Source organism: Pseudomonas sp. AM14(2022), assembly GCF_036346455.1.
GTDB classification, from domain to species: Bacteria; Pseudomonadota; Gammaproteobacteria; order Pseudomonadales; family Pseudomonadaceae; genus Aquipseudomonas; species Aquipseudomonas putida_A.
Window position 1 is genome coordinate 1 of the sequence record NZ_JAOTNY010000001.1, and the last position, 459015, is coordinate 459015.

Annotated in this window: 420 protein-coding genes and 4 pseudogenes (1 of these 424 only partly in view); 249 read left to right on the top strand and 175 right to left on the bottom strand. The window is 59.4% G+C overall.

Annotated elements, in window-relative coordinates; all coding sequences use genetic code 11:
- Positions 1-124 precede the first annotated feature (124 nt).
- Entirely contained in the window at positions 125-1345 is a 1221-nt protein-coding gene (locus tag V3W27_RS00005; RefSeq protein ID WP_098966520.1) for a CaiB/BaiF CoA transferase family protein, read from the bottom strand.
- A gap of 13 nt (positions 1346-1358) precedes the next feature.
- Positions 1359-2540, bottom strand: coding sequence for an acyl-CoA dehydrogenase (locus V3W27_RS00010; RefSeq protein ID WP_003220420.1), 1182 nt, complete (start codon positions 2538-2540; stop codon positions 1359-1361).
- Positions 2541-2697: 157 nt separating this feature from the next.
- On the opposite strand from V3W27_RS00010, the gene V3W27_RS00015 reads away from it, so the two are divergent.
- From V3W27_RS00015 to V3W27_RS00065, 11 genes are all read left to right on the top strand, one after another.
- Entirely contained in the window at positions 2698-3597 is a 900-nt protein-coding gene (locus V3W27_RS00015; RefSeq protein ID WP_330205695.1) for a LysR family transcriptional regulator, read from the top strand.
- Between the two features lie 434 nt (positions 3598-4031).
- The gene (locus V3W27_RS00020) at positions 4032-5153 is read left to right on the top strand and encodes a Re/Si-specific NAD(P)(+) transhydrogenase subunit alpha (protein ID WP_007962844.1); all 1122 of its coding nucleotides are present in this window, start codon (positions 4032-4034) and stop codon (positions 5151-5153) included.
- Positions 5154-5168: 15 nt separating this feature from the next.
- Positions 5169-5489: an NAD(P) transhydrogenase subunit alpha gene (locus V3W27_RS00025; protein ID WP_003220416.1), complete on the top strand. Its 321-nt coding sequence runs from the start codon at positions 5169-5171 to the stop codon at positions 5487-5489.
- Positions 5489-6922: an NAD(P)(+) transhydrogenase (Re/Si-specific) subunit beta gene (locus V3W27_RS00030; RefSeq protein ID WP_027610192.1), complete on the top strand. Its 1434-nt coding sequence runs from the start codon at positions 5489-5491 to the stop codon at positions 6920-6922. Before V3W27_RS00025 ends, V3W27_RS00030 begins: the two co-directional genes overlap by 1 nt.
- 213 nt (positions 6923-7135) lie before the next feature.
- Positions 7136-8629: an acetyl-CoA hydrolase/transferase family protein gene (locus V3W27_RS00035; RefSeq protein ID WP_027610193.1), complete on the top strand. Its 1494-nt coding sequence runs from the start codon at positions 7136-7138 to the stop codon at positions 8627-8629.
- Between the two features lie 320 nt (positions 8630-8949).
- Entirely contained in the window at positions 8950-9165 is a 216-nt protein-coding gene (locus V3W27_RS00040) for a DUF1127 domain-containing protein (protein ID WP_047597093.1), read from the top strand.
- 255 nt (positions 9166-9420) lie between these two features.
- The gene (locus V3W27_RS00045) at positions 9421-9630 is read left to right on the top strand and encodes a DUF1127 domain-containing protein (protein ID WP_027610194.1); all 210 of its coding nucleotides are present in this window, start codon (positions 9421-9423) and stop codon (positions 9628-9630) included.
- A gap of 134 nt (positions 9631-9764) precedes the next feature.
- Positions 9765-10082, top strand: coding sequence for a DUF2388 domain-containing protein (locus V3W27_RS00050; RefSeq protein WP_007962831.1), 318 nt, complete (start codon positions 9765-9767; stop codon positions 10080-10082).
- Positions 10083-10190: 108 nt separating this feature from the next.
- On the top strand, positions 10191-10496 hold the full coding sequence (locus tag V3W27_RS00055; protein WP_247269499.1) for a DUF2388 domain-containing protein: 306 nt from the start codon (positions 10191-10193) through the stop codon (positions 10494-10496).
- Positions 10497-10538: 42 nt separating this feature from the next.
- Complete coding sequence (locus tag V3W27_RS00060) at positions 10539-10859, top strand: DUF2388 domain-containing protein (protein ID WP_007911662.1); 321 nt, start codon at positions 10539-10541, stop codon at positions 10857-10859.
- Positions 10856-12817, top strand: coding sequence for a DUF7844 domain-containing protein (locus V3W27_RS00065; RefSeq protein WP_330205696.1), 1962 nt, complete (start codon positions 10856-10858; stop codon positions 12815-12817). The genes V3W27_RS00060 and V3W27_RS00065 overlap by 4 nt, the downstream gene beginning before the upstream one ends.
- Before the next feature lie 85 nt (positions 12818-12902).
- Here V3W27_RS00065 and V3W27_RS00070 read toward each other — a convergent pair whose 3' ends face one another.
- The 3 genes from V3W27_RS00070 to trpB all read right to left on the bottom strand — a co-directional run bounded on the left by V3W27_RS00070 (position 12903) and on the right by trpB (position 15509).
- A complete protein-coding gene (locus V3W27_RS00070; RefSeq protein ID WP_330205697.1) occupies positions 12903-13343 on the bottom strand; it encodes an anti-virulence regulator CigR family protein in 441 nt (146 codons plus the stop codon).
- 121 nt (positions 13344-13464) lie between these two features.
- Positions 13465-14277, bottom strand: a complete 813-nt coding sequence (trpA, locus tag V3W27_RS00075) for a tryptophan synthase subunit alpha (protein ID WP_135294677.1) — start codon at positions 14275-14277, stop codon at positions 13465-13467.
- Positions 14277-15509: a tryptophan synthase subunit beta gene (trpB, locus tag V3W27_RS00080; protein ID WP_041074734.1), complete on the bottom strand. Its 1233-nt coding sequence runs from the start codon at positions 15507-15509 to the stop codon at positions 14277-14279. Before trpB ends, trpA begins: the two co-directional genes overlap by 1 nt.
- A 114-nt stretch (positions 15510-15623) precedes the next feature.
- Here trpB and V3W27_RS00085 point away from each other — a divergent pair, with 114 nt between their 5' ends.
- Entirely contained in the window at positions 15624-16541 is a 918-nt protein-coding gene (locus tag V3W27_RS00085) for a LysR family transcriptional regulator (RefSeq protein ID WP_096797305.1), read from the top strand.
- On the opposite strand, the gene V3W27_RS00090 is transcribed toward V3W27_RS00085, so the two are convergent.
- Entirely contained in the window at positions 16514-16840 is a 327-nt protein-coding gene (locus V3W27_RS00090) for a DUF883 family protein (protein WP_003220391.1), read from the bottom strand. The two genes, V3W27_RS00085 and V3W27_RS00090, sit on opposite strands and share 28 nt — an antisense overlap.
- A gap of 170 nt (positions 16841-17010) precedes the next feature.
- On the opposite strand from V3W27_RS00090, the gene V3W27_RS00095 reads away from it, so the two are divergent.
- Complete coding sequence (locus V3W27_RS00095) at positions 17011-17226, top strand: dodecin (RefSeq protein WP_027610201.1); 216 nt, start codon at positions 17011-17013, stop codon at positions 17224-17226.
- Positions 17227-17350: 124 nt separating this feature from the next.
- Positions 17351-17572: a DUF1161 domain-containing protein gene (locus V3W27_RS00100; RefSeq protein ID WP_027610202.1), complete on the top strand. Its 222-nt coding sequence runs from the start codon at positions 17351-17353 to the stop codon at positions 17570-17572.
- Positions 17573-17743: 171 nt separating this feature from the next.
- Here the strand turns inward: V3W27_RS00100 and V3W27_RS00105 are convergent, their stop codons facing one another.
- A complete protein-coding gene (locus V3W27_RS00105) occupies positions 17744-18745 on the bottom strand; it encodes an LLM class flavin-dependent oxidoreductase (RefSeq protein WP_027610203.1) in 1002 nt (333 codons plus the stop codon).
- Between the two features lie 241 nt (positions 18746-18986).
- Between V3W27_RS00105 and V3W27_RS00110 the strand changes: the two genes are divergently transcribed.
- Both V3W27_RS00110 and V3W27_RS00115 read left to right on the top strand, forming a co-directional pair.
- On the top strand, positions 18987-19418 hold the full coding sequence (locus V3W27_RS00110) for an OsmC family protein (protein ID WP_034152273.1): 432 nt from the start codon (positions 18987-18989) through the stop codon (positions 19416-19418).
- Positions 19419-19666: 248 nt separating this feature from the next.
- The gene (locus tag V3W27_RS00115) at positions 19667-19906 is read left to right on the top strand and encodes a DUF1161 domain-containing protein (protein WP_330205698.1); all 240 of its coding nucleotides are present in this window, start codon (positions 19667-19669) and stop codon (positions 19904-19906) included.
- A gap of 6 nt (positions 19907-19912) precedes the next feature.
- Here V3W27_RS00115 and V3W27_RS00120 read toward each other — a convergent pair whose 3' ends face one another.
- Complete coding sequence (locus tag V3W27_RS00120; protein ID WP_330205699.1) at positions 19913-20332, bottom strand: PA0061/PA0062 family lipoprotein; 420 nt, start codon at positions 20330-20332, stop codon at positions 19913-19915.
- 40 nt (positions 20333-20372) lie between these two features.
- The gene (locus tag V3W27_RS00125) at positions 20373-20795 is read right to left on the bottom strand and encodes a PA0061/PA0062 family lipoprotein (RefSeq protein ID WP_247269496.1); all 423 of its coding nucleotides are present in this window, start codon (positions 20793-20795) and stop codon (positions 20373-20375) included.
- A gap of 58 nt (positions 20796-20853) precedes the next feature.
- On the opposite strand from V3W27_RS00125, the gene V3W27_RS00130 reads away from it, so the two are divergent.
- Positions 20854-21936 carry an aminopeptidase gene (locus tag V3W27_RS00130; RefSeq protein ID WP_330205700.1) on the top strand — a complete coding sequence of 361 codons (1083 nt, stop codon included), beginning with the start codon at positions 20854-20856 and terminating at the stop codon, positions 21934-21936.
- Positions 21937-22030: 94 nt separating this feature from the next.
- Here V3W27_RS00130 and V3W27_RS00135 read toward each other — a convergent pair whose 3' ends face one another.
- Together V3W27_RS00135 and V3W27_RS00140 are read right to left on the bottom strand one after the other, a co-directional pair.
- A complete protein-coding gene (locus V3W27_RS00135) occupies positions 22031-22681 on the bottom strand; it encodes an HAD family hydrolase (RefSeq protein ID WP_041074751.1) in 651 nt (216 codons plus the stop codon).
- A 28-nt stretch (positions 22682-22709) separates the two neighbouring features.
- Positions 22710-23255 (bottom strand): gamma carbonic anhydrase family protein, encoded by a 546-nt coding sequence (locus V3W27_RS00140; protein WP_115988515.1) that lies wholly within the window; start codon positions 23253-23255, stop codon positions 22710-22712.
- A 62-nt stretch (positions 23256-23317) separates the two neighbouring features.
- Between V3W27_RS00140 and prlC the strand changes: the two genes are divergently transcribed.
- Positions 23318-25396, top strand: a complete 2079-nt coding sequence (gene prlC / locus V3W27_RS00145; protein WP_330205701.1) for an oligopeptidase A — start codon at positions 23318-23320, stop codon at positions 25394-25396.
- A complete protein-coding gene (locus tag V3W27_RS00150; RefSeq protein ID WP_007962808.1) occupies positions 25393-25677 on the top strand; it encodes a YheV family putative zinc ribbon protein in 285 nt (94 codons plus the stop codon). Before prlC ends, V3W27_RS00150 begins: the two co-directional genes overlap by 4 nt.
- Before the next feature lie 45 nt (positions 25678-25722).
- Here V3W27_RS00150 and V3W27_RS00155 read toward each other — a convergent pair whose 3' ends face one another.
- Positions 25723-26367 (bottom strand): dual specificity protein phosphatase family protein, encoded by a 645-nt coding sequence (locus V3W27_RS00155; RefSeq protein ID WP_096797308.1) that lies wholly within the window; start codon positions 26365-26367, stop codon positions 25723-25725.
- A 311-nt stretch (positions 26368-26678) separates the two neighbouring features.
- On the opposite strand from V3W27_RS00155, the gene V3W27_RS00160 reads away from it, so the two are divergent.
- From V3W27_RS00160 to V3W27_RS00185, 6 genes are all read left to right on the top strand, one after another.
- A complete protein-coding gene (locus tag V3W27_RS00160) occupies positions 26679-27425 on the top strand; it encodes a gluconate 2-dehydrogenase subunit 3 family protein (RefSeq protein WP_183785674.1) in 747 nt (248 codons plus the stop codon).
- 2 nt (positions 27426-27427) lie between these two features.
- Positions 27428-29212 carry a GMC family oxidoreductase gene (locus V3W27_RS00165; RefSeq protein ID WP_096797309.1) on the top strand — a complete coding sequence of 595 codons (1785 nt, stop codon included), beginning with the start codon at positions 27428-27430 and terminating at the stop codon, positions 29210-29212.
- Positions 29213-29224: 12 nt separating this feature from the next.
- On the top strand, positions 29225-30526 hold the full coding sequence (locus V3W27_RS00170; protein WP_330205702.1) for a cytochrome c: 1302 nt from the start codon (positions 29225-29227) through the stop codon (positions 30524-30526).
- A gap of 74 nt (positions 30527-30600) precedes the next feature.
- Entirely contained in the window at positions 30601-31659 is a 1059-nt protein-coding gene (locus tag V3W27_RS00175) for a PA0069 family radical SAM protein (protein ID WP_096797311.1), read from the top strand.
- Between the two features lie 238 nt (positions 31660-31897).
- Positions 31898-32629, top strand: a complete 732-nt coding sequence (locus V3W27_RS00180; protein WP_098966495.1) for a carbonic anhydrase — start codon at positions 31898-31900, stop codon at positions 32627-32629.
- 90 nt (positions 32630-32719) lie between these two features.
- On the top strand, positions 32720-34246 hold the full coding sequence (locus tag V3W27_RS00185; RefSeq protein WP_330205703.1) for a SulP family inorganic anion transporter: 1527 nt from the start codon (positions 32720-32722) through the stop codon (positions 34244-34246).
- 137 nt (positions 34247-34383) lie between these two features.
- Here the strand turns inward: V3W27_RS00185 and V3W27_RS00190 are convergent, their stop codons facing one another.
- Positions 34384-35016 carry a hypothetical protein gene (locus V3W27_RS00190; protein ID WP_007962790.1) on the bottom strand — a complete coding sequence of 211 codons (633 nt, stop codon included), beginning with the start codon at positions 35014-35016 and terminating at the stop codon, positions 34384-34386.
- A 370-nt stretch (positions 35017-35386) separates the two neighbouring features.
- On the opposite strand from V3W27_RS00190, the gene coxB reads away from it, so the two are divergent.
- The 4 genes from coxB (at position 35387) to V3W27_RS00210 (ending at position 39777) form a co-directional block, all read left to right on the top strand.
- A complete protein-coding gene (coxB, locus tag V3W27_RS00195; RefSeq protein WP_027610220.1) occupies positions 35387-36514 on the top strand; it encodes a cytochrome c oxidase subunit II in 1128 nt (375 codons plus the stop codon).
- An 82-nt stretch (positions 36515-36596) separates the two neighbouring features.
- Entirely contained in the window at positions 36597-38183 is a 1587-nt protein-coding gene (gene ctaD, locus V3W27_RS00200) for a cytochrome c oxidase subunit I (RefSeq protein ID WP_108591140.1), read from the top strand.
- 129 nt (positions 38184-38312) lie between these two features.
- Positions 38313-38864 (top strand): cytochrome c oxidase assembly protein, encoded by a 552-nt coding sequence (locus V3W27_RS00205; protein WP_123586030.1) that lies wholly within the window; start codon positions 38313-38315, stop codon positions 38862-38864.
- Positions 38865-38889: 25 nt separating this feature from the next.
- The gene (locus V3W27_RS00210) at positions 38890-39777 is read left to right on the top strand and encodes a cytochrome c oxidase subunit 3 (RefSeq protein ID WP_097090194.1); all 888 of its coding nucleotides are present in this window, start codon (positions 38890-38892) and stop codon (positions 39775-39777) included.
- A 7-nt stretch (positions 39778-39784) separates the two neighbouring features.
- Here the strand turns inward: V3W27_RS00210 and V3W27_RS00215 are convergent, their stop codons facing one another.
- A complete protein-coding gene (locus V3W27_RS00215) occupies positions 39785-39988 on the bottom strand; it encodes a twin transmembrane helix small protein (RefSeq protein ID WP_003220344.1) in 204 nt (67 codons plus the stop codon).
- A gap of 70 nt (positions 39989-40058) precedes the next feature.
- Between V3W27_RS00215 and V3W27_RS00220 the strand changes: the two genes are divergently transcribed.
- Genes V3W27_RS00220 through V3W27_RS00240 form a run of 5 tightly spaced genes read left to right on the top strand, consistent with a single transcriptional unit; the run spans position 40059 to position 43967 of the window.
- Positions 40059-40799, top strand: a complete 741-nt coding sequence (locus V3W27_RS00220; protein ID WP_007962780.1) for an SURF1 family protein — start codon at positions 40059-40061, stop codon at positions 40797-40799.
- Positions 40765-41358: a hypothetical protein gene (locus V3W27_RS00225; protein WP_330205704.1), complete on the top strand. Its 594-nt coding sequence runs from the start codon at positions 40765-40767 to the stop codon at positions 41356-41358. Before V3W27_RS00220 ends, V3W27_RS00225 begins: the two co-directional genes overlap by 35 nt.
- A 10-nt stretch (positions 41359-41368) precedes the next feature.
- A complete protein-coding gene (locus tag V3W27_RS00230; RefSeq protein WP_330205705.1) occupies positions 41369-42448 on the top strand; it encodes a COX15/CtaA family protein in 1080 nt (359 codons plus the stop codon).
- Entirely contained in the window at positions 42436-43335 is a 900-nt protein-coding gene (gene cyoE / locus V3W27_RS00235; protein WP_330205706.1) for a heme o synthase, read from the top strand. The genes V3W27_RS00230 and cyoE overlap by 13 nt, the downstream gene beginning before the upstream one ends.
- The gene (locus V3W27_RS00240; protein ID WP_007962772.1) at positions 43332-43967 is read left to right on the top strand and encodes an SCO family protein; all 636 of its coding nucleotides are present in this window, start codon (positions 43332-43334) and stop codon (positions 43965-43967) included. Before cyoE ends, V3W27_RS00240 begins: the two co-directional genes overlap by 4 nt.
- A 174-nt stretch (positions 43968-44141) precedes the next feature.
- Here the strand turns inward: V3W27_RS00240 and V3W27_RS00245 are convergent, their stop codons facing one another.
- From V3W27_RS00245 to V3W27_RS00255, 3 genes are all read right to left on the bottom strand, one after another.
- Positions 44142-44912 (bottom strand): MetQ/NlpA family ABC transporter substrate-binding protein, encoded by a 771-nt coding sequence (locus tag V3W27_RS00245; protein WP_330205707.1) that lies wholly within the window; start codon positions 44910-44912, stop codon positions 44142-44144.
- Positions 44913-44989: 77 nt separating this feature from the next.
- Positions 44990-45664, bottom strand: coding sequence for a methionine ABC transporter permease (locus tag V3W27_RS00250; RefSeq protein ID WP_027610229.1), 675 nt, complete (start codon positions 45662-45664; stop codon positions 44990-44992).
- A complete protein-coding gene (locus V3W27_RS00255) occupies positions 45664-46671 on the bottom strand; it encodes a methionine ABC transporter ATP-binding protein (RefSeq protein WP_027610230.1) in 1008 nt (335 codons plus the stop codon). Before V3W27_RS00255 ends, V3W27_RS00250 begins: the two co-directional genes overlap by 1 nt.
- Positions 46672-46931: 260 nt before the next feature.
- Here V3W27_RS00255 and katE point away from each other — a divergent pair, with 260 nt between their 5' ends.
- The gene (gene katE, locus V3W27_RS00260; RefSeq protein WP_330205708.1) at positions 46932-49073 is read left to right on the top strand and encodes a catalase HPII; all 2142 of its coding nucleotides are present in this window, start codon (positions 46932-46934) and stop codon (positions 49071-49073) included.
- Between the two features lie 93 nt (positions 49074-49166).
- Here katE and V3W27_RS00265 read toward each other — a convergent pair whose 3' ends face one another.
- From V3W27_RS00265 to V3W27_RS00280, 4 genes are read right to left on the bottom strand one after another with little or no spacing between them, the layout of a single operon-like run.
- A complete protein-coding gene (locus tag V3W27_RS00265; RefSeq protein ID WP_183785664.1) occupies positions 49167-49880 on the bottom strand; it encodes a PA5502 family lipoprotein in 714 nt (237 codons plus the stop codon).
- A 37-nt stretch (positions 49881-49917) separates the two neighbouring features.
- Positions 49918-50706: a zinc ABC transporter permease subunit ZnuB gene (znuB, locus tag V3W27_RS00270; protein WP_008081222.1), complete on the bottom strand. Its 789-nt coding sequence runs from the start codon at positions 50704-50706 to the stop codon at positions 49918-49920.
- Positions 50699-51484, bottom strand: coding sequence for a zinc ABC transporter ATP-binding protein ZnuC (gene znuC / locus V3W27_RS00275; protein WP_027610233.1), 786 nt, complete (start codon positions 51482-51484; stop codon positions 50699-50701). Before znuC ends, znuB begins: the two co-directional genes overlap by 8 nt.
- On the bottom strand, positions 51484-51966 hold the full coding sequence (locus V3W27_RS00280) for a Fur family transcriptional regulator (protein ID WP_097090199.1): 483 nt from the start codon (positions 51964-51966) through the stop codon (positions 51484-51486). Before V3W27_RS00280 ends, znuC begins: the two co-directional genes overlap by 1 nt.
- 66 nt (positions 51967-52032) lie before the next feature.
- Between V3W27_RS00280 and V3W27_RS00285 the strand changes: the two genes are divergently transcribed.
- Positions 52033-52953 (top strand): zinc ABC transporter substrate-binding protein ZnuA, encoded by a 921-nt coding sequence (locus V3W27_RS00285; RefSeq protein WP_027610235.1) that lies wholly within the window; start codon positions 52033-52035, stop codon positions 52951-52953.
- Between the two features lie 140 nt (positions 52954-53093).
- On the opposite strand, the gene V3W27_RS00290 is transcribed toward V3W27_RS00285, so the two are convergent.
- Together V3W27_RS00290 and V3W27_RS00295 are read right to left on the bottom strand one after the other, a co-directional pair.
- Positions 53094-54047, bottom strand: a complete 954-nt coding sequence (locus V3W27_RS00290; protein WP_330205709.1) for a homoserine kinase — start codon at positions 54045-54047, stop codon at positions 53094-53096.
- A 62-nt stretch (positions 54048-54109) separates the two neighbouring features.
- The gene (locus V3W27_RS00295) at positions 54110-54406 is read right to left on the bottom strand and encodes a DUF2782 domain-containing protein (protein ID WP_007962757.1); all 297 of its coding nucleotides are present in this window, start codon (positions 54404-54406) and stop codon (positions 54110-54112) included.
- A 74-nt stretch (positions 54407-54480) separates the two neighbouring features.
- Here V3W27_RS00295 and polA point away from each other — a divergent pair, with 74 nt between their 5' ends.
- Entirely contained in the window at positions 54481-57285 is a 2805-nt protein-coding gene (polA, locus tag V3W27_RS00300) for a DNA polymerase I (protein ID WP_330205710.1), read from the top strand.
- Positions 57286-57568: 283 nt separating this feature from the next.
- On the opposite strand, the gene yihA is transcribed toward polA, so the two are convergent.
- Positions 57569-58213 (bottom strand): ribosome biogenesis GTP-binding protein YihA/YsxC, encoded by a 645-nt coding sequence (gene yihA / locus V3W27_RS00305; RefSeq protein WP_027610238.1) that lies wholly within the window; start codon positions 58211-58213, stop codon positions 57569-57571.
- 191 nt (positions 58214-58404) lie between these two features.
- On the opposite strand from yihA, the gene V3W27_RS00310 reads away from it, so the two are divergent.
- From V3W27_RS00310 to V3W27_RS00340, 7 genes are all read left to right on the top strand, one after another.
- Positions 58405-58710, top strand: coding sequence for a c-type cytochrome (locus V3W27_RS00310; RefSeq protein ID WP_027610239.1), 306 nt, complete (start codon positions 58405-58407; stop codon positions 58708-58710).
- Positions 58711-58742: 32 nt separating this feature from the next.
- Positions 58743-59354: a c-type cytochrome gene (locus V3W27_RS00315; protein WP_027610240.1), complete on the top strand. Its 612-nt coding sequence runs from the start codon at positions 58743-58745 to the stop codon at positions 59352-59354.
- 200 nt (positions 59355-59554) lie between these two features.
- Positions 59555-60196: a thiol:disulfide interchange protein DsbA/DsbL gene (locus V3W27_RS00320; protein ID WP_027610241.1), complete on the top strand. Its 642-nt coding sequence runs from the start codon at positions 59555-59557 to the stop codon at positions 60194-60196.
- Positions 60197-60210: 14 nt separating this feature from the next.
- Complete coding sequence (locus V3W27_RS00325; RefSeq protein ID WP_027610242.1) at positions 60211-61089, top strand: endonuclease/exonuclease/phosphatase family protein; 879 nt, start codon at positions 60211-60213, stop codon at positions 61087-61089.
- Positions 61086-63107: a GGDEF domain-containing protein gene (locus tag V3W27_RS00330; protein WP_330205711.1), complete on the top strand. Its 2022-nt coding sequence runs from the start codon at positions 61086-61088 to the stop codon at positions 63105-63107. Before V3W27_RS00325 ends, V3W27_RS00330 begins: the two co-directional genes overlap by 4 nt.
- A gap of 100 nt (positions 63108-63207) precedes the next feature.
- A complete protein-coding gene (locus tag V3W27_RS00335; RefSeq protein ID WP_330205712.1) occupies positions 63208-63987 on the top strand; it encodes an N-acetylmuramoyl-L-alanine amidase in 780 nt (259 codons plus the stop codon).
- A gap of 76 nt (positions 63988-64063) precedes the next feature.
- Entirely contained in the window at positions 64064-65677 is a 1614-nt protein-coding gene (locus V3W27_RS00340; RefSeq protein WP_027610245.1) for an EAL domain-containing protein, read from the top strand.
- Here V3W27_RS00340 and V3W27_RS00345 read toward each other — a convergent pair.
- Together V3W27_RS00345 and algB are read right to left on the bottom strand one after the other, a co-directional pair.
- Positions 65674-67464: a KinB sensor domain-containing domain gene (locus tag V3W27_RS00345; protein WP_027610246.1), complete on the bottom strand. Its 1791-nt coding sequence runs from the start codon at positions 67462-67464 to the stop codon at positions 65674-65676. The two genes, V3W27_RS00340 and V3W27_RS00345, sit on opposite strands and share 4 nt — an antisense overlap.
- A gap of 10 nt (positions 67465-67474) precedes the next feature.
- Positions 67475-68821 carry a sigma-54-dependent response regulator transcription factor AlgB gene (gene algB / locus V3W27_RS00350; protein WP_027610247.1) on the bottom strand — a complete coding sequence of 449 codons (1347 nt, stop codon included), beginning with the start codon at positions 68819-68821 and terminating at the stop codon, positions 67475-67477.
- 426 nt (positions 68822-69247) lie between these two features.
- Here algB and V3W27_RS00355 point away from each other — a divergent pair, with 426 nt between their 5' ends.
- The 5 genes from V3W27_RS00355 (at position 69248) to V3W27_RS00375 (ending at position 73705) form a co-directional block, all read left to right on the top strand.
- Positions 69248-69532, top strand: a complete 285-nt coding sequence (locus tag V3W27_RS00355; RefSeq protein ID WP_115986473.1) for a hypothetical protein — start codon at positions 69248-69250, stop codon at positions 69530-69532.
- 72 nt (positions 69533-69604) lie between these two features.
- The gene (locus tag V3W27_RS00360) at positions 69605-69769 is read left to right on the top strand and encodes a DUF1328 domain-containing protein (RefSeq protein ID WP_003177151.1); all 165 of its coding nucleotides are present in this window, start codon (positions 69605-69607) and stop codon (positions 69767-69769) included.
- 2 nt (positions 69770-69771) lie between these two features.
- Positions 69772-70236: an inhibitor of vertebrate lysozyme family protein gene (locus V3W27_RS00365; RefSeq protein WP_330205713.1), complete on the top strand. Its 465-nt coding sequence runs from the start codon at positions 69772-69774 to the stop codon at positions 70234-70236.
- A 704-nt stretch (positions 70237-70940) separates the two neighbouring features.
- A complete protein-coding gene (gltP, locus tag V3W27_RS00370) occupies positions 70941-72272 on the top strand; it encodes a glutamate/aspartate:proton symporter GltP (protein ID WP_103367992.1) in 1332 nt (443 codons plus the stop codon).
- A 203-nt stretch (positions 72273-72475) separates the two neighbouring features.
- Complete coding sequence (locus V3W27_RS00375; RefSeq protein WP_025112290.1) at positions 72476-73705, top strand: nucleoside recognition domain-containing protein; 1230 nt, start codon at positions 72476-72478, stop codon at positions 73703-73705.
- A 121-nt stretch (positions 73706-73826) separates the two neighbouring features.
- On the opposite strand, the gene V3W27_RS00380 is transcribed toward V3W27_RS00375, so the two are convergent.
- The 9 genes from V3W27_RS00380 to V3W27_RS00425 all read right to left on the bottom strand — a co-directional run bounded on the left by V3W27_RS00380 (position 73827) and on the right by V3W27_RS00425 (position 84471).
- On the bottom strand, positions 73827-74453 hold the full coding sequence (locus tag V3W27_RS00380) for an ABC-type transport auxiliary lipoprotein family protein (RefSeq protein ID WP_330205714.1): 627 nt from the start codon (positions 74451-74453) through the stop codon (positions 73827-73829).
- Positions 74450-75388, bottom strand: a complete 939-nt coding sequence (locus V3W27_RS00385; protein ID WP_027610252.1) for an MlaD family protein — start codon at positions 75386-75388, stop codon at positions 74450-74452. Before V3W27_RS00385 ends, V3W27_RS00380 begins: the two co-directional genes overlap by 4 nt.
- A gap of 1 nt (position 75389) precedes the next feature.
- A complete protein-coding gene (locus tag V3W27_RS00390; RefSeq protein WP_007962720.1) occupies positions 75390-76193 on the bottom strand; it encodes an ABC transporter ATP-binding protein in 804 nt (267 codons plus the stop codon).
- Positions 76190-77338 carry an ABC transporter permease gene (locus tag V3W27_RS00395; RefSeq protein WP_098966456.1) on the bottom strand — a complete coding sequence of 383 codons (1149 nt, stop codon included), beginning with the start codon at positions 77336-77338 and terminating at the stop codon, positions 76190-76192. The genes V3W27_RS00390 and V3W27_RS00395 overlap by 4 nt, the downstream gene beginning before the upstream one ends.
- A gap of 54 nt (positions 77339-77392) precedes the next feature.
- Positions 77393-78421 carry a DUF5924 family protein gene (locus V3W27_RS00400; protein ID WP_330205715.1) on the bottom strand — a complete coding sequence of 343 codons (1029 nt, stop codon included), beginning with the start codon at positions 78419-78421 and terminating at the stop codon, positions 77393-77395.
- A gap of 191 nt (positions 78422-78612) precedes the next feature.
- Complete coding sequence (locus tag V3W27_RS00410) at positions 78613-80001, bottom strand: M16 family metallopeptidase (RefSeq protein ID WP_097090208.1); 1389 nt, start codon at positions 79999-80001, stop codon at positions 78613-78615.
- Between the two features lie 169 nt (positions 80002-80170).
- Entirely contained in the window at positions 80171-81829 is a 1659-nt protein-coding gene (locus V3W27_RS00415) for a Na/Pi cotransporter family protein (protein WP_096797619.1), read from the bottom strand.
- Between the two features lie 496 nt (positions 81830-82325).
- A complete protein-coding gene (locus V3W27_RS00420; protein WP_027610258.1) occupies positions 82326-83093 on the bottom strand; it encodes a TerC family protein in 768 nt (255 codons plus the stop codon).
- Positions 83094-83163: 70 nt separating this feature from the next.
- A complete protein-coding gene (locus V3W27_RS00425) occupies positions 83164-84471 on the bottom strand; it encodes a CitMHS family transporter (protein ID WP_007954069.1) in 1308 nt (435 codons plus the stop codon).
- Positions 84472-84794: 323 nt separating this feature from the next.
- On the opposite strand from V3W27_RS00425, the gene V3W27_RS00430 reads away from it, so the two are divergent.
- A complete protein-coding gene (locus V3W27_RS00430; protein WP_027610259.1) occupies positions 84795-85196 on the top strand; it encodes a GFA family protein in 402 nt (133 codons plus the stop codon).
- Here the strand turns inward: V3W27_RS00430 and V3W27_RS00435 are convergent, their stop codons facing one another.
- Positions 85197-85523 carry a DOPA 4,5-dioxygenase family protein gene (locus V3W27_RS00435; protein ID WP_027610260.1) on the bottom strand — a complete coding sequence of 109 codons (327 nt, stop codon included), beginning with the start codon at positions 85521-85523 and terminating at the stop codon, positions 85197-85199.
- Positions 85524-85606: 83 nt separating this feature from the next.
- On the opposite strand from V3W27_RS00435, the gene V3W27_RS00440 reads away from it, so the two are divergent.
- Complete coding sequence (locus V3W27_RS00440; protein ID WP_247269473.1) at positions 85607-86269, top strand: NAD(P)-dependent oxidoreductase; 663 nt, start codon at positions 85607-85609, stop codon at positions 86267-86269.
- Positions 86270-86273: 4 nt separating this feature from the next.
- Here V3W27_RS00440 and V3W27_RS00445 read toward each other — a convergent pair whose 3' ends face one another.
- Positions 86274-87224 (bottom strand): choline sulfate utilization transcriptional regulator, encoded by a 951-nt coding sequence (locus V3W27_RS00445; protein ID WP_330205716.1) that lies wholly within the window; start codon positions 87222-87224, stop codon positions 86274-86276.
- Between the two features lie 114 nt (positions 87225-87338).
- Here V3W27_RS00445 and betC point away from each other — a divergent pair, with 114 nt between their 5' ends.
- The 3 genes from betC to V3W27_RS00460 all read left to right on the top strand — a co-directional run bounded on the left by betC (position 87339) and on the right by V3W27_RS00460 (position 91612).
- The gene (gene betC / locus V3W27_RS00450) at positions 87339-88853 is read left to right on the top strand and encodes a choline-sulfatase (RefSeq protein WP_330205717.1); all 1515 of its coding nucleotides are present in this window, start codon (positions 87339-87341) and stop codon (positions 88851-88853) included.
- Positions 88854-88868: 15 nt separating this feature from the next.
- The gene (choX, locus tag V3W27_RS00455; protein ID WP_330205718.1) at positions 88869-89789 is read left to right on the top strand and encodes a choline ABC transporter substrate-binding protein; all 921 of its coding nucleotides are present in this window, start codon (positions 88869-88871) and stop codon (positions 89787-89789) included.
- 254 nt (positions 89790-90043) lie between these two features.
- The gene (locus V3W27_RS00460) at positions 90044-91612 is read left to right on the top strand and encodes a SulP family inorganic anion transporter (protein ID WP_330205719.1); all 1569 of its coding nucleotides are present in this window, start codon (positions 90044-90046) and stop codon (positions 91610-91612) included.
- Positions 91613-91702: 90 nt separating this feature from the next.
- Here the strand turns inward: V3W27_RS00460 and aroE are convergent, their stop codons facing one another.
- The gene (aroE, locus tag V3W27_RS00465; protein ID WP_330205720.1) at positions 91703-92524 is read right to left on the bottom strand and encodes a shikimate dehydrogenase; all 822 of its coding nucleotides are present in this window, start codon (positions 92522-92524) and stop codon (positions 91703-91705) included.
- A gap of 9 nt (positions 92525-92533) precedes the next feature.
- A complete protein-coding gene (hemF, locus tag V3W27_RS00470) occupies positions 92534-93448 on the bottom strand; it encodes an oxygen-dependent coproporphyrinogen oxidase (protein WP_330205721.1) in 915 nt (304 codons plus the stop codon).
- A 163-nt stretch (positions 93449-93611) separates the two neighbouring features.
- Here hemF and V3W27_RS00475 point away from each other — a divergent pair, with 163 nt between their 5' ends.
- Positions 93612-94589: an NADPH:quinone reductase gene (locus V3W27_RS00475; RefSeq protein WP_330205722.1), complete on the top strand. Its 978-nt coding sequence runs from the start codon at positions 93612-93614 to the stop codon at positions 94587-94589.
- A gap of 65 nt (positions 94590-94654) precedes the next feature.
- Here the strand turns inward: V3W27_RS00475 and V3W27_RS00480 are convergent, their stop codons facing one another.
- From V3W27_RS00480 to V3W27_RS00495, 4 genes are all read right to left on the bottom strand, one after another.
- The gene (locus tag V3W27_RS00480) at positions 94655-95326 is read right to left on the bottom strand and encodes a hypothetical protein (RefSeq protein ID WP_247269468.1); all 672 of its coding nucleotides are present in this window, start codon (positions 95324-95326) and stop codon (positions 94655-94657) included.
- Between the two features lie 239 nt (positions 95327-95565).
- A complete protein-coding gene (locus tag V3W27_RS00485; RefSeq protein WP_330205723.1) occupies positions 95566-96123 on the bottom strand; it encodes an L-threonylcarbamoyladenylate synthase in 558 nt (185 codons plus the stop codon).
- A 55-nt stretch (positions 96124-96178) separates the two neighbouring features.
- On the bottom strand, positions 96179-97276 hold the full coding sequence (gene dprA, locus V3W27_RS00490; protein ID WP_330205724.1) for a DNA-processing protein DprA: 1098 nt from the start codon (positions 97274-97276) through the stop codon (positions 96179-96181).
- 82 nt (positions 97277-97358) lie between these two features.
- Positions 97359-98384 (bottom strand): LysM peptidoglycan-binding domain-containing protein, encoded by a 1026-nt coding sequence (locus V3W27_RS00495; protein ID WP_330205725.1) that lies wholly within the window; start codon positions 98382-98384, stop codon positions 97359-97361.
- A 159-nt stretch (positions 98385-98543) separates the two neighbouring features.
- On the opposite strand from V3W27_RS00495, the gene def reads away from it, so the two are divergent.
- From def to V3W27_RS00520, 5 genes are all read left to right on the top strand, one after another.
- Positions 98544-99050, top strand: a complete 507-nt coding sequence (gene def, locus V3W27_RS00500; RefSeq protein WP_027610272.1) for a peptide deformylase — start codon at positions 98544-98546, stop codon at positions 99048-99050.
- A 57-nt stretch (positions 99051-99107) separates the two neighbouring features.
- A complete protein-coding gene (fmt, locus tag V3W27_RS00505; RefSeq protein ID WP_330205726.1) occupies positions 99108-100067 on the top strand; it encodes a methionyl-tRNA formyltransferase in 960 nt (319 codons plus the stop codon).
- Complete coding sequence (gene rsmB, locus V3W27_RS00510; protein ID WP_330205727.1) at positions 100064-101374, top strand: 16S rRNA (cytosine(967)-C(5))-methyltransferase RsmB; 1311 nt, start codon at positions 100064-100066, stop codon at positions 101372-101374. The genes fmt and rsmB overlap by 4 nt, the downstream gene beginning before the upstream one ends.
- Positions 101375-101396: 22 nt before the next feature.
- Positions 101397-102773, top strand: a complete 1377-nt coding sequence (gene trkA / locus V3W27_RS00515; protein ID WP_003220233.1) for a Trk system potassium transporter TrkA — start codon at positions 101397-101399, stop codon at positions 102771-102773.
- A gap of 152 nt (positions 102774-102925) precedes the next feature.
- The gene (locus V3W27_RS00520; protein WP_027610275.1) at positions 102926-103240 is read left to right on the top strand and encodes a tetratricopeptide repeat protein; all 315 of its coding nucleotides are present in this window, start codon (positions 102926-102928) and stop codon (positions 103238-103240) included.
- A gap of 1 nt (position 103241) precedes the next feature.
- Here the strand turns inward: V3W27_RS00520 and V3W27_RS00525 are convergent, their stop codons facing one another.
- From V3W27_RS00525 to V3W27_RS00535, 3 genes are all read right to left on the bottom strand, one after another.
- Positions 103242-103481: a PilZ domain-containing protein gene (locus V3W27_RS00525; protein WP_007960749.1), complete on the bottom strand. Its 240-nt coding sequence runs from the start codon at positions 103479-103481 to the stop codon at positions 103242-103244.
- 105 nt (positions 103482-103586) lie between these two features.
- On the bottom strand, positions 103587-104474 hold the full coding sequence (locus V3W27_RS00530; RefSeq protein ID WP_003220227.1) for a lysophospholipid acyltransferase: 888 nt from the start codon (positions 104472-104474) through the stop codon (positions 103587-103589).
- 40 nt (positions 104475-104514) lie between these two features.
- A complete protein-coding gene (locus tag V3W27_RS00535; RefSeq protein ID WP_098966431.1) occupies positions 104515-105072 on the bottom strand; it encodes a DNA-3-methyladenine glycosylase I in 558 nt (185 codons plus the stop codon).
- 81 nt (positions 105073-105153) lie between these two features.
- Between V3W27_RS00535 and glyQ the strand changes: the two genes are divergently transcribed.
- From glyQ to V3W27_RS00555, 4 genes are all read left to right on the top strand, one after another.
- Positions 105154-106107 carry a glycine--tRNA ligase subunit alpha gene (glyQ, locus tag V3W27_RS00540; protein WP_003187265.1) on the top strand — a complete coding sequence of 318 codons (954 nt, stop codon included), beginning with the start codon at positions 105154-105156 and terminating at the stop codon, positions 106105-106107.
- On the top strand, positions 106104-108158 hold the full coding sequence (gene glyS / locus V3W27_RS00545) for a glycine--tRNA ligase subunit beta (protein WP_330205728.1): 2055 nt from the start codon (positions 106104-106106) through the stop codon (positions 108156-108158). Before glyQ ends, glyS begins: the two co-directional genes overlap by 4 nt.
- 4 nt (positions 108159-108162) lie before the next feature.
- Complete coding sequence (gene gmhB, locus V3W27_RS00550) at positions 108163-108702, top strand: D-glycero-beta-D-manno-heptose 1,7-bisphosphate 7-phosphatase (RefSeq protein ID WP_167797055.1); 540 nt, start codon at positions 108163-108165, stop codon at positions 108700-108702.
- An 82-nt stretch (positions 108703-108784) separates the two neighbouring features.
- A complete protein-coding gene (locus V3W27_RS00555; RefSeq protein ID WP_027610279.1) occupies positions 108785-109564 on the top strand; it encodes a lysophospholipid acyltransferase family protein in 780 nt (259 codons plus the stop codon).
- A 168-nt stretch (positions 109565-109732) separates the two neighbouring features.
- Here V3W27_RS00555 and V3W27_RS00560 read toward each other — a convergent pair whose 3' ends face one another.
- Positions 109733-111265 (bottom strand): sensor histidine kinase, encoded by a 1533-nt coding sequence (locus V3W27_RS00560; RefSeq protein WP_096795467.1) that lies wholly within the window; start codon positions 111263-111265, stop codon positions 109733-109735.
- A 168-nt stretch (positions 111266-111433) separates the two neighbouring features.
- On the opposite strand from V3W27_RS00560, the gene V3W27_RS00565 reads away from it, so the two are divergent.
- From V3W27_RS00565 to V3W27_RS00580, 4 genes are all read left to right on the top strand, one after another.
- Positions 111434-112153, top strand: coding sequence for a response regulator transcription factor (locus V3W27_RS00565; RefSeq protein WP_134785067.1), 720 nt, complete (start codon positions 111434-111436; stop codon positions 112151-112153).
- Between the two features lie 806 nt (positions 112154-112959).
- Positions 112960-113361 carry a hypothetical protein gene (locus V3W27_RS00570; RefSeq protein ID WP_153428583.1) on the top strand — a complete coding sequence of 134 codons (402 nt, stop codon included), beginning with the start codon at positions 112960-112962 and terminating at the stop codon, positions 113359-113361.
- 81 nt (positions 113362-113442) lie between these two features.
- A complete protein-coding gene (locus V3W27_RS00575) occupies positions 113443-114840 on the top strand; it encodes a hypothetical protein (protein ID WP_223296393.1) in 1398 nt (465 codons plus the stop codon).
- 189 nt (positions 114841-115029) lie between these two features.
- Positions 115030-115557, top strand: coding sequence for a hypothetical protein (locus tag V3W27_RS00580; protein ID WP_012269855.1), 528 nt, complete (start codon positions 115030-115032; stop codon positions 115555-115557).
- A gap of 101 nt (positions 115558-115658) precedes the next feature.
- On the opposite strand, the gene V3W27_RS00585 is transcribed toward V3W27_RS00580, so the two are convergent.
- The 3 genes from V3W27_RS00585 to V3W27_RS00595 all read right to left on the bottom strand — a co-directional run bounded on the left by V3W27_RS00585 (position 115659) and on the right by V3W27_RS00595 (position 118607).
- The gene (locus V3W27_RS00585; protein ID WP_010951457.1) at positions 115659-115982 is read right to left on the bottom strand and encodes a hypothetical protein; all 324 of its coding nucleotides are present in this window, start codon (positions 115980-115982) and stop codon (positions 115659-115661) included.
- 117 nt (positions 115983-116099) lie between these two features.
- The gene (locus tag V3W27_RS00590; RefSeq protein WP_003253420.1) at positions 116100-116774 is read right to left on the bottom strand and encodes a heavy metal response regulator transcription factor; all 675 of its coding nucleotides are present in this window, start codon (positions 116772-116774) and stop codon (positions 116100-116102) included.
- 489 nt (positions 116775-117263) lie between these two features.
- Positions 117264-118607 carry an OprD family porin gene (locus V3W27_RS00595; protein ID WP_003253422.1) on the bottom strand — a complete coding sequence of 448 codons (1344 nt, stop codon included), beginning with the start codon at positions 118605-118607 and terminating at the stop codon, positions 117264-117266.
- 404 nt (positions 118608-119011) lie between these two features.
- Here V3W27_RS00595 and V3W27_RS00600 point away from each other — a divergent pair, with 404 nt between their 5' ends.
- From V3W27_RS00600 to V3W27_RS00625, 6 genes and pseudogenes are all read left to right on the top strand, one after another.
- Positions 119012-120283 (top strand): TolC family protein, encoded by a 1272-nt coding sequence (locus V3W27_RS00600; RefSeq protein ID WP_010951456.1) that lies wholly within the window; start codon positions 119012-119014, stop codon positions 120281-120283.
- 68 nt (positions 120284-120351) lie between these two features.
- On the top strand, positions 120352-121602 hold the full coding sequence (locus V3W27_RS00605; protein WP_010951455.1) for an efflux RND transporter periplasmic adaptor subunit: 1251 nt from the start codon (positions 120352-120354) through the stop codon (positions 121600-121602).
- A gap of 24 nt (positions 121603-121626) precedes the next feature.
- The gene (locus tag V3W27_RS00610; RefSeq protein ID WP_010951454.1) at positions 121627-124788 is read left to right on the top strand and encodes a CusA/CzcA family heavy metal efflux RND transporter; all 3162 of its coding nucleotides are present in this window, start codon (positions 121627-121629) and stop codon (positions 124786-124788) included.
- A 162-nt stretch (positions 124789-124950) separates the two neighbouring features.
- Entirely contained in the window at positions 124951-125274 is a 324-nt protein-coding gene (locus V3W27_RS00615) for a DUF2790 domain-containing protein (protein WP_003253432.1), read from the top strand.
- Positions 125275-125476: 202 nt separating this feature from the next.
- A pseudogene (locus V3W27_RS00620) lies at positions 125477-126070 on the top strand (P-type ATPase); the annotation flags it as partial.
- Positions 126066-126692, top strand: a pseudogene (locus V3W27_RS00625) (phospholipid carrier-dependent glycosyltransferase); the annotation flags it as partial. The pseudogenes V3W27_RS00620 and V3W27_RS00625, both read left to right, overlap by 5 nt.
- 82 nt (positions 126693-126774) lie before the next feature.
- Here the strand turns inward: V3W27_RS00625 and V3W27_RS00630 are convergent.
- Positions 126775-126996, bottom strand: a complete 222-nt coding sequence (locus V3W27_RS00630) for a hypothetical protein (protein WP_010951443.1) — start codon at positions 126994-126996, stop codon at positions 126775-126777.
- Between the two features lie 266 nt (positions 126997-127262).
- Between V3W27_RS00630 and V3W27_RS00635 the strand changes: the two genes are divergently transcribed.
- Positions 127263-127850 carry a hypothetical protein gene (locus tag V3W27_RS00635; protein WP_010951442.1) on the top strand — a complete coding sequence of 196 codons (588 nt, stop codon included), beginning with the start codon at positions 127263-127265 and terminating at the stop codon, positions 127848-127850.
- Between the two features lie 57 nt (positions 127851-127907).
- On the opposite strand, the gene V3W27_RS00640 is transcribed toward V3W27_RS00635, so the two are convergent.
- A complete protein-coding gene (locus V3W27_RS00640) occupies positions 127908-129326 on the bottom strand; it encodes a heavy metal sensor histidine kinase (protein ID WP_010951441.1) in 1419 nt (472 codons plus the stop codon).
- Entirely contained in the window at positions 129323-129997 is a 675-nt protein-coding gene (locus V3W27_RS00645; RefSeq protein ID WP_003253457.1) for a heavy metal response regulator transcription factor, read from the bottom strand. The genes V3W27_RS00640 and V3W27_RS00645 overlap by 4 nt, the downstream gene beginning before the upstream one ends.
- Positions 129998-130686: 689 nt before the next feature.
- Between V3W27_RS00645 and V3W27_RS00650 the strand changes: the two genes are divergently transcribed.
- The gene (locus V3W27_RS00650) at positions 130687-131013 is read left to right on the top strand and encodes a DUF2790 domain-containing protein (protein ID WP_010951440.1); all 327 of its coding nucleotides are present in this window, start codon (positions 130687-130689) and stop codon (positions 131011-131013) included.
- 32 nt (positions 131014-131045) lie between these two features.
- Here the strand turns inward: V3W27_RS00650 and V3W27_RS00655 are convergent, their stop codons facing one another.
- The 3 genes from V3W27_RS00655 to V3W27_RS00665 form a co-directional block, all read right to left on the bottom strand.
- On the bottom strand, positions 131046-131396 hold the full coding sequence (locus V3W27_RS00655; protein WP_011953105.1) for a DUF3147 family protein: 351 nt from the start codon (positions 131394-131396) through the stop codon (positions 131046-131048).
- A gap of 157 nt (positions 131397-131553) precedes the next feature.
- A complete protein-coding gene (locus V3W27_RS00660; protein ID WP_010951438.1) occupies positions 131554-132459 on the bottom strand; it encodes a cation diffusion facilitator family transporter in 906 nt (301 codons plus the stop codon).
- Positions 132460-132513: 54 nt separating this feature from the next.
- Positions 132514-132852: a zinc ribbon domain-containing protein gene (locus V3W27_RS00665; protein WP_079732563.1), complete on the bottom strand. Its 339-nt coding sequence runs from the start codon at positions 132850-132852 to the stop codon at positions 132514-132516.
- A 490-nt stretch (positions 132853-133342) separates the two neighbouring features.
- Here V3W27_RS00665 and V3W27_RS00670 point away from each other — a divergent pair, with 490 nt between their 5' ends.
- Together V3W27_RS00670 and V3W27_RS00675 are read left to right on the top strand one after the other, a co-directional pair.
- Positions 133343-135040, top strand: a complete 1698-nt coding sequence (locus V3W27_RS00670) for a phosphoethanolamine transferase (protein WP_003298414.1) — start codon at positions 133343-133345, stop codon at positions 135038-135040.
- 122 nt (positions 135041-135162) lie between these two features.
- Positions 135163-135291, top strand: coding sequence for a hypothetical protein (locus V3W27_RS00675; protein ID WP_003253468.1), 129 nt, complete (start codon positions 135163-135165; stop codon positions 135289-135291).
- Between the two features lie 143 nt (positions 135292-135434).
- Here the strand turns inward: V3W27_RS00675 and V3W27_RS00680 are convergent, their stop codons facing one another.
- The 15 genes from V3W27_RS00680 to dnaA all read right to left on the bottom strand — a co-directional run bounded on the left by V3W27_RS00680 (position 135435) and on the right by dnaA (position 153339).
- Entirely contained in the window at positions 135435-135641 is a 207-nt protein-coding gene (locus V3W27_RS00680) for a hypothetical protein (RefSeq protein ID WP_003298411.1), read from the bottom strand.
- 14 nt (positions 135642-135655) lie between these two features.
- The gene (locus tag V3W27_RS00685; protein WP_003298409.1) at positions 135656-135865 is read right to left on the bottom strand and encodes a hypothetical protein; all 210 of its coding nucleotides are present in this window, start codon (positions 135863-135865) and stop codon (positions 135656-135658) included.
- Positions 135866-136085: 220 nt separating this feature from the next.
- Positions 136086-137009: a hypothetical protein gene (locus tag V3W27_RS00690; protein WP_010951435.1), complete on the bottom strand. Its 924-nt coding sequence runs from the start codon at positions 137007-137009 to the stop codon at positions 136086-136088.
- 310 nt (positions 137010-137319) lie between these two features.
- Entirely contained in the window at positions 137320-138189 is an 870-nt protein-coding gene (locus V3W27_RS00695; protein WP_016497350.1) for a hypothetical protein, read from the bottom strand.
- Positions 138190-138191: 2 nt separating this feature from the next.
- A complete protein-coding gene (locus V3W27_RS00700; protein WP_126404318.1) occupies positions 138192-138875 on the bottom strand; it encodes a transcriptional regulator in 684 nt (227 codons plus the stop codon).
- Entirely contained in the window at positions 138872-139714 is an 843-nt protein-coding gene (locus V3W27_RS00705) for a TIGR04255 family protein (RefSeq protein ID WP_330205729.1), read from the bottom strand. Before V3W27_RS00705 ends, V3W27_RS00700 begins: the two co-directional genes overlap by 4 nt.
- Positions 139715-140359: 645 nt before the next feature.
- Entirely contained in the window at positions 140360-140719 is a 360-nt protein-coding gene (locus V3W27_RS00710; protein WP_010951431.1) for a histone-like nucleoid-structuring protein, MvaT/MvaU family, read from the bottom strand.
- Positions 140720-140775: 56 nt separating this feature from the next.
- A complete protein-coding gene (locus tag V3W27_RS00715; RefSeq protein ID WP_010951430.1) occupies positions 140776-142692 on the bottom strand; it encodes a TniQ family protein in 1917 nt (638 codons plus the stop codon).
- Positions 142693-142767: 75 nt separating this feature from the next.
- Complete coding sequence (locus V3W27_RS00720; RefSeq protein WP_010951429.1) at positions 142768-143727, bottom strand: TniB family NTP-binding protein; 960 nt, start codon at positions 143725-143727, stop codon at positions 142768-142770.
- Positions 143724-145682, bottom strand: coding sequence for a DDE-type integrase/transposase/recombinase (locus V3W27_RS00725; protein WP_016497347.1), 1959 nt, complete (start codon positions 145680-145682; stop codon positions 143724-143726). The genes V3W27_RS00720 and V3W27_RS00725 overlap by 4 nt, the downstream gene beginning before the upstream one ends.
- Complete coding sequence (locus V3W27_RS00730; protein WP_011953077.1) at positions 145663-146301, bottom strand: TnsA endonuclease N-terminal domain-containing protein; 639 nt, start codon at positions 146299-146301, stop codon at positions 145663-145665. Before V3W27_RS00730 ends, V3W27_RS00725 begins: the two co-directional genes overlap by 20 nt.
- 836 nt (positions 146302-147137) lie before the next feature.
- The gene (gyrB, locus tag V3W27_RS00735; protein WP_007960764.1) at positions 147138-149555 is read right to left on the bottom strand and encodes a DNA topoisomerase (ATP-hydrolyzing) subunit B; all 2418 of its coding nucleotides are present in this window, start codon (positions 149553-149555) and stop codon (positions 147138-147140) included.
- 5 nt (positions 149556-149560) lie between these two features.
- Positions 149561-150664: a DNA replication/repair protein RecF gene (recF, locus tag V3W27_RS00740; protein WP_003220208.1), complete on the bottom strand. Its 1104-nt coding sequence runs from the start codon at positions 150662-150664 to the stop codon at positions 149561-149563.
- A 14-nt stretch (positions 150665-150678) separates the two neighbouring features.
- Positions 150679-151782 carry a DNA polymerase III subunit beta gene (gene dnaN, locus V3W27_RS00745; RefSeq protein ID WP_003220202.1) on the bottom strand — a complete coding sequence of 368 codons (1104 nt, stop codon included), beginning with the start codon at positions 151780-151782 and terminating at the stop codon, positions 150679-150681.
- Between the two features lie 39 nt (positions 151783-151821).
- On the bottom strand, positions 151822-153339 hold the full coding sequence (gene dnaA / locus V3W27_RS00750; protein WP_330205730.1) for a chromosomal replication initiator protein DnaA: 1518 nt from the start codon (positions 153337-153339) through the stop codon (positions 151822-151824).
- A gap of 566 nt (positions 153340-153905) precedes the next feature.
- Between dnaA and rpmH the strand changes: the two genes are divergently transcribed.
- The 5 genes from rpmH (at position 153906) to mnmE (ending at position 157833) form a co-directional block, all read left to right on the top strand.
- On the top strand, positions 153906-154040 hold the full coding sequence (gene rpmH, locus V3W27_RS00755; RefSeq protein WP_003213577.1) for a 50S ribosomal protein L34: 135 nt from the start codon (positions 153906-153908) through the stop codon (positions 154038-154040).
- Between the two features lie 16 nt (positions 154041-154056).
- The gene (rnpA, locus tag V3W27_RS00760; protein WP_011336726.1) at positions 154057-154458 is read left to right on the top strand and encodes a ribonuclease P protein component; all 402 of its coding nucleotides are present in this window, start codon (positions 154057-154059) and stop codon (positions 154456-154458) included.
- Positions 154451-154696 (top strand): membrane protein insertion efficiency factor YidD, encoded by a 246-nt coding sequence (gene yidD, locus V3W27_RS00765; protein ID WP_080761984.1) that lies wholly within the window; start codon positions 154451-154453, stop codon positions 154694-154696. Before rnpA ends, yidD begins: the two co-directional genes overlap by 8 nt.
- Positions 154697-154698: 2 nt before the next feature.
- Complete coding sequence (gene yidC / locus V3W27_RS00770; protein WP_027610285.1) at positions 154699-156381, top strand: membrane protein insertase YidC; 1683 nt, start codon at positions 154699-154701, stop codon at positions 156379-156381.
- An 81-nt stretch (positions 156382-156462) separates the two neighbouring features.
- Positions 156463-157833, top strand: a complete 1371-nt coding sequence (gene mnmE / locus V3W27_RS00775) for a tRNA uridine-5-carboxymethylaminomethyl(34) synthesis GTPase MnmE (protein ID WP_330205731.1) — start codon at positions 156463-156465, stop codon at positions 157831-157833.
- A 42-nt stretch (positions 157834-157875) separates the two neighbouring features.
- Here mnmE and V3W27_RS00780 read toward each other — a convergent pair whose 3' ends face one another.
- The 3 genes from V3W27_RS00780 to V3W27_RS00790 form a co-directional block, all read right to left on the bottom strand.
- Entirely contained in the window at positions 157876-160311 is a 2436-nt protein-coding gene (locus tag V3W27_RS00780; protein ID WP_330205732.1) for a TonB-dependent siderophore receptor, read from the bottom strand.
- Positions 160312-160428: 117 nt separating this feature from the next.
- A complete protein-coding gene (locus V3W27_RS00785) occupies positions 160429-161376 on the bottom strand; it encodes a FecR domain-containing protein (RefSeq protein WP_247267117.1) in 948 nt (315 codons plus the stop codon).
- Positions 161376-161882 (bottom strand): sigma-70 family RNA polymerase sigma factor, encoded by a 507-nt coding sequence (locus tag V3W27_RS00790; RefSeq protein WP_247267118.1) that lies wholly within the window; start codon positions 161880-161882, stop codon positions 161376-161378. The genes V3W27_RS00785 and V3W27_RS00790 overlap by 1 nt, the downstream gene beginning before the upstream one ends.
- Before the next feature lie 568 nt (positions 161883-162450).
- On the opposite strand from V3W27_RS00790, the gene mnmG reads away from it, so the two are divergent.
- The 23 genes from mnmG to V3W27_RS00905 all read left to right on the top strand — a co-directional run bounded on the left by mnmG (position 162451) and on the right by V3W27_RS00905 (position 188803).
- The gene (gene mnmG / locus V3W27_RS00795; RefSeq protein ID WP_247267119.1) at positions 162451-164349 is read left to right on the top strand and encodes a tRNA uridine-5-carboxymethylaminomethyl(34) synthesis enzyme MnmG; all 1899 of its coding nucleotides are present in this window, start codon (positions 162451-162453) and stop codon (positions 164347-164349) included.
- Entirely contained in the window at positions 164346-164990 is a 645-nt protein-coding gene (gene rsmG, locus V3W27_RS00800; protein WP_003229789.1) for a 16S rRNA (guanine(527)-N(7))-methyltransferase RsmG, read from the top strand. Before mnmG ends, rsmG begins: the two co-directional genes overlap by 4 nt.
- Before the next feature lie 18 nt (positions 164991-165008).
- Complete coding sequence (locus V3W27_RS00805; protein ID WP_003229787.1) at positions 165009-165806, top strand: ParA family protein; 798 nt, start codon at positions 165009-165011, stop codon at positions 165804-165806.
- Between the two features lie 9 nt (positions 165807-165815).
- Positions 165816-166688 (top strand): ParB/RepB/Spo0J family partition protein, encoded by an 873-nt coding sequence (locus tag V3W27_RS00810; protein WP_007960777.1) that lies wholly within the window; start codon positions 165816-165818, stop codon positions 166686-166688.
- 148 nt (positions 166689-166836) lie between these two features.
- Complete coding sequence (locus V3W27_RS00815; RefSeq protein ID WP_003229783.1) at positions 166837-167244, top strand: F0F1 ATP synthase subunit I; 408 nt, start codon at positions 166837-166839, stop codon at positions 167242-167244.
- Positions 167245-167260: 16 nt separating this feature from the next.
- Positions 167261-168130, top strand: a complete 870-nt coding sequence (atpB, locus tag V3W27_RS00820) for a F0F1 ATP synthase subunit A (RefSeq protein WP_007960779.1) — start codon at positions 167261-167263, stop codon at positions 168128-168130.
- A 133-nt stretch (positions 168131-168263) separates the two neighbouring features.
- Positions 168264-168521 carry a F0F1 ATP synthase subunit C gene (gene atpE, locus V3W27_RS00825; protein ID WP_003097235.1) on the top strand — a complete coding sequence of 86 codons (258 nt, stop codon included), beginning with the start codon at positions 168264-168266 and terminating at the stop codon, positions 168519-168521.
- A 59-nt stretch (positions 168522-168580) separates the two neighbouring features.
- Entirely contained in the window at positions 168581-169051 is a 471-nt protein-coding gene (locus V3W27_RS00830) for a F0F1 ATP synthase subunit B (RefSeq protein ID WP_011336718.1), read from the top strand.
- A gap of 12 nt (positions 169052-169063) precedes the next feature.
- Complete coding sequence (locus tag V3W27_RS00835; RefSeq protein ID WP_007911956.1) at positions 169064-169600, top strand: F0F1 ATP synthase subunit delta; 537 nt, start codon at positions 169064-169066, stop codon at positions 169598-169600.
- A 21-nt stretch (positions 169601-169621) separates the two neighbouring features.
- Positions 169622-171166, top strand: coding sequence for a F0F1 ATP synthase subunit alpha (gene atpA / locus V3W27_RS00840; protein WP_047596971.1), 1545 nt, complete (start codon positions 169622-169624; stop codon positions 171164-171166).
- A 50-nt stretch (positions 171167-171216) separates the two neighbouring features.
- A complete protein-coding gene (atpG, locus tag V3W27_RS00845; RefSeq protein ID WP_010565870.1) occupies positions 171217-172077 on the top strand; it encodes a F0F1 ATP synthase subunit gamma in 861 nt (286 codons plus the stop codon).
- A 27-nt stretch (positions 172078-172104) separates the two neighbouring features.
- Positions 172105-173484, top strand: coding sequence for a F0F1 ATP synthase subunit beta (gene atpD, locus V3W27_RS00850; protein WP_027610292.1), 1380 nt, complete (start codon positions 172105-172107; stop codon positions 173482-173484).
- Positions 173485-173529: 45 nt separating this feature from the next.
- Positions 173530-173955: a F0F1 ATP synthase subunit epsilon gene (locus V3W27_RS00855; RefSeq protein ID WP_007954164.1), complete on the top strand. Its 426-nt coding sequence runs from the start codon at positions 173530-173532 to the stop codon at positions 173953-173955.
- A gap of 117 nt (positions 173956-174072) precedes the next feature.
- Positions 174073-175440, top strand: a complete 1368-nt coding sequence (gene glmU / locus V3W27_RS00860) for a bifunctional UDP-N-acetylglucosamine diphosphorylase/glucosamine-1-phosphate N-acetyltransferase GlmU (protein WP_330205733.1) — start codon at positions 174073-174075, stop codon at positions 175438-175440.
- 228 nt (positions 175441-175668) lie between these two features.
- The gene (locus tag V3W27_RS00865; RefSeq protein WP_027610294.1) at positions 175669-176445 is read left to right on the top strand and encodes a DeoR/GlpR family DNA-binding transcription regulator; all 777 of its coding nucleotides are present in this window, start codon (positions 175669-175671) and stop codon (positions 176443-176445) included.
- Positions 176446-176447: 2 nt separating this feature from the next.
- Positions 176448-178280, top strand: a complete 1833-nt coding sequence (gene glmS, locus V3W27_RS00870) for a glutamine--fructose-6-phosphate transaminase (isomerizing) (RefSeq protein ID WP_330205734.1) — start codon at positions 176448-176450, stop codon at positions 178278-178280.
- Positions 178281-178563: 283 nt separating this feature from the next.
- Positions 178564-179418: a TnsA endonuclease N-terminal domain-containing protein gene (locus tag V3W27_RS00875; protein ID WP_326427859.1), complete on the top strand. Its 855-nt coding sequence runs from the start codon at positions 178564-178566 to the stop codon at positions 179416-179418.
- Positions 179415-181583: a Mu transposase C-terminal domain-containing protein gene (locus V3W27_RS00880; RefSeq protein ID WP_326427860.1), complete on the top strand. Its 2169-nt coding sequence runs from the start codon at positions 179415-179417 to the stop codon at positions 181581-181583. Before V3W27_RS00875 ends, V3W27_RS00880 begins: the two co-directional genes overlap by 4 nt.
- Complete coding sequence (locus tag V3W27_RS00885; protein ID WP_047303458.1) at positions 181580-183040, top strand: ATP-binding protein; 1461 nt, start codon at positions 181580-181582, stop codon at positions 183038-183040. Before V3W27_RS00880 ends, V3W27_RS00885 begins: the two co-directional genes overlap by 4 nt.
- A gap of 16 nt (positions 183041-183056) precedes the next feature.
- Complete coding sequence (locus V3W27_RS00890) at positions 183057-184724, top strand: TnsD family Tn7-like transposition protein (RefSeq protein WP_330205735.1); 1668 nt, start codon at positions 183057-183059, stop codon at positions 184722-184724.
- A gap of 382 nt (positions 184725-185106) precedes the next feature.
- Positions 185107-186738: a TnsD family Tn7-like transposition protein gene (locus V3W27_RS00895; RefSeq protein ID WP_230679714.1), complete on the top strand. Its 1632-nt coding sequence runs from the start codon at positions 185107-185109 to the stop codon at positions 186736-186738.
- Positions 186739-186924: 186 nt separating this feature from the next.
- Positions 186925-187257: a DUF2790 domain-containing protein gene (locus tag V3W27_RS00900; protein ID WP_047303511.1), complete on the top strand. Its 333-nt coding sequence runs from the start codon at positions 186925-186927 to the stop codon at positions 187255-187257.
- A 220-nt stretch (positions 187258-187477) separates the two neighbouring features.
- Entirely contained in the window at positions 187478-188803 is a 1326-nt protein-coding gene (locus V3W27_RS00905) for an OprD family porin (protein WP_047303454.1), read from the top strand.
- 433 nt (positions 188804-189236) lie between these two features.
- Here the strand turns inward: V3W27_RS00905 and V3W27_RS00910 are convergent, their stop codons facing one another.
- From V3W27_RS00910 to V3W27_RS00935, 6 genes are all read right to left on the bottom strand, one after another.
- The gene (locus V3W27_RS00910) at positions 189237-189704 is read right to left on the bottom strand and encodes a DUF411 domain-containing protein (RefSeq protein WP_047303509.1); all 468 of its coding nucleotides are present in this window, start codon (positions 189702-189704) and stop codon (positions 189237-189239) included.
- The gene (locus V3W27_RS00915) at positions 189694-190509 is read right to left on the bottom strand and encodes a c-type cytochrome (protein WP_080963950.1); all 816 of its coding nucleotides are present in this window, start codon (positions 190507-190509) and stop codon (positions 189694-189696) included. Before V3W27_RS00915 ends, V3W27_RS00910 begins: the two co-directional genes overlap by 11 nt.
- Positions 190510-190518: 9 nt before the next feature.
- Positions 190519-191493: a copper resistance protein B gene (locus V3W27_RS00920; RefSeq protein ID WP_047303452.1), complete on the bottom strand. Its 975-nt coding sequence runs from the start codon at positions 191491-191493 to the stop codon at positions 190519-190521.
- Positions 191465-191713 carry a hypothetical protein gene (locus V3W27_RS00925; protein WP_196304185.1) on the bottom strand — a complete coding sequence of 83 codons (249 nt, stop codon included), beginning with the start codon at positions 191711-191713 and terminating at the stop codon, positions 191465-191467. The genes V3W27_RS00920 and V3W27_RS00925 overlap by 29 nt, the downstream gene beginning before the upstream one ends.
- Positions 191714-191725: 12 nt before the next feature.
- A complete protein-coding gene (locus V3W27_RS00930; protein WP_047303450.1) occupies positions 191726-193720 on the bottom strand; it encodes a copper resistance system multicopper oxidase in 1995 nt (664 codons plus the stop codon).
- Between the two features lie 176 nt (positions 193721-193896).
- Entirely contained in the window at positions 193897-194103 is a 207-nt protein-coding gene (locus V3W27_RS00935; protein ID WP_047303448.1) for a co-regulatory protein PtrA N-terminal domain-containing protein, read from the bottom strand.
- 353 nt (positions 194104-194456) lie between these two features.
- Here V3W27_RS00935 and flgB point away from each other — a divergent pair, with 353 nt between their 5' ends.
- On the top strand, positions 194457-194870 hold the full coding sequence (gene flgB, locus V3W27_RS00940; RefSeq protein ID WP_047303446.1) for a flagellar basal body rod protein FlgB: 414 nt from the start codon (positions 194457-194459) through the stop codon (positions 194868-194870).
- A gap of 118 nt (positions 194871-194988) precedes the next feature.
- Here flgB and V3W27_RS00945 read toward each other — a convergent pair whose 3' ends face one another.
- Positions 194989-195189 carry a heavy-metal-associated domain-containing protein gene (locus V3W27_RS00945; protein ID WP_019821359.1) on the bottom strand — a complete coding sequence of 67 codons (201 nt, stop codon included), beginning with the start codon at positions 195187-195189 and terminating at the stop codon, positions 194989-194991.
- A 365-nt stretch (positions 195190-195554) separates the two neighbouring features.
- Between V3W27_RS00945 and V3W27_RS00950 the strand changes: the two genes are divergently transcribed.
- The 4 genes from V3W27_RS00950 to V3W27_RS00965 are packed head-to-tail and all read left to right on the top strand — an operon-like array spanning position 195555 to position 197373.
- Positions 195555-195830, top strand: coding sequence for a metal/formaldehyde-sensitive transcriptional repressor (locus tag V3W27_RS00950; protein WP_047303444.1), 276 nt, complete (start codon positions 195555-195557; stop codon positions 195828-195830).
- Positions 195831-195850: 20 nt separating this feature from the next.
- On the top strand, positions 195851-196777 hold the full coding sequence (gene dmeF / locus V3W27_RS00955) for a CDF family Co(II)/Ni(II) efflux transporter DmeF (protein WP_047303442.1): 927 nt from the start codon (positions 195851-195853) through the stop codon (positions 196775-196777).
- A 39-nt stretch (positions 196778-196816) separates the two neighbouring features.
- Positions 196817-197188 carry a hypothetical protein gene (locus tag V3W27_RS00960; RefSeq protein ID WP_047303440.1) on the top strand — a complete coding sequence of 124 codons (372 nt, stop codon included), beginning with the start codon at positions 196817-196819 and terminating at the stop codon, positions 197186-197188.
- A 2-nt stretch (positions 197189-197190) separates the two neighbouring features.
- Positions 197191-197373, top strand: a complete 183-nt coding sequence (locus V3W27_RS00965; protein WP_050683282.1) for a DUF1289 domain-containing protein — start codon at positions 197191-197193, stop codon at positions 197371-197373.
- A 149-nt stretch (positions 197374-197522) separates the two neighbouring features.
- On the opposite strand, the gene V3W27_RS00970 is transcribed toward V3W27_RS00965, so the two are convergent.
- The 4 genes from V3W27_RS00970 to V3W27_RS00985 form a co-directional block, all read right to left on the bottom strand.
- Positions 197523-199880 (bottom strand): heavy metal translocating P-type ATPase, encoded by a 2358-nt coding sequence (locus V3W27_RS00970; RefSeq protein ID WP_080963949.1) that lies wholly within the window; start codon positions 199878-199880, stop codon positions 197523-197525.
- A 2-nt stretch (positions 199881-199882) separates the two neighbouring features.
- Positions 199883-200119, bottom strand: a complete 237-nt coding sequence (locus V3W27_RS00975; protein WP_047303434.1) for a DUF2933 domain-containing protein — start codon at positions 200117-200119, stop codon at positions 199883-199885.
- Positions 200120-200198: 79 nt separating this feature from the next.
- The gene (locus tag V3W27_RS00980; RefSeq protein ID WP_326427869.1) at positions 200199-200735 is read right to left on the bottom strand and encodes a cupredoxin domain-containing protein; all 537 of its coding nucleotides are present in this window, start codon (positions 200733-200735) and stop codon (positions 200199-200201) included.
- A 167-nt stretch (positions 200736-200902) separates the two neighbouring features.
- On the bottom strand, positions 200903-201256 hold the full coding sequence (locus V3W27_RS00985) for a co-regulatory protein PtrA N-terminal domain-containing protein (protein ID WP_042556871.1): 354 nt from the start codon (positions 201254-201256) through the stop codon (positions 200903-200905).
- 204 nt (positions 201257-201460) lie between these two features.
- Between V3W27_RS00985 and V3W27_RS00990 the strand changes: the two genes are divergently transcribed.
- The 12 genes from V3W27_RS00990 (at position 201461) to V3W27_RS01045 (ending at position 216635) form a co-directional block, all read left to right on the top strand.
- Positions 201461-202150 (top strand): heavy metal response regulator transcription factor, encoded by a 690-nt coding sequence (locus V3W27_RS00990; protein WP_047304368.1) that lies wholly within the window; start codon positions 201461-201463, stop codon positions 202148-202150.
- On the top strand, positions 202147-203535 hold the full coding sequence (locus V3W27_RS00995) for a heavy metal sensor histidine kinase (RefSeq protein WP_047304366.1): 1389 nt from the start codon (positions 202147-202149) through the stop codon (positions 203533-203535). Before V3W27_RS00990 ends, V3W27_RS00995 begins: the two co-directional genes overlap by 4 nt.
- A 363-nt stretch (positions 203536-203898) precedes the next feature.
- Entirely contained in the window at positions 203899-204282 is a 384-nt protein-coding gene (gene copC / locus V3W27_RS01000) for a copper homeostasis periplasmic binding protein CopC (protein WP_042556868.1), read from the top strand.
- A gap of 3 nt (positions 204283-204285) precedes the next feature.
- On the top strand, positions 204286-205224 hold the full coding sequence (gene copD / locus V3W27_RS01005; protein WP_042556867.1) for a copper homeostasis membrane protein CopD: 939 nt from the start codon (positions 204286-204288) through the stop codon (positions 205222-205224).
- Positions 205225-205297: 73 nt separating this feature from the next.
- Positions 205298-205639, top strand: coding sequence for a hypothetical protein (locus tag V3W27_RS01010; protein WP_080896087.1), 342 nt, complete (start codon positions 205298-205300; stop codon positions 205637-205639).
- Between the two features lie 99 nt (positions 205640-205738).
- Positions 205739-206995, top strand: a complete 1257-nt coding sequence (locus tag V3W27_RS01015; protein ID WP_326427872.1) for a TolC family protein — start codon at positions 205739-205741, stop codon at positions 206993-206995.
- The gene (locus V3W27_RS01020; protein ID WP_047304361.1) at positions 206992-208476 is read left to right on the top strand and encodes an efflux RND transporter periplasmic adaptor subunit; all 1485 of its coding nucleotides are present in this window, start codon (positions 206992-206994) and stop codon (positions 208474-208476) included. Before V3W27_RS01015 ends, V3W27_RS01020 begins: the two co-directional genes overlap by 4 nt.
- Positions 208473-211616, top strand: a complete 3144-nt coding sequence (locus V3W27_RS01025; RefSeq protein ID WP_047304359.1) for an efflux RND transporter permease subunit — start codon at positions 208473-208475, stop codon at positions 211614-211616. The genes V3W27_RS01020 and V3W27_RS01025 overlap by 4 nt, the downstream gene beginning before the upstream one ends.
- A 354-nt stretch (positions 211617-211970) precedes the next feature.
- Positions 211971-213137 carry an SAVED domain-containing protein gene (locus V3W27_RS01030; protein WP_047304356.1) on the top strand — a complete coding sequence of 389 codons (1167 nt, stop codon included), beginning with the start codon at positions 211971-211973 and terminating at the stop codon, positions 213135-213137.
- On the top strand, positions 213138-214388 hold the full coding sequence (locus V3W27_RS01035; RefSeq protein WP_047304353.1) for a nucleotidyltransferase domain-containing protein: 1251 nt from the start codon (positions 213138-213140) through the stop codon (positions 214386-214388).
- Positions 214372-216156 carry a HesA/MoeB/ThiF family protein gene (locus tag V3W27_RS01040; protein WP_047304352.1) on the top strand — a complete coding sequence of 595 codons (1785 nt, stop codon included), beginning with the start codon at positions 214372-214374 and terminating at the stop codon, positions 216154-216156. The genes V3W27_RS01035 and V3W27_RS01040 overlap by 17 nt, the downstream gene beginning before the upstream one ends.
- Positions 216153-216635 (top strand): Mov34/MPN/PAD-1 family protein, encoded by a 483-nt coding sequence (locus V3W27_RS01045; RefSeq protein WP_032901850.1) that lies wholly within the window; start codon positions 216153-216155, stop codon positions 216633-216635. Before V3W27_RS01040 ends, V3W27_RS01045 begins: the two co-directional genes overlap by 4 nt.
- Before the next feature lie 28 nt (positions 216636-216663).
- On the opposite strand, the gene V3W27_RS01050 is transcribed toward V3W27_RS01045, so the two are convergent.
- Complete coding sequence (locus V3W27_RS01050) at positions 216664-217212, bottom strand: 3'-5' exonuclease (RefSeq protein ID WP_032901853.1); 549 nt, start codon at positions 217210-217212, stop codon at positions 216664-216666.
- A gap of 226 nt (positions 217213-217438) precedes the next feature.
- Between V3W27_RS01050 and V3W27_RS01055 the strand changes: the two genes are divergently transcribed.
- The 5 genes from V3W27_RS01055 to V3W27_RS01075 all read left to right on the top strand — a co-directional run bounded on the left by V3W27_RS01055 (position 217439) and on the right by V3W27_RS01075 (position 222862).
- Positions 217439-218077: an antitoxin Xre/MbcA/ParS toxin-binding domain-containing protein gene (locus tag V3W27_RS01055; RefSeq protein WP_230679725.1), complete on the top strand. Its 639-nt coding sequence runs from the start codon at positions 217439-217441 to the stop codon at positions 218075-218077.
- Between the two features lie 318 nt (positions 218078-218395).
- Positions 218396-218836: a DUF6957 family protein gene (locus V3W27_RS01060; protein ID WP_155418777.1), complete on the top strand. Its 441-nt coding sequence runs from the start codon at positions 218396-218398 to the stop codon at positions 218834-218836.
- A gap of 279 nt (positions 218837-219115) precedes the next feature.
- Positions 219116-220042: a LysR family transcriptional regulator gene (locus tag V3W27_RS01065; protein ID WP_330205736.1), complete on the top strand. Its 927-nt coding sequence runs from the start codon at positions 219116-219118 to the stop codon at positions 220040-220042.
- A 102-nt stretch (positions 220043-220144) separates the two neighbouring features.
- Positions 220145-220771, top strand: a complete 627-nt coding sequence (locus tag V3W27_RS01070) for a glutathione S-transferase family protein (protein WP_123585950.1) — start codon at positions 220145-220147, stop codon at positions 220769-220771.
- Between the two features lie 60 nt (positions 220772-220831).
- Entirely contained in the window at positions 220832-222862 is a 2031-nt protein-coding gene (locus V3W27_RS01075) for a pyridoxamine 5'-phosphate oxidase family protein (RefSeq protein ID WP_330205737.1), read from the top strand.
- 19 nt (positions 222863-222881) lie between these two features.
- Here V3W27_RS01075 and V3W27_RS01080 read toward each other — a convergent pair whose 3' ends face one another.
- From V3W27_RS01080 to V3W27_RS01095, 4 genes are all read right to left on the bottom strand, one after another.
- Positions 222882-224330, bottom strand: a complete 1449-nt coding sequence (locus V3W27_RS01080) for a glycosyltransferase family 4 protein (RefSeq protein WP_330205738.1) — start codon at positions 224328-224330, stop codon at positions 222882-222884.
- On the bottom strand, positions 224327-224590 hold the full coding sequence (locus V3W27_RS01085) for a hypothetical protein (protein WP_431061409.1): 264 nt from the start codon (positions 224588-224590) through the stop codon (positions 224327-224329). The genes V3W27_RS01080 and V3W27_RS01085 overlap by 4 nt, the downstream gene beginning before the upstream one ends.
- Positions 224590-224925, bottom strand: coding sequence for a hypothetical protein (locus V3W27_RS01090; RefSeq protein WP_247267127.1), 336 nt, complete (start codon positions 224923-224925; stop codon positions 224590-224592). The genes V3W27_RS01085 and V3W27_RS01090 overlap by 1 nt, the downstream gene beginning before the upstream one ends.
- A 284-nt stretch (positions 224926-225209) precedes the next feature.
- The gene (locus V3W27_RS01095) at positions 225210-225353 is read right to left on the bottom strand and encodes a hypothetical protein (RefSeq protein WP_247267128.1); all 144 of its coding nucleotides are present in this window, start codon (positions 225351-225353) and stop codon (positions 225210-225212) included.
- On the opposite strand from V3W27_RS01095, the gene V3W27_RS01100 reads away from it, so the two are divergent.
- The 6 genes from V3W27_RS01100 to V3W27_RS01125 are packed head-to-tail and all read left to right on the top strand — an operon-like array spanning position 225352 to position 233533.
- Positions 225352-226911: a glycosyltransferase gene (locus V3W27_RS01100; protein WP_247267129.1), complete on the top strand. Its 1560-nt coding sequence runs from the start codon at positions 225352-225354 to the stop codon at positions 226909-226911. The two genes, V3W27_RS01095 and V3W27_RS01100, sit on opposite strands and share 2 nt — an antisense overlap.
- Positions 226905-228209, top strand: coding sequence for a glycosyltransferase (locus V3W27_RS01105; RefSeq protein ID WP_139055051.1), 1305 nt, complete (start codon positions 226905-226907; stop codon positions 228207-228209). Before V3W27_RS01100 ends, V3W27_RS01105 begins: the two co-directional genes overlap by 7 nt.
- Positions 228206-229360, top strand: coding sequence for an acyltransferase family protein (locus V3W27_RS01110; RefSeq protein WP_330205739.1), 1155 nt, complete (start codon positions 228206-228208; stop codon positions 229358-229360). The genes V3W27_RS01105 and V3W27_RS01110 overlap by 4 nt, the downstream gene beginning before the upstream one ends.
- Positions 229354-230172, top strand: a complete 819-nt coding sequence (locus V3W27_RS01115) for a class I SAM-dependent methyltransferase (RefSeq protein ID WP_330205740.1) — start codon at positions 229354-229356, stop codon at positions 230170-230172. Before V3W27_RS01110 ends, V3W27_RS01115 begins: the two co-directional genes overlap by 7 nt.
- 48 nt (positions 230173-230220) lie before the next feature.
- Positions 230221-231414 carry a DUF3142 domain-containing protein gene (locus V3W27_RS01120; protein ID WP_330205741.1) on the top strand — a complete coding sequence of 398 codons (1194 nt, stop codon included), beginning with the start codon at positions 230221-230223 and terminating at the stop codon, positions 231412-231414.
- Complete coding sequence (locus tag V3W27_RS01125; RefSeq protein WP_330205742.1) at positions 231401-233533, top strand: hypothetical protein; 2133 nt, start codon at positions 231401-231403, stop codon at positions 233531-233533. Before V3W27_RS01120 ends, V3W27_RS01125 begins: the two co-directional genes overlap by 14 nt.
- On the opposite strand, the gene V3W27_RS01130 is transcribed toward V3W27_RS01125, so the two are convergent.
- The gene (locus V3W27_RS01130) at positions 233530-234159 is read right to left on the bottom strand and encodes a LysE family translocator (protein WP_041073815.1); all 630 of its coding nucleotides are present in this window, start codon (positions 234157-234159) and stop codon (positions 233530-233532) included. The two genes, V3W27_RS01125 and V3W27_RS01130, sit on opposite strands and share 4 nt — an antisense overlap.
- Positions 234160-234303: 144 nt before the next feature.
- On the opposite strand from V3W27_RS01130, the gene V3W27_RS01135 reads away from it, so the two are divergent.
- On the top strand, positions 234304-234777 hold the full coding sequence (locus V3W27_RS01135) for an Lrp/AsnC family transcriptional regulator (protein ID WP_141126007.1): 474 nt from the start codon (positions 234304-234306) through the stop codon (positions 234775-234777).
- 157 nt (positions 234778-234934) lie between these two features.
- On the opposite strand, the gene lpdA is transcribed toward V3W27_RS01135, so the two are convergent.
- Positions 234935-236335: a dihydrolipoyl dehydrogenase gene (lpdA, locus tag V3W27_RS01140; protein ID WP_330205743.1), complete on the bottom strand. Its 1401-nt coding sequence runs from the start codon at positions 236333-236335 to the stop codon at positions 234935-234937.
- Positions 236336-236545: 210 nt separating this feature from the next.
- Here lpdA and hflK (V3W27_RS01145) point away from each other — a divergent pair, with 210 nt between their 5' ends.
- From hflK (V3W27_RS01145) to cfaB, 5 genes are all read left to right on the top strand, one after another.
- Positions 236546-238510, top strand: a complete 1965-nt coding sequence (gene hflK, locus V3W27_RS01145) for a protease modulator HflK (RefSeq protein ID WP_330205931.1) — start codon at positions 236546-236548, stop codon at positions 238508-238510.
- On the top strand, positions 238507-239532 hold the full coding sequence (gene hflC, locus V3W27_RS01150) for a protease modulator HflC (protein ID WP_330205744.1): 1026 nt from the start codon (positions 238507-238509) through the stop codon (positions 239530-239532). The genes hflK (V3W27_RS01145) and hflC overlap by 4 nt, the downstream gene beginning before the upstream one ends.
- Positions 239529-240590, top strand: a complete 1062-nt coding sequence (gene hflK / locus V3W27_RS01155) for a protease modulator HflK (RefSeq protein ID WP_330205745.1) — start codon at positions 239529-239531, stop codon at positions 240588-240590. The genes hflC and hflK (V3W27_RS01155) overlap by 4 nt, the downstream gene beginning before the upstream one ends.
- Positions 240587-242494 (top strand): heavy metal translocating P-type ATPase, encoded by a 1908-nt coding sequence (locus tag V3W27_RS01160; RefSeq protein WP_330205746.1) that lies wholly within the window; start codon positions 240587-240589, stop codon positions 242492-242494. Before hflK (V3W27_RS01155) ends, V3W27_RS01160 begins: the two co-directional genes overlap by 4 nt.
- Positions 242495-242705: 211 nt before the next feature.
- On the top strand, positions 242706-243893 hold the full coding sequence (gene cfaB / locus V3W27_RS01165) for a C17 cyclopropane fatty acid synthase CfaB (RefSeq protein ID WP_027610322.1): 1188 nt from the start codon (positions 242706-242708) through the stop codon (positions 243891-243893).
- A 38-nt stretch (positions 243894-243931) separates the two neighbouring features.
- On the opposite strand, the gene cls is transcribed toward cfaB, so the two are convergent.
- Positions 243932-245371 carry a cardiolipin synthase gene (cls, locus tag V3W27_RS01170; protein WP_330205747.1) on the bottom strand — a complete coding sequence of 480 codons (1440 nt, stop codon included), beginning with the start codon at positions 245369-245371 and terminating at the stop codon, positions 243932-243934.
- Between the two features lie 131 nt (positions 245372-245502).
- On the opposite strand from cls, the gene V3W27_RS01175 reads away from it, so the two are divergent.
- The gene (locus V3W27_RS01175; RefSeq protein WP_330205748.1) at positions 245503-246021 is read left to right on the top strand and encodes a DUF3617 domain-containing protein; all 519 of its coding nucleotides are present in this window, start codon (positions 245503-245505) and stop codon (positions 246019-246021) included.
- Between the two features lie 81 nt (positions 246022-246102).
- Here the strand turns inward: V3W27_RS01175 and V3W27_RS01180 are convergent, their stop codons facing one another.
- The 6 genes from V3W27_RS01180 to folE2 are packed head-to-tail and all read right to left on the bottom strand — an operon-like array spanning position 246103 to position 251309.
- Positions 246103-247434, bottom strand: coding sequence for a dihydroorotase (locus tag V3W27_RS01180; protein ID WP_330205749.1), 1332 nt, complete (start codon positions 247432-247434; stop codon positions 246103-246105).
- A 3-nt stretch (positions 247435-247437) separates the two neighbouring features.
- Complete coding sequence (locus tag V3W27_RS01185) at positions 247438-247998, bottom strand: gamma carbonic anhydrase family protein (RefSeq protein WP_097090254.1); 561 nt, start codon at positions 247996-247998, stop codon at positions 247438-247440.
- Positions 247995-248870 carry a metal ABC transporter substrate-binding protein gene (locus tag V3W27_RS01190; protein WP_097090255.1) on the bottom strand — a complete coding sequence of 292 codons (876 nt, stop codon included), beginning with the start codon at positions 248868-248870 and terminating at the stop codon, positions 247995-247997. Before V3W27_RS01190 ends, V3W27_RS01185 begins: the two co-directional genes overlap by 4 nt.
- Before the next feature lie 11 nt (positions 248871-248881).
- Positions 248882-249748 (bottom strand): metal ABC transporter permease, encoded by an 867-nt coding sequence (locus tag V3W27_RS01195; protein ID WP_330205750.1) that lies wholly within the window; start codon positions 249746-249748, stop codon positions 248882-248884.
- Positions 249748-250416, bottom strand: a complete 669-nt coding sequence (locus V3W27_RS01200) for a metal ABC transporter ATP-binding protein (RefSeq protein ID WP_247267141.1) — start codon at positions 250414-250416, stop codon at positions 249748-249750. The genes V3W27_RS01195 and V3W27_RS01200 overlap by 1 nt, the downstream gene beginning before the upstream one ends.
- Positions 250413-251309, bottom strand: a complete 897-nt coding sequence (gene folE2 / locus V3W27_RS01205) for a GTP cyclohydrolase FolE2 (protein WP_330205751.1) — start codon at positions 251307-251309, stop codon at positions 250413-250415. Before folE2 ends, V3W27_RS01200 begins: the two co-directional genes overlap by 4 nt.
- Positions 251310-251393: 84 nt before the next feature.
- On the opposite strand from folE2, the gene V3W27_RS01210 reads away from it, so the two are divergent.
- Positions 251394-252596 carry an N-acetylmuramoyl-L-alanine amidase gene (locus V3W27_RS01210; protein ID WP_330205752.1) on the top strand — a complete coding sequence of 401 codons (1203 nt, stop codon included), beginning with the start codon at positions 251394-251396 and terminating at the stop codon, positions 252594-252596.
- Here the strand turns inward: V3W27_RS01210 and V3W27_RS01215 are convergent.
- Positions 252593-252970 (bottom strand): glutamine synthetase, encoded by a 378-nt coding sequence (locus tag V3W27_RS01215; protein ID WP_330205753.1) that lies wholly within the window; start codon positions 252968-252970, stop codon positions 252593-252595. The genes V3W27_RS01210 and V3W27_RS01215 overlap by 4 nt on opposite strands.
- Positions 252971-253214: 244 nt before the next feature.
- Between V3W27_RS01215 and zigA the strand changes: the two genes are divergently transcribed.
- Together zigA and V3W27_RS01225 are read left to right on the top strand one after the other, a co-directional pair.
- Complete coding sequence (gene zigA / locus V3W27_RS01220; protein WP_330205754.1) at positions 253215-254420, top strand: zinc metallochaperone GTPase ZigA; 1206 nt, start codon at positions 253215-253217, stop codon at positions 254418-254420.
- Entirely contained in the window at positions 254420-255070 is a 651-nt protein-coding gene (locus V3W27_RS01225) for a DUF1826 domain-containing protein (protein ID WP_330205755.1), read from the top strand. Before zigA ends, V3W27_RS01225 begins: the two co-directional genes overlap by 1 nt.
- Before the next feature lie 4 nt (positions 255071-255074).
- On the opposite strand, the gene V3W27_RS01230 is transcribed toward V3W27_RS01225, so the two are convergent.
- Positions 255075-255431, bottom strand: a complete 357-nt coding sequence (locus V3W27_RS01230; protein WP_096795431.1) for an NADH:ubiquinone oxidoreductase — start codon at positions 255429-255431, stop codon at positions 255075-255077.
- Between the two features lie 28 nt (positions 255432-255459).
- On the opposite strand from V3W27_RS01230, the gene V3W27_RS01235 reads away from it, so the two are divergent.
- Entirely contained in the window at positions 255460-256431 is a 972-nt protein-coding gene (locus V3W27_RS01235) for a CobW family GTP-binding protein (protein ID WP_330205756.1), read from the top strand.
- A gap of 1 nt (position 256432) precedes the next feature.
- On the opposite strand, the gene V3W27_RS01240 is transcribed toward V3W27_RS01235, so the two are convergent.
- Entirely contained in the window at positions 256433-256846 is a 414-nt protein-coding gene (locus tag V3W27_RS01240) for a DUF3301 domain-containing protein (protein WP_025112628.1), read from the bottom strand.
- Positions 256847-256963: 117 nt separating this feature from the next.
- Between V3W27_RS01240 and pdxY the strand changes: the two genes are divergently transcribed.
- Positions 256964-257836, top strand: coding sequence for a pyridoxal kinase PdxY (pdxY, locus tag V3W27_RS01245; protein ID WP_027610337.1), 873 nt, complete (start codon positions 256964-256966; stop codon positions 257834-257836).
- Positions 257837-257971: 135 nt separating this feature from the next.
- On the opposite strand, the gene V3W27_RS01250 is transcribed toward pdxY, so the two are convergent.
- Positions 257972-258454: an acyl-CoA thioesterase gene (locus tag V3W27_RS01250; protein ID WP_041073853.1), complete on the bottom strand. Its 483-nt coding sequence runs from the start codon at positions 258452-258454 to the stop codon at positions 257972-257974.
- 282 nt (positions 258455-258736) lie between these two features.
- Between V3W27_RS01250 and V3W27_RS01255 the strand changes: the two genes are divergently transcribed.
- Complete coding sequence (locus V3W27_RS01255; protein ID WP_097089419.1) at positions 258737-260500, top strand: cation:proton antiporter; 1764 nt, start codon at positions 258737-258739, stop codon at positions 260498-260500.
- Between the two features lie 21 nt (positions 260501-260521).
- On the opposite strand, the gene V3W27_RS01260 is transcribed toward V3W27_RS01255, so the two are convergent.
- The 4 genes from V3W27_RS01260 to uvrD form a co-directional block, all read right to left on the bottom strand.
- Positions 260522-260929, bottom strand: coding sequence for an SMI1/KNR4 family protein (locus V3W27_RS01260; protein WP_024164487.1), 408 nt, complete (start codon positions 260927-260929; stop codon positions 260522-260524).
- Between the two features lie 137 nt (positions 260930-261066).
- Positions 261067-261942, bottom strand: a complete 876-nt coding sequence (locus V3W27_RS01265) for a Tim44 domain-containing protein (RefSeq protein ID WP_007962237.1) — start codon at positions 261940-261942, stop codon at positions 261067-261069.
- 176 nt (positions 261943-262118) lie between these two features.
- Entirely contained in the window at positions 262119-262559 is a 441-nt protein-coding gene (locus V3W27_RS01270) for an EamA family transporter (protein WP_027610340.1), read from the bottom strand.
- Positions 262560-262700: 141 nt separating this feature from the next.
- Entirely contained in the window at positions 262701-264884 is a 2184-nt protein-coding gene (gene uvrD / locus V3W27_RS01275; protein WP_098966360.1) for a DNA helicase II, read from the bottom strand.
- A 201-nt stretch (positions 264885-265085) separates the two neighbouring features.
- Here uvrD and V3W27_RS01280 point away from each other — a divergent pair, with 201 nt between their 5' ends.
- The 3 genes from V3W27_RS01280 to V3W27_RS01290 all read left to right on the top strand — a co-directional run bounded on the left by V3W27_RS01280 (position 265086) and on the right by V3W27_RS01290 (position 269461).
- The gene (locus tag V3W27_RS01280) at positions 265086-268016 is read left to right on the top strand and encodes an EAL domain-containing protein (protein WP_330205757.1); all 2931 of its coding nucleotides are present in this window, start codon (positions 265086-265088) and stop codon (positions 268014-268016) included.
- 127 nt (positions 268017-268143) lie between these two features.
- On the top strand, positions 268144-269010 hold the full coding sequence (gene hexR / locus V3W27_RS01285; RefSeq protein ID WP_007962240.1) for a transcriptional regulator HexR: 867 nt from the start codon (positions 268144-268146) through the stop codon (positions 269008-269010).
- A 238-nt stretch (positions 269011-269248) separates the two neighbouring features.
- Positions 269249-269461 (top strand): PA3496 family putative envelope integrity protein, encoded by a 213-nt coding sequence (locus V3W27_RS01290; protein ID WP_095137820.1) that lies wholly within the window; start codon positions 269249-269251, stop codon positions 269459-269461.
- Here V3W27_RS01290 and V3W27_RS01295 read toward each other — a convergent pair.
- Positions 269403-270365, bottom strand: a complete 963-nt coding sequence (locus V3W27_RS01295) for a LysR family transcriptional regulator (protein ID WP_097089426.1) — start codon at positions 270363-270365, stop codon at positions 269403-269405. The two genes, V3W27_RS01290 and V3W27_RS01295, sit on opposite strands and share 59 nt — an antisense overlap.
- Before the next feature lie 190 nt (positions 270366-270555).
- Between V3W27_RS01295 and V3W27_RS01300 the strand changes: the two genes are divergently transcribed.
- Both V3W27_RS01300 and oadA read left to right on the top strand, forming a co-directional pair.
- Positions 270556-271971, top strand: coding sequence for an acetyl-CoA carboxylase biotin carboxylase subunit (locus V3W27_RS01300; RefSeq protein WP_027610345.1), 1416 nt, complete (start codon positions 270556-270558; stop codon positions 271969-271971).
- 11 nt (positions 271972-271982) lie between these two features.
- A complete protein-coding gene (oadA, locus tag V3W27_RS01305) occupies positions 271983-273791 on the top strand; it encodes a sodium-extruding oxaloacetate decarboxylase subunit alpha (protein ID WP_007962245.1) in 1809 nt (602 codons plus the stop codon).
- A 131-nt stretch (positions 273792-273922) separates the two neighbouring features.
- On the opposite strand, the gene V3W27_RS01310 is transcribed toward oadA, so the two are convergent.
- Entirely contained in the window at positions 273923-274960 is a 1038-nt protein-coding gene (locus tag V3W27_RS01310) for an autotransporter outer membrane beta-barrel domain-containing protein (protein ID WP_330205758.1), read from the bottom strand.
- A gap of 631 nt (positions 274961-275591) precedes the next feature.
- Positions 275592-278549, bottom strand: coding sequence for an autotransporter outer membrane beta-barrel domain-containing protein (locus tag V3W27_RS01315; protein ID WP_330205759.1), 2958 nt, complete (start codon positions 278547-278549; stop codon positions 275592-275594).
- Positions 278550-278786: 237 nt separating this feature from the next.
- Between V3W27_RS01315 and V3W27_RS01320 the strand changes: the two are divergent.
- A pseudogene (locus V3W27_RS01320) lies at positions 278787-278939 on the top strand (type II toxin-antitoxin system HipA family toxin); the annotation flags it as partial.
- Positions 278936-279214 (top strand): helix-turn-helix domain-containing protein, encoded by a 279-nt coding sequence (locus tag V3W27_RS01325; protein WP_095137759.1) that lies wholly within the window; start codon positions 278936-278938, stop codon positions 279212-279214. The pseudogene V3W27_RS01320 and the gene V3W27_RS01325, both read left to right, overlap by 4 nt.
- Before the next feature lie 31 nt (positions 279215-279245).
- Here V3W27_RS01325 and V3W27_RS01330 read toward each other — a convergent pair whose 3' ends face one another.
- The gene (locus tag V3W27_RS01330; RefSeq protein WP_330205760.1) at positions 279246-280082 is read right to left on the bottom strand and encodes an amino acid ABC transporter permease; all 837 of its coding nucleotides are present in this window, start codon (positions 280080-280082) and stop codon (positions 279246-279248) included.
- Positions 280079-280900: an ABC transporter substrate-binding protein gene (locus tag V3W27_RS01335; protein ID WP_027610350.1), complete on the bottom strand. Its 822-nt coding sequence runs from the start codon at positions 280898-280900 to the stop codon at positions 280079-280081. The genes V3W27_RS01330 and V3W27_RS01335 overlap by 4 nt, the downstream gene beginning before the upstream one ends.
- A gap of 111 nt (positions 280901-281011) precedes the next feature.
- Here V3W27_RS01335 and V3W27_RS01340 point away from each other — a divergent pair, with 111 nt between their 5' ends.
- Positions 281012-281911 carry a homocysteine S-methyltransferase family protein gene (locus tag V3W27_RS01340; RefSeq protein WP_097089431.1) on the top strand — a complete coding sequence of 300 codons (900 nt, stop codon included), beginning with the start codon at positions 281012-281014 and terminating at the stop codon, positions 281909-281911.
- Between the two features lie 86 nt (positions 281912-281997).
- Here V3W27_RS01340 and V3W27_RS01345 read toward each other — a convergent pair whose 3' ends face one another.
- The 3 genes from V3W27_RS01345 to V3W27_RS01355 are packed head-to-tail and all read right to left on the bottom strand — an operon-like array spanning position 281998 to position 283762.
- Entirely contained in the window at positions 281998-282669 is a 672-nt protein-coding gene (locus V3W27_RS01345) for a GNAT family N-acetyltransferase (RefSeq protein WP_330205761.1), read from the bottom strand.
- 12 nt (positions 282670-282681) lie between these two features.
- Positions 282682-283128, bottom strand: coding sequence for a GNAT family N-acetyltransferase (locus V3W27_RS01350; protein WP_097089433.1), 447 nt, complete (start codon positions 283126-283128; stop codon positions 282682-282684).
- 10 nt (positions 283129-283138) lie between these two features.
- On the bottom strand, positions 283139-283762 hold the full coding sequence (locus V3W27_RS01355; protein ID WP_330205762.1) for an FMN-binding negative transcriptional regulator: 624 nt from the start codon (positions 283760-283762) through the stop codon (positions 283139-283141).
- 92 nt (positions 283763-283854) lie between these two features.
- Here V3W27_RS01355 and pdxR point away from each other — a divergent pair, with 92 nt between their 5' ends.
- Complete coding sequence (pdxR, locus tag V3W27_RS01360; protein ID WP_330205763.1) at positions 283855-285411, top strand: MocR-like pyridoxine biosynthesis transcription factor PdxR; 1557 nt, start codon at positions 283855-283857, stop codon at positions 285409-285411.
- A gap of 33 nt (positions 285412-285444) precedes the next feature.
- Here pdxR and V3W27_RS01365 read toward each other — a convergent pair whose 3' ends face one another.
- The 9 genes from V3W27_RS01365 to aspA all read right to left on the bottom strand — a co-directional run bounded on the left by V3W27_RS01365 (position 285445) and on the right by aspA (position 307548).
- Positions 285445-289998: a hypothetical protein gene (locus V3W27_RS01365; protein WP_330205764.1), complete on the bottom strand. Its 4554-nt coding sequence runs from the start codon at positions 289996-289998 to the stop codon at positions 285445-285447.
- Positions 289999-290026: 28 nt separating this feature from the next.
- Positions 290027-294601 (bottom strand): hypothetical protein, encoded by a 4575-nt coding sequence (locus tag V3W27_RS01370; RefSeq protein WP_330205765.1) that lies wholly within the window; start codon positions 294599-294601, stop codon positions 290027-290029.
- 152 nt (positions 294602-294753) lie between these two features.
- Positions 294754-295854, bottom strand: coding sequence for a polyamine ABC transporter substrate-binding protein (locus V3W27_RS01375; RefSeq protein WP_330205766.1), 1101 nt, complete (start codon positions 295852-295854; stop codon positions 294754-294756).
- Complete coding sequence (locus V3W27_RS01380) at positions 295851-296876, bottom strand: histone deacetylase family protein (RefSeq protein WP_330205767.1); 1026 nt, start codon at positions 296874-296876, stop codon at positions 295851-295853. Before V3W27_RS01380 ends, V3W27_RS01375 begins: the two co-directional genes overlap by 4 nt.
- Before the next feature lie 268 nt (positions 296877-297144).
- Positions 297145-298140, bottom strand: a complete 996-nt coding sequence (locus V3W27_RS01385) for an AraC family transcriptional regulator (RefSeq protein ID WP_027610360.1) — start codon at positions 298138-298140, stop codon at positions 297145-297147.
- Between the two features lie 103 nt (positions 298141-298243).
- On the bottom strand, positions 298244-302860 hold the full coding sequence (locus tag V3W27_RS01390; protein ID WP_330205768.1) for a hypothetical protein: 4617 nt from the start codon (positions 302858-302860) through the stop codon (positions 298244-298246).
- Positions 302861-302994: 134 nt separating this feature from the next.
- A complete protein-coding gene (locus V3W27_RS01395; protein WP_096795417.1) occupies positions 302995-303999 on the bottom strand; it encodes an asparaginase in 1005 nt (334 codons plus the stop codon).
- A 171-nt stretch (positions 304000-304170) separates the two neighbouring features.
- Positions 304171-305616 carry an alanine/glycine:cation symporter family protein gene (locus V3W27_RS01400; protein WP_097089448.1) on the bottom strand — a complete coding sequence of 482 codons (1446 nt, stop codon included), beginning with the start codon at positions 305614-305616 and terminating at the stop codon, positions 304171-304173.
- Positions 305617-306123: 507 nt separating this feature from the next.
- Complete coding sequence (aspA, locus tag V3W27_RS01405; RefSeq protein ID WP_027610364.1) at positions 306124-307548, bottom strand: aspartate ammonia-lyase; 1425 nt, start codon at positions 307546-307548, stop codon at positions 306124-306126.
- A gap of 180 nt (positions 307549-307728) precedes the next feature.
- Here aspA and V3W27_RS01410 point away from each other — a divergent pair, with 180 nt between their 5' ends.
- The 5 genes from V3W27_RS01410 (at position 307729) to V3W27_RS01430 (ending at position 311549) form a co-directional block, all read left to right on the top strand.
- Positions 307729-308637 (top strand): LysR substrate-binding domain-containing protein, encoded by a 909-nt coding sequence (locus V3W27_RS01410; RefSeq protein WP_064589862.1) that lies wholly within the window; start codon positions 307729-307731, stop codon positions 308635-308637.
- A gap of 333 nt (positions 308638-308970) precedes the next feature.
- The gene (purE, locus tag V3W27_RS01415; RefSeq protein WP_003229641.1) at positions 308971-309462 is read left to right on the top strand and encodes a 5-(carboxyamino)imidazole ribonucleotide mutase; all 492 of its coding nucleotides are present in this window, start codon (positions 308971-308973) and stop codon (positions 309460-309462) included.
- 10 nt (positions 309463-309472) lie between these two features.
- The gene (locus V3W27_RS01420; RefSeq protein ID WP_330205769.1) at positions 309473-310555 is read left to right on the top strand and encodes a 5-(carboxyamino)imidazole ribonucleotide synthase; all 1083 of its coding nucleotides are present in this window, start codon (positions 309473-309475) and stop codon (positions 310553-310555) included.
- A gap of 109 nt (positions 310556-310664) precedes the next feature.
- A complete protein-coding gene (locus V3W27_RS01425; protein WP_003229635.1) occupies positions 310665-310910 on the top strand; it encodes a GlsB/YeaQ/YmgE family stress response membrane protein in 246 nt (81 codons plus the stop codon).
- Between the two features lie 102 nt (positions 310911-311012).
- Positions 311013-311549 (top strand): DUF3299 domain-containing protein, encoded by a 537-nt coding sequence (locus V3W27_RS01430; RefSeq protein WP_027610367.1) that lies wholly within the window; start codon positions 311013-311015, stop codon positions 311547-311549.
- Between the two features lie 125 nt (positions 311550-311674).
- Here V3W27_RS01430 and V3W27_RS01435 read toward each other — a convergent pair whose 3' ends face one another.
- Both V3W27_RS01435 and V3W27_RS01440 read right to left on the bottom strand, forming a co-directional pair.
- Entirely contained in the window at positions 311675-312574 is a 900-nt protein-coding gene (locus V3W27_RS01435; RefSeq protein ID WP_150370027.1) for a D-hexose-6-phosphate mutarotase, read from the bottom strand.
- Positions 312575-312632: 58 nt separating this feature from the next.
- Entirely contained in the window at positions 312633-313037 is a 405-nt protein-coding gene (locus V3W27_RS01440) for an acyl-CoA thioesterase (protein ID WP_003229628.1), read from the bottom strand.
- Between the two features lie 377 nt (positions 313038-313414).
- Between V3W27_RS01440 and V3W27_RS01445 the strand changes: the two genes are divergently transcribed.
- From V3W27_RS01445 to V3W27_RS01480, 8 genes are all read left to right on the top strand, one after another.
- Entirely contained in the window at positions 313415-314713 is a 1299-nt protein-coding gene (locus V3W27_RS01445; protein WP_247267161.1) for an MFS transporter, read from the top strand.
- A 232-nt stretch (positions 314714-314945) separates the two neighbouring features.
- A complete protein-coding gene (locus V3W27_RS01450; protein ID WP_086792482.1) occupies positions 314946-315950 on the top strand; it encodes a phosphate ABC transporter substrate-binding protein PstS in 1005 nt (334 codons plus the stop codon).
- Between the two features lie 425 nt (positions 315951-316375).
- On the top strand, positions 316376-318409 hold the full coding sequence (locus V3W27_RS01455; protein ID WP_225138952.1) for an ABC transporter permease subunit: 2034 nt from the start codon (positions 316376-316378) through the stop codon (positions 318407-318409).
- A gap of 15 nt (positions 318410-318424) precedes the next feature.
- On the top strand, positions 318425-320095 hold the full coding sequence (pstA, locus tag V3W27_RS01460) for a phosphate ABC transporter permease PstA (protein WP_007962288.1): 1671 nt from the start codon (positions 318425-318427) through the stop codon (positions 320093-320095).
- Positions 320096-320256: 161 nt separating this feature from the next.
- Positions 320257-321090 carry a phosphate ABC transporter ATP-binding protein PstB gene (gene pstB, locus V3W27_RS01465; RefSeq protein WP_007962289.1) on the top strand — a complete coding sequence of 278 codons (834 nt, stop codon included), beginning with the start codon at positions 320257-320259 and terminating at the stop codon, positions 321088-321090.
- A gap of 70 nt (positions 321091-321160) precedes the next feature.
- On the top strand, positions 321161-321922 hold the full coding sequence (gene phoU / locus V3W27_RS01470) for a phosphate signaling complex protein PhoU (protein WP_007962290.1): 762 nt from the start codon (positions 321161-321163) through the stop codon (positions 321920-321922).
- A gap of 178 nt (positions 321923-322100) precedes the next feature.
- On the top strand, positions 322101-323060 hold the full coding sequence (locus V3W27_RS01475; RefSeq protein ID WP_330205770.1) for a response regulator: 960 nt from the start codon (positions 322101-322103) through the stop codon (positions 323058-323060).
- A 209-nt stretch (positions 323061-323269) separates the two neighbouring features.
- Positions 323270-324166, top strand: a complete 897-nt coding sequence (locus V3W27_RS01480; RefSeq protein ID WP_027610372.1) for a peptidoglycan DD-metalloendopeptidase family protein — start codon at positions 323270-323272, stop codon at positions 324164-324166.
- Between the two features lie 114 nt (positions 324167-324280).
- Here the strand turns inward: V3W27_RS01480 and V3W27_RS01485 are convergent, their stop codons facing one another.
- From V3W27_RS01485 to phoB, 3 genes are all read right to left on the bottom strand, one after another.
- Complete coding sequence (locus V3W27_RS01485; RefSeq protein WP_007962298.1) at positions 324281-325621, bottom strand: hemolysin family protein; 1341 nt, start codon at positions 325619-325621, stop codon at positions 324281-324283.
- 123 nt (positions 325622-325744) lie between these two features.
- On the bottom strand, positions 325745-327031 hold the full coding sequence (gene phoR, locus V3W27_RS01490; protein ID WP_330205932.1) for a phosphate regulon sensor histidine kinase PhoR: 1287 nt from the start codon (positions 327029-327031) through the stop codon (positions 325745-325747).
- A 74-nt stretch (positions 327032-327105) separates the two neighbouring features.
- The gene (phoB, locus tag V3W27_RS01495; RefSeq protein WP_003229608.1) at positions 327106-327795 is read right to left on the bottom strand and encodes a phosphate regulon transcriptional regulator PhoB; all 690 of its coding nucleotides are present in this window, start codon (positions 327793-327795) and stop codon (positions 327106-327108) included.
- 151 nt (positions 327796-327946) lie between these two features.
- Here phoB and V3W27_RS01500 point away from each other — a divergent pair, with 151 nt between their 5' ends.
- Positions 327947-328330: a COG4315 family predicted lipoprotein gene (locus V3W27_RS01500; protein WP_330205771.1), complete on the top strand. Its 384-nt coding sequence runs from the start codon at positions 327947-327949 to the stop codon at positions 328328-328330.
- Between the two features lie 110 nt (positions 328331-328440).
- On the opposite strand, the gene ubiA is transcribed toward V3W27_RS01500, so the two are convergent.
- Complete coding sequence (gene ubiA, locus V3W27_RS01505; protein WP_330205772.1) at positions 328441-329331, bottom strand: 4-hydroxybenzoate octaprenyltransferase; 891 nt, start codon at positions 329329-329331, stop codon at positions 328441-328443.
- A complete protein-coding gene (locus V3W27_RS01510; protein ID WP_247267163.1) occupies positions 329331-329891 on the bottom strand; it encodes a chorismate--pyruvate lyase family protein in 561 nt (186 codons plus the stop codon). Before V3W27_RS01510 ends, ubiA begins: the two co-directional genes overlap by 1 nt.
- A 200-nt stretch (positions 329892-330091) precedes the next feature.
- Here V3W27_RS01510 and V3W27_RS01515 point away from each other — a divergent pair, with 200 nt between their 5' ends.
- The 3 genes from V3W27_RS01515 to V3W27_RS01525 all read left to right on the top strand — a co-directional run bounded on the left by V3W27_RS01515 (position 330092) and on the right by V3W27_RS01525 (position 331894).
- Positions 330092-330259 (top strand): rubredoxin, encoded by a 168-nt coding sequence (locus tag V3W27_RS01515; RefSeq protein ID WP_003229600.1) that lies wholly within the window; start codon positions 330092-330094, stop codon positions 330257-330259.
- Positions 330260-330279: 20 nt separating this feature from the next.
- Positions 330280-331428: an NAD(P)/FAD-dependent oxidoreductase gene (locus V3W27_RS01520; protein ID WP_330205773.1), complete on the top strand. Its 1149-nt coding sequence runs from the start codon at positions 330280-330282 to the stop codon at positions 331426-331428.
- Between the two features lie 190 nt (positions 331429-331618).
- Positions 331619-331894: an HU family DNA-binding protein gene (locus V3W27_RS01525; protein ID WP_003213368.1), complete on the top strand. Its 276-nt coding sequence runs from the start codon at positions 331619-331621 to the stop codon at positions 331892-331894.
- Positions 331895-331989: 95 nt separating this feature from the next.
- Here the strand turns inward: V3W27_RS01525 and V3W27_RS01530 are convergent, their stop codons facing one another.
- On the bottom strand, positions 331990-332346 hold the full coding sequence (locus tag V3W27_RS01530; protein WP_027610378.1) for a hypothetical protein: 357 nt from the start codon (positions 332344-332346) through the stop codon (positions 331990-331992).
- 753 nt (positions 332347-333099) lie between these two features.
- Between V3W27_RS01530 and tssA the strand changes: the two genes are divergently transcribed.
- The 31 genes from tssA (at position 333100) to V3W27_RS01685 (ending at position 369887) form a co-directional block, all read left to right on the top strand.
- Positions 333100-334662, top strand: coding sequence for a type VI secretion system protein TssA (gene tssA / locus V3W27_RS01535; protein WP_330205774.1), 1563 nt, complete (start codon positions 333100-333102; stop codon positions 334660-334662).
- A 32-nt stretch (positions 334663-334694) separates the two neighbouring features.
- The gene (tssB, locus tag V3W27_RS01540) at positions 334695-335198 is read left to right on the top strand and encodes a type VI secretion system contractile sheath small subunit (RefSeq protein WP_003229587.1); all 504 of its coding nucleotides are present in this window, start codon (positions 334695-334697) and stop codon (positions 335196-335198) included.
- A 25-nt stretch (positions 335199-335223) separates the two neighbouring features.
- Complete coding sequence (tssC, locus tag V3W27_RS01545; protein WP_003229584.1) at positions 335224-336699, top strand: type VI secretion system contractile sheath large subunit; 1476 nt, start codon at positions 335224-335226, stop codon at positions 336697-336699.
- 9 nt (positions 336700-336708) lie between these two features.
- A complete protein-coding gene (gene tssE / locus V3W27_RS01550) occupies positions 336709-337116 on the top strand; it encodes a type VI secretion system baseplate subunit TssE (RefSeq protein ID WP_007920274.1) in 408 nt (135 codons plus the stop codon).
- Positions 337117-337127: 11 nt separating this feature from the next.
- Positions 337128-337652, top strand: coding sequence for a PAAR domain-containing protein (locus V3W27_RS01555; protein WP_330205775.1), 525 nt, complete (start codon positions 337128-337130; stop codon positions 337650-337652).
- Entirely contained in the window at positions 337621-338652 is a 1032-nt protein-coding gene (locus tag V3W27_RS01560; RefSeq protein WP_330205776.1) for a DUF6402 family protein, read from the top strand. The genes V3W27_RS01555 and V3W27_RS01560 overlap by 32 nt, the downstream gene beginning before the upstream one ends.
- The gene (locus V3W27_RS01565; protein ID WP_330205777.1) at positions 338653-339078 is read left to right on the top strand and encodes a hypothetical protein; all 426 of its coding nucleotides are present in this window, start codon (positions 338653-338655) and stop codon (positions 339076-339078) included.
- Between the two features lie 444 nt (positions 339079-339522).
- Positions 339523-339945 (top strand): hypothetical protein, encoded by a 423-nt coding sequence (locus tag V3W27_RS01570; RefSeq protein ID WP_115988605.1) that lies wholly within the window; start codon positions 339523-339525, stop codon positions 339943-339945.
- Between the two features lie 69 nt (positions 339946-340014).
- A complete protein-coding gene (tssF, locus tag V3W27_RS01575; RefSeq protein WP_115988606.1) occupies positions 340015-341802 on the top strand; it encodes a type VI secretion system baseplate subunit TssF in 1788 nt (595 codons plus the stop codon).
- Positions 341766-342773 (top strand): type VI secretion system baseplate subunit TssG, encoded by a 1008-nt coding sequence (gene tssG, locus V3W27_RS01580; protein ID WP_041071592.1) that lies wholly within the window; start codon positions 341766-341768, stop codon positions 342771-342773. Before tssF ends, tssG begins: the two co-directional genes overlap by 37 nt.
- Positions 342774-342784: 11 nt before the next feature.
- Positions 342785-345442, top strand: coding sequence for a type VI secretion system ATPase TssH (tssH, locus tag V3W27_RS01585; RefSeq protein WP_027610385.1), 2658 nt, complete (start codon positions 342785-342787; stop codon positions 345440-345442).
- Between the two features lie 10 nt (positions 345443-345452).
- Positions 345453-346973: a sigma-54 interaction domain-containing protein gene (locus V3W27_RS01590; RefSeq protein WP_330205778.1), complete on the top strand. Its 1521-nt coding sequence runs from the start codon at positions 345453-345455 to the stop codon at positions 346971-346973.
- A gap of 333 nt (positions 346974-347306) precedes the next feature.
- On the top strand, positions 347307-347447 hold the full coding sequence (locus tag V3W27_RS01595) for a hypothetical protein (protein ID WP_003229566.1): 141 nt from the start codon (positions 347307-347309) through the stop codon (positions 347445-347447).
- Between the two features lie 18 nt (positions 347448-347465).
- Positions 347466-348659 carry a type VI secretion system-associated FHA domain protein TagH gene (tagH, locus tag V3W27_RS01600; RefSeq protein WP_330205779.1) on the top strand — a complete coding sequence of 398 codons (1194 nt, stop codon included), beginning with the start codon at positions 347466-347468 and terminating at the stop codon, positions 348657-348659.
- A gap of 5 nt (positions 348660-348664) precedes the next feature.
- Positions 348665-349165: a type VI secretion system lipoprotein TssJ gene (tssJ, locus tag V3W27_RS01605; RefSeq protein ID WP_007962325.1), complete on the top strand. Its 501-nt coding sequence runs from the start codon at positions 348665-348667 to the stop codon at positions 349163-349165.
- 2 nt (positions 349166-349167) lie between these two features.
- A complete protein-coding gene (gene tssK, locus V3W27_RS01610; protein ID WP_007962327.1) occupies positions 349168-350499 on the top strand; it encodes a type VI secretion system baseplate subunit TssK in 1332 nt (443 codons plus the stop codon).
- A gap of 5 nt (positions 350500-350504) precedes the next feature.
- The gene (gene icmH / locus V3W27_RS01615) at positions 350505-351380 is read left to right on the top strand and encodes a type IVB secretion system protein IcmH/DotU (protein WP_003229559.1); all 876 of its coding nucleotides are present in this window, start codon (positions 350505-350507) and stop codon (positions 351378-351380) included.
- 13 nt (positions 351381-351393) lie between these two features.
- Positions 351394-354933, top strand: coding sequence for a type VI secretion system membrane subunit TssM (tssM, locus tag V3W27_RS01620; RefSeq protein ID WP_330205780.1), 3540 nt, complete (start codon positions 351394-351396; stop codon positions 354931-354933).
- Entirely contained in the window at positions 354933-355661 is a 729-nt protein-coding gene (locus V3W27_RS01625; protein WP_027610389.1) for a PP2C family protein-serine/threonine phosphatase, read from the top strand. The genes tssM and V3W27_RS01625 overlap by 1 nt, the downstream gene beginning before the upstream one ends.
- On the top strand, positions 355658-356659 hold the full coding sequence (locus tag V3W27_RS01630) for a serine/threonine-protein kinase (protein WP_027610390.1): 1002 nt from the start codon (positions 355658-355660) through the stop codon (positions 356657-356659). Before V3W27_RS01625 ends, V3W27_RS01630 begins: the two co-directional genes overlap by 4 nt.
- 28 nt (positions 356660-356687) lie before the next feature.
- Positions 356688-358730, top strand: coding sequence for a type VI secretion system Vgr family protein (locus tag V3W27_RS01635; protein ID WP_330205781.1), 2043 nt, complete (start codon positions 356688-356690; stop codon positions 358728-358730).
- Between the two features lie 51 nt (positions 358731-358781).
- Positions 358782-361430: a pesticin C-terminus-like muramidase gene (locus tag V3W27_RS01640; protein ID WP_330205782.1), complete on the top strand. Its 2649-nt coding sequence runs from the start codon at positions 358782-358784 to the stop codon at positions 361428-361430.
- Entirely contained in the window at positions 361412-362002 is a 591-nt protein-coding gene (locus tag V3W27_RS01645) for a lysozyme inhibitor LprI family protein (protein ID WP_150370053.1), read from the top strand. The genes V3W27_RS01640 and V3W27_RS01645 overlap by 19 nt, the downstream gene beginning before the upstream one ends.
- 280 nt (positions 362003-362282) lie before the next feature.
- Positions 362283-363191, top strand: coding sequence for a tetratricopeptide repeat protein (locus tag V3W27_RS01650; RefSeq protein ID WP_330205783.1), 909 nt, complete (start codon positions 362283-362285; stop codon positions 363189-363191).
- Positions 363192-363313: 122 nt separating this feature from the next.
- Entirely contained in the window at positions 363314-363775 is a 462-nt protein-coding gene (locus V3W27_RS01655) for an XAC2610-related protein (RefSeq protein WP_041071688.1), read from the top strand.
- Between the two features lie 320 nt (positions 363776-364095).
- Positions 364096-365490, top strand: a complete 1395-nt coding sequence (locus V3W27_RS01660) for a TIGR01777 family oxidoreductase (RefSeq protein ID WP_330205784.1) — start codon at positions 364096-364098, stop codon at positions 365488-365490.
- Between the two features lie 9 nt (positions 365491-365499).
- Complete coding sequence (locus V3W27_RS01665; protein ID WP_330205785.1) at positions 365500-367950, top strand: alpha/beta hydrolase; 2451 nt, start codon at positions 365500-365502, stop codon at positions 367948-367950.
- 17 nt (positions 367951-367967) lie between these two features.
- Entirely contained in the window at positions 367968-368450 is a 483-nt protein-coding gene (locus V3W27_RS01670) for a hypothetical protein (RefSeq protein WP_115988615.1), read from the top strand.
- 28 nt (positions 368451-368478) lie between these two features.
- Entirely contained in the window at positions 368479-368856 is a 378-nt protein-coding gene (locus V3W27_RS01675) for a hypothetical protein (RefSeq protein WP_096795398.1), read from the top strand.
- 298 nt (positions 368857-369154) lie between these two features.
- Positions 369155-369688 (top strand): N-acetyltransferase, encoded by a 534-nt coding sequence (locus tag V3W27_RS01680; RefSeq protein ID WP_096795397.1) that lies wholly within the window; start codon positions 369155-369157, stop codon positions 369686-369688.
- 37 nt (positions 369689-369725) lie between these two features.
- The gene (locus V3W27_RS01685) at positions 369726-369887 is read left to right on the top strand and encodes a hypothetical protein (protein ID WP_177434699.1); all 162 of its coding nucleotides are present in this window, start codon (positions 369726-369728) and stop codon (positions 369885-369887) included.
- Positions 369888-370001: 114 nt separating this feature from the next.
- Here the strand turns inward: V3W27_RS01685 and V3W27_RS01690 are convergent, their stop codons facing one another.
- Positions 370002-370373 carry a DUF6124 family protein gene (locus tag V3W27_RS01690; RefSeq protein ID WP_096795396.1) on the bottom strand — a complete coding sequence of 124 codons (372 nt, stop codon included), beginning with the start codon at positions 370371-370373 and terminating at the stop codon, positions 370002-370004.
- Between the two features lie 522 nt (positions 370374-370895).
- Here V3W27_RS01690 and V3W27_RS01695 point away from each other — a divergent pair.
- On the top strand, positions 370896-371279 hold the full coding sequence (locus V3W27_RS01695; RefSeq protein WP_134784991.1) for a helicase: 384 nt from the start codon (positions 370896-370898) through the stop codon (positions 371277-371279).
- Between the two features lie 274 nt (positions 371280-371553).
- Here the strand turns inward: V3W27_RS01695 and V3W27_RS01700 are convergent, their stop codons facing one another.
- The 6 genes from V3W27_RS01700 to exbB form a co-directional block, all read right to left on the bottom strand.
- The gene (locus V3W27_RS01700) at positions 371554-372954 is read right to left on the bottom strand and encodes an aminoacyl-tRNA deacylase and HDOD domain-containing protein (RefSeq protein WP_095137709.1); all 1401 of its coding nucleotides are present in this window, start codon (positions 372952-372954) and stop codon (positions 371554-371556) included.
- Positions 372955-373033: 79 nt separating this feature from the next.
- Positions 373034-375109, bottom strand: coding sequence for an ATP-dependent DNA helicase RecG (recG, locus tag V3W27_RS01705; RefSeq protein WP_330205786.1), 2076 nt, complete (start codon positions 375107-375109; stop codon positions 373034-373036).
- A 9-nt stretch (positions 375110-375118) separates the two neighbouring features.
- Entirely contained in the window at positions 375119-376048 is a 930-nt protein-coding gene (locus V3W27_RS01710; RefSeq protein ID WP_027610401.1) for a hydrogen peroxide-inducible genes activator, read from the bottom strand.
- 254 nt (positions 376049-376302) lie between these two features.
- Positions 376303-377052 carry an energy transducer TonB family protein gene (locus tag V3W27_RS01715; protein ID WP_095137707.1) on the bottom strand — a complete coding sequence of 250 codons (750 nt, stop codon included), beginning with the start codon at positions 377050-377052 and terminating at the stop codon, positions 376303-376305.
- Complete coding sequence (gene exbD / locus V3W27_RS01720; protein ID WP_047297280.1) at positions 377049-377477, bottom strand: TonB system transport protein ExbD; 429 nt, start codon at positions 377475-377477, stop codon at positions 377049-377051. Before exbD ends, V3W27_RS01715 begins: the two co-directional genes overlap by 4 nt.
- A 6-nt stretch (positions 377478-377483) precedes the next feature.
- Positions 377484-378440, bottom strand: a complete 957-nt coding sequence (exbB, locus tag V3W27_RS01725; protein ID WP_330205787.1) for a tonB-system energizer ExbB — start codon at positions 378438-378440, stop codon at positions 377484-377486.
- A 188-nt stretch (positions 378441-378628) separates the two neighbouring features.
- On the opposite strand from exbB, the gene V3W27_RS01730 reads away from it, so the two are divergent.
- On the top strand, positions 378629-379486 hold the full coding sequence (locus V3W27_RS01730) for an SDR family oxidoreductase (RefSeq protein WP_330205788.1): 858 nt from the start codon (positions 378629-378631) through the stop codon (positions 379484-379486).
- A 138-nt stretch (positions 379487-379624) separates the two neighbouring features.
- Here V3W27_RS01730 and V3W27_RS01735 read toward each other — a convergent pair whose 3' ends face one another.
- From V3W27_RS01735 to V3W27_RS01760, 6 genes are all read right to left on the bottom strand, one after another.
- Positions 379625-380365 carry a hypothetical protein gene (locus V3W27_RS01735; protein WP_027610405.1) on the bottom strand — a complete coding sequence of 247 codons (741 nt, stop codon included), beginning with the start codon at positions 380363-380365 and terminating at the stop codon, positions 379625-379627.
- 73 nt (positions 380366-380438) lie between these two features.
- Complete coding sequence (locus tag V3W27_RS01740) at positions 380439-380819, bottom strand: RidA family protein (RefSeq protein WP_003229509.1); 381 nt, start codon at positions 380817-380819, stop codon at positions 380439-380441.
- Between the two features lie 24 nt (positions 380820-380843).
- Positions 380844-382949, bottom strand: a complete 2106-nt coding sequence (spoT, locus tag V3W27_RS01745) for a bifunctional GTP diphosphokinase/guanosine-3',5'-bis pyrophosphate 3'-pyrophosphohydrolase (RefSeq protein WP_064389568.1) — start codon at positions 382947-382949, stop codon at positions 380844-380846.
- Between the two features lie 57 nt (positions 382950-383006).
- Positions 383007-383270: a DNA-directed RNA polymerase subunit omega gene (gene rpoZ / locus V3W27_RS01750; protein WP_003229503.1), complete on the bottom strand. Its 264-nt coding sequence runs from the start codon at positions 383268-383270 to the stop codon at positions 383007-383009.
- Between the two features lie 167 nt (positions 383271-383437).
- A complete protein-coding gene (gmk, locus tag V3W27_RS01755) occupies positions 383438-384058 on the bottom strand; it encodes a guanylate kinase (RefSeq protein WP_003229498.1) in 621 nt (206 codons plus the stop codon).
- A gap of 10 nt (positions 384059-384068) precedes the next feature.
- Positions 384069-384932 carry a YicC/YloC family endoribonuclease gene (locus V3W27_RS01760; protein WP_047596795.1) on the bottom strand — a complete coding sequence of 288 codons (864 nt, stop codon included), beginning with the start codon at positions 384930-384932 and terminating at the stop codon, positions 384069-384071.
- Positions 384933-385202: 270 nt separating this feature from the next.
- Between V3W27_RS01760 and rph the strand changes: the two genes are divergently transcribed.
- The 3 genes from rph to gltS all read left to right on the top strand — a co-directional run bounded on the left by rph (position 385203) and on the right by gltS (position 387921).
- Positions 385203-385925 (top strand): ribonuclease PH, encoded by a 723-nt coding sequence (gene rph / locus V3W27_RS01765; RefSeq protein ID WP_027610407.1) that lies wholly within the window; start codon positions 385203-385205, stop codon positions 385923-385925.
- Between the two features lie 29 nt (positions 385926-385954).
- Positions 385955-386323 carry a DUF4870 domain-containing protein gene (locus V3W27_RS01770; protein ID WP_003229492.1) on the top strand — a complete coding sequence of 123 codons (369 nt, stop codon included), beginning with the start codon at positions 385955-385957 and terminating at the stop codon, positions 386321-386323.
- Positions 386324-386712: 389 nt separating this feature from the next.
- A complete protein-coding gene (gltS, locus tag V3W27_RS01775; RefSeq protein WP_096796084.1) occupies positions 386713-387921 on the top strand; it encodes a sodium/glutamate symporter in 1209 nt (402 codons plus the stop codon).
- Positions 387922-387999: 78 nt separating this feature from the next.
- Here the strand turns inward: gltS and V3W27_RS01780 are convergent, their stop codons facing one another.
- Entirely contained in the window at positions 388000-388779 is a 780-nt protein-coding gene (locus V3W27_RS01780; protein WP_003229491.1) for an exodeoxyribonuclease III, read from the bottom strand.
- An 82-nt stretch (positions 388780-388861) separates the two neighbouring features.
- On the opposite strand from V3W27_RS01780, the gene pyrE reads away from it, so the two are divergent.
- Positions 388862-389506 (top strand): orotate phosphoribosyltransferase, encoded by a 645-nt coding sequence (gene pyrE, locus V3W27_RS01785; protein WP_011336558.1) that lies wholly within the window; start codon positions 388862-388864, stop codon positions 389504-389506.
- 187 nt (positions 389507-389693) lie between these two features.
- Here pyrE and argB read toward each other — a convergent pair whose 3' ends face one another.
- The 4 genes and pseudogenes from argB to coaBC form a co-directional block, all read right to left on the bottom strand.
- Complete coding sequence (gene argB, locus V3W27_RS01790; RefSeq protein WP_003229488.1) at positions 389694-390599, bottom strand: acetylglutamate kinase; 906 nt, start codon at positions 390597-390599, stop codon at positions 389694-389696.
- A 17-nt stretch (positions 390600-390616) separates the two neighbouring features.
- Positions 390617-391993, bottom strand: a pseudogene (locus tag V3W27_RS01795) (phosphomannomutase/phosphoglucomutase); the annotation flags it as partial.
- Positions 391994-392321: 328 nt separating this feature from the next.
- Positions 392322-392777 carry a dUTP diphosphatase gene (gene dut / locus V3W27_RS01800; RefSeq protein WP_047596787.1) on the bottom strand — a complete coding sequence of 152 codons (456 nt, stop codon included), beginning with the start codon at positions 392775-392777 and terminating at the stop codon, positions 392322-392324.
- 5 nt (positions 392778-392782) lie between these two features.
- Positions 392783-393991 (bottom strand): bifunctional phosphopantothenoylcysteine decarboxylase/phosphopantothenate--cysteine ligase CoaBC, encoded by a 1209-nt coding sequence (gene coaBC / locus V3W27_RS01805; protein ID WP_103369705.1) that lies wholly within the window; start codon positions 393989-393991, stop codon positions 392783-392785.
- A 136-nt stretch (positions 393992-394127) separates the two neighbouring features.
- On the opposite strand from coaBC, the gene radC reads away from it, so the two are divergent.
- Entirely contained in the window at positions 394128-394802 is a 675-nt protein-coding gene (gene radC, locus V3W27_RS01810) for a RadC family protein (RefSeq protein ID WP_098966267.1), read from the top strand.
- Between the two features lie 134 nt (positions 394803-394936).
- Here radC and V3W27_RS01815 read toward each other — a convergent pair whose 3' ends face one another.
- A complete protein-coding gene (locus V3W27_RS01815; RefSeq protein WP_096796086.1) occupies positions 394937-396523 on the bottom strand; it encodes an ABC transporter substrate-binding protein in 1587 nt (528 codons plus the stop codon).
- A gap of 445 nt (positions 396524-396968) precedes the next feature.
- On the opposite strand from V3W27_RS01815, the gene rpmB reads away from it, so the two are divergent.
- Both rpmB and rpmG read left to right on the top strand, forming a co-directional pair.
- Complete coding sequence (rpmB, locus tag V3W27_RS01820; protein WP_003229474.1) at positions 396969-397202, top strand: 50S ribosomal protein L28; 234 nt, start codon at positions 396969-396971, stop codon at positions 397200-397202.
- An 11-nt stretch (positions 397203-397213) separates the two neighbouring features.
- Positions 397214-397369: a 50S ribosomal protein L33 gene (gene rpmG, locus V3W27_RS01825; protein WP_003177274.1), complete on the top strand. Its 156-nt coding sequence runs from the start codon at positions 397214-397216 to the stop codon at positions 397367-397369.
- 179 nt (positions 397370-397548) lie between these two features.
- On the opposite strand, the gene V3W27_RS01830 is transcribed toward rpmG, so the two are convergent.
- On the bottom strand, positions 397549-397911 hold the full coding sequence (locus V3W27_RS01830) for a cupin domain-containing protein (RefSeq protein ID WP_097089496.1): 363 nt from the start codon (positions 397909-397911) through the stop codon (positions 397549-397551).
- A gap of 234 nt (positions 397912-398145) precedes the next feature.
- Here V3W27_RS01830 and V3W27_RS01835 point away from each other — a divergent pair, with 234 nt between their 5' ends.
- Together V3W27_RS01835 and V3W27_RS01840 are read left to right on the top strand one after the other, a co-directional pair.
- Positions 398146-399639 carry an aldehyde dehydrogenase gene (locus V3W27_RS01835; RefSeq protein ID WP_095137694.1) on the top strand — a complete coding sequence of 498 codons (1494 nt, stop codon included), beginning with the start codon at positions 398146-398148 and terminating at the stop codon, positions 399637-399639.
- A 186-nt stretch (positions 399640-399825) separates the two neighbouring features.
- The gene (locus V3W27_RS01840) at positions 399826-400971 is read left to right on the top strand and encodes an MFS transporter (RefSeq protein ID WP_330205789.1); all 1146 of its coding nucleotides are present in this window, start codon (positions 399826-399828) and stop codon (positions 400969-400971) included.
- Positions 400972-401110: 139 nt separating this feature from the next.
- Here the strand turns inward: V3W27_RS01840 and V3W27_RS01845 are convergent, their stop codons facing one another.
- A complete protein-coding gene (locus tag V3W27_RS01845; RefSeq protein WP_442962636.1) occupies positions 401111-402661 on the bottom strand; it encodes a phospholipase D family protein in 1551 nt (516 codons plus the stop codon).
- A 312-nt stretch (positions 402662-402973) separates the two neighbouring features.
- Between V3W27_RS01845 and V3W27_RS01850 the strand changes: the two genes are divergently transcribed.
- From V3W27_RS01850 to V3W27_RS01865, 4 genes are all read left to right on the top strand, one after another.
- The gene (locus V3W27_RS01850; protein WP_097089501.1) at positions 402974-403624 is read left to right on the top strand and encodes a DUF1120 domain-containing protein; all 651 of its coding nucleotides are present in this window, start codon (positions 402974-402976) and stop codon (positions 403622-403624) included.
- A gap of 87 nt (positions 403625-403711) precedes the next feature.
- Positions 403712-404425, top strand: coding sequence for a fimbria/pilus chaperone family protein (locus tag V3W27_RS01855; protein ID WP_330205791.1), 714 nt, complete (start codon positions 403712-403714; stop codon positions 404423-404425).
- The gene (locus tag V3W27_RS01860) at positions 404425-406854 is read left to right on the top strand and encodes a fimbria/pilus outer membrane usher protein (protein WP_330205792.1); all 2430 of its coding nucleotides are present in this window, start codon (positions 404425-404427) and stop codon (positions 406852-406854) included. The genes V3W27_RS01855 and V3W27_RS01860 overlap by 1 nt, the downstream gene beginning before the upstream one ends.
- Positions 406851-407381 carry a hypothetical protein gene (locus tag V3W27_RS01865; RefSeq protein ID WP_330205793.1) on the top strand — a complete coding sequence of 177 codons (531 nt, stop codon included), beginning with the start codon at positions 406851-406853 and terminating at the stop codon, positions 407379-407381. Before V3W27_RS01860 ends, V3W27_RS01865 begins: the two co-directional genes overlap by 4 nt.
- Here V3W27_RS01865 and V3W27_RS01870 read toward each other — a convergent pair whose 3' ends face one another.
- Positions 407382-408800, bottom strand: coding sequence for an aminotransferase-like domain-containing protein (locus V3W27_RS01870; RefSeq protein WP_330205794.1), 1419 nt, complete (start codon positions 408798-408800; stop codon positions 407382-407384).
- 179 nt (positions 408801-408979) lie between these two features.
- Between V3W27_RS01870 and V3W27_RS01875 the strand changes: the two genes are divergently transcribed.
- Entirely contained in the window at positions 408980-409225 is a 246-nt protein-coding gene (locus tag V3W27_RS01875) for a DUF1127 domain-containing protein (protein WP_027610423.1), read from the top strand.
- 133 nt (positions 409226-409358) lie between these two features.
- Here the strand turns inward: V3W27_RS01875 and V3W27_RS01880 are convergent, their stop codons facing one another.
- Positions 409359-410669, bottom strand: a complete 1311-nt coding sequence (locus V3W27_RS01880; RefSeq protein WP_330205795.1) for an NAD(P)/FAD-dependent oxidoreductase — start codon at positions 410667-410669, stop codon at positions 409359-409361.
- Between the two features lie 147 nt (positions 410670-410816).
- Here V3W27_RS01880 and V3W27_RS01885 point away from each other — a divergent pair, with 147 nt between their 5' ends.
- Complete coding sequence (locus V3W27_RS01885) at positions 410817-411170, top strand: YkgJ family cysteine cluster protein (protein WP_330205796.1); 354 nt, start codon at positions 410817-410819, stop codon at positions 411168-411170.
- A 110-nt stretch (positions 411171-411280) separates the two neighbouring features.
- Here the strand turns inward: V3W27_RS01885 and V3W27_RS01890 are convergent, their stop codons facing one another.
- Positions 411281-411769: an Lrp/AsnC ligand binding domain-containing protein gene (locus V3W27_RS01890; protein ID WP_003177284.1), complete on the bottom strand. Its 489-nt coding sequence runs from the start codon at positions 411767-411769 to the stop codon at positions 411281-411283.
- A gap of 156 nt (positions 411770-411925) precedes the next feature.
- Here V3W27_RS01890 and dadA point away from each other — a divergent pair, with 156 nt between their 5' ends.
- From dadA to V3W27_RS01920, 6 genes are all read left to right on the top strand, one after another.
- The gene (gene dadA, locus V3W27_RS01895; protein ID WP_007962383.1) at positions 411926-413230 is read left to right on the top strand and encodes a D-amino acid dehydrogenase; all 1305 of its coding nucleotides are present in this window, start codon (positions 411926-411928) and stop codon (positions 413228-413230) included.
- A complete protein-coding gene (locus V3W27_RS01900) occupies positions 413202-413555 on the top strand; it encodes a RidA family protein (RefSeq protein ID WP_027610426.1) in 354 nt (117 codons plus the stop codon). Before dadA ends, V3W27_RS01900 begins: the two co-directional genes overlap by 29 nt.
- 94 nt (positions 413556-413649) lie before the next feature.
- A complete protein-coding gene (gene alr, locus V3W27_RS01905) occupies positions 413650-414723 on the top strand; it encodes an alanine racemase (protein ID WP_330205797.1) in 1074 nt (357 codons plus the stop codon).
- Between the two features lie 88 nt (positions 414724-414811).
- Positions 414812-415360 (top strand): cupin domain-containing protein, encoded by a 549-nt coding sequence (locus V3W27_RS01910; protein WP_007920393.1) that lies wholly within the window; start codon positions 414812-414814, stop codon positions 415358-415360.
- Between the two features lie 182 nt (positions 415361-415542).
- Positions 415543-415956 carry a c-type cytochrome gene (locus tag V3W27_RS01915; protein WP_330205933.1) on the top strand — a complete coding sequence of 138 codons (414 nt, stop codon included), beginning with the start codon at positions 415543-415545 and terminating at the stop codon, positions 415954-415956.
- A 139-nt stretch (positions 415957-416095) separates the two neighbouring features.
- Positions 416096-418018 carry an acetyl-CoA hydrolase/transferase C-terminal domain-containing protein gene (locus tag V3W27_RS01920; protein ID WP_330205798.1) on the top strand — a complete coding sequence of 641 codons (1923 nt, stop codon included), beginning with the start codon at positions 416096-416098 and terminating at the stop codon, positions 418016-418018.
- Between the two features lie 133 nt (positions 418019-418151).
- Here the strand turns inward: V3W27_RS01920 and V3W27_RS01930 are convergent, their stop codons facing one another.
- Together V3W27_RS01930 and rep are read right to left on the bottom strand one after the other, a co-directional pair.
- Positions 418152-418724: a xanthine phosphoribosyltransferase gene (locus V3W27_RS01930; RefSeq protein WP_007962388.1), complete on the bottom strand. Its 573-nt coding sequence runs from the start codon at positions 418722-418724 to the stop codon at positions 418152-418154.
- A gap of 55 nt (positions 418725-418779) precedes the next feature.
- On the bottom strand, positions 418780-420789 hold the full coding sequence (gene rep, locus V3W27_RS01935; protein WP_027610430.1) for a DNA helicase Rep: 2010 nt from the start codon (positions 420787-420789) through the stop codon (positions 418780-418782).
- A gap of 254 nt (positions 420790-421043) precedes the next feature.
- Between rep and V3W27_RS01940 the strand changes: the two genes are divergently transcribed.
- Positions 421044-422717 carry a putative bifunctional diguanylate cyclase/phosphodiesterase gene (locus V3W27_RS01940; protein WP_097089513.1) on the top strand — a complete coding sequence of 558 codons (1674 nt, stop codon included), beginning with the start codon at positions 421044-421046 and terminating at the stop codon, positions 422715-422717.
- A 127-nt stretch (positions 422718-422844) separates the two neighbouring features.
- Here V3W27_RS01940 and V3W27_RS01945 read toward each other — a convergent pair whose 3' ends face one another.
- Positions 422845-424242: a NorM family multidrug efflux MATE transporter gene (locus V3W27_RS01945; protein WP_330205799.1), complete on the bottom strand. Its 1398-nt coding sequence runs from the start codon at positions 424240-424242 to the stop codon at positions 422845-422847.
- A 159-nt stretch (positions 424243-424401) separates the two neighbouring features.
- Between V3W27_RS01945 and V3W27_RS01950 the strand changes: the two genes are divergently transcribed.
- The 3 genes from V3W27_RS01950 to V3W27_RS01960 all read left to right on the top strand — a co-directional run bounded on the left by V3W27_RS01950 (position 424402) and on the right by V3W27_RS01960 (position 428914).
- Positions 424402-425322, top strand: coding sequence for a LysR substrate-binding domain-containing protein (locus V3W27_RS01950; protein WP_210556344.1), 921 nt, complete (start codon positions 424402-424404; stop codon positions 425320-425322).
- Positions 425323-425503: 181 nt separating this feature from the next.
- Positions 425504-427480 (top strand): methyl-accepting chemotaxis protein, encoded by a 1977-nt coding sequence (locus V3W27_RS01955; RefSeq protein ID WP_247267214.1) that lies wholly within the window; start codon positions 425504-425506, stop codon positions 427478-427480.
- A 219-nt stretch (positions 427481-427699) separates the two neighbouring features.
- Positions 427700-428914 (top strand): aldose 1-epimerase family protein, encoded by a 1215-nt coding sequence (locus V3W27_RS01960; RefSeq protein ID WP_330205800.1) that lies wholly within the window; start codon positions 427700-427702, stop codon positions 428912-428914.
- Here the strand turns inward: V3W27_RS01960 and V3W27_RS01965 are convergent.
- On the bottom strand, positions 428911-430404 hold the full coding sequence (locus V3W27_RS01965) for a YifB family Mg chelatase-like AAA ATPase (protein ID WP_330205801.1): 1494 nt from the start codon (positions 430402-430404) through the stop codon (positions 428911-428913). The genes V3W27_RS01960 and V3W27_RS01965 overlap by 4 nt on opposite strands.
- A 382-nt stretch (positions 430405-430786) precedes the next feature.
- On the bottom strand, positions 430787-431251 hold the full coding sequence (locus V3W27_RS01970) for a hypothetical protein (protein ID WP_073470953.1): 465 nt from the start codon (positions 431249-431251) through the stop codon (positions 430787-430789).
- 230 nt (positions 431252-431481) lie between these two features.
- Between V3W27_RS01970 and V3W27_RS01975 the strand changes: the two genes are divergently transcribed.
- Positions 431482-431772, top strand: coding sequence for a HigA family addiction module antitoxin (locus V3W27_RS01975; protein ID WP_247267216.1), 291 nt, complete (start codon positions 431482-431484; stop codon positions 431770-431772).
- Here the strand turns inward: V3W27_RS01975 and V3W27_RS01980 are convergent.
- Both V3W27_RS01980 and V3W27_RS01985 read right to left on the bottom strand, forming a co-directional pair.
- Positions 431767-432294 (bottom strand): BRO-N domain-containing protein, encoded by a 528-nt coding sequence (locus tag V3W27_RS01980; RefSeq protein ID WP_247267217.1) that lies wholly within the window; start codon positions 432292-432294, stop codon positions 431767-431769. The two genes, V3W27_RS01975 and V3W27_RS01980, sit on opposite strands and share 6 nt — an antisense overlap.
- A 360-nt stretch (positions 432295-432654) precedes the next feature.
- Positions 432655-432915: an accessory factor UbiK family protein gene (locus V3W27_RS01985; protein ID WP_007920416.1), complete on the bottom strand. Its 261-nt coding sequence runs from the start codon at positions 432913-432915 to the stop codon at positions 432655-432657.
- A gap of 413 nt (positions 432916-433328) precedes the next feature.
- Here V3W27_RS01985 and glnK point away from each other — a divergent pair, with 413 nt between their 5' ends.
- From glnK to sutA, 4 genes are all read left to right on the top strand, one after another.
- Complete coding sequence (gene glnK, locus V3W27_RS01990; RefSeq protein WP_002555808.1) at positions 433329-433667, top strand: P-II family nitrogen regulator; 339 nt, start codon at positions 433329-433331, stop codon at positions 433665-433667.
- A 36-nt stretch (positions 433668-433703) separates the two neighbouring features.
- Positions 433704-435041: an ammonium transporter gene (locus V3W27_RS01995; protein WP_027610437.1), complete on the top strand. Its 1338-nt coding sequence runs from the start codon at positions 433704-433706 to the stop codon at positions 435039-435041.
- A 215-nt stretch (positions 435042-435256) separates the two neighbouring features.
- Positions 435257-435682 carry a secondary thiamine-phosphate synthase enzyme YjbQ gene (locus V3W27_RS02000; protein ID WP_003229414.1) on the top strand — a complete coding sequence of 142 codons (426 nt, stop codon included), beginning with the start codon at positions 435257-435259 and terminating at the stop codon, positions 435680-435682.
- A gap of 102 nt (positions 435683-435784) precedes the next feature.
- Positions 435785-436111, top strand: coding sequence for a transcriptional regulator SutA (gene sutA / locus V3W27_RS02005; protein ID WP_007951900.1), 327 nt, complete (start codon positions 435785-435787; stop codon positions 436109-436111).
- A 191-nt stretch (positions 436112-436302) separates the two neighbouring features.
- Here sutA and V3W27_RS02010 read toward each other — a convergent pair whose 3' ends face one another.
- The 6 genes from V3W27_RS02010 to lptM are packed head-to-tail and all read right to left on the bottom strand — an operon-like array spanning position 436303 to position 440912.
- Entirely contained in the window at positions 436303-437010 is a 708-nt protein-coding gene (locus V3W27_RS02010; RefSeq protein WP_330205802.1) for an HAD family hydrolase, read from the bottom strand.
- Positions 437007-437906 (bottom strand): tyrosine recombinase XerC, encoded by a 900-nt coding sequence (gene xerC / locus V3W27_RS02015; RefSeq protein ID WP_330205803.1) that lies wholly within the window; start codon positions 437904-437906, stop codon positions 437007-437009. Before xerC ends, V3W27_RS02010 begins: the two co-directional genes overlap by 4 nt.
- A 2-nt stretch (positions 437907-437908) precedes the next feature.
- Entirely contained in the window at positions 437909-438634 is a 726-nt protein-coding gene (locus V3W27_RS02020; protein WP_096796105.1) for a DUF484 family protein, read from the bottom strand.
- A 13-nt stretch (positions 438635-438647) separates the two neighbouring features.
- On the bottom strand, positions 438648-439478 hold the full coding sequence (gene dapF, locus V3W27_RS02025) for a diaminopimelate epimerase (protein ID WP_027610441.1): 831 nt from the start codon (positions 439476-439478) through the stop codon (positions 438648-438650).
- Positions 439479-439481: 3 nt separating this feature from the next.
- Positions 439482-440729, bottom strand: coding sequence for a diaminopimelate decarboxylase (gene lysA, locus V3W27_RS02030; RefSeq protein WP_027610442.1), 1248 nt, complete (start codon positions 440727-440729; stop codon positions 439482-439484).
- Positions 440730-440738: 9 nt separating this feature from the next.
- Positions 440739-440912 carry an LPS translocon maturation chaperone LptM gene (gene lptM, locus V3W27_RS02035; RefSeq protein ID WP_007911098.1) on the bottom strand — a complete coding sequence of 58 codons (174 nt, stop codon included), beginning with the start codon at positions 440910-440912 and terminating at the stop codon, positions 440739-440741.
- Between the two features lie 315 nt (positions 440913-441227).
- Here lptM and cyaY point away from each other — a divergent pair, with 315 nt between their 5' ends.
- From cyaY to rnk, 3 genes are all read left to right on the top strand, one after another.
- On the top strand, positions 441228-441560 hold the full coding sequence (gene cyaY, locus V3W27_RS02040) for an iron donor protein CyaY (RefSeq protein ID WP_047596732.1): 333 nt from the start codon (positions 441228-441230) through the stop codon (positions 441558-441560).
- 4 nt (positions 441561-441564) lie between these two features.
- Positions 441565-441783, top strand: a complete 219-nt coding sequence (locus tag V3W27_RS02045) for a DUF1289 domain-containing protein (protein ID WP_096796106.1) — start codon at positions 441565-441567, stop codon at positions 441781-441783.
- Positions 441784-442042: 259 nt separating this feature from the next.
- A complete protein-coding gene (gene rnk, locus V3W27_RS02050) occupies positions 442043-442462 on the top strand; it encodes a nucleoside diphosphate kinase regulator (protein ID WP_330205804.1) in 420 nt (139 codons plus the stop codon).
- Between the two features lie 6 nt (positions 442463-442468).
- On the opposite strand, the gene V3W27_RS02055 is transcribed toward rnk, so the two are convergent.
- From V3W27_RS02055 to V3W27_RS02065, 3 genes are all read right to left on the bottom strand, one after another.
- A complete protein-coding gene (locus V3W27_RS02055; RefSeq protein WP_330205805.1) occupies positions 442469-445312 on the bottom strand; it encodes a class I adenylate cyclase in 2844 nt (947 codons plus the stop codon).
- Between the two features lie 183 nt (positions 445313-445495).
- Positions 445496-445741, bottom strand: a complete 246-nt coding sequence (locus V3W27_RS02060) for a TIGR02647 family protein (protein WP_007964531.1) — start codon at positions 445739-445741, stop codon at positions 445496-445498.
- A 259-nt stretch (positions 445742-446000) separates the two neighbouring features.
- Entirely contained in the window at positions 446001-446285 is a 285-nt protein-coding gene (locus tag V3W27_RS02065) for a hypothetical protein (protein ID WP_247267221.1), read from the bottom strand.
- A gap of 123 nt (positions 446286-446408) precedes the next feature.
- Between V3W27_RS02065 and V3W27_RS02070 the strand changes: the two genes are divergently transcribed.
- The gene (locus V3W27_RS02070) at positions 446409-447068 is read left to right on the top strand and encodes a glutathione S-transferase family protein (protein WP_330205806.1); all 660 of its coding nucleotides are present in this window, start codon (positions 446409-446411) and stop codon (positions 447066-447068) included.
- A 109-nt stretch (positions 447069-447177) separates the two neighbouring features.
- Here the strand turns inward: V3W27_RS02070 and argH are convergent, their stop codons facing one another.
- The gene (gene argH, locus V3W27_RS02075; RefSeq protein ID WP_027610449.1) at positions 447178-448572 is read right to left on the bottom strand and encodes an argininosuccinate lyase; all 1395 of its coding nucleotides are present in this window, start codon (positions 448570-448572) and stop codon (positions 447178-447180) included.
- A gap of 472 nt (positions 448573-449044) precedes the next feature.
- Here argH and V3W27_RS02080 point away from each other — a divergent pair, with 472 nt between their 5' ends.
- The 7 genes from V3W27_RS02080 (at position 449045) to rsd (ending at position 455443) form a co-directional block, all read left to right on the top strand.
- Entirely contained in the window at positions 449045-449791 is a 747-nt protein-coding gene (locus V3W27_RS02080) for a LytR/AlgR family response regulator transcription factor (protein WP_003229385.1), read from the top strand.
- Between the two features lie 137 nt (positions 449792-449928).
- Positions 449929-450870: a hydroxymethylbilane synthase gene (gene hemC / locus V3W27_RS02085; RefSeq protein ID WP_135296820.1), complete on the top strand. Its 942-nt coding sequence runs from the start codon at positions 449929-449931 to the stop codon at positions 450868-450870.
- Complete coding sequence (locus tag V3W27_RS02090; protein WP_330205807.1) at positions 450867-451634, top strand: uroporphyrinogen-III synthase; 768 nt, start codon at positions 450867-450869, stop codon at positions 451632-451634. Before hemC ends, V3W27_RS02090 begins: the two co-directional genes overlap by 4 nt.
- Before the next feature lie 16 nt (positions 451635-451650).
- A complete protein-coding gene (locus V3W27_RS02095; RefSeq protein WP_027610452.1) occupies positions 451651-452793 on the top strand; it encodes a uroporphyrinogen-III C-methyltransferase in 1143 nt (380 codons plus the stop codon).
- Complete coding sequence (locus V3W27_RS02100) at positions 452790-454028, top strand: heme biosynthesis protein HemY (protein ID WP_150370095.1); 1239 nt, start codon at positions 452790-452792, stop codon at positions 454026-454028. The genes V3W27_RS02095 and V3W27_RS02100 overlap by 4 nt, the downstream gene beginning before the upstream one ends.
- Before the next feature lie 218 nt (positions 454029-454246).
- Positions 454247-454798, top strand: a complete 552-nt coding sequence (locus V3W27_RS02105) for a disulfide bond formation protein B (protein WP_095137655.1) — start codon at positions 454247-454249, stop codon at positions 454796-454798.
- A gap of 186 nt (positions 454799-454984) precedes the next feature.
- A complete protein-coding gene (rsd, locus tag V3W27_RS02110; RefSeq protein WP_330205808.1) occupies positions 454985-455443 on the top strand; it encodes a sigma D regulator in 459 nt (152 codons plus the stop codon).
- Between the two features lie 76 nt (positions 455444-455519).
- On the opposite strand, the gene V3W27_RS02115 is transcribed toward rsd, so the two are convergent.
- Positions 455520-456185: an FKBP-type peptidyl-prolyl cis-trans isomerase gene (locus V3W27_RS02115; RefSeq protein WP_330205809.1), complete on the bottom strand. Its 666-nt coding sequence runs from the start codon at positions 456183-456185 to the stop codon at positions 455520-455522.
- Positions 456186-456377: 192 nt separating this feature from the next.
- Between V3W27_RS02115 and V3W27_RS02120 the strand changes: the two genes are divergently transcribed.
- Positions 456378-457526, top strand: coding sequence for an AlgP family protein (locus V3W27_RS02120; protein WP_330205810.1), 1149 nt, complete (start codon positions 456378-456380; stop codon positions 457524-457526).
- Here the strand turns inward: V3W27_RS02120 and V3W27_RS02125 are convergent.
- The gene (locus tag V3W27_RS02125) at positions 457523-457987 is read right to left on the bottom strand and encodes a TIGR02444 family protein (protein WP_027610458.1); all 465 of its coding nucleotides are present in this window, start codon (positions 457985-457987) and stop codon (positions 457523-457525) included. The two genes, V3W27_RS02120 and V3W27_RS02125, sit on opposite strands and share 4 nt — an antisense overlap.
- Before the next feature lie 50 nt (positions 457988-458037).
- On the opposite strand from V3W27_RS02125, the gene V3W27_RS02130 reads away from it, so the two are divergent.
- On the top strand, positions 458038-459015 hold the 5' portion of the coding sequence (locus V3W27_RS02130) for an ATP-binding cassette domain-containing protein (RefSeq protein ID WP_027610459.1). It continues 933 nt past the right edge of the window; only the first 978 of its 1911 coding nucleotides appear in the window; its start codon is at positions 458038-458040; the stop codon falls past the right edge of the window.

A 459015-nucleotide genomic window follows, 5' to 3' on the forward strand; every position in this document is an offset into this window, starting at 1 on the left:
CTCCTGAATCTGCCGTCAACCGTTAATTTCAGTTTTCTTTCAACAACTTACAGATCGGTTAAAAAACGCACAAATCCATCTATATATAGGCAGGAAACAGCCTTCTTCTATATAGAAGCGATACTCAAAGCACTCCATCAGCCTTGAGTGCCTCTACCGCGCCAGCGCCCAGACCCAGCACCCGCTGCAAAACCTCCAACGTATGCTCGCCTAATAAAGGAGGCGCGCGAAGATACTCGACCGGCGTCTGCGACAGCCGGATCGGACTCGCCACCTGCGGGACCATCCCCGCCAGTGCATGCGGCAGCTCTATCGCCAACCCCCGCGCCTTCACCTGCGGATCCTCAAACACCTGGGACAGATCATTGATCGGCCCACACGGCACGCCCGCCTGCTCCAACTGCGCCACCCATTCGGCGGTGGTCTTGAATACCGTCGCCTGGCGGATCAGAGGAATCAACACCGCGCGGTTAGCCACCCGCAGCTTGTTAGTCGCGAAACGCGGATCATCCGCCCACTGCGGCTGGCCCGCTACCTCGGCAAACTTGCGGAACTGGCCGTCATTGCCAACGGTAAGAATGAAATCACCGTCGGCCGTCGGGAAGTCCTGATAAGGCACGATGTTCGGGTGTGCATTACCCAGACGTTTCGGCGCATTGCCGGTAGTCAGGTAGTTCATTGCCTGGTTCGCCAGGCATGCGACCTGTACATCCAGCAAAGCCATATCGATATGTTGCCCGCCGCCATCGTGATCACGATGAGCCAGCGCCGCCAGAATCGCCACGGTCGAATATAGCCCCGTAAGAATGTCCGTCAGCGCCACTCCCACCTTCACCGGCCCGGCGCCTTCATCACCTTCAGGGCGACCGGTCAGGCTCATCAGCCCGCCCAGCCCCTGGATCATGAAGTCATAACCCGCACGCTTGGCATACGGCCCGGTTTGACCGAAGCCAGTGATCGAGCAATAGATCAGATCCGGATTGATCGCCTTCAGCGACTCGTAGTCCAGCCCATAGGCAGCCAGCCCGCCGACCTTGAAGTTCTCGATCAGAATGTCCGACTTCGCCGCCAGCTCCCGTACCAGGTTCTGCCCTTCAGGCCGAGTGAAGTCGATCGTCACCGATTGCTTGTTGCGGTTGGCCGACAGGTAATAAGCCGCCTCGCTGGTGTTCTCACCATAAGCGTCCTTAAGGAACGGCGGCCCCCAGGCGCGCGTATCATCGCCATTGCCCGGACGCTCGACCTTGATCACCTCGGCGCCAAGGTCGGCGAGAATCTGTCCGGCCCACGGCCCGGCCAGCACGCGCGATAAATCCAGTACCCGCAGATGCGACAGCGCGCCCATGGTCGTTCTCCTATTAATAGAACGCCTGCAGACCGGTTTGCGCGCGACCGAGGATAAGCGCGTGAACGTCGTGGGTACCTTCATAGGTATTCACCACTTCCAGGTTGACCAGATGACGGGCCACACCGAACTCGTCAGAGATACCGTTGCCACCCAGCATGTCACGGGCCATGCGAGCGATATCCAGCGACTTGCCACAGGAGTTGCGCTTCATGATCGAAGTGATTTCGACCGCCGCAGTGCCCTCATCCTTCATGCGCCCCAGACGCAGACAGCCTTGCAGGGCCAGAGTGATCTCGGTCTGCATGTCGGCCAGCTTCTTCTGGATCAGTTGGGTAGCGGCCAATGGACGCCCGAACTGCTGACGATCGAGGGTGTACTGGCGAGCGGTGTGCCAGCAGAACTCGGCAGCTCCCAAGGCTCCCCAGGAGATGCCGTAGCGTGCGGAGTTAAGGCAGGTGAACGGGCCCTTCAGGCCGCGCACGTCCGGGAAGATGTTTTCTTCCGGCACAAACACGTTGTCCATGACGATTTCGCCGGTGATCGAGGCGCGCAGGCCGACCTTGCCGTGAATCGCCGGTGCGCTCAGGCCCTTCCAGCCTTTTTCCAGTACGAAGCCACGGATGTCGCCGGCATCGTCTTTGGCCCAGACTACAAATACGTCGGCGATGGGGCTGTTGGTGATCCACATCTTGGCGCCGGTCAGGCTGTAGCCGCCGTCGACTTTGCGCGCACGGGTGATCATCGCACCCGGGTCGGAACCGTGGTTTGGCTCGGTCAGACCGAAGCAGCCGATCCATTCACCGGAGGCCAGTTTCGGCAGGTATTTCTGTTTCTGGGCTTCTGTGCCGAATTCGTTGATTGGCACCATTACCAGCGACGATTGCACACTCATCATCGAGCGGTAGCCGGAGTCGACACGCTCCACTTCGCGAGCAATCAGGCCGTAGCTGACATAGTTCAGGCCGCTGCCGCCGTACTGCTCAGGGATGGTCGCGCCGAGCAGGCCGACTTCGCCCATTTCGCGAAAGATCGCCGGGTCGGTTTTCTCATGGCGGAAAGCTTCAAGCACGCGGGGCGCCAGGCTCTGCTGAGCGAATTGGGCGGCGGTGTCACGGATCATGCGCTCTTCTTCGGTGAGCTGTTGATCCAGCAGCAGGGGATCGATCCAATTGAAGCTAGCTTTACCGCCCATGAGTGTGTCCTCGCAAATCGGTGAATTAACGTGGCATTGATCCTAGGCCCGGCTCGCCTACGGGGCAAACGAGGATTTCGCATCCTGTTGTGCTAATTTCTCACTCCGAAACGTCGCTGAATGCCTTTTATGCGGCGCATTAGTGAGGTTGACGTACATGCGCAGGAAGATACCCAGCACCACGGCCCTGATCAGCTTCGAAGCCGCCGCTCGCCACGAAAGCTTTACCAAGGCTGCCGAAGAACTTTCCCTCACCCAAGGCGCCATTTGCCGACAGATCGCCAGCCTTGAGGAGTTCCTCAGTGTGGAGCTTTTCCGGCGCTCGCGACGTGGAGTGAAGCTGACGGAAGCGGGACTTTCCTACAGCCGTCGGGTGGCCACGCAACTGGACGCCGTCGAGCGCGACACGCTCTCGGTGATGGGCCAGCAAGGCACCAACGTGATCGAACTGGCGGTGGTGCCGACCTTCGGCACGCAATGGCTGCTGCCACGGCTCAAGGACTTCCAGCTCAAGCACCCGGAAGTGACGGTCAACCTGACCAACCGCACCCGCCCGTTCCTGTTTGCCGACACTGATTTCGACGCGGCGATCTACTTTGGCGATGCCGATTGGTCGGGTACCGAATCCCACAGACTGATGGGCGAAAATCCGATGCCGGTGTGCAGCCCCACCCTACTCGGCAGCAGGGCACAGTTGACTCCTGAGGAAATCGCCGAGCTGCCTCTGCTGCAGCAAACCACCCGTCCCTACGCCTGGCGCCAATGGTTCAACTCGCAGCACCTGAACATCCCACGCGACATGACAGGCCCGCGCTACGAGCTATTCTCCATGCTGGCCCAGGCGGCCATGCACGACATGGGGATCGCGCTGATTCCACCGTTCCTGATTCGGCGCGAACTGGCCGAGAAACGCTTGGTGATCGCCAACCCGAATGCGCTCTCCAGCATCAAGGCGTATTACCTGATGATTCCGGAGCGAAAGGTCGAATCGGCATCACTCAAGGCTTTTCGCGATTGGCTGGTCAATCAGGCAAACAGCTACAGCCTAGAAGGATAAAGGCCTACAGCGATTACTAACCCGGTAGTCAGGAAAATCAAAGCCCTACAGATATAAGTATTTGTCGCAAAATCACAGACTGTATCCGAAAGTCGTACAGACGTCCCACAAGCGCCTGAAGACGTGGCTTTGAGCCTTCATCCACGACTCATTACGGCCTATTCACGCCACCGATGAGAAATTTTTTCAAATTCAGCCAGAATCCTTGCAAGGCACGGCCTGCAAGGGATTCAACTGGCCATCTGCGACATTCGGTCACGGGATGACTTGTAGTTAATTTTCCGTCACCCGTCATAATCCCTTGAAGGGCATAAAGTTCGCCTGCAAAATGCCGCGCCCCGCCCTGATTTGGCGGGATCGTGCTGATCGGCCGCCCCAGTCGCACCATCCGCAGTGCCTGGGTTTACTCAATAAGATCACGCAGGAGATTTGACGTGCACATTGGTGTTCCTCTCGAAACCCAGACCGGTGAAACACGGGTTGCTGCAACCCCGGAAACCATTAAAAAGCTGATCAGCCAAGGTCATAAGGTCACTGTGCAAACCGGCGCCGGCGTTAAAGCCAGCGTTGTCGACAGTGCCTATGAAGCGGCGGGCGCAACCATTGGCAGTGCCAACGATGCGTTCGGCGCCGAGCTGATTCTCAAAGTGGTCGCCCCCAGCGACGCCGAACTGGCGCTGATCAAGCGCGGTACGGTGCTGGTGGGCATGCTCAACCCCTTCAATAACGACACCATTGCCAAAATGGCCGAGTGCGGGATCACTGCGTTCGCCCTTGAGGCGGCGCCGCGTACCTCTCGGGCGCAGAGTCTCGATGTGCTGTCGTCGCAGGCGAACATCGCCGGCTACAAGGCGGTGTTGCTGGCTGCGCACTACTATCCGCGCTTCATGCCAATGCTGATGACAGCTGCGGGCACCGTGAAAGCGGCGCGCGTGCTGATTCTCGGCGCCGGTGTGGCCGGGTTGCAGGCGATTGCCACGGCGAAACGTCTGGGTGCGGTGATCGAAGCGTCTGACGTGCGTCCGGCGGTGAAGGAACAGATCGAATCCCTCGGCGCGAAGTTCGTCGATGTGCCTTACGAGACTGACGAAGAGCGTGAATGCGCGGTGGGTGTCGGCGGTTACGCGCGCCCGATGCCGGCGAGCTGGATGCAGCGTCAGGCCCAGGCCGTGCACGAACGCGCCAAGCAGGCCGACATCGTCATCACCACCGCACTGATCCCGGGCCGCAAGGCGCCGACACTGTTGAGCGCGGACACCGTGGCGCAGATGAAGCCGGGCTCGGTGGTCATCGACCTCGCGGCAGCTCAGGGCGGCAACTGCCCGCTGACCGTCGCCGATCAGGTAGTGGTCGAGAACGGCGTGACCATCGTCGGCCCGACCAACCTGGCCGGTGAAGTCGCTGCAGACGCCTCGGCGCTATACGCCCGCAACCTGCTGGACTTCCTCAAGCTGGTGTTCACCAAAGAAGGCCAGTTCGACGTCAACCTCGAAGACGACATCGTCGCCGCGTGCCTGATGTGCCGCGACGGCCAAGTCATCCGCAAAAACGCCTAAGCAGGGATTCAGACGATGGAAGAGCTTATCTCCCCCGGTATCTACAACCTGATCATCTTCGTGCTGGCGATTTATGTCGGTTATCACGTGGTCTGGAACGTTACACCTGCGCTGCACACGCCGTTGATGGCGGTGACCAACGCTATCTCGGCAATCGTGATCGTCGGCGCCATGCTTGCCGCTGCGCTGACCGTCACGCCGCTGGGCAAAACCATGGGCACCCTCGCCGTGGCACTGGCTGCGGTCAACGTGTTTGGTGGCTTCCTGGTCACCCGCCGCATGCTTGAGATGTTCAAGAAGAAAGCCCCGAAAGCAAAAGAAGAGGCGCCGAAGTAATGAGCATGAATCTCGTCACGACGCTCTACCTGATCGCGTCGATCTGCTTTATCCAGGCCCTTAAAGGCCTGTCGCACCCGACCACCTCGCGGCGCGGCAATCTGTTCGGCATGCTCGGCATGGCGCTGGCCATCCTCACCACCATCGGCCTCATCTATAAGCTGGGTGCTGAGCTGGCAACTGCCGGTATCGGCTATGTGATCGTCGGCCTGCTGATTGGCGGCACTGCCGGTTCGATCATGGCCAAGCGCGTTGAAATGACCAAGATGCCGGAGCTGGTTGCGTTCATGCACAGCATGATCGGTCTGGCGGCGGTGTTCATCGCCATTGCTGCGGTGGTTGAGCCGCAATCGCTGGGCATCGTCAAACATCTGGGCGATTCGATCCCGGCGGGCAACCGTCTGGAGCTGTTCCTCGGCGCGGCGATTGGTGCAATCACCTTTTCCGGTTCGGTGATCGCCTTCGGCAAGCTCTCGGGCAAGTACAAGTTCCGCCTGTTCCAGGGTGCGCCGGTACAGTTCGCCGGTCAGCACAAGCTGAACGCGGTACTCGGTCTGGCGACACTGGTGCTGGGCGTGACCTTCATGCTCACCGGCAACCTCGCCGCGTTCGCGCTGATGCTGGCTCTGGCGTTCGTGATGGGCGTGCTGATCATCATCCCGATTGGCGGCGCCGACATGCCGGTGGTGGTGTCGATGCTCAACAGCTATTCGGGTTGGGCGGCAGCAGGTATCGGCTTCTCGCTGAACAATTCGATGCTGATCATTGCCGGCTCTCTGGTGGGTTCGAGCGGTGCGATCCTCTCGTACATCATGTGCAAGGCGATGAACCGTTCCTTCTTTAATGTACTGCTTGGCGGTTTCGGCAACACGGCCGACGCAGGACCTGCCGGTGCGAAAGAAGCCCGTCCGGTGAAATCCGGTTCGGCCGACGACGCAACGTTCCTGCTGACCAACGCCGACACCGTGATCATCGTCCCGGGTTACGGCCTGGCGGTGGCCCGTGCGCAGCATGCATTGAAAGAGCTGACCGAGAAACTGACCCATCGCGGCGTGACCGTGAAGTACGCGATTCACCCGGTGGCCGGTCGCATGCCCGGGCACATGAACGTCCTGCTCGCCGAGGCCGAAGTGCCTTACGACCAGGTGTTCGAGATGGAAGACATCAACTCCGAGTTCGGCCAGGCCGACGTGGTGCTGGTACTCGGCGCCAACGACGTGGTCAACCCGGCCGCCAAGAACGACCCGAAATCGCCGATTGCCGGCATGCCGATTCTCGAAGCGTTCAAGGCCAAGACCATCATCGTCAACAAGCGCTCGATGGCCAGCGGTTATGCCGGTCTGGACAACGAACTGTTCTACCTGGACAAGACCATGATGGTGTTCGGCGACGCGAAAAAAGTCATCGAAGACATGGTCAAAGCGGTCGAGTAATCCTCCGCAGTTGCACCGGACGCCCCGACTTGTCGGGGCGTTTTTGTTTGCGCAAACCGTCGGACAATTTGCCGCGTTGTTGCAGATCCAGTAACGGTGTTTTACTTCAAACCCGCTAAATAGACGCCTCGTTTGCGACCTTGGTAGCGGGACAGGCGCCCGCGAAATTCACTAGACTGCGCATCCTGCTACTCGCTTCCCGAGAAATAATCCATGTACCGTGACCGTATTCGCCTGCCTTCGTTGTTGGATAAAGTGATGAGCGCCGCCGACGCCGCCGCGCTGATTGAAGACGGCATGACCGTCGGCATGAGCGGCTTCACCCGCGCGGGCGAAGCCAAAGCTGTCCCTCACGCACTGGCCGAGCGAGCCAAGGTCACGCCGCTGAAGATCAGCCTGATGACCGGCGCGAGCCTGGGCAACGACCTCGACAAGCAACTGACCGAGGCCGGCGTGTTGTCGCGGCGCATGCCGTTCCAGGTCGATAGCACCTTGCGCAAGGCAATCAACGCCGGCGAAGTGATGTTCATCGACCAGCACCTGTCGGAAACCGTCGAGCAACTGCGCAACCAGCAACTGAAGCTGCCGGACATCGCGGTGATCGAAGCCGTGGCCATCACCGAGCAAGGCCACATCGTGCCGACCACCTCGGTGGGCAACTCGGCGAGCTTCGCGATTTTCGCCAAGCAGGTGATTGTCGAGATCAACCTGGCGCACAACGCCAACCTCGAAGGCCTGCATGACATCTATATCCCGACCTATCGCCCGACGCGCACGCCGATCCCGCTGGTGAAAGTCGACGATCGCATCGGCAGCACCGCGATCCCGATCCCGCCGGAGAAGATTGTCGCCATCGTCATCACTCAGCAGGCGGATTCGCCGTCCACGGTGTCGACCCCGGATGTCGACACCAATGCCATCGCCGAGCACCTGATCACCTTCTTCAAGCAGGAAGTCAATGCCGGGCGCATGACCAACAAGCTCGGCCCGTTGCAGGCCGGGATCGGCAACATCGCCAACGCGGTGATGTGCGGCCTGATCGATTCGCCGTTCGAAGACCTGACCATGTACTCCGAAGTGCTGCAGGACTCGACCTTCGACCTGATCGACGCCGGCAAGCTGAGCTTTGCGTCGGGCAGCTCGATCACTTTGTCGGAGCGGCGCAACAGCGACGTGTTCGGCAACCTGGAGAAGTACAAGGACAAACTGGTGCTGCGCCCGCAGGAAATCTCCAACCACCCGGAAGTGGTGCGTCGTCTGGGTATCATCGGTATCAACACTGCGCTGGAGTTCGACATCTACGGCAACGTCAACTCCACCCATGTCTGCGGTACGCGGATGATGAACGGCATTGGTGGCTCGGGCGACTTCGCGCGCAACGCACACCTCGCGGTGTTCGTGACCAAGTCGATCGCCAAGGGCGGCGCCATTTCCAGCGTGGTGCCGATGGTCAGCCACGTTGACCACACCGAGCATGACGTCGACATCCTGGTGACCGAAATCGGCCTGGCCGACCTGCGCGGCCTGGCCCCGCGCGAGCGCGCCCGGGTGATCATCGACAACTGTGTACACCCGGACTATCGCCAGGCGCTGAACGACTACTTCACCGCAGCGTGCGCCATCGGCGGCCATACCCCACACATCCTGCGAGAAGCCCTGAGCTGGCACATCAACCTGGAAGAAACCGGACGCATGCTCGCGGTGTAATCACACAGTCAAACCGCTGATGCAAACACAGTTTGTGTCAGCGGATTTTTTAACCCGCCACATCTGGCAAAAACTGTACTGCTGTACCGGTTATTTCCTACAGATTTTGCCTACCTCCTTCCTCGAATTGAGCAAAAACGCACCACATTAGTGCTGACAGGTACAGTTTGCTCAATTTCGACCCGTACACCCCCTATAAACAGTTAACTGGTCACTCACAATACAGTTGAACTGTATCTAGAGAGACTAGGCAAACGAGAGGATCATGGGCACCAGTTAAACCACTACCTGATCCCGCCACAAGCGGAAGGATGTCAACCATGGAACGTACACTCAGTTCCGAACTGTTCTTCGAAGACAAAGCTGCAAAAAACCAGGTTTCCCTGCCTCTGCGCGTTATCGCCAACCTGATGTTGTGGCAGCGCCGCATCTCCAGCCGCCACCAACTGGCTCGTCTGGATTCGCGTCTGCTGGCTGACGCCGGTATCAGCGAAGCACAACGCTACGAAGAGCTGAGCAAGCCGTTCTGGCGCTAAGTAGCGTCGCTGGCTCTGGTCGTCAGACCCACCGCCAGCAACCCGAATTGAACACACAAGACCCGTCGCGGGAAACCGCGACGGGTTTTGTCGTTTCAGGGTTCGAAAATGCCCGTACAGCAGAATAATCAAAGTACAGGTACAGTTCTCAATAAACAAAATCTGAACCAGTACAATTTTTCATGAGTGTATCTGCTCGCCAAACTGCATCGGGCGCAGCATGTCCTTAACCCTCCTCGGTTTAAGGAAAACGCCATGAAAGGCTTACAGGATGTTTCGACAGCTTCGACTCTACCCCGCGCTCACTCGCACCCGTTGCGGCGCTTGTTTCGCCCCCTGTGGCAAGGACTGGAGCGCGCCAGGACGCGGCGCCTGCTGGCTCAACTGGACCAGCGCGACCTAGCGGATCTGGGCCTCAGCCATGCCGATCGGCTCAGAGAACTGGAGAAACCCTTCTGGCGCTAGCATTCTGCCCACTGTCAGAACCTCGCGCGCAGGCCTAATATCCACGCCAGAACGTGGCGAATCTTCTGTAACCCGCGTCTGACTCATCAGACACAAGCCACCTCTCAATACGGTTTACTATCAGGAGATCCACCATGTCCCGTCTTCGCCTGCTCAGCGCTGCCGCCTTGCTGGCCGTGGCTGCCAACGCCAGTGCCTCCAGCTTCATTGTGACCACCGACGCCGTGGTTGGCGCGCTGAAATCCTCCTCGGACGCCACCTCCGATGTCAGCTCTTCGCTGCGTGACAACAAAGTCGTGATCGCTGCCCGTGACGACGCTGCCAGCTTCGTCGCCAGTGAAGGCCAGATCCGTGGCGTGAAACTGGAAAGCGCCCTCGACCTGATCCGCCATCAGGCACCGCAACTGAACGCGACCGACTTCCAACTGGCGCAAGCCATCCTCGCGATCTGATCCGACGATGCCGCACGGGGCACGCCAGTCGTGTCCCGATGTTTCGCCGCTGGCTCTGGCCCGGGCATTTGCGCTAGCCTTGAGGCTCGTTAACCGTTACCGAGTCTCATGCGTTTATTCAAACTGCTTTTCCCTTCTGTGTTGATCAGCGCCTTCTGGGCGACCTCGGTCGATGCCTTTGATGTCTCCACACAAAACACCGTGGTCAGCGTTTGGGCGACCGGAATGGTGTCTTCCGCACCATTCGACCGTAAACTGATCATCGCCGCTCACGATGACGCGGCGGCGTTTGTTGCCAGTGACGGTCAATTGCGCGGCGCGCAGCTCGAATCCGCCCTGCATTACTTGCGCAAATCCCGACCAAAACTTCATGTCAGCGACCTTGAACTGGCACAGGCAATTCTCGTCCAATAGTTATCATGATCCCTCGTTAACATTGCCCTCCGGAGTCGTTCCATGCGTAGCCCGCTGATTGCTGCCGCCCTTGGCCTGTTTTTGTTGGCCGATGTGGCCCAGGCACACACCCTGGTAGCCACCAGTAACATCATCGTTCGTGCCTCCCAGCGCACCATCGATTTCACCTCCGATACCACGACGTCGATTCGCGATTCGAAAATCATCCGCGAAGCCCACGACGATGCAGCCAGCTTCGTTGCCACCAATGGCGATATCCGTGGTGCGCACCTGGAGGCCGCCCTCAATACCTTGCGCACGCGCGTGCCGGAAGCCCGCGACGCCAGTGATCAGGTGCTCGCCGAAGCCATCCTCGCCCTGTGAAGTCACTCGGCGCCTGGCTACTGGCCGGGGCGTTGTTGCTGCTTGGCAACAGCGCCCACGCCAGCCTGCAATTGCGGCTCAAGACCGACGGCCTGAGCCCCGCCCAGCAGCAGGCCAGCCAGGCGCTGCTCGATGAAGCCATGCACAAGTTGCCGCCCAGCTTCGTCGAACAACTGGACCGGCGCATCGATGTCGGCTGGACCGACGACATGCCCGGTAACGCCTACGGCCAGGCGACCCTGGTTGCCGAGCTCGACCTGAACCGCAAACTGCTCGCCGGCCTCACCGACGGCAGCGCGGCCAACGAGAAAACCAATCGCCCCCACGGCACGGTGCGTCAGGAACTGCTGGCAACGGTGCTGCACGAACTCACCCACATTTACGATCGCGCGCGTCTGTGGCCCGCCGCCGAACGCACGCTGATCCAGCGCTGCACTCGCCGCAGTAACAGCGCCGGCCTGGTCGGCATTCCCGATGAGTGCCGTGGCCAGACTGAACGACGCTTTACCCTCAGCGATGATCCACGTCTGCTCGATCTCGCCGGCTGGCAACAGTACGTCGGGCGCCGCGGCGAGCGTGAACAGCACAACCGTCAGGTGGCCCGCAGTCCGGACCTGTATGAGATCTCCAGTCCGAAAGAGTTTGTCGCGGTCAACATGGAGTATTTCCTCCTCGACCCGAGCTACGCCTGCCGCCGTCCGGCGCTCTATCGCTACTACAAGGCGCGCTTCGGCTGGGCACCACCGGCCAAAGACACTTGCAGCAACACTTTCGCCTTTCTCAACGCCGGCAATGACTTCGCCAAGCAGCCCTTGGGGCAGGTCGATCCGGAGCGAGTGTATGCCGTCGATTATCTGCTGGCCGAAGCCAACCAGAACTGGGTCAGCCGCTGGGGTCACAGCATGCTGCGCCTGGTGATCTGCGCACCAGGTCGCCCGCGTGGGCCGGATTGCCGGCTCGACCTTGATCAGCATCTGGTGCTGTCCTACCGCGCCTTTGTCGGCGACGTGCAGCTGTCAAGCTGGGACGGACTGGTCGGCAAATATCCGTCACGCCTGTTCGTCCTGCCGCTGGCGCAGGTGATCGACGAATACACCAAGACCGAACTGCGCAGCCTCGCTTCAGTGCCGCTGAATCTGTCGCGCACGGAGATTGAAGAGGTGGTCGAACACGCCGCCGAGATGCACTGGAGTTACGACGGCAACTACTTCTTCCTGTCCAACAACTGCGCCGTGGAAAGCCTCAAGCTGTTGCGCAGCGGCAGCAATAACAAGCAACTGATTGGCCTGGACAGCATCATGCCCAACGGTTTGCTGGAAGTGCTCAAAGGCCGTGGCCTGGCCGACACCAGCGTGCTCGACAATCCCAAGGAAGCGCTGCGCCTGGGTTATCGCTTCGACTCGTTCCGCGATCGCTATCAGGCGATGTTCGATGTGTTGAAAAAGCAGCTGCCGATCAAGCAAACCAGCGTCGAAGATTGGCTATCGCTGTCTGCCGAGGAACGTCGCCAGTGGTTCGAACGTGCAGACCTGCGCACCAGCGCTGCATTGCTCCTGCTGGAACAGGCGAGCTATCGCCGTCAGTTGCTGCTGGCCCAGGACGAGGTCAAGCAGCGTTACCTCGGCGCTCGGGAGCTGGAAAACGGCGGCATGGACAAGGCCAACGCCACCCTGCAGGAAATTCTCGCCAACAGCGGCTTCCTCAGTCGTCCGGCGGAACTGCTCGACAGCCGCGGCTACGGGCTGCCGCAACCGAGCGAGTTCAAGCGCCTGCAAGACGAAAGCGCCCAACGCCAGAAACAACTGCTGGCGCTGAGCGGCGATCTGGACAAGGAAGTGCGCAAGTTGCTGGAACCCAAGCGCGCGGCCGAAATTGCCGCCAGCGAAGCCAACGTGAAGCAGATCGGCGAGCATCTACGCAAACTGCACAAGGCGTCCGGCGGACTGGAATTGCCCTGAAAGCAAAAGATCGCAGCCTGCGGCAGCTCCTACAGAGATAAATGTAGGAGCTGCCGCAGGCTGCGATCTTTTTATTGCCTGTAAATCAGTACAAAACGCCATCCAGAATTTCGTAAACGATCCCGGTACCCACTGCGATCAGCACGATATCGCCCCCGGCGCGGCGCCACTCATAACCCGGATAAACCGGCAGACGACTCAGCGCCCGACCGTCCAGCCGCTCGCCGTAATACCCGTGCGGTAACGGCCGGCCGCGTTCCAAATGGATTCCCGGAGGTGGCGGTGCGCCGCGCACGAAGTAGCCGTGATTGTCGCGAATGGTCTGGCGTACCGGGCCGAAGTCGTGTGGCGGGCCGCCACGGTGGTCGTTCTGCAGGCCACGGTGATCGTCACCACGGTTATCGTAGTGGCCCTGCTGCGGGCCGCCGTGGTCATGATCATCGCGTGGATCGGCGCTGGCCAGCAGCGGCGTCGCGCTGAGCATCAGCACGCCCAGTCCGGCAATCAGACGTTTCGGCATTTTCATCAAGTCTTCCTCACTGCACCAACAGCAAAAAGGGATTCAGAACGTGGTTCTGAATCCCTCGGTCTTGCTCAATTAGGCCGTGATGTGAGGCGCTAATTCCTCTGTATCAGGAACTTTACCTTCAGCTGACGCGGGCCTGACGCACGCCTTCGGACAGCGCCTTGCACAGACCCAGCACGCCATCGACAGCCTGGGCCGGCGTGGTCGCATTGGCGATGTGATCGATCAGTGCCGAACCCACCACCACCCCGTCCGCCAAACGAGCGATGGACGCCGCCTGCTCCGGAGTACGAATACCGAAACCGATGCTGATCGGCAGGTCAGTGTGGCGACGCAAACGGGTGACCGCCTCTTCGACGTGTTCCAGAGTCGCCGCACCGGCACCGGTCACACCGGCCACCGACACGTAGTAAACGAAGCCCGAGCTGCCATTGAGCACTTTCGGCAGACGCGCATCATCAGTGGTCGGGGTGGTCAGGCGGATGAAGTCCAGACCTGCAGCCTGTGCCGGGTCGCACAGTTCATTATTGTGCTCTGGCGGCATGTCGACCACGATCAGACCGTCGACGCCCGCGTCTTTGGCGTCAGCGATGAAACGTTCAACGCCATACATGTGAATCGGGTTGAAGTAGCCCATCAGCACCAGCGGCGTGTCGCTGTTGCCTTCGCGGAACTCGCGAACCATTTGCAGGGTTTTCGCCAGATTCTGCTTGGCGCCCAAGGCACGGATGTTCGCCAGTTGAATCGCCGGACCATCGGCCATCGGGTCGGTGAACGGCATGCCCAACTCGATCACGTCGGCGCCAGCGCCGGGCAAACCTTTGAGGATCGCCAGCGAAGTGTCGTAGTCCGGATCACCGGCGGTGACGAAGGTCACCAGCGCGGCGCGATTCTGTTGCTTGAGGTCGGCAAAACGGGTTTGCAGGCGGCTCATCAGTGTTTCTCCTGCTTCGACTGTTCCATATGGTGCATGACGGTCTGCATGTCTTTGTCGCCACGGCCCGACAGGTTGACCACCATCAGGTGATCCTTCGGCAGTTTCGGCGCACGTTTGAAGACTTCAGCCAAAGCATGAGCGCTTTCCAGCGCCGGGATGATGCCTTCGAGGCGGCAGCACTGGTGGAACGCCGCGAGGGCTTCGTCGTCAGTCACCGAGGTGTACTGGACGCGGCCGATGTCATGCAACCAGGCGTGCTCAGGACCGATGCCCGGGTAGTCGAGGCCGGCGGAAATCGAGTGGGCGTCGATGATCTGGCCATCGTCGTCCTGCAACAGGAAGGTACGGTTGCCGTGCAGCACACCCGGTACACCGCCATTGAGGCTGGCCGCGTGCTTGCCGGTTTCGATGCCGTAACCGGCCGCTTCGACGCCGATGATTTCGACGCTTTGATCATCTAGGAACGGGTGGAACAGGCCCATGGCGTTGGAGCCGCCCCCGATGCACGCCACCAGACTGTCCGGCAGACGACCTTCCTGAGCTTGCAACTGCTCGCGGGTCTCCTTGCCGATCACTGCCTGGAAGTCGCGCACCATGGCGGGATACGGGTGCGGGCCGGCCACGGTGCCGATCAGGTAGAAGGTGCTGTCGACATTGGTTACCCAGTCACGCAGCGCTTCGTTCATCGCGTCTTTCAGAGTGCCGGTACCGGCCACCACCGGGATCACTTCGGCGCCCAGCAGCTTCATGCGGAACACGTTGGCCTGCTGGCGTTCGATGTCCGTGGTGCCCATGTAGATCACGCAGTCCAGACCGAAACGCGCGGCCACAGTAGCGGTCGCCACGCCGTGCATGCCGGCACCGGTCTCGGCGATGATGCGTTTCTTGCCCATGCGCCGCGCCAGCAGGATCTGGCCGATGCAATTGTTGATCTTGTGCGCGCCGGTGTGGTTCAGCTCTTCGCGTTTGAGGTAGATCTTCGCGCCGCCGCAGAACTCGGTCAGACGCTCGGCGAAGTACAGCGGGCTCGGACGACCGACATAGTCACGCTGGAAGTAGGCCAGCTCTTCCTTGAACGCCGGATCTTCCTTGGCCGCTTCATATTCGCGGGCCAGATCGAGGATCAACGGCATCAGGGTTTCCGCCACGTAGCGGCCGCCGAACGCGCCGAACAGGCCGTTATCGTCAGGGCCGCTGCGCAGGTTGGAGGTGTTCGAAGTCTGGGTCATGATGTGCTCCAGGTGAATTCGGGTAAGAAGACAATGGCGTCCACTCTACCCCTGACCTTCCAGGCTGAAAACCGATAAGATCGCCGCAACCTGTCAGGAAAACTCACAGATACCATGAGCCACGACCTTCCCCCGCTGAACGCCTTGCGCGCGTTCGAAGCCACCGCCCGGCTGAACAGCGTCAGCCAGGCGGCCGAACAGCTGCACGTCACTCATGGTGCAGTCAGCCGTCAGCTCAAAGTGCTCGAAGAGCATCTGGGTGTGAGCCTGTTCGTCAAGGATGGTCGCGGCTTGAAACTCACAGATGCCGGCGTTCGTCTGCGAGATGCCAGCGGTGAGGCCTTCGATCGCTTGCGCAGTGTGTGTGCCGAGCTGACGCAAAACACCGCTGACGCGCCGTTCGTGCTCGGCTGCTCCGGCAGTCTGTTGGCGCGCTGGTTCATCCCACGCCTGGGGCGGCTCAACGCCGATCTGCCGGACTTGCGTCTGCACTTGTCAGCCGGGGAAGGTGATCTCGACCCGCGGCGCCCAGGACTCGATGCGTTGCTGTTGTTCGCCGAGCCGCCATGGCCGGCAGACATGCAGGTCTACGAACTGGCCGCAGAACGCATCGGCCCGGTGATGAGCCCGCTGTTCAGTGGCTACCAACGCCTGCAAGCGGCGCCGGCGTCAGCCTTGCTCAGCGAGCCGCTGCTGCACACCACATCGCGCCCGCAAGCCTGGCCGAGTTGGGCACAGCAAAATCACCTCGACGCCAAGGCGTTGAAGTTGGGGCAAGGTTTTGAGCATTTGTATTATCTGCTGGAAGCCGCAGTGGCCGGACTCGGCGTGGCAATCGCGCCAGAGCCGCTGGTGGCCGAGGACTTGAAGGCCGGTCGCCTGGTTGCGCCGTGGGGCTTTTGCGAAACCCCGGCGCAACTGGCGTTGTGGCTACCCAAGCGCGCCGCAGACGGACGCGCCCGGCAACTGGCGCAATGGCTCAAGAATGAGCTGCGCCAGACGGATCACTCGCCGCGCTTGAACAGCAAATAAGCAGCCAGCAGACCGATTGCACCGACCGCCACACCGGCGGTGGTCCAAGGGTGTTCCTGAGCGTAATCGCGGGTGGCGATGCCGGTCTCGCGTGTTTTCACTTTAACTTCTTCATAGGCATCGCTGAGCAGGCTGCGCGAATGTTTCAGCGCGCTTTCAGCGTTGCTCTTGAGCGCCTTGAGGGTCTTGCGCGACTCGTCGGACGCGTCGTCCTTCAGGCTTTCCAACGATTTGAGCAGACTCTCGATCTCGGCTTCCATGCTTTGCAACGAGGCTTTACGTAAAGAGGTGTTGGCCATGGTGGCTCTCCTGCATTGGTGATGAGTGGCGTGTGTTGGTTGGGACTTCAGCGGTTTGAGAAAGTGCAGAAAATCTGAACTTCGCTTGCGCCGCGGCACCGAAATCCACAGAGCAGATTGACTGCTAGTCTCAATTCCACACGTCAATTGCAAACGCCAAGGAGATCGCCATGAGTGACCATCACACGTACAAGAAAGTCGAGCTGGTCGGCTCGTCCACCAGCAGCATCGAAGACGCCATCAACAACGCGTTGGCCGAAGCCAACAAGAGCATCAAACATCTGGAATGGTTTGAAGTGGTCGAGACCCGCGGCCACATCAAGGACGGCAAGGCTGCGCATTTCCAAGTCACACTCAAAGTGGGCTTTCGCATTGCCAGCAGCTGACTTTGGGCTACGCTTCTGAACTTGCGCGCTGGCCGAGTGCCATAGGAATGGCAAAGCGCTACAAGGTGAGTGCATCGGGAGACCTGATGCCCGCCTCTTTTAATCCGACCAGGGAGTGCGACCGATGAAGAAGTTCATATTGGCAGTAGGTTTGTTGAGCCTTGCGGGTGGCGCGTTTGCTGCTGGCAAGCCTTGTGAAGAGCTGAAAGGCGAGATTGCAGCGAAGCTGGATGCCAAGGGCGTTGCAGGGTATTCGCTGGAGGTTGTCGACAAGGGAGCCAATGGCGGAAAAGTTGTGGGCACCTGTGAAGGCGGCACCAAGGAAATCGTCTACAAACGCGGGTGATCGCGATTGAAATGCAAAAGCCGACGCGAAGGCGTCGGCTTTTTTGTGGGCCACTGGTTCCCAATGTGGGAGCGGGCTTGCTCGCGAAAGCGTTATGTCAGCCGACCTCCAGGGTGTCTGACACTCCGTCTTCGCGAGCAAGCCCGCTCCCACAGAAGCCGTATTCCAGAGTCAGCCCTTCATGACTTGGGCCAGCAATTCATAGGAGTGCAGACGATCGGCATGCTCATACAGATCGCAGGTGAAGATCAGCTCATCGGCCTGGGTCTGCTCGACCAGCACCTCCAGCTTCGCGCGGATCTTCTGCGGGCTGCCGACCATCGCCAGACCGAGGAAATCCCCCACCGCCTCGCGCTCATGGGGCAGCCACAGGCCGTCCATGGTTTTCACCGGCGGACGCTGCACCAGACTCTGCCCACGCATCAGCGCGAGAATTCGCTGGTACACCGAGGTCGCCAGGTAGTCGGCCTGCTCATCGGTATCGGCCGCCACCAACGGCACCCCGAGCATCACGTACGGTTTATCGAGCACTGCCGACGGCTTAAAGTGGTTGCGGTAGACGCGAATCGCCTCGTGCATGAAGCGCGGGGCGAAGTGCGAGGCGAAGGCGTAGGGCAAACCACGCTCACCGGCCAGCTGCGCGCTGAACAGGCTGGAACCGAGCAACCAGATCGGCACGTTGGTGCCGGTGCCGGGCATGGCGATCACCCGTTGATCCGGGGTGCGCGGGCCGAGGAAGCGCGCCAGCTCGGCGACGTCTTCCGGGAAATCATCGGCACTGCCGGAGCGCTCACGACGCAGGGCGCGGGCGGTCATCTGGTCGGAGCCGGGCGCGCGGCCCAGACCCAGATCGATGCGTCCCGGGTACAGGCTTTCGAGAGTGCCGAACTGTTCGGCGATCACCAGCGGCGCGTGGTTGGGCAGCATCACCCCGCCGGAGCCGACGCGAATCGTCGAGGTACCGCCGGCCAAGTATCCCAGCAACACCGAGGTGGCAGAACTGGCGATGCCGTCCATGTTGTGGTGTTCGGCCACCCAGAAGCGGGTATAGCCGAGTTTCTCGACATGCTGTGCCAGATCCAGCGAGTTGCGCAGCGATTGCGCCGGGCTGCCGTTCTCGCGCACGGGCACCAGATCAAGGGTGGAAAACTTTACGTCGGACAGTTGCTTCATAAACCTGCGTCTCCGAATGAGGAGGCAGGTTTTTCTTGCGAACGAAAACCTGCCCAATCCATAAGCGTGTTTTATGCAATGAGGGCATATACCCGAGTTTCAATAGCCGCGATGAAATTTCCTACTAAAAAAGTCAACGATTCAACCGGGCTGAACTTTGTCCCGACGTCTATCCTCAGAAGCCTTGCAAGCAAAAACCACGACGGCGCGGCGTTCCGCGCCAGATCTTGAGGAGGCAGACATGGCTATCGTGAAGAAAGCATCCGCGCATTGGGCAGGCGATCTGAAAACCGGCATCGGCTCGATCTCTACCGAGACCGGCGTCCTCAGAGAAGCACCTTACGGCTTCAAGGCCCGCTTCGAGGGCGGTAAGGGCACCAACCCGGAAGAACTGATCGGCGCCGCGCATGCTGGCTGTTTTTCCATGGCGTTTTCGATGATTCTGGGGGATGCGGGCCTGAAGGCCGACAGCATTGATACGCAGGCTGAAGTAACGCTGGATCAGGTGGATGGCGGCTTCGCAATCACGGCGGTGAAGCTGATCCTCAAGGCGAAAATCCCGGGGGCGACTCAGGCGCAGTTTGAAGAACTGAGCAACAAGGCCAAGGAAGGGTGCCCGGTGTCCAAGGTGTTGAATGCGAAGATTACCCTTGAGGCTTCGCTGGTCAGCTGATCAGGCGTTAACTGTACTGACGCCATCGCGAGCAGGCTCACTCCTACATTCGATCTCCAGCGGACACATCAATTGTGAACAATCGGGATCCCCTGTAGGAGTGAGCCTGCTCGCGATGGCAATCTAACAATTACCGCAATCCCGGAAGATGTGAGCGAAGTCAGAACCCGCCCTGCAAAAATATGGTCGAATAAGTGACAGCAGCTTCAGCGCACGCCCGTGCGCGCTGCCCCATGGAGCTTCAGGATATGAAACGTATTGGCTTGGCGATCCTCTGCAGTGCATTGGCCACAACGGTTCTTGCCGCACCGAAAGACTGTGAAGAACTCAGGAAAGAGATCGAAATCAAGATTCAGGCTAAAGCAGTGCCGTCCTACACACTGGAGATCGTCAGCAAGGAAGAAGCCGCAAAACATGACATCGCCATGGTGGTCGGTTCATGTGAGAACGGCAGCAAAGCGATCATCTATCAGAAGAACGACAGCTGAGTCGTCTCAGTTGATGCAGTTGTAGTCGCGATCCTCGGCGACGATTTCACGTTTGGCGTTGTACAGCCGGGCACTCGGGGTGAACCCTAGCGAACGACCTTCCAGCAGATAATGCTGGCCGGCTTCGAAATGGTCGTAGCGGATGTACAGGTAGCACAGCCGCTCGACAGGGCCGGTCATCAGCGCACCGCCGCCACCAAACACCTCGAAGTCAAACCGCACCCGCAGCTCATGGCTGCCAGGCGCGACCTGAAAGAAGCGCCCATCGGTCAGCCGTTGATTGTCCAGGCGCTCGGCCATAAGCAGTTTGCCGCCAGGGGTCGGGGTCGAGAAGTCGACCCAGGCCATTTGCGGATCGACCGGCGGTAACGGGGTCTGGCAACCGGCGACAACGCCGACCGCGAGCAACAACATCAACTTGCGCATGAGGGATGTCCAGGGGTTCAGACCTCCAGCATAGCGCCGATCACGTGCGCTGGCAGCCTGCCGGGGTTCCTTGGCCGACCACATTGCGCTGCTCGTCATAGAGCTTCGCCCATGGCCGGAACCCGATGCTGCCGGCTTGCAATTGATAACGCTGTCCGGCGTTGAATTCCTTGAATGTCAGCTTCAACTGGCAGTCGCGCCACAGTGGCTCGGCGTCGGGGCCGATGTTGGTGGCTTCGACCGGAAACTGATAACGCACCTTCAGCTCATGGCTGCCGGGCTGGACTTCGAAATAACGTTTGTCGACAGTTGCCTTGTCATCGACTTTCAGCGCTTGCAACGCCGTGTCCTGTTGCCGGGCATCGAGATCAATCCAGGCTTGCGAGGGGTCAGGATCGGGCATTCCGAATCCGGCACAACCGGCCAGCGTCAGCAGGCCTCCTGTCAGCAACAACATGCGCATAGCGAAGCTCCAAATGGCGGGATAGTCTTGCGGGCAGACTTTCCAAAGGATTTTTATTTTGAGCAGGCCGCTTCCAAGCCATGGGTTACTTGATCGCGTTTTTCGGATTTTGTTTCCGGGTGTGATGTTTTTGTTGCTCAACGGTTGTTCCAGCGTCAGCTATTACAGCCAGTTGGCCGGGGGTCAGTTGCAGCTGCTGCGGGCGCGTGAGCCGGTGGCCAAGGTGGTTGCCGACCCGAGCCGCGACGCTAAGCTGCGCACGCACCTGACCCAGTCGCAAAAGGCCCGGGACTTCGCCAGCGAACAGCTGCACCTGCCGGACAACCAGAGCTATCGGCTGTACGCCGACATTGGCCGGCCGTATGTGGTGTGGAACGTGTTCGCCACCCCGGAGTTTTCCCTGACCCCGCAGAACCATTGTTTCCCGATCGCCGGTTGCGTGGCCTATCGCGGCTACTACAGCCAGAGCGCCGCGCGCGGCGAAGCGGCGCTCCTGCGTCTGCAAGGCATGGATGTGTCGATTGGCGGGGTCGAGGCCTATTCAACCCTCGGCTGGTTCAATGACCCGATCCTCAATTCGATGATGGGCTGGGGCGATGAGCGTCTGGCCACGCTGATCTTTCATGAACTGGCGCATCAGCGCTTCTATGTGAAGGACGACACCGAGTTCAACGAGTCGTTTGCCACGTTTGTCGAGCAGGAAGGCACCCGCCAGTGGCGGGCGTTTCGTGGATTGCCGCCGGACACCGATGCCAGGCTCAAGCAGCGCGATCAGTTCATTGAGCTGGTGCTGGAAACGCGCTCACGCCTGGAAAAGCTCTACGCCCAGCCGCTGCCGGCTGAGCAGATGCGCAGGGATAAAGCGGCGGAGTTCGAGCAGTTTCGGCGCGACTACCGGGTGACGCGTGACAGTCAGTGGGCCGGGGACAAGCGTTACGACGCTTGGGTGAATATGCCGCTGAACAATGCGCGATTGTTGCCGTTCGGGCTGTATGACCAATGGGTGCCGGCGTTTGCGGCACTGTTCAGAAAGGTAGGGGGGGATTGGGTGCGGTTTTATGTTGAGGTTGAGAAGTTGGGTGGTTTACCCCTTGAGAAGCGCAAGACGGCTTTGAAAGTATTGGCAGATACAAACAGTTGAGTTGATTGAGAAGACGTCATCGCGAGCAGGCTCACTCCTACAGGAGGAACGCATTCCAAATGTAGGAGTGAGCCTGCTCGCGATAGCAATCCAATCAGCGCCGCAGAAACGCCTGATGCAACTCAGCCAAAGTCTCAAAGTGATAAGCCGGCGCTTCGGCACTCAACTCTTCAAAACTGCCAAACCCATAGCCCACTGCCGCCGCGTCCACGCCGTTGCTGCGCGCGCCGATCAGATCATGCTTGCGGTCGCCGATCATCAGCGTATTGGCCGGATCCAGCCCTTCTTCGGCGATCAGGTGCGCAATCAGCTCGACCTTGTTGGTCCGCGTGCCATCCAGCTCACTGCCGTAGATCACCTTGAAGTGTTTGGCGAAGTCGAAGTGCCGGGCGATTTCCCGGGCGAACTCCCAAGGTTTGGAGGTCGCGATGTACAGCTGTCGCCCTTGCCCGCTCAGGGTCTCGAGCAACGGTGTGACGCCATCGAACACACGGTTTTCGTAAAGGCCGGTGACCTTGAAGCGCTCACGATAGAAATTCACCGCCTCCCAGGCCTTGGCCTCGTCGAAGCCATAAAACTGCATGAACGCCTGCAACAGCGGCGGGCCGATGAAGTGTTCGAGTTTGCTCAGGTCCGGCTCGTCGATGCCGAGTTTGCTCAAAGCGAACTGGATGGAACGGGTGATGCCCTCACGCGGGTCAGTCAGGGTGCCATCGAGGTCGAACAGTACGGTCTGGTAATGCATGAGAAATCCTGAGCAGGTGTAAGTCGTTTCAGAGCTGGTCGTAGCCTTCGGCCAGATGCAGATCCTTGAGCTTCACGTAGTTCGCCGCGCTGTAGGTGAAGAAGGCACGCTCCTTGTCGGTCAACGGGCGGATCGGCTTTACCGGGCTGCCCACGTAGAGGAAACCGCTTTCCAGGCGCTTGCCCGGCGGCACCAGGCTGCCGGCGCCGATGATCACATCGTCCTCGACCACCGCGCCGTCCATGACGATGCTGCCCATGCCGATCAGCACACGACTGCCAACGCTGCAGCCATGCAGCATGACCTTGTGGGCGATGGTCACGTCATCGCCGATCAGCAGCGGGAAACCATCCGGGTTGAACGGGCCGGCGTGGGTGATGTGCAGCACGCAGCCGTCCTGCACGCTGGTGCGCGCGCCGATACGGATGCGGTGCATATCGCCACGGATCACGGTCAGCGGCCACACGGAGCTGTCTTCGCCGATTTCGACGTCGCCGATCACCACCGCGGAGGCGTCGACAAACGCGCCTTGACCGAGCTGCGGGGTGTGATTCTGGTACTTGCGAACGGGCACGATAAGTTCTCTCTCTGTCGCCGATAGCTGCGGTGAGTGTCGATTGTAATTAAGATGGGCGCATGTTTCTTCCAGCCAAGGTGCCAACCGTGAGCGTGAACAACCCTCTTCTGCAGTCCTACGACCTGCCGCCGTTCTCCACGATCCGTGCCGAACACGTGCTGCCAGCCATCGAAACGATCCTGGCCGACAACCGCACCGCCATCGCCGAAATCCTCAAGACCCAAGGCCAGAATCCGACGTGGGCCGGCCTGGTACTGGCGATGGACGAACTCAACGATCGCCTCGGCGCTGCCTGGAGCCCGGTCAGCCACCTCAATGCCGTGTGCAACAGCGCCGAACTGCGCGAAGCCTACGAGTCGTGCCTGCCGGCCCTGAGCGCCTACTCCACCGAGATGGGCCAGAACCGCGAGCTGTTCCAGGCCTATGAAGCGCTGGCCAACAGCCCGGAAGCCGCCGGTTTCGACGTGGCGCAAAAAACCATTCTGGAACACGCCCTGCGCGATTTCCGTCTGTCGGGCATCGATCTGCCGGAAGCCGAACAAAAGCGTTACGCTGAAGTGCAGAGCAAACTGTCCGAGCTGGGCAGCCGCTTCTCCAACCAGTTGCTCGACGCCACGCAAGCCTGGACCAAGCACATCACCGACGAAGCCGCCCTCGCCGGCCTGACTGATTCGGCCAAGGCGCAAATGGCTGCCGCCGCGCAGGCCAAAGGTCTCGATGGCTGGCTGATCACCCTGGAATTCCCGAGCTACTACGCGGTGATGACCTACGCCCAGGATCGCGCGCTGCGTGAAGAAGTCTATGCCGCCTACTGCACCCGTGCGTCGGACCAAGGCCCGAACGCCGGGCAGAACGACAACGGCCCGGTCATGGAAGAGATCCTCGACCTGCGTCAGGAACTGGCCAAGCTGTTGGGCTTCGCCAGTTTCGCCGAGCTGAGCCTGGCCACGAAAATGGCCGAGTCCAGCGATCAGGTGCTGAGCTTCCTGCGCGACCTGGCCAAACGCAGCAAGCCGTTCGCTGCGCAGGATCTGCAGCAGCTGCGCGCTTACGCCGCCGAACAGGGCTGCGCCGATCTGCAAAGCTGGGACAGTGGTTTCTACGGGGAAAAACTTCGCGAGCAACGCTACAGCGTCGCTCAGGAAACCCTGCGCGCCTACTTCCCGATCGATAAAGTCCTCGGCGGTCTGTTCGCTATCGTTCAGCGTCTGTACGGCATCGAAATCGCCGAGCTGAAAGGCTTCGACACCTGGCACCCGGACGTGCGCCTGTTCGAAATCAAGGAAAACGGCCAGCACGTCGGGCGCTTCTTCTTCGACCTCTACGCCCGCGCCAACAAGCGTGGCGGTGCGTGGATGGACGGCGCCCGCGACCGTCGTCGCACAGTCGATGGCGTGCTGCAAAGCCCGGTCGCCAACCTGGTGTGCAACTTCACCCCGGCCGACAGCGGCAAGCCTGCGCTGCTGACCCACGATGAAGTGACCACCCTGTTCCACGAATTCGGTCACGGCCTGCATCACCTGCTGACCCGCGTTGATCACGCCGGTGTTTCCGGGATCAACGGCGTGGCGTGGGATGCGGTCGAGCTGCCGAGCCAGTTCATGGAAAACTGGTGCTGGGAGCCGGAAGGCCTGGCGCTGATCTCCGGTCACTACGAAACCGGCGAGCCGCTGCCGCAAGACCTGCTGGAAAAAATGCTCGCGGCGAAAAACTTCCAGTCCGGGTTGATGATGGTTCGTCAGCTGGAATTCTCGCTGTTCGACTTCGAACTGCACGCCACTCACGGTGACGGCCGCAGCGTGGCGCAAGTGCTGGAAGGCGTGCGCGACGAGGTGTCGGTCATGCGTCCACCGGCGTACAACCGCTTCCCCAACAGCTTCGCGCACATCTTCGCCGGCGGTTACGCCGCGGGTTACTACAGCTACAAGTGGGCGGAAGTGCTGTCAGCCGATGCCTTCTCCAAGTTCGAAGAAGACGGCGTGCTCAACGCCGAAACCGGTCGCGCCTTCCGCGAAGCGATTCTCGCGCGTGGCGGCTCGCAGGCACCGATGGTGCTGTTCGTCGACTTCCGTGGCCGTGAGCCATCGATTGACGCACTCTTGCGCCATAGCGGCCTGAGTGAGGACGCAGCAGCATGAGTGAGGCACCTGTGATTACCAAGAAGCGCTTTATCGCCGGGGCTGTCTGCCCGGCGTGCAGCGAGCCGGACAAACTGATGATGTGGAACGAGGACAGCGTGCCGCACCGTGAGTGTGTGGCCTGCGGTTACTCGGATACATTGAACGAGCAAGGGTTGTCGGTTCCCAAGGAACTGGGCACGCGGGTCAATACCAGCGCGCTCAAGCCGGCGCCGGACAAGACCGTCCAGGCCGTGCAATTCTTCCCGAATCCGAAGCTGAAGAAAAAGTCCGAAGACTGAGCCGGCGCATGACCCTCCACGGTGCAATGCCGTGGAGGGTGCGGCTTACTTGAGGTTGACCGACTGGAACCAGCTCTTCATCGAGCAAGTGGCAAAGGCACTGGTGCTGCAGTCGCCGTTGGCCAGCGCGGTGCGCAGTTTGTCGACATCGGCTTGCATCACATAACGCACGCCATCCTTGAAATGGCCGCTTTCACCAAAACCGCCCTGCGTCATTTCGTTCAGCGCGTCTTCCTTGCTCCAGCCCTGCACCACGATCCGGTACATCGCCGCCATCAGGCCGGTGCGGTCGGAGCCATGTTTGCAATGCATCAGCACCGGGCCATTGGCTTCGGCAGCCTGAATCGCGCGCAGCGTCTTGAGCACATCGGCGTCATCGACATGGTTGGTGCGATAAGGCAGTTGCACTTGATTGATGCCCGGCTCCGACAGCCAGCTGCTGTCAGCTTCCGGCAGGAAGTTGATCACCGTCGCCACTTTCAGGTTCTTCAGCAACGGCACTGCGCCGCCATCCGGCAAGGCGCTGCGGTAGAGGGTTGGCGACATCTGGAACAGGTTGTACTGCACTTCAACCGGTTGCGCCCACTCCGGCGGACGCGATGTTGCAGCGGCGTCAGCCTGGGCCGGCATCAAGTGCAACAAGGCAACAAGCGACAAACACAAAGCAAGGAAAAGGCGCACTCGAGACATGCTGGGCTGACCGTATCGGAATTCATCAATGAAAGGCCTCGCAGCTTCCACGTCTGACGGTCAAAGCCCTGTGAGGCACTTGTCAAAGAATCGTGAATCCGTGCGATTTCATTGAGCACTCAGGTAAAAAAACCGCAGCTTTTTCCGCTGAATCGGTTCAACCCGATGCATAGCCTGCTACCATTTGTCACACGATGTTGCAGGCGTCCCCCTTTTCCCGGTCAACCACCGGGCCACGCCGCGACGAAAAAATGCTCACGCCGTTCGCAGAAACGGCGGACAACCATCAATGCCTGATGAGGTGCACCCCCATGTCTGACGCAGATCGAGACAACCCGCGGCGTGAGTTCTTGCGCAAATCCCTGACCCTGATTCCCGTGGTCACCCTCGCCGGTAGCGGTCTGGGCAGCAGCGTGTTGCAAGCGGCGCCTGAAGCGGCCCCGTCGACGCCCGCAGCAACACCGGCCAAAGCTGACGCCAGCGCTTATCAGCCGAGCTATTTCACCGCCGAGGAATGGGCCTTCATCAACGCCGCCGTGGCACACCTGATTCCCAACGACGAGCAAGGCCCGGGTGCCCTGGAAGCCGGCGTGCCGGAATACATCGACCGCCAGATGAACACCTCGTACGCCGCCGGTGCCCTGTGGTACATGCAAGGTCCGTTCAACGCCGACGCTGCGCCGGAGATGGGCTGGCAGAGCAAACTGGTGCCAAAAGAGATCTATCGCCTGGGCATCGCTGCCACGGATCAGTGGGCAAAATCCCTCAACGGTAAAACATTTGCTGAGCAAGACAGCGCTACCCGAGAAGATTTGCTCAAGCAGCTCGAAGCCGGCAAACCACAGTTCGATGCGGTTCCAGCGAAGATTTTCTTCAGCCTGCTGCTGCAAAACACCAAGGAAGGGTTCTTCTGCGACCCGATCCACGGCGGCAATAAAGGCATGGTCGGCTGGACCATGATCGGCTTCCCCGGCGCCCGCGCCGATTTCATGGATTGGGTGGAACGCAACGAGCAATACCCCTTCCCGGCAGTTTCGATTCGCGGCGAGAGGGCTTGAGCATGGCAACCGTAATGAAGAAGGTCGACGCAGTGATCGTCGGTTTCGGCTGGACTGGCGCGATCATGGCCAAGGAGCTGACCGAAGCCGGGCTCAACGTGCTGGCGCTGGAGCGCGGGCCGATGCAGGACACCTACCCCGACGGCAACTATCCACAGGTGATCGACGAACTCACCTACAGCGTGCGCAAAAAACTCTTTCAGGACATCTCGAAAGAAACCGTCACCATCCGCCACAGCGTCAACGACATCGCCCTGCCGAACCGCCAGTTGGGTGCGTTTCTGCCGGGCAATGGCGTCGGCGGCGCCGGTTTGCACTGGTCGGGCGTGCACTTTCGCGTCGATCCGATCGAGCTACGCATGCGCAGCCACTACGAAGAGCGTTACGGCAAAAGTTTTATCCCCAAGGACATGACCATCCAGGACTTCGGCGTCAGCTATGAAGAGCTGGAGCCGTTCTTCGATTTCGCCGAAAAGGTCTTCGGCACCTCCGGCCAGGCCTGGACCGTGAAGGGCCAACTGGTCGGTCAGGGCAAGGGCGGTAACCCTTACGCACCGGATCGCTCCAATCCGTTCCCGCTGCAAGCGCAGAAGAACACCGTTTCCGCACAACTGTTCGGCAAAGCGGCGACAGAAGTTGGTTACAAACCCTACAACCTGCCGTCGGCAAATACTTCAGGCCCGTACACCAATCCCTACGGCGCGCAGATGGGCCCGTGCAACTTCTGCGGGTTCTGCAGCGGTTACGTTTGCTACATGTACTCCAAGGCCTCGCCGAACGTAAACATTCTGCCGGCGCTCAAGCCCCTGCCGAATTTCGAGCTGCGGCCCAACTCGCATGTGCTGCGGGTCAACCTCGACAGCACCAAGTCCAAGGCCACCGGCGTGACTTACATCGACGGCCAGGGCCGCGAGATCGAGCAACCGGCGGATCTGGTGATCCTCGGCGCCTTCCAGCTGCACAACGTGCGCCTGATGCTGCTCTCGGGCATCGGCAAGCCGTACGACCCGATCAGCGGCGAAGGCGTGGTCGGGCGTAACTTCGCCTACCAGAACATGGCGACCATCAAGGCGTTCTTCGACAAGGACACCCACACCAACAACTTCATCGGTGCCGGCGGCAACGGTGTGGCGCTGGATGATTTCAACGCCGACAACTTCGACCACGGCCCGCATGGCTTCGTCGGCGGCTCGCCAATGTGGGTCAACCAGGCGGGCAGCCGCCCGATTGCCGGCACCTCAAACCCACCCGGCACTCCGGCCTGGGGCAGCCAGTGGAAACGCGCGACCGCCGATTACTACACCCACCAGGTGTCGATGGATGCCCACGGCGCGCATCAGTCCTACCGTGGCAACTACCTCGATCTGGATCCGGTGTACCGCGATGCCTACGGCTTGCCGCTGCTGCGCATGACCTTCGACTGGCAGGAAAACGACATCAAAATGAACCGCTTCATGGTCGAGAAAATGGGCAAGGTCGCTCAAGCCATGGGCCCGAAAGCCATCGCGGTGATCGGCAAGCAGGTCGGTGATCATTTCAACACTGCGGCCTACCAGACCACCCACCTCAACGGTGGCGCAATCATGGGCACCGATCCGAAGAAGAGCGCCCTGAACCGTTACCTGCAGAGCTGGGACGTGCACAACGTGTTCGTGCCAGGTGCGTCGGCATTCCCGCAAGGCTTGGGTTACAACCCGACCGGGCTGGTGGCGGCGTTGACCTACTGGTCCGCCAAGGCGATCCGCGAGCAGTACCTGAAAAACCCCGGCCCGCTGGTTCAGGCATAAGGAGCGATGACCATGAAAAATCTCGTTATCGCCACCCTGGCCCTGCTCGGCAGCACGGCTGTACACGCCGCCGACGTTGATCAGGCGTTGATCAAGCAAGGCGAATACCTCGCCCGCGCCGGTGACTGCGTGGCCTGCCACACCGCCAAGGGCGGCAAACCGTTCGCCGGCGGCCTGCCGATGGAAACACCGATCGGCACGATCTACTCGACCAACATCACTCCAGACAAAAACGGCATCGGTGACTACAGCTTCGAGGACTTCGACAGAGCGGTGCGCCACGGCGTCGCCAAAAACGGCAGTACCTTGTACCCGGCGATGCCGTATCCGTCCTACGCCCGGGTCAGTGAAACCGACATGCAGGCGCTGTACGCCTTCTTCATGCACGGTGTCGAACCGGTGGCGCAGGAGAACAAGGCCAGCGACATCCCATGGCCGCTGAGCATGCGCTGGCCGCTGATGGGCTGGCGCTGGCTGTTTGCGCCGAAAGTCGAGGACTACAAGAGCACCTCGGATGATCCGGTGATCGATCGTGGCGCCTATCTGGTCGAAGGCCTCGGCCATTGCGGCGCCTGCCATACGCCACGGGCCCTGACCATGCAGGAAAAATCCCTGAGCGCGGCGGACGGCAACAACTTCCTCGCCGGCAGTGCGCCGCTGGAAGGCTGGATCGCCAAAAGTCTGCGCGGTGATCACAAGGATGGCCTGGGCAGCTGGAGCGAAGAGCAGCTGGTGCAGTTCCTCAAGACCGGCCGCAGCGACCGCAGTGCAGTATTCGGTGGCATGAGCGATGTGGTCACCCACAGCATGCAGTACATGACCGATGCCGACCTCACTGCGATCGCCCGCTACCTCAAGTCGCTGCCCGCAACTGATCCGAACGATCAGCCGCACCAGTACGACGAGAAAGCGGCCAAAGCCCTGTGGAACGGCGACGACAGTCAGCGCGGCGCGGCGGTGTACATCGACAACTGCGCGGCCTGCCACCGTACCGACGGCCACGGCTACACCCGGGTGTTCCCAGCGCTGGCGGGCAATCCGGTGCTGCAATCGGAGGATCCGACATCGCTGATCCACATCGTGCTCAAGGGCGGTACCTTGCCGGCGACGCACACGGCACCCTCGACCTTCACCATGCCGGGTTTCGCCTGGCGGTTGTCGGATCAGGAAGTGGCGGATGTGGTGAGTTTCATCCGTGGCAGCTGGGGCAACAAAGGTGCGCCGGTGAAAGCCGCTGACGTCGCCGAGTTGCGTAAGGAGGATATGAAGCACACCTCCGGCGATGACCTCGGTCAGGTCACGCAACACAACTGACCAGTCGCCCGACGGCACTAGCCAGATGAGCAACGCCCAGATACTGTATATGCACACAGTATCTGGGCGTTTTCATGTCTACTCCATTGCCACCGCGCGGCCGCGGCACCGCGACCAACCCGCACAACCGCTTTGCGCCGAACCGTTCGGTGGCCGAGGACGACGGCTGGTATCAGGAAGTGCCCGAAACGCAGAACACCGAAGTGATGATCGAGACCGCGAAAACCATCATCACCCGCAACACCTCGCCAGACCTGCCCTTCGATCGCTCAATCAACCCCTATCGCGGCTGCGAGCACGGTTGCATCTATTGCTACGCGCGACCCAGCCACGCCTATTGGGACATGTCGCCGGGGCTGGATTTCGAAACTCGGCTGATCGCCAAGACCAACGCCGCCCAGGTGCTTGAGGAACAGTTGAGCAAACGCGGTTACCAATGCGCGCCGATCAATCTTGGCTCCAACACCGATCCGTATCAGCCCATCGAGCGCGAGCACAGGATCACCCGGCAGACCCTTGAAGTGCTGCTGCGCTACCGGCACCCGGTGACCATTGTTACCAAAGGTTCGCTGATTCTGCGCGACCTCGACCTGCTCACCGAGCTGGCGCAGCAACGGCTGGTGGCGGTCATGATCAGCCTGACCACGCTGGACGATGAACTCAAACGCATCCTCGAACCCCGTGCCGCTGCACCGAAAGCACGGCTGCGGGCGATCCGGGTGATGCGCGAAGCAGGCATTCCGGTGGGGGTGCTGTGTTCGCCGATGATCCCGATGATCAACGACAGCGAAATCGAAAGCCTGCTGACCGAGGCGCATGCCGCCGGTGCACAAAGTGCCGCCTATATGATGCTGCGCCTGCCACTGGAAGTGGCGCCGTTGTTCGAGGAGTGGTTACAGGCGCACTATCCGCAGCGTGCGACCCATGTCCTGAGCCTGATCCGCCAGAGCCGAGGCGGTGAGCTCTACGACAGCCGGTTCGGTGCGCGGATGCGCGGCGAGGGGCCGTTCGCCGACCTGCTCGCGCAACGTTTCGCCAAAGCCATTAAACGTCTCGGTTTAAACCACCGTGAGGGCTACAACCTGGACTGCACGGCCTTCTGTCCGCCGGGTCGCCAGATGTCGTTGATTTAGCGACAATTAGCCTATGGGTGCTGGGTTGGAATCCTTCCGTCGAAATACCTCAGTCACGTTTTTTGTGACCTGGAACACACGTTCTAGAGCGCTCGATTCAGTTTGAGTTAAGTTTCGGCGGCTACCTTGTTCATCGAGTGACTGACGGGTCGGGATGGCCCGGATGTTTTAAACAGCCACTGGCTTCATACCGGAATACACGGGAACGACTCCCCGAATCCGCCAAAGAGGATGAATCATGAGTGACAAGGATAAACAGCCGTTGGCTGCGTCGGCGCAAGCCGTCCCTGGGGCGGAATCCGCCGATGCAGCGTTGCGTACGATCGTTGACGGCTTTTTGCATTTTCATCATGAGGTCTTCCCGCAGCAGGAAGAACTCTTCAAGAAACTCGCCACGGCGCAATCGCCACGGGCGATGTTCATCACCTGCGCCGACTCGCGCATCGTGCCCGAGCTGATCACCCAGAGTTCGCCAGGCGATCTGTTCGTGACCCGTAACGTCGGCAACGTTGTACCGCCTTACGGCCAGATGAACGGTGGCGTTTCCACTGCCATCGAATACGCGGTACTGGCGCTGGGCGTGCAACACATCATCATCTGCGGCCACTCCGATTGCGGTGCCATGCGCGCGGTGCTCAACCCCGACAGTCTGGAAAAAATGCCGACGGTCAAAGCCTGGTTGCGCCACGCCGAAGTGGCAAAAACCATGGTGCACGAAAACTGTAACTGCACCGACGAAAAAGAAAGCATGCCGATCCTCACCGAGGAGAACGTCATCGCCCAACTTCAGCACTTGCGTACCCATCCTTCGGTAGCCTCACGCATGGCGAACGGTCAACTGTTCATCCATGGCTGGGTCTACAACATCGAAACCAGCGAAATCAAAGCTTACGACGCGGATCAGGGACGCTTCCTGCCGCTCGACGGCAGCCATCCGATTCCGGTGGCGACGCCCAAAGCGCGCTTCTAAATCCTCCTAAAAATCTGTGTGGCTTGATGCCGGCCGCTGTTTCAGCGGTTCGGCGAAGCCATGCCTGAAGAAAACTTCGGGAGAGTCACCATGCGTGCTGCTCAATTGAAAGCGGTGTTGCCACGGGAGCTGCTGGCTTCGGTGGTTGTGTTTCTGGTCGCGCTGCCGTTGTGCATGGGCATTGCGATCGCTTCCGGGTTGCCGCCGGCCAAAGGTCTGATCACCGGGATCATCGGCGGCCTGGTGGTGGGTTGGCTGGCAGGCTCGCCGTTGCAGGTCAGCGGGCCGGCGGCCGGTCTGGCGGTGTTGGTGTTCGAGCTGGTGCGCCAGCACGGCATCGAGATGCTCGGGCCGATTCTGCTGCTCGCGGGTTTCCTGCAACTGGTGGCCGGGCGCCTGAAGCTCGGGTGCTGGTTTCGGGTGACGGCGCCAGCGGTGGTCTACGGCATGCTCGCCGGGATCGGCGTGCTGATCGTTCTGTCGCAGGTGCATGTGATGCTCGATGCCAAGCCACAACCGTCCGGGCTGGATAACTTAACGGCCTTCCCCGGCGCAGTGGCGCAAGCCTTGCCGTCGTTCGGCTGGCAGGCCGGCTTGCTCGGGTTGGCGACCATTGCGGTGATGTGGCTGTGGGAGAAGTTTCGCCCGCATTCGCTGCGTTTCATTCCCGGTGCGCTGCTCGGCGTCGGTCTGGCCACGGGCGCCAGTCTGCTGCTGGCGTTGCAGGTGAAACGGGTCGAAGTGCCGGAGAACCTGGCCGAAGCCATCGACTGGCTGAAACCGGCGGACTTGCTCAGCCTCGCTGACCCCACCCTGCTGATTGCGGCTTTTGCCGTGGCGTTCATCGCCAGCGCCGAAACGCTGCTGTCCGCCGCTGCGGTGGATCGCATGCACAACGGCGTGCGCTCGGATTTCGACCGTGAGCTGTCGGCGCAAGGTGTCGGCAACATGCTCTGCGGTCTGGTCGGGGCACTGCCGATGACCGGGGTGATCGTACGCAGCTCGGCCAACGTCCAGGCCGGTGCAACCACCCGTTATTCGACGATCTTCCATGGTCTGTGGCTGCTGGCGTTCGTGTTGTTGCTGTCGAGCGTGCTGCAAAGCATTCCGGTGGCGAGTCTGGCCGGGGTGCTGGTGTACACCGGGTTCAAACTGGTGGACCTCAAGGCCTTTCGTGGTCTGGGCCGTTACGGGCGGATGCCGATGTTCACCTATGCCGCGACGGCACTGGCGATCATCTTCACCGACCTGCTGACCGGTGTGTTGATCGGTTTCGGCCTGACGATGTTGAAACTGGCGTTCAAGGCTTCGCGATTGAAGATCAGCCTGATCGATCTGCCGCAGGACGGCGAGATGGAGTTGCGTCTGATCGGTGCGGCGACATTCCTCAAAGTGCCGGCGTTGACGCAAGTGCTGGGCAGTATTCCGCAAGGCACGACGGTGCATGTGCCGCTCAATAACCTGAGCTACATCGACCATTCGTGTCTGGAGTTGCTGGAGGAATGGGGCCGGGCGAATGCGGCCAAGGGGTCGAAGCTGCTGATTGAGTCGCGTGGGTTGAAGCGACGGTTGGAGGGGCGGGTTCGAACAAATACCGGGATCGGTGCGGCTGGCTAAAAACCTGATCTTGAAATACCCCTGTGGGAGGGGGCTTGCTCCCGAAGACGGTGGGTCAGTCGACATTGATAGTGACTGATCCACCGTCTTCGGGAGCAAGCCCCCTCCCACAATTGGGATCTGTACCGGGCTTTGAATCAGGCAGCAGGCTGGTCCAGCTCCAGGCCCACGCCGAGGCGGCGGCCCATGCATGGCCAGCGCTTCCACGCAGCACCGGTATCCGGGCTGCTGAGTTTGTCGCGGTAGGCCTCTACCGATTCCAGCGCAAAACTCTCGTCGTCGAGCATCTCGTCGATAGTGTGATGCACCACTTCGTCCAGTTGATTGGCAAATTCCTCACCGAGCAATTGGTGAGCAATCAGGTTGGCGACCGTCATGTCCAAGGGGATCAGTGGCTGGCCGAGGTGTTTGATGTACAGGTCGTTGACCTCTTCGACAAAGCGGTGCGCCAGATAGGCTTCATCCAGCAGGCTGTCCAGGCCGACCGGCGGCTGGAGGAAGTACTGCTCGGCGATTTTCAGCACCGGCTTGATCTGCGACTCGATTCCCGCTTCCCTGGCAACTTCATTGGCTGCGTCCAGCATGTCTGGTACTTCATCGATATAGGCGGTGACGAAACTGGTCAACGCTTCTTCGCGGTTGGCGTCTGGCAACTGGATGGCCGAATGCAGATGAGGCAGTTTGGCTTCCAGCTGACGCTTGAGCCGTCCGGTTTCATTTTCGGTTTGTCGGGCTTTTTGGATCTGCTCGCGCAATGCGGCGGTGTTCATGAAAACTCCAGGGAACAAGGCAATGAAATAGGGAAGACATAACTTAGCTGGCTTACGAAAAATGCTAAGACGCATTTGTCATAATTATTTCGTCCTTGATGCAGCAGCGTTATATCGGTTCGCCACCACTCGTCTGCATCCTTCTCCATTCGTACCCTTGAGCGCAAGCCCCGGCTGTTTCAGATCATTTACGCGTCGACATTGCAATTCCCGATGGCTGTCTATACTCGCCATTGAATGGAGTTAGCTGATGACGCCCGACTGCCCACGCAGCAAGGCCCGGCGATTCAAGTTCGTAGTCTGATGCAGCCGCTCCCTTGCCGAAGGCGTTGCGCCTACGGGATAACAAGAACGATAAGGGGAACCCGCAATGATGCGACATCCACACGTCTGGATGGGCCTCCTGTTGTGGTCGATTTTCAGCCCGGCTCAAGCGGCCTGGACTGTGAATATGGCGCCTGGAGCGACTGAAATCAGTCACGCAGTATTCGACCTGCACATGACCATTTTCTGGATCTGTGTGGTGATCGGGATCATCGTCTTCGGCGCCATGTTCTGGTCGATGATCGTGCATCGCCGCTCGACCGGGCAGGTCGCCGCAAAATTCCACGAAAGTACCACCGTCGAGATTCTCTGGACTGTCGTGCCGCTGCTGATCCTGGTGGCGATGGCGGTTCCGGCGACCGCCACCCTGATCCGCATGTACGACACCAGTGAGCCGGATATCGATATCCAGATCACCGGCTATCAGTGGAAGTGGCACTACAAATACCTCGGTCAGGACGTCGAGTTCTTCAGCAACCTGGCCACCCCCGCCGAACAGATCCACAACAAGGAAGCCAAGGGCGAGCACTACCTGCTCGAAGTCGACAAGCCGCTGGTGCTGCCGGTTGGCGCCAAGGTGCGCTTCCTCGTGACTTCCGCCGACGTCATTCACTCATGGTGGGTGCCGGCCTTCGCGGTCAAGCGCGATGCGATCCCGGGTTTCGTCAACGAAGCCTGGACGCGCATCGACAAGCCCGGCCTCTACCGTGGCCAGTGCGCCGAACTGTGCGGCAAGGACCACGGCTTCATGCCGATCGTGGTCGACGTCAAAGAGAAGGCCGACTACGACAAATGGCTTGCCGACCGCAAAGCCGAAGCCGCGCAGCTCAAGGAGCTGACCAGCAAGGAATGGACCCTCGACGAACTCAAGGAACGCGGCGACAAGATTTATCACACCACTTGCGTGGCCTGTCACCAGGCCGAAGGCCAGGGCCTGCCGCCGATGTTCCCGGCGCTCAAGGGCTCACCGATTGCCACCGGGCCGAAAGCCGACCACCTGCACCGCGTGTACTTCGGCAAGCCCGGTACTGCCATGGCAGCGTTCGGCAAGCAGTTGTCGGAAGTCGATATCGCAGCGGTGGTGACCTACGAACGTAACGCCTGGGGCAACAACAAGGGCGACATGGTCACGCCAAAAGAAGTGCTTGAGCTCAAACAGGCGGAAAGCAAATGAGCCGGTCTATCGCGTACTTCGTGAACCGGCCGGGGCAACGCGCCCTGGCCAGCCCCGTCCACTCACGTAAAGGAGACCGGCCATGAGCGCTGTAATCGATGACCACGGTCATGCCGACCACGCCCACGGCCCCGCCAAAGGCCTGATGCGCTGGGTGCTGACCACCAACCACAAGGATATCGGCACGCTGTACCTGTGGTTTGCGTTCTGCATGTTCCTGCTCGGCGGCACGTTCGCCATGGTGATCCGCGCCGAGCTGTTCCAGCCCGGGCTGCAGATCGTCGAACCGGCGTTCTTCAACCAGATGACCACCATGCACGGCCTGGTGATGGTCTTCGGCGCGGTGATGCCGGCGTTCGTCGGCCTCGCCAACTGGATGATCCCGTTGATGATCGGCGCGCCGGACATGGCCCTGCCACGGATGAACAACTTCAGCTTCTGGCTGCTGCCGGCGGCGTTCCTGCTGCTGGTCTCGACCCTGTTCACCGCCGGTGGCGGGCCGAACTTCGGCTGGACGTTCTATGCGCCACTGTCCACCACCTACGCGCCGGAAAGCGTCACCTACTTCATCTTCGCCATCCACCTGATGGGGATCAGTTCGATCATGGGCGCGATCAACGTGATCGCCACCATCCTCAACCTGCGCGCCCCCGGCATGACCCTGATGAAAATGCCGCTGTTCGTCTGGACCTGGCTGATCACCGCGTTCCTGCTGATCGCGGTGATGCCGGTGCTGGCCGGGTGCGTGACGATGATGCTGATGGACATCCACTTCGGCACCAGTTTCTTCAGTGCCGCCGGTGGCGGTGACCCGGTGCTGTTCCAGCACGTGTTCTGGTTCTTCGGCCACCCCGAGGTGTACATCATGATCCTGCCGGCCTTCGGCGCCGTCAGCCAGATCATCCCGACCTTCTCGCGCAAGCCGCTGTTCGGCTACACCTCGATGGTCTACGCCACGGCGAGCATCGCGTTCCTGTCGTTCATCGTCTGGGCGCACCACATGTTCGTGGTCGGCATCCCGCTGGTGGGCGAGTTGTTCTTCATGTACGCGACCATGCTCATCGCCGTGCCGACCGGGGTGAAGGTGTTCAACTGGGCCAGCACCATGTGGCAAGGCTCGCTGACCTTCGAGACGCCGATGCTGTTCGCCGTAGCGTTTGTGATCCTGTTTTCCATCGGCGGTTTTTCCGGGCTGATGCTGGCCATTGCCCCGGCGGACTTCCAGTACCAGGACACCTACTTCGTGGTCGCGCACTTTCACTACGTGCTGGTGCCGGGGGCGATCTTCGGGATCTTCGCTTCGGCCTATTACTGGCTGCCGAAGTGGACCGGGCACATGTACGACGAAACCCTCGGCAAGCTGCACTTCTGGCTGTCGTTCGTCGGCATGAACATGACCTTCTTCCCGATGCACTTCGTGGGGCTGGCGGGGATGCCGCGGCGGATCCCGGATTACAACCTGCAGTTCGCCGACTTCAACATGGTTTCGTCGATTGGCGCGTTCATGTTCGGTGCCACGCAGATCTTCTTCCTGTTCATCGTGATCAAGACCATTCGCGGCGGCCCGCCAGCCCCGGCGAAACCGTGGGATGGCGCCGAAGGCCTGGAGTGGAGCGTGCCGTCGCCGGCGCCGTATCACACCTTTACCACGCCGCCGGAAGTGAAATGAAACGCCTTGCCTTTGTGGGAGGGGGCTTGCTGCCGAATGCGTCAGATCATTCAACTCATGGGTTGAATGATGAATTGCATTCGCGAGCAAGCCCGCTCCCACAGGGGATCTCGGTGGAGGCTGACAAACATGGCTGACTCGATCTCGCTGAAAAAACTGGTCACCCGTCTGCTCGGCGTGGTGGTGGCAATGTTTGTCTTCGGCTTTGCTCTGGTGCCGATCTACGACGTGATGTGCAAGGCCTTCGGCATCAATGGCAAAACCGCCGGGCAGTACGAGGGCGAGCAAATGGTGGACAGCTCGCGTCAGGTGCGCGTGCAGTTCCTGTCGACCAACAACATCGACATGCCCTGGGAGTTTTACCCCAAACACGACGAGTTGACCGCCAACCCCGGCGCGGTCAACGAGATGATTTTCATCGCGCGCAATCCCACCGACAAACCGATGAGTGCGCAAGCTGTGCCGAGCATCGCGCCGAGCAACGCCGCGGCGTATTTCCACAAGACCGAATGCTTTTGCTTTACCCAGCAGGTGCTGCAGCCCGGTCAGCAGATCGAGATGCCGGTGCGTTTCATCGTTGACCGCGACATGCCCAAGGACGTGAAGCACCTGACGCTGTCCTACACGCTGTTCGATATCACCGCCCGACATCCTCCGGTGGCTGCAAACACTGGCGGTTAAGCGTGCCCGATAAGGAGAACAATAAATGGCAACTCATGAGCACTATTACGTCCCGGCCCAGAGCAAATGGCCGATCATCGCCACCTTCGGCATGGCAATCACCGTGTACGGCCTGGCGACCTGGTTCAACGATCTGAAGGCAGCGCGCCCGGAATCCCACGGCCCGTACATCTTCTTCGTCGGCGGGCTGTTGCTGGCGTACATGCTGTTCGGCTGGTTCGGGGCGGTGATCAAGGAAAGTCGTGCCGGGCTGTACAGCCCGCAGCTCGACCGCTCGTTCCGCTGGGGCATGAGTTGGTTCATCTTCTCCGAGGTGATGTTCTTCGTCGCCTTCTTCGGCGCACTGTTCTATGTGCGGCACATCTCCGGCCCGGCGCTGGGCGGCGAAGGCCCGAAAGGCATCGCGCACATGCTCTGGCCGAACTTCCAGTTCACCTGGCCGCTGCTGCACACCCCGGACCCGAAACTGTTCCCGCCGCCCAAGGAAGTCATCAGCCCGTGGGGCCTGCCGCTGATCAACACGATCCTGCTGGTCAGCTCCAGCGTGACCATCACCATCGCCCACCATGCCTTGAAAAAGGGCCATCGCGGCGCACTGAAAATCTGGCTGGCGATCACCGTTCTATTGGGCTGCGGCTTCCTCGCCTTGCAGGCCGAGGAATACATGCACGCCTACCACGAACTTGGCCTGACCCTGGGTTCGGGCATCTACGGCGCGACGTTCTTCATGCTCACCGGTTTCCACGGCGCGCACGTGACCATCGGCACGATCATTCTGTTCGTGATGCTGATGCGCATCATGAAGGGCCATTTCGATGCCGAGCATCAGTTCGGTTTCGAGGCGGCGAGCTGGTATTGGCACTTCGTCGATGTGGTGTGGATCGGTTTGTTCATCTTCGTTTATGTGCTCTGAGCACTGATCACCAAGGCGCATGCGACACCAGTTGGCCGCTGTAAAAGCCCCAGGCGATCAAGCCGACGGTGGCAGCGGCCAGTGCCACCCGAACACTCAAGGCGATCACCAGGCGATTGGAGCTGCTGTCGTCCTTGACCAGGAAAAACAGGCCGCTGAACAGGCTGATCACCGTGGCAATCAGCAGCAGGACGATGGCTGCTTTGAGCATGGGAAGACTCCGGGGGACAGGCGATGCAGTTGAGTATAGCGAGCGCGACGACTGACTTTGTGGCACGGCCATGAAGCGCTTCCGCCCGGGCGTGATACCGACCGTGGTGGTGGCGTTGCTGTTGCCGCTGCTGGTGTCGCTGGGTTTCTGGCAGCTCGGTCGGGGCGCGGAGAAAACCGCCCTGCTCGCCACTTATGCCGAGCGCCGCGCGGCTGATCCGATGGCCAGCAGCGAATTGCTGCACAGCGCCGACCCGGCCTTTCGCCGTGTGCATCTGTACGGCCAGTTCGATGGCGCCCACAGCCTGCTGCTCGACAACCGCCAGCGCAACGGCAAGGTCGGTATCGAGCTGCTGCAACCGTTTCAGGATCGGGCCAGCGGCCAGTGGCTGCTGGTCAATCGCGGCTGGCTGCCATGGCCGGATCGCCGGGTGACGCCGCAATTCGCTACCCCCGCCGACGCCGTGAATCTGGACGCCTGGGTCTACGTCGCCCCCGGTGCGACCTTCCAGTTGCACGCCGACCCGGCCAGCAGCACCTGGCCGCAAACGATCACCGCCGTCGAGCCGGCGAAGCTGTGGAAAACCCTCGAACGCGACGGCTTCGCCTACGAACTTCGTGCCGAACCCGGCCCCGCCAGCTATGAGGCCGACTGGCCGGTCGTCGCCATGGGCCCGGAAAAACACCTCGGTTACGCCGTGCAGTGGTTCGCCATGGCCACCGCCCTGCTCGGTCTCTATCTCTACCTTGGATTGCACAACGCAAAGGAGAACCACCATGGGAACGGCCATGAATCCACCCAGCATGTCTGAGGCGAAAACCCCGGCCACCCGCCGCCGCGGGCGGATCCAGCTGTTGCTGATTGTGCTTGGCGTGGTCGGCCCGATGGTGCTGGCGACCGGCATGTACAAACTGCAGTTCTGGGTGCCGGAAGGTCGCAGCTATCACGGCGAACTGATCGGCAACGGCCAGACCCGCGCCGACCTCGGCGTGCAAGCCGATGAACAGCGCTGGCAGATGCTGGTGACCGCGCCGAAGGATTGCGCGGTGGACTGCCAGCAACTGGTTTACCTCGCCCGGCAGATCCAGATCGGTCTCGGTCGCGATGCCGGGCGCGCCAGCCACGCCCTCGCCGCTGCACAGCCGCTGAGCGCCGATTACGAAGCCAAGCTGAGCCGCGAATATCCGCAGCTGCAACGCTACCCGCTGGACAGCGCAGCGTTGAGCAAGGCCACCGGCGACAAGGCCACACCGCAACTGTGGATCATCGACCCCCACGGCAACCTCGTGCTGCGTTACGACCCGAGCGTGAAGGGCAAGGACCTGCTCAACGACCTGCGTCATCTGCTGAAACTGTCCAACATCGGATAAGGGCATCGTCATGGCCAAACCTGGATTTCGCCTCGCGCTGTTTGCCACCCTGCTGGCACTGATCGTCGTGCTGCTCGGCGCCTACACCCGCCTGACCCACGCAGGCTTGGGCTGTCCGGACTGGCCGGGCTGTTACGGTTTTATCAGCGTGCCGAAAAGCGAAGCCCAACTGGCCCATGCCGAACTGCATTACCCCGACTCGCCGGTGGTGGCGCACAAGGGCTGGAACGAGATGATCCACCGTTACTTCGCCGGCACTCTCGGCCTGCTGATTTCGATTCTGGCCGGGCGCGCCTGGGTTAACCGGCATCATCCGGGTCAACCACTGAAGTTGCCGCTGTTTCTGCTGGCGGTGGTGTTCGCCCAAGCGGCGTTCGGCATGTGGACGGTAACGCTCAAGCTCTGGCCGCAAGTGGTCACCGGGCATCTGCTCGGCGGTTTTGCGACCTTGAGTCTGCTGTTTTTGCTGACCTTGAGATTGTCCGGGGTGCTGCCGGCACTGACCGTCCCCAAGCGTTTGCAGTATTGGGCAACGGCGGGGCTGTTGCTGGTGATCGGCCAGATCGCACTGGGTGGTTGGGTCAGTTCCAACTACGCGGCGGTGGCCTGCATCGACTTCCCGACCTGCCACGGTCAATGGCTGCCACCGGCGGACTTTGCCAACGGCTTTCACCTGACCCAACACATCGGCCCCAATTACCTCGGCGGTCAGCTCGACAGCGACGCGCGCACGGCGATTCACCTGACTCATCGCATCGGCGCGCTGTTGGTGACGATCGTCCTGCTCGGTCTGGCCTGGCAACTCAGGGCTGTCGGCATGACGCGTTTGGCCGGGCTAGTCGTCATTGCCCTCGGCGCACAGATCACCCTCGGCATCAGCAACGTGCTGTTCCATCTGCCGCTGCCGGTGGCCGTGGCCCACAACGCCGGTGGCGCCGCGCTACTGCTGACCATGGTGCTGGTCAATTACCACGCGCGCACCAGTCTGGTTCGGGTCAAACAGCCGATGTTGGCGCGCTGGCGTTTGCGCCCACGTAAACATTCGGCTGCGCCCATCACGATAAAAGGAGAAACGCCATGGCGCTTCTGATCGGCGAACGTCCCGCGCAAGCGCTGTGGCGTGACTATCTGGAGCTGACCAAGCCGAAAGTGGTGGTGCTGATGCTGATCACCTCGCTGGTCGGCATGTTCCTCGCGACCCGCGCCGGGGTGCCGTGGACGGTACTGGTGTTCGGCAATCTGGGGATTGCGTTGTGTGCCGGCGGCGCGGCGGCGGTCAATCATGTGGTGGATCGGCGTATCGACGCGGTGATGGCGCGCACGCACAAACGGCCATTGGCCGAGGGCCGGATTTCGCCGGCAGCGGCGCTGACCTTTGCGCTGGTGCTGGCGCTGCTCGGGCAGGCGATGCTGCTGACGTTCACCAATGCGCTGACCGCGTGGCTGACCCTCGCTTCGTTACTCGGCTACGCGGTGATCTACACCGGCTTCCTCAAACGCGCGACGCCACAGAACATCGTCATCGGCGGTCTTGCCGGCGCCGCCCCTCCGCTGCTCGGCTGGACCGCCGCTACCGGCCATGTCAGTGCCGAACCGTTGCTGCTGGTGCTGATCATCTTCGCCTGGACCCCGCCGCACTTCTGGGCGCTGGCGATTCATCGCAAGGAGGAATACGCCAAGGCCGACATCCCGATGCTGCCGGTGACCCACGGCGAGCACTACACCAAGGTGCATATTCTGCTGTACACCTTCGCGCTGCTCGCGGTGAGCCTGCTGCCGTACGTGATCCACATGAGCGGCGTGCTCTACCTGATCTGCGCCCTGGCGCTGGGCACAAGGTTTCTGCAATGGGCCGTGGTGCTGTACCGTGGCACTCGGCCGCACGCGGCGATCAACACCTTCAAGTACTCTATTTATTACTTGTTCCTGTTGTTCATCGCCCTGCTCGTAGACCACTACTTACTGTTGAACCTATGACTCGAACCCAGAAAACCGTCTTCATTCTCGTCGCCGTGATCGCGCTGATCCTGGGACTGACCGTCAACAAAGTCCTGAGTGGCAAAGGCCAGGGCGACCCCACCGCGCTGATCGACGCCGGTATCATCCTGCTGCCGCAGAGCCGCACCCTGCCGGGCGTGACCATGACCAATCAGGACGGCCAACCGGTCGCCATCGACGAGTTGAAAGGCAAGTGGAGCCTGCTGTTCTTCGGCTACACCTTCTGCCCGGACATCTGCCCGACCACCCTCGCCCAACTGCGCCAGATCAAGAGCGAATTGCCCAAAGACGCGGTGGATAAGTTGCAGATCGTGCTGGTCAGCGTCGACCCGAACCGCGATAACCCGCAGCAGTTGAAGCAGTACCTGGGCTACTTCGATCCACAGTTCGTGGGCCTGACGCCGAAGTCGATCGAAGAGCTGCAGAAGGTCGCGAATGCGGTGAGCATTCCGTTCATTCCGGCCGATACCAGCAAGCCGAACTACACGGTGGATCACAGCGGCAACCTGGCGGTGATCGGCCCGGACGGCACGCAGCGCGGGTTCATCCGTGCGCCGCTGAACAACGCCAAACTGGTGGCGCAGCTGCCAGTAATGCTCAACCGCAAGTAGCAACAACACTGAACCATTGTGGGAGCGGGCTTGCTCGCGAATGCGGTGGGTCAGATAAAGAAATGTTGGCTGACACACCGCTTTCGCGAGCAAGCCCGCTCCCACAGGGACGGTGACACGGGCACAAAAAAAGGGGGCGCTCATGGCGCCCCCTTTTCGTTGCAGCAATCTAAATCAGAACGCCGGCAATACCGCGCCTTTGTACTTCTCGGTAATGAATTGCTTCACTTCCGGGCTGTGCAGCGCAGCAGCCAGTTTCTGCATCGCGGCGCTGTCCTTGTTGTCCGCACGGGATACGAGGATGTTGACGTACGGCGAGTCGTTGCCTTCGATCACCAGCGCATCCTTGGACGGATCGAGCTTGGCTTCCAGCGCGTAGTTGGTGTTGATCAGCGCCAGATCGACCTGGGTCAGCACGCGCGGGATGGTCGCAGCTTCCAGTTCACGGATTTTCAGGTCTTTCGGGTTCTGCGCGATGTCTTTCGGGGTCGACAGAATGTTGGTCGGATCCTTCAGGGTGATCAGGCCGGCCTTGGCCAGCAGCAACAGTGCACGGCCGCCGTTGGTGGCATCGTTCGGGATCACCACGTTGGCGCCGCTTGGCAGGTCCTTCAGATCCTTGATCTTGTTCGAGTAGGCGCCCAGTGGTTCCAGATGCACGCCGGTCACCGCCACCAGGCTGGTGCCCTTGGCCTTGTTGAACTCATCGAGGTATGGCTGGTGCTGGAAGAAGTTGGCGTCCAGGCGCTTCTCGGCCACCTGCACGTTCGGCTGAATGTAGTCGGTGAAGACCTTGACCTTCAGATCCACGCCTTCTTTGGCCAGGGCCGGCTTCACGAATTCGAGGATTTCCGCGTGTGGCACCGGGGTGGCGGCGACAGTCAGGGTTTGGGCGTGGGCCGAAAAAGCGGCTACGGCAGCGAAAGCAGCGATCAGTTTTTTCATTCAGCTAACTCCTTATGAGGCGCCCGTCTGGCGCCTGCCAGCGAATGGCCGGCTCATCTCTTGATTACAAAAACCGGTTATTTGCGCGAGAAATGCACGACCAGTCGGTCGCCCACCATTTGCAGCACTTGTACCAGAATCAGCAGCAACACCACGGTGACGATCATCACGTCAGTCTGGAAACGCTGATAGCCGAAACGGATCGCCAGGTCACCCAGACCACCGGCACCGACCACACCGGCCATCGCCGTGTAGGACACCAGGGTAATCGCGGTCACCGTAATCGCCGCGAAGATGCCCGGACGGGCTTCGGGCAGCAAGGCGTTCATGATGATCTGCCGGGTGGTCGCGCCCATCGACTGGGTGGCTTCGATGATGCCGCGATCGACTTCACGCAGCGCGGTTTCCACCAGACGCGCGAAGAACGGGGTCGCACCTACCACCAACGGCGGAATCGCACCGGCCACGCCCAGCGAAGTGCCGGTGATCAGCACGGTGAACGGGATCATCACGATCAACAGAATGATGAACGGCAACGAACGCAGGATGTTCACCGCCAACGACATGAAGGCGTAGAGGCCACGGTTTTCCAGCAACTGACGCGGGCTGCAGAGGAACAGCAGCACACCCAGCGGCAGGCCGAGCAATACGGTGAACAGCAGCGAACCCCCGAGCATCAACATGGTGTCGCCAGTGGCCAGCCAGATTTCCAGCCAATCGATGTTTTCGAAGAAAGCCTTGAGCATTTCCATTAACGCAGCACCTCCATATGAACGTCAGCGGCGGTGAAGCGGGCGAACGCCGCTTCCATGTCGCCACCGGTGACGGCGAGGGTCAATTGCCCGTAAGGAATGTCTTTGATGCGGTCGATGCGACCGGCGAGGATGCTGTAGTCGACCCCGGTTTCCCGGGCCACGGTACCGAGCAACGGCGCGTAGGTCGCTTCGCCCTGGAAGGTCAGACGCACGATGCGACCCGGTACGTGAGCGAAGTCATCGCGCTGTTCGCTTTCGTCGATCTGCTCGCTTTCCTGAACGAAACGCTTGGTGGTCGGGTGCTGCGGATGCAGGAACACATCGGCCACCGAACCTTGCTCGACGATCACCCCGGCATCCATCACTGCCACCTGATCGCAAACGCGACGGATCACGTCCATCTCGTGGGTGATCAGGACGATGGTCAGCTTCAGTTCACGATTGATCTCGGCCAGCAGTTGCAGAACCGACGCGGTGGTCTGCGGGTCGAGGGCGCTGGTGGCCTCGTCGCACAGCAGAATTTTCGGCTTGGTCGCCAGGGCGCGGGCGATGCCGACGCGCTGTTTCTGGCCGCCGGACAATTGTGCCGGGTACTTTTTGGCGTGATCGGACAGACCGACCCGGGCCAGCAACTCGGCGACGCGTTGATTGATTTCGCTGCTCGACAGTTCGCCGGCCAGGGTCAGCGGCAGCGCGACGTTGTCGGCCACGGTCTTGGAGGCGAGCAGGTTGAAGTGCTGGAAGATCATCCCGACCTGCTGGCGGAAACGGCGCAGGCCGTTGGCGTCCAGCGCGGTGACTTCTTCGCCGTCGACGATGATCTTGCCGCCGCTGGAATCTTCCAGGCGATTGATCAGACGCAGCAGGGTACTTTTTCCCGCACCGGAATGGCCGATCAGGCCGAAGACCTGACCGTTTTCAATCGAAAGACTGGTCGGGTGCAGGGCGGGGATGTCCTTACCGGCGACGCGGTAAGTTTTGTGGACGTTTTGAAACTCGATCACGTAGCGAACCTTGTGGGGCGCGTTAGAAAAGGATCAGCGGTTAGCCGGGCGCGCATTTTAGCCTGTCCGTATAGAGGTTCTTAGCATTTATTTCGCAATTAACCTTCGATTTGGCAATAACAAGATCAAAGGTCATAAAAAAGGAACGCCCGTTCCTGCTCATTGGTCACTAGATAAGCGACTTGAAACCCTGGGTAACCGTGCCCGGAAACGCTCAAGAGTCCCCGTCGAAACGGGGTCAACCGAGGAGTTTACGTCTGATGAGCAGCAAGAAACCTACGACCGACAAAAGCCAGCTGGCCGGAACCGATACCAAGGATCGCGCCAACACCAACGCCAAACTCGACAGCCTGGAGAAATTTCGCTCCGACGCTACCGGCCAGGCCCTGCGTACCAACCAAGGGGTGAAGGTCGCCGATAACCAGAACACCCTCAAGGCCGGCCCGCGCGGGCCGTCGTTGCTGGAAGACTTCATCATGCGTGAGAAAATCACGCACTTTGACCACGAACGCATTCCGGAGCGCATTGTTCACGCGCGCGGCACTGGCGCGCATGGTTTCTTTCAGGCCTACGAGAACCATTCGACACTGACCAAGGCCGGCTTCCTACAGGATCCGGGGAAAAAGACTCCGGTGTTCGTACGTTTTTCCACCGTGCAGGGGCCGCGCGGTTCCGGTGACACCGTGCGCGACGTGCGCGGTTTCGCGGTGAAGTTCTTCACCGACGAGGGCAACTTCGATCTGGTCGGAAACAATATGCCAGTGTTCTTCATCCAGGACGCGATCAAGTTCCCCGACTTTGTCCACGCGGTGAAACCCGAGCCGCACAATGAGATCCCAACCGGCGGCTCGGCCCACGACACCTTCTGGGACTTCGTTTCGCTGGTGCCGGAATCGGCGCACATGGTGATCTGGGCGATGTCCGACCGGGCGATCCCGAAAAGCCTGCGCAGCATGCAAGGCTTTGGCGTGCACACCTTCCGCCTGGTCAACGCCGAGGGCAAATCACGCTTCGTCAAATTCCACTGGCGCCCTACCGCCGGCACCTGTTCGCTGGTGTGGGACGAGGCGCAGAAGCTCGCCGGTAAAGACACCGACTACCACCGTCGCGACCTCTGGGAAGCCATCGAGATGGGCGACTACCCGGAATGGGAGCTGGGTGTGCAGATCATCGAGGAGGAAAACGAACACGACTTCGATTTCGACATCCTCGACCCGACCAAGCTGATCCCCGAAGAAATCGTGCCGATCACCCCGCTGGGCAAGATGACCCTGAACCGCAACCCGGACAACTTCTTCGCCGAGACCGAGCAGGTCGCATTCTGCCCCGGCCACATCGTGCCCGGCATCGATTTCTCCAATGACCCGCTGCTGCAAGGCCGGCTGTTTTCCTACACCGATACGCAGATCAGCCGACTCGGTGGGCCGAACTTTCATGAGCTGCCGATCAACCGCCCGGTCGCGCCATTCCATAACGGCCAGCGCGACGCGCAGTACCGCACGGTGATCGACAAGGGGCGCGCGTCCTACGAGCCGAACTCGATTGATGGCGGCTGGCCGAAAGAGACTCCGCCAGCCGCGCGGGACGGCGGCTTCGAGAGCTACCCGGAACGCATCGATGCGAACAAGATCCGCCAGCGCAGCGAGTCGTTCAGCGATCATTTCTCGCAGGCGCGGCTGTTCTTCAACAGCATGAGTGAGCACGAGAAGGAGCACATCATCGCAGCCTACAGCTTCGAGTTGGGCAAGGTCGAACGCGAGTTCATCCGTGCACGGCAGGTGAACGAGATTCTCGCCAACATTGACCTGGAATTGGCCAAAAGTGTGGCGGCCAACCTCGGATTGCAAGCGCCAGGCAAAGGCACGGTCGAGGTGCGTAAAACCTCGTTCGATCATTCGCCAGCGCTGAGTCAGGCGAATCTGCTGCCAGAGGACATCAAAACCCGCAAAGTGGCGATTCTTGCCGCTAACGGCGTCGATGGTGCAGCGATTGATGCGATGAAAAAGGCCTTGGAAGCAGAAGGTGCGCACGCCAAGCTGCTCGGCCCGACTTCGGCACCGGTGAAGACTGCCGACGGCAAAGCCCTGCCGGTGGACGCATCCATGGAAGGTATGCCTTCAGTGATCTTCGATGCGGTGTTCGTGCCGGGTGGTGCGGCGTCGATCAAGGCGTTGAGTGGCGATGGCGTGGCGCTGCATTACCTGCTGGAAGCCTACAAGCACCTCAAGGCGATTGCGCTGCACGGCGAGGCCAAGCAGTTACAGAATCTACTGAAGCTGGAAGCGGATGCAGGACTGCTGCAGGGCAAGGATGTGCCGGGGTTGACCAAGCCGTTCTTCGCGGCGATCGGGCAGCATCGGGTCTGGGCGCGGGAGCCTAAGGCTAAGGCCATTCCAGCTTAAGTTCTTGGCTGGCTGAGAGGACGCTTTCGCGAGCAAGCCCGCTCCCACAGGGTTCACGCTTTACCTGTGGGAGCGAGCCTGCTCGCGAAGCTTTTAGGGTTTGGCTGGAATCAGAACCATCTGCGCCGGCACCGTGCGCAGGATCTGTTTCTCGATCTGCAGCTCGAAATCCGGATTCAGTTTCTTCACACGCTTTTTCAGCAACGTCGCCAGCCATGGGTAATCCTGGGTGCGCGGCGCCTGAATGCTCACGGCACACTCATAATTCACCACATCGGCGGCGATCGCGTCGAGTTGCCGGCGAAGCTTGCGGCTATCGTTAATGTTCAGCGCCACCGTGGTGCTTTCGGCAGTCGGATCGATGACCTTGGCTTTCGGCTTGGCTTCGGCCGCCAGCAGCGCCGCTTCGGCTTTCTCCAGCTCGGCTTTGCGCGCTTCGGTGATGGCACCATTGACGCCACCGGTCAGCGCAGGGGCTTTCGGCATCAGGGCACGGGCACGGCTCAGCGCAGTGGCTGCGGCGTTCACATCACCCTTTTGCAATACGATCTGGCTGCGGCGCAGGTAGGCCTCAGCCAACTGGCGCTGGTATTGCTCCAGGGACTGATCGTTGGGGGTTTGTGCCTGCAAGGCGGCCAGTTGGTCTTCGGCGGTGGCCAGTTCGCTGCTGGCCAGGCTTTGCTCCAGCTGAGCGATAGCCGTGGCCCGCGCGTCGGGGGCTTCGGCCACCGGCGGCGTGCTTTGGCAGGCGCCCAGCAGCACGGAAAATGCGACAAGGAGCAGATAACGGGAGGCGAACGGCTTCATTCCTGCGACTCTCTAATTGCGCAAAAAGCGAGCAAGTCTACACCCCTCGACGGGGCAGAACAAAACTCAGCAGAAACAGTGCGGCCGCCGTCACAACGATCGACGGCCCCGCCGGGGTGTCCTTGAACCATGACAACGCCAGCCCGCCACATACGGCGAGCATACCCAGCAGGCTCGCGCCCACGGCCATCTGCTCCGGCGAGCGGGCGTGACGTTGTGCCGCAGCCGCCGGAATGATCAGCAGCGAAGTAATCAGCAACACACCGACGATTTTCATCGCCACCGCGATCACCACCGCAATCAACAGCATCAGCGCCATGCGCAGGCCCGCCACCGGCAGGCCTTCGACCTTGGCCAATTCCTCATGCACGGTGATCGCCAGCAGCGGCCGCCACAGCGTCACCAGCAACACCAGCACCGCCGCGCTGCCGCCGAGGATCCACGCCAGATCGGTCGGGCTGATCGCCAGCAGGTCGCCGAACAGATAGGCCATCAGGTCGATCCGCACTTCATGCATGAAGCTTAGTACCACCAGCCCGAGAGAGAGCGTGCTCGGTGCGAGAATTCCCAAAAGCGTGTCGGAGGCCAGCGGCTGACGCTGTTGCAAGGTCACCAGCAACACCGCCAGCAGCAGGCAGCCGACGGTCACCGCAACGGTCGGGCTGACATCCAGCAGAAAGCCCAGGGCCACGCCGAGCAGCGCAGCGTGTGACAGGGTGTCGCCGAAGTAGGCCATGCGCCGCCAGACCACGAACGAACCCAACGGCCCGGCGACCAGCGCCAGCGCCAGACCTGCAAGCAGGGCATACAACAGAAAATCAGCCATGCTTGCAGTGGTCTCCGTGAACGTGGGTGTGGCCCGCACCGGGCGCCTTGACCACCGAACCGTGCAGGTCGTGGGCGTGGTCGTGATGGTGGTGATAGATCGCCAGGCTCGGCGCATTCTTGCCGAACAGTTCGACGAACGCCGGATCGCCGCTGACCTGCTCGGGGTGCCCGGAGCAGCAGACGTGGCGATTCAGACAAACCACCTGATCAGTGGTGCTCATCACTAGATGCAGATCGTGGGACACCATCAGCACGCCGCAACCGTGACGGTCGCGCAGGCGGGTGATCAGGCTGTACAGCTCGGCCTGCCCGGCGACATCAACGCCCTGCACCGGCTCATCCAGCACCAGCAGCTCCGGCTCGCGCAACAGCGCCCGGGCCAGCAGCACGCGCTGCATTTCGCCACCGGAAACACTTTGCACCGGGCTGTCGATGACGTGTTCGGCGCCGACTTCCTTGAGCGCCGCCAATGCACGCGGACGGTCTACGCCGGGCACCAGGCGCAGGAAGCGCAGTACCGACAGCGGCAAGGTCGGATCGACGTGCAGCTTTTGCGGCATGTAGCCAACGCGCAGTTTCGGCTTGCGCCAGACACTGCCGCTGTCCGGCTTCAGCAGGCCAAGCACGGCGCGCACCAGGGTGGTCTTGCCGGCGCCGTTGGGGCCGATCAGGGTGACGATCTGCCCCGGTTCGACGCTCAGCTCGATGTTGTCCAGCACGGTCTGCCCGGCAAAAGTGACGGCAACCTGCTCAAGACGGATCAACGGGTTGCTCATCAAGCCCCCTGGCAACCGGAGCACAGGCCGACCACTTCGACGGTCTGCGCTTCGACGATGAACCCGACATCCCTGGCGCTGTGGATGATCGCGTCGCTGATGGCTTTCTGTTCCAGCTCGATCGCGGCGTGGCACTCGCGGCAGATCAGGAACTGGCCCTGATGCGCATGCTCGGGATGCACACAACCGACGAAGGCGTTGAGCGAGGAGATGCGGTGCACCAAGCCGTTTTCCAGAAGGAAATCCAGCGCGCGGTACACGGTCGGCGGCGCGGCGCGGCGGCCGTCCTGCTCGCTCAGTACCGCCAGAATGTCGTAGGCGCCCAGTGGCTTGTGGCTCTGCCACACCAGTTCCAGCACCCGCCGGCGCAACGCAGTCAGGCGCAGGCCTTTCTGGGCGCACAAGGTATCGGCCTCGGTCAGTGCGCTGTGCACGCAATGAGAGTGGTCGTGGGGACGGCTGGCAATCGGTGTAATAGGCATGGGCGGCGACGCGTTTTGATAGAGACGTTATTATGTTACCCGTTCTCGCCTCCTTGAGTGGTCATCGTGTCCCGACTTTTTTCTGTTTTTGTGGCGTTTATCGCCAGTTTTCTGCTGATCGGTTCGGCTCAGGCCGAGGTCAGGGTTCTCACCAGCATCAAACCGCTGCAGTTGATTGCCGCCGCGGTGCAGGACGGCGTGGCCATCCCGGAAGTGCTGCTGCCGCCGGGCGCGTCGCCGCACAACTACGCGTTGCGCCCGTCCGACGTGCGCAAGGTGCAATCGGTGGACCTGCTGTACTGGATCGGCCCGGACATGGAAGGTTTCCTGCCGCGCGTGCTCAACGGTCGTACGCTGCCAAGCGTTGCCGTGCAGGATCTGCCCGGCATGAAACTGCGCCGCTTTGCCGAAGACAGCCATTCCCACGCCGAAGACGCCGACGAGCATGATCACGATCACCGCCCGGGCACGCTCGATGCGCATTTGTGGCTATCGCCGGTCAACGCGCGGGTTATTGCCGCCAAAATGGCGACTGATTTGAGCGCTGCCGACCCAGCCAACGCCGAACGCTATCAGAGCAATGCAAAAGCCTTCGACGAACGCCTCGATGCGCTGGATGCACGACTGAAAAACCGTCTGGCCGGCATTGAAGGCAAACCCTACTTCGTGTTCCACGAAGCCTTCGATTACTTCGAAGACGCTTACGGCCTGAAACACACTGGCGTGTTCAGCGTTGCCGCCGAAGTGCAGCCGGGTGCGCAGCATGTGGCTGCGATGCGCAAGCGTCTGCAGGAAGTGGGCAAGACCTGTGTGTTCAGCGAACCGCCGCTGCGTCCACGTCTGGCGGAAACCCTGGTGGCGGGCCTGCCGGTGAAACTGGCGGAGCTGGATGCGTTGGGCGGCTATACACCGGCGACAGCTCAGGGGTATGAGCAGGTGCTGGAGAAGCTGGGCAACGATTTGGCCGGGTGCCTGGAATCGTTGTAAACCCCAACTTCTGCTCGCGAAAGCGGTGGGCATTCAACATAGATGCTGAATTTGCCGGCCCATTCGCGAGCAAGCCCGCTCCCACATGGACATTTGTCGTTCGCAAATCCAATGTGGGAGCGAGCCTGCTCGCGAAGCTTTTAAAGGGCGAAAGGTAGCTGTGTATGTACCTGCTGCCGCTGCGCCAAGCGCTGCTCGAACTCCCGCGGATCGTGAATCAGCACGTCCTGCCCGGCAAACTGCTCGGCGGCGATCAACCGCGACAGCCAGAACCGCACACACGCCACACGCAGCAGGGTCGGCCATAGCTCCGCTTCAGCGGCAGTGAACGGACGCAGCGCCGCATAGGCGCCGAGGAATGCGCGGGCACGCGGCCCGTCAATCAAGCCTTCCTCATCCGAACACCAGTCGTTCAAGGCAATCGCCACGTCATAGAGCATCGGCCCCGAACAGGCGTTGTAGAAGTCGATCAACCCGGTCAGGTGCGTCCCTTCGAACATCGCGTTATCGCGGAACAGATCGGCGTGAATGTTGGCCCGTGGCAGCGCGAGAATTCTTTCTTTCTGCACAGTGATTTCATCCAGCGCCTTGCGCAGCAGCACACGCGGCTCGTCCGCCAGATGCGAAAGAAACTCCGTGCCCTCCTCCAGCATCCAGTCCAGGCCGCGATCGGTCTTGCGCTTGATCATGCGCTCGCCCTGGGTCGCCAGGTGCAGATGCGCCTGCAACTCACCGACCTGCGCGCAATGCTGGGCGTTGGCGACTTTGATGTGCTTGCCGGACAACCGCGGCTGGAGCAATGCCGGTTTACCCTTCAGTTCACGCAGGGCCACGCCGTCAGTGGTACGCAGCGCGTAGGGCACCGGCAGATCGGCCTCGTGCAGCACGTCGAGCAGGTCGATGAAGAACGGCATTTCCTGCACCGGGCCGCGCTCGACCAGGGTCAGGACGAATTCGCCCTGCTCCAGGCTGATAAAGAAATTGGTGTTTTCGCTGCCGGCGGCGATCCCCTGGAAATCAAGCAGACGGCCGAGCCCGTAAGGGGCGAGAAAGGTTTCCAGCTCGGGCCGAGCCAGGGGGGTGAACACAGACATGGTTAAAAACTGCTCAGTTCGGGCGCCGCGATCAAGCGGCGCCGATTAAAAAGTCAGGAATCTTACTTCCAGGTAAAGATTTCCCACGACGGAATCAGCATATCCGGCTGGTCGGAACGGATGTAGTTCACGTCCGAACCATCGGCGCGCACCAGAAAATACGGTTTGCCGCCCTTCGGCGTGACCTTGATCGCATACACAAAGCCACTGCGGCTGTATTCCTGAATGACCTTGTCGCCTTCGGTGTGCGTGTTAATGGTAACTTCCGGCTCCTTTGACGGCGCATCATCCGCCGCCATCGCGGCCAATGGTGAGGCCGCAATCAAACCGACCAGCAGCAAGCGATTTAACGTACGCATGATAACCTTGTCCCTTTGTCGTCAACGGTCCCGCTATTCTAGCGCCGGGCCCGCCGAAAAGGTTGATTCTGCTCATGAGCCAAGCCCCCCTCGTCCTGGTGGACGGTTCGTCTTACCTGTACCGCGCTTTCCACGCCCTGCCACCGCTGACCACCTCCAAAGGCCTGCCGACCGGCGCGGTCAAAGGTGTGCTGAACATGCTCAAGAGTCTGCGCAAGCAGTACCCGGACAGCCCGTTCGCCGTGGTCTTCGATGCCAAGGGCGGGACGTTTCGCGATGAGATGTACGCCGAATACAAGGCCAACCGCCCAAGCATGCCCGACGACATGCGGGTGCAGATCGAACCGCTGCACCAGAGTGTGATCGCCCTCGGTTTCCCGCTGCTGTGCGTGGAAGGCGTCGAGGCGGACGACGTGATCGGCACCCTCGCCCGCAGCAGCGCGGCGGCGGATCGTCCGGTGATCATCTCCACCGGCGACAAGGACATGGCACAACTGGTCGATGGCCACATTACCTTGGTCAACACCATGTCCGGTAGCTCGATGGATGTGGAGGGCGTGAAGGAGAAATTCGGCGTCGCACCCGAGCAGATCATCGATTATCTGGCGCTGATGGGCGATTCTTCCGACAACATTCCGGGTGTTCCCGGCATCGGTCCGAAGACCGCCTCCGGCCTGCTGGTCGGCGTCAACGGCGGCCTGACCGAGTTGTACGCGAATCTCGACATCGTGCCGACCCTGCCGATTCGCGGCGCGAAAACCCTGCCGGCCAAGCTCGAAGAGCACAAGGAGATGGCCTTCCTCTCCTACCAACTGGCGACCATCAAGGTCGACGTGCCGCTGGACATCGCCCTCGATGACCTGCAGATGGGCGCGGAAGACCCGGCCAAGCTCTACGAGCTGTACACCCTGCTGGAATTCAAGAGCTGGCTGAATGATCTGGATCGTGACGCCAAGCGCCAGGAACTGAGCGCGGCCGCCGAACCTGCGCCGGCTGGCGATCTGTTCAGCGCCCCCGCAGAAGAAGCCCCTGCCGCTCCAACCGAAGCAGCGTATGAAACCATCCTCGATCAGGCGCGTTTCGATGTCTGGCTGGAGAAACTGAACAATGCCAAGCTGTTCGCCTTCGACACCGAAACCACCGGCATCGACGCGCAACAGGCGCAACTGGTCGGCCTTTCGTTCGCGGTGCAAGCCAACGAAGCCGCGTACATTCCGCTGACCCACTCCTACATCGGCGTGCCCGAGCAGCTGGATCGCGACACCGTGCTGCGTGCGTTGAAGCCGATCCTGGAAGACCCGAACAAACTCAAGGTCGGCCAGCACGCCAAGTTCGACATGAACATTCTCGCCAACTGCGCCATCGGCGGTGATCAGAACGAAGGCATCACCGTGCGCGGCATCGCTTTCGACACCATGCTTGAGTCCTACGTGCTCAATTCCACCGCCACCCGCCACGACATGGACAGCCTCGCGCAGAAGTACCTGGATCACACCACCGTGAGCTTCCAGGACATCGCCGGCAAAGGCGCCAAGCAGCTGACCTTCGACCAGATCGCTCTGGAGCAGGCCGGCCCGTACGCCGCAGAAGACGCCGACATTACGCTGCGCCTGCACCAGACCCTGTTCGACAAACTCAGCGCGATCCCGAGCCTGGCCAGCGTGCTGACCGACATCGAGATTCCGCTGGTGCCGGTGCTGGCGCGCATCGAGCGTCAGGGCGCGTTCGTCGATGCCGAACTGCTCGGCATCCAGAGCATTGAGCTGGGCAACAAGATGGTCGCGCTGGAGCGTGAAGCGTTCGAGATCGCCGGCGAAGAATTCAACCTCGGCTCGCCGAAGCAGTTGGGCGTGATCCTCTACGAAAAACTCGGCCTGCCGGTACTAAAGAAAACCGCCAAGGGCCAGCCATCGACCGCCGAGGAAGTGCTGGCAAAACTGGCTGAGGACGATCACCGCTTGCCGAAAGTGCTGATGGAACACCGTTCCATGAGCAAGCTGAAAAGCACCTACACCGATCGCCTGCCGGAGCAGATCAACCCGCGCACCGGGCGTATCCACACCTCGTATCACCAGGCCGTGGCATCGACCGGGCGCTTGTCCTCCAGCGATCCGAACCTGCAGAACATTCCGGTGCGTACCGCTGAAGGCCGCCGCATCCGTCAGGCGTTCGTCGCGCCCAAAGGCTACAAACTGCTGGCAGCGGACTATTCGCAGATCGAACTGCGGATCATGGCCCACTTGTCCAAGGACGAAGGCCTGATGAATGCCTTCCGCAACAATCTGGACGTGCACACCGCGACCGCCGCTGAAGTGTTCAAGGTCGAGCTGAGCGACGTGACTTCCGACCAGCGCCGTGGCGCCAAGGCGATCAACTTCGGCCTGATCTACGGCATGGGCGCGCAGAAACTCGGCAAGGACATCGGCGTCGACACCAAGACCGCCAAGGCCTACATCGACACCTACTTCGCCCGCTACCCGGGTGTACGCGAATACATGGAGCGCACCCGCAAGCAGGCCGCCGACCAAGGCTATGTAGAGACCTTCTTCGGTCGTCGCCTATATCTGCCGGAAATCAACTCGAACAAGCCGCAGGAACGCGCTGCCGCCGAACGCACGGCGATCAACGCGCCGATGCAAGGCACCGCCGCCGACATCATCAAGAAAGCCATGGTGGCGGTGGATAACTGGCTGGCCTCGTCCGGGCTGGACGCCAGAGTCATCCTGCAGGTGCACGACGAACTGGTACTGGAGGTTCGCGAGGATCTGGTCGATCAGGTGAGTCAGGAAATCCGCCTGCACATGAGCGAAGCGGCGAAACTGGACGTGCCGTTGCTGGTGGAAGTTGGCGTCGGCAACAACTGGGATGAGGCGCACTGAGGCGTCTAGGCCGGGCGTTTGCCGCAACACACTGTCGCGGCAAACGGCCGAAAAGCGCTTATTTCGAATCGCGCTTGCGGTTATTCCAAACCTTTTTGAAAAAAATCTGAACTAATCTGACAACTCACTACTCAGAGATACTGAATGGCTGGTGAAGCCCTTCGATGCTCCTATGTTGTGTTAAGTGTTGGCAGATATCTGAACCCCGCCCTAGCGGTTCGGAACTTGAACCCCGGAACTTCTCCCTCCCCATATGAAGTCCGGGGCTTTTTTTGCCTGCGATTTACTCAGCAGGCAATTCGGCACCTTTATCGGCCAGTTCCATCCAGCCTGCCAACACAGTGTAGGCCTCTTCCAGCCCCATGCGCTTTGGCGCGGAGAACAGCTGGATTGTCACCAGATCGCCCCAGCCCTTGCGGATTTCCGCCTGCACCTTCAGCAGCGTGTTCTTGGCAGCGCCGTAGGTCAGTTTGTCGGCCTTGGTCAGCAGAATATGCATCGGCATGCCGGCCGCAACGGCCCAGTCGAGCATCAGCAGGTCGAAGTCGGTCATTGGATGACGGATGTCCATCATCAGAATCAAACCCTTCAAACTCTCCCGGCCACCGAGGTAAGCCTCAAGGTGACGCTGCCAGTGTTGCTTGAGCGGGATCGGTACTTTTGCATAACCGTAGCCCGGCAGGTCGACCAGACGCCGTTCATCGTCTAGCTTGAAGAAGTTCAACAGCTGTGTGCGACCCGGGGTTTTCGAGGTGCGCGCCAGACTGGCGTGAGTCAGGGTGTTCAGTGCGCTGGATTTACCGGCGTTGGAACGACCGGCGAACGCCACTTCGAAGCCTTCGTCGTCAGGGCATTGATCGACTTTGGCGGCACTTAGCATGAACGTGGACTGTTGGCACAGGCCGAGGATGGGATTCTTGAGTTGCATGGGATTTCCGATGTGGGCGGCGCCGGGATTGGGCGCGGAACGCGGTGTCGCTTCCGTTTCAGTGACGCCAGTATATAATGCCGCAGATTTTGTGTGTGCTTTGTCCCAGCGAAGGATGAAGTTCATGAGAGCCAAAGACCTTGATTGCGCATCAGAACGCAGAACGCTCTCAACCCTGAAAAGGTCGTTTTATGACGAAATGGCTGCTGGCTGCCGGAGTCCTGATACCGCTTTGCGGCGCACAGGCTACACAGGAACCGGAAGCCGTGTACAACCGTGTTTGTGGTGCCTGTCATTCCGGCCAACTACCCATGGCGCCCGCAAGAGGCGATCAGGCAGCTTGGACGCCGAGGTTGGCGAAAGGTATGGAGACGCTGGTGCAACACGTGACCCAGGGTTTCAAGGCGATGCCGCCGCGTGGTTTGTGCATGGACTGCAGTGCCGAGGATTACCAGGCCATCATCCTTTGGATGAGCGAGAGTAAACCCGGTCCATAACTCTTAACCCTTAGCCGTAGTTGGATTAGCTGATGAACAAATTGATCGTGAGTCTGCTGTTGACCGTGGGAATTTCAGGCTTCGCCCATGCTGCCGGTGATGCCGCCGCCGGCCAGGCAAAAGCTGCCGTCTGCGGAGCCTGCCATGGCCCTGACGGGAACAGCATGGCGCCAAACTTCCCGAAACTGGCCGGTCAGGGTGAACGCTACCTCGACAAGCAGTTGCACGATATCAAGTCGGGCAAGCGCGTCGTTCTGGAAATGACCGGCCTGCTGACCAACCTGAGCGATCAGGATCTGGCCGACATCGCCGCCTACTTCGCCAGCCAGAAAGGCAGCGTCGGCGCTGCCGATCCAAAAATCGTCGCGCGCGGTGAAGCCCTGTTCCGTGGCGGCAACCTGGACAAAGGCCTGCCAGCCTGCACCGGCTGCCACTCGCCGAACGGTGCCGGCAACGCTGCTGCAGGTTTCCCGCACCTGGGTGGCCAACATGCTCAATACATCACCAAACAGCTGACCGACTTCCGCAAGGAAGAAGGTGGTCGCGCCAACGACGGCGACGCGATGACCATGCGCACCATCGCGCGCAAACTGAGCGACGAAGACATTGCCGCAGTCTCCAGCTACATCCAGGGCCTGCACTAACCGCCCTGAATCGAGCGTTAACGGTGATGGACATCTCCTGCAACGTTAACGCTCGATTAATCCGTCGCAGCAAGTATAAAAAGGGTGGCTTTGGCCGCCCTTTTTTGTGGCCGCTGCCGTTACACTACAGAACTCATGCCCGCCAGGATCTGTCTGAAAACAGGTCGCGCGAGGCGACCAAAATTGTCCAGGAGTAAAGCATGCGTAATCTGATCATCAGCGCCGCTCTCGTCGCTGCCAGCCTGTTCGGCGTGACCGCCCAGGCCGCTGAAGCACCGGCCGCCCCTTATGTCGAGCTGGCCAATCCGGTACCGGTGGCAGAGCCTGGCAAGATCGAAGTGGTCGAGCTGTTCTGGTACGGCTGCCCGCATTGCTACGCGTTCGAGCCGGTGATCAATCCCTGGGTTGAAAAACTGCCGTCCGACGTCAACTTCGTACGCATTCCTGCCATGTTCGGCGGCCCGTGGGACGCTCACGGCCAAATGTTCCTGACCCTGGAAGCAATGGGCGTCGAGCACAAGGTTCACGCTGCGGTTTTCGAAGCAATCCAGAAACAACACAAGAAGCTGACCGACAAGAACGACATGGCTGACTTCCTCGCCACACAAGGCGTGGACAAGGACAAGTTCCTCGCCACCTTTGACTCGTTCGCGATCAAAGGTCAGATCGTCAAAGCGCGTGAGCTGGCCAAGAAGTATGAAATCACCGGCGTGCCAACCATGATCGTCAACGGCAAGTACCGCTTCGACATCGGCTCTGCCGGTGGTGCCGAGCAAGCCCTGAAACTGGCTGATCAACTGGTCGCCAAAGAGCGAGCGGCCAACAAGGCAGCCGCCAACTAAGCGCGGTAACCGCCATGCGCCGCTGGGGCACCGAACGCAGCGTTGGCCTGCATGATCCGCAGGTCAACGAGCATCACCTGGAGTCCACGGGCCTGCCCGCAGACCATCGTCTGCGCTTGCTCAGTTTCAATATCCAGGTCGGCATCAGCACCGAGCGCTATCGGCATTATCTGACCCGCAGCTGGCAGCACCTGCTGCCGCACACCGGGCGCTCAGGCAATCTGCAGAAGATCGGTGACCTGCTTGGCGACTTCGATCTGGTCGCCCTGCAGGAAGCCGATGGCGGCAGTCTGCGCTCAGGCTACGTCAATCAAGTCGAACACCTGGCCCACCTCGGCGCCTTCCCCTACTGGTATCAACAACTCAATCGCAACCTAGGCCGACTGGCCCAGCACAGCAATGGCGTGCTCAGTCGCCTGAAGCCGTGGGCGATCGAAGATCATCCGCTGCCCGGCCCCAAAGGTCGCGGCGCGATCCTGCTGCGCTTCGGCGAAGGTCCGGAGGCGCTGGTGGTGGTGATGATGCATCTGGCGCTCGGCGCACGGGTGCGCAGCCTGCAACTGGCCTATATTCGTGACCTGATCAGTGGCTACAAGCACCAGATATTGATGGGCGACATGAACACCCATGCCAGTGATCTGCTACAACAGTCACCGTTACGCGATCTCGGCCTGCTGGCCCCGCAGATGCAAGCCACCTTTCCCAGTTGGCGGCCACAGCGATGCCTTGATCATATTTTGCTCAGCCCGACCCTGACCCTGGAAAAGGTCGAAGTGCTGGCCCAACCCATTTCCGATCACCTGCCGGTCGCGGTAGAGATTCGTCTGCCGGGTTCGCTCACGGCCGATGCATTGCCCGCGTTGAGTCCTGCCCCTCGCGGAACCCCTGAATGAGCGACGACGCCCAGCGCTGGAAAGAGAAGTACCTCAAAAGCATCGAACAACAGGACAAGCTCGAACGTCGCTGGGCCGCCCGGCTCGACTTGCTGCGCCGCGGTCTGGTGCGCAGCACGCTGGCCGCTGAAGGCACCGACAAGGTCGTTGATCAGTGCATGAAAGAAATGCGCGATGTGGTGCGCACCGACGACATGGACGCCGGCCTCGCCGCCCTGCTGCCGCGCCTGGAAAAAGCCGTGCTCGATTCCGAGCAACGTCGCGAAACCCGAATCGATCAGGTCAGCACCGCGCTTACCGCGCTGGTCACCCAGCTACAAGCGCTGCCGCTGCCCCGGGAAGTCGCCCAGCCGCTGAAGAAATTCGCCAAGCAACTCGACAGCCGGGTCGGCCAGGCGCGGGAAATGCCGCTGCTGCTGAGCGAACTCAGTGGCCTGCAGGGAAAAGCGTTGAGCCAGCTGGAAACGCCGCCCGAGCCCGACCGGCCGGGCTTTTTGCAGCGCCTGTTTGGCAGTCGTGACAGTGAAGGGGTGCCTGAGTCTTCGGATCAGCCTCAGGCGCCGACGCCGGCCAACGCTGAACCTGCACCTGCACCTGCACCTGAGCCGGTACCCGCGCCAACCACAGCGGTCGAGCTTAAGCAAACGCCAGCAGTGCAGCCCGAGTCCGAATCACCTGTGTTCGCGTTCGTGCCTCCGGTCATTGCTGCCGAGCCGATCAGCGAACCCGTTGCTGCACCTGCACTACCAGCGGCCGAATCTGAAGCCGAACGGCCGACCACCCCGATCACGGCGCCAGCACCTGCTGCCGCGTTCAACCCCGATGAGTTGATCCACCCGGGCGACATCCCGGCACCGCTGCTCCTCGATAGTCTGCCCCTGCCCGAACCGATTGCCCAGGCTTTGGCCGCCATTGATCCGGAGCAACCCGAGCAGGACATTCTGTACGCCCTGCCCGATTCCCCGGAGCCGTCTTACAGTTCAGTGGCCAAACACATCGAAGACACGCTGATCGGGCTGCTCGACGACCTGACCCTGCCCGAGCGCCATCGCCCGCAGGCTGAGGCGATGCGCGACCGGTTGAAAAATGGCCTGAACTGGTACGAACTGCTGCCGATTCTCGACGATCTTGCAACGTTGATGCTGGCAATCACCGACAGCGGCCAGCACGAATTCGAAGCCTATCTGCAACAACTCAACGAACGCCTCGAAGCCTTCCAGAGCAACCTGCAGGCCGCCAGCGAAGGACACGCCGACAACAGCTCGGCAGCGCGGGCAATGGACACGCAGATCCGTGAGCAGGTCGATGGTTTGCAGACCAGCATGCAGGAAGCGGCCGATCTGGATGATCTCAAGCAGGTGCTGGAAAACCATCTGGAAGGCCTGCTCGGCACCATGGATCAACACCAGAAACAACGCGATGCCCGCGAGCAGGAAGTGGCAGCACGCCTCAAGGGTCTGGCCGAGCGTGTGGCGCACATGGAGCAGGAAGCCCTGGGCTTCCGCGAGCATCTGGAAGAACAGCGGCAGAAAGCCCTGATCGATCCGCTGACCGGCCTGCCCAACCGCGCTGCATGGAGCGAGAGGCTGGAACACGAGATCAATCAGTGGCAGCAACACGGCAACACCTTGAGTCTGGCGATGCTCGACCTCGATCATTTCAAGCGCATCAACGACAACTACGGCCATCTGGCCGGCGACAAGGTGCTGAAGATCATCGCCACAGTGCTGCGTAAACGCCTGCGCGCAGCGGATTTCATTGCCCGTTTTGGCGGTGAGGAATTCGTGCTGCTGTTGCCGGCGACCACGCCTGCGGTGGGCGCCAAACTGCTGGAGACCCTGCGCGCGGCGATCGAAGCCTGCCCGTTTCACTTCAAGGGCGAACGGGTGACGATCACCATCTCCATGGGCCTGGCGTCGTTCAGGATGGGAGAACACAGCGATCTGGTGCTCAAAAGAGCCGATCAGGCGTTGTACCGCGCAAAAAACGGCGGGCGCAACCGGGTCGAGCTGGGCTGAGCAATTGTTCCATTTTGTTTAATTCAGCCCGCCGGCCGTCGAGACCCGAGGCAGTACGTTACACTGTTGCATTACTGTCTTGCGTGTACTGCCTTCTGCCATGAAATTTTTTGCCCTCCTCGCGTCGCTGCTCGTTCTGGCCGGTTGTGCCAGCGGCCCGCGTTACGACACCAGCCATCCTTCGGCCAATCACGACAGCCGCGTGCAGTTCGTGATCGTGCATTACACCTCGGCGTCCCTCGCGCGTTCGCTGCAACTGCTGACCCACGGCGAAGTCAGCAGCCACTACCTGATCGGCGACGACAAGGGCGGCACCATCTACAAGCTGATGGATGAAAACCAGCGCGCCTGGCACGCCGGGGAAAGCCAATGGCAGGGCCGCACCTGGCTCAACTCCAGCTCGATCGGTATCGAGATCGTCAATCCGGGCTTCAAGGACACGCCGACCGGGCGCCTGTGGTTCCCTTATAGCGAAGCGCAGATTCAGTCGCTGATTGTTCTGCTCAAGGACATCAGTCAGCGCCAGGGCATCAGCCCGCGCCATATCATCGGCCACAGCGACATCGCGCCCCTGCGCAAACTCGACCCCGGCCCACTGTTCCCATGGAAACGTCTGGCCGCCGAAGGCCTGGGCGTATGGCCTAATGAACAAGCGGTGGCGCGGCAGCAGGTGCTGTTCAACGCCGAATTGCCGAGCATCAGTTGGTTCCAGGAACAACTGGCGCGCGTCGGTTACGACACCCCGCAAACCGGCGAGCTGGATGTGGCGACGCGCCACGTGCTCGCAGCGTTCCAGATGCACTTCCGCCCTTCCCGTTTCGACGGTTTGCCGGACGCGCAAACAGCCGCGTTGTTACTGGTACTCAATCAGACAAAATAATGACGCCCGCCCGACGGTCAGGGCGAAATCGTAATCAGCAGCTATAACTCATTGGTAATTCTTCGGATATTCCATGATGGTTGCTACCCGAGCGACGCTGCGTAGCTGGTTTTATCGCCCGTGGTTTTTGGCGATGATCGCGGCTGTCCTCAGTGCAAGCCTGCTGATCGCCGGCGGAATGTTCGTCGCCATGCGCCAGATCGAACAGAACGAAAGCCAGGAGATGAACGCTCAGGGCGAGCGTTTTCTGGCCCGCCTTGAGCAGCTTTTCGGGCAATTGCGCGAAAGTCTCGACGACCTCCAGGCGCAGCCGTTGCGCAGTTGCGATGAGGAAATGATCGCCACCCTGCAACAGGTCACGTTCAACTATCGCTTCGTCTATGAAGCGGCCTACATGGACGGCTCGCGGATCTGCTCCAACCGCCCCCGGCAAGAAGGGCTTTCGGTGGTCCGCGCGCCGGACATCAAGGGCCCGACTTACAGCTACTGGCTCAACACCACCACCGAACCCGATGAAAACCGCGCGGCGCTGATGCTCGGGCGCGGCAACTTCCGTGTGGCGACATCGCGCGGGCATTTGACCGACATGGTCGACTTGCCACCGGACAGCAGCCTGCTGGTGGTACTCGATCATGGCAGGCGAGCGATTCCGGTACTCGGCACAGCCCAGACCTGGCCACCGAGCGAAACCTGGCCACCGAAGAGCCGCGAGGCCCTGCAAGTCACCCAGTCACGGCTGATCTACCGCATGCCAACCAACAATCCGGAATATCAGTTGGTGCTGATCACCCCGCGCAGTGGCATGCACATCCCGACCGTCTGGTGGTGGATGGTGCCGGCCTGCCTGCTGCTGGGGGCGTTTGCCGGTTTCTTCGTGTTTCTGCTGGTGCGCCAGCGCCAGTCACTGGACGCCGAACTCCAGGGCGCGATACGACGGGGCGAGCTGCAAGTGCTGTATCAACCGATATTCGACCTCGACAGCCGCAATTGCGTGGGCGCCGAAGCCCTGCTGCGCTGGCGCCGCCCGGACGGCACCCTGACCAGCCCCGACCTGTTCATTCCATTGGCAGAAAACACCGGGCAGATACGGCAGATGACCGATTTCGTCCTGCAACGGCTGCTGGAACAATTGGGGCCGGTGCTGCGCGCCAATCCGCAGCTGTACATCTCGGTCAACCTCGCGGCGTGCGACGTGATGGTGCCGCGCATCGGCCAGGTCATGGCCAGGCTGTTGACCCTGCACCGGGTTGCGGCGCGGCAGATCGCCTTCGAAGTCACTGAGCGCGGGCTGATCGATGTGGTGGTGGCGCGGGAAAACCTGCAAGCCTTGCGCGATGTCGGCCATCAAGTATTGATCGATGATTTCGGTACCGGTTATTGCAGCCTCGCCTACCTGCAGACGCTGCCGGTGGATTGCCTGAAAATCGACAAGGCCTTCATCGACGCACTCGGTCATGACGCGGCCAGCAGCGGCGTTGCTCCGCACATCATTCACATGGCGCAGGCACTGGATCTGAAGGTGATTGCCGAGGGCATCGAGCACGAAGCGCAAGCCGTGTTTCTCAGCAGCGAGGGGGTCAAGTTCGGTCAGGGCTGGCTTTTCGCCCAAGCCTTGAGTGCGGTGCAGTTCATTGAACTGATCACCCGTGGACGGCGCCTCGCCGGACGCCGGCTGGATGACGAAGCCTAGACCGCCAGCGCCATGTAGAACTGCGTGCCCTGTCCCGGCCGCGAATAGACGCCCATCCGCCCGCCATGCAACTGGACGATTTCCTTGCACAGCGCCAGGCCAAGGCCGGCGCCGCCCTTTTTGCGCCCGACCTGCACGAACGGTTCAAAAATCCGCCCCTGCTGCCCGTAGGCAATGCCTTCGCCGTTGTCCTCGACGCTGATGATTACCCGCTCGCCATGCCGACGCGCCTGCAAGCGAATCTGCCCGTCGCGGGCAGTGTGGCGCAGAGCATTATCGATCAAGTTATCCAGTACCCGGTCCAGTTGCGCCTGATCGGCCTGCAGGCGCGGCAACGGCCCCTGCACTTCGACGTTCAAGGCAATGCCTTTGGCCGCCGCCGCATCCGCGAAGCGCGATTGCGCCTGCGCCAGCAAATCTTCGATGGAGCACGGCGCCAGGGTGAGTTTCTGTAAACCGTTCTGATAACGCGAGAAATTGAGCAAGTCGTTGATCAACTGCATCAGGCGCTGCATCTCTTCGTTGACCGTGTCGAGCAGGTCTGCCTCGCGTGACTCCGGGGGAAACTTCGCCCGCTCGCGAAACAGCCCGAACGCCATGTGCATGCCGGTGACCGGTGTGCGCAGCTCATGGGAAGCGCGCAGCACGAACTCGCTGCGTACGCGCTCGAAAGCGCGCTGCTCGGTGACGTCATGCAGCACCATCACCGCGCCAAGAATATGCCCCTGGGTGTGGCTGACCGGCGTCAGGCTGTAAGTCAGCAGACGTGATTCGCCATCGACCTCGATGCTCAAATCTTCCGGAGCACGCTCAAGGGTACCGCCGCGCAACACCAGTTGCAGTTGTGCGTCGAGTTCCGGGCGCTCCAGCGCTGTGCCCAAGCCCTGACCGAGTCGATCACTGTCCCAGCCCAACTGACGCTGGGCCACTGGATTGAGGTGCTCCAGATGCCCTTCGCGGTCAATCATCAGCAAGCCATCGTCGATACTGTCGAGCACCGCCTGCAAGCGCTGCTGACCGGCCAGCAGTTCGTCGACGTTGGTCGCCTGATGCTCGCGCAGCGCCTCGGCCATCAGCCCGAAGCGCTTGGTTAGTTGGTTCATTTCCATCGCCGAGGAAATCGGCAGCGTCACCTCGAAATTGCCCTGGCCGATGTTGTCCGCCGCTTGCGCCAGCGCCTCGATCGGCGCGCCGAAACGCCGGGCAATCGCATGCGCGGTGACAAAGCCGATGATCAGCACCGCCAGTCCCACCAACCCTAGCAGGCCGGAGACCAGCAGCGCCCTTTCCCGGGCGTCATGCTGCACCGCGTTAATGTTGTCCAGCGCGTGCTTGTGCTCGGCAATCAAACCGTTGCGCAAGATGTTGAAGCGTTCTCTGAGGTCGCTGTTGCCGCTGAGCACATTGCCCGGATTACGCGACAGCTCGAACGCCTGGAGAAAACTCAGATAGTCGGCCTTGGCCTGGGTAAACCCGTACTGGCGGCCATCGCCGTCGGCCTCCTGCGAAATGCCTTCATCCAGCAATTGCAGGTAATGCTGCTTTGACGCTTCGAACGCGGCGGGATCGGGTTTTTCGGCCAGCATCAGCACCAACTGGTCGCCGAGGGTCTGGCGCAATTTGAGCCCCAGGTCGAGGGTCACGAAGTTGCTGCGGATCGTTGCTTCCTGAGTACCGGCCATCTGCATCACGCTGACCAGCCCGAGCAACAGCCCGAGCAAGGCGACCGTGATCAGCGCAGAAATGCTCAGGAACAAGCGAGTGCGCAACTTCATCGCCAGCTTCATCGTCGGGCGCTCACAGGTTGTACTGCTTGCGCTTGCGATACAGGGTCGACGCGTCGATGCCCAGGGTTTTCGCCGCCTGATCCAGAGTGCCCGCCGTCGCCAGCACCGCGCCGATGTGGGCTTTTTCCAGTTCATCGAGGCTCAGCGCGGCGCCGACTCGAGGGGCGTTGTTCGCCGGTTGCTCGGCCATGCCGAGGTGGCTGATTTCCACGCGTTCCTGCGGGCAGATAATGCTCGCCCGCTCCACCACGTTACGCAGCTCACGAATATTGCCCGGCCAGCGATAACCCAGCAGCGCCTCTCGCGCCTCGTCACTGAAGCCCCGGGCCGGACGCGCGTACTCTTTGACGAAGCGCGCGAGGAAGCGGTCGGCCAGGGTCAGGATGTCCTCGGCACGTTCGCGCAATGGCGGCAGATGCAGGGTGATCACGTTGAGGCGATACAGCAGGTCTTCACGGAAGCGCCCGTCGCGCACCATGTCTTCGAGATTAAGGTTGGTCGCGGCGAGAATCCGCACATCGGCACGACGGGTCACTGGGTCCCCTACCCGCTCGTATTCCTTGTCCTGAATAAAACGCAGCAACTTGGGTTGCAAAGTCAGCGGAAAATCGCCGATCTCGTCGAGAAACAGCGTGCCACCGTCCGCCTGATTGACTCGACCAAGCGTACTTTCGCTGGCGCCGGTAAACGCACCGCGACTGTGACCGAACAGCTCGCTTTCCATCAACTCTGCGGTCAACGACGGACAGTTGATGGTCACGCAGGATTTCTTCTCGCGCTTGCTCCAACCATGAATGGCCCGGGCCAGTTCCCCTTTACCCGTGCCGGATTCGCCAAGGATAAGAATGTTGGCGTCGGTACCGGCGACCTGCCGCGCAGTTTCCAGCACGACTTTCATCGCCGGGCTGTGAGAGTCGAGGCCGTCCTTGGGTTTGCGGATCTCGCCTTCAAGGGCTTCCAGACGCGCCGAGAGCTGGCGCACTTCCAGTTGCTTGGCGGTAGCCAGACGCAACTGGTCGGGGCTGCACGGTTTGACCAGATAGTCGGCGGCGCCCGCCTGAATCGCGTCCACTGCGGTATCGACCGCCGAATGCGCGGTGACAATCACCACCCGCATCCATGGCGCCTGAACGCGCATCTGCGCCAGTACATCGAGACCGTTGTCTTCACCCAGACGCAAATCAAGGAAGCACAGGTCGAATACCTGGCGTTGCAACAGTGCATCAGCCTGAGCCGCGCTGTTGGCGGTGGCCACCGTATAACCTTCGTCTTCGAGGCAGTAACGAAAGGTTCGCAGGATGGCGGACTCGTCGTCCACCAGCAGAATGCGGCCTTGATGCTCAGTGGCAGATTCCATTTTTCCTACGCTCCATAGTGATTGATCTTGGGTTAGTCCCGGAAAAATCGGGCAAGTTGCATGGTTGATTCTGAACGATGCGAGCCATGGGAGGGTAGCTCTCTCCTGCCTTGACGGCCAATCCGTTGATTTTGTTGAGTTTTTAAACAATCACCGATTTACAGAGGGTGCCCTGCGTACTTTTCTGACATCCGGGACGTGCTCTCAATTCCATAAGAATGAAATCTCCTACGAAATAATCATGCATTTCGCACGACTGTAGATGACCCATCGTGCAGGATGCGTCCGTCGCTGAATTCAACTCACTCACAAACCATTGATTTTATTGAATATTTTTCAAATAAAAAACTGGCATGCAGCCTGCAATAACTCATTCAGCCCGGGCAGATTCCACTGCCCCAACCGAATAAGAGTGAGGAACCCAGGATGACTCGCCAACGTGCCGCCCAAGTGCGTATCTCGCCACTGCATATTCAGCAAGGCCTGTTTGGCGTACTTGCGCTGTTGATCACCCTGATCGCCTGCCAGCAATACCTGAGCTGGGAAATCAGCCAGAAGCCTGAGCCACTGATCTCGATTCAACACAGCACGCAGACGCACTTCAGCGCCGTCAGCAGCAGTCAGGCAGAAAGCGCCTCGATGCGCATGATGGATGTCGATCAGCCACAGCCGCTGGATCAACTGCCACGTGAAGAGCGCTGGGTTTTCTGACGAACCGAAGAATTCGGGCGCATCGCGCCAGAACACGCAATATCCCTAAATAGAGAAGTAAGGAGAATCACCATGTTGAGCTGGGCAATTACATTCTTGATCATTGCCATCATCGCCGCCGTACTGGGCTTCGGTGGTATCGCGGGCACCGCCACGGGTATCGCCAAGATTCTCTTTGTCGTGTTCCTGGTGATGTTCATCGCTTCCTTCTTCTTTGGCCGTCGCGGCCGAGGTTAACGATGATTGCTCTAAAGACACTGGCAGCCGCCCTGCTTCTGGGCGGTAGTGCCATGGCGATGGCGGCCAATGACGGCCAGGCGCGGGTCAACGAACTGTTGAGTTCCGACCCGCAATACCGCGAAACCTGGCAAGGCGTTGTAAAGAACGAAGAACGCCTGCCGGAATGGGTGATGAACCTGTCCGGCACTTCCGAACAGCAGATGAACGCGGTGGTAGAAGATGGCGACAAGTATCTGGTTGGCCCGCTCTGCGAAAATGCAGACAAGTGCCTCAACCATCGCTTGATCGTCGCGTTCAGCTTCGACAAGGACGATGCCTACGGCATGCTGGTTGATGTGCCCGAAGGCCTGCCGTCCGACAAGTCGCCAACGCGACATGCCACGTACAGGTTCTTCGGCAAGCCCGATCAGGGCATGCAGGATCTGCTGATGGAAACCCTGAAGAAAGATCCGAAGTGGTACTGAGTTTGAACATGAAGGCAGCGGCCTCGCTGCCTTCCATTGCGCCTACCCGAGGAGGGCCGGCGCATGACCAGGGGGCCGGGACGTTCTGACTGTTGCAGGGTCGGAGTGACCTACGGGTACAGGGAGTGCCTGCGCGAGGGCCGGGTCAGGGTAAAAGCTGCGACGCAGGTTCGCCGACCCTCAGTGGTTCGACGGACTTGCGCTGAGCTTTATCCGATGCAAAAACATTGATCCAGAGCGTCCTGCTCATCTTTTTATGCCTCACACTGCGCGCGAAAACATTACGCGGTGTTTCCTGGCGACCGTATATCGAGAAAGAGTCCCTTTAAACAGTGGGACATCTAGTCTGCAAACGTGGGCTTTTTCTTAAGATTTCCGTCGAAATTTCTCGTTTAAAAAATAACCAATCTACGCTGCAATGGCCGGTTCACGGCACTTATGCCGGCTGAAATGTCGTAATCGAACCGGTTGGGACGCCAGTTTCAATTAAAAAAGCTCATGCCGATTCGGCATAGGGTAGGCGTTTACGGCATTAGACGGCGCAACCTTGCATCGGAATAGTTGCGCCTTTTTTCGCCTGCCGAAGAGCCGTAAATACGCGCTTCGGGGCACCTTATACGGAGGCAGATGCACAGACTTTTCCGCTGACAGAGCGTTCCAGTTCCTGCATGTGCCTGAGTCAAACGCAAGTAAGGGTAAAGATAATGAAGAAGGCAAAACTCAGCCTCGCCTGGCAGATCCTCATCGGTCTGGTTTTAGGGATTGCAATTGGTGCGTTGCTCAACCACTTCAGTGCCGAAAAAGCCTGGTGGATCAGCAACGTCCTGCAACCGGCAGGCGATATCTTTATCCGTCTGATCAAGATGATCGTGATCCCGATCGTCATCTCCTCCCTGATCGTCGGCATCGCCGGCGTGGGCGACGCCAAGAAACTCGGGCGTATCGGTCTGAAGACCATCATCTACTTCGAAATCGTCACCACCATCGCGATCATCGTCGGCCTGCTACTGGCCAACCTGTTCCACCCGGGCGCCGGCATCGACATGAGCACCCTGGGCACGGTGGACATCTCCAAGTACCAGGCAACCGCCGCCGAAGTGCAACATGAACACGCGTTCATCGAGACCATCCTCAACCTGATCCCGTCGAACATCTTCGCGGCCATGGCCCGTGGCGAAATGCTGCCGATCATCTTCTTCTCCGTGCTGTTCGGTCTCGGTCTGTCGAGCCTGCAGTCGGACCTGCGAGAGCCGCTGGTGAAGATGTTCCAGGGCGTCTCGGAAAGCATGTTCAAAGTCACCCACATGATCATGAACTACGCGCCGATCGGCGTGTTCGCCCTGATCGCGGTGACCGTGGCCAACTTCGGTTTCGCCTCGCTGCTGCCGCTGGCCAAACTGGTGATCCTGGTTTACGTCGCCATCGCCTTCTTCGCCTTCGTGGTGCTGGGCCTGATCGCCAAGCTGTTCGGCTTCTCGGTGATCAAGCTGATGCGCATCTTCAAGGATGAGCTGGTCCTGGCTTACTCCACCGCCTCCTCGGAAACCGTACTGCCACGGGTGATCGAGAAGATGGAAGCCTACGGCGCACCGAAAGCCATCTGCAGCTTCGTGGTACCGACCGGCTATTCGTTCAACCTCGACGGTTCGACCCTGTATCAGTCGATCGCCGCGATATTCATTGCCCAGCTGTACGGCATCGATCTGTCGATCAGCCAGCAACTGCTGCTGGTGCTGACCCTGATGGTCACCTCCAAAGGCATCGCCGGCGTACCGGGCGTGTCCTTCGTGGTGCTGCTGGCGACCCTGGGCAGTGTGGGTATCCCGCTGGAAGGCCTGGCGTTCATCGCCGGTGTCGACCGCATCATGGACATGGCGCGTACCGCACTGAACGTGATCGGCAACGCCCTGGCAGTGCTGGTTATCGCGCGCTGGGAAGGCATGTACGACGACGCCAAGGGCGAGCGCTACTGGAACTCCCTGCCGCACTGGCGCAGCAAGGAAAAACTGCCGGCTGGCGAAATCTCCAAGCCGTAATGCAAACACCCTTGTGGGAGCGGGCTTGCTCGCGAAGAGGCCGGTACATTCGACATCTCAGTTGATTGACACACCGCTTTCGCGAGCAAGCCCGCTCCCACATTGGATCGGCGCATACAGAAGACAAACCCCGGAGCAATCCGGGGTTTGTCGTTTCTGGCGACCCCGCTATCATTCGCCGCATCTTCCGGGGGATTTGACTGATGCTTAATGGCCTGTGGCTTGGCTTCTTCGTCGTGGCAGCAATATCTGCGCTGGTGCAGTGGCTGGTCGGTGGCAACGCCGGGATTTTCGCGGCGATGGTGGAAAGCATTTTCGCCATGGCCAAACTCTCGGTCGAGGTCATGGTGCTGCTGTTCGGCACGCTGACCCTGTGGCTGGGCTTTCTGCGCATCGCCGAGAAGGCCGGGATCGTCGAGTGGCTGGCCAAGGTGCTCGGCCCGCTGTTCCTGCGGCTGATGCCGGAAGTTCCGGCCGGGCACCCGGCGCTCGGTCTGATTACCCTGAACTTCGCCGCCAACGGCCTGGGCCTGGACAACGCCGCCACGCCGATCGGCCTCAAGGCCATGAAGGCGCTGCAGGAGCTCAACCCCAGCGCGACCATCGCCAGCAACGCGCAGATCCTGTTCCTGGTGCTCAACGCCTCGTCGCTGACCCTGTTGCCGGTGACAATCTTCATGTACCGCGCCCAGCAAGGCGCACCGGACCCGACCCTGGTGTTTCTGCCGATCCTGTTGGCGACCAGTTGCTCGACCATCGTCGGCTTCCTTTCGGTGGCGTTCATGCAGCGCCTGCGCATCTGGGACCCCGTGGTGCTGGCCTATCTGATTCCCGGCGCACTGATCCTCGGCGGCTTCATGGCGCTCTTGGCGACGATGTCGGCCACGGCGCTGGCCGGGCTGTCGTCGATCCTTGGCAACCTGACGCTGTTCGGCCTGATCATGCTGTTCCTGGTGATCGGCGCGTTACGCAAGGTCAAGGTCTACGAAGCGTTCGTCGAGGGCGCGAAGGAGGGCTTCGACGTCGCCAAGAACCTGCTGCCGTATCTGGTGGCGATGCTCTGCGCGATTGGCGTGCTGCGTGCCTCGGGCGCGCTGGACTTTGGTCTGGATGGCATTCGGCATCTGGTGCAGTGGGCCGGGTGGGATACGCGTTTTGTCGATGCCTTGCCGACGGCGATGGTCAAACCGTTTTCCGGCAGCGCCGCACGGGCGATGCTGATCGAGACCATGAAGACCTCCGGCGTCGACAGCTTCCCGTCACTGGTGGCGGCGACGATTCAGGGCAGCACCGAGACCACGTTCTATGTACTGGCGGTGTATTTCGGTGCGGTGGGGATTCAGCGCGCAAGGCACGCCGTTGGATGCGCGCTGCTGGCCGAATTGGCCGGCGTACTCGGCGCGATTGGCGTCTGCTACTGGTTCTTCGGTTAACCACGAATCCCCATTGTGGGAGCGGGCTTGCTCGCGAAAGCGGCGGGTCAGTCGACCTGTATATTGACTGACACACCGCCTTCGCGAGCAAGCTCACTCCTACATTGGTTTTGCGTGGGGTTTAAGGTCTGGGTTGTTGGGTGAACTGCTGGCCTTGCTGAACAGCCCAGGCGACAACCTTGGCCGTCAGCCGATCACTGGCCTGTCCAAACCCCGCGACCACCGCCGGCACCTGTACATCATTCAAAGGCTGACGCTCTTCAAAGCGGCGGCTGGCGAGAATCTTCTGGTCGTAGCCACGCACCAGCAGCGCATCGACGCGCACTACGACGCTGGCCTGATTGCCCTGATACTCGGTCTGAAACGCCTGCAAGCTGCCGCCCAGTTCCAGATCCGCAGCGAAGTTGCTGTCATCGGTGCTGAGCAGCGTCACCCGACCATCCCGGGCAAAACCATCCAGCAGCCGATTACGCACCAGCACCGGCGCCGGATCGCTCCAGCGCGAGGCCTTGTAGCTGCTGATCACGTCGCCCTGTGGAATCACCGCAATGTTCGGCCGGTTCAGCGCTTCGCTGGCCTGCAACTTGTTCAGGCGCAGCGACCAGTGCTGGGTCGCCGCAGAGCTGGGCGAGGCGGGCGCTTGCGCGGCGGGCAGGCGATAGACGTCCGAAGGTTCGGCCTTGGGCAGGATCGAGCAGGCACTGGTCAAGGCGAGGCTGGCGAGGAGAGCGAAGTGAGTCAGCTTCATGGGGTGAACTCCTTGTTCTTGTCACTGCCCAGCAGGTAGCCGCTGGGGTTGGCCTCAAGCCGTTGGGAGATGCCGCGCAGCGAGGTCAGGGTTTCGCGCAGTTCGCGGATCGCCGGCGCCAGGCCATTGAGGCCCTGCATTCCGTTGTCGAGGGAGTTCTGGTTCTTGCTCAGCAGGCCGTTGATGGTGGCGCTGCTTTGCTCCAGCGACTTCATCGCCTGCTCGGCACTGCCCAGCGCCTGCTTGCCCTGATCGTTGAGCAGGCCGTTGGCGTTGCGCATCAGCGCCGAAGTTTGCTCGAGCATGCTGCCGGCCTGCTTGCCGACACTCGCCAGTTGCTGCATGGCCTGGCGCAGGTCGCCGCGCTGATCGTTGATCGAACCGGTGGTCTGCTCCAGATGCGCCAAGGTATTGCTGACGCGCTCGACGTTCTCCGGGGAGAACATCTGGTTGGCGTTGCTCAGCAGCGCGGTGATGCCACTCATCAAATCGTTGCTGTCGTTGAGTAGCCGGGAAATAGGCGAGGGTGCCGCGACGATGGTTGGCAGCTCGCCGTCATGCCCACGCAGCTTCGGACTCTCCGGGGTGCCGCCGCTGAGCTGGATGATCGAGGTGCCAGTGATCCCGGCCAGTGCCAGTTTGGCCTGGGTGTCTTCCTTGACCGGGGTGTCCCCGCCCAGACGAATCCGCGCCAGCACCCGGCGTGGGTCTTTCGGGTCGAGACGCAGGTTGACCACGTCACCGACCTTGATCCCGCTGTACTGCACCGGGCTGCCCTTGGACAGGCCGCTGACCGCCTCGTTGAACACTACTTCATAATCCTTGAACTCGCTGTCGACGCTGGACTTGGCCAGCCACAGGCCGAAGAGCAGGGCGCCTGCCACCACTATCACCGAGAACAGGCCGATCAACACATGATGGGCTCGGGTTTCCATGTCAGACCTCGTTGAGCAATTTGGCGGCGTCCAGCGCCGAGCGGCCACGCGGGCCGTGGAAGTATTCGTGAATCCACGCGTCGTCGGTTTCCGAAACCACATCGATAGGGCCGGCCACCAGCACTTTCTTCTGCGCCAGCACCGCCACACGGTCGGTGATGGTGTAGAGCGTGTCGAGGTCGTGGGTCACCAGAAACACGCTCAGGCCCAGCGCATCGCGCAGGGTCAGGATCAGTTGATCGAACGCCGCTGCGCCAATCGGATCGAGGCCGGCGGTGGGTTCGTCGAGAAACAGGATGTCCGGATCCAGCGCAAGGGCCCGCGCCAGCGCCGCGCGCTTGATCATCCCGCCGGACAGCGAAGCCGGGTATTTGTCCGCCGCCGACAGCGGCAGCCCGGCCAGCGCCAGCTTAACCGCCGCCAGATGCTCGGCGTCGTTGCGGCTCAGGCCGGCGTGTTCGATCAGGGGCAGAGCGACGTTTTCGGTCACCGTCAGCGAGGAGAACAGCGCGCCTTTCTGGAACAACACACCAAAGCGCCGCTCGACCAGCGAACGCTCATGCTCGGACAGGCTCGGCAGGTTTTGCCCGAACACCTTCACGTTGCCTTCGCTGGGCCGACGCAGACCGACAATGCTGCGCAACAGCACCGATTTACCGCTGCCGGAGCCGCCGACCACGGCGAGGATTTCACCCTTGTACAAATCCAGATCGAGATTCTCGTGCACGCTCTGGCTGCCAAAGCGATTGCACAGGCCACGGACTTCGATCACCGCCTCCGAGGGCGCGCGGGGTAGACGACTCACCAGCCCATCTCCATGAAGAACAGCGCAGCCACCGCATCGAGCACGATCACCACGAAAATCGACTGCACCACGGCTGACGTGGTGTGCGCACCGACCGATTCGGCGCTGCCGCTGACCTTGAAGCCTTCCAGGCAACCGATCGTGGCGATCAGGAAGGCAAAGATCGGCGCTTTCACCAGGCCGACCAGAAAGTGCTGAATACCGATGTCGCTCTGCAGCAGCGAGAGAAACATCGCCGGCGAAATCCCCAGCGACACCGCGCACACCACGCCACCGCCGATGATCCCGCAGAGCATCGCCAGAAACGTCAGCATCGGCAGCGCCACTAGCATCGCCAGCACGCGCGGCACCACCAGCAGCTCCATCGGGTCGAGGCCGAGGGTGCGGATCGCGTCGATCTCCTCGTTGGCCTTCATCGAACCGATCTGCGCGGTGAACGCGCTGGCGGTGCGCCCGGCCATCAGGATCGCCGTGAGCAACACGCCGAACTCACGCAGGAAAGAGAAGCCCACCAGGTCCACGGTAAAGATCGTCGCGCCGAAACTGGCCAGCACCGTGGCGCCGAGAAATGCCACCACCGCGCCGACCAGAAAAGTCAGCAGCGCCACGATCGGCGCGGCGTCGAGACCGGTCTGTTCGATGTGGGCGACGACGGGGGTGATGCGCCAGCGCTTGGGGCGCAACAGGTTGCGGGCGATGGTTTCGAGGATCAGGCCGATGAAACCCAGCACTTGCAGGGTGTCCTGCCAGACCGTTTCCACGGCGCGCCCGATGCGGGTCAGCAGTTGCACGCTGACACTGACTTCCGGCTCTTTGACCGGCACACAGAAATCAGTCAGCGAGCGATACACAGTCTGCAGCAGCGCGCGGTCAGCCTGGGAAATCGTGCAGTCGGGGTGTTCGGCGGATTTGCCCAGACGCTCGGAACCGAGCAGCTCCACCAGCAACGAGGCGCCCGCAGTGTCGAGCGCACCGAGGCTGTTGAGGTCGACCACGGTATTGGCGTCGTACTGGCCGGTCAGTTTTTCGGTCAGGTGCTTGAGGTCGGCGTAATGGGCAAGCGTCCAGTCCCCGGAAACCCGCAGGCGGGCAGGGCTGATTGACGTGTCCAGTTGGGCATTACCGCTCATTGAGCTGCTGATCATAAGCTCCGTGCTTGTCCGGCTATTAAGCGAACTAACGTAATAGCACGAACCGGATTACTTTTCTTTGATCGCTGTGCTGTCTGTCACTTCGAAACGCAGTACGCCGATCACCTGACCGTCTTCAGTCAGCACCCGCACCTGCCACTTGCCCGCCGGGTTGCCGGGGAAGTTCTGCTTGTGCGTCCACGCCCGATAACCTTCCTTGCGCCCGCCGTGGATATCGAGAGCGATGCGGTCGACCTCTTTGCCGTCGAACTGCCACACGTGGTAGATCCGCTCATCCAGCCCGCGCGGCGCGTTGATTGCGGTGTAGGCGTAGAGACCGCCGTTGCGGATCTGCTCGGCGCTGACCTGTTCGAGGCTGTCGCCCGGGGTGCGATCCTGCAACTGGGTGCTGATCGCCACGTCGGTCATCCACAGCGTCGCCGGCGGCACCCACGAGCGCAGCGTCCAGCCGACCGCGCCAATGCCGAAGGTGATGCACAGAATGGCCAACGCGTTGCGCACGGTGCGGATCGGGAAGATCGACGCCAGGCTCGGGAATGACAACACCACCGCCGTGCCCAGTGCCCATTTGAAACTTTGCGCGGTGGTCAGGTGCATGATCACCGGCAGCGCGGTGAGCAGGGCGGCGAACAGGGTCAGGGTGTGCAACGCGAGAAACGCCCAGCGCCGTGGCGCCAGCCATTTGTAATAGAGCGGATCTACAATCGAAATCAACGCGGCGATGCACAGCAGGCCGGTGAAGATCAGTTGGCCGCTGTTCCACGTAGTGGTGATGAAGAAGAACGGCAGGACGAAAAACAGGCTTTCCTGATGGATCATCTGCGTCGCGTAACGCAGCAGCGGCTGGGGGACCTCCCGCTTGAAGATGCGCGTGAACAGGCCGGTCAGGGTGTTCTCCAGCATCAGCCAGATCCAGCTCAGCAGCATGATGATGGTGATCCAGCTCGCCAGTCCCTGCTGGCGATCGACCAGAATGAAACTGCCGACCCCGGAGATGAAACCGCCAAGCGCAATCACCCCGGGATAGCGCTTCATCAGCTCGAGAATGCGCTGGATCAGGAGGGGGATTTTCTGCATGGTGGCGGTTCACGACTGAGTAGGAAAAAACCTCGACAGAGTACCGTCCGCCGGGCAACGTGGCGAGGCTCCCGGTCAGTAAAATCAGCACGGATCCCTGTGGGAGCGGGCTTGCTCGCGAAGGCGGTGTGTCATTCAGCAATGATGTCGACTGACACGGCCCCTTCGCGAGCAAGCCCGCTCCCACAGGTTCAGTGTTTGGCTGGCTTACGGCGGTGCAAGCGCCAACCCACCAGGATGAGCAGCACGACGCCCAATCCACCCGCCACCAGCCACAACACCTGATCATCACTGAGCAACGGCTTCTCGATCCGCAGATACCCCGGTTGCAACAGCAACTCGCGCATGGCCTTGTTTGCCGTTTCCAGGGTCACGCCTTGCAGCTCGCGGGCCGGGTTGGCAAAGCGCCCGTCCTCGTAATCGCCCAGCGCGCTCCAGTAGTAATCCGCCATGGCACTGTTGCCCTGTACCGCCCAGGCCTGATGGGCGATGGCGGCTTGTTTGATCCGGGCGAAGGTGTCCGGGTCGAGGCCGTTTTTCAGCAGGTCGGCCTTGAGGTCTTCCAGCACTTGTTGGGCTTCGGCGAGGTCATCGCGATCGACGTCGGCATTGAGACTCATGAAGCCGACCCCGCCAAACACTTCGCGCTCGGCCCATGGCCCGTAGGACAGGCCGTGATTCAGGCGAATCTGCCGGTACAGCGCCCAGTCGAGGTAGTCCTTGAGGATGTCGAAGGTCTCGTCGTACTGATCGTCGAGCATCGGCTCCGGCACCAGCCAGTGCAACTTGGCGCTGTCGCCGATGAAGCCACGGGTGAGGGTGCGTTCATGGGCGGCGCTGGTGCGGATGTCCGGCAGCTCACGGTGCTCCGCCGGGTCCACCGCTTCAAGCGCGCCCCAGGTGCGTTCCAGATAGGCCGGCAGCAGTTTGTCGAGTTCACCGACGACGATCAGGGTCATGTTGTTCGGCGCGTACCAGGTCTTGCGCACCTTCTCCAGTTGCTTCTGGGTCAGGTGACCGACCTCGGCCCGCTGCGGGCATTTCAGGCCCAATTCCACCGCCAGTTGATTGCTCGCTGTGTGGCCCAGATCCTGGCGGTCGAGAAAGCGTTGCAGGCGCGTGTAATGGCCGCCGTCCTCGCGCTCAACCACACGTTTGGCAGCGTTGATCGCGTTGTCGTCGATGCGGGTCTGGGTCAAAAGGTCGAGCAACAGGTCGAGGACCTTGCGCTGATTCTTTGCCGGGGCTTCGATGACGAACGTGGTGTCGGCGTTGCTGGTGAACGCGTTCCACTCACCGCCCAGCGCCTGCATGCGCTCCTCAAGGCCGCCTTCGCCAGTAGCATCGACGCCGCTGAACAGCAGATGTTCGAGCAGGTGCGGCAGCTCTTTTTCATCGCAATCGAAATCGTCGAGACCGACGCCCACCACCAGACGAATCGCCACATGCCCGCGCTCGGTGCCGGGCTTGAGCAACAGCTGCAAACCGTTGGGCAGCGCGTAGCCTTCGACCTGAAAGCGATCAACGGCGAAGGCGGGCAGGGAACCGAGCAACAGACAGGCGAACAACAGGCAACGCATAACAGGCTTCCGTACGGCTGATTTGGAGATCCGTGTTGTCAGTCAGGCCCTCATCGCGAGCAGGCTCACTCCTACATTTGAAACGCGTTCCCCCTGTAGGAGTGAGCCTGCTCGCGATAGCGCCCTGAAGGCTGAATCAATGTTACTGACTGACCCCAGCCCCAGACGTTCAAGGCGAATGCGTAATGTCGGCAATATCATCCGCTTCCAGCGCCCCGGTATCCGCCGTTTCCAGCACCACATAAGCACTGCTGCAAAACAGCGAATTCAAGCGTTTCATATCCGCAATCAGCTCCAGATGCAGCGAACTGGTTTCCAGACTCTGCACGATCTTACGTTGCAAACGGCTGACATGGGCATGGGCCAGACGCCGTTCCTGTGCGCGAAAGCGACGTTTCTCGCGCAACAGCTGACGGGCGCTTTCCTTGTCGCCGCTGAGGAACACTGACAGGCCCAGGCGCAGGTTGGCGATCAGTTGCTGATGCAGCCCGGCCAGATCCTCCAGGCCTTCTTCGGAAAACGAACGACGCTGGGAAGTCTTCTGCTGCTGCACCTTGCGCAGCATGCGTTCGATCAGGTCGCTGGCCAGTTTCAGGTTGATCGCCAGCTCGATGGTCTCCGCCCAGCGCCGACTGTCCTGTTCGCCGAGATCCTCGCGGGGCATTTGCGCCAGATACAGCTTGATCGCGCTGTACAGCGCTTCGACGTCATCGGTCAGTCGGCGCATTTCCTGGGTAATGGCGGTCTGCTTGCCGCGCAGCACATCGAGCATCGCGTCGAGCATGTTGTCGATCAGGTCGCCCATGCGCAGGGTCTCGCGGGCCGCGTTGGCCAGCGCCAGGCTCGGGGTGACCAGCGCCGTCGCATCGAGATGCCGCGGCTTGGCGGTGCCGTTGACCTCCGGGCGCTCCGGCAGCAGCCAGGCACACAGGCGTGCCATCGGCGAAACACTGGGCAGCAGGATCAGGCAGCGCGCGGTGTTGTAGAGCAAGTGGAAGCCGATGACCATTTCCTGCGGGCTGAAATCCAGGCCGTCCATCCAGTGCACCAGCGGATCGAGCACCGGGATGATCAGCAGCAGGCCGATCAACTTGTACAGCAGGCTGCCCAGCGCCACTTGCCGCCCGGCGGCGTTCTGCATGCTGGTGCTCATGAACGCCAGCACGCCGCTGCCGATGTTGGCGCCGATCACCAGACCGATCGCCACCGGCAGGCTGATCACGCTGGCGCCGGCCAGCGTCGCGGTCAGCAGCACAGCGGCGAGGCTGGAGTAGGAAATCATCGCGAACAACGCGCCGACCAAGGCGTCGAGGAGGATGTCGCCGGTCAGCGAAGCAAAGATCACCTTCACCCCTTGGGCGTGGGTAATCGGCGCGGCGGCTTCGACGATCAGTTGCAGCGCGAGAATGATCAGCCCCAGACCGATGCTGACCCGGCCCATCTGCCCGAGCCGCGTCTGTTTGCGCGACAGAAAGAAAATCACCCCGAGGAAAATCAGCAGCGGCGACAGCCACGACAGGTCGAACGTCAGCACCCGCGCCATCAACGCCGTACCGACGTCGGCGCCAAGCATGGTCGCCAGCGCCGGGGTCAGCGCCATCAGGCCCTGACCGACGAAGGAGGTGACGAGCATGGCCGTGGCGTTGCTGCTCTGTACCATCGCAGTCACGACGATGCCGGCGACGAACGCGAGCCAGCGTTTGGACATGTTCTGGCCGATCACATGGCGCAGATTGGTGCCGTACACCCGCAGGATGCCGGTTCGGACGATGTGCGTGCCCCAGATCAGCAGGGCCACGGCAGACAGCAAATTGAGCAGGGTGAGCATGCAGACCCCCTGTAGTAGCAGCGCCCCAAAGGGGCAAGTTGACGGTACCGCGCGGTTTCTACGTTTTTGATACTTAAGCTGTAGTTGGCTAACGGACTGGGCGCCAGCATTGCACAGCTAAAGTGCGGATTGAAACAAAAGTGTCATGAAAATGGCTTTATCCACCTGACCTGAAAACCCCGATTCCCCTGTGGGAGCGGGCTTGCTCGCGAAAGCGGTGGGCCAGTCAACATTTCTATCGACTGATACGACGCCTTCGCGAGCAAGCCCGCTCCCACAGGTTTTTGTGTCAGAGCTTGAGGGGATTAAACGCAGCGAACTGGCGGTGAACCGGGTGCTGCACAACCTCGTCCCCCCTGCCTGAATGCACAAACAACTGTGGGAGCGAGCCTGCTCGCGAAAGCGGTGGATCAGCCAACATTGTTGTCGACTGACACTCCGTCTTCGCGAGCAGGCTCTCTCCCACAGGGGTGTTGCGTGATTCAGGACTACCGGGTTATTGCCCCGGAACATCCTTGCGCAGTTTCACCGGATCCTGCTGCTGTTTTTTCCGGGCCATCGCGCCGCGCAGTTTGATGTTGATCGCTTCCACCGCCAGCGAGAACGCCATGGCGAAGTAGACGTAGCCTTTCGGCACATGCACGTCGAACGACTCGGCGATCAGTACGGTACCGACCACCAGCAGGAACGACAGCGCCAGCATCTTCAGCGACGGGTGCTTGTCGATGAACTCGCTGATCTTGCCCGAGGCCGCCATCATCACCAGCACGGCGACGACGATTGCCGCGACCATCACCGGCACATGGGAGACCATGCCGACGGCAGTGATTACCGAGTCCAGCGAGAACACGATGTCGATGATCGCGATCTGAATGATCGTGTAAAGGAAGTTGCCGCCCTTGCCCGAAGGCTCGTCGCCGCTTTCGTCTTCGCCTTCCAGCGCGTGGTACATCTCTTGCGAGCTCTTCCACAGCAGGAACAGGCCACCGAAGAACAGGATCAGGTCGCGGCCGGAAATGCCCTGGCCGAACACCACGAACAGGTCGGCGGTGAGGCGCATGACCCAGGTGATCGACAGCAGCAACAGGATCCGCGTGATCATCGCCAGGCCCAGGCCGAAGATCCGCGTGCGCTGCTGCATGTGCTTGGGCATGCGGCTGACCAGGATCGAAATCATGATGATGTTATCGATGCCCAGAACGATTTCCAGGGCGGTCAGGGTAAAGAAGGCAACCCAGATTTCGGGGTTGGTCAGCCAATCCATGTGTATTCCTTTGAGCGAGTGTTAAACCAGAACGCCAGCAAGCAGCTGGCGTCATGGTGAGTGAATGCCGTTACAACGTGCTGAACAGCGGGAAAGTCCCCAGCAGCAAGGCGGCCACCAGTATGCACAGGCAGACCAGCACTGCCCACTTCAGAGTGAAACGCTGGTGATCACCGAACTCGATACCGGCCAGCGCCACCAGCAGGTACGTCGACGGCACCAGCGGGCTGAGCAAGTGGACGGGCTGACCGACGATCGAGGCACGGGCCATTTCCACTGCGGTGATGCCGTAATGGCTGGCCGCTTCGGAGAGCACCGGCAATACGCCGTAGTAGAACGCGTCGTTCGACATGAAGAATGTGAACGGCATGCTCACCAGCGCCGTGATTACCGCGAGATAGGGCCCGAGGAAATCCGGAATCACTGCCAGCAGACTTTTCGACATGGCGTCGACCATGCCGGTTCCGGACAGGATACCGGTGAAGATACCCGCAGCGAAAATCAGACTGACCACCGACAGCACGCTGCCGGCGTGGGCCGCAACGCGGTCCTTCTGCATTTGCAGGCATGGGTAGTTGACGATCATCGCGATACTGAACGCCACCATGAACAGCACCGGCAGCGGCAGCAGGCCGGCGATCAGGGTGCACATCAGCGCCAGGGTCAGCAGGCCGTTGAACCAGATCAGCTTCGGACGGCGGGCATCGGGGAACTGCGACACGCTGATTTCGCTGTGATCGATCTCGTCGCCGATCAGGTGCAGCTCGCCCAGACGCGCACGTTCACGTTTGCCGTAGAAGTAGGCAATGATCAGGATCGCCACCACACCGGCGGCCATCGCCGGGATCATTGGTACGAAGATGTCCGACGGGTCGACATGCAGCGCACTGGCGGCACGGGCGGTCGGGCCGCCCCACGGGGTCATGTTCATCACGCCACCGGCGAGGATGATCAGACCGGCCATGATCCGCGGGCTCATGCCGATGCGGCTGTACAGCGGCAGCATGGCGGCCACGCAGATCATGTAAGTGGTCGCGCCGTCACCATCGAGGGAAACGACGAGCGCCAGCACGGCGGTACCGACCGAAACTTTCAACGGGTCGCCCTTGACCAGTTTGAGGATCTTGCGCACGGCCGGGTCGAACAGGCCGGAGTCGATCATCAGGGCGAAATACAGAATGGCGAACATCAGCATCACGCCGGTCGGCGCAAGCTTGGTAATGCCTTCGAGCATCATCGGGCCGATCTTCGGCGCGAAACCACCGAACAGGGCGAACAGGATCGGGATGATGATCAGGGCGATCAGCGCAGACAGGCGCTTGGTCATGATCAGGAACATGAACGTGATGACCATGGCGAAGCCAAGGAAAGTCAGCATGGGATTACTCCAGGCGTAGCGCGGCTAATTGAGTGAGCGGATCGGAAGGGATCAGCGCAGAACGGGAAGCACGAGACGTACGGGCGGAGTTTCAGCGAGAAGGCGGGCTACAGAGGACATCAGAATCACCATTGTTGTTGTTAATTGGGCCTGACATGCGAGCGATCACACGCGTTGGCCAACCGGTCTGTTGCCGGTAGTGGCGGCGATCCTAATCGGGCAACCTTTCAGCTACCTTTCGCTGACGAAAGCTTCAGGCGAATGGCCAACCGGCTGTCGGATGCGGCTAGAGTCAATCATTTCGGGGACGGGAGGGCTGGGACATGGAAGAAGTGCACAGCGGTGGCTGCCACTGCGGACACATCCGCTATCAGTTCAGCGGGCCATTGCAGGACATTGCCCACTGCCACTGCTCGATCTGCCGCAAAGTCAGCGGTGGGATTGTCACCACGTGGATCACGGTTCCGGCAGCCAGCTTTCATTGGCTGGCGGGGACGCCAACGCGCTATGACTCGTCGAGCAGTTGCGCGCGGTATTTCTGTCCACGTTGTGGCGCGCAGCTGGCGCTGGTGACGCAACTCAGTCCCGCGAGCATCGATGTGACCATCGCCACACTGGATCACCCGGAGTTGGCACCAGCCGAGCGGCATATCTGGACCGACAGCCAATTGCCCTGGCTGCATCTCGACGAGCATCTGCCGGGCGAGCCCGAAGAAACCCTTTGATCAAAAAATAGACAGATCCAGCGGCCGTATCGCGCCCATCCAGATCGCGTGCTCGGTGTGATCGAGCAAATCATCGCCAGTGTCGGGGTGCAAAAACACCACCAGCCCCTTGCGATTGAGCGCCAGCCACGGCAACACCTCACCGATCAGCTCCGGGCCGAAAGCCAACTGGCAGCTCCAGTCTGGATGCGGGCCGACCGGGCGCTCATGGACGCGCCCCATCTTCAGAGGAAACAACTGCGCCGCCTGTTCACACAAAGCGCGCGCCTGATCAATTGAGTCAGCGTCGAAATAGACGTGGGCGTGATAGCCATGGATTGCGTGCATCTGAAAGCCTCTGAATCGGTTCGAACCCTCGGCGCAGGCTGCGTGTCACAGGCCATACGAGGGACAACAAAAAGGAATCAGCCATGAAAAATGCCGAAACCCCGACGGTGAAAGTGGTGCTCTATGGTGCCATGGCCAGCCTGGGCGGTGCGTTGATGGCTGAATTGCTGCGACGGCAGCACGAAGTCATCGCGATTCTCGACGATTTGAACGTACTCGCACCACGTCCGGGCCTGCGCACCAAAAGCGGCGATCTGTTCGATGCCGAGCGGGTCAAGCAAAGCGTAGCGGGCAGCTCGGCAGTGATCTGCTTGTTGGACGCACCGGGCCTGCCTTTCAGCAGCGACCATGTAGAAAGATCCGTAGTGCTTGGGCCGGTGGAACAGGTTTTAGCAGTCGATGCGTTGGTCGACGGCTTGCAAGCGGCCAACGTGTCACGGTTGTTCCTGGTGGGAAATTTTGCCGTGCTCGACGAGCCAGATCTGGACGACGGGCTGCAACGCCACGCCGCCGAAGAAATCCGTGAAGCCCTGCAAAGCAGCCCATTGCAGTGGACGCTGGTGAATGCGCCGCACGGGGTGGCGGGGCTGACCATTGAGCATTTCAGTCAGGTGGGCGGCAATCTGGAGCCGGGGCTGGCGGAGCCGCTGGAACGGCTGAACCGGGTCGCGGTGGGGATTGCCGATGAGCTGCGGTTGAATCTGCATGTGGGGCAGCATGTGAATTTTGTCGCCGCAACTGGCTGAGCCTTCAAACCGCAATCGACGGTAACGCTACCCCGGCGAGAGATTCGGCGCTGCTGGCCTGCTCGGCCATCAACCAGTCGACAAACTGCTGAATCAACGCGCCCCGGCGTTTGCGTTGCGGCAGCACCACGTAATAACCGAGGCGCGACAACGTGGTCTCGGCGATCGGCCGACACAGCAAGCCCTGGCTCAGCAAGTTATCCACAAGGTGGCGCCAGCCGATGGCCACACCCTGACCGCCAATCGCCGCTTGAATCAACAGGGTGTAATTGTCGAAACGCAATTGTCCCGGCGCCGGCGGGGTGCTGATGCCCAGTTCGCGAAACAGCCCGCTCCAGTCGAACCAGTTGCTGCTGTTTTCCCCGCGCAAGTGCAGCAGTGGCAGCTCCAGTAACGCCTGGGCGGGCAAGGGCAGGGCACGCTCCTTGAGCAATTGCGGACTGCACACCGGAAACACTTCCTCGCTGAACAGCCAATGGCTTTCGCCCTGCTTGAAACGCCCGTCGCCAAACAGGATCGCGACATCGATGTCGGTGCGCAGCATGTTGTGGTTGCGCTCGCTGGTGACCAGGCTGACATCGACGTTCGGGTTGGCTTCGTGGAAGCGGTACAGGCGTGGCATCAGCCAGTAGGCGGCGAAGGCGAAATCGGTGGCGACCTGCAATACCTCGTGTTGTTGCTGCGTACTGATAGCACTCAATCCTGCGTCGATATTCTGCAAACCGAGCTGAACCTGCTCGAACAGGATCGCGCCGCCCTCGGTCAGTTCAATACCGCGATAGATCCGGTCAAACAGTCGTACTCCCAGCTGTTCTTCCAGACGCTTGATCTGCTGGCTGATCGCCGGCTGCGTAGTGCCCAGCTCAACCGCCGCCGCAGTAAAACTGTGATGACGCGCCGCCGCTTCGAATGCGCGCAACAGGTCGAGGGACAGATTGCCGAGGGCGTCATACATAAGCTGTGCTTATCCTAGTCATTGTCCGGCGCAGGCTTTACCGGACGGGGCATGGACTCCATGCTCGATCGCAGCAATGTCGCATAAATATTCACTATGGAATGCCGCGATCACATGAAGCGCAAGAACATTCTTTTCATCATGGCCGATCAAATGGCCGCGCCAATGTTGCCAATCTACGGCCCGTCGCCGATCAAACTGCCGAATCTTTCGCGCCTCGCCGTTCAGGGCGTGGTGTTCGATGCCGCTTACTGCAACAGTCCGCTGTGCGCGCCGTCGCGTTTCACTCTGGTCAGCGGCCAGTTACCGAGCAAGATCGGCGCCTACGACAACGCCGCCGATTTCCCTGCCGATATTCCGACCTACGCCCACTACCTGCGTCGCCTCGGTTACCGCACCGCGCTGTCGGGCAAGATGCATTTCTGCGGCCCGGATCAGTTGCACGGTTATGAAGAGCGCCTGACCAGCGACATCTACCCGGCCGACTACGGCTGGGCGGTGAACTGGGACGAGCCGGACGTGCGCCCGAGCTGGTATCACAACATGTCGTCGGTGCTGCAGGCCGGGCCGTGCGTGCGCACCAACCAGCTCGACTTCGATGAAGAGGTGGTGTTCAAGGCCCAGCAATACCTGTTCGATCACATTCGCGAGGACGGCGATCAGCCGTTCTGCCTGACTGTTTCGATGACTCACCCACACGACCCGTACACCATTCCCAAGGCGTTCTGGGATATGTACGACGACGGTGATATCCCGTTGCCGACCACCCCGGAGCAACATTCCCTCGATCCACACTCGCAGCGCCTGCTCAAGGTCTACGACCTGTGGGACAAGCCGCTGCCTGTGGATAAGATCCGCGATGCACGCCGGGCGTACTTCGGCGCGTGCAGCTATATCGACGCCAACGTCGGCAAACTTCTGCAAACCCTCGAAGATACCGGGCTGATCGATGACACCATCATCGTGTTCTCCGGCGACCACGGCGACATGCTCGGCGAGAAAGGCCTCTGGTACAAAATGCACTGGTTCGAGATGGCTGCACGGGTGCCGCTGCTGATCAGTGCGCCGGGGCAGTTCGCTGCCGGCCGGGTTAGCGCGGCAGTGTCCACCGCCGACCTGTTGCCAACCTTCGTCGAACTGGCCGGCGGCACGCTGGAGCCGGGTCTGCCGCTAGATGGCCGTTCGCTGTTATCACACCTGCAAGGGCAGGGCGGTCATGACGAAGTGTTCGGCGAATACATGGCCGAAGGCACGGTTAGCCCGCTGATGATGATCCGGCGCGGCGCGTACAAATTTATCTACAGTGAAAGCGATCCGTGCCTACTCTTCGACGTGCACAACGATCCGCGTGAACTCGAAGAACTCAGCCAGTCGCCGCAACATCGCCAGCTGTTCGACGAATTTCTCGCCGAAGCGCGAGCCAAGTGGGACATTCCGGCGATTCACCGCAAGGTGCTCGCCAGCCAGCGCCGTCGCCGATTTGTTGCCGATGCCCTGACCATCGGCAAGCTGAAGAGCTGGGATCACCAGCCGCTGGTGGATGCCAGTCAGCAATACATGCGCAACCACATCGACCTCGACGATCTGGAACGCAAGGCCCGTTATCCACAACCCTGCCAAAACCAATAATGTAAGGGGAAGTCCATGCGCAAGTTATCCACAGCACTGACGATTGGCCTGCTGGCTCTGGCCAGCGCCTCGGCATTTGCCGAGCAAAGCTGCGAAACGGTGAAAATGGCCGACCCGGGCTGGAGCGACATCGCCGCGACCAACGCCATCACCGGGTTTCTGCTGGACGGCATGGGCTACAAGGCCAAGGTCGACACCCTCGCGGTGCCGATCACCTTCGGCGGTTTGAAGGACGGTCAGGTGGATGTGTTCCTCGGCAACTGGATGCCGGCGCAGCAGGGCTTCTACGACAAGTTCGTCGCCACCGGTGACGTCACGCAACTGGCGAAGAATCTCGACGGCACCGAGTTCACCCTGGCCGTCCCGGATTATGTGTGGGATGCCGGTGTGCATGACTTTGCCGACCTGAACAAATACGCCGACAAGTTCGAGAAGAAAATCTACGGCATCGGCTCCGGTGCGCCAGCGAACATCTCGCTGCAGGAAATCATCAAGAAGAACGACTTCGACCTCGGCCAGTGGAAGCTGATCGAATCCAGCGAACAGGCGATGCTCGCCGAAGTGTCGCGGGCAGTGAAGAAGCAGAAATTCGTCACCTTCCTCGGCTGGACCCCGCACCCGATGAACGTGCAGCTGAAGATGCATTACCTCAAGGGCGGCGAGAAGTATTTCGGCGACACCGGTAGCGTCTACACCCTGACGCGCAAAGGCTACGCCGAGGCCTGCCCGAATGTGGGCAAGTTGCTGACCAACCTGACGTTCACCCAGGACATGGAGAACAGCATCATGGCTGAGGTGGTGAACAAGAAAGTCAGCAATGCCGATGCGGTGAAGGCATGGATCAAGGCCAATCCGGCGGTGCTGGACAAGTGGCTGGAGGGGGTGAAGACCGTGGATGGCAAGGATGCTTTGGCGGCTGTAAAGGCAAAGCTTTGACCGTGGGGTGGCTTTGAATTTTGCTCGGCTTGAGATTTTTGCCCCCTCACCCCAGCCCTCTCCCCCAGAGGGGGCGAGGGGGAAGGGAGCCGATCTTTATGTTGTTCAGAACCTGAGTTCGACTGGATATCTCAGGTCGGCGTACTTCCCTCTTTCACCTCGATCAGTCCCCTCTCCCTCCGGGAGAGGGTTAGGGTGAGGGCCTTTACCCTGGCACCCTGATAACCTTGAACAAAACCCGCCCGCGAGGACCCATGGCCCTGCCAAGTCGCCATTCACTCTTTCCCTTCCTGACCTGGCTGCCCCGGCAAACCCGCGCCAGCGTCGGCCGGGATCTGGTCGTTGGCCTGAGCGGTGCGATTCTCGCGTTGCCGCAGTCGATCGCCTACGCACTGATCGCCGGCCTGCCGCCGGAATACGGCCTCTATGCGGCGATCATCCCGGTGCTGATTGCCTGTCTGTGGGGTTCGTCGTGGCACCTGATCTGCGGCCCAACGGCGGCGATTTCGATTGTGCTGTATGCCAGCGTCAGCCCCTTGGCTGTGCCGGCGTCACAGGACTACATCACGCTGATCCTGCTGCTGACCTTCCTTGCGGGGATTTTTCAGTGGCTGCTGGGGTTGCTGCGCTTCGGCGCTTTGGTGAATTTCGTCTCGCACTCGGTGGTGCTCGGCTTCACCCTCGGCGCGGCGGTGGTGATCGCCATCGGCCAGTTGCCGAATCTGCTGGGGCTGGATCTGCCGGCGAAAGCCACGGCGCTGGCCAGTCTGATGGACCTGCTGCAGCACCTGCGGGCTGTGGATAAACCATCACTGGTGTTGGGTTTGGCCACGGTGCTGGTCGGTTTTGTCCTCAGACAACTGCTGCCGCGCTGGCCGACTCTGTTGATAACGCTGGTGCTGGGCAGCGCAGTGGTGTGGTTATGGCCGGCGATGTTCGGCCACGTGCATCTGGTCAGCGCCTTTGTCGGACGCCTGCCACCGTTCAGTGCGCTGCCGCTGGATCTGGATCTGGTCCTGCGTTTGCTGCCGAGCGCCGTGGCGGTGGGCATGCTCGGTCTGGTCACCAGCCTGTCGATTGCCCGTTCGATTGCTGCACGTTCGCAGCAGTTGCTTGATGCCAACCAGGAAGTCCGCGCACAGGGCTTGTCGAATATTGTCGGGGCGTTCTTTTCCGGATCGCTCTCCGCCGGTTCGTTCACCCGCTCAGGCCTGAGTTACGAGGCAGGTGCCTGTTCGCCGCTGGCCGGGGTTTTTTCGGCGATCTGGGTCGCGCTGTTCGCGATTTTCGGCGCCGGGCTGATTTCACACATCCCCATTCCGGCGATGGCCGGGAGCATTCTGCTGATCGCCTGGGGCCTGGTGGATCATCGCGGGATTCGTTCGTTGCTGCGGGTCAGCCGCGCCGAGTTCGTGGTCATGGTGCTGACCTGCCTCGCCACGCTGCTACTGGAACTGCAGACCGCGATCTATGCCGGGGTGCTGGCGTCGCTGTTCTTCTACCTCAAGCGCACCTCGCAACCGCGAGTGCAGCATTCCCGCGAGGGTGAGGAGGACGTACTGCGAGTCGGCGGCTCGATCTTCTTCGGCGCCAGCCATTACCTGCAAGTGCGCCTGCAACGGCTGCACGGTACGCGGGTGGTGATCGAGGCGCAGCAGATCAACTTCATCGATTATTCGGGGGTGGAGATGCTGCATCAGGAGGCGCGGCGCCTGCTGCGTCAGGATCGCAGCCTGACCCTGCGCCGGGCTCGGCCGCAGGTGGTGGAGGAGTTGCGGAAGCTCGAAGGGCCGGAGAAATGCCCGATCCGGTTTGAGGATTGATCCAGGATCGGCGGTGCGGCCATTCGCGAGCAAGCCCGCTCCCACATTTGATCGCATTCCAATGTGGGAGCGGGCTTGCTCGCGAAGCTTTTAAAGGGCCAACTGGCGGCGTAGTTCGGCCAGTACCGGCGCCGTATCCGGACGCACCCCGCGCCACAGGAAAAACGCCTCGGCCGCCTGTTCAGCCAGCATCCCCAGACCATCCATCGACACTGCCGCGCCATGCTCGCTGGCCCAACGGCAGAATGCGGTCGGCTCTCTGCCGTACATCATGTCGTAGCACAGGGTCTGGCCCGGCTCGATCAGGCTCGCGGCAATCGGCGGCACGTCGCCGGTGAGGCTGGCGGAAGTCGCGTTGATGATCACGTCCACCGGCTCCTGCAACCAGTCGAAACCACTGGCCGACACCGGCCCCAGATCACAGAACAGCTCGGCCAGCAGCTCGGCTTTGTCCACCGTACGATTGGCGATGATCACCGATGCCGGCTTCTCCGCCAGCAACGGCTCCAGCGCGCCACGCACCGCGCCGCCAGCGCCGAGCAGCAGGATGCGTTTGCCGGTCAGGCTGAAACCGGCATTCACCGTCAGGTCGCGCACCAGACCGGCGCCGTCGGTGTTGTCGCCGAGCAGCGAACCGTCGACCAGTTTGCTCAAGGTGTTCACCGCACCAGCGCGTTGCGCGCGAGCGGTCAGGCTGTTGGCCAGGCGAAAGGCTTCTTCCTTGAACGGCACAGTGACGTTGGCGCCGCGACCGTCCTGGAAAAACGCCATGGCGCAGGCGCTGAAGTCGTCGAGCGGCGCCAGCAGGGTGCTGTAGTCGAGGCGCTGACCGGTCTGCTCGGCGAACAGTTTGTGAATCATCGGCGACTTGCTGTGGCCGATCGGGTTACCGAAAACGACGTAACGATCCATCAGCAGTCCTCAGGCCTCGGCCAGCCAGTCGCGGTCTTGCAGGAAGTAGTCGGTCAGGCGCGCTTCTTCGCTGCCGGTCTCGGCCTTGAAGTCATAGGCCCAGCGCACTTGCGGCGGCAACGACATCAGGATCGACTCGGTACGCCCGCCCGATTGCAGGCCGAACAGGGTGCCTCGGTCGTAGACCAGGTTGAACTCGACGTAGCGGCCACGGCGGAATTCCTGGAATTCACGCTGTTTCGCAGTGAACACATCATTCTTGCGGCGCTGCACGATGGGCAGGTACGCATCGATGTAGGCATCACCGATGGCGCGCATGAAGGCGAAACTGGTGTCGAAGTCCCACTCGTTCAGGTCATCGAAAAACAGGCCGCCGATGCCACGCGGTTCATGGCGATGCTTGATGTGGAAATAGGTGTCGCACCAGGCCTTGTAACGTGGATAGACGTCCGGCCCGAACGGCGCGCAGGCCTGCTCGGCGACGCGGTGCCAGTGGATGCAGTCTTCTTCATTGCCGTAATAGGGGGTCAGGTCGAAGCCGCCGCCGAACCACCAGACCGGCTCTTCACCTTCCTTCTCGGCGATGAAAAAGCGCACGTTGGCGTGGGACGTCGGCACATGCGGGTTGTGCGGGTGAATCACCAGCGACACGCCGAGGGCTTCGAAACCGCGACCGGCCAGTTCCGGGCGATGGGCGCTGGCCGACGGCGGCAGCCCGCTGCCGAACACGTGGGAAAAGTTGACGCCGCCCTTTTCGATCACCGTACCGTTTTCGATCACGCGGGTACGACCGCCACCACCGGCAGGCCGGGTCCAGGCGTCTTCGACGAAACGCGTGCCGCCGTCCTCGGTTTCCAGCGCGGCACAGATGCGGTCTTGCAAATCGAGCAGATAGGCCTTTACGGCGTCGGTGCGGGTCGTCATGGCTTCACCTTGAATCGGGCATAACTACGCGGGCGCCCCGCAGGCAGGGGGCGGCGTAAATGGGCGCGTAGCATAACACCGCAAACCTGCGCGCCGCAGTTGACGAAGATCAAGCAGGGGAGTTGGATAGGGGGCTTACAAACGACCCAAGGAGAGCAGGCAGATGGCAAAGCGTATCCAGTTCCGCGCCCACGGCGGTCCCGAAGTGCTTGAGTTTGTTGACTACGAACCCGCCGCGCCCGGCCCGAATCAGGTGCGGGTGGCGAACAAGGCGATCGGCCTGAACTTCATCGATACCTATTTCCGCAGCGGTCTGTATGCCCCGCCAGCCTTGCCGTCCGGGCTCGGCGCAGAAGGCGCCGGCATCGTCGATGCGGTGGGCAGCGACGTCACCCGGTTCAAGGTCGGTGATCGCGTGGCATACGGCAGCGGCCCGCTGGGTGCCTACAGCCAGTTGCACACCCTGCCCGAAGCCAATCTGGTGAAGCTGCCGGACGAAATCAGCTTCGAGACCGCAGCCGGGGTCATGCTCAAGGGCCTCACCGTGCAGTACCTGCTGCGCCAGACCTATGAACTCAAGGGTGGCGAAACCATTCTGTTCCACGCCGCTGCCGGGGGTGTCGGTTCATTGGCCTGCCAATGGGCCAAGGCACTGGGCGTCAAGCTGATCGGCACGGTCAGCTCGAAGGAAAAAGCCGAACTGGCCAAAGCCAACGGCGCTTGGGCAACCATCGATTACAGCCACGAAAACGTGGCACAGCGGGTGCTGGAGCTGACTGACGGCAAGAAAGTCCCGGTGGTGTACGACGGCGTCGGCAAAGACACCTGGCTGACCTCGCTCGACAGTGTGTCGCCGCGTGGGCTGGTGGTGAGTTTCGGCAACGCCTCCGGTGCGGTGGACGGGGTGAATCTGGGGATTCTTTCGGCCAAGGGCTCGCTGTACGTGACCCGCCCGACCCTGGCGACCTACGCCAATAACGCCGAGAACCTGCAGCGCATGGCCGACGAGCTGTTCAAGATGATCATCAGCGGCAAGCTCAAGGTCGACATCAGCCAGCGCTATCCACTGGCTGATGCGGCGAAGGCGCAGACCGAATTGTCGGCACGGCGCACCACCGGCTCGACCATCCTGCTGCCCTGACAAACCTTCGGCGTCTTGCCAGTCAGGGTTGCGAACCCACGGCTGGCAAGTCAGTTCGAACGCGTTCAACACCTCGGCAGATGACACTCCAACGGTTTCTGCACCACGTGGCCAACCGCCGGATCAGGCGGTTGGACCGCCGCGAGAATTTGCCGCCACTCGGCTGACAACACCCAGTAATCGCCGCGTGCGCGCTGGTCGATATGCAGGGCATTGGAAGCGATCGGCATCAGGCCGAAACGCTGGTAGAAGCGCAACTGTTGCGATCTGCACAACGCGGTTACCCCGTTATAACCGCGTTTAATGGCCCACTCGGTAGCGGCCGCCAGCAGACCGTTGACCGCGATGGGCAACTGATTGGGCGTGTACGACATCAATCGGCTGAATTCGACATGGCGCGACAGCGCCACCGTGGGAGAAACGTGTTGCTGCGCCAGCGATACCCACTCGAACGGTGCCGGAGTCGCTCTCAATACCGCCAACAGTTGATCGTGCCGATACAGCAGGAAATGGGTACTGCGCGACTTTATCGCCAGTCTGGTTTCGAGCATCCGCGCCCGTGAAGTCAGCATGTAATGCTGCAACCGAAGCCGAAATTGCCGATCGACAAACCGGTCGAACTCCTGAGTATCCGCCCCCGCTTCAAGCATCACGATGCGACAACCCTCATGGTGACTCTTCAACGTCACCTGAAGCGCCTGCAGGTAATCCGTGAGTTGCAAATTGGTAGTGTCCATTCTTTCTCCGCAGACCTTAACTTATCGAAGTGTTTCGAGTGCAGGGAAAGGATGGTTGCTTTTGCCGATTCCGCCACGCCAGAAAGTCTGATAATCAAGTGGGAAAAGCCAATGAATCCGGGGACTTGGCGACTTTTCCGACAGGGAAACCGGCGTCATTGCAGGATAAATCGCAGGCGCGCGTAGTCCTCCTCACCATCAAGGCGAGGAAGACTCACGGTAAAGGTTTTCGCGCAGGATCAGTCGGGACGAATGACCTTGCCGGTTGCCAGATCGCGGATCACGCTGGGGTTCTTGCGCCCGCCCAGTTGTCCGCCAAGGATCAGGTCGATCTGCCCACGGAAATACTGCTCGACGCGCAACCGCGTGCGCGCCGCCGGCCGACCCTGCGGGTTGGCCGAGGTGGAAATCAGCGGCCCGACCATCGAGCACAGATCCCGCACCTGCGGGTGATCGCTGACCCGCAGCGCCACCGTGTCATGCACGCCCGTCACCCATCCCGGCAACAGGTTCTGATGCGGCACCAGCCAGGTATTCGGCCCCGGCCACGTGCTGGCCATGCGGTCGATCCACTCTTGCGGGAAGTCTTCGAACAGGAAGTCGAACTGGCGGATGTTGTCGGCGACCAGGATCAGGCCCTTGTCCACCGAACGGTTCTTGATCGCCAGCAGCCGATCCACTGCCTCTTCGTTCCACGGGTCGCAACCCAGCCCCCAGACGGCTTCGGTTGGATAGGCAATCACCGCCCCGGCGCGAATCTCTCGTGCGGCTTGTTGCACACGCCAACTGTTGACCATGAAAAAACTCTCCGAAAACAGGTTTTGCGCAGTTTACCGATCTTCCCTGTAAAACCTAGCGTGTCCTCGCCAGCCAGCGACCGTTTTCACACACTGCGCGGCCGTCCATTTCCAGCTCGGTGAGCGCCGCGAGGACTTTGGGCAACGCCCAGCCGCTGCTCTCGACCAAGGCTTCGCTGGTGTGCGGCGCGGCGTGCAGCAGATCAAGCAAGGGATGCACGGAATCCGGCGGGTCTGTGGATAACGGCAAATGCTGCCAGCCGCGCAGGGCTTCGAGAATGTGTTCGATGGTTTCCACCAGCACCGCGCCGTCGCGGATCAACTGATGGCAGCCGCGCGCACCGGGGTGATGGATCGAACCGGGAATCGCATACACCTCGCGGCCCTGTTCCGCCGCCAGCCGAGCGGTGATCAGTGAACCGCTGGCGACACTCGCCTCGACCACCAGCACACCGAGGGACAAACCGCTGATGATCCGGTTGCGCCTGGGGAAGTTGCTCGCCGTTGGCCCGGCGTCCAGTGGAAACTCAGAAACCACTGCGCTGCCCGAGGCAATCATCGCGTCGGCCAGTCGACGATTGCGCTGTGGATAAAACTTTTCCAGGCCGGTGCCGAGTACACCGACGGTTTGCCCGCCAACGTCCAGCGCCGCTTGATGGGCAGCCGCATCGATACCCAGCGCCAGCCCACTGGTGATGACGAAACCGGCCCCGGCGAGGCTGCGGGAGAACGCTGCGGCGGTGTCCATTCCCGGACGTGAAGCACTGCGACTGCCGACCATCGCCAGTTGCGGTTTTTCCAGAATCAGCGGATCACCGGCGACGAACAACAGCGGTGGCGGGTCAGGGATCTGCGCCAGCAGCGCCGGATAATCCGCCTGGTCCAACATCAATAGATGCTGGCCGGGCCGCTCCAGCCAGCGCAATGCATGGCTGGCGCCGTCGCGCACTTCAGGGTTGCGCCGGGCCTCGGCCGACGCCGCCGGCAACCCCAGCGCACGCCAGGCACTGGCCGGCGCGCTCAGGGCTTTTGACGCCGAGCCGAAGGCTTCAAGCAGTTTGGCAAAACGTTTCGGGCCGATTTCCGGCAAGCGGTGCAGGCGCAAACGCGCTTCCAGTTCCGCAGGGGAAACCGGCGTACAGGCAGACAGCATCGTGGATCATCCTTGATCGTTATAAGTCCCGAACCATTCGGAACAAGCTGTGGATAACTCTGTTGGTAACTTGTTAAGCCTGCTAAGGATTTCGCACCTTGTCGAGCACCGCCAGCGAGCGCGATGCGTTGAGTACGAGGCCGTAACTGAGCTTGTCGTAGGTGCGGAACACCATCAGCAGACCGGCCCGTTCATCGGGAATTTTCAGCGGCTGGCCGGTGACCCGGTCGCGCACGGTTTCCCCGGTTTTCATCACCACCAGCACATTGCCTTCGGCCAGACCGTCGCGCTTGCCTTTGTTCAGGGTGACCACGTCCATCACGCCGATCTGCGTGACGCCGCGCGGCACGTCGATGATCAGGCCGTTGATGTTGGTGCTCGGGGCGCTGGGCATGAAAGTCGAATTGATCGAGCGCTCTTCGCCGCTGAACAGACGATCGCCCAGACGTACTTCCTGGGTGGTGCGTTGCAGGGCGAGGGTGGCGACGTCGCCTTCGGTGGCGACGATTTCACCGCCACCGATGTCGTCGGCATTGATCCCGAGAAACTCCTTGGTCTGCGGGTCGGTGTAGACCTTGCCCTGGCGGAAGATGCCGTATACCGGTTGATTCGGATCGAAGTGACCCCGGGCGAAGATCCGGTCGCCAGTGCCACTCAACACGCGCTCGGCATCGCCGGCGACGATATACGGCGCCTTGTCGAAGTCCTCGACCTTGTCGACGATGCGGTTGCTCAGCAGGAAACTGTTGATCGATTTCAGCGGAATGCTCGGAATCGCCTCGGCCACCGGGCTGGTGCGAATGCGCGGCGACAGCTTGATGGTGCCCCGTGACTCGCCGCGATTGAGGGTCAGCTGCGGCTGGCCGTTGACGAAACTGAGCGTCAGCGTGTCGCCGGGGTAGATCAGGTTGGGGTTTTCGATTTGCGGATTGGCCCGCCACAGCTGTGGCCATTGCCAGGGCTCGCGCAGGTATTTGCCGGAAATGTCCCAGAGGGTGTCTCCCGAAACCACCGTGTATTGCTGTGGAAAACCATCCCTGAGTTGCACTTGCCCTTGCGCAGCCGCGGCCGAAGCCAGAAGCAGCAGGGCGAGTAGTGTTTTCCTCATGCAGCGAATCCCTTTATCATGTGCGTTCGCGTGAACCGTCAGAGCCCCCGTGGCTCGCTACTGCAAATTGCATTAGCTACGCTTCACAACGGTAGCCTGCATCTTCGGACCTGCCAGGCCATCGACCCGACTTTACTCAATACGTGCAGCAATCAGCCTATGGCCATTTTAAACATCCTCGAATTTCCGGACCCGCGTCTGCGTACTATCGCCAAGCCTGTGGCAGTAGTGGACGACGAAGTGCGTCAGTTGGTCGATGACATGTTTGAAACAATGTATGAAGCGCCGGGCATCGGCCTCGCCGCGACCCAGGTCAACGTGCACAAACGTATCGTCGTGATGGACCTTTCCGAAGACCGCACCGAACCCCGGGTGTTCATCAACCCCGAGTTCGAATCGCTGACCGACGAGATGGATCAGTATCAGGAAGGCTGCCTCTCGGTGCCGGGCTTCTACGAAAACGTCGACCGCCCGCAGAAGGTCAAAATCAAGGCGCTGGACCGCGACGGCCAGCCTTACGAACTGATCGCCGAAGGCCTGCTCGCGGTGTGCATCCAGCACGAATGCGACCATCTCAACGGCAAGTTGTTCGTCGATTACCTGTCCACGCTCAAACGCGACCGGATCAAGAAGAAACTGGAAAAGCTGCATCGCCAGAACGCTTGATGCCCTCCTTCAAAGGCTTGCTGCGGCAAGCCTTTTTCTTTTTATGAGACTCCCTTCATGACTGAGCCACTGCGCATCGTTTTTGCCGGTACCCCGGAATTTGCCGCCGAACACCTCAAGGCCCTGCTGAACAGCCCTTACGAGATCGTTGCGGTCTACACCCAACCGGATCGTCCGGCCGGTCGCGGGCAAAAACTGATGCCGAGCCCGGTCAAACAGTTGGCTCTGGAAAATAATATCCAGGTGTTGCAGCCGCCGACCCTGCGCAACGCTGAGGCTCAGGCTGAACTCGCCGCGCTGAAACCGGACTTGCTAGTGGTGGTCGCCTACGGCCTGATCCTGCCGCAAGCGGTGCTGGATATTCCGCGTCTGGGCTGCATCAACAGCCACGCCTCGCTGCTGCCGCGCTGGCGCGGTGCGGCGCCGATCCAGCGCGCCGTGGAACACGGTGATGCCGAAAGCGGCGTGACTGTGATGCGCATGGAAGCCGGCCTCGACACCGGGCCGATGCTGCTCAAGGTCGTGACCCCGATCTGCGCCAACGACACCGGCGGCACGCTGCACGACCGCCTCGCCGAAATGGGTCCGCCCGCCGTGGTCCAGGCGATTGCCGGCTTGGCCGCCGGAACCCTCGAAGGCGAAGTGCAGAACGATGAGCTCGCCACCTACGCCCACAAACTGAACAAGGATGAAGCGCGCCTCGACTGGCGCCGTCCGGCGGTTGAACTTGAGCGTCTGGTACGCGCCTTCAATCCCTGGCCGATTACCCACAGCACCCTCAACGGTGAAGCGCTGAAGGTATTGGCCGCGACGCTGGTTGACGGCAAAGGCGCACCGGGTGAAATCCTCAGCGCCAGCAAGGACGGCCTGATCGTGGCCTGCGGTGAGCAGGCACTGTGCCTGACCCGCCTGCAACTGCCGGGCGGCAAGGCGCTGAACTTCAGCGACCTGTTCAACAGCCGCCGCGAGAAATTCGCCGTCGGCACCGTGCTCGGCGCCGTGGTGGACGCGCAATGAACCCGCGTCTGGCCGCCGCCAAGGCACTCGCAGCCGTGCTCAGCGGCAAGGCTTCGCTGAACAGCTCCCTGCCGGCGCAACTGGACAAGGTCGAGGACCGTGATCGCGGTTTCACCCAGGATCTGGCGTTCGGCACCGCGCGCTGGCAGCCACGGCTGTCGGCGCTGGCGGAAAAACTTTTACAGAAACCGTTCAAGGCTGCCGACGCCGATGTCGAGGCGTTGCTGCTGGTCGGTCTCTATCAACTGCTCTACACCCGCGTGCCGCCGCACGCGGCCATCGGCGAAACCGTCGGTTGCGCGGACAAACTGAAAAAGCCGTGGGCCAAGGGTTTGCTCAACGCCGTGCTGCGCAATGCCCAGCGCGAAAGCGAGACGATTTTCGCGGAGCTTGAGCGCGATCCGGTGGTGCGCACTGCCCACCCGCGCTGGCTGCAAAAATCCCTGAAAGCCTTCTGGCCGGAGCAATGGGAAGCGATCTGCGCGGCGAATAACGCGCACCCGCCGATGATCCTGCGGGTCAACCGCCGCCATCACAGCCGCGACGCCTACCTCGGCTTGCTCAGCGACGCCGGCATCGCTGCCACGCCTTGTGTTTACAGCCGCGACGGCATCGTCCTTGAAGCCGCCACCGACGTGCGCAGCCTGCCGGGTTTTGCCGAAGGCTGGATCAGCGTGCAGGACGAAGCCGCGCAACTGGCCGCCGATCTGCTCGATCTGGCGCCGGGTCAGCGCGTGCTCGATGCGTGTTGCGCGCCGGGCGGCAAGACCTGCCACATCCTCGAAGCCGAACCGGCGCTGGCCGGCGTGGTGGCGGTGGATCTGGAAGCCAAGCGGCTGGTGCGGGTGAAGGAAAACCTTGAACGGCTGGGGCTGAGCGCCGAACTGATCGCTGCGGACGGCCGCGATACCGCCGCGTGGTGGGACGGCAAGCCGTTCCAGCGCATCCTGCTCGACGCGCCATGTTCGGCAACCGGCGTGATCCGCCGTCACCCGGACATCAAGCTGACCCGTCAGGCCGACGACATCGCCGCCCTCGCGCAACTTCAAGGCGAGCTGCTCGACGCCATGTGGAAGACCCTCGAAGTTGGCGGCATCCTGCTCTACGCCACTTGCTCGACCTTGCCCACCGAGAACACCGAAGTTATCGCCGCGTTCCTTGAACGCACGCCCGGTGCCCGCGAACTGGATCTGGCAACTACGGCCGGGATCAAACAGCCCCATGGTCGCCAATTGCTGGCCCAGCAGGGCGGGCATGACGGGTTCTACTACGCCAAGCTGATCAAGATCGCTGCCGCGCGCGGCTAAACGGATTCAACGGAGTGACTGGATGAAAATCATCATCCTCGGTGCGGGGCAGGTCGGCGGTTCGCTGGCTGAACACCTGGCGAGCGAAGCCAACGACATCACCGTGGTCGACACCGACGGCGAACGCCTGCGCGACCTCGGCGACCGTCTCGACATCCGCACCATTCAGGGCCGCGGCTCGCTGCCGTCGGTGCTGCGTCAGGCCGGCGCCGACGACGCCGACATGCTGGTGGCGGTGACCAACAGCGACGAGACCAACATGGTCGCCTGCCAGGTCGCGCACACCCTGTTCCACACCCCGACCAAGATCGCCCGGGTGCGCGAAGCGTCCTACCTCAATCGCGAAGAACAGCTGTTCCAGAACGAAGCGATTCCGGTCGACGTGCTGATCAGCCCCGAGCAGGTGGTGACCAACTACATCAAGCGCCTGATCCAGCATCCGGGCGCGCTGCAAGTGATCGACTTCGCCGAAGGCCAGGCGCAACTTGTGGCGGTGCGCGCCTATTACGGCGGGCCGCTGGTGGGCCAACAACTGCGCCAGTTGCGCGAGCACATGCCGAATGTCGAGACGCGTGTCGCGGCGATTTTCCGCCGCGACCGGCCGATCCTGCCGCAAGGCGATACGGTGATCGAGGCCGATGACGAAGTCTTCTTCATCGCCGCCCGTGAGAATATTCGCGCGGTGATGAGCGAAATGCGCCGTCTCGACGAAACCTACAAGCGCATCGTGATTGCCGGTGGCGGGCAGATCGGCGAGCGTCTGGCCGAGGCCATCGAAAGCCGCTACCAGGTGAAGATCATCGAGATGAACCCGGCCCGCTGCCGCTATCTCTCCGACACCCTCGACAGCACCGTGGTGCTGCAGGGCAGTGCGTCGGACCGTGATCTGCTGCTGGAAGAGAACATTGCCGACGCCGACATCTTCCTTGCGCTGACCAACGATGACGAAGCCAACATCATGTCGTCGCTGCTGGCCAAGCGCCTGGGCGCGAAGAAGGTGATGACGATCATCAACAACCCGGCTTACGTCGATCTGATCCAGGGCGGCGACATCGACATCGCCATCAGCCCGCAACTGGCGACCATCGGCACCTTGCTGGCCCACGTACGCCGTGGCGATATCGTCAGCGTGCACTCATTGCGCCGGGGCGCGGCCGAGGCCATCGAGGCGATTGCCCACGGCGATGCGAAGTCGAGCAAGGTCATCGGCCGGCCGATCGAGAAAATCGGCCTGCCGCCGGGCAGCACGATTGGCGCGATCATCCGTAACGAAGAAGTGATCATCGCCCACGACGATACGGTGATCGAAACGGGCGACCATGTGATTCTGTTCCTTGTGGATAAAAAGCATATTCGCGATGTGGAGAAGCTGTTTCATGTGGGTTTGAGCTTCTTCTGATCCAGAAATATCGTCGGTTGTAATGGCCTCTTCGCGAGCAAGCCCGCTCCCACAGGGGGAATGCATTCCAAATGTGGGAGCGGGCTTGCTCGCGAAAGCGGTGTAACTGACACCGATCTACGCCTGACACTCCACAGAAAAGGACTGCATCAATGCTCGAATCCCTGGAAAAAATGCTCGCCAAGGGTGTGGATAACTCATTGCTGCGCTTTGGCCTGGGCAAGGGTTATCTGGATTTGGGAGAGAACGCCAAGGCAGCCGAGCATTTCCAGCGCTGTGTCGGTTTCGACCCGAAGTACTCGGCGGCGTGGAAGCTATTGGGCAAAGCGCAACTCGCACTGGGCGATCACGCGGCCGCGCGGCAGGCGTGGGAACAAGGTCTGGAAGCCGCCCGCGCCCATGGCGACAAGCAGGCCGAGAAGGAAATGACGGTGTTTCTGAAGAAGCTCGACCGCCAGGCGCAATAAGTTAGAGATAACGCAGGCCGATGCCCTCGGCATCCACCGTCACCACTTCCATTCGCACCCGCGGCGCGCCTGTGGGTAAATCCTGCACCTGGCCATAAACCACCGCACCCTTGGGCAATGACGCCAGACGCGGATGCTGCACATACACGCCGGTGGCCGACAGATTGCGCGTCTGCCCCAGGCACTCGCCGAAGCTGTCGTGGGTGATCTTGATGCGGAAGGATTTGCGTTGTTCGGACATCTTTATGCGCCCTTGAATGAACGGGTTGTGGATAACCTCAAGCAAGATCAAAAGATCACAGCCTTCGGCGTTCCTACAGGTTATCCACAGAGTGTGCCAACTTGCTCAGTACCAGCGCGCTTCGCCCGGCGGACGTTTCTTGAAACGCTTCATGCTCCACATGTACTGACTCGGATACGCCGCAACGTAACGCTCGACCACCTTGCTCATCGCCGCGCAGGATTCCTCGGTATCGGTGCTGTACATGGCCTCGGGCGCCGCTTCGAGGATCACTTTGTAGCCAGAGCCGTCCGGCAGGCGCAGGGCGTGCAGGAACACGCCGACCGCTTTGCCGCCGGCGAGCATGTTCGGCACGAATTTACTGGTCAGCGCCTGGGTGGCGAAGAACGGCACGAAGATCCCGGCGGATTCGGCCGGTTCCGGGTCAGCGGGAATGCCCACTGCACCACCTTTGCGCACTTCCTTGATGACGCTGAGGATACCTTCCTTGGTGGAGGCAGCGACCTTGTTGCCCAGCTGCACGCGTTGCTTGCGCAGTAATTCATCCACAGCCTTGAGCTTTGGCGGGCGGTAGAAAATGATCGGTTTGCACTGGCTGCAATAGAAGTGGTTGAGCACTTCCCAGTTGCCCAGGTGGCTGGTGATGCCGACCACGCCTTTGCCCGAGGCCAGCGCCTCCTTGAGGATGTCGAGGCCTTCGACTTCGCGCACCAGATCGATCGAACGCTGGGCCGGCCAGATCCAGGCGCAGGCACTTTCGGTCAGGGATTTACCGATGTCTTTGAGGCTCTGGCCGACCAGGCGCTCACGTTCGGCCGGGTCCATCTGTGGAAAACATTTGGCGAGGTTGATCCGCACCACGTCGCGGGAGCGGTTGGGGGTTTTCCACATGATCCAGCCGATCGCCGAACCCACGGCCTGCACGGCCCGCCATGGCAGCAGGGCAAACAGCCGCAGAGCGCCTACCAGCAAGGCGCCTTTAAACTTTTCCACAGGTCACTCCTGATTTTGTGCTGTGCGCGAGGCGGCCATTCTAACCGCCGTTGACCAGCTGCGCGTAGCGGTCGCAGTCCTGAGTGTGATCCATGACCATGCCCGAAGCCTGCATCAGTGCGTAGCAAATGGTTGGGCCAACGAAGGTGAAGCCGGCCTTTTTCAGGGCTTTGCTCATCGCCAGCGCTTCGGGGGTGATCGCCGGGACTTCGCTGCGATCCTTGAAATGATTGATGATTGGTCGGCCGCCGACGAACGACCAGAGGAAGGCCACCGGGTCCTCCAGCGCCAGCCAGGCCTGGGCATTGCGTCGGGCGGCATTGAGTTTGAGGCGGTTGCGGATGATCCCCGGATCGAGCATCAGTTCATCGATCTCGGCGTCGCTCATCTGCGCCACGCGCTGCACGTCGAAGCCGTACAACACCTCGCGGTAGCGCTCGCGTTTACGCAGCACGGTGATCCACGACAGCCCGGCCTGGAACCCTTCGAGCAAAAGCAACTCGAACAAACCCTGCGCATCGCGTAGCGGCGTGCCCCACTCCTGATCGTGATAAGCCATGTACAGCGGATCTTCGGTACACCAAAAGCAGCGTGGCATAAGGCTCCAGGGGGTGGAGGTGCGACTGAATCGGGTATACTCCCGCTCTTTAAATCGCAGCCCAAGAAACAGGTGAATTTCGTGAGCCAGCCTACGCCAGCCGTGCGTACCTTCCAAGACTTGATCCTCGCGCTCCAGCAATACTGGGCCGAGCAAGGTTGTGTGGTACTTCAGCCCTACGATATGGAAGTAGGCGCCGGCACTTTCCACACCGCGACCTTCCTGCGCGCCATCGGCCCGGAAACCTGGAACGCCGCGTACGTGCAGCCAAGCCGCCGTCCGACTGACGGCCGCTACGGGGAAAACCCGAACCGTCTGCAGCACTACTATCAGTTCCAGGTCGTGCTGAAACCGAACCCGGACAACTTCCAGGAACTGTACCTAGGCTCGCTCAAGCATGTCGGCCTGGACCCGCTGGTCCACGACATCCGCTTCGTCGAAGACAACTGGGAATCGCCAACCCTCGGCGCCTGGGGTCTGGGCTGGGAAGTCTGGCTCAACGGCATGGAAGTGACCCAGTTCACTTATTTCCAGCAGGCCGGCGGCATCGAGTGCTACCCGGTCACCGGTGAAATCACCTACGGTCTCGAGCGTCTGGCCATGTACCTGCAAGGCGTGGATTCGGTCTACGACCTGGTCTGGGCTGACGGTCCGTTCGGCAAGGTGACCTACGGCGACGTGTTCCACCAGAACGAAGTGGAGCAGTCCACCTACAACTTCGAACACGCCAACGTCGACAAACTGTTCGAACTGTTCGACTTCTATGAAAGCGAAGCCAAGCGCCTGATCGAGCTCGACCAGCCGCTGCCGTTGCCAAGCTACGAAATGGTCCTGAAGGCCTCGCACACCTTCAACCTGCTGGACGCGCGCCGGGCGATCTCGGTGACCGCGCGTCAGCAATACATCCTGCGCGTACGCACCCTGGCGCGTTCCGTTGCGCAAGCCTACCTGCTGGCTCGCGCCAAGCTGGGCTTCCCGATGGCGACCCCGGACCTGCGTGACGAAGTACTGGCCAAGCTGGAGGCTGCACAATGAGTGCTCAAGATTTTCTGGTTGAACTGGGCACCGAAGAACTGCCGCCAAAAGCCCTGAACACCCTGGCTGAAGCGTTCCTCGCCGGTATCGACAAGGGCCTGCAAGCTGCCGGCCTGAGCTACGAAAGAAAAACCGTCTACGCCGCACCGCGGCGTCTGGCCGTGCTGATCACCGCGCTGGCCACCCAGCAACCGGATCGCAGCATCAACCTGGATGGCCCGCCACGTCAGGCCGCCTTCGACGCTGAAGGCAACCCGACTCAGGCAGCCCTGGGCTTCGCCAAGAAGTGCGGCGTCGAGCTGAGCGAAATCGACCAGAGCGGCCCGAAACTGCGTTACAGCCAGAACATCGCCGGCAAGCCAACCGCAAGCCTGCTGCCGACCATCGTCGAAGATTCGCTGAACGACCTGCCGATCCCGAAACGCATGCGTTGGGGTGCGCGCAAGGAAGAGTTCGTGCGTCCGACCCAGTGGCTGGTGATGCTGCTCGGTGACCAGGTCATCGACTGCACCATCCTCGCGCAGAAGGCTGGCCGCGACTCCCGTGGTCACCGTTTCCATCACCCGGAAAGCGTGCGCATCGGTTCGCCGTCGAGCTACCTGGCCGACCTGCGTGCCGCCTACGTGCTGGCCGATGCCAACGAGCGTCGCGAGATCATCAGCAAGCGCACCGAAGAACTGGCGACCCGTCAGGAAGGCACCGCGATCGTGCCGCCGGCGCTGCTCGATGAAGTGACCGCGCTGGTCGAATGGCCGGTGCCGCTGGTGTGCTCGTTCGAGGAGCGCTTCCTCGACGTGCCGCAGGAAGCACTGATCACCACCATGCAGGACAACCAGAAGTACTTCTGCCTGCTGGATGCCGACGGCAAGTTGCTGCCACGGTTCATCACCGTCGCCAACATCGAAAGCAAAGATCCACAGCAGATCATCGCCGGTAACGAGAAAGTGGTTCGCCCACGCCTGACCGACGCCGAGTTCTTCTTCAAGCAAGACAAGAAGCAGAAACTCGAAGCCTTCAATGATCGCCTGAAGAACGTGGTGTTCCAGGAAAAACTCGGCAGCGTCTACGACAAGGCCGAGCGCGTTTCGAAACTGGCGGCCTACATTGCCGCGCGAATCGGCGGCAACGCTTCCTGGGCGGCCCGTGCCGGCCTGCTGTCGAAGTGCGACCTGGCCACCGAAATGGTCGGCGAGTTCCCGGAGATGCAAGGTGTCGCCGGTTACTACTACGCGCTCAATGACGGCGAGCCGGAAGATGTCGCGCTGGCGCTGAACGAGCAGTACATGCCACGCGGTGCCGGTGCTGAACTGCCGGCGACCCTGACCGGTGCCGCTGTAGCGATCGCCGACAAGCTCGACACCCTGGTCGGCATCTTCGGTATCGGCATGCTGCCGACCGGCAGCAAAGACCCGTATGCCCTGCGCCGTGCGGCCCTCGGCGTGCTGCGCATCCTGATCGAGAAACAACTGGATCTGGACCTGAACGACGCCGTGGCTTTCGCCGTGGCTGCGTTCGGTACCAAGGTCAAGGCTGCCGGTCTGAACGACGCGGTGCTGGAATTCATCTTCGACCGTCTGCGTGCGCGTTACGAAGACGAGGGCGTCGATGTCGCCACTTACCTGTCGGTACGTGCCCTGAAGCCGGGTTCAGCGCTGGACTTCGACCAGCGTGTGCAAGCGGTTCAGGCCTTCCGCAAACTGCCGGAAGCGGCAGCGCTGGCGGCGGTCAACAAGCGTGTATCGAACCTGTTGAGCAAGGTTGAAGGCTCGGTGCCGACCGTGGTCGAGGCCAAGTACTTCGACAACGCCAACGAGTTCTCGCTGTACTCGGCGATCCAGCAAGCGGATCAGGCGGTGCAGCCCATGGCCGCAGCGCGTCAGTACAACGAATCGCTGGCGCGTCTGGCGGCATTGCGTGAGCCGGTGGATGCGTTCTTCGACGCGGTGATGGTCAATGCCGAAGACGCCAAGGTCCGGGCCAACCGCTACGCGCTGCTCGCGCGTCTGCGTGGTCTGTTCCTCGGGGTTGCCGACATTTCGCTGCTGGGTTGAGGGATTGCTGTTGAAACTGCTGATTCTCGATCGGGATGGAGTGATCAATTACGACTCCGACGCTTACATCAAGTCGGTGGAGGAGTGGATTCCACTGCCCGGCTCGATCGAGGCGATTGCGCAGTTGAGCAAGGCCGGCTGGACGGTGGCGGTCGCCACCAACCAGTCGGGCATTGCTCGCGGCTATTACGACCTTGCCACCCTCGACGCCATGCACGCGCGCCTGCGCACGCTCGTGGCAGAGCAGGGCGGTGAAGTCGGGCTGATCGTGTACTGCCCGCATGGTCCGGACGAGGGTTGCGATTGCCGCAAGCCGAAGCCGGGGATGTTGCAAACCATCGCGGCGCATTACAACGTGACGCTGACGAATGTCTGGTTCGTCGGCGACAGCCTTGGTGACCTGGAGGCCGCCAAAGCCGTCGATTCACAGCCCGTTTTGGTAAAGACCGGGAAAGGCGAAAAAACTCTGGGCAAGACCCTTCCGGTCGGCACCCTGATTTTTGACGATCTGGCGGCGATTGCCGCAGAACTTATCCACAACTAGAGTGCTTCTGAAGTTCCTGACCAGGGATTGATCGGGAGTGCGCTTGAACAGTCGGGCATCGCCCGTAACGGTAAACGTCGCCATGTCGATACTGCAGGCCATCAGAATTTTTCTCTTTTACCTGCTGCTGGGCACTACTGCCTTGCTGTGGTGCAGCCTGAGCTTTTTTATCGCGCCCTTTCTGCCGTTCAAGGCGCGTTATCGTTTCATCAACGTGTACTGGTGCCGTTGCGCCTTGTGGTTGACCAAGGTGTTTCTCGGCATTCGTTACGAGATCAAAGGCGCGGAAAATGTGCCGGATCGGCCCTGCGTGATTCAGTCGAACCACCAGAGCACCTGGGAGACGTTCTTTCTCTCTGCTTATTTCTCGCCCTTGAGCCAGGTGCTCAAGCGCGAATTGCTCTACGTGCCGTTCTTCGGCTGGGCCATGGCCATGCTGCGGCCGATCGCGATTGACCGCGACAACCCGAAAGCGGCGCTCAAACAAGTCGCGGCCAAGGGCGATGAACTGCTCAAGGACAACGTCTGGGTCTTGATCTTCCCTGAGGGCACCCGCGTTCCTTACGGCACCGTCGGCAAGTTCTCGCGCAGTGGCAGCGCGTTAGCGGTAAATGCGGCGCTTCCGGTGCTGCCGATTGCACACAATGCCGGCAAATTCTGGCCGAAAATCGGCTGGGGCAAGACGCCGGGCGTGATCACCGTGGTCATCGGTGAGCCGATGTATGCCGAAGGCACTGGTCCGCGCGCCATCGCCGAGCTGAACGACCGGGTACAGGCCTGGAATGAACAGACCCAGCGCGAAATGGGTTCGCTGCCACCAGCACCGCAGGCGCCTGCCGCGAATGATCAGGTGGCTGTCTGAGATTTTGTGGATAACCTGTGTACGGTTTTGTTGAAAAAGCCTGAATATTGAAAGTAACCGATTGATTTACTTATATATTTCTCAAGCTCATAAAACACCGTAAAAGGTGCATAAGTTTTTTTCGGAAGTAAAAAAACCGGCTGATATAGCCGGTTTTTTTGAGCCTGTTCACTCGCAGATCAGCGGTAACTGCAGCCGGAACGTGGTGCCTTGATCGACGATACTGTGGCACTCGATGTTACCGCCATGATGGTCGACTACTGCCTTGACCATCGACAGCCCCAACCCAACGCCATCAATCCCCTGCGCCGACGAAAAGCGCCGGTACTGGGTGAACAGATCCGGCAGCTCCTCGGCGGCAATACCTTTGCCCTGATCGGTCAATTCACAGCATAGCCACTCACCTTGGCAACTGACGTTCAACTTGATCGCGGTACCGACCGGGCTGTACTTGATGGCGTTCTCCAGCAGGTTGAACAAGGCGCGGGTCAGCAGGCCCTGGTCAGCGTTGATCAGACGCTCCTGGGATTGTTCGTCCATCGTGTGCAGCAGTTTGATGCTTTTCTGCTGAGCAATGGGCAGCGCCTGATCCAGCACGTCCAGCACCAGCATCGCGAACAGACTGGGCTGGAACTGATAAGCCTCGGATTCGGCCCGCGCCAGCAGAACGAAACCGTCAGTCAGATCGAGCGCCCGGCGTACCTGGCGCTCGATCTGCTCGAACAGCGGTGAATCCGCGCCGGCTTGATGGCGATGTACATCGAGCAGGGCCAAAATCGCCGAATGCGGGGCGCGCAGATCGTGGGAAAGGAACCGCAGCAAGACCCCACGCTGTTCTTCTGCGGCGCGTTCGGCGCTCAGATCGGTGAGGCTCAGCAGCCAGCCGATGGGAGTATCGCCATCCACCGGCAGCAAAGCCGCCCGTTCCAGACGCAAACTGCGTTCCTTGTGATCGCGAAACTCCAGCAGCGTCAGGTCCGACAGCGCCGGGCGTGGTTCTGTGGACAATTCCGGATAACCGAGGCGGGCCAGTTGCTCGAGAACATAGTCACCGACCAGCGGGTCATCGAACAATACCCGGGCCTTGCGGTTTCCCAGCAGAATCTGCCCCTTGGGATCGCTGATCAGCGTCGCCACCGGCAGGTATTCCAGACCGTCGGCAATGAAACGCCGGGTATCGCGGGTGCGGCTCATGGCTTGCTCCAGTGCCATGATCTGGCCCTGCAGCTGATCAGCGCTGGTGAATTGCGCACGGCGCCGCTCGGGAAATACTTTCGGCTCGCGGTCCAGTCGGGCCAGCTCCCAGCCAAAATACGTCAGCACCACACTCAGGCGCCGCCAGTTCCAGATCAGGTAGCCGAACAACATGCCCAGCGCCGCTGGAGTCGGGGACCACCAGTGTCGAACTTCCGCCAGCCCGGCGCTAGCCAGCAGCACACAAGCCACACCGCACGATGTCACCCAGATCGCCCAGCGCGGGCGCCACAGCAACAATCCGAGTACGCAGGCTACCAGCCCTACCGAAAGCAACGCGCTCCACATCGGTACCACGTCGTGCAGATTGATCTGCGCGCGATACGACAACAAGGCAGTCAGCGGCAACAGCACTAGACTTATCCACAACCACTCACGCACCAGCCGTCGAAACAGACGCTGGACCTGACTTGGCTCGCGGCTTTCACGCCGACGCGGGCTATTCATGACAAACAGGGCAGGGGACAGTGAATGGTTTCATGGGCCACAGGTCTCAGGATGTAGATCCGAAGAATCATAGCGGACGTCGACCGATGGTGGACTGCTTACTTTTACTGCACAGGCCGAGCCTTCAGGGTTGCCGGCCACTGCTCAAGCAACAAGGAACCCACGCGTATGCGCGTTGCGATACTGGACGATGAACCCGCCGAACTGCGTCGGGTCGAGCAAACCCTGCAGCAGATGGCTGCGGAGGGAGACCAGCCTTGGTCGTTGCACAGCTTTGAACGGGGCGAGGACCTGTTGCGCCAATTGCGGCGGGACACCTTCGACCTGCTGATCCTCGACTGGCAACTGCCCGACCTGTCCGGCCTGGCGCTGCTGCGCTGGACCCGCGAACACATGGAGGCGCCGCCCGCCGCGATCATGCTGACCAGCCGCGACGGCGAAAGCGATATCGTCCAGGCGCTGAACGCCGGTGCCGACGATTACGTCAGCAAACCGTTCCGCCCCAACGAGCTGAAAGCCCGAGTCGCCGCCGTACTGCGCCGGCACAGCCAGCAACGTAGCAGCGCTGCCGAAGTCCTGAGCTTCAATGACCTGACCTTCGACGATGCCGAACTGAGCGTCACCCGCGAGGGCAAGGCAGTGGTCATGACGGAGCGTGAATACCGCCTGGCGCGCTGCCTGTTCAGTAACCTGGGTCGGCCATTGTCGCGGGAGTACCTGTACGAACGCTTCTGGCCCCACGAAGAAGTCGCTTCGTCACGGCCGCTGGATACGCACATTTATCGCCTGCGCAACAAGCTGGGACTGACGGCGGATCGCGGTTGGCAGTTGCTGACGATTTATGGGTATGGGTATCGGTTGGAGAGTGTGACGGTTGCATCCGAGTAAAAACAAAAGATCGCAGCCTGCGGCAGCTCCTACCGGTAATCCATGTGGAGCTGCCGTAGGCTGCGATCTTTTGATCTGTCAATAAAAAGGCCAACGCATGAGCGTTGGCCTTTTTGTTTGCCGCCGGCCGGGGTGTAGGTTCACAAAATAGGTGATAGGCCAGACCCCGTGAAATTGGAATCTTCGCCATTTTTTTTGTGAAATGAAGGGGTGCTTTTCACAGAAAAGCCGAGAAATCCCTACTCACCAATCACAAAAGTTGATTGGCCTGGAAAGGGCCGTTTACGACCGACGCGTGACTTTTCGGTAAGGGATGAGGAGTAGTCGCAGCGATCCTTTAGCTCCTAGTCTGGCGACCTTGGGTTCAGAATCCGACTGGCAATGCCCGCCGTCACTACTTCAGAGGAACCAGCTTCCTCTGCTGCCAAAATTGCGGGGGCTCATGCTGGTACCCAGGCCCGACAAATGCGCAGTTGCAGCCCTCAATTGCAAGGCTATCCAAAGCGGCACGCGTGTCAATCAAGATCTGATGCATGACGATGGCCGGCCTCACGGAGGTGAAACCGGAGATTCAGAATGACTAAACCGACCCCGTAGACACCAACCTCCACGAAGGCCGCTATCGACCCAAAGCTGTCCTTCAAGAAAGGCAGCTAACGGCGAGAAGCGGTCATTTTGTATCTACAGGTTTCGGGGCGATTCACTCGTCTGATGCTCAGGAGCACCAGGATGGGCGTCAAGGAGGTGGTCATCTTGAGGTGGACTATGCTGACCAGTTGCTCTCAAATCTAATCGTGAGGTCCTCCATGGCAAACCCCAATCTGCTGGCTCTATTCAGAGATGAAGTCCTTCTGACCGGGCCTGAAAGCTCCCTACCTAGCAACCTATCTCAGTTCTGGCTTGAGGAGCTCCAGAATCATCTGGAGAGGTATTTCGACGGTTTGAACTCGGAGTCAGATGCAGAAGAGAAGGATCTCGACATCTCCCTCCCACTCGCAGCGATCATCCACATCTTGTTCGCAAAAAATGGTGGGGAGGAGATATCCGAGAGCTCTGAAAAGCTGTACGAGTATTTCCAAGACTACCGGCTCGAACTGGCCCTTGAAGAGATCACGCGAAAGACTCATGTGGCTGCCGAGGCTGCAACCATTGAGACCATCTTCACCAACCGAGACGTCCTGGTGGAGCAAAGCCCCCTTCTTCAATAGGTACCTCCACCGATGCCATCGCCGGCGGGCACGCTCCGAGGCATTGATGGAATGCATTTTGACGACTGCCGAGATCAGCGAATGAAAGAAATTGCTGCGCCGATGTTCGATCTAATCGCTTTGTCGCTTCCACGAGGGTTGGGGTTTGGGGACAGCCCGCCAGTAGGGGCATGGCTTAGTGAGGACGGAATTTCTTGTGCCGCTCTAACCCGAAATATCAATTCCGGCAGCTTCGGAATTGTCACCTTGCGGCGTCGTGTCGATAGCGTGTGGGTGCTCCTCAGCCATGGTGAGTGCACCACTGGCGAGTCCGAAGCCCGCGCCTCAATCAGCCATTTTCTCTATACCCAAGCCCATCCGCTTCCACTCCCTTCAGGTGAACGACGACGTGCTCCTCTAAGCAGAATGGGTAAGCGCACACCAAGCGTGGTGTTCAAATCACTATTTGATCCAAGCCGCCGTATTGGGGCGTGGGCGCTGAATCAACTGTATCTCGCACTGCCATCCCCAGACAGAAATTGGGTTCCCGATTGCCAGACTGAGAATTTTCACACCCGCCTCTGGGAAGCCCACCTATTAGCGATTTTTCGTGAACAGGGACTCTTGGTCACCCAGCCTAAAGAATCACCCGATTTTCACATCGAGAATAGGCTGGGAGATGAGGCCTGGGTTGAAGCAGTGACAGCCAACCCGGAAGAGCGGTATGAGCATTTTGGCGCCTCGCCGGTCCCCCCACCCGCTGACCGACATGAGCGTTTCTTAGGAGCGGCTGCAGAAAGGTTTGCGAGGACCATCCAAAACAAATTGGACAAGCGTTACGAATCCCTACCGCACGTGGAGGGTAAGCCGCTCATTCTGGCCTTAGCCGATTTCCATGCGCCCAGTTCAATGCTGTGGAGCAGGGAGTCGCTCATCAGCTATCTCTATGGCTTTGCAGTTCACTCATCTGCGCATCGTGGTACGCACCTGATAACTGTGGAGGAAGAGACATCTCTGCTATCAGGGCGCCCCAACGGCCTATTTACGCTAATGGAAAATGCCCATCTTTCAGCGGTCATTTTCACCAATGCCTGCACAGTGCCAAAGCTCAGCCGAGTGCCGATCTCAGGTGGAGCTCATCTAGACGGGTACCGATACTTGCGGTTTGGTGAGTTTTTCGACCGTTCTCCGGGAGCATCACGAGGTATCCCATTTCTGTTGGATGTAGCGTCCAGCGACTACGGTCAGCTCTGGCCGCAATATGGCTACGAGCCGTGGTCTGCTGAAGTGGAGGTATTCCATAACCCTATGGCACTATACCCGGTGCCTAATGAGTTGATACCAGAAGTCACCCACTGGAGAGAAGTAAACGGAAGAGTCGAGTGCGAATCTTTCTTTGATGTATCCATACTCCGATCCAGAACACTCGTCCTCAGTGCAAACGCTAAGGTTCCGTCACTCGATGAGTTGCTGACAGCAGCCAGTCCTCCAGAGCTCTGACGGCGGCGGGGTGGCCGCATCGTTGCCACGCAGGTAGATGAGAATTTCTCAGCAAGCTACCCAGCCAGGGGAAGGACATGAGATCCCCTGCGCAATTCAGGACCGTTGAAGCGTCACCTCTCTTCGGGTAAAAGCATGACCGTCATACAACGCTACAACAGCGTCATACCCGAGAGCATAGGAAGAAAAATGTCGATCCAAGGACTAAAACGATACTTTGGAAACAAGATTCACGCAGTGATAATGATGGCCCCGCTTAAGCGGGAAATGATACGCCTCGGCATATGCACCCTTATGGCGATTATTCTGAATATCATCTTGTATACCGGCGTTGAAGTAGACGGCACCATCAAGCCGTGGGCAGAAACCCCGATAAAACTGTTTGCATCGTCGATGTTATTCGCCTTCATGATCAAGGCTTTTCTGCCAGTTCTCGGCTGGACGATACTGAAAGCAATGCTGTTGAGTGCGAACAATGCCTTCAGCGGCATACTGAGTTTTTTGGGCAATCAGTTCACAGGCGTCATGTACTGTACCGGAATTATTATGGGTTCTATCACGATTAAATTGTATATGGTTTCCGGGGTTTTAGACTCTGAGTTTGCTTATCTGTCCGCAATCGTATTTGCTTCCGGGGTTTTATATTTCTATGTGCTGCAATGCGCCATTCAAAAAACAATGAGTCCGGCCCTGCGTACACCAGCAGTACCGCGTTAAACCACTAGGCTGTGACTATTCATCTCTGGTGCTCAGTAGGCGCTCGCTCTGCTGAACCCTCACCCATACACAACCATTAATGGACTGGCCCGCCTTCGACTTTATGAAGAAGGCGAGCGAGCACGTGACTGATTGCGCATGTATTCCGAGATGAGACTTTCGAAATTGATGTCCGCCTCCTCAACGAGAATATTGACGTGACAGTACAGCTCTTCAGGACCTCTGAGATAATTGAAAATCCTTGATCTAACGATGCCGCAAACCCCTTCTTTGACCGCCGTAGAGGGGAGGTTGATAACATCGCCAACGCACGGGATAAGAGCTAGGCCATGGTCGCTGTTGAAGACAATGTCAGCTGGACAGGCATCAATGCTGGCATCGGATTGTCCTTGCGAAACCTGCTGATAATCAATGCTATACCTCATGTACAGCCTACCTCATTTGTTGAGTGAGGAATCAGCGCCGCGGATCGTAAACAGAAACCTCAAGTTCGCAAGCGACGGGAGCATGTAGCGGATTTTCGGTACTAGAGAGCTTGGCAACTATCGTTTTTCAAGCACATACCCTACGCCCCGAAGCGTATGTATCAGTTTGGTCTCGAAAGGGTCATCTATCTTGGCTCTGAGTCTTCGAATCGACACCTCTACAACGTTTGTGTCGCAGTCAAAATTCATATCCCAAACCTGCGAAATAATTTGGGTGCGGCTCAGCACCACACCGGTATTACGCATCAGGTAATGCAGTAACGCGAATTCTTTCGTGGTCAGGTCAATGCGCTGACCGTCCCTGAATGCCCTGTGCCGGCTCTGATCAAGCTCCAGGTCAGCGACGCGAATGACCTCTACGGATGCAGGGTGATCTGACCTGCGCATCAAGGCGCGAACCCGGGCCAGCAGCTCAGGGAACTCAAATGGCTTGATCAGGTAGTCATCTGCTCCGTTCTCCAGCCCCCGGACCTTATCCGCCAGCCGGCTTCTCGCCGTCAGCATCATGATACGGGAAGGGCAGTTTTTACGACGCAACAACTCAAGGACCTGCCAACCGTCCATCTCTGGCAGATTTATATCCAGGATAATCAGCTCATATTCGTGCTGCTTAGCCAAGAATAATCCATCTGACCCGGTGTGGACGCAATCTACGACATAGCCACATTCCGTCAGACCTTGACGCACATACTCCGCAGTTTTTACTTCATCCTCAATTACCAGAATTCGCATGGGATTTTGTCTCGATATCACTGAGCAATTAACCGCGCACGCGCGCCGGCATTATTGAAAGGGATGGTAAATCAAAATGAGCGTGCCGGGGCTCAAATGACGGATTTGTAATTTCTAGGTAATACAGTTGATAGTCTGGCGGTATATCTTGTCGCGGTTTGGGTTTGACAGTTGCGGGCCCTCTCTCCAGCAGGTGATTTGACCTTATGAAGTATTGGGTTATTTTCTTCTTTGTGCTGGCTTCGTTCCGCTCAGATGACGGCGAGGTCGCTCACATTGAAGAGACTGGTCATTGGTGTAGTCATGAACTTCACCGGCATGCGATGCGTACAATCGAACGCCTACTTGAATTTTAGGCAAAAAAAAGGCGCCCAATGGGCGCCAAATATCCACCTTTTACCAAAGGAGCACTTAAGCCACTCAAGGTGAATGCGTAATGCTCGTTTTACTAACAGGACCCGCCAATGGATAACTGGCCCAGTTAGCGAATTACAGAATCGAAAGCGGGTACTCGATGATTACACGAGTTTCATCCAGATCCGATTCGAAAGCAGTGGCACGCGTGGTTGCCTGGCGCAACCGGAAGGACAGATCTTTTGCCGGACCGGTTTGGACAACGTATTTGACTTCGACGTCACGCTCCCAACGCTTCTGATTGTCGAGCGGGTTGCCGTTGTCGTCGGTGCGCATGTAGAACTGGTTAGCGTTCGAGTAATCCGCACCCGAGCCTCTGGCGTAGCGCGTCATGAACGTCAGGCCTGGAATGCCGTAGCTGGTGAAGTTCAGGTCATAGCGCAGCATCCAGGAACGCTCTTTCGGCGAGTTGAAGTCGCTGTACTGGATGGAGTTGTCGACGAAAATCGAGTCCGACTGACGCAGGTAGTCGAAATCGTCGTCGCCGTTGTTGCGCTGATGCGACAGGGCCAGGGTGTGGGCACCGTAACGCACACCGACCTTGGCACTCCAGATGTTGTTGTCGAATTCACCCAGGCGCTTCTTACCTTCATCTACGGCTTTGTAGTAGTTGAAGCCACCGATCAGCGCCAGATCGTCGCTCAGCGGGTAAACCACGCTTGTGCCGGCGTAGTACTGATTCCAGACGTCTTTCAGCTGGCTGGCGTAGACGCTCACAGTCCAGTTGTCGTTGATCGAGTAGTCACCGCCACCGTAACCGATCCATGGCGAGTTGACCGGGCCGCCGTAGAACGTCACGAAGTTGTCGTTCAGGTTGCTTGAGACCGGCTGGCTCATCGCATGCAGACGACCACCCTGGAGGGTAAGGCCCTGGATGCTGGTGTTCTCAACGGTCACACCGCGGAAACTCTCTGGCAGCAGGCGAGAGTCACCCGATGCGACGACCGGGGTCGATGGGAAGACATCACCCACTTTCACGATGGTATCGAACAAGCGGACTTTGGCTGCGCCGCCGACCTTGGTGTATTCGTCGCGAGCTTCACCCTTGTTATCAACGGGCAGCACGTCGAAGGAGCTACGGCCGCCGTTGCGCCCATCACCGGTGTCGAGCTTGAGGCCGATCATGGCAAAGGCATCAACGCCAAAGCCAACGGTACCTTGGGTAAACCCGGAGTTGAATTTGCTGATGATCGCGTGCGCCCAGGCTTCGGAGTAGCCGTTCGTATTGCCCTTGCCACTGTTGTAAGTGGGGGCGGTGCTGTCGCGGTTATCACGGTTGAAGTAGAAGTTACGGTTCAACACTGTAAGGCTGCTGCCTTCAATGAAGCCTTCTGGCTTGTCTTCAGCTTGTGCCGAAATAGCATAGCTTCCAGACAGCGCAGAAACTGCCGCCAAATACAGTGGTACTTTGATTTTCATCCGATGCTCCTTTGATTCACGGCAGTTTTTATTATGTTTACCGGCGCGGGTGTCGTTAGTTGTTCTGACCCGGCGGCGCGCCTAGCGTAGCGCGAGCTCATATTTGCAGGCCGAAGATAACGGGAGGGTGATAGGACAATTACAATTTCGTCATCTACCTGTTATTCGGCACCTTCGCACCGCGTGTTTGCCATCTCTGTTGCTTGTATCGAAATCATCGTGTCGGGTTGGGTTTCCCAGTATTTACGGGCATTACAAAGCTTTCTTACGAAATTGTAATTTTCTAGCCACCCCTCTGATAGCTACCGCTCATTAGAGTGCCATCACCTAATCAAGTGGGGCTTGGCAGCTGTTTCGGCGTTCTCGCCAAGCTTTATCGAAGTTTGTGCACGAGGACCATCAAAGTGCCCCGGTATAACCGCAATGTCTTACCCAAGACCCCCGTCTCGCCCTGGAAGATCGCTGCACTCTGTGCAGTCATCTCTGGGTTGATGGCGCCTGCAGCCCTTGCCCAAAGCATCAGCTTGCCCCAGGCGCTTTCGACGGCCATGGATGCCAACCCAGACCTGGCCGCGGCCAGGCAAGAAATTGGGATCGCTGATGGTGCTCGCAAGCAGGCCGGGCTTATCCCCAACCCCACAATCTCGTATGACGTGGAAGACACCCGTCGTAACACCAGCCAGACGACTGTCTCTCTCAGCCAGACCCTTGAGCTGGGCGGTAAGCGGGGGGCTCGTGTTGACGTCGCCACATACGGGCAGACCGCCGCACAGCTTGAGTTAGACCGTCGCGTTAACGGCCTGCGTGCAGATGTCGTCCAAGCCTTTTACGCCGCGTTGCGGGCCCAGACAGGTCTCGACCTGGCCAAGCAATCTCTCGAACTGACTGAGCGCGGTCTTCGCATCGTCGATGGCCGTGTTCGCGCAGGTAAGTCGTCCCCAGTGGAGGCGACCCGCGCTCAAGTGCAACTGGCCGAAGCCCAGCTGCAAGTTCGACGTGCAGAAACGGAAAAAGCGACCGCTTACCAACAGCTCGCTCAAATTACCGGGAGCTCAGTCACCGTGTTTGATCGACTCGAATCGCCAACCCTCTCCCCGGGCTTGCCACCTCGCACTGAAGATCTGCTGGCTAAGCTCGACCAAACAGCAGAAATGCGTCAGGCCGTGGTGCAGATAGACAAGAGCGATGCCTCGCTCGGCTCAGAGAAAGCTCAGCGTATCCCGAACCTTACTGTCAGTGTAGGTAGCCAGTACGACCGCTCTGTGCGCGAGCGGGTCAACACTGTGGGCCTGTCTATGCCTTTGCCGCTGTTCGATCGTAACCAGGGCAACATTCTTTCCGCTTCTCGTCGTGCAGATCAGGCCCGGGACCAGCGCAATGCTGTTGAGCTGCGCCTGCGCACCGAAACCCAAACCGCGTTGAACCAATGGTCCACCGCCATGCAGGAGGTCGAGTCCTACGACAAGACCATTCTGCCTTCAGCCCAACAAGCCGTAGAGACCGCAACCCGCGGCTTCGAGATGGGCAAATTCGGTTTCATCGAAGTGCTGGATGCCCAGCGCACCTTGATCGTCGCTCGTGGCCAATACCTCGAATCGTTGGCAGCGGCGACCAATGCGCGTGCGCAGGTGGAAAGGGTTTATGGCGAAGTCGGCTCAACCGCCGGCACTCGCTGAACGGGCCAAACATTTTCTTCGGCACACAGCCTTGAACAAGCCGGTGCCTACGATCAGCAGGAGTAGCAATGGATAACAAACGCAAGATCGCCCTCGCGGTAGCCGCTGTGGCAGCCCTCGGATTTGGCAGCCTTGCCTGGAACAACAGTTCCGGACAGCAGGCCGCCAGTACTGCCGAGCATGGCGCTAACGATGGCCATGGCGACGAAAAGAAAGCCGCATCTGCCGCCAAAGAGGAAGGTGATGAGGGCCATGGTGAAGAAGGCCACAGCGAAGAGGGCGGTGAAGAAGAGGGCAAGCTGACGCTCAGCGCTGAACAGATCAAGGCCGCTGGTGTTGCCCTGGAAGCTGCAGCGCCTCGTGACCTCGGTACCGTCGTGAGCTTCCCTGGCGAAATTCGCTTCGACGAAGATCGTACTGCCCACGTGGTTCCTCGTGTTCCTGGCGTTGTTGAGGCTGTCCAGGCCAACCTGGGCGAGACGGTCAAGAAAGGGCAAGTCCTCGCGGTAATCGCCAGCCAGCAGATCTCTGACCTGCGCAGCGAACAACAGGCCGCACAGCGTCGCGTCGAACTGGCGCGTGTGACCTTCGAACGTGAGAAGCAACTGTGGCAGGACAAGATCTCTGCAGAGCAAGACTACCTCCAAGCACGCCAAGCGCTGCAAGAAGCGGAGATCTCCTTGGCCAACGCCAAGCAGAAGGTCGGCGCAATCGGTGCCTCGGTTAACTCCGTTGGCGGTAATCGTTACGAGCTCCGCGCTCCCTTCGACGCCGTGGTAGTGGAGAAACACCTGACCGTCGGCGAAGTCGTCAGCGAGGCGACCAACGCCTTCATCCTTTCCGACCTGAATCAGGTCTGGGCGACCTTCGCAGTTCCGCCGACAGATCTGGGCAAGGTCACGACTGGCCGTGCAGTGAAAGTCTCTTCGCCTGACATGAACGTCGAGGTCGAAGGGAAGGTGGGTTATGTCGGCAGCCTGCTGGGCGAGCAAAACCGTGCAGCTACTGTCCGCGTCACCTTGACCAACCCCAACGGCGCCTGGCGTCCAGGCCTGTTCGTAAACATTGCGGTCACCTCCCAGACCGATCGAGTTGCCGTAGCGGTCCCTGAGCACGCTGTGCAGACCGTTGAAGACAAACCTTCGGTATTCGTACGCACCCCAGATGGCTTTGACACCCGCCCGGTAAAACTGGGTCGCCGCGACAATGGGTACGTGGAAATCATCGACGGTATTGAAGCCGGCGCCCAGGTAGCAACCAGTGGCAGCTTCACACTCAAGTCCGAGCTCGGCAAAGCTTCTGCCGAACACGGTCACTGATGCGAACTGACAGGATGATTTCTCATGTTTGAACGTATCATCAGATTCGCCATCGAGCAGCGCATCGTAGTAATGATCGCCGTTCTGATCATGGCGGGTATCGGTATCTACAGCTATCAAAAGCTGCCCATCGATGCGGTACCCGATATCACCAACGTCCAGGTGCAGATCAACACTGCAGCGCCTGGTTACTCGCCCTTGGAAACCGAACAACGGATCACGTTTCCAGTTGAAACGGCCATGGCCGGTCTCCCGGGCCTTCAGCAGACCCGTTCCCTGTCTCGCTCTGGCCTGTCTCAGGTCACCGTGATCTTCAAGGATGGCACTGACATCTTCTTTGCCCGCCAGTTGATCAACGAGCGGCTGCAGGTTGCGAAGGAACAGCTGCCAGAAGGTGTAGAGGCCGTCATGGGTCCGGTATCTACCGGCCTCGGCGAGATCTTCCTGTGGACTGTTGAAGCCGAAGATGGCGCGGTCAAAGAGGACGGTACGCCGTACACCCCGACCGACCTGCGCGTGATCCAGGACTGGATCATCAAGCCTCAGCTGCGTAACGTCCCGGGTGTGGCCGAGATCAATACCATCGGCGGTTATGCCAAGCAGTTCCTGGTTGCGCCGGATCCAAAGCGCCTGGCTACCTACAAGCTGACACTCAATGACCTGGTCGCAGCGTTGGAAAGTAACAACGCCAACGTCGGTGCCGGCTACATCGAGCGTAATGGTGAACAGTTGCTCATCCGTGCACCGGGTCAGGTAGGCAATATCGAAGACATCGCCAACATCGTGATCACCAGTGTGGATGGTGCACCGATTCGCATCAGCAGCGTTGCTGACGTCAGCATCGGTAAAGAGCTCCGTACAGGTGCTGCTACTGAGAACGGCCGCGAAGTCGTGCTCGGTACCGTGTTCATGCTGATTGGTGAAAACAGCCGCACCGTATCTCAAGCTGTCGCCGCCAAATTGGCGGACATCAACCGCACCCTGCCAAAGGGCGTGGTGGCTGTGACTGTTTACGACCGTACCAACCTGGTTGAAAAAGCCATCGCGACGGTGAAGAAGAACCTGGTGGAAGGCGCGATCCTGGTTATCGCCATTCTGTTCCTGTTCCTCGGCAACATCCGTGCGGCTCTGATCACCGCGATGGTGATTCCGCTGTCCATGCTGTTCACCTTCACAGGCATGTTCAACAACAAGGTCAGTGCCAACTTAATGAGTTTGGGGGCACTCGACTTCGGCATCATCGTCGACGGTGCCGTGGTTATTGTAGAAAACGCGATCCGTCGACTGGCTCATGCGCAACATAAGCATGGCCGCATGCTCACCAAAACCGAACGCTTCCACGAGGTCTTTGCCGCGGCGCGAGAAGCTCGCCGGCCGCTGATCTTCGGTCAGCTGATCATCATGGTGGTGTACCTGCCGATCTTCGCCCTCACCGGCGTCGAAGGCAAAATGTTCCACCCGATGGCCTTCACCGTTGTGATGGCGCTGCTGGGTGCAATGGTCCTGTCCGTTACCTTTGTTCCTGCAGCTATTGCCATGTTCGTCACTGGCAAGGTGAAGGAAGAGGAAGGCGTGGTCATGCGCACAGCTCGACTGCGCTATGAACCGGTTCTGCAATGGGTGCTGGGACATCGGAACATCGCTTTCTCGGCCGCAGTAGCCTTGGTCGTGCTCAGTGGTTTGCTGGCAAGTCGTATGGGTAGCGAGTTCATCCCAAGCCTCAGTGAGGGTGACTTTGCGATGCAGGCCATGCGTGTGCCTGGAACGAGCCTCACTCAATCTGTCGAGATGCAGCAGCGTCTGGAGAAAGCGGTGATTGCGCAGGTGCCTGAAGTTGAGCGGATGTTCGCACGCTCGGGTACCGCAGAAATTGCATCTGACCCGATGCCGCCGAACGCCTCTGACGCCTACATCATGCTCAAGCCTCAGGATCAGTGGCCTAACCCGAAGAAGCCTCGTGATGAGCTGATTGCTGAAGTGCAGAAGGCCGCAGCGGGTGTTCCAGGAAGCAACTACGAGTTGTCGCAGCCAATCCAACTGCGTTTCAACGAGCTGATTTCGGGCGTGCGTAGTGACGTCGCTGTGAAAGTCTTCGGCGATGACATGGACGTGCTCAACAACACCGCCAACAAGATCGCGGCAGCGCTCAAAGCGGTCCCGGGCTCATCGGAAGTGAAAGTTGAGCAGACATCCGGCCTGCCGGTGCTGACCATCAACATTGACCGCGAAAAAGCAGCACGCTACGGCCTGAACATCGCGGATGTTCAGAACTCGATCGCTATCGCCGTGGGTGGCCGTCAGGCCGGCACGCTGTATGAGGGCGACCGTCGGTTCGACATGGTAGTACGCCTACCAGAGACCGTTCGCACCGACGTAGCGGGTATGTCCAGCTTGCTGATCCCGGTACCTGCCAATGCGGCACAGGGTGCCAATCAGATCGGCTTCATCCCGCTGTCCCAGGTCGCCAATCTGGACCTGCAACTGGGCCCGAACCAAATCAGCCGCGAGAACGGCAAACGTCTGGTTATCGTCAGCGCCAACGTTCGAGGCCGCGATCTGGGGTCCTTCGTTGAGGAGGCGACCGCATCGCTGGACAAGAAGGTGCAAATCCCTGCGGGCTACTGGACGACTTGGGGGGGCCAGTTCGAGCAGCTGCAGTCGGCTGCCAAACGCCTGCAGATCGTTGTTCCAGTCGCCTTGCTGCTGGTCATGACCTTGTTGTTCCTGATGTTCAACAACCTGAAGGACGGCATGCTGGTCTTCACCGGTATTCCATTCGCACTCACCGGTGGTGTTGTGGCGTTGTGGCTGCGGGACATCCCACTGTCGATCTCGGCAGGTGTCGGCTTCATTGCACTGTCCGGCGTTGCAGTACTGAACGGCCTGGTGATGATTGCCTTCATCCGCGGGCTAAGGGAGGAGGGACGAACGCTCAGACAGGCAGTCGATGAAGGTGCATTGACCCGTCTGCGACCTGTTCTGATGACAGCCTTGGTAGCGTCCCTGGGCTTCATCCCGATGGCTTTGGCCACCGGCACCGGTGCCGAAGTTCAGCGGCCATTGGCGACGGTGGTGATTGGCGGGATCCTGTCCTCCACCGCACTGACCTTGCTGGTACTGCCTGCCCTGTATCACTGGGCACACCGCAAGGATGAAGACGGCGACGAGGCCGAAGTGGTTAGCTAACAGCCTCCGCTAAAGAGAAGCCCACAACACGTGTTGTGGGCTTTTTTGTTTAAAGTGAAGTAGATGCACTTACCTTTCAAAATTGTAAGTTTCTCGTCATGCCGGTGATGCCTATGCATTGCTAAGGTTACGCCCGAGAAGTTTTGAAATTGAGAGGGTTTTATGAAAAAGCTAATTATCGCTGCTGCACTTGTTGTTTTCTCGGTGGCTTCGCAGGCCAACACTTTCTCCGAGAGCAAGCAGCTTCAATACACCAAGGAACACCAGACCGCAGTGGCCAAGTACGCGGAGAAAAATGGCAAGCCAATGCCAGAGATTCAGGATTACAAATATGGCATGAAGATAGACGTTGCGAAATTCGTACGTCAGTCGCAGGACCCCCGTACCTGCCAGGTCTATCCACGGTTGATGACCTTCGAGGACTCCCAGGGCACGCTCAAGACTGTTCGTTACTCGATGTATTCGCAATGCATCAACAACAAGTAGTAAACGATTTGAACAGAACAATTAGAGAATTCATAAATGCCAGGCAGTGCCTGGCATTTTTTATTACGCCCGATACCCCATAGCTTCGAAATGTTAACGCCTGGGCTCGGGCAAACCGTGCAATAGATCTTAGCCAACCAACAGAGACGGCTCCCCAACTGCAGAGGGCAATTGGAAGCCTTGACCCCAGAAGGGACGAGTTATGAAGAGTTTGCTTGAACGCCCTGATGACCAAGCCGGGCATGAAGGTCATAGCCATGAGCATGGCGGCATTTTTGGAATGAACACAGAGCTGATTTTCGCGCTGATCTGTGGTGCTCTCCTGGGTGCCGGAGCTCTCGCAGGAAAACTTGGCCTGATTGATCGTCTGCCTCTGATTCTGTACGTGTCGGCCTACGTGTTCGGTGGATGGTTCACCACTAAGGAAGCGGTTACCAACATCCGTCAGAAACGCTTCGAGATCGACTCGCTGATGCTTCTCGCCGCAGTCGGTGCCGCGAGCATCGGCGCCTGGGCGGAGGGGGCTCTGCTGCTGTTCCTGTTCAGTCTGGGGCATTCCCTTGAAAGCTACGCGATGGGGCGGGCCAAGAAAGCGATTGAGGCACTGTCCAAGCTCGCACCAGCCACCGCGATCGTACGCAGAGCAAATGGCACGGTGGAGATGCCCGTGGAGCTGCTGGTTCCCGGTGACGTTGTCATCGTGCGCCCCAATGACCGCCTGCCGGCCGATGGTTTTGTAGTCGTAGGCTCCTCAAGTATCAACCAGGCGCCAGTAACCGGTGAGAGCGTCCCCGTGGGCCTTGTTTCTACCACTGTTGATCCGCAAGCGTGGATCGATGCAGCGCTTCAAAGCCTACCTCTGGCTGTGGGCCTTGGCGACACCGGTCTTCTTCACATTTGCAGGCAACATTCTGTGGACCTACCTGCTACCCGCGCTGCCAGCGTGGGCATTGCTGCTGTCTGCACGGGTCAGCGAAGTTGGCCCGAAGACCACCTGGGCTGCCGCTGCGAGCGCATTGGTGTTGCCAATCATCGGTGCGGGCATCATCTACGCCGGGGTACTAGAGGAGCGCCCTCAGAATCAGCGGGATGTGGTTCAAGCCTGGCTCAATGTGCAGTCTGCTCATTCCGCTCCCCTGATCTATCCTGGCCGCCGCTCATACTCGTCGGAGTTTTACAGCAGCGGGAAGTCCGAGAACATCAAGGATCCTGCCAAGTGGCCGCGGGATGGCTCGTTCTATCTGTCCAGGCGCTTGCGAGACAGCAAGGATGGTCTGCCCGCTGATCTAGCTTGCACATCGATCACCGAAGCGAACGCCAGCCAGCTCCTGCTGTGCCATTGGAAACGCCCCGCACAAGGTGCCGAGGGTCTGGCCGGAGAAAGCAATGCGGAAACGCCTCGCAAGAACGAAGGCTAAATTCCAAGCACAAAAAAGCCAGGTTTTACCCTGGCTTTTTTGTCGATTTCTTTCGTCATTTGAAGTCCTATTTAACCGCCGATTAATTGTCGGCTTGTTCCTTACCATCCTTGCTTTCTTTCTTTTGCTCTTGAGCGACTTGTTGTTTGTTCTGGTCCGAAGAGTCATCGCTCCATAGGCGAGCCTGTTCGGTTCGGAAGTTCTCGTTGAACTGTTTCGTTCGCTCGAAGCCGCCTTCAGCGTAAGCGGTACCCATGAGACCCAGCAGCAGGCTGCCAATAGCGATAGATTTGACAAATTTCATTGTGAACCTCGGTTCATACTAGGCCAACCTGATTAGCGGCCTTTGTTGGTTTGTAGTTTAGGAACGCGAAGCTAACGACAAGGTGAGTCAATAATTACAATTCCGTAATTTTGGCTGCAGATAGGATGCGTTAAATCTTCAAATCTGGAAGGATCATGTCTATCTCGGCACTGTCGAGGGCGACTTCGAATTTTCTCTTAAATTACAATTTTGATATCTAGCGCGTTAATTCAGCGCGGCGTTGTTGGCCGCCCTAGGAGATAGCCATGAATGACATAGAGCCCTGGGCAGTTGCTATCGGTGACTTTCGCCGCTGCACTGAAAAACTCACTGTCCAGCTCGATGAGCTGACCTCGCAGACGCGCACCTCCAGCGCTGTTCTGGAGAGGTCGAACGAACTGGTGGAGCAGGTGGACGCTGTCGGCCGGCAGATTCAGGAGGAGGTGCGAAAGGCGGAGAAGGCTTGGTCGAACGCGGAGGAGGTTGCCTTGCGCGCCGCTGCATCAGCGTATTCAGCTGCATGCCGCGGAGTCGACACCGCCATCCAGCCACTGATCTCGGAGCTTACAGCAGCGACAAAGGCGGCGGACGCCTCTATCCAGGAGCTCAAGCGGGCACCGGTGCTGGCCAAGCGTTATGTGATGGTGGTCGCCACGGCGTTCTTCATTCTGGCGCTGATCTGTGTCTACTCGACCATGCGCCTGATCGATGCCGCCGGCAGCGTAAGTGCTCAAGAGAAAGTGAATGCTCAGTACTTCTCACACCTGTGGAAAAACGCCAATCCTGACGAACAGAAGATTATTAAGTCGGTGATTCTGCGGTCGCCCATGGACCCTGTGGTCCTTCGGCACTGATGCATTGAGGCAAACAAAAGGCCCGTCGATTGACGGGCCTAATCGTGTCTGCGCAATTTAAGCGGCGGTCATTGCCGGCTGCATTTGCTGGGCTTCCGGAAAGTGAAGGTGGAACCAGGTGAAGTTTTCTTCGGTCACCTCCACGCTCGCCGATCCCTGGTGCAGACTCATGATCGACTGCACAATGGCCAAGCCAAGACCGGTACCGCCTTCGCTCCGTGCTCGGCTCTTGTCCACACGGTAGAACCGCTCAAACAAGTGCGCGTGGTGTTCCTTGGCAATACCACGGCCGGGGTTGCCGACACTCAACGTCGTACCGCTCGCACTATGCTGCACCTTAACGTAGACCGTGCGGCCGCGAGGGCAGTAACGGATCGCGTTCGAGACCAGATTCGAGACGGCACGTTGAACCATCAGGCGATTCCCGCGCACCACGTCATCACTGCCGGAGATCTGCAGCTGAATCTCGCCTTCTTCTGCTGAAATGCTGAAGAGATCGCACACTCGCTGAACCTCGTCGACCAAGGAGACGGATTCGAACTCCACCATTGATGCTGGATGACTGACCTGGGCCAAGAACAGCATGTCGGAAACCATGCGGCTCATGCGGTCCAGCTCTTCTGTGCACGACTCCAGAACCTCCCGGTACTCGGAAAGCGATCGTTCTCTGGTCAAGGCAACCTGGGCCTTGCCCATCAGGTTGGAAAGCGGTGCTCGAAGTTCGTGAGCAAGGTCGTCAGAAAACTGCGAGAGCTGCTGAACCCCATCATCCAGGCGAGCCAGCATGATGTTGATGCCGTCGGCGAGCATTTTGAGTTCTGCCGGCATCCCATCAGTTGGAAGGCGATGGTCGAGGCTCTCGGTTGAGATTTTCGAGGCGATCTTGAGGAACTTGGTCAGTGGTAGCAGGCCTCTGCGCACAGTCCACCAGCCAATGGCCAAGATCAGTGCGAGGATGACGGGGGACATCATCAAGGCCCAGGTCAGCAACGCATCGAGCAGCGCCTCACTGGATGACTGGTCCATGGTCATATAGACGCTGACCTCTGTTCCATCGCCCAAACGCATGATTCGAGAAGCACTCAGCAGAGGACGGTCCTGCGTATCACGCCATTCGTGCTCTTTGGGCTGGGCCGCCGGCTGAAACTTGTGCACCTCCAGATTGACCTGTTTCGAGCCAATCGAGAGCAGGGGAGTCTGATTCTGTGAGGTATCGAATATGCTCACATACAGGTTGTTGTGGCCCATGACCAAATCGACAAGCTGATGCGCATCCGCGTTGACGCCGGAGATGTCCGGGATGGTGGACAGGTTGTGAGCCATCCCCGCCATCTTTACTTCCAGGTCTGCTCTGGCATTTCTTTCCAGAGCCTTGCCTACCATCAGATAGCCAAAGGTGGCGAACAGAAGCAGCAACGCTGCGCTCATCAACCCAACTTTTAACCCCAGCTTTGCAGCCAGGCTGAATGGCCTCATGCGCGTTCCTCAAAAACGTACCCAACGCCACGAAGCGTGTGAATGAGCTTGGTTTCAAACGGGTCATCGATCTTCGAGCGCAAGCGCCGGATGGCTACATCGATGACATTGGTGTCGCAATCGAAATTCATATCCCAGACCAACGAGATGATCTGAGAGCGAGTCAGCGCTTCGCCCGTTCGGCTCATGAGCAGGTGCAGAAGCGCAAATTCCTTGGTGGTGAGATCGATGCGTGTGCCACCGCGGAAGACGCGATGGCGGACGGAGTCGAGTTCCAGATCGGCAATTTTCAGCGAGCTCTTCTCGACTAACTCATCACCACGGCGTTGCAGCGAACGGATGCGAGCAAGCAGCTCAGGGAATTCGAATGGCTTCACAAGGTAGTCATCCGCGCCGCCGTCCAAGCCCTTGAGCTTGTCATTGATGCGTCCGCGGGCGGTCAGCATGATGATGCGGACCCGGCTGGTCTTACGGATGGTTTCCAGCAGGTCCCAGCCGTCGATACCCGGGAGGTTCACGTCCAGGAGGACCAACGAATAGACATTAGTGTTGAACAAGTGCAGAGCATCTACACCGTTGTGCACGATATCTACGACATACCCGCTTTCGGATAGGCCCTGCTGAAGATATTCGGCAGTTTTAATTTCGTCTTCCACAACTAGAACGCGCATAACTTATCTCAAGGTGTGAGGAAGGAGTTGGCCTAATCCGCCAAGATTATGGTTGCAGGCTGTTCGAAAGTTTGGCTGAGGGTATGGCATGTGGTAGTCGCTACCTCTGTCCATACGCCGGGTCACCTGAGGACGCTTGAATCTTAACGCGAAGAAGCTGGCCGCGGCGAAATCCTACAAATTTGTAATGTAGCCGCAAGATTTCTGACAGTCATGCAGGCTCCACCCCTAAGCATAGCGGATTCTGGGGCCTGCGGCGGTGTATGACAGATTCGCCTGGCAGGTGGAATCGGCCAGGACAGGCAGCATTTCGGTCGTTAGCTTGCAAGGACTGGTACTGGCCTTGGATCGAGGGCGCCACGCAGGCAGACCCCATGCACGGCCGCAAACCGCAGCGCCTTTCTGCAAATTAGTTCACGTGGCGGCTCGATATTCTCTCGAATAATTATCTTACAATCTATTACATGTCCAAATTGTAATTGCACGATCATCTTGGTGTTAGCCTCCTTTGCTAGTTTAAGGGCAGCGGAAGAGGCATCGCTGCTTTGGAAATTGTCTCATTTCAAAGCAGCTTGGCAAGAGCACCGAGCAGTTGTTCGCGCCAGTGCATTCACCTGTAAACCATACGCTCCTTTGGTAGGTGAATTTTAGCGCCCCCCTACGGGCGCTTTTTTATTAAGGGACTTCTTATGAACACTACTGTATCAGCGATCGCCGTGTTTATGCTCTTTACATCACTAACAGCCAATGCCCAAAGCGGTATGGAGATCAATAAACACATCGAGCGTACTGCTAGAGAGGCTACAGCGGATTATGCTCAACGCGTAAAAAAGCCCATGCCTCAACTAGAAGACTACGCCTATGGCATGGACCTGGACGTTGGTAAGTTGGTGTATGTATCACCCAATGTGCGGTACTGCGGTAATGTAAGAAGCATGATGACCTACGAAGACTCGAAAGGCGAACTGCACATGGTTCGCTACCTGGTGAAGGGCGAGTGTGTTAATAGCCGTTAAGACTCATCAAGATGATCCCTGCGGCCACCGGATCATAGAAGCTCAATGCCGAACCGGCGCAGCAGTATGGCGAAGCCTCCGAAGCTGGCCATTGTGATGAGGATGCTGCTGATCAGTGTCGGCCAAAAGCCGAGCTTAGGTAGCAGCAATGGAAAAGCAATAAACATCGGCAGGGTCGGAAGCACGTACCAGAACGTGTACCAAGCATGGTTGGAGATCTTCTCCATGCTCTGGTTCTCTAAATAGAGCCAGACCAACGTCACGACCGTGACCAAGGGTAGGGCGGCGACCAAGCCGCCCAGCTTGTCGCTGCGTTTCGCCAGCTCTGACACGAGAATCACTATACCGGCAGTGAGTAGGTACTTCGTGATGATCCAGGCCATCGCTGAGCCTTCTGGAGGTTGTTGACGAGGGCAGGCGAAGCCATTCACCAACCCCCTTGAAGCGCTCCTGCCGTTTACGGCATCCCTCACCGCATTTTTTTTGCAACATCACCCTCAGCCAGGAGGGTGATGTGTTTGCATGGTGTTTACCGATCGGTCAGTGCGAGGGTGAGGGAACGCTCTCGTGGAAAGCTGCCCGCTCGATCTGGATGGTGCAGTGATGGATTTCGAATGCATCGCTGACAGCATCCACGACGGCCGCCAACACAGCATCCCCATCTGCAGAATCCCGAACCACTACGTGCGACGTCATCACGTTACTGCCACTGCTGACAGCCCACACGTGCAAGTCATGAACGTCCGTCACGCCATCTACTCCGAGGATGGTGGCCTCGATTGCCGTAACGTCGAGCCCCCTCGGGACACCCTCCATGAGGATCCCCAGGCTTTCGCGAAGCAACTGCCACGTCCGCGGCAGAACCCAAAGGCCGATCGCCACAGCGACAATCGTGTCGACCCAGGTCCAGCCGGTGAAGCGGATGATAAGTGCCGCGATGATTACGCCAAGCGAGCCGAGCATGTCGCTCCAAACTTCGAGGTAGGCTCCTTTGACGTTGAGGCTTTCGTTGCTCGCAGATGCCAGAAGGCGCATCGAAATTAGGTTGATGATCAGGCCGGCGATTGCGATCCACATCATCGCTCCGGTAGCGATCTCCGCCGGCATGAAGAAGCGCTGGTAGGCCTCATACAAGATGTACATCGCCACCAGGAAGAGCAGCACGGCGTTGAACGTCGAAGCCAGAATTTCCAGGCGCGCATAGCCGAAGGTTCTTTTCTGATCCGCCGGCCGCTTGGCTATCTGAAGTGCAATCAGTGAGATCGCCAAGGCGGCAGTATCTGTGAACATGTGAGATGCGTCCGACAGCAGCGCCAGGCTGCCGGTAATCCACGCACCGATCACTTCTGCAATCATGAAGCTGCCAGTCAAGCCGAGCGCCATGATTAGCTTCTTCTGATGCCCCTCGCGTACTGCAGCGCTGCCATGGTCATGATTTGAACCCACGTATTTCTCCTTGCGCAGGGTTGTGGTCTCGTTGGCCTTCCTGTCTACCTAGCCTTAGAGCGTCGCTTGGCCACACTGACTGCAAAATCTTGCTCCTGCACTCAGCAGCGAGCCGCAGGCGGTGCAACCACTCGATAGCGGTGTTCCGCAGTTTAGACAAAAGCGTGCTGACGGATCGTTGGCCGTCCGGCACTGCCTGCAGCCCTGCAGATCTTTGATGGGGGCAGGAGTGGGAGGGCGCCCGCCGTCATACACCTGATTACCGCCGTCGCAGCCCTGCTGCCGGCCATGGCGATCATATTGCTCGGCCCCATGTCCCCCGCTGTGGTGCTTGCCTCCACCGTGGTTTCCACGGCCATGGTGCCCGCCCAGGATGTTTTTGAAAAAGCTCATGGTATTCGCCCCTCATTGATGGGTGACATATTAACGAGCAAAAGTTGAAAATTATGTTCTGCTCGCGAGAAAGACTTGTAAGTTGAATTGAAAGTTCAAAATTAGCCTACGACAAAACGAAACCGTTTTGTTTGTGAAATTAAATTTATCTAGCTGAGCGGAGCATTGCTTTTGGTGGGTAGTATTCCCCTAATTTTGATCATAGCGTGATCAATGACAATCAAAACAGCAGTAATTGGATTTCTGTCAGCATTGTAATCCCGAGGTCATCGTGTCGTTATCAGGTCCCGGAAATAATGCGCTCAGCGAGATTCATTTCTCTTTTTATCCCTATGCCTCACACATACTAAGCGTCCCCAACGCCTAGGGGCCTAAGGCCTCTGACGCTCCGCACATTGCGCAATCGCTCAGCATCTGTCGACGGTTTGCCTTGTAGCTCCCGCTAACTCCATAGCTACCGCCATGGATAAGCAGCTTCCAGAGTTTGATAATGACACCTTCCAAATCCATTGTTCACACCCTGTTAAGCAAATGGATCTTTGCTATTCGCAATGCGCGGCAGAAAGGCATCAGTACTAATTTGCTAATCGGCCTGGTGACTTTTTGGTTACTGCTATTCGCGAACGCTGAGCTCTGGAACGTGCTCTGGAAGCTGGTATTCAAAACCGATGAAGTGAACTGGCAGCTAGCGGCTAGCCTCCCAGTCATAGTATTCGCATGGGTGTTTACCGTTCTGAGCTTGCTGTCATGGGGGCGGCTGGCCAAACCCATACTGTGCCTGGTACTGATCAGCGCGTCTTTTGCGAGTTACTTCATGAATGCCTACGGCATCGTGATCGATTACACAATGTTCACCAACGTTGTGGAGACCGACGTCGCTGAGGCAACCGAGCTGCTGAATTGGAAGCTCGGTCTTTGGGTCGCAATGGTTGGGGTGTTGCCCGTCTACCTGATTGCCCGGGTTCCCCTCCGGCGCAAGCCTTGGGCCAAAGCTTTGGTCAGCAGGTTCATTGCTCTGTCGCTCGCTCTGTTGACCTTATCTGGCATCGCGTTGAGTCAGTACCAGTCGTATGCCTCCTTGCTGCGCAACAATCGGGAGATCCGGCTGATTCTGGTACCTACCAACTTGTTTGCGGCTGGCCATGGGTACCTGAAGCGTCAGCTGGCCTCACCTAAAACGCTGACGGCCATTGGTACTGATGCGGTAGTTAATCGACAGGGTGCGGCTCGTAAACCCAGGCTGCTGGTACTGGCAGTAGGAGAGACCGCTCGCTCCGCCAACTTCTCCCTCAACGGCTACTCCCGTGAAACGAATCCGGAACTAGAAAAGCGAAATGTCATTAGCTTCACGAACGTGAGCTCCTGCGGTACCGCTACCGCGGTCTCGCTGCCATGCATGTTCCTGGACGTGGGTAAGGCCCAGTACAAAGATGGCTTGGCCAAGAGCCGAGAAGGGCTGCTCGACGTGCTTCAACGCGCTGGCATCAGTGTCATGTGGACTGACAACAACTCGGGGTGCAAAGGGGTCTGCGACAGGGTTCCCAACCACAAGGCTGCCTCTCACGCGGATTCCCAACTGTGCACCAGCGAGGAGTGTAAGGACGGGGTGCTGCTCACGGAGATGCAAGACTTCATCAAGCGCCAGGAAGGCGATGCTGTCCTGGTGCTCCACTACAAAGGCAGTCACGGCCCGGCCTACTACAAGCGCTACCCCTCGCAATTCAAGAAATTCGCACCGGTGTGCGAGACCAACGAGCTCGACAAATGTAAGCAGGAGGAGGTGGTCAATGCCTACGACAACTCAATCCTCTACACCGATTATGTGACTGCAAATCTCATCGATATCCTGGCGGCCAACACCAAGTTCGACACTGCGCTGATGTACGTTTCGGACCACGGCGAATCGCTGGGGGAGGGTGGGCTCTATCTACACGGGCTGCCTTACGCGATGGCTCCTGACGAGCAAACAAAGGTGCCGTTGGTACTTTGGATGTCTGACTCGCTCGCGAAGAGCGAAAAGGTCAACGTGGGTTGTTTGAAAGCTCAAACCACGTCACCGCTGAGCCACGACAACCTGTTCCACACCGTGCTCGGCATGATGAACGTCCAGACGTCTTCGTATCGCTCAGCGCTGGATTTCACTGCCCCTTGTAAGCCCTTTGTCGGAGGCTCTTATTCTGGCCTCTGAATGTTCGATGTGGACCGGATCATCGGCCAGGCGGTTCTGCACCAGCCTGCTTTGACAGCTGAGAGAAGCTGGACTAATTACATAGCTGCATTCAACAACCCAAGCGGAAAAGGAAGTTTTGCATGAGCATCAAGCCAGGCCCAAAGCGCACCAATGAAGATGGCACTCCGGACAAAAGGCAGCGAGTCACCCCTGAAAAGCAGAAGGACCATCCGGACCTGAAACCCCACAAGCACAAAAAGGGGGAGTAAGAAAAAAGCAGCTCTCGGGAGCTGCTTTTTTTTTGGGGCTGTGTGCAAACCCTCCCGACCGTCTCGCTGATCAATCGGACCGCGTCGTGAGTCTTCCGCTTGGCTTGATGGATTCTGAAGCTACCTCCGGATCGGTTATCCCTTCAGTGCGGACGACGAGACTGATATCCCAGAGCGTTGAGCTGATACTCGCTGACAGCCCGAAATTGTGATTCTGCGATTTGACGCAGGCGCTCAACCTCTTCGGCAGATGAGCCAGAAGCCTGCGCCTCGTGGTATTGCTTCATCGCATCCACTGCGTCGGTATACATGGGGTGGTCGGGGAGAAGAGCTGGCATCTTTTTCGTCATGTAGCGGCAGGTCCTCACTGGATAGTCGACGGTGGTTTACCTGCTTTGAGGAGCTGAAAATCAATGACCGCCTGATAGAGCGAATCTGCCAATGGGTGAAGACGCTGTACCTCAAGGTCTGGCAATCCAGCAGCCTCCGCTTCGTGGGCCTGTCGGATAGCTTCAAGCGCTTGCCTCATCAGTGGCTCACCAGCCTCGACCATTCCAATGAATGTGCGCTTCACAACATTTTGCTCCATTCAGCTGAAGATGAATTATAGGACACCGCGGCGTGGCAAGGCCCCGAGCAGCATAGGTGTTCGACGCCCGACTGAACGAATCAATGAGGAGCGCGCTGGCCTGGGGAGTGGCCAGGGCGCGTGTCGTAGCTACGTTGTAAACCACTTTTTTTCACTGTAAACCACTGTGGTTACAGTGAAAAAAAGTGGTTTACAACAGGCCTCCTCAGGCCTGAGTCAGCTCCAGCAGATCGCCCAGTTCCTCCCGGGCCATCTTCACTCTATCCATTCTGCGATAAGGATGATCAACCGGCATCCGGATAAGGGATTCGAACCAAGCCGAATCGAATTTGATGACTTCCTTGTGAATGTGCTCAAGCTCACCTCCGCGAGGCTGTGACACTACAAACTCCATGCTTTCAACCAAGCCGGACGCTTCACTGTCTTTGACGATTCGATGGCGGATGAAACTCATTTTGAGATCAAAATATGCCGCCTTCGAACCAGGCACCTTCTTCGATTCCAGCCGACCAGTGCTGCTGATTTCCGCCCCTGGCACCTCAGCGGCAATAGCTTTCACCAGCTCAGCATTTCCAATGACCTTCTGGCCAAACAGGCGGGTGGCGTCCGACATGTAAGCAAAGATCCATGGCACATTGCGAAGCGTCGCGCCGGTATAGAGGTAGCCACGCTCTCCCTTGTAACGCTGCAGCATGCCTCTCAACGCGTTCTCGGAAAGGACCAGTTGGGTCTCTTTCTCCAGGATGTAAACCACGCGATCGAACTGTTCGATCAATAGCTTGAGAATCTTCCGTGGGACGCCGTCAAACCTGGTTTTTCGTTCTGTTTTCTTGTGCTGGCGAGGCTGGAAGTACGGGCAATCGTTACGGGCCTCACTATCAAATGGAGCGATGCCGCGAATGCTCTTAGTAGCATGTTTCCCGAATGGGTTCTTCACGTTAGGCGGTAGCTCATACAGCCCAACCAGCTGGACAGGGTTGTCGCATGCCGGGCATACAGCAAACTGAGCTAGCTTGCCGGCACTTCCAGGCTGGTACCATGGATCTCTGCGGAAGGTCTCGGCCTCGAAACCTTCCTTGTCGATGATCTTGCTTTCTGTGTCTTCGATGCGGACCTTATAGACATCCATCTTTGCTGAAACCGTATCAATAGAGGGTCTCTGGATGGTAACGAGCGAGGATAGGCAGCAGTAGGCCTAACTGACCCTTTTGGTGGTCACCCACTGGTTTGAGGCCCGCCCAAAGCATGCCTGATCGACCTGGGCGGGCCCTAGAAACAACTAACCCCCTGGTGCGCAGTACAGGTCTGGGACCTGCCCGAGGCGTGGGGGCTATTCTTGGAGCGACAGTGACACCGGCTCCGGAGAAAATCAATTGGTTTGTAGAGCAGCCGGTCAGCTAAGGTCAAACCCAGATCCTAAAGGGGAGGCCGATAGCAGCTCAGTCAGCATCATCGGCACCTTCTTCATCTTCATCGGTATCCCCAACACTGAGCCAGTCGTGAAGGTTGTACCGCACGAAGTCTTCCGCATCGAGCATGGTAAAGTCTTGGAGCACCGTGACGTCTGCTCCACCGAAGTACAGCCCATCGTTGAGATTTCTGGCCACCCCGAGCAATTCATTCAGCTGGTCGTGCAGCTCATTTGCGCGCCTGGCGTGCTCTCGTTTGGTCAAAAACCGGAACACCACCTCGTAGGGCTCAGCCGGGTCGCGAATCTCGCCCTTGGGGTTGAAGGAAACCCAAGCACTAGCGAAAAATTGGTTGTTCTGATGGAGGAAATCGTCGACAAGCACGGCGATGCCCTTCATGCCGTCGTCACCTTGGTCTGCCTTCAGGCGGTTGACCAACTCGTCCGGCATCGCAATACGGTTGTAATGGTGGGACATCCAGTATGAGAAATACTGACCGTTTTCTTCGCTCAGCGTGATTACCGGATTTCGGTGGAGCGTCGGAAGCACGGCTCTCTTGGTCCACACACGCTTGTGAATCTTGAGCTCCAAAACCTGCTTTTCCGCGTGCTGCAGGTGCAGCGTACGTGGATTGAGGGCGTGCAGCTGCTTATCAAAGGCCTTTTTCTTTACCTTAACGGCAATCCACTCTATCCACGGCGCATCACAAAGGTTGCGTGCATGCACCGTGCAGGAATGGGAGGCCAACATCCAATAAGCTGGAGCCACCCCCTCGAATTGGCCTTTCAGGACCTCCTCGGATATGTGTTCAATCAAGGCGTCACCTGAGACGGTATCTCCTTGCAGCCAACCAGCAGCGCTAATGGCACTTACGATCTCTTGCTCAGGTGTATCAGCCATAATCAAACCAAATTCGAACCGCCCGATTTTTCTAACCTGGCGATGGTTTTGAGGTCCCTATCACGTAGCTGCTGCGCCTTGCCAGCCAACTCCGCAACCATTCCGTACACACCTTTAGCGCCATTTCGATTCCACGCTTCATCCGAAAGCGCATCCTGAATCAGGCGGCCATCGGCGGTTGGATAGAAAAGCACCCGATGCAGATACTGCGCTTCTTCGGCGTTAACTTGGCGCAACGCCTCAGTTAAAGCCGCAAGCCTCTCGGGAAAACCAGTGGCGGTTTTTCCAGTCCGCCAATTGTACACGGTCTGACGAGACACGTTGAAGATCTGCGCGATGGAGCTATCTGACAACTTGAAGTCGCTCCTAAGCTCCTCGATTAAGGCCGGCGCTACGTCTTCGGTAACATTGGCATCCTGGCTGGTGTCCACCTCGGTCCAGGCACCAGCATGCACGCCATGAAAGCTCATGCCTGCTGAGCCGATAAGTTGTGGATAGGGCAGGGAGGCAGTCCCAGGAGCGACTACTACCGAAACGGCCAGCATCGCTGTGAAAGCAATCGCCAATACAGGGTTTGCTGTCGTGCTACCTACACGCGGAGCAATTTCAGGGTTTTCCCAAGTAGAAGATCTGCTTACAGCAGCCCCGGTAGGATCAATCCATTGCCCATTCATTGCTGTAGTCATTTCGCCTTCCCCCAAACCTCAAAGGCATGATCTTTCGCGACTGTCCTAAAAGCAAAGTTAGCAGTCTTATGCAAACCGTCGAGTCTCGTGCAGATCTCCTCGGTTCCCAGTCGTTCGGCTAACTGCAGCGGCCAATGCGCATCCGTATCGAGAAGAGCACCATTTTCGCTAACAGGCACAAATGCACCTTGCAGAGGAGCACCATGCTTGGATGAATTCCTCGATTGCTTAGCAATTTCGAAAACCATGGCCGGCTCGACCAAATCTTCCGGTATCCACATACCAGTCTGCCGCCAGCATCTGATGTGCAGATACTCCGGATCTAGATGGTAGGTGGTAGTAGAGATTCCAAGCTGCTCCTTGGGGACTTTCCCATGCGCCGCTAGCTCATCGCATTTAAGTGGGAGCATGGCTTCCGGAAGGTAGTCGGCTAGGGTCTCACCTTCAGCTGGTTCAATTTTATCGACGTACCGCATCCCGATAGCGGTGATATCCAATGCACCTGCTTGCCCTACCAGCGCCTCAATGCACTCACGGAAAAGCGCTAAGTGGTTATCAAAATGAAGATAATTTGTGCTTTGCAGGATCATGTGATCCATGGCCAGCACGCACGCGTAGTCAGCATCCCGATTAAGGAACGCCCAAGAATTCGGTTCTCCGCTGTGCATCACTCCAGGCGGCACGCCCTTGACCATCTGGAAGAAGCCCGGGAGGGTCTGACGGATCGTGTGCTGAATGTCTGGGATCAGCTTTGGCAGCTTAAGAATCGGGGCAAATCTGATTACGCTCAACGCATAGATAAGCGGCGCCCTTGCTAAGACCCCTTCGCGTTCTGACATGTTAACTCCTCCACCGCGCCCAACGAGGGACCGGATTCTACATCATTTGACAAATCCTTTGACAAGAACTGTATAGCAGGGCCTTTCGATTTGACAAGCGGTCCCCGTGAGGGATGGAGTGCAGAAAACGCCTCCATCAGGAGCTTACTCGTCATTCCAGAAAAGCCTCTACAGACACCATCGCTAAGCCTCTGAGGAAGCACGAATTTTTAATCAGAGCTCTTCCTAGCAGTGAGAAGAAACTCAACGAATCGTCACCAGATAGCTCAATCCAGGGGAACGCTTGCTCTGATGGGGTGGTTCAGAAACGTGCTGTCTGGTCCAGATTTCTCATCTACGAAGAGCACGAAGAGCTCTTGGATCCAGAGTTTGAGGCCGTGATTGGCTGAATGGAGAGGTCGGAAAGAGGACGGGTGATCCAGTGAAGCACAAGCGCAGTCAGGAGGCTTGCGATGGTGTTCACTGAGATTGAGACGAGAGCATTCCGCATTTTGGAGAGTCCATTTTTTGAAGTGGACCTCTATTTAATGCGCATAAACTGTGTGTCACCACCACCCGCAGAAAATTTCGTCACGCCCCAGAATGGGAATTTGCATTCGGGGCGCACCACGATTCATCTCGTGCCAGAAGCCGCCTGCAGTGCAATCAATTGGCGAGCCAAGACTCGACTACCTCAGCGCCATACTCGTTTTTCCAGGCCTTAAGCGTACGCTGATTACCACCCTTGGTCTCAACAACCTCTCCGCTGTGTGGATTCTTGTAGACCTTTACTTCGCGTGGTTTCCGAGAGGTTTTTGGGGCCATATCAGTGGAAGCCACCGCTTGCGGATCGAGGATCAGCACCACTTGGCGCAGGCCGTAGCCATACTCGTTGAGCAAACTGCGCAGCTTCGTTTCAAATTCCATTTCCTGCTTCAGGGCAGAGTCATTTTTCAGCGCTTCCAGCTCCGCCAGTTGGGCTGCGAGCTGTTGTTCGAGCAGGCGGAATTCAGCGAGACGGGACATAAGATTCTCCAAAATGGGTTCGATGATTTTAGCAATCAAGAAAGAAAGCGTGCTAACTATCTTGATCCCACATGCCTGAATCGGCAATCACGAGGCTGAGCGATCGGTGTGGATAAAAACGTGATGGCTTCAGGATCGTCGATCTGGGCGGCTTCACTTGCGAGGTAATCGATCAGCTTTTTGCTTCTTACCCAAACGTACTGCCGGCAAGCCGCGTTTGGAATGGATGGCCCCGCAACGGGGCGAAACCTGGCCTCCCAAAGGTGCTTGAACGCCTCCCTGGTCGACTTCCCCAAATACACCGCAATCTCCGGTCCCAAGATATAGCCACGCCTGAATCTGTCGATGGCTTGAGGCTTAACCATCAATTGCGTACGCCGGCCTCGTTCGACAGCAGTGCTCCATAGCAGACCCAGTCGAACGAACGCGTATGCGCATTGTTCTTTGACGCCTAACAGCGCAGCAGCCTTGACTACCGACAGGCCGGGAAAGACCGGACTCTTGTTCTCAGCTCGGGCTTGTTGCCACGCTGCAAAATCTTGCGGCTTGAGTAACCACGCCCCTACCGCAACCGAGCCATTCTCAGCTGGGCCGTAAGCGCGAAGTTCACCTGCACGTATTGCCTGAACCAACTCGACCAACCCACCCCCCTTGGGCAGAGAATGCTTGGCCAAGTAGTTGATCGACACCAGGCTCTGGTCAGAGCTGGTAGGCAGCTTCTCATCAATCAATTCGTTGATCGAGCGGCAGTCAATCAGCCACCTTTCGCCTGGGCGCGGTTCTCCACCAAAGAACTGGAGGGTACCACCAGCTAGCAGCTGCCTAACCCGATTGCGACAGAGGCTTAGCAAAGTCGAGGTTTCTTTCATATCAGCCACGCCCTGGAGATGCTGCGAGATTGCCTTCAAATGATCCAGGTCCACGACCGTAAAGACTCGATCTTCATGGACCTTCTCCCGATAGGCGATTTGTCCCTCCTGATGAAGGCGTTTTATGACTGATACCCCGAGACCACAAGCTTCAGCAGCAGAATCGAACGACACCCAACGATGTCTCTCAATCGTCTCCTCACTCAAATTGCGATTTCGCTTCGCTAACGGTGCTTCCCACGCATGCTGCAGAAATGATTCGAACTCTCGACGAAGAAAGTCAAAACAAGAGTCATCCAGATCACGGTGGATGTCGTGGTATATCGGGCCGAACGATCTGCTGAGCGTCCAATGTTCGTTATCGGAATGGACTGCCTTGAGGCCACTCAGCAGTTCTCTGAATGCGAGAGGCCAGTTCATGAGAACCACGCCCGCCGCGTTTGCCATAAGCCGCGATATCTCTAGCGAACCCGAATCAGCAACCTTCAGCGGCTGGGTTCTTTCCGTAGGCAAACTTCTGACAGCGAGACGCGATGACAACTCGTGAAACTGTTCGTAGGTGAGGGCCGCCAATCCCGCGTCAGCTGGCAACGAGTCGGCGTAAAACCTATCTTCAAAGCCAGAGGTGAGCCAGGCGGCCGTATCACTCGCCGGCGCGATCTCAAAATTGGTCCCACTCAATGAGGTGCCACACGCTTGGCAACTATTCGCACTCATTGCGCTTGGATCGGTTTCCTTCAGACAGTTGGGGCACCGCCCGTGGAGTTCAGTGCCGTGGACAGAACACGTCGTAACCAGGGTCAAGCCCCAGCTTTCTCTCCAATAACCGGCTTCGCCCAAACAGATCGGACAGTAACGAGCGTGATGAGTCGTCCATAACTTGACCCCCTTGGGCCTTGGATCACGAAACTCAGCAGATACCGCAGGCCAGCTCAGTGGTCCTTCCATCATCTGCAGCCAGTCCGCAACATCGGTCTCGTCGGCTCGTGCAAAGGCGGTGAGCAGTTCCTTTCTGGGTAATCCGTTGGCTTTCGCCAGGCGCTGCAGGTACCCCAAAAGACTTTCGTCTTGGTGTGGTCGTGGGTTGATTAAAAGACCAAACATTCCTACACATCCATGAAATCGAAGACATAAAAATCAGGGGAGTAGAGCCGGGCCGATAAGCCCGGCCCTTGGCCGTCAGGTACTGCTCTCTTCGAACGTCTCAAACGGCTCCCGCTTCCCGAACAGAGGCTGGAAATTGAAGCTCGCACTGAAGGGGTTTCGATCCTCGGTGGCGTAGCTCCAAACCTCGTCTTCAAAAGCCTGGGCCAGCACAGGAAGTTCAATCCCGACAAGGTCCTGGACTTGAACCAGCCAAACAGCCCTGTCCACAATCTTGATGAGGTAGTCGATCAATCCATAGGAAGCCAGGTAGAAGCGTTTAATCATCGCTGGCTCTACAAAACTGATGGTTTGAACAGGCAGTTCGCCCTCGATTGCCTGCAACAACATCACGAAATGAAGAGACGTATTAGCGGAGAAGGTGAAGCGATCGTATGCCACCGTGGCCGAAAACCTGCGTCGCAGTTGCTCGTTTGCTAGCAGGAGATTTTCGGTGCGCTTCAGCCCAATCAGAACAAACGCGATACTGGTTTCATTCATCAGACTCTTGATCCAGTCTGCTGCCTCATACGCACCATTACGACGATAATCGACCAGGTGCTGCGCCTCATCGAGGACCAACATCTCCACGCCAAGGTTCTTCAGCAGCAGGACTACTCGCGCAAATTTAACCTCTGCCGAATGTCCTCGTGCCTCTGCGAAGGGATCCTTCAGCTCTGCCAAAATGGCTGCTGCCAGGTTCTTTTTGGTTGGAGACGAAGGCATCTCGACGAACAGAACTGTCCGCTTCTGTGGGTCATGGCTCTCCAATTCCTCCAATGACCGAATGTACTCCTTGACCAATGTGCTCTTGCCCACTCCGCTTGGACCTTGGATCAGCAACCCTTTACTTGCTCTGGTACGCCGACTATCGCCGTGGATATCGCCTAGTCGCGTCAACGCTCGCTCGACTTGAGGGCTGTGAATAAAACGATCGCGGAGCGTAAAGCTGTATTCACCATGCTCGTAGCATTCGTACAGATTGATGGCGTTCATGGCTTAGAACTCCCAGCAGGGCGACGAACCGAGACCTTGAAGGCTGCTGGCGGAATGTTAGGAATAGAGTCACCGGTCCATTCCACTTCAGCGAGTACCTTGGGTGGAGGCGTGCTTTCGGTCACTCGACCCTCCTTGTCGATTTTCGCTATGGCAGCTGCGCGTCGTTTTCTGAGCGTCTGCGAACGGCGGGCCTCGTCTGCATCTTCCATAATTTCCTGGTAGCACCTGTGCGTAGCCTCGAAGCTAGGCTGCTCATTATATTTTTCTCGCAGCGCTTTCTCGGCAGCCTTCCACACCTCCCTGCTCTTACCGGCCATTCGCTCATCTTTGGCGGGCACTTTGAAGAACAAGTTTCTGAAGCGGTCGTGAACCCAAACGTGCCCGGCTTCGTCTCGATAGCGGACGTTTACCTTTTCTCCGTCTGCCAAACGCATACGGAGCTCAGCAAGTTCCGTAGAGTGGTAGCCCACTTTGGCAACCTCGATGCCGTAATGGTGAACCTTCACCGAGGCCCGCTTGGCCAGAATGCACTCCAACGAGTCCAGGTCGACGGGAAGGCTGATGACATGGTTCGCCTCGCTAGTCCCCCAGACTTGAGCCGGTGTTCTGTTGTCCAGCCCCCGATGAGGAGTCTGGTGGTAACCATCGACGATCCATTTCACTACCACCGCCTCCAATTGAGGGAGCGTGAAACATGCATTCTTCTCCGAGTCGTAATCGCCACGCTGCTGGATATTCGAGAAGGTGGTACCCGGGAGGTTGTGGATAAGCCCCAGGTTCTGTGTGCTGAAAAAGCGTTCGACGGCACCTTTCCTTTGAGGGGCCCTTGAAGCGGGATACATGATCTCGATACCCAACTCGTTGAATCCCATGATGAGATCGCCCGCGTGAAATTCCGCTGCGTTGTCTGGGACTATTCGAGCCGGCAGCCCACGTGCCCACCATTCATTTCTCACTTTCGGAAAGCGCTTCAGCAATTCGGCTTTTGGACGGATTGAGCGTTCGATCACACGAAGCACGGTTTCCGTATTTGGCGCCGACAGGTGGAGCAAATATCCCATCACCATTCGAGAGAAGCGGTCGAGGACGATCGTCAGATAGGGGCGCCCAATGCACAGCCCCGAGGTTTCATCCACAAGCTGGACGTCCAACAAGGTGTGATCAATTTCCCAACGTTCCAAAATCTCATGGACACGTAGGACACCCGCCGCAACACGGTGCTTCTTGTCTGCTGCGTGTTTTCCGAGCCTCTCCTTATCCACAAGGTACGGATCCAGCTTGGCGATGTACCTTCGGACAGTCATTCCGCTTGGGATCTTGAGCTGATCCGAAGGCAAACGACTTTTGTTCCTCTCTTTTATCTGATCTTCGAATTCTGAAACGACCACGCTGACCGCTGGAATCGTATCCTGCAGGTAGGTTTTATTAATCACCCCTTCAAGAATAACTTCGAGCTCTCCCTGTATCGCGGCAGCCCGACCCTTTTTGGCATGCTGAGGGATAAGCTTTACTACGTTCTGGCCAATGTATTTGGCTGCCCAACGTCGAATAGTGGAAACCGAGGGTGCGCACGCATCCCCAATCTTTTTGGCGATATCTCTAAGTTTCTTGATCATGTCTTCGTCACCCGGTAGCTTGTATTTACCGCGCTTAGTTAGGTCGTCCAGATACTTGCGTCGACGCAATGCCTCATCTCCATGTTTTTTGGGGAAGCATGAAATATCTGGAGGGACGTTCCGCACATACGGAACCTTCCCAAGGTATGGCTGATCAGCGGAGATCTCGATCTCGCGCTTCTCGTAGGCCTCATAGAACTCCTTCTCGGATAGCTTCGTGGGCTCACCAAGCTCATCGAAAAAGAGCAGCTTCCGGTCAATAAGCCTCTTCTCAAGCACCATCAGTACGCCACGAACGATGACGACCAATTTCACCCTAAGGGAAAAGGTTTGCATGACGGTGCCCCCCTTGCAGGAAGACCGGGGAGTCAGTGTCAATTGACCTATCAAGGTCAATGCCCACCACCCCAAGGCCTAACAAGCGCCAGGCTTTCCCCTCACCAACCACGTAGAGCAGATCTGCAACGGTCATAGGCGGCCATTCGTTGAAGGTCGCCATTACCTCCTCCAACGCCTGATGCGAAAGCTCTGGACCGCGCCGGTGATACATCAGCCTTCTAAGATTGGTAGCCAGGGGTTCAGCTTCAATTAACTTTTCAGTGATCACCGAAAAGTTACGGGCAGTGGCGTTGAAGTAGCGCTCAGCGGCATCCAGTCGCTGCCTGACGCTGGCAATCTTCAGTCGGTCGTGAGGCTTCACTTCAAACCACCACTCGCGCCCATCCGCGAGGAAAACCTGTACGTCTGGGTAATATTTGAAGTAGCCCTGGAGCGATGGAACACGTTCCTCACTGGGCTGCGGGACGTAGCCGATGACCGCAGGAGACAGCTCAAGAAGCCGAAAAAGAGCGCCTTCGAGCTGGGACTCCCAGGGCACAGGCTTTTTATTTTTGAGCGATGGGAAGTAGCCGCGGTAATGGTTGGACCGCCGCGTGACCACCTTTCGTACTGTCATGAAACACCTCCGAAAATCTCGAAACGAGCGCCGACGCTGCGCCAAAAAATCAAGGCGCAGGGCGGGCGAAGTGAGGCCTTTCGACAGGCAACACTGTGCCGTCGAGTAACCTCGCTAAGGTCGAAAAAATGGGAGAGGATTGACAGTCGCTTCGAAAAAGCAGACATTGCGGGTTCTGAGGACGCAAGTCTGCTTCGCTAAGCGCGGTCAGTCCTCTCGGGATTGATCGCGTTTTTCTACATTTTCAGGTCTCCTTTTCTCTCATTGGTCATGACTCTCATGACTGATCAGAATCTAAAGCAATCGGCTTGCTCTCTTTATTTCTAAACGGCCACTTCGTGATCGCTGGAGCAATTTGGATCAGGTCTGAAGCTCTCGCTTCAAACAGCTGATTTGGCTGAAAATCTTCAGTGCAAAGCGGAAAAGTTGGTCATAGATCTTATTCCAACATCCCTTCGAAATCTACAAAAAATCCAAAATGGCAACTTCCACCAAATTCCATTTCCATACTAAATTGTTCAAATTAATACTTAACACGTACGCTTAATTAACTATTAAGGTGTTCAAATATTAGTTTTAAAGTCCTCTCAATCTCTCTGCTGCTCAGATCCGCCCGCCGACCCTCTCAGCACTTCCAGCGCCCCATCAAATCACTTCCTCAAATCCCCCCATCTGCATCATTTTCCAATGAGCGGAGTAGGGCGCCCCGGCAGGAATTCCAGGCAAAAAAAAGCCCGCGAAGGCGGGCTTGATGGTGACCGACAGGGGCCATGGTTGAAGCCCGGCCGGTCATCTATTTGTGAAAGCGTGCAGCTTTTCTGTGAACCTACACGGGGTCAGAAATCCAGGTTCGAAACCGCCAGCGCATTGCTCTCGATGAAGTCACGGCGAGGTTCGACCGCATCACCCATCAGGGTGTTGAAGATCTGGTCTGCGCCAATGGCGTCTTCGATGGTGACTTTCAGCATGCGGCGCACGCTTGGGTCCATGGTGGTTTCCCACAGCTGATCCGGGTTCATTTCACCCAGACCTTTGTAGCGCTGGATGGTGTGGCGCTTGGTGCTTTCGGCCATCAGCCAGTCGAGGGCTTCCTTGAACTCGGTGACCGCTTTCTTGCGCTCGCCACGCTGGATGTACGCGCCTTCGTCGAGCAGGGTGCTCAGTTGAGCGCCGAGGGTGACGACAGTCTTGTAGTCGTTGCTGCCGAAGAAGTCGCGGTTGAAGGTGACGTAGTTCGACAGGCCGTGGGAGATCAGCTCGACCTCTGGCAGCCAAACGCCACGTTCACGATCTTCACGCAGGCTGGCCTTGTAGACCAGGCCCGACTTCTCGACGGTGCGCAGACGCACTTCGTACTGAGCCAGCCAGTCCTGCATCTTGGCGTGGTCGCCGAGCATCTCCAGGCTCACCGCCGGCAGGTAGATGAAGTGTTCGGTCAGTTCCTGCGGGTACAGGCGCGACAGACGCTTGAGGGTCTTCATCACCATGCGGAAGTCGTTCACCAGACGCTCGAGCGCTTCACCGGAAATGCCCGGAGCCTCTTCGTTCAGGTGCAGGCTCGCATCTTCCAGGGCCGACTGCGTCATGTACTCTTCCATGGCGTCGTCGTCTTTGATGTATTGCTCTTGCTTGCCTTTCTTGACCTTGTACAGCGGCGGCTGGGCGATGTAGATGTAGCCGCGCTCGATCAGCTCCGGCAACTGACGGAAGAAGAAGGTCAGCAGCAGGGTACGGATGTGCGAACCGTCGACGTCAGCATCGGTCATGATGATGATGTTGTGATAGCGCAGCTTGTCGATGTTGTACTCTTCGCGACCGATACCGCAGCCGAGTGCAGTGATCAGCGTGCCCACTTCCTGGGACGAGATCATCTTGTCGAAGCGTGCTTTCTCGACGTTGAGGATCTTGCCCTTCAGCGGCAGGATCGCCTGGGTCTTGCGGTTACGTCCCTGCTTGGCAGAGCCGCCCGCGGAGTCACCTTCCACGAGGTACAGTTCGGACAGCGCAGGATCTTTTTCCTGGCAGTCAGCGAGCTTGCCCGGCAGACCGGCAATGTCCAGCGCGCCTTTACGGCGGGTCATCTCACGGGCCTTGCGCGCCGCTTCACGGGCACGGGCCGCGTCGATCATCTTGCCGACGACCAGCTTGGCTTCGTTCGGGTTTTCCAGCAGGAAGTCGGAGAAGTACTTGCCCATCTCCTGCTCGACCGCAGTCTTCACTTCGGAAGACACCAGCTTGTCTTTGGTCTGCGAGCTGAACTTCGGATCCGGCACTTTCACCGAGATGATCGCGGTCAGGCCTTCACGGGCATCGTCACCGGTGGTCGCGACTTTGTGCTTCTTCGCCAGACCTTCCTGCTCGATATAGTTGTTCAGGTTACGCGTCAGTGCGGAACGGAAACCCACCAGGTGAGTACCGCCGTCGCGCTGCGGAATGTTGTTGGTGAAGCACAACAGGTTCTCGTTGAAGCTGTCGTTCCATTGCAGGGCGATTTCCACGCCGATGCCGTCTTCACGCTGGATGTTGAAGTGGAACACCTGGTTGACCGCAGTCTTGTTGGTGTTCAGATATTCAACGAACGCACGCAGGCCGCCTTCGTACTTGAACAGCTCTTCCTTGCCGCTGCGCTCGTCCTTGAGGACGATGCCGACACCGGAGTTGAGGAAGGACAGTTCACGAATGCGCTTGGCCAGAATGTCCCAGCTGAAGTGAATGTTCTTGAAGGTTTCGCTGGAAGCCTTGAAGTGGATCTGGGTGCCAGTGGTTTCGCTGTCGCCAACGATCGCCATCGGCGCCTGAGGTACACCGTGGACGTAGGTCTGTTCCCAGATCTTGCCGCTGCGGCGTACGGTCAGTACCAGCTCTTCGGACAGTGCGTTCACTACCGATACACCTACACCGTGCAGACCGCCGGATACCTTGTAGGAGTTATCGTCGAACTTACCGCCAGCGTGGAGGACGGTCATGATGACCTCGGCGGCGGAAACGCCTTCCTCTTTGTGCACGTCTACCGGGATGCCACGGCCGTTGTCTTTGACGGTGATGGACTCATCCGGGTGGATGATGATGCTGATGTCGTCGCAGTGGCCGGCGAGGGCTTCGTCGATCGAGTTGTCGACCACCTCGAACACCATGTGGTGCAGACCGCTGCCATCGTCGGTGTCACCAATGTACATACCGGGACGTTTGCGTACGGCATCCAGGCCTTTCAGCACTTTAATGCTCGTTGAGTCGTACGTATTTTCTTCGCTCAATGCCTTCACTCCCGATGGTCGTGGGTCTGGGTGATACGGCCCTGTTCCACGTGGAACAGAGCGACTGGCGTTTCCGTCTGCCAGCCTTCCCTCAATAATTCGTGATCTACACAGGTGATGAAAACCTGGCAGCGTAAGTCTTCCAGCAAGCGGCACAGCGCGCGACGGTGACTCTCGTCCAGCTCGGACGGCAAGTCATCCACCAGATAAATACACTGGCCGCGTCGGGCCTGGCTCACTAGATGCCCCTGGGCAATTCGCAAGGCACAAACCACCAGCTTCTGCTGACCCCGGGACAAGATGTCCGCGGCGTTGTGTGCGCCCAATCTAAGGCGCAAGTCAGCGCGTTGCGGTCCGGCCTGGGTATGACCCATTTGCTGGTCCCGTTGCACGGAGCCAGCCAGTACGGCACTCAATTCCCGGTCCTTGTCCCAGCCTCGGTAATAGCTGAGCGTCAAACCTTCAAGCTCAACCAGTTCGCTCAAGGTTTGTTCAAAGACTGGTTTCAAGGCTTTGATGTAAGCGCGGCGGTATTCATCGATTTCAGCGCTGGCCTGGCACAGCTCCCTGTCCCAAACCGCTTGCGAAACGGCGTCAAGTGTACCATGCCGCAGCCAGGAGTTTCTCTGGCGCAAGGCCTTCTGCAAACGCTGCCAGGTCGCCATGAAACGCGGTTCGACGTGGAACACGCCCCAATCGAGAAACTGCCGGCGAATCTTCGGCGCACCCTCGAGCAGGCGGAAGCTGTCGGGGTTGATCAGTTGCAATGGCAGGATCTCTGCCAGTTGCGCGGCACTGCGAGCGTTCTGCCCGTCGATGCGGATCTGGAACTCGCCCTGACGGTCGCGAGATATCCCCAACGCACTGTGGCCACCCTCGGCCAGTTCGACCTGACCGAACACCGTGCAGGCGAGTTGCTCGTACTGGATGACCGGTAACAGCCGCGTGCTACGAAACGAACGGGCAAGCCCCAGCAGATGAATGGCTTCCAGAACACTGGTTTTGCCGCTGCCGTTGGCGCCGTAAAGAATGTTGATGCGGGGGGAGGGGGAGAAGGTCACCGGGTGCAGATTGCGCACCGCGGTGACCGAAACACGACTTAAGGACATCCAGGATCAGCTGATTACAGACGCATCGGCATGACAACATAAGCCGAGTCGTCATTGTCGGACTCTTGCACCAGCGCACTGCTGTTGGAGTCGGACAGGATCAGGCGAACCTGTTCGGTGGTCATCACGCCCAGCACGTCGAGCAGGTAGCTCACGTTGAAGCCGATTTCCAGCGAACCGCCGTTGTATTCAACGCCCACTTCTTCTTCCGCTTCTTCCTGCTCCGGGTTGTTGGCCTGGATCTTCAACTGACCGTTGGCCAGTTGCAGACGGATGCCGCGGTATTTCTCGTTAGACAGAATCGCAGTACGGCTGAACGCTTCACGCAGGGCCTGACGATCGCCCAGTACCAGCTTGTCACCACCCTTCGGCAGAACGCGCTCATAGTCCGGGAACTTGCCGTCGACCAGCTTCGAGGTGAAGGTGAATTCGCCGGTGGTGGCGCGGATGTGGTGTTGACCCAGAACGATGCTGACGTTGCCATCCGGTTCGGTGAGCAGACGCGCCAGTTCCAGAATGCCTTTGCGTGGCACGATCACCTGGTGACGATCCGGCTGACCGATATCGGCCTGCATCGAGCACATGGCCAGACGGTGACCGTCGGTTGCCACGGCGCGGATCACACCGGCCGAGACTTCCAGCAGCATGCCGTTGAGGTAGTAGCGCACGTCCTGCTGGGCCATGGCGAAGCTGGTGCGTTCGATCAGGCGACGCAGTTTGCTCTGCTCCAGGCTGCAGGTCAGCGAACCCGGGCCTTCTTCAACCGTCGGGAAATCATTGGCGGGCAGGGTCGACAGGGTGAAACGGCTACGGCCGGCCTTCACGACCAGCTTCTGCTCGTCGACCTTGATGTCGATCAGCGCGTCGTTGGGCAGGCTCTTGCAGATGTCCATCAGCTTGCGCGCAGGCACGGTGATGGAGCCGGTTTCAGCCGGCTCTTCGAGTTGCACGCGACCGACCAGCTCGACTTCCAGATCGGTACCGGTCAGCGACAGTTGCTGGCCATCGACGACCAACAGCACGTTGGACAGTACCGGCAAGGTCTGTCGGCGCTCGACGACGCCTGCGACCAGTTGCAGGGGTTTCAACAGGGCTTCGCGTTGAATGGTGAAATGCATGGTCTAGTCCCTTGCCTTAATAAGCTGCGCTGGAGTTCATCAAGTGGTCAGTGTACGCAGCAGGTTCTTGTAGTCCTCGCGGATGTCCGCGTCGGATTCCTTAAGTTCGTTGATCTTGCGGCAGGCGTGCAACACCGTCGTGTGGTCGCGACCACCAAACACATCGCCGATTTCCGGCAGGCTGTGGTTGGTCAGTTCCTTGGACAATGCCATGGCCACCTGACGCGGGCGTGCCACCGAGCGCGAACGGCGCTTGGACAGCAGGTCGGAAATCTTGATCTTGTAGTACTCGGCGACAGTGCGCTGAATGTTATCCACAGAGACCAGTTTGTCCTGCAGTGCCAACAAGTCTTTCAGGGATTCGCGGATCAACTCGATGGTGATGTCGCGGCCCATGAAGTGCGAGTGGGCGATCACGCGTTTCAGCGCGCCTTCCAGCTCACGGACGTTGGAACGAATTCGTTGGGCGATGAAGAACGCCGCATCGTGAGGCAACTCGACTTTGGCCTGGTCGGCCTTCTTCATCAAGATCGCCACACGGGTTTCCAGCTCCGGCGGCTCGACGGCAACCGTCAGGCCCCAACCGAAGCGGGATTTGAGGCGCTCTTCAAGGCCTTCAATTTCTTTCGGGTAGCGGTCACTGGTAAGAATGACCTGCTGGCCACCTTCAAGCAGGGCGTTGAAGGTGTGGAAAAACTCTTCCTGGGAACGCTCTTTACGGGCGAAGAACTGAATATCGTCGATCAGCAGAGCGTCCACCGAACGATAGAAACGCTTGAACTCGTTGATCGCGTTCAGTTGCAGCGCCTTGACCATGTCGGCCACGAAGCGCTCGGAATGCAGGTACACAACCTTGGCATTCGGGTTCTTCTTTAATAAATGGTTACCCACTGCGTGCATCAAGTGAGTTTTACCCAGGCCGACGCCGCCATAAAGGAACAGCGGGTTGTAACCGTGCTTGGGATTGTCCGCCACCTGCCAGGCTGCCGCGCGGGCGAGCTGGTTGGACTTGCCTTCGACGAAATTCTCGAAGGTGAAGGTGCGGTTCAGGTAACTGGTGTGCTTGAGCGCGCCTTCGACCTGAACGGTGCGCTGTTCGGCGCGAACCGGGGCCTGTTGCGAGGCCGCACCGGCCATCGGGTCAAAGCTGTCGCGGGACGGCTCTTCACTGACTTCCTCGGTTTTCTGCGTCGAGCGCTTGGCCGGAGCTGCACTTGGAGCGGGTGCTGGCGCACTGGCCGGCACGGTATTGGCCTGGGACACCTGCGCAGCGGCCAACGGCGCGTTCGGCGCGGCACGCGGTGCCGAGCTGCGTTTGCTGCCTATTAATAAGGAAAGCGCTGGCGCCATGCCGTTGCCGTGCTCATCCAGCAGTTCAAGGACGCGACCGAGGTACTTTTCGTTGACCCAGTCCAGCACAAAACGGTTCGGTGCGTAGACGCGCAACTCGTCGCCTTCGGCTTCGACCTGTAGTGGACGGATCCAGGTGTTGAATTGTTGGGCAGGCAGCTCCTCGCGCAAAAGCTCCACGCACTGCTGCCAAAGTTCCACTGACACGGATATCCCCTAAGTTGAAAGCCGGTGAGGCAAAAACAAGCGGCCATTGTAGCGGCGAGCCGTCCACTTATCCACATGCAGGTTGTGTGGTGACCATGATTAATCAATGCGTTAACCGGTAAAAAGGCGACCAACGGTGTGTGCATAAGCTCTGTGGATAACCGCCTCTGAGGGCACTGGACAACTGGGGGTGGAACTCGGTGGATAACCAGCCTGTGGATAACAGGCCATTCCACACACAGGTTATCCGACAGCGCAGCACAGGCTGAACACGGTTTTCCACTGTAGTTGTCATTCTCTGTACATCCCGCTCTACAAGGGCTGAAGTTGGTTATCCACAGAAGACGGCTGCCCTAGCTTTTACAAGCTTTACAGAAAAGCTTTAAATAATTCCCTTCTTTATTTTTATGTCTGGCAAACAGGATTTCGCTTCCGCAAGCTCCAGAGATCTATTTATAAGGAAACGCTGGTTGGAAATTGACCTGAGGGCTTGCTTTCTCTAGAATCCCCGGTCTCTTAAAACGGGGGCCATTCCGGCCCGTTGTGGACGAACCAGGTAACACGACATGAAACGTACTTTCCAACCAAGCACTATCAAACGCGCTCGTACCCACGGTTTCCGTGCTCGCATGGCTACCAAGAACGGTCGCGCTGTCCTGTCGCGTCGTCGCGCCAAAGGTCGTGCGCGTCTGGCAGTTTGATAATCCGGTACTGGAGGTGAGTCAGGACTTCAGTCGGGAAAAGCGTCTGCTTACCCCCCGGCATTTCAAGGCAGTCTTTGACTCCCCTACCGGCAAGGTTCCGGGGAAAAATCTCCTGCTCCTTGCGCGCAACAACGATCTTGATCACCCCCGTCTCGGGCTGGTTATCGGAAAAAAGAGCGTAAAGCTCTCCGTTGAGCGCAATCGCCTCAAACGTCTGATGCGCGAATCGTTCCGTCTGCACCAGGATTCTCTGGTCGGCTGGGATATCGTTATCGTCGCGCGCAAAGGTTTGGGCGACGTAGAAAACCCCGAATTGATTCAGCATTTCGGCAAACTCTGGAAGCGTCTGGCCCGTAACAAGCCAGTTCCAGCAGTCAAAACCGAAACTGTAGGGGTAGACAGTCCAGATGCGTAAACTGGCACTCGTTCCGATCCAGTTTTATCGCTACGCCATTAGTCCTTTGATGGCCAGTCACTGTCGTTTCTACCCCAGTTGTTCTTGCTACGCGTATGAAGCCATCGAAAATCATGGCCTTCTGCGCGGTGGCTGGCTGGCCTTTCGTCGTTTAGGTCGCTGTCATCCGTGGAATCCCGGTGGTTATGACCCGGTTCCACCTATCCCTACCTCCCGTTCTTCTTCGATGGCCGAGTAATCATGGATATCAAACGCACGATCCTGATCGTCGCCCTGGCAATCGTGTCCTACGTTATGGTTCTTAAATGGAACCAGGACTATGGCCAGGCTGCCCTGCCGACTCAGAATGTTGCTTCCAGTACGACTGCATCCGGTTTGCCGGACACCGTTCCTGGCAATAACGCTTCCGCCAGTGACGATATTCCGCGTGCCGCAAGCGACACCAGCGCACCTGTGGAAACCCCGGTCGCTGCCAGCAAGGATCTGATCCAGGTCAAAACCGACGTGCTCGATCTGGCGATCGATCCCCAGGGCGGTGACGTTGCTCAACTGACTTTGCCACTGTATCCACGTCGTCAGGATCGTCCTGATGTACCGTTCCAGCTGTTCGACAACGGCGGCGAACGTACTTATCTGGCACAAAGCGGCCTGATCGGCACCAACGGTCCGGACGCAAGCCCGGCCGGTCGTCCGGTTTACGCCTCGGAGAAGAAAAGTTATCAACTGGCTGACGGTCAGGACCAATTGGTCGTCGACCTGAAGTTCAGCAAGGACGGCGTCAACTACATCAAGCGTTTCACCCTGAAACGCGGCCTGTATGACGTAACCGTGACCTACCTTGTGGATAACCAGAGCGCTCAGCCTTGGTCGGGTTCGATGTTCGCCCAACTGAAGCGCGACGCCAGTGCCGACCCTTCGTCGACCACCGCCACCGGCACCGCGACTTACCTGGGCGCCGCCCTGTGGACAAGTTCCGAGCCGTACAAGAAAGTGTCCATGAAAGACATGGACAAAGGTCAGCTCAAGGAAACCGTCACCGGTGGCTGGGTAGCTTGGCTGCAACACTACTTCGTGACTGCATGGGTTGCGCCGAAGGGCGAAAACAACATTGTTCAGACGCGTAAGGACAGCAAAGGCAACTACATCATCGGTTACACCGGTCCTTCGCTGACCGCTGCACCGGGTGCCAAAGTTGAAACCAGCGCCATTCTGTACGCCGGGCCGAAAAGCCAGGCCGTACTGAAACAGTTATCCCCAGGTCTGGAACTGACAGTCGACTACGGCATTCTGTGGTTCATCGCTCAGCCGATCTTCTGGTTGCTGCAACACATCCACGCGATCGTGGGTAACTGGGGCTGGTCGATCATCTTCCTGACCATGCTGATCAAAGGGATCTTCTTCCCGCTGTCGGCTGCCAGCTACAAATCCATGGCGCGCATGCGTGCCGTAGCACCGAAACTGGCTGCACTGAAAGAGCAACATGGCGATGACCGGCAGAAAATGTCGCAAGCCATGATGGAGCTGTACAAGAAAGAGAAGATCAATCCGCTGGGCGGTTGCTTGCCGATCCTCGTGCAGATGCCGGTTTTCCTTTCGCTGTACTGGGTTCTGCTGGAAAGCGTGGAAATGCGCCAGGCGCCGTTCATGCTGTGGATCACCGACCTGTCCATCAAGGATCCGTTCTTCATCCTGCCGATCATCATGGGCGCGACCATGTTCATTCAGCAGCGTCTGAACCCGACTCCGCCGGATCCGATGCAGGCGAAGGTCATGAAAATGATGCCAATCATCTTCACCTTCTTCTTCCTGTGGTTCCCTGCTGGTCTGGTGCTGTACTGGGTTGTGAACAACTGCCTGTCGATTGCCCAACAGTGGTACATCACGCGTAAGATCGAAGCGGCGACGAAAAAAGCCGAGGCGTAACTTACTCTGTGGATAACACCACTCAAAACGCCCCCTAGTGGGGCGTTTTGCTATCTGCCACTTTTGTCTGGATACCGGTTTATGAGCGTACCTCGTGAAACCATCGCTGCTGTCGCCACCGCTCAAGGTCGCGGCGGTGTCGGCATCGTCCGTATTTCCGGGCCGTTGGCCAGCGTTGCAGCCAAAGCCATCAGCGGCCGTGAACTGAAACCGCGTTACGCGCATTACGGTCCGTTTTTCAATGCTGATCAGCAGGTGTTGGACGAAGGACTGGCCCTGTATTTCCCGGGACCAAACTCGTTCACTGGCGAAGATGTGCTGGAGTTGCAGGGGCACGGTGGCCCGATTGTTCTGGACATGTTGCTCAAGCGTTGCCTGGAACTGGGTTGCCGTCTGGCCCGCCCCGGTGAATTCAGCGAGCGCGCGTTCCTCAACGACAAACTCGACCTGGCTCAGGCCGAGGCGATTGCCGATCTGATCGAAGCCAGTTCTGCACAGGCTGCACGCAATGCCTTGCGCTCACTGCAAGGGGCGTTTTCCCAGCGTGTGCATAACCTCACCGAACAACTGATCGGTCTGCGCATCTACGTCGAAGCCGCCATCGACTTCCCGGAAGAGGAAATCGATTTCCTGGCCGACGGTCACGTACTGAGCATGCTCGACAAGGTACGTGAAGAGTTATCCACCGTGCTGCGTGAAGCCGGGCAGGGTGCCTTGTTGCGAGATGGCATGACGGTGGTGATCGCCGGTCGTCCAAATGCCGGCAAGTCCAGCCTGTTGAATGCCCTGGCTGGCCGCGAAGCCGCGATCGTGACTGAAATTGCCGGCACCACCCGGGATATCCTGCGCGAACATATCCACATCGACGGCATGCCGTTGCACGTTGTGGACACTGCAGGTCTGCGCGACACCGACGATCAGGTGGAAAAGATCGGCGTCGAGCGTGCGTTGAAAGCGATCACTGAAGCGGATCGGGTGCTGCTGGTAGTCGATGCCACCGCGCCGGAAGCTGCAGATCCGTTTGCTCTGTGGCCAGAATTCCTCGAAACCCGGCCGGATCCGGCCAAGGTCACCTTGATCCGCAACAAGGCTGACTTGACAGGTGAGGCAATTGCCCTGGAAGTCAGCGACGATGGCCACGTGACCATAAGCCTTAGCGCCAAAGCCGCCGGCGAAGGTCTGGAGTTGTTGCGCGAACACCTCAAGGCCTGCATGGGCTATGAGCAAACCTCGGAAAGCAGCTTCAGTGCCCGTCGCCGGCATTTGGAGGCTCTGCGCCATGCCAGTGCAGCGCTGGAACACGGGCGTGCGCAGCTGACGCTGGCCGGCGCAGGAGAGCTGCTGGCCGAAGATTTGCGTCAGGCGCAGCACTCTCTGGGTGAAATCACCGGGGCATTCAGCTCCGATGACCTGCTTGGCCGGATCTTTTCCAGCTTCTGCATCGGTAAATGACCAAAGGGGCTGTGGACAATTTATCCACAGCCTCTTTTCGTTTCACCAGTTGTAAGACACCGTACCGAGTAAGGTGCGATCTTCGCCCCAATAGCAACGGCCAGCATCGTTGCATCCCGACACATATTCCTTGTCGAACAGGTTCTTGGCGTTCAGGTCGACGCTCCAGTGCGTGTCGATCTGATAACCGATGGCCGCATCCACCAATGTGACATCGCCGGCATCCAGCTTGCCGTATAGCGAAGGCGAGGTGTAGGCGAAGGCACTGTCGAAGTAACGCACGCCGCCACCCACGTACAAACCTTTCAAATCGCCATCGAGGAAACGGTACTTGGTCCAGACCGACGCCTGATTACGTGGCACGCCGGTCATCTGGTGGCCTTTGACCAACGAGGTCGCCGCGTCTTTGGTAATCCGCGCGTCGGTGTAGGTGTACGCCGCAGTCACATTGAGGTTCTGGGTCAGATTGCTGTTGAGTTCCAGCTCCACGCCTTTGGAACGGCTTTCGCCGACCTGGCGATAGGTCGATGTGGTCGAGTCGAAGTAGGTGTCGTCCTTTTTCCGCAGGTCATACACCGACGCGGTGAACGCGGTATCCCAGCCGATCGGTTCGTACTTGAGGCCCACTTCGTATTGGCTGCTGGTGATCGGATCGAGCGGCGCGCCGGCATTGGATATCTGCTGCACCGGCACGAACGAGGTGGAATAGCTGACATACGGCGTCATGCCGTTGTCGAACTGGTACATCACGCCGCCCTGGTAGGTGAACTTCTTGTCCTCGGAACTGATGTTGCTGCCCTTGGCCACTTTGTCGCGGAAATCACTGTCGACCCAGTCCTGGCGCCCGCCGAGCAAGAACAACCAGTGGTCATATTTGCTCTGGATCTGGGCATAAACACCTTTCATCTGTTGTTCGAGCAGGGTGTTCTGCACCGCAATCGGTGTAGTCGGATCGCGCAAGTAAACCGGGTCGTAGATATCGATTGGCCCGACGATGCCAGCATTCCAGTCCTGATTGAACGAAGTGCGGTCGTAGCTGGCGCCGAACAGCACGGTGTTTTCCAGCTCGCCGACCTGGAATTTGCCTTCCAGTTGGTTATCCAGCGAATACACCATGGATTTGTTGAAGCGATCGTACGCGGTCATGTTCAGGCGCGTGCCGAACCCGGCGTTGTTCAGGTTGCCGGGCCAGGTCTCGTGGCGGGTGATTCGCGACTGCATGTAGCGCGAATTCTGGCGGAACTGCCAGTCATCGTTGAAGGAATGGCTGAACTCATAACCGGTGCTCCAGGTTTCCCGTTCGAAGGTGTTCCAGTCCGAATCACCAAGCATGGTGCCTTTGGATAGCTTGCCGTTGGGATTGCTCAGCAATGTGCCGGCCGCCGGCAGACCCAGTTCCATATTGGTGTGATCTTTCTGGTAGTTGGCCAGCAGGGTCAGGGTGTTGAAGTCGTCGAAATTCAGGGTCAGCGACGGGGCGATGTAAATGCGGTCATCCGGTACGTGATCGGTCTGGGTGTCTGACTTGCGTCCGAGCATCACCACTCGTCCCAACACATTGCCGCTGTCGTTGAGTGGCCCGGACACATCGATGCCAATCTGCCGGCGATTATTCGAGCCATAACCCAGTTGCACTTCGCCGCGTGGAGCTGCGGTCGGCCGCTTGCTCACCAGATTCACCAGGCCGCCCGGTGCGTTTTCCCCATAGAGCAAGGACGATGGTCCGCGGAAAATTTCCACGCGCTCCAAACCGTAAGGTTCGGTGCTGGTGTCATAACGGTTGCCTTGCACGCGAAGTCCATCGCGCAACAGGCCGTAGCCGTAATCGGTGGCGTTGAAACCACGAATGAAAAACAGATCGCCGGCCAGGCTGTCGCCCGCTGCAAACGGTGGGGCGAAGATGCCGGGAACGTAGCCGAGTACCTCGGTGAGCGTCTGAGATTTCTGATCTTTCATGCGCTGGGCGGTCACCACCGATACCGAACGCGGCGTTTCCGACAACGGCGTGCTGGTTTTCGTACCGATCCGGCTGTTCTGCGCCCTATAGCCGACGTCGGCGGCGTAATCCAGATCCATCGGATTGGCCAATTGCCCGTTGATGTTGGTCGGGGCCAGCTCCAGCAAATCACCATTGGGCAGCGCCTGCAGAATGTAGCTACCCGGCGCTTGGGGTACGGCTTGCAAACCTGAGCCTTGCAGCAGTTGGGCGAATCCCTGTTCGACGGTGAAGTTGCCGTTCAGTCCGGTACTGCGTAAACGGTTGGTCTGCTGCGGCGAGAACGACAGAATCACGTTTGCAGTGGAGGCGAATTGGCTCAAAGCATTGTCCAGCGGGCCGGCAACAATGGTGTAGCGCTGCGCGACCGTTGCCGCGAAGGCGTTATTGGTCATTGCCAGGCAGGACGCGGCACTGGTCATCAGTAGGCTGTAGGCAATGCAGTGGTGGGAAAAACGCTGACGGAACGTGGGAAGACGCATGTGTGGATAAGCCCTGAAGGTGGCGAAGAGCCGCGTTTATCGCGATTACCTGAAGGGCCGGGTCAGGACAAAAAAAGATAACCCTGCTTTCGATTTTTTTCCCCAGGAGATTTTCAATCAGACGCTATGGCTGATCGAGACCCAGTAACGGGTGAAGTAGCGGACGTTGATCGGTAACAAGGCCTGAAGATTGGCCAGCACGGCATCGGTGGAATCGAGCCGAAAGGTGCCGGATACGCGTAGATCCCAGGCACGACTATCGCAGTGCATAACACCGCTGCGATAACGCCCCAGCTCTTCGATTACCTCGCCCAGCCGCGCATCGAGCACAATCAGCTGGCCATTGGTCCAGGCCACTGCCGAGGATTCGAAGGGTTGAATGAGCCCGATATGCCGACTATCGAAATCCGCACCTTCGCCTGCTTTCAAGATCATCGCGCGCGTTGATTGATCAGCGGGTTGCACGCTGACCCGATCTTCCAGTACGCCAACCCGCGTTGAGCCCGACAACTTATGCACAGAAAAACGGGTACCCAACGCTTGAATTCGGCCATCCCCGGTTTCGACCAAAAACGGCCGCTGATCGCCGAGCTTGCCGGTCTGAATGAGGACTTCACCCGAGCGCAAACGAATCAGCCGTTGCGTTGCGTCGAAAGACACATCGATGGCCGTATCGGTATTGAGCTGGATCTGGCTGCCATCCGCCAATGAGATGTTGCGACGCTGGCCAACGCCGGTTTTGTAATCAGCCCAGGCATTTCCAAGGGAGGTATGTTGTTGGGCGTTCCAGCCAAGGATCCCCGTCCCTGTCGCGAGCAGTAATAATTTCAGGATCTGGCGCCTTTGTTGGCCGGTATTCAGTGCGCGACGTTTCAAATCCAGCGGCAAAGTGCCGAGCTGACGCTGCAGTTGTTCCATCTGGTTCCAGGCCGCCAGATGCGCTGGATCACTATCTATCCACAGCTGCCAGGCTTTTTGATCGGCGAGAGTCGGCGGATCGGCCTGAAACTGCACGTACCAACTGGCAGCCGCTTCGAAAACCTTGCGGTTCGGTGCAGTGGGCATCAACGCTGCGCCATGATCAGGGCACATTCCGTCAGGGCGCGGATCATGTGCTTCTTTACTGTGGTCAGGGAAACCTGCAACTGCGCAGCGATCTGTTGATAAGTCAAACCGTCGATCTGCGAAAGCATGAAGATCTTCTGGGTTCGCGCGCCCAGACCGGCCAAGGCTTTATCCACAGCGATCAGGGTTTCGATGATCAGCGCCTTGTCTTCTTCGCTGATGGCGGTGGCTTCTGGTCGAGCAGCCAAGGTCTGCAAGTAGACAACTTCGATGGCCTGTCTTCGATAGCGATCAATGACGAGGCCGCGTGCAATGGTCGCCAGATAATCCCGCGGTTCGCGAATCTGCGACGCATTACGTGCCGCGAGGATCCGCACGAAAGTGTCATGCGCGACATCGGCAGCATCGCAGGCGTCGTGCAGTTTGCCCTTGAGCCATCCATACAGCCACGAATGGTGTTGCTCGTAGATTTGCTCGATCGCAGCATGATGGGCGGGTAGGGACATGGGAGAAACTGACGAGTTAATGATAATGGCTATTATTAGCCTCTGTTACGTTCTCTCACAATAGCCCCGTCACATCCCACCATCGACTTCATGCTCGTCTCCGATCTCTCGGTGGCGTTTTACTGCGTCCTGAAAAAACCGTCTGGTTGAATTTCTGTGGATTAAGCCCTGTGAATAACTGCCACTGAGGTCAGTTGATAACAGGGCGTGAAAACTGGATATAACTACCTCTGTGGATAACCACCCCATTCATCCACAGGCTTAAACCGGTTATCCAAGGGCCTCCTGAGGACCTGATAACAGGGTTTTGAAACCCTGTACACATTGAATAATAAGGCCTGTAGCAATCTATCCACAGAAAGGTCGGTCAGTAAGAATAAGCATTAAAACAAAGGTTTTATAAATTTCTCTCTTTTTTATTCTTTTAACCTCGAGTTCTCCACAGCTGGTTAAATTTTGTGCAAAGGGTTCTTTAGGAAGGGCGAAGTCCCTATACTTGTCGACCAGGTCCAGAAACCTGATCTCAAACTATTCCTGAATACCTACTTAAGCAGGCACGAGGTGCGTGGTGGATTTCCCTTCCCGTTTTGAAGTGATCGTCATCGGCGGCGGTCATGCCGGTACCGAGGCAGCACTGGCCTCAGCACGTATGGGGGCAAAAACCCTGTTGCTGACGCATAACGTGGAAACCCTCGGTGCCATGAGCTGCAACCCGGCCATCGGTGGCATTGGCAAAAGCCATCTGGTCAAGGAAATCGACGCCCTCGGCGGCGCGATGGCCATGGCTACCGATCTGGGCGGCATCCAGTTTCGCGTATTGAACAGCCGCAAAGGTCCGGCCGTACGGGCGACCCGTGCGCAAGCCGACCGCATTCTGTACAAGGCCGCTGTCCGCGAAATTCTGGAAAACCAACCGAACCTGTGGATATTTCAACAGGCCGCTGACGACCTGATCGTCGAGCAAGAGCAGGTACGTGGTGTTGTCACGCAAATGGGTCTGCGGTTTTTCGCCGATTCCGTGGTATTGACCACTGGTACCTTCCTCGGTGGACTTATCCACATCGGTTTGCAGAATTTCTCCGGCGGTCGTGCCGGTGACCCGCCGTCGATTGCCCTGGCACATCGTCTGCGTGAACTGCCGCTGCGTGTTGGTCGCCTGAAAACTGGTACGCCACCGCGCATTGACGGCAAGTCTGTGGATTTCTCGGTGATGACCGAGCAACCGGGCGACACGCCGATCCCGGTCATGTCGTTCATGGGCAACAAGGAACAGCATCCGCGCCAGGTCAGTTGCTGGATTACCCACACCAACGCCCGCACCCACGAAATCATCGCGGCGAACCTCGACCGTTCGCCGATGTATTCCGCCGCCGGCGAAATCGAGGGCATCGGCCCGCGCTACTGCCCGTCGATCGAAGACAAGATCCATCGTTTTGCCGACAAGGAAAGCCATCAGGTGTTCATCGAGCCGGAAGGCCTGACCACCCATGAGCTGTACCCGAACGGGATATCCACAAGCTTGCCGTTCGACGTGCAATTGCAGATCGTGCAATCGATCCGCGGCATGGAAAACGCGCACATCGTGCGTCCGGGTTATGCGATCGAGTACGACTACTTCGACCCGCGTGACCTGAAATACAGCCTGGAAACCAAAGTCATCGGCGGTCTGTTCTTCGCTGGTCAGATCAACGGCACCACCGGTTACGAAGAAGCCGGTGCGCAAGGTTTGCTCGCCGGGGCCAACGCCGCGCTGCGTGCCAAGGGCAAAGAAGCCTGGTGCCCGCGTCGCGATGAGGCGTACATCGGCGTGCTGGTCGACGACCTGATCACCCTCGGTACCCAAGAGCCGTACCGCATGTTCACTTCCCGTGCCGAGTACCGCCTGATTCTGCGCGAGGACAACGCCGACCTGCGTTTGACCGAAAAAGGTCGTGAACTGGGTCTGGTCGATGACGCGCGTTGGGAGGCCTTCTGCAAGAAACGCGAAAGCATCGAACTCGAAGAGCAGCGCCTGAAGAGCACCTGGGTTCGCCCGGGCACCCAGCAGGGCGATGCGATTGCGGAAAAATTCGGCACGCCGCTGACTCACGAATACAACTTGCTCAACCTCTTGAGCCGTCCGGAAATCGACTACGCTGGTCTGGTCGAAGTGACCGGGCAGGGCGCTGAAGATCCACAGGTCGCCGAACAGGTTGAAATCAAGACCAAATACGCCGGTTACATCGACCGTCAACAGGACGAAATCGCCCGTCTGCGCGCCAGTGAAGACACGAAATTGCCTGTGGATATCGATTACACCAACATTTCCGGTCTCTCCAAGGAGATTCAGAGCAAGCTCGGTGCCACGCGTCCGGAGACGCTCGGCCAGGCTTCGCGGATCCCGGGCGTGACCCCGGCAGCGATTTCGCTGTTGATGATTCATTTGAAAAAACGCGGCGCGGGCCGTCAGTTGGAGCAAAGCGCTTGAGTTCTAAGGTCACTTCGCAACACGCCGAAGAGTTATCCACAGGAGCCCGCGAGCTCGGTGTCAATCTCAGCGCAGCCCAGCACGAATTGCTGCTGGGTTACCTGGCCCTGTTGATCAAATGGAACCAGGCCTACAACCTGACTGCAGTGCGCGATCCTGATGAAATGGTTTCGCGGCATCTGCTCGATAGCTTGAGCGTGATGTCGTTCATCGAAAACGGCCGTTGGCTCGATGTTGGCAGTGGCGGCGGCATGCCCGGCATTCCGCTGGCGATCCTGTATCCGGACTCGCAAGTGACCTGTCTGGACAGCAACGGCAAGAAAACCCGCTTCCTGACTCAGGTCAAACTCGAACTCAAACTGGATAACCTGCAAGTTATCCACAGTCGCGTCGAAGCCTTCCAGCCTGCCCAGCCATTCAACGGGATCATTTCCCGGGCTTTCAGCAGTATGGAGAACTTCACCAACTGGACTCGCCACCTCGGCGATGCCGACACGCGCTGGCTGGCAATGAAGGGCGTTCATCCGGCCGATGAGCTGGTAGCATTGCCGGCAGACTTCAAACTCGATAGCGAACACGCCCTGGCCGTACCCGGTTGCCAAGGCCAACGCCATCTGCTGATACTGCGCCGCACGGCATGATTGGGAACACAAGCAAGAATGGCTAAGGTATTCGCGATAGCGAACCAGAAGGGTGGTGTGGGCAAGACCACCACCTGCATCAACCTCGCAGCATCCCTGGTCGCGACCAAGCGCCGGGTGCTGTTGATCGATCTCGATCCACAGGGCAACGCCACCATGGGTAGCGGTGTGGATAAACATGGCCTGGAGAACTCGGTCTACGACCTGCTGATCGGCGAATGCGATCTGGCCCAGGCCATGCACTACTCCGAGCACGGCGGTTATCAATTGCTGCCGGCCAACCGCGACCTGACCGCGGCAGAAGTGGTGCTGCTGGAAATGCAGATGAAGGAAAGCCGTCTGCGCAGCGCGCTGGCGCCGATCCGTGAAAACTACGATTACATTTTGATCGACTGCCCGCCGTCGCTGTCAATGCTCACATTGAACGCACTGGTCGCTGCTGACGGGGTGATTATCCCCATGCAGTGCGAATACTTTGCGCTCGAAGGCTTGAGCGACCTTGTGGATAACATCAAGCGCATCGCCGAACTGCTGAACCCCAACCTCAAGGTCGAAGGTCTGCTGCGCACCATGTACGACCCGCGGCTGAGCCTGATGAACGATGTTTCGGCGCAGCTCAAGGAACACTTTGGCGAGCAGCTGTACGACACGGTGATCCCGCGCAACATCCGCCTGGCCGAAGCACCGAGCTACGGTATGCCGGCACTGGCCTACGACAAGCAATCGCGCGGCGCGCTGGCTTATTTGGCCCTGGCGGGCGAGATGGTTCGCCGTCAGCGCAAAAATTCACGCATCGCCGCTGCCCAGCCAACTTAAGGAATCCCCATGGCCGTCAAGAAACGAGGTCTCGGACGTGGACTGGATGCACTGCTGAGTGGTCCGACCGTCAGCGCGCTGGAAGAACAGGCGGCGCAGGCCGATACCCGTGAACTGCAGCACCTGCCGCTGGATCTGCTGCAGCGTGGCAAATACCAGCCACGCCGCGACATGGATCCGCAAGCGCTGGAAGAGCTGGCGCAGTCGATCAAGGCACAAGGCGTGATGCAGCCGATCGTGGTGCGCCCGATTGGCGGTGGCCGCTTCGAAATCATCGCCGGTGAACGCCGCTGGCGCGCCAGCCAGCAGGCCGGCCAGGAAACCATCCCGGCGATGGTCCGTGATGTGCCGGATGAGACCGCGATCGCCATTGCGCTGATCGAGAACATCCAGCGTGAAGACCTGAACCCGATTGAGGAAGCCGTCGCCTTGCAGCGACTGCAGCAGGAATTCCAGCTCACTCAACAACAGGTTGCCGAGGCTGTGGGTAAGTCCCGCGTGACTGTGGCTAACCTGTTGCGACTTATTGCACTGCCGGAAGTCATCAAGACCATGCTGTCCCACGGTGACCTGGAAATGGGTCATGCCCGTGCTTTGCTCGGTCTGCCGGACAACCAGCAGGTGGAAGGGGCGCGACATGTTGTCGCACGCGGCCTGACTGTGCGCCAAACCGAGGCACTGGTTCGTCAGTGGTTGAGTGGCAAACCGGAGCCTGTGGAAGCGGCCAAACCCGACCCGGATATCGCCCGGCTCGAACAGCGTCTGGCCGAGCGCCTAGGCTCTGCGGTGCAGATTCGCCACGGCAAGAAGGGAAAAGGTCAGTTGGTCATCGGTTACAACTCCCTCGATGAGCTTCAAGGTGTGCTCGCACACATCCGCTGAAACATTTCCTCATGTAGCGCGCAGTCGGAAATCACTACCTGACAGTTGAATAGGGGCAGAACCGCCCCTATACTCTGCGCGCATTTTGTCGGCACAAATTATGCCAAGTTATTGAATTCTGGCAGCCGACCATTGGAGAGCAAACGTGATGGAAACCCGCAAGCCAAACCGCCTGCCGTTCCATCGCCTGGCGGTTTTTCCGGTGTTGATGGCTCAATTTGTCATTTTGCTCATTGCCGCTTTGGCGCTCTGGCAATGGCACGGAGTCGTTGCCGGATACTCGGGACTTTGCGGAGGCCTGATAGCCTTGCTGCCCAATGTTTATTTCGCTCACAAGGCATTTCGGTTTTCCGGCGCCCGAGCAGCCCAGTCCATCGTCCGGTCATTTTATGCCGGCGAGGCAGGCAAACTGATTTTGACGGCAGTGCTGTTTGCACTGGTGTTTGCAGGTGTGAAGCCATTGGCGCCGATCGCAGTATTCGGCGCTTTCGTGCTGACTCAGTCGGTCAGCTGGTTCGCTCCCCTGCTGATGAGAACAAGACTTTCGAGACCTTAGGGCGTTTGAGGCAACCATGGCAGAAACAACCGCTTCGGGCTATATCCAGCACCACTTGCAGAACCTGACCTTCGGTCAGCTACCTAACGGCGGCTGGGGCTTTGCCCATACCGCAGCAGAAGCCAAGGAAATGGGCTTCTGGGCTTTCCACGTCGATACCCTCGGCTGGTCGGTCGCGCTGGGTCTGATCTTCGTTTTCCTTTTCCGCATGGCGGCAAAGAAAGCGACTTCGGGTCAGCCAGGTGCTTTGCAGAACTTCGTTGAAGTATTGGTCGAATTCGTCGATGGCAGCGTGAAAGACAGCTTCCATGGCCGTAGCCCGGTGATCGCACCGCTGGCACTGACCATCTTCGTCTGGGTGTTCCTGATGAACGCCGTCGACCTGGTACCGGTCGACTGGATTCCTCAGCTGGCCATCCTGATCACCGGCGACCACCACATCCCGTTCCGTGCCGTGTCGACTACCGACCCGAACGCGACCCTGGGCATGGCGTTCTCGGTTTTCGCACTGATCATTTTCTATAGCATCAAGGTCAAGGGCATCGGCGGCTTCATCGGCGAACTGACCCTGCACCCGTTCGGCAGCAAGAACATCTTCGTTCAGGCCCTGCTGATCCCGGTGAACTTCCTGCTGGAATTCGTGACCCTGATCGCCAAGCCGATCTCTCTGGCCCTGCGTCTGTTCGGCAACATGTATGCCGGCGAGCTGGTGTTCATTCTGATCGCTGTGATGTTCGGCAGCGGCCTGCTCTGGCTGAGTGGCCTGGGCGTTGTTCTGCAGTGGGCGTGGGCTGTGTTCCACATCCTGATCATCACCCTGCAGGCGTTCATCTTCATGATGCTGACCATCGTCTACCTGTCGATGGCGCACGAAGAAAACCATTAAGAGCAGCCTCGGCTGATCTGATGTCCCTCCCGGTCAAACGGGAGGGGGCTCTTAACCGGGCCTCTGAAACGATTTGTTTTACCGCTTTAATCTAAAAAACCTAAACCATACGACGTAAAAGTCGGGAGGAAAGATGGAAACTGTAGTTGGTCTAACCGCTATCGCTGTTGCACTGTTGATCGGCCTGGGCGCACTGGGTACCGCAATTGGTTTCGGCCTGCTGGGCGGCAAGTTCCTGGAAGGCGCAGCGCGTCAGCCAGAAATGGTTCCAATGCTGCAAGTTAAAATGTTCATCGTTGCCGGTCTGCTCGACGCCGTAACCATGATCGGTGTTGGTATCGCTCTGTTCTTCACCTTTGCGAACCCGTTCGTTGGTCAGATCGCTGGCTAATTACCCGGATTCTTCCGAGTAATTTGGTGTGATGGACAACGTAACTGCGAGGTGTTGGCGTGAACATTAATGCGACCCTGATTGGCCAGTCCGTTGCGTTCCTGATTTTTGTACTGTTCTGCATGAAGTTCGTATGGCCTCCGGTCATCGCTGCTCTGCACGAACGTCAAAAGAAGATCGCTGATGGTCTGGACGCTGCCAGCCGTGCAGCTCGCGACCTGGAGTTGGCCCAAGAGAAAGCGGGTCAGCAACTGCGCGAAGCGAAAGCTCAGGCAGCTGAAATCATCGAGCAAGCCAAGAAACGCGGTAACCAGATCGTTGAAGAGGCTGTTGAAAAAGCCCGTATCGACGCTGACCGTGTGAAGGTTCAGGCTCAAGCCGAGATCGAACAGGAACTGAACAGTGTCAAAGACAAGCTGCGCGCCCAAGTGGGCTTGCTGGCTGTCGGCGGCGCCGAGAAGATCCTGGGTGCCACAATCGATCAAAACGCGCACGCAGAGCTGGTTAACCAACTGGCTGCTGAAATCTAAGCGAGGGCGATCATGGCAGAACTGACCACGTTGGCCCGACCTTACGCTAAGGCGGCCTTCGAGCACGCTCAGGCCCACCAGCAACTGGCCAATTGGTCAGCCATGCTCGGCCTGGCTGCAGCGGTGTCGCAAGACGACACCATGCAGCGCGTGCTCAAGGCCCCGCGACTGACGAGCGCAGAAAAGGCCGCCACGTTCATTGACGTGTGCGGCGACAAGTTTGATGCCAAGGCACAGAACTTCATCAATGTCGTTGCCGAAAACGACCGTCTCCCGCTTCTGCCGGAGATCGCCGCTCTGTTCGACCTGTACAAGGCCGAACAAGAGAAGTCGGTAGACGTTGAAGTGACCAGTGCTTTCGCATTGAACCAAGAACAGCAAGACAAACTCGCCAAGGTTCTCAGTGCACGACTCAACCGGGAAGTGCGCCTGCAAGTTGCGGAGGATGCTGCCCTTATAGGGGGTGTCGTTATCCGCGCCGGCGACCTGGTTATCGATGGCTCGATTCGCGGCAAAATCGCGAAACTTGCCGAAGCATTGAAATCTTGAGTTTGAAGGGGCAGCAGAGCAATGCAGCAACTCAATCCTTCCGAAATAAGTGAAATTATCAAGGGCCGCATCGACAAGCTCGATGTGACCTCCCAAGCCCGTAACGAAGGCACTGTCGTCAGCGTATCTGACGGCATCGTGCGGATTCACGGTCTGGCCGACGTCATGTACGGCGAGATGATCGAGTTTCCGGGCGGCGTCTACGGTATGGCCCTCAACCTGGAGCAAGACTCCGTAGGTGCCGTTGTACTGGGCGCATACACCAGTCTGGCTGAAGGCATGAGCGCCAAGTGCACCGGCCGCATCCTCGAAGTTCCGGTTGGTAAGGAACTGCTGGGTCGCGTAGTCGATGCACTGGGTAACCCTGTTGACGGCAAAGGTCCACTGGGCAACACCTTGACCGACGCGGTCGAGAAAGTTGCACCGGGCGTGATCTGGCGTAAGTCGGTAGACCAGCCTGTACAGACTGGCTACAAGGCTGTCGATGCCATGATCCCTGTCGGCCGTGGCCAGCGTGAGCTGATCATCGGTGACCGTCAGATCGGTAAAACCGCTCTGGCGATCGACGCGATCATCAACCAGAAAGACAGCGGCATTTTCTGCGTCTACGTAGCGATCGGTCAGAAGCAATCGACCATCGCCAACGTGGTTCGCAAGCTGGAAGAAAACGGCGCCCTGGCCAACACGATCATCGTGGCTGCCAGTGCTTCGGAATCTCCTGCGCTGCAATTCCTGGCACCGTACTCCGGTTGCACCATGGGTGAATTCTTCCGCGACCGCGGTGAAGACGCGCTGATCGTTTATGACGATCTGTCCAAGCAAGCAGTGGCTTACCGCCAGATTTCCCTGCTGCTGCGCCGTCCACCAGGCCGTGAAGCTTACCCAGGCGACGTGTTCTACCTCCACTCCCGTCTGCTGGAGCGCGCATCCCGCGTTTCGGAAGAATACGTAGAGAAGTTCACCAACGGCGCAGTGACCGGCAAAACCGGTTCCCTGACCGCACTGCCGATCATCGAAACCCAGGCTGGCGACGTTTCCGCGTTCGTTCCGACCAACGTGATTTCCATCACCGACGGTCAGATCTTCCTGGAATCGGCCATGTTCAACTCGGGCATCCGCCCTGCAGTGAACGCCGGTGTTTCGGTATCCCGTGTGGGTGGTGCCGCTCAGACCAAGATCATCAAGAAGCTGTCCGGTGGTATCCGTACCGCTCTGGCTCAGTACCGTGAACTGGCGGCATTCGCCCAGTTCGCTTCTGACCTGGACGAAGCGACCCGTAAGCAACTTGAGCATGGTCAGCGCGTTACCGAGCTGATGAAGCAGAAGCAATACGCACCAATGTCGATCGCTGACATGGCGCTGTCGCTGTATGCCGCTGAGCGTGGGTTCCTGACTGACATTGAAATCGCCAAGATCGGCAGCTTCGAACAAGCGCTGATTGCTTTCTTCAACCGCGATCACGCCGATTTGATGGCCAAGATCAACGTTAAAGGTGACTTCAATGACGAAATCGACGCTGGCATGAAAGCCGGTATCGAGAAGTTCAAGGCCACCCAAACCTGGTAAGCCGCAGCGGGAGCCGCAAGGCTCCCGCTTGCTAACCTGATAGGTGTTACATGGCAGGCGCAAAAGAGATTCGCAGTAAGATTGCGAGCATCAAAAGCACGCAAAAAATTACCAGCGCCATGGAAAAAGTGGCGGTGAGCAAAATGCGCAAGGCACAAATGCGCATGGCAGCCAGCCGTCCTTATGCGGAGCGTATCCGCCAGGTAATTGGGCATCTGGCCAACGCCAACCCGGAATACCGCCACCCGTTCATGATCGACCGTGAAGTAAAGCGCGTCGGTTATGTCGTCGTGAGCAGTGACCGTGGTTTGTGCGGTGGCTTGAACACCAACCTGTTCAAGGCCCTGGTCAAGGACATGGCGGTAAACCGCGAAAACGGCGTCGAGATTGATCTGTGTGTAGTCGGTAGCAAGGGTGCGGCCTTTTTCCGTAACTTCGGCGGTAACGTCGTTGCAGCTATCAGCCACCTGGGTGAAGAGCCGTCGATCAATGATTTGATCGGCAGCGTCAAGGTGATGCTGGATGCCTACCTGGAGGGCCGTATCGATCGCCTGTCCGTGGTATCCAACAAGTTCATCAACACCATGACACAACAGCCTACCGTGGAGCAGTTGATTCCACTGGTGGCAACCCCGGATCAAGAACTCAAGCACCACTGGGACTACCTCTACGAACCAGACGCCAAAGAGCTGCTTGACGGCTTGATGGTGCGCTACGTGGAGTCGCAGGTGTACCAGGCGGTGGTCGAGAACAACGCGGCTGAACAAGCTGCGCGGATGATCGCGATGAAGAACGCTACCGACAACGCCGGTGATTTGATCAGCGATTTGCAGCTGATCTACAACAAGGCGCGTCAGGCTGCGATCACCCAAGAGATCTCGGAAATCGTCGGCGGCGCTGCCGCGGTTTAACGGTTCAAATATTCAGAGGATCCAGCTATGAGTAGCGGACGTATCGTTCAAATCATCGGCGCCGTTATCGACGTGGAATTTCCACGCGACAGCGTACCGAGCATCTACAACGCGCTGAAAGTAGTCAGCGCGGCCGAAACCACTCTGGAAGTTCAGCAGCAGCTGGGCGACGGCGTGGTTCGCACCATTGCGATGGGTTCCACCGAGGGCTTGAAGCGCGGTCTGGAAGTTACCGATTCCGGCGCAGCCATTTCCGTACCGGTCGGTAAAGCGACTCTGGGCCGGATCATGGACGTTCTGGGTAACCCGATCGACGAAGCCGGTCCAATCGACACCGAAGAGCGCTGGGGCATTCACCGCGCAGCACCTTCGTTCGCTGAACAAGCAGGCGGCAACGACCTGCTGGAAACCGGCATCAAGGTTATCGACCTGGTTTGCCCGTTCGCCAAAGGCGGTAAAGTCGGTCTGTTCGGTGGTGCCGGTGTAGGCAAAACCGTAAACATGATGGAGCTGATCCGTAACATCGCCATCGAGCACAGCGGTTATTCCGTGTTCGCCGGTGTGGGTGAGCGTACTCGTGAGGGTAACGACTTCTACCACGAGATGAAGGACTCCAACGTTCTGGACAAAGTGGCACTGGTTTACGGTCAGATGAACGAGCCGCCGGGAAACCGTCTGCGCGTAGCTCTGACCGGCCTGACCATGGCCGAGAAGTTCCGTGACGAAGGTAACGACGTTCTGCTGTTCGTCGACAACATCTATCGTTACACCCTGGCCGGTACCGAAGTATCCGCACTGCTGGGCCGTATGCCTTCGGCAGTAGGTTACCAGCCGACCCTGGCCGAAGAGATGGGCGTTCTGCAAGAACGTATCACTTCGACCAAAGAAGGTTCGATCACCTCGATCCAAGCGGTATACGTACCTGCGGACGACTTGACCGACCCGTCGCCAGCGACCACCTTCGCCCACTTGGACGCCACCGTCGTTCTGTCCCGTGACATCGCTTCCCTGGGTATCTACCCAGCGGTAGATCCACTGGATTCGACTTCGCGCCAGCTGGATCCGAACGTAATCGGTCAGGACCACTACGACACCGCTCGCGGCGTTCAGTACGTTCTGCAACGTTACAAAGAGCTGAAAGACATCATCGCGATCCTGGGTATGGACGAGCTGTCGGAAGCCGACAAACAGTTGGTTAACCGTGCTCGTAAGATCCAGCGCTTCTTGTCGCAGCCGTTCTTCGTGGCTGAAGTCTTCACCGGTGCTTCGGGTAAATACGTTTCCCTGAAAGACACCATTGCTGGCTTCAAAGGCATCCTCAACGGTGACTACGACCACCTGCCAGAACAAGCGTTCTACATGGTTGGCGGCATCGAAGAAGCGATCGAGAAAGCCAAGAAACTGTAATCCCGGCGCCCGGCAACGGGCGCTAATTTAGGTTGAGGCAATCAGATGGCTATGACAGTCCATTGCGATATCGTCAGCGCGGAAGGGGAAATCTTTTCCGGCCTGGTCGAGATGGTGATTGCGCACGGTGCACTGGGTGATCTTGGTATCGCTCTGGGTCACGCGCCGCTGATCACTAATCTGAAGCCAGGTCCGATCCGCCTGATCAAGCAAGGCGGGGAAGCCGAGGTGTTCTACATCTCCGGTGGTTTCCTCGAGGTTCAGCCGAACATGGTCAAGGTGCTTGCCGATACCGTGCAACGTGCCGCCGACCTGGATGAAGCTCAAGCCCAGGCAGCTCTCAAGGCTGCCGAAGCTGCTCTGCACGAGAAGAGCGCAGATTTCGACTACGGAGCTGCGTCCGCACGTCTGGCCGAGGCTGCAGCTCAGCTGCGCACCGTCCAGCAGATCCGCAAGAAGTTTGGCGGTTAATCCGTCAGCCACTTGTTGTGCGATTGATAAAAAAGGGTAGCCTCGGCTACCCTTTTTTCTTTTCCGATTTTAACAACCCGGTCGCAGTTGCTGACCACCCAGGATTGGTAGCCAGTCATGTCTCTCGAAATCGTTATCCTCGCGGCCGGTCAAGGCACCCGTATGCGTTCGGCGTTGCCGAAAGTGCTGCACCCGGTTGCCGGCAATTCCATGCTTGGGCATGTTATCCACAGCGCACGGCAGCTTGCTCCACAGCACATTCATGTGGTGATCGGCCACGGTGCCGATGCGGTGCGTGAGCGTCTGGCGGCTGACGATCTGAATTTCGTGCTGCAGGACAAGCAATTGGGCACGGGTCATGCCACCGCCCAGGCTGTTCCGTTCATCACCGCCGATACCGTACTGATTCTCTACGGCGATGTGCCGCTGATTGAAGTCGAGACTCTGCAGCGTCTGCTCAAGCACGTTGTTCCCGGGCAGATGGGTTTGCTCACTGTCGAACTGGACGACCCGACCGGTTATGGCCGCATCGTGCGTGACGCTGACGGCAAGGTTGCCGCCATCGTTGAGCATAAGGACGCCAGCGAAGCCCAGCGCGCAATCACCGAAGGCAACACCGGCATTCTCGCCGTCCCGGCCAATCGCCTGGCCGACTGGATGAGCCGCCTGTCGAACAACAACGCGCAGGGCGAGTATTACCTGACCGACGTGATCGAAATGGCGGTTAACGACGGCTTGGTGGTGGCTACCGAGCAACCGCACGACCCGATGGAAGTGCAGGGCGCCAATGATCGTAAGCAACTGGCGGAACTGGAGCGGCATTACCAGTTGCGCGCCGGCCGCCGGCTGATGGCGCAAGGCGTGACCCTGCGTGACCCGGCGCGTTTCGATGTGCGTGGCGAAGTCACCGTCGGTCGCGATGTGCTGATCGACATCAACGTGATTCTCGAAGGTAATGTTGTCATCGAGGACGACGTGGTGATCGGCCCGAACTGCGTGATCAAGGACAGCACCCTGCGCAAAGGCGTGGTGATCAAAGCCAACAGCCACATCGAAGGTGCGGTGCTGGGTGAAGGCAGCGATGCCGGTCCGTTCGCCCGTCTGCGTCCGGGCACGGTGCTCGAAGCACGCGCGCATGTGGGTAACTTTGTCGAACTGAAAAACGCGCGCATGGGTGAGGGCGCCAAGGCCGGGCATCTGACCTATCTGGGCGACGCGGAAATCGGCGCCCGCACCAACATTGGCGCGGGCACCATTACCTGCAACTACGATGGCGCCAACAAGTGGAAAACCGTGTTGGGCGAGGACGTGTTCATCGGCTCCAACAACTCGTTGGTCGCACCTGTGGATATCTCGTCCGGGGCAACCACCGCGGCTGGTTCGACCATCACCCAGAATGTGGATAACGCCCAGTTGGCCGTTGGTCGGGCGCGGCAGAAAAATATCGACGGCTGGAAGCGGCCGGAGAAGATCAAGAAGAGTTGAGTTATCCACAGCTGCACTTAATGCTTGAATCCAAATGTGGGAGCGGGCTTGCTCGCGAATGCGGTGTTTCAGTTTCACATTTCAGTGACTGACCCTCCGCATTCGCGACCAAGCCCGCTCCCATATTCGTCTGTGTCGTTTCTAAAAGTTTCGATCTGTCGCTTGACGATTTATGGCCGATAGGTTTTGATTGCTTCCGTTATCTTTCGAATCGAAACTTAAGCCGCCATGTCGAAACGCAACACACCCCAGCGCCGACACAATATCCTCGCCTTGCTCAATGAGCAGGGCGAAGTCAGCGTGGATGAACTGGCCAAGCGCTTCGAAACCTCGGAAGTTACGATCCGCAAGGATCTGGCTGCGCTGGAAAGCCATGGTCTGTTGCTGCGCCGTTACGGCGGGGCGATCACCATGCCGCAGGAATTGGTCGCTGAACCGGGCCAAAGCGTTTCAAAGTACAAACAGGCGATTGCCCGCGCCGCCGTCAAACGTATACGCGAGCATGCCCGCATCATCATCGACAGCGGCAGCACCACTGCGGCGATGATTCCCGAGCTTGGCCAGCAGCCGGGTCTGGTGGTGATGACCAACTCCCTGCACGTGGCCAACGCCTTGAGCGAACTCGAACACGAGCCGGTGCTGCTGATGACCGGCGGCACCTGGGATCCGCATTCGGAGTCCTTCCAGGGCCAGGTGGCCGAGCAGGTACTACGCTCTTACGACTTCGACCAGTTGTTCATCGGCGCCGATGGCATCGATCTGGTGCGCGGTACCACCACGTTCAACGAGTTGCTCGGTCTGAGCCGGGTGATGGCGGATGTGGCGCGGGAAGTGATCGTGATGGTCGAGGCCGACAAGATCGGTCGCAAGATTCCCAACCTGGAGCTGCCGTGGAGCAGCGTCCATACCCTCATTACCGATGATCGCCTGCCTGAAGATGCGCGCGATCAGATTCAGGCCCGCGGTATCAGCGTGATTTGCGCGGCTGTCAGTCAGGAGAAATAAGCATGTGTGGAATTGTCGGCGCAGTAGCTGAACGTAATATCACCGCCATCCTGCTTGAAGGCCTCAAGCGCCTTGAATACCGCGGCTATGACAGCGCCGGTGTGGCAGTTTTCACCAACGATGAAAAGCTCGAGCGCATGCGCCGTCCGGGCAAGGTCAGCGAGCTGGAAGCGGCGCTGGCCGCACAGCCGCTGGTCGGCCGTCTCGGTATCGCCCACACCCGTTGGGCGACCCACGGTGCACCGTGCGAGCGTAACGCGCACCCGCATTTCTCCGGTGATATCGCTGTGGTGCACAACGGCATCATCGAGAATCACGAAGCCCTGCGTGAGCAACTGAAAGCGCTGGGTTACGTGTTCACTTCGGACACCGACACCGAAGTCATCGCGCACCTGCTGAGCCATAAACTCAAGGATCAGCCTGACCTGACTGTTGCGCTGAAAGCCACCGTCAAGGAACTGCACGGCGCCTACGGTCTGGCCGTGATCAACGCACAACAGCCGGATCGTCTGGTTGCCGCACGCAGTGGCAGCCCGTTGGTGATCGGTCTGGGCCTGGGTGAGAACTTCCTCGCGTCCGACCAATTGGCCCTGCGTCAGGTCACTGACCGCTTCATGTACCTGGAAGAAGGCGATATCGCCGAAATTCGCCGCGATAACGTGCAGATCTGGGACGTCAACGGCAACGCCGTCGAGCGCCAGACCGTGCAATACAGCGATGGTGCCGAAGCCGCCGACAAGGGCGAGTTCCGTCATTACATGCTCAAGGAAATCCACGAACAGCCGGTCGTGGTGCAGCGTACCCTCGAGGGTCGTCTGAGCAACAATCAAGTGCTGGTGCAGGCCTTCGGTCCACAGGCTGCCGAACTGTTCGCCAAAGTGCGCAATGTGCAGATTGTCGCCTGCGGTACCAGCTACCACGCCGGTATGGTCGCGCGTTACTGGCTCGAAGAACTGGCCGGTATTCCGTGCCAGGTCGAAGTCGCCAGTGAGTTCCGCTACCGCAAGGTGGTGGTGCAGCCGGATACCCTGTTCGTCACCATCTCGCAGTCCGGCGAAACCGCCGACACCCTGGCCGCGCTGCGCAACGCCAAAGAGCTGGGCTTCCTCGCCAGCCTGGCGATCTGCAACGTCGGCATCAGCTCGCTGGTGCGTGAATCCGACCTGACGCTGCTGACCCAGGCCGGTCGCGAAATCGGCGTAGCCTCGACCAAGGCGTTCACCACGCAACTGGTCGGCCTGTTGCTGCTGACCCTGTCGCTGGGTCAGGTACGCGGCACCCTCGGCAAAGGCGTTGAAGCCACGCTGGTGGAAGAGTTGCGTCGCCTGCCGACCCGTCTGGGCGAAGCGCTGGCGATGGACAGCACCGTGGAAAAAATCGCCGAGCTGTTCGCCGAGAAGAACCACACCCTGTTCCTCGGCCGTGGCGCGCAGTTCCCGGTCGCAATGGAGGGCGCCTTGAAACTCAAGGAAATCTCCTACATCCACGCCGAAGCCTATCCGGCTGGGGAACTGAAGCACGGCCCTCTGGCGCTTGTGGATAACGACATGCCGGTGGTTACCGTGGCGCCAAACAACGAACTGCTGGAGAAGCTCAAGTCCAACCTGCAGGAAGTCCGCGCCCGTGGTGGTGAACTGATCGTATTCGCTGACGAGAAAGCCGGGATGACCAACGGCGAAGGCACCCATGTGGTGCAGATGCCGCACATCCACGACATTCTTTCGCCGATCCTCTACACCATCCCTCTGCAGTTGCTGTCGTACTACGTCGCCGTGCTCAAGGGCACCGACGTCGACCAGCCGCGCAATCTGGCGAAGTCGGTGACGGTGGAATAAGTTATCCACAGCTGACATTGACCCGCTGGTTTTGAACAATAAAGATTGACACAAAACAATAAAGTTTGACACTCATGAACATAGATTGACACAAGGCTCAAACCCCCGTATCTACGGGGGTTTTTCTTTTCCAGGCTTTCCCTTTGGTCTGGATTCATCGCTTCAACTCTCTGCGGGTGTAGTCTAGAAAATGCTTTGAATATGGCCGCTACGGCGGTCGTGTTCTTCTACGACTTTTCTCGGCGTGAGGTGAAGCGGTCCGCATCGACTGAGGAGGCGTGGGTTGCGAGGTCGTAAGTTTGCATCACAGCAGGACATTGAACGGCACATTGCAAATGGATTTGGCGAAGGCGCCGGGGCAAGCTACGTGCCTTGGCTGCGGGTACAAGATGTCCCGTCGATAGGTCGTTCGCACAAGATCCAAGGTGTGAAGATCGAGAGGATTCATCACCTACTGTCAGACCTCGAGCGTTCGTACTTCCTTGTGTGTGAATTTTCTGAAGACGTCGTGGATATCCGTGAGCAATATCCGTTACTACCCACAGAGCGCGCGCAAGCGATAGCGTCGGCAATAGATGTACGTTATCCCAGATACCCTAGAACGACACTGCCCTATGTAATGACAACAGATTTCCTGTTAACCGTTAAGGACTTGAGCGGAAACTTTAAGTCGGTAGCTAGAACGGTGAAGTATCGATCCGACCTAGTTGGCAAAGGAAGCAACCGCACGCTTGAAAAACTTGAGATTGAAAAGCGCTTTTGGCAAAGCCAAGGTGTTGATTGGAAAATCGTCACAGACGAATTTTTTACACGAGATTTGATAAAAAATCTTGGACTAATCAGAAAATACTCGAAGCTCCCTCGTGACCTAATGAAAGTCCCTTTGCATTCGAATTTTATCGAGTGCCTAGCAAATAGCCGAGAATATTCGTGGACTTTGGCCACCTGTCTAAGAAAAATAGCGTCCCTTCTGTCCATTTCCTATCTAGACGCTCAGGCAATTTTCTTCCATCTGGTTTGGAACAAGGTACTGAAAATAGATTTGATTAACACTCCTCTCCACCTTACTGGTCTAGTTCCTGAATTCGAAGTTTTCCAGATCCCTGTCCAAGGATCGTTGAAGGAGAAAATGTCATGACTGTCCTCGTTAATGAGGTTTTTGAGCCTGTTACCGATCTGTCGGTCATCGCTACGATAGCTAGGCTCATTTACCAAGATGAAACGCATGACTTGGCTGTGGTGATAGACCTAACAGACCCACCCCGGCAGCCCTACGCCATTGGTCTCGAAGAGTTGCGTCGTTCGTTGGCGTCTGGTCACACGAAACCAGCAGCCATTACCACACCCGAGTTTATGCTTGTGCTTGAGGACCAGCTGGATGAGAGAGCCAAGCAAGGCCGGGACGAAAAGTGGGCTGTCATAGCCCCTCTGCTAGATCCTGAATATCTAGGACGAATATTTGTACGGGGAGAGTTAGGCCGGCTTGTTACCAAACGGGCGTCAGAGCTCGGAATTCAGCGAAAAACGATCTATCGGCTTCTTTACCGATATTGGTTTTATGGTCAAGTTCGAAACTCATTACTTAATAATTACTCGGCGGTAGGTGTTGCCGATAGAAAATATGATCCGAGTAGGCCTCCGGGGCGAAAACCTACGTTTCAAGGCGTTCTCACTGCGCCTTCAAAGATGCTCAGTGCGGTTGATAAACGATGCATACGAGTTGGATATGCCCTTTATGTAAAAGATAAGAAATCTTCTATTTCGAGCGCATATGACGAAATGTTGAGAAGATTCTACTCGGTTCGAGACATCTCTAAAAACAGTGAAGAAGAGCTTCGTTTGCTACCTAGCTTAGAGCTGCCCAGCCTGAGGCAATTCAGATATTGGGGACAGATTTTTTTCGACGAAATTGAAACCGAGCGTGGCCGTAAAGGGTTGAGGAAGTGGTTAAAGGACTGCCGTCCGCTTTCAGGTACCGTTCGCGATTGGCTGCGTGGACCGTGTCATCAGTTCGAAATCGACGCAACTATTGCCGATATTTATTTGGTCAATAGCTACTCTAGACGGATGCTCATTGGCCGGCCCGTAGTTTATATCGTTGTGGATAGTTTCTCCGGAATGATTGTTGGCCTCTATGTAGGATTGGAAGGTCCCAGTTGGAACGGGGCGAGGCAAGCGCTGTTCAACGCGTTTACCCCCAAAGTCGAGTTCTGCGCTCAGAACGGCGTTGAAATCAATTCAGATGATTGGAATTGTCACCACCTGCCCCACCAGATTTACGCCGACAGGGGAGAGATGTTGTCACTGGCAGCAGAGGGGCTATCGTCAGGCTTGGGAATTGAGATGGGCACGGCTCCGCCTTATCGGCCTGATTGGAAGCCTATGGTAGAAAGTCGGTTTGGCATTTTGAATGATTTGACGGGTATCAGATGGCTACCTGGCGGGGTAGCTGCGCGAGACAAAGAGCGAGGCGAGCGAGATTACCGGCTCGATGCCACGCTAAACCTCAAAGAGTTCACCCAGATCCTCATCAATTGCGTGCTCCACTATAACCGGCACCATCGACAGCCTGACCGACTGACTCAGGCGATGATGAATGACGGTGTTGAACCTACGCCCAACGGGATATGGAATTGGGCCTGCGAAAACGACCTGATCGAATCCAACAAACGTCCCGACGAGCTGGTTTACCTCCATCTCTTGCCGCGCGAGCGCGCGACCGTTCAAAAGGGCGGCGTGATGTTTCGCGGCATGCACTACGTTTGTGATATGGCCATAGAGAAAGATTGGTTTGCCAAGGCTCGCAAAGGGGGCGTTTGGTCAATAGAGTGTTGGTTCGATCCGAACTCTGCGGCGCACATCTGGATCCAGGGAGAGGCCAAGCAGTTTATCCGCTGTGATCTTCGACGATCGGATGCCGGTTACGCGAATTACCGCTCGGACGAGATTTTTGATCTGCTCGAAGCCTATCGCCAAAAACCGCCTACTCACCGGCGAGCCGAGCTGGAAAGCCGTGTGCAGCTTAGCGATCAGGTCCACCAGATCATCAGCCATGCGCTCGCAGAACGAAAATTGGAACCTGCTCCGCCCACCAAGGCAGAGGCCACTGGAAACATCCGCGAGAACCGCGCAGAAGAACGTCTCCGTGAGCGTGAAAATGCGGCTGTTCCTGAAGGCGTCAGGGCGGAGCCAGCTTCACTTCAATCTGAATCGACACCGAAAGCGCATGACTCATATGCCGGCGAGCGCACTGCGCAAGTTATCGATTTGCTCAAAAGAATTCGGCCAGGACAGGCAAAATGAAAGGTGCGCAGACGTTTGCCAATTACGTCAAACAGGACATAAGTGAGTATGCGGGCAATCCGCTTATCGAAGCTTTGCCTCCTATATTGTCGGAGGCGGCGGCTATTGAGCTGATCTCGAATTTTCCTCAGCCGGTGGATCCGAAAGAGCTGACCCTCGAAGGATCCACTCGAATTCACTGTATCGACCGATTAAGAACCGTGGTACAGCCGTTTTTGTTACACCTGGAACTGGAGGCCCTGTTTTCACTGCTCATCCGTCGAGGGTATGTTGGGCGTAACCCGATGTCGCCCGCTACCGTCCGGCATTTGCATTCTTTATCGGGGGCTCAGCGTTACCACGATGCGTTCAAGTCCACTGCCGAAACGTTTACCGTCGTCGGCCTGAGTGGCATTGGCAAGTCGACGGCACTCCACGCCATTTTGAGCCTTTATCCACAGACAATCCGTCATGAGCGCTATGAGGGAAAGCAGTTTGTTCATACCCAAATCACTTGGCTGAAGCTTGACTGCCCTCGGGATGGATCGCTGGCTGGATTTTGCCAGCAGTTTTTTTATGCGGTTGGTGACGCTCTAGGAGACAAGGACTATCACAAGCGCTACAGGCATCGAAACATCAATGATGCGCTGCAACAGATGGAGCAGGTGGCCAGCACGTTTTTCATCGGCGCCTTGTTAATCGACGAGCTGCAAAACCTCCACTTGGCGAAAACCGGTGGTAAGGAGAGCATGCTGAATTTCTTTCTTCACTTGGTTAACAACATTGGTATCCCGGTCGTTTTCAGTGGCACGAACTCTACGATTAGCTTGTTCTCAGAAGCCATGCGGACTGCCCGCCGAGTCTGTGGTGCCGGTACGCTGGAATTCAAACGATTCGAAAAAGAGGATGAGGAGTGGCGGTTGTTAGTCGAAAATCTCTGGAGCTATCAGTGGTGCAAGCAGACTGCTGAGCTGACTGACGAGATTTTCGACACGCTGTATGAGCACACTCAAGGCGTCACAGATTTCCTGGTCAAGCTGCTGGTATTGAGTCAGCGTTATGCGGTCCAGAGTGGCTCGGAGTGTTTGACTGCCGAGGTCCTGGTGAAGGTAAGCAACTCAAAAATGCAGATTCTAAAGCCAGCCCTTTCAGCTCTGCGTAGCCGAGATCCGAAGCGGATGCGGCAGTTCGACGATTTGCTGCCGATTGAGCATCAGCTGAGCGAAATGATGGTCTTCGACGGTTTGGCACGAGAGGATCGCCTCGCCTTGCTTCGAAGCGTTGTGTCCCGTGAGAAGCCGGCAGACCAATCTCCAACCATTCTTGCGAAGGATCACCCATCGCCGATTGCAACTGGTGTGGAAAACTCAGAGGCTAAAGCCCTAAGCGAACAGGACGCTCCCCTCGATGCTCTGCGAGCTGCGGGCTGGCTCAACGAGGACTTGTTTGAGTTCTCACCGATGTATCACAAAGCGTGAGTCGGGGGGTGGCGAAGTGCACCTTAAACTCCATTTCTTCCCCACGGCGTTCCCCGATGAGACGCTGCACAGCGTGATATCTCGCTATGCCCGTCTTTGTGGTGTTCGTAATTGCCAAGCAGCATTTGCCGGTCTGAAATCGGCGGCAGCATTTTCGCAAAATGTTGCATTCCCAAGTCATTTAGGGGAGTTTGTCGACGCGCTACCCAGCGGTACCGAGCTATCGATAGCCGAGGTCCTCATGCGGCACACGCTATTTCCCTACTATGCGCCGTTTTTGACTATGAGCCAGGTAGTACACGCTCGGACGCTGATGACTGCCGATGGGAAGGGTTTGATGTTGAAGCTGGGCGTCAACGCGAGCCGTATTGGATTCGCCTCCCGAGTGCGGTTATGCCCAGAATGTATCGCCCAAGATCAGGCCCAACGGGGAGTTGCTTACTGGCACAGGGTCCACATGCTTCCAGGCGTGCTGGTATGTCCGCATCACGGCACGTCACTTAGTGTCCTTGATCCTCGCTGGTCCAGCCGCAGCTCTCGACAACTCAATCTGCCGGGTGATGAGAATGTGCAAGCACACACGGTACGTCTCGATACACCGTCGCTGAGCATGCCGCCGCTTCACGAAATAGCGTTGCGCTCACTTCAGGTCATCGAGTCTGAAGTCAGTGCTTTGTCAGCGGAGGCGGTGCGCTACACGCTTTTACAAAGGGCAACGCAGCTTAACCTTGCCTCTGATAACCATCGCTTGCACCTGCACATGCTGGCGCAGCACATGGCCGATTTTTTTGCCGCACTCCCGCGAGAATGGGAATTTTCCATACTCGGAGAAGTTCGTGCAGGTACACCCGCCTCATGGGTCACGAAGCTGCTTCGTACGTCAATAACCTCCCACCATCCGCTCAAATACATTTTATTGGCCGGTGCTCTGGGCATTGACATGGTGAGCTTGCTGCATGGTCAACGCCCGGTGAAACAGGCGGTGGAGTGTGGTCCGATAGCTCACATTCAACTTCACACGCGCCTTTCTCGGGTGATGCCTGGTGAAGGCCTGGACTGTTCGTCAGCCGCTGTGTGGAAACATGCTCTTGAGGGAGCTGATGCCAAAAAGATCGCTGCCGTTCTAGGCGTTTCATTGGCGTATGTCTATCGTCACATCCGAAATGTAGCCGGCGGGCAAGGTGCTTGGAGGGAGGCACGATTTCGCATTGAGCTATGCGCAAGACGCACGGCTTTCGAGGCTGATTATCGCTTTTACAAAGCACATGCATGCAGGGGGTATGCGTGGCTGTATCGCCACGATAGGCAGTGGCTTTCGGAGTCAACTTTAAACCCAAGCCCCCATCGTACGCCCCGTCTAAATAGCGCCGAAATGTTCGCTGCCCTCGATGCGAGACTGGCCGGCGAAGTCCGTCAGTGTGCTGAAGCGCTTTATGCTCTTGCGGGTAAGCCTGTCCGCATCTCGCGTACCAGAATTGGCCGGGAGCTTCATGTTCTGTCTCGCTTCGAAAAGCAGCTCTGCAAGCTTCCTCTCTGTGCAGCAATGCTCGACAAAGTATGTGAATCAATCGAAGGCTTTCACGATAGGCGTCTGCGATGGGCTAGACGCAAATTGCTCTCGGAGAGCAAGCCTATATCACGTTCTTCGCTCTACAGGGTCGCGAGCATTCGGCCCACGCTGTAATCCAGCCACCCATTCCCTTGATCTAAAAAAGTTCTGAATTTAATTCAACGTAAACACATTATTTTTCTATTAATGAAAATTTGCACCTTCCAGAATAGCTACGGCATACGCTGGATGACCACGATCAGCAAGTAAAACGTACTAACCCGCGATCAACAGAAATAGTTTTGCAATCGCCATGGGCTGACCTGCGCGGGTTATCGATACGTGTTTTGTATTCAAGAGTACGATCGCGGCAGGGCTTAGATGAATTCACTACGATTAAAAGTTGAGCGGCTGGGTATCATTTGCAAATCGATACCGGATACAGAATTTGACGGGTTGCATATATACTGCCCCCGGATGCATATTCTCTTCGAGCCCTACCTTTAATCGGTAAATGATGTCTGATCTATTGTTTTTCCCCGTGTCGATGCCGGATGAAATGCTGCACTCTCGTCTCACCCGATATCACTATCTGTCAGGCAACAGAACCGCGACAGAAACCTACCGCGATTTGTTCGCATCGAAACCCTTTTGCATTGGTGGCATCGTACCCAATCAGATCGAGAGGCTCGCCCACAGACTGCCGGGGCAATCGGAGAGCAATCTCGCAGAGCTGATCAGTAGCAATACCACTTTTCCTGCTTACCGACCTTTTCTTGGGGTTAAGCAGGGTCCGGAGAACAACGTAGGACCGCTGGGTTATGACGGGGTGGTACGGGTGCCCCGCAGAGAAGAGTCCACCCATGGCAAGGCTAAGATTTGTCCTACCTGCGTTCAGGAGGATTTGATTGATCGGGGTTCTGCCTACTGGCATCGATCTCACCAAATACCCGGTGTTGCCGTCTGTTGGCGTCATGGCGACGCATTGATCCATGCCTGCCCCGAGTGCTCTCGCCCGTTCTACCGAAAATTGAAGCTACTTCCCAATCTGACTGAGCCATGCGCATGCGGTTGGAGCCTCTTAAACAGCGCAGCGACTCGCAAGGGCTCAAAATTGGAACAGAAAGTCGCCCTGTTCGCACACGATATCTTGCAACGCAATATTCCTCCGATAGGCAGTACGGTATTAAGTTCTTGCTACGTCCGCCAATGCAAGAAACGCGGATATATTTTCGGAAAAAATGCAGGTATCGCAAAACTATTCGACAGCATCCAAAGCGCTTACGGCGATGAGCTTTTGTCGCAGATTGATCCAGCCTATAACACCGGTAAGCATGAGCAATGGATCCGGCTAAAATCAGACAAAGGTCAGCTAAATATGCCGCTCGCGCGACATTTGATCATTGCTCTTCATTTGTTTTCCAGTGCAGATGACTTTGAAGAGGCTCTGAAGAATGAGTCTATTCTGCTGAGTGCCTCTGTTTCTCCGCGAGCGTCCAAAGTCGAAGAATCGCATCCTAGCCAAAAAACTAGGTATCGCCAAAAAATTGAGTTGCTTTTAGCGCTACGTAACGACGCCGATGTCGAGTACCTCTGGAAGAAGGCGTACAAACCTACGCAATGGATTCTAGAGCATGATAACGCATGGTTAATGGCAAAACTCCGTGCACCTAAAAAAGTTGCAGTTACGGTCGAAAAGTCTGTCGACTCAAGAGACGGCGCGTATGCGGCCCTTATCGAAGCGGGCGTAGATGAGCTATATAAAGTTACGAAAGATCCGAAGAGAGTGAACATTCGGAATTTGCAATCGCTACTCCCAGGTTCGTTACCTCATGAGCTGGATCTACGCAAGCAGAGGTTCCCCCTTACTTATCAACAGATAAAGATTCATCAAGAGTCAGTATGGCATTTCCGTCTAAGAACTTTGGTATGGACTGTCTCTGAACTCATCCGGATGAAGCTCCCGGTGAATTACTCGACGGTAAGATTGACTTCAGCGGTAGCAAGCAAGGTTTTCCTGGTATTTTCCAGTTTCTTCGAGTGGGATCTGACAAGCCTGGAAAAAACCGGAGTCGACGCGGAGGCCTTGCTCAGATCTACCGGCGTATCGAGGAATTGGGAGGGGCCACCGGTTCCAATAAGCTTTTGAGGTCATCTGTGTTCCGTCAGCGTCTGCCATCCTTTGGTGATAACAAAAATGCCATCTGGCTTGAAAGCGTAAACGCGGAGTAGGGTTCACCTTTCACATTAGTAACCTTCGCGGCAGCTTTCTGAAAGCTTTCACTTGTTACTCTTTAACTCAGAAAATTGAGCTTAGGAGAAAATCATGAAAGCAATGACAGCAGTGAAAGCGTTTTGCGCCGCTTCGATTTTGACCTTATCTTCATTAGCCATGGCTGAAGGAGGCGGTGACCGCGTGTATGGTCGGATGATGCAAGAAAACCAACAGGCGATGGAGCAATATGCCTTAAGAAATGGTAAGGCCGTCCCTGAAGTTGTTCATTATGAATATGGTATGAACCTCGATATTCAGAAGGTGGTCAGTGTCACACAGGCCAACAAAAACTGTAGTGTTGCGCCTACGCGCATGACCTATGAAGATTCGGCGGGCAAGCTTAATACCGTGGAATACAAGATTATGGGTACCGACTGCCCACATGGAAGTTAGCCCCTTAAGGTCATGTCTACATCAGATCATTCATTTACGCTTTTTAAGCATGCTTGCTGGTCGCTGACATAGAAGTAATTTTCAGGTCACGCTGGAGTTATCTTTTGTATGAAATTATGTCTGCCGGCACGTAGAGGGAATTCCTATGTGCCGGTGGCTTTTTATAATGATAAAAATATTTCATAAAGAAACTCTGCCAAGCTAAAGCCTGGAGTGTTAAATGAACAATAAAAGCTTTTATGGTCTTTCTCTCATTGCCCTTGGCATGAGCATGGGGCAAGTTGCAGTGGCTGTTGAGCCAAAACCTGAGGGATTCATTGAGGGAAGCACCTTTAGCCTTCTCAATCGTAATCTCTATTTCAATCGTGACTATCGAAAGGGCCAGTCAAGTCCTACAGGCAATGGCTACGCTGAAGAATGGGCTCATGGGATTATTGGACGTTTTGATTCGGGCTTTACCCAAGGCACCGTCGGATTCGGCATTGATGCATTTGCAATGGTAGGACTCAAGCTTGATTCGGGTGATGGGCGCTCGGGGACTCGAAGCTCAGTGGATGTCATGCCCTACAACAGCAAAGGCCAACCTGAAGACTCTTACTCAAAAGTAGGCGGAGCCGCGAAGGCTCGCTTTATGGATACGGTGGTCAAAGTAGGAGACGTATTTCCATCCACACCTGTCGTGGCGTATGGCGATTCTCGACTGCTGCCAGAGAGCTTTAGGGGGGCAACGTTCACCAATACCAGCATTAAAGACCTGACCATTCAGGGGGGCCGGCTGCATGCGATGAGCCAACCCAATTCGAGCAGCATGCGTGACGGCTTTTCGACTTTCTATGCCGGTGCTGTTGATGCTCCGTGGATTGCTTACCTTGGGGGCGATTACACCGTTAATGAGCATGTTGGTGTGAGTCTTTACGCCAGCCAATTTAAGGATGTTTGGAATCAGTATTACGCAGGCACTTCCTTGAGCTACCCGCTCTCAGAGAGCGTCGCGTTGATCGGTGGATTTAATTATTACCGCGCGGTCGACGAGGGTAAAAAACTCCTAGACAGCTTTGATAACAATATCTGGAGTGGCAAAGCCGGGGTCAAATTCGGCGTCCACACGGTGACCGTTGGCTATCAGCGCAGCAACGGCAATGACGACTTTGATTACCTGCGCCAATCGGACTCGATTTTTCTGGATAACTCCATCCAGTACAGCGACTTCAACTCACCGAAAGAGCAATCCTTGCAGCTACGCTATGACCTGGATATGCAAGCTTTTGGCATTCCGGGCCTAAGCTTCATGACTCGCTACGCGAAGGGGTGGGACGCTGATTATTCCAACGCGAACAGCGTGTACATGCGTCGCGGAGCAGATGGAGCGCCCTTGCAAGACCAAAAGCGGTGGGAGCGAGACATTGAGGCTAAGTACATCATCCAGTCAGGCTCTCTGAAGGACATGTCACTGCGTGTTCGCCAAGCAACCACACGTGCTACCGATTTCGAATCTGATTTGGACGAGGTCCGACTGATTGTCGAGTACCCACTGCAACTACTTTAACGAGCAATAACCTGCGGCACCAATTGTTCGACTACCAGGTACACCCCGTCTCCTTGTTTCTCCTTTGGTTTGGGAGGCGGCTTAGGCGCCCTAGTGGCGCCTTTTTTTATGTGGATTGACATAAGGGCGGGACGTTCTGTTGTCAGTACCTGTGTTCGCCCCGCTAAACCTGCCATCTAGGATCTTTTGATCCGTTGACAGGCAACTCCATTCATAACTGAGACTGAAGGTGCAGAGTCATCGTCGATGTTCACTTCGACTGCGTGCGCATCGTTTAGTTGAGGGCGTTATAGCGTGGGGCTGAGGGGAACAGCAGGAGAGGCGGCCAACAGTAGCTCATTGTCTTGGCGTGTTGCTGAGCGCGAAATGGACAGTATTGTCCCGCTGCATGGCTATGTCGCTAACCATGCAGGGACAGGATTGAGGGGCTAGATTATTTTCCGGGGTATTCAGCAATGACCTGGTCTGCGCCTGCTTTGGACAAGCCGATGACCTTATAAGCGTCATGTTTCCCGTCCACTTCCATTCCTGGGGAGCCGGCCGGCATGCCTGGAACGGCAATCCCAAGCAGGTCATCACGTTTGCTTATCGCAATGATTTGCTCGGCGGGCACGTGACCTTCAACAAACTTTCCATTGATCATTGCTGTGTGGCAGGACGAGAGTCGTGGAGCAACACCGAGATCCTGCTTGACCGCGCTCATGTTGGTTTCTACATGATCAACGACGGTGAAGCCGTTAGCTTCAAGGTGCTTGATCCACTTCTTGCAGCATCCACAGTTAGCGTCACGATGGACGTCGATCGTCAACGACTCTGTTGCATGACCAGTTGAACTGATAAACAGAGCCGCAAATGCAGCGAGGCGAAGTGCCCGACCGGGACGAAGAAAGTTATTTCGCATGGGTATGTTCCTTCCCATCAGCGTGGGTATGAGTTTTTGGCTGAGTGGCCGGAGTTGCAGGGGCGTCATGTGAAGCCTCCACAGCTTGAGGATGGGCGTGTTCGGTACTTTCATCCTGAGAAGGCGCTGCGGCCGCCTCATGGGCATGAGCGCTGTTTTTCTCGCCATGATGGTCGCCTGCCTCGGCTATCTCTTCGGCTGCACCCGCATCATGATGCCCCGCGATAGCCCCTTTTTGGCCCTCATGCTGGCCTTCATGGTTATGCATTTTGCTCTCGCCGCCACCGTGTTGATGACCACCGCTGCTGGTTGCTAGAGCTTTGTATTGCTCTGCATCCAATGAAGGCAATTGCTGGAGAAAAGCGACCATTCCCCATATGTAGGGATCGGCCATGCTTTTACCCCAAGCGGGCATGCCTGTGGATTTGATTCCATGCTTGATGATCCAGAAAGCTGCGGCAGGGTTTCCATCAACGCCCAGTTTTGAAAGATTTGGAGGTGCAGGGTAAAGGCTATTGCTTAACTCGGTTCCTGCAATACCCGGAGCCAGATGGCAACCGATGCACATAGAGTTGTAGTTGCCAGCACCTGCGCGGATGAGAGCTTCTTCGCTCAGGTCGGGGACTTTAATGTCGCGTGAGCGCACTTCGATCGAGCGGTCCCGAGCGGTGGAAAGTAGGGCTAAAACGGGATCGGAATGTGGTTCATCCGCCCCAACATTGATCACACCAAAATAAACCACGCCGGCACCTGTTATTGCGGCAACCACCCCGGCAGCAGTCAATGTTTTCAATGTTCTTTTCATGTCAGGCTCTTAAAACCACATCCGAATACCGGCGACAAATCGCGCCTCGTTCGCATCCTCCCCTTCATCGCTGGCCAGGTCTGCCGTATTGCCGTAGGAGCGGCTCCAGCTAACCCCGATGTAAGGGGCAAATTGGCGAACAATCTCATAACGCAATCGGAGCCCTACTTCGGTGTTTGCCAATCCAGACCCAATGCCGCGCTGAGGATCATTTTTTCCGTAAAAATTGGCTTCGGCCGTCGGCTGCAAGATCAGGCGATTGGTCAGCAGAATGTCATAGTCGCCTTCCAATCGAGCAGCGGTTTGACCGTTCTCACCGATGTAGGCAGTCGCTTCGGCCTCGAAGTTATAGAGGGCCATGCCCTGAATGCCAAGTGCGGCCCAGGTTTGAGGAGACCCTGGTTTGAAATCTTGTCGTACACCGGTGACGACGTCCCACCATGGTCCGATGGAGTGCCCCCAGAGCGCGGATAATTCAGCGCTCTCCGTCACGCCATTGGTACGTTCGCCTTCCGAGCGCAACCACAGTCGATCAACGTCACCGCCGATCCATCCTTTTGCATCCCAGGCCAATGCACTACCGTTGTCAGCATCCTGGTACTCAAATTTATCCAGTAGCATGAAGGAGTTGAGTTTTTTGTCGTGGACACCATGACCAGCGACATCTGGAAAGGCGGCTGCACGGTCGGCGTCGGTAAGTACGGGGACTGGGGTTCGACTGGTCGCAGTCGCCCCTCCATCCATACTTTCCATTCCGTCCATTTGCCCGTCATCCATATTCATCTTGCTGTGATCCATTGCCGCCATCTTGCTATGGTCCATAGCTCCCATTGAGCCGTGGTCCATCTTGGAGTGATCCATCTCTTCAGCGGCGTGAACCACGACAAAGAAAGCAGGACTGGTAGAGACTGCCAGTGCTATCAACGTTGGGCATAAAAACTTACTGGTCATGATCTCAATCTGCCTTTTTGGTTTTTTGGTCATGATCCATCGACTCATGGCTCATCTTGCTGTGATCCATTGATCCGTGATCGGGCTTTGATTCGTTTGTCGCAGTTGCAGGCTTGCTCGTTGCTTCCGCAGGAGTAGCAGGTGAATGAACACTACTATCTTCGACTGCCAGCGCCACGGACGAGAGTCCACCCATCAAGCCGACGGCAAAGAGGCAACCGACCAGCGATTTACGATTTAGGTATGTGCTCACAGATCGTCTCCTTTACTCATCAACCCGTACTTCACGGAACATGCCCATTTCCATATGGAAAAGCAGGTGGCAGTGATAGGCCCAGCGACCTAAGGCATCGGCGGTGACTCGATAGCTGCGCTTGGTACCTGGTGGCATGTCGATTGTGTGCTTGCGCACCATGAACTTGCCGTTTTCATCTTCAAGGTCGCTCCACATTCCGTGAAGGTGAATGGGGTGCGTCATCATGGTGTCGTTTACCAAGGTGATGCGAAGACGCTCCCCATACTTGAGACGAAGGGGCTCAGCGTCAGAAAATTTGATGCCGTTGAAGGACCAGGAAAACTTTTCCATGTGACCGGTCAAATGCAGCTCAATGGTGCGATTGGGCTCGCGGCCATCAGGGTCCTGGAAAGTGCTTTTCAGGTCTGAATAGGTGAGGACTCGACGACCATTGTTCCGCAAACCGATGCCTGGATCGTTTAGCTTTGGCGTCGGGGTCATGGCTTGCATATCAACCAAGGGGTTGTTGGTTTCGGAGGCTGGGTGAGTCTGCATTTCTCCACCCATACTACCCATGCCAGCCATCCCCGACATATCACCACCGCCCATTCCTGCCATCTTGCTGTGGTCCATGCCGGCCATGTTGGACATATCGCCTTTGTCCATGCCCGCCATCTTGCTGTGATCCATACCAGCCATGTTGGCCATGTCGCCTTTGTCCATACCAGCCATCTTGCTGTGATCCATACCAGCCATGCTAGTCATATCACCGCCGTCCATGCCGGTCATCCCGGTCATGTCACTTTGGTCCATGCCCGCCATCTTGCTGTGATCAATGCCAGCCATGCCGGACATGTCGCCGCTGCCCATACCAGCCATGCTGCCATGGTCCATACCAGCCATACCGCCCATTCCCATGTCATCCATGGACAAAAGAGGCCTGGGGTCGATCGCAGGCACTTGTGCCTTTAATCCTTCGCGAACTGCGAGGGTTCCGCGTGCATACCCGGTTCTGTCCATAGACTGGGCGAAGATGGTGTAAGCCTCTTCACTGGCGGGCTCAACTATCACGTCATACGTTTCAGCTACGGCGATGCGGAATTCGTCGACGCTGACCGGTTTGACGTGTTGGCCGTCGGCGGCCACAACGGTCATTTTCAAGCCAGGAATTCGAACGTCGAAATAGCTCATCGCCGAGCCGTTAATAAAACGAAGGCGCAGCTTCTCACCCGTTTTGAAAATACCGGTCCAGTTACCGTTGGGCGCCTGGCCATTCATGAGGTAGGTGTAAGTATCTCCACTGACGTCTGCGAGGTCAGTGGGGTTCATTTTCATTTCTGCCCACATCTTTCGGTCGGCTACGGCAGATGACCAGCCTTGCTTGCTGACATCGTCGATGAAATCGCCAACGGTACGTTTGTGGTGGTTGTAGTAGTCAGATTGCTTCTTAAGCTTCGCCATGACGCGACTAGGATCTTCATCGGTCCAGTCAGTCAACATCACCACGTAGTCGCGGTTGTATTGAAAAGGTTCAGGTTCTTTCGAGTCGATAACGATTGGCCCGTAAACGCCTGCCTGCTCCTGTAAGCCCGAGTGGCTGTGATACCAATACGTACCGTTCTGATGGACCTTGAATTTGTACTCGTACATACCGTCGGGTGCGATGCCATGGAAACTTAATCCGGGTACGCCGTCCATATTGGCCGGCAGGATGATCCCGTGCCAATGGATGGAAGTGTCCTGGTCCAAGCGATTTTTCACACGCAGTGTGACTGTCTCTCCTTCGCGCCAACGCAGCAAGGGTCCTGGCAATGATCCATTGATGGTCATGGCCGTGCGCGGCGAGCCGGTGATGTTTACAGGGGTTTCACCAATAAACAGATCAAATTCGTTGCCGGTTAGGACGCTCGGCAGGCCTGGACTGGTCACTGCCCATACAGGAGTGCGCCACAGACCAAGGCCGCCAAGGATGCCGCCGGCGGCTAGGCCTTTAACGAATGTCCGTCTAGAGGTTTTGGAATGCATGCCGTTTATTTCCAATCAGTCAAAAGGGAGCCGTTCAAAACAACCCGTGAGTTGGCAAGATGAGCTTCGCTTACCGTTAAAAAGACGAATATTTACAGCAAGCGAGCTCAGAAATTGCCACATCTAAACCACCTTAGTGATTACATTTCTGTCAGCTTGGCCGCGTGCCTAATCGTTCAGCAGTTTTTATGATCCATCGCTTTGGCTTTGCTCTCAGCGACAGGCGGTTGAGAGCTCTGCGTTTGAGCTACCTGGTACGATTCCACCGAATTATTCCTGGCCAATTCCATACGTGCGAAAGTCCGATCACCACCGCCCTCAGCCATAGCCAAAGATGAAATGGTCAGAGCAGCGATGACGAACAAGGATTTGATAGTGTTCATTTTGGGTTTCCTCAGATCAGTACTGGCCGCCCCTGAATCCAATCGTGCATTGATTCGTAGCGGGTGAGCATTAGGCTCAATAGGACTATAAGACTCACCCGCTGTCGGGAAGCTTAGGCCAATATTACAGTTGCGTCAGGTTGCGATATTTCTCTTGAAGAACACCGTATTTAGTCCTTAAGGTCTCGGTCTTCCAGCGCGCATCGATATTTACTCACTAACAATATCAACGGGCGAACCTTTGTAGGTTTTCGTTACTCAAGGTGACTACGTCTTTGAACCTCTACTGGTCGGAGATGTGAATACCGGAGGTATCGCGTAGCACATTAAGTGAGCTTGTTGAGGATTATTGCTTGAGTATTAGTTTCGAAAAAGCGGTCGGCGTAGCGGAAAGAGCTTTGAATCTTCGTAGCCAAAGAGCCGAAATCCTGAGTAACAACATCGCAAATGCTGATACGCCGAACTACAAGGCCCGAGATTTAGATTTTTCTACTGTGCTCGCCCGCGAAATAGAAAAAACACCTGCCACTCTATTTTCTTTGGAAACGACAAATGTAAAACACATTGCCGGAATAGAATCCGTCAGTGATATTTATGGAGTTAGTTTGCTTTACAGTACACCGGCTCAACCTGCCATTGACCAAAATACTGTCGATCAGCAGGTTGAGGTCGCAAAGTACACAGAAAATGGAATACGTTTCGACGCCGCTTTTACTCGGTTGAATGGAGCATTCAAAGGTTTGCTCAAAGCTCTGCGAGGTGATTAGTAGCGCAAGGGCTTGCGAGCGGTAATTGTGGCCGACGTGGCTGCTTCGGTATTCCCTGAGGGGTTAACCAAGGGGAGCCCCTGTATACGGGGCCCTGACCATGGAAAGGTGCCAGCATTCAAGCGCTGATCTGGGAAGGAAAACCCAACGCCTCTACAGCTTTACGAATCTGCTCTGGGCTTTCGCTGCTTTCAACACTTACCTTACCGGCTGACCGATCCACGGAAACTGTAGCTTCGTTGTCCAGTGACTGAATCGCTTTGGTAATTTTGCTGACGCAACTGCCGCAACCAATGCCTGATACATCTAAGACGAACATGGTTATTCCTCTCGTGCTGAGCGGTCTCTTTTCACCGCACCGACAGCATCAACGTTGACACGATGGCAAGGTCAACAGCTATATGTTTCGGGTTGTGAGCGTCATTGATGGGTATTTGCGCAGACTTAACCAGCCGTTTGCATTTGACCTGACCAACCATTTGCAGCGTATTCGACCAGTACGCTTCTTTTGGCCATGGCCGGCAAAGAACGGCCAGAGGCGGACATTACAGCTCCTCTCGTTCCTCGCTCGCACTTGAAGCCTCTTTCCTGCCAGGGACTGTAGATGCTCTCTCCGTTCTTTGATCTTGTATAGGTATAGGGGGTATGCCTATCATGCACAATACATAGGTAGGGGGGGATCCCATGGGCCATATTGCAGCAAACAAAGAAAATCTTCTCAACCGCGTAAAACGCATAGCCGGACAAATCCAAGCCGTTGAACGGGCATTGGAATCGGATCTCGATTGCGCAAAAACACTACACCTTGTTGCTGCCACTCGCGGAGCAATCAACGGCTTAATGGAGGAAATCATCGAGGACCACGCGCGGGAGCATGTCGCGAACCCTGCGCTCAGCGAAGAAGAGCGTAACAAGGGCGTCGAAGAGCTTCTTGAAGCCATTCGCCGTTACGCCAAGTGAACGCATCTAGGTACACACTCATGAGCAGCACCAACATCAATTACACACACGACCACGTGTTCCTTGGCTCAGCGCACGACGAAAATGCCAAGCGTACGCTTTGGGTTGTGGCACTGACGGTGGTGATGATGGTTGGCGAGATCACCGCCGGCTATATTACGGGTTCGATGGCGTTACTGGCCGATGGCTTCCACATGGCAACCCATGCCGGCGCATTGGGCATCGCGGCCGCCGCTTACGGATACGCAAAACGCCATGCTTCCAGCCAGCGCTACAGTTTCGGTACCGGAAAGGTTGGAGACTTGGGCGGATTCGCCTCGGCACTGATTCTCGGTATGGTCTCCCTGGGAATTGGCATTGAGTCTGTCATGCGCCTCTTGCAGCCAACGGAAGTTCAGTTCGGCACCGCTACGCTCATCGCGATTGTCGGATTGATCGTCAACATTGTCAGTGCCTTACTGCTGGGCCACGGGCACAGTCATGGGCACGATCACGATCACGATCACGATCACGGCCATGCCCATCACGGGAACGACAACAACCTGAAATCGGCCTACGTTCACGTAATTGCAGACGCGCTGACTTCGGTTCTGGCCATTGCTGCACTGCTCGCCGGCCGGTATCTCGGCTGGGTTTGGCTAGACCCGGTTATGGGCATTGTCGGCGCCATTGTTATCGCGCGCTGGGCATGGACCTTGATGGGGGCCACCGCAGGAATACTACTGGATCAGACAGACGCACACGTTGCCGAGGAAATCCGCGAACTGATTGAGAAACCGGGGGATGCCACTATCACGGACTTGCACGTCTGGCGGATTGGACCGCAAGCCCATGCGGCCATCGTCAGCGTCCTTGGTGAGGCCACTGCGAACGCCGATAGAATTCGTGAACGTCTCAAGCCGGTCCACGAAGTCAGCCATCTAACGGTCGAGTTTCGACCTGTCTGATTCAGCGGCTCCCCACCATTGTCTCCAAAGGAACCCGCAATGCCTCCAGGGAAACGTGAACTGGCACGAATCGAACGTCGGTTGATGACCACGCTCACCGAAGCGTGCGAAACAGCCAAAGGTGAAATCGAAGGCTTTACCTGGCTCACTCATGCCGCTGACCTGAGCGCATTGGCTGAAACCCTGAAGGTAATCTGGGTGTTCGAAACCCAGGCTGACAGAAAGCGCGCCCAGGTTAACGCTAAGGCGCGCATCTTTGAGTTGACGGCCTTAGCGCTGAATGAGGCCAACATCGAGCTGATCCCTTCAGACCTTAACGTCCGCTTCGACTCTGAGGAGGAGTGTCAGCGAACTCACGGAGGTGACTGGAACACCCGCCTGACTCAATCACGTGTGTCCAAAGGTGGCTGACAATGGCTAAAGAAATCGAGAATCCCTGCATCTCAGTTTGCCAACTCAGTGGTGATCTGTGTGTGAGCTGTGGGCGAAGCAAGGAAGACATCAGAAAATGGAAACGCATGAAGCGGCCTGAAAAAATGGCCGCTGTGCAAAGGGCGAATGTGCGCTTGAAGGGACTGAAGAAAGCACATGGGTAGTCACTTGCCCAGGTTTACCGCTTTGGGTCGTTATGAGCCCCTCAGCTTTGATGTCTGGTTGGTCAAATTCTCAATCGCTGATCAGTCAAATGCGAATGACTGGTCAGGTCGTATGCAAACGCATGGCAAGTGCGCTGCAATTTTGCAGCTCAGTCAATTCGGGTATTTCTCAGTCTCAATGCATTGAAAACTACAGATGCAGAACTGACGCTCATGGCTATGGCAGCGATCATTGGCGACAGAAGATGTCCCGTCAGTGGATAGAGCAAGCCTGCGGCAAGAGGAATGCCCATTGAGTTGTAAAGAAAGGCGAAACCCAAATTTTGCCGCATGTTTTTTACTGTTGCGACCGAAAGAGCCCGTGCTCGTAAAATTCCCATCAGGTCACCTTTTACCAGCGTGAGTTGCGCGCTATTCATCGCTACGTCAGTCCCTGTCCCCATGGCAATGCCCACATCTGCTCGGGCCAGAGCTGGTGCATCGTTGATACCGTCACCGGCCATGGCGACCTTCCGGCCGTATTGCTGAAGGTCTGCGACCAGACGCTCCTTGTCCTGAGGTTTCACTTCACCATGGACTTCTTCAATCCCCATCTCCCTGGCGACTGCCCGAGCGGTGGATAGCCCGTCGCCAGTTGCCATGATGATTTTGATGTCATCAGCCTTGAGTTTGGTGACTGCTTCTTTGGAGGTCGGCTTAATTGGATCTGATACTGCCAACAACCCCGCCAATGCCCCGTCGACTGCGAGGTAGATGATGCTAATGCCATCACGTCGCAACGCCTCAGCACGCTCTTGTAGGGGAGTGGCGCTTACGCCTACGGCTTCCATCAATGCGGTGTTCCCCAGCTCGATCTTCTTACCATCAACGATCCCACTGACCCCAATACCTGAACCAGACTCGAAAGACTCTGGCTTGGTGAGCTTAATGTTCTTAGTTCGGGCGTGATCGACGATTGCATGAGCCAAGGGATGTTCGCTGCCCTGATCAAGACTGGCAGCAAGCTGGAGAACATCGTGGGGATTGAAACTGGGTGTGGCCTCCACACTGTGAAACACTGGCCGTCCCTCTGTCAGGGTGCCGGTCTTATCGACAATCAGCGTGTCGATCTTGCAAAGGTTTTCGATGGCGCTGGCATCCCTGAACAGCACCCCCATGCTGGCCGCTTTACCCGTCGAAACCATGATCGACATGGGCGTAGCAAGACCTAGCGCACAGGGACAAGCGATGATCAGCACAGCAACAGCGTTGATCAGACCAAACACCCAACTGGGCTCAGGGCCAAAAAGCCCCCAGCCGACAAATGTCAGTATCGCAATCGCGATAACACCCATCACAAAGTAGCCAGCAATCGAGTCGGCCATTCGTTGCATTGGTGCTTTGGACCGCTGAGCCCGAGCGACCATCTGTACTATCTGTGACAGCATGGTCTCGGCGCCGACCTTCTGCGCCTCCATTACCAAGCTGCCATGTGTATTGAGCGTGGCACCGATCAGACTATCTCCAGCTCTCTTCATTACCGGCACTGGTTCGCCAGTAAGCATGGACTCATCCACCGCACTTTCACCTTCCAGTACTGAGCCATCAACTGGAACCTTTTCACCGGGTCTGACCCGTAGATGGTCTCCAAGGTGGACATGGGTGAGAGGAATGTCTTCTTCCTGTCCATCGGTATTGATCCGGCGTGCTGTCTTGGGCGACAGGCCGAGAAGGGACTTGATGGCGGCGGAGGTTTGCGATCGTGCTTTGAGCTCAAGAATCTGCCCAAGCAAGGTGAGTGAGATGATGACCGCTGCGGCTTCGAAGTAGACGCCGATGCGTCCATCTTGCATGAAGGTGGCCGGAAAGCTTTGAGGTAAGAGCGTTGCCATGACGCTGTAAAGGTATGCTGCGGCGGTACCCAACCCAATCAGTGTCCACATATTTGGACTGCGATTTCTAATAGAGGCTATGCCTCTGACAAAAAAAGGCCAACCTGCCCACAAGGTCACCGGTGTCGCCAGAGCCAGCTCGATCCAGTTTTGGATCGGGCCATGGAAAAGTTGTAACGTGTGTCCCGCCATGGCGAGCAAGGTCACTATCACGGTTAATGGCAGCGACCACCAAAAGCGGCGGGCGAAATCCCGGAGTTCAGGATTTTCTTCTTCATCGAGCGCGGGCATGACCGGCTCTAATGTCATGCCACATTTAGGGCAGTTGCCGGGTCCGGGCTGACGTATTTCCGGGTGCATCGGACAGGTAAACTCAGTGCCTGTTTGTACCGCAGACTCTGGAGTGGTGACACGGGATTCGGCGCTCGAAACATTACTGCTGAAGCGTTCAGGATCAGCTCGAAACTTCTCCTGGCATTTCAGGCTACAGAATTGATACTTCTGTCCCTGATAAGACTCACCAAATTTACTTGATGAAGTGACTGCCATTCCGCACACCGGGTCACGTAGATCATCGTCATTTAGCGGAGCAGCATGGGCGTGACTGTGGTCGTGGTGGCTCGATATGTTAGGCATGGCTATTTCCCTTCTTTGTCCTTGTGGGTTGCTGCCTGATCGCCATGGCGATGTCCAAAAAAATGCATCAATGGACAGATCAACAGAATCAGATAAGGCCAAAATGGATAAACGTGGCTGAAATGCTCCCGCAACACGTAGAAGGCACCAATCGCAATGAGCATGATTAGTACAACGCCTGTTTTGCGCCTCCAAAATGGTGCGGTGGTGTTTCCATCCAGACGCTGATGGTTACTCATGATCTAAGCCTCACTGTGTACTCTGCAACAGAGCGTAGCCAACTCCTGTGTCGAAGCGGTGGGAGAAGCCGGCTTAGGCTTATTTCAGGTCAAACTGACCGACCATTCCCGATTGGTAATGTCCGGGCACATTGCAGGCAAACTGAAGGCCTGTGCTGTCGTTGAAGGTCCAGATCAGTTCTTGGGTTGAGCCAGGCTCAATCAGGACGCTATTCGGGTCGTTGTGCTCCATTCCGACCATCTTCATTCCGCCCATGCTGTGGCTCATACCGCTCATCGTTTTCCCGGTACCGGTGGGGTTAAGCGTCCCGTTCTGGAACATGCTCGCCATTTCTTTTTGGTGTGCTGCATGAGCAGCGGCTTTGCCGATGTTGAACTCGTGCAGCAGCGAACCCTCATTGCGAAGGACAAATCGAATGGTTTCACCAGGCTTTACGTTGATGCTTTCAGGTTTGAAGAAAATATCGCCCATCTCGACCTCCACCGTACGGGTAACCTCAGAGGCGACTCCAGGCTGGCCGATGTCCTCTTTCCCATGCCCTGCGCTGGCCATAGCCGTAGCACCGAAGAGTAGAGTGATTGCCGCGATGACAGGGGTAACGAGCTTAATTTTCATAGTGACCTCGAGAGTAAGAGGAGTGGGAGCACTGGCTATGCTAAAGACACGGAGCTGCCAGTTAACTGACCTGAACACTACATTTCTGTCAGTTTTCAAAAAAGCACGGCGTCCAAACGACGCCGTATTTAACGTTACTGTTCAAAAAGCCCCTTGGAAGCCGTTTTTCACTGATGATTCTCTGAAAGCATCAATTTGTGCTCGCGCTGCATTTGGTTCAAAACGTCATCGACGATTTTGTCGTGCTTTTCCATCCAGGCGAGATGCTGCTGAGGTGACATTGAGGCGTCTGGATGATCTTTATGGAGTTGACTCATGAGCTCTCCCAGCATCTTCATATGCTCGGTCATGTGGACATGACGCTGACCTTCAGGGGCGTTTTCAGCTTGTATCAGGACAGCCTCTGCCTTGTTGCGCAGACCCTCCATGCGCTCTATCACCCGGTCTCCGCCACTTTCAGCCCATACAGAAGCTGAGACGAGTATTGAGCTCACAAAAAACAGAATTTTCAGGCGATTCATGGGGCAACTCCTTATGGAATTGTTTTCCGGCTCCCAAACGGTTCATGTTAAAGAGTCGGTCGAGCACCAGGAAGTACTCATGCTTGAACCCTAGACAGCGCTCGCTGACATCTACCTGAAGCCAATATTACTTTTCTGTCAGTTGCTGGTTGGCTGCCGGTTTTCGTTGCAGACTCCGCTTCATCACTATCAGAGAACGACCTCATGAGACTTCTTGTCGCTGAAGACGAACCAAAAATAGGTATCTATTTGCAGCAAGGACTCACCGAGGCGGGGTTCAATGTTGATCGTTTTACTAATGGAAAAGAGGCGCTTCAGCACGCTTTGAGCGAAGCGTATGACCTGTTGATTCTCGACGTCATGATGCCTGGATTGGATGGCTGGGAAGTTCTGCAGAAGGTTCGCGCTTCCGGGAAAGACGTCCCCGTGCTCTTTCTCACAGCGAGAGACCGCGTTGAAGATCGAGTTAAAGGACTTGAACTCGGCGCAGATGACTACCTGATCAAACCCTTCGCATTTTCTGAATTGCTTGCTCGAGTCAGAACGTTGCTGCGTCGCGGTAACAGCGCGCCTTCGCAAACCTACATGAAATTGGCTGATCTGGAAGTGGACCTCCTCAAGCGTCGAGCCATTCGTGGAGGCAAGCGAATTGACCTTACGGCCAAAGAGTTCGCGTTGCTTGAGCTATTGCTGCGACGTCGTGGGGAGGTGCTGCCAAAGTCACTTATCGCTTCCCAGGTTTGGGATATGAACTTCGATAGCGACACCAACGTTATCGAGGTTGCGGTTAGACGGTTGAGGGCCAAGATAGATGACGACTTTGAGGTCAAGTTGATTCATACCTCGAGGGGAATGGGTTACATGCTAGACGCGCCTGATTCGGAGTCGGAATGAATCGGATGTCCCTGACAACTCGCATGAGTCTGATGTTCATGCTCGCGGTAACGGCCGTGCTTACGGTCGCCGGACTTAGTTTCAACAACCTCAGTCGGCATCACTTTAAGATGCTGGATCAGCAGGCATTGAACGAAAAGCTCCACTCGACCCAGAGAATTTTGTCGGGGTTGAACACCATCGATCAATTCAGCGAATTTAAGCCTGAGTTGGAAGCGCTGCTGGGTGCTCACCGTGATTTGACGGCCCTAATAATCGATGGTGAAGGCAAGCTGCTGTTCGCAGATCCCGGTCCGGTAGATATTCCGAAGGAGTTCCGCACAACCACAAACAACAACGTCTGGGAGTGGCGGGAGCAAGAGCAGATGTTCCGTGGCGTGACAGCACAAGCCGTTGTAACGGGGCAAGACAAGCCGTTGACAGTCATTTTGATCTTTGACGTTACTCAGCATATGTCTTTTTTCGAGACGCTTGAGCGCTGGTTTTGGATAGGGCTGGTAATTAGCGCGTTGGTCAGTGCGGCGCTTGGCTGGATGGTAGCAAGCAGTGGCATGCGGCCTATTCGCCAGGTCACGCGGGTCGCCGCCTCTATGTCAGCAAAATCACTAAAAGAGCGCATCCCTTTAGCGCCTGTTCCTAAAGAACTTCAGCAAATGGTGCTGTCCTTTAACGCAATGCTGTCCAGACTCGACGATGCATTTGTCCGGTTATCGAATTTTTCCGCAGACATTGCCCACGAACTACGGACTCCTGTAAGCAACTTGATGACCCACACCGAAGTCGTGCTTTCAAGAAAAAGGGATATAGAAGACTACGAAGACAACCTGTACTCAAATCTTGATGACTTGAAGCGTATGAGTCGGATGATTGATGACATGCTATTTCTGGCGAAGTCAGACAATGGTCTGATCACCCACGAGAACAAACCAATAGATTTGGTGGAAGTCGTGGAGAAACTGCTTGAATACTACCGTCTTTTGGCAGATGAGCGAGGGATAGAACTGAAGGTTTCAGGAAGGGGCAGCGTCCGAGGCGATGTCCTTATGCTCCACAGAGCTATATCTAACCTGCTCTCTAATGCGCTTCGCTACACCTCGGAAGGGAAGATGATCAGTGTCGAAATCCTCCAGAAGGAGATGTCGATATTGGTCGTCGTGGAGAACCAGGGTGAACCCATTGCCCCCGAACATCTTGAAAAGCTCTTCGATCGTTTTTATCGCGTGGACCCAGCGCGCAGGGAAGGAAGCCCAAGCAACGCAGGGCTAGGTTTGTCGATTACCCGATCAATTATTGAGGCGCATGATGGCAAAATCTGGTGTACGTCAAGTGACGGTAAAACGGCCTTTCATCTCGAGTTTCCTAGTGTTGACTTGCAGGTCAGCTGAGCAATGCCGCATTTGTGATCAACGGCGTTAGCGCGACTTGGGCCTGCATCCAGTTTCGTAATTTTTTGAATGAGTGAATACCCCAGTATTTGCGGCGTGCGGTCTCGTTTCTAAGACTTGTGACCTTCGCCAATTCGATCCCAAACAGCGTGTCAAGCTGACTGAAATGTAATCGAACAGTTTGCGTTCGTGTGGCATCGTGTTCTTGCACTGTGACGTTGGGGCTTAGCGAGATGTTCGTGTTCAACCTGCACTAGAGATGGAAGCTCCGAGTTAACCATCAGTGGTTTTAAATTGAAAATTACAAACTAGTTCTTCCCAAACAAACCTCAAATCAACAGCTCTTGCTGTGAGGAGTCTTGCATGTCATTCCTTAAAACTACGACCGTAGCTGTTGCACTTACTGCTGGTTTGCTTCTGAGTGCCGTAGCTCAAGCACATCCAAAGCTCCTTTCTTCCACTCCGGCGGAAGGCTCGGATGCGGCGGCCCCTTCGAAAATTGAACTGCACTTTTCCGAGAATCTCACCACTCAGTTTTCCGGTGCAAAACTGATCATGACCGATATGCCTGGCATGCCGAACTCTCCAATGGGTGTAAAGGCCGCCGTCGCTGCTGGCGGTGATCCGAAAACGATGGTGATTACGCCGGCTGCACCTCTGACGACCGGTACCTACAAAGTTGAATGGCGTGCAGTTTCCTCGGACACCCACCCGATCACCGGCAACTTTTCCTTCAAAGTGAAATGATCCATGAGCGACTCAATAAATATTGTGGTTCGCTTTGCTCTCTATTTTGACCTGATGTTGTTATTTGGATTGGCCATATTTGGCTTGTACAGTCTCAGGGGAAAAGAAAGGGTATCGGGCACGGTCTTGAATTTTGAGTCGCTTCTTTACGGTACTTCTGTTGCAGGTGTAGCTCTGTCCCTTGCCTCGATGTTGTTGCTTGCGAAAGCAATGAGCGGTGTATCGGAGCTTATGGAGCTACATCACCACATTTTTGAAATGGTCATCATGGGCACCGACGTTGGGTTGACCTGGATGGTCCGAATAGCCGCCTTGGTTGGGGCAATTATGGGCGTCGCGTTGAATAAACGATTTCCGACACCCAGCCTCTGGATCGTCACCGTGTGTGGAGCAATCGCGTTGGCCACGCTAGCCTGGACAGGGCACGGTGCCATGGACGAAGGCAGCCGCCGCTACTGGCATTTTCTGAGCGATATTTTCCATTTATTAGCGGCAGGTGGCTGGTTGGGTGCTCTAGCGGCCTTCGCTCTACTGCTGCGGTTGAAATCGCTGAAGGGCGAGGAGGAAGCACGAATTCTTGCCCGCGTGCTGACTGGCTTTGAGTCGGCCGGCGGTGTGATTGTTGCGATCATAAGCGTAACGGGAGTCGTGAATTACCTTTTCATCGTCGGTCCAAACCTTGATGAGGTCATGCTGAGTACCTATGGTCAGCTGCTGTTTTTGAAGATCCTGCTCTTTGCCGGGATGATCGTTTTAGCCACACTGAACCGCTTTCACTTAAGCCCGCAGTTGGAGCGCTCAGTTCGCAATGGTCAATACTCTGTAGCGGTTAATGCCTTGCGCCGCAGCATGAAATTCGAATTCCTGATGGCAATCCTCATCATCTGTCTGGTCGCATGGTTAGGCACGCTAAGTCCTGAAATGGAAATGAGCGCGCAATAGAGGTTTCTGGCAGCTAACCAAGAAGCCGGGAACGGGATTGTTAGCACCATTTCTACTGGCTACACTTCAGTCCATGACACGCTATGTACGGTTTTGCCTGATATTCCTGATTAGCTTGGCGCTTCCCCTCAGTGGGATGGCGGGTGTTCAGGCGCCGACAGAGCCGTGTCCCATGCAAACCATGGGCATGGCGATGATGGACGGCATGGGCCAAGACTGCTGCCATGACATGAAAAGTCCCACCGAGCATGGTAAACCCTGCAAGCCGGGCCAGGAGTGTAAGACCGGCGGCATGCTGCAAGTCTCTATCATCAAGCCTCTGGTCCCCCTATCTAGCCCCCTCGAAGCGTCCATCTCCATAGACTCCCATCCTGTCCAAACCCCTTCAGGGGTATGGCGACCGCCCCGCATTTGATTCCTGTACCACACTGAGCCTCATTCCGCGTTAGCGGGATGGCATATCTGCGTGCATGTCTGATGAAGCGCGCAGTGGATCATCACAGGAATCGTGAACATGAACTCCAAGTGCTATTGCACAGGGTGGTCCCTCGTGGCCGGCCTGGCGGCAAGCGTACTGGCATTGCCGAGTCTCGCTGCCGCATTGACACTCGATGAAGCTTTGCAGCTGGCTGAAAACAATGCGCCGTCGCTGACTGCACAAGACGCGAAAATTCAGGCTGCCAGTAGTGCGGCCATCCCCGCTGGTGAACTACCCGATCCCAAGTTGCTGCTAGGCGTACAGAACTACCCCATTGGGGGGCCGGATCGCTGGAGCATCGACCAAGACTTCATGACTATGCGAATGGTCGGAGTCAGTCAGGAGATGCCCAGCAGCGCCAAGCGCAAAGCCCGAATCGAGGTCGCTGATGCGGCCATTGAACGCGCCGCCGCTGAGCGCCGGGTCGAACGTCTAAAGGTTCGTCAGGCCACGGCGTTGGCCTGGATCAACAGCTACTCGGTTGAGCGTAAAGACACTCTGTTCCAGGACCTCTACAAAGAAAACCGTCTGCTGGCCGATACCGTCCGGGCACAAATTGCCGGCGGCCGCGCTCAACCTGCTGATGCAGTAACGCCCAAACAGGAAGCGGCACAACTGGAAGAGCAGCAGGACGATCTGATTCGTCAGAGAGCGCAGGCCCGAGCTGCCCTGAAGCGCTGGATTGGACCAGCCGCCAATGACAAACCTGTGGGCAGCTTGCCTGAATGGCCTGTCGAAGCCTCTGACTACTCTCATAAGCTGCAACATCATCCAGAATTGGCAGCTTTTGCGCCAATGACCCGCGAAGCGCAAGCCAAGGTCCGTGAAGCCGAAGCGGAAAAACAGTCGGATTGGAGCTGGGAAGTCGACTATCAGAATCGCGGCCGACAGTTCGGCGACATGGTCAGTGTGCAATTTTCCTGGGATCTACCACTGTTTCCTGACTCTCGGCAAAACCCCAAAATTGCGGCCAAGCACGCTGAACTCAACCAGCTAGAGGCCGAGCGGGAAGCCCTGTCACGCAAGCGTACCCAGCAACTGGAGGACGAGCTGGCCGATTATGAACGCTTGAATCGTGCCGTTCGCCGAACCCAGGACAGTCTGCTGCCTCTGGCCAAGGAGAAGGTCGAGCTCAGCATGGCCAGCTACCGCGCCGGCAAAGGCGATTTGAACTCCGTCGTGGCTGCTCGGCGCGAGCTTATCGAAGCCCGTCTCAAGCAGATTGATGTTGAAGAGCAGCGTGCTCTCACCAGCGCTCGCCTGTATTTCGCCTATGGGGAGTCCGCTCAATGATCTCTAGAACACGGAAAGGGGTATTTGTTGTCAGCATCTCAGTTGCTTTGGGGGTTGCCGGTGGTTACTGGTTGGCCCAACCGGGGGTGAGCTCGGTACCGGATGCAGCACCGCAGCAGAAGCCTGAGTCATCAGTCGATCGCAAAGTTCTGTATTGGTACGACCCCATGTACCCACAACAGAAATTCGATAAGCCGGGTAAGTCGCCCTTCATGGACATGCAAATGGTCCCTCAGTACGCGGATAGCAAGGGGGACAGTGACACTGTTCGCATTGATCCAAGCCTGACCCAGAACCTCGGTGTGCGACTGGCTACCGTCAGTCGAGGTGTGTTTGCTTCGAGTCTGGACGTTGTCGGAGTGTTGGCTTTCAACGAACGGGACGTCGCCGTCATTCAAGCCCGTACGGCGGGTTTCGTCGAGCGCGTGTATGCCCATGCTCCTGGCGACGTGATCAAAGCCAATGCCGCCATGGCGGATATCCTTGTACCTGAGTGGGCTGCGGCTCAGGAGGAGTTTCTCGCACTCAAGCGCAGTGGCGATACAGGCTTGCTGGCCGTGGCTCGCCAGCGCTTGCGGCTCACCGGGATGCCGGCGGCATCGATTGCTCAAGTAGAGCGCAGTGGCAAAGTCCAACCAAACTTTACCCTCACCAGCCCTATTAGTGGTGTGCTGCAAGAGCTCAATGTGCGCGAGGGTATGACGGTGGCCGCCGGCGAGACACTGGCACGCGTTAATGGTTTGAGTAGCGTCTGGCTGGCCCTGGCCGTTCCGGAGACTGAATCTGGATCGATCCTCATGGGGCAAACGGCAGAGGCGCATTTGCCCGCGTTCCCTGGGGTTGTGCTCAAGGGCGTCGTCAGCGCGATTCTTCCGGAAACCAATCCGGATAGCCGCACCCTTCGCGTACGCGTCGAGTTACCCAACCCAGAAGGCCTTCTCAGGCCGGGTATGACCGCACGAGTGAGCCTCAATCGTTCAACGGAGCAAAGTGTGTTGTGGGTGCCGAGCGAGGCCGTCATTCGCACCGGTCGACGTGCTCTGGTGATGCTTGCTGAAGACGCTGGCCGCTATCGTCCTGTTGAAGTGTTGATCGGGCAGGAAAACGATGACAAGACGGCGATCTTGAAAGGTCTGGAAGAGGGCCAGAAGGTGGTTACCTCTGGCCAGTTCCTGCTCGACTCGGAGGCCAGTCTCAAGGGCATCGTTGCAAGCTCGGAGGAAGAGTCACCACCCAGCGCAGCAGTCTCCAGTTTTCATGAAGCGGATGGGCAGATCGTTGAGATCAACGACAAAGAAGTCACGCTCGCCCATGGTCCTTTCAAAACGCTGGGCATGCCTGGCATGACGATGACGTTCCCGCTCGCCAATCCGGCGCTGATGCAGGGCCTCAAAACGGGCGACAAGGTCCGGATTGCTGTTAGTCAAACCGACGATGGCTTGCGTGTTGAGCGTCTAGAGAAATCAGGGGGCCAGCTATGATTGCTGCTCTGATTCGGTGGTCAGTAGCCAACCGATTCCTGGTGCTACTGGCGACACTGTTTGTCACGGCTTGGGGCATCTGGTCGGTACAGAGCACGCCCATTGATGCGCTGCCGGATCTCTCCGATGTTCAGGTGATCATCCGCACCCCGTATCCGGGACAGGCACCGCAGATTGTCGAGAACCAGGTGACCTATCCGTTGGCCACCACCATGCTTTCGGTGCCTGGCGCCAAGACCGTGCGCGGCTACTCCTTCTTTGGTGACAGCTTTGTCTATGTGCTGTTCGAAGACGGTACTGACTTGTATTGGGCCCGCTCGCGGGTGTTGGAGTACCTGAGCCAAATACAAAGTCGCTTGCCAGCCAGCGCCAAACCGGCGTTGGGGCCAGATGCGACAGGCGTTGGCTGGATTTTCCAGTACGCGCTGGTAGATCGCAGTGGCGGACACGATCTGGCGCAACTTCGTGCACTTCAGGACTGGTTCCTCAAGTTCGAACTCAAGACTCTGCCCAACGTTGCCGAGGTGGCCACCGTGGGTGGGATGGTCAAGCAGTACCAGGTGCAGCTTGATCCACTCAAATTGGCCAGCCTCGGTATCACGCAGGCCGAGGTGACCGAAGCGATCGGCAAGGCCAATCAGGAAACCGGTGGCGCCGTCCTGGAAATGGCAGAGACCGAGTTCATTGTGCGGGCTTCCGGCTACTTGAAAACGCTCAATGATTTTCGGGCGATCCCACTCAAGCTGGGATCGGGCGGTGTGCCGGTGACCCTTGGCGATGTCTCCACGATCCAATTGGGTCCGGAAATGCGGCGTGGCATCACCGAACTCGACGGCAAAGGCGAGACGGTCGGCGGCGTGGTAATTCTGCGCAGCGGCAAGAACGCCCGCGAAACCATTGCGGCGGTCAAGACCAAACTCGACGAGTTGAAAAGCAGCTTGCCGGCGGGGGTAGAAATTGTCACCACCTACGACCGCAGCAAGCTGATCGACCGCGCCGTGGAAAATCTCAGCCACAAGCTAATCGAAGAGTTCATCGTCGTCGCGTTGGTGTGTGGCATCTTCCTCTGGCACCTGCGTTCATCTCTGGTGGCAATCATCTCCCTGCCGGTGGGGGTGCTGATCGCCTTCATCGTGATGCGTTATCAAGGGATCAACGCCAACATCATGTCCCTGGGCGGAATTGCCATCGCCATCGGTGCCATGGTCGACGCTGCCGTGGTGATGATTGAAAACGCGCACAAGAAGGTTGAGGCTTGGCACATGGCCAATCCGGGGGAGGAACTGAAGGACGAACGTCATTGGCACGTGATGACCGAAGCGGCGGCTGAAGTTGGACCAGCACTGTTCTTCTGTTTGTTGATCATCACCCTATCGTTCATTCCGGTGTTCACCCTGCAAGCCCAAGAGGGGCGGCTATTCGGCCCGCTGGCTTTCACCAAGACCTACGCCATGGCCGCAGCGGCGGGATTGTCAGTGACCTTGGTGCCTGTGTTGATGGGCTACTGGATTCGGGGACGAATTCCCAGTGAACAACAGAACCCGTTGAACCGCTGGCTGATCCGGATCTACCAGCCGGCTCTGGATGCAGTCTTGCGACGACCGAAGACCACGCTGTTGGTCGCGTTGCTAGTTTTTATCAGCGCACTATGGCCAATGTCGCGCTTGGGTGGCGAGTTTCTTCCGCCTTTGGACGAAGGCGACCTGCTCTATATGCCTTCGGCTCTGCCGGGATTGTCGGCGCAGAAAGCGGCGCAACTGCTGCAACAGACCGACCGCCTGATCAAGACCGTGCCGGAGGTCGAACATGTCTTTGGTAAAGCCGGTCGTGCTGAAACTGCCACCGACCCGGCGCCGTTGGAGATGTTCGAAACCACCATCCAGTTCAAGCCACAGGAGCATTGGCGCCCAGGCATGACTCAGGAAAAACTGGTGGAAGAGCTGGACCGAGTGGTGCGAGTTCCTGGGCTGACCAATATCTGGATACCACCAATTCGCAACCGAATAGACATGCTGGCTACGGGGATCAAAAGTCCTATTGGTGTAAAGATTGCCGGCACCAACCTGACAGAAATCGATTCTGCGACTCAGGCAGTCGAGCGAGTGGCTAAGGGCGTACCGGGTGTCAGTTCGGCTTTGGCCGAGCGATTAACCGGTGGGCGTTACATCGACGTGGATATTGACCGAAAAGCCGCCGCCCGCTACGGACTGAATATCGCCGATGTGCAATCCATCGTGGCCGGTGCTATCGGCGGTGAGAACGTCGGGGAGACCATTGAAGGGCTCGCACGTTTCCCGATCAACGTGCGTTACCCTCGGGAGTGGCGTGACTCGCTCGGCGCCCTGGAGCAGTTGCCGATCTACACCCCGCTAGGGAGCCAGATCACCCTCGCCACTGTGGCGAAGGTCAAGGTCAGCGACGGCCCACCGATGCTCAAGAGCGAGAATGCACGGCCCTCCGGTTGGGTATACATCGACGTGCGTGGCCGGGACATTGCCTCGATAGTCGCCGACCTGCGTCGGGTCGTCAGTGAACAGGTCAAGTTGCAGCCCGGCATGAGCCTGAGTTACTCAGGGCAGTTCGAGTTTCTCGAAAGGGCCAACGCACGACTCAAATTGGTGGTGCCTGCCACGCTGTTGATCATCTTCGTGCTGCTCTACCTGACTTTTGCCCGCTTCGATGAGGCCCTGCTGATCATGGCCACTCTGCCATTCGCCCTGACTGGCGGGGCATGGTTCCTCTATCTGTTGGGGTTCAACCTGTCGGTCGCCACCGGGGTCGGCTTCATCGCCTTGGCCGGTGTTTCTGCCGAATTTGGCGTGATCATGCTGCTCTACCTGAAAAATGCCTGGGCCGAGCGTCAAGACCTCGGTGACAACACAGAACGCGGGTTGATGGCCGCGATTCGTGAAGGCGCTGTGCAGCGCGTTCGACCCAAGGCCATGACCGTTGCGGTGGTTATCGCTGGTTTGTTACCAATACTTTTGGGAAGCGGTACCGGCAGCGAGGTGATGAGCCGCATTGCCGCCCCGATGATTGGAGGTATGGTTACGGCGCCCTTGCTATCGCTGTTTGTGATCCCGGCGGCCTATCACCTCATGCGTCGTCGACACTTGTCCGTTGAGCCCGGCAAGCACTGACGCGTAAAAATGCATACAAAAGGGGCTGCGCTTGCAGCCTCTTTTGAGCTGCACAGCCCGTTTTCATCGGTCCTACACGCGGTATGTATCGAAATTAGCAAGTTTATGTCTTTTGCATAAACTCGCTAATTTCGATACATACGCTGTGGTCAGTGCCGTTACCCACCTGCACTTGCCAGAAAAACGAACGCTGCCGCCACTGCGTTTCGATGAGCCACAAACAGCATCCTGCTCAAAGCCGACTCAGCATTCGTCACCCTCAGATCACTCTTGAAATCGAGGCGAATGACCTTAATATGATCTTATCTTGCCATCATCGTTTTCAATCATGGATGTTCTCTGGGGTAGGTCGGAATGGCAGAACAAGAAGACGCTAAACCCGCAAGCGGGCGCTTCAACACAAATGATGAGACGAAGCGGATCGTATGGACACAGACCGCTGGTCATTGTGAACTGTGCGGCACGGATCTGACGTTCGATTATCGTGCCGGCAAGCCAATGAAATGGGGCGAAGTGGCGCATATCCTGCCCGCCAGCCCCAAAGGTCCTCGGGGACGCGCGGATCATGATGCTGAGGCGCACACGAACGATACTGCTAACCTGATGCTCCTATGCCCAGGCTGTCATGACAAAATTGATCGTGACGCAGACGGTTATCCTGAAAATGATTTGAGTGGTTTACACCAAGCATACCTAGAGCGCATCCGAATCGCCGCAACGACCCCTGATGGTGGCAGAGCGATTCCTCTCATTGTCCAGAGTCAGCATTTCCAGACGATCAACGATATTCCCGTTCGCGATCTGTTGACTGCGATGTCTGCGGAGGGATTAACCGCCTTCGATCAAGGCATCAAAATTGCCTTCCCTGCGCCCGGACCGCGCGGCAGGGACACTGCCTATTGGCAGAACGTCAAAGACAGCATCCAGTATGAGCTGGAGCAGCAACTCAAGCGTCGCGGCGGCACCTATGGCGACTCGCCCGCGCTAGCAGTAGTAGGCTTGGCCGATATCCCAGCTTTGATGATGTTGGGCCAGAGCATCGGCGATCGTTCCAAACGCTTAATCTTCTCTTTTCACCGCGAGCATCTTTTGCGCTGGCCCGATCAGTCTGCTGAGCCGCCCAGTTTTCTGTTTACGCCTCCACCCAACGGCGATGGTCCACTGGCGTTGGTGCTCTCCATTTCTGCGCAAGTTCCAGTTCGCGACGTTTCCGACGCTCTACCCGGTGCACGTATTGCAGAGCTGTCGATCCCAGAGCCAAGCTATGCGATGGTACAAAACCGTCGGGTGATTCATGCCTTTCGTGACGCACTTCAAATACGACTGAGCCAGCTTGAAGCTTCGACTCCTGACCCTATTCACGTCTTCGCCGCTATTCCTGCGGCATTGGCCATCGAGTTTGGCGCGTTGCTCACAACGCAGCATCAACATACGTACCTGATCTTCGATCGGGACAAAGAAAACCAAGATCGGTTTACGCAAACACTGCAATTGGGCTCGGTGGCCCAGGAGGCTAGGTAAATGCTGTTGAGCAACGAACAGACCAAGCGCAGCAGTTGGGAATATTTTCTGCTTCGCGCTGCGCGGGAAATCTCGCTGTCGGAAGCGCAGTACGAAAAAATTAATGACCGCTACTCCCAACTGGAAAAAATCCTCTCGGCTTCCGACAACCCGCTGCTCGCTGAGGCCCATATCTTTGTGCAAGGCTCGATGCGGCTGAAAACGACCATCAAGCCAATCCCCGGCGCGCCTGCGGATCTGGACACCATTGATGCGGACGCGATTATCTGGCTCCCTCACGCTCAAGGCGCTGGTGCGAAGGAAGTTCTAGAAGCGATTGAGCAGCGTTTTAGGGAAGGCTCCCGCGTTCAGGAAGAAGTTAAGCAATTACGTCGTGGCATCCGGATCGTTTATGCCGACGAAAATCCAGGTTTCCACATTGATGTCACGCCTGCCCGCGCGATCAACGGAAATGGCGAAGCAAACGGCGAGGGTAAGCTGGAGGTTCCGGATCGGGTCACAGGGTGGAAAGCAAGCAGCCCTATCCCTTACTCGAACTGGTTGCAGGTTGCTTCTGCCCAGGAAATCTCTCTGGAAAGCTTGGTAGTTGCCAAAAACCAGCGGATGCTCGATGCCGCGACACAAGATCCATTGCCGCATTATCAGGATTACATCGATCAAGATCCCCTGCGTGCGACCATTAAGCTGCTCAAGCGGCATCGCGATGAATGGGCCATCAACACAAGGAGCGCTGATACTCGCCCCATATCTGTGGTCATTACCACTTTGGCTACTCACGCATACCTGGATGTCGTAAAGGAATCGCAGTCGAAGCCTTTGGCTCCGCTCGATGCAATTTTGGAAATCGTTCGCAGAATGCCGCAGCACATCGCGCATAGAGGTAACGATTGCTTTGTCTGCAACCCTGCCGATAACGGCGAAAACTTTGCAGAAAAGTGGAATCGACCAGGCGAGGGGCAAGGCTATCGTCAAGCATTTGCCAAGTGGCATGCGGACGCCAGTGCATCCGTATCATTGGGTTTGGAAAGTTTTGAATCCAATGATTCCTTTGCCGAGGCAGTGAAAAAGAATTTCGGTATTGCGCCGGCGTTAATCACGGCAGTGAACAATGAAATCCCTGCGAATTGGACGATGCCCGGTCGACCGGATGGCACTACTCGAAACTCTGCTTCGATGGGTTCGCTCTTCGGAGGGGCTAGCGGTGGCGGAACCTCTCAGTCGAGCGTAAAGCCAGTTGGACGCCTTGGCTGATCCTATTAAGACGCCATTGCAGCGCGGAATCGCCGCACTGCGAAACACCCTAGGTCAGGATGCTGCCGATGCATTGCTCCAGCCCGCACCCATGCGGGCTGACGAAGCGGCGTGCTTTTACTTCCCCTTGCCCATCGATTACACGGGGCAGGAGCGGCGACTGCGTATTGGTTTCCCCTCCAACTTTCCCCGTGGGCTCTTGCGCCTAAACGTCGAACCCTCTCCATGGCTGGTTTGGCCGCATGCCACCAAGTCGGGGCTTTGCCTTCATGGCTTTCAGGAACGCCCCATCATGGGCTCCCCGGAGGTCGTGGTAGAGGACAGCCTTGCTCGCTTGGCCCAGATCGTTTCGTTGTCCAAGATGGGATCAAGCCAGGCAACGCGCGATATCGAATTTCAGAATGAGATCACTACCTACTGGTCGTTTCAGCATGGTCAGTCATTCCAGAACCTCTTACTGTTGGATCGACCTCAGACTGCCTCGCAGTTGTTTGCGCTCAGCGATCCGCGCCGAGCTGTGCCATCCGGTCAGGAAACGGTTTGGTTAGCATCGAACGTAGCTGCACTCAAAGGACATTACCGACGGGTTGTCGGGCGCTCCGCTGTCATTCGCGCGGCCGAAACTCCCGGTTTTTACGTCAAGCTTCAGACTTATCCGGACATACGCACCCCGGATCCCGAAGATTTATTGCTGTGGCTCACGCCACACCTTCAACCAGACGATGCCGAGCAATTGCTGGCATGGTTTGAGCTGCATGGAACGTTGCCGAGTCGATGGATTGTTCTCGAGCTTCCAGGAGGGGCAGATGCTCCAACATATTGCCTCAATGTGCGGTCGCTCGGCGTACAGCAGGAGCGGGGGGCAAAGTTTGGCTTGCGTACAGCGCGCCGTCGGCCAGCTATCGCAAATGCACATCCTCCGGCGCTCGTCCGAGCAACTGCCCTGGACGTGCTTGATCGAGCGTCCATTCTATCCCGCGATATAAGTGGCACTGCACAGCACCTTGAAAATGCTCGAGTCGTTTTTGTTGGCGTTGGCTCATTAGGCAGTGCGGTGGCAATACAATTGGCACGATCCGGTGTCGGCCACCTAACCCTCATCGATCCTGACACTTTGGTGTCAGCCAATCTGGGGAGGCACGTACTGGGAGCGGATAGCCTAGGGAGACTGAAAGCCTCAGCGTTGAGGGACAAGATTCTGTTAGATCTTCCGACGACAGAATGTACCGCTTATGCGACTTTTGCCGAAGTGGTGATGAGCAGCAAACCAGAAGTGTTTGATAACGCAGATCTGGTGGTGATCACGACAGCAGACTGGCAGTCGGAGGTCACTGTATGGCGAGCCAAATCAAGCGGCGCTCCTTGGGGGCTTTTACAAGCCTGGAGCGAACCGTATACACAGGTAGGCCATGCTCTATTCGCACCAGCCGGCACCTTTGATGGCCGTCAGTTGTTCACGGACGTCGGCGATTTTCTGCATAGATTTACAGAGTGGCCGGGAGGCGGTGTTGTTCCACTGCCCGCGTGTGGCGAGAGCTTCATCCCAGGCGGCTCGCTGGGAATGACCAATATCGCCTCCATGGTGTCGCACACGGCCTTACGCGCATTGACCGGCAACATCGCCACTGCATCTTGGGTCAGCAGCATTTACAGACCTGAAGATGTGCTGAGCCTAGGAGGCCAATACCATGGGCCCAAGCTGCCAGAGGGGGCGCAGCAGATCCTACTCGAGCGCGGATGGCCGGAAGATAAGGACGAAACGGTATGACGGATATCGCATGGCGCTGGCGATGGCCGGAGGTGAATTCCGAGCTGTTGGTGTCCCAAGCTGTCGCGGACATCTTGGATAGCCATCGGCAGGGCCTTTTTGGCGTGGAGCGAGGGGGACAGTTATTCGTCAACCCGGTTGATCCGAAAGGGTTGCTGCTGGCCTTGGCCACGTTGCCTCATCGCGCCGATCGGTCAGGCTGGTCTTGGCTAGAGTTGGATGCGGAGCGGTGCCGTCAGGAGATCCAGGCTGCCAACGAACAAGGGTTACGTCTGGTGGGCTATTGGCATACGCACCCCCAATCCGTTCCGGTGATCTCTCCGGCAGACATCGGAAGTTTCTCCAAATTTGCTGCACGTTACACGCAGGATCTGCCGCACCCAATAGCCATTATTGTCGGCAAGTCCGAAAAACCAGAAGGTATCAAGGCGTGGTCGTTCAGGGACGGCAGATATGTTGAGGCAACCTGGGTCAGATGAGCTTCAAGTCCGTGCGGTGGAACGCAGGTCAGCGTTTACCTTTACCCGCTAGCATTAGTGCGAAGAGCTCTGCCTGAAAGCGGGCATCATCCAATGCGTTATGGTTCGGTTCGCTGAGTGGCTTCAGCGCAGCGGTCATCTTGGATGATTTTGTTTCCTGCCAGCTGCACCCTACAGCTCCCATGAAATAGGCCTTCATGTCGATAGCTGTAAAACCAAAGGGGTTGGTTTCCAGGTATTTGTGGAAGTAGTAATTGACGAATGACCAGTCAAACGGTGCATTGAGTCCTACGAAAATGACTTTTTGCCCCGTTTGGCAGGACGATTTCAGCCACTGATCAAATGTCAGCATCGCCTGTTGCGGAGCAAGGCCCTCGCTCTCCAGCTTCTCCAGACTCAGCCCCGATACTGCCAGCGCTTCGGGGTCGTGTTTCGGACTGTCAGGCCGTAGTTCAAGATAGATGGACGTTTCAGGTTGGGCTACAAGACAAGCTCCAATGGAAAGCAGACTGTATTCGCCTGGTATAGGCCCAGAAGTCTCGACGTCGACGGAAACATAAAGCTCATCAGGGTGCATGTCATATCCTTTTGTGTAGTTACCTGATTACGCTCAGGCTCTTAGCCATGTGAAGGTGGAAAGGCAGGTATAGCCATTGCCCATTTTTTGCTGTTTCACTCGCTATCCGGGCTTCGAGCAGCGGCAGTGCCTGTCTACCAGCGGATTGCGCGTTCCTTTGGTCAGCTCTGGGCCCAAGCATAATGATGTGTGTCATTCTCTGATGGCGGATGAGGGCCGGACGATCATGAGTGAAACTGAGCGCTGGATAGTCAAATGCCAGAAAACTGAGGACGGTACTGGCGACATCATCATTGATCTGCCTCAAGAGTTGCTTGACCAAATGAGGTTAGGTGTTGGGGACGACCTGGAGCTAACGGTATTAAATGGCACATTAGTCCTGACGCCCGTGCGCAACTCAACATCGGTGCGGCCCATGTTTGCTGGCGCCCTGCGTCAGGATGCCTATCATGCTTACCGCATGCGTCTGGAGACGCTTCTTCATATCTCTGTCAATGCTTCGGATCTGGACATTCACGACATGATAGTAGCTGGCTTCTCGGTCAGCCTGATCAAAATGCTTTGTGATGATGGAACCCTCTCCAACGAAGAACGCGACAGAATCATTCACCCCAAAACGCTCAAAACAAAACTGTCAGCCAATCAGCTTTTAACGTTGCATGAGAGTGATCGCCTGTTCCGGTTTGCACATGTTACTGCTATGGCCGAGGTGATCTTCGGTGACAAAGGGAAGGCTAAACAATGGCTTTCCAAACCCAAAGCCCGTTTTTTGGGAGAAAGCCCATCGGCGATGGTCACTACAACCTTTGGCACACATCTAGTTGAAGAAATGCTGATTCAAGTGTCTGAGGGCATGTCATTTTGATTCAGTCGCAGCCAAACGGCTTCTACCGCTCCTTGAGTACCATGGATTCATGCGCCTATACCGGCGTCGCCTTGCCGAATACGGCATGCACGGGCATCCATGAAGCACTAGGTCACCCACATTGGCACCTACCGCTAGGTAGGGATCACGCGCGCCAATGGCATAGCTGGGTACTGGCGCAAACCACTTTATCCGGTGACAGCTCGATAGAAATCATCCCGTTCAGTGAGAGGAAGGGAGAAGACGGAACAGCCATGAGATCACCCTGCTGCTATCCGTCGGCATCGGAACCTGGTGATCCGCTGGGAGCTAAGCTGAATGATGCTTCTCGTTCGAATCGGTTTTTTTGATCGGCAGGAGGTACAAATGAATTTGGCAGATTATGTTTCAGTGCTTTCTGCGGGTGAGAAAATAGATGGTTGCCAACTTACCACCTCAGATGCTGTGGACCTCGCCAGTCTGCATTTTCCTTCCAGTGCCTATTGTCTTGTTGCTGATTGGGCAATATTGGATCTCGACATTACACCACGTCAGCGAAAAGCCATTACGGATAGACAGCTAATACCTGCTCTCGTTTACGCTTTGACTGTTATCCAAGACAGTCAAGGCCGCTTCCCGCCTGGTGATTGGGTCCGAACATCGCTGGGTGTTTCCTTAACCCACAACTACTTATTTAGAACAAAAAACACAGTTTATGTGCTGATGGGGACCGGTCGAAGGTTGCGCACGGATTTAGACATCGCACTCAGCCTGTGCTGAAAAACGCTATTCCCACACAGGTGAGTGACTGGTCGCGCTCACATAATATTTCGGCCTGTATGAACGCTCTCGCTGTTGTGTCAATCTATGTTGTTACCAATCGAGCCCCGTATTTGAAGTGCGACCTGTCTGTGTCAATCTATGTTGCTGTTGCCTTTACCCCGAATCATCCTACAGACCCCGATTTACGGGAGGGGCTGAGTCAAACTATGTTGTTGGTAACCACCCGCAAAAATCGCAGCCTTGGCTGCGATTTTTGTATCTGAATCGAGGACATCCATGGACCGTTTCCAGGAAATGCAGATCTTCGCCACCGTGGCCCAGGAGCAGGGCTTCTCGGCAGCGGCGCGGCGTCTTGGCTTGTCCGCCGCCAGTGTCACTCGCGCGGTTGCAGCGCTGGAGCAGCGTATCGGCACGCAGTTGCTGATCCGTACCACACGCAGTGTGCATCTGAGCGAAGCGGGTCAGCGTTATCTGGAAGACTGTCGGAGAATTCTCGCCGAGGTGCAGGAAGCCGAGGATTCGGCGGCGGGCAGTCATGCCCAGCCGCGTGGGCAATTGACGGTGACCGCGCCGGTGTTGTTCGGTGAGTTGTTTGTCACGCCCCTGATGACCAGTTATCTGACGCAGTATCCAGATGTTTCGATTAATGCGCTGTTGGTCGATCGGGTGGTGAGCATGGTCGAGGAGGGCATCGATGTCGCGGTGCGCATTGGTGAGTTGCCGGACAGCAATCAGCATGCAATCCGGGTCGGCGAAGTGCGGCGGGTGATCTGTGGTTCGCCGGCCTATCTGGCTCGACACGGCCGTCCCGCGCATCCGCAGGCGCTGGCCGGCGCGCCAGTGGTGGCAACCTCAGCCATCGGCCAGTTGCGCAACTGGCCGTTTGTGGATCAGGGCGAAGCGCTTAGCGTGCGGCCTGAACCAAGGCTGGTGGTCACCGCCAACCAGGCGGCGATTACTGCGGCCTGCCTGGGGTTGGGGCTGACCCGGGTGCTGTCTTATCAGGTCGCCAGCAAAATCGCGACCGGTGAGCTGGAAATCGTCCTCGCCGAATTTGAACTGCCGCCACTGCCGATCCATGTGGTGTATCAGGGCGGGCGCAAAGCGCCAGCGCGGGTGCGCAGTTTTGTCGACCACGCGGTGAAGGTGCTGCGAGAACATCCGGCGCTGCAGAACGCGGCGTTATTTCATGCAGTGAAATAATTGATTGCGATTGCTGGTGATTCTGTTGATTTGAAGAAGGGTGGAAGATGGCCTCCATCGGCGCTGCCATCCCGAACGGCGCCCTCTCCAGCGGAGTCGACCATGCAAGCGATCAAACTCTACAACTTTCCACGTTCCGGCCACGCCCATCGGGTAGAGCTGATGCTGTCCCTGCTGCAGTTGCCGACCGAATTGATCCTGGTCGATCTGGCCAAGGGCGAGCACAAGCAGGCGCCGTATCTGGCAATCAACAGTTTTGGCCAGGTGCCGGCGATTGACGACAGCGGTGTGGTGCTGGCCGACTCCAACGCGATTCTGGTGTATCTGGCGCTCAAGTACGGCAATGGCCGCTGGCTGCCGACCGATCCGGTCGGCGCGGCGCAGGTGCAGCGCTGGTTGTCGGCCGCTGCAGGGCCGATTGCTTTCGGACCTGCTGCTGCACGATTGGTGACGGTGTTTGGCGCACAGTTGAATGCTGAAGAAGCGATTACCCGTGCGCACAACCTGCTCAAAGTGATGGAGGTGGAACTGGGCAAGACCCCGTATCTGGCCGGCAGCGAGCCGACCATCGCCGACGTGTCCGCCTACAGCTACATCGCCCATGCGCCGGAAGGCAACGTGTCGCTGGACGACTACGCCAACGTGCGTGCCTGGCTGGCGCGTATCGAAGCCTTGCCCGGTTTTGTCGGCATGCCGCGCACGGTCGCCGGTCTGCAAAAGACTGCCTGAGAGGTCGGCCCGATCTGATCGAGTTATCCACAATGCGCCGGCGGCGCGGGGAGATGCGTGATGGAACGTTCACCGTGGCACGCTGGCGAGCAACAACTGCAGGCCCATGTCGGCGTTGCCGAGCGCATGGAGGCCTTCGGCCGAAAAGTGATTCGTGACTGGATGCCGGATCAGCACCGCGCCTTTTATGAGCAGTTACCGTTCATGCTGTACGGCGCGGTCGATACCGACGGGCGTCCTTGGGCCAGTGTGCTCGAAGGCGCGCCGGGATTTGCGCATTCGCCTGATCCCGAGCATCTGCATTTCGCCAGCCAACCCGCTGCCGATGATCCGGCGCAATTGCGCAATGGCGAGCCGATCGGGTTGCTCGGCATTGAGTTGCATACCCGCCGCCGCAATCGCCTCAACGGTCATGTCGACAATCTGACCGTGCAGGGTTTCGAGGTGAGCGTGGATCAGGCTTTCGGCAACTGTCCGCAATACATTCAACTGCGCCAGTTCCAGCGCGTGCCGCTGGGCGATCCGCAGACGCGGCCAGCGCAGCACGACGACGGTCTTGATGACGCAGCCAGAGCCATGATCGAAAGCGCCGATACCTTCTTCGTCGCCAGTTACGTCGATGTGGACGGACAACGTGCGGTGGATGTTTCCCATCGTGGCGGGCAGGCCGGGTTTGTCCGGGTTGAAGGTAATCGTCTGACCATCCCGGATTTTGCCGGCAATCTGCACTTCAACACCCTCGGCAACCTGCTGCTCAATCCCAAGGCCGGCCTGCTGTTCATCGACTTTTCCACAGGCGATGTGCTGCAACTGAGCGGGCGGACCGAAATCATCCTCGACGGGCCGCAGATCGAAGCGTTCCAGGGCGCCGAGCGCCTGTGGACATTCGAGGTAGAGAAACTGGTGCGGCGCCCGGCGGCACTGGCCCTGCGCTGGCGCTTCGACGGCATGTCGCCCACCAGTCTGCTGACCGGCACCTGGGCCCAGGCCGATGCACGCTTGCAGGCCAAAGCGCTGGGTGACCGCTGGCGGCCGCTGCGGGTGACCCGCATCGAAAGGGAGAGCCAGCACATCCGCTCGATCTATCTGCAACCGGACGATGGCGCAGGGATGCCGGTGTTTCAGGCTGGCCAGCATCTGCCGTTGCGCTTCACTCTGGATGGTGAAACGCATATTCGCACTTATAGCCTGTCGAGTGCGCCATCGGATGATTTCCTGCGCATCAGTGTGAAACGCGAGGGCCTGGTTTCAGGCCATTTGCACCAGCAGATCCGGGGCGGCGATGTTCTTGAGGCACGGGCGCCACAGGGGCACTTCACGGTGGCGCCGCTGGAACACCGGCCGCTGGTGCTGCTGGCGGCGGGGGTTGGTATCACGCCGTTGCTGTCGATGCTGCGCGAGGTGGTATATCAAGGCCTGCGCACCCGCGGGATCCGGCCGACGTGGTTGCTGCAGAGTTCGCGCAGCCTGGCCGATCAGCCGTTTCGCGAGGAAATCGATCGCGTGCTGGAAAGTGCTGGCGATGCGGTACGGGTGATTCGCCTGCTCAGTCAGCCGGAGGCCGACGTGCATGAAGGCGAAGATTTCGACCGCCATGGGCGCATTGATCGGGCACTGCTGCGTGATCTGCTGGAGGTCGAGGATTACGACCAGATCGATTTTGCTGTCTGTGGCCCCGGCGCTTTTACCCAAAGTGTCTACGACAGTCTGCGCGAGCTGGACATTCGCGACGCACGGATCCATGCCGAGACCTTCGGCCCGTCGACGCTCAAGCGCCAGCCGGACCCGGATGCGGCGGTCATCGAGCAACCACCGGCCGCCATCACGTCAGTGCCGGTGATGTTCGAGCGTTCTGCCAAAGAGGCGCGCTGGCAGCCGGACGGCGGCAGTCTGCTGGAGCTCGCAGAAAGCCGTGGCCTGCGCCCCGAGTTCAGTTGCCGGGGAGGTTCGTGCGGCACCTGCAAGACACGTCTGGTCAGTGGCGCGGTGAATTATCCACAGCCCCCGGCAGACCTGCCGGAAGCGGGGCAGGTGCTGATTTGCTGCGCGGTGCCGGCGCAGAGTGAGCAATTGCTGGTGCTGGATCTTTAAGCTTCGTGATGTAACGGGTTCACCAATGGGGCGATGAACTGATTGACGTAGGTGTGCGTAACCTTGTGGTTTCGGGCTTTGAGGTGGTTGTACGTACGGGTTCACTCGTGTCCTCAAAACTCTCGACATCTCGCGCCATTGCTGTCCTGACATTTCTTGCGCTGTGTTCGACCAATTGCAAACTCGCCTCGCGCCAGCCGATCCAACTCCATTCGCCGACATTGCGAGTTGCCGGGAATTTTCCGCTGCGTTCGAATTTGTCGATCAGGTCAGCCAGGCTTTGAGGATTATTCAAATCAAAGTAGGCCATGAAATCGCGCCCGATTTCACGGAACACTGCAATATCACTCCCCATGACCGGCAGCCCGCGTTTCATTGCCTCTACAAGTGGCAGACCGAAACCTTCCACGAAAGAAGGAAACACCAGGGAGCTGGCATGCGCGTAGGCATATTCAAGGCTGGTGTCACTCAGGTTGTTGAACATGAACAGACGCTGATTCAACTCTGGATGATTGCGTATTCGATTGGATAGTTCGTCAGACTTCCAGCCTACATGTCCTGCGATGCACAGTTTTGCATTCGAGCCACTTGCCCATGCGCGGTCGAAAGCATCCAACAAGTAAGCATGATTCTTGCGCGGCTCGATGGTACTGACCATCAGAAACACAGGCTCAGGGGAGTTAAAAATTCGTTGCAGGCAAGGGTCAACGATTACGTTCTCGCTGTGCAGATCCAGCTCCGCCCCCAGGTAAAAGTAATCGAACCAACGTTTTTCGGTTTGTACTTTCCCGATCCGGCGTTGCACTTCTGACCGTACTTCGTCACGCACGGTGGCAGAAATCGTGATATAGCCATCAGCGGTGCGGACGATCCAGTCGAACCACTCACTGAATACCTGCGCTGGGCGCGCCTCGTAGAAGTGCGGATGAGTCACAGGGATCAGATCGTAGATCACCGCGATTACACCGACACCCTCATGTTTGAGCTGTTCGACGTGAGGAAAAATATCTGAATGCCAAGAGGAGTCGAGCAACACCAGCTGATCGCCTGGTTGATGGCGCACCGGTGCACAACGTTTCAGCAGTTGGAAGCGGCTTACTTTTCTGAAAACCCGCAAGGAAATGCCGAATGTGCCGAAGGCGGTCAAACGATAAGAAAAATAAATCAGTTTTTTCGCCGATTGCGAGGTGCACTTGGCGCCGAGTCGTTGCTGCCATTGCCAGAAACGATGCGACAGGCGCTCCAGCCGATCACCGAATGCAGCGAGAGTATTCAACACCGGTGTGGTGAAGGGGGCAAGATGAAGAACCTGGTAAAGTTTGCCGTTGAGCAGCACTACCGGAATGCACTCGAAGCCTTGGGCATTCGGAGGCAACTGATTGATGACGTTTCGCACCACCCGCTGAATCCCCGAATTGAGTTTCGGGTGGTTGAATACATGGGTACATTCCACCATTAATCGGGTCATAGAGCGCGCTCCGTATTCGCCAATTCGGCGCTGCGGGTAATCGATGTCTTGGCACTCAGCCACGAGCAATCGACGAAGTCTTCGATACCGGTGATGCCTACTGCGTCACCGGGAGCGATATTGAAGGTGATGTCTTGCAGCGCCCAATGTTGGTAGTGACGCCGCGAAGCATACGGGACCAACCATTCGACCAGATGGCTCCAGCGCGAGGGGTATTGCTTGTAGACCTTGCCCAGGCCTGTCACACGCACATGCCCCATCAGACGCCCTCCACCATGTCGCTCGCATTCACAACAGGTGCGGGCGGGAGTTGCGCGACGGTTTTTCGCAAGTCAGCGATGAGAGGTTTGAAGGCCTGAACGACGGATACGCTGCGGAACGTGAATTTGAAAACGGCTACTGGTGGAATCGCGCCAATGGCGACGGTTGCGCCTCTGTCTTGTGGCTGCGGCAGGGCAAGACTGTCCGGTGTCATGCGGTGGTATGTCGAAGCCGCGTTCAGCAGCTCCCAATCCGCGTCAACTCCCAGCGGGGGTGTCCGGATATGTTGTCCCGCGGATCCATGAAAATCCGTGACGAACAGACGATTTTTCAAACAGCGACCCCTTGGTCTTTAACTTTCGCCACTTCCTGCAGGCTTTAAGGGAAGGTCTGTCAGATCGAAGGAAAAAATCGACAAGACGACAGGCGAAATAGTTGTTGTAGTTGTTTGTTACCAATCTGTGCCAATTGCAAAGTAATTTCAACACTCCAAACCGTGACCGGTCAGTTCTCATCAGCGTAGACACATTTATTCTGTTCCGGAGGTTCACGAACGTTCGTCGGATGTGTTTAGAATGCGCTTCGTCGCGATTTTCCAGGTTCACCAGGATTGCCGCGTCACAAGGTAAAACCGACCACTAAAAACAAGAACAAAGACGGGCTGGAAGATGCAGGACGAGTGTCGGCATGCCGACCACGATTCAGCGCTTCGCCGTCATGGATTGAAGCAGCCGGGATGGCGGCTTCATCGTGGGATGCCATGAACTTCATTCTTTACTCGGACGTCAACGACCGTTCCATCAGCCAGAGTCTCGGGCGTCCCGAATACAGTTACTACTTCGTGCTCAAGGCTTATCGCCCAGTGCTGGAAAGCCTTGGGCGGGTGCATGTGGTGTCCGCCATCACCGAGGTTGATCCGCTCTTTCGCCAATTGCGCGAGGCGGGCGAAGACAGCCTGTTTCTCTCCTTCACCCCGCCGCAAAATACGCCGACCGATCTCGAGTGTCCGACCCTGTGTGTGGTTGCCTGGGAGTTCGATTCGATCCCGGACGAGATCTGGGACAACGATCCGCGCCACGACTGGACGCTGATGCTGGCCCGACAAGGGCGGGTGATTACTCTGTCCAGCCATACTGCCCGGGCGATTCGCCGGGCGCTGGGCGAGGACTTTCCGGTACTGGTGTTGCCGACACCATTGTGGGAGAACTTTGCGGCGATTCGTCAGCAGCAAGTTCCGGCGCCGGTCAATCCAGGCACGCCGCTGGCGATCAAGGGCTGCATTTTCGACAGCCGTACGCTGGCGCTCTCAGCCGATGACCTGCTGCCCAAACCACTGACCGCCGAGCAACTGGCCGCGATCGAGGCACAGCGACCTCCTCCGCTGACCTTCAAACGGCGCCTGGTCATCGCCCGGCACTACCTGCGCCAGTGGCGCCTGGATGCAGGCCGCGAACAGCAACAGCCGCGGGTGAAGTTTCTGCATCACTGGTATTGGGAGGGACTGCGTGATCTTTTCTCACGCAGGGCGCATGCCTGGCTGGAGCGACAGCTGCCGAGTATCGCCGGTCCACAGGCGGTGGCAGTGGTCGAACCGCCGCCGCTGGATCTGCCGGACACCACGTCGGTGGTCGACACCACGGTCGACGGTGTGGTCTACGTCACCGTATTCAACCCCAAAGATGGCCGCAAGAACTGGCATCAACTGATCACCGCGTTTTGCTGGGCGTTTCGGGAAACGGCCGATGCCACGTTGGTATTGAAAATCACCCAGAACGACCTCGCGTCTTACTACAGCGAATTAATGACCCTGTTGGCGCAGCTCTCACCCTTTGCCTGCAGGGTGGTGGTGTTGCACGGTTATCTGGATGACGCCCAGTACACCCGGCTTTATGCCGCTGCCAGTTACTACGTCAACGCCTCGCGCTGTGAGGGCCTGTGTCTGCCATTGATGGAGTTCATGTCCAGTGGCAAACCGGTAATCGCTCCGGACCACACGGCCATGGAAGACTACATCGACGACAGCGTCGCCTTCGTGATCAAGTCCAGCGAAGAACCCGCCATCTGGCCGCAGGACTCGCGGCTGATTTACCGCACCCTGCGCCACCGCCCGGATTGGGCTTCACTGAAACAAGCCTACGAGGACAGCTACCGCATGGCCAAAGACCAGCCGGAGCGGTACCGGCAGATGTCGGCGGCAGCGGTCGAGCGCATGCATGACTACTGCGCTTTTGCCCCCGTGCAAACGCGCATGGCGGAATTTTTCGGGCTTGCACCGCATCCCGCCAATGCTGCGTCAGTGACGGAAAACGCCTCATGCTGATCATCATTCATTCGGAAACCAACCAGCACACCATTGCACAGAATCTGGGGCGCTCGGAGTACAGCTATTACTTCGTGCTCAAGGAATATCGCCCGGTACTCGAGCGTCTCGGACGCGTGGTGGAAGTGGCCGATCCGCTGACCGAAGTCGACGCGCTTTACGAGGAATGCCGGGCCAGTGGCGAGCCGTGCGTCTTCCTGTCGTTCTCGCCGCCCCATCGCACGCCGGTACACCTGATGTGTCCGACTTTGCCGGTGTTTGCGTGGGAGTTCAGCACCATCCCCAATGAGCCGTTTGCCGGTGAGCCGCGCAACGACTGGCGCACGGTGCTGCAGGCTTGCGGAGCGGCGATCACCCATTCCAGCTACACCGTTAACGCGGTGCGCGAGGCAATGGACAGCGATTACCCGATCGTCGCGGTGCCTGCGCCGGTATGGGATCGCTTTGCCGCCCGCGGTGCGCCGTTGCAGGGCCAGCCACCGAATGGACCGGTACGGTTGAAGATCAAGGGATTGGTGGCCGACAGTCGCAAACTTGACTTGAACGCATTCGCCCCCCGGCCTTTGCGCACGGGCAAGGGACTCGATTTTCATGCGCCGGTCAGGGAGCAGGAGTTGCTGCTCGACGGCGTGGTCTACACCTCAGTGTTCAATCCCGGCGATGGGCGCAAGAACTGGGAGGACATGCTCAGTGCATTCTGCGTGACGTTCCGCGAGGTCGAGGACGCAACGCTCGTGCTGAAACTGACGCACCACGATGCCGAAGAAGCGCTGAGCGACATCCTCCACCACCTGTACAAGAATCAGTCCTACCGCTGCCGGATCGTGCTGATCTACGGCTACCTCGCGGACGCCGATTATGAGCGCCTGGTGCAGGCGACCCGCTATGTGGTCAACACGTCCTACGGCGAGGGCCAGTGCCTGCCGTTGATGGAATTCATGTCCTGCGGCAAACCGGCGGTGGCGCCGCGTACGACGGCAATGATCGATTACCTGAGTGCCGACAACGCCTTTCTGATCGACTCCACCGACGAGCTCACGGCCTGGCCGCATGACCCGCGCAAGGCCTTCCGCACCCTGCGTTATGTGACTAACTGGACGTCGTTGTGCACGGCCTATCGCGCCAGCTATGCGGTCGCCAAAGACGATCCGCAACGTTATGCACAGATGGCCGCTCAGGCGGTGAGCAGCCTGCAGGATTTCTGCAGTCAGGCAGTGGCCGAGCAGCGGTTGCAGGTGTTTCTGGGGCAGTTGTTCGAACGCCGGTTCGCCTCAGACCCCGAGATGCGCGGGGCATGAACAGCAAGCGGATCATGGACATCGAGGTACTGCGCGCGATCGCGGTGCTCGGTGTGCTGTTTCATCACCTGCAGGGCAGCCTGTTCACCGACACCGTGCCGCTGCTGCAAACAGTCCACCATTGGGCGCAGTCCTGGTGGGGCGTTGACCTGTTTTTTGCGATCTCCGGATTTGTCATCGCCCGCAGCCTGATCCCCGTGCTGCAAGGCTGCACGAGCCGTCGGCAGTGCTGGGAGCAGACACGCAATTTCTGGCTGCGCCGGGCCTTTCGTTTGTTGCCCTCGGCCTGGCTGTGGCTGGCGCTGATGTTGCTGGCCTGTGTCTTGCTCAATCGCTCAGGTGCGTTCGGCACGCTGCACGCCAACCTGCAGGCGACACTGGCCGGGGTGTTGCAGTACGCCAATTTCCGTTTTGCCGACAGTTTCTTTCAGTACGAATACGGCAGCAGTTTCGTCTACTGGAGCCTGGCGCTGGAGGAGCAGTTCTACTTGCTGTTCCCGCTGCTGATTGTCGTGTGTCGCCGACATCTGGGCTGGGTATTGCTGGCGCTGGTCGCGGTGCAACTGTTCACGTTGCGCACCCCCTTGCTGATGGTGGTGCGCACCGATGCCCTGGCCCTCGGCGTATTGCTGGCGATGTGGAGCGCGCAGCCGGGTTATTCCCATTGGGAACCGAGGTTCCTGCGGCGGCCGTGGGCCGGCGTTTCGGTACTGATTGTGCTGGCGTTGCTGCTGAGTTACATGGCCACCGACCGCTTCACGTTCGCCTCTTACCGCATCGGCTCGATCGCCATGCTCAGCGCGCTGCTGGTGTGGATTGCCTCGTACAACCGCGATTACCTGCTGCCGCGCGGAAGGTTGCAACGGCTGATGGCGTGGATCGGCAGCCGTTCCTACGGCATCTACCTGATCCATATTCCGGCCTATCTGCTGGTCCGTGAATTGATCTTCCGCTTGCAGGACGCGGGGCTGCCCAGTCCGGCCGGGCACCCGATTCTCACGGTGCTGATCGCCGGCGGTCTGATCGCGCTGCTCAGCGAATTGAATTACCGATTCATCGAAATGCCGATGCGCAATCGCGGCGCCGCGCTGGTGCGCCGCCTCGGTACGTCGCGAACCGCCGTCCCATCCTCTGGAGCTACCTCATGCTGAGCCTTTTGAAGAAACTCACGGCAACGTCTCCCGCACCGGTTGCTGTGCCATCTGCCGCCGACAAGGTTGATCCGTACATGCTCGGCCTGTACGACGCAAAGCTCAGTGGCTGGTTCAATCAGGAGACCGACGAGCTGTTCACAGGCTTTCGGGTGAGCGCCGATGACACGTTGCTCGATGTCGGCTGTGGCGACGGCGGTAATGTGCATTTCTGCGGCATGCGCGGGGCGAAGATCATCATTGCCGACATCGACGCGGCCAAAGTCGAGGCCACCCGCCAGCGTCTGAGCGATACCCCGGCACGCAGCGTCGAATGCCACGTGACCGACTGCAACCCGCTGCCGATTGCCGATGCCACCGCCACCCGCGTGGTCTCCACCGAAGTCATCGAGCATGTCGACGATCCGGCGCAATTTCTCGCCGAACTGGTACGGGTCGGCAAGCCGGGAGCGCTGTACCTGCTGAGCGTGCCGCATCCCAGCTCGGAAGATTTGCAGAAAGACATTGCCTCGCCGGATTATTTCCAGAAACCCAACCACATTCGCATCATCAGTGAAGAGCAGTTCAAGGCGATGGTCAGTGACGCCGGGCTGGAGATCATCAGCCACAGCCAGTACGGTTTTTACTGGTCGATGTGGATGCTGCTGTTCTGGGAAGCCAAGGTCGATTTCAGCAACCCCGATCATCCGTTGCTCGAGCATTGGGCCAACACCTGGCAAGCGGTGCTCGATTCGCCCCGTGGTGCACAGATCAAGCAGGCGCTGGACGCGGTGGTGGCGAAGAGTCAGGTGATCATTGCCCGCAAGCCCTGAGTGCTTTTGTGTAACCTTGCAGCCTGATGTCTCAGGGATCTGCAAGGTATGCGCGTTATCGTCGGGTTGTCGGCCATGCTGGCGGTGTTGTTGCTCTGTGCTTGTGAACGACAGGACGCAGCGCCACTCGATCAGCAACTCTACGTCTGGCAACGGCAATGGACGCCCGCCCATGAGCTCGCGCTGAAAGACAGCCGCAGCGACTTTTCGACCCTGCGCGTGTTGGCCTTGCAGGCATTCCCCAGTGACGGCTGGCATCGGGCGCGGATCGATGCGCCGTTGCTCAAGCACGATGGCCGGCCTCTGATCGCGGTGATTCGTCTCGACGGTCAGCTCAAAAGTCTGGATCAGTCGCAGGTCACGGCGCAGATTCTTCAGGTTGTCGCCGACTGGCAGGCGCAGGGACTGACCCTGAGTGGCGTCGAGATCGATCATGACGCGGGTAATGCGCGTCTGCCGGAATACATCGAGTTCCTCACACATCTGCGTTCCGCGTTGCCCGCATCGTTGCCGCTGAGCATCACCGCGCTGCCGGCGTGGCTCGGCAGTTCACAGCTGCCGGCGTTGTTGGCCACAGTCGACAGCAGCGTGCTGCAGGTGCACGCCGTCAGCGATCCGCGACGCGGCTTGTTCGACCCCGAGCAGGCTCGGCGCTGGGCCAGCGCCTGGGGCAAAATCAGCAGCAAACCGTTCTATCTGGCGCTGCCGGCCTATGGCGTGGCGCTGCTGCCGGATGCCGACGGTGCCCCGGTGGTGGAAAGCGAAGTACCGATCGAACGTGAAGGGCAACGCCGGGAACTGCTCGCCGATCCGTTGCAACTGAGCCGACTTGCAAAAGCGCTGCGCGAGGACCCGCCGGAACATCTGGCCGGGCTGATCTGGTTTCGCCTGCCGCTGGCCAATGATCGTCGGGCCTGGAGCCTGACCACGTTGCGCGCCGTGGCCCGCGGCGATGCGTTGAGCAGCCAACTCGGCCTGACGTTCAGCGACCACAATGGCCTGCAGGACATCGCCCTGCGCAATGTCGGAAACCTCGACAGTGCCTGGCCCACGCGCATCATCGTCAAGGCCAGCGCTTGCGAAGGCGCCGATGCGCTTGCCGGTTACTCGTTGCAACAGAGCGCGGATCTGCTTACCTTCACCCGCCTGCGCGACGGTCGTTTGCCGGCGGGTGGACAACGCGCCATCGGTTGGGCGCGCTGTGCATTTATTGATCAAGGAGGTTCGCATGTTGACCCGTAACTGGCCCCGCCATCTGCTCTGCCTGAGCCTCAGCCTGCCGCTGGGTTCGGCGTTGGCCTGCGGCCCGGACTTCCCGATGCGCCTGCTCGACAATCGCGGGCAAACCCTGGCCGATTTGCCGGAGGGCAACTTCAACTTCGAGATCAGCCGCCTCGGCAAGACCATTGCCGGGCTGAAGAACGTCACCGCTGCGACGCACAATCCCGACGACATGTACGGCGACGCAAGCGAGCCTGCTGCGCTGCGCGAAAAAGCCGAGCAGGTCGGTCTGAGCGCCGAACAACAGGCGCTGGTCAAGCAACTGCGTGGCCTGAGCGATGCGCGTCAGGTCGAGGCGCAGGGCGCCAGTCTGCCGGCGGAAATCCGTTTGTACGTGGCCGGCGCGGTGGCGTTTGCCACTGGCGATCATCCGCTGGCGATCGAATACTTCAACAAAGTGCTGGCACTGCCGGCCGATCAGCGTCCGCTGCGCAGTACCTGGGCGGCGTATTCCCTCGGGCGTGCCTGGTTTGCCACGAGTGCCGAGGCGGGCGATGTCATCGAAGTGCTGGAGGATGCACGCGCAGCCTTCCGTCAGGCTCGACAACTGAGCATCGATGGTTTCAGCGATCCGCTGGAGCTGGGGGTTGCCAGCCTCGGTGAAGAGGCGCGAGTGCTGCGCAACGCCGGTGACTGGAACGGCGCCATCGAATTGTATGAAGCGCAGAACCTGCACGGTTCGGCCGTGGGTTACACCTCGCTGAAACAACTGATGAATGAGCTGGCCGAACTGCCCGAGCCGCAACTGGCCAAGTTGCTGGAGCGCAAAGCCGTGCAGCAACTGGTTACCGCTTCGTTGATCAGCCGCATGGGTTGGTCATTCGACGAGCAACCGCCGAATGAGAAGAAACTGATCAAGCTGCTGCAGGACAGCACCCGTGGCAGCCTGGAAAACGCCGATCGACTGGCGGCCATGAACTATCAACAAGGTGATTACGCCAGCGCCAAAGCCTTCCTTGAAAACGCCGGTGACGGCGGACTGGCGTGGTGGCTGCGGGCCAAACTGGCGGTGCGTGACGGCGATAAAAATGCCGCAGCTGCCGCCTATGCCAAAGCTGCGCAGGCGTTCCCGCAGAGCGAAGATTGGGGTTACCGGCGCACCCCTGACTGGGACTTCGAAACCGTCCAGCCGAAATGCCGGGTCGAGGGCGAAAGTGCGATTCTGGCGCTGCAACGTGGCGAATACCTGCAAGCGTTCGTGCAGTTGTATCGCAGCAACGGCATTTATTGGTTCGACGCGGCGACGGTGGCCGAGCGCGTGCTGACCGTCGATGAGCTCAAACGCTATGTCGATGACAACGTGCCGGCGCCACCCGCGCTGACCCAGCAGCAGCGCGACAACTACGTGCCGCTGCCGGTCGCCGCCAGCCTGCGCAATCTGCTGGGGCGACGCTTGCTGCGTGAAGGGCATTACGAGGAAGCGGTCGGCTATTTCGACAATCCCGATCTGCAGCACAAGGCCCGTCTGTACGGCGAGCAACGGATGAAGGCTGACGCTGCGTGGTGGCCGACCAGACGCGCCAGCGCCTTGTACAACGCGGCGTGGACCGCGCGTGAATGGGGCATGGACATTCTCGGTTACGAGATGGCGCCGGACTACGCCACGTTTGGCGGCAACTACAGCCTGGAAAACACCGAGCTGAAAGTCGGGCCGCTGGTGGCCGAGGCTGAAGTCCAGCGCCAGAAGGCCAGTGAAGCGCAGCCGGATGAGCGTTATCACTACCGTTTTGTCGCCACCGCGCTGGCCAGCCGGGCCGCCGATAATTTGCCGCACACCAGTCAGGCGTTTGCGGCGGTGTTGTGTAACGCTGCGGGTTTCAACAGCAGCCTGGAAGAGCAGAGCGCGCTGTATCGACGCTACGTCAATGAAGGCCCGTACGTGCCGTGGGCGGTGGACTTCGGTAATCAGTGCCCCTATCCGGATTTCGAAAACGCCGACAAGCGTTACGTCACCCAGGTGACCGACGCTGTGCGCAATTCGTTGCGTCCGTACAAGTGGCCGGTGGTCGGTGTCCTGCTGTTAATCAGTGCTGGCGTGCTGGTGTTGTTCAGTCGTCGGCGCAAGTCCCGCAAACCCTAGGCCTGCTGAATAAACGTCAGGCGTACGGCGAAGCCGATCAACAGGCTGCCGAACAGCCATTGCTGAACGCGTTGGGCGGTTGGACTGTGTTGCAGCCAACGGCCCAGCGCCGCGCCGGTCAGGGCATAGGCACTGTCGAACAGCAGCCCGATGCCCACCAGCAACCCGCCGAGGGTGGCAAACTGGGTCAGCACCGCTGCGCCGTCATTGACGATGAATTGCGGCAACAGCACCGAGCAGAACAGCAAGGCCTTGGGGTTGAGCAGATTGGTCAGCAGGCCACGGCGAATCGCCTCGCGCCATTGTCCTTGGGTGTCAGTCACGGCAGCCGTATTCAGGTTCGGCAGCAAGCTGCTGCGCAAGCATTGAATGCCGATCCACAGCAAGTACGCCGCACCAGCCAGGCGCACCAGATCAAACGTCCACGGCGCCGCCTTGAACAGCGCCGCCAGACCCAATGCCGCCAATGCCACGTGACAGCCCCGGGCGATCGCCAAGCCAACGGCGGTTGCCAGCGCCGCACCGCGACCCTGGCGGGCACCGGTTTGCAGCAACAGAATCATGTCCGGGCCGGGCAACAGGAAGACCACCGCCAATGCCAGAAAAAACAGCCAGAAACTCGTCATGTCGCAGCCCTTTCGTTATCGATTCGGTGAGCAAAGTCTATGGCGCAAGGGCGGGGCAGGTGCTTGCGAAGTCAGCTTCAAAAACCCTTGCGATTGGCATAACCTGCTTTCTTTTTGTGCCTTGACCAGCAGGATCTGCCAAAGATGAAACTCGACGCTTTTGATCGCAAGATTCTCGCTGCCTTGCAGCGCAACGGACGGCTGAGCAATGTCGAGCTGGCGGACGAGATCGGCCTGTCGGCGTCACCTTGCTTGCGCCGGGTGCGGATGCTGGAGGAGGCCGGGGTGATTCGTGGCTACCAGGCCAACCTCGATCGCGATGAAGTGGGACTGGGGCTGACGGTGTTTGTCGGGGTCAAGGTCGAGCGCCACAACGATGAGCAGGCCGAAGCCTTTTACACAGCGGTCACGGCGCTGCCGGAAGTGATCTCGGCGTTTCTGGTGTCGGGGGAGTCGGACTTTCTGTTGCAGGTGGTGGTGCCGGACCTGCGCGCATACGACCGCTTTCTCAGCGGCTGCCTGCTGAAGCTGCCGGGGGTGAGTGACATTCGCAGCAACTTTGCGATTCACACGGTGAAGACGCCGGGGGCGTTGCCGTTGGGGCATCTTCCGCTGTAGAGCGGGTTGCTCCCACATTCGACCGCAATCCTCCAGCAGGAACACGGTCAACTGTGGGAGCTGGCTTGCCAGCGATAGCGGTGTGTCAGCGATCGCAATGGTTACAGGACTGACGCCATCGCTGGCAAGCCAGCTCCCACAGGGTTCGGGTGACCATCTACATCTGCGTCGCCATCCCCTCGACATTCATCGCCGCCTGACGCAGCGCCTCGGAGCGGGTCGGGTGCGGATGGCAGGTTAGCGCGATGTCTTCGGCTGACGCGCTGAACTCCATAGCCACGCAGTATTCACCGATCATTTCACTGACGCTCGGTCCGACCAGGTGCACGCCGAGGATCTCGTCCGTGCGTTCGTCGGCGAGGACTTTGGCGAAGCCTTCGGTCTCATGGTTGATCTTGGCCCGGCTGTTGGCGGTGAACGGGAATTTACCGACTTTATAGGTGCGCCCTTCAGCCTTGAGCTGCTCCTCGGTCTTGCCGACGCTGGCCAGCTCGGGCCGGGTGTAGATGACATTGGGGATCAGCCCGTAATTGACCTCGCCGGCCTTGCCGACGATCTGTTCCACGCAGGCCATCGCTTCGTCTTCGGCCTTGTGCGCAAGCATCGGGCCTGACGTCACGTCACCGATCACCCACACGCCGGTTGCCTCGGTGCGGTGCTGGCGGTTGGCGAGCATGCCGCGCTTGTCGGTGCTCAGGCCGACGTTCTCCAGGCCCAGGCCTTTGGTGTACGGGCGCCGGCCGATCGCGACCAGCACGTAGTCGGCTTCCAGCAATTCGGCGCTGCCACCGGCGGCGGGTTCGACGCTGAGCTGCACACCGTTGACCGAGGGGGTGGCGCTGGTGACCTTCGAGCTCAATTTGAAGCTGATGCCTTGCTTGCTCAGCGCACGCTGGAGGGTTTTGCCGGCCTCGCCATCAACACCCGGGCAGATGCGGTCGAGGTATTCGACCACGGTCACCTGGGCGCCGAGACGCCGCCAGACCGAGCCCAGTTCCAGGCCGATCACCCCGGCGCCAATCACCACCAGATGCTTGGGTACTTCACTCAGCGACAGCGCGCCGGTGGAGTCGAGGATGCGTTTGTTGTCGATCTCGACGCCGGGCAGGGGCGTAGGTTCGGAGCCGGTGGCGATGATGATGTCCTTGGCGCTCAGCTCGGTCTTGTTGCCTTGCTCGTCGGTCACCATGACTTTGCCCGGGCCGTCGATGTGGCCCCAGCCCTTGATCCAGTCGACCTTGTTCTTGCGAAACAGAAACTCGATGCCTTTGGTCAGGCCGCTCACGCTTTCGTCTTTCTGTTTCATCATTTGCGCGAGGTTGAGCGTGGGTTTGACCTCGATGCCGAGGTTGGCGAATTCCGCACCCATGGCCGCGTCGTACAACTCCGAGGCGTGCAACAAGGCTTTGGACGGCATGCAGCCGACATTCAGGCAGGTGCCGCCGAGGGTGGCGCGGCCTTCCACGCAGGCTGCCTTCAGGCCCAGCTGGCCGGCGCGGATCGCTGCGTTATAACCACCGGGGCCGCCGCCCAGAATGACCACGTCGTAGTTGCTCATGCTGTTGCTCCTCGTTGGGGATGCGGATCGCTAAAAGTAGTCGGTCGATAAAATTACGAACGTAATATGTGCGTTTCCGGACATTTCGGTCAAGGCTTCAGGCAACCGACAGGTTGCGCATCTTTAGATAAGCGAATTTGTGTACGAATATTTCACGCTTTTCGTTATATCGTAACGATAAGACCGGTGAATCAATGGCTTTGGGGTGATATGCAAGTCGATCTGGATGTCGATGGCACGCAAGTGACCGGGTTGCCGCGCTTTCAACAAGCGTCCACGCAGGGGCGACGTTTGCGTCGTCTGGCCATCGGTCTCGGCGGATTGGCCGGGGCAGGGTGGCTGCTGGCGCTGTTTGTCGAACTGTTTGCCGCGCAATCGATATGGCCGGCCTTGTTGGTGAATTTGGGCGCGGCTTTGCTGGTGTTGGTCGCCGGCTTGCAGTCGGCGTGGTGGGTGACGCAATGGCGTGCAGGGGTGATTGACCCGCAGGTATCGGTGGCGCTGACCGAGGAGCTGGAGCCAGTAGCGCCAGATGGCTGGTACGAACGGCTGCTGGAGCGATTGAGTCAGCGTGGTCTGCACCTGCTCGGTCAGATTGGTGCGGCCACGTTGTGGCTGGGCGGCTGGTCAGTGCTGATTGTGCTCGCCATCGGGCAGGTGTGGAATCTGGCATTGCCTGCCGCTGCGGTCGGGTTGTCGGCCACGGTGGGCGCGGCGCTGATGTTGCTGCTGGGTTTCGGCCTGCTGGTGCTGGAGCGGCAACTGGCTCAGGAGAGTCCGGCGCAATGGCCGGAAGCCGGGTCTCTCGCGCAACTGGCGCGGGTGGCGATCATCAGTCTGGTGCTGGGCGCGTTGTGCCTGCTGTTCGCCAGCGAGGCGTCGGTGTGGCCAGTACGGCTTGCGGTGTTGATCGGGATCTTGCCGGCATTCGTCGCGATCGAGTTGCTATTGCGCGCAGTTCTGTCGGTGTTCAGCCCTCGACGCGAGCAGCTCGAACCGACCCTGCTGGCGCGCAGTTTTGTTGCCGATATGCTGCGCTGGCCACCGCAGCCGTTGCTCGCCTTGCAGCATGAACTGCACAACCGGTTCGGCATCGATCTGCGCCAGATCTGGGCGTTCAGCTATATGCGCCGGGCCTTCCTGCCGGTGCTGGTGCTGGTCGCTGCGGTCGGCTGGTTACTGACCGGTATCCACGAAATCCCGCTGCAGGGGCGAGGTATCTACGAGCGCTTCGGCAAACCGGTGCAAGTGTTCGGCCCCGGATTGCATGCCGGTCTGCCGTGGCCATTGGGCCGTGTATTGAGCGTCGAGAATGGCGTGGTGCACGAGTTGGCAACCAGCGTCGGCGATGCTCCCGCGCCAACCCAGGCTGAGCCTGCCGAAGGCCCGGCACCGATGACCGCCAACCGCTTGTGGGATGCCAGCCACGTCAATGACAAATCCCAGGTGATCGCCAGCAGCCGTGGCGATCAGCAGAGCTTTCAGATCGTCAACATGGACGTGCGCTTCGTCTATCGCATCGGCCTGCGGGATCAGGACGCCTTGGCCGCTACTTACAACAACGCTGATGTGCCGACGCTGATCCGCAGTACCGCCAGCCGGATTCTGGTGCACGATTTTGCCTCGCGCACCCTCGACGGTTTGCTCGGTGCTGACCGGGTAGGGCTGGGCGAAGAAATCGGCCGCGCAGTGCAAGGTGATCTACAGAAACTCGACAGCGGTGTTGAGATTCTCGCCACCGTGGTCGAAGCAATTCATCCACCCGCCGGCGCCGCCAATGCTTATCACGGCGTGCAAGCCGCGCAGATCGGCGCGCAGGCGTTGATCTCCCGTGAGCGCGGTGCTGCGGCAGAGGCCAGTAACCAGGCGCAGTTGCAGGCCAGTCTCGCCCGCGATCAGGCCATTGCCAGCGCCCGTGAAATCAACGCCACCGCGCAGGCGGCGGATCTGAAATTCAAGGCTGAGCAGAAAGCCTATGCCAGCGCTGGCCAGGCGTTCGTGCTCGAGCAATATCTGAGTCAGCTCAGCCTGGGTCTGAACAAGGCCAAATTGTTGGTACTCGACCACCGTTTAGGCGGCAGCAGCAATGCGCCGACCATCGATCTGCGTACGTTCACGCTGCCGGCTGATCCGACGCCTGCGCGCACCACCGCTCAACCAGGAGTTGCCCCTTGAGCCAGTCGCACACTCACGATTCCCATGACCACAGCGGCCACGATCACGGCCACGCCGGGCATCACCATCACCACGGTGCGCCGGAAGAGGCGGGGCCATTCCCGTGGCGGCGCATGGGCTGGGCGTTGTTGCTGGTGGGGTTTGCCATCGCGGCGGCAAGCCTGGTCCAGGTGCGCTCGGGCGAGGCCACCGTCATCACTCGTTTCGGTAATCCGTCGCGGGTACTGCTTGAGCCTGGTTTGAGCTGGCGCTGGCCGGCGCCGTTCGAAGCGGCGATCCCGGTGGATCTGCGCCTGCGTACCACCTCGAGTGGTTTGCAGGATGTCGGCACCCGCGACGGTTTGCGCATCATCGTTCAGGCTTACGTGGCGTGGCAGGTGCAGGACGACCCGGACAATGTGCAGCGTTTCATGCGCGCGGTGCAGAACCAGCCGGACGAAGCGGCGCGGCAGATTCGCACCTTTGTCGGTTCGGCGCTGGAAACCACCGCCAGCAGTTTCGACCTGGCGGATCTGGTGAATACCGATGCCAGCAAAGTGCGTATCGCCGATTTCGAAGCGCAACTGCGTCAGCAGATCGACCAGCAACTGCTCGCCACCTACGGTGTGCGTGTGGTGCAGGTGGGCATCGAACGCCTGACCTTGCCTTCGGTCACGCTCACGGCCACGGTTGATCGGATGCGCGCCGAGCGTGAAACAATCGCCACCGAACGCACCGCCATCGGCAAGCGGGAAGCTGCACAAATTCGTTCTGCGGCCGAGCGCGATGCGCGAATTGTCCAGGCCGATGCTACGGTGAAAGCGGCAGAAATCGAAGCACAGTCGCGGGTCGAAGCCGCACAAATCTATGGTCGTGCGTACGCTGGCTCACCGCAGCTGTACAACCTGCTGCGCTCACTCGATACCCTTGGCACCATCGTTACGCCGGACACCAAGCTGATCCTCCGTACCGACGCCGCGCCATTCCGCGTTCTGGTAGACGGCCCGCCGAATGTCGAAAACAAGTCCGGATCGCAGCCATGAGTGATGAAGTTCCACGTGGAACACATTCGTTGAGCAGTCCGTGGATTCAGGCCGGACGCCTGGCGTTTTTCGCCTTATATGCGGTGACGGTATTGGCTGCGTTGGCGTGGGCGTTTTCCAATGTGCGGCAGATTGATCCGCAAAATCGCGCGGTGGTCTTACACTTTGGCGCACTGCAACGCGTCCAGAATGCCGGGCTGTTGCTGGCCTGGCCGCAGCCGTTCGAGCAGGTGGTTTTGCTGCCGGCAGCGGATCGGGTCATCGAGCGCCGAGTGGAAAACCTGCTGCGTAGCAGTGAGGCGATCAAGGCTGATCGTGTAGCAACCTTCGCCACGCCACTGAGCGATGCAATGGCCGGTTCCGGCTATCTGCTGACCGGCGACGCCGGCGTGGTGCAACTGGATGTGCGGGTGTTTTACAAAGTCAGCGATCCCTATGACTTCGTGCTGCAGGGTGATCATGTGCTGCCAGCACTGGATCGGCTGGTCACCCGCAGCGCTGTGGCCCTGACCGCCGCACGGGATCTGGATACGATTCTGGTCGCTCGGCCGGAGTTGATCGGCGCCGACAATCAAGCGGCTGAACGTCGTGAGCGACTGCGCGGTGATCTGGTGCAAGGCATCAACAAGCGCTTGGCTGAATTGAAGACGAGCGGGCAGGGCATCGGCATCGAAGTGGCGCGGGTCGACGTTCAGTCGAGTCTGCCGGATCCGGCGGTCAGTGCCTTTAATGCGGTGTTGACCGCCAGTCAGCAGGCCGACAAAGCCGTCGCCAATGCACGCACCGAGGCGGAAAAACTCACCCAAACCGCCAACGAACAAGCCGACCGTACTCTGCAAGTGGCCCATGCTCAGGCCGGCGAACGGCTGGCAAAAGCCTCTGCCGACACTGCCACGGTGATGAGCCTGGCCAAGGCGCAACAACAGGGCACCGACCCGCAGATGCTCCTGCGGCTATACCGCGAACGCATGCCGAAAATTCTTGGTCAGGCCGGTTCGGTGACCACGGTCGATCCGAAAGACGATTCCCGCCTGATCATTCAGGGAGCCAGTAAATGACTGCGACCACTGCCGCACCGAGCCTGTTGTCCTCGGCCGAACAGCGCCGCGCCGCACGGCAATTGACCCTGGCGATGCTCGCCCTTGGTTTGCTCGGCCTCGGTCTACTCTGGCGCTGGCTGTTACCGGAGCAAACCGGTGTCAGTCAGTTGCTGCTGGGTTTCGCCTCCTTATTAGTAGCGGTGCCGGTGATGCGCTCTGCTTGGTACAGCTTGCGTTATCCGAGCCTGCACGGCATCACCGATCAACTGATTGCTTTGGCGATGCTCGGTGCGTGGGCGACTGGCGATCTGCTGACCGCCGTGTTGCTGCCGATCATCATGATCTTCGGCCACGTGCTGGAAGAGCGCAGCGTGATCGGTTCGCAGGAAGCGATCCACGCCCTCGGCCAATTGACCCGCAGCCACGCCCGCAAGATTCAAGCGGACGGCTTGATCATTGAAGTCGACAACGGCACCCTCCAACCCGGTGACACGGTCGAGGTGCGCGCCGGGGATCGTGTGCCCGCGGATGGTCGGGTGTTGTTCGGCCAAGCCAGCCTCGACACGGCGTCGATTACCGGCGAGTCGGTGCCAGTGGAAACGGCAGTGGGCATGACGGTGTTTGGCGGGGCGATCAACCTCGATGGCTTGCTGCGCATTGAGGTGACCCGCACCGGCGATCAATCGACGCTGGGCAAAGTCATCGCGCTGATGCAGAACGCCGAACGCTCGAAACCGCCGATCACCCGTCTGCTTGAACGTTATGCCGGCAGCTACATGGTGCTGGTGTTGCTGTTGGCGGCGGTGACGTGGTTTGTCACCCATGACGCGCAAGCGATGCTCGCGGTGCTGGTAGCCGCATGTCCTTGCGCTTTGGTGCTGTCGGCACCGGCCACGGCAATTGCCGGAGTGGCGGTGGCGGCGCGCCACGGCATTCTGATTCGCAGTTCGGCGTTTCTTGAGGAGTTGGCAGATCTCACTTCACTGGTGGTCGACAAGACCGGCACGCTGACTTACGGCACCTTGCGTTTACAATCGATCAGCAGCCCGCGTCTGGATCAGGCCTCGGTGATGGCGCTGGCCGCCAGTCTCGGTGCGGCCAGCAGTCATCCTGTCAGCCGGGCGTTGGCGGGGCTGGTCAGTCAGGAGCAGAGCCTGCCGCTGACGGACATTCACGAGCGTCAGGGCCTCGGGGTCGTGGCCATGACCGCGCAGGGCGAGGCGGCGCTGGGGCGTCCCGAACTGTTCGCGCAACTGGGCATCGTCACTACCATCGTTCCCGAGCACGACGGGCCGATTGCCGGATTGGCACTGAACGGCGAATTTGTCGCCTGGCTGTTGCTGGCCGACAGCGTCAAACCGGAAGCGCGCTTTGCCCTCGCTGAATTGCGCGAACTGGGGCTGGGTCGCCAGTTGCTGTTGACCGGCGACCGCCAGAGTGTTGCGCAGACCCTGGCCCGCGTGGTCGGCCTGCAAGAGGTGGAAGCGCAGGCGCTGCCTGAGGACAAGCTCAACCGCGTGCTCAAGGAAATCGACAACGGTTTCCGGCCGATGGTGGTGGGTGACGGCATCAATGATTCGCTGGCGCTCAAGGCCGGGGTGGTGGGTGTGGCGATGGGCGCCGGCGGTGCCGACATCGCGCTGGCCTCGGCGGATATCGTGTTGATCGGCAGCGATCTGCGCCGTCTGGGCACCTGTGTGCGGTTGAGTCGTCAGTGCCGTCGAACCTTGCAGGTCAACGTGATCATCGGTCTAGGCTGGACCCTGGCGATCGTGGTGTTTGCGGCATTCGGCTGGCTCGGCGCGGCCGGAGCGATGATCGCCGCGCTGCTGCACAACCTCAGCACGCTGCTGGTGTTGGGCAATGCCGGACGGCTGCTGCGGTTTCAGGAGCCATTGCTCAAGCTCAAGGATGATCACTGAAGTGAGTTTCAGCGAACTGTGCGCCGAATAGGCAGTCATCTATGGAGAGGGCGCACACTTCACGCCGTTACCTGGGCTAAAGCAGTAGTGGGTGCATGACGGCATGCAGGAGCGCCTGGAACGATAGTCTCGGCTAATTAAATCGATAGCCTGCTATTTTTCAAGGATGGTCTACCCTCAGATCTGACGTCTGAAACAAGGGGGATTTTCCATGCTCGCGCAACTTCCACCGGCCTTACAGAATCTGCAGCTTCCGCTTCGCTTGCGACTCTGGGATGGCCATGAGTTCAACCTGGGGCCGACGCCCAGTGTCACCATTGTGGTCAAGGACCCGACGATGGTCACCCAGTTCACCCATCCGAGTCTCGACGCGCTGGGGGCGGCGTTTGTCGAAGGCAGGCTGGAACTGGAGGGCTCGATCAGCGAGGTCATCCGGGTCTGCGACGAATTGAGCAGCGCCTTGCTCGATGAAGACGAAAGCGCGCAGCCAGTGCGTGCGGTGCACGACAAGGAAACCGACGCCAAAGCCATTTCCTATCACTACGACCTGTCCAACGCGTTCTATCAGCTGTGGCTGGACAGCGACATGGCGTATTCCTGCGCGTATTTCGAAACCGGCAGCGAAACTCTGGAACAGGCACAGCAGGCCAAGTTCCGACATCTGTGTCGCAAACTGCGTTTGCAGCCCGGTGATTATCTGCTGGATGTCGGTTGCGGCTGGGGTGGTCTGGCGCGTTACGCCGCGCGTGAATTCGGCGCCAAAGTGTTCGGCATCACCCTGAGCAAAGAACAGCTGGAACTGGCCCGGGAGCGGGTCAAGGCCGAGGGCCTGGAAGATCAGGTTGAGCTGCAATTGCTCGACTACCGCGATCTGCCGCAGGACGGGCGTTTCGACAAGGTAGTCAGCGTCGGCATGTTCGAACACGTCGGTCACGCCAACCTCGCTGAATACTGCAAAGTCCTGTTTGGTGCAGTGAAGGAGGGCGGTCTGGTGATGAATCACGGCATCACCGCCAAACACACCGATGGTCGTCCGGTAGGACGCGGTGCTGGCGACTTCATCGAGAAATACGTGTTCCCCAACGGCGAGCTGCCGCACCTGGCGATGATCTCGGCTGAGATCAGCGAAGCCGGGCTGGAGATCGTCGACGTGGAAAGCCTGCGTTTGCACTACGCGCGCACACTCGACCATTGGAGCGAGCGGCTGGAGGACAACCTCGAAGCCGCCGGGAAACTGGTGCCGGATCAGGCCTTGCGCATCTGGCGGCTGTATCTGGCCGGGTGTGCCTATGCGTTCGCCCGTGGCTGGATCAACCTGCACCAGATTCTTGCGGTGAAGGCGCATCCGGATGGCAGCCATGAACTGCCCTGGACCCGCGACGACATTTATCACCCCTGAGGCCTGACGACCGTTCGCTCGTTCGAGCGAGCGGCCGGTTAAAGAATCGGTGAAATAAGCCGGGCGATCCGCATGCCGAGCTGTTGCAGGCGGTGGATCTCCCGGCTTTCTTCTTTGGCGACTTCATAAGCCTGCTCGAAATCATCGTTGAGCATGCGTTTCACGTGGGCGGCGAATTCGCTGTCGACGGTCAGCAGCATCACTTCGAAATTCAGCCGGAACGAACGGTTGTCCAGATTGGCGCTGCCGATGGCGCTGATTTCGCTGTCGATCAGTACCACTTTCTGATGCAGGAACCCCGGCTCGTAGCGGAACACCCGCACGCCAGCGCGCACCGCTTCGAATGCATACAGGCTGGACGCGGCGTAGACGATGCGGTGATCGGGACGCGAGGGTAGCAGCAGGCGCACGTCGACGCCGCGCAGCACCGCCAGGCGCAACGCGGCGAACACGGCTTCATCGGGAATGAAGTAGGGGCTGGTGATCCACACTCGTTCCGTCGCCGCGTGGATGGCTTCGACGAAGAACAGTGAACAGGTTTCGTAGGCATCCGCCGGGCCGCTCGCCAGCAATTGGCAGAGCACGCCATCTTCCGGGTAGACATCCGGCAGGATCAGCGGTGGCAACGTCCGTGCTGCCCAGAACCAGTCCTCGGCAAACGACTCCTGCATGCAGGCCACCACCGGCCCGCGCACCTGAACATGGGTATCGCGCCACGGCGCCAGGGGCGGTTTCTCGCCCATGTATTCATCGCCGACGTTATGCCCGCCGACGAAGCCGAGTACGCCATCGACCACGACGATTTTGCGGTGGTTGCGGAAATTCACCTGGAAGCGATTGAGCCAGCCGCTGCGTGTGGCGAAGGCTTTGACCTCGACACCGCCATCGCGCAGCGCCTGCACATAACTGTGGGGCAGGGCGTGGCTGCCGATGCGGTCGTAGAGCAGATGAATTGCCACACCTTCCGCGGCCTTCTTCAGTAACAGGTCGCGCAGGCGCTGCCCGAGGCGGTCGTCATGGATGATGAAAAACTGTACCAGTACGGCTTCGCGCGCTTGATCGATGGCGTGGAAGATCGCCTCAAAGGTCGCGTGGCCATTCACCAGCAGTTGCACCTGGTTGTTCGCCAGGCACGGCATGCGTCCCAGTTTGGGCATGGCGCGCAGCGAGGCGTAGGCCTTCGAGGCGCGGGCGGTGAGGGCTTCTTCGACCCATGGGCGCCAGTTCAACTCGGAGATCGCCTGACGCATCTGTTCGTTGGCCTGACGCCGCGCCTTGATATAGCCGTCGAAGGTGCTGCGGCCGAAAACCAGATAAGGGATGAGGGTCAGGTAGGGAATGAAAATAAGCGACAATGCCCAGGCGATCGAGCCTTGGGCGGTGCGTACGGTCAGCACCGCGTGGATGGCGGCGATCAAGCCGAGGCTATGTATCAGGGCGATCAGATAACCGAAAATGTGCGGTCCAAAATAATCCATGGGGCAGCCTTGCTCCTGAAGACTCAATGCGTAACAGACCATGTTCCGAGGCGAATGTCGCTATTTAATTGGTGCATGAACCGAAGCAATCGGCCGACGTCTAACGGCCACTACTGATCAGGAGTTTTTCGATGAACGTTCGTCTGCTGGGTTTGGCGCTGGGCCTGGGTTTGGCAATGCCGGTGGTAGCGCAGGCGCAAATGCTGCAGCCGGGGCTGTGGGAAATGACCTCGAGCAACGTCAAGGTCGATGACCAGCCCATGGATGTGCAATCGATCCTTGGCCAGTTGCAAGGCCAGATGACCCCGCAGCAGCGTGCGGCGCTGGAAAAGAACGGAATCAACATCGGCGGCAAGGGCATTCGTGCCTGCCTGACGCCGCAGCAAGTGGCGACCAACGATATTCCCTTGGCCGATCCGCAGTCAGGCTGCAAACAGCAGATCACCGAGCGCACCGACAACCAGTGGAAATTCCGCTTCAGCTGCCCGAAAGCGCAAGGCACCGGGGTTGCCACGTTCCTCAGTGATCGTGAGTTCACCACGGTGGCCAACGGCACGTTCAACGCCATAGGGATCAACCAGAAGGGCAGTCTGGAAACCCGTGCGGTGTGGCTGGGTCAGGATTGCGGCACCGTGAAGCCAAGAGCTTAAAAGCTTCGCGAGCAAGCTCGCTCCCATAGGCACAAGGTGAGTCCTGTGGGAGCGGGCTTGCTCGCGAAGGCGTCTTGGTTTTCACCGCATGAATCGCAGCGCCAGCCCCTGACATCCTTCGTTGATACGCTGCTCCCGCCAGGCAATCTGCCCCGACACCAACGTGGTATTCACCCGATAGCGAAAAGTCTTGTCAGCGAACGGCGTCCAGCCGCACTGTGACAGAATCGGTTGCCGTGACACTTCAAGAGCCGCTGGCTCAACCAGCACCAGATCCGCCCAATACCCCTCGCGCAAATAACCCCGATCCGGAATCGCAAACAGATCCGCCACGCGATGGCTGGTCTTCGCCACCAACGTGGTGATCGGCAGCACGCCATCGGCCACCAGCTCAAGTAGCGCTGGCAACGCATGTTGCACCAGTGGCAAACCGGACGGCGCTTCGGCATACGGGCGCTGTTTTTCCGCCCAGGTATGTGGCGCGTGATCGCTGCCGATCACATCCAGTCGATTGCTCAGCAGCGCCGCGCGCAAAGCATCGCGGTCGGCTTGGGTCTTGATCGCCGGATTGCACTTGATCAGGTTGCCGAGGGCCGGATAGTCGCGGTCATCGAATAGCAGATGATGCAGGCAGACTTCGGCCGTGATGTGTTTCTGGGCGAGCGGCTTGTCCTCGAACAACTCGAGTTCGCGAGCGGTGGTCAGATGCAAAACGTGCAGGCGGGTGCCGTGACGTCTGGCCAGTTCCACCGCCAGCGAAGAGGAGCGGTAGCAAGCCTCGGCATCGCGAATCAGTGCATGGATATTCGCTGGCAGGTGTTCGCCGAGGCGTTCGCGCAGACGTGCTGCATTGGCCTCGATGCTCGGCGTGTGTTCGCAATGCGCCAGCAGTATTGTCGGCACTTCGGCGAATAAACGCTCGAGAGTCCTCGGATCGTCCACCAACATGTTGCCGGTGGACGCGCCCATGAACACTTTGACCCCGGCCACTTCGCAGGGGTTGAGTGCGGCGACGGTGTCGAGGTTGTCCCGGCTCACACCGAAATGAAAGCCGTAGTTGGCCACAGAGTTGATTGCCGCCCGACGCTTTTTATCCGCCAGTGCTTCGAGGGTGAGGGTGGCCGGTCGGGTGTTGGGCATGTCCATGAAACTGGTGATGCCGCCCGCCACCGCTGCGCGCGATTCGGTGTGGATGCAGCCCTTGGCCGGCACCCCCGGCTCGCGAAAATGCACCTGATCATCAATCATCCCCGGCAACAGCCATTGGCCATTGGCGTCGATTTCCACACGGACATTTTCACCGTCGATGCTGCGCGCGATCTTGACGATGCGGCCATGGCTGACCAGCAGATCACCGTCGAACTCGCGTCCTTCATTGACCAGTCTGGCGTTGCGAATCAGCACGCTGCTCATGATTCAGAACTCGTTCTGCAAGGCTTTGTAGCCGCGTACCAGATCGACATTGGTGCGTGCCACGTCTTCGGAAAACTCCGAGGCGCTGACACTCACCGGCGGGAACTGCGAGAGGTCGGTATTGGGGCCGATGCGGGTGGTGGAGGGTACGTAGAACGCACCCGGCAAATCGCGGCCATCGACCACCGAGTTGTGCCGCACCACACAGCCGTCACCGACCACGCAATTGAACAGCACGCTGTTGAAGCCGATGAACACCCGGTCGCCGACTACGCACGGGCCGTGCACGATCGAGCGGTGAGCGATCGAGGTGAATTCGCCGATGGTCACCGCGGCGCCGGATTTGGAATGGATCACCACGCCGTCCTGGATGTTCGAATTGGCGCCGATGGTGATCGGCTCCATCGCACCTGAAGCGTCTACTTCATCGGCGCGGATCACTGCGTAGGGGCCGACGAAGACGTTCTCGCCAATGACCACCTTGCCGCAGATGATCGCGGTTTTGTCGACGTAGGCCGACTCGGCAATTTGCGGCAGATCGCCGGAAGGATTCTTGCGGATCATGGTTGGCTCAGCGCGTTGTAAAGAGTGTTGAGGTTGTATTCGAACAGTCCGGTAAAGGTGCTGGCCGGGCCACTGGCGGCGAGGGCATCGGAGTAAAGGGTGCCGCCGATGTGTGCGCCGCTTTCGTCGGCGATCTGCTTGAGCAGGCGCGCGTCCTTGATGTTTTCCATGAACACCGCTTTGACCTTGGCCTGACGGATTTGGGTAATCAGTGCGGCGACTTCGGCGGCTGACGGTTCACGCTCTGTGGACAGACCTTGCGGCGCCATGAAGTCGATGCCGTAGGCCTGCCCGAGATAACCGAAGGCATCGTGGCTGGTGACGATCTTGCGATTGCCCGGTGGCAGCGAGCCGAGCTTGGCCTTGGCTTCGGCGAGCAGGGCGTAGATCTGTTTCAGGTAGGTCTGGCTGTTGCGTTGGTAGTCGGCCTTGTTCGCCGGATCAGCGGCGATCAGCGCCTTGGTGATGTTGGCGATGTACAGTTCGGTATTGGCCAGGTTGTGCCAGGCGTGCGGGTCGGGAATGGTCTCGCCGTCTTCCACCAGCGAGCGTGGAATTACGCCATGACTGGCATTGATGACGGGGGCTTTGGTCTCGGTGCTGGTCACCAGGCGATCGAGCCATGGCTCGAAACCCAGGCCATTCTTGATAATCAGTTTGGCTTTGAGCAGCGCTTTGGCATCATCAGGCGTCGGTTCATAGGTGTGTGCGTCGGCGTCCGGGCCGACCATGTTGGTGATCTGGATATGCTCGCCACCCACCTGGTGAACCATGTCGGCGAGGATGCTGAAGCTGGTGACCACCGGCAATTTTTCCGCCGCCGATAACGACATCGACAGCAGCAAGCTGAACAACACGAGTAGAGCGCGCATCGGGAAACACCTCATTGGGATGTGAGCAAAGGCGGGCGGCGCAACAAGCCGTGCACCGGCCCGAACACCACGGACAGCAGATAACCGATACCCGCGACCAGCACGATCGCCGGACCGCTCGGCAGCGAGTAGTAGAACGAGATCAACAATCCGCACCACACCGAGAGGCAGCCGATAAGCGCCGAGATGGCAATCAGGCTCGGCAGGCGACGACTCCAGAACCGTGATGCGGCGGCGGGCAGCATCATCAGGCCGACCATCATCAAGGCGCCGATGGCCTGGAAACCGATTACCAGATTGAGCACCACCAATGTCAGGAACACGCCGTGGGCGAGGGGGCCGAGGCGGCTGACGGTTTGCATGAATAACGGGTCGAGGGTGTCGAGCAGCAGCGGTTTGTAGATGAGCGCCATGGCAATCAGGCTAAAGGTCGAGACCCATAACATGCCGTGGAGAGTAGGGCCGTCGACCGCCAGTGCCGAGCCGAACAACAGGTGCAGCAAGTCGAGACGCTTGCCGGCGATGCCAAGAATCAGCACGCCACTGGCGAGCGAGATCGGGTAGATCGCGGCGAGGCTGGCGTCTTCGCGCAGGCCGGTGCAACGGGTAATCCAGGCGGCGAGACCGGCCATGCCCAGGCCGGCGCCCAGACCACCGAAGGTCAGCGCGGGCAGACTCAGACCGGCGAACCAGAAGCCCAATGCCGCGCCGGGAAGGATGCCGTGGGCAACGGCGTCACCGATCAGGCTCATACGCCGCAGGATCAGAAACACGCCGAGCGGCGCCGTGCTACAGGCCAATACCAGTCCGCCGAGCAGCGCTCGGCGCATGAACACGAACTCGCTGAACGGTTGCCAGAGGTGGGCGACGGTGAGCATCAGGCCACCTGCATATTGGGTGTTTGCTGGATCAGTTCGGCACTGGGTCCGAACAGGCATTCGCGGTTTTTGATCAGCAGTGTCTGCGGGATGTGTTGGCGGACGGCGGCGAGGTCATGGCAGACCATCAGCAGTGTTCGTCCTTCGGAATGCCAGGCGTGGATGTGTTGCCAGAGCAATTGTTGGCCCAGTTCATCGAGTGCGGCGTGGGGTTCGTCAAGGAGCAGCAATGGGGCGTCGGTCAGACTCAAGCGGGCGAGCAGGGCGCGCTGCAACTCGCCACCGGAAAGGGCCATCAGCGGACGTTTTTCCAATCCGCTCAAGTGCCAATTTTCCAGGGCGTTGACGAGTCGTTGTGCGCGCAGTTGCGTCGACAATCGACGCCCCCAGAAACCCGCGGCCACCAGCTCTTCGAGGCTGATGGGGAACTGTCGGTCGAGGTGTTGCTGTTGCGGCAGGAACGCCAAACCGCCCTGACGTGGAACACCCAGTGCGACCTTTCCTGATAACGGCTTCTGCAATCCGGCGATGACTTTCAGCAGGCAGCTTTTACCGCAGCCGTTGGCGCCGATGATGGCGCAGAGGCTGCCGCGTTCCAGCGAGAGGGTCAGTGGCGAAGTCAGTGGTTGGCCGGGTGCGCCCCAACTCAGGGTGTGGCAACGGATCATTGGAGTTCTCGATGCCAGTGGCTTTCGGCGACCGCGTCGTGGGCGTGCAGGCTTTCGGCGTGGATCACCCGCAGGTGGAAGCCACTGACCCCGGGGGAGCGACGCAGAGCCAGATTGAGTCGTCGCGCGGCGTCTTCGCAAAACATCAGGTTCTGCCCATTGGCCAACGCGAAGGCTTGCTCGTCGGCGCGCTTCACGGCAGTTTGCACGGCGGTGCCGAGCGCCGCTTCGGCGTCATTGATGATCACACTCAGGGGAAGCTCGTCGATGAACTCGTCGAGGTGCATATGCAATTGCGCGGTGCTGCGTTGGCTGTGCGGGGTGGCGACAATGCCTTGGCTTGATCCTAACCAGGCCAAAACTTCGGCATGTTGCAGTGGCTTGTTGGCGAAATCATCGATGAATTGCTGCTGAATCAACTGTCGCGCCAGCGCTGCTGAGCAGGGGCAAGTTGAGGAGTAGGGCACCTCGATTTTCAGTTCCACGTGGAACACTTGGTTTTTCAGACTCGCTGAAATGCTCACTGGGTAGCTCTTCCAACCCGCTAGAGGGCTGACTAACGCAGGCCTTTTCAGCAGCACTTCGCAGTGGATTTTCAGGTAGGCGCTGTTGGATAAACCGTCATGGCTGACCAGAAATTCCTCGAGAACCTGGCGCAATAAGAAGGGAGAGAGGTCCTGCCGCTCAAGTGCCGCCAATGCGAGATATAGCCGCGACATGTGAATGCCGCGCGCTTCGCCATCATCGAGACTCACGCCTGCATCTGCTTTTGCGCTCAGACGTTGGCCTTGCAATAAAACAGGCAGAGCAATGCCGCACATTCCCACCCAATCAAGCGGTAACGCCTGCCGAGCGGCTTGAGTCGCAATATCCGGAAGTGTCAGCGAATTCATGTTCGGAACCATCGTGTTGATTGAATTAGATGTTACATTATAACAATTCAAATCACGATGCCTTTTTCATGAACAGGCTTTCATATGCACCGACGTCATCTGCTCAACCTGCTTCTGGCCAGCACGGCCTTGGCTTTTCCCTTCACCGTTTCGGCCACACAAATTTGCAATGCACGCCTCTGGCGTTCGGATGACAAGCTCAGATTGGTGTTCGATCTGAGCGGTCCGGTGCGCTACAAAACCTTTTTGCTGAGCGCTCCAGAACGCTTGATCATCGACCTTTCCGGGGCGAGTTTGAGTAGCGATCTCAGTCAATTGAAGCTTGCCAATACTGCGATTCGTTCGATTCGAACAGGGCACTTTGGTCAAGGTGATACACGGATCGTTCTCGACCTGCACCATCCGGTGTTATTGAACAGCTTCCTTTTGGCGCCTCAAGATGGCCAAGGGCACCGCTTGGTGCTTGATCTGGTAAACGCCAAACAGGCATCAAGTCCGGCAATGGTTCCACGTGAAACACCCTCGAATCAGGCTCACCCCAAGCGCGACATCATCGTTGTCGTTGATCCCGGGCACGGCGGGAAAGACCCAGGTGCGGTTGGCCCCAAGGGTGAGCGAGAAAAAGATGTGGTTCTTGCCATCGCTCAATTGCTCGCCAAACGCCTGAAAAGGGAGAAAGGCTTCGACGTAAAACTGGTGCGCAATGACGACTTCTTCGTGCAGCTGCGCAAGCGTGTGGACATCGCACGTCAGCATAAGGCCGACATGTTTATCTCGGTGCACGCCGATGCGGCGCCGCGTCTTACCGCGTCGGGAGCATCTGTATATTGCTTGTCTGAAGGTGGTGCGACGTCAGCAACTGCACGCTTCATGGCACAGCGAGAGAACGGCGCGGATCTGCTGGGCGCGACCAGTCTGCTCAACCTTAAGGACAAAGATCCGATGCTCGCCGGCGTGATTCTCGACATGTCGATGAACGCTACCATTGCCGCCAGTCTACAGCTGGGCAGCACCGTTCTCGGCAGTCTGGCGGGCATTACCACGCTGCATCAGAAGCGCGTGGAGCAGGCAGGGTTTGCCGTGCTGAAGTCGCCGGACGTGCCGTCGATTCTGGTGGAAACCGGCTTCATTTCCAACGCCCGTGACAGCCAGCGCTTGGTCACGCCTCGACATCAGCAGGCCGTGGCGGATGGTTTATTCGAAGGGCTGCAGCGTTACTTCCAGAAGAATCCGCCAGTAGATAGCTACATCGCCTGGCAGCAGGAGCAGCAAGAAGCGCAGGTTTAGCAGCCGGTGATCCGACTGCAGGTGAACTTGGCGCTGCTGCCGCCAGAGCTGGAAAAGCGATTGATCGTCGTCCAGCCGACGCGACGGGTGTAGCCGACCCAGGCTTCGCCGTCAGAGGCGAGCCCGGTGAAGAACGTCAGCTGGCCGAAACGACTGTTGGTCTGTGCCCAGTAGCGATTGCCGTCCTTTTCAAAGCCACGCAGGTAAATCGTGCTGCCCACCGTGTTTACGCTGTAGGTATTGCCCTGCGCATCGATGCAGGCCAGCAGATTGGCGCTGCGTGTGCAGTTGGCGAGCGGGGGAATTTTCCCCCAGGCGTTGGCCATCGACAGCAATACGAGACTCAGCAGCGAGCATTTCAGGGCAATTTTCATCTCGGTATCCGATGGGCAGTTTACGTGCAGCTTCCAGCGCTTTATCGGTTTGGGCAAGAGCGGGGCTGGCTTATTTATATAGTTATACTATAACATAAATTTGAATTGAGCCTGAGCTCGCCGATTGCAAGCGTCTGCTTCTGCCAAAGCGCTGTTTTGAAGCCCAAGAACGCGGTGCGCTACGCCAAAACACGCCAAAACACGCCAAAACGCACATCGGCCACAACCTGATGAGGATTATCCAATGTCATCTCCACTTCCCGTGACCGTTCTATCGGGCTTTCTCGGCGCCGGAAAAAGTACACTTTTGAATTACGTACTACGTAATCGAGAAGGTTTGCGCGTTGCGGTCATCGTTAACGATATGAGCGAAATCAACATTGATGGCAGCGAAGTCCAGCGCGATGTCAGCCTTAACCGTGCGGAAGAAAAGCTGGTGGAGATGAGTAACGGTTGTATCTGCTGTACGTTACGCGAAGACTTGCTCGAAGAAGTAAGCAAACTCGCCCGCGAAGGAAGATTCGATTACCTGCTCATCGAATCCACCGGAATTTCCGAACCACTGCCGGTCGCCGAGACGTTTACCTTCCGCGATGAGCAGGGCCAGAGCCTTGCTGACGTCGCGCGGCTCGACACCATGGTGACGGTAGTCGACGGCGTGAATTTCCTCCTCGACTATCAGGCTGCCGAGAGCCTCGCGTCCCGAGGCGAGGCCCTGGGCGATGAAGATGAACGCTCGATCACCGATCTGCTGATCGAACAAATCGAGTTCGCCGATGTACTGCTGATCAGCAAGATCGACCTCATCAGCCGCCAGGAGCGCGAAGAGCTGATGGCCATCCTCAAACGCCTCAACGCCGAGGCGGAAATCATCCCGATGGTGATGGGCGAGGTGCCGCTGGAGCAGATCCTCAACACCGGGCGTTTCGATTTCGAGAAAGCCGCTCAGGCCCCTGGCTGGTTGCAGGAATTGCGCGGTGAGCACGTGCCGGAAACCACGGAATACGGCATCGCCTCGACGGCCTACCGCGCACGCCGGCCGTTCCATCCGCAGCGCTTTTTCGACTTCATCGATCGCCCATGGCCGAACGGCAAACTGCTGCGCTCCAAAGGCTTCTTCTGGCTCGCCAGCAAACCCAGCGACGCAGGCAGTTGGTCGCAGGCCGGCGGTTTGATGCGCCATGGTTTCGCCGGTCGCTGGTGGCGTTTCGTGCCGAAAAACCAATGGCCGCAGGATCAGGAAAGTACCGCAGCGATCATGGAGAACTGGACACCGAGCGTTGGAGATTGTCGTCAGGAGCTGGTATTCATCGGCCAGAACATCGACTTCGTACAGCTCAAGTCGGAGCTCGACGCCTGCCTGCTGACTGATGAAGAAATGGCCATTGGCGCAGATGGTTGGCGCAGGCTGCCGGACCCGTTCGGCCCTTGGCACGAAGAGGCCGCCTGATGCTTGCGCTCAAACTGCAGCAAAACCGGGCGCGCCATCAGCATCAGGGGGTGACGCCGAAAACGCTGACGCGAATCCTCGAAGACGACGTCAATCTCGCGGTCTGGCAGCGCCAACTGCCGCTGCACATCGCCGATTTCGCAGAGTTGCTGCTGTCGCTCAACGAGCCTTTGGCGGAATCACTGTGCATCGAATTGCCGAATGAAGACGCCGACCCTGATCTGCAAGGACTGGCCGCCGGGTTCCGTGATCTGCAAGGCTACGAGGGCTTCATCACGGACCTGCAATGGCTGGTGAGTGCCTTCGCCTGTCTGCTGGGCGCTCGCCGCATCGGTTTGCGCCTGCGGGTGTTGGACAAAGCCATGTGCCCACGCTTCCATGTCGATCATGTGCCGGTGCGCTTGATTACAACCTACGGCGGGATCGGCAGTCAGTGGCTCAAGGAAGGCGTGATGGATCGCGAGCAATTGGGCCAGGCAAACGCTGAGCCACACGGCATGAGCCAAATCCAGCAACTCAAGCGTGGTGATGTGGCGCTATTGAAAGGCGAGAAGTGGCACGGCAATGAAGGCTACGGTCTGATTCATCGCTCCCCGCAACCGGCGCCGGGTGAGCGACGTCTGCTGCTGACCCTCGACTGGCTCGGCTGACGGCTCAAGGTTTGAGCCACTTGCCCTGGCTCTGGCCTTCGCAGTACGGCTGCAAATACGCCGCGTCGGAGGCGACGCCGTAATAGTGGATATCCTGGCGATAGGGCATATTGGCGACTTGCGCGTTGCTGCACACGCCGAACGCGCCGCTCGGGCATTGATCGACGTACTGCACCTCGACTTTCTGCCCGGCCAGGGTCGGTTGGCAGAAGCCGTCGCTGAACAGCTTCTCGGGAATATTGCGGTTCTGCTGGCAGACTTTGACGTCGAGTCGCTCGCCCTGGCTGTGTACCACGCAAGCCTGGGCCCATGCTTCGCTCGACAGCAGCATCAACAGCAACGACCATCCCATCCAACGCATGTCCAATCCCCTCAGAAAACGCCCAGTCATGTTGCAGAACATTCCTACCCATGTCATCGCCGGCCCTTTGGGCGCCGGCAAGACCAGCCTGATTCGCCAGCTCATGGCCCAACGGCCGGATGGCGAGCGATGGGCGGTGCTGATCAACGAGTTCGGTCAGATCGGCCTCGATGCTGCGTTACTGACCCGCGACGCCGATGGTATCGCACTGGGCGAAGTCGCCGGAGGGTGTCTGTGTTGCGTGAATGGAGCGCCGTTTCAGATCGGCCTCGGCCGTTTGCTGCGCAAGGCCAGGCCGGATCGGCTGCTCATCGAGCCGTCCGGACTGGGCCATCCGGCGCAGTTGCTCAAGCAGTTAGGCGAGGCGCCGTGGTTGGGTGTGCTGGCGCTGCAGCCCTGTGTGTTAGTGCTGGATGCCCAGGCGCTGGCCGCCGGGAAAGCCTTGCCGCCCGCTCAGCAGGAGGCTTTGGGCAGCGCCGGTCTGCTGTTGCTGAACAAGGCAGAAAGTCTGGATGAGGCTGTGCGGCAGACCATCGCCGAGCGTTTGCCGGCAGTCAAACTGATCTGGACGCAGCAGGCGCAACTGTCTTTACGCGAGTTGCCGGGTGTCACGGCGCAAGCAATGGCGGGTGTGGATAACCTCGTCGTGCCGCAGGGGGCGGGACCGATTCCGGCGCTCTGGAGTGACCCGGCATCGCCGATCTGCCTGAGTCAGGCACAGGAGGGCGGTTGGAGCATCGGCTGGCGTTGGCACCCTGGACAGACGTTCGATACGCAACGTCTGAGCCAATGGCTGCAGAGCCTGGACTGGCGGCGGGCCAAACTGGTTATCCACAGCGCCGAGGGCTGGGTGTCGGCCAATGCGGTGGATAACGCCGAACTGGATTGGCAACCGAGTGAGTGGCGACGGGATTCACGTATAGAGCTGATCTTTGCCGATGCACAACGTATCGATGCTTTGCAGTCAGGCCTGACGCAATGCCGGGTGCAGGCGGGTTAGCTCAAGGCTTCCACTTGTTATGTTCCTGCCGCCACTGGCTCAGTTCGATTACTTCGGCCCGTGGGCGGGTAACTTCGACCACCGGCGGCGTATCGTCGAACGGCGCCGGGTAGGGCGCCAGTTCGATCTGTGCGCTGTGCGCGCCAAACTGGGTAATGGTGCCGTTGTGCCGGGTTTCGCCGGTCACGGTGAACTCGAAGTTATAGACCCGGGCCAGGCGCCGCCGCCCGCTGGCATCCTTGATCAAACCGATTTTTTTCAACGCGACGTTACCGTCCAGCAGTTCGACGCCGACGTTGATGCAATGCTGCTTGACCCGCTCCAGCGCCCGCTCGCGCAAGCCGTGGTTGTGCCATAACCATGCGCCGGCAGCGGCGAACAGCATCAGCACGAAGATGTTTTCGAGGGTCAGCATCAACAGGAAACTCCAAAAGATAAGCTCAGCTTAACTGCGTCGCCGGTCTGTCGTACAGGCTGTGTTTCATCGCATACTGCGCGGCTTGAATTTCAATCGTTTTACGGAATAACCCGAATGAAACGTACGCCTCATCTGCTCGCCATTCAGTCCCATGTGGTCTTCGGCCACGCCGGCAACAGCGCCGCCGTGTTTCCGATGCAGCGGGTCGGGGTGAATGTCTGGCCGCTCAACACCGTGCAGTTTTCCAATCACACCCAGTACGGGCAGTGGGCCGGTGAAGTGCTGGCGCCGCACCAGATCCCCGAACTGGTCGAAGGCATTGCCGCCATTGGCGAGCTGGGCAACTGCGACGCCGTGCTTTCCGGTTATCTGGGCAGCGCGGCGCAGGGCCGGGCGATTCTCAGTGGCGTCGAGCGCATCAAGTCGGTCAATCCGAAGGCGTTGTACCTGTGCGACCCGGTGATGGGCCATCCGGAGAAGGGCTGCAGTGTGCCGGCAGAAGTCAGCGATTTCCTGCTGGAGGAAGCCGCTGCGGTGGCGGACATCATGTGCCCGAACCAACTGGAGCTGGACAGCTTCTCCGGGCGCAAGCCGCAGTCGCTGTTCGATTGCCTGGCGATGGCTCGGGCGTTGCTGGCACGTGGGCCGAAAGCGGTGCTGGTCAAGCATCTGGATTATCCGGGCAAGCCGGCGGACGGTTTCGAGATGTTGTTGGTGACCGCTGATGAAAGCTGGCACCTGCGCCGTCCGCTGCTGGCGTTTCCGCGTCAGCCAGTGGGTGTCGGCGATCTGACGTCCGGGCTGTTCCTCGCGCGGGTGCTGCTCGGTGACAGCCTGGTGGCGGCGTTCGAATTCACCGCAGCGGCGGTGCATGAAGTGCTGCTGGAGACCCAGGCCTGCGCCAGTTACGAGCTGCAACTGGTGCGAGCGCAGGACCGGATTGCGCATCCGCGGGTGAAGTTCGAGGCGACGGCGATCAGTCTGTAAGACCGCATTACGTCCATTCGCGAGCAAGCCCGCTCCCACGTTCGACTGCATTCCCATGGGAGGACTGCGATTCAATGTGGGAGCGGGCTTGCTCGCGAAGGCGATCTGTAAAGCGACATCATTCCAAAGGGCTGATCAGGCGTCGCCCTTGATCTCCTGATAGCGCTTTTCCAGCTCCTGGCGAATCTGCCGGCGCTGCTGCGCCTGCATGTAGCGACGCTTGTCTTCGCTGTTCTGCGGTTGCAGCGGCGGCACGGGGGCCGGTTTGCGCTGGTCATCCACCGCAACCATGGTGAAGAAGCAGCTGTTGGTGTGGCGCACCGAGCGCTCGCGGATGTTCTCGGTCACCACTTTGATGCCGACCTCCATCGAGGTGTTGCCGGTGTAGTTGACCGACGCGAGGAAGGTCACCAGTTCGCCGACATGGATCGGCTCGCGGAAAATCACCTGATCCACCGACAGCGTTACCACGTAACGGCCGGCATAGCGGCTCGCGCAGGCGTAGGCCACTTCGTCGAGGTATTTGAGCAGGGTACCGCCGTGGACATTGCCAGAGAAGTTGGCCATGTCGGGGGTCATCAGTACCGTCATCGACAGTTGGGCGTTTCCGGGTTCCATAACGTTCTCACGGATCAAGGCTGGATGGCTGGACGCACCTCTGCGGGTGCCTGGTGGCTTTTTCAAAAGCACCGTTATCGGGACGCCAGACGACTGGCTGCCGTCACGCCGCGACCGATCTGTTTCCTTATATTGCACCGCCTTCCAGCCGGAAGTCGCGGTGTTAACCTGCAAAAGGCCCTGCCCAAGGGCAATTCCTACACGAAAAGCGGATTTTTACCCAACTCGCTCAGACCTTTCTGATGTCTGACGGCGGGTCACGTCATACAAGGAGCCCACACCATGCATGCCATCAGCTTTATTCAGGACCTGGCAGTGATCATGTTGGTCGCAGGTGTGGTCACCGTGCTGTTTCACCGCTTCAAGCAGCCGGTGGTGCTCGGTTACATCGTCGCCGGTTTCATCATCGGCCCGCACACACCGCCGTTCGGCCTGATCCACGACGAAGAAACCATCAAGACCCTCGCCGAGCTGGGGGTGATTTTCCTGATGTTCTGCCTCGGGCTGGAATTCAGTCTGCGCAAGTTGTTCAAGGTTGGCGCCACGGCGTTTATCGCGGCATTCCTCGAAATCGTCCTGATGATCTGGATCGGCTACGAGATCGGTCGCTGGTTCGACTGGAACACCATGGACTCGCTGTTCCTCGGCGCAATCCTCGCCATCTCCTCAACCACCATCATCGTCAAGGCGCTCAACGACCTGAAGATGAAGAACGAGCGCTTTGCGCAACTGATCTTCGGCGTACTGATCGTCGAGGACATCCTCGGCATTGGCATCATCGCCTTGCTGTCGAGCATCGCAGTCAGCGGCACGGTCAGCTCCGGCGAAGTGTTCTCCACGGTCGGCAAACTGTCGCTGTTCATGATCGTCGCGCTGGTGGTCGGCATTCTGCTGGTGCCGCGTCTGCTGGCGTATGTCGCCAAATTCGAAAGCAACGAGATGCTGCTGATTACCGTGCTGGGCTTGTGTTTCGGCTTCTGCCTGCTGGTGGTCAAGCTCGAATACAGCATGGTGCTCGGCGCCTTCCTGATCGGCGCGATCATGGCCGAGTCGCGGCAGTTGCTGAAGATCGAACGGCTGATCGAGCCGGTTCGCGACCTGTTCAGTGCAATCTTCTTCGTCGCCATCGGCCTGATGCTCGATCCGATGATCCTGCTGCAATACGCGTGGCCGATTGCAGTAATTACCGTGGCGGTGGTGCTCGGCAAGATGTTGTCCTGCGGCCTCGGGGCGTTTATCGCCGGCAATGACGGACGCACCTCACTGCGTGTGGGGATGGGGCTGTCACAGATTGGCGAATTTTCCTTCATCATCGCCGCGCTCGGGATGACGCTGCAGGTCACCAGCAACTTTCTTTATCCCGTTGCGGTGGCGGTTTCGGTGATCACCACGCTGCTGACGCCGTATCTGATCCGTGCGGCCGATCCGCTGTCGATCAAGCTCTCGGCAGCGGTGCCCAAGCGTCTGGGCCGGGTGTTCGGCATGTATGGCGAATGGCTGCGCAGCATTCAACCGCAAGGCGAGGGCGCGATGCTGGCGGCGATGATCCGGCGGATCCTGTTGCAGGTCGGGGTCAATCTGGCGCTGGTGATCGCGATCTTCTTCAGCGGCGCGTTCTTCGCCGGACGGTTGTCGGTGTGGATGCAGGACTGGATCACTGACCCGAGCTGGCAGAAGGCGTTGATCTGGGGCGGGGCACTGCTGCTGTCGCTGCCGTTCCTGATTGCGGCGTATCGCAAGCTCAAGGCGTTGTCGATGCTGTTGGCGGAGATGGGTGTGAAGCCGGAGATGGCCGGGCGTCACACGCAGCGAGTGCGTCGGGTGATCTCCGAAGTGATCCCGATCCTCTCGCTGCTGGTGATCTTCCTGCTGTTGGCAGCCTTGTCGGCCAGTATTCTGCCGACCAACAAGTTGCTGGTGCTGGTCGCCGTGGTCGCGGCCGCCGTGGCGGCGCTGCTCTGGCGCTGGTTCATCCGCGTGCACACGCGGATGCAGGTGGCCCTGCTGGAAACCCTCGACAACCACAAGGAGTCGTCGGGGCACTGACCGACCCGGGCGTCTGGCGAATCAGCTCTCCAGCCAGACATCCCGCGCCCAATGCCACACCGATTCCCAGGACTCTTCGGTGATCAGCTCTTCTTCGCCGGACCACAGCACCACGGTGCCGTCTTCTTCGACGCAGTAGTAGTTGTCGCCGTCCTGGCAGATCGGGATCAGGTCGCGCGGTACGCCAGCGTCCCAGGCATTGGCCGCGACATCCGGCAAGTAGGTGTGTGATTGCGGGTCGGTGACGGTCACCGGCTCGAGGCTGCCGTACACCACGTCGCTGACGGTCAGCAGAAACTCTTTGAAGACGAACGGGATGTTGATGAAGAGTTCTTCTTCGATCTCCACCAATTGGTCTTCGTCGGGCAACTCCAGGGGAACCGGTACGGGTTCGTTGGCTTCGCGCAGTTGTTCGATGATTTCTTCCACGTCCGGGATCCTCTTGCTTGAATGGCGCGGTTTATATGGGCCGGTTTATACAGTAGCTCGCTATAGATGCAACCGTGAAATAGAAAACCCCGGCCGAGGCCGGGGTTTTTATTACCACATGCGTAACGCGATGGGGATCAGCCGTTCTGGCGGATACCGGCCACCAGCCAAGGCTGGTTTTCGCCCTGTGGACGTTCCATGTTCCAGCTTTCGCTGAACACTTCGCCCTGGTCGAAACGCGAGGTCTTCGACACGCCGCTGAAGGTCAGGGTGGCGATGGTCTTGTCGGCACGATCATCCACGCCGTCCAGCTGCACCTGCAGGTTGTCGATGTAGGTCGACTGGAAGCCGTCGCCCAGGTCCGCACGCTCACGCTTGAGGAAGTCGAGCATTTGCGGGGTCACGAACTCGGCGATCTTGTCCATTTCGTTGGCGTCCCAGTGCTGCTGCAGCGACTGGAAGTGGCTGCGCGCAGCGGCAAGGAAGTTCTGCTCGTTGAACCAGGCCGGTGCGTTGATCACCGGACGAGCGGCAACCGGCGCGGCCGAACCACCGAAGATCGAACCCATGGCGGCAGGCTTCTGCTCGAACACTTCACGCTGCATCGGCGCGCCGGCCGGAGCCAGGTGCTCCTGCTGCTTGCGTCGACGCGCAGCGATGAAGCGGAAGATCACGAACGCGATCACGGCCATGATCAGGATGTCGAAGATCTGCATGCCCTGGAAGCCGCCGCCCATGAACATGGACGCGAGCAAGCCACCGGCGGCGATACCGGCCAGAGGGCCAAGCCATTTCGAAGCGCCGCCAGCCTTGGCCGCGGCACCGGCAGCGCCGGCAGCACCAGCGGTCGCTGCTGCGCCGCCCATGCCTGGGGAAGAAGGAGCCATCTGGCTGGTCTGGTGCGTCGGCGCAGCGCCGGCGCTTTTGCCACCACCAAAGCGCTTGGCGTTGGCGTCGAGGCTCATCGTCAGGCCGATGCACAACGCCATGGCGATGCTAAGAAAACGTTTCATAAAGGGAATTCCCGTTTGTGGAGACACGCGCGCCATGTTGCACAGCTGAAGTGTTACTGGCTAGCGAGAGAGTGTTTCGGGCTTTTGCCTGACAGCTTAGGTTCAGCTCCATCGAAGCAATAAGGCCATGTACTTTTGTCTGTAGGAAAATGGGATAGGTTCAGCGGGAAACCTGCTTATCGACGCAACGCCAGCATTACCACACCGGCGGTGATCAGGCCGATGCCGCCCCATTGGCGCAGGTCGAGTTTCTCGCCCAGCAGGATCACGCCGAGCACCGCCACCAGTACCACGCTGAGCTTGTCCACTGGCGCGACTAGCGAAGCCGGGCCGACTTTCAGCGCGCGGAAGTAACACAGCCACGATGCGCCGGTACCCAGGCCAGATAACAGCAGGAACAAGTAGCTCTTGGCGGAAATTGATCCCAATGACTGATATTGGCCCGTCGCGTACAAAATCAAGGCCAGGCTGACCAGGACCACGATGGTGCGCAGCAGGGTAGCGAAGTCGGAATTGACGTTTTCGATGCCGATCTTGGCGAAGATCGCCGTCAGCGCGGCAAAAGTTGCCGAGAGCAGGGCCCAGAATGTCCAGGAAGAGAAGAAGCCTGAGCCCATGCAAATATCCTTGTTAGATCATCCAACGCCGACCCCTGTGGGAGCGAGCCTGCTCGCGAAAGCCACACTGCGGTTTATCAGATCAACCACGGTGATGTCATTCGCGAGCAGGCTCGCTCCCACGGAAAAGCGAAACCGGCGTCAGATCGCTTCCAGCTTGGCGTATCCCAGCATCAGCCACTTGCTGCCTTCGCTGAAGTTCACCTGCACCCGCGCCTGCGCGCCGGAACCTTCGAAGTTGAGGATCACGCCGTCGCCGAAGATCGAATGTCGTACCGCCTGACCGAGGCTGAAGCCGGTTTCCGGGATCTCGCTACCGCTGAACAGGTTGCTGCCGCTCATCGACTGGTTGCCGCCGAACGGACGGCTGACGCTGTTCGACAGGCGCACTTCCTGAATCAGACCCTTCGGCACTTCACGGACGAAACGCGAGACCTTGTTGTAGGTTTCGCTGCCGTACAGGCGCCGGGTTTCAGCATAGGTCATCACCAGATTCTGCATGGCACGGGTGATGCCCACATAGGCCAGGCGGCGCTCTTCTTCAAGGCGACCCGGTTCTTCCAGGCTCATCTTGTGCGGGAACAGGCCTTCTTCCATGCCCACCAGGAACACGTAAGGGAATTCCAGGCCTTTGGCGCTGTGCAAGGTCATCAGCTGAATGCTGTCTTCGTGCTCGTCGGCTTGAGTGTCGCCGGCTTCCAGCGACGCGTGGCCAAGGAATGCCGCCAGTGGCGTCAGCTCTTCGTCGTCTTCGGTGTTTTCGAAGTTGCGCGCGGCGCTGACCAGTTCCTCAAGGTTTTCCACCCGGGCCTGGCCTTTCTCGCCTTTTTCCGCTTCGTGATAGGCGATCAGTCCCGATTGCTCGATGACGGTCTGGGTCATCAAGTGCAGCGGCATCTCCATGCACTTGGCGGCAAGGTTCTCGATCAGCTCGATAAACGCACCCAAGGCGCCGGCAGCACGACCGGTCAGGCCTTTATTGGCGACCAGTTGGCGCATCGCTTCCCACATCGACACATCGCTGTGGCGTGCATGGTCGCGGATCGCTTCGACGGTTTTCTCGCCAATGCCACGGGCCGGGACGTTGATCACCCGCTCCAGCGCGGCGTCGTTGCCACGGCCTTCGAGCAAGCGTAGGTAAGCCATGGCGTTCTTGATTTCCGCGCGTTCGAAGAAGCGCTGGCCGCCATAGATGCGGTACGGAATGCGCTCGCGCAGCAAGGCTTCTTCGAGAACGCGCGATTGGGCGTTGGAGCGGTAGAGAATCGCGATATCGCTCCGAGCCAGGCCGGTTTTCAGCGCGCTTTCGATGGTTTCGACAACGTAGCGTGCTTCGTCGTGTTCGTTGAACGCGGCGTACAGGTTGATCGCTTCACCATCGCCACCGTCGGTCCACAGCTCTTTGCCGAGACGTCCGGTGTTGTTGGCGATCAGGGCGTTGGCCGCCTTGAGGATGCCGGCGGTGGAGCGGTAGTTCTGCTCGAGACGAATGGTCACCGAGTCCGGGAAGTCGGACGAGTACTGATGAATGTTCTCGATTTTCGCCCCGCGCCAGCCGTAGATCGACTGGTCGTCGTCGCCGACCACCATCAGGCTGTCGCCGCCCTTGCCCAATAGGCGCAACCAGGCGTACTGCACGGCGTTGGTGTCCTGGAACTCGTCGACGAGGATATGACGGAAGCGCTTCTGATAGTGCGCCAGCAGACCCGGGTGATCACGCCACAAGTCGAGGGCGCGTAGCAGCAGTTCGGAGAAGTCGATGACGCCGGCGCGCTGGCAGGCCGCCTCGTAAGCTTCGTAAATGCCGCGCATGGTCGCCAGGTACAGGTCGCCGCTGGCCTGAATGTGTTGCGGACGCAGACCTTCGTCTTTCTGCCCGTTGATGAACCACTGGGCCTGACGGGCCGGCCAGCGTTGTTCGTCCAGCCCCAGCTCGCGGATCACCCGCTTGACCAGCCGCTGCTGGTCGTCGCTGTCGAGAATCTGGAACGTCTGGCTCAAACCGGCTTCCTGCCAGTGCGCCCGCAGCAAGCGGTGCGCCAGGCCGTGGAAGGTGCCGACCCACATGCCGGCCGGGTTGATACCCAGCAACTGCTCGATGCGATGACGCATCTCGGCAGCGGCCTTGTTGGTGAAGGTCACCGACAGAATGGAGTGGGGCGAGGCGTTTTCGACCTGGATCAACCAGGCGATACGGTGCACCAGCACTCGGGTTTTACCGGAACCGGCACCGGCCAGGACCAACTGACGGCCAACGGGGGCTGCTACGGCCTGGCGTTGGGCATCGTTGAGGGAGTTCAGCAGAAGGGAGAGATCATCGCGCATCGGGGCATTCTAGGGTGCGCCGCAGGCCCGGGCAAACCGAGCTTAGCATTAGCCGATGAAAGTGCCGCCGATGACGACCGGTCGGTCACTGGCTACAGGCTTCGGCCCGCCTCCCTCTGCGGGTTTTGCCGGTGATCGGACGGCGGAAAGTTTCCGGCAAATTATGATCTGGAGCAGTTTGGCAACGGGGTTGGCTTGTGTATGCTCCGTCCACGTTTCGGGCCCATGCTCACTCTTATAAGAACAACAACATTGCACAAGACCCTCAGCTCAGACCTGTCGGGCCCCTCTGTGGAACCCCGGGTCATCCGCAAGCATTACGCCGTCGAAATGGCGGTCGAACGCACGCGCCTGCTGTATCAGGGCTCGCTGCTGCCGACGATGTTCATGTTACTCAATGGTCTGGTCTGCGCCGCTTTGCTCTGGAGCCCGCAGCGCTATTTCGTGGTCAGCATCTGGCTGGTCTGGTTGTTGTCGCTGGTGGCACTGCGGGTGATTCAGGTCGCGGCGTTCGATTCGGCGATCCCGGACCGTCAGGCTCAGCCGATCTGGTTTCGCATGTTCCTGCTCGGCTCGACCATGACCGGTCTGACCCTGGCCGGTGCCGGCATCGCCCTGGTGCCCGCCGACAACTTCATGCAGCAAGCCTGGGTGTTCGGCCTGATCGGTGCCGCGACGTTATCGGCCAGCGTTGCCTACGCCGTCAGCCTGCCGGCGTTTCTGTCCTTTACCTTGCCGTGCCTGCTGCCGGCGATCGGCTACCTGTTCTGGGGCGGTGATGAGCAGGCGCGCGGTTGGGGCTGGCTTGGGCTGATTCTGCTCGGTTCGCTGAGCGTGGTCGCCTGGCAGGTCAATCGGCTGATTGATCGCGGCTTGCTGCGGCGCTTTCAGAATCAGCACTTGATCGAACACCTGCAGCAAGCGCAGAACCGCAGCGAGCAGCTCAATCAGGCGCTGGCCAAGGAGATCGAACAGCGGCGCTGTGCCGAGGGCCAATTGCGTGAAGCACAGATCGAGCTGGAAGATCGCGTGGCCCAGCGCAGCCGCGAGCTGGACGTGGCCAATCAGGCGCTGAGCAAAAGCGAAGCCCGGCTGGCCCTGGCGTTGAAGGCCAGTGAGCTGGGGCTGTGGGACTGGAATCTGCAGACCGACGAAGTCCATCACACGCAGATTCAGGAGTTGTTCGGCCTCGCGCCTGAATACGTCACGGCGATCCTGCGCGACCTCAAGCCACGCCTGCACCCGGAGGATGTGCCAGGGCTCAAGCAGGCGCTGATCGAACACCTGAAAGGGCGCACCGAGGACTATCAGATCGAATACCGCGTACGTCACGGCGACGGTCATTGGGTGTGGATCGAAGACCGCGGTCGCGCCGTGGAGCGCAGTGACAGTGGGCGGGTGATCCGCATGGTCGGCACCCGGCGCGACATCAGCGCGAGCAAAAGCCTCGAAGAACAGCAGCGACTGGCGGCCACGGTGTTCGAAGCGGCCAGCGAAGGTATCGTCATTCTTGATCCGAACTACGCCTTGATCGCGATCAATCAGGCGTTCAGCCGCGTCACCGGTTATGACATCGAAGACATGCTCGGGCGCAATGTCGTCGAGCTGCCGTGCAGCCGCGACGCCCGCCGGCATTACGTTTCGATCCGCCACGCGCTGGAGCAGCACGGCAGTTGGCAGGGCGAACTGGTGGAAACCCGCAAGAACGGCGAGCTGTATCCGCAGTGGCTGCAACTCAACGCGGTGCGCGACAGTCGAGGAAATGTCAGCCATATCGTCGGCTTCTTCGCCGATCTATCGGCGCGGCGCGAATCAGAAGAGCGCATGCGCTTCTTGGCGCATTACGATGAGCTGACCGGGCTGGCCAATCGCTCGCTGTTCCGCGAACGCCTGCACGAAGCCCATCAGCGCGTGCGTCAGGGCGGGCGCCGCAGTCTGGCGCTGCTGCACATCAATCTCGATCGCTTCAAGCTGCTCAACGACAGCCTCGGCCACGAGGTGGCGGATCAGTTGTTGCAGAAAATGGCCCGGCGGCTGGTGAGCGCCTTGCCGGAAGCCGACACCATCGCCCGATTGTCCGGTGACGAGTTTGCCGTGCTGTTCGATGCCTACGGCAACCTGTCGAGCCTGGCGCGGGTCGCTACGCGGCTGTCGAGCAAGCTGCGTCTGCCGCTGACGGTCGAAGGGCATGAACTGGTGGTCAGTGCCTCGATGGGCATCAGCATGCTGCCGGACAACGCCCGGGAAATCTCTGCGCTGGTCAGTCAGTCGAACATGGCCATGCAACACGCCAAGCATCTGGGCGGCAACAATTTCCAGTTCTACACCGACAGCCTGCAGGCCAGCACCCTTGAGCGCCTGCAACTGGAAAACCAGCTGCGCAAAGCCATCGAAGACAAGCAGCTCAAGGTGTTCTACCAGCCGAAGCTGTGTCTGCAAACCGGGCGCCTGAATGCGGCGGAAGCGCTGGTGCGCTGGGATCATCCAAGCATGGGCCGGGTGCCGCCGGGGGACTTCATTGGTTTGGCCGAGGAAACCGGACTGATCGGCCCGATCGGCGAATTTGTACTGCGCCAGGCCTGCTGGCAGGCGTGCGAGTGGCAGCGGCAAGGGCTGGAGCCGATTCGGGTATCGGTGAACCTGTCGGTGCATCAACTGCGTCAGGGCAAACTGGTCAGTCTGGTGCGCCAGGTGCTGGAGGAAACCGGGCTGGCGCCGCACTACCTCGAACTGGAACTCACCGAGAGCCAGTTGCTCGACAGCGTCGAACACATCATCGCGACCTTCCAGCAGTTGCGCGATCTGGGGGTGAAGCTGGCAATCGATGATTTCGGCACCGGCTATTCGTCGCTGAGTTACCTCAAGCGAATTCCGGTGGATTACGTGAAGATCGATCAGGCATTCATTCGCGGGCTGGGGCAGGGCAGTGAGGATGCGGCGATCACCCGGGCGATCATCGCCATGGCGCACGGGCTGTCGTTGAAAGTGGTGGCTGAAGGCGTCGAGCGGCAAGAACAGCTGGAATTTTTACGTGCTGAACGCTGCGACGAAGTGCAGGGGTATCTGATCAGTCGCCCGGTGGAGGCTGAGCGTCTGGCTGGGCTTTTGCGCGAACAGGGAAATCCGCTTTAAGGGCTACATGCACTCCATCGCGCCTGATACGGGGACATGGAGTTACGCATTGAGCAGGCAAAAAGCCAATTCATGTAGTATAACTACAAGCGTGCTACATCCTTGCCCATAAGAAGAGTCCAGCCCATTGAATCTGCTGCAACACATCGCCCAGTCACGTCACCTGTTACGCAAGTCGGAGCTCAAGGTCGCCGACCACGTGCTGCTTGACCCTGCGGCGGTGATGCACAGTTCCATGGCCGACCTGGCCCACAGCGTCGGTATCAGCGAGCCGACCATCGTGCGTTTTTGCCGGGCCATCGGCTGCTCCGGGTTTCAGGATCTCAAGCTGAAACTGGCGCAAAGCCTGGCCGCCGGTGCCAGCTTCGGCCAGTTCGCGATCCATGAGGACGACTCGGTCGCCGACTACAGCCTGAAAATTTTCGACACCACCCTGCACACCCTGATGGAGGTTCGCGAGAAGCTCGATCCGGTGGAATTGCAGCGCGCGGTGACGCTTATGTCTCAGGCGCAGCGTGTCGAGTTCTATGGCTTTGGTGCGTCGGGCGCGGTGGCGGCGGATGCGCAGCACAAGTTCTTCCGTTTGCTGCTGACCGCGGCGGCGTATTCCGACCCGCACATGCAGGCGATGTCGGCGGTGACGTTGAAGCCGACCGACGTGGCGATCTGCATTTCCCAGTCCGGGCGCTCCAAGGATCTGCTGATCACCGCCAACCTGGTGCGCGAGAGCGGCGCATCGTTGATCACCCTGTGCCCGAGCCAGACACCGCTGGCTGAGCTGTCGACCGTCAACCTGGCGATCGATGTGCACGAAGACACCGAAATCTATACACCGCTGACCTCGCGCATCGCCCATCTGGTGGTGATCGACGTGCTGGCGATGGGCGTGGCCATGGCGCGCGGGCCGAGTCTGGTCAACCACCTGAAGAGCGTGAAGCGCAGCCTGCGCAGCTTGCGGCTATCCCCCAAGGCCGTGAAAGCCCTGGATGACTGAAGTCATCTAAGGTCGTTCCGACCTTAATCGCGAGCAGGCTCGCTCCCACATTTGATCTCGGTGTGACACAAAATTTGTGCTCACAGAAGATCCACTGTGGGAGCGAGCCTGCTCGCGAAGGCGTCCTCAATAGCACCGCACTTTTCAAAACTTTCATCGCACTGTCATCCCCGCGCAGCCAAACCGTCATCCCTCCCGCCTATCGTGAAACTCCCGTACTCGCCTTGGGAGACTCGAAATGGCTCAGCCCTACGAAGAACGCAACAGCGCCGCGAAAACCCGTCGTCAGCAGGAAGACCAGCGCCGCATGGAATTCCGTCGCGCGATCGAAGATCGCTTCGAACTCCGTCAGCTTCAGGCTGAAATCGGTGGTTTTCCCGAGGAACTCGAACTTAATCACTGGCAGGCAGCGCCCGCAGCTTCCCGTCGAAGCGTTCAACCAGCGCGCTGATCTGCACCCGTTCGCTGCGGATAAACGCCAGGAAGGCGTGCGCCACCGGTGACAGGCGTTTGGCCTTGGCTTGCACCAGGCACCAGCTGCGAAACAGCGGCAACTCTTCGACCGGCAGCTCGACCAGGCCGCCGGTCGCCAGCTCCAGGTTTAGGGCGTGGCGCGTCAACAGCGCCAGGCCCAGACCCGCCACCACGCATTCGCGCTGGGCTTCGGCCGAGGCCACTTCCTGAGTCTGGGTGAAGTGCACGCGTTTCTCCTTGAAATACTCTTCACAGGCCAGTCGCGTGCCCGAACCGGGTTCGCGGATCAGCAGTGTGTAAGGCTCAAGATCCTGCAGGCGCAGCGGCCCCATGTGTGCCAACGGATGGTCCGGACGCGCGACAGCGACAATCGGATTATTGAGAAACGGCAGGAACTCCAGGCCCATGTCCTGCGGCACCATCGACATGATCACCAGATCATCGCGGTTGTCCGAGAGGCGGCGGATCACCTGACCGCGGTTGACCACGGTCAGTTGCAGGTTCACTTCCGGATGCTGGCGCTTGAACGCGGCGAACAGGTGCGGCACGAAGTATTTGGCGCTGGATTCCACGGCCAGTTTCAACTGGCCCTGCAGCGAGCCCTGCATGTCCGACAGCTGCATGTCGAGGTTTTCCAGGCGCCCGAAGATGTCCCGGCTGGCACGCTGCAGGGCTTCGGCGGCCTCGGTCATGTAGAGTTTTTTGCCGACATAATCGAATAATGGTTGCCCGATCAGCTCTTCCAGCTGACGAATCTGTAGGCTGACGGCCGGTTGTGTCAGAGACATTTCATCGGCTGCGCGGCTGTAGGAACGTAAATCACACACTTCGTTGAAAATCTGCAATTGTCGTAATGTCATACGCATCAAGGACTTACGCATTTTTTATGGGCTCTGACGGCAGGCTGATGGTTTAACTATAAGTCTTTGCTTATGCCTGACCCAATTTTTATTCATTTTTGTTAATCCCTTGTGAGGGCTAGTGTGGGGCTGCGACTAAATTGAAACATTTAGTCACGCGTCGACCTGGGTCTAGCAGGTCGTGGTGCCACCGGCTCAAGGGAATTTCCAAGTGATAAAAAAGATCCTGATCGCCAACCGTGGTGAGATTGCCGTACGAATCGTGCGGGCCTGCGCCGAGATGGGCATTCGCTCGGTAGCGATTTTTTCCGACGCCGACCGCCATGCCTTGCATGTGAAGCGTGCGGACGAAGCCCACAGCATCGGTGCCGAGCCACTGGCCGGTTACCTCAACCCGCGCAAGCTGGTGAACCTGGCGGTGGAAACCGGTTGCGATGCCTTGCACCCCGGTTACGGCTTCCTGTCGGAAAACGCTGAGCTGGCAGACATCTGCGCCGAACGCGGAATCAAATTCATCGGCCCGTCGGCAGAAGTCATTCGCCGCATGGGCGACAAGACCGAAGCCCGGCGCAGCATGATCAAGGCCGGTGTGCCGGTCACCCCGGGCACCGAAGGCAACGTGTCGGGTATCGAAGAAGCCCTGACCGAGGGCGACCGCATCGGTTACCCGGTGATGCTCAAGGCCACCTCCGGTGGTGGCGGGCGCGGCATTCGTCGCTGCAACAGCCGCGAAGAACTCGAGCAGAACTTCCCTCGGGTGATCTCCGAAGCGACCAAGGCTTTCGGTTCGGCGGAAGTGTTCCTGGAAAAATGCATCGTTAACCCGAAACACATCGAGGCGCAGATCCTCGGCGACAGCTTCGGCAACGTCGTGCACTTGTTCGAGCGTGACTGCTCGATCCAGCGCCGCAACCAGAAGCTCATCGAAATCGCCCCGAGCCCGCAACTGACCCCGGAACAGCGCGCCTACATCGGCGACCTTTCGGTGCGTGCGGCCAAGGCTGTGGGCTACGAGAACGCCGGCACCGTGGAGTTCCTGCTCGCCGAGGGCGAGGTGTACTTCATGGAGATGAACACCCGGGTGCAGGTGGAACACACCATCACCGAAGAAATCACCGGGATCGATATCGTCCGCGAACAGATCCGCATCGCCTCCGGCCTGCCGCTGTCGGTGAAGCAGGAAGACATTCAGCATCGTGGTTTCGCGTTGCAGTTCCGCATCAACGCCGAAGACCCGAAAAACAACTTCCTGCCGAGCTTCGGCAAGATCACTCGTTACTACGCCCCTGGCGGCCCGGGCGTGCGCACTGATACAGCGATCTACACCGGTTACACCATTCCGCCGTTCTACGACTCGATGTGCCTGAAACTGGTGGTCTGGGCGTTGACCTGGGAAGAGGCAATGGACCGTGGCTTGCGGGCGCTGGACGATATGCGACTGCAAGGCGTGAAGACCACCGCCGCGTACTACCAGGAAATCCTGCGCAACCCGGAATTCCGTAGCGGCCAGTTCAATACCAGCTTCGTGGAAAGCCACCCGGAACTGACCAACTACTCGATCAAGCGCAAACCCGAAGAGCTGGCCCTGGCCATCGCCGCCGCCATCGCCGCCCACGCAGGCCTGTGAGGAAAACAACAATGTCCAAGAAAATTTTCGTAACCGACACCATCCTGCGCGACGCTCACCAATCGCTGCTCGCCACTCGCATGCGCACCGAAGACATGCTGCCGATCTGCGACAAGCTCGACAAAGTCGGCTACTGGTCGCTGGAGTGCTGGGGCGGCGCGACGTTCGACGCCTGCGTGCGCTTTCTGAAAGAAGACCCGTGGGAGCGCCTGCGCCAACTGCGCGCCGCGCTGCCCAACACCCGTCTGCAAATGCTTCTGCGCGGGCAGAACCTGCTCGGCTATCGCCACTACAGCGACGACGTGGTTAAAGCTTTCGTCGCCAAGGCTGCGGTCAACGGCATCGACGTGTTCCGCATCTTCGACGCGATGAACGACGTGCGTAACCTGCGCGTGGCCATCGAAGCGGTGAAGGCTGCTGGCAAACACGCCCAGGGCACCATCGCTTATACCACCAGCCCGGTGCACACCATCGACGCGTTTGTGGCGCAAGCCAAGCAGATGGAAGCCATGGGTTGCGACTCGGTGGCGATCAAGGACATGGCCGGTCTGCTCACGCCATACGCCACCGGTGAACTGGTCCGTGCGTTGAAAGCCGAGCAGTCGCTGCCGGTGTTCATCCATTCGCATGACACGGCGGGTCTGGCGGCGATGTGCCAATTGAAGGCCATCGAAAACGGTGCCGATCACATTGATACCGCGATCTCCAGCTTCGCCTCGGGCACCAGCCATCCAGGCACCGAGTCGATGGTCGCAGCGCTCAAGGGCACCGAGTACGACACCGGTCTGAACCTGGAGCTGCTGCAGGAAATCGGTCTGTACTTCTACGCCGTGCGCAAGAAGTACCACCAGTTCGAAAGCGAGTTCACCGCCGTCGATACCCGCGTGCAAGTCAACCAGGTACCGGGCGGGATGATCTCCAACCTCGCCAACCAACTGAAAGAGCAGGGCGCACTGAACCGCATGGCCGAAGTGCTGGCGGAAATCCCGCGGGTGCGTGAAGACCTTGGTTTCCCGCCACTGGTGACCCCGACTTCGCAGATCGTCGGCACCCAGGCGTTCTTCAACGTGCTGGCCGGCGAGCGTTACAAGACCATCACCAACGAAGTGAAGCTGTACCTGCAGGGCGGTTACGGCAAAGCGCCGGGCGTGGTTAACGAAAAACTGCGTCGTCAGGCCATCGGCAGCGAAGAGGTGATCGACGTACGTCCGGCCGATCTGCTCAAGCCGGAGATGACCAAGCTGCGTGCCGACATTGGCGCACTGGCCAAGTCTGAAGAAGACGTGCTGACTTTCGCCATGTTCCCGGACATCGGCCGCAAATTCCTCGAAGAGCGTGCCGCCGGCACCCTCGTTCCGGAAGTGCTGTTGCCGATCCCTGAGGCCGGCGGTGTGGCGAAGGCCGGTGGCGAAGGCGTACCGACCGAGTTTGTCATCGACGTCCACGGCGAAACCTACCGCGTCGACATCACCGGTGTCGGCGTGAAGGCCGAAGGCAAGCGTCACTTCTACCTGTCCATCGATGGCATGCCGGAAGAAGTGGTGTTCGAACCGCTCAACGAATTTGTCGGCGGTGGCAGCAGCAAACGCAAACAAGCATCGGCACCGGGCCACGTCAGCACCACCATGCCGGGCAACATCGTCGATGTGCTGGTCAAGGAAGGCGACACCGTCAAGGCCGGTCAGGCGGTGCTGATCACCGAAGCGATGAAGATGGAAACCGAAGTCCAGGCAGCGATTGCCGGCAAGGTCACCGCCATCCATGTGGCCAAGGGCGACCGGGTGAATCCTGGCGAAATCCTGATCGAGATCGAAGGCTGAGATAACTGCCGCGATTCAACGTTTTAAACCTCGGGGGGGCATGTGCTCCCCTTTTTTTTCGCCTGCAATATGCTGTTCTTTGTAGGGGCTGCCGCAGGCCCGGGCCTGCGGCAGCTACACGTCGCTTTGTGTCAGAACGCCATGCGCCACTGGCCCATCACGCCGTAACTGCGGCTGTCGCTACCGGCCTCGCCAGTGAGCCCAACGCCCAGAGTGTTACGGGCGGACAGGGTCAGATCCAGACCGGCGTCCAGCGTGAAGCTGTTGCGATCCATCTCGGCCCCGGCGACTGCAAAGCTTTTGCCACCCTTGACCAGTTGCTGGCGCGTTTCGTTATCGAGCTCGCCGTAGGTATGTTTCACGCTGGCGCTGAGACGTGGCGTCAACTGCATGCCGTTGGCCAGGTGACTGGTTTTCGCCAGGCGCAGGCCGACGGTGCTGCTCGGGTTCGCCCGGGTCTGCCCCTGAACCTTGAGCGCCGCATCGCCACCTTTCTCGGTGTAACCATCACGCTGGTAGCGTTGATAACCGACGCTGGCGAACGGTTCGAAGCTGACGTTGCCACGTCCCAGGTTGTAGCCGACTTCGGCAAACACCTGCTGGGTGCTGGCGTCATAGCTGCTCTTGAGGCGATCACTGAAACCATTGAAGGCAACGCGACGTTTGCCACTGCCGTCATGACTGCCGTACGAGGCGCCCAGGCTCAGGGCGAACGGGCCGTCCTGTCGCTGGGCGTAGGCGCCGAGGTACCAACTGTCGAGATCGCCGTCGAACTGCCGGGCATCGAAGCGGCTTTGCGCTTTTGCGCCCATCAGGCCGACATGCCACTGTTCGTCGAATTGCCAGTCGGCCCCCAGGACCAAACCGTGGGTGGAGTGTTTGAGGGCACTGTCGTAATCACGATCGACCTTGCCGCCATGTCCCAGAGCTTGCAGCCAGACTCGCCCGGGATCATCAGCTTTACGATTGTCCAGCTGATGCATCGCCGAGAGCATGCTGGTGCTGACCGGAGCGGCGCTGCTCAGAGTGGCTTTGGCGAGGTTGGCGTTGCTGCCGGCGGCAAGTTGTTCGAGTGCCAGACTCGCTGTTGGTGTGCTGGCGTCGAGCAGGGCGCTGATGGCGGTATTTGATGGCGAGGCAGGCGTTACGGGCTGCGCTGGTTGGGGCAATGTCTCAGGCTCTTGCGGTTGCTGCGGTTGCTGCGGTTGCTGCGGTGGAACGGAATTTTCTTCAAGGCTTTTTGCGAGTTTCTGAGCATTCGTGCTGTTTGCCAGATGCTCCAGAGGCCTGTCTTGCAAAGGCTCAACCGGCATCTCTTGATCGGGTGTCCGATGCTCTGCATTGCTGGAAGAGCTGCTCGCCAATGGTTGGATGGCAGTTTGGGCTGGACTTGGATTGATAACTTCTTCAATCGTGGGGAGGCCGCCCGACTCGACGGGCGGCTTTGGCTTTGTTTTACGCGGCTTTTTGGGCTTGGGTTCTACTGCAGTTTCGACGACCGGAATCTCCGGCTGTTGGGCGATGGAAACGTTGCTCCATCCGATTGCCAGTGCAATCGCCACGGCGAGTTGGAGGGGGCGAAGCTGGTAGTGTCCGGGCATGAGTCGGGCCTCTCTGGATAGGAGACCCCACTCTATTTTTGCTGCAAAAAATCCGATGTCGGCTGCTTCTCGCAGCCTTGCAGGCGACATCGGAGCTTCACCGTAGAAAAGGATCGCAAGTCCTGCGATCGGTGGTTTTACACGAACCCGGCGGGGCCTTTTCCTACACCAGATCCAGACGCCGCCGGCTGTTCAACGATCAGAAACTCATCTGCCACTGCCCGATCAACCCGTGATTGCGACTGTTGCTGCCGATCTCGCCGCTGTAGCCGACACTCAATGTATGCCGTGCGGAGATCCCCAGATCCAGCCCGGCTTCGAGCATCAGGCTGTCGCGATCCAGCGAACTGCCATCGACATTGAATGCGCTGCCGCCGACCACAAATGCCTGACGCGTAGAGCTGCTGACATCGCCGTAGGTGTGTTTCCAGCCAGCGGCCATGCGTGGGGTCAGGCTCATGCCGTTGTCGAGGCTGCTCAGATGCGCCAGGCGCAGGCCGAAGGTGCTGCTGAAGTTGTCCTGGCTCTGGCTGTCGACGTCGAGTGCGGCGGCGCCACCTTTTTCCTGGTAGCGGTCGCGGTGGTAGCTCTGGTAGCCGAGGCTGGCGAACGGCTCGGCGCTGAGGCGACCGCTGCCCATGGTGTAGCCGAGTTCGGCGAAGGCTTGCTGGCTGTCGGCGTCGTAATCGCCTTTGGGCCGATCACTGAAACCATTGAACGCCACCGTGCGTTTGCTTTCGCCCTGATGGCCACTGTAGGCGGCGCCGAGGCGCAGGGAGTACGGGCCGCTCTGACGCAGTGCGTAGACGCCGGCGTGCCAGCTCTCGACGTTGCCATCGACGCCGGTCGCGTCCAGATCAGTCTTTGAATAACCGCCGAGTACGCCGAGGCGCCACTGCGGATTCAGTGCCCAGTCGGCACCCAGTACGCTGCCCTTGGTGCGTTGCTCCAGGCCGTTGTTGCCGTGCTCGCCGTCGAGCTTGCCGTAGCCGCCGATGGCTTGCAGCCACAGGCGTCCGCGCGCGTTCGGGTCATTCAGATTGCGCGCTTCCGACGGTACGCCGTTGGCCGCCAGCACCGGGGTGTCGCGTTGATCAACGCCAACCATCAACCCCGGGCTGCCGCCCATTTGCTGCATCGCCGACAGCATGCTGTTGCCCACCTGACTGCTGGCGCCGAGCGTGGCGCTGGTCAGGTTGGCGTTGCTGGCGCCGGCCAGTTGCTCGATCGCCGCGCCGGCCGTGCTTTGGGTGGTGTTGAGCAAGGCGTTGTACAGCGCGTTGTTCTTGCCCATCGTGGCCAGGCTGTTGGCCGCGTTGCTGCCGTTGCCGGTCGCCGCGAACTGATTGAAGGCCACGTCATTGCGGGTGTAGGTCAGGTCGACTTGTGTCGGTGTATAGGCCAGCGTCGGCGTGAGGAACGCGTAGTGGCTGGTGACGTTGCCGAAGGTGCCGTTGACGTTGGCGGCTTGCAGCACGGTGTAATGGCTCTGCCACGGATAAGTGCCGCTGCCGGGGTTCACCGCCAGGGTCGCACCGTTGAGGCTGGCGGTGCCGCCGACCTGAACCGGGGCGCTGCTGCCATCGGCGTTGACGCCGTAGACGAGGGTCGAGCCGCTGCCCATATTCAAGTCATGGACGATGGTTGCGCGACCCAGGCCGGTGTCGGTACGCAGCGTGCCGTTGACGTTGAGATTGCCCACCGAGCCGCCACCGGCATACACACCGCCGGCGTCTACGGTCAGGCTGCCGGCAATGCCGCCCTGGTTGACCAGGGTCGCGCCATTGCGCACCGCGCCGCCATCGCTGAAATCGCCGCTGCCGGTGAGTGTCCACGCACCTTGCCTGACCTCCAGCCATTCGAAATTGCGGCTGGCGCCGAAGCTGCCGCCCGCCGCATCGTCCATCACCACCCGGTCGTACCCGCTGCCGCCATCGACCACGCCGACGAAGCGACTGCCGTTGCGCAGGGTCAGGCTGTCGTTGCCGCCACCGAGGTCGAGTGCCAGGCCGTTGCTGCCGCTGATGGTGCCGCCGTTGATCACGTTGTCGGCGAATTCGCCGACGAACTTCACGCCGAAGCCGTCGAGGCCTTGAATGGTGCCGTAGTTCTCCAGCGTGGTGGCTGCCAGCCCCGAACCACCGCTGCCGTCGTCCACCAGAATCGCGCTGTTGGCGCCGCTGATCAGTGCGTTGCTCGCGTTGAGAATGTAGCCGCCGCCGAGGGCGATGCCTTCGCTGCCGTTGGCGAATCCGCCCTTGTCCACGCCACCCGCACCGACGCCCTGAATGGTGCCGTAGTTTTCGATGTGGGCGATCTTGTCGATGTCCACGCCATCACCGTCACCGTTCGCCTGCAAGCCTGAGTAAGCACCGGTGATGGTGCCGTGGTTGATCACCGTACCATCGCCGTCGGAACCGAATCCGGAACCATTGCGTCCGGTGATCTGCCCATAGTTGACCAGCGTCGCACCGAGGTCGGTGGTGATGCCATGGCGGCCGCCGGAAATCACCCCGTAGTTGGTCACGCTGACACCGCTGGCCGAGTCGATGTCGACGCCATCGAACTTCTCATCGGCGTTGTGCGAGTCGCCGGTGGAGATCTCACCGTAGTTGGTAATCGTCGCGTTGGCGCCGGTCTTCATGCCGTCGCTGGCATCGCCACGAATCAGTCCGCCAGCGCGGTTGATGAGGGTGGTTTTGACCCCGTTGCTGCGCAGCGCATCGAGGTCCAGGCCTTGGCCGGTGGTCGAGCGAATCACGCCGCTGTTGTCGATCAACAGACTGCCGCTGACGAAGTTACTGTCTATACGCAAGGCGTCATTGGCGCCGAGAATCTGCCCGCCGCTGCGGTTGAAGATCTGGTAATTACGCGCCTGGGTCAGGTCACCACTGCTGTCGATGGCCCGGCCACCGCTGGAAACGATTTTCCCGGCGTTATCGATGACCACACCGGCGCCACTGGTGCCGTCCTTCAGGCTCACCGCCTTGCCGCTGTTGGTGATGCTGCCCGGTGCCGAGATCGTCAGCGTGTCACTGCCGCCAAGGGTTTGCGCGGCAGTAGTGGCAGTGTCGATCTGCACGGTCTTGCCGTGGGCGGTGCCGGCGGTGATCAGCAGAACGGCAGCGAGGGACAAGCGCTGAGGCGGGAAGGTCATGGGTGGAGGGCCTTTTTGTTATAAGCGGGCCGTCCTGTATAGCGATGGGGTTTTACAAAATGATGTCGGAAGGTGACCAGCATTACTTGGTGCATATGATCTTAAACACAGTCGCATCTGCATTTTGTTGCATATTGCACCGGGCCATCTTAGCCGAGGTGCAATATATTGCATCTTTGAGCAATAAAATCCCTGCTTAAATGCATTTAAATACAGCTGGGCTTGACTGACGTATCAGATCCTTTCGAACGCTTGCGTGAAGATGCCCAGCGTCTGGCGGCGCTCCCCGACATATTGACGGCGAGCGGTTTGCCCGACAGAACGATGAACCACCCGGGAATCCATCTGAAAAATCTGGAGCAACGTTTGAAAGAGTGGGATCTGAAATGAGCATGACGGTAGCCGAGCGCACGGTGCTCATCGAAAACATTCAAGAGGCGCTGGCCCAAGGGACACTGGAGATCGGTGAAGCGGTTCGTCGTCTACGCGTGGAAGTGACCGGTCTGCATCAAACCCAGTTTGCCAGGATGTGCAAAATATCGGTTCGCACGCTGGTGCATATCGAGCATGGCGAGGGCAATCAGACATTGAAATCGTTGAATGCGGTGTTTCGTCCGTTTGGACTGAAAATGGGCGTGGTGCGGGTCCGACGAGAGATCAATTGAACCCCGACGCTGGCGCAAGGTGCTGATTAGCCTAGCTACGCCGCACATAAGCCTTGCCGTAATACCGCTCCATGCGCGCCTGGATCAGCTCCAGACCGATCGACATCAGCCAGTAAATGATCGCCGCCGTGGTCAACATCTCGATGTAGCGGTAGCTCGAGCGGCCGTAGGACTGCGCCAGAAACATCACTTCCCAGACGCCCATCACCGAGATCAGTGACGAGTCCTTGAGCATCGAGATGAACTGGTTGGTGGTTGGCGGAATAATCGTGCGCATCGCCTGGGGCAGGGTGATGCGCCAGAAGATCACGCTCTCGCGCATGCCCAGCGCCAGCGAAGCTTCACGCTGGCCATAGGGCACGCCGAGGATGCCGGCGCGGAAAATCTCGCTGAGGTACGCGCCGTAGTTGAGTGACAGGGCAATGATCCCGGCTACCATTGCGCCGGGTACGACACCCAGTTGCGGCAGGCCGAGGTAGATCAACAGGATCTGGATCAGCAGCGGCGTGCCGCGAAAGAACGAGGTGTAGAAACTGGCAATCCCGAACGCCACGGCGCTTTTCGACAGGCGCGCGAGGGCGGTGACGAAGCCCAGCAAGGACGAGGCGACGATCGCGCAGGCGCAGAGAAACAGGGTCAGTGCCGCGCCCTGTAGAAAGCCGTTGGGCGCCAGGTGCACGCCGAGCAGATTCGGCAGCTTGTCGAGGATGATCGAGAGCTTCAGATCGAAGCTGAGGAAAAAACCGGCAAACAGGCTGAACATCGCCGCCCAGGTCAGGTACAGGCGCGTGCGGAAACCGAGCAGCCGTTGCAGGCGCGATTCAGCCACCGGTTGCGGCGGCTGTGGAGGTGTCGGGAAGGCAGTCATTGGCTGATATCGGCGCCGATCCATTTCTGCGACAGCTTGCTCAGCGTGCCGTCCTGCTTGAGTTGCGCAAACACCTCGCGCACTTTGGCGTCCCACTCGGCATCACCCTTTTCGATGGCCACCGAGTTAGGTTCCGAGTACAGCGGCGCGCCCGCCAGTTTGAAACGCTGATCCTGATTCAGGCGCGGCTGCGCGGTCACCAGATTGGTGAGGATGGCGTCCAGGCGCACACCGGCGCCCAGGCCCAGATCCTGGAAGGCGACATTGTCGGTATCGTACGGAGCGATCTGCACATCCTCGAACGGGTACTCCAGACGCGTGTCTTCGGCGCCTTCGATGACCAGATTCTTGTTCAGATAGCTTTCGTAGCTGCTGGCGCTGGTCAGGCCGACCTTTTTGCCGCTCAGGTCCTTGGCGCCGTGGATGCGATCGTCCTTGGCGTTGACCACGATCACGGCGGGCGAGGCGTAGTACTCGACCGGGAAATCGAACACTTCGGCGCGGGCCTTGCTCGGGGTCATGGAGCAGATGCAGATGTCATAGCGCCCGCTCCAGCGGCCGGCAGCGATCACGTCCCAGGATGGCGTTTCGAGGCGCAGCTTGACCCCCAGCTTGTCCGCAACGGCTTTGGCGACGTCCACGTCGAAGCCGTCGAGCTGATTCTGCTCATTGAGAAACGAGAAGGGTGGGTAGCTTTCCATCAGCACGCCGACCAGTTGTTTTTTCTGTTCGACGCGATCAAGTGTGGCGCCGCCGAAGGCTTGAGTGGACGCGGCCAGAATCGTCAGGCCCAGGGCCAGTAGCGGTTGAAGTTTCACAGTCGACACCTGAAAAAAAGGGGTTGTTATTAACCGAATGGTGCGTATTAAATAGTTATAAGAACTACTCTGGTAGTGAGTAATTTTCATAAGCATATGAGCGAAAAGCATATGGGCACAGCAAGCACGGTAATTCTCGATGGCGGCATGGGCCGTGAGTTGCAACGCGCCGGGGCGCCGTTTCGGCAGCCCGAGTGGTCGGCGCTGGCCCTGATCGAAGCACCGCAAGCTGTCGAAGCGGTGCACGCCGCCTACATCGCCAGCGGCGCCAATGTGATCACCAGCAACAGCTATGCGGTCGTGCCGTTTCACATCGGCGAGGCGCGGTTTGCCGCTGAAGGTCAGGCACTGGCGGCGTTGGCCGGAGAGCTGGCGCAGCGTGCGGTGCAGGCCTCGGGCAAAGCGGTGCGAGTGGCCGGTTCGTTGCCGCCGCTGTTCGGCTCCTATCGCCCGGATCTGTTCGAAGCGGCGCGGGTGAACGAATTGCTGACGCCACTGGTAACCGGCCTGGCGCCACATGTCGACCTGTGGCTGGCGGAAACCCAGAGCTCGATCATCGAGGCGCGTTCCATTCGCGCCAGTCTGCCGCAGGACGGCAAACCGTTCTGGCTGTCGTTTACTTTGAAGGATGAAGACACCGACGAGGTGCCACGTCTGCGTTCCGGCGAACCGGTGGCCGAAGCAGCGGCGGTGGCGGCGGAATTGGGCGTCGAGACGCTGCTGTTCAACTGCAGCCAGCCGGAAGTGATCGGTGCGGCGATTGATGCGGCGCGCGATACCTTCGAACGCCTGGGTGTGCAGATTCACATCGGCGCGTATGCCAACGCGTTTCCACCGCAACCGAAAGAGGCGACCGCCAACGACGGCCTCGACCCGTTGCGCGACGATCTGGATCCGCCGGGGTATCTGCACTGGGCGAAGGATTGGCAGCAGCGGGGCGCCAGCCATTTGGGCGGTTGCTGCGGGATCGGGCCGGAACACATCGCGGTGTTGGCGCAGAAACTGGTGTAAATAAGCATCAAAAGATCGCAGTCAGCGGCAGCTCAGCTACACCCTGTAGGAGTTGCCGCAGGCTGCGATCTTTTACATTTACAGACTCAGGAACGGCACTCGACCAAACCTTTCACCTGCCCGGTCGGCGTCTGGTTGGCATCGCTCAACCACTGCTCGAACCCTGTCGCAATCTCCGGCCACTCCGAATCCACAATCGAATACCACGCGGTATCGCGGTTCTGGCCCTTGACCACCATGTGCTGGCGGAACACGCCTTCGAAGCTGAAACCCAGACGTTCGGCGGCGTATTTGGAGCGGGCGTTGCCGTTGTTGCACTTCCACTCCAGGCGACGATAGCCCTGTTCGAAGGCGTATTTGGCCAACAGGTAAACCGCTTCGGTACTCTTCGGTGAACGTTGCATCGGCGCACCGAAGGTGACGTGGCCGATCTCGATGCGCCCCTGCGCCGGGACGATCGACATCAGGCTCAGAATGCCTTGCACCTCGCCCGTGACGCGGTCAATCACGCTGAAGAAATAGGGATCGCTGCTGGCCGCATGGTTGTTCAACCAGTCATTGAAAACGCTGCGCTCGGGGAACGGCCCATAGGGCAAGTAATCCCACAGCTTCGGGTCGGCGCCGGGGCCTTCGAGGGCGTTGAACAACTCGTCGCCGTGGCGCGCCGGGTCGAGGCGTTCCAGGCGGATGAAGCGGCCTTCGAGCAAGGTGGCGGTGGGGGCGGGGACGCCTTTCCAGTCGGCAAGTGCAGTGGGCATGTACGCGGCTCCTTAAATGGCTTTGCGAAACTGGATGAATCCCGGGCGCTCGGCGATGCGCTCGTAGAGCTGAATCGCGGTGGCATTGGTTTCGTGGGTCAGCCAATGCACTTTGCAGCAACCGTCGGCCTTGGCAGTGGCGTAGACGTGTTCGATCAGCAAGCGACCGACGCCGGTGCCACGAGTCTCCGGCGCCACCAGCAGGTCCTGCAGGTAGCAGGAGTTTTCGATGCTCCAATTGGAGCGGTGATAAATGAAATGCACCATGCCCACTGCTTTGCCGTCAGCCCAGGCGAGGGCGGCGTGGGTCGGCTCGCTCGGGTCGAGGAAACGCTGCCAGGTGCTCTGCGTGACGGCGTCCGGCAACTCGGTATTGTAGAAGCGCAGGTAGGCCTGCCACAGCGGCAACCAGGCGGCGTGATCACCGGCGGTCACCGGGCGGATCTGGATCTGACTCATGCTGATTTCCTTAACGCATCAAGTGGGCGAGGGTTCGGTCGGCGATGTCGGGGCTGGCAGCCAGGCCTTCGCGCACGCTGGCAATGTCTTCGGCGCTGCGGTTCTGGCTGAGCTTGCGCTTGCCTTCGAGGCGGTCGATGGGAATGGCGAAACCGACGATCGCCTTGAGCATGCCGTCGATGTAGTCGGCCGGCGCATCGTCGACCTTCCATGGTTGTGCGCGACCGGCTTCATGGCGATCAGTCAGCGTGCTGACGATGTCGAGCAGGCGCCCGCCGTCGCTGAAGGTTTCGGCGTGGCCGTAGGCGTGCACGGCGACGTAGTTCCAGGTCGGCACGACTTTGCCGTGCTCGGCCTTGCTTGGGTAAAACCCCGGGCTGACGTAGGCGTCGGGACCGGCAAATATCAGCATCGCTTCAGCGCCGTCGCGCAGGTCTTTCCATTGCGGATTGGCTTTGGCCAGGTGCCCGTACAGCGTGCCGTTCGGGCCCTGTTCGCGGTGCAGCAGCACCGGTACATGGCTGGCTTGCAGGCCGTTTTCACCGTGGCTCACCAGAATCGCGAGGCGAGTGGCGAGGATCAGTTCGTGCAGTTGCGACAGTTCGTCGATGGCAAAGGCGCGGGGCGTGTACATGGAGAGATTTTCCTTGGCGAATGCCTGCATCCTAGGCAGGCTATTGGTCTGTTGTAAGAGCCATTGATGAGCAATTTCATAGGTCCATTGTCATGCCCGAATCGCCCACGCTGTCCATGCCGTTCAATCCGGCCGGTATCGAGCTCGACCGCCGTCAGGGTTTGAGCCGCCAGCTCTATCAGGCGCTACGTCTGCGCGTGCTGGACGGGCGTCTGGCCAGTGGCACGCGGCTGCCGGCCAGCCGTGATCTGGCGACGGCGTTGGCGATTTCCCGCAACAGCGTGGTGCGCGCCTACGATCAGCTGTACGCCGAAGGCTTCATCGAAGGCCGGGTCGGGGACGGCACGTATGTCGCCCAGTTGCCGCACAGCGCATTGCCCACCAAAAAACTATCCACAAAAGTATCCACAGGGTTTTCAACAAGCTTACCCACAGCCTTATCCACAAATTGGCTGGATTTACCTGTGGTTCCATCCAGTAAAGTTATCCACAGCGACGCAATTCAGCGGGTTGAAACCAATCATCTGGCCCTGCCACCCAGTGGTCCGCCGCGTGCTTTTCGGGTCGGCGTTCCAGCCTTCGATCTGTTCCCGTTTGACGTCTGGGCCAAGCTGAACGCGGCTTTCTGGCGCAAGCCGGATTTGCAGCAGTTGTGTTATGGCGATCCGGCGGGCGATGCGCGGTTGCGCGGGATGATCGCGGCCTATTTGCGCAGCTCACGGGGCATGCAGTGCACGGCTGAGCAAATTGTGATCACCAGTGGCGCACAGCAGGGCATAAGCCTTTGTGCACAGTTGCTGGTAGCGCCGGGCGACGGCGTAGCGATTGAAAATCCCGGGTATCGAGCGGCCGGTCATGCCTTCGCCGTGGCCGGTGCCCGGTTGCACGGGGTGGCGGTGGACAGCGAGGGAATCGACTGCCAGCAACTGGCAGGACTGACCGATTGCCGCCTGACCTATGTCACGCCATCCCACCAGTACCCCACGGGGGTGGTAATGAGTCTGGCCCGCCGCCTCGAATTGCTGGCCTGGGCCGAGCGCACGCAGGGCTGGATCGTCGAGGATGATTACGATGGCGAGTATCGTTACAGCGGCGCTCCACTGGCGCCATTGGCCGCCCTCGATCGACAGGGGCGAGTGCTGTATGTCGGCACGTTCGGCAAGGTCGCGTTCCCGGCGTTGCGCCTGGGGTATCTGGTGTTGCCGCCGGGGTTGGTGAAGGCATTTGCGCAAAGGCGTGCGGTGGATGTGCGTCATTCCGAAGTCAGTACCCAAGCGGTGATGGCCGAGTTCATGGCCGCCGGGCATTTCCAGCGGCACATCCGACGCATGCGCCGCGCGGCGCTGAGCCGACGCAATGTCCTGCTCGGTGGCTGGCCGCAGAATATTGCGGGCGTCGGCCAGTTGCCCGGCGTTGCCGCCGGGCTGCACCTGACCGTGCCGGTCGCCAGTGTTGCGCGTGAAAGTCAACTGATTGAACTGGCGCGTAGCGTTGACGTCGAGATCAATGGTCTGAGCAGCTATTGGCTGCCTGATTCCACGACCCCGGTCGACCAGCGCGCCGGACTGGTGCTGGGCTTTGCGGCGGTGCCTGAGCGCGCAATCGAAGCGGCGCTCGAGCGTTTGCGAACCGTGTGGCACACCCTCTGAAGCGGACGCAGATCAATGCGCCCGGCGGCGGTATCACGGTTGTGCTTCGAGTTGCAGGAACAGGCTCGGATCGCCAATCCGGCGCAGCACGTAGTCGATTGGTGTCAGAGCAGTCAGGGCCTGTCGACGTTCTGCGCTGAGGGTCTTCAAATGCGCATCGGCGATTTTCAGGTGCGCCGCGGTGAATTGTTCCGGCGCGGCTTCGGGCGAGTCGTAGTGAAAATGCGCGAGCCATAACGGCTGATCATGCTGGGTGCTGTCGAGTATCTGATACTCCTGAAAATAATCCTGGCGCTTTTTGGTCTTGATCCGGCCCAGGGCGTTCCTGACGATCCGTACCTGATGATTGTCCAGCAACCATTGCAAATAGGCTTGTCGAGGTTGGCGGTCCTTGAGCAGACTGGCGCGCACGGCGATGCCTTGAGCACGTAACCGGATTGCGGCGCTGTTGAGTTCCGCACTCAAGTTGCCCACCGGCAACCGCGTGCCACCGGCGGCGACAATGCGGGCCTGCGCCTGTTCGACGCTGACAGCAATCTGTTCCAGTCGCCGAGCCTGCTGATCGAACAGATCCTGCATGTCTGCCGGTATGCGGTTGGGCCTCAGAGCGTCACGCCGGGTCCGGTCAATGAACGCCTGCACTCGCTCATTCTGGTTCAGGGCATCGGCAATGAACTCGATGTCGCCCACCTGCGTCGTCGGGGAGGCGGTGGGTCTGACGGGAAGCATTTCTTCCAGAGGTGATTCGCTGGCGGCTGCGGGCCTGGCGGGCGCAGGGTCACGAGGCCGGCTCTTGGTGACCTTGCCAACCGGTCGGGACGGTCCTGCGACAGAGGGGCCCGGTGTGGCCGGCGTGCTGCGGGCTCCGGTTTCCGGCAGCAGTTCGCTCAGTTGCTCCTGCGCCAGTTGTCTGAATTCGCCGAGCAAGCTTCTTAGCCGCGTCAGTTCCGCCGCAACCACCATGCCCGGGTATTCGCCTGGCAAGTCCCCCAGACGCTGATCGGCATCGACATAGACATCAATCAGTCGGCTCAGACGATCAATGCGCAGCGCAGTGCTGTCGCCGTTGTCGGGTTTCCTGATCAGGGCGGCGTGGCGATGTGTGGCGGTGGCGGCTTCGATTATCAGCCAACCGGTGGCTTCCCGCGCCGCTTCGGTGGCAGTTTCCTGCATGCACAACTCGTGAGACATGCCGATGGCATTGGATTTCAGATCCCACTGGTTAAACGCCGGGAGCAGTTGGCGCAAGCGTTGCGCAGTGGTCATGCCTGCGCTGCCGATGGTGTCGAGAGTTTCCAAGGAGGTACGGGACAGCTGCAGGCGGGCGATCATGTCCTGGCTCAACGCCAGAGCCTGGTGCAGTTCCTCGTTGTAACTTTGCAGCGCTTGCGGTGTATCGATGACCGTGTGTTGAGCCAATTTACGGGTCAATACTGCGTAAGCGTTGCGTTTGAGAACGAACCAGAGGCTGAGGTTTTTTTGCAGCAAAGTGGTCATGCGCTGCAATTCGACGAAATAGCCGTCGCTCCCCCCTTTGAGGCGCCATTGGCCGAGTATTTTCAAGGCCTCGTCGTAATCCCCGATCAGCTTTTCGACGTGTTCAAGGTAACGCCGGGTCGCCTCTTCATGGGCTTGTCCGGAGGCGCCAAGCATGGCTGACTGGGCTTGTTCCAGAGCAGCGTTGCCGACGGCTTCCTGACTTCTGAATGCCTCCAGAGCCGCACCGAGCTGGTTCCTCTGGGTTTCCTTTTCCTTGCGCTGGGCCTTGAGCTGACTTTGCAGGCTGGTGCCCCCGGCGCCCCCGCGCAGACGCAGTCGGGTATCCACGAACCATTGGCCTTGCTGGTTGTGAATCAGCAGCGGACCGGTTTTTGACGGTGTCTGCGGATCAACGATTTGCACCTGCTGGTCATCGTTTTCAATCACGCGGAACCAGCGATCGCCCGCCTGCGCATAGGTGCTGGTAGCGAGGCGATACAGGGTCGCCTTGCCGCGCAGCAGGGTTTCCACGGCGGCTGCCGTGAGGTCGGGAGCCGGCACGGCCAGAGTATTCAGAAACGTTGCCAAGGCACCGGGCGAACGCCGGGGCACCGAGCCGTAGGCTTCAAGCGAGGAGTAATGGCTGGCCGGGAGTTGGTCCTTCAGCAGCGTGGTGACGTGTGTAACCGTGGGCGGGACAGGCGCTTGTGCAGGGGCGGTCTGGATCCGGGGCAGTCCTTCGCTTTCGATATCGCTTGCGCCTTCGCTGCGCAACGCTGTGCGGGGGCCGGTTGTGCGTTGGGTGGCCGCATGATGGGCCAGGATCATGCCCAGGTTCAGCAACATATCGGCAACCGCGCTCCACTGCGCGTGGGTATCGCCACGGTTGTGGGCATCCACGACCTGATCGATTTCGCTGATGCTTTGCCAGACCCAGATCGCCGCGCCTGCCGGGCCGCAGAGAAAGTTCGCGGCAACGTTGAACAACGCCCACCCGCTGTCTCGCAGCAAGGCCCAGCGGCGTTGCGCATTGGATAACGACTGTCGGTCGGCGAGTTCGGCCATCGCCAGTGCATGGGTCTTGAACAGCACCGGGAACACGTCGCCAGTCAGCGCCGTAGAGGCAAGCCCGACCGGCCCGGCCCACTTGACGCTGGTCCAGGGCTCGGCGAGCAATTGCGCGCCCAGCCACGGACTGGGCAGGCCGATGGGGAAGGTGTATTGGGCATATTTGAAGCTGGTTTGGGAATCCGCCAGCCACGACAGCACCGAATCTCTCAGTTCGCCTGGCTGATGGACGGCGTACAGCAGGTTTTGCGTTGAGGGGAATTGCAGCAATGGCTGCTCAAGCAACGGACGATACAGCAGGCATGGCCCGGCTCCAGGCAGACGCGGGGCAATGATGAACATGTTGGTGACAACATCGCCAACAGTCTCCCCGGCATGGATAAACGTCAGCGGGCGAATGACCACAGTGTGTGGATGACCGGGTATCGGTTTGAGCCACTCCTGGACACAGCGATAACCCTGCTCATCCACGCCGCCGAGGCGACGCAGCTTGGATTCCAGTGCAATCAGCGGCAGCAGTGCGTGCAACTGGCGTATGTAAAAGCGCTGCTGCAGGGGGGCCTGCAGCGGATCGTTGATCAGTCTGTCCCTGATCAAGCCGGGGTATGCCTCACCCATGTCGATCTTGTTTGCCATCTTCGTCAGGTAGGCGACAGTCAGCCACTGCGGCAGCGCTTGTGGCGGGTCGAACTGCAGAGTCGCCAGATACGGCGTGCGGTTTTGCAAGGCGTACTCGCCCAGGGTTTCGATATGGGTGTCATGCGGATCGGGCAGTGTCACGCCTCCCGATTCGAAGCTGTTGGTGATGCGGATTTGCAATTTGTCCAAAGGCAGCCCGGCCGCCGATGGCTGATCGGCAATGATCGCCTCACGCATGCAATTGCGTGCATAGGTATCGATCGGCGGGATTGGCAACAGCGCCTTGTCTGCCTGCCGGTACAACTGGCCCAGCGCATTGATCGATTGGCTGTATTGATCGAGCTCGGAAGCCGAAGCGTCGAGCAACCAGTCGGGTATCGAATCATCGAGGTCGATGAGGGTGTTTTTCTGCGGTTCGCTGGCTTGCTCGATCAGGGGCAGAAGGGAGGAGCCGTCCTCGCTTTCCTCGTCGAGACTTTGTCGGGTGATTGCCCGGATGGCATCGAGCTGGTTGGCAATCAGGACCCACGCCATGTGGTCGAAAAAATTGCCCTCGGGTTCGAACAACTGCCACTGCAGATTCTGTCCGGCCGGCAACAGTTCGATACGCTGCGGCAGTGATTCACCCAGTTGCTGCAGAGAGTCGAATGTCTCGTAACCATCTTCCACGGTGTACATCATGACCAGATCGCGCAGGCCATAGCGTCCGAAAATCACCACGGCGCCGCCCAGAATCAGGTGTCGGGCAGCGCCTTGAGCATCGACCGAGTCGATGTCGATCAGGCACACGCGGATGTCCGACAGTGTTATGTCGTGACGCTGGCGCTCCTGTTTGTCCGGGCGCCGCGAAATCGCCCGGGCGACCAGGCACTGTTCATCGTCCCAGCCCTCGGCGTTATGGACGTTCAGGGCTTCGCGCAGGGCATCGGAGAGTTCTTGCCAGCGCGGCAACTGGCGTCGGGTGCTGTTCCAGTAATCCAGCTGTCGCTCGGCGAAGGCGACAAACAACAGGGGCGCATAATCGTTGAGCAGATCGGCAATGGCCTCGATATCGACATCCATATGCACCACTGGCATGGCCTGGCGGTTCAAGGTCAGAAAGTGTTCACCCTCCAGATAGTTGGCGCTGGAGCCGTTGAAAAATTGCCGGACGAGTGCCTCTGTCAGTGATTCAAATCGGGTCGGCAGGGCCACTCGTTCCGCGTTCAGCCATTGCCATTGTGGCGTGCCGATCATGGCCTGCTCGGGATCGATCTTGCGTTGTGGATACAGCGCTTCGAGCGCCTGACGCAGCACTGCGCTGGCGACTTCATCGACCGTGGGCCCGCGACTGGTCTGATGGACGATCTGGCTCTTTTGCAGCAATGCATGGGTTTCGGTGTTCGCTGAATGCTCAGTCATTGTCATTGTCCTTTTTGACGTTTGGGGCTTATGAGAAAAACAGCGAACGCGCCAGCTGCGGGCTGATCGCGCTGCGATAGATAGCGATGATTTGCGGGCTGCTGGTGGCTGAGTCCAGGTCGAAGGCGCCGGCCATCCGCCGTTGCTCCTGCAGTTTCAAATGGGCGGCGGTGAAGGCGTCGGCCGGTGCATCGAGGCTGTTGTAATGGAAGTGCGCGTACCACAACGTCTTGCCGGTGCGCCGCTCGCGAATTTCGTACTCCTGCAGATAATCCCTGCGCGGGCCTTTGAGGCGACGCCGGGCACCGCCAGACACAATGTCGATCTCATCCTTGTGCAATAACCATTCGACCCGGGCAGCGGTTGGCGGTTGTTGCTTGGTCATCTCGACCCGTATCCGGTAGCCCTCTGCGTACAGGCGTTCACCCGCCTGGTTCAATTGGGCGATCAGGGCTGGCGGCTCCTCGGTGCTGTTGGCCCGCAGCCGGGCCTGTTCAAGGCTTTTCGCGCTTTCGTCGAGCTGTTCGGCCTTGCGCTGGAACTGCTCTTCGATCTCCACCGGAATCCGGCCGGGTTTTTTGGCATGGGCTTCGGTTTGCCGGATGAAGCTTTCTACGCCATCGAGCAGCGTCTGGCCCTGGCTGATCTGGGTGGCGAGATCCGCTACCGGAGCAGGCGGGCGGCGCCGTCCGGGCTGAATGCGTTCGACCCAGACACCGGGCGTTTTCTCGTGAAACGTGGCGATGACGTTCCCGGTCATGGGCGCTTTCACGTCAAGCAGAACCGGTTGCCCTGGCGCCGAGGAACGCAACTCGCCGACCACTGTGCCCTTGAAGCGGGTTTTGATAATCCGTTTACGTGAGGCTGGCGCTGGCCTTGAAGGACCGGGCCGAGGCTCCACCGGCCGGTGTTCGAGGAGCAATTGCGCCAGGTGCTCTTCGGTCTGGCGTTGAAACTCGTTGATTCGTTTACGCGTGTGGCTGAAGGGCTCGTCGAGCAGCACATCCTTGTGGTTGAGGGCGAAATCCTCGAACGACTGATCGATGGCGACGAACTGTTCGAGCATGCCGTTGAGGCCTTCGATCCGCTCGTTGGCCCCCAGGCTGGTCTGGTCGAGCAGCAGTTCCTGGGAGGTCTGAATAACCAGGTTGGTTGTGTCGAGCAGGCGTACCAGATCGCCTTGCGCCTGAGTCAGCGCTGGCGAAGCCTGATCTTTCAGGCAGATGTCGCGAGCCAGCGACACCTGAAGTGCCTTGAGATCATTGAGACTGAACACAGGCAGCTTTGCGCGATAGGTATTGGCGACTTCAGCGGCACGTTTGCCCAGTCGGCTCAACTCCTGAAAACGTGACTGGGCAAACTCGATCTTGCTGATCATGTCCTCGGTCAAATCGTACATTCTGCGGTAGGTGACGGGATCACCGGTGCCCGCAGCCGTTTCCTCGGCCTCGAGCAGCACCAGGGTTTCCTTGAGGGTTCTGGCGAAGAGGGGGTCACGTTGAGTGAGCCATGTCTGGTTGAAGAACAACTGGGTACCGAGCATCTCGGTCATGGCGGTGCGGAAATGGGGTACGGTCTCAAGCAGGTTCAGCGATTTCAGCTGGTCGATGGGCGCCGCGTATTCCTCGGTGCGGCGTTCAAGTGCTGCAAGAAACGTGGTCTGCTGCGCCACCAGAGTGTCATCGCTGGCCGTGGTCATGGCGGTGTGGGCGGCTGTCAGCTCTGCGCGGGCCTGCTCGCGGGTGTTATCGAACTCGGTCAGTTGTTTCTTGAGTTCGGCGATGCGTTCATTGTTTTCCCGTCGTTTGGCCTTGCGCCGACTCGACAGACCACCGCCGCGCAGACGAAGGCGAGTGTCGACGAACCACTCGCCCCGTCGATTGCGGATCAACCCGGGGCCCTGATGTCCGGGCTGTCGCTGCGAATTGATGATCGATACCTCACCGGTGTCGGCGACCGCCACTTCGAACCAGCGCTCACCCACGGGTGCGTAGTACCCGTTGGCATGCCGATAGAGGTGACGATAAAGGCCGGCGTCGCTGGCGGTCGGGGTGAGCGCTTCGGGGCGCGTAACGGCAAAGCGATCCAGGGTTTGGGTCAGGCTCAGGGCGGTGTCGGTCATCAGCGAAGTCTGGTGTTGCGCCGGATACTCACCGATCACATCAGGGCGTTGCACGATGCTTACCGGCGTTGGTGGTGCCGGCTCCTTGGGCTCGGTTTCGACGGTCACCGGCTTCTTTTCAGTGATGTCCCGAGGCGTCGCGTTACGGGTGCTGGCGTGATGGGCGAGCACCATGGCCAGGGTCAGCAACAGATCGGTCATCGCGGTTTTCTGCTGCCCGGTGTCGCCTGTGGCAGCGGCGTCGAAGGTTTGTTGCAGATCGTCCAGCACTTGCCAGATCCAGGCGGCGGTACCGACGGTTCGACCGAAAAACGGCAGTGCGGCGCTGAGGATCATCCAGCTCGCATGCTTGAAACTCTCCCAGCGACTTTCGCTATTGGACACCGATTGCCGATTCGCCAGTTCGACCATTGCACTGACGTTGGCCTTGAACAGAAAAGCCAGGTAATTGGTAGCGATGACTGCTGTTCCCAAGGTCAGCGTGCCGCTCATCTGCAAGGAAGTCAGTGGATCGGCGAGCAGTTGTGAGAGCGACCATACCGAGGGTCGATCATCGCAGAACACGTAATTGGCATAGTTGGCGCGCGCACTGTCCGGCAACCAGGCGAGGACCGACTGACGCAATGTCGGTGAATGCTTGATGGCGTACACCAGGTTGGCCGGCGACGGGTACTGGAGCAAGGCATGATCGGACAGGGGCCGGTACAGCAGGCAGGGTCCCTTGTCCATCTGTCGGGGGCCGATCACGAACATGTTGGCCACTTCATCGGTGGTTGTCCCCGGGCGCCACGCGGGATTGAAGGCCAGCGGTCGAATGACGATCTCCTGACCGTCCACCCGGCGATTGTCATCCAGCAATTGAACCACGGCCGCGACATAGCGATAGCCCGCCTCGTCGACCCCGCCCTGTGCGCGAATCTTCTGCTGCAAGGCCAGTAACGGCAATTCGACACGCAGCCGGCTGGTGAACAGGTTCTGTCGCCGCAGGCTTTCCAGCGGGTCATCGCGCAGTTTTTGCCTGATCAGCGCAGGATAGGTCTGGCCGATGTCGACACTGACGATCAATCTCTCCAGATAATCGGCCGTCATCCATGCCGGCACCGCAGTGCTGCCGATATTGCTCACGGTCTTGTTGCCCAGCGGCAAGGCAATCAGATTCTGCAACGCCAGATCGACCAGGCTGAAGGTGCTGCGTTCGGGCTCCAGCAACGGTGTGAAACTGCCCCACACCACCACGCTGTCGACCACGATGCGAATCTCGGCCAGATTCAGTTCAGTGGCTTCGGGATGCTCCTTGAGCAGGGCCGCCTGCAGTTGCTCCAGCGCGAACTCGCGAATCGGTTTGATGCCGTCGTCAAAGGACTGCTCGGCGTTCTGACTTTGCACCTGCGCCAGATCCATCAGATGACGGCTGTAGGCAGTCAGGTCGCTGGGCGAGGCGTCGACCATCCACTCTGGCAACGCTTGCTCGACCAGGTTGAAGCGTGAAGACGACTGCTTGTCCGTGGGATCGAGTTCGTTGGTCGTGCGGCTGACGTGGGGCGTCAGGTTGGTTGTCGCCGGTTCGTTCGCCAGCTCGCCAATCGCGTCGGCCTGCAGGGCGATCAGATTGCACGCCAGATGATCGAAGTAGTCACCGTCAGGTTCGATCAACCGCCATTGCAAGGTTGCAGGCGGCGGTCCGTCCGTCTGGGTCTGCAGTGAGGCACCCAGTTCCTGCAGGGTATCGAAGGCCTGGAAACCACGAGTGATGGTGTGGGTGAGAATCAGCGTGCGGCTGCCGAGCGTGCCGATCAGTACGGCCATATCAAGGACGTGCAGGTGAGTGGAAGTGCCATCGCGCGTGGTGTCCAGATCGATCAGGCAGGCGCGGGACTGATAGCGATCATCGGTACTGCGGGCAGTTTTTTGCGGATGGTCGAAAAGACTCCGGGCCATGGCGCGCTGGTCGTCGTCCCACGCCGGGTTCGTCCCGACGTTCCACAGTTCGCGCAGGGACCTGGACAATCCCTGCCAGCGCGGGGCGGAGGCGCGGGTGAACTGGTTCCAGTAATCGACCTGTTGTTCCTCGAAGGCAACAAACAGCAGCGGCGCCAGTTCATTGAGCAGCCTGGCGATGGCCTCGATGTTGACGGGCAGTTGTACCGGCGTCTCGTGCGCAGGATGCAAGGTGAGGTAGTGCTCGCCATCCAGGTAGGTCACTGGCTTGTTGGCGACGCCATGACGCACCAGCGCATCGGTCAGCGATTCGAAGTGTCGCGGCCCGGGGACGACACGCTGGTCACGCAAGGTCCAGCCAGGTGTCACCACCATTGCCAGTCGCGGGTCGATCTGTAACTTGGGGTATAGCGTCTTCAGTGCCGGTTGCAGGGCGCGGGTGGCGACTTCCCTGATTGAGGGGCCGGCGATCAGTTGGGTGAGCAGGGCGTCTTGATCATCCGGCAGCTTGTGGTCGGCGGGAGAGTTGAGGGTTTCTGGCATGGTCACATCCTTGGTCAGAACAGCAGGCACCGCGAAAGTGGCGGCGGGCGATGCGTTGCAAGGTAATGACGGGCCGAGCACCGAAGGTGGTAGATAAATATCGCAGGCAAAAAAAGACCCGCACGGCGGCGGGTCTTGTCGTCAGCGTCGGCTCAGGTACCGGACTTGATCTTGGTCCAGGCCCGGGTGCGTGCCCGCTCGGCATCCCGCGGCAGCGGTTGCAGGGTGTAAAGCGTGCCCATCGCCGCATCGGTCGGGTACAGGTTGGGGTTGTTGCGGATCGCCGGATCGACCAGTTGGGTGGCGTCCTTGTTCGGGTTCGGATACCCGACGAAGTCGCTGACCGGCGCGATCACCGCCGGTTGCAGCAGGTAGTTGATGAAGGTGTAGGCGTCCTCCGGGTTCTTCGCGCCCTTGGGAATAGCGAGCATGTCGAACCAGATCGGTGCGCCTTCCTTGGGCAGGCGCATGTCGACCACCACACCGTTCTTCGCTTCCTTGGCGCGGTTGGCCGCCTGCGAGAAGCTGCCGGAATAACCGACCGCGACGCAGATGTCACCGTTGGCGATGTCGGCCATGTACTTGGATGAGTGGAAGTAAGTGATGTACGGCCTGATCTTCATCAGCAGCGCTTCGGCCTTGGCGTAATCCGCCGGGTTCTTGCTGTTGGGATCCAGACCCAGGTGTTGCAGCGCCAGCGGCAGGATCTCCGACGGCGAGTCGAGGAGGGCGACGCCGCACTGCTTGAGCTTGCTGAGATTCTCTTCCTTGAAGATCAGGTCCCAGCTGTCCACCGGCGCGTTATCCCCCAGCGCGGCTTTGACCTTGGCCGGGTTGAAGCCGATCAGGATGGTACCGTACATGTACGGTACGGCAAATTTGTTGCCCGGGTCGTTGGCTTCGATCAGCTTCATCAGTTTCGGATCGAGGTGATTCCAGTTCGGCAGCTTGCTGCGATCCAGCGGCTGGAACACCCCGGCCTCGATCTGCTTGGCGAGGAACACGTTGGATGGCACCACCACGTCATAGCCGGAGTTGCCGGTCAGCAGCTTGGCTTCCAGTGCTTCGTTGGTGTCGAAGATGTCGTAGACCAGTCTGGTCTGGGTGTTCTGTGCCTTGAAGTCTTCCAGCGCCTTGGGCGTGATGTAGTCGAACCAGTTGTAGACGCGCAGGGTGCGTTCTTCGGCGTGGGCGCCGACGCTGAGCAGCGCGGCGCACACGGCTGGCGCAATGCAGTGCTTGAGTCGGTTCATTGTTCGAACCCTTCGAGCACGTTCACTGCGTTGATGCCGATCTCCTCCACCGCGTAGCCACCTTCCATGACGAACAGCGTCGGTTTGCCGAGGGCGGCGATGCGTTTGCCCATGGCCAGGTAATCCGGGCTGTCGAGCTTGAACTGTGAGATCGGATCGTCCTTGAAGGTGTCGACGCCCAGCGACACGACGATGATGTCGGCATCGTAGCTGTCGATCTCGTTGCAGGCCTGTTCCAGCGCCGCACTCCACACATCCCAGCCGGAACCGGCCGGCAGCGGATAGTTGAAGTTGAAGCCTTCACCGGCCCCTTCACCGCGTTCATCGTCATAGCCGAGGAAGAATGGAAACTCGGCTTCCGGATGGCCGTGGATCGAGGTGAACAGCACGTCACTGCGCTCGTAGAAAATCGACTGAGTGCCGTTGCCGTGGTGGTAGTCGACGTCGAGGATCGCGACCTTCTTGTGGCCGGCATCGAGGAATGCCTGAGCGGCAATGGCGGCGTTGTTGAGGTAGCAATAACCGCCCATCAAGTCGCCGGCGGCGTGGTGTCCCGGTGGCCGGCACAGGGCGAACGCACTGCGTGCACCGCGCTGGATTTCCGCTTGGGCAGTCAGCGCCACTTGCGCTGCACTGTAGGCTGCTTGCCAGGTGCCGGCGGTGATCGGCGCGCCGCCGTCGAAGCTGTAGTAGCCGAGCTGGCCGTGCAGGCTGGTCGGTTTGATTTGCCGCAGAGTGCGGGCGGGCCAGGTGTAGGGCAGCAGGTCGCCGTCGGTGTTGAATTCGGTCCAGCGTGCCCACGCACCTTTGAAGAAGTCGAGGTAATCGCGGCTGTGGATGCGCGCGATCGGTTCGAGGCCAAAATCCTTTGGCGCTTCTACCGGGCCGAGGTTCTGGTGTTGTACCCGTTGCAGCACGTGGTCGGCGCGCGACGGCATTTCGAAACACGGCTTGAGCTGGCCGTCGATGAGTTCGCAGCGGCCGTGGTGCAGGTGGTGATCGTCCGAGTAGATCGTCAGCATTTGTTGTTCTCCGCAGGGGGCTGATTCGGTTGCCCCCAGTGTTGCGGCGCGCGGCGAATCGGAGAACGGCAGGAAAGGCCAAAAGGGGATCGATATGGCCAAAAACTCTGACCGCAATTCGCCCCTCTTTTCAGTACAGCCTTGCTTCGATTCAGGCATGCAATGCGTCCCGGTGGGAGCTGGCTTGCTCGCGAATACGGTAGGTCAGATAAATTGATCGCGACTGACACTGCGCATTCGCGAGCAAGCCCGCTCCCACATTGGAACATCAATGAGGGCGAAACTGGCTCGGCGCAACCCCGCTCCAGCGCACGAACGCATGGCGGAAACTCGCGGTCTCGCTGAAACCCAGGGTCTCGGCGATGCGGTAGATCGGCAACTGATCCTCACACAGCATCTGCTTGGCCCGCTCGAAGCGCAGTTCGTCGAGCAGTTCCTGATAACTGCTGCCCATGTCCTTGAGATGGCGGCGCAAGGTGCGCGGCGAGCACTTCATTTGCTGGGCCAGCCCCTCCAGCCCAGGTGCTGCATTGAGCTGGGCACTGAGCAACTGGCGAATCCGCCCCAGCCACGCCTGACGTCCGGTGAACTCGATGTTCTGTTTGCGGCAGCGGTCGGCCATGGCCTGGTGGGTGATGCTGTCGGCCAAAGGCAACGGCTGATCGAGCCAGCGCCGGTCAAAGGCGAAAGCATTGTCCTTGGCGCCGAAGTGCAGAGGGCTGTTGAAGTGCTCAGCGTAGCTGTCGCGGTAATCCGGCGCGGCATGTTCAAAACGTGTCGCCAGTAGCGGCAGCGGATGCCCAAGCAAATCGTCGCAGATGACCTTCAATGACACCAGGCAGAACTCCGCGTTGAACACCGCCATCGACGGGCTCTCGCGGTAATCGGCGGCGACGAACCAGACCCGCTCGCCGTCGTCTTCCAGGCTCAGTTCGAAAAGTGTTCCCAGCAGCGCCGGATAGCGAATCGCCAGGCGCAAAGCGTCACCTAAGGTGGCACTGGTGAGCAGGGCGTAACCGAGGATGCCGTAGCAGGAAACGTGCATCCGTCGGCCCAGTTCCAGGCCGATGTCATGCTTGAGCGCGACCGCATTGGCGCAGACCTGCATTTCCTGATTGGTGGTGATGCGTGTGTCGGCACGGGCCAGATCCGCCGCACTGATGCCGCTGCCGGCCAGCAGCGCTTCGCTCGACAGGCCTTCGGTCTTGAAGGTGTTGAGTACCAGTGAGACGGCATTGAGCGTCGTGAGGTGGGAGTGGAGCATGAGGCGGCATCCGCTGGTTTTTGGCAAAAGAGGCAGCAAGTAGCGTGCCGTGCACGACGCCCACAGGCAGGGGCGACGTCGTGCACGGTCATCAGCGTATGCCTTAGCTCGCGCTGAAAAACAGCTGTCGGGCCTGCTCCACGCCGATCATGCTGCGGTAGTACGCCAGCCGTTCGGCCCGGCTCAACCCGCGAGTGCTGTCGGCATCGGATCCCAGTTGCCGCTCCGCGGGGGTTTTCAAACGTGCAGAGAGGAAGGCCTTGTCCGGCACCCATGAGGTGGAGTACAGAAAATGCGCGTACCACAGCACCTTGCGCGTGGTCTGGTCAGTGATGCTGTATTCGTCCAGGTAGAGCGCCTTGCCGCCCTTGAGGCGGCGTCGACTGACAGTTTTTGCAATACGGATGCTGTCATTGGTCTGAAGCCAGGCGACACCTGATGGTGTGGGTGATTGTGCCCTGGTCATCATCGACATGGCGGTTTTGGCCTGCTGATATAGGCTGTCGACGGCATCGCTCAGCGCCTTGTTCAGCACCGCAGCCGAGCGCTGGCTGCTGTCCGTGGCGTTGCTGTCGGTCAGGGCCTGTTCAATGGCCGCGCTGACGTGTTCCAGTTGCAGGGCGTGCTGGTGAAACAGGTACTCGATACCGACCGCCGAGCGTCCGGCCTGCTTCATGAGTTCGTTCATGCGCAGGGTGAACGCCGGCAGGCCGTCGAGCAGGTCCTGCCCCTTGTTCAGGCTGGTTTCGAGCGCTGGCGTCGGCGTCGGCAAGGCAGTGCTGATACGTTCGACCCACACCCCGGGAGTTTTTTGATGAAAGGTCGAGATGACCTTGTCCGTGAGCGGTGACTTGATGTCGATCAGGTCGGTTTCCAGGCCCTGTGCCGTCAGGCGCGGCTCGCCGATCAGCACGCCGTTGTAGCGGGTGCGGATGAACTTCTTTTTCGGCCTTGGCGGTTGCACGGGGAGCGCCGGGCGGCTGCGCAGGGTGTCGCGCTCTTCGAGCAACAGCACCAGGTTGTGGCGGGCGCTGCGGTTGAATTGCTCGAGCTGTTGGCGAAGGTTTGTCAGCGGTGCCTCTTGCACACTGTCAGCGAACGCGGACTTGAAGTCTGCCAGGCGCTCGTCGAGTACGTTGAATTGTTCGATCAGATCGTTGAGGCAGTCGATGCGTTCGTCGAGCCGGGAAACGCTGCGCTCCTCAAGGGTGTCGCGCAGCGCTTGAACGGCGATATCGGCGGTATCGACAATCTGGTCGAGACTGAGCCAGGCATCCGCGGCGGTCGCTACCGAGTGTTCGGGCAGGCAGACATTGCGCGCCAGTGTCACCTGCAGTGCCTTGAGATCCTCGATCGAGTACGCCGGGAGTGCCTTGCGGGTCAGTTGAATCAAGCGCAAGCCGTCTCTCTCGAACTCTTTGAGTTGCACCAATTGTGCCTGGATCTGCTCTAGACGCGTGATCATGTCCAGATTGAGCTCAAGCATCTGCCGCGTTTCGGCAATATGCCGGTTCTGGGGCTGTTCAGCCTGTTCTTCGAGATGATTGAGTACGCTGCGCAATGTCGGCGTGAACAGGGTCAGCGCTTCGCGAATCCCTGCATGGATGAGTTCGAGCTGCGCCTTCAGGTAGCTCAGGGATCTCTGTTGGTAGTCAGCCGTTGGCGAGAATACATGCAACGCCTTGAGATCGCTCAACGCCTGGGCATAAGCGACGCGTTGCCTGTCCAGAGACTGTAGAAAGAGCTGGCGGTGGGCCGCAGCGGTCTGAGCGGTGGCAGCGTTCATTGCCTGGCGGACCTGTTCCAGCTCGCCTTGCGCTGCCGCCTTACGGCTTTCGAAGGCGGTCAGGCGGGTGCGCAGTTTTTCCGCTTCGATGCGGCGTTGTGCTTCAGCCAGCTGTGTCAGGCCGGCCGAGCCGCCACCGCGCAGACGCAGTCGGGTATCGACGAACCAATCGCCACGCAGATTGCCGATCAAGGCTGGGCCGGTACGGGTTGGCTCCTGCGGATCGATGATCATGACGGTACCGTTTTCGTCCACCGCGACCTCGAACCAGTCATGGCCCACCGGGGCGTACCATTTGCTGTTGTAGCTGTAGAGATTGCGATAGAGCCCTGGCGTGGTGTTGGCGCTACCCAGACGTTGCGGGCGAAGGATTTTGAAGTGGGACAGCACGGTGCCCAGACTTGCGGGCGTGCGATTCGCGGCGCCGCTGATATTCAGGGTTTGCTGCAGGTCAGCGGTTTCATGGGGAGCACTTTTTTCCAGTTGCTGCACGGTGATTTCAGTGGTTGTGGGGTCAGGGTTTTTCGGTGTTTCGCGTGCCGCTGTCTCATGGGCCAGTCGTGGTCGGGAGCGACCTGCGATGTGCAACGTGATCGCCATCCCCAGATTGAGCAGCACCTCGGTGAACGCTGACCATTGCGCGGAAGAGTCATCCTGCTCCCGGGCTTCCTTCAGGGCTTGCAGTTGCTCCATCACCTGCCAGATCCACGTCGCGACACCCACCGTGCGTCCGAGGAACGGCAAGACGGCATTGAACAGGGTCCATCCGGCCTGTTTGAAACTGGCCCAGCGACTTTCCGCATTTGACACCGACTGGCGGTCGGCCAGCTCGACCAGCGCCGACGCGTTGGCTTTGTACAGAGCGCCTGGCAGATCGCCCTCCACGGTCTTTCTACCGAGGCTGATCGGCCCACTCATGACCCTCATTTTTTCCGCATCCACCAGAAACTCGGTGACGGCCCAGGGGGAGGGCAACGTGCCTGGAAACACATAGTTGGCGTAGTCGCTGCGCACGCGGTCCGGGAGCCAGGCGAGCACCGAGTCACGCAGACTGGCGGATTGCTGGATGGCGTACAGCAAGTTGCTGGGGGAAGGGTATTGGGTCAACGGCTGGTCGAGCATCGGTCGATACAGCAGGCACGGCCCGGCGCTCGGGTCCTCAGGACCGATCACGAACATGTTGGCGACTTCGTCATGGCTGCCGTCTGTTCTGCGTTGAGGTACGAAAGCCAGAGGCCGCATGACGATGGTCTGGTCCTCGACCATGCGATGGTTGCTGTCGGGATCCAGCACCGCGACGACATAGCGGTAACCGCGTGCGTCGATACCGGCCTTGCCGCGAATTTTCGATTGCAGGGCCAGCAGCGGCAACTGGATGCGCAAGTGTTGAGTGAACAGTGCCTGTCTCCCGGCGGAAGCTGGCGTGGTGTCGACCAACTGACGCTTGATCAGCGCCGGGTAGGTCGTACCGATATCCGCGCGGGTTACCAGGTCTTCCAGATAGCTTACGGTCAGCCATGTCGGCAATGGCTTGCCACGGGTGGAGTGCAGGGTCTTGTTGCCTACCGGCACTGCAATCAGATTCTGCAAGGCCAGATCGGTGACGCTGAAATTGTAAGTCTCGATTTTTCCCGGAACAGTAAAGGTGCCCCAGATCACCGGACTTTTGACCCGCAACTGGATCGACTCCAGAGCTGTTTCAAGATCGGTACGCTGCGCATCGGCGTGCGCGCGAAGGGTCTCGGCATGCAAGGCGTTCATTTCGCTCAGCGCGTATTCGCTGATTGGCAGGATGCCATCCAGATAGGACTTGCCGGTGTTCTGGTTATGCAGTGCAGCCAGATCCTTCAAGTGCCGGGAATAGTTGTTCAGATCCGGCAGTGATGCAGCAATGAGCCAGTCAGGCAAGGCATTCTGAAACCAGCTCAATGGCGGGCCGGGCTTTTTCGCCGTGGCGTCGACTTCGGGGGTGGCCGTGGACAATGGCTTGTCGAGCGGGGCAGGTGTGGCAGGAGAAAAATCCAGCGCGCCGATCACATCGATCTGAATCGAGACCAGTGCACACGCCTGATAATCGAAGATGCTGCCCGAGGGTTCCAGCAATCGCCAGTTCAACTGCTGGTACGGCTGAAGATTGCCCACGTGCGCAGGCAAGGATTTGCCCAGGTCATCAAGAGAGTCGAACTTCTGATAACCCTTGAGCAGTGAATGGGCGAGGATGACCGTCTTTCCCTGTTGTGTGCCGATCAGCACGGCCATCGATACTTCGTTCAGATGCTTTACGGTTGTGCCATCGATCAGATCGATGGCGATCAGGCAGGCGCTGTTCTGGTCATCGATTTTCCTGCCGGCCAGACCGGCAGTGCGATACAGCGCGCGGGCCATTGCGCAGTCACTCTCGCTCCAGCCTTGTACCTGATTGACGTTCCAGATCTCGCGCAGGGTGTTCGACAATGTATGCCAACGCGGGCCGTTGCTGTCGTCGGCGTTGTTCCAGTACGCCAGCTGTTGCTCCTGAAACGCCGTGAGCATGACCGGTGCCAGCAGGTTGAGCAGGCTGGCGATTTCGTCGATCCGTACCGGCAGGTGGACGGCCGGATCGCTGATCGGTTGTTGCGTCAGAAAGTGTTCACCTTCGATATACAGCGTCGGCGTGCCCTGCACGACCTGGGCGGCGAGGATTTCGGTCAAGGCCTGGTAGGTCGGATTTCCGGCAACGATCTGTTCGTCGACGATGGACCATTGCGGCGTGCCGATCATGGTAATGCTCGGCTCCAGATCAAGCGTGGGGTACAGCTTGCGCAAATGTTCGCGCAACAGCACGGCGGCCACGTCGCGCAAGTCGGGGCCGACACTCAATTGGGTGATCAGGGCTTCGGTGGGATTGGTGCCGGCAGCCGTCTGCCGGGTGGAGCTTGTGGTTGCTGAACTCATCGTGCGTCCCTGCGTTCTGGTGATGGAGGCGATCCCGAGGACAAGTCTCGGGATCGCTCCATGCTAGGGAGGCACGATGCAGCGTGGGTGGTAGATATGTAGGGCGTCGGACTATCGCCGGCGCCGGACCAGGCTCAGCGCAATTCGCCACACAGGTCGAGTTCGATCAGACGCCGCACTTCGGCGTTGTCCAGACCCGCACCGAGCAAGCCGTGCAGCTTGCCGAACGCCGCTTCTCGGGTCATGCCGCCACCGGACAACACGCCAACGCCGCGCAAACGGCTGCCGGCTTCATACACATCCAGCTCGACCCCGCCTTCATGGCACTGCGTGACCGCAACCACCACCACACCGTTGTCCCGTGCGCGGCCGAGGCTGGCAAGGAACTCGGGATTGTCGCTCGGTCCGGTGCCGCTGCCGTAGCACTCCAGCACCAGACCTTTGATACCGCTGGCCAGCAGGCCATCAACCACCTCGGCGCCGATGCCGGGGAACAGTGGCAGCACAGCAACCTTGGCCAGTTGTTTCGGCTGGTTGTAGTTCAGTGCGGCCGGAATCGACGGCGCTTTCACCCCGCCGCCCTGACGCTCCAGGCGCTTGAACGGATGCCGGCCGAAGCTGCGCACTTTCGCGCAACGGGTCGGCGCCAGCAGCTCGCCATGGAAATACAGGTGCACGCCCGGCGCCAGACCCTGACCCAGAGCAACGAGCGCGCCACCGAGGTTTTCCCAGGCATCGCTGTCGGTGACGCCGGCCGGCAGCATCGAGCCGGTGAAACACACCCGGGCATGCAGGCCGAGCAACTGGAAACTCATCGCCGCAGCGCTGTAGGCCAGGGTGTCGGTGCCATGCAGGATCAGCACGCTGTCGCAGCCTTGCACGTCCACCGCATCGACCACCGCTTCGCGCAGTTGCTGCCAGTAGGCCGGGGTCATGTTGGCGCTGTCGATCAGCGGCGACATTTCCCGGAAGCGCCACTGCGGCACCACCAGTTCGGGCTGGCTGTGCAGGTAGTCGCGCATGCGGGCTTCGAAACCGGACGCCGGGGCCAGACCGTTGGCACTGGCCTGCATGCCGATGGTGCCACCGGTGTAGAGCACCATGACGTTTTGGGCGGCGGGAAAGGAATTGGCAATCATCTGAGGGTCTCCACAAGAGATGACATTGTAGGAGTGAGCCTGCTCGCGATAGCGGTTCATCATTCAACATTGATGTTGGCTGAAAGACAGCTATCGCGAGCAGGCTCGCTCCTACAAGTTATTGCATCACAATAACTGACGGGCGCAGGGGATGCGCCCGTCATTCACCTGTCAGCGTTGCGCTGCAGGCACGCCTTGCGGCTCGACTGCGGTCTTGCCGGCGGCTGGCGCCTCGGTCGGCCAGGCCTTCAGGTCCAGATCCAGATCGGCAAATTTGCTGGAGTCGAACACGGGCTGCTTGATGCCGGCGCGGCGCTGTTCGTCGTAGTCGCGCATCACGCGCATGCCGACCTTGAACAGCATGGCCAGGGCCATCAGGTTGACGAAGGCCAGGCAGGTCATGGTGATGTCGGCGAAGGCGAACACGGTCGACAGATCCTGCATCGAACCCCATACCACCAGCGCCAGGACCAGACCGCGGAAAACCATCAGCAAGGCGCGGTTGCGGCTGAGGAACTGCAGGCTGTTTTCGCCCAGGTAGTAGTTGTAGAGGATGCAGGTGAAGACGAACAGCGACAGCGCGACGCTGACGAAGATGCGGCCCCAGTCACCGACCACGGCGGCCAGCGAGTTCTGGGTCAGGACGATGCCGTCACCTTCGAAGCCCGGGGTGTAGAAGCCCGACAACAGGATCAGCAGCGCGGTGCAGGTGCAGATCACGAAAGTGTCGAGGAATACGCTGAAGGCCTGAACCACGCCCTGAGCGCCCGGGTGTTTCACCGAGGCCACGGCGGCGACGTTCGGCGCACTGCCCAGGCCCGCTTCGTTGGCGAACACGCCACGCTTCACGCCCATGACGATGGCGCTGCCGAGCAGGCCACCGAAGGCCGGGTCGAGACCGAAGGCGCTCTTGAAGATGGTTTCCAGCATCGCTGGCACGTGTTCGATCTGGGTGCCGATCACGTACAGGGTCACGCCGATGTACGCCAGGGTCTTGACCGGTACCAGCAGGTCGGACACTGCAGCGATGCGCTTGATGCCGCCGATGAAGGTGATGGCCAGCAGCACCGCCAGGACGATCCCGGTGTGGCTTGGGTCGAAGGCAAAGGCGTTTTGCAGCGAGTGGGTCACGGTGTAGGACTGCAGGCCGATGAAGGCGAAGCCGTAGGTGACCAGCAGCAGGACCGAGAACACCACTGCCATGCCTTTCAACTTCAGGCCGTGCTGGATGTAGTAGGCCGGGCCGCCACGGTACAGACCGTCGCCATCGGCGCGCTTGTAGACCTGCGCCAGGGTGCATTCGAAGAAGCTGCTGGACATGCCGACCAGTGCGGTCACCCACATCCAGAACACCGCACCCGGACCACCGAGGGTCACGGCGATGCCGACACCGGCGATGTTGCCTGCACCGACGCGGCCGGCAAGGCTGAGCATCAGGGCCTGGAACGAGCTGAGTTGCCCGCCGCTGCTTTTCAGGCTGTCGCGGAACACCGCGAACATGTGGAAGAAGTGCCGCAATTGAACGAAACGCGAGCGAATCGTGAAGTAGCTACCGAGCCCGACAATGAGCACGATCAGTACTTTCCCTGAGAGGAAGTCGTTGATGACTTCGAGCATGGATTTTTCCTCGCTGTTTTTTGTGTAAGCAAATGCTGGATGTTCAGAAACATCGCGTTACACCGGTTTGCGCGCGGCACGACAGGTGAGGCGAAGGTTTCGTCCCGGATCCATTTCGCGGGTTTGTTATTAGTTCGGGTTTCGCATGGGTTATGGCCTCGTTACCGACGACCGCTCACGCGAAGAGGGGCGGCACTATACCGATCAGTGCGGCGCCCGTCTGCACGCTCGTGGTGCAAGCGACGAAACGAAGCGTTGAAACACCCGGCGTTACCGGCGCCGGGCTTGTGCGGGAACTGCTCTTCTGTTGATGCAAACCCTGTGGTGAGGGGATTTATCCCCCCTCATCACAATGACTCACCTCTACATTGTTCAGTCCCCAGACATACGGGTCTCAGGATCAGAAAGTTAAAAAAAAGGGCTTGGGGACAAATCCCCAAGCCCTCAAAAGGTGAGAGGTGTCTAGTCCCTCGACCTGGTGAGCGGTGCTACAAATAACGCGTCGGCTCAGGCTTTGAGCGGAACCAGACGCGGGGCAATCATGTTTTCCGGGCGCAGGATGTCGGCGAGCATGGCTTCGTCGAGCAGGCCTTCTTCGCGCACCAGTTCCAGCACGCCGCGGCCGCTTTCAAGGGCGATACGGGCGATGCGGGTGGCGTTTTTGTAGCCGATGTACGGGTTCAGCGCGGTGACCAGACCGATCGAGTGCTCGACCAGTTCGCGGCAGCGGGCTTCGTTGGCGGTGATGCCGACGATGCAGTGCTCGCGCAGCATGTCCATGGCGCGTTGCAGCAGACGGATCGAGTCGAGGATCTTGAACGCGATCAGCGGCTCCATCACGTTCAGTTGCAGTTGGCCGCCTTCGGCTGCCATGGTCAGCGCCAGATCGTTACCGATGACCTGGAAGGCCACCTGGTTAACGGCTTCCGGAATCACCGGGTTGACCTTGCCAGGCATGATCGAGCTGCCTGGCTGACGCGCTGGCAGGTTGATCTCGTTGATACCGGTGCGTGGGCCGCTGGACAGCAGGCGCAGGTCGTTGCAGATCTTCGACAGCTTGACCGCGGTGCGCTTGAGCATGCCGGAGAACAGCACGAAGGCGCCCATGTCGGAGGTGGCTTCGATCAGGTCGGCGGCGGGCACCAGCGGCTGACCGCTGATCAGTGCCAGGCGTTGTACGGCCAGCGCTTGATAGCGCGGGTCGGCGTTGATGCCGGTGCCGATCGCGGTGCCGCCCAGGTTCACTTCAGTCAGCAGTTCCGGGGCCAGCGTCTTCAGACGGGCCAGGTCTTCGCCCATGGTGGTGGCGAAAGCACGGAATTCTTGACCCAAAGTCATCGGTACGGCGTCTTGCAGCTGGGTACGGCCCATTTTCAGGACGTGATCGAATTCTTTGCCCTTGGCCGCGAAGGCCTGAATCAGGCTGTCGAGGCTGGCCAGCAGCGCGTCGTGACCCAGCAGCAGACCCAGGCGGATCGCGGTCGGGTAGGCGTCGTTGGTCGACTGCGCCATGTTGACGTCGTCGTTCGGGTGCAGGTACTGGTACTCGCCTTTCTGGTGACCCATTGCTTCGAGCGCAATGTTGGCGATCACTTCGTTGGCGTTCATGTTGGTGGACGTACCGGCGCCACCTTGAATCATGTCGACCACGAATTCTTCGTGGAAATCACCGCGGATCAATCGGGCACAGGCTTCGCTGATGGCAGCGTGCTTGGCTTCGCTCAGATGACCCAACTCACGGTTGGCGTCAGCGGCGGCCTGTTTGACCATCGCCAGACCGACAACCAGTTTCGGGTAATGCGAAATCGGAACGCCGGAGAGACGGAAGTTGTTCACCGCTCGCAGGGTCTGGATGCCGTAATACGCTTGAGCCGGTACTTCGAGGGCGCCAAGCAGGTCGTTTTCTGTGCGGAAAGATGCAGCGGAGGACATGATAGAAATCATCTCGATATGGACCCGGTCTGTGCCGGAACGCTGCGAATGCTAGGCTTGTGGGATTTTTTGGGCCAATGCTGTTAAACACTGGCCTATGCACATTCGGCATAATGCCCATGTGACGCCGCGTGTGCGGCAGACGTGTGACCTGTTTTGGTGCGTTCTCGGGAGGGTGTGATGAATCTGGAAAGCAAATGGCTCGAGGACTTCAGTGCTCTGGCCGCCACCCGCAGCTTCTCGCAGGCGGCCGAACGACGCTTCGTGACCCAGCCGGCATTCAGTCGGCGGATCCGCAGCCTCGAAGCCGCATTGGGCCTGACGCTGGTCAACCGCTCGCGCACGCCGATCGAGCTGACGGCGGCGGGGCAGCTGTTTCTGGTGACCGCGCGCACCGTGGTCGAACAGCTCGGCGAAGTGCTGCGCCACCTGCATCACCTGGAAGGCGGGCAGGGCGAAGTGATGCAAGTCGCCGCCGCCCACTCTTTGGCGCTGGGCTTCTTCCCGCGCTGGATCGCACAACTGCGCAACGAAGGGCTGAACATAGCGACGAGATTGGTGGCGACCAACGTCGGCGATGCGGTGCATGCGCTGCGCGAGGGTGGCTGCGACCTGATGTTGGCGTTCTACGACCCGGACGCGGCGATGCAGATGGACCCGGAAATTTTCCCGTCGTTGCACTTGGGCCAGACTGAAATGCTCCCGGTGTGCGCAGCCGATGCCGATGGCAAACCGCTGTTCGATCTGGAAGGCGACGCCAGCGTACCGCTGCTGGCGTACAGCGCCGGGGCGTTTCTCGGACGTTCGGTGAATGGATTATTGCGCCAGCGTCAGCTGCGCTTTACCACTATTTACGAAACCGCGATGGCTGACAGCTTGAAGAGCATGGCGCTGGAAGGCCTGGGGATTGCCTGGGTACCGCAACTGAGCGTACGTGCCGAGCTGGCTCGTGGCGAGCTCGTCGTCTGCGGTGGCCCGCAATGGCACGTGCCGCTGGAGATTCGTCTGTATCGCTGCGCATTGGTGCGTAAAGCCAACGTGCGGCTGTTGTGGCGCAAGCTTGAAGGCGGCGCCGCACAAAATTCCTGACCCATCGCGGATCCACTTGTGGGAGCGGGCTTGCTCGCGAATACGGTGTGTCAGTCGAGATTCATGTATCTGACCTGACGCCTTCGCGAGCAAGCCCGCTCCCACAGGGGGGATTTGTGGTGTTTGTCGGCTGACCTTCAAGTCAATAAAACCGGGCCTTTCGCTGATTTGACGGATGGTCGTTTCGGGGGCTGTTTATTGCTTTCTTTGCGGTATACTGCGCGGCCTTCGGCCGGTACGTCCGGCCATTTTTCGTACAATCAAGCCACGCAATCCTGCGTGGCTTGTTGTTTTTGACGCGCCTGCGGGCGCCCAGAGAGAAGAGGCGCGACGATGAGTGCACTGGTTGGCGTGATCATGGGCTCCAAGTCCGATTGGTCCACCCTTAGCCACACCGCCGATATGCTGGAAAAGCTCGGCATCCCGTACGAGGTCAAGGTGGTTTCTGCCCACCGCACCCCGGATCTGCTGTTCCAGTACGCCGAAGAGGCTGAGGGCCGCGGCATCGAGGTGATCATCGCCGGTGCCGGTGGCGCAGCCCACCTGCCAGGCATGTGTGCGGCCAAGACCCACCTGCCGGTACTGGGCGTTCCGGTGCAGTCGTCGATGCTCTCGGGCGTCGATTCGCTGTTGTCGATCGTGCAGATGCCTGCGGGCATCCCGGTTGCCACCCTGGCCATCGGCAAGGCCGGCGCGATCAACGCCGCGCTGCTCTCGGCGAGCATTCTCGGCGCCAAGCATCCACAGTTCCACGCGGTACTGAAAACCTTCCGTGCCGAGCAGACAGACAGCGTCCTGGACAATCCAGACCCACGTATTGCCTGAGGTTGTTGAGATGAAGATCGGTATAATCGGTGGCGGCCAGTTGGGCCGCATGTTGGCGCTGGCGGGCACTCCGCTGGGCATGAACTTCGCTTTCCTCGACCCTGCGCCGGACGCTTGCGCGGCTGCACTGGGCGAACACCTGCGGGCCGATTACGGCGATCAGGATCACCTGCGCCAACTGGCGGATGAAGTCGACCTGGTGACCTTCGAGTTCGAAAGCGTCCCGGCGGAAACTGTGGCATTCCTCTCGCAATTCGTTCCGGTCTATCCGAGCGCCGAAGCCCTGCGCATCGCTCGCGACCGCTGGTTCGAGAAGAGCATGTTCAAGGACCTGGGCATCCCGACCCCGGCCTTCGCCGACATTCAATCGCAAGCCGACCTGGATGCTGCCGTGGCTTCGATCGGTCTGCCGGCCGTGCTGAAAACCCGCACCCTGGGTTACGACGGCAAGGGCCAGAAAGTCCTGCGCAAGCCGGAAGACGTGGTCGGTACGTTCGCCGAGCTGGGCAGCGTTGCCTGCCTGCTGGAAGGTTTCGTGCCGTTCACTGGCGAAGTTTCGCTGATTGCCGTGCGTGCCCGTGATGGCGAAACGAAGTTCTACCCGTTGGTGCACAACACCCACGACGGCGGCATCCTCAAGCTGTCGGTGGCCAGCACCGATCACCCGCTGCAGGCGTTGGCCGAAGACTACTCCAGCCGTGTGCTCAAGCAGCTGGATTACGTCGGCGTGATGGCGTTCGAGTTCTTTGAAGTCGACGGTGGCCTCAAGGCCAACGAGATCGCCCCGCGCGTGCACAACTCCGGGCACTGGACCACCGAAGGCGCCGAGTGCAGCCAGTTCGAAAACCACCTGCGTGCCGTGGCCGGCCTGCCGCTGGGTTCGACCGCCAAGGTCGGCGAGAGCGCGATGCTCAACTTCATCGGCGTGGTTCCGCCGGTTGAGAAAGTGATCGCCATCGAAGATTGCCATCTGCACCACTACGGCAAAGCCTTCAAGGCCGGGCGCAAGGTCGGTCACGCCAACCTGCGCTGCGCCGACATGGCCACGCTGCAAGCACAGATCGTCAAGGTCGAAGCGCTTATCGCCGAGTAAACAGTTTCATGTGGCAACGGCGGAACCTTCGGGAGCCGCCGTTCTCTCATGGCAGGATGCCAAAGTCTGACTAGGCTTTGGCATATCTACCAAATCAGAGGGAAATGCCATGGGAATTATCGGAACCATCTTTATCGGCTTGATCGTCGGCCTGCTGGCACGCTTCCTCAAACCGGGCGATGACAGCATGGGCTGGATCATGACCATCCTGCTCGGTATCGGCGGTTCGCTGGCGGCCACTTACGGCGGCCAGGCCCTGGGTATCTATCAGGCAGGTCAGGGCGCAGGCTTCATCGGTGCACTGGTCGGCGCGATCGTGCTGCTGGTGATCTACGGCCTGATCAAAAAGAACTGATCCAAGCGACCAAGTCCTCTCTGCCAACGCGGCAGGGAGGGCTAGAATGCTCGGCGATTCAACGTCCTTCCTTTATCCGAGCATCTTTTACCGAGCACCTCCATGCGCCGTCTTCTGTTGACTCTTCTTTTGCTGGGCAGCGGTCTGGCCCACGCCGGCGAACTGCCGGAAACCGACTGGCTGGAACTGATGCCCAAGTCGGACCAGAAAGCCCTCGAGGCCATGCCCGAAATCGACCACAACTCCCCGGAAGCTACTGGCACCTTCACCGAGAAGGGCGGGATGAAACAGGCTAAAGGCCTGCCGGCGGTGATGTATTCGACCAAGACCGTGGCGTCGATGAACGACAAGCACATCCGCATCGGCGGCTACCCGGTGCCGCTGGAATCCGACGCCAAGGGCCGCAGCACGCTGTTCTTCCTGGTGCCGTACCCTGGCGCCTGCATCCACGTGCCACCGCCACCACCGAATCAACTGGTGCTGGTGCGTTATCCCAAAGGTTTGAAGCTGGACGATATCTACACGCCGCTGTGGGTAACCGGCACGCTGAAGATCGAGAAAGTCAGCAATGACCTGGCCGATGCGGCGTATGCGCTGGAAGCTGACAAAGTGCGGGTGGTGCAGGAGTCCGATCTCTAACACCTGCCACAAAACAACTGTGGGAGCGGGCTTGCTCGCGAAAGCGCTGTGTCAGACAAATTGATGTATCTGACCCTCCGCCTTCGCGAGCAAGCCCGCTCCCACATTTTGTTTTGCGGTGTTGGTCAGAGCGGTTTACTGCCGATGCTGACACCCATCGTATGGCTCGCACCCGAGACCAGATTCACCACATCATCCATCACATTCGCCGTCTCGATGCACAGCATGCGCTGCCAGCCATCGTTGTCCATGTCGGCCAGTGCTGCCGCGCGGTCGATCCACGGGTTCCAGATCACGGCGGTGCGTGAGCCGCTGGCGGTCAGTACGATGTGCCGTTCCCAGGTCGGGTCGACAATGCTCAGTTGCGGCGGAGCGTCGAGGTAGATGCGGTCGGTTTCGCCAGCGAAATGCAGGTCACCTTGCTGGCTGTGGGTTTTCCACTCATCCAGAGTCTCGATGTAATTCAGCCCTTCAACACCCTCGACGTGCACGTTGCGCACATCGCTGACCGCGAAATAAGTGTGCAGCGCCTGGCTGATGCTGACGGTTTCGACACCTCGGTTGTGGCTGGTCAGGCTGATGTGCAACTGATCACTCAGATGCAGGGTCAGGGTCAGATCGACCTGATGCGGCCAGCCCGGCAGGCCACCTTCGGGGTAGGGCAGCCTGAATTCAACCTTGACGCCGTCAGCCTCTGATTCGATGCCGCCCAGCTCCCAATCCATCGCCCGCACCAGACCGTGCGCGGGTGCCGGTTGCTCACCGGTGTACATGGCCTGCACGCTCTGCGGGTTGCGTTCGAACTTGCCGAACCATGGCCAGCACACCGGCACGCCGGCGCGAATACTTTTGCCGGTCTTGAACACAGCCTTGTCGTTGAGCCAGATGATCGGCGGCTGGCCGTCGATTTGATAACTGAGGATGTGCGCGCCTTGCTGGGCCACCAGCACTTCGGCCTGACCGTGGCGGATGCGCCAGCAGTTCAGTTCATCCAGTTTTACCGCTTCAACGTTGGGCGTGTTCATGGGGCAACTCTCGATCAGACACTTGGGACGACTATCGACCGCAAAACCGCGGCGATGTTTAACGCGCGCGCGGTGGCACCGAGCGGGTGCGACCGCTGCCGTCGATGGCGACGAAGACGAATACCGCCTCGGTCACTTTACGCCACTCGCTGGACAGCGGATCGTCGCTCCACACTTCGACCATCATCTGGATCGAGCTGCGGCCGATTTCCAGGGTCTGGGTATAAAAGGACAATTGCGCGCCCACCGCGACCGGCACCAGGAAGGCCATGCGGTCGATGGCGACAGTGGCTACGCGACCACCGGCCACGCGGCTGGCCATCGCGGTACCCGCCAGATCCATCTGCGCCACCAGCCAGCCGCCGAAAATATCGCCAAAGCCGTTGGTTTCGCGCGGGAGTGCGGTAATTTGCAGGGCCAGGTCGCCTTGCGGGATCGGATCTTCTTGTTCGAGCTCTATCATGCCGGGGGTGCCTCTGACCCGTGACTCTTCGTTGGTATTGCTGGTGGTAGCCGTCTTCAGGAAAAACGATTCAGCACCGAACATACTGCGTTCGTCACGTTTTCCATAGGCGCCTAAAGGGGAAACTCTGCGAAACCGGCTGATCCCGTTCAAAGGCCGGGCCAACGACGTTTTCGCACAGCAACCCCCTACAAACCGGAGCAAGGTTGCGAGTATATCGGTCGGTAGACTCCGCGACGACCATCGGGTTCTGATTTTGACCGGCAAATACGCGCCTCTATGTGCTTTTTCGAACAATTTGCTATGGTGCCGAACCTGCCTAAGCCACAGCCAGCGTTGTTGTGGCGGTAGATCCGCCTATAAGAGAAGCCCTTGCCATGACCACAGCGCCTTCGAGCCTCGCGCAGCCCGAGCAACCTGCACGCCCCCTGACCCGCAATGATTACAAGACTCTGTCGCTATCGGCCCTGGGCGGTGCGCTGGAGTTTTACGATTTCATCATCTTCGTGTTCTTCGCCACCGTGGTCGGCAAGCTGTTCTTCCCGGCCGACATGCCCGAGTGGCTGCGCCTGATGCAGACCTTCGGCATTTTCGCCGCCGGTTACCTTGCGCGGCCGCTGGGCGGCATCGTCATGGCGCACTTCGGCGACCTGCTGGGGCGCAAGAAGATGTTCACCCTGAGCATTTTCATGATGGCCGTGCCGACCCTGATCATGGGCCTGCTGCCGACCTACGCGCAGATCGGTATGTGGGCGCCGATCCTGCTGTTGTTGATGCGAGTTATCCAGGGCGCGGCGATTGGCGGGGAAGTGCCGGGGGCGTGGGTCTTCGTTTCCGAACACGTGCCGCAAAAGCACATCGGCTACGCCTGCGGCACCTTGACCAGCGGTTTGACCGCCGGCATCTTGCTCGGCTCGCTGGTCGCCACGGCAATCAACAGCATTTATACACCGGGGGAAGTCGCGGATTACGCCTGGCGGATTCCGTTCCTGCTCGGCGGCGTATTCGGCCTGTTCTCGGTGTATCTGCGCCGCTGGCTGCACGAAACTCCGGTGTTCGCTGAGCTGCAACTGCGCAAGGCGCTGGCCGAAGAAGTACCGCTGCGTGCGGTGCTGCGTGACCATCGCGGGGCGATTGCGGTCTCGATGCTGCTGACCTGGCTGCTGTCCGCCGGGATTGTCGTGGTGATCCTGATGACCCCGACCGTGCTGCAGACGGTCTATCACTTCTCGCCGACAGTGGCGTTGCAATCGAACAGCCTGGCGATCGTGTTCCTCAGCGTCGGTTGCATCATTTCCGGTGCCCTGGCGGATCGGTTTGGCGCCGGCCGGGTGTTTGTCTTCGGTTCGCTGGGCTTACTGATCAGCTCCTGGACCTTTTATCACAGCCTCGCCGATCACCCGAACTGGCTGTTCCCGCTGTATGCGTTGACCGGTCTGCTGGTCGGCACCATCGGTGCGGTGCCATACGTGATGGTCAAGGCATTCCCGCCGGTGGTGCGCTTCAGCGGGCTGTCGTTCTCGTACAACGTGGCGTATGCGATCTTCGGTGGCCTGACGCCGATGGTGGTCAGCCTGCTGCTTAAAGAGAGTGCGATGGGCCCGGCTTACTATGTGGCGGTGCTGTGCGCGATGGGGATTCTGGTGGGGGCGTGGCTCTGGAAGAAGGGGCGCTGATCCGGAATTTCCTCCAGCAGTACCGGCTCCTTCGCGAGCAGGCTCGCTCCCACATTGGAATGCATTTCAACTGTGGGAGCGAGCCTGCTCGCGAATGAGGGCGACTCGAATCATTCAGTAAAACCCGGATGCTGGCCTTTCATCCAATTGTCATATTTCAGCCATAGAGTGTTCACACGGCCTGCTGATACTTGGCCCCGACTTAACACACCCTATCTGCTAGGAGTAAGGCATGAAACTGAAGCGTTTGATGGCGGCAATGACTTTTGTCGCTGCTGGCGTTGCGACTGCCCACGCGGTAGCCGCTGGCGTTGACCCGGCAATTCCGGCTTACACCAAGGTCACCGGTGTATCGGGCAACTTGTCCAGCGTTGGTTCCGACACTCTGGCCAACCTCATGACCCTGTGGGCTGAGAACTACAAGAAAGAATACCCGAACGTAAACATCCAGATTCAGGCCGCTGGCTCCGCCACCGCGCCACCTGCGCTGACTGAAGGCACCTCCAACCTCGGCCCGATGAGCCGCAAGATGAAGGACACCGAACTGGCGGCCTTCGAACAGAAATACGGCTACAAGCCAACCGCTATCCCGGTGGCCGTGGACGCCCTGGCGGTGTTCGTGCACAAGGACAACCCGATCCAGCACCTGACCATGGAACAGGTTGATGCGATCTTCTCGTCCACCCGTCTGTGCGGCGCCAAAGCCGACGTGAAAACCTGGGGCGACCTGGGCGTGACCGGCGACCTGGCCAACAAGCCAGTGCAACTGTTCGGTCGTAACTCGGTATCCGGCACCTACGGCTACTTCAAAGAAGAAGCCTTGTGCAAAGGCGACTACAAACCTAACGTCAACGAACAACCAGGCTCGGCGTCGGTTGTGCAGTCGATCAGCTCCTCGCTGAACGGCATCGGTTACTCGGGCATCGGCTACAAGACTGCCAGCGTGAAGACCGTTGCTCTGTCGAAGAAAGGCAGCACTGACTTCATCGAAGACACCGAAGAAAACGCCCTGAACGGCAAGTACCCGCTGTCGCGCTTCCTCTACGTTTACGTGAACAAGGCCCCGAACAAGCCTCTGGCCCCGCTGGAAGCCGAGTTCGTGAAATTGGTTCTGTCCAAACAGGGCCAGGAAGTTGTGGTGAAAGACGGCTACATCCCACTGCCGGCCAAGGTTGCTGCAAAAGCACTGGCTGACCTGGGTCTGCAGGAAGGCGGCGCTGAAGTCGCAAAAAAGTAACAAACTGAGTCCGAGGTGAACCCCACCGGACTCAGGTAAAAGGCCGCTCTGCCCGCAGATCGGCCTTTTACACACCTCAAATTTTCGATCCTCTGCCAGTACCCGCTGGCGGTGGATTTGCTGCGTCACTGCACTGTCATCTTTCTGTCATACAGGATCGCTAGGGTGAGCGCATGAATGATCTGGCCAATTCCCCAATGACTACGACTTCCCCTCCCAAGCGCATTGATTTCAATACGCCTGAGCTGCAACGCAAGCGCCGCATTCGCGCGCTCAAGGATCGCTTCACCCGTTGGTACGTCCTCGTTGGCGGTCTGGCGGTGCTGGCAGCCATCACCCTGATCTTCTTCTTCCTCGCCTACGTCGTTGCACCGTTGTTCCAGGGTGCCAGCCTGACCGCGAAAGAGGCTATTACCCCAGCCTGGATGCAGGACGCCGGCAAGCCGCTGATGATTTCGCTCGAAGAGCAGAATCAGGTGGCGATGCGCGTTTCCGACAAGGGCCAGGCGCTGTTCTTCGACATCGACAGTGGCGCTGAATTGAAGCGCGTCGATCTGCCGGTTCCTGCCGGCGCCAGCGTAACTTCCATTGGCGAAGATCAGCCAGGTCATCCGCTGGTGGCGGTGGGCCTGTCCAACGGCCAGGCGCTGGTGTTCCGTCACACCTATAAGGTCAGCTACCCCGATGGCAAGAAAACCATCACTCCAGCCATCGAGTTTCCTTACGGCAATACACCGATCGCGGTGAACGAAAGCGGCGGGCCACTGGAGCACGTCAGCCTCAACGCCACCGATTCGACGCTGATGCTGGTCGGTTCTACCGGTTCGCAACTCAATGTGCTGGCGCTGACCAGCGAAGAAAACATGATGACCGGTGAAGTCACCAACGAGCAGAAGCGTATCGAGCTGCCGCAGATGACTGAGCCTGTGAAAAACATCTTCGTCGACCCGCGCCAGCAATGGCTGTACGTGGTCAACGGGCGCGCCCAGGCCGACGTGTTCAGCCTGCGCGACAAGAGCCTCAACGGTCGCTACAAACTGCTGGAAAACGCTGACGCCGAAGTCACCGCGAGCACGCAACTGGTGGGTGGCATCTCGCTGATTATCGGTGACTCCAAGGGTGGCCTGGCCCAGTGGTTCATGGCCCGTGACACCGATGGCGAACTGCGCCTGAAGCAGATCCGTACCTTCCAGATGGGCACCACGCCGATCGTTGAAATCACCGCCGAAGAGCGTCGCAAGGGTTTCGTGGCCCTCGATGCCAGCGGCAAGCTCGGCGTGTTCCACAGCACCGCGCACCGCACCCTGTTGGTCGAGCCGGTAGCCGAAGGCCAGGGCCTGTTCGGTCTGTCGCCGCGCGCCAACCGGGTGATCGTCGAGGCCGGCGGCAAGCTGCAACCGCTGCTGCTCGACAACCCGCACCCGGAAGTGTCGTGGAGCGCGTTGTGGAGCAAGGTCTGGTACGAGAACTACGACGAACCTAAGTACGTCTGGCAATCGACCGCCGCCAACACCGATTTCGAACCGAAACTGAGCCTGTCGCCACTGACCTTCGGCACCCTGAAGGCGGCGTTCTACGCCATGCTGCTGGCCGCGCCGCTGGCGGTTGCCGCCGCGATCTACACCGCGTACTTCATGGCCCCGGGCATGCGCCGCAAGGTCAAACCGGTGATCGAGCTGATGGAGGCGATGCCGACGGTGATCCTCGGGTTCTTCGCCGGTCTGTTTCTCGCGCCGTATGTAGAAGGGCATCTGCCGGGCATCTTCAGCCTGCTAATGCTGTTGCCGATCGGCATTCTGGTCGCCGGCTTCACCTTCAGTCGTCTGCCTGAGTCGATCCGCCTGAAAGTCCCGGACGGCTGGGAAAGTGCGCTGCTGATTCCGGTGATCCTGTTTGTCGGTTGGCTGTCGCTATACATGAGTCCGTACATGGAGAACTGGTTCTTCGGCGGTGACATGCGCATGTGGATCTCCCACGACCTGGGCATCACCTACGACCAGCGCAACGCTCTGGTAGTCGGTCTGGCGATGGGTTTTGCGGTGATCCCGAACATCTACTCGATTGCCGAAGATGCCGTGTTCAGTGTGCCGCGTGGCCTGACCCTCGGTTCCCTGGCGCTCGGTGCCACGCCGTGGCAGACCATGACCCGCGTGGTGATCCTCACCGCCAGCCCGGGCATCTTCTCCGCACTGATGATCGGCATGGGCCGTGCGGTCGGCGAAACCATGATCGTGCTGATGGCCACGGGCAACACCCCGGTCATGGAAATGAACCTGTTCGAAGGCCTGCGCACCCTGGCCGCCAACGTCGCGGTGGAAATGCCCGAGTCGGAAGTCGGCGGCAGCCACTACCGCGTGCTGTTCCTCTCGGCGCTGGTGCTGCTGTTGTTCACCTTCGTCATGAACACCCTGGCAGAACTGATTCGTCAGCGTCTGCGCAAGAAATACTCGTCGCTTTAAGAAAGGTAGAAGTCTGTGAAACAGAACTCCCTGAATGGATGGTTCAAGAGCGGCGCCCCGGGCGTCTGGATCAGCGGTGGCGCGGTGTCCATCGCGGTCATCATGACCATTGGCCTGCTGGCGGTGATTGCCGTGCGCGGTCTGGGTCACTTCTGGCCGGCGGACCTGATCCACGCCAGCTACGACGTACCGGGCCAGGCCAATCACCTGGTCATCGGCGAAGTGGTACAGAAAGAAGAAGTGCCGCGCGCCCGCCTGAAAAGTGCCGGCCTGCCGGTGCCTGATCAGGGCCCGGAATTCATGACCCGCGAGCTGATCAAGGTCGGCAACCGTGACCTGAACGGCAACGACTTCACCTGGGTGGTCGGCGAGTGGCTGACCAAGCAGACCACGCCGCCGGAACTGATGGCGATCGAGCGTCGCGAGTGGGGCAACTTCTACGGCTACCTGGTCAACGTCAAACAGGACGGCAAGGTGATCGCCGAAGGCGAAGCGGCCTGGCCTGAGCTGCAAGCGCGGATCAACCGTGTGAACGGCCTTGCTGCCCAACTCAAATCGCTGGAAAAGACCGACATCGGTGCGATCAACGCAGGGCTGGAACGCATCCGTCTGCACGGGCGCAAACTGGAACTCGACGGCAAGCTCGACGCCACCGCGCAAGCGGACATGGACGCCGAGCGTGCCGAGCTGAACGCGCGTTATCAGGACATCGAAGCGCGTCTGAGCGATCTGCATGCGCAGTTCAACCGCGACGCGCTGACTGCCCGCGATGCCAACGGCAAAGAGATCGAAATCAGTCTGGGTAAAGTGGTTCACGCCTATCAGCCGAATGCCATGGGCACGATGACCAAGATCGGTTTCTACTTCAGCAAGGTCTGGGAATTCCTTTCCGACGATCCGCGTGAAGCGAACACCGAAGGCGGGATCTTCCCGGCGATTTTCGGCACGGTGATGATGACTTTGATCATGGCGATGATCGTCACCCCGTTCGGCGTGCTGGCGGCGGTCTACCTGCGTGAATACGCCAAGCAGAACGCCCTGACCCGGATCATCCGCATCGCCGTGAACAACCTCGCCGGCGTTCCGGCGATCGTCTACGGCGTATTCGGTCTGGGCTTCTTCGTCTACGTGCTGGGTGGTTCGGTCGACCGTTTGTTCTTCCCCGAAGCACTGCCGGCGCCGACGTTCGGTACTCCGGGTCTGCTCTGGGCCTCGCTGACCCTGGCGCTGCTGGCGGTACCGGTGGTGATCGTGGCGACCGAGGAAGGTCTGGCGCGTATCCCGCGCACCGTCCGTGAAGGCTCGCTGGCGCTGGGCGCGACCAAGGCGGAAACGCTGTGGAAGATCGTCCTGCCAATGGCCAGCCCGGCAATGATGACCGGCATGATCCTCGCCGTGGCCCGCGCCGCCGGTGAAGTGGCGCCGCTGATGCTGGTGGGTGTGGTGAAGCTGGCGCCGTCGCTGCCGGTGGACGGCAACTACCCGTACCTGCACCTGGACCAGAAGATCATGCACCTGGGCTTCCACATTTATGACGTCGGCTTCCAGAGCCCGAACGTCGAAGCGGCACGACCGCTGGTGTACGCCACGGCGCTGCTGCTGGTGCTGGTGATCGCTACGTTGAACCTGTCGGCGGTGTGGATTCGTAATCACCTGCGCGAAAAATACAAAGCTTTGGACAGTTGATATTCCTGTGGGAGCGGGCTTGCTCGCGAAGGCGGTGGGTCAGGCGACATTGATGTTGAATGTGCCGCCCTCTTCGCGAGCAAGCCCGCTCCCACCCTAGATTGAGTACAGCCGCACCAAGCGGCTAACCGAACCGAATTTGTTAGCACAGGGAGCCTCCCATGCAGCACGAAACACATACCCACGGCATTAACATGTCGGCCCTGGGTCGCGACAAGCAGAGCCTGAGCCTTGAGCAGGAAACCGTGGCCATCGAAGTCCCGGGCCTGAGCCTGTTCTACGGCGAGAAGCAGGCGCTGTTCGACGTCAGCATGAACATCCCGAAACAGCGCGTGACCGCGTTCATCGGCCCGTCCGGCTGCGGCAAGTCCACGCTGCTGCGCACCTTCAATCGTATGAACGACCTGGTTGACGGCTGCCGTGTCGAAGGCGCGATCAACCTGTACGGCAACAACATCTACCGCAAGGGTGAAGACGTCGCCGAACTGCGTCGCCGCGTCGGCATGGTGTTCCAGAAGCCCAACCCGTTCCCCAAGACCATCTACGAAAACGTGGTCTACGGTCTGCGCATTCAGGGCATCAACAAGAAGCGCATTCTCGACGAAGCGGTCGAGTGGGCGTTGAAAGGCGCGGCCCTGTGGGATGAGGTCAAAGACCGTCTGCATGACTCGGCACTCGGCCTGTCCGGTGGTCAGCAGCAGCGTCTGGTGATCGCGCGCACGATCGCCGTTGAGCCGGAAGTGTTGCTGCTCGACGAACCGTGCTCGGCCCTCGATCCGATCTCGACCCTGAAAGTCGAAGAACTGATCTACGAGCTGAAGTCCAAGTTCACCATCGTCATCGTCACCCACAATATGCAGCAGGCCGCGCGGGTTTCCGACTACACGGCGTTCATGTACATGGGCAAACTGGTGGAGTTCGGCGACACCGACACCCTGTTCACCAATCCGGCGAAGAAACAGACCGAAGACTACATCACCGGTCGTTATGGCTGACAGTTGCGGTTATTCACAGAATTGACGCTGCGGCCCACCGCACCTTACCGGACGCTCCAAGGACGCCACCATGATTAGTAAAGAAGGCCTTACCCACCACATCTCCGCGCAGTTCAACGCCGAGCTTGAGGAAGTGCGCAGCCACCTCCTGGCCATGGGCGGGCTGGTCGAGAAGCAGGTCAACGACGCGGTTACCGCGCTGATCGAGGCCGACTCGGGTCTGGCTCAGCAGGTGCGCGAGATTGACGACCAGATCAACCAGATGGAACGCAACATTGACGAAGAATGCCTGCGCATTCTCGCCCGTCGTCAGCCGGCGGCATCCGACTTGCGTTTGATCATCAGCATTTCCAAGTCAGTGATCGATCTGGAGCGCATCGGCGACGAAGCGACCAAGATCGCCCGCCGTGCCATTCAGCTGTGCGAAGAAGGCGAAGCGCCGCGTGGTTACGTTGAAGTGCGGCATATTGGCGACCAAGTGCGCAACATGGTTCGCGATGCGCTGGACGCGTTTGCCCGCTTCGACGCCGATCTGGCCCTGTCGGTGGCGCAATACGACAAGGTCATCGACCGCGAATACAAGACCGCCCTGCGCGAGCTGGCGACCTACATGATGGAAGACCCGCGCTCTATCTCGCGGGTTCTGAGCATTATCTGGGTGTTGCGTTCGCTGGAGCGTATCGGCGACCACGCGCGCAACATCTCGGAACTGGTGATCTACCTGGTACGCGGCACCGACGTACGCCACCTGGGCCTCAAACGCATGAAAGAAGAAGTTCAAGGCACAAGCGGCGAAACCGCTAATGTTCCGGGCGATGCTGACGATAAGTAAGATTGCCTGAGAAAAGCGCCCGGCCCTTTGGCCGGGCGTTTTTGTTTATGGCGCTTGAACAGCGAATCGAATTAAAAAGCAGCACCCGCGAACGAAAAGTCCCGGCGTGACTGAAGATTGTTGGCAATATGCCATCAGCAAAGCGGTATGCTTGCCGGGATTTTTATAGGGGTGTTGGATGAGCAAGATCAGTGTGTTGGTCGTGGACGACGCTTCGTTCATTCGCGACCTGGTGAAAAAGTGCCTGCGTAATTACTTCCCGGGGATCCGCACCGAGGATGCCGTCAACGGCAAAAAGGCTCAGGCCATGCTGGCCAGGGAAGCGTTCGACCTGGTGCTGTGCGACTGGGAAATGCCGGAAATGTCCGGCCTCGAGCTGCTGACCTGGTGCCGCGAGCAAGACAATCTCAAGACCATGCCGTTTGTCATGGTCACCAGCCGTGGCGACAAGGAAAACGTCGTCCAGGCGATCCAGGCCGGGGTTTCCGGCTACGTCAGCAAGCCGTTCACCAACGAACAACTGCTGACCAAGGTCAAGCAGGCGCTGAACAAGGTTGGCAAGCTCGACACCCTGATGAACAGCGCGCCGACCAAGATGAACTCGGCATTCGGCAACGATTCCCTGAGCGCATTGACTGGCGGCAAGCCTGCCGTGGTCGGTACTGCGCCGGCGGCCGCTGCTGCGGTCAATCCGTTTGCCAAGCCAGCCGCTGCTGCTCCGGCGCCTGCTGCTGCGCCGTCGCGTGGTTTGCTCAACAGCCCGCCGGTGCAGGCACCGGCTGCCTCGAAAGCGCCGGCCGGTGGCCGTGGCCAAGGCCAGTTGCGCCTGCCAAGCGGCACCCAGCAGTGCGTGATCAAGGCCCTGAGCATCAAGGAAGCGCTGTTGGTGGTGAAACGCACCGATACCCTGCCGCAGATCCTCGACAGCGCCGTGCTCGATCTGGAGCAGGGCGACAACGCCGAAATCGCCCGCCTCAACGGCTACCTGCACGCCATCGTTGCCCACGAGCAGAAAGCCGACAGCGACTGGCTGCAACTGACTTTCCGTTTCGTCGACCAGGATGCGCAGAAGCTCGATTACATCTCACGCCTGATCGCCCGCGGCACGGCGCAGAAGCACTTCGTTCCGGGCGCGTAACCTCTATCGCGTGACAGTCCGTCTTCGCGAGCAGGCTCGCTCCCACCTTGAAATGCATTTCAAATGTGGGAGCGAGCCTGCTCGCGAAGGGGCCATCAAAAGCACCACCCATCTCCCGCACCTGCCAATTTGAAACATCTGTCGACTAGCCTGGTCTGTCTCAGCTGCTAGGCTCTTTTCCAGGCCTTCCTTCGACAGACTCTTTGCCCATGCTCGCGCGCCTGCTGTTTTTCTGTGGTCTTTTCCTGGCCTCCACCTCGACTGTGGCCATGACCATCTACAAATCCACCGATGCCAACGGCGTGGTCTCGTACAGCGACCGGCCGAGCAAAGGCTCGCAGGTGTTCGTGTTTCAGGACCGCATGGTCGAGCACCTCGAACGTCAGGTGTACCTCGACATCAAGAAACAGAAGGGCAGCGACGTGGTGTTCGTGCGCAACGATCTGTATGCGCCGGTCGAGATTGCACTGGCGTTTACCGGCCTGAGCAATGTGCGTGGCGCTCCGGCGCAGACGATTCGCCGGGTGCTGCCGGCGCGCAGCAATACCCGGTTGGCGTTGCTGACGGCGATCAGCCGTGGTCAGCCGCTGGTGTATTCGCCGCAATTCCAGTATTCGCTGGGTGACCCCGCAGGCGCTGCGCAGAGCTATCGCTATCCGTTGCCGTGGCGGGGCGGGCCGTTCCGTCTCAGTCAGGGCGCCAACGGCCAGTACAGCCACTACGGGCCGAAGAACCGGTATGCGATGGACATCGCCATGCCGGTCGGCACGCCGATCATTGCCGCACGGGCCGGGGTGGTGGTGAAAACCGAAAATTCACAGAGCGGGCGCGGCAATGATGCCTCCGGCAATTTCGTCCGGGTGCTGCACGACGACGGCACGATGGGTGTGTACCTGCATCTCAAGCAGGGCTCGGTGAGCGTACGCGAGGGGCAGCGGGTGACGGTTGGCAGCCCGCTGGCGCTGTCCGGCAATACCGGCAACAGCAGCGGCCCGCACCTGCACTTTGTGGTGCAGCGCAATACCGGGCAGGGGCTGGTGTCGATTCCGTATCAGTTCAACCAGCCACTGGGGGCGTTGCCCAACTTTGCGTTGGGCAAACAGTGATGTGTTGTATCTGTTGGCCCCTTCGCGAGCAGGCTCGCTCCCACCCTGGAATGCATTTCAACTGTGGGAGCGAGCCTGCTCGCGAAGGAATCGGCGCGGTGCCCGATCAGCCCATCAATCCAGCATCAACACCTTCGCCAGCACAATCTTCGGCCCTTTCATCTTCTTGATGATGATCCGCAGGCCTTCGACTTCCAGCACTTCTTCCTCTTCCGGCACTCGTTTCAGGGTCTCGTAAACCAGCCCGGCGAGGGTTTCGGCTTCGATGTGATCCAGGTCGATACCGAGCAGGCGTTCGACCTTGAACAGCGGCGTGTCACCACGCACCAGCAGCTTGCCCGGCTGATACGCGAGGATCCCGCGCTCGGCCTTGCGGTGTTCGTCCTGGATGTCGCCGACCAGCACTTCCAGCACGTCTTCCATGGTCAGGTAGCCGATTATGTTGCCGTCGGCTTCTTCCACCACGGCGAAGTGCGAGCCGCCCTTGCGGAACTGCTCCAGCAGCTGCGACAGCGGCATGTGCCGCGACACGCGCTCCAGTGGACGGGTCAGTTCAGCCAGGTTGAACGACTCCGGAATGTGGTCCAGCGCCGCCAGCTCCAGCAGCAGGTCCTTGATGTGCAGCAGGCCGACGAACTCCTGACGTTCGCTGTCGTACACCGGATACCGGCTGAACTTGTGGCGACGGAACATCGCGAGGATTTCTTTCAGCGGCGCGTTGAATTCCAGGGTGATCAGGTCTTCGCGGGAGTTGGCCCAGTCGACCACTTCCAGTTCGCCCATTTCCACCGCCGATGCCAGCACGCGCATGCCTTGGTCGCTCGGGTCCTGACCACGGCTGGAGTGCAGGATCAGTTTCAGTTCTTCGCGGCTGTAATGGTGTTCGTGGTGCGGGCCGGGTTCGCCCTGGCCGGCGATCCGCAGAATTGCGTTGGCGCTGGCATTGAGCAGGTAGATCGCCGGGTACATCGCCCAGTAGAACAGGTACAGCGGCACCGCCGTCCACAGCGACAGCAGCTCGGGTTTGCGGATCGCCCACGACTTGGGCGCCAGCTCACCGACCACGATGTGCAGGTAGGAAATGATGAAGAACGCGGTAAAGAACGAAATGCCTTTGACCACTTCCGGCGACTGCACGCCGACCGCGCTCAGCAGCGGTTCGAGAAGGTGCGCGAATGCCGGCTCACCGACCCAGCCGAGGCCGAGGGAGGCGAGGGTGATACCGAGCTGACACGCCGAGAGGTACGCATCGAGCTGACTGTGTACGGTGCGCAGGATGTGCCCGCGCCAGCCGTTCTTGTCGGCGATGGCCTCGACCCGGGTCGAGCGCAGTTTGACCATGGCGAATTCCGCCGCAACGAAGAAGCCGTTGAGCAAAACCAGGATCAGAGCGAAAAGAATCATGCCGAAATCGGCGAAAATCGTAGCGAGGGACAAGCCAGGGGAAGGGTCCATGATGGAGTTTTGCAGGTTCCGTGTGATTCGTAAGAGAGAAGAAATCGCGCCTGAAAGGCAGACGCAAGTCAGCCAATGTAGCGGCTGACATGGCGATTGCCTAGTGGCGCGTGCTGGCCGGTATCACTCGGCGGCGCTGATGGCCCGAGCCTGGGCCACCTGGGCCGGGGCGAAATGGCAGGTGAACGTGCTGCCATGACCCGGCACGCTGCTGATTTCCATCCGCGCGCGGTGGCGCAGCAACACGTGTTTGACGATCGCCAGGCCCAGCCCGGTGCCGCCGGTGTTGGAGTTGCGGCTGGAGTCGACGCGGTAGAAGCGTTCGGTCAGGCGCGGCAGGTGTTTGCTGTCGATGCCGATCCCGGAATCCTGCACGCTCAGGTGCGCGCCTTGCTCGTCGCCCCACCAGCGAATGCGGATGTTGCCCTCGGCCGGGGTGTACTTCACCGCGTTGAACACCAGGTTGGAGAAGGCGCTGCGCAGTTCCGCCTCGCTGCCCTTGAGCAGGATGCGCGCATCGGCTTCGAGAGTGATTTTCTGGTTCTTCTGCCCGGACAACTGCTGGGCGTCGCTCTTGATTGACTGCAGCAGGGCGTCGATCTGCACTGGCTGGTTGTCCGACGGGTAATCGGTGGCTTCCAGTTTCGCCAGCAGCAGCAGGTCGTTGAGCAGCGTCTGCATGCGCCCGCCCTGTTGCTGCATCTGCTGCAGCGCGCGGCTCCAGCGCGGGTTCACTTCCTCGACGTTGTCGAGCAGGGTTTCCAGGTAGCCGCAGATCACCGTCAGCGGTGTGCGCAGTTCGTGGGAGACGTTGGCGATGAAATCTTTGCGCATCTGTTCCAGCTGATGGATACGCGTGACATCGCGCACCAGCATCAAGTGTTCGTTGTTGCCGTAGCGCGTGAGGTACAGCTGGATGCGCACCCGATCATTGGTCGGCGAGGGGATTTCCAGCGGTTCGGCATAGCTGTCCTTCTCGAAGTATTCCTTGAAGCGCGGATGCCGTACCAGGTTGGTCACCGGTTGGCCACTGTCCTGCGGGGTCTTGAGGCCGAGCAGGGTTTCGGCAGCGCGGTTCCACCATTCCAGGTTGCCGTCGCTGTCGAGCATGATCACCGCGTCTTTGAGCGCGGCGGTGGACTCCTGCACCCGGTCGATCACCGCTTGCAGGCGCCCGCGCACCCGTTGGTCGCGGCGTTGCAGGTGGTAGATGCTGTCGAACACCTCGCCCCACAGGCCATAGCCGTCGGGCGGTGCTTCATCGGGTTGGTGCAGGCGCAGCCATTCGTGCAGACGCAACAGTTGCTTGAGCGTCCAGGCCAGGTAAATACCCAGGCCGGCAGCGAGGCTCCAGCCGTAGTAGCCGGTGATCAGGCCAATCACCAGACACGCTGTGACCAGCAACAGCATGTGGCGAATCAGGGTGCCATGCCAGTTTTGATTCACGGAAAATACGGTCCTTGTCAGCGAGTCTGGCGGTCGGATCAGGCCTTGGTGGAAAACCGGTAGCCGGTGCCGCGCACGGTTTGTACCAGATTTTCGTAGGCGTCGCCGAGGGCCTTGCGCAGGCGGCGGATGTGCACGTCGACGGTGCGCTCTTCAACATAGACGTTGCCGCCCCAGACCTGATCCAGCAACTGCCCGCGCGTGTAGGCGCGTTCCTGGTGGGTCATGAAGAATTGCAGCAGACGGTATTCGGTCGGGCCCATCTCGGCCGGACGGCCGTCGATGGTCACGCGATGGCTGATCGGGTCGAGCAGCAGGCCGCCGACTTCGATTGGCGCTTCGCCATCGGTCGGGCCGGCGCGGCGCAGCACAGCCTTGAGGCGGGCGACCAGTTCGCGTGGAGAAAACGGTTTGGTGATGTAGTCGTCGGCGCCGACTTCAAGACCCTGGATCTTGTTGTCCTCTTCGCCCTTGGCGGTGAGCATGATGATCGGGATGTCCCCGGTCAGCTCGTCGCGCTTGAGACGGCGGGCCAGTTCGATGCCGGAGGTGCCAGGCAGCATCCAGTCGAGCAGGATCAGGTCCGGTTTACGGTCAACAATGATGGCGTGTGCCTGCTGCGAGTTCTCCGCCTCGAGGCAATCATAGCCGGCCATTTCCAACGCAACGGCGATCATTTCGCGAATGGGCGCTTCGTCGTCGACGATCAGAATGCTCCTGCCAACCATGCCTTAATCCTCTTGTCATTTAACTGTCTTGCGCCGCATTAGATAACGGAATTATTGCAGTCGTGTGACAGTATTTTAGTCGCCCGGCGCTTGGCGTCATCCTGGACTAAGCTCTAAGTCCGAATCCTGACAACCACAAAAGAAGGTTTCCATGACTCAAATGACTGCTTCTTTCAAAGCTCTGCTGATGGCTGCTGCATTGGCATTGCCTGGATTAGCCATGGCGGCCGAGCCCGCCATGATGAAGGACGGCATGATGGTCGACCACAAAGGCATGACCGTTTATACGTTCGACAAAGACGCTGGCGGCAAGTCGGTGTGCAATGACAAGTGCGCCGAAAACTGGCCGCCGATGATGGCGCCAGCAGGTGCGAAGGCGGAAGGCAAGTGGACGGTGATCAAACGCGATGACGGCAAGATGCAGTACGCCTACGACGGCAAGCCGCTGTATACCTTCAAGATGGACGCCAAACCGGGTGACATGATGGGCGACGGCAAGATGGACGCGTGGCACGTGGTGCACGAGCACAAGTAAACGCAAATCCCCTGTAGGAGTGAGCCTGCTCGCGATGACGGTGTATCAGTTAACAGCAATGTGGCTGATACACCGTCATCGCGAGCAGGCTCACTCCTACAGGTTTGTGTTTAGCGCAATGCGTAATCCAGCACGATCCCGACAAAAATCGCCAACCCGGCCCAGTGGTTGTGCAAAAACGCCTTGAAGCAACGCATGCGGTCGCGATCACGGGTGTACCAGAATTCCCACGCGTAGCATCCAGCGGCCACCAGCAGGCCGAGATGGAACCACACGCCCAGCTCGAACTTCGACCCGGCCAGCAACAGGCAGCCCAATGACAGCGCCTGCAACGTCAGGATGATCACCCGATCCGCCTCGCCAAACAGAATCGCCGTGGATTTCACGCCGATCTTCAGGTCGTCGTCACGATCGGTCATCGCGTAATAGGTGTCGTAACCCACCGTCCACAGCAGATTGGCGATCCACAGCAGCCATGCCGCCGCCGGCAACTCACCGGTTTCAGCGGTGAACGCCATTGGCATGCCCCATGAGAACGCCGCGCCCAGTACCACTTGCGGGTAATAGGTGTAGCGCTTCATGAACGGGTAGGTGAACGCCAGTGCCAGACCGCCCAGCGACAGCCAGATGGTCGGCGCATTGGTGCACAGCACCAGCAGAAAACTCACACCCATCAGCAGCGCGAAGAACACCAGCGCCTCTTTCGAACTGATCTTGCCGCTGGCCAGCGGTCGTTGCGCGGTGCGTTTGACGTGGCCGTCGACCTTGCGATCGGCCCAGTCGTTGATCACACAGCCACCGGCACGGGTCAGCACCACGCCGAGGACGAAAATCACCATGTTGGCCAGCGACGGCGAGCCCTTACCGGCAATCCATAGCGCCCACAGGGTCGGCCACAGCAGCAGGTAGATGCCGATCGGCTTGTCCATGCGCGTCAGCTGAATGAAATCCCAGGCGCGCGGGTTCAAGCGGTTCAGGGACTTGAGCAGGCTCTGGTACATCAGCAGTTCTCCGGATGGGCGCGGGTGGCGCTCCACAGGGGCGGCAGGAAAATCTCCGCCACCAGTACGCTCAAGGCGCCACGGTCAAAGCGCGAGCGCCGGCCCCACAGCTCCGGGGCGCGGCAGGCTGGCGGCAGCCAGTCTTGCGGGTAGTGACAGACCTCGATGGCGCGGCGCTGGAAGGCGTGGTCGCAAAACAGCAGTTCGCCCAGCGAGCGGCTGCCCAGTTCGTCCATGTGCAGGCCGTCGCCTTGCAGGGCGGCGCGTGACGCCACGCTACGGGCGAACACCCAGGCCTCGCCGTGACCGCGCAGATACACCTCGCGCACCCAGCCTTCGCTGCCTTCGGCCAAATCCAGCGCCGCGCATTCGTCGCTGCGCAAAGTGTCCCAGCCTTCGAACAACGGTGTGACGCTGAAGCCGTCATTCGACAGCCGCGTCAGGCGGCGGGTCAGCGAGCCTTCGTCGAACAACCAGTTCAGGGTCAACGAATCGGGAAGGGGCGTCAGTCGGCTTTGAGTCAGCCAGAGCGGGGCCGGGCAGGCGTTTGAATGTTGCACAATGAGTCATTATTGGCCGCAAATGAGGCGGCGAGCTTAACATGGCGTGCTGCGAATTTGATGGATCCGGGGCGCCGTTGCGCCGAACAGGCTTGCATCTGCCCGGCACCCTCAGTACAAAACGCCCTGAGCCGGATGGCAGCGCAACCACCATCGACCATCCGCGCCGACAAAAGCCTGAATCCTGAGGAAGTACCTGAATGAAAAAGTGGCAATGCATCGTCTGCGGCCTGATCTACAACGAAGCTGACGGTTGGCCGGATGACGGCATCGCGCCGGGCACCCTGTGGCAGGACGTGCCGGAAGACTGGCTGTGCCCGGACTGCGGCGTGGGCAAGTCGGACTTCGAAATGATCGAAATCAACTGAGAAAAAACAAGGAGTAAGGCATGAACGCACCTGTCGTAATCGTCGGCACCGGGCTTGCGGGTTACAACCTGGCCCGGGAGTTTCGCAAACTCGATGGCGAAACCCCGCTGCTGCTGATTACCGCCGATGACGGGCGCTCTTACTCCAAGCCGATGCTCTCCACCGGTTTCGGCAAGAACAAGGACGCCGATGGCCTGAGCATGGCCGAACCCGGCGCCATGGCCGAGCAGTTGAAGGCCGAAGTGCGCACCCACACGCGCATCAGCGGCATCGACGCCGGCCACAAGCGCCTGTGGATCGGCGAGGAAGCGGTGTACTACCGCGACCTGATCCTCGCCTGGGGTGCGGAAACCGTGCGAGTGCCGATCGAAGGTGACGGTGCTGATCTGGTGTTCCCGATCAACGATCTCGAAGATTACGCGCGCTTTCGTGCAGCCGCTGCGGGCAAGCGCCGCGTATTGCTGCTAGGCGCCGGGCTGATCGGCTGTGAATTCGCCAACGACCTGATCCTCGGCGGCTACGAGGTGCAACTGGTGGCGCCGTGCGAGCAAGTGATGCCGATGCTGCTGCACCCGGCCGCTGCAGCAGCCGTGCAGGCCGGGCTGGAAAGCCTCGGCGCGCGTTTCCACCTCGGCCCGGTGCTGACTCGCCTGCAAAAAGTCGCGGACGGGCTGGAAGCGCATCTGTCCGACGGGCAGGTGATTGCCTGCGATGTGGTGGTATCGGCCATCGGCCTGCGCCCGCGCATCGATCTGGCCGCGGCGGCCGGGGTGCAGGTCAATAGCGGTGTCGTAGTCGACCGGTATCTGAAGACGTCCCACGCCAATATTTACGCCCTGGGCGACTGTGCCGAGGTCGATGGGCTGAATTTGTTGTACGTGATGCCCCTCATGAGCTGTGCGCGTGCGCTGGCACAAACCCTGGCGGGCAATCCGACGGCCGTGAGTTACGGCCCGATGCCGATCACGGTGAAAACTCCGGTGTGCCCGTTGGTCGTTTCGCCACCGCCACGGGGCAGCGAAGGCGTCTGGACCGTCGAAGGGCAGGGCGCCGACATCAAGGCCCTGTGCCACAGTGCCGATGGTCAGTTGCTCGGCTATGCACTGACCGGTGCGGCGGTGATGGAAAAACTTGCTCTGAACAAACAGCTTCCGCCCCTGCTGGCGTAAATACCGGTCGTTCTGTCGGAATCACCCCGCTTTTGCCCCCACAAAGGTCGCGGGGAGACTGGCGCCGCCGGTATCCGCGTGCCATTCTCACTCCCGTCTGCCGCAGAGTAGAGCCTGCGGCGCCTTGGGCGCTGTTCCAACGAGAACAGCACGGACATAACAACAAAAAACCGTCAAAGGGGCTTCACTAATGCGTAAACCAGAACTCGCCGCTGCAATCGCTGAAAAAGCGGATCTGACCAAAGAACAGGCCAACCGCGTTCTCAACGCCGTCCTCGAAGAAATCACCGGCGCTCTGCACCGCAAGGACAGCGTCACGCTGGTGGGCTTCGGCACCTTCCTGCAACGTCACCGCGGCGCCCGCACCGGCAAGAACCCGCAAACCGGTGAGCCGGTGAAGATCAAGGCCAGCAACACCGTGGCATTCAAGCCAGGCAAGTCGTTGAAAGACAGCGTCAATCCTTAAATTGCGGCGAACTCCCTGAATGACGGGGAGTACCGCAATAAAAAATGGGCACACCGATTGCGGTCGGGTGCCCATTTTTTGTGGCTGCAAATGGCTTATTGACGCCGGAAGCAGGCCTTGCCGTTGCCGAAATCCACGGCCAGGCAATTCGGTTCGATCGCCAGTTGCAGATCCTGGAACAGGCCGGACAAATCGCTGTTCGACGCCGGTTTGGTTTCGCTCTTCAGCGTTACGGTGTTGTTCTGCACCTGCCAGGTGCCCTTGGCAAAGCCATCTGCGCTGCCATACGCCACGCCCGCGTCAAACGTGCCGTCCTTGCGCAGCAGCAATTCGGCGCCCATTTCCATTGCGCCGGTCAGATAGTAATGACCGTCCAGTGGCGGGGTATCTGCAGAGGCGTGAGTGACGGGAAGCCACATCAGTGCTGCGAACAACAGGGGTTTCAATTCCATGAGGTAAAGCTCCTTGGCGGCTCCAGGTTCAGGAGCCGAATTGAGATGCAGGCTTCGGACCATGGCTCAACAGTCAGCCGGTCTGGTTGACATTGCCGGGCGAAAAGAATTTACCAAGGCAAGCTGGCAGCGTGGGAAATAAAACGATGTAAGAATTATCCCTGACATTTGTCAGAGTATTTTCGGCGTGGAAGTGTTGCGTAAGTGGCGGAAATGTCTGTTGGATCGCACTTCGATAATTATTGAGTTGGCACTGAAGTACAGCATTCACGAGATGAATAAAGTTTCAGAAAAATGAATTGCCATCAAATTGATGGCACTTTTTTTGTTGAGCGTTGTCGCCGCTGAATTGTTTGTAACTCCAGCGGGTTCTCGGAAAAATCCTACTTCTATTTTTTTCGAGAGTTGTCATGCTGGCCCCCGTGTAATAGGACGGATGTTCGACGCGATTCGCGCAGGCGGGATCGGGCCGCTCTGGATCAAGGGTTCTGAGGGCGCAGGGCAAATGTTCACAATATAAATCGCCATCAGGGATTCCCCTGCCACATATAGGGCGATCTCCTACACGGTCCAATGAACACTTCGTCTTGTTGTTTAACCAGATGCTTGCTAGTGGCCATCATAGTGATTACGATGCGCCCACTTGAAAGAGCACATCTCAATTGGATGAGTCGCTTCACTGCTCTTCGATACTGTCCCGCGCCGCAGCAACTCCAATAGGCGCATGACTGTAATCCTAATTAAAGGCCATGGATGTCCTACTCAAGCAAACTTTCCGCCCATTACCTCGAACTCGCAAAAGTCTCTGTTTCCAAAGAGAATTTCGCGGGCGAAGACGTTCGTTTTTCGAGCGAATTCGAGGCGCTGGAAAGCGAGCTGGCCAAAGCCTCTTCGATGCACGAAAGCGGGCAGATCGACTGGCTGAAAATCCGTGAAAACAGCGAAAATCTGCTGCGTACCCAATCCAAGGATTTGCGTGTCGGCGCCTGGCTGACCTGGTCGCTGTACCAGCGTGAATCCTTCCCCGGGCTGCTGGCCGGCCTTGGTCTGCTGCACCATCTGTCGGAAAACCACTGGGCCGACGTTCACCCGCTCAAACCGCGCACCCGTGCGGCCGCCATCGGCTGGCTGGTGCCGCGTCTGGAGCAGGTGCTCACCGAAAACATTGCGATCAAGGAACAGCTGCCAATGTTCCGGCAACTGTCCGAGCATCTGGCCGGCCTCGATGCCGCATGCACCGAGCACCTGGGCGATGATGCACCGCTGTTGCTGCCGCTCTCGCGTCGCCTGAAAACCATGATCCAGCGTGCCGCCGACAATCAGCCGGCCCCTGGTGTGGTGGGCGCAGCAGTGGCGCAGGTCAAGCAGGCCGCTAGCCAGCTAATGGCCCCCGGCGCACCGATCGACAACGAAAAAGACGCCTACAAGGCCCTGCGCGCGCAGCAGGAAAGCGCGCGTCCGTTGTGTGCCTGGTGGCTCAAACAGAAAGCCACCGACCTGCGCGCCTTGCGTCTGAATCGCACTTTGCTCTGGCTGCCGATCGACGCGGTGCCTGAGCGCAACGCCGAGCAGATCACCGTGCTGCGCGGTCTGCCGGTGGACAAACTCAAGCAGTATCAGGATCGCTTCGATCAGGGCAAATACGCCGACCTGCTGGTGGAACTGGAGGCGAGCCTGGCGAAGGCGCCGTTCTGGTTCGATGGCCAGAGGATGGTCTGGGAATGTCTCCAGAACCTCAACGCCGAGATGGCAATGCGCGAAGTGGAAATCCACTTCGCGCTTTTGGTTCAGCGCCTGCCCGGCATCATCGAATGTCGTTTCCATGACGGCGCGCCGTTTGCCGATCCGTCCACCCGGGCGTGGATCGCCGGCAATGTCATGCCGCACCTGCAGAGCGCCAGCGCGCCGCGCAAGGTCGAAACCGACGACGTCGAAACCCAGCCCGCCTGGGAAAAGGCCCTGCAGGACGTGCTGCCGCTGCTGCGCAAGGAAGGCCTCAAGCCTGCCGTGCAGACGCTCAAGCAAGGGCTGCAAACGGCTCACGGCGGGCGCGAGCGGTTCTTCTGGCAGTTCGCCCTCGCCCGGCTGTGCTTCATGGCCAAGAAGTACGAACTGGCCAAGAACCAGCTCGAAACCCTCGATCAGACATTACAGGACTCAGGCCTGCACGCCTGGGAGCCCGATCTTGCATTGGAAGTGCTGCACCTGCTGCACAGTTGCTGCGAGCTGTTGCCGCAGAACCATGCAGTGCGTGAACGCAAGGAAGAGATTTATCGCAGGCTGTGCCACCTCGACCTCGAAGTGGTACTCGAATAGGCCCCAGGGCCACAACCGCAAGGAGAAAAGCCATGGCCAAAGAAGGCTCGGTAGCCCCCAAGGAACGCATCAACGTCACCTTCAAACCCGCCACCGGCGGTGCTCAGGAAGAGATTGAACTGCCGCTGAAGCTGCTGGCAATCGGTGACTACACCCACCGCAAGGACGATCGCAAAATCGAAGATCGCAAGCCGATCAGCATCGACAAGATGACCTTCGACGAAGTGTTGGCCAAGCAAGAGCTGGGTCTGACGCTGAGCGTGCCGAACCGTCTGCAGGAAGATGGCGAGGCCGACGAGCTGGCTGTGCAATTGCGCGTCAATTCGATGAAGGACTTCAACCCGGCCAGCCTGGTCGAGCAAGTGCCTGAGCTGAAAAAACTGATGGAACTGCGCGATGCGCTGGTGGCCCTCAAAGGCCCGCTGGGTAACGCACCTGCGTTCCGTAAAGCGATCGAAGGCGTGCTCGCCGACGACGAATCCCGCGGTCGCGTACTCGGTGAGCTGGGCCTGAACGCCGCAGCCCCGGACGCCTGAGACTCCAGCCAAGGAAGCCAACACAATGAGCACTAGCGCAGCACAAGAGAAGAGCGCCGAAAGCGGCGAATACAGCATTCTCGACAGCATCATCGCCGAAACCCGTCTGACCCCGGACGACGAAGCCTACGACATCGCCAAGCGTGGCGTGTCGGCGTTCATCGAAGAACTGCTCAAGCCGCAGAACAACGGTGAGCCGGTCAAGAAGGCCATGGTTGACCGCATGATCGCCGAGATCGATGCCAAGCTCAGCCGTCAGATGGACGAGATCCTGCACCATCCGGACTTCCAGGCTCTGGAATCGTCGTGGCGTGGCCTGCAGTTGCTGGTCGACCGCACCAACTTCCGCGAAAACATCAAGATCGAAATCCTCAACGTCTCCAAAGAAGACCTGCTGGACGATTTCGAAGATTCGCCGGAAGTCATGCAGTCGGGCCTGTACAAGCACATCTACACCGCTGAATACGGCCAGTTCGGTGGTCAGCCGGTGGGCGCGATCATCGCCAACTACTTCATGTCCCCAAGCTCGCCGGACGTGAAACTGATGCAGTACGTGGCCAGCGTTTCCTGCATGTCTCACGCGCCGTTCATCGCCGCCGCCGGCCCGAAATTCTTCGGTCTGGAAAGCTTCACCGGCCTGCCGGATCTGAAAGATCTGAAAGACCACTTCGAAGGCCCGCAATTCGCCAAATGGCAGAGCTTCCGTACTTCGGAAGACTCCCGCTACGTTGGCCTGACCGTGCCGCGTTTCCTGCTGCGTAACCCGTACGATCCGGAAGAAAACCCGGTGAAATCGTTCGTGTACAAGGAAACCGTTGCCAACAGCCACGAGCACTACCTGTGGGGCAACACCGCGTTCGCGTTCGGCACCAAGCTGACCGACAGCTTCGCCAAATTCCGCTGGTGCCCGAACATCATCGGTCCACAGAGCGGTGGCGCGGTTGAAGATCTGCCGTTGCACCACTTCGAAAGCATGGGCGAAATCGAAACCAAGATCCCGACCGAGGTTCTGGTTTCCGACCGTCGTGAATACGAACTGGCCGAGGAAGGCTTCATCTCCCTGACCATGCGCAAAGGCTCCGACAACGCGGCGTTCTTCTCCGCCAGCTCGGTGCAGAAGCCGAAGTTCTTCGGCATCAGCGCAGAAGGCAAGGCGGCAGAGCTGAACTACAAGCTCGGCACCCAACTGCCGTACATGATGATCGTCAACCGCCTGGCTCACTACTTGAAAGTGCTGCAGCGCGAGCAACTCGGTTCGTGGAAAGAGCGTACCGACCTCGAGCTGGAACTGAACAAGTGGATCCGCCAGTACGTCGCCGACCAGGAAAACCCGAGCGCCGAAGTGCGTGGCCGTCGTCCTCTGCGCGCTGCGCAAGTGATCGTCAGCGACGTTGAAGGCGAGCCGGGCTGGTACCGCGTCAGCTTGAACGTGCGTCCGCACTTCAAGTACATGGGTGCCGATTTCACCCTGTCGCTGGTTGGCAAGCTGGACAAAGAGTAAGAGCGACTCATGGACGGATACGGCAGCCTGTTCGAGCGCCTCAACGGCGACGCGCAACTACGCAAGGGCAACAGCCTCGAGGCTTGTGCCATGGCGTCAGTGGCTGCTCATCTGGCCAAAATGCTCAGCACCCGGGCCGGCAGCGTGCAAACGCTGGCCGACTACGGGTTGCCCGATCTCAATGACATGCGTCTGAGCCTGCACGACTCCCTGAGTCAGGCCCGTCTGGCCATCGAAAACTTCATCGAAGCCTACGAGCCGCGCCTGAGCAATGTGCGTGTCATTTCCCTGCCGCGTGATCACGACCAGCTACGGCTGGCCTTCAGCATCGAAGGCCTTTTGGAAGTTGAGGGTTTCAAGCGTCAGGTCAGTTTTTCCGCGCGCCTGGATGGCAGCGGTCAAGTGAAGGTCACCTAAGGAGATCCCCGATGTCTGGCAAACCCGCAGCACGCGTATCCGACCCCACCGCTTGCCCACTTCCTGGCCACGGTACCAACCCGATCGCCGCCGGTTCCGGCGACGTGTTCTTCGACGGCCTCGCGGCCGCCCGCCAAGGCGATGCCTCGGCGTGTGGTGGTGCGTTGGTTGGCGATCTGGCGACCACGGTTTTGATCAATGGCAAACCTGCCGCCACCGTAGGTTCGGTTGGTTCTCACGGCAATAAAGTCACGGCAGGTTCCGGGACGGTGATTATCGGTAATTCGCACTCGCCGGCGCCGTTTGTGCCGCCGTTACCGGTGGAGCTCAGTTGGCCATTCAATGAGCACTTCGTCATCAATTGTCAGGACACCGGAAAACCGTTGTCCGGAATCGAATACACGTTGAAAACAGCATCCGGAAAAACCGTGACCGGTATTACAGGCGCCGATGGCAAGACAAAGATGATCCATTCGGATATTGCCGAACCTGTTGAGCTGATCATTGAACAGCAAACTAAAGTGGCGATCGCTTGAGAATGCACAAAATGGCTCTCCGCCGTCTGTGGCAGGGCGGGCGAGTAACAATGACAGGGATGTTGAAATGGCAAATACAACAGTAACTGCGACGCTGTCGCCGGCGAGTAATAAGACTGGACAGACGGCAACTGCACGTCGATTTTCAGTCTCAGACATCCCTGGGGCGATGGACAAAATAAACTGGCCTGTTGCTGCCGGTTTAATGCGCTATTGGTTCAAAGGTAAACCATGGGCCACCGCAGATGGTGGGATGGATGAACTCACCAAGGATCATAAAAAAGAGCCGCTCGACCCCTATGTAGAAAGTTCGATTGTAAAAATGGCTTGGGTGTTAAAGTTTGAGCGCGCCAATAAGGTATTTAAAGAGCTGAAGCTGAAATGGAATAGTCCGAATGCGCTGATTCGAATGCGTAATGATTTTCCTACGAAGTTTGCGGGTAAAGTCGACGGTGCCTATCCGCAAAAATTTGCAAGTGCAAGAGACGCTGAGAAGTTTGGGTATACCAATACAATCCCGATTCAGACCTCAAATGCTAATATTTTCCTGCTGGATGAGCTGAGGGGTGCCCTTGCAAATTTCAATATGAGGGTGATTGCCGAAGGTGAAATTATTATTGCTTCAGGAAAAATCAGCTTTCTGGTTACTCGTCTAGGGTATTACGTTGATGATAGTTACGACTTCAGCGATGTAGGTAACCGTTTCAGTCAACCTTTGGGTTATTGGAATTATGATGGTGTAGCTGATCCAGTAACAAGCAATGGGGCCAATTTTCTCGCAGCGGTGGGTAAAGCAGAAATGGCCAGAACCGCTGCAATGCGCGGGGAGGACGTACAGGCTCTATTTAAGGATATAGACGGTAAACGTTATCACTTGATCCAAAACAGCGACTTTGTGGAGTACCGGGCGACACACGGAAAAGGCGGAGATTTTACCGTGTATTCCGATATTTTATATGAGGACGTAACTCCGCCTGTTTTAATCAAGGTAGTTGAATAAATGCGTTTCAAAACCGCAGGTCTGATTTTGTCAGCGACCCTGATAATCGGGGCGCTATGGTTTTATTTGTTTGTCGATAATCTTTCTGTGCGGCGTCCAGATGTTATCGAATTGACTGACTCCAGGCAGTACATTGTTGAGCGCGTACACTTTCCGTCTCTCTTTTTCGGGGAAGATCTTTCTTATCTGCGAATTATCGATCAAGATGCGCCTAAGTATATTTACCGTAGTCCTCTGTATCCAACCCGGCTCTTGGTCCTGCAGGTGAAAGAAAGCAAGGGAAGGGTAAGTGTTCCCAATATAGAATTTCTAACGACTGAGAAGATGTTTGTTTTTCATGATCGCCGCTGGGAAGATCGTGCGATGAATTATTTTGTGAGCAATACATCGTACGTTGTCGAGTCATTAAGTGAGGGTGATAAATAATGGCTAGGCTGAATTATTTGATATTTAATAAGCACAGGAAGGCAGCTTTCTGTGTGGCTGTATTATTTGTGGTGTTTTCTGTTTCACTATTTTTTGTTGTGTCTGTCATGCGGAATTATCCTGCTAGTTCGACGGTAATCAGCCCATCCGGCCGATACGTTATGGAAAACGTGCGGGTTGGGAAAATTCTTACCCTCGGTGGAATGGCCTATTTGAGAGTTATTGACAGGCAAAATCCGCAAGAAGTTTATCGTACCCCATTGTATGACACTCAGTCGTTGGATATGAGGACGTCAGAGAATGAGTCAACTGTCGGTATTGCATGGATATATTTTAATAAGAGTAAGAGAACGTTCGAGATAGCGATGCCTCAATGGGAAAGCCATTGGTTGAATATGTTCATCAGTAATACACCCTACGAGATTCTGGAAAATTGATAGAAGTATGAACAGCTACGTTCGTCTCACCCTATGCTTATTAATCCACGCCCTCGGATGCGTGGCTTATGCATTTTTGAATGACGCGGTTGTGCATGCTTACAGGCTTTTTAACGGCGGATTTACCTCCCATGGTGTCGCCATCGGTATTGCGAGTTACGCACTGTTTTACATTTTTCTGGGCGTCAACCTGATCGTTGCGCTGATTCCAGGTCTGGTCGCCAAGCTGGCCATCCTTTTTCTGATGGTGGGCTTCATCCTGCTCTGGATGCTACCCGACAACCCGTTAAGAGCCCTGTTTTACGGCGTAGCTCAAGGCTGCGTCACGTTGCTGGCGATCCTCACCACTCAAGTCATCGAGTTGCGTTGGGCTTTGCGAAACATCGCAGGTCGCATTCAGCCAAGTCAGCCTGCAGGTGCAATCCAATGACCAGGTCGGACATCCAGCGTAATCCGCAGGACAGTTATTCCATGAGTTCCACTACCAGGCAGGTAACCCGTGTCCTTTAACCACTACTACCAAAGCGAACTCACCGCACTGCGCCAGTTGGGCCGCCGTTTCGCCGAGCGTAGTCCCGCGTTGGCGCCGTTCCTGGGCCAGGCCGGGCGGGATCCGGATGTGGAGCGGTTGCTGGAAGGCTTTGCGTTCCTCACCGGGCGGCTGCGGCAGAAGCTCGATGACGAGCTGCCGGAGCTCAGCCATTCGCTGATGCAGCTGCTGTGGCCGAACTACATGCGCCCGCTGCCGGCGTTCAGCATTTTGCAGTTTGATCCACTGAAGCGTTCCGGGCCGGCGCTGGTGGTCGAGCGCGATACGCCGATCGAAAGCAAACCGATCGAAGACGTGCGTTGCCGCTTCCGCACCTGCTACCCGACGGAAGTCCTGCCGTTGGACTTGGCCGCGCTGAACTACTCGGTGAAGGGCGACGGCTCGCTGCTCAGCCTGCGTCTGGAAATGAGCGCCGACGGTCACCTCGGTGAGCTGGAACTGAGCAAACTGCGCCTGCACTTTGCCGGCGAGCGCTACATCAGCCAGATGCTGTATCTGAGCCTGCTGCGCAACCTGGAAGGCATTGAGCTGATCCCGCTCGACGGCGCCGGCAAGCCGATCGATGGCGTGTCCGGCAAGCCGATGGCGTTCAAGATTCCCGGTGACCGGGTCAAGCCGGTGGGCTTTGCCGAAGAAGAAGCGTTGATCCCGTATCCGCTGAACACCTTCCGTGGCTATCGCTACCTGCAGGAATACTTCGCCTTCCAGGACAAGTTCCTGTTCGTCGACGTCAACGGTCTGGACATCCTCAAGGCGCTGCCGGAAGACACCCTCAAGCAGATGCGCGGCCTGGAATTGCGTTTTGATATCCGCAAGAGCGGGATCATGCGCATGCGGCCGACCCTGGATAACGTGAAGCTGTTCTGCACGCCGATTGCCAACCTGTTCGCCCACGACGCGCTGCCGATCCGACTCGATGGCAAACAGGATGAATACCTGCTGCTGCCGGCGGAATACGATCTGGAAAACTGCGGTGTGTTCTCGGTGGAAACCGTGACCGGCTGGAAGCCCGGCGGCCTCGGTTATCAGGAGTACGTGCCGTTCGAATCCTTCGAGCATGACCCGAGTTTCGACGTGCCCAACAGCCGTCCGCATTACAGCATCCGCCAGCGTTCGTCGTTGCTGCATGACGGCCTCGACACCTACCTGAGCTTCGGCATCCGCCACACCGAAGCCCACGAAACCCTGTCGATCGAGTTGATCTGCACCAACCAGAACCTGCCGCGCAAGCTCAAGCTCGGCGACATCTGCATGGCCTGTGAAGAGACCCCGGAGTTCCTCAGTTTCCGCAACATCACCCCGGCCACGTCGAGCTTTGCGCCGCCGCTGAACCGTGACTTCCTGTGGAAGCTGATCAGCAACATGTCGCTCAACTATCTGTCGCTGGCCGACGTCAACGCGTTGAAGGTGATTCTCGAAACCTACGACCTGCCGCGCTACTACGACCAGCACGCGGAGAAGGTCAGCAAACGCCTGCTCGGCGGCCTCAAGCACATCAAGCACCACCATGTGGATCGGCTGCACCGTGGCTTGCCGGTGCGCGGTCTGCGCACCGAACTGACCATCGACCCGGAAGGGTATATCGGCGAAGGCGACCTGTTCGTTTTCGCTTCGGTTCTTAACGAGTTTTTCGCGCTTTACGCCAGTCTCAATTCGTACCACGAGCTGCGGGTAAAAAGCACACAGGGAGAGGTGTACCAATGGACACCACGTATGGGCCTGCAGCCCCTGCTTTAAGCGGGCTGACCAAGGTAATACGCGAGTACTCGCTGTTTCAGGCCGTGCTGCTGGTGATCGACCGGCTGCGCGAGGCGCACCCGTACCTGAGCGAAGACGATCTGTACGATCAGGTGGAGTTCCAGGCCAACCCGAGCCTGGGCTTTCCGCGCAGCGACGTCGATCGCGTGGAGTTTTTCGAAGAGCACGGGCAGATGCGCGCGCGCATGCGGTTCAACCTGATCGGGCTGGTCGGCTCCGGTTCGCCGCTGCCGGCGTTCTACGGCGAGCAGGCTCTGGGCGACAGCGAGGACGGCAACCCGACGCGCAACTTCCTCGACCTGTTCCACCATCGCCTGCAACGACTGATGCTGCCGATCTGGCGCAAGTACCGCTATCGCGCCAGCTTCCAGAGCGGCGCGATCGACCCGTTCTCGTCGCAGCTGTTTGCGCTGATCGGTCTGGGTGGCGACGAGATCCGCAAGGCCAAGGAACTGAACTGGAAGCGCCTGCTGCCGTACCTTGGTCTGCTCAGCTTGCGGGCGCACTCGGCGGCGCTGATCGAAGCCGTACTGCGTTACTACTTCAAGCACGAAGACCTGGTCATCGAGCAGTGCATCGAGCGCCGCGTGGAGATCCTCGACGAGCAGCGCAACCGCCTCGGTCGCGCCAACAGCCTGCTCGGTGAAGACCTGGTGCTGGGCGAGCGGGTGCGCGACCGCAGCGGCAAATTCCGCATTCACATTACCGAACTCGACTGGGAGCGATTCCACGAATTCCTGCCGATCGGTTTCGGTTACCAGCCGCTGTGCGCGCTGGTGCGGTTCACCTTGCGTGACCCGCTCGATTACGACATTCGCCTGGTGCTGCGCCCGGAAGAAATCCGCGAACTGCGCATTGGTGAGAAGAACGACTGTCGCCTGGGGTGGACCAGTTGGCTGGGCTGCGAAAAAGCAGACGGCGTGGTCACCCTGGGCAGCAAAATTCATTAAGGACGTGAGCCATGATCAACGTAGACCTGCAACAACTCATCCAGGCGCTGGACGCCGAAACCCGTCGTGACCTGGAACGTTCGGCCGAACGTTGCGTGGCCCGTGGCGGCAGCAAGATCCTCGTTGAAGACCTGCTGCTGGGGCTGCTGGAGCGTCCGAACGGCTTGCTGTCGCGCGCCTTGCAGGATGCGGATGTCGATGCCGGTGAACTGAGCGCCGCACTGCAATCTCGCGTTGAACACAGCGCCTCGCGCAACCCGGTGTTCGCCCCGGAACTGGTGCAATGGCTGCAAGACGCACTGCTGGTGGCGAACCTTGAACTGGGTCAGACCCAGGTCGAAGACGCTGCGCTGATCCTCGCGCTGCTGCGCAACCCGATGCGCTACGCCGGCAGCCGTTACCAGCCGCTGCTCGCCAAGTTGAACATCGATCGCCTGAAGGAATTTGCCTTGTCGCAACAGGAGCAACCGGCCGCTAACGGCAAGCCGGCGGCGCAGGGCGAATCGCTGCTGCAGCGCTTCACTCACAACCTGACCCAACAGGCCCGCGACGGCAAACTCGACCCGGTGCTGTGCCGCGATGGCGCGATTCGACAGATGGTCGACATCCTCGCCCGTCGCCGCAAGAACAACCCGATCGTGGTCGGCGAGGCTGGCGTGGGTAAGACCGCCATCGTCGAAGGCCTGGCCTCGCGCATCGCTGCCGGTGAAGTGCCGCAGGTGCTCAAGGGCGTCGAGCTGCTGTCGCTGGACATGGGCCTGCTGCAGGCTGGCGCCAGCGTCAAAGGTGAGTTCGAGCGTCGCCTCAAAGGCGTGATCGACGAAGTCAAAGCCTCGCCGAAACCGATCATCCTGTTCATCGACGAAGCCCACACCCTGATCGGCGCGGGCGGCAATGCTGGTGGTTCCGACGCGGCCAACCTGCTGAAACCGGCACTGGCCCGTGGCGAACTGCGCACCATCGCCGCTACCACTTGGGCCGAGTACAAGAAATATTTCGAGAAGGATCCGGCGCTGGCTCGGCGTTTCCAACCGGTGCAGTTGCATGAGCCGACCGTCAGCGAAGCGGTGACCATTCTCCGTGGTCTGGCGCAAGTCTACGAAAAGAGCCACGGCATCTACCTGCGGGATGACGCGGTGGTCTCCGCTGCCGAGTTGTCCGCCCGCTATCTGGCCGGTCGCCAACTGCCGGACAAAGCTGTCGACGTGCTCGACACCGCGTGTGCCCGCGTGCGCATCAGCCTCGCCGCCGCCCCGGAAAGCCTCGAACGCCTGCGTGGCGAACTGGCCGAAGGTGGCCGTCAGCGTCAGGCCCTGCGTCGCGATGCCGAGGCTGGTCTGCTGATCGACCACGAAGCGTTGGATGCGCTGGAAGCGCGGCTCGACGAGGCGGAAAGCGAAATGGTCGCGCTGGAAACCCTGTGGACCGAACAGAAGCAGTTGGCCGAGCGCCTGCTGGAACTGCGCCAGCAACTGGCCAAGGCTCGCGAAGCTGCCGCCGTCGAGCCGACCGTCAGCGTTGAAGAAGACGCCGAAGGCACGGTGATCGAAACCATCGCCGCCGAGGTCGAGGAAGGCCAGAGCGTCGAAGCGCTGGAAGCCGAACTGCACCAGACCCACAGCGCCCTGACCGCTGCGCAGGTCAAAGAGCGTCTGGTCAGCTTCGAAGTCTGCCCGCGTCTGGTGGCCGAAGTGATCAGCGCCTGGACCGGCGTGCCGCTGGCGCAACTGGCCCGCGAACACAACGCCAAGGTCGCGAGTTTCGCCACCGACCTGCGCACGCGCATCCGTGGTCAGGAACAAGCCGTGCACGCACTGGATCGCTCGATGCGCGCCACTGCCGCCGGCCTGAACAAGCCTGACGCACCGGTCGGCGTGTTCCTGCTGGTCGGCCCGAGCGGCGTCGGCAAGACCGAAACCGCGCTGGCCCTGGCTGACCTGCTGTACGGCGGCGACCGTTTCATCACCACCATCAACATGTCCGAATTCCAGGAGAAGCACACCGTCTCGCGTCTGATCGGTGCGCCACCGGGCTACGTCGGTTACGGCGAGGGCGGCATGCTCACCGAAGCTGTGCGCCAGAAGCCGTACTCGGTGGTGCTGCTCGATGAAGTCGAGAAGGCCGATCCGGACGTGCTCAACCTGTTCTACCAAATCTTCGACAAGGGCGTGGCCAACGACGGCGAAGGTCGCGAGATCGACTTCCGCAACACCTTGATCCTGATGACCTCGAACCTCGGTAGCGACAAGATCAGCGACCTCTGCGAAAACGGCGCCCGCCCGACCGCCGAGCTGCTCGAAGAGACCATTCGCCCGGTGCTGAGCAAACACTTCAAACCGGCGCTGCTGGCGCGGATGAAAGTGGTGCCGTACTACCCGGTGGGCGGCCCGGTGCTGCGCGAGCTGATCGAGATCAAACTCGGTCGTCTCGGCGAGCGCCTCAACCGCCGTCAGCTGGATTTCAGCTGGTGCCAGAACCTCGTCGATCACCTGTCCGAGCGCTGCACGCAAAGCGAAAGCGGCGCGCGCCTGATCGACCATTTGCTCGATCAGCACGTGCTGCCGCTGGTGGCCGACCGCTTGCTCGATGCGATGGCCACCGGTGAAAGCCTCAAGCGTGTGCATGCCACGCTCGACGGCAACGCCAGCGTGACGTGCGAGTTCGCCTGAGGTGGGTGTGATGTTCACTCAAGTGCCGCAGCCACTGGTCTATGCCGAAGCCTTGCTGGCGCAGTTCGCCAGCCTGTCGCGCGCGGCGGACGGTGCTGCGCTGCTGGGTGACTTCGTGCGTGGGCTGGCCGAACTGAGCGGTTGCGAACTGACCCAGCTGTACCTGCTCGACGCCACCCACACTTGCCTGGGGATGAACGCCGAATGCCTCGACGGCGCGCTGCAACCGCGCGCCGCCACCAGCCTGCCGGCGGACTACAACGGTGAGCAGCTGCTGCAGTTTGCCCTGTGTCAGAACCGTGTGGTGTGCCTGGACGACCTGAGCGGCAGCCTGCACGAAACCAGTTTTCTGCCGGCCGTGGCGACACCGTGGCAATCGCTGCTGTGCGTGCCGCTGGTCAATCAGCACAAAGCGGTCGAAGGCTTGCTGCTGTGCGCCAGTCGTCGTCGCGTTGACCTGCAAGGATTTGCCGATTCGCTCGGTCAGCTCGGCTCGTTCGTGCTCGGTCAATTGCACTTGCTGCAGCGTCTGCGTCAGCCGCAGGCAGAGTCGGCCACGGTGGCGCGCAGTGTGCCGAGCATCAGTGGTTACGGCCTGATCGGCAAAAGCGCCGCCATGCGCCAGACCCATTCGCTGATCAGCAAAGTCCTGCACAGCCCGTACACCGTGCTGTTGCGCGGCGAAACCGGGACCGGCAAGGAAGTCGTGGCCCGAGCGATTCACGATTGCGGCCCGCGCCGCTCTCAGGCGTTCATCGTGCAGAACTGCGCGGCCGTCCCGGAAAACCTGCTGGAAAGCGAACTGTTCGGCTATCGCAAAGGTGCTTTCACCGGTGCTGACCGTGACCGCGCGGGGCTGTTCGATGCGGCCAACGGCGGCACGCTGTTGCTCGACGAGATCGGTGACATGCCGCTGTCGCTGCAAGCGAAGATTCTGCGGGTGTTGCAGGAGGGCGAGATTCGCCCGCTGGGTTCCAACGACACGCACAAGATCGATGTGCGCATCATCGCCGCGACCCACCGCGATCTGTCGACGCTGGTCAGCGAAGGCAAATTCCGCGAGGACTTGTATTACCGCCTCGCACAATTCCCGATCGAGCTGCCGGCCCTGCGTCAGCGCGAAGGCGACATCCTCGAACTGGCTCAGCACTTTGCCGAGAAGACCTGCGCGTATTTGCAGCGTGATCCGGTGCGCTGGTCGAGCGCGGCGCTGGAGCACCTGTCCGGTTACACCTTCCCCGGCAACGTGCGCGAACTCAAGGCACTGGTCGAACGCGCGGTGCTGTTGTGCGAGGGCGGCGAGTTGCTGGCCGAGCATTTCTCCCTGCGCATGGAGCCGATACCGGAAGACCACAGCGGCCTGAATCTGCGCGAGCGCCTGGAAAAGGTCGAACGCACGCTGTTGCTCGACTGCCTGCGCAAGAACGACGGCAACCAGACCCTCGCTGCCCGCGAACTGGGCCTGCCGCGCCGCACGCTGCTGTACCGCCTCGGGCGGTTGAATATCAATTTGGGTGACTTCGATGGTTGACGTGAAATTGATCGCTGCGTCGAGCCGTATTCCTGTGGCCAATGATTTGCTTGGGGCTTGCAGATTACCTGTGGCGAGGGAGCTTGCTCCCGCTCGGCTGCGCAGCAGTCGCGACCCGCAGAGCCCGGTTTCCCTGATGCAGCGCAGCGTCTGGTTTCGGGGCCGCTTCGCAGCCCGGCGGGAGCAAGCTCCCTCGCCACAGAGGATCGGTATATCCCTTGTGATGGCTCGAAGGCCCCGATGTAGAGCCTTCGAGACTACTCAAAGAATTAATTTCAGCGCCGCCCGCAAGGGTCGGCGCTTTGTGCTTTGTCTACCCCTGGAGACCCTCTGATGTCTGTTCGTCACTGGCACGCTGTCCTGCTGACCCTCGTCGTTCTATGCGGCCTTGGCGGCTGTAGCGGCAATTACAAATTCAACGACAACGACTATCGCCCGTTGGGTGATCCGCAAGCGGTCAATCGCGGCAAGTGACCGCAAGGAGCATCAAACATGGAACTGGTTTTCGAAATGCTGAACACCAAGCAGTTCGTGCCCACCGAGTTGTGCCAGAAGACCTTCAAACAGGCCGGCGGCGTGATCGGGCGGGGCGAGGACTGCGACTGGATCATTCCTGACCGCAAGCGGCATCTGTCCAATCACCACGCGATTGTCAGCTACCGCGAGGGCACGTTTTTCCTCACCGACACCAGCAGCAACGGCGTCCAGGACGGCGGCAGCGGCGCACGCCTGCACAAGGGCGAACCGGTGCGCATCGAGCACGGCAGCACCTACGTGCTCGGTGACTTCGAGATTCGTGCGCGGCTGGTGCGTGACCCGGCGACCTTCGACGGTGAAGTCGGTCGTCCGCGTGCCGCCGGCAGCATCATTCCGGACGACGCCTTCCTCGATCTTGATCCGCTGAACGCGATCGAACAGCAAGAGCGCGTCTATTCGGAGATCGACGAACTGTTGGCACCGACCGCCAAGCCCGAGGACTCCCGTCAGCGTGCCGACTACGCGCGCATCGACATGGAAAGCCTGATGGTGCCGGAGCTGATCGCCCCGGTTGAGCCCGAGCCAGCTCCGGCCCCGAAAGCCGTCGAGCGTCAGAGCGAAGGTTTCTGGGAGCATTTCGGCGCGGCGCTGGGCGTGGATGTCAAAGGTCTGGATCACGACGCCCGCGAAGCCTTGGCGCTGAATGCCGCGCGTCTGCTGCGCCAGAGCATCGGCGGTTTGCAGCAGAGCCTGCGCACTCGTTCGGAGCTGAAGAACGAACTGCGTCTGGCCCAGACCACCGTGCAAGGCACCAACAAGAACCCGCTGAAATTCGCCGTCGATCCGAGCGAAGCGCTGGAGATTCTGTTGCAGCCGCACAAGCCCGGGCACTTGCCGGCCGAGCAGGCGATCTCCCGTGCATTCCGCGATCTGCAAGCGCATCAGGTCGCGCTGCTCACCGCCAGCCGCGCCGCCGTGCGCGGCACGCTGGAGCACTTCTCGCCAGAGCTGTTGACCCTGCGTTTCGAGCGCGACAACAAGCCGTTGATCGCCACCTCGGGCGGACGCTGGAGAGCGTTCGGCCGTTACCACCAGGCCCTGCGTCAGGACGATGACTGGAGCGAGCGTCTGCTGGCCCGCGACTTCGCCCAGGCCTACGAAGAACAGATCCGCCTGATCTCCACCCTCCACACCGACCACCAAGGATGATGCGCATGTCTCGCCGCTCGACCGCTTTTTTCAAGACGCTGACTGCGCTCACCGTGCTGGTGCTGCTCGCCGGTTGCTCGTCGCTGTCGCCGTACTCGAAAGTGACCAAGATCAATCTGAAGCTGACCGGCAGCGATCAGCTCAACCCGGACCTCAACGGCCGTCCTTCGCCGATCGTCGTGCGCCTGTTCGAACTCAAGCACCCGGTGACTTTCGAGAACGCTGATTTCTTCAGCCTCTACGAGCGCGCCAAGGAATCCCTCAACCCGGATCTGGTGGCCAGCGAAGAACTCGAACTGCGCCCGGGTGAAACCGTGGAAATGAAACTCAGCGTGGAGGAGGGCAGCCGCTACGTCGGCGTTCTCGCTGCGTACCGTGATCTGCCGGAAACCAAGTGGCGCTACACCGTTCAGGTCACCCCGCTGGAGCTGACCGAGGCCGATCTGACCCTCGATCAGGCCGGTATCCGCAACACCCATGAAGCGCTCGCCAAGGCGGATGACTGAACATGAATACCCATAAAGTCATTTGGCAGGAAGGCATGTTGCTGCGGCCGCAGCACTTCCAGCACAACGATCGCTATTACGATCACCAGATGAAAACCCGCACCCAGTTGCTGGGTGGCTACACCTGGGGTTTCCTCAATCTGGAGATCGACCTGCAGTTCCTCAACATGGGCAAACTGGTGATCAGTGCCGCCTCGGGGATCCTGCCGGACGGCAGCCTGTTCGAACTCGGCGGCAACACCGAGCCGCTGGCGCTGGACGTGCCGCCGAACACCGGTAACACGCCGATTTACCTGGCGCTGCCGCTGGTCACCGGGAACCACATCGAAGCGCGCCGCCCGGAGCAGTCCGACGTGCTCGCACGTTATACCGCGTACGACGCCGAAGTGGCCGACTCCAACGCCGGCGATGATTCCGCCAGCCAGGTCAGCTGTGGCCGCCCGGATTTCAAACTGTTGCTCGGCGAGCAGCAGAGCGATCAGGCCTACGTGAAGCTGAAAATCTGCGACGTACTCGACACCACGCCTGATGGCGTGATCAGCCTCGATCCGGATTTCGTGCCGACCTACATCCAGGCTCATGCTTCCAGCTATCTGCTGTCGTGCCTCAAAGAAGTCATCAGCATGCTCAACCACCGGGGCGACACGATTGCCGAGCGGATTCGCTCCAATGGCAAGGTCGGCGGTGCTGAAGTCGGCGACTTCATGATGCTGCAACTGATCAACCGTACCGAACTGCTGCTGCGCCATTACCTCGGTCTGGAGCAAGTGCACCCGGAAGAGTTGTACCGCACGCTGCTGACCATGCTTGGCGATCTGGCGACCTTCTCCAGCGACAGCAAGCGCCCGCGTCTGGACAGCCGCTATTCCCACGCCGATCAGGGCGCGAGCTTCCGCAAACTGATGGAAGCGATTCGTCAGGTGCTGTCGATGGTGCTCGAACAGCACGCTATCGAACTGATCCTGCAAGCGCGTCAGTACGGCATCATCGTGTCGCCGTTGCACGACCACAAACTGCTCGGCTCGGCGTCGTTCGTGTTGGCGGCAAGTGCCAACTGCGACTCCGAAGAACTGCGCCACCGCTTGCCGGCGCACCTCAAGGTCGGCCCGGTGGAGCGTATCCGCCAACTGGTCAACCTGCACTTGCCGGGGATCAAGGTCAAACCGTTGCCGGTGGCCCCGCGGCAGATCGCGTTCCACTCGAACAAAACCTACTTCATCCTCGAACTCAGTTCCGAAGACCTGGCGCAACTCGAGCGCTCCGGCGGCTTCGCGTTCCACGTGTCCGGCGAATTCGCCGAGCTTGAACTGAAATTCTGGGCCATCAGGAACTGACCGCCATGATCAAGGAAACGGATTACAACCAGGACGACAAAACCGTCCTGCTCGATCGTCAGGGCCACGGACCGGCAGCCAGTCCGCTGACCGACTTCGCCGCGCCGCCGCGCTTCGAGCAACTGGAAGAACGGATGATCTACGCCGCGCGCCTGCGCCCGGCGGAGGCGTTCAACATCAGCCTCAATTCGCTGGTGGCGGCGTCGTCCGAACTGCTCTCGGAAGTGGTGCGCCTCAAGCACAGCGAAACCCGCGAAGACCTCTACGCGCTCAACGAGCGCCTGACCGCCGGGCTCAAACTGTTCGAAGTGCGCGCCCTGCACAACGGCGCCGAAAGCAGCCAGGTGATGGCTGCCCGTTACGTGCTCTGCACCGTGGTCGACGAAGCTGTGGTGACCACGCCGTGGGGCAACGAAAGCGAGTGGTCGCAGATGAGCCTGCTCAGCAGCTTCCACAACGAGACCTTCGGTGGCGAGAAGTTCTTCCAACTGCTTGATCGGTTGTCGAAGAACCCGGTCAAGCACCTGCCGATGCTTGAGCTGATGTACCTGTGCCTGTCCCTCGGTTTCGAGGGCAAGTACCGCGTGCAGGCGCGTGGCATGCTTGAGCTTGAAGGCATCCGCGACGCCCTGTACCGGCAGATCCGTCAGTTGCGTGGCGACGTGCCGCGCGAGTTGTCGCCGCACTGGGAAGGCCTCAACGATCAGCGCCGCAACCTGGTGCGCATCGTGCCGGCTTGGATGGTGGTGCTGTTCACGCTGGTCTGCCTGGTGGTGATGTATTCGGGCTTCGCCTGGGTCCTGGGCGAGCAGCGCGACACCGTTCTGCAACCTTATCAGCCGCTTGATCCGGCCGCGGTGCAACCGCAGTCGCAGCCGTAAACAGGGACGTGTGATGAAAAAGTTTTTCAAGAAAGTCGGCGCCTTCCTGCGCCAGACCTGGGTCTGGACCCTGCTGCTGGTGCTGTTCGTGGCACTGCTGGTGTGGTTCGTCGGCCCATTGTTGGCGGTGGATGACTACAAGTTCTGGGAAAGCGCGACCTCGCGTCTGCTGACCATCGCCGTGTTGTTCCTGATCTGGGGCCTGACCATGGTCTTCGTCAGCTGGCGCGCGGGCATCCGCAAGAAAGCCGTCGAAGAAACCGAAGATGGCCAGGATCGCATCCGTCGTGACGAGCTGATCGAAGAAGAGCAGAAAGAGTTGAAGGCGCGCTTCAAGGACGCGCTGAAAACCCTGAAGACTTCGAGCCTGTATCGCGGCCGCAGCGAACGCTGGCGCAACGATTTGCCGTGGTATCTGCTGATCGGTCCTCAGGCTTCCGGCAAGACCAGTCTGCTGGACTTCTCCGGGCTGGAATTCCCGATCAACAAGATCGACCGCAAGCTGACCCGCGACACCCTCGGCACCCGTCATTGCGACTGGTACTTCGCCGATCACGGTGTGCTGATCGACACCGCCGGGCGCTACACCACCCAGCCGGACGCGGAAGTCGACGGCAATGCCTGGACCACCTTGCTCGAACTGCTGCGCAAGCGTCGTCGCGGGCGTCCGTTGAACGGTGTGCTGGTGACCATTCCGGTGGAATCGCTGATCGGTGGCAGCGAGCAGGACATCGACACCCTGGCGCGCCAGGTGCGCGGTCGCCTGCAAGACGTCTATCAGAAACTGCACGTCGACGTGCCGGTGTATCTGGTACTGAGCAAGGCGGACAAGCTGCTCGGGTTCGACGAGTTCTTCGATCAACTGACCCGCGAAGAAAGCGATCAGGTGCTGGGTACCAGTTTCCGCAAGGATCAGGTCGGCACCGACGTCGCGGTACTGCGCGGCGAGTTCGAAGAGCTGCTGCGGCGCCTGAACAATCAGGTGATCATGCGCATGCACTCCGAGCGCGATACCCAGCGCCGTGGCCGCATCCTCGACTTCCCGCATCAACTGGGGCAGATCGGCGAGCGCCTGTGCCTGTTCGTCGATATGGCGTTTACCGGCAACCGCTACCAGCGCGCGTCGCTGCTGCGTGGTTTCTACCTGACCAGTGCTCCGCACCTGACGCAGGAAATGGACGCGACCACCGCCGGCATCGGCGCCAGCCTCGGCATGAGTGCCGGCGTGCTGCCGACCCTGCGCAGTGGCCGTTCGCGCTTCATCCATCATCTGTTCAGTCGGGTGATTTTTCCGGAGTCGGATCTGGCCGGCCTCGACAAGCGCGAGCGCAGCCGCATCCATTGGGGCCAGCGTGCTTTGTACGTCGGCGCACTGGCGGCACTGGCGCTGTTCGGCATGCTCTGGGCCGGTGGTTTCTCGGCCAACTACGAGCGGCTGGAAAACCTGCGCACACTGGCGCAGAACTGGGCTCAGCAGCGTTCGGCGCTGACCCCGCGCGATGATGCGATGGGCGTGCTGAAAACCCTCGATACAAGCTACGCCGCGACTCAGGTGTTCCCGAAGAAGGACGACGTCTCGTACCACGAGCGTGGCGGTCTGTATCAGGGCGAAGACGTCAATCCGGTGGTCAAGCAAGCCTACGAACATGAGCTCGAAGCGCAATTGCTGCCACGGGTCGCGACGATGCTCGAAGGGCAGATCCGCGCCAACATGAAGGACCGCGACAAGCTGCTCAACAGCCTGCGTGCGTACCTGATGCTGAACATGAAAGACCGTCGTGACGCGGCGTGGCTCAAGGACTGGGTCGCCACTGACTGGTCGCAGCGTTATACCGGCAACACCGCGGTGCAGAATGGTCTGAACACCCACCTTGAGCGCCTGCTGAAGCAGCCGTTCATCTACCCGCTGAACGATCAACTGGTGACTCAGGCTCGTCAGGTGCTGCGCGCCGAATCGCTGGCCACCGTGGTCTACCGCATGCTCCGCGAGCAGGCGCGCAACCTGCCGGAATACCGTTTCAGCCAACACCTCGGCCCGCAGGGCTCGCTGTTCATCGGCACCGAATACGTGATCCCGGGCTTCTACACCCAGCAGGGTTATCAGCAGTACTTCTCGGTGCAGGGTTCGGCGCTGGTCACCGACATCCTGCGTGACAACTGGGTGCTGGGCGAAGGCGCGGGCATCAGCGACATGGACTTGCGTCGCCTGATGGTCGAACTGGAGCAGCTGTACTTCCGCGACTACGCCAACTACTGGAGCGAGGCCGTTGGCCAGGTGGCCTTGCCGCCGATCAGCGACGCCGGTGAAGGCGCCGAGCAACTGGCGGGCCTGACGTCGGCCAACTCGCCGGTGCTGGCGTTGCTCACTGAAGTGCGCGAGAACACGCGCTTCCCGGCTGCTGCCGATCCGGTGGACGAAGCCGGTGATGCCGCCGATGCACTGGCAGGGCAGAAGGGCAAACTGGGCAAGGTCGGCAAACTGGCGTCTGCCGTGGCGGACAAGGCTTCGGCGATGGCCGTGGCGAAGAGCCTCCCGGACACCGCGAAGAAGTCGCTGCAACGTCGCTTCGAGCCGCTGCATCGTTTGCTGGATGACAACAACGGCCCGGCCGCAGACCTCACCCCGGCCATCAGCGCGCTCAACGACCTGCAACTGCAACTGTCCGGTCTGGCCCGTTCCAGCACGCCGGAACAAGCCGCGTTCGAAATGGCGAAAACCCGCATGAGCGGCCAGCGTGATGCGCTGACCAACCTGCGTGCGGCCTCGGGTCGCCTGCCGCGTCCGCTGAGCGTGTGGTTCAACGTGCTGGCCGAAGACTCGTGGCGCTTGGTGCTCAACGATGCTTACCAATACCTGAACGGCCGTTATCAGAACGAGCTGTACAGCGTGTATGGCAAAACCATCAGCAAGCGTTATCCGTTCAGCGCCAGCAGCACCAGCGACGTAGCGATCAGCGATTTCCGCGAGTTCTTCCGCGCTCAAGGCACCGTCGATCGCTTCTTCGACAGCTACATGCGTCCGTTCGTCAGCGGTGATCCGGGCAACTACCGGATGCGCAGCGTCGACGGTCACAGCCTGCCGGTGTCGAAGATGTACCTCGACCAGATGGCAGCAGCCCTGACCATTCGCCAGAGCTTCTTCTCGATCAACCCGGCCGAGCCGACCGTGCAGTTCAAACTGGAGCCGTACACCCTCGATCCGGCGGTGAGCCGTTCCGAGTTCAAGTTCGGCGACAAGACCATGGAGTACCGCCACGGTCCGATCCTGCCAATGACGTTCAAGTGGCCGACCGACGCTGAAGACGGTCGCACCAGCCTGGTGATGGACAAGATGGCCGGGCGTCCGATCGGTATCGAGAAGAACTCCGGCCCATGGTCGCTGTTCCGTCTGTTCGACCTGATGCAGACCGAGTACCTGACCGGTCGCGACGTGCTGGTGCTGAAAGCCGACGTGGGTGGCCTGCGTGCCAACTACCTGCTGACCAGCCAGCGCACGCCGAACCCGTTCGACATGGGCGTGCTGCGTACCTTCCGTATGCCGGTGCAGCTCTGATGCTGGTGGCCAGTCCCTGGCGCAGCGCGGCGCGTACCGACCCGGGCAAGGTGCGGGCGCGCAACGAAGATGCCTTCCTCGACTCGCCACAGCAGGGGCTGTGGGTGGTCGCGGACGGCATGGGCGGTCATCAGGGTGGCGACATCGCCAGCCAGTTGATCGTCGCCAGCCTGGCTGAATTGCCGCAACACGAGGACTTCGACGAGCGCCTCAAAGCCATCCGCCAGTGCCTGCACTGGTTGAATCGGCGTTTGGGGCAGGAGTTGACGGTCACCGCCGGACGCCACGACAGCATCATGGGCAGCACCGTCGTGGCGCTGCTGGTGGAAGGCAATCGCGCGGCCTGCATCTGGGCCGGCGATAGCCGTTGTTACATGTGGCGCGGGCAGCGGCTGTATCAGCTGTCCAAGGACCATTCGCTGCAGCAGCAACTGATCGACGAGCAACAGATGAGCGTCGAACAGGCGGCAGCGCACCCGGCGGCTCAGGCCTTGACCCGAGCCGTCGGTGCGGCCGAACAGCTGACCCTGGATGTCCTCGAACTCGAGGTCTATCCGGGCGATGCGTTTTTGCTGTGCAGCGATGGTTTGTATCAGGGCCTGAGCAGCGATGCCCTCGGCAACGCCCTCAGCCTCAGCGCGCCGCATGTGGCGCTGGAACGTCTGTTCGACGGCGCCCTGCGGGGCGCCGCCCGGGACAACCTGACTGCCGTGGTGATCCGCCAATGACTGAAATCGAATCCTCAGTCGATGACTTGCTGATGAGCGAAGAGCAGGCCAGCAACCTGACCTACTTCGCCTTCGCCAAGGCAAACAACGCCGAGCCGTTGCTGGCGCCGACCAAGGCCAGCATCGGTGCACTGCCGGACGTACTCGCCGGCCGCTACCACCTCGAGCGTCTGCTCGGGGCGGGCGGCATGGGCGCGGTCTACCGGGCGCGAGATCTGCTGCACGAGCAGTTCGGCGATCCCGACCCTTACATTGCGCTGAAAATCCTCAGCGAAGAATTTGCCGAATCGCCGGACGCCAGTGCCTTGCTTTACAGCGAGTTCGCCCTGACCCGACGCCTGCGCCACGACAACGTCGTGCGTGCGCACACTTTTGAAGTCGATACCGACTGCCAGCGGGCCTTCATCACCATGGAATACATGCGTGGCCTGACCCTGGACAAATTGCTCTGCGAGCGGCCTCTCGGCCTGCCGTGGAAAGAAACGCGCGACATCGCGTTGCCGCTGCTCGACACGCTGGCCTACGCCCACCGTCGCGGCGTGCTGCACGGTGACATGAAACCGAGCAATGTCATGCTCAGCGAAGACGGCCTGCGCCTGTTCGACTTCGGTCTCGGCCAGGCAGACGAGGGCGTGTTGCCCGGCCTGCCGCACCTGAGCCGCGAGCGCTTCAACGCCTGGACCCCGGGCTACGCCGCCCCCGAACTGCTTGAGGGCCAACCGTTGTCGGCCAGCGCGGACGTGTACGGCGTGGCTTGCGTGATCTATGAACTGGCGAGCGGCAAACACCCGTTCCGCCGCTTGCCCTCGACCCAGGCCCGCGACGAGCACCTGGAGCGCGAGCTGCAAGCCCCGGCGAACTTACCGAAACACGGCTGGCCAGCGCTGCGAACCGCGCTGAGCTTCAATGCGGCAGAACGCACCATCACTGCCGATCAATTGCGTGACGCCTTGGGCGCCACTTCGTCCTGGCTGCAACGGTTGCGACTTCGGGCGTAACGGACGACATTCGAACAGGGAGCGCTTTATGTTCAACCCAGCTAACGAAACCCACTTCAGCCTCAAGGTCGAAGACTACGTGGGCGACCTGCAAGTGCTGTCGTTCACCGGCACCGAAGGCATCAGCCAGCCGTTTCGTTTCGACCTCGAACTGGTCAGCGAAAACCCCGATCTGGACCTGGAAAAGCTCCTGCACAAGCAGGCGTTCCTCGCATTCGATCCACAGGGCTCGGGCATCCACGGCCAGATCTACCGCGTCGCCCAGGGCGATGCCGGCAAGCGCCTGACCCGCTACAAGGTCTCGCTGGTGCCGCAACTGCAATACCTGCATCACCGCACCAACCAGCGCATCTACCAGCAGATGTCGGCGCCGAAAATCATCGCGCTGATCCTCGACGAACACGGGATCAAGGGCAACGCCTACAGCTTCCAGCTGAGCCAGCCTTGCCCGGATCGCGACTACTGCGTGCAGTACGACGAAACCGACCTGCACTTCGTCCAGCGCCTGTGCGAAGAGGAGGGTATTCACTACCACTTCCAGCACAGCGAAAAGGCTCACCTGCTGGTGTTCGGTGACGACCAGACCGTCTTTCCCGACCTCGGCCAGCCGACTGCTTACATACAGGGCAGCGGCATGGTCGCCGAAGAACCGGTGATCAAAGGCTTCAAACTGCGCCTGGAAACCCGCACCAGCCGCACCACGCGCCGCGACTACGACTTCGAAAAACCGCGCCTGCAGATGGAAGCGGCTTACAAACCGGATGGCGAGAGCACTGAACCGGATCTCGAAGACTACGACTACCCGGGCCGCTTCATCGACCGCGCGCGCGGCAAGTTCCTCAGCCAGCGCGCCCTCGAACGCCATCGCGCCGACTACCGCCAGGCCGAAGGTCGCGGCGACCAGACCAAACTGGTCAGCGGTCACTTCATGGCCATGTCCGACCACCCGCGCAGCGAGTGGAACGACCTGTGGCTGCTCACCGAAATCTTCCACGAAGGCAAACAGCCGCAAGTCCTCGAAGAAGGCGTGACCAGCGACACCACCGACAACAAGGACGACTTCCACCAGGGCTACCGCAACACCTTCCTCGCCACCCCGTGGGACGTGCTCTACCGCCCGGCCCTCGAACACCCGAAACCGCGCGTGCTCGGCAGCCAGACCGCCATGGTCACCGGCCCCAAAGGCGAAGAAATCCACTGCGACCAATACGGCCGCATCAAAGTCCAGTTCCACTGGGACCGCGAAGGCCTGGCCGACGACAAGACCAGCTGCTGGCTGCGCGTCTCCAGCTCCTGGGCCGGCGACCGCTACGGCGCCATCAGCATCCCGCGCATCGGCATGGAAGTCCTCGTCACCTTCCTCGAAGGCGACCCCGACCAACCCCTCGTCACCGGCTGCCTGTACCACAAGGAAAACCCGGTGCCGTACGCCCTGCCGGCAAATAAAACCCGCAGCGTTTTCAAAACCCTCAGCTCCCCGGGTGGCGGCGGCTACAACGAACTGCGCATCGAAGACAAAAAAGGCGCCGAGCAGATCTACATCCACGCCCAGCGTGATTGGGATGAAAACATCGAGCACGACCAGAAGATTCGTGTCGGTAATGAACGTCATGACACGGTGGTGAAGAACACTTACACCGAACTCAAGGCTGAAGAACACCGCACGACGATCTCCGACCGCAAGATCGAAGCGAAGCTGGATGATCACCTGACGGTTGGGCAGAACCAGCATGTGAAGCTGGGCACGGCGCAGCTGACCAGCGTGGGGAAAGAGATTCACCTTAAGGCTGGGGACAAGATTGTTATCGAGGCGGGGACAGAGCTGACGATTCTCGGGGGTGGGAGCTTTATCAAGCTGGATGGCGGTGGGGTGACGGTGGTTGGGCCGGTGGTGAAGATTAATGCGGGTGGGTCGCCGGGGAGTGGGACTGGCATCGGGATTAAGCCGCCGGTGCTGCCGGGGGCGGCAGATAAGGATAAGGCGGGGAGTTTGATGGATCAGGCGCTGTTGAATGCGTCTGAAGAGAAGATCAAACGCAAACCGAAGCGGATGCTTAATTTTTCTGGTTAAGACATCGACGGCAATCCAAGCCACCAGGGATCAGAATTCAGGTAATTGGTAATGACAGAGACAACCAAGAAAGTAGAAAAATGGTCTTATCCCTTGAAAGTAGGGACGGCCGAAGCGACCGATCCGCAGCAGTTCTACAAGGCGTTAGCCAAAGCGAAGGATGGTTACTATCCGCTGGGGGCCAATGGGCTTTGGCATGGCGGCGTGCATTTCGATGAAGATTCGGGTCTGGTGCAGGACTCGACAGAAGTCCGATGCATAGCGGACGGTGAAGTGGTTGCCTATCGAATCGATAGCATCTATCCCAAGTCGAATTTCGGTACAAGCCAGTCCGACTTTTCCACTGGCTTTGTATTGGTCAAACACCGATTGGAAGTGCCGATGCCGCCAGCGCCGGCGGTACCTGCGGGATCTCCTCCTGCAGCACCCGTTCCCGGCCCGAGTCTTACCTTTTTCAGCCTGTATATGCATTTGTTGCAATGGAAAAGCTACGAAGAAACCCCAGCACTGCCGCGGCCGGTCTTTTGGAGCGGCGGTACGTTGCAGGTCAAGGCGACTGCCAACGATGAACTTCTGGGCTTGCGTGTCCGCCAGGAACCACGAGGAAAGCCCGGGTATGCAACGGTCTTGACAGTTTTGAATCGCGGCACGGTTGTCGAGACAGGCGAAGAGCACAATGGTTGGCTCAAGGTTGTCAGCGTCACGCCAGCCAGTGGCGCCCTGCCGCCAGGTACAGGCTGGGTGTTCAAAAGAGAGATGACCGCAGGTTCAACGCCCAATACTTATGTCATTGGAGCCGCTGCCAAAGACCCAATGACTCCACCACAGAAAGGTCTTGTCGTACGCGCCTCTGCTAGCCAGTCAGGCGCTGTGAAAGCAATTTTGCCGCACGGTACGCAAGTTAAAATCGGAAACGACGGGACGCGTGGTAAGTACCAGAAACTGCTGGAGATCGTCAGTGGGAACGCTGTTCCGCCGCTGGCAGCGGGGGAGGTGCTTGGATATGTCTGGGAAGGGCTACTTGAGGCCAAGAGTGAGCCAGCCGAAAAGGACGCCGTGCATGTCTTGGCGACTCCATTCCCGATTACCGCGGGCAGTCTGATTGGACATGTAGGGAAGTATCAGAATCACTCCGATTCAGCCCCCAAAAATCTACTGCACGTAGAGATGTTCAGCTGTGAAGACGTGAAAGCCTTTACCGCGCAGAGCAAAGAGAAAGCTGCGGGACTGCCAGCAGCTGAAAAAACGTTAGTGAAAATTCCGAAAGGCAGCGTGGTGGTTACTCATATGGAAGGAATGGGTCCTTCCAATCCACCTAAAGTGACTGATCCACACAAAACGGTTGGCTATGATTTTCTGATTCCCGTCGGAATGCTGGAGGCTCTACCCGCCGAGAAAAAAATAAAGGTTCCTGTTGTCATGGGAGGAAACACTACCTATACGTTGTGGTGGCGCCTGGACGGGTTATTGGGTGATGCCGACGGGAATGAGCTCAATGGATGGTTTGCAGAGCCAGATACCAAGTTATCGCGGCATTCACCCTTTGAGTGGGAAGGTTTCAGTTTCATCGAAGAAACTGTCAGTAATGCGGACCACCTCGCGGCATCTCTCCATGCTCAGGAAAATTTGACCGAGGAAGAGCGAGCGACATATTTGCCAAACATTGGAAACGCCAATGACGGTCCCGCTAAGCAGTGTCTGTACAAGATGCTCGATAAAAACAGCGACAACAAACTTACACCCGCAGAAATCAAGGAAGTGTTAAGCAAACCTTGGTTTTCTCAGCCGATATCTCAAATGGTTACGCGTTACGAAAGCGAGTGGCAGTTCAAAAGAGAAAAGTGGGATTCGCTGGACGAACTGATGGGGCATAGTGTCTCGGATCCTCATCAGCAGTGGGTGGAAGAAAAACTTAGAATTGAACGCTTGAGTTGGTGGGATAAGCTGGTTGGGAAACATGGCATAACCAGTGATAATAACGTTCAGCATATTCATTTGCTTGGTTTGTTGGGCGGTTTCTTGTCCGGCTGTCCTGAGAAGTGCAAGGCCGAAGTCTATACCCTCGATACAACGGTCGGGCCATATGTGGTGTCCAAGAAGCTATTTGAATTTCTGTTAGCAATCGAAGCTTATCGGGAACATCCATATGCTTTGTCCGATGCCAGCAGTGGAATAACGATAGGTTATGGTTACGATCTGGGGCAGCAAACAGCGGCGAGAGTTGATGCAGAGCTTAAAGATCTGTATACCCCTGAAGAAATAGAAAGATTAAAAGGGGCTCTTGGCAAGAAAGGACAGGATGCGCGCGACTATGTGCACAACGTCAGCTCGATATCCATTAGTAAAGATAACGCTTTAAAGTTAGCTGTAATTATGAAGAAACGGTATGCGCAACAAGTTGTTGACGTATACCCTAAAGCTATAAATTTGCATCCGGATTGTCAGGGTGTATTACTTTCTCTTGTAGTCAATCGGGGCAATTCGTTATCAGGGAATACGCCCGCTAAGGCATTGAAGCGACTAGAGATGAAACAGATAAAAGAAGATTTCGATAACGATAAAACCGAACTGATTCCATCCCGGCTACGTAGCATGAAGCGGCTTTGGGAGAATGATCCTAATACCGCCGGCGTAGCCACGAGACGTGAAAAAGAAGCGGTTTTTTTTGAGGAGGCGTTGAAATGCAATTGCTGGAAGTGACGAAGAAAATATTTTCTGTTTTATCGACGGTATTTCTTTATGCCGGCGTTGCGTCGGCCGATATTGATTGTAATACCGTCAATTCAACAAATCCTGATATTGTAAACTGTTCCCAGAAATCGTTTGAAAAAATTGATAAAGTTCTGAATGAGCAATACAAAGCTTTGTCTGCCGAGCTCGATTCATCAAATAAAGCGGCGCTGCTTTCTACGCAAAAAAAATGGATAACCCTTAGGGATGAATACTGCAAAAACGATGATGAAGAAGGCGGAGAGTCTCCGATTGAGCAATTGTCGTGTAAGAAACAGTTGACGAGTTTTCGTGTTGCCGAACTTGTTTATCTTCGCACCGGGGTCATAGGAGATGGTTTTTATAAAGCCGTATCGTTAGTTAATGAAAAAGCCACCGCTATGAATTATTCGGAAGCTTTGAAATTTGTCGGTGGTAACGAGGATTTTGGACCGGCTTGGAAAGGATATGCAGAAGAAAACTGCGCGATAACATCCCGGTTATTCGGCGAAGCTAAAGATCGGTGCATGGGAAGGATGCGTTTTCAGATTCCGATTTTTTGATTGCTGAACTTGGTGGTTCAGAGTAGTGAAATAGGGCCAGACCACCTTTTAGTAGAATCCGAAAAACGTGGTCTGTCCCCAATTTTCCCAATTTTCTCAAAAAGAGCTACTGATTGTTGTCTGTAAAAACGAGCGGAAAAAGCCTCGGAAGCGTATAGGGCCGATGCCTTCAGTCGCTGGATGGGAATCATTCAGGGACAAAAGTATACCGCTACAATAAATGGCAATACCGCCACGCGAGAAAAAGGAAATTACGGAATAATCGTAGAGGGTGACATCTGTGAGCTTTAATTTCCGCTGGTTTATTATTTTGATTTTGTTTTCGTCTCCAGCGTGGAGCGAAGGGAAAAAGCTGGCATGCGATCCTGATACCAATATTTGCTCAGTGGCTATTTCTGAGAACTTCTGTGGTTCTGATGGCGTTCCAAAGGCGAAGTTTGATATCAGGAGCCAGAGTTATATATTGAGCTGTGAATGTGACTGTAGCTCTCAGGAAAACACCTTCTGGATTTTGAGTGCTGACGGAAAAGTGCAAACACTTGATGCGAGCAAGATCGTAAGTGGCGTGGATATTATCAAGAATAAATCCGGAGTACCTGACGCTTTCGGTGTGGTTCCTTATTGCCAACCAATTAATGCAAGTGGTGAAAGTCTGGTGTATCTACAGAAAGGTCCTGGCTCTGCGGGGCAACCACAACCATATTGCTATTCAGTGTTTGAACATGATGAAGCGCAGAAATGTGAAAGCGCTGAATGTCTGAGTAAGATAGAAATGGTCTCTGGTGTTGAGGAAAATATAAAAGAAGAACTTTTGGTCGAGTTCAAAAACGCCACGTCGCGCCTTTATAAGGATAAAGCAAGATTTTCTAGCTTTCCGAAACGTGATTTTATTGAACGCTACATTGGTGAGTATGGTTACTCTTCTGCCAGCCAACAAGTTTTCAATGACGTAGCATTTTTTTGGCAGCAAGCAGGCTTCAATACCGACGCAATTTGGCTCTTGAAAAAAGTTATTTCAGAAAATCCGAAGCGGACAGTTGCCTATCTTAATCTCGCAGATGCTTATTGGGAGGCGGGTGATAAAGCATCCGCAGGAAAGAACTATAAGGTATACACCGATCTCATGAGCGAGAATGGCAAGCAAGCCAAGGTTCCTGATCGGGTTAGGCAGCGTGCTACAACGCAGTAATAGAAGAAGTTGCAGACTTCTCTTCTTCTGTTAAGGCTCACGGGTCATGACTAGGCCTTAGAAACGTTATTGTTTGATGGGACATTTACTACGGAGCTTTAATGGATCTGTTCTGCGAGTACATGCATTTCAAAACTTTAGCGTTATCACTGCTGGGCCTGCTGTGGACGATCCCGTCGCTAGCCGAAACCGCTACGTTCAGCCCAACCCAAGGCGTTGAAACAACGCTGGTTCTCAAAGGCTCCACGCTGAACGTCGCGGTTAAAGGCGAAACGCATAACGAGTCGCGGACGGTCGATTTTGAAGCCGTAAACGAACTCCACATGCAGTTCGACGATTTCAATTTCGACGGCGCTCAGGATTTCGCGATCTGGCAGCTTGATGACGGCATGGGTACTTACGACTACTACCGGGTGTTCATTTACCAAGCCAGAATCGGCACCTTCGAAGAATTGCAGCCGGATTGCGGCGATGGATTCGTTAATTTGCGCGTCGACAAAAAGCGTAAAGTGTTGCTCAGCACCTACTGGGAAATGAACATAACCAAGCAATGCGTCACCCGGTTCTCCAAACGCAAAGCCTGAATGACTCAAGGAAGAACACAGTGAAACGGTTTGTTGTGGCGAGCTTAGAACGAAGGATATGTCTCGGGCGTTAGCCTGTTATCAAATGGCGGCTGACAAAGGTAATCAGTTGGGCCTCTTCATCGTGGGGCGATTGGGATCGTCAGGCGCCGCGCCGATTGAGGCTTGCCACTGCATTTGAATTTTGGGGCATGTTTGATGCGCTTTCGCACGCGCTGAGCCTGAATCCGTCACCATAAAACGTTTAGTGCTTAAGCGTCTGACAACTCCCATTTTCCTTTAAACTCCCCCACCCCCAAGGAATGCGCTCAGGACACGGAATGCCAGCCCCCTCGAACTCCCTTCGCCCTGCGCTAGTGCTCTGGCTATACGCCGCCGCAATCGTGCACATTCTCGCCGGCCTCACCCTGACCTGGGCCGGTCACTCCGGTTTACTCGACGGCTATTTGCACACCCTCGAACTCGCATTCTGGGGCGCCGATGCGGTTCCCACCGCCGGTCACGAACAACAGGTTTGGTGGTTCGCGCTGTTTGGCGCGACGTTGCAAAGCTATTCGTTGTACATGCTCGCGCTGGTGCACTTGGGCAGTCGCTTGAAAGCCCCGGCAGTGTGGGGATGGTTGATCGCCGGCGTCCTGTTATGGGCGCCGCAGGACATGTGGCTGTCTGCGCAAAAGCAGGTTTGGTCGCACCTGTGGCTCGACGGTTTTGCGTTGCTGGTGTTGTTGCCACCGCTGGTTTGGCTGTATCGCCATGACCGCCGAAAATCCCCTTCAGTAAAGACTCCGAGCACATCCAACCCGTTTGTTGGCAGCGCTTTTAAACGCGTACTGATCACCGGCGGCACAGGGTTTATAGGTGAAGCTTTAGTCCACCAGTTACTCGACGCCGGTCATTCAATTAGCGTTCTAACGCGTGATCCGTTGAGCGCCGCCGCCTTGTTCAACGGCCGCGTCCGCTGTATGCATTCGCTCGGCGAACTCAGCCACGACGAAACCTTCGACGTAGTGATCAATCTCGCTGGCGCGCCCGTCGCCGGCCCACGCTGGAGTTCCAAGCGTCAGGCGCAACTGCTCGCCAGCCGAGTCGGCACCACCGAAGCGTTGATGACTTGGTTGAAGAACACCGAGCACAAACCAGCACTGTGGATTCAGGCCTCGGCCATCGGTTTCTACGGCGTGCGCGATGCCAGCGAAAACCTCGACGAACACGCCAGCAAGGGCGACGGTTTCATGGCCGAACTCTGCGCGCGTTGGGAAGCCGCCGCGCAACCGGCCACTGAGTTTGGCGTGCGTCAGGTGGTGCTACGCCTCGGCGTGGTCTTCGGCCCGGGCGGCGCGTTGACGCCGTTGCTGCTGCCGTTCCGCTTGGGCTTCGGCGGGCGCATGGGCGATGGTCGGCAGATCATGAGTTGGGTGCATCGCGACGATGTGCTTCAGGTGATCGCAAGGGCTTTCAATGACGACAGTCTGCGCGGCACCTACAACATGGTGGCGCCGGAAACGGTCAGTCAGGCAGCGTTCGCCGAGCAGGCCGGCAAGGTCCTCAAGCGTCCGGTGTGGTTCCACATTCCAGCCGCGCCAGTACGTGCGCTGGCAGGGGAGATGGCGCAGTTGTTTTTTGACGGTCAGCGCGTGGTGCCGCAGCGTTTGACCGAGGCCGGCTACACATTCCGCTATCCAACCCTCGACGCCGCTCTGCGCGATCTGACCTGAGGCTCGTCCATGAGCAAGCCGTTGATGTACCTACTGGCCGGCAACGGCAGCGCCGCCGATTGGTGGGATGACGCGCTGCCGCACTTCCAGCGCTACGACGTGGTACCGCTGGAGTTGCCAGGCTTCGGCGCCAACCCGCAGCCACCCTGCGAAGATCTGGCGGACTACGCGCAGACCTTGCTGGCGATGACGCAGAAGGGCAGCGCGATCATGGCGGTGGGGGTCAATGCCTTGCTTGTATTGCATGCGTTGCAGCGTCGGCCCGGACACTTTTCCCGCAGCGTTTTGTTGGCGCCGGTCGGTGCGTTTTTGTGGCAGCGGCGCTTGCCGGCGCTGATGTCACCGCTTCCGATCCGCAAGACCATCCACTGGCTGCTGTCGAACAAACCCACGTTGTTCGCGCGCAAGTTTTCCAACCAGACTTGGACGCCCGAGCAGTACCAGCGCATGGGCGCCGGCTATGCGCGCTGCCGTGCGTTTGTGCCGCATTGGGATCTGATTCGCGCCGATACCGCGTTGCCACTGCTGGAGTGGATCACCGATCCGGTCGAGCTGGTTTGGGGCGATCAGGACGCGGTGCTCGGCATCGAGCAAGCGGCGGCGTGGTCGGCGATTCTTGCGCGGGCTGATCTGACCATCAGCCTCAAATCTGGTTGGGGTCATTACCCGTGGATCGACTCGCCCGCCCAGTTCGCGCAGTGGCTGGAGTCGAGCGAGCGCGGGTTTGTTGCGCACACCAAAGGCGGGCGTTTGCGCCTGGCCGAACTGGCGCGGCAAGCGGTGCCGGCGGCGCTGACGCTCAACGATTGCAGCGATCCGCGTCTGCCGGCATTTCTCGCTGCCCACCCTGATGTGATTTGGGCGGTGCGCTCCTCCAGTTATGGCGAGGATCAGGCCGACTCGGCGAATGCCGGTTTGAGCACCACCTATCTGCGCGAGCCGACCGCCAATGTGCCGAAACGCATCGCCGAATTGACGGCCGAAGGTGTCGAGGAAGTGGTGGTGCAACGCTTCATCACCCCGGTAGTTTCCGGGATCGCGTTCGTGCGCCATCTCTCGGTAGAGCTGGAGTGGGTTGAAGGCCATCTCGAAACGCTGGCCGACGGTCACGTCAGCCCCTCACGAGCAACGCTTTCGCGGCTTGGGGATGCCTGGCGCAGCGGCACGTTCACGCCGTCCCACGGCTTGACCGAAGACCTGCTGTGGCGCTTTCTGCAAGACGTGTTGCGCGTGTTCCACTACGTGCCCGGCGACGTCGAATGGGCCTGGGACGGCTCGCAACTCTGGCTCCTGCAATACCGGCCGATCAGCGATTACGGCTGGCGCCGGCACCTGACCGCCGCCAACATTGCGGAGATTCTGCCGCCGCAACCGAGCGTGCTGGTCGAGTACGCCCAGCGCCGAGCCGCTGCGAGTATTCCGGCGATCATGGCGCGTTGGGATGCGCGGGTGCTGCAGGACAACGAGCCGTTCACTGCTGTGTTCGCCGGCGCGTCCTACATCAACAATGACCTGTTTCTTGCCCGGTTGGCCGACTGGGGCATCAGCGCCGATAACTACGCCGGTGAAGTTGGTGGTGCGACGCCGCATCTGCCGTCGCAACCGCTGAAGATGTTGCGTTCGTTGCCGCTGTTTTTGCGTATGCAACGCAAGGCCCGCGGCCATTTGCTGAACCTTGAAAACGGCTTGCAGCGCTTCGATCGGGAGCTTGCCGAACTGGTCGCCCAAGCTGCCGATGGCCAGCAATTAGCAGACTGGTTCTCCCGGTTCTACGTGTTCGTGGTGCAAGGCAATCTGTGCATCGCCACGGCACTGGCCAGCAGCGGCGGCGACTGGCTGGGCCGCCCGCCGACCGCTTACGACAACCTGGAAAACAGTCCTCATCGACTGCCATGGGAAACCGATCCGGCCACGCCTCGACCTGCGTCGAGCGAGCTGCCGCTACAGCCATTCCCGCAATGGCCCGGACTGATCCGCCTCGCGCACTCGACCGGCCTGCCGGGCCTGCGCGGTTATTACTTGCAAGTGCGCGAGTGGTATCGCGACAACCTGATGCGCATCTTCTTCCGGCTTCATCACGCCATGCCACTGGCGGACCGCGAACATTGGTTTGCACCGCACCCCAATGTGCGCACCCGCGATGGCAGCTTTTGGCAGGACGGTCGCGAAGGTGCGGAGCAGGCCACCGGGTTCATGATTTATCCGGGACAAGTGCAAGGCATTCTCGGCGAGGACATCTTGCTCGAAGACACCCTCGATCCGGGGCGGCACGCGCATTACCAAACGGCGCGGGCAGTGATTGCGCGGATGGGTGGGCGGTTGTCGCATGGCTCGACGTTGCTGCGCGAATTGCGAAAGCCGTCGGCGGTGATGCCGCAGGTGGATCCTGCGTGGGTGGGGTGTGAGGTGTTGTATCGGGATGGTGAGTTGCAATTGATGAGTTCGAAGGATAGGAAGTGAAAACACTATTGTTGCGTATGAACTGGCTGTCACTGGTAGCGGGCAGTCTCTTGGCAATTTCAACCGCCATGGCCTTCGCTGCAGATCCAACCTTCAAGGATTACACCGTCACGCCAGTTTTCAACGGCCCCAACCATAAGCTGGTGCCGCAAGAAAACAGCAGCCCAATGATGGACCAAGCGCGGGCACAAGCCCTGAAAGGCAAGGTCAACTTCGCCGGCCATTACATCCTGCACAGGCTCGGCTGTGGCGGTAGCGCCGTTTGCGGCGAAGTGCTGGACGCCCAGACCGGTGAAGTAGTTGGCGGTCTGCCGAATGCTTACGACGGCAGCACGTTCGGCATTGTCTACCAGCCCGATAGTCGCATGCTCATCGTTTCCGGCATTTCCGCCGATACTGAAGAAGACGCACAGGGCAATGAGCTGGAAACCCGCTACAGGACTCGCTACTACGAGTTTGTGAACAACGAGTTCCGATTGCTGATGTTCAAAGACTTGTAATCGCCGCCGCTTGATTAAGGATGATTGGATGAACCGTTTTTCCATTCGGCTCACGCCGAATGCTCTTTTACTCTTGCCCCTTATCTGCGCCATCCCGGCATCCGCCGAGGCAGCGAATTGCTATGGCTATTTCACCGAAATGGTCAGGAGCAGCAATTTCCCGTTTCGCTATGTCAGCAAGGACAAGGTCAACTTGCTGATTGATGAAGATGACGGCGAAGTGGCGCGTGCGAAGTTGCTCTTTGACACCGACGGTACCGGCACCATCGGCTGGATCAAATACACCCCGGCCACTCGGGTATTGCTCAACACCTCGGCGGAACTGGAGGAGCCAGTGGAGCTGTCATTCGATGCCAAGTTCGCCGACGGCTATGCAAAGTGCATGACTAAACAGCAGGTCGGTTAACGGCGAAAAGGATGTCTTCATGAGTTATCGTTATTTGGCGGGCAGCCTTGCGCTGCTGCTTTCGCTTCCAGCTTTCGCCGCTCCGGAAGGATGCCTACACCCAGCGCGATGTTATGCAATGTGGCGGTGTTGAAGTGGTGTTGGTGTCGTCCTGCCGTTGGGCGATGGCGTAGGCGGCTGAAGCTAGAGGCCGCGGATTGCTCGGACCAGATAATCAATGTCAGGGTATTTCTGTTGATGTTCAAAAGCTTTCAAACGCCGTTACTCTCTCGACCTTGAAAATTGCCAGTGGTTGTCCATGTCCAAGAGTCGAGGGAACGGGTATCGCTACCAGATCTGGAGATCTGAGGCGCGTAAGGCAGCGGAAGCCCTGGTGCGCGAGAACCAGAACCTCATAACCAGAGGTATTGATACAACTCAAATTCGATATGAGCCCATTACTCTTGCTGCCATCGAAGCCGCCGATCTGTGGGGGGATGAGGCTACGCTATACCCATGGCATGACGTGCATCAATGGAAGCAGGCTGACATCCGAGGCTTTGATGTCTCGCTTTGGTTCGACCGGGAATTATGTGGGTTGTGTTATGCCTCACCTCGCAAGAGCAAGCTGTGCATCAAGATTGTGATTCTGGAGGGCAAGCCGGACAGATCTCATCCGTTGCGAGGCACCGTGGCTGCTTTGGCGCTAACCGCGATTGAAAACTACGCGATCTTAATAGGTTGTACGGAAATTGAAGTTCAAGAACCAGCCGCCGCTGCTATACCGTTGTATGAGAGTTTAGGGTTTGGCTTTGATCCGACGGGCCGGCTTGTTATTGGGGTTGAGCGGTAATACTATCCAGTCAAATTTCGAGACCCGAGAGGTTTCCATGAAAAAGTCCAAACATGAACCCAAGCCTATGATGGCTGCCCGGTTCCAGGCCGAAGCTCGTGAGGTTTTGGCCAAACGTTCCGGTAAGCGCAGCCGCTTTCTGGATGTCGCACTGTCCAAAGGCAGTGATTTCGAGCCTGTCGGTCGACTGGCCGGCTGAAGGTTTCGGATTCTCGAAAAAGCTGCCTGATTGGCAGTTTTTTTGTGTCTGGATTTTTTACCGATAGGTGCAGAAAGGGGACTTAACGTCCCCTTTTTTCATCCGCAAATTTCGCTAGCACTTGGCCGCCACGTTCCGCACTTCAATATGGTCGAGCGTCCCTTCCACCATCAATCGCACCCCATCCGCCATTCTGCTCAGGGCCAGCGCCACCGAGCGGCGTGAGCCGTGGAGGTCGTCGGCGAGGTCGCAGGCGATGGCGCTGATGGACAGGAGGTCTTCGGAGGCGTTGGCCATGAGGGCTTCGGCGTCGGTGCCGGGGGTGAGGCTGAAGAGGCCGGTTTCGCGTTTGGGTTGGGATTCGGTGCGCGGTTTGAAGTGGTGGTCGAGGGCGCGTTCGGCGGCTTCGTGGAATTTCTTGGACTCCAGTGATTCGTAGGGCGATATGTCTGGGGTTTCGGGGGGATTGGGTGTTGGTTTGATCATGGTGCAGCTTCCTGGAGTTGTGAGGCCGACACCTATTCGCTTTGCACTTCGAAATAGGTGGCAGCTGTGCGTTGGTGTGCAAGACCGGTCCAGGTGGCCGGCAGACCCGAAGGTCTCCGACGCACAGCCGCCATAACGATCCGCGAGCATAGGAAAACGCTCGGCGAAATGCCATCAACGAATGTGCACCTGAACCGGACTTGCACGTCCGAGTCGCCGATTTTGCGGCGACACACAGAGGCTATCGACGAACTGCCAACCTGCCTAGTTCATAGGTATCGCGGCATTTTGCAGGAAATTTCCCATAGGTTTGCAGGCCGGAAGATCAAAAGATCGCAGCCTTCGGCAGCTCCTACAGGGATGTGTTTCAACAGGTGTAGGACGGTGGGTGCCGAGTTGTGACTTGGCGGTCATCGTGCGGGAAATGGTCTGCATCATCTTCCAATAGCGGCAGATAGTGGCGTTATCGTCTGAATCCCTTACACTGCCCCGGCCGTTCATTTTCCTTTTGAGGCTGTGCGCATGAAATTTCGTTTTCTTCTGTGGATGATGGGTTTGTTGATGGGTAAGGCCAGCCGGACAAATCCTGCGTTCCAGCAGCAGTTGGGTGACAAGGATCTGGTGTTTCAGCTGCAGACGCTGGACGGGAAAGTGGCGCGGCATTTCGTGGTGAAGAATCAGCGCGTTACCAGCAAGTCTGGGGTGGTGACGGAGCCGGCGTTTGCGATTGCGTTCAAGGATGCGGGTTATGCCTTTGCCACGATGCAGGCGAAGAACAAGCAGCTGGCGTTTATGCAGGGGATTCAGGACAAGTCGATCCAGCTGAAGGGGAATCCGGCGCTGGTGATGTGGTTTCAGGGATTGATGAAGTATTTGAAGCCGAGGAAGGCGAAGCCTAAGGCTTGAGTGGAAGGGCTTGAGTAGAAGGGCTTGAGAAGATGGGCTGTCGTGGCGAGGGGATTTATCCCCGATGGGCTGCGCAGCGGCCCCAAAACCTGAGACCTCGATATAACTGACACACCCTGTTGGCTGGGTTTGCGACTGCTGCGCAGCCGGCCGGGGATAAATCCCCTCACCACAGGGTTTCGCTGAGCCAGTTGGATCGTGGTGAATTCTTCGCGAGCAGGCTCGCTCCCACAGGGATTTGTATAAATCCTGGGGGGAGCGGGCCTGTTTTGGTTCAGGCCTGGCTGAACTGCGAGGCCAGTTCGCGCAGCAGGACTTCGGCTTCGAGGACTTTACTGACCACGTCATTTGCCTTGTCGCGGGTCAGGCCGACGCGTTCGAGCAGGGCGTCGGGGATGTCTTCGTCGGGGCCGGAGCCGATGCCGCGGCTGCGCAGCAGGCGCACGGCCAGGCAGACGAGGTTCGGGTATTCGGCGTAGGCGCCGTCGTAGCTTGGGTCGTGCTGGAAGCGCAGAGCAGTGGCCAGTTCATCGGGCATGTCCCAGTAGCGCATTAGCCACGAGCCGATCTGTTCGCGGCTGATGCCCAGCAGGTGCTGCTCGATGTAGCTGTGGCACAGGTGCGGGTTGACCTCCAGGTGGCGGCAGATCAGCGAGAAGTGCGGCGGGAACACGTGGGCCAGCAGCAGGTAACCGAAGTTGTGCAGCAGACCGGCGAGGTAGGTCAGGCCGGCTTCCGGGCGCTGGGCGCGCGGCATGGCGCGGGTCAGGCCTTCGATGACGGCGGCGGTGTAGATCGATTGCTGCCAGTACGGCGTGGTGTGTTGCGGGTGGTCTTTCGGCAGGCTCAGGGTCTTGCCGAGGGCCAGGCCCAGGGCGAGGTTGATCACCAGATCGAAACCGAGCACGCGAACGATCGCGTCTTCCACCGAGCGGATCTTGCCCGGCGAGGCGTAGTACGGCGACGCAGCCCAGCTCACCACTTGTGCAGCCAGCGCCGGGTCGGTTTCGACCACGCCGGTGATGTCGTCGATGGTGGCGTTGGGGTCGACGCGCAGCTTGATGATTTTTTGCGCGGTTTCGGCCAGCGGTGGAATCTCGATGGTCGCTTCCAGACGCTGCTGGATCCGGCGTGCGGTGAATGCCTGCACGGCCTGGGTGATTTCCTCGCGGTCATCGTCCGGGCGATCAAGGTTCGGGCGGATGCTGCTCAGGGCTTCGCCGAAGTTGGCGGCGCTGGCCTTGGTCAGCATGCTCTTGAAGGCTTCGCTGGTGATTTCCAGCAGCAGGCCCGGCTCGCCGGAGTTGATCAGCAGCTTCGGTTCGCGCAGCAGGCTCTCTTCGTAGAGACACGGCGAACTGGTCAGTGCCGGCAGGCCCGGCAGCAGGCTCAGGCTGTGTTTGCCGAGCATCTTTTCCAGGCGCTCGGTGGACACGGCGGTCAGGCGTCGGCCAGTGAGTTCGGCGAGGCGGTTGAGGTCGAGCAACTGGCTCTGCGGAAACAGCACCATCAGCGCGCCGACGGCATCGTCCAGCAACACGGCTTGTACCTTGCGCGAAGCGTTGAGGCCGTGGTGGTCGAGCACTTCTTCGTAGGCGATCCCCAGCTTGCCGAGCAGCAGCCGAATTACAGACGGCGCGTGCGGAAGTTCAGGGGCGAGAGCTGCGTCAGTCATGGTGTGTATCCGTTTTTGAAACAATGGCAGGAGTATAACCAGCTCTGTAGGAACGATCCTGCACAAACTGCGACGGTGCTCACACTTGGCCGTATTGCTGCCCGTGGCGCAACCAACGGTCGAGCAATGGGCTGACGTGCGTCGGCCAGCGTTCCAGCAGCGCTTGCGCAGCATCGCGCACGGCGGGTAGCAGATCGGCGTCGCGCATCAGGTCGGCGACTTTGAATTGCAGCAGACCGGTCTGACGGGTGCCGAGCATTTCGCCGGGGCCGCGCAGTTCGAGGTCTTTTTCGGCGATGACGAAACCGTCGTTGGTCTCGCGCATGATGCCCAGGCGCTGGCGGCCGATCTGCGATAGCGGCGGATGGTAGAGCAGCACGCAATGGCTGACCGCGCTGCCCCGGCCGACGCGACCGCGCAACTGGTGCAACTGCGCGAGGCCCAGGCGCTCGGGGTTTTCGATGATCATCAGGCTGGCGTTGGGCACGTCGACGCCGACTTCGATCACCGTCGTGGCGACCAGCAGTTGCAGGTTGCCGGCCTTGAATTCAGCCATGACCGCCGCTTTTTCTGCAGGCTTCATGCGCCCGTGGATCAGCCCGACTTTCAGCTCGCCGAGGGCGGCGGTGAGGTCTTCGAACGTGGTTTCGGCGGCCTGACAGGTCAGCTCCTCCGATTCTTCGATCAGTGTGCACACCCAATAGGCCTGACGCCCTTCGGCGCAGGCGCTGCGCACCCGTTCGATGACTTCGACGCGGCGGGTGTCGGTGACCAGCACGGTGTTAACCGGGGTGCGACCGGGCGGCAGTTCGTCGAGGATCGAGGTGTCGAGGTCGGCGTAGGCGCTCATCGCCAACGTGCGCGGGATCGGCGTGGCGGTCATGATCAGTTGGTGCGGACACATGCGCCCGCCGACGCCTTTCTGCCGCAGCGCCAGACGCTGCTGCACGCCAAAGCGGTGTTGTTCGTCGATGATCACCAGCGCCAGATTCTTGAACTGCACTTCATCCTGAAACAGCGCGTGAGTGCCGACCACCATCGGCGTGCCGCTGGCGATTTGTTCCAGCGCGGTGACGCGGTTCTTGCCCTTGAGCTTGCCTGCCAGCCATGCGACGTCGATGCCCAGCGGTTCGAGCCAGCGCTTGAAGGTGATGAAGTGTTGCTCGGCAAGGATCTCGGTCGGTGCCATCAATGCGACCTGATAACCGGCCTCCAGCGCTTGCAGTGCCGCGAGGGCGGCGACCACGGTTTTGCCCGCGCCGACGTCGCCCTGAATCAGGCGCAGCATCGGTTCGTGCTGGCTGAGGTCGTAGGCGATTTCGTTGCCGACGCGTTGCTGGGCGCCGGTCGGGTTGAAACCGAGGTTGGCCAGGTATTTCGGCGGCAGCTTTTTCGCCTTCGGCATCGCTGGCGCGCGCAGGGAACGCATGCTTTCGCGCAGACGTTGTTGCGACAGCTGATGGGTCAGCAGTTCTTCGAAGGCCAGGCGATGCTGGGCCCAGTGATGACCGAGGGCCAGCTCATCGACATCGGCATCGGCGGGCGGGTTGTGCAGGTAGCGGATCGCGTCGGCCAGCGGCGCCAGTTGGTAGTCACGGGCCAGTTCGGTCGGCAGCCAGTCGGGCAGGGTGTTCGGCTTGAGCAGCGTCAGGGTCTGCATGCACAACTGGCGCAGGCGCTGTTGGGTCAGGCCTTCGGTGAGCGGATAGACCGGGGTCAGGGTTTCATCCACGGGCGGCGGTTCGTCACCGGTGATGGCGCGGTATTCCGGGTGGTAGATTTCCAGTCCCGAGGCGCCGGGTCGCACTTCGCCGTAGCAGCGAATCCGTGTGCCGCGCTTGAGGCCTTCTTTCTGCGCGTTGCTGAAATGGTAGAAGCGCAGGCTCAGGCCGCCGGTGCCGTCCTGCATGCGCACGACGAGGCTGCGACGCCGGCCCATGACCACGTCGGCGCCGCTGACGGTGCCTTCGACCACCGCGTCCTGTCCCGGGCGCAAGTGGCCGATCGGCACCACACGGGTGCGATCCTGATAACGCAACGGCAGGTGAAACAGCACGTCCTGGAGGTTTTCCAGGCCGACCTTGGCCAGCTTCTCGGCCATGGCTTCGCCGACATCCTTGAGTGCCGTCACCGACACTTGCGACAGCTCGGTCATGACCCTGGCTTAACCGGCCGTGACCGGTGCGGCGGGCTTGGCCACCGAGCACAGGCGAACGGAGTCGGCGAGGATCTCGATGGCTTTCGGCCGCGGGAAGCTGGCGCGCCAGGCAATCGCCACGGTGCGGAACGGGACCGGCGCCGACAGCGGCCGCACTTCGATCACGCCCGGGGCGTAGTGGTGGCTGTCCACGGCCGACAGCGGCAGGATCGAGATCCCCAGACCGGACGCGACCATGTGGCGGATGGTTTCCAACGAGCTGGATTCCACCGTGGTGTGTTTGGCGCCGTCATTGCCCTTGGTCAGGGTCGGGCAGGCCTCAAGCACCTGATCGCGGAAGCAGTGGCCTTCGCCGAGCAGCAGCAGGCTCTTGTCGTTGAGCAGGGCGGCGTCGATGGATTCTTTTTGCGTCCACGGGTGCTGGGCTGGCATCAAGACGTAGAACGGCTCGTCGTACAGCGGCAGGGTCAGCACGTCGGCTTCGTTGAACGGCAGGGCGATGATGATTGCGTCGAGCTCGCCGTTGCGCAGTTTGTCGCGCAGCACGTGGGTGAAGTTTTCTTCGATGTACAACGGCATCTGCGGGGCGACCCGGTGCAGTTGTGGAATCAGGTGCGGGAACAGGTACGGCCCGACGGTGTAGATCGCGCCGACTTTCAGCGGGGCGGTCAGCTGGTTCTTGCCGGCCTGGGCCAGTTCACGGATGCCTTGCGCCTGTTCCAGGACTTTCTGCGCCTGGGCGACGATGCCTTCGCCGACCGGGGTCAGGCGCACGGCGCTTTTACTGCGCTCGAAAATCAGCACACCGAGTTCGTCTTCAAGTTTTTTCACGCCCACCGACAGGGTCGGCTGGCTGACGTGGCAACGCTCGGCGGCGTGGCCGAAGTGCTGCTCTTGGGCGAGGGTAACGATGTAGCGTAATTCTGTGAGGGTCATAGCAAGCGTCCATGAAGTTGCGGGCCAAGCATAACGGCTGCAATCGATAGACGCACGTTATCAGACTGAGTGAGGAATGCGACACCGGGCAATGTGAGTTTGCAGTGTGCAGATACGCAAAAGGCACCTTTCGGTGCCTTTTCGATCCCACTGTCGACCCTGTGGGAGCGGGCTTGCTCGCGAATGCGGTGTGTCAGAAACATGGATGTCGACTGACACGACGCTTTCGCGAGCAATCCTGCTCCCACATTGGATCAGCGGCGTTTATCCAGCGAGTACACAAACGGCGCGACAATTTCGATCGAGCCGTTGTTGAGCATGTCGGCCGGTGGCTTGGGCAGCGGTTGTGCGCGGCGGATCATTTCCAGGGTGGCCCGGTCCAGATCGGCGTTGCCCGAGCGGCCCACCAGTTCGAACGACAACACATTGCCTTCAGCGTCGACGACGAAACGCAGACGGTTCAAGCCTTCCTTGCCGCGAGCCTGCGCACTGGCCGGATACTTCTTGTACTTGCCCAAGTGCGCGAGCAGGGTGTTTTGCCAGCTGGCCTTGGCGGCCATTTGTGCGGGCGACGGTCCCGGTGCCGGCTGGGCGGATTTCTCCGTCGGGGCCTGGGTCGGCTGTGTCTCCGCCGGTTTTTCCTCGGAAGGTTTTTCCTTCACCGGCTCCGGTTTTTTCTCCACCGGTTTGGGCGGCTGCGGTTTCGGCTTTGGCTTGGGTTTGGGCTTCGGTACGGCAATCTCGGCCTTGGGTGCTTCAGCCAGTTTCGGAATCGGCAACTCTTCAACCGGAGCCGGTGGCTGCGGCGGTGTGACGACTTTCGGCGGAGCAGGCGGTGGCGGGGTCGGAACCGGTGCCAGCTCAACCATCATTGCCTGCGGCGGCAGTTCGATGGGCGGGCGGGCGGTCCAGTTCAGCGCCAGCGCGATGGCCAGCGCGTGAACGCCCAGCACCACGGCCAGGCTACCGCTGTAACGCGTCAGCTTATGGCGCGTCGTGATCATTTCTTGGCTGCGCTCTCAAGGCCCACCAGACCGACCTTCAGGTAACCGGCGGAACGCAATTTATCCATCACGCTCATCAGGTCGCCGTAGTCCACGCCCTTGTCGGCCTGGAAGAAGATGGTGGTGTCTTTCTTGCCCTGGGTCTTGGCGTCGAGCACGGCGCCAAGGGTTTCGGCTTTCACTTCATCGTCGCCGATGTACAGGCGCTGATCAGCTTTAACACTGAGGAACACCGGTTTCTCCGGGCGCGGCGCCGGTTTGGCGGTCGAGGCCGGCAGGTCGACTTTGATGTCCACAGTGGCCAGCGGCGCGGCCACCATGAAAATAATCAGCAGCACCAGCATCACGTCGATGAACGGCGTGACGTTGATTTCGTGGTTCTCGGCCAGATCGTCGTCTGCGCCTTCTTTCAAATGCAGGCCCATGGCCGATTACCCCACTTTCACCATGTGTGGTTGCGAGCTGCTGCGCTCAGGCTGGTGATCGAGGTCACGGCTGACCAGCAACAGGACCTGCGCCGAAGCGTCGGACACCTGCGCCTTGTAGCCGGCGATGGAGCGGGCGAACACGTTGTAGATCACCACCGCAGGAATCGCCGCAACCAGGCCCAGCGCGGTGGCCAGCAGCGCTTCGGCGATGCCCGGCGCCACGACGGCAAGGTTGGTGGTCTGGGTCTTGGCGATGCCGATGAAGCTGTTCATGATGCCCCACACGGTACCGAACAGGCCGACGAACGGCGCGGTGGAACCGATGGTGGCGAGGACGCCGGTGCCGCTGCTCATGTTGCGGCCACAGGCAGCGACCAGACGCTCAAGACGGAAGCTGACGCGCTCCTTGATGCCTTCTTTCTCGCGGCTGTTGACCGACAGGCGCATCTCTTCGAGCGCGTCGTGCACCAGCAGGTTGGCCAGGGTGCCTTCCTTTGCCGCAGTGGCGCTGGCTTCCTTGAGGGTCGCGGCTTTTTTCAGGGCAGCGATTTCACCGCGCAGACGACGCTTGGCGCCCATCAGCTCGAAGCCTTTGGCGATCCAGATGGTCCAGGTGATGATGGAAGCGATGGCCAGACCGATCATCACGATTTTCACGATGATGTCGGCGTTCTGGTACATGCCCCATGGCGACAGGTCGTGGGCCATGCCCAAGCTGTTGTCAGGTTCGAGCACTTCAGGCGCGTCTGCTGCGCTGGCGTCTACAGCCTGTACCGGGTCGGTGGCGGCTGGCGCGGCGGTAGCAGGCGCGTGCTGTTCAGTGGCAGCCGGGGCGGCTGGCGCCTGGGCATCGGCGAAGGCGGCGGTCGGCGCCAGCATCAGGCTGAGCAGCAGGGCCGCCACCGCGCTGAAGGCGCGAGGTCGTTTGGTTGGCGAAGCGGGGTTTTGATTACGTGTCATGCTGGCCGGACCTGAAGTAGAAAACGGTTGATGCTCTTCCAGGCCTCGTGAGGCCGAGAACAAAAGTGGGGTGCATTATTGCAAGTAATTCTTGTTAACAGAAGTAATAGAGTATCTTTTTTTCCACGATTGCTAGCCGTTCGTCCTTTACGAGGGCTAGTCTGTTCCTTTGGTTTGGGAGTTTTTTGATGTCCGCGCCTTCTGTTTTGATTGCCGGTTGTGGTGACGTCGGCAGTCGTCTGGCTACGCAATTGTTGGCCGCCGGCTGGGAGGTGCATGGTCTGCGCCGTGATGTTTCGCGCTTGCCGGATGGCGTCATCGGCGTCGCCGGTGACCTGTTCAAGGAAGATTGCCCGGAAAACTGGCCGTTCGGAGCGGTGGATTACCTGGTGTATTGCGCGGCCGCCACCGATCACGATGAAGCCGGTTATCGCGCCGCCTACGTGCAGGGTTTGCAGAACGTGCTTAGCTGGCTGGACGACTACGGGCAGACGCCTGATCGGCTACTGTTCGTTTCCAGCAGCAGTGTGTACGGGCAGCAGGAAGGGGAGTGGGTCGACGAACATTCAGCGACCGTCGCCAGCGGCTATTCCGGGCAGGTGATGCTTGAGGCTGAGCAAGTGGCGCTGAACAGCGGTATCCCGGCGAGCATCGTGCGCCTGACCGGCATTTACGGCCCGGGACGTGAATGGCTGTTGACCCAGGTACGTCGCGGTTATCGGGTGGCGGTCGAGCCGCCGCTATACGGCAATCGCATTCATGCTGATGACGCGGCGGGGCTGATGGCGTTTCTGCTGCAGGCAGCTCATCAGGGCGCGCCGTTGCAGGATGTTTATATCGGTGTGGACGATGCGCCGGCACCGCTGGCCGAAGTGGTCGCCTGGTTGCGCGAGTATCTGGGTGTCACCGATTGGGCGGAAGACGCCAGCGTACGCCGCACCGGCAGCAAGCGCTGCAGCAATGCCCGGGCGAAGGCGCTGGGCTGGACGCCGAAGTATCCGAGTTACCGTGAAGGCTATGCGGCGATTCTTGAAGGTAAATGCTGACTTCCAGACACCCAAAAACAATTGTAGGAGTGAGCCTGCTCGCGATGTGGCCATAACATTCAACACTTATGTTGGCTGTTAAACCGTCATCGCGAGCAGGCTCACTCCTACAGGGCTATGTGTTGCCCTCAGGTGTGGTTACTGCTTCTCAAGCAACCACTTGCGCTCACCCGGGGTGAACTGCGGCATTTCATCCGCCAGTGCGGTATTCACTGCCTGGAAAATCTCCAGCGCCTTGCCTTTGCGGGCGAAGATCCAGTTGTTGCCCTGGCCGTTGAGTTGCAGCCACATGCTGTCGTGGTCGCTGTTCATCGAGGCGCAGTCGCCTGCCAGGCACAGGGCATAGCGGTCGGCGCCGGGCAGACCGGAGACCTGGCCGTCGGCCTGGAACTGCACGGTGTTGCCTTCGCCGTCGCCGCTGGCAATCTTCCAGCTGCCGCCCAGGTACGCTGAATACAGCGCCCGTTCGAAGCTGGCACCGATTGGCGCGCCTTCCGGTACGGGGATTTGCGCGCGGTCGAACAACTGATCCGGCTCGTTCTCGGTGGCGGCTTGTTTCATCCGTCCGCCGTCGCGTTTCAGCTCACTGCCGGAGCTGCCATAGAAGTCGACTTTCCAGGCGCCGGACTGTTCGCCCTGCAGCCGTCCTTCGACGTTCTCGAAACCGTTGGTGTAGCGGGCCTGACCAGCCTTGGTGTTGACGTCCCACTCCAGGTTCGGGCCATAGGCCTGAAGCGCTTCGCGCAGGGGGCCGCCCTTGGCAGCAGCGTCGATCGCCACCTGGTTGATCCAGGTGCCGCTGATGTCACGGTCGGCGGGGTCGCTGGCACAGCCGCCGAGGAAAATGGCGAGCAGCGAGAGAGCAAGCGCTTTGCGCATGGTGGAATCCTTTCAAAACCTTTTCTTTACCGCAGAGCAGTCGGCGCAGCGTTTGAAGGCTGCGCCGTGCGCATTACTCGATGACCAGGATGGCATCCATTTCGACCTGCGAACCCTTCGGCAGGGCAGCAACGCCGATGGCGGCGCGGGCCGGGTACGGCTGATCGAAGTACTTGCCCATGATCTCGTTGACCTTGGCGAAGTGGCTCAGGTCGGTGAGGAAGATGTTCAGCTTGACGATGTCCTTGAACGAACCGCCAGCGGCTTCAGCCACGGCTTTGAGGTTCTCGAACACCTGGACGGTCTGGGCTTCGAAGCCTTCAACCAGTTCCATGGTCTTTGGGTCCAGAGGAATCTGGCCCGACATGTAGACGGTGTTGCCGGCCTTGATCGCCTGGGAGTAGGTACCGATGGCAGCTGGGGCCTTGTCGCTGGTGATAACGGTCTTGGTCATGTATGACTCCTTGTTAGGTGTGAATTAGGCACGCATGCGGGTGATGCGGATGACCCCGGTCAGGGCGCGCAGTTTCTTGATCACGCGGGCCAGGTGCACACGGTCGTGGACGCTGACCACCAGTTGGACGACGCTGATGCGGCCATCGCGCTCGTCCATGCTGATTTTCTCGATATTGCCGTCGGCCGCGTTGACGCTGCTGGCCAGCAGGGCGATCAGGCCGCGCTGGTGTTCCAGCTCGACGCGCAGCTCGACGTTGAATTCGCCGGTGACATCCTTGGCCCACGAGAGCTGGATGCATTTTTCCGGGTTGTGCCTGATTTCGCTGATGTTGCGGCAGTTGTCCAGGTGCACGACCATGCCTTTGCCCGCCGACAGGTGCCCGACAATCGGGTCGCCCGGGATCGGCGTGCAGCATTTGGCGTAACTGAGCACCAGACCTTCGGTACCGCGAATCGCCAGGGGGCCTTCCGGGCTCGGCAGCTGCTCGCCTTCGCCAAGCAGGCGGCGCGCCACGACATAGGCCATGCGGTTGCCCAGACCAATGTCTTCGAGCAAATCTTCAATCAGTTCGAGGCGGTATTCGGTGAGCATCGCCTTGACGCGCTCGGTCGGAATTTTCTCTAGCGAGCTGTCGAAACCGTTGAGCACCTTGTTCAGCAGGCGTTCGCCGAGGCTGATGGACTCGGAGCGACGTTGCAGTTTCAGTGCATGACGGATGTGCGTACGTGCCTTGCCGGTGACCACGAAGTTGAGCCACGCCGGATTCGGCCGCGCGCCGGGTGCGCTGACGATCTCGACCGTGGAGCCGCTTTGCAGCGGTTCGGACAGCGGTGCGAGACGGCGGTTGATCCGGCAGGCGATGCAGCTGTTGCCGACGTCGGTGTGCACCGCATAGGCAAAGTCGACCGCCGTGGAGCCTTTGGGCAGCTCCATGATCCGGCCTTTGGGCGTGAACACGTAGACCTCGTCCGGGAACAGGTCGATCTTCACGCTCTCGATGAATTCCAGCGAGTTGCCGGCACGTTGCTGCATTTCCAGCACGCCTTTGACCCACTGGCGGGCACGAGCGTGAGTGCCTTTGGGCTGCTCGTCACCGCTGGATTTATACAGCCAGTGAGCGGCAATGCCGTTGTTGGCCATTTCTTCCATTTCGCGGGTGCGGATCTGGATCTCGATCGGTACGCCGTGCATGCCAAACAGCGTGGTGTGCAGCGACTGATAGCCGTTGGCCTTGGGAATCGCGATGTAATCCTTGAAGCGTCCCGGCAACGGTTTGTACAAATTATGCACAGCACCCAGCACGCGGTAGCAGGTATCGACCTTGTCGACGATGATCCGGAACGCATAGACGTCCATGATCTCGTTGAAGGCCCGACGCTTGCCGCGCATTTTCTTGTAGATGCCGTAGAGGTGTTTCTGGCGACCGCTGACTTCGCCCTGGATGCCGTCGATCGCGAGGCAGTGGCCGAGGGACTCTTCGATCTTGTTGACGATTTCCTTGCGGTTGCCCCGGGCGCGCTTGACCGCCTGGTAGATCCGCGCCGAACGCATCGGGTGCATCGCCTTGAAGCCGAGGTCTTCGAATTCGATACGAATGGCGTGCATGCCCAGCCGGTTGGCGATGGGCGCATAGATTTCGAGGGTTTCCTTGGCGATCCGGCGGCGTTTTTCCCCGGACAGCACTTCCAGCGTGCGCATGTTGTGCAGGCGGTCGGCAAGTTTGACCAGGATCACGCGAATGTCGCGGGCCATGGCCATGGCCATTTTCTGGAAGTTTTCGGCCTGGGCTTCGGCCTTGGTCTCGAAGTTCATCTGGGTCAGTTTGCTGACCCCGTCGACCAGTTCGGCCACGGTTTCACCGAACTGCGCTTGCAGCGCTTCTTTGGCGATACCGGTGTCTTCGATTACGTCATGCAGCATCGCGGCCATCAGGCTCTGATGGTCCATGTGCATGTCGGCAAGAATATTCGCCACCGCAAGAGGATGCGTGACGTACGCCTCGCCACTGCGACGGCGCTGACCGTCATGGGCTTGTTCGGCGTAGAAATACGCTCGGCGGACCAGGTTGACCTGGTCGTTGCCGAGGTAGGTCGATAAGCGATCGGCGAGGGCGTCTATGCTCGGCATGATGACTCCTGCCGTAGGCTGTGTTCCCGCGCCGTGCTACGTCGACCAGGCATAGGCTTAGACGGCCTCGTTGGACTCGTCCTCGAACGCAGCGAAGACCGGGTCTTCGTGGACGATTTCCTGCTCGGCGATGAACTCGTAGCTCATCAGGCCTTCTGCGATTTCACGCAGGGCGACAACGGTCGGCTTGTCGTTTTCCCACTGGACCAGTGGCTCTTTGCCGCCGGTGGCCAGTTGACGGGCACGCTTGGTAGAGAGCATGACCAGCTCAAAGCGGTTTTCCACGTGTTCTAGGCAGTCTTCAACGGTTACGCGGGCCATGGTATTCCTCGGAGCGAATGCAATATGCGCGCTGCCCGGTTGGGCGAGCGGACTGAGCAGTTTAAAAAATCACCAGCGATTAGGGAAGCGCTGATTTTTTGACCAGACCCTTCAACGCGCTGCAAGCACCAATGTAAAGCGCTTGCAGCGGTTTTGGGAAGTGCTGATTAACCGAGCAGTTCGGCCAGTAATTTGCCGAAACGTACCTGCTGGCGTTTCTGTTGCAGCTGATTGGCGCGGAAAATCGCCTTCAGATCGTCCAGTGCATGGGCGAAATCGTCGTTGATGATCAGATAGTCGTACTCGACATAGTGGCTCATCTCGCTGACGGCTTCACGCATCCGCCCGTCAATGATCTCGTCACTGTCCTGGCCGCGGTTGGTCAGACGCTGGTGCAAGGCCTGCAACGACGGCGGCAGGATGAAGATCGAGCGTGCTTGCGGCATCAGCTTGCGCACTTGTTCGGCGCCTTGCCAGTCGATTTCCAGAATCAGGTCGTGACCTTCGTCCAGCGTCTGCTGCAGGCGGCTTTGTGAGGTGCCATAGAAGTTGCCGAAGACTTCGGCGCGTTCGAGGAAATCGCCGTGCTCGCCCATCTTCACGAACTCTTCGCGAGTCACGAAGTGATAGTTCACGCCGTCCACTTCACCCGGACGCATGGCGCGGGTGGTGTGGGAGATCGAGACGCGGATCTCCGGATTGGCATCGGTCAAAGCCTTGACCAGGCTGCTCTTGCCTGCGCCCGATGGCGCGGAAATGATGTACAGGGTGCCGGTGCTGTGGGTCATGTCTGTTGCCTTACTCAATATTCTGCACTTGTTCGCGCATCTGCTCGATCAACACCTTGAGGTTGACGGCGGCCTGGGTGCTGCGCGGGTCGAAGGCCTTGGAGCCCAGTGTGTTGGCTTCGCGGTTGAGCTCCTGCATCAGGAAATCCAGGCGCCGACCGGCGGCACCGCCGGACTTGAGCACCCGGCGAACTTCGATGATGTGAGTGCTCAAGCGATCCAGTTCTTCGGCCACATCGCTCTTTTGCGCGAGCATGACCATTTCCTGTTCCAGGCGCTGCGGATCCAGTTCGGCCTTCATGTCGGTGAAGCGGTCGAGGACTTTCTGACGCTGGGTCGCGAGCATCTGCGGCACCAGTTCACGCAAGGTCACGACGTCCTCTTCAATGGAAGTCAGGCGCTCGTTGATCAGGCGTGCCAACTCCGCGCCTTCGCGCTCGCGGCCGGCCTTGAGTTCCTTGAGACCTTGATTGAACAGCGCCAGCGCATCGGCGTTCAGCGCTTGTGGATCAGTGGCGTCGGCCACCAGCACGCCGGGCCAGGCCAGCACTTCCAGCGGGTTGAGTGCTGCCGGGTTCTTGATCAGGCCGGCAACGGTTTCGGCGGCGGCGACCAGTTGCGCGGCGCGCTCGCGGTCGACCTGCAACGGCTTGCCGGTGCTTTCTTCGGTGAAGCGCAGGGTGCATTCCAGTTTGCCCCGCGACAGGCCCTGACGCAGGGCTTCACGCACGGCGCCCTCGAGGTCGCGGAACGACTCCGGCAGGCGCAGGTGCGGTTCCAGATAGCGGCTGTTGACCGAGCGCAGCTCCCAGCTCAGGGTGCCCTGGACGCCGGCTTTCTCGACGCGGGCGAAGGCGGTCATGCTGTGCACCATGGCGGTGACCTCGCAATGCAAATCGGCGCAGAAGGGATGTTCCGCAGGCTCGATATCAATGAATTTAAGCCGACTGGCAGCAAAGGCGCAGGATTGTAGCGCAGTGCGGCGGATGCGCCCAAACACACGGTGTGACAAAGGGCTGCAGGCCGTCGGTTATGCGCGTTTCAGGGCCCTGGGTCGACGGTCGGAATTTTTAACCCGTGCCCAGGCGCGGTGCAGCGCTCTATAATGCTCGGCAGTTTTCCGTCCCCAGTACAGGTATTCCCTATGAAACGTCCAAGTGGTCGCGCTGCCGATCAGCTTCGCTCGATCCGCATTACCCGCAACTACACCAAACACGCCGAGGGATCCGTACTGGTCGAATTCGGTGATACCAAAGTCATCTGCACCGTCAGCGTCGAAAACGGCGTGCCGCGTTTCCTGAAGGGTCAGGGCCAGGGCTGGTTGACCGCCGAATACGGCATGCTGCCGCGCGCCACCGGCGAGCGTAACCAGCGTGAAGCGAGCCGTGGCAAGCAGGGCGGCCGCACCCTGGAAATCCAGCGCCTGATCGGCCGTTCGCTACGCGCTGCGCTGGACATGTCCAAGCTGGGCGACGTGACCCTGTACGTCGACTGCGACGTGATCCAGGCTGACGGCGGCACCCGCACCGCGTCCATCACCGGCGCGATGGTGGCACTGGTCGATGCGTTGAAAGTGATCAAGAAGCGCGGCGGCCTGAAAGGCGGCGACCCGCTCAAGCAAATGATCGGCGCGGTGTCGGTCGGCATGTATCAGGGCGAGCCGGTGCTGGATCTGGACTATCTTGAAGATTCCGCCGCCGAGACCGACCTCAACGTGGTGATGACCAGCACCGGTGGCTTCATCGAAGTCCAGGGCACCGCCGAAGGCGCGCCGTTCCAGCCTGAAGATCTGAACGCCATGCTGGAACTGGCGAAGAAAGGCATGAACGAAATCTTCGAACTGCAAAAGGCTGCACTGGCCGACTGAGCAGGTTCGCAACCCGCAAGGAGGACGTGATGAGTGATGAGCAAGAGTTGCTGCCCAAGCCGAGCCAGGAGGTTCGCCAATGGGCGATGTTTTGTCACTTGTCCGCGTTGCTGGGGATCTGGATTCCGTTCGGCAACCTGATCGGACCGCTGATCCTGTGGCAGATGAAGCGCGAAACCGACCCGTTCATCGACGCTCAGGGCAAAGAGGCACTGAATTTCCAGATCACCGTGGCGATTGCTGCCGCGATCTGTCTGCTGCTGATGGTGTTGATCATCGGCTTCTTCTTGCTGGGCCTGCTGGCCATCGGTGCATTGGTGCTGACGATCATTGCCGGGGTGAAGGCGAACGAAGGCTTTCCCTACCGTTATCCATTCACTTGGCGACTGATCAAATAACGATCAATGCAAAGCCTCCGTGACTCGCAAAGTTTTAATTTAAATGCCCTGACTTGTCAGGGCATTTGTGTTTTTGCAACTCGAATAATTACTCTTTCGTGTAGGAGCAGTTCTATCTGCGACAAGCGGTAGTGGATATTTTTTATATATCTAACGCCTACACTTTTAGTCACAACTGCAATGCTTTAACGCAATCTCAGTCCTTGGCAACAGGACTTGTCGATTGTTAAGGTTGCTCCGCGCAACATTGCTTCAGAAATATCTCGATATATTCAAGCCATCAAAGGCCCTTGAATTCCACATCAATCAGTGTTGAGACAATCAGCCGATTCAATAGGCGTGCGCGGGTAAAAGTGCGCCTGATGAATAAATAGCCAAGAATATCCCCAATGATCCAGCTCGATTTTTATGGAACGCTCGTGGCCGCCTCTCTGGTGCTATTACTGGGGCGCGGACTTATTGCACGAGTCGGATTTCTGCGTAATTACAATATTCCTGAACCCGTCGCCGGTGGACTGGTGGTTGCGCTGGGTTTATTGATATTGCGAACTTTTGATATAGAAATCAGATTCGATACTTCACTGCAGACGCCGTTGATGTTGGCGTTCTTTGCCACAATCGGTTTGAGCGCAGACTTTGCCAACCTGAAAAAGGGTGGTCGCGTAGTCGGCATATTTCTACTGGCGGTTACCGGGCTTCTGGTGGTTCAGAACGCTTTGGGCATTGGCCTTGCCAAAACGTTGGGTCTTGATCCGTTGATGGGGCTCCTGACGGGTTCGATCACGCTTGCGGGCGGTCACGGTACGGGGGCGGCGTGGGGCACGGTATTCAGTGAAAAGTACGGCCTTGCTTCGGCCTCCGAGCTTGCAATCGCCTCGGCAACCTTCGGCTTGGTCCTGGGCGGTTTGATAGGTGGGCCTGTGGCCCGCCTGCTCATCAAGCGCGTTGAGGTGCCCGGTTGCCAGTTTCAAGAAACGCCACGGATGCCAAAGGGTTTTGAGCAGCCGAACAAAGAGCGCTCGATTACGCCCTTTTCGTTTATCGAGACACTGGCATTGATTGCGGTCAGTTTATTGGCTGGCAATCTTCTGAATGGCTTTCTGCACGGAACCGCATTCGAGTTGCCAACGTTTGTCTGCGTTTTGTTTGTGGGGGTGATGCTACGTAACGGGCTATCGGCGCTGGGCCTGTATCAGGTATTCGAGCGTGAAGTGTCGGTGCTGGGCAATGTCAGCCTGTCGCTGTTTCTGGCAATTGCCTTGATGTCTCTCAAGCTCTGGGATCTGGCAGCGTTGGCACTGCCGATATTCATCATCCTGGCTGCGCAAACGTTGGTCATGGCGCTGTTTGCGATTTTTGTGACATTCAGAGTGATGGGCAGTAACTACGACGCGGCGGTCCTGGCGGCGGGGCATTGCGGTTTTGGCCTGGGCGCAACGCCAACCGCCATTGCCAACATGCAGGCGGTGACGCAGCGTTTCGGGCCTTCGCAGATTGCGTTTCTGGTGGTGCCGATGGTCGGTGCATTCTTCATCGACATCATCAACGTGATCGTCATCAAGCTTTACCTGGCCTTGCCGTTTTTTGTCGCCGTCTGAGGTCAGGACGGCTTCAGGCGCGGCATAAAAAATGCCCGTATCTCGCGATACGGGCATTTTTTAACGACGGATCGACGCTTATATGGTCAGCGTCCAGTCGTAGTCGACGATCAGCGGCGCGTGCTGCGAGAACCGTGGCTGACGTGGCAGGCGTGCGCTGCGTACGAAACGGCGCAAGCCCGGGGTCAGCAGCTGGTAGTCGAAGCGCCAGCCCAGATTGAGCATCTCGGCCTGCTCGTTGTCCGGCCACCAGCTGTATTGGTCGCCTTCGCGGCTGACTTCGCGCAGGGCATCGACGTAGCCCATGTTGCCGACAATCTCGTCCATCCAGGCGCGTTCTGGCGCCAGGAAGCCCGGGGATTGCTGGCTGTCGCGCCAGTTCTTGATGTCGAGCTTCTGCTGCGCAACGTACAGCGAGCCACAATAAATGTACTCGCGACGTTTACGCCGCTGTTTGTCCAGGTACTTGCCGAAGTCGTCCATGAGCTTGAACTTCTGGTTCAAGTCCTCATCGCCGTTCATCCCCGAAGGAAGCAGCAAGGTGGCAATACTGACTTTGTCGAAATCTGCTTGCAGGTAGCGCCCGTAGCGGTCGGCCGTCTCGAAACCGAGACCGCTGATGACAGCCTTCGGTTGCAACCGCGAATACAAAGCCACGCCACCTTGGGCAGGGACTTCAGCATCGCAGGCATAAAGGAAGTAGCCATCCAGTTGGAAGGCTGGGTCATCCAGTTCAAAGGCGGAGGCACGGGTGTCCTGCAGGCAGATGACGTCGGCATTCTGTGCTTGCAGCCAACTGAGCAAACCACGCTCGACTGCAGCCTGAATACCATTGACGTTCACACTGATGATCCGCATAAATGGCCCCAAAAATCGCGTGCGTGTATGATACACGGCGTCAAGCTAATTAGCTAAATCCGTGGTATTTGGGGTTTTTTTCATGCAAGCGTATCAGCGCGATTTCATTCGTTTTGCCATCGATCGCGGCGTTTTGCGCTTCGGTGAGTTCACCCTGAAGTCCGGGCGCACCAGTCCTTACTTCTTCAATGCCGGCCTGTTCAACTCGGGTTCGGCCCTGGCGCAGCTGGGGCGTTTCTACGCGGCAGCCATCGCCGAAAGCGGCATTCCTTTCGACGTATTGTTTGGCCCGGCCTACAAAGGCATCCCGCTGGCAGCCACCACCGCTGTCGCGTTGGCCGAACACCACAACCGTGACCTGCCATGGTGCTTCAACCGCAAGGAAGCCAAGGCCCACGGCGAAGGCGGCAGCCTGGTCGGCGCGCCGCTGACCGGTGACGTGCTGATCATCGACGACGTGATCACTGCCGGCACCGCGATCCGCGAAGTGATGCAGATCATCGCGTCCCAGGACGGCGCCAAGGCCGCCGGCGTGCTGATTGCCCTGAACCGTCAGGAGCGTGGCAACGGCGAGTTGTCGGCGATCCAGGAAGTCGAGCGTGATTTCGGTATTCCGGTGATCAGCATCGTTTCGCTGAATCAGGTGCTGGAATTCCTCGCCGACGATCCGCAGCTCAAGCAGCACTTGCCAGCCGTGGAAGCGTACCGCGCCCAGTTCGGCGTCTGAACTGTGGAATGAGCTTTTGTGGCGAGGGAGCTTGCTCCCGCTGGGCTGCGTAGCAGACCCGAAAAGCTTGTGAGCGCTGCGCACTCAAGCGGGAGCAAGCTCCCTCGCCACAATAGATGGAAGGCCGCAGGCAAAAAAAGACCCCGCTCAGTCAGGCTGAGCAGGGTCTTTTCGTTTCCGCGACGGCTTACGGACGCTTGCGATTGCTGATCAGCGTGCCCACACCGGTGTCGGTGAAGATTTCCAGCAGGATCGCGTTCGGTACGCGGCCGTCGATGATCAGCGAGCTGCCAACACCGCCCTGAACCGCTTCCAGTGCGCAGCGGATCTTCGGCAGCATGCCGCCGTAGATGGTGCCGTCGGCGATCAAGTCGTCGACCTGCTGGGTGCTCAGGCCGGTCAACACGGTGCCGGACTTGTCCATCAGGCCGGCGATGTTGGTCAGCAGCATCAGCTTCTCGGCTTTCAGCGCTTCGGCGACTTTACCGGCCACCAGGTCGGCGTTGATGTTGTACGACTCGCCGTTCTCACCCACGCCGATCGGCGCGATCACCGGGATGAAGTTGCCTTTGACCAGCAGGTTCAGCAACTCGGTGTTGATTCCGACCACTTCACCGACCTGACCGATGTCGATGATTTCCGGCTGGGTCATCTCCGGGGTCTGGCGGGTGACGGTCAGTTTCTTCGCCCGAATCAGCCCGGCGTCTTTACCGGTCAGGCCGATGGCGCTGCCGCCGTGACGGTTGATCAGGTTGACGATGCTTTTGTTGACCTGACCGCCGAGGACCATTTCCACCACGTCCATGGTCGCGGCGTCGGTGACGCGCATGCCATCGACGAAGTGGCTTTCGATCGACAGGCGCTTGAGCAGATCACCGATCTGCGGGCCGCCGCCGTGAACCACCACCGGGTTGATGCCTACGGCTTTCATCAAGACGATGTCGCGGGCGAAGCCGGTTTTCAGCTCCTCGCTTTCCATCGCGTTGCCGCCGTATTTGATCACCAGGGTCTTGCCGACATAACGTCGGATGTAAGGCAACGCTTCGGACAGGACCTGGGCGGTGTGGGCGGCGGCTTCGCGTTCGAGGGTCATTCAGGGCTCCGGGTGAATCAGAACGGTAGTTGGAGATCAGGTGCAACGCGTTTCAGTTGGGCGTGGAACACGTCCTTGATGCGCTGCAATTCAGCCTCGTCATCGGCCTCGAAGCGCAGCACCAGCACCGGAGTGGTGTTGGAGGCGCGTACCAGGCCCCAGCCTTTGGCGTAATCGACTCGCACGCCGTCGATGGTGGTCAGGTCGGCGCCTGCGCCCCACTGTGCGTCGTGCAATGCATCAATGATGCTGAATTTGCTCTCTTCGGTCACATGGATATTGATTTCCGGCGTAGAAATATCGTTCGGGAAGGTCGCAAACAGCTCTTCGGCGGTGGATTTTTCCTTGCTGAGGATCTCCAGCAGCCGTGCGGCGCTGTAGATGCCGTCGTCGAAACCGAACCAGCGCTCCTTGAAGAAGATGTGGCCGCTCATCTCACCGGCCAATAGAGCACCGGATTGTTTCATTTTCTTTTTGATCAACGAGTGACCGGTCTTCCACATTAGCGGGCGACCGCCGTATTCCTTGATCAGCGGCACCAGGCGGCGGGTGCATTTGACGTCGAAGATGATTTCCGCGTCCGGATTACGCGCCACCACGTCGCGGGCGAACAGCATCAGCAGGCGATCCGGGTAGACGATGCTGCCGGTGTTGGTCACCACGCCGACACGGTCGCCGTCACCGTCGAAGGCCAGGCCGAGGTCGGCGTTGGTTTCCTTGACCTTGGCGATCAGGTCGACGAGGTTCTCGGGCTTACCCGGATCCGGGTGGTGGTTGGGGAAGTTGCCGTCGACTTCGCAGAACAGCGGGATGACTTCGCAGTTCAGCGCTTCGATCAGTTGCGGGGCAATCACGCCGGCCGCGCCGTTGCCGCAGTCGACCACGACTTTCAGACGTCGGGCCAGTTTGACGTCCTGGACGATTTCGGTGGTGTAGCGGTCGAGGATTTCGACCTGGGTCACGCTGCCCTGACCGCTGGTCAGGTCATTGGTCTTGATGTGCTCGTGCAGCACCTGGATCTGCTCGTTGGCGAGGGTGTCGCCGGCGATCACGATCTTGAAGCCGTTGTAGTTCGACGGGTTATGGCTGCCGGTGAGCATCACCCCAGACTTGCCGGCCAATACGTTCGCCGCGTAATACAGCGCAGGCGTCGGGACCAGGCCGACGTCGCTGACGTGGCAGCCGCTCTCGGCGATACCGCGGATCAGTTCTGCAACCAGCTCCGGGCCGGACAGGCGACCGTCGCGACCGACGGAAACATTCGGTTCACCTTGGGCCAGGCTCTGCGAGCCGATGGCGCGGCCGATCCAGTAGGCGGTTTCGGCATTGAGGAATTCCGGCACAGTGCCGCGAATGTCATAGGCGCGGAAGATGCTGTCAGGAAGCTTCGGGGCGATCTTGGCGGGGGTGCTCATCTGCACAAATGCTCCATCTCGAAAGTGGCGGGACACACCGACGATTCACTCGGCGGCAGGCTCAAACTGAAGGGTATGACGGCGTTTTCCACAGAGAGTTCGTGGTGTGAAAGGGCCATGACGCCTCGGCTGGCGTGGCTTGTGGCCGGCAAAACCTTGATTTTCGGTGCTAAAACCTGCTGCCGAAAAAGCACAAATTTTGTGGTGAGGGGATTTATCCCCGATTGCTGCGCAGCAGATCCAAAAGCCTTGGGGCCGCTTCGCGGCCCATCGGGATAAATCCCCTCGCCACAATAATATTTCAGGGTTATTTAGTGCCGGTATGGCCAAATCCGCCCGCGCCGCGTTCGGTTTCGACGAACTCTTCAACCATTTCGAAATGCGCCTGCACCACCGGCACCAACACCAGCTGCGCCAGACGCTCGCCGACGGTCATGGTGAAGTCGTTCTGGCCACGGTTCCAGCAGGACACCATCAAAGGGCCCTGATAATCCGAGTCGATCAGGCCGACGAGGTTGCCGAGCACGATGCCGTGCTTATGGCCCATGCCCGAGCGCGGCAGGATCAGTGCGGCGAGGTTCGGGTCGCCGATGTACACCGACAGACCGGTAGGGATCAGCACGGTTTCACCCGGCTTGATCACGATGTCCTGTTCCAGCATGGCGCGCAGGTCGAGACCGGCGGAGCCTGGGGTGGCGTATTGCGGCAGCGGGAATTCGGTACCGATGCGTGGGTCGAGGATCTTGGCTTGCAAAGCGTGCATGTAAATTAAACCTGGTTCAGACGTTCGGCGATAAAAGTGACCAATTGGCGAGCGATCTTGCTCTTGCTGGTCTGGGCGAAAACAGTGGCATGAAGCTCACGGTCGATCACGCTGCAGGCGTTTTCTTCGCTGTTGAAACCGATGCTCGGGTTGGCCACGTCGTTGGCGACGATCAAATCGAGATTCTTGTCTTTCAGCTTGCGTGCAGCGTAGTCGAGCAGGTGTTCGGTCTCGGCGGCAAAGCCGACACTGAACGGACGGTCGGGACGGGTCGCGATGGTGGCCAGGATGTCCGGATTGCGCACCATTTGCAGGACGAAGCCGTCGCCGCTTGTAGGGTCTTTCTTGAGTTTTTGCGGGGCAACGACTTCCGGACGGTAGTCCGCCACCGCTGCCGAGGCGATGAACACATCACACGGGATGGCCGATTCGCACGCTGCAAGCATGTCGCGGGCACTGACCACATCGATGCGCGTGACGCGATCCGGCGTCGGCAGGTGCACCGGGCCGCTGATCAGGGTCACGCGGGCGCCGGCTTCCACCGCGGCTTCGGCCAGAGCGAAGCCCATTTTCCCGGAGCTGTGGTTGGTGATGTAGCGCACCGGGTCGATGTTTTCCTGGGTCGGGCCGGCGGTGATCACCACGTGCTTGCCGGTCAGCGCCTGACGCTGGAAGCAGTCCGCCGCGCACTGCGCCAGATCGGTGGCTTCCATCATCCGGCCCATGCCGACGTCGCCGCAGGCCTGGCTGCCAGAGGCCGGGCCGAAAGTCTTCAGGCCACGGCTTTCAAGGATTTTCAGGTTGGCTTGGGTTGCCGGATCGCGCCACATCGCCTGATTCATTGCTGGCGCGACGGCCACCACGGCGTCGGTGGCCAGCACCAGGGTTGTCAGCAGATCGTTGGCGATGCCTTGGGCCAGACGCGCAATCAGGTCGGCAGTGGCTGGGGCGATCAGCACCAGATCGGCCCATTTGGCCAGTTCGATATGACCCATGGCCGCTTCGGCGGCCGGGTCGAGCAAGTCGAGGTGAACCGGGTGCCCGGACAGGGCCTGCATGGTCAGCGGGGTGATGAACTCGGCGCCGCCATGGGTCATGACCACGCGCACTTCGGCGCCCTGGTCGATCAGGCGACGAACCAGATCGGCGCTCTTGTAGGCCGCAATGCCGCCGCCGACGCCCAGAACGATGCGTTTCCGATACAGCCGCTGCATAGGTCTGCCTTTACATTTCGTGGGTGACATACGTGGCGAAACCCCCTCCCCAGGGTGAATTCGCCCGCAAAAAAGATGGGCTACGATATCACAGCGACCGCTACGGAACAGCGGCGCCCACAGACAAGGAAGGTGTATGAGTATTCGCGATTGGCCGGCGGCGGAGCGGCCGCGGGAGAAGCTGCTTGAACAGGGCTCGGGAAGTCTTTCGGACGCCGAGTTGCTGGCGATTTTTCTTCGAACCGGGGTCACGGGAAAAAGCGCGGTGGATCTGGCGCGACACCTGTTGACGCAATTCGGCAGCCTGCGCGCGTTGCTGGAGGCCGATCTTGCGGCGTTCAGCGGACAGTTGGGATTGGGGCCTGCGAAATTCGCGCAGTTGCAGGCGGTGCTGGAAATGGGGCGGCGACACTTGGCCGAGCGCATGCGTAAAAAACCGGCGCTGGAGAATCCGCAGGCAGTTCGGGACTATCTGAAATCCATGCTGCGCCACGAGCCACACGAGGTGTTTGGCTGCCTGTTTCTCGATTCCAAGCATCAGGTGTTGACGTTCGAGGCGCTGTTTCGCGGCTCGATCGATAACACCAGCGTGCATCCCCGGGAAGTGGTGAAACGCTCATTGGCCAACAACGCGGCGGCGGTGATTCTCTGCCACAACCACCCGTCGGGGAACAGCGATCCGAGCCAGGCGGACCGCCAACTGACCAAGCGCTTGCAGAAGGCTCTGGACCTGATTGATGTACGGGTGCTGGATCACTTCATCATTGGCGACGGCGAGCCGCTGTCGATGGCGGAATGTGGCTGGATGTAGCTTTCAACAACAAACACCAACCCCTGTGGGAGCGGGCTTGCTCGCGAAGGCGATGTGTCAGTCAATAAGAGTTTGGCTGATCCGACGCCTTCGCGAGCAAGCCCGCTCCCACAGGTGAATTGTGTTGTGACGGGTTATTTCAGGTTGACCTTGGAGTAGTCCTGCCGCCCGAACGGGCTCACCGAGTAACCCTGCACATCCTTGCGCGTCAGTGCATAAGCGGTCGGGTGTGCCAGCGGCAACCACAGCGCCTGCTGCTGAATCTGCGCCTGTGCCTGTTCGTACAGTTTGGTGCGCACGCCTTGCTCACTGGTGGTCTTGCCGGCGCTGATCAACTTGTCCAGGTCGGCATTGCAGTAGCGGGCGAAGTTGGTGCCGGATTTGACCGCCGCGCAGGAAAACTGCGGCGTGAGGAAGTTATCCGGGTCGCCGTTGTCGCCGGCCCAGCCCATGAACAGCAGGTCATGCTCGCCAGCCTTGGCGCGGCGAATCAGTTCGCCCCACTCGATCACGCGGATTTCCGCCTGAATGCCGATTTCCGCCAGATCCGATTGCAGCAATTGCGCGCCCAGACTCGGATTCGGGTTGAGCAGGCTGCCGGACGGACGCGTCCAGATGGTGGTCTGGAAGCCGTCCTTGAGTCCGGCCTTGGCCAGCAGCGCCTTGGCTTTGGCCACGTCGTGCGGATAGCCCGGCAGGTTCTTCGCGTAGCTCCAGGTGTTCGGCGGGTAAGGACCATTGGCGGGTTCGGCGGTGTCTTCGAACACGGCTTTGACGTAGTTGGCCTTGTCGAAGGCGAGGTTGATCGCCTGGCGCACTTCCGGCTTGTCCAGCGGTGGATGCTGGCTGTTGATGCCGACGAAAGCGGTCATGAACGCGTCAGTCTTTTCTACTTTCAGCGTCGGCTCTTCCTGCGCAGCCTTCACGTCCAGCGGTTTTGGCGACAGGGCGATCTGGCACTCGTTGCGCCGCAGCTTTTGCAGGCGCACGTTGGCGTCCGGGGTGATGGCGAAGATCAGCGGGTCGACCGCCGGCTTGCCGCCGAAATAGTCCGGGTTGGCCTTGTAGCGCACAGAGGCGTCTTTCTGGAAGCGCGTGAACACGAACGGACCGGTGCCGATCGGCTGGCTGTTGAGCTTGTCGGTCGCGTCGGCCTTGAGCAACTTGTCGGCGTACTCGGCGGAATAGATGGAGGCGAAGCCCATGCTCAGGGTCGCGAGGAACGTCGAGTCCGGGTGGTCGAGGGTAAAGCGCACGGTCAGCGGGTCAAGCGCGTCGATCTTCTTGATCAGCGCCGGCAACTGCATGGACTGGGCGTGCGGGAAGCCGCTTTGCGCCACTTTGTGCCATGGGTTGGCTGGATCGAGCATGCGGTCGAAGCTGAATTTGACGTCTTCGGCGCTCAGGGTGCGGGTCGGCTTGAAATAGTCAGTGCTGTGAAACTTCACCTGCGGGTGCAGCTTGAACACATAAGTCAGGCCGTCGGTGCTGACTTCCCAGCTGTCGGCCAGGCTCGGCACGACTTTGCCGCTGGCGGTGTCGAAGTCCACCAGGCGATTCATCAGCACATCGGCCGAGGCATTGGTGGTGGTCAGCGAGTTGTATTGCACCACGTCGAACCCTTCAGGGCTGGCCTCGGTGCAAACGCTCAGGGCGGCAGCCTGGGCCAGGGGGCTCAGCAGAAGCGGGGCGAGCAACAGGGGTAGGGCAGCGAGGCGCATGGTCGGCTTCCTTTACAGATCGAAGGCCATCTGCAGGTGCAGTCTGGAAAAGGGTTACCCTAGAGGGCTGGATTGCAAATGACTATCCCCTTTTTGTATTTTTGGGGCAGCCCAGTGACGTTTTTCAGACCACGGTGCACGAGGAAAAGTCGAAAACGTCTATTAGAGCGGTTTTCTGCGACGAGTGGTCAAAACTCGCCTCAGCCTTTATCCAAAGCGTCTGCAGGCGGAAAATGCGCCTTTTTACCGGTCGATTGCACATCCATTGTTGTTGCACCCCGGTCTTTCTGGTATAAAGCAGCGCTCTTTTCTAGGGGCCCGGTTCCTTCACTGTAGGTGTAGCCGGTAAGACCTCTAAAGAAACGCGGCGCCTGGCGCCAAATGACTGAGAGATTAAGCGGCCAACCCATGCCGGGTTGGGCATGTGGTTTTAGAGGGCTGAGGCATGTCGAGAGTATGTCAAGTTACCGGTAAGGGTCCGGTAACCGGGAATAACATTTCCCACGCAAACAACAAAACCCGTCGTCGTTTCCTGCCGAACCTGCAGCATCACCGCTTCTGGGTTGAAGAAGAGAAACGTTTTGTGCGTCTGCGCGTATCTGCCAAAGGCATGCGCATCATCGACAAGCGTGGCATCAGTGTCGTGCTCGCCGAACTTCGCCGCGATGGCAAGATTTAAGGGAGCTAATCATGCGTGAATTGATTCGTTTGATCTCGAGCGCCGGTACTGGTCACTTCTACACTACCGACAAGAACAAGCGTACTACCCCGGACAAAATCGAGATCAAGAAATATGATCCGGTTGTTCGCAAGCACGTGATCTACAAGGAAGGCAAAATCAAGTAATTGATTTTTCCCGACTTACGAAAAAGGCCCGTATCGTGAGATGCGGGCCTTTTTTGTTGCCTTGAGTTTTGTGCTGACTGTTGCGACGCTTTCGCGAGCAGGCTCGCTCCCACAATGGAATGCGGTCGAATGTGGGAGCGAGCCTGCTCGCGAAGGGGCCGGTAATATCAGCGAAAGACTCAGGCCTTCTGTTCAAAGATCACATAGATCTTGCGGCAAGCCTCCAGCACTTCCCAGGTACCACGGAAACCGGCCGGAATCACAAAGCGGTCGCCAACACGCAAGGTCTTGGCATTGCCATCGCTGTCACGCAGCACCGAAACCCCTTGCAGGATTTCGCAGTATTCATGTTCGGTGTAGTTCACCGTCCACTGCCCGACCGCACCTTCCCACACGCCAACACCCATTTGCCCACAAGGGCTGTCGTACTGATTGAACACCGCTTGCTCTGGGTCGCCCTTGAGCACTTTGGCCGGGTCCGGGCGATAGCGTTCGGCTTCGCTGCTGGTCAGGCTGATATCGACGACGTTCTGGATGTTCATTGTTGTTTTCTCCCGTGATGACGGCGCGGTGGCTTGAAAGGGCCAAAGTCTATGTTTATTAAAATGAACACCGCAAGGGCGTATGGCGCGCTTATGTCAAATATATTGAAACAACCCCGGCCGCTGGTTTAGGGTGGCGGGTGCCTTGGGCCGAAAAGCAGGCTGGCCGGGCAGCATTCCTGAAGACGACCGCGAAGAACGCGGCGCTCTATTCAACAAGAGGAGGACACTCGAATGACCACCCTGACTCGTGCCGATTGGGAACAACGTGCTCGCGACCTGAAGATCGAAGGCCGCGCCTATCTCAACGGTGAATACACCGACGCCGTCTCCGGCGAGACCTTCGAGTGCATCAGCCCGGTCGATGGCCGTCTGCTGGGCAAGATCGCCAGCTGTGACGCCGCCGACGCCCAGCGCGCCGTGGAAAACGCCCGCGCCACCTTCAATTCTGGCGTGTGGTCGCGCCTCGCGCCGACCAAGCGCAAAGCCACCATGATCCGTTTCGCCAGCCTGCTCAAGCAGCACGCTGAAGAACTGGCGCTGCTCGAAACCCTCGACATGGGTAAGCCGATCAGCGATTCGCTGTACATCGACGTACCGGGCGCGGCGCAAGCGCTGAGCTGGAGCGGTGAGGCGATCGACAAGATCTACGACGAAGTCGCCGCCACGCCGCACGATCAACTGGGTCTGGTGACCCGCGAGCCGGTGGGCGTTGTCGGCGCCATCGTGCCGTGGAACTTCCCGCTGATGATGGCTTGCTGGAAACTCGGCCCGGCGCTGTCGACCGGTAACTCGGTGATCCTCAAGCCGTCGGAAAAATCCCCGCTGACCGCCATCCGCATCGCTGCGCTGGCGGTTGAGGCCGGTATCCCGAAAGGCGTGCTCAACGTGCTGCCGGGCTATGGTCACACCGTCGGCAAGGCGCTGGCCCTGCACAATGACGTCGACACGCTGGTGTTCACCGGTTCGACCAAGATCGCCAAGCAACTGATGATCTACTCCGGCGAATCGAACATGAAGCGCGTGTGGCTGGAAGCCGGCGGCAAGAGCCCGAATATCGTCTTCGCCGATGCGCCGGACCTGCAAGCCGCTGCCGAATCCGCCGCCAGCGCCATCGCCTTCAACCAGGGCGAAGTCTGCACCGCCGGTTCGCGTCTGCTGGTCGAGCGTTCGATCAAGGACAAATTCCTGCCGATGGTGATCGAGGCGCTGAAGGCCTGGAAGCCGGGCAATCCGCTGGATCCGGCGACCAACGTCGGCGCGCTGGTCGATACCCAGCAGATGAACACCGTGCTGTCGTACATCGAATCCGGTCACAGCGATGGCGCCAAACTGGTGGCGGGCGGCAAACGCATTCTCCAGGAAACCGGTGGCACTTACGTCGAGCCGACGATTTTCGACGGCGTGAGCAACGCGATGAAGATCGCTCAGGAAGAGATCTTCGGCCCGGTGCTGTCGGTCATCGCCTTCGATACCGCCGAAGAAGCGATCCAGATCGCCAACGACACGCCGTATGGTCTGGCCGCTGCGGTATGGACTCAGGACATCTCCAAGGCGCACCTGACCGCCAAGGCGCTACGCGCCGGCAGCGTGTGGGTCAACCAGTACGACGGCGGCGACATGACCGCACCGTTCGGCGGCTTCAAGCAGTCGGGCAACGGTCGCGACAAGTCGCTGCACGCGTTCGACAAATACACCGAGCTGAAGGCGACGTGGATCAAGCTGTAAGCCGTTAGCGGGAGCCTGATTCGTTCAGGCTTTCGAACTTACGGAGATCCCCTGTGGGAGCGGGCTTGCTCGCGAAAGCGGTGTATCAGTCAGCACATCTGCTGAATGTGAAATCGTTTTCGCGAGCAAGCCCGCTCCCACAGTGATTTTGTGGCGCACATAAGAATATCCACAGGAGCGTGGACCATGCGTTGGGCGACGTATTTCGCCGTGTTGGCGTCTGTCTTGAGTGTCGGCCTGGCCCTGGGGGTCAGCATGCCGCTGGTGTCGTTGCGTCTGGAGAGCTGGGGTTACGGCTCTTTCGCCATCGGCGTGATGGCGGCGATGCCGGCGATTGGCGTATTGCTGGGGGCGAAGATTTCCAGTCATCTGGCGGCACGTCTCGGCACCGCCAACCTGATGCGCCTGTGCCTGTGGGCCGGGGCGTTGTCGATCGGCTTGCTCGCGCTGTTGCCGAGTTATCCGGTCTGGCTGGTGCTGCGCCTGATGATCGGGGTGATCCTGACCATCGTATTCATCCTCGGCGAGAGCTGGATCAATCAACTGGTCGTCGAACACTGGCGCGGTCGTCTGGTCGCTCTGTATGGCAGCAGCTATGCGCTGAGCCAACTGTCTGGTCCGCTGCTGCTGGGTGCGCTAGGCACTGAGCATGATTATGGTTTCTGGGTCGGTGTCGGGCTGCTGACAGTCTCGCCATTGCTGTTGATGGGCCGCAGTGGTGCGCCGAGCAGTGAATCCAGCAGCGTTACGTTCAGCGATCTGTGGGGTTTTGCCCGGGAGCTGCCGGCGATTGCCTGGGCGGTGTCACTGTTCGCCGCGTTCGAAGCGATGATCCTCACGCTGTTGCCGGTGTATTGCCTGCAACAGGGCTTCACCGCCGAGATTGCGCTGGCGATGGTCAGCACGGTGGTGGTCGGCGACGCATTGTTGCAACTGCCGATCGGCGCGCTGGCGGATTACCTGTCGCGGCGCACGTTGTTCGCCGGTTGCGCAGTGATCCTGATGCTGTCGAGTCTGGCGATTCCGCTGTTGATCGACACGCTGCTGATCTGGCCGTTGTGGGTGTTGTTCGGCGCCAGTGCCGGTGGCCTGTTCACCTTGTCACTGATTCTGATCGGCGAGCGTTATCGCGACGATGCGCTGGTGCGGGCCAATGCGCACATTGCGCAGCTGTGGGGTGTCGGCTGTCTGATCGGGCCGTTGCTGGCGGGGGCGGGCAGTCAGTGGATCAGCGGGCATGCGTTGCCGTTGTTGATGGCGGCGGGGGCGTTTGGATTGGTGATTCTACTGATGCGTCAGGGGGCATTCGGCACAGTGGCCGAGCCTGCTTAAGTCAGCTCTTAAAGCGAAAGAATTCTTGTGGTGAGGGAGCTTGCTCCCGCTGGGCTGCGCAGCGGCCCCAAAGACTTCGTGAGCGCTGCGCACTCAGGCGGGAGCAAGCTCCCTCGCCACAAATGAGTTTTCAATTCGACTACAGCATCCGCTCCAGGCCGACAGTGGTGCTGAACCACGCATTGAAGCGCCGCCACCAGTTGCCTGGTTCCTGGGTCAGCGTGTGCATCTGACCATTGTCCTCGGTCACCCAGACGATCTCGCCATCCTGCAGTTTCGCCTGATAACTCAGGGCCGGCGCCATGCCTTGCAGCGCCAGTTCGCGCACGTGTTCGGCCAGTTCCGGGCTGTCCACCAGCACCCCGACTTCGGTGTTCCACAGCACTGAGCGCGGATCGAAGTTGAACGAGCCGATGAACGCTTTCTGCCGATCGAAAATCATCGCCTTGCTGTGCAGGCTGGAATCCGAACCACGGAAAGACTTGCTGTAGAACAGATGTGGGCCGCTGCCATAGTTATCCCCGGGCTGACGGCGCAGTTCATACAGTTTCACCCCGTGTTCCAGCAGCGCCTTGCGATACGGTGCGTAACCGCCGTGCACCGCCGGCACATCGGTGGCTTCCAGCGAGTTGGTCAGCAGGCTCACCGAGACCCCGGCGTCGGCGCGCCCGGTCAGGTACACCAGCCCCGGCTGGCCGGGCACGAAGTACGCCGAGATCATGATCAGCTCTTTGCTGACGCCGCGCAGCTCCGGCGCCAGTTGCGTGGTCAGCAGCAGTTGCGGGTCCGGTTCGTCCTTGGCCAGCACCTTGCTCGGCGCGTCCCACAATGCCTGGTTCCAGGCCCAGATCAGTTCCTTGCGCCAGATGTCCATGCGTGGCGCGGTCTTGAACGTCATCAACTGTTGATACAGCGCGTGATTCTGTTTACGGGTTTCATCCAGCGACTCTTCCAGGCGCGTGCGGGTGTTCTGCAGGTCTTTGGCGCTTGGTTTGCTGGAGAGGAATTCGTTGATCGGCTTGCTCAGCGCGCTGTTCCAGTACTGGTCGAAACTGTGCCCGAGCTGCTCTGCCACCGGGCCGACACTGAGCATGTCGATGTCGGTGAAATTCAGATTCGGCTCGGCATCGAAATACTCGTCGCCCAGATTGCGCCCGCCAACGATGGCCACGCTATTGTCCGCCAGGAACAGTTTGTTGTGCATGCGCCGGTGTTGCAGCGACAGGTTGAACAGGCGTCCGGCGGCGCGGGTCACGCCGGTGCTGCGGCCCAGGTGCAGCGGATTGAACAGGCGGATCTGGATCTGTGGATGCGCCGCCAGCGTGGCGATGATCGTGTCGAGGCCGTCGCTGGTGGTGTCGTCGAGCAGGATGCGCACGCGCACGCCGCGGTCGGCGGCCTTGAGCAGTTCCTCCACCAGCATCCGCGTGCTGACGCCGTCATGGACGATGTAGTACTGCAAGTCGAGGCTGGTTTGCGCATTGCGAATCAGCTCGGCGCGGGCGGTGAAGGCTTCTGTGCTGTTGGACAGCAAGCGGAAGCCGGAACGGCCCTGCCAGGGCGCTGCCTGGGTCTGAATCGAGCGACCGAATGCGGAGCCCGCGGCCGGCAACGCCTGGCTGGGTTCGCGCGGCGCATCGAGGGTGGCGCAACCACTGGCCAACGAACACAACACACAGACAGCGAGCAATTTTTTTCCGGGTTGCACGTTGGTTTCTCGGCTGGAGGCAGGGGGTGACGGAGTATGGCACGCAGAGGATTTCCAAGACCGTTTCCGGCGGATCCTCGCCACACTGTGTAAACAATTAGTCGTTCAAAAGTAGGAATGAGTTCGCCTGTGGTTTTGGACTATTTGTTTTGTTGTTTTTTCAGCTCTTGGTCGGTGCCTATTCCTACATACGATTCCTGCAAAAAACGAAATCATCGCCCCGGTGTTCAGCGTCTTGTGAAGGCAATGCGCTGAACAACTGCCATTGATCAATAACCGATGAAGTAGGGACTGATGAAAAAAACAACATGGATGGTAGCCGTCGCGGCTGCAGTATTACCCACCCTGGTGGTCGCTGAGAGCGTGGACCTGAGTGTGGTCGGAACCATTATTCCGACGTCGTGCATCCCCGCATTTGCCGGTGGCGGCACGGTAGATTTGCGCAAAATATCCGCAGCTACCCTGAACAAGACCACGCAGACGCTGCTGCCGACCCACGACATTTCGCTGCACATCAACTGTGATGCAGAGGCATCGGTCGAGGTGTCGGTCAGAGACAATCGTACAGCCACCAAATTGCCGGGCATCAACGATGGTGCCGGTAATAACGATCCGGCTTTGTTCTACGGCCTGGGTGAAATCAACGGCATCCGTATCGGCGGATTTGCGCTGCGTCACGGTCGTCCGGAAGCCGACGGTGCGCCGCAGACTCTGATGACACGCACTCTGGCAGCACCGGCGTGGCAACTGCCTGCTTCGCCGCTGGTGGGCAATGCCCCGGCGCTCTACTCATGGGGTTCCGGCGTGGCAGCTGGCCCGGTCGCGGCCCGTCACCACGGGTTTCCGATGAGCCTGTTGCCGATCATCGGCCCGAGCAACGCGCTGCCGATCACCAGCGAGATCCCGCTCGATGGCTCGGTGACCTTCGAGATGTTCTACCTCTGATCGTCAGAACCCGGCCATTACCGGGTTCTTTCAGGTTCATTCAGCGCGCCCTTTGCCGGGTGCGCTGCCCCCTGCGGAGCAATACCGATGCCGATTTCAATGTGCCGCCCAGGCTTGCGGGCGTTGCCACTGTGCCTGCTCGTCTTGATTTTGATGCCCGGGGTTCACGCTGCCGGAATGGTGCCGCAAACCCCTGTGCTGGTGGTGGATGAGGGCGTCGGTGAAGCGACGATGAATGTGCGAAACACCGAAACGCGTCCGGCCCTGCTGCACACCACGGTCGAAAATATCGAGCCGCACGATCAACAGCTGTTGCTGTTCAGTCCGCCGATTGCCCGTGTCGAGCCTGGTGCGGTGCAGCAGGTACGGTTCATGTTGCAGAGCGCCGAACCATTGCAGACCGAGCGTCTGAAACGGGTGATTTTTGAGGGGATCAATCCTGTGGCAGGTGTCGACGGTGCCCGGGTCAATCTGGGGGTTCGGCAAAACCTGCCGGTGATCCTGCGCCCCGCCGGTCTGCCAGTGGAGCGCGAGCCATGGAAATGCCTGAGCTGGTCAGCCACGGCTGAAGGTTTGCTGGTCAGTAATCCCAGTCCTTACGTGGTGCGCCTGGCCAAAGCGATTGTTCCGCTGCCGGGCACGCAGGCGGTGGATCTGCCGCGTACCTGGATCCTGCCAGGGGAGCGCCTGTCTGTCGGGTCGCCGTTGAACGTGACAGTGCGAACCATGGCAGTGCGGATCTTTCCGGCGACCACCTATGGCTTTGCGGTCGATCACTTTGATGCCCCGGTTACGCACTGATGCGCGCGTGTGCCCGTCAGGGACTGGCACTGCTGATGGCGAATGCGATCGGCATGACGATGGCCAGTGAAGGGGTGGAATTCGATGCGCAGGTGCTTCGCGAGCGCGGGCTCGACCCCGCATTGGCTGAGTACTTTCGCCAGGCACCGCGTTTCTCCCAAGGCACATGGCTGGTCGCGCTTGAGGTCAATGGACAGCCACGGGGGCGGGTGTTCGTGGCATTCAATGAACAGGGCGAGCCGTGCCTGCAACCGGCCTTGCTCAAGGCTGCTGGTGTGCGCGCGCAAGCGGCTTTGCCCCCCGTTCAACCGCAGCAGTGCCTGACGCTGGGCGAAGGTCTGCCAGCGGCCACCGTTGCATTGCATCCCGGCAAGGAACAGATCGACCTGCTGCTGCCGACGGACCTGTTGGCATTGCCGGAATTCCAGCCACGCAGCTTCGCCAATGGCGGAGTGGGCGGCGTGTTCAACTACGATGTTTTGGTCATGGGCAGCCAGCACGAGGGGCAACGTAGTGACTTTCGCAGACTGGGTTCGGAGTTCGGCCTGAATGCCGGCAACTGGGTCTTGCGCAGTCGCCAGTCCTATACGCAGTTGCCCGATAGCACTCGCTTCGAGCATCTGTATGCCTACGGCACGCGCACCCTGGAAGACTACGAAGCCAACGTGCAGATCGGCCAGTTGAACTTGCAGTCGCCATTGTTCGCCGGCGAATCGTTCAACGGAGTGCAGATTCTGCCGGAAGGTGCGTTCGCGCAAATGCGCGCAGCACAGGAGGGCGCACGTGGCGAGGTCGAGGGCATTGCCTGGTCGCCATCACGAATCGAAGTCCGGCAGAACGGCGTGCTGATCTACACCACGCTGGTTCCCGGCGGCCCCTTCACCTTGCGCGCGCTGCCGTTGTTGAGCAACCAGCTCGACCTCGAGGTCAGCGTGCACGAGCAGGAAGGGCAAGTGCGGCGTTTTCGCGTCCCGGCAGCCAGCCTGCAGGATCCACAATCCGATCGCGCCGACGGCTTCAACCTGGCGCTGGGCACGGTGCGACGCCAGGGTTCGGATGATCGTCAGGCGCCGTCGTTTGCCACCCTTGGGCGGGAGTGGAGTCTGTCGCGCGCGGTGCGCGTGAGCGGCGGGCTCCTCGGTGGGGCGGATTATCTGTCGGCAGGCTGGGGGCTGCAGCGTCAATGGCCGGGCAATCTGAGCACCGGTGTGCGCCAGGTGCTGTCCAGCGATCGAGACACAGGCATTGCAGGTCATGAGGTGCAAATGACCGTCAGTGCCGTGTTGTCGCCGAATCTGTCCACCAGTGTGGTTGCGGTGCACCGTGGCCAGGGCTTTCGCAGCCTGTCGGACACCGGCTGGAGCCAGCAGCAGGGACGGGCCGACGCCTCCGGGCGCGATCACTGGACATTTTCGCTCAACGGTACTGTCGAGCGCTGGGGGGCATTCGGCATGACCTGGTCGCGCTACACCAGCGTGGACGAGCCACCCGACATGCGCCTGGGATTGTCCTGGTCGCAGACACTGCCCGCGCGCATCAGCCTGTCGTTGAGTATGGAGCGAGGGATCGGCGATGCCGACGCGAGGCAGCGGGGCACCTCGGTCTATCTGACGGCGGCGATGCCATTGGGCGATCAGCGCAGGGCTCGCAGCTACCTGCGCAGCGATCCGCGATCCGGGATGCGCAGTGGCGTGTCGATGAGTGAAGTGCTCAGTGAAACCCTGGCCTATAGCGCCAGTGCCGAACAGCGTGAAGCCGCGGCGCCATCGCTGGGTTTGCGGGTCAACGCACTGGCGCATTACACCAGTCTGGATCTGGGCCTGAACCAGCGAGCCGGGGCTAGCGAATTCGACCTGGGGCTGCGCGGCGGCATGGCGTTGCATCGCGACGGTGTGACGCTGTCGCCGTATCCGCTGCGCGAGACCTTTGCCGTACTCAAGGCTGGCGACCGTGCGGGTCTGAAGCTGTACACGCCGCAAGGCCCGGTGTGGACGGATGGATTGGGCCGGGCGGTGGTGGCGAGTTTGCCGGCCTATTCCACAGCCCGGCTGGAAGTCGATCCGTTGAGTTTGCCGCGCAACGTCGAGGTGCTCGACGGTTATCAGGAGGTCGAGGCCGGGCGTGGCTCGGTTCAGCATATGGATTTTTCCATCACCCGCGTGCGGCGTGTGCTGTTGAAGGCCAGGACGCTTGACCGGCAATGGCTGCCCAGTGGCCTCGCCGTACAGAACGGGCAAGGCGAATACGTGACCACGGTGCTTGAGGCCGGGGCGATCTTTCTACCGGACATCAAACCCGGTCAGTCGCTGCGGGTGCAACTGTCGGATAGCGCGCACTGCGACCTGCAATTCAATCTGGCTGAAGCGCCGGACGAGCAAGCATTGATCGAGCCCGTCGACGCGCTCTGTCAGCCTTTGAACCTTACATGACCGAGTTATTGCGCATGCATCGATGGATTGTCCTGATCACGCTGGCATCGTTGGCATCGACCTCGGTCATGGCCAGCGAGGCCTGTCAGATGACACTCTCACCGAGCGCTGTGGACTATGGCGTTTCGACGCGGGCGGAGCTGCTCGCCCGGCCATCGGGCAATGACGGCAGTTTTGGTGTGCGCACGGTTCATCTACGGATTCAATGTCCGGCTGCGCGCGCCATCAGGTGGAACTTTGCTGCTCCGAGCAGCGATGCGCTGCATTACCGCTGGGCACCGGGACGGTTGCAGATACGCATTGTGGCGGCGCGTCTGGATGGCGCGCCGGTGCAATGGCAGCGCGATGATGGCGAGGCGGGCCTGTTGCAGCCTGGCGATCGCATCACCGCATGGCGCGCAGGCAGTATCGCCGCCGGACGCCATCTGGAGGTGGAGCTGGAAATCGAAGCGCGCGTCAGTGATGCCTCAAGTCGTGTCGCCGACCTTCAGCGATTTGAGGGATTCGGTACGTTTCAGCTGGAATGATCAGGCTTCGGCCAGCAGTTTGATCGCCGCCGCGCCAACCTTGCGAACCGCCTCTTCGATCTGTGGTGTCGGTTTCGCCGCGTAGTTCATCCGCAGACAATTGCGGTACTTGCCCGAGGCGGAAAAGATGCTGCCGACGGCAATCTGTACGCCCTGATCGTGCAGCGCGCGATTGAGTTTCAGCGTATCGAAACCCTCCGGCAATTCGACCCACAACATGAAGCTGCCCTGTGGACGACTGGCGCGGGTCCCGACCGGGAAGTAGCGAGTAACCCAGTCGATCATCGCGTCACGATTGCGTTGGTATTGGCTGCGCATCCGCCGCAAGTGCGGTTCGAAATGGCCGCCCTTGAGAAATTCGGCGATGGCGATCTGCGGCTGCGGTGCGGTGGAACCGGTGCTGATGTATTTCATGTGCAGCACCCGTTCCAGATAACGGCCCGGCGCGACCCAGCCGATGCGCAGGCCCGGGGCCAGGGTCTTGGAAAACGAACTGCACAGCAGCACGCGACCGTCCTCGTCGAAGGACTTGATCGTGCGTGGACGCGGGTAGGTGTAGGCCAGTTCGCCATACACGTCGTCCTCGATGATCGCCACGTCGAAACGCTGCGCCAGCGTCAGCAACGCGCGTTTGCGTGACTCCGGCATGATGTAGCCGAGCGGGTTGTTGCAGTTGGGGGTGATCTGGATGACCTTGATCGGCCACTGCTCCAGCGCCAGTTCCAGCGCTTCGAGGCTGATGCCGGTCAGCGGATCGGTGGGGATCTCCAGAGCTTTCATGCCCAGCCCTTTGAGGGTTTGCATGGCACCGTGAAAGCTTGGCGAATCCACCGCGACGATATCGCCCGGCTCGCAGATCGCGTGGATGCTGGTGGACAGCGCTTCGTGGCAACCGGTAGTGATCACCAGGTCGCTGGCGCTCAACTGGCTGCCGGAATCGAGCATCAGCCGGGCGATCTGTTCGCGCAGTTCGAGGGTGCCGTGGATGTTGTCGTAATACAGACCGGGCATGTCCTGGCGGCGGCTGATCCGCGCCAGTCCGCGCAACAGCGGTTTCATCGTTGGCGTGGTCACGTCGGGCATGCCGCGACCCAGTTGCACCAAGTCCTTGCGCGGCACCGCGCGAATCAGCTCCAGCACCTGATCCCACTGCGAAATCTCCACCGGCCGCTGCGCCGGGCGCCCGACCGCGGGCAGTTCCGGCAGCTCGCGACCCACCGGCACGAAGTAGCCGGACTTGGGTTTCGGTGTCGCCAGACCGCTGTCCTCAAGCATGCGATAGGCCTGCTGCACCGTGCTGAGGCTGACCCCGTGTTCTACGCTCAAGGCGCGCACCGAAGGCAGGCGATCGCCAGGACGGTAGAAGCCTTGTTCGATGCGGGTGCCGAGCAGTTCGGCGAGGTTCACATACAGGGTCATGGCACTGCCTCGATGCAGGTGATTCGTTAAACCAGTACAGATGCAGCAAAAATCGGTGATTCAGTCTCAGGAATGGCAAATCTGTATGGAATTAATACAGATGTGTTGAATCTGTAATGCTTTTGCCGACCCGCGCATCATGGAATCTCTGGCTACCCAAGTAAACAGGAGCAACAAAAATGAACGGCTTGAGCGATGTGCGGCTGACGTTACGCAGTCAGGAACTGGCGGCAGGGCAGGAGGACAGTGCATGGAATAGCGCCATGCGTAACGCGCCGTCCGGCCTGAGTCGCTGGGGCCTGTTCTGGCATCGTCTGCACACGCGCAAGGCGCTGTTGAATCTGACGCCGGAGCAGCTCAAGGACGTCGGGTTGACCCGGGAGCAGGCAAATGAAGAGGGGTTGAAGCCGTTCTGGCGGATCTGAACGTTTTAGCGCCTGTTTCGGCCCCTTCGCGAGCAAGCCCGCTCCCACATTCGACCGTGTTCTCAAGGTGGAGCGCGGTCACCTGTGGGAGCGGGCTTGCTCGCGAAGGCGTATTCAGGGCCTCAAAAAAACATCAGACCAACTCTTTAATCCGATGCCACAACATCCCCAACGCCAGCAACGGCGAGCGCAAATGCTTGCCGCCGGGGAAGGTGATGTGCGGCACCTTGGCAAACAGATCAAAGCCACCGCTGTGCTGCCCGCTGATCGCCTCGGCGAGCAGCTTGCCCGCCAAGTGCGTGGCATTCACTCCGTGCCCGGAATAGGCCTGGGCGTAATACACGTTCGGTTGATCATTGAGCCGGCCGATCTGTGGCAGACGGTTGGCGCCGATGCCGATCATGCCGCCCCATTGATAGTCGATCTTCACGCCCGCCAGTTGCGGAAACACTTCGAGCATCTTCGGCTGCATGTAGGCGCCGATGTCCTTCGGGTCGCGCCCGGAATAGTGGCAGGCACCGCCGAACAGCAGGCGCCGATCGGCCGAGAGCCGATAGTAGTCCAGCGCCACGCGCTGGTCGCAGACGGCCATATTTTGCGGTAGCAGGCTGTGCGCCAGTTCTGTGGAAAGCGGTTCGGTCGCGATGATGTAACTGCCGGCCGGGAGCACTTTGCCGCTGAGTTGCGGATTGAGGTCGTTGAGGTAAGCGTTGCAGCCCAGCACCAGAGTCTTCGCCCGCACCGAGCCTTGAGCTGTGTGGACGCGAACTTCCGGGCCGTAGTCGATGCGCGTGACGCCCGACTGTTCAAACAGTTTGACGCCCATTTGTTGCGCAGCAGCGGCTTCGCCCAGCGCCAGGTTCAGTGGGTGCAGATGCCCGGAACCCATGTCGATCAAGCCGCCGACGTAACGTTTGGAGCCGACCACGGTGTGCATTTCATCGGCTTGCAGCAGACGGGTTTCGTAGCGATAGCCAAGGCTGCGCAGCTCTTCGGCGTCTTCGGCAAAGCCCTCAAGATCGGCCGGTTTGTTGGCGAGGTCGCAGTAGCCCCAGGTCAGATCGCACGGGATCTGGAACCGTTCGACGCGCTGGCGGACGATTTCCACCGCTTCCAGGCCCATCAGTTTCATCTGGCGAACGCCGTCAGCGCCGATGACGTTGCTGAACTGATCGAGGCCGTGGCCGACCCCGCGAATCAACTGCCCGCCGTTGCGGCCGCTGGCGCCCCAGCCGATCCGGTGGGCTTCCAGCAACACCACACTGAGGCCGCGTTCGGCCAGTTCCAGCGCGGTGTTCAGCCCCGAGAAGCCACCGCCGACCACGCACACGTCTGCGCTCAGCTCGCCTTGCAGCACCGGATACTCGGGCTGCGGCAGACTGCTGGCGGCGTAATAAGAGGCAACGTGGGGTTGGCTCGCGAAGGTTCGGGCGCGGGCATTCATGGGCATCATCCAACGGCTGGGTGTCGAGAAAATTTGACGGAGCATAAGCCGCACGGCCGAAGACGGGCAACACTGGTCGGACGTTGCTGTGTGTATCACGGCTTTTGCGGCACAATTGCCGCCTATTTGATGTGGGTTACTGTTTCGATGAGCTGCAACCGCCAGACAATCCGCGACCTGCGTCAGCAGATCCCCACGTTCGACTGCGTGCCGGGCTGCCACGATTGCTGTGGGCCGGTGACCACCTCGCCGGAAGAAATGTCGCGCCTGCCGCGCAAGACCCGCGCCGAGCAGGATGCGGCGATGGAAGAGCTGAACTGTGTGCACCTGGGGCCGGATGGCTGCACGGTGTATGGCGAGCGACCGCTGATTTGCCGCTTGTTCGGTACTACCAAAACCCTGCCATGCCCGAACGGGCGGGGGCCGGTGGAGCTGATTCATCCACGGGTTGAAAAGCAGATCTTCGAGTACATGGCTTCGAATCGGCAGGTGTTGGTTTAACGGGTTCACTCGGAACCGAGCTGACGTCTTCGCGAGCAGGCTCGCTCCCGCATTTGAAATGCATTCCCCTGTGGGAGCGAGCCTGCTCGCGAATGGAGCGATGCCAATCTTCAGTCTGGAATCGGCAGGCTCAGGCTCTCTTTCACCTCTTCCATCACGATATAGCTTTTGGACTCACGCACATGCGGCAGCTTCAACAGGATGTCGCCCAGCAGCTTGCGATACGAAGCCATCTCGGAAATCCGCGCCTTCACCAGATAGTCGAAATCTCCTGACACCAAATGGCATTCCAGCACGTGCGGCAGTTTCAGCACCGCGCGGCGGAACTCTTCGAAGGTGTCGCCGGATTTGTAATCGAGGCTGATCTCGACGAACACCAACAGGCTACCCTTCAAGTGCTGCGGATTCAGGCGGGCGTTGTAGCCCATGATGATCCCTTCGCGCTCCAGCCGGCGCACCCGCTCCGTGCACGGTGTGGTGGACAGACCAACCTTCTCCCCGAGTTCGGTAAACGATATGCGCCCGTCCGCCTGCAGGATCCGCAAAATGTTGCGGTCGATCTTGTCCAGCTCACGTTTGGTCTGAGTGTTGGTACGCATAGGGGATGCGCCTCCGTGAAAAGGGTTTTTGCCGAGAATTGTCGCCAAATATAGGCGCTTATATAGTGAAATGCACTGGCCATTCTTTTTTACACTGCGCGCATCATTGCTCTAACAACAGACGTACGCGGCCCCGCCGCGATGAGGGATACAAAAATGCGCGTAATGGTCTTGGGTAGCGGCGTCATCGGTACCGCCAGTGCTTACTATCTGGCCCGTGCCGGGTTTGAAGTGGTGGTGGTCGACCGGCAGCCAGCCGTGGCCATGGAGACCAGTTTCGCCAACGCCGGCCAGGTGTCGCCGGGTTATGCCTCGCCATGGGCTGCGCCGGGTGTACCGCTCAAGGCCATCAAGTGGTTGCTGCAGCGCCACGCGCCGTTGGCGATCAAGGCCACTGCCGACATCGACCAGTACCTGTGGATGGCGCAAATGCTGCGCAACTGCACCGCTAGCCGTTACGCAGTGAACAAGGAGCGCATGGTGCGTCTGTCCGAGTACAGTCGCGACTGCCTCGATGAACTGCGCGCCGAAACCGGCATCGCCTACGAAGGCCGCAGTCTCGGCACCACCCAGCTATTCCGCACTCAGGCGCAGCTCGATGGCGCCGCCAAAGACATCGCCGTGCTGAAAGAATCCGGCGTACCGTTTGAAGTCCTCGACCGCGCCGGCATTGCCCGTGTCGAGCCGGCACTGGCCAATGTCACCGACATCCTCGCCGGTGCTCTGCGTCTGCCGAACGACCAGACCGGCGACTGCCAGATGTTCACCACGCGTCTGGCGGAAATGGCGGTGAAACTCGGGGTGGAATTCCGCTTCGGCCAGGACATCCAGCGCCTCGACTACGCTGGTGACCGCATCAACGGCGTGTGGATCGACGGCAAGCTGGAAACCGCCGACCGCTACGTGCTGGCCCTCGGCAGCTACTCGCCGCAGTTGCTCAAGCCGCTGGGCATCAAGGCGCCGGTGTATCCGCTCAAGGGTTACTCGCTGACCGTGCCGATCACCAACCCGGCCATGGCCCCGACCTCGACCATTCTCGACGAGACCTACAAGGTCGCGATCACCCGTTTCGATAACCGCATCCGCGTCGGCGGCATGGCGGAAATCGCCGGTTTTGACCTGTCGCTGAACCCGCGTCGGCGTGAAACCCTGGAGATGATCGTCAACGACCTTTATCCTCAGGGCGGCAATCTGGCCGAGGCGAGCTTCTGGACCGGTCTGCGTCCGACCACCCCGGACGGCACGCCGATCGTGGGCGCCACGCCGTTCAAGAACCTGTTCCTCAACACCGGTCACGGCACCCTGGGTTGGACCATGGCGTGCGGTTCCGGTCGTTTGCTGGCCGATCTGATGGCGAAGAAAAAGCCGCAGATCAGCGCCGAAGGCCTCGATATTTCCCGTTACGGCAACAAGCCTCAGGAGTCCGCAAAACATGGCAATCCAGCGCCAGCTCACCAATGAGCGCATGAGTCAGATCGTCACCCACAACGGCACCGTGTATCTGGCCGGGCAGGTCGGCGACGACTTCGACGCCGGGGTCGAACAGCAGACCCGCGAGGTGCTCGCCAATATCGAGCGTTTGCTGGATCTGGCCGGGACTGACAAGCAGCATCTGCTGTCGGCAACGATCTACCTGAACGACATCGAGGCGCACTTTGCCGGGATGAACTCGGTGTGGGATCAGTGGCTGCCCAAAGGCGCCGCGCCGGCCCGGGCCACCGTCGAAGCGAAGATGGCCAAGCCGAGCATCCTGGTCGAGATCTCCATCGTCGCCGCGTTGCCGTAACCGATTCAAAGATCCCTCTCCCGGCGCTGTTGGCGGTTCACGTCGTCAGTCGGCGCCGGTTTTTATTTCCATGACCGCCTAGAAGTCTGCCGCCATGCGTCCTGCCCGTGCCCTGATCGACCTAGAAGCCCTGCGTCACAACTACCGAATTGCCCGCGAAGTCACCGGCGCCAAGGCGCTGGCGGTGATCAAGGCTGATGCCTATGGTCATGGTGCGGTGCGTTGCGCCCAGGCGCTGGAAGCCGAGGCCGACGGGTTTGCCGTTGCCTGCATCGAAGAAGCGCTGGAGCTGCGCGCCGCCGGCATCAAGGCCCCGGTGTTGTTGCTCGAAGGGATCTTCGAAGCTGATGAGTTGGCGCTGATCGTCGAGCATGATTTCTGGACCGTGGTGCATTCGCTGTGGCAACTTGAAGCCATCGAGCAGGCGGCACTGAGCAAACCGATCACCGTGTGGCTCAAGCTCGATTCCGGCATGCACCGCGTCGGCCTGCATCCGAAGGACTACGCGGCGGCCTACCAGCGCCTGCTGGCCAGCGGCAAAGTGGCGAAAATCGTGCTGATGAGCCACTTCGCCCGCGCCGATGAACTGCATGAGCAGAGCAGCGCCGATCAGGTCGCGGTGTTCGAAGCGGCGCGTCAGGGTCTGGCTGCCGAAGTCAGCCTGCGCAACTCGCCGGCCGTGCTCGGTTGGCCGCAGATCCACAGCGACTGGGTGCGCCCGGGCATCATGCTCTACGGCGCGACCCCGTTCGAAGAAGCCAACGCCGTGGCCGAGCGTCTGCAACCGGTGATGACCCTCGAATCGAAAGTCATCTGCGTGCGCGAACTGCCCGCCGGCGAGCCGATCGGCTATGGCGCCAAATTCATCACCGACAAGCCGATGCGCATCGGCGTGGTTGCCATGGGCTATGCCGATGGCTACCCGCGTCATGCCCCGACCGGCACGCCGGTGCTGGTGGCCGGCAAACGCAGCCGCCTGCTTGGCCGCGTATCGATGGACATGCTCTGCATCGACCTCACCGATGTGCCGGAAGCGGACCTCGGTTCGACCGTGGAGCTGTGGGGCAAAAACATCCTCGCCAGCGAAGTGGCGCAGTGGGCGGACACCATTCCGTACCAGATCTTCTGCAACCTGCGTCGCGTGCCAAGGCTCTATTCCGAGGGTTGAGGCCACTGCGGGGGCCAAGTGTTGTAAATACTGAACGCTGTCGCCATGATAACGCTCAATATTCTTACAACATCAGGAGGCTCCCGCCTTGGACGTCGGTGAACGACTGCAATCGATCCGCAAGCTCAAAGGGCTTTCCCAGCGTGAACTCGCCAAACGCGCGGGCGTCACCAACAGCACCATTTCGATGATCGAAAAGAACAGCGTCAGCCCTTCGATCAGTTCGCTGAGGAAGGTTCTGGGCGGGATTCCCATGTCCATGGTCGAGTTCTTTTCCGAAGAAATCCTGCAGGAAGTCCCGACCCAGATCGTCTACAAGGCCAACGAGCTGATCGACATCTCCGACGGCGCCGTGACCATGAAACTGGTCGGCCGCGCGCACCCGAGCCGGGCCATCGCGTTTCTCAACGAAATCTACCCGCCGGGCGCTGATACCGGCGAAGAAATGCTCACCCATGAAGGCGAAGAAACCGGGATTCTGGTGGAAGGGCGTCTGGAACTGGTGGTGGGTCTGGAAACTTTTATTCTCGAAGCCGGCGACAGCTACTATTTTGAAAGTACCAAGCCGCACCGTTTCCGTAATCCGTTCGACGCGCCCGCGCGACTAATCAGCGCAGCCACGCCGGCGAATTTTTAAAGACAGAGGTGCCAGGCCATGACGGTGAAGGCATCCGATGAGTTTTTCCACAGCGCGGTATAACCCCTTCGACTATGGGGTTGTTTCAGTGTGGCGGGCTACCCGCTATACTTGCGCCCGCCTGCGAACCGTGGCCGCAGGCGTGAATAGCCACCATTGAGGGTGAACGCGTGAACCTAATTATGAAAATGCTGGCCGCACCAGCAACCGTACTGGCCCTCTGGGCTGTCAGCGCTCAAGCTGCGACGAATGACGACATTGCCAAGCGCCTCGAGCCGGTCGGCCAGGTGTGCGTTCAGGGGCAGGAATGCAAAGGGATGGAAGTCGCTGCCTCCGCTGGCGGCGGTGGTGGGGCGAAGACGCCGGATGAAGTGATTGCAAAACATTGCAACGCTTGTCACGGTACGGGTCTGCTGGGCTCCCCAAAAATCGGCGACGCCGCAGACTGGGGCAAACGCGCCAAAGAGCAAGGCGGGATTGACGGTCTGTTGGCCAAAGCCATCAGCGGCATCAACTCGATGCCACCAAAAGGCACCTGCGCCGATTGCTCCGACGAAGAGCTCAAGGGCGCGATTCACAAAATGTCCGGCCTGTAATTCGCCGGCATCGCTCGCTGAAAAAACCGTCTTCGGACGGTTTTTTTGTGCCTGCGATTCACGGCTTTCGCTGTCCTTTGCAGCAAAGTCGAGGCAAGCTCGGTCTACCCCTATTCACGGAACGGGCAGGAGGCTTCAGATGGTGCAGTTGTGTTCGATCGAACAGGCGGTGGACGAGGTGCTCGCACGCTTGCCGGCGCATATCCACATGGGCATGCCGCTGGGGCTGGGCAAGCCCAATCACTTCGTCAACGCGCTGTACCGGCGCATCAAGAGCCTGCCCGAGCGGCAACTGACGATCTACACCGCGCTGTGCCTGGGGCGGCCGACGCTGGGTGACGGTCTGCAGAAGCGCTTCATCGAACCCTTCGTCGAACGCGTGTTCGGTGATTATCCCGAATTCGACTTTCTCGCTGATCTGCAGCGTGACAGCCTGCCCGCCAACATCCGCATCGAACAGTTCTTCATGCAGCCCGGCAGCCTGCTCAACAGCGCACCGGCGCAGCAGGACTACGTCAGCAGCAACTACAGCCACGCCGCCCGCGATATCAATGCCGCCGGCCTCAATCTGGTGGCGCAATTGCTCGCCAGCAGCAGCGAGCATCCCGATCGCCTGAGCCTGAGCTGCAACCCGGACATCACCCTCGACCTGTTGCCGATGATCACCAAGCGCCGCGATGCCGGGGAGACCATTCTGCTGGTCGGCCAAGTGCACACCGATCTGCCGTACATGCCCGGCGATGCCGAAGTCGATATCGACACCTTCGACCTGCTGATCGACGCGAAAGACAGCAGCACGCTGTTTTCCACGCCGAACATGCCGGTGGGTTTTCAGGATCACTTCATCGGTTTGCACGCCAGCACCCTGGTGCGCGACGGCGGCACCTTGCAGATCGGCATCGGTTCGATGGGCGACGCGCTCACGGCCGCATTGCTCGCGCGGCAGGCGGACAACGCTGGTTACCAAGCCTTGCTCAACGACATCAATCTCAGTCAGTGGGCACAGTTGATCGAGCGCGAGGGCGGTACCGCGCCGTTCGCCAAAGGCCTGTATGGCTGCAGTGAAATGTTCGTCAACGGTCTGCTGGTGCTGGCCGATGCCGGGATCATCCGGCGCAAGGTCTACCCCGACGTGCACACTCAGGAGCAGGCCAACGCCGGCACTCTCGATGAGTCGGCGCAAACCGATGGCATCTCGGTGCACGGCGGCTTCTTCCTCGGTCCGCGCAGTTTCTACGAGCGCCTGCGTGAGTTGCCGCAGAGCAAGCGCCTCGAATTCAACATGACCCGCATCAGCTACATCAACGAGCTGTACGGGCAGGAAGAGCTCAAGCGCTTGCAGCGTCTCGATGCGCGATTCATCAACACCGTGTTCACCATGACGCTGATGGGCGCGGGTGTGGCCGATCAATTGGAAGACGGGCGGGTGCTCAGCGGTGTCGGCGGGCAATACAATTTTGTTGCCCAGGGCCACGCGCTGCACGATGCGCGCTCGATTCTGATCCTGCGCAGCTGGCGCGAGTCCGGCGGCGAGGTCAGCTCGAACATCGTCTGGGAGTACGGCCATTGCACGATTCCACGGCACCTGCGCGACATCGTGGTCACCGAGTACGGCATCGCCGATCTGCGCGGCAAGACCGATGCGGTGGTGATCGAGTCGTTGCTGAACATCAGCGATTCACGCTTCCAGCCGGGGTTGATCGAGCAGGCACAGAAGGTCGGCAAACTGCCGAAGGACTTCCGCCTCGATCCGCGATTCGCCGACAACACCCCGCAACGCTTGCAGGCGATTGCCGCGAAGCATCCGAACCTGTTTCCGGAATATCCGCTGGGCTGTGATTTCACCGCGATCGAGCGCGATCTGCTGCGGGCGCTGAACTGGCTGAAGAGCAAGTTCAAGCTGAGCGAGATCTTGGAGCTGGGCAAGGCTGCGCTGGATGCGCCGGAGGCTTCGACGTTCCCCGAACACCTTGAACGTATGCAACTGACCAACCCGGAAGGCCTGAAAGAAGAGCTGTTCCAGCGTCTGCTGCTCACCGGCCTGAAGGCCACCGCGCAGTGACGGCTCACCCCAAAAACCACTGTGGGAGCGGGCTTGCTCGCGAAGGCGGTGTATCAGTCGAAGAATATGTCGACTGACACGACGCCTTCGCGAGCAAGCCCGCTCCCACAGGGGGTATTGCGGTGCTGCTGGTTTATTCGATGAAGGTAACGACGCCATCCTTCAGCGATTTCACGCGCGCCAGCGATTCAACGCGATAGCCCTGCGAATCCAGCTCGGCACGGCCGCCCTGGAACGACTTCTCGATCACAATGCCCAGACCGGCGACGGTGGCGCCAGCCTGTTTGATGATCGAGATCAGCGCCTGCGAAGCCTTACCGTTGGCCAGGAAGTCGTCGATGATCAGCACGCGGTCGCTGCTGGTCAGGTGACGCGGCGAGATGGCCACGGTGCTTTCGGTCTTCTTGGTGAACGAGTAAACGGTCGCCGACAGCAGGTTTTCGGTCAGGGTCAGGGACTGCTGCTTGCGGGCGAAGATCACCGGCACGCCCAGGTTCAGACCGGTCATGATCGCCGGAGCGATGCCCGAGGCTTCGATGGTGACGATCTTGGTGATGCCCGAATCCTTGAACAGCGTGGCGAATTCGTCGCCGATCAGCTTCATCAGGGCCGGGTCGATCTGGTGGTTCAGGAAGGCGTCGACCTTCAGGACCTGGTCGGAAAGCACGATGCCTTGTTCGCGGATTTTCTGCTGCAATGCTTCCATGAAGCTGTCCTCGTTTAGCGCTTGTGCGCCCTAAGCTTTAAAAAAGTGGTCAATTCTAGCGCTTTAACATCGCGCGTATATCAGCCAATGCGCTATTGCCGCGCACGGCTTTGACTTCGGTCGGTGTGTCGTCGTTGCCTTCCCACGCCAGGTCGTCCGGCGGCAGCTCATCGAGGAAGCGGCTTGGCGCGCAGTCGATGATCTCGCCGTACTGTTTGCGCTTGGCGGCGAAGGTGAACGCCAGGGTCTGACGCGCGCGGGTGATGCCCACGTAGGCCAGGCGGCGTTCTTCTTCGATGGTGTCGGCTTCGATGCTGGAGCGGTGCGGGAGGATTTCCTCTTCCATGCCCATGATGAATACGTAAGGGAATTCCAGGCCCTTGGACGCATGCAGGGTCATCATCTGCACGCCTTCGGCGCCATCCTCTTCTTCCTGCTGACGCTCGAGCATGTCGCGCAGGACCAGTTTGCCAATGGCGTCCTCGACGGTCATTTCGCCGTCTTCGTCTTTTTCCAGGGTGTTCTTCAAGGCCTCGATCAGAAACCAGACGTTGCTCATCCGGTAGTCCGCAGCCTTGTCGCTGGAACTGTTGGTGCGCAGCCAGTTCTCGTAGTCGATGTCCATGACCATGCTGCGCAGGGCCGAGATCGGGTCTTCGCCGGCACACTGCTCGCGCACCTTGTCCATGAAGCGCTTGAAGCGCGACAGGCGATCGGTGAAGCGGCTGTCGAGATGCTCGCCCAGACCGATTTCGTCGGTGGCGGCGTACATCGAGATCTTGCGTTCGGTGGCGTAGTTGCCGAGTTTTTCGAGGGTGGTCGAGCCGATTTCCCGGCGCGGCACGTTGATCACGCGCAGGAAGGCGTTGTCGTCGTCCGGGTTCACGATCAGGCGGAAGTAGGCCATCAGGTCCTTCACTTCCTGACGGCCAAAGAAGCTGTTGCCGCCGCTCAGGCGGTACGGCACCTGGTGGTGCTGCAACTTCAGTTCGATCAGCTTGGCCTGGTAGTTGCCGCGATAGAGGATCGCGAAATCGCTGTACGGGCGGTCGGTACGCAAGTGCAGGCTGAGGATTTCCATGGCCACGCGCTCGGCTTCGGCGTCCTCGTTGCGGCAGCGGATCACGCGGATCTCGTCGCCGTGGCCCATCTCACTCCACAGCTGTTTTTCGAATTCGTGCGGGTTGTTCGAGATCAGCACGTTGGCGCAACGCAGGATGCGGCTGGTGGAGCGGTAGTTCTGCTCGAGCATCACCACTTTCAGGGACGGGTAGTCGTCCTTGAGCAGCATCAGGTTTTCCGGCCGTGCGCCGCGCCAGGCGTAGATCGACTGGTCGTCGTCACCCACCACGGTGAACTGATTGCGCTTGCCGATCAGCATCTTCACCAGCAGGTACTGGCTGGCGTTGGTGTCCTGGTATTCGTCGACCAGCAGGTAACGCACCTTGTTCTGCCACTTTTCGAGAATGTCGGCGTGCTCTTCGAAGAGCTTTACCGGCAGCAGGATCAGGTCGTCGAAGTCCACCGCGTTGAACGCCTTGAGCGTGCGCTGATAGTGGGTGTAGACGATGGCGGCAGTCTGTTCTTTCGGATTGCGCGCGTTTTCCAGCGCCTGGGCCGGCAGGATCAGGTCGTTTTTCCAGGCGCCGATCATGTTCTTGATCTCGTCGACGCCGTCGTCGCCTGCGTATTCCTTCTGCATGATGTCGGTCATCAGGGCTTTGACGTCGGTCTCGTCAAAGATCGAGAAGCCGGGTTTGTAGCCCAGCCGCGCATGCTCCTTGCGGATGATGTTCAGGCCCAGGTTGTGGAAGGTGCAGACCGTCAGGCCGCGACCTTCGCCTGCACGCAGCAGGGTGCCGACCCGCTCCTTCATCTCGCGCGCAGCCTTGTTGGTAAAGGTCATGGCGACGATGTACTGGGCGCGGATGCCACAGTTCTGGATCAGGTGCGCGATCTTGCGGGTAATCACGCTGGTCTTGCCGGAGCCAGCGCCGGCGAGCACCAATAGAGGGCCGCCGACGTAGTTCACGGCTTCTTGCTGCCGGGGATTGAGTCGGGACATACGAAAATTCGGGAGTCGTTGACGAAATGGGCCGGCATTTTAACAGGCTCAGCGATTTGTGCTGCTCTGTCCGACTTGTGACGTACCACGCGATTCAAATTTGCCGGTTTTGTTACTTTCGCGGAGGATACACGGTGATTTTGCGGCTAATGTTCTCATTCGTGACACAAAATAACGTTCTGATAATCGTTGTCATTGAACATCGCAACGGCATAATGCCCCGCCCACATCATTGCAGAGTCTAGGGAGCTAGCTTGTCTACGCCTGTCGAACCCTTGCGTTTGCTGCTACTGGCCGAAGAGCCAGCGTGGACAGCGTTATTGCGCGAGTGTCTGGCTCCGATGGGGAGCGCGGCGGTGCTGATCAGTGCGCCGAGCTGGGAGTCGGTCAGCAGTCTGTTCGAAGACAATCGTCACGCGGTGTTGTTGACCGTTCCCGCGTTGCAGCCGGCCCCGGGCCGTTGCAGCCTGCCGACGGTGTTGCTGCTGGATCACGAGCCGGTCACCGCGCCGGTTGGTGTCAGCGACTGGCTGGTGTTCGACGCCCTCGACGCCGGCATGCTGCGCCGTTGTCTGCGCCATGTGCGTGAACGCGGCGTCCTCGAAAACACCCTGCAACGCCTGGCCGAACAGGATCCTCTGACCGGCATCGCCAACCGCCAGGGCTTCCAGACCCTGCTCGCGGCGCGCCTGGCGGAAAACGACGGCCGTGGTCTGGCCCTCGGGCATCTCGATCTCGACAACTTCCGTCACGCCAACGACGCCCTCGGTCATCAGGCCGGCGATCGCTTGATCCTGCAAGTCGTCGCGCGGCTGAAAAGTCAGCTTGAGGCCGGGGATCAACTGGCGCGCCTGGGCAGCGACGAGTTTGCCTTGCTGATCGACACCCGCCGCGCGCCGCAACGCGCCGAGTGGATGGCCGAACGCATTACCGAAGCCCTGGCCGAACCGTATTGGGTCGATGGCGAAAGCCTGTTGATCGGCTCCAGCCTCGGCATCGCCCATGCCCGTGCACAGGGTGGTGCCGACCCACTGATGTGGCACGCGCACATTGCCATGCAGCAGGCCAAGAGCACGCAGGGCTGCACCTTCCATATCTTCAACGAACGCATCAACCGCAACGCACGGAGCATGGCCGACCTCGAAAGTGAGCTGCGCCGGGCCTTGCGCCGCGATGAGCTGGAGTTGCACTACCAGCCACGGCTGAATCTTGCAGACGGGCAGATCGTCGGCCTCGAAGCCCTGGTGCGCTGGCGCCATGGCGAGCGCGGTCTGCTGCCACCGAGCGAATTCGTGCCGCTGGCCGAGCAGAGCGGTCTGATCGTGCCGCTGGGCTACTGGGTGATTTCCCGCGCGTTGCGCGACATGCAGGCACTGCGCGAGCGCGGGCTGCCGGCGCTGCACATGGCGATCAACCTGTCGTTCCGCCAGTTTCAGGACAGCCAGTTGCTGCCGACGCTCAGTCGGCTGATTGCCGAGCGTGGGGTCGAGGCGCAGTGGCTGGAATTTGAACTCACCGAAACCGCCGTCATGCGCCGCAGCGATCTGGTCAAACAGACCATGGACGCCCTCGGCCGTCTCGGCGTGCGTTTCTCACTGGATGACTTTGGCACCGGTTTCTCGTCGTTCGTGCACCTCAACAGCCTGCCGATCACCTTGCTGAAGATCGACAAAAGCTTTGTCGGCGGCATGGAGCAGCGCGAAGAGAACCGCAAACTGGTGCACGCGATGATCAACCTCGCGCATAACCTGCATCTGGAAGTGGTGGCCGAGGGGGTGGAAACCCCTGAGCAACTGGAGTTATTGCGCGGGTTTGGCTGTGATCAGGTGCAGGGTTATCTGATCAGCCGGCCGTTGCCGTTGGCAGAGCTGGTTGAATACCTGACCTTCGGCTCTAGCCAGCAGCCAGCCCTCGAAATCGTGAGCTGAACGCAATCTCCGGGTTAGGCATGAATCCCTGTGGGAGCGGGCTTGCTCGCGAAGGCGTCGTGTCAGTCAAAGCATAGGCTGCCTGACCCACCGCTTTCGCGAGCAAGCCCGCTCCCACAAGGGAATCTCAGTCTGCCTGAGCGACTGTGTACTGGTTTGATGACAGAGGTTCGCGCTGAATCATCCGCTTCATCTTCCATTCAAACGCCAGGGTCAGGCTCACTGCCGCGCAGGCCAGGCCCAGCGCCAGACCCCACCAGACGCCCGTCGGCCCCCAGTTCAGGTGGAACGCCATCCACCACGCCGCCGGTGCGCCAATCAACCAATAACAAGCGAGGCCGACCAGAAACGTGGTTTTCGCATCCTTGAGCCCGCGGATGCAGCCCATGGCGATGGTCTGCGTGCCGTCAAACAATTCGAACCATGCCGCCACCGCCAACAGGCTCACCGCCAGACGAATGACTTCGGCAAACGCCGGGTCGTTGTGATTGAGGAACAGCCCGACAAGTTGATTCGGCAGCAGCCAGAACACCATCGCAAAACCCAGCATCACCACCGCACCGAAAACGATGCCGACCCGGCCGGACATCCGCGCGTCGCTCAGTTGCCCGGCGCCGTAGTGCTGGCCGACGCGCATGGTGATCGCGTAGGACATCCCCGCCGGCACCATGAACGCCACCGAAACGATCTGCAGAGCGATCTGGTGTGCGCCGAGTTGCGTGCTGCCCATGGTGCCCATGCACAGCGCCGCGAAGGCAAACAGTCCGACTTCCACCGCGTAGGTGCCGCCAATCGGCAGGCCGAGGCGCCACAGTTCTTTCAGATACTGACGATTTGGCCGTGACAGGCCGGCGCGCAATGGGTAGGCGTCGTAGGCCGGGTGCCGGCGAATGTGCCAGGCGAGGGCCAGCGCCATGCAGTTGGCAACGATTGCCGTGACCAGACCGATGCCGGTCAACCCCAGTTTCGGCAGGCCGAACATGCCGGTGATCAGTGCGTAATTGAGCAGGAAGTTGGCCACGGTGCCGCCGAGGCTGATGACCATCACGGGGGTCGCCCGGCCGATTGCACTGGTAAAGCCGCGCAGGGCCATGAAGCTCAGGTAGCCGGGCAGGGCGAAGGGCAGAGCGATCAAAAATTGTCCAGCGGCGTTGACGTTGGTTTCGGTCTGGCCGAACAGCAGCAACACCGGTTTCAAATTCCACAGCAGCAACCCGGCGCCCAGCGCCATCAGCCACGCCAGCCACAGCCCGGCCTGGGTCAGGCGTGCCGCGCCGATGATGTCGCCGGCGCCCTGACGGATCGCCACCAGCGTGCCGACCGCTGCAATCACGCCGATGCAGAAAATCGACACGAACGAATAACTCGCTGCCCCCAGTCCGCCGCCGGCCAGGGCTTCGGGGCTGAGGCGCGCCATCATCAGGGTGTCGGTCAGCACCATCAACATGTGCGCCAACTGCGAAGCAATCAACGGCCCCGCCAGCCGCAGGATGGCCCAGAGTTCGGTACGCACAGGATGCTGCATGGTCATTACCACCCATCAATCAGAGGGAACAAGAGACCGTCGATTCTCGGCGCTTGGAAAGGTTTGCACAAAAGGATAAAAAGGATAGGTCGCATGATTAAAACTCATTATGAGAAAAATTCGCCGGGGTGGCCGGATGCCGCCAAAGGAGCTTTGTGCATGTCCCGTCGTCTTCCTCCCTTGTATGCCCTGCGCGCATTCGAAGCGGCGGCGCGGCACAGCTCGTTCACCCGGGCGGCCGAGGAGTTGTCGATCACCCAGAGTGCAGTCAGCCGGCACATCAAGACGCTGGAGGAACACTTTGCCTGCAAGCTGTTTCATCGCAGTGGGCGCAACCTGCAACTGACGGAATCGGCGCGGATGCTGTTGCCCGGCATTCGCGATGGTTTTGCGGCGCTGGAGCGCGCCTGCAACACCTTGCGCGCCGAAGACGACATCCTGCGCATGAAAGCGCCCTCGACCCTGACGATGCGCTGGCTGCTGGCCCGGCTCAGCCGTTTTCGTCACCTACAGCCCGGCAACGAAGTGCAACTGACCAGTGCCTGGATGGACGTGGACTCGGTGGACTTCAACAACGAGCCCTTCGACTGCGCGGTGCTGCTGAGCGATGGGCACTTCCCGCCGGACTGGGAGGCCAGCCTGCTGTTTCCCGAGGAGTTGATCCCGGTCGGTGCGCCAAACCTGCTGAATGACCAGCCGTGGGATGTGGCGCGGCTGGCCTCCACGGAGTTGCTGCATCCGACCCCGGATCGGCGCGACTGGCGCAGTTGGCTGGAGCACATGGGCCTGTCCGATCAGGTGTCGCTCAAGGGTGGGCAGGTGTTCGATACCCTCGAACTGGGGATGATCGCCGCAGCGCGCGGTTACGGTGTGTCGATGGGTGACTTGCTGATGGTCGCCGAAGATGTGGCGCAAGGAAGACTGAGCCTGCCATGGCCGACCGCGGTCGCCAGCGGACTGAATTATTACCTGGTATGGCCAAAAACCCGTCCGGGAGGTGAACGTTTGCGCCGTCTCAGCGACTTCCTGCAAGGCGAAGTGCGCGCCATGGCGCTGCCGGTGGTCAAGCGCTTGAGCTGAAACGTTCGAGCCCGCACAATGCCGGCCTTGTGCCATAACCCTGCTGTTCGCTCAAGTATTCGGCTTTACCGCCGAATACGTGCATGTGGAACCGCCGTGCAGGTATCCACGATTCACCCCCATTAGAAAATTATCCGAGCTGCGATCAAGGAGGATCGGCAAGTTCGGCCAGGAGCTGTCCATGTCTCAACCTCGCGCTCGGATCGCCTCGCAGCTGGGCCTCGCGCTCGCTGTGATACTGGCGATCGTCATCAGCGGCAGTACGGTGTTCGCCCTGCGTTCGCTGGATTCCGCCAACCTCGCCACCCGTGAAGAGCACCTCGCCAGTGAGGCGCGGCTGCTGGCCGACCAGTTGAGCACTTTCCACGGCACGCTGCGCGAAAGCACCCAGCGCCTGAGCGGGCTGTTCGAGAAGCGCTTCAGCGCGGGCCTGAGCATTCACCCGGATGAACCGGTGAACGTCGCCGGCACCCAGACCCCGGGCCTGCACCTGGGCAGCGAAGTGTTGAACAACAACTTCAAGGAAGTCGACGAGTTCAAGCAGATGACCGCCGGCGTTGCCACGCTGTTCGTGCGTAGCGGCGAAGACTTCGTGCGGGTCAGCACCTCGCTGACCAAACAGGACGGCACGCGCGCTATCGGCACTTTGCTCGATCATGCGCACCCGGCTTATGCGAAGTTGATGGCCGGGCAAGGCTACGTCGGCCGCGCGTTGCTGTTTGATCGCTCCTACATGACCCAATACACCCCGGTGCGCGACAGCAGCGGCAAGGTGATTGCGGTGTTGTTCGTTGGTTTTGACTACACCGACGCGCAGAACGCCCAGTTCGACAACCTCAAACGCTTCCGCATCGGCCAGACCGGTTCGCTGGCGCTGCTGGATGAGCAGAACAAATGGTTGGTGGCCCCGGCGGGTGTCCAGGCGCTGGATCAGGCGGTTACGGTGATTGGCGCTCTGGCCAAGACCCCTGGCAAAGGTCAGTTCTGGGGCGACAAGAACGAAGATTTCTACAGTGTTTCGGTACCGTTCGACGGTGGGCCGTGGGCGGTAGTGGCGAGCATGCCGAAAGCCGAGATTCGCGCGGTGACCTGGAGCGTCGGCACGCAACTGGCCATCGGCAGCCTGCTGGCGATGCTGTTGGCGGTGGGTTCGGTGGTGTGGTTGCTGCGCAGCAAACTGGCGCCGCTGAGTGATCTGGTGCGTCAGGCCGAAGCGCTGGGCGCAGGTGATCTGAGCGTGCGCCTGAGCGTGTCGAGCAACGACGAGATCGGACAGTTGTCCCGTGCGTTCAACCAGATGAGCCAGGCGCTATCGACGATGGTCGAACACATCCGCCGCTCCTCGGAAGAGGTCAACAGCCGCGCCCAGGCGCTGTCCGGTTTGTCCGGCGGTGCGTACGAAGGCATGGAACAGCAGTCCGGCGAAATCACCAGCATGGCCGGCGCAGTTGAAGAGTTCAGCGCCACCTCGCTGAACATTGCCGACAACATGGGTGCCACCCAGCGTCTGGCCCAGGAAAACGCTCAGCAGACGCAGATCGGTCGTACTTCCATGGACGAAGCGTCTTCCTCGCTTGAGCAAATCGCTGGCGCGTTGAACACCACGGCTACCGTGATCAACACCCTTGGCCAGCGTTCCCAGGAAATCGGCGGCATTGTCAGTGTGATCACCTCGATTGCCGAACAGACCAACCTGCTGGCGCTCAACGCGGCTATCGAAGCGGCCCGTGCCGGTGAACAGGGCCGTGGTTTTGCCGTGGTCGCCGATGAGGTGCGTAACCTGGCGTCGCGCACCCGTCAGGCCACCGATGAAATCTCCGGGATGATTCACAGCATCCAGCAGGAAACCGGCAATGCCATCAGCACCATGGAGCAGGGCAACCTGCTGATGCAGGAAGGCCTGTCGCGCAACGCCAACGTGGCATCGGCGCTGGCGCGGATCGATGAGCAGAGCCGTTCGGCAGGGCAGCAGTTCGCCGCGATTACCACCGCGACTCAGGAGCAGAGCAGCACCGCGACATTGTTGAGCAGCAATTTGCAGAGCATTGCGCTGGCCAACAGTGAGCAGCGTGAGGTGGTGTCGAACCTCGCGGTCACCGCCAAAGAGCTTGAAAAGCTGGCGGCGGATCTGCGTTCCGAGGTTGATCGCTTCCGTTAATACAGCCTTGATATCGCTTTCGCGAGCAGGCTCGCTCCCACAGTTTCCGGGGTAGCTCATAAATCGTTTGAGCACCCGAATACTCTGTGGGAGCGAGCCTGCTCGCGAATGCAACGCCGCCGATCCATGGCAAATCATCCTATATGTCTCTCATCTTTTCTTGCTGAAACGTTTCCGCAGCGCTATAAAAATGGCACAACTCCAATAAAGGCTGCTGCCATGACCCCGTTCAAACTCGCCGTTGCATTCGGCGCACTCTCTGCTGCTTCCCACGCCATGGCCTGGGATTACGTACTCCTCGATACCAACAAGCCCGCGCAAAACTGGAGCATTACCAGTGAGCAGCTCGGGTTGAAAACCGCCAAGCCTTTCTCCGTGAGTCTGCGAACCTTGCACGGCGGACGACAGGAAGGTGTCAGCATCGTCGATATCGATAACGGCACGATGAAACTCTCGGTGGTGCCGACCCGTGGCATGAATGTCCTGCAGGCGTCTGTCGGCAACGTGCGCATGGGTTGGGATTCGCCGGTCAAGGAAGTGGTCAACCCGGCCTTCATCGAACTCAATGGACGCGGTGGCCTGGGCTGGCTGGAAGGCTTCAACGAGCTGGTAACCCGCTGCGGTTACGAATGGGTCGGCCATCCGGGCATCGACAATGGCGAGATGCTGACCCTGCACGGCCGCGCCGCGAACATTCCGGCCAGCACTGTCACGCTGCACATCGATGAAAAACCACCCTACGCCATCAGTCTGCGCGGTGAACTGAAGGAACAGGCGTTCAAGAAAGTCGACTTCTCGGTCGTCACTGAGTTGGTCACCGAGCCGGGCAGCGTGCGCTTTGCCCTCAACGATACGCTGACCAACAACGGCGATTATCCGAAGGAATACCAGGCGCTGTATCACAGCAACTTCAGCACGCCGTTCCTCGAGCAGGGTGCACGGTTCGCGGCGCCGGTGAAACAGGTCTCGCCATTCAACGACAAGGCCAAAGCCGAGTTGGCGGACTGGCAGATTTATCGCGGTCCAACCAAGGACTACGATGAAACCGTCTATAACGTCGTGCCCTACGCCGACGCCAAAGGCGAAACCCTGACTGTTTTGCACAACAAGGCTGGCAGCCTCGGTGTCTCTGTTGGCTTCAATACTCAACAGCTGCCAGTGTTTTCCCTGTGGAAAAACACCGACACCCAAGGGCAGGGCTATGTCACGGGCCTTGAGCCAGGCACCAGCTTTTCCTACAATCGCCGCTATCAGCGTCCGCTGAACCTGGTGCCGACCATTGCGCCAAAGGCCAGCCAACAGCTTCAGATCAGCTACAGCCTGCTGGCAGACAAAGGCGCTGTGGATAATGCGTTGAAGCACGTGAGCGAAATCCAGGCCGGGCGTGAAACCGAAGTGCGGCAGACGCCGCTGGTGGATCTGACCGAGCATTAAGGCGTCGCCGGACGGTACTGCAGCGCCTCGGCCAGATGCTCACGGCTGATTGCATGGACTTGCTCAAGGTCTGCCAGAGTTCTGGCGACCTTGAGCAAACGATGGGCTGAGCGCAGTGACAAGGTCAGCCGTTCGCAGGCTGACTCCAGCCATTTCTCATCGGCTGTGGATAACTGGCAGTGCCGCTTCAGGCCTGGCAGATCGAGGAACGCATTGGCACAACGCTGACGCTTTTGCTGGCGTTCGCGTGCCTCGGCCACCACGGCTGCCGCACTGGCGCTGTCCTCGCCTGGCTTCACTGCCGGATTCAACGCCGTCGCTTCCCGCGCCACCGTCAGGTGCAGATCGATCCGATCCAGCAACGGCCCCGATAGCTTGTTGCGGTAGCGCTGCACCATGTCCGGTGTACAAGAGCACTTGCCGCTCGGCTCGCCAAGATATCCACAAGGGCACGGATTCATCGCCGCCACCAACTGGAAGCGCGCCGGAAAACGCACGCGATCCTTGGCTCGGGCAATCACGATATGCCCGGATTCCAGCGGCTCGCGCAGCACCTCCAGTACCTTGCGATCGAACTCCGGCAGCTCATCGAGAAACAGTACGCCGTGGTGGGCGAGGGTGATCTCGCCGGGTTGCGGTTTCGAGCTGCCACCGACCAGTGCCGGCCCGGAGGCCGAGTGGTGCGGCTGGCGAAAGGGCCGTTGTGGCCAATGGGTCAGTGGCACGCCGCTGGCGACCGATTGAATCGCCGCCACTTCCAGCGCCTCGCATTCGGAGAGTGGCGGCAGCAGGCCCGGCAAGCGACTCGCCAACAAGGTCTTGCCCGTTCCCGGCGGCCCACTGAACAACAGGTTATGCGCGCCCGCCGCCGCAATCAGCAGCGCCCGTTTCGCGGCCATCTGTCCTTGCACCTCATTGAGGTCGGGATAAGGTTTCGCCGCATGGATCAGCCCGTCCGAGACATAAGGCTCGACCGGCGTATGCCCGTTGAAATGCGCCACTGCCTCCAGCAGATGATCCACCGCAAACACCTTCAAACCCGAAGCAAGGCACGCTTCCTCGGCATTCGCCCGCGGCACCACCAGTGCCCGCCCGGCCTTGCGCGCCGCCAGTGCCGCCGGCAACACCCCGCGCACCGGCCGCACAGCGCCGGACAACGCCAGTTCACCAAGGCATTCCACCTCATCCAGCGTCAGACACGGCACCTGCACACTCGCCGACAGAATCCCCAAGGCAATCGCCAGATCAAAGCGCCCGCCGTCCTTGGGCAAGTCCGCTGGCGCCAGATTCAAGGTGATGCGCCGCGCCGGAAACTGCAGCCCGGAATTGATGATCGCGCTGCGCACCCGGTCCTTGCTCTCCTTCACCGCCGCCTCGGGCAGACCGACCATGGTCAGCGACGGCAGACCGTTGGCCAGATGGACTTCGACGGTGACGGCGGGAGCATCCACGCCTATCTGGGCGCGACTGTGGACGATGGAGAGGGACATGGTCGTTCCTTGAGTTGAATCGAGGGGCCGCTTCCTGCGGGTTTTTGAAGGTTAGTTGAGCCGGGTTTCAGTGCTGAAATAGAGGTTTACAAGACGTATCAAGATCCGATGGGCTGTCATTGCTTGCCTGAATTGGACCGTTGACTCTCGACCGGCATTGACGGATCATCCCGTTCGAGGACTGCAACTGCGCATTCGTCGGGACTGGGCACCAGCAAAAGCTCCCCCGCATTTTTGGCAGCAGAGAAAGCTGGTTTCTCTGAAGTAGTGACGACGGGCTAGCCTGTCGGATTCTGAACCCAAGGCCGTAAAGCCAGGAGCTAAAGAATCGCTGCGACTACTCCTCAAAAAATACTTGAAAGGCGTCCATCGGACGCCTTTTTTATTTCTGATTTGGTGGTGCTCGTGGTATCTGCCCCACTAACGTGCCATGTGCACGTTTTTGCGGGTACCAAGTCACCACGAAGTAACCAAATCCTGTGGCGCGCTCGTGTCGCGGTTCAAGAATCAGTGTTCCCATAGATGTCCTCAGTACCGCGACCCTGTTTCCACATCGCTGTTCTTTGAACTCACAATAGATTTGTGCTCCCGGGACGATCATTTTCGCAACAATCGCTGCTACCCCATCGGCAGTCTGGCAACCATGCTTGAGCAAATCGGCACTATGGGCTTCCCAAATGTGCACTACGCCAAAACCACTATTCGCTCGACGGTGAATACCTACACGCAGATAAATCTTCCCGCCTGGCAAGCCGAATTTTGGCATATCGGGGATCGTGCCAAAGATGTAACCACCATCTGGATGCTGAACCAGCGTGTTTTCTTTGAGCTTGAGCAAATGAGACAAGAGGGATCCAGAACCAGAGTGTCTGGCGATCAATGTGTATCGCCTGGAACTCGACGAATAGGATCGACCAGCGCAGGCGAAAGCCACCAGCCTAATCACAGCCAAGAACTCACGGAATCAGGCGCAGACGCTGATTTTTGTAGGGCCATGCCCTAATAGTTGTAGGACGCCGGCGAAAGGGTTTCGACGGTCTTGTATCGCGGAGTCGGATGCTCCAGGTTGGCCGTTCAATGCAGCTTCTGGAGGCGAAAAATGGACCGCAATGGTATGCGCCCGATTCATCCGGCGAGGTTCTGAATAAGGAATTCATGGAGCCGTTGGGCATGACCGTCATGGGTCTGGCCATGCCCACGAACTGGCCCGAAAGTGAGATCGAAAAGCTTGTGAAATGCCAGCTCAGGATCTGCGCCGATCTGGCAATCAGCCTTGCCACTCATCTCAACACTACGCCTGAGTTCTGGATGAATCTCCAATCGAATTACGATTTACGCAGGGCCCAGCTCCGGCATGCGGGTTTATAGCGATTGCAGCATCCGTGAAGCCCTTTTCCACCATGGCCCCGTCATTGGGCGCTTGGTTTGTTCCCGTTCCACCATCATCAACGGCACATCCTGCAACCGAATCCACGGCTGGTTATTCCAGTGCAACAAACTCAATGACATATCCGGCCAACTGAGCAGGCTCAGGTGTGGGCGTTCGCTTGTGGTGGGGTGTTGGGCGTCGCGCAGGGTGGGGATGACCTGGTGGGTGAGCCATTCGCGTAGCGCTCGGTATTCGGGGCAGTAGTGGTAGACGAGGAGGGCGTAGATGCCGGATTCGCTGATCAGCAGGGTGTTTTCGATCTGGTTGTGGATCAAGGTTTTGCGGGTTTGGTATTGGTCGGGGTCGAGTTTTCGCAGCATGCGTTCGTTGAGGTAGATGTGCAGCAGGCGGCTCAGGTCTCGGGCGCAGAACCAGGGTTGGTTCTGGATGAGGAGGGCGTGGAGGGGGAGTTTGTGGCGGGTGAAGATGTGCGGGGTCAGATAAGTCTCTTCTTGATTCATTGAGCAGTTCCTCTTGCTTAAAGGGCTGCCCTCAATCGTCGCCAAACGATTGGGTGGCAGTTGTACGCGGGTTGGCGAACCGGAGCAAAAGGAACCCGGCAGACCCGAAGGTCTCCCACGCACAACCGCCATGAAACGATGTGGCGGTAAATGTAGCCGCCATCATGGTTGTCGTGCGCCTTAAGCTGTCCAGGTCGCCAAACCCGGTGCTGAACATTCAGCATCGGGGTGAGCTTAGAAACCTGGGCTTTTCGGCGCAATCGGACGGCGGTGGTGCAGGTTGTAGGACGTTGCCGAGAGGATTGAAAGGCTGAAGATCAAAAGATCGCAGCCTTTGGCAGCTCCTACAGGGGGAGCGGATTATTCAGCGGGCGGTGTCAGCTTCGCTTCCATCTCGGCAACTTTCGCTTCGAGGCTCTCGAGGCGGGCACGAGTGCGGGCCAGTACGACCATCTGACTATCAAACTCTTCACGGCTCACCAAATCGAGTTTGCTGAACGCACTCTGCAGCAGCATCTTGAACTGGCTTTCGATTTCGGCTTTCGGCAGCGGGGTGTCGCCGCTGAACAGGCGGGAGGCGGTGCCGCTCAGGGCGTCGAGGAAGTCTTTTGGCGCGAGCATGGAATGTGTCCTGTAAACAGTGGCGGGCAGTGTATCACGCAGTGTCTATAGTCATTGACGCAGGCACGGATGCACGCTTTTCGCGCAGGCGGACGGATGGCAGCGCACCGTTGTTGTGCGTAACCGTCGGGGCTTTTTTGCGCGGGCGCCTGTGGCAGCGGCCAAGGGCTTGAAATCTGGGGAATTTGGCGAGATGGCAAGCTTTCTGCTTAGTCGGTAGTGACCCATGCACTGATGCAGTCGCTGTGACGAATGCAGTGCGGCAGGCGGGACGGGGAGTTTCGCCGGCAGCGGTTAGCTGGCGTCAGTCGGGCAGGTAAGGCCGACGATGCGTTACAAAGCCAGGCACTGCGCTTAGACTTGAGTCGGGTTTGTTTTCCTGGGGCAAGTCCACCAATTCGGGAGAGAGTTTCATGAAGCTAGTCACTGCCATCATCAAGCCGTTCAAGTTGGACGACGTGCGCGAGTCGCTGTCCGAAATCGGCGTGCAGGGCATTACCGTTACTGAAGTCAAAGGCTTCGGCCGGCAGAAGGGTCACACCGAGCTGTATCGCGGCGCGGAATATGTGGTCGATTTTCTGCCCAAGGTGAAAATCGACGTGGCCATCGACGACAAGGATCTGGATCGGGTTATCGAGGCGATAACCAAAGCGGCCAACACCGGCAAGATCGGTGACGGCAAGATCTTCGTGGTCAATCTGGAACAGGCGATCCGCATCCGTACCGGCGAAACCGATACCGACGCGATTTAAGCCGCCACAAACCCCAACGCCCCAGGAGAAAACAATATGACTCTGCGTAAATTCGCAGGGCTAGGAGCCCTGTTGTCCATCGTAATGCCCGGCCTTGCAATGGCGGCAGACGAAGTGGCGGCCCCGGTCCTCAATTCCGGCGACACCGCCTGGATGCTCACCTCGACAGCCCTCGTGCTGTTCATGACCATCCCGGGCCTGGCGCTGTTTTACGGCGGCATGGTTCGCTCGAAAAACATTCTTTCCGTGATGATGCAGTGCTTCGCCATTACCGGTCTGATCAGCATCCTGTGGGTCATTTATGGCTACAGCATTGCGTTCGACACCACCGGCATGGAGCAGGGCGTCGTCAACTTCAACTCGTTCTTCGGCGGTATGGGCAAGGCGTTCCTCGCCGGTGTCACGCCTTCGAGCCTGACCGGCCCTGCGGCGCTGTTCCCCGAGGCGGTGTTCATCACCTTCCAGATGACCTTCGCGATCATCACCCCGGCGCTGATTGTCGGTGCGTTCGCCGAGCGGATGAAATTCTCCGCGATGCTGATTTTCATGGGCATCTGGTTCACCCTCGTCTACGCACCGATTGCGCACATGGTCTGGTCCGGTAACGGCGGCCTGATGTGGGACTGGGGCGTACTCGACTTCGCGGGCGGCACCGTGGTGCACATCAACGCCGGTGTGGCCGGTCTGATTGCGTGCCTGGTATTGGGCAAGCGCAAAGGCTTCCCGACCACTCCGATGGCGCCGCACAACCTCGGTTACACCCTGATGGGTGCTGCGATGCTGTGGGTCGGCTGGTTCGGCTTCAACGCCGGTTCCGCCGCAGCCGCCAACGGCACCGCCGGCATGGCGATGCTGGTCACTCAGATTGCTACCGCTGCGGCTGCACTGGGCTGGATGTTTGCCGAGTGGATCACCCACGGCAAGCCAAGTGCACTGGGCATCGCCTCGGGTGTGGTTGCCGGTCTGGTGGCAATCACTCCGGCGGCCGGCACTGTGGGCCCGATGGGTGCACTGGTGATCGGTCTGGCGGCAGGTGTGGTGTGCTTCTTCTGCGCCACCACGCTGAAACGCAAACTCGGCTATGACGACTCTCTGGACGCGTTCGGCGTACACGGTATCGGCGGTATCCTCGGTGCGATCCTCACCGGTGTGTTCGCTGCACCGTCGCTGGGTGGCTTCGGCACCGTCACCGACATCGCCGCTCAAGTGTGGATTCAGTGCAAAGGTGTCGGCTTCACGGTGATCTACACCGCAATCGTCACCTTCATCATCCTCAAGGTCCTGGACGCCGTGATGGGTCTGCGTGTGACCGAGGAAGAAGAGTCGGTGGGTCTGGATCTGGCACAACACAACGAACGCGGCTACAACCTGTAAGTACGCGCATTAAAAAACTTGCCCGGTTCGCCGGGCATTTTTTTGTCTGGAATTTGTCATTGAAAGGAAGGCTGAAAGGATTTTTCGTACGGCTTTGGTCGTGTTTACGGCGGGCATTTTTCTGCGGCCAATCGCTTACATCATTGCAGGAATATTAGGGCCTTTGTTTTTTCCCAGAGCGCGCTAGAATGCGCCCCGAACGTGCGGAGAACTGTATGTGGCAACAGACTCTGATAACCCTGCGGGCACGGCCCCGGGGCTTTCATCTGGTAACGGACGAGTTACTCGCCGGCCTGCCTGAACTCAAGGCGTGCCGGGTCGGTCTGTTGCATTTGTGGCTGCAGCACACCTCGGCGTCGTTGACCATCAACGAGAACGCCGATCCGGCGGTCCGTCGCGACTTCGAACGATTTTTCAATCGTCTGATCCCACAAGGAACAGACGGCTATGAGCATAACGACGAAGGCCTGGACGACCTCCCGGCGCACTTCAAGGCCAGCGTACTTGGCTGTCAGATCAGTCTGCCGGTTTCGGCAGGGCGACTGGCACTGGGCACCTGGCAAGGTGTTTATCTGGGCGAGCACCGTGATCATGGCGGTGCCCGTAAAGTCCTCGCCACCCTGCACGGTGAAGGGGCGTAAACCGTTGGTCACCCGCGGTTACCGATTTTTTTCCGGCGACTTTCGACAGTCGCCAAAGCTGGTCTATAACTAATCTGCTTTTCGCAAGTCATGAGGTAGAACATGAGCGACGATGATCTGGAAAACGACGACCTCGAAGTAGGCGACGAAGACGAGGCCGAGGACGGTCTGGAAGCAGCAGCGGAAGACGTTGCTGAAGACGATGGCGGTGACGATACGCCGGCCCCGGCTGCCAAAGGCAAAGCCAAGGCTGCGGTGTCGGTCGACGAGTTGCCGAGCATCGAAGCCAAGAACAAGGAGCGCGACGCCCTGGCCAAGGCCATGGAAGAATTCCTTGCGCGCGGCGGCAAGGTGCAGGAAGTGGAGGCCAACGTGGTCGCCGATCCGCCCAAGAAGCCGGATAACAAGTACGGCAGCCGCCCTATCTGAGGCGTGCTACCTGCTTGCTGAAAAAGCCCGCCGTCGCTGCGGGCTTTTTCATGCCTGAAACAAAGAGGTCATGGATACACGCAACCCCCTGTGGGAGCGGGCTTGCTCGCGAAGGCGGTGTGTCATTCAAATTGTATGTCGACTGACACGGCCTCTTCGCGAGCAAGCCCGCTCCCACAGGGGATAGTGGATCAGTTCGAGAGGGCATTCCAGCGGGCGAGCACTGCTGGCAAATCGGTCAGGCTACGGATCTCGGCATCCGGAAGCCGCTCGGCTTCCCAGACCTTGCCCGTCGGGTTGAACCAGACCGCGCGCATGCCCGCTTGTTGCGCCCCGGCAATGTCATCGCCGGGATGATCGCCGATATGTACGGCGGTTTCGGCTGTGGCGCCACCACGCTGCAACGCCTCGTGAAACAACCGCACATCCGGCTTGGCGATACCGATATCTTCGGCGCACAGGGCAAACTTGAAGTAGTCCGCCAGGCCCAGCCGACGCACGTCGGCGTTGCCGTTGGTGACCACGCCGAGGGCGTAGTGGTTGGCGAGGATTTCCAAAGTCGGTTCGACCTCCGGGAACACCTCGATCTGATGCCGCGCATGCAGGAATACTTCAAAGCTTTTGTCGGCCAGATCCGCAGCTTCGCCGTGGGCGTACCCGGCTTCCTCCAGTGCGTGGAACAGCACGCGCCTGCGCAACGCACTGATGCGGTGCTTGAGGCCCGGCTCGCGGGTCAGCACCCGTTCGCGAATCGCCCACAGATGCTCCACCGGCACCGCGCCCAGATTCGGCGCGTGTTCGCTCAGCCATTGGCGCAATACCGCTTCGGCGCTGACGATCACCGGGGCGGTGTCCCACAGGGTGTCGTCGAGGTCGAAGGTAATCAACTGGATGTTCATGAATCGTCGCCTTCGCTTCGTTTGGCCCGTGGGTGGGCGCTGTCGTAGACCGCCGCCAGGTGCTGGAAGTCCAGGTGGGTGTAGATCTGCGTGGTCTTGATGTCCGAGTGGCCGAGCAGTTCCTGCACCGCGCGCAGGTCCTGCGAGGATTCCAGCAAGTGGCTGGCAAAGGAATGCCGCAGCATGTGCGGGTGCAGGTTCTGCCCCAGTTCGCGCTCGCCGGCCAGTTTTACTCGCACCTGAATCGCCCGTGGGCCGAGGCGCCGACCTTGTTGGCTGACGAATACGGCGTCGTCGGCCGGGTTGGTCATGGCCCGCAGCGGCAGCCATTGCTCCAGTGCTTCGCGCGCCTTTTTGCCGACCGGCAGCAGGCGGGTCTTGCTGCCCTTGCCGAGCACTTGAACCATGCCGTCGGCCAGATCCAGCTGATCGAGATTGAGCCCGGTCAGCTCGGACAGGCGCAGGCCCGAGGAATAGAACAATTCGAGAATCGCCTGATCGCGACGGGCAAGAAAGTCGTCCTCGACCGCACCTTCCAGCAGTTGCAATGCACGGTCGGTGTCGAGGGTTTTCGGCAAGCGCCGTTCGCCTTTCGGCGGCGCCAGACCGGTCGCCGGGTCGTGGTCGCACAGACCTTCGCGATTCAGATAGTGATAGAGCCCGCGCACCGCTGAAAGCAATCGGGCGAGACTGCGTGACGACTGACCCTGCGCATGCAGGCGGGCGATCAGGCTGCGCAGACGCTGAATATCCAGCGCCGCCCAACTGCCAATGTTCTGCTTGAGGCACCAGCCGAGGACTTTATCGAGGTCGCGGCGGTAGGCCGACAGGGTGTGCGGCGACACCTGTCGCTCACTGCGCAGGTGTTCGCAGTAAGCGTCCAGTTGTCGTTCCATGCTCAGCGTACCGAGCGCAGGGGGCTGTTGACCCGTGGCAGCACGCGACCCATGACTTCAGCGATGTAGCTGAGGAACAGCGTACCCACCGAACTCTTGTAGTGCTGCGGATCACGGCTGGCGATCGCCAGAATGCCGTGGATACCTTGATGGCTGACCGCGACTACCGCGGTGGAGCCGATCTGCTTGCGCTGTTCTTCGCCGAACAGGAAGTCCAGCTCATGTTCGCGCAGAGTGCCGCTGACGCTCTTGCCTTCGGTGAGCAGCCCGCCGATCGCGGTTTGCGCGTCGGCATGTGTCACCCAGCGGCCAACCGGTGCCGGGTTGTCGCCGAGCAGGATCAGGCTGACAAAGGGCACCTGAAAGTCCTGGCGCAGGCTGTCTTCGACGCTGATCACCACGTCTTCCAGACTGGCCGCGTCCATCAGCGACAGGATCAGGCGGCGGGTCTTGTCGAACAGCCGGTCGTTGTCGCGGGCGACGTCCATCAACTGCGAGAGGCGGTGGCGCATCTCGATGTTGCGGTCGCGCAGGATGCTCATCTGCCGCTCGACCAGCGAAACGGTGTCACCGCGCTGGTGGGGAATGCGCATGGCGGGCAGCAGTTCTTCGTGCTCGACGAAGAAGTCCGGATGAGCCTCCAGGTATGCGGCAACCGCTGCCGCCTCCAGGCTCTCGGACGCGGATTCGTCGGACTGTCGGGCGGGTACCTGAGGCTTATCGGTCATGGCTTCTGCTCACTCAAAGACGCACTTGTCCTTCGTATACACGCACTGCCGGGCCGGTCATCAGCACCGGGTGGCCAGGGCCTGCCCATTCAATGGACAGACGCCCGCCGGGCAGGTCGATCAACAGCGGCGAATCCATCCACCCCTGGCTGATGGCCGCAACTGCAGCGGCACAAGCGCCGGTGCCGCAGGCCTGGGTTTCCCCGGCCCCGCGTTCCCAGACGCGCAACTGCGCGCGGTTGCGGTCGATGACCTGGATGAAACCGACGTTGACCCGCGCCGGGAAGCGCGGGTGGTGTTCGATTTTCGGCCCCAGTTCATGCACCGGTGCATTGTTGATGTCCTGTACGCGCAGCACCGCATGGGGGTTGCCCATTGACACAGCGGCCAGTTCGACCGTGGTGCCGTCGACTTCCAGCTGATAGCTGCTGGCCTGCGCCGGTGCGTCGAACGGAATGTCCGCCGGCACCAGACGCGGCGCACCCATGTTCACCCCGATCTGGCCGTCGTTACGCACGTCCAGCTCGATGATGCCGCCCTTGGTCTCGACGCGAATCTGCCGCTTGGCCGTCAGACGCTTGTCCAGAACGAAGCGGGCGAAGCAGCGTGCACCGTTGCCGCACTGTTCCACTTCCGAGCCATCGGAGTTGAAGATCCGGTAACGGAAATCCACGTCCGGATTGCTCGGCGCTTCGACGATCAGCAATTGGTCGAAACCGATACCGGTGTGCCGGTCGCCCCATTGCTTGGCGTGCTTGGGCTGAATATGCGCGTGCTGGCTGACCAGGTCGAGAACCATGAAGTCATTGCCCAGGCCGTGCATTTTGGTAAAACGCAGCAGCATGGGTTACTCCGGCAGCAGGCTTTCGCCGGCAAACAGCTCGGCCACGGTTTCGCGGCGGCGCACTTCAAAAACCTGATCACCGTCTACCAACACTTCAGCGGCACGGCCACGGGTGTTGTAGTTGGAACTCATCACGAAGCCGTAGGCCCCGGCCGAATGCACGGCCAGCAGGTCGCCTTCTTCCAGCGCGAGCTCACGATCCTTGGCGAGGAAATCGCCGGTTTCGCAGATCGGGCCGACGATGTCGTATTTGCGCGCAGCGGAGTCACGCGGTTTGACCGCGGTGACGTCCATCCAGGCCTGATACAGCGCCGGGCGGATCAGGTCGTTCATCGCCGCGTCGACGATGGCGAAATCCTTGTGTTCGGTGTGCTTGAGGTACTCGACCTGGGTCAGCAGCACGCCGGCGTTGGCGACGATGAAGCGGCCCGGTTCGAACACCAGCGCCAGGTCACGACCGTTCAGACGCTCGCGCACGGCCTTGATGTAGTCGCCGGCCAGCGGCGGCTCTTCATCGCGATACCGCACGCCCAGGCCACCACCGAGATCGATGTGGCGCAGGTGGATGCCGCAATCGCCGAGGCGGTCGACCAGATCCAGCAAGCGATCGAGGGCATCGAGGAACGGCGGCAGGGTGGTCAGTTGCGAGCCGATGTGGCAGTCGACACCGATCACTTCGAGGTTCGGCAGGTGCGCGGCACGCACGTACACGTCTTCGGCGTCGGCAATGGCGATGCCGAACTTGTTCTCTTTGAGACCGGTGGAAATGTACGGGTGGGTGCCGGCGTCGACGTCCGGGTTCACGCGCAGCGAGACCGGGGCGCGAACACCCAGCTCGGCAGCCACGACTTGCAGGCGCTCGAGTTCGTCGGTGGATTCGACGTTGAAGCAGTGCACGCCGACTTCCAGCGCGCGACGCATGTCGTCACGGGTCTTGCCGACGCCGGAGAACACGATCTTGTCGGCGCTGCCGCCAGCGGCGAGTACACGTTCCAGCTCGCCACGGGAAACGATGTCGAAACCGGCGCCGAGACGGGCCAGGACATTCAGAACCCCGAGGTTGGAGTTGGCTTTGACGGCGTAGCAGACCAGGTGCGGCATGCCGGCCAGCGCGTCGGCGTAGGCCAGATACTGGGCTTCGATGTGCGCGCGCGAATAAACATAGGTGGGCGTGCCGAAGCGGTCGGCGATGGCGGACAGCGCCACACCTTCCGCGAACAGCTCCCCGCCACGGTAGTTAAAAGCGTCCATGGCGATCCCTTATTGGTAAACGTCGTGCTTGTGTGCTTTGGACGGCTGCTTTTGCGAAGACTGGGCTTGCTCGGCCGGGTCCTGATCGTCATCCGGCAGGTACAGCGGGCCTTTTTGACCACAGGCCGAAACGAGGCAGGCAACCGCGACGAGCGCAGCAAGGGAAGAGATCAGGCGCTTCATGGCGAAATCCTTGAAAATGCGTTAATTGCGCCGGAGTATACCGGCCACCCGGCAGCTTGCCTATGCGAGGGGGTTCCCGTCCGGCGGGGCTCTGTGAATACACACAAACCCGTGTGGGAGCGGGCTTGCCCGCGAAGGCGTCGGTCCAGTCGAGAAAAATGCTGGATGTGCCGGCCCCTTCGCGAGCAAGCCCGCTCCCACAAGTGTTGTGTTGGATGTGCCGGCAGGTGCCTGGTCGTTAATCTTTGCAATCGGCCGGAAGCGTCCGTATCTTGCGGCGCTTGAGCCTGAGCCGACATTTTTGAGGTTGCCACAATGAGTTTGTCCGAAGCGCGTTTCCATGATCTGGTCGATGAAACCCAGGAAAAACTGGAAGACATCTTTGATGAAAGCGACCTGGATATCGACCTGGAGAGCTCGGCCGGTGTGCTGACTGTGAAGTTTGAAAACGGCTCGCAACTGATCTTCAGTCGTCAGGAGCCCCTGCGTCAGCTGTGGCTGGCGGCGGTGTCCGGCGGTTTCCACTTCGACTACGACGAAGAGAGCGAGCGCTGGATGTGCGACAAGAGCGAAGAGCAATTGGGCGAAATGCTCGAACGCATCGTCAAGCAGCAGGCCGGCGTCGAATTTGACTTCGAAGGTCTGTGATTTCGTGACTGATAGCGCATCTGTTCGTCCGCCAAAGCCGCTTTACAGCAACATCAGCCCGGCCGTGCCTTCGCCGTGCAGCGGCGTGTGCCGGCTGGATGAACAGAAGGTTTGTCTCGGCTGCTTCCGCCATGTCGAGGATATTCGCGAATGGCGCTCGGCAGACGATCAACGCCGCCGGATCATCTGCCAGCAGGCTGCCGCACGAAAAGCCCTGACTTGACTCGACCTTGTGGTGAGGGGATTTATCCCCGATAGACTGCGCAGCAGTCTCAGAAGCTTGGGGCCGCTGCGCGACCCATCGGGGATAAATCCCCTCGCCACAGGTGTTCTTGCCAGATCAAAAGTGGGTGACTTGTATATTTTTTGAGCTGTGATAGTGTCCGAACACGCCTCAACCCATCGAGGCCTGGTGAAAACCCCGTCTTTTTTGGCGGGGTTTTGCTTTTTTTGTGTGCAGAAGAAAGGAGTCTGCCCGGATCATGACCGCACCTTCCATCACTCTTACCCGTCTGGACGTGCAACGTCTGGAGCGCTTGATCGACAACCTGAATGGGAAAGACCAGGCTGCGCCGGGCGTGATCGCGCTGCAAACCGAACTGGACCGCGCCGATACACTGGTCGGCCACGATGAAGTGCCCGCCGATGTCGTGACGATGAATTCCCGTGTGCACTGCCGCGAAGAGGGCAGTGGCAAGGACTATCACCTGACATTGGTCTATCCCAAGGACGCTAACGCCGACGAAGGCAAGATCTCGATCCTCGCACCGGTCGGCAGCGCGCTACTGGGCCTGAAGGTTGGTCAGCACATCGACTGGCCGGCTCCAGGTGGCAAAACCCTGAAACTGATTTTGCTCGAGGTCGAATCGCAACCGATCAAGGGTGGAGATTTTCCGGAGTAACCCGCCTCAGACCTGTTCGAGCGCCTCGTTCAGGGCGCGCTCCAGGTCGGCCTTGTAGCGCAGATACAAATTGCTTGAACTCTGACCATCACCGAGCAGGCCCGAGAGGTTCAGGTCGGTGATGTAGCAGCGATAGCGCTCGGTCTCGCGGCGCTGCTCGACGATCTCCCGGGCGACCACGTGGAACAGCTGGTCGCCATATTCCAGCTCGCTGAATTCCCGTTGATTGCAATACAAGGTGACCTGCACCTCGCCCGGTGCGGCTTTGCCGACGATCGCCTGCACGTCGTAGAACGGTTTGTTGACCGGTGTCTGCGGCGCCGGTCGTGGTTCGACCCGGCGCGCCCGCCCGGGGCCGGAAGGCAATAGCTGGTAATACAAGGTGTCGAGGCCGACCGCCGGGCTGCCATCCATCGGCAACAGCGCTTCGCGTCGGTACTGGATCGATTGCAGGAAGCGCTGCAGCGGTACCAGCAGGCTCTGTTCATCGTGATACGGCAGATGCTGTTGCCACAGCGCGTTGAACTCATCCAGCACGTACAGCTCGGCCTGTTGTTCGCTGATCCGGTAGAACACCTGAATCGATTCCGGCTGACCCATCGGCAGGATCAACGCGAGGTCGTGATCCTCCAGCGCCATCGGGTCCAGGTGCAGCGGGCTGTAGCGCGGCTGTTCTTCGCCCAGATAATCGAGCAGCGCCGGCAGTGTGGCGAGTGCGACATGGTTGACCTGGCCCGGCACCAGCTCCAGCACGTGATAGTGCTGTTGCACCTGAATCAGGTAGCGGTGATTGAGCTCGCTGAGCAGCAGGGTCTGCGCGGTGTCGATGACTTCTTCCACGCGCCGGGCAATGAACTGCGCGCGGTTGTGGCAGAAGCAGCGCACCTTCAATGACGGCTGCTGCGCGCCGCGCGGCAGATTGTTGAGGTAGTCGCGCAGGCAATCGAGCAGCGCGTGGGGGCCGTCGAAACGGTTGACCAGCACTTCATTCCAGCTGTTGAGTGTGACCTGATCGAGGGTCAGCACAAGGTTTTCGCGCACCCCGGCGTAACTCAGTGAGTCGGTGCGCTCGGTGGTCATCAGGATATTCAGGTCGCGGTGATGCTTGAGCGGATCGATACCGACGTTGACCAGCATCAGCACTTCGCTCGGCACCGCAGCGCGCAGCAGTCGTTCTTCGGCAACGGTCGGCAGGGGCAGGGCGATGCACTGCTGCAGGCTGCCGAGCAGGTTGAACAACTCGAACTCGCTCATATCGCTAGTGCCGGGGTGCAGCGCCAGGCGCGTACTGCTATCGATTACGCCGTTGCGATGGCACCAGGTCAGCAGTTCGAGCAACTCGCGGCTGCGCTTGATCGGCGCGAAGTGCTCCCACTCCAGCGCGTTCAGGCTACCGTTGTACAAACCCCACTGGGTTTGCCCGGGCTCTTTTTTGTTCGGCGATTGCACCAGCGTCAGGGTGTCTTCGGCCAGATCCGGGGCGATGCCGGGATTGATGAATTCGACCTTGTCGGCCTTGCGCTCGAACGCGGCGTACAGGCGACGACCGAGCACGTTCAGGTCGCGCTTGTTGATCAGGCTGACGGTCTGTTCGCTGCGGGCGAACTGGGTCAGGAAGCGGTAGCTGTAATTCAGCTCATTGACCAGGGCGCGGCGTTCGGCGCTGACCTGGCGGACTTTCCACTGGCTGCGGCTGTCGAGCAAGGCCAGTTGCCGCTGATCCCAATGCCATTCGTGCGCCAGGCGCTCCAGCAGCGAACGCTGCCAGCTTTGGGTGCGGCTGTTGCCGGTGAGCTTGCGGTTGACCTTGAGGTACAGCGCGCGCCGCACCAGCTCCAGACGCTCCGGCTCGTTGCGGGCGCAGAGGTATTCCTCGATGCGTCGGTACACCACCATGTACGGATCCAGCTCATCCAGATCCAGCTGATTGGCGAACACGGCCTGCTTGTAGCGCAGGCTCAGACACTGCACTTGCGGGTGTTCGCTGGCGTAGACCTCGGTCAGCAACAGCTTTAGCACTGACTTGTAGGGCGACTCGATGCCCTTGAACAACTGCCACAGGCCGGCACCGATGAACTCGCCCGGCGGAATTGTCGCCAGATGCCCGAGATCAAGCGTCTCGTCGGCGCGAATGAAACGCTTGGACAGCAGAGTGTGGGTGTACAGGTCGTAAGCGCGTTCTTCGTAGACCGGCACCAGCCACCAGATCGGTGTGCGCCCGGCCAGCCAGATCGCGGTGCGATAAAACTCGTCCAGCAACAGATAGTGCTGCGTGCTGCCGCAGTTTTCGGAGCTGAGCTGGGTGTCGCGTTCGCCTTTGACGAAGCGTACCGGGTCGATCAGAAAGAAGTGCGCTTCGGCGCCTTGGGTCGCGGCCCAGGCTTCGAGGAGCTGGCATTTTTTGCGCAGCTCGGCGAGTTCGTTGTCGCTCAGGTCCGGCGCATGGCAGACCCACACGTCCATGTCGCTCTGATCGGCCTGGGCCAGGGTGCCGAGGCTGCCCATCAGAAACAGTCCGTGAATCGGCCGAGGCGGGTTGCTGCCATGGCGCGGCTTGTAGGAGAACGAACGGGTCAGGCGCTGCGCTTCGGTGAGGGCGCTGGCGTCCGGTTCATAGTTGGACAGCCCGGCTGGGGTGCTGCCGGAAACATAGCCCGGCAACAGCGGGTGATTGACGTGGAAGAACAGTGGCAGCAGGGTCAGTACGCCTTGCTGGCGGCTCGACAGACCTTCGAGCGCCCGGCCAAGGCGACCCTCATTGAGCTTGAGAAAGCGCGCGCGCAGCTGGCTGAGCACCTTGCGGTCGATGCCTTCGTCCAGGTCGGGGCGGATTTCATGGGTGCGCGTCATGTCAGCTCAAACCGGCTCGCAGGCTCGGACGAAGAGGGTCTCGGAATGGGAGGCAGTTTAGCCTTTGCGCAGCTGGACTTTTAAGCTGAATTTGTTTTTGACGTCAGATTTTTAGCGATGAGCGATCAAGCGGGCCCGCGGAAATCCCGTGGCAGGAGTTCCCGTGGGCGAAGACGGGAAAAATCAGGCGGTTGCCTGCTCTCTCAGAATGGTCAGCACGGTTTGCACATTTTGCGCGGCATCGCGACCCAGGCTGGTCAGATACCCGCCATCAGGCTGGTCGGTGAGTTCTTTCTCGAAGAGGCGTTTGGCGGCGGCGATATGTTTCGGGGCAGCGGTCTGATGAATTTTCAAACCTTCCTGGGAACTGTCCAGGTTGAAGAGTGCGAGGACTTCCAGTTCGGCAACCAACTCAGGGGTAAGCGACATAAGGACTCCAGACTTTCTAGGAATTGGACGACAGCGCCCCTAAGGTGAACCCGCTTGTGCGGCATGTCCAGTGCTCAGATCAGGGATTTTGTCTTGAGGCGAATTCCAGTGTAGTAGGGGCCGGAGAGATGGCTGGATGGATACGTTACAAACCTTGTGGGAGCGGGCTTGCTCGCGAAGGCGTTGGGTCAGTCGCCCTGTTCGTCGATTGATCCACCGTCTTCGCGAGCAAGCCCGCTCCCACAGGGGAATTGTGCAGTTACTGTTTTTCGGGTGGCAGCTCAGGCAATGCACGCAGCGCGGTTTCATACCACTCGGTATTGAACGCGCGGTCTTCGTCGAGCATCGCGTCGATTTCGTAGGCCAGCACGTGGGCCATCAGATTCAGGATGTCATCACGCTCGTAACCGACCAGCGTCAGCTTGTTGAAGGTTGCCTTGGACGCTGGAGGGTTGTCGCTTTCGATCTGGTTCTCGATCGCTTCGATCAGCGTCGATTCGGTGAACTCTTCTTCATCATTGTCGATGTCAGTCGGCTCGCTCATGGCAGGCTCCTCAAGGAAAGGCGCCAGTTTACCCGCATTCAGCGGCGTGATGCTGCTGGCAGGATCGAGCCCGGCGATCTATAAACAGTGACTGCCTACCCCGCACGGCCTGGAGGCTATGTGATGTTCAAGCTCTACGGATTCGCTGTCAGCAACTACTACAACATGGTCAAGCTGGCGCTGCTGGAAAAGGGCCTGGCGTTCGAAGAAGTCACCTTCTACCCGACGCCGACGCCTGAATCATTGGCGATCAGTCCACGCGGCAAAGTGCCGGTGCTGGGTGTCGAGGCGGGTTTCATCAACGAAACCGCGATCATCCTTGAATACCTCGAGCAGACCCAGAAGGGCACGCCGCTGCTGCCGAGCGATCCATTCGAGCGGGCGCAGGTGCTGGCGATCGCCAAGGAAATCGAGCTGTACATCGAACTGCCGGGCCGCGCCTGCTATGGCGAAGCGTTCTTCGGCTCGCCGGTGCCGGAGGCGATCAAGGAGAAAACCAAAGCCGAGCTGTTGCTGGGTTTCGCGGCGCTGGGCCGCCACGGCAAATTCGCCCCGTACGTGGCGGGCGACAGTTTGAGCATCGCGGATTTGTATTTCCTGTACAGCGTGCCGCTGGCGTGTGCGGTCGGGCAGAAACTGTTCGGGATCGATTTGCTGGCAGAGATGCCGAAAGCCAAGGCGCTGTTGGAGCGGCTTGAGCAGAATTCGCATGTGCGGAAGATTGCGGCGGACAAAGAATTGGCGATGCCGGCGTTTTTGGCGATGATCGCAGCGAAGAAGTAGATCTTGCAGTGTTCTGAAGTCAGCATTCGCGAGCAAGCCCGCTCCCACATTTGGACTGTATTAACAAATCCAGACTGTGGGAGCGGGCTTGCTCGCGAAGCTTTTGACCTTAGCGGCTGGCGATGAGGGCCTGACCGCGAACCACCGCTGCCTTGACCTGCGCCGGCGCAGTCCCGCCGATATGGTCACGGGCATTCACCGAGCCTTCCAGGGTCAGCACGGCGAACACGTCCTGCTCGATCTGGTCGCTGAACTGTCGCAGTTCTTCCAGGCTCATCTCGGCCAGATCCTTGCCGGTGTCGACGCCGTACTTCACCGCGTGACCGACGATTTCGTGGCAGTCACGGAACGGCAGGCCACGGCGTACCAGGTAGTCCGCCAGGTCGGTGGCGGTGGAGAAACCACGCAGGGCCGCTTCACGCATGATCGCGTGTTTCGGTTTGATCGCCGGGATCATGTCGGCAAACGCCCGCAGCGAATCGCGCAGGGTGTCGGCGGCGTCGAACAGCGGCTCCTTGTCTTCCTGGTTGTCCTTGTTGTAGGCCAGTGGCTGGCCTTTCATCAGGGTCAGCAGGCCCATCAGGGCGCCGAATACGCGACCGGTCTTGCCGCGTACCAGCTCCGGCACGTCCGGGTTTTTCTTTTGCGGCATGATCGAGCTGCCGGTGCAGAAGCGGTCCGGCAGATCGATGAACTGGAACTGCGCGCTGGTCCACAGCACCAGCTCTTCGGAGAAACGCGACAGGTGCATCATCGCGATGCTGGCGGCCGAGCAGAATTCGATGGCGAAGTCGCGATCGGAAACGTTGTCCAGCGAGTTGCCGCCCACGGCGTCGAAGCCCAGCAGTTGCGCGGTGTATTCGCGATCGATCGGGTAGGTGGTGCCGGCCAGCGCGGCGCTGCCCAGCGGCATGCGGTTGGTGCGCTTGCGGCAGTCGACCAGACGCTCGTAGTCGCGGCTGAGCATTTCGAACCACGCCAGCATATGGTGGCCGAAGGTCACTGGCTGAGCAGTTTGCAGGTGAGTGAAGCCGGGCATGATGCTCGCCGCTTCACGCTCGGCTTGCTCCAGCAGGCCTTTTTGCAGGCGGGTGATCTCGGCCAGGATCAGGTCGATTTCGTCACGCAGCCACAGACGGATGTCGGTGGCGACCTGGTCGTTGCGGCTGCGCCCGGTGTGCAGTTTCTTGCCGGTGATGCCGATGCGATCGGTCAGGCGTGCTTCGATGTTCATGTGCACGTCTTCGAGGTCGACGCGCCAGTCGAACTGGCCGGCTTCGATTTCGCCCTGAATGGTCTTCAGGCCGTCGATGATGCTGTCGCGCTCGGCATCGGTCAGCACGCCGACCTTGGCCAGCATGGTGGCGTGGGCGATCGAGCCCATGATGTCGTGGCGATACAGGCGCTGGTCGAAGGTGACGGAGGCGGTGAAGCGGGCGACGAAGGCGTCGACGGGTTCACTGAAGCGGCCGCCCCAGGACTGATTGGTCTTGTCAGTGCTCATGAATTCGCTCGTATCGGCTTGAAGAAAGAAGGCGTGAAACGCTGGCGCGGATAATAACAGGGTTGCCAATCCTGTCGCTGACACCGGTCGATACGTTTTTTTCTCATCTGCTCATTCATAGTCGGCGCCGTCTGCGGGGGATTTGCGCAAGGATATTTTTCGATTGAGCAATATCGGCCCGGCAAGCGTCTACAGTTGGACATAAGGGTCGGCGCGACTGCGGATCGCACAAAGGTCCGGACGCCGACTATAAGAAGAGGGGGTGGGTGGTTTTGTCCTTTGGCATACCCCGTGAAAAACGCAGGAAACAGCGGGCTTTGAGCAGTACGACCCGGACACTGGCAAATATTGCTGGCCGACGTACGGCACTTTTTGGCGCTCGGGCTAGTCTTAGCGTGGATCGCGGTGACGGACGTCACTTCACCTGTCTACGCTATCCTTGTGCGAGACTCACGCAGGAATCCAGCGCAATATGAATGTCCTGATCGTTGATGACGAACCACTGGCTCGCGAGCGCCTAAGCCGAATGGTAAGCGAGCTCGAGGGTTATACAGTCCTGGAGCCCAGCGCCACGAATGGCGAAGAGGCGTTGGCGCTGATCGACAGCCACAAGCCGGATATCGTGCTGCTCGATATCCGCATGCCGGGCCTCGATGGCCTGCAGGTCGCTGCCCGTCTGTGCGAACGCGAAACGCCACCGGCCGTGGTGTTTTGCACCGGCCCCGATGAATTTGCCGTGGAAGCCCTGCAGGCCAGCGCCGTGGGCTATGTGGTGAAACCCGTGCGAACCGAACATCTGCATGACGCCCTGAAACGGGCTGAACGTCCCAACCGGGCGCAACTCTCGGCCCTGACCCGTCCCGCCGCCGAAAGCGGTAATGGCCCGCGCAGTCACATCAGCGCCCGCACCCGCAAAGGCATCGAGCTGATCCCGCTGGATCAGGTGGTCTATTTCATTGCCGATCACAAATACGTGACCCTGCGCCATGAAAGCGGCGAGGTGCTGCTGGATGAGCCGCTGAAAGCCCTCGAAGACGAATTCGGCGAGCGTTTTGTGCGTATCCACCGCAACGCGTTGGTCGCCCGTGACCGCATCGAACGTCTGCAACGCACGCCGCTGGGGCATTTCCAGCTGTTCCTCAAAGGCCTCAATGGTGATGCGCTGATCGTCAGTCGTCGACATGTGGCCGGTGTGCGCAAGATGATGCAGGGCCTCTGACGCGGCCTTCGCGCGCGGTTGCACTTTCTTCTACCGGGCATTGCAGGCCAGGGAGGCCACGCCGTTTCTGATTCAAGTCAAAGTGGATTTGGCTGAGCTGTTATTATCCGCCGTATCTATTCAGTACGGATTGATCCATGTCCTCTCGCGAAATCCGCATCGCCACCCGTAAAAGTGCGCTGGCCCTCTGGCAGGCCGAATATGTCAAAGCCCGTCTGGAAGCGGCCCATCCGGGTCTGTTGGTGACGTTGGTGCCCATGGTCAGTCGCGGCGACAAGCTGCTCGACTCGCCGCTGTCGAAAATCGGCGGCAAGGGTCTGTTCGTCAAGGAGCTGGAAACCGCACTGCTGGAAAACGAAGCCGACATCGCCGTGCATTCGATGAAAGACGTGCCGATGGACTTCCCCGAAGGCCTTGGCCTGTTCTGTATCTGCGAACGCGAAGACCCGCGCGATGCTTTCGTTTCCAATACCTACGCCAGCCTTGATGCGCTGCCTGCCGGCGCCATCGTCGGCACCTCCAGCCTGCGGCGACAGGCGCAGTTGCTGACCCGTCGTCCTGATCTGGAAATCCGCTTCCTGCGCGGTAACGTCAACACTCGTCTGGCCAAGCTCGATGCCGGCGAGTACGACGCGATCATCCTCGCGGCGGCCGGGCTGATCCGTCTCGGTTTTGAAGACCGCATCACCTCGGCCATCAGCGTCGATGACAGCCTGCCGGCCGGTGGTCAGGGCGCCGTCGGCATCGAGTGCCGCAGCGCCGACACGCAAATCCACGCCTTGCTCGCGCCGTTGCACCACGCCGACACCGCTTCACGCGTGACCGCTGAACGTGCCCTCAACAAACACTTGAATGGCGGCTGCCAGGTGCCGATCGCTTGCTACGCCGTGCTTGAAGGTGAGCAGTTGTGGTTACGTGGTCTGGTGGGCGAGCCGAGCGGTGGCAAGCTGCTCAGCGCCGAAGCGCGTGCGCCGCGTGCCAATGCCGAAGCGTTGGGCGTGCAGGTCGCTGAAGCGTTGCTCAGTCAGGGTGCCGACGACATTCTCAAAGCGGTGTATGGCGAGGCAGGTCACGAGTGACTGGCTGGCGCCTGCTGCTGACGCGCCCTGCGGATGACTGTGCGGCGCTGGCCGCGGTGTTGGCCGGGCAGGGGATTTCCAGCAGTTGCCTGCCGCTTCTGGACATCGCGCCGCTGCCGGTCTCTGACAAGATACGTCAGGCGCTGGCGCAGCTGCCGGGTTGCAGCGCGGTCATCGTGGTCAGCAAGCCGGCGGCGCGGATTGCGCTTGATCTGCTAGACGCTCATGGGCTTCAGTCGCTGTCGATGCCGTGGTTCAGCGTCGGTGCGGCGACTGCGCAGATTCTTCGCGATCACGGTCTCGATGTGCACTGTCCCGCCGACGGCGATGACAGTGAAGCCCTGCTGCAATTGCCGCGTCTGCGCGAGGCGGTCACAGGGCCCGGCGCGCAGGTGCTGATCCTGCGTGGCGAGGGTGGTCGCGAGCTGCTCGCCGAGCGCCTGCGCGCGCTTGGTGCTAGTGTCGAGTATCTGGAGTTGTATCGGCGTGACCTGCCGGCCTACCCGCCGCAAGAGCTGCCGCGGCGCATTGCAGCGGAACGCTTGAACGGGCTGGTGGTCAGCAGTGGACAGGGTTTCGAGCACTTGCGCCAGATGGCCGGCGATGCCTGGCCGTCAATTGCGCAGTTGCCGTTGTTTGTGCCAAGCCCAAGGGTCGCCGAGCTGGCACGTGCCGCCGGGGCCCGAACAGTTGTGGATTGCCGCGGCGCGAGTGCCGCGGCTTTGCTGACGGCGTTACGGGAGCATCCCGTGCCCGTTCTCTAATGCAAAGGATGGATACGTGAGCGAAACAGCCTTGCCTAAAGATGATGTCCAGCCTGTGATCGATGCCCAGGTTGAAACTCCACCGCCGGCCAAAGAGCCGCGCCGGGGCAACGGACTGGCCATTGTCGCCCTGTTGCTCGGCGCTGCCGGCGTGGCGATCGGTGGCTGGGGTGTCTGGCAGGTGCGTCACCTGCAGAGCAACACCGCACAACAGTCAGGCCAGGTGCAGGCACTGAACGATCAGGCACAGAGCCTCAAGCTCAACGAACAGCGCCTGACCGAGCGCCTCGCGCAACTGCCCGGTGCCGATGAACTCGCCGAGCGCCAGCGTCTGGTGACGCAACTGCAGGGGGATCAGCAGCGCCTCAACCAGCGTCTGGAAACCGTTCTCGGCGCCAGCCGCAAGGACTGGCGTCTGGCCGAGGCCGAGCATCTGCTGCGTCTGGCCAGCCTGCGTCTGTCGGCCTTGCAGGACATCAGCAGCGCCCAGGCGCTGGTGCAGGGTGCCGACGAAATTCTGCGTGAGCAGAACGATCCCGGCTCGTTCGCCGCCCGCGAGCAAGTGGCGAAAACCCTCGTCGCGCTGCGCAGCACCGAGCAGCCGGATCGCACCGGGCTGTTCCTGCGCATCGGTGCCTTGCGTGATCAGGTCATCGAACTGACCGAGCTGGCGCCTGAGTACAAGGATCGCGGCGAGTCGCTGCTGGGCCTGACCGCTGACGGCGATGGCGCCAGCCGCTGGGCGCAGTGGTGGGATCAGGTGTCGCGTTACATCCGCATCGATTTCAATGCCGACAAGAATGTGAAGCCACTGCTGGCCGGGCAGAGCCTGAGTCAGGTGCGCCTTGCCCTGAGTCTCGCGCTGGAGCAGGCGCAATGGGCGGCGCTCAATGGCCAGGCACCGGTCTACACCCAGGCACTGACCGAAGCGCGGGATGTGCTCACGGGCAATTTCAACCCGGACAATCCGCAGAGCAAAATCATGCTCGAACAGGTTGCCGAGCTGAGCAAGCAACCGGTCACCGTCAAGACGCCGGACCTGACCGGCACGCTGAGTGCAGTGCAGGCTTATCTGGAGCGCCGTAACGTCAACGCTGAAGAGTCGGTCAAACCGTTCGCCAAACCTGCCGCCAACACCGCGCAGGAGACCACGCCATGAAACGCCTGTATGTGATCGTGTTTCTGGTGATCGCGGCGACGGCGGCGCTGGGCCTGGCGATTGCCGAGCACTCCGGGTACGTGTTGATTGCCTACAAGAGCTTCCGCTACGAGGCCAGTCTGTGGGCCACGCTGGGCCTGATCGCGGTGTTGTGGCTGCTGATCTGGGGGATCAAGGCCTTGGTCGAGCTGGTCATGGCCTCCAGTGGCGTGGTCAATCCGTGGTCGCGCCGCAACCGCAGCCGGCGGGTGCAGGTGGCCATCGAACACGGGCAGCTGGATCTGGCCGAAGGTCGCTGGGCCAGCGCGCAACGTCATCTGTCTCGCGCCGCCGAGGCCGAGCGCCAGCCGCTGTTGTATTACCTCGGCGCGGCACGCGCGGCCAACGAACAAGGCAAGTACGAAGAGTGTGATCACCTGCTTGAACGTGCGCTGGAGCGCCAGCCGCAGGCCGAATTGGCGATTGCCTTGAGTCATGCGCAGTTGCAGACCGATCGTGGTGATACCGACGGCGCCTTGGTGACCCTGCAGGCGATGCACGAGCGACATCCGCATAACGTGCAGACCTTGCGACAGTTGCAGCGTCTGCATCAGCAGCGCGGCGACTGGTCGGCGGTGATTCGCCTGTTGCCGGAGCTGCGCAAGGACAAGGCTTTGCCTGCGGCCGAACTGGCTGAACTGGAGCGGCGTGCCTGGGGCAACAACCTGTCTCTGGCGGCGCATCGGGACGAGGACGGCAAGGTCGGTCTGCAGTCACTCACTCGTGCCTGGGAGCAATTGACTTCCGCACAGCGTCAGGAGCCGGCGCTGGTGCTGGCTTACGCCGAGCAATTGCGTCAGTTGGGTGCTCAGGTCGAAGCTGAAGAAATCCTGCGCAGTGCCCTCAAGCGCAAGTACGACAGCCATCTCGCGCGTCTGTATGGCCTGGTGCGCGGCAGCGATCCGGCGCGCCAGTTGCAGACCGCCGAAGGTTGGCTCAAGGAACATCCTGCTGACCCGAGCCTGTTGCTGACCCTCGGTCGTCTCTGTCTGCAAGCCAGCTTGTGGGGCAAGGCACGGGATTATCTGGAAAGCAGTCTGCGAGTGCAGCGTAACCCTGAAGCCTGCGCCGAGCTGGCGCGTCTGCTTGCGCAACTGGGTGACACCGAGCGCAGTAACCAGCTGTTCCAGGAAGGTCTCGGATTGCTGGATGAGCGTCTGCTGGCCGCGCCGTTGCCGGTGCCGGTTCACGCCTGATATCGCGAGGGAGCATGCTCCCTCGTTAACGTTCAGTGAGCGAAAAATTACCTGTGGCGGGCGTCTTGGGCAAAGTCCTACAACGGACTACACCTATTCCTCTCGCACCTGTCGGGTTTTCCCTACACTTCTGGTGAACTGTCGCCAAGGCCCCGCCTTGAAAGGCTGACAAGCTTTCCTCTACCGTAACTGCCTGTCTCCACTGTTACGGAAAAGCCATGTCGTTGGCCTGTTCACGCTCCTTGTTTTTCACGGCTTTCACTGCAGGGGCCATGGCCCTGGGAGCTTCCTATTATCTCGAGTATGCGGTCGGGCTGACGCCCTGCAGCCTGTGCCTGGCGCAAAGGTTTTTCATGGCGTTGCTGACGTTCTGTTGCGGGTTGGCGGCGGTCCACGGCCCACGGCGTGTCGGCCTGTCGCTGTACTGGGTCGCCGCGCTTGGCCTGAGCCTGGGCGGGACTACGGCGGCCTGGCGACAGGTGTTGTTGCAGAGTGACCCGTTGATGCAGATGACGAGGTGCGCGCCTGATGCCGAAGCGTTGTTCAGCAACCTGCCGTGGTTGTGTGCAACGTTGCGGATGCTTAGGGGCGGTGTAGATTGCGCAGAAATTTCCTGGACGCTGTTCGATTTGAGCATCCCGGAATGGAGCCTGCTGTTCTTTGTGGCGATGTCGATCCTGGCGGTCTATCAATTGCTGCGGCTGGTCTGGAGCGCTCTGCAGCGACCGCTCAGCGGCGAAGCGTCGCACCGCACGCTGGTCAGGGATTAAACACTTGTATGAACTTTATCTCCTGCGTACCTTGAAGCCATAGGCGTGCGGGCATAATCTGGCCCGCACGTGTCATTGGATTTATGTTGCTCGATGACGCTCTGCCCGGTCGGCCCCCAAGCGATAACAGCCAGAAGAGGGGCGCGGGTGTAGAGCAGCATGACCCACAAGGGAAGAGAGATCGCCATGCTCGAAAGTTGTCAGAATGCTCAGGAACGCTGGGGTGGAGTTCATCTGCTGATCGACCGCTGGTTGCAAGAGCGTGAAGATCTGATCAGTGCCTACGACAAGTTGGGTGACAAACCACAGGCTCTGTCCGAGAACCGTAAACCCTTGCTGGAATTCTGCGGCGTGCTGGTCGATTACGTCTCGGCCGGGCACTTCGAGATCTACGAACAGCTGACCGGTGAAGCCAAGGCGTTCGGTGACACGCGCGGTCTGGAATTGGCCGAGACAATCTACCCGCGCATCGACGTCATCACCGAAAAACTCCTCGCCTTCAACGACCTTTGCGACGAAGGCAAATGCGTTGCGGAGAAATTCAAGGAGCTCGGTGGCCTGCTGCACGAACGCTTCGAACTGGAAGACTGCCTTATTGAAGTGCTGCACACGGCACACAAGGAAGAAGATACCGCTCAGGCCTGATTGGTTTTCTCAGGCAAAAAAAACGCGATGCGCCGAAAGCGCACCGCGTTTTTTTATGCCGGCGAATCGGCGTCGGTCAGCTCGTTGCACCGCGCAATTCGACTTCAAACACTAACGGTGTGAACGGCGCGATCAGATCGCCCGCACCGTCGGCGCCATAGGCCTGATCCGATGGAATCACCAGTCGCCACTTGGCACCCACCGGCATGTTCTGCAGCGCGGAACGCCAGCCGGCTATTACGCTGTCGAGGCTGAACCATTGCGGCTGAGTGTTCTGGTCGAACACCGTGCCATCCGGCAGCCGACCGACATACAGCACCTGGACTTTTCCATCGGGGCCGGCCTTGGCACCGGTGCCCGGTGTCAGCTCGGTCAGCAGGATGCCGTCGGCCAGTTCCTTCACACCCGGTTTGGCTTTTTCGGCGGTGAGAAAACGCTGCTCGTTTTCCATCGCAGCATCACTGGAAGGCAGCGACGCGTGTTCGGCGTTTTGCGATTCGTGATCGGCGAGGATCTGCTCGATCCGCGCTTCGCTCAGGGCCAGCGGCTTGCCTTGATAGGCCTGCTGCAAACCGTCGACCAATGCCTGAATCTGCAATTGCGGCACCTCTTGGCGCAGCCGCTCACCGAGGCTGGCGCCGAGGCTGTAAGCCAGATCGTGAGCATCGTTCGCGGTGGTTTTTTCGTCGGCGTGGGCCACGGAAAAAATCATCCAGAGGGATAAAAAAAGGTAGCGCGACATGGGCACTCTCCGTCCTGAATTGCGGTGGATTATGCCAGCGCGAACGTCTGCAACGGTGAACTGCTTTTGACTTGTTGAAGAACATTTTCGCTTCGTTGCAACGCAACGGTTTCGTTACTGTCAAGATGACCTAGCGGCGGTAACTGCAGAGGTCTAGTATGAGCCGCACTCACGTCAGCCAGGAGGTAAACCATGTCGGCCACCAAGAAGCCTGTAAACACTCCGTTGCACTTACTCCAACAACTCTCGGGCAGCCTGCTCGAGCATTTGGAAAACGCTTGCTCCCAAGCCTTGGCTGATGCTGAAAAACTGCTCGCCAAACTGGAAAAGCAACGCGGCAAGGCGCAAGAAAAACTGCACAAGTCCCGCACCAAATTGCAGGACGCCGCTGCTGCCGGTAAAGCCAAGGCACAGAACAAGGCCAAGGCTGCCGTCAAAGAACTTGAAGACCTGCTCGATGCGTTGAAGGATCGTCAGTCCGACACTCGCGGCTACATTCTGCAACTCAAGCGCGATGCCCAGGAAAGCCTGAAACTGGCCCAAGGTGTCGGCCGGGTGCAAGAGGCCGCCGGCAAAGCGCTGTCCTCCCGCGCCGCCAAACCAGCAGCAGCGCCTGCGAAAAAAGCGCCAGCCAAACCTGCTGCGGCGAAAGCCCCGGCGAAAACTGCTGCGGCCAAACCAGCGGCAAAACCTGCAGCCAAGGCACCGGCTAAAACCGCCGCCAAACCTGCTGCAAAAACCGCAGTGAAAAAACCGGCTGCGGCGAGCGCTGCGAAACCGGCCGCACGTACTGCCGCTGCCAAACCTGCAGCGGCCAAACCGGCTGCCAAGCCAGCAGCAAAACCTGCTGCGCGCAAAGTCGCTCCGGCAAAAACCGCTGCTGCTAAACCAGCTGCCAAAGTAGCGGTAAAACCGGCTGCCAAACCTGCCGCGAAAACCGCTGCGGCAAAACCGGCAGTCAAGACTGCGGCCAAACCAGTCGCGGCAAAACCTGCTGCCAAGGTTGCTGCCAAACCAGCGGCCAAGCCTGCTGCTAAAACCGCTGCCAAACCTGCAGCAGCAAAACCTGCGACCGCTGCAGCCAAGCCTGCCGCCAAACCAGTAGCCGCAAAGCCAGCCGCTAAACCAGCCGCCAAGCCAGCTGCCAAACCTGCCGCGAAAAAACCGGCCGTTGCCAAACCAGCTGCCGCCAAGCCGGCGACTGCACCTGCCGCCAAGCCAGCCGTTCCGGCGCCGGCCGCCGCCGCGCCTGCTCCAGCCGCTTCCACCTCGACCACCACGACGGCGCCAACGCCAGCCGCTGCGTCGAGCGCCAGCAGCAACCCGACCAGCGCTTCCTAAGTGCCGGTTGCCGCGACGCGCAGCACTTGCAGCGCGTCGCGGTTCGGGCTGGCGGCCGATCCCGTCAGACTCTCCAGCCACTCCCCCGACGCTGATGCGTCATCGCGCGGCCAATCCTGCGCAACCTGTTCCAGTTGCCACAGCAGATGCCGTTCGGCTTCCAGCTCCAGCGCCTTCATTTGTGCTCGCAGCCCCTTGAGCACCGGATCTTCCTCGGCCAGGGTTTTCCACTGAGTACGCAACGCACGCAGTGGCTGCACCACCTCCACATCCCACGGCCCCACCAGCGTTTTCAGCTGCTGCACGCGCTGTTCGTCGCAGGCCGCGCCGCGCCGCTCCAGCCATAAACCGCACAGCAGCAGGCAGACATTGGCCCCCGCCGTTTGCAGTTGCAGGCAAGCAGGTTCCACGCCCGGTCGGGCGTAGATGGCAAGGGAAAAGCTCCACAGGTCAGAGGACATCGTGCTACTCGCGCCAGTTGTGAGCGAAGCTGGTAGACTCCGCCGCCATTATGATCCGACTTCAGAACCTGACTTTACAGCGTGGCCCGCAACGTCTGCTAGAAGACGCCGAGCTGACCCTGCACGCCGGCCACAAAGCCGGCCTCATCGGTGCCAACGGCGCCGGCAAATCCAGCCTGTTTGCCTTGCTGCGCGGCGAGTTGCACCCGGACTCGGGCGATTGCCTGCTGCCGGCCGACTGGCGGATCGCGCACATGCGCCAGGAGGTCGACACGCTCGAACGCCTGGCGGTCGACTATGTGCTCGATGGCGACCTGCGTCTACGTGAGGTGCAACGTGACCTCGCCGTGGCCGAAGCGGCCCACGATGGCACGGCTCTGGCCCGCCTGCACGCCGAACTCGACAGCGCCGACGGCTATACCGCCGATGCGCGGGCACGCAAGTTGCTGGCCGGTCTCGGTTTCACCAACGAGCAGATGGATCGTCAGGTAGGAGATTTCTCCGGTGGCTGGCGGATGCGTCTGAACCTGGCGCAGGCCTTGATGTGTCCGTCGGACCTGTTGCTGCTCGACGAACCGACCAACCACCTGGATCTCGACGCGATCATCTGGCTCGAAGAGTGGCTGAAAAGCTATCCGGGCACCTTGCTGTTGATTTCCCACGACCGCGACTTCCTCGATGAAGTGGTCGATCACGTGGCGCATGTCGATCAGCGCAAACTGACCCTGTACCGTGGCGGCTACACTGCGTTCGAACGTGCCCGTGCCGAACGTCTGGCCCAGCAGCAACAGGCCTACGAGAAGCAGCAGGCGCAACGTGCGCACATGGAAAGCTACATCGCCCGCTTCAAGGCTCAGGCCACCAAGGCCCGTCAGGCGCAGAGCCGGATCAAGGCCCTGGAGCGCATGGAAGAGCTGTCGGCGGCCCACGTCGATTCACCGTTCGATTTCGTGTTTCGCGAATCGACCAAGATCTCCAGTCCGCTGATCGACCTGTCCGATGCGCGCCTGGGTTACGGCGACAAAACC

Bases quoted from the DNA above. Each gene is read 5' to 3' on its own strand.
- V3W27_RS00005 (WP_098966520.1), bottom strand. From the start codon at position 1,345: ATGGGCGCGCTGTCGCATCTGCGGGTACTGGATTTATCGCGCGTGCTG.
- V3W27_RS00010 (WP_003220420.1), bottom strand. From the start codon at position 2,540: ATGGGCGGTAAAGCTAGCTTCAATTGGATCGATCCCCTGCTGCTGGAT.
- V3W27_RS00015 (WP_330205695.1), top strand. From the start codon at position 2,698: ATGCGCAGGAAGATACCCAGCACCACGGCCCTGATCAGCTTCGAAGCC.
- V3W27_RS00025 (WP_003220416.1), top strand. From the start codon at position 5,169: ATGGAAGAGCTTATCTCCCCCGGTATCTACAACCTGATCATCTTCGTG.
- V3W27_RS00030 (WP_027610192.1), top strand. From the start codon at position 5,489: ATGAGCATGAATCTCGTCACGACGCTCTACCTGATCGCGTCGATCTGC.
- V3W27_RS00035 (WP_027610193.1), top strand. From the start codon at position 7,136: ATGTACCGTGACCGTATTCGCCTGCCTTCGTTGTTGGATAAAGTGATG.
- V3W27_RS00040 (WP_047597093.1), top strand. From the start codon at position 8,950: ATGGAACGTACACTCAGTTCCGAACTGTTCTTCGAAGACAAAGCTGCA.
- V3W27_RS00045 (WP_027610194.1), top strand. From the start codon at position 9,421: ATGAAAGGCTTACAGGATGTTTCGACAGCTTCGACTCTACCCCGCGCT.
- V3W27_RS00050 (WP_007962831.1), top strand. From the start codon at position 9,765: ATGTCCCGTCTTCGCCTGCTCAGCGCTGCCGCCTTGCTGGCCGTGGCT.
- V3W27_RS00055 (WP_247269499.1), top strand. From the start codon at position 10,191: ATGCGTTTATTCAAACTGCTTTTCCCTTCTGTGTTGATCAGCGCCTTC.
- V3W27_RS00060 (WP_007911662.1), top strand. From the start codon at position 10,539: ATGCGTAGCCCGCTGATTGCTGCCGCCCTTGGCCTGTTTTTGTTGGCC.
- V3W27_RS00070 (WP_330205697.1), bottom strand. From the start codon at position 13,343: ATGAAAATGCCGAAACGTCTGATTGCCGGACTGGGCGTGCTGATGCTC.
- trpA (WP_135294677.1), bottom strand. From the start codon at position 14,277: ATGAGCCGCCTGCAAACCCGTTTTGCCGACCTCAAGCAACAGAATCGC.
- trpB (WP_041074734.1), bottom strand. From the start codon at position 15,509: ATGACCCAGACTTCGAACACCTCCAACCTGCGCAGCGGCCCTGACGAT.
- V3W27_RS00085 (WP_096797305.1), top strand. From the start codon at position 15,624: ATGAGCCACGACCTTCCCCCGCTGAACGCCTTGCGCGCGTTCGAAGCC.
- V3W27_RS00090 (WP_003220391.1), bottom strand. From the start codon at position 16,840: ATGGCCAACACCTCTTTACGTAAAGCCTCGTTGCAAAGCATGGAAGCC.
- V3W27_RS00095 (WP_027610201.1), top strand. From the start codon at position 17,011: ATGAGTGACCATCACACGTACAAGAAAGTCGAGCTGGTCGGCTCGTCC.
- V3W27_RS00100 (WP_027610202.1), top strand. From the start codon at position 17,351: ATGAAGAAGTTCATATTGGCAGTAGGTTTGTTGAGCCTTGCGGGTGGC.
- V3W27_RS00105 (WP_027610203.1), bottom strand. From the start codon at position 18,745: ATGAAGCAACTGTCCGACGTAAAGTTTTCCACCCTTGATCTGGTGCCC.
- V3W27_RS00110 (WP_034152273.1), top strand. From the start codon at position 18,987: ATGGCTATCGTGAAGAAAGCATCCGCGCATTGGGCAGGCGATCTGAAA.
- V3W27_RS00115 (WP_330205698.1), top strand. From the start codon at position 19,667: ATGAAACGTATTGGCTTGGCGATCCTCTGCAGTGCATTGGCCACAACG.
- V3W27_RS00120 (WP_330205699.1), bottom strand. From the start codon at position 20,332: ATGCGCAAGTTGATGTTGTTGCTCGCGGTCGGCGTTGTCGCCGGTTGC.
- V3W27_RS00125 (WP_247269496.1), bottom strand. From the start codon at position 20,795: ATGCGCATGTTGTTGCTGACAGGAGGCCTGCTGACGCTGGCCGGTTGT.
- V3W27_RS00135 (WP_041074751.1), bottom strand. From the start codon at position 22,681: ATGCATTACCAGACCGTACTGTTCGACCTCGATGGCACCCTGACTGAC.
- prlC (WP_330205701.1), top strand. From the start codon at position 23,318: ATGTTTCTTCCAGCCAAGGTGCCAACCGTGAGCGTGAACAACCCTCTT.
- V3W27_RS00150 (WP_007962808.1), top strand. From the start codon at position 25,393: ATGAGTGAGGCACCTGTGATTACCAAGAAGCGCTTTATCGCCGGGGCT.
- V3W27_RS00155 (WP_096797308.1), bottom strand. From the start codon at position 26,367: ATGTCTCGAGTGCGCCTTTTCCTTGCTTTGTGTTTGTCGCTTGTTGCC.
- V3W27_RS00160 (WP_183785674.1), top strand. From the start codon at position 26,679: ATGTCTGACGCAGATCGAGACAACCCGCGGCGTGAGTTCTTGCGCAAA.
- V3W27_RS00165 (WP_096797309.1), top strand. From the start codon at position 27,428: ATGGCAACCGTAATGAAGAAGGTCGACGCAGTGATCGTCGGTTTCGGC.
- V3W27_RS00170 (WP_330205702.1), top strand. From the start codon at position 29,225: ATGAAAAATCTCGTTATCGCCACCCTGGCCCTGCTCGGCAGCACGGCT.
- V3W27_RS00175 (WP_096797311.1), top strand. From the start codon at position 30,601: ATGTCTACTCCATTGCCACCGCGCGGCCGCGGCACCGCGACCAACCCG.
- V3W27_RS00180 (WP_098966495.1), top strand. From the start codon at position 31,898: ATGAGTGACAAGGATAAACAGCCGTTGGCTGCGTCGGCGCAAGCCGTC.
- V3W27_RS00185 (WP_330205703.1), top strand. From the start codon at position 32,720: ATGCGTGCTGCTCAATTGAAAGCGGTGTTGCCACGGGAGCTGCTGGCT.
- V3W27_RS00190 (WP_007962790.1), bottom strand. From the start codon at position 35,016: ATGAACACCGCCGCATTGCGCGAGCAGATCCAAAAAGCCCGACAAACC.
- coxB (WP_027610220.1), top strand. From the start codon at position 35,387: ATGATGCGACATCCACACGTCTGGATGGGCCTCCTGTTGTGGTCGATT.
- ctaD (WP_108591140.1), top strand. From the start codon at position 36,597: ATGAGCGCTGTAATCGATGACCACGGTCATGCCGACCACGCCCACGGC.
- V3W27_RS00205 (WP_123586030.1), top strand. From the start codon at position 38,313: ATGGCTGACTCGATCTCGCTGAAAAAACTGGTCACCCGTCTGCTCGGC.
- V3W27_RS00210 (WP_097090194.1), top strand. From the start codon at position 38,890: ATGGCAACTCATGAGCACTATTACGTCCCGGCCCAGAGCAAATGGCCG.
- V3W27_RS00215 (WP_003220344.1), bottom strand. From the start codon at position 39,988: ATGCTCAAAGCAGCCATCGTCCTGCTGCTGATTGCCACGGTGATCAGC.
- V3W27_RS00220 (WP_007962780.1), top strand. From the start codon at position 40,059: ATGAAGCGCTTCCGCCCGGGCGTGATACCGACCGTGGTGGTGGCGTTG.
- V3W27_RS00225 (WP_330205704.1), top strand. From the start codon at position 40,765: ATGGGAACGGCCATGAATCCACCCAGCATGTCTGAGGCGAAAACCCCG.
- V3W27_RS00230 (WP_330205705.1), top strand. From the start codon at position 41,369: ATGGCCAAACCTGGATTTCGCCTCGCGCTGTTTGCCACCCTGCTGGCA.
- cyoE (WP_330205706.1), top strand. From the start codon at position 42,436: ATGGCGCTTCTGATCGGCGAACGTCCCGCGCAAGCGCTGTGGCGTGAC.
- V3W27_RS00240 (WP_007962772.1), top strand. From the start codon at position 43,332: ATGACTCGAACCCAGAAAACCGTCTTCATTCTCGTCGCCGTGATCGCG.
- V3W27_RS00245 (WP_330205707.1), bottom strand. From the start codon at position 44,912: ATGAAAAAACTGATCGCTGCTTTCGCTGCCGTAGCCGCTTTTTCGGCC.
- V3W27_RS00250 (WP_027610229.1), bottom strand. From the start codon at position 45,664: ATGGAAATGCTCAAGGCTTTCTTCGAAAACATCGATTGGCTGGAAATC.
- katE (WP_330205708.1), top strand. From the start codon at position 46,932: ATGAGCAGCAAGAAACCTACGACCGACAAAAGCCAGCTGGCCGGAACC.
- V3W27_RS00265 (WP_183785664.1), bottom strand. From the start codon at position 49,880: ATGAAGCCGTTCGCCTCCCGTTATCTGCTCCTTGTCGCATTTTCCGTG.
- znuB (WP_008081222.1), bottom strand. From the start codon at position 50,706: ATGGCTGATTTTCTGTTGTATGCCCTGCTTGCAGGTCTGGCGCTGGCG.
- znuC (WP_027610233.1), bottom strand. From the start codon at position 51,484: ATGAGCAACCCGTTGATCCGTCTTGAGCAGGTTGCCGTCACTTTTGCC.
- V3W27_RS00280 (WP_097090199.1), bottom strand. From the start codon at position 51,966: ATGCCTATTACACCGATTGCCAGCCGTCCCCACGACCACTCTCATTGC.
- V3W27_RS00290 (WP_330205709.1), bottom strand. From the start codon at position 54,047: ATGTCTGTGTTCACCCCCCTGGCTCGGCCCGAGCTGGAAACCTTTCTC.
- V3W27_RS00295 (WP_007962757.1), bottom strand. From the start codon at position 54,406: ATGCGTACGTTAAATCGCTTGCTGCTGGTCGGTTTGATTGCGGCCTCA.
- polA (WP_330205710.1), top strand. From the start codon at position 54,481: ATGAGCCAAGCCCCCCTCGTCCTGGTGGACGGTTCGTCTTACCTGTAC.
- yihA (WP_027610238.1), bottom strand. From the start codon at position 58,213: ATGCAACTCAAGAATCCCATCCTCGGCCTGTGCCAACAGTCCACGTTC.
- V3W27_RS00310 (WP_027610239.1), top strand. From the start codon at position 58,405: ATGACGAAATGGCTGCTGGCTGCCGGAGTCCTGATACCGCTTTGCGGC.
- V3W27_RS00315 (WP_027610240.1), top strand. From the start codon at position 58,743: ATGAACAAATTGATCGTGAGTCTGCTGTTGACCGTGGGAATTTCAGGC.
- V3W27_RS00320 (WP_027610241.1), top strand. From the start codon at position 59,555: ATGCGTAATCTGATCATCAGCGCCGCTCTCGTCGCTGCCAGCCTGTTC.
- V3W27_RS00325 (WP_027610242.1), top strand. From the start codon at position 60,211: ATGCGCCGCTGGGGCACCGAACGCAGCGTTGGCCTGCATGATCCGCAG.
- V3W27_RS00330 (WP_330205711.1), top strand. From the start codon at position 61,086: ATGAGCGACGACGCCCAGCGCTGGAAAGAGAAGTACCTCAAAAGCATC.
- V3W27_RS00335 (WP_330205712.1), top strand. From the start codon at position 63,208: ATGAAATTTTTTGCCCTCCTCGCGTCGCTGCTCGTTCTGGCCGGTTGT.
- V3W27_RS00340 (WP_027610245.1), top strand. From the start codon at position 64,064: ATGGTTGCTACCCGAGCGACGCTGCGTAGCTGGTTTTATCGCCCGTGG.
- V3W27_RS00345 (WP_027610246.1), bottom strand. From the start codon at position 67,464: ATGAAGCTGGCGATGAAGTTGCGCACTCGCTTGTTCCTGAGCATTTCT.
- algB (WP_027610247.1), bottom strand. From the start codon at position 68,821: ATGGAATCTGCCACTGAGCATCAAGGCCGCATTCTGCTGGTGGACGAC.
- V3W27_RS00355 (WP_115986473.1), top strand. From the start codon at position 69,248: ATGACTCGCCAACGTGCCGCCCAAGTGCGTATCTCGCCACTGCATATT.
- V3W27_RS00360 (WP_003177151.1), top strand. From the start codon at position 69,605: ATGTTGAGCTGGGCAATTACATTCTTGATCATTGCCATCATCGCCGCC.
- V3W27_RS00365 (WP_330205713.1), top strand. From the start codon at position 69,772: ATGATTGCTCTAAAGACACTGGCAGCCGCCCTGCTTCTGGGCGGTAGT.
- gltP (WP_103367992.1), top strand. From the start codon at position 70,941: ATGAAGAAGGCAAAACTCAGCCTCGCCTGGCAGATCCTCATCGGTCTG.
- V3W27_RS00375 (WP_025112290.1), top strand. From the start codon at position 72,476: ATGCTTAATGGCCTGTGGCTTGGCTTCTTCGTCGTGGCAGCAATATCT.
- V3W27_RS00380 (WP_330205714.1), bottom strand. From the start codon at position 74,453: ATGAAGCTGACTCACTTCGCTCTCCTCGCCAGCCTCGCCTTGACCAGT.
- V3W27_RS00385 (WP_027610252.1), bottom strand. From the start codon at position 75,388: ATGGAAACCCGAGCCCATCATGTGTTGATCGGCCTGTTCTCGGTGATA.
- V3W27_RS00395 (WP_098966456.1), bottom strand. From the start codon at position 77,338: ATGATCAGCAGCTCAATGAGCGGTAATGCCCAACTGGACACGTCAATC.
- V3W27_RS00400 (WP_330205715.1), bottom strand. From the start codon at position 78,421: ATGCAGAAAATCCCCCTCCTGATCCAGCGCATTCTCGAGCTGATGAAG.
- V3W27_RS00410 (WP_097090208.1), bottom strand. From the start codon at position 80,001: ATGCGTTGCCTGTTGTTCGCCTGTCTGTTGCTCGGTTCCCTGCCCGCC.
- V3W27_RS00415 (WP_096797619.1), bottom strand. From the start codon at position 81,829: ATGCTCACCCTGCTCAATTTGCTGTCTGCCGTGGCCCTGCTGATCTGG.
- V3W27_RS00420 (WP_027610258.1), bottom strand. From the start codon at position 83,093: ATGGATTGGCTGACCAACCCCGAAATCTGGGTTGCCTTCTTTACCCTG.
- V3W27_RS00425 (WP_007954069.1), bottom strand. From the start codon at position 84,471: ATGCTGACTTTCCTTGGCTTCGCCATGGTCATCACGTTCATGTTCCTG.
- V3W27_RS00430 (WP_027610259.1), top strand. From the start codon at position 84,795: ATGGAAGAAGTGCACAGCGGTGGCTGCCACTGCGGACACATCCGCTAT.
- V3W27_RS00435 (WP_027610260.1), bottom strand. From the start codon at position 85,523: ATGCACGCAATCCATGGCTATCACGCCCACGTCTATTTCGACGCTGAC.
- V3W27_RS00440 (WP_247269473.1), top strand. From the start codon at position 85,607: ATGAAAAATGCCGAAACCCCGACGGTGAAAGTGGTGCTCTATGGTGCC.
- V3W27_RS00445 (WP_330205716.1), bottom strand. From the start codon at position 87,224: ATGTATGACGCCCTCGGCAATCTGTCCCTCGACCTGTTGCGCGCATTC.
- betC (WP_330205717.1), top strand. From the start codon at position 87,339: ATGAAGCGCAAGAACATTCTTTTCATCATGGCCGATCAAATGGCCGCG.
- choX (WP_330205718.1), top strand. From the start codon at position 88,869: ATGCGCAAGTTATCCACAGCACTGACGATTGGCCTGCTGGCTCTGGCC.
- V3W27_RS00460 (WP_330205719.1), top strand. From the start codon at position 90,044: ATGGCCCTGCCAAGTCGCCATTCACTCTTTCCCTTCCTGACCTGGCTG.
- aroE (WP_330205720.1), bottom strand. From the start codon at position 92,524: ATGGATCGTTACGTCGTTTTCGGTAACCCGATCGGCCACAGCAAGTCG.
- hemF (WP_330205721.1), bottom strand. From the start codon at position 93,448: ATGACGACCCGCACCGACGCCGTAAAGGCCTATCTGCTCGATTTGCAA.
- V3W27_RS00475 (WP_330205722.1), top strand. From the start codon at position 93,612: ATGGCAAAGCGTATCCAGTTCCGCGCCCACGGCGGTCCCGAAGTGCTT.
- V3W27_RS00480 (WP_247269468.1), bottom strand. From the start codon at position 95,326: ATGGACACTACCAATTTGCAACTCACGGATTACCTGCAGGCGCTTCAG.
- V3W27_RS00485 (WP_330205723.1), bottom strand. From the start codon at position 96,123: ATGGTCAACAGTTGGCGTGTGCAACAAGCCGCACGAGAGATTCGCGCC.
- dprA (WP_330205724.1), bottom strand. From the start codon at position 97,276: ATGCTGTCTGCCTGTACGCCGGTTTCCCCTGCGGAACTGGAAGCGCGT.
- V3W27_RS00495 (WP_330205725.1), bottom strand. From the start codon at position 98,384: ATGAGGAAAACACTACTCGCCCTGCTGCTTCTGGCTTCGGCCGCGGCT.
- def (WP_027610272.1), top strand. From the start codon at position 98,544: ATGGCCATTTTAAACATCCTCGAATTTCCGGACCCGCGTCTGCGTACT.
- fmt (WP_330205726.1), top strand. From the start codon at position 99,108: ATGACTGAGCCACTGCGCATCGTTTTTGCCGGTACCCCGGAATTTGCC.
- rsmB (WP_330205727.1), top strand. From the start codon at position 100,064: ATGAACCCGCGTCTGGCCGCCGCCAAGGCACTCGCAGCCGTGCTCAGC.
- trkA (WP_003220233.1), top strand. From the start codon at position 101,397: ATGAAAATCATCATCCTCGGTGCGGGGCAGGTCGGCGGTTCGCTGGCT.
- V3W27_RS00520 (WP_027610275.1), top strand. From the start codon at position 102,926: ATGCTCGAATCCCTGGAAAAAATGCTCGCCAAGGGTGTGGATAACTCA.
- V3W27_RS00525 (WP_007960749.1), bottom strand. From the start codon at position 103,481: ATGTCCGAACAACGCAAATCCTTCCGCATCAAGATCACCCACGACAGC.
- V3W27_RS00535 (WP_098966431.1), bottom strand. From the start codon at position 105,072: ATGCCACGCTGCTTTTGGTGTACCGAAGATCCGCTGTACATGGCTTAT.
- glyS (WP_330205728.1), top strand. From the start codon at position 106,104: ATGAGTGCTCAAGATTTTCTGGTTGAACTGGGCACCGAAGAACTGCCG.
- V3W27_RS00555 (WP_027610279.1), top strand. From the start codon at position 108,785: ATGTCGATACTGCAGGCCATCAGAATTTTTCTCTTTTACCTGCTGCTG.
- V3W27_RS00560 (WP_096795467.1), bottom strand. From the start codon at position 111,265: ATGAATAGCCCGCGTCGGCGTGAAAGCCGCGAGCCAAGTCAGGTCCAG.
- V3W27_RS00565 (WP_134785067.1), top strand. From the start codon at position 111,434: ATGCGCGTTGCGATACTGGACGATGAACCCGCCGAACTGCGTCGGGTC.
- V3W27_RS00570 (WP_153428583.1), top strand. From the start codon at position 112,960: ATGGCAAACCCCAATCTGCTGGCTCTATTCAGAGATGAAGTCCTTCTG.
- V3W27_RS00575 (WP_223296393.1), top strand. From the start codon at position 113,443: ATGAAAGAAATTGCTGCGCCGATGTTCGATCTAATCGCTTTGTCGCTT.
- V3W27_RS00580 (WP_012269855.1), top strand. From the start codon at position 115,030: ATGTCGATCCAAGGACTAAAACGATACTTTGGAAACAAGATTCACGCA.
- V3W27_RS00585 (WP_010951457.1), bottom strand. From the start codon at position 115,982: ATGAGGTATAGCATTGATTATCAGCAGGTTTCGCAAGGACAATCCGAT.
- V3W27_RS00590 (WP_003253420.1), bottom strand. From the start codon at position 116,774: ATGCGAATTCTGGTAATTGAGGATGAAGTAAAAACTGCGGAGTATGTG.
- V3W27_RS00595 (WP_003253422.1), bottom strand. From the start codon at position 118,607: ATGAAAATCAAAGTACCACTGTATTTGGCGGCAGTTTCTGCGCTGTCT.
- V3W27_RS00605 (WP_010951455.1), top strand. From the start codon at position 120,352: ATGGATAACAAACGCAAGATCGCCCTCGCGGTAGCCGCTGTGGCAGCC.
- V3W27_RS00610 (WP_010951454.1), top strand. From the start codon at position 121,627: ATGTTTGAACGTATCATCAGATTCGCCATCGAGCAGCGCATCGTAGTA.
- V3W27_RS00615 (WP_003253432.1), top strand. From the start codon at position 124,951: ATGAAAAAGCTAATTATCGCTGCTGCACTTGTTGTTTTCTCGGTGGCT.
- V3W27_RS00630 (WP_010951443.1), bottom strand. From the start codon at position 126,996: ATGAAATTTGTCAAATCTATCGCTATTGGCAGCCTGCTGCTGGGTCTC.
- V3W27_RS00635 (WP_010951442.1), top strand. From the start codon at position 127,263: ATGAATGACATAGAGCCCTGGGCAGTTGCTATCGGTGACTTTCGCCGC.
- V3W27_RS00640 (WP_010951441.1), bottom strand. From the start codon at position 129,326: ATGAGGCCATTCAGCCTGGCTGCAAAGCTGGGGTTAAAAGTTGGGTTG.
- V3W27_RS00645 (WP_003253457.1), bottom strand. From the start codon at position 129,997: ATGCGCGTTCTAGTTGTGGAAGACGAAATTAAAACTGCCGAATATCTT.
- V3W27_RS00650 (WP_010951440.1), top strand. From the start codon at position 130,687: ATGAACACTACTGTATCAGCGATCGCCGTGTTTATGCTCTTTACATCA.
- V3W27_RS00655 (WP_011953105.1), bottom strand. From the start codon at position 131,396: ATGGCCTGGATCATCACGAAGTACCTACTCACTGCCGGTATAGTGATT.
- V3W27_RS00665 (WP_079732563.1), bottom strand. From the start codon at position 132,852: ATGAGCTTTTTCAAAAACATCCTGGGCGGGCACCATGGCCGTGGAAAC.
- V3W27_RS00670 (WP_003298414.1), top strand. From the start codon at position 133,343: ATGACACCTTCCAAATCCATTGTTCACACCCTGTTAAGCAAATGGATC.
- V3W27_RS00675 (WP_003253468.1), top strand. From the start codon at position 135,163: ATGAGCATCAAGCCAGGCCCAAAGCGCACCAATGAAGATGGCACTCCG.
- V3W27_RS00680 (WP_003298411.1), bottom strand. From the start codon at position 135,641: ATGACGAAAAAGATGCCAGCTCTTCTCCCCGACCACCCCATGTATACC.
- V3W27_RS00690 (WP_010951435.1), bottom strand. From the start codon at position 137,009: ATGGATGTCTATAAGGTCCGCATCGAAGACACAGAAAGCAAGATCATC.
- V3W27_RS00695 (WP_016497350.1), bottom strand. From the start codon at position 138,189: ATGGCTGATACACCTGAGCAAGAGATCGTAAGTGCCATTAGCGCTGCT.
- V3W27_RS00700 (WP_126404318.1), bottom strand. From the start codon at position 138,875: ATGACTACAGCAATGAATGGGCAATGGATTGATCCTACCGGGGCTGCT.
- V3W27_RS00705 (WP_330205729.1), bottom strand. From the start codon at position 139,714: ATGTCAGAACGCGAAGGGGTCTTAGCAAGGGCGCCGCTTATCTATGCG.
- V3W27_RS00710 (WP_010951431.1), bottom strand. From the start codon at position 140,719: ATGTCCCGTCTCGCTGAATTCCGCCTGCTCGAACAACAGCTCGCAGCC.
- V3W27_RS00715 (WP_010951430.1), bottom strand. From the start codon at position 142,692: ATGTTTGGTCTTTTAATCAACCCACGACCACACCAAGACGAAAGTCTT.
- V3W27_RS00720 (WP_010951429.1), bottom strand. From the start codon at position 143,727: ATGAACGCCATCAATCTGTACGAATGCTACGAGCATGGTGAATACAGC.
- V3W27_RS00725 (WP_016497347.1), bottom strand. From the start codon at position 145,682: ATGCAAACCTTTTCCCTTAGGGTGAAATTGGTCGTCATCGTTCGTGGC.
- V3W27_RS00730 (WP_011953077.1), bottom strand. From the start codon at position 146,301: ATGACAGTACGAAAGGTGGTCACGCGGCGGTCCAACCATTACCGCGGC.
- recF (WP_003220208.1), bottom strand. From the start codon at position 150,664: ATGTCCTTAAGTCGTGTTTCGGTCACCGCGGTGCGCAATCTGCACCCG.
- dnaN (WP_003220202.1), bottom strand. From the start codon at position 151,782: ATGCATTTCACCATTCAACGCGAAGCCCTGTTGAAACCCCTGCAACTG.
- rpmH (WP_003213577.1), top strand. From the start codon at position 153,906: ATGAAACGTACTTTCCAACCAAGCACTATCAAACGCGCTCGTACCCAC.
- yidD (WP_080761984.1), top strand. From the start codon at position 154,451: ATGCGTAAACTGGCACTCGTTCCGATCCAGTTTTATCGCTACGCCATT.
- yidC (WP_027610285.1), top strand. From the start codon at position 154,699: ATGGATATCAAACGCACGATCCTGATCGTCGCCCTGGCAATCGTGTCC.
- mnmE (WP_330205731.1), top strand. From the start codon at position 156,463: ATGAGCGTACCTCGTGAAACCATCGCTGCTGTCGCCACCGCTCAAGGT.
- V3W27_RS00780 (WP_330205732.1), bottom strand. From the start codon at position 160,311: ATGCGTCTTCCCACGTTCCGTCAGCGTTTTTCCCACCACTGCATTGCC.
- V3W27_RS00785 (WP_247267117.1), bottom strand. From the start codon at position 161,376: ATGCCCACTGCACCGAACCGCAAGGTTTTCGAAGCGGCTGCCAGTTGG.
- V3W27_RS00790 (WP_247267118.1), bottom strand. From the start codon at position 161,882: ATGTCCCTACCCGCCCATCATGCTGCGATCGAGCAAATCTACGAGCAA.
- V3W27_RS00805 (WP_003229787.1), top strand. From the start codon at position 165,009: ATGGCTAAGGTATTCGCGATAGCGAACCAGAAGGGTGGTGTGGGCAAG.
- V3W27_RS00810 (WP_007960777.1), top strand. From the start codon at position 165,816: ATGGCCGTCAAGAAACGAGGTCTCGGACGTGGACTGGATGCACTGCTG.
- V3W27_RS00815 (WP_003229783.1), top strand. From the start codon at position 166,837: ATGGAAACCCGCAAGCCAAACCGCCTGCCGTTCCATCGCCTGGCGGTT.
- atpB (WP_007960779.1), top strand. From the start codon at position 167,261: ATGGCAGAAACAACCGCTTCGGGCTATATCCAGCACCACTTGCAGAAC.
- atpE (WP_003097235.1), top strand. From the start codon at position 168,264: ATGGAAACTGTAGTTGGTCTAACCGCTATCGCTGTTGCACTGTTGATC.
- V3W27_RS00835 (WP_007911956.1), top strand. From the start codon at position 169,064: ATGGCAGAACTGACCACGTTGGCCCGACCTTACGCTAAGGCGGCCTTC.
- atpA (WP_047596971.1), top strand. From the start codon at position 169,622: ATGCAGCAACTCAATCCTTCCGAAATAAGTGAAATTATCAAGGGCCGC.
- atpG (WP_010565870.1), top strand. From the start codon at position 171,217: ATGGCAGGCGCAAAAGAGATTCGCAGTAAGATTGCGAGCATCAAAAGC.
- atpD (WP_027610292.1), top strand. From the start codon at position 172,105: ATGAGTAGCGGACGTATCGTTCAAATCATCGGCGCCGTTATCGACGTG.
- V3W27_RS00855 (WP_007954164.1), top strand. From the start codon at position 173,530: ATGGCTATGACAGTCCATTGCGATATCGTCAGCGCGGAAGGGGAAATC.
- glmU (WP_330205733.1), top strand. From the start codon at position 174,073: ATGTCTCTCGAAATCGTTATCCTCGCGGCCGGTCAAGGCACCCGTATG.
- V3W27_RS00865 (WP_027610294.1), top strand. From the start codon at position 175,669: ATGTCGAAACGCAACACACCCCAGCGCCGACACAATATCCTCGCCTTG.
- glmS (WP_330205734.1), top strand. From the start codon at position 176,448: ATGTGTGGAATTGTCGGCGCAGTAGCTGAACGTAATATCACCGCCATC.
- V3W27_RS00880 (WP_326427860.1), top strand. From the start codon at position 179,415: ATGACTGTCCTCGTTAATGAGGTTTTTGAGCCTGTTACCGATCTGTCG.
- V3W27_RS00885 (WP_047303458.1), top strand. From the start codon at position 181,580: ATGAAAGGTGCGCAGACGTTTGCCAATTACGTCAAACAGGACATAAGT.
- V3W27_RS00895 (WP_230679714.1), top strand. From the start codon at position 185,107: ATGTCTGATCTATTGTTTTTCCCCGTGTCGATGCCGGATGAAATGCTG.
- V3W27_RS00900 (WP_047303511.1), top strand. From the start codon at position 186,925: ATGACAGCAGTGAAAGCGTTTTGCGCCGCTTCGATTTTGACCTTATCT.
- V3W27_RS00905 (WP_047303454.1), top strand. From the start codon at position 187,478: ATGAACAATAAAAGCTTTTATGGTCTTTCTCTCATTGCCCTTGGCATG.
- V3W27_RS00910 (WP_047303509.1), bottom strand. From the start codon at position 189,704: ATGCGAAATAACTTTCTTCGTCCCGGTCGGGCACTTCGCCTCGCTGCA.
- V3W27_RS00915 (WP_080963950.1), bottom strand. From the start codon at position 190,509: ATGAAAAGAACATTGAAAACATTGACTGCTGCCGGGGTGGTTGCCGCA.
- V3W27_RS00920 (WP_047303452.1), bottom strand. From the start codon at position 191,493: ATGACCAAAAAACCAAAAAGGCAGATTGAGATCATGACCAGTAAGTTT.
- V3W27_RS00930 (WP_047303450.1), bottom strand. From the start codon at position 193,720: ATGCATTCCAAAACCTCTAGACGGACATTCGTTAAAGGCCTAGCCGCC.
- V3W27_RS00935 (WP_047303448.1), bottom strand. From the start codon at position 194,103: ATGAACACTATCAAATCCTTGTTCGTCATCGCTGCTCTGACCATTTCA.
- V3W27_RS00945 (WP_019821359.1), bottom strand. From the start codon at position 195,189: ATGTTCGTCTTAGATGTATCAGGCATTGGTTGCGGCAGTTGCGTCAGC.
- V3W27_RS00950 (WP_047303444.1), top strand. From the start codon at position 195,555: ATGGGCCATATTGCAGCAAACAAAGAAAATCTTCTCAACCGCGTAAAA.
- dmeF (WP_047303442.1), top strand. From the start codon at position 195,851: ATGAGCAGCACCAACATCAATTACACACACGACCACGTGTTCCTTGGC.
- V3W27_RS00960 (WP_047303440.1), top strand. From the start codon at position 196,817: ATGCCTCCAGGGAAACGTGAACTGGCACGAATCGAACGTCGGTTGATG.
- V3W27_RS00965 (WP_050683282.1), top strand. From the start codon at position 197,191: ATGGCTAAAGAAATCGAGAATCCCTGCATCTCAGTTTGCCAACTCAGT.
- V3W27_RS00970 (WP_080963949.1), bottom strand. From the start codon at position 199,880: ATGCCTAACATATCGAGCCACCACGACCACAGTCACGCCCATGCTGCT.
- V3W27_RS00975 (WP_047303434.1), bottom strand. From the start codon at position 200,119: ATGAGTAACCATCAGCGTCTGGATGGAAACACCACCGCACCATTTTGG.
- V3W27_RS00980 (WP_326427869.1), bottom strand. From the start codon at position 200,735: ATGAAAATTAAGCTCGTTACCCCTGTCATCGCGGCAATCACTCTACTC.
- V3W27_RS00985 (WP_042556871.1), bottom strand. From the start codon at position 201,256: ATGAATCGCCTGAAAATTCTGTTTTTTGTGAGCTCAATACTCGTCTCA.
- V3W27_RS00990 (WP_047304368.1), top strand. From the start codon at position 201,461: ATGAGACTTCTTGTCGCTGAAGACGAACCAAAAATAGGTATCTATTTG.
- V3W27_RS00995 (WP_047304366.1), top strand. From the start codon at position 202,147: ATGAATCGGATGTCCCTGACAACTCGCATGAGTCTGATGTTCATGCTC.
- copC (WP_042556868.1), top strand. From the start codon at position 203,899: ATGTCATTCCTTAAAACTACGACCGTAGCTGTTGCACTTACTGCTGGT.
- copD (WP_042556867.1), top strand. From the start codon at position 204,286: ATGAGCGACTCAATAAATATTGTGGTTCGCTTTGCTCTCTATTTTGAC.
- V3W27_RS01010 (WP_080896087.1), top strand. From the start codon at position 205,298: ATGACACGCTATGTACGGTTTTGCCTGATATTCCTGATTAGCTTGGCG.
- V3W27_RS01015 (WP_326427872.1), top strand. From the start codon at position 205,739: ATGAACTCCAAGTGCTATTGCACAGGGTGGTCCCTCGTGGCCGGCCTG.
- V3W27_RS01020 (WP_047304361.1), top strand. From the start codon at position 206,992: ATGATCTCTAGAACACGGAAAGGGGTATTTGTTGTCAGCATCTCAGTT.
- V3W27_RS01025 (WP_047304359.1), top strand. From the start codon at position 208,473: ATGATTGCTGCTCTGATTCGGTGGTCAGTAGCCAACCGATTCCTGGTG.
- V3W27_RS01030 (WP_047304356.1), top strand. From the start codon at position 211,971: ATGGCAGAACAAGAAGACGCTAAACCCGCAAGCGGGCGCTTCAACACA.
- V3W27_RS01035 (WP_047304353.1), top strand. From the start codon at position 213,138: ATGCTGTTGAGCAACGAACAGACCAAGCGCAGCAGTTGGGAATATTTT.
- V3W27_RS01045 (WP_032901850.1), top strand. From the start codon at position 216,153: ATGACGGATATCGCATGGCGCTGGCGATGGCCGGAGGTGAATTCCGAG.
- V3W27_RS01050 (WP_032901853.1), bottom strand. From the start codon at position 217,212: ATGCACCCTGATGAGCTTTATGTTTCCGTCGACGTCGAGACTTCTGGG.
- V3W27_RS01055 (WP_230679725.1), top strand. From the start codon at position 217,439: ATGAGTGAAACTGAGCGCTGGATAGTCAAATGCCAGAAAACTGAGGAC.
- V3W27_RS01060 (WP_155418777.1), top strand. From the start codon at position 218,396: ATGATGCTTCTCGTTCGAATCGGTTTTTTTGATCGGCAGGAGGTACAA.
- V3W27_RS01065 (WP_330205736.1), top strand. From the start codon at position 219,116: ATGGACCGTTTCCAGGAAATGCAGATCTTCGCCACCGTGGCCCAGGAG.
- V3W27_RS01070 (WP_123585950.1), top strand. From the start codon at position 220,145: ATGCAAGCGATCAAACTCTACAACTTTCCACGTTCCGGCCACGCCCAT.
- V3W27_RS01075 (WP_330205737.1), top strand. From the start codon at position 220,832: ATGGAACGTTCACCGTGGCACGCTGGCGAGCAACAACTGCAGGCCCAT.
- V3W27_RS01080 (WP_330205738.1), bottom strand. From the start codon at position 224,330: ATGACCCGATTAATGGTGGAATGTACCCATGTATTCAACCACCCGAAA.
- V3W27_RS01085 (WP_431061409.1), bottom strand. From the start codon at position 224,590: ATGGGGCATGTGCGTGTGACAGGCCTGGGCAAGGTCTACAAGCAATAC.
- V3W27_RS01100 (WP_247267129.1), top strand. From the start codon at position 225,352: ATGAACTTCATTCTTTACTCGGACGTCAACGACCGTTCCATCAGCCAG.
- V3W27_RS01095 (WP_247267128.1), bottom strand. From the start codon at position 225,353: ATGGCATCCCACGATGAAGCCGCCATCCCGGCTGCTTCAATCCATGAC.
- V3W27_RS01105 (WP_139055051.1), top strand. From the start codon at position 226,905: ATGCTGATCATCATTCATTCGGAAACCAACCAGCACACCATTGCACAG.
- V3W27_RS01110 (WP_330205739.1), top strand. From the start codon at position 228,206: ATGAACAGCAAGCGGATCATGGACATCGAGGTACTGCGCGCGATCGCG.
- V3W27_RS01115 (WP_330205740.1), top strand. From the start codon at position 229,354: ATGCTGAGCCTTTTGAAGAAACTCACGGCAACGTCTCCCGCACCGGTT.
- V3W27_RS01120 (WP_330205741.1), top strand. From the start codon at position 230,221: ATGCGCGTTATCGTCGGGTTGTCGGCCATGCTGGCGGTGTTGTTGCTC.
- V3W27_RS01125 (WP_330205742.1), top strand. From the start codon at position 231,401: ATGTTGACCCGTAACTGGCCCCGCCATCTGCTCTGCCTGAGCCTCAGC.
- V3W27_RS01130 (WP_041073815.1), bottom strand. From the start codon at position 234,159: ATGACGAGTTTCTGGCTGTTTTTTCTGGCATTGGCGGTGGTCTTCCTG.
- V3W27_RS01135 (WP_141126007.1), top strand. From the start codon at position 234,304: ATGAAACTCGACGCTTTTGATCGCAAGATTCTCGCTGCCTTGCAGCGC.
- lpdA (WP_330205743.1), bottom strand. From the start codon at position 236,335: ATGAGCAACTACGACGTGGTCATTCTGGGCGGCGGCCCCGGTGGTTAT.
- hflK (WP_330205931.1), top strand. From the start codon at position 236,546: ATGCAAGTCGATCTGGATGTCGATGGCACGCAAGTGACCGGGTTGCCG.
- hflK (WP_330205745.1), top strand. From the start codon at position 239,529: ATGAGTGATGAAGTTCCACGTGGAACACATTCGTTGAGCAGTCCGTGG.
- V3W27_RS01160 (WP_330205746.1), top strand. From the start codon at position 240,587: ATGACTGCGACCACTGCCGCACCGAGCCTGTTGTCCTCGGCCGAACAG.
- cfaB (WP_027610322.1), top strand. From the start codon at position 242,706: ATGCTCGCGCAACTTCCACCGGCCTTACAGAATCTGCAGCTTCCGCTT.
- cls (WP_330205747.1), bottom strand. From the start codon at position 245,371: ATGGATTATTTTGGACCGCACATTTTCGGTTATCTGATCGCCCTGATA.
- V3W27_RS01175 (WP_330205748.1), top strand. From the start codon at position 245,503: ATGAACGTTCGTCTGCTGGGTTTGGCGCTGGGCCTGGGTTTGGCAATG.
- V3W27_RS01180 (WP_330205749.1), bottom strand. From the start codon at position 247,434: ATGAGCAGCGTGCTGATTCGCAACGCCAGACTGGTCAATGAAGGACGC.
- V3W27_RS01185 (WP_097090254.1), bottom strand. From the start codon at position 247,998: ATGATCCGCAAGAATCCTTCCGGCGATCTGCCGCAAATTGCCGAGTCG.
- V3W27_RS01190 (WP_097090255.1), bottom strand. From the start codon at position 248,870: ATGCGCGCTCTACTCGTGTTGTTCAGCTTGCTGCTGTCGATGTCGTTA.
- V3W27_RS01195 (WP_330205750.1), bottom strand. From the start codon at position 249,748: ATGCTCACCGTCGCCCACCTCTGGCAACCGTTCAGCGAGTTCGTGTTC.
- V3W27_RS01200 (WP_247267141.1), bottom strand. From the start codon at position 250,416: ATGATCCGTTGCCACACCCTGAGTTGGGGCGCACCCGGCCAACCACTG.
- folE2 (WP_330205751.1), bottom strand. From the start codon at position 251,309: ATGAATTCGCTGACACTTCCGGATATTGCGACTCAAGCCGCTCGGCAG.
- V3W27_RS01210 (WP_330205752.1), top strand. From the start codon at position 251,394: ATGCACCGACGTCATCTGCTCAACCTGCTTCTGGCCAGCACGGCCTTG.
- V3W27_RS01215 (WP_330205753.1), bottom strand. From the start codon at position 252,970: ATGAAAATTGCCCTGAAATGCTCGCTGCTGAGTCTCGTATTGCTGTCG.
- zigA (WP_330205754.1), top strand. From the start codon at position 253,215: ATGTCATCTCCACTTCCCGTGACCGTTCTATCGGGCTTTCTCGGCGCC.
- V3W27_RS01225 (WP_330205755.1), top strand. From the start codon at position 254,420: ATGCTTGCGCTCAAACTGCAGCAAAACCGGGCGCGCCATCAGCATCAG.
- V3W27_RS01230 (WP_096795431.1), bottom strand. From the start codon at position 255,431: ATGCGTTGGATGGGATGGTCGTTGCTGTTGATGCTGCTGTCGAGCGAA.
- V3W27_RS01235 (WP_330205756.1), top strand. From the start codon at position 255,460: ATGTTGCAGAACATTCCTACCCATGTCATCGCCGGCCCTTTGGGCGCC.
- V3W27_RS01240 (WP_025112628.1), bottom strand. From the start codon at position 256,846: ATGCTGACCCTCGAAAACATCTTCGTGCTGATGCTGTTCGCCGCTGCC.
- pdxY (WP_027610337.1), top strand. From the start codon at position 256,964: ATGAAACGTACGCCTCATCTGCTCGCCATTCAGTCCCATGTGGTCTTC.
- V3W27_RS01250 (WP_041073853.1), bottom strand. From the start codon at position 258,454: ATGGAACCCGGAAACGCCCAACTGTCGATGACGGTACTGATGACCCCC.
- V3W27_RS01255 (WP_097089419.1), top strand. From the start codon at position 258,737: ATGCATGCCATCAGCTTTATTCAGGACCTGGCAGTGATCATGTTGGTC.
- V3W27_RS01265 (WP_007962237.1), bottom strand. From the start codon at position 261,942: ATGAAACGTTTTCTTAGCATCGCCATGGCGTTGTGCATCGGCCTGACG.
- V3W27_RS01270 (WP_027610340.1), bottom strand. From the start codon at position 262,559: ATGGGCTCAGGCTTCTTCTCTTCCTGGACATTCTGGGCCCTGCTCTCG.
- uvrD (WP_098966360.1), bottom strand. From the start codon at position 264,884: ATGCGCGATGATCTCTCCCTTCTGCTGAACTCCCTCAACGATGCCCAA.
- V3W27_RS01280 (WP_330205757.1), top strand. From the start codon at position 265,086: ATGCTCCGTCCACGTTTCGGGCCCATGCTCACTCTTATAAGAACAACA.
- V3W27_RS01290 (WP_095137820.1), top strand. From the start codon at position 269,249: ATGGCTCAGCCCTACGAAGAACGCAACAGCGCCGCGAAAACCCGTCGT.
- V3W27_RS01295 (WP_097089426.1), bottom strand. From the start codon at position 270,365: ATGCGTAAGTCCTTGATGCGTATGACATTACGACAATTGCAGATTTTC.
- oadA (WP_007962245.1), top strand. From the start codon at position 271,983: ATGTCCAAGAAAATTTTCGTAACCGACACCATCCTGCGCGACGCTCAC.
- V3W27_RS01315 (WP_330205759.1), bottom strand. From the start codon at position 278,549: ATGACCTTCCCGCCTCAGCGCTTGTCCCTCGCTGCCGTTCTGCTGATC.
- V3W27_RS01325 (WP_095137759.1), top strand. From the start codon at position 278,936: ATGAGCATGACGGTAGCCGAGCGCACGGTGCTCATCGAAAACATTCAA.
- V3W27_RS01330 (WP_330205760.1), bottom strand. From the start codon at position 280,082: ATGACTGCCTTCCCGACACCTCCACAGCCGCCGCAACCGGTGGCTGAA.
- V3W27_RS01340 (WP_097089431.1), top strand. From the start codon at position 281,012: ATGGGCACAGCAAGCACGGTAATTCTCGATGGCGGCATGGGCCGTGAG.
- V3W27_RS01345 (WP_330205761.1), bottom strand. From the start codon at position 282,669: ATGCCCACTGCACTTGCCGACTGGAAAGGCGTCCCCGCCCCCACCGCC.
- V3W27_RS01350 (WP_097089433.1), bottom strand. From the start codon at position 283,128: ATGAGTCAGATCCAGATCCGCCCGGTGACCGCCGGTGATCACGCCGCC.
- V3W27_RS01355 (WP_330205762.1), bottom strand. From the start codon at position 283,762: ATGTACACGCCCCGCGCCTTTGCCATCGACGAACTGTCGCAACTGCAC.
- pdxR (WP_330205763.1), top strand. From the start codon at position 283,855: ATGCCCGAATCGCCCACGCTGTCCATGCCGTTCAATCCGGCCGGTATC.
- V3W27_RS01365 (WP_330205764.1), bottom strand. From the start codon at position 289,998: ATGACTGAGCATTCAGCGAACACCGAAACCCATGCATTGCTGCAAAAG.
- V3W27_RS01370 (WP_330205765.1), bottom strand. From the start codon at position 294,601: ATGCCAGAAACCCTCAACTCTCCCGCCGACCACAAGCTGCCGGATGAT.
- V3W27_RS01375 (WP_330205766.1), bottom strand. From the start codon at position 295,854: ATGAACCGACTCAAGCACTGCATTGCGCCAGCCGTGTGCGCCGCGCTG.
- V3W27_RS01380 (WP_330205767.1), bottom strand. From the start codon at position 296,876: ATGCTGACGATCTACTCGGACGATCACCACCTGCACCACGGCCGCTGC.
- V3W27_RS01385 (WP_027610360.1), bottom strand. From the start codon at position 298,140: ATGCTCCACTCCCACCTCACGACGCTCAATGCCGTCTCACTGGTACTC.
- V3W27_RS01390 (WP_330205768.1), bottom strand. From the start codon at position 302,860: ATGAGTTCAGCAACCACAAGCTCCACCCGGCAGACGGCTGCCGGCACC.
- V3W27_RS01395 (WP_096795417.1), bottom strand. From the start codon at position 303,999: ATGATTGCCAATTCCTTTCCCGCCGCCCAAAACGTCATGGTGCTCTAC.
- V3W27_RS01400 (WP_097089448.1), bottom strand. From the start codon at position 305,616: ATGCTCGAAGTCATCAACGACTTCCTCTCAGGGAAAGTACTGATCGTG.
- aspA (WP_027610364.1), bottom strand. From the start codon at position 307,548: ATGTCCTCCGCTGCATCTTTCCGCACAGAAAACGACCTGCTTGGCGCC.
- V3W27_RS01410 (WP_064589862.1), top strand. From the start codon at position 307,729: ATGAATCTGGAAAGCAAATGGCTCGAGGACTTCAGTGCTCTGGCCGCC.
- purE (WP_003229641.1), top strand. From the start codon at position 308,971: ATGAGTGCACTGGTTGGCGTGATCATGGGCTCCAAGTCCGATTGGTCC.
- V3W27_RS01420 (WP_330205769.1), top strand. From the start codon at position 309,473: ATGAAGATCGGTATAATCGGTGGCGGCCAGTTGGGCCGCATGTTGGCG.
- V3W27_RS01425 (WP_003229635.1), top strand. From the start codon at position 310,665: ATGGGAATTATCGGAACCATCTTTATCGGCTTGATCGTCGGCCTGCTG.
- V3W27_RS01430 (WP_027610367.1), top strand. From the start codon at position 311,013: ATGCGCCGTCTTCTGTTGACTCTTCTTTTGCTGGGCAGCGGTCTGGCC.
- V3W27_RS01435 (WP_150370027.1), bottom strand. From the start codon at position 312,574: ATGAACACGCCCAACGTTGAAGCGGTAAAACTGGATGAACTGAACTGC.
- V3W27_RS01440 (WP_003229628.1), bottom strand. From the start codon at position 313,037: ATGATAGAGCTCGAACAAGAAGATCCGATCCCGCAAGGCGACCTGGCC.
- V3W27_RS01445 (WP_247267161.1), top strand. From the start codon at position 313,415: ATGACCACAGCGCCTTCGAGCCTCGCGCAGCCCGAGCAACCTGCACGC.
- V3W27_RS01450 (WP_086792482.1), top strand. From the start codon at position 314,946: ATGAAACTGAAGCGTTTGATGGCGGCAATGACTTTTGTCGCTGCTGGC.
- V3W27_RS01455 (WP_225138952.1), top strand. From the start codon at position 316,376: ATGCAGGACGCCGGCAAGCCGCTGATGATTTCGCTCGAAGAGCAGAAT.
- pstB (WP_007962289.1), top strand. From the start codon at position 320,257: ATGCAGCACGAAACACATACCCACGGCATTAACATGTCGGCCCTGGGT.
- phoU (WP_007962290.1), top strand. From the start codon at position 321,161: ATGATTAGTAAAGAAGGCCTTACCCACCACATCTCCGCGCAGTTCAAC.
- V3W27_RS01475 (WP_330205770.1), top strand. From the start codon at position 322,101: ATGAGCAAGATCAGTGTGTTGGTCGTGGACGACGCTTCGTTCATTCGC.
- V3W27_RS01480 (WP_027610372.1), top strand. From the start codon at position 323,270: ATGCTCGCGCGCCTGCTGTTTTTCTGTGGTCTTTTCCTGGCCTCCACC.
- V3W27_RS01485 (WP_007962298.1), bottom strand. From the start codon at position 325,621: ATGGACCCTTCCCCTGGCTTGTCCCTCGCTACGATTTTCGCCGATTTC.
- phoR (WP_330205932.1), bottom strand. From the start codon at position 327,031: ATGCTGTTGCTGGTCACAGCGTGTCTGGTGATTGGCCTGATCACCGGC.
- phoB (WP_003229608.1), bottom strand. From the start codon at position 327,795: ATGGTTGGCAGGAGCATTCTGATCGTCGACGACGAAGCGCCCATTCGC.
- V3W27_RS01500 (WP_330205771.1), top strand. From the start codon at position 327,947: ATGACTCAAATGACTGCTTCTTTCAAAGCTCTGCTGATGGCTGCTGCA.
- ubiA (WP_330205772.1), bottom strand. From the start codon at position 329,331: ATGTACCAGAGCCTGCTCAAGTCCCTGAACCGCTTGAACCCGCGCGCC.
- V3W27_RS01515 (WP_003229600.1), top strand. From the start codon at position 330,092: ATGAAAAAGTGGCAATGCATCGTCTGCGGCCTGATCTACAACGAAGCT.
- V3W27_RS01520 (WP_330205773.1), top strand. From the start codon at position 330,280: ATGAACGCACCTGTCGTAATCGTCGGCACCGGGCTTGCGGGTTACAAC.
- V3W27_RS01525 (WP_003213368.1), top strand. From the start codon at position 331,619: ATGCGTAAACCAGAACTCGCCGCTGCAATCGCTGAAAAAGCGGATCTG.
- V3W27_RS01530 (WP_027610378.1), bottom strand. From the start codon at position 332,346: ATGGAATTGAAACCCCTGTTGTTCGCAGCACTGATGTGGCTTCCCGTC.
- tssA (WP_330205774.1), top strand. From the start codon at position 333,100: ATGTCCTACTCAAGCAAACTTTCCGCCCATTACCTCGAACTCGCAAAA.
- tssB (WP_003229587.1), top strand. From the start codon at position 334,695: ATGGCCAAAGAAGGCTCGGTAGCCCCCAAGGAACGCATCAACGTCACC.
- tssC (WP_003229584.1), top strand. From the start codon at position 335,224: ATGAGCACTAGCGCAGCACAAGAGAAGAGCGCCGAAAGCGGCGAATAC.
- tssE (WP_007920274.1), top strand. From the start codon at position 336,709: ATGGACGGATACGGCAGCCTGTTCGAGCGCCTCAACGGCGACGCGCAA.
- V3W27_RS01555 (WP_330205775.1), top strand. From the start codon at position 337,128: ATGTCTGGCAAACCCGCAGCACGCGTATCCGACCCCACCGCTTGCCCA.
- V3W27_RS01565 (WP_330205777.1), top strand. From the start codon at position 338,653: ATGCGTTTCAAAACCGCAGGTCTGATTTTGTCAGCGACCCTGATAATC.
- V3W27_RS01570 (WP_115988605.1), top strand. From the start codon at position 339,523: ATGAACAGCTACGTTCGTCTCACCCTATGCTTATTAATCCACGCCCTC.
- tssG (WP_041071592.1), top strand. From the start codon at position 341,766: ATGGACACCACGTATGGGCCTGCAGCCCCTGCTTTAAGCGGGCTGACC.
- tssH (WP_027610385.1), top strand. From the start codon at position 342,785: ATGATCAACGTAGACCTGCAACAACTCATCCAGGCGCTGGACGCCGAA.
- V3W27_RS01590 (WP_330205778.1), top strand. From the start codon at position 345,453: ATGTTCACTCAAGTGCCGCAGCCACTGGTCTATGCCGAAGCCTTGCTG.
- V3W27_RS01595 (WP_003229566.1), top strand. From the start codon at position 347,307: ATGTCTGTTCGTCACTGGCACGCTGTCCTGCTGACCCTCGTCGTTCTA.
- tagH (WP_330205779.1), top strand. From the start codon at position 347,466: ATGGAACTGGTTTTCGAAATGCTGAACACCAAGCAGTTCGTGCCCACC.
- tssJ (WP_007962325.1), top strand. From the start codon at position 348,665: ATGTCTCGCCGCTCGACCGCTTTTTTCAAGACGCTGACTGCGCTCACC.
- tssK (WP_007962327.1), top strand. From the start codon at position 349,168: ATGAATACCCATAAAGTCATTTGGCAGGAAGGCATGTTGCTGCGGCCG.
- icmH (WP_003229559.1), top strand. From the start codon at position 350,505: ATGATCAAGGAAACGGATTACAACCAGGACGACAAAACCGTCCTGCTC.
- tssM (WP_330205780.1), top strand. From the start codon at position 351,394: ATGAAAAAGTTTTTCAAGAAAGTCGGCGCCTTCCTGCGCCAGACCTGG.
- V3W27_RS01625 (WP_027610389.1), top strand. From the start codon at position 354,933: ATGCTGGTGGCCAGTCCCTGGCGCAGCGCGGCGCGTACCGACCCGGGC.
- V3W27_RS01630 (WP_027610390.1), top strand. From the start codon at position 355,658: ATGACTGAAATCGAATCCTCAGTCGATGACTTGCTGATGAGCGAAGAG.
- V3W27_RS01635 (WP_330205781.1), top strand. From the start codon at position 356,688: ATGTTCAACCCAGCTAACGAAACCCACTTCAGCCTCAAGGTCGAAGAC.
- V3W27_RS01640 (WP_330205782.1), top strand. From the start codon at position 358,782: ATGACAGAGACAACCAAGAAAGTAGAAAAATGGTCTTATCCCTTGAAA.
- V3W27_RS01645 (WP_150370053.1), top strand. From the start codon at position 361,412: ATGCAATTGCTGGAAGTGACGAAGAAAATATTTTCTGTTTTATCGACG.
- V3W27_RS01655 (WP_041071688.1), top strand. From the start codon at position 363,314: ATGCATTTCAAAACTTTAGCGTTATCACTGCTGGGCCTGCTGTGGACG.
- V3W27_RS01660 (WP_330205784.1), top strand. From the start codon at position 364,096: ATGCCAGCCCCCTCGAACTCCCTTCGCCCTGCGCTAGTGCTCTGGCTA.
- V3W27_RS01665 (WP_330205785.1), top strand. From the start codon at position 365,500: ATGAGCAAGCCGTTGATGTACCTACTGGCCGGCAACGGCAGCGCCGCC.
- V3W27_RS01670 (WP_115988615.1), top strand. From the start codon at position 367,968: ATGAACTGGCTGTCACTGGTAGCGGGCAGTCTCTTGGCAATTTCAACC.
- V3W27_RS01675 (WP_096795398.1), top strand. From the start codon at position 368,479: ATGAACCGTTTTTCCATTCGGCTCACGCCGAATGCTCTTTTACTCTTG.
- V3W27_RS01680 (WP_096795397.1), top strand. From the start codon at position 369,155: ATGTCCAAGAGTCGAGGGAACGGGTATCGCTACCAGATCTGGAGATCT.
- V3W27_RS01685 (WP_177434699.1), top strand. From the start codon at position 369,726: ATGAAAAAGTCCAAACATGAACCCAAGCCTATGATGGCTGCCCGGTTC.
- V3W27_RS01690 (WP_096795396.1), bottom strand. From the start codon at position 370,373: ATGATCAAACCAACACCCAATCCCCCCGAAACCCCAGACATATCGCCC.
- V3W27_RS01695 (WP_134784991.1), top strand. From the start codon at position 370,896: ATGAAATTTCGTTTTCTTCTGTGGATGATGGGTTTGTTGATGGGTAAG.
- V3W27_RS01700 (WP_095137709.1), bottom strand. From the start codon at position 372,954: ATGACTGACGCAGCTCTCGCCCCTGAACTTCCGCACGCGCCGTCTGTA.
- recG (WP_330205786.1), bottom strand. From the start codon at position 375,109: ATGACCGAGCTGTCGCAAGTGTCGGTGACGGCACTCAAGGATGTCGGC.
- V3W27_RS01710 (WP_027610401.1), bottom strand. From the start codon at position 376,048: ATGACCCTCACAGAATTACGCTACATCGTTACCCTCGCCCAAGAGCAG.
- V3W27_RS01715 (WP_095137707.1), bottom strand. From the start codon at position 377,052: ATGATCACGACGCGCCATAAGCTGACGCGTTACAGCGGTAGCCTGGCC.
- exbD (WP_047297280.1), bottom strand. From the start codon at position 377,477: ATGGGCCTGCATTTGAAAGAAGGCGCAGACGACGATCTGGCCGAGAAC.
- exbB (WP_330205787.1), bottom strand. From the start codon at position 378,440: ATGACACGTAATCAAAACCCCGCTTCGCCAACCAAACGACCTCGCGCC.
- V3W27_RS01730 (WP_330205788.1), top strand. From the start codon at position 378,629: ATGTCCGCGCCTTCTGTTTTGATTGCCGGTTGTGGTGACGTCGGCAGT.
- V3W27_RS01735 (WP_027610405.1), bottom strand. From the start codon at position 380,365: ATGCGCAAAGCGCTTGCTCTCTCGCTGCTCGCCATTTTCCTCGGCGGC.
- V3W27_RS01740 (WP_003229509.1), bottom strand. From the start codon at position 380,819: ATGACCAAGACCGTTATCACCAGCGACAAGGCCCCAGCTGCCATCGGT.
- spoT (WP_064389568.1), bottom strand. From the start codon at position 382,949: ATGCCGAGCATAGACGCCCTCGCCGATCGCTTATCGACCTACCTCGGC.
- rpoZ (WP_003229503.1), bottom strand. From the start codon at position 383,270: ATGGCCCGCGTAACCGTTGAAGACTGCCTAGAACACGTGGAAAACCGC.
- gmk (WP_003229498.1), bottom strand. From the start codon at position 384,058: ATGACCCACAGCACCGGCACCCTGTACATCATTTCCGCGCCATCGGGC.
- V3W27_RS01760 (WP_047596795.1), bottom strand. From the start codon at position 384,932: ATGGTGCACAGCATGACCGCCTTCGCCCGCGTCGAGAAAGCCGGCGTC.
- rph (WP_027610407.1), top strand. From the start codon at position 385,203: ATGAAACGTCCAAGTGGTCGCGCTGCCGATCAGCTTCGCTCGATCCGC.
- V3W27_RS01770 (WP_003229492.1), top strand. From the start codon at position 385,955: ATGAGTGATGAGCAAGAGTTGCTGCCCAAGCCGAGCCAGGAGGTTCGC.
- gltS (WP_096796084.1), top strand. From the start codon at position 386,713: ATGATCCAGCTCGATTTTTATGGAACGCTCGTGGCCGCCTCTCTGGTG.
- V3W27_RS01780 (WP_003229491.1), bottom strand. From the start codon at position 388,779: ATGCGGATCATCAGTGTGAACGTCAATGGTATTCAGGCTGCAGTCGAG.
- pyrE (WP_011336558.1), top strand. From the start codon at position 388,862: ATGCAAGCGTATCAGCGCGATTTCATTCGTTTTGCCATCGATCGCGGC.
- argB (WP_003229488.1), bottom strand. From the start codon at position 390,599: ATGACCCTCGAACGCGAAGCCGCCGCCCACACCGCCCAGGTCCTGTCC.
- dut (WP_047596787.1), bottom strand. From the start codon at position 392,777: ATGCACGCTTTGCAAGCCAAGATCCTCGACCCACGCATCGGTACCGAA.
- coaBC (WP_103369705.1), bottom strand. From the start codon at position 393,991: ATGCAGCGGCTGTATCGGAAACGCATCGTTCTGGGCGTCGGCGGCGGC.
- radC (WP_098966267.1), top strand. From the start codon at position 394,128: ATGAGTATTCGCGATTGGCCGGCGGCGGAGCGGCCGCGGGAGAAGCTG.
- V3W27_RS01815 (WP_096796086.1), bottom strand. From the start codon at position 396,523: ATGCGCCTCGCTGCCCTACCCCTGTTGCTCGCCCCGCTTCTGCTGAGC.
- rpmB (WP_003229474.1), top strand. From the start codon at position 396,969: ATGTCGAGAGTATGTCAAGTTACCGGTAAGGGTCCGGTAACCGGGAAT.
- rpmG (WP_003177274.1), top strand. From the start codon at position 397,214: ATGCGTGAATTGATTCGTTTGATCTCGAGCGCCGGTACTGGTCACTTC.
- V3W27_RS01830 (WP_097089496.1), bottom strand. From the start codon at position 397,911: ATGAACATCCAGAACGTCGTCGATATCAGCCTGACCAGCAGCGAAGCC.
- V3W27_RS01835 (WP_095137694.1), top strand. From the start codon at position 398,146: ATGACCACCCTGACTCGTGCCGATTGGGAACAACGTGCTCGCGACCTG.
- V3W27_RS01840 (WP_330205789.1), top strand. From the start codon at position 399,826: ATGCGTTGGGCGACGTATTTCGCCGTGTTGGCGTCTGTCTTGAGTGTC.
- V3W27_RS01850 (WP_097089501.1), top strand. From the start codon at position 402,974: ATGAAAAAAACAACATGGATGGTAGCCGTCGCGGCTGCAGTATTACCC.
- V3W27_RS01855 (WP_330205791.1), top strand. From the start codon at position 403,712: ATGCCGATTTCAATGTGCCGCCCAGGCTTGCGGGCGTTGCCACTGTGC.
- V3W27_RS01860 (WP_330205792.1), top strand. From the start codon at position 404,425: ATGCGCGCGTGTGCCCGTCAGGGACTGGCACTGCTGATGGCGAATGCG.
- V3W27_RS01865 (WP_330205793.1), top strand. From the start codon at position 406,851: ATGACCGAGTTATTGCGCATGCATCGATGGATTGTCCTGATCACGCTG.
- V3W27_RS01870 (WP_330205794.1), bottom strand. From the start codon at position 408,800: ATGACCCTGTATGTGAACCTCGCCGAACTGCTCGGCACCCGCATCGAA.
- V3W27_RS01875 (WP_027610423.1), top strand. From the start codon at position 408,980: ATGAACGGCTTGAGCGATGTGCGGCTGACGTTACGCAGTCAGGAACTG.
- V3W27_RS01880 (WP_330205795.1), bottom strand. From the start codon at position 410,669: ATGAATGCCCGCGCCCGAACCTTCGCGAGCCAACCCCACGTTGCCTCT.
- V3W27_RS01885 (WP_330205796.1), top strand. From the start codon at position 410,817: ATGAGCTGCAACCGCCAGACAATCCGCGACCTGCGTCAGCAGATCCCC.
- V3W27_RS01890 (WP_003177284.1), bottom strand. From the start codon at position 411,769: ATGCGTACCAACACTCAGACCAAACGTGAGCTGGACAAGATCGACCGC.
- dadA (WP_007962383.1), top strand. From the start codon at position 411,926: ATGCGCGTAATGGTCTTGGGTAGCGGCGTCATCGGTACCGCCAGTGCT.
- V3W27_RS01900 (WP_027610426.1), top strand. From the start codon at position 413,202: ATGGCAATCCAGCGCCAGCTCACCAATGAGCGCATGAGTCAGATCGTC.
- alr (WP_330205797.1), top strand. From the start codon at position 413,650: ATGCGTCCTGCCCGTGCCCTGATCGACCTAGAAGCCCTGCGTCACAAC.
- V3W27_RS01915 (WP_330205933.1), top strand. From the start codon at position 415,543: ATGAAAATGCTGGCCGCACCAGCAACCGTACTGGCCCTCTGGGCTGTC.
- V3W27_RS01920 (WP_330205798.1), top strand. From the start codon at position 416,096: ATGGTGCAGTTGTGTTCGATCGAACAGGCGGTGGACGAGGTGCTCGCA.
- V3W27_RS01930 (WP_007962388.1), bottom strand. From the start codon at position 418,724: ATGGAAGCATTGCAGCAGAAAATCCGCGAACAAGGCATCGTGCTTTCC.
- rep (WP_027610430.1), bottom strand. From the start codon at position 420,789: ATGTCCCGACTCAATCCCCGGCAGCAAGAAGCCGTGAACTACGTCGGC.
- V3W27_RS01945 (WP_330205799.1), bottom strand. From the start codon at position 424,242: ATGCAGCATCCTGTGCGTACCGAACTCTGGGCCATCCTGCGGCTGGCG.
- V3W27_RS01950 (WP_210556344.1), top strand. From the start codon at position 424,402: ATGTCCCGTCGTCTTCCTCCCTTGTATGCCCTGCGCGCATTCGAAGCG.
- V3W27_RS01955 (WP_247267214.1), top strand. From the start codon at position 425,504: ATGTCTCAACCTCGCGCTCGGATCGCCTCGCAGCTGGGCCTCGCGCTC.
- V3W27_RS01960 (WP_330205800.1), top strand. From the start codon at position 427,700: ATGACCCCGTTCAAACTCGCCGTTGCATTCGGCGCACTCTCTGCTGCT.
- V3W27_RS01965 (WP_330205801.1), bottom strand. From the start codon at position 430,404: ATGTCCCTCTCCATCGTCCACAGTCGCGCCCAGATAGGCGTGGATGCT.
- V3W27_RS01975 (WP_247267216.1), top strand. From the start codon at position 431,482: ATGCAGCTTCTGGAGGCGAAAAATGGACCGCAATGGTATGCGCCCGAT.
- V3W27_RS01980 (WP_247267217.1), bottom strand. From the start codon at position 432,294: ATGAATCAAGAAGAGACTTATCTGACCCCGCACATCTTCACCCGCCAC.
- V3W27_RS01985 (WP_007920416.1), bottom strand. From the start codon at position 432,915: ATGCTCGCGCCAAAAGACTTCCTCGACGCCCTGAGCGGCACCGCCTCC.
- glnK (WP_002555808.1), top strand. From the start codon at position 433,329: ATGAAGCTAGTCACTGCCATCATCAAGCCGTTCAAGTTGGACGACGTG.
- V3W27_RS01995 (WP_027610437.1), top strand. From the start codon at position 433,704: ATGACTCTGCGTAAATTCGCAGGGCTAGGAGCCCTGTTGTCCATCGTA.
- V3W27_RS02000 (WP_003229414.1), top strand. From the start codon at position 435,257: ATGTGGCAACAGACTCTGATAACCCTGCGGGCACGGCCCCGGGGCTTT.
- sutA (WP_007951900.1), top strand. From the start codon at position 435,785: ATGAGCGACGATGATCTGGAAAACGACGACCTCGAAGTAGGCGACGAA.
- V3W27_RS02010 (WP_330205802.1), bottom strand. From the start codon at position 437,010: ATGAACATCCAGTTGATTACCTTCGACCTCGACGACACCCTGTGGGAC.
- xerC (WP_330205803.1), bottom strand. From the start codon at position 437,906: ATGGAACGACAACTGGACGCTTACTGCGAACACCTGCGCAGTGAGCGA.
- V3W27_RS02020 (WP_096796105.1), bottom strand. From the start codon at position 438,634: ATGACCGATAAGCCTCAGGTACCCGCCCGACAGTCCGACGAATCCGCG.
- dapF (WP_027610441.1), bottom strand. From the start codon at position 439,478: ATGCTGCTGCGTTTTACCAAAATGCACGGCCTGGGCAATGACTTCATG.
- lysA (WP_027610442.1), bottom strand. From the start codon at position 440,729: ATGGACGCTTTTAACTACCGTGGCGGGGAGCTGTTCGCGGAAGGTGTG.
- lptM (WP_007911098.1), bottom strand. From the start codon at position 440,912: ATGAAGCGCCTGATCTCTTCCCTTGCTGCGCTCGTCGCGGTTGCCTGC.
- cyaY (WP_047596732.1), top strand. From the start codon at position 441,228: ATGAGTTTGTCCGAAGCGCGTTTCCATGATCTGGTCGATGAAACCCAG.
- rnk (WP_330205804.1), top strand. From the start codon at position 442,043: ATGACCGCACCTTCCATCACTCTTACCCGTCTGGACGTGCAACGTCTG.
- V3W27_RS02055 (WP_330205805.1), bottom strand. From the start codon at position 445,312: ATGACGCGCACCCATGAAATCCGCCCCGACCTGGACGAAGGCATCGAC.
- V3W27_RS02060 (WP_007964531.1), bottom strand. From the start codon at position 445,741: ATGTCGCTTACCCCTGAGTTGGTTGCCGAACTGGAAGTCCTCGCACTC.
- V3W27_RS02065 (WP_247267221.1), bottom strand. From the start codon at position 446,285: ATGAGCGAGCCGACTGACATCGACAATGATGAAGAAGAGTTCACCGAA.
- V3W27_RS02070 (WP_330205806.1), top strand. From the start codon at position 446,409: ATGTTCAAGCTCTACGGATTCGCTGTCAGCAACTACTACAACATGGTC.
- argH (WP_027610449.1), bottom strand. From the start codon at position 448,572: ATGAGCACTGACAAGACCAATCAGTCCTGGGGCGGCCGCTTCAGTGAA.
- V3W27_RS02080 (WP_003229385.1), top strand. From the start codon at position 449,045: ATGAATGTCCTGATCGTTGATGACGAACCACTGGCTCGCGAGCGCCTA.
- hemC (WP_135296820.1), top strand. From the start codon at position 449,929: ATGTCCTCTCGCGAAATCCGCATCGCCACCCGTAAAAGTGCGCTGGCC.
- V3W27_RS02100 (WP_150370095.1), top strand. From the start codon at position 452,790: ATGAAACGCCTGTATGTGATCGTGTTTCTGGTGATCGCGGCGACGGCG.
- V3W27_RS02105 (WP_095137655.1), top strand. From the start codon at position 454,247: ATGTCGTTGGCCTGTTCACGCTCCTTGTTTTTCACGGCTTTCACTGCA.
- rsd (WP_330205808.1), top strand. From the start codon at position 454,985: ATGCTCGAAAGTTGTCAGAATGCTCAGGAACGCTGGGGTGGAGTTCAT.
- V3W27_RS02115 (WP_330205809.1), bottom strand. From the start codon at position 456,185: ATGTCGCGCTACCTTTTTTTATCCCTCTGGATGATTTTTTCCGTGGCC.
- V3W27_RS02120 (WP_330205810.1), top strand. From the start codon at position 456,378: ATGTCGGCCACCAAGAAGCCTGTAAACACTCCGTTGCACTTACTCCAA.
- V3W27_RS02125 (WP_027610458.1), bottom strand. From the start codon at position 457,987: ATGTCCTCTGACCTGTGGAGCTTTTCCCTTGCCATCTACGCCCGACCG.